We start from the raw sequence: 447269 nt of genomic DNA, 5'->3' as shown, positions 1-447269 counted from the left end.
CTATCCCCGTGGCATCCTGATCGGCTTGGTGGTGCTGGCCGCGTCCCCCATCCACGCCCTTGCCCAAGTGCCCGCGATCCTGCTTGAGGCCTGCAGCCAACTTGAGCCGGCCTCCAAGCGCGTCGAATGCCTCAAGGCCGCGAATGGCCAGACTCAGGCGCGATCAAATTCGTTGGCTCCACACCCCGCCTACGCTGCTCCTGCTCGCCCCACATCGCCCAGCGCTGCGCAGTTCGCGCCGGCACCAAACACCAGCTACACGAGCCCGAGCGGGAAGACCTGCTATGTCGGTCCAAGGGGCGGCACGTACACCATCACCAAGAGCGGGAAGAAGAACTATGGCGGCTGCTGAACCTCTCATCCTCACCTTGCAGATAGACAAGGTCCAGTCAGGCGTCTATCTGGCAGAGGTCTTGTGCCGAGGTGTGCAGGTTGCTGATCCAACGCACTATGAGCGCATCGGCGATGCGATCAGGGCGGAGGCGCTTGCGGTGCCGGACGGATATGCGCACTTCATGGAGGTGCGCTACTGCGAGCTGTCGAGTGGGACGATTCCACTGGGCTTGATAGGGGCGCAAGCCGATGCTATTGCGAAGCGTCTCGTGGATCTGATGTCGGAGATGCGCCTGATCGCTGAAGGCTGAGTCTGGGTGGAGCGATGCGGTTAGTGATCGACAGCAATAAGCTGCAATCGGACGATCTGAGGTCCTACCTGGCGCAATCAACTGCGAATGAGGCGGTTCTGACTGACTTCGCGGCGATGGAGGCCTACAAAGGGAACACGCTGGCCAGCATTTTCAGATCCATGGAGGTGCTGTCTGACTATCCATCGCAAGTGGTGGTGTTGAAGGGCAGCGAGGCCGTCACCAGGATGCGCGGACGTGGTGCAGGGCTACAGCGACGTCTTGTAGACGAAGAGCAAACGGCGCAGTTCCATGCGTACGTGCGCGGGCTGAAGCTCGCGAAGGCCGGCGCCCCAGAACTGACCAAGCAGCTTGTAGCGCATGGGGATGCTGCGACGGCGCATTTCTCGAGCATGCTGCTTGACGCCCAAGCGATGGGAGCTGTGTTCTCAGAGATGGCGAAGGACTACACGAAGCAGGAGCGGCAGGCCATTCTCCTGGGTGACGATTTTCCACATGGCTTCATGGACAAGGCGGCGAAGTTCGTTCTCGGCATGGTCGCCCATGTGCTGGAGCAACACCCCGGAAGAATGAGGACCCCGTCCTTTTCAGAGTTGCCAAACACCTTTCTATTCCGATGTGCCCTTGGGCTGTACCTCCTGGCACTGGACTGGGTCGCAAGGGGTGGCTACGAAAGCGTTCGTCCAGAGAGGCTTCGCAACGATTTCGTTGACGTGACGTTTGCTGCATATGCCTCATATTTCGACGGCATCCTCAGCGCAGATGAAAAGCTGTTGCGTTTGCATGGGGCGTTGCGCGTCTGGCTGAGGGGAGTGTTCGACTGTCCGCTGCCAAGTGGCTTGGGCTATGAGTGGCAAGCGCAGGGCCAGCCAAAGACCAAGACCTGATCTTGTGGGCCACCGAGATCAAGGTGCGCGCGGAACGCAAGGCCGGTGAACTGCTGGCGACGATGGAGAAGAACAAAGGTGGCGATGCGCGCAAGTACACCCAGTCACACGATGAAACGGGGGTGGTTGAAGAAAAAGGACCGCCGACGCTCGCGGACCTTGGCATTCACCGCAACGACTCTCACCGCTGGCAGCAACTCGCCAGCATGAGGGAAGACCACTTTGAGGCGGCGGTCGCCACGGCGAAAGAGTCGGCCGGCCAAGTCACTACTGCCTTCATGTTGCGCGAGGCAGCGAAGCGTACTTCGGGCCTGATGTAGCCTAGCGATCGGTGCTAGGTTTTGGCCATTTGGAGGAACCATGGTTGAGGACACAAAGGACCAGGCGGCAGGAAAACACTTGGCAGAAGGCCGAGTGGTCACGGTGGTTGTTGCGATTGCGCTGGCAGTGGCTAGCGCGTACTTGTTGCGATTCGTCAGCTATCCGATCGCCGACAGCCCGGAGAAGTGGGGCCAAGCTGGAGACTATTTCGGCGGGATACTCAATCCTGTTGTCGCATTTGCCGCGCTTGTTCTCTTGGTTGCCTCAATACGCCTACAGCGGAAGGAGCTGGCAGACACGCGCGCCGTGCTCTCTCAGCAGGCCGAGAGCGCTAGTAAGACAGTCAGGCTAGCCGCCCTGTCGAGTGTCATCGAATCGGTGCACATGGAGATCCAAATGCATAGAGACTCCATGCAGTTTCTTGTGCAACAGTTGGCCGCGCAAGATCAAGCCGCGCTGGCCTTGGACTCGCAGAGGAGGCTGGGGATACAGATTGGCAACGGCGTAGCGTGGGAGGTGAACTATGCAAACCATGACAACGCTTATGCACTACATGACCTTACGGGGCAGGTAATGAGTCGCGAGGCCGTGCTGCGGAGGCTGTCATTGCAGCATGAACGTATGACCGATCTCATGGTCGAGCGCGCAGGATTGCAGAAGCAGATCCGAGACATGCTGTCGAGAGGCAGCTAGTCCCTATACGACCGGGACACTTGAGCAATATCTATGACTGGCTCAGCGAAGCGCAACCCGAAGCGAGCTAGATATTTGCCAGCCTATGCTCGGAAATGGCTTGTGCGACCTGATCAGAGAACTCGGCAGCTCGGCTTTCCTCGATCACTTCGCTCCTCGGCGCCTTTCGGAGGATGCTCACGGCCTTTTCATAGGCATCCAGCAGCGACAGGTCTACGGGCTTGCCCACTAAGAAGAAGACATGAAACGACTCAGACGCGGTTTGAACGCTTGATACGTGACCCAACCAGCGATGAGCCTTTTCCTTGATAGTCGCATCGCTTGCAAGATCGAACGACAAGGGCTCATAGCAGTGCCACGCACCATTCTTCCATGCATGCTGAAACTTGATGGAGTCGTCAGCTGCGGAAATGACCTTGGGGGCCAAGTACGGCAACACATTCCGTTTCTCCAACTCCGTTCGGAAGTGCCTCCAAACATCATCGTCTTTGCGAATGGCCGTCGATCCGTCGTGGTCGTGCTTAGTAACGAAGCGGTGATACAGCGATTGCAACGTTGCCGGAAGATCTCTGCTTAGACCGCTACCGACGGGCGACCACTGCAACGAACTGTCATCTGCTCGGACTACCGAGTGGGCAATCAGCTCGATCTGTGACGGCGTCTGTGGCTCGTCACTTCCATATGAGATGTCGCCGGCTGCGATTCCATCAAAAACGGCCTGCAACCGGCGCATGCGTGAGCGATACACTTCGGTATCGATGCTGGGAAAAGCGCCCTTAACGCGCCCGTAGGCGGTGCGGAACTTCGCTCCGATGTACGAGCCACGCTGCCCCATGACCACGACGCCTACATTGATGAACTCACCAGTGCCAATGTCGTGGATGTAGCGTAGAACAATGTAGCTGTATGTCGTTCGTGGAGTGTCGCTCATGACATGGCCCTCCGCAGCTCATTTGCCGCCGTGGTGAGGTTGTCGCGAAGAGACATCATAAAGGCTCGCGCCTTGTTCACGGTCTCCAGTTCGGCTGCCCAGCTTGCCGGTAGGGCATTGCCATACGAGATGATCCGTTCATCGCTGAGCCCCTGAAGACGTGAGCACAGATCTTCGAGAGGGTACGCGGTCCGCGCGCGAAGGTGGTTGAAGAACACATGTTCCTGTGGAGGGCGCACACCGTCGAGAGCCATGGGCGTCCACGGCGGTTTCCAGAACAAGTTCATGTCCGTCATGAGTGCGAGTTCATGGTCGAAGATAGCAAATGACTTGCCGTTTGTAAGCAGGTTGTGATTTCCGGTATGTCGGTCGGGATTGGTCAGCCAACAGTCGAAGGCCAGGATGTTGACGGCCTCTTGTTCAAGCTGGTCGGCCATACGAGCGGCGGGCGCAATCCAAACTGTGAAGCCTTCCGGCAGTCGTCGGGAGCCAAATCCGAATCGGTCGCTCTCATGCAAGAACAACCGTATCGCCGAATCTGGGATGCTATCGATGAAGTCGTCAGACAGCCGCACTACATAGGGCTTGGGGACTGGCAGGCCAAGGTCAATCGCGAACATTGCCGACATGGCCTCCCGAATTAATCCGCCGATTGAACACCCTTTCGAGAATTTGGCGATGACCTCGATTTCGGACTCATTTTCATCGCAACCGATCAGGAGCGGAGTAGTCCTGCCCACTCCCATCTTGCGGTCGAAGCGCACTGCTTCAACGGAATCGAACATCTTGCCTCCCAGGATCAGAGTGCCGCTTCAGGGCGTCCGAATCAGATTCTTACATTTGATCTGAAGCCATCGACTGAAAAATGTGCATCTGCAAGCGCTACCCGTTGGAAAACAACCAGTTTTCCACGTCTTCCACACGCCAAGCCGTGACACGCGGACTGAGCTTGACCGGCTTCGGGAATACATCCTTGCTCACCCAGCGCCAGAGCGTGGCCGGAGAGATCGGGAGCACTTCCAGCAAGCCGGCCTGCCTGATGTACCCAGCCTGAGGCATCTGCGCCTGCAGCGCCTGGAGCTTCTTGATGGGGGTGAGCGGTACGTCTTTCTGCGCTGTGGCCTGGGTGCCCGCGAAGATGGCCTGCTTCAGTCGTTTCTGCATCGTTGACACTCCAGAAGTTTCGAGAACCCGGAGTCTCATTGGCGGGAGTGCAAGGGGAAACGTCTCTGCTCTGCAGATCTACAGCTTTGCGCTGTAGGTGTGTACACATGCGTTGCAAGAGTGCAGGCCGTCGCCCTCCGCGAAGCGCTCTAGGAGGTGGCGACTCGTGGCGACTACTGCTCTCGTCTCGCGCCGGCTTTCCACCCAGCTTCGCGTAGCCATTTGCTGGCAGCGCTCCTGCTGCAGAATTTGTTGTTCGCGGAATCGATCAGCAGGTTGGAGGTGATGTAGTCGAGTGCCTGCTCTTTCGTCTTGAAGGGGCGGGAGTCGGCCATTTCTAGCGCCTCCGCTTTCAAGGACACAAACACCACGTGCCTTGCCACTGCGGCTTTGCGCCCACGAGCTGACTTTGCTCGGGCGTCGATTCGAAGCGAGTGAGCAATTTGCAGTGCGCGCATCGCTTCTAGCGCCCAGGCAGATGCTTCGGAAAGATCCAAGGCCAGATACTTGTTGTCGGCACTCGTGGCGCGACCAGTTCTCTGCAGCCGGTCGCGCCTTTCGAGAATCTTGACGCTGTCTCGAAGGTACATGAGCGCGAATACCGCATAGCGTTGCCAGCGCTCAGTGGGTGGCTCAATCTTGTCCCAAGCGACGCTGGGCTCAAGCGCGGCGAACACGCCAATGTAACCAGGCTGTCTGTATAGAGAGAACTGCCCCGATTCGGAATGTGCGAGGCTCTCACGCGCGCCGTTCGGGTCGTCAAATACCCTGTCTGCGCGGTTGGTCCTCGCGAGTTCGTGGATGTGCGATGCCACCGCAGTGAGCCAATCGCTGCTGCAGTCAAACAGCAACTCTTTGATCTCGAAGAGTATTTGCGCAGGCCATCCCGCAAAGCCGTCGCCGGCAGGGATGTCGAACGGATCGGGGTGAGCGAAGGGCTCAAACTCGCTTTTCATGGCTGCTGCGTTGCAAGTGAGCAACTTCAGCAAGAGCCCCGATCATCTCGCTAGGTCTTATGCGGGATGGCACCTTGGATGGTGCATTTTGGATTGAACCCCGCTGGAAGCCGCATAAACACTAGGGGGGTGGCGGAGAGGGCGGGATTCGAACCCGCGGTGGGGATTAACCCACACACGCTTTCCAGGCGTGCGACTTAAACCGCTCATCCACCTCTCCGCGAAGCGCGGGATTGTAGCTCACTCGCGCGCGGGCTCAGCCGGTGTGGCTGCCGTCCTCGGCCTTGCGCCAGGCGTGGCGTTGCAGCACCTCCAGCGAGACGTGCTGCAAGGCGTTCTGGTGCGTGGCCTCGAGCACCACGGGCGGGGCCACGCCGGCCTGCAGCGCCTCCAGCCAGCGGCTCACGCACAGGCACCAGCGGTCGCCAGCCTTGAGGCCCGCGAAGCGCTGCTCGGGCCGGGGCGTGGCGAGGTCGTTGCCACGCTGGCTGGAGAAGTCGAGGAACTCGCGCGTGACGCGCGCACAGACCACGTGCGTGCCTTCGTCGTCGGCGCCGGTGTGGCAGCAGCCGTCGCGGTAGAAGCCGGTCAGCGGGTCGAACGAGCAGGCTTGCAGCTCGCCGCCCAGCACGTTGTGCGCGAGGTCGTCCATGTCAGGCCCCTGTGGGCTTGCCCGTCTGCACCATCTTCATGGCCGAGCCGATCAGGGCCGAGACCTCGGTCATGTTGCTCGGCACGATGAGCGTGGTGGTGGCGTCGGCCGCCACGCTGGCGTAGGCCTCGACGGCCTTCTCGGCCACCTTCAGCTGCACGGCCTCCTGGCCGCCGGGCTGGCGGATGGCCTCGGCCACCTGCCGGATCGCGCCGGCCGTGGCCTCGGCCACGGCGAGGATGGCGGCCGCCTCGCCCTGGGCCTTGTTGATCTCGGCCTGTTTCTCGCCCTCGGAGCGCGCGATGAAGGCCTCGCGCTCGCCGGTGGCGATGTTGATCTGCTCCTGGCGGCGGCCTTCGGAGGCAGCGATCAGGGCGCGCTTCTCGCGCTCGGCCGTGATCTGGGCCTGCATGGCGCGCAGGATTTCGGCCGGCGGCGTCAGGTCCTTGATCTCGTAGCGCAGCACCTTCACGCCCCAGTTGAGCGCGGCCTCGTCGATGGCCGAGACCACCTGCGCGTTGATCATGTCGCGCTCCTCGAAGGTCTTGTCGAGTTCGAGCTTGCCGATGACCGAGCGCAGCGAGGTCTGCGCCAGCTGCGTGACCGCGACGATGTAGTTGGACGAGCCGTAGCTCGCGCGCATGGGATCGGTCACCTGGAAGTAGAGGATGCCGTCCACCTGGAGCTGGGTGTTGTCGCGCGTGATGCAGACCTGGCTGGGCACGTCCAACGGGATTTCCTTCAGGCTGTGCTTGTAGGCCACCTTGTCGATGAAGGGCACGATGATGTTCAGGCCGGGCGCGAGCGAGGCGTGGTACTTGCCCAGGCGTTCGATCACCCAGGCGGTCTGCTGCGGCACGATCTTGACGGCGCGCGTGACGAAGATCGCGGCGACGACGATGAGCAGGATGGCGATTTCCATGGTCGGGTCTTGTTCTTTCTATGGAGCGGTTGCAGGGCGGCCTGGACTCAGGCCTTCTCGACGAGCAGGCGGTTGCCCACGAGTTCGGTGACGCGGTAGGCGCCGGGTGTGGGCGCGTTGCCGGGTCGCTGGATCACGGTCCAGGCGGCGCCGCGGTATTTGACCGTGGCCGTGCCGTCGTTGTTCCACTGCTCGACGTGAATGACCTCGCCGATGTCGAGGTTGACGCTGCGCAGGCTGCGCACCGAAGGATCGCCGGGCCGGCGGCGCGAGTGCCAGTGCCATCCCGCCACCGCGGCCGCGCCCACCAGGGCGGCCACCACCAGCTGTCCCGTCAGGGGCAGCCCCAGGTGCGCGGCGATGGCGCCGGCCGCGGCGCCCAGCGCCAGCATGAGCAAGTAGAACGTGCCGGTGAGCAGCTCGGCGCCCACGAGCACGCCCGCCAGCAGCCACCACCAGGTCGAATCGGCCATGTGCCTTGTCCTCCATGTAGCGGTCCCCCGTCGGGACCGCTTCGCATTCTGCGCCAATCCAGGCCCGACAAGGCCGGACGGACATGCGTTTTCCGTACACTTGCGCGCTTCGCCAGGAGAGCCGCATGAAGTTCCGTTTCCCCATCGTCATCATCGACGAGGATTTCCGCTCCGAGAACACCTCGGGCCTGGGCATTCGCGCGCTCGCGCAGGCCATCGAAAGCGAGGGCATGGAGGTCGTGGGCGTCACGAGCTATGGCGACCTGTCGCAGTTCGCGCAGCAGCAAAGCCGCGCCAGCGCCTTCATTCTGTCCATCGACGACGAGGAGTTCAGCCAGGGGCCGGACCTCGACCCCGCGGTGCTGAACCTGCGCAACTTCATCGAAGAGGTGCGCCGCAAGAACGCCGACGTGCCGATCTATATCTACGGCGAGACCAAGACCAGCCGGCACCTGCCCAACGACGTGCTGCGCGAGCTCCACGGCTTCATCCACATGTTCGAGGACACGCCCGAGTTCGTGGCGCGCCACATCATCCGCGAGGCCAAGAGCTACCTCGAAGGTATTCAGCCGCCGTTCTTCAAGGCCCTGCTGGACTACGCCGAGGACGGCTCCTATTCCTGGCACTGCCCGGGCCATTCGGGTGGCGTGGCCTTCCTCAAGAGTCCCGTGGGCCAGATGTTCCACCAGTTCTTCGGCGAGAACATGCTGCGCTCGGACGTGTGCAACGCGGTCGAAGAGCTGGGCCAGCTGCTCGACCACAACGGCGCCATCGGCGCCAGCGAGCGCAACGCGGCGCGCATCTTCAACGCCGACCACTGCTTCTTCGTCACCAACGGCACCAGCACCAGCAACAAGATGGTCTGGCACCACACGGTGGCCCCGGGCGACGTGGTGGTGGTGGACCGCAACTGCCACAAGTCCATCCTCCACAGCATCATCATGACGGGCGCCGTCCCCGTCTTCCTCAAGCCCACGCGCAACCACTACGGCATCATCGGCCCGATCCCGCAGAGCGAGTTCGAGATCGAGGCCATCCAGGCCAAGATCCGCGCCAACCCGCTGCTCAAGGGCGTGGACGCCGCCGCCGTCAAGCCGCGCATCCTCACCCTCACGCAGAGCACCTACGACGGCGTGCTCTACAACACCGAGGCCATCAAGCAGATGCTGGACGGCTACGTCGGCAACCTGCACTTCGACGAAGCCTGGCTGCCGCACGCGGCCTTCCATCCCTTCTATGGCAACTACCACGCCATGGGCAAGAAGCGCGCGCGGCCCATGGAGTCGGTGGTGTACGCCACCCAGTCCATCCACAAGCTGCTGGCCGGCATCAGCCAGGCCAGCCATGTGCTGGTGCAGGACTCGCAGAACGTCAAGCTCGACCGGCACCTGTTCAATGAGTCCTACCTGATGCACACCAGCACCAGCCCGCAGTATGCGATCATCGCGAGTTGCGACGTGGCCGCGGCCATGATGGAGCCGCCCGGTGGCCGCGCGCTGGTCGAGGAAAGCCTGCTGGAGGCGCTGGACTTCCGCCGCGCCATGCGCAAGGTCGAGGACGACTTCGGCGCCGACGACTGGTGGTTCAAGGTCTGGGGCCCGGACCGCCTGGCCGACGAGGGCGTGGGCGAGGCCAAGGACTGGGTGCTCAACCGCCGCCGCGACGACGCCGCCGAGCACCACACCGAGCGCGACTGGCACGGCTTCGGCGACATGGCGCCGGGCTTCAACATGCTGGACCCGATCAAGGCCACCATCGTCACGCCCGGCCTCAACATGGACGGCAGCTTCGGCGAGACCGGCATCCCCGCGTCCATCGTCACCAAGTTCCTGGCCGAGCACGGCGTGGTGGTGGAGAAGACCGGCCTCTACAGCTTCTTCATCATGTTCACCATCGGCATCACCAAGGGCCGCTGGAACACGCTGCTCACGGCGCTGCAGCAATTCAAGGACGACTACGAGAAGAACCAGCCGATGTGGCGCATCATGCCGGAGTTCTGCGCCAAGCAGCCGCGCTACGAGCAGATGGGCCTGCGCGACCTGTGCCAGCACGTGCACGCGCTCTACGCCAAGTACGACATCGCGCGCCTGACCACCGAGATGTACCTGAGCGACCTCACGCCGGCCATGAAGCCCAGCGAGGCCTTCGCCCACATCGCCCAGCGCACCACCGAGCGTGTGCCCATCGACGAGCTGGAGGGCCGCATCACCACCAGCTTGGTGACGCCGTACCCGCCGGGCATCCCGCTGCTGATCCCGGGCGAGGTGTTCAACCGCAAGATCGTTGACTACCTCAAGTTCAACCGCGAGTTCGCGCGCGAGTGCCCGGGTTTCGAGACCGACATCCACGGCCTGGTGGAGACCGTGGGCGAGGACGGCCGCAAGGCCTATTTCGCGGACTGCGTGAAGGCCTGAGCGGCCCGCGCGCATCCAGCAAAAAGGCCCTGCGCTGCAGGGCCTTTTTTGTGGCTGAGGCCCGGGGGTCAGGCTTCGGCGTTGGCCGAGTCGCCCACCACGTGGCTGAAGCCGCCGTCGACGTAGATGATTTCGCCCGTGATGCCCGAGGACAGGTCGGACAACAGGAAGGCCGAGGCATTGCCTACGTCCTCGATGGTGACGTTGCGGCGCAGTGGCGACACGGTGGACACCAGGTTCATGAGCTTGCCGAAGCCCTTGATGCCGCTGGCGGCCAGGGTCTTGATGGGGCCGGCGCTCACGCCGTTGACGCGCATGCCCTTGGGCCCCAGGGATTCGGCCAGGTAGCGCACCGAGGCCTCCAGGCTGGCCTTGGCCAGGCCCATGGTGTTGTAGTTGGGCACGCAGCGCTCGGCGCCCAGGTAGCTCAGCGTGAGCAGGGCGGCGCGATCGTTGAGGTAGGGCAGGGCGGCCTTGGCCATGGCCGGGAAGCTGTAGGCGCTGATGTCGTGCGCGATCTTGAAGGCCTCGCGCGACAAACCCTCCAGGAAGTCGCCCGCGATGGCCTCGCGCGGCGCGAAACCGATGGCGTGCACGAAACCATCGAAGGTGGGCCAGGTCTGAGACAGGTCGCTGAACAGCTTCTCGATCTGGGCGTCGTCGCCCACGTCGCAGTCGAAGACCAGCGTGGAGCCGAAATCGGCGGCGAACTCGGTGATGCGGTCCTTGAAGCGCTCACCCACGTAACTGAAGGCCAGTTCAGCGCCTTGTTCGTGGCAGGCCTTGGCGATGCCGTAGGCGATGGAACGGTTGGACAGCACCCCAGTGATGAGCAGCTTCTTGCCAGCGAGAAAACCCATTGATCGGACTCCAGGAAAAAATCACGCAGAATTGTCGCATGCACGTCACGCCCCTTTCCTTGCTGCGCCGGCTGTGCCGCTGGGGCGTGGCGTGGACCCTGGGCCTGGCGGCGCCGGCGCTGTGGGCCGCGCACGGGTATGCGATCTGGGGCGAACTGAAGTACCCCGAGGGATTCACCCACTTCGATTACGTCAATCCGCAGGCGCCCAAGGGCGGCGAACTGCGCCTGGTGAGCAACCTGCGCGTCAGCAATTTCGACAAGTACAACCCGTTCACCCTGCGCGGTACCGCCCCGGCCTACCTCAGCGGCCTGATGTTCGATTCGCTGCTGACCGGGGCGCTGGACGAGACCGGGTCCGGCTACGGTCTGCTGGCCGATGACGTGCAGGCCGCGCCCGATGGCCTGTCCGTGGTGTTTCGGCTGCGCGACACGGCCAAGTTCCACAACGGCGACCCGGTGCTGGCCGCCGACGTGAAGTTCAGTTTCGACACCCTGTTGGGCCCTTACACCTCGCCGGCCTACAAGACCATCCTGGCGGACGTGGCGGGCCTGGACGTGCTCGGCGAGCGCACCGTGCGCTTCCGCTTCAAGCGGCCCAACCGCGAACTGCCGCTCACCGTCGGCGCCATACCCATCTTCAGCCGGCAGTGGGGCAATGAGACCGACCCCGCCACCGGCCAGCGCAAGACCTTCGACAAGGTCGTGATGGACCCGCCCATCGGCAGCGGCCCATACACCATCGGGCCGGTGAAGTTCGGACGCGACATCACCTATGTGCGCGACCCGGGCTACTGGGCACGCGACCTGCCGGTGCGCCGCGGCACGGCCAACTTCGACCGCATCTCGGTGAAGATCTACAAGGACAACACGGCGCGGCTGGAGGCGCTCAAGGCGGGCGAGTTCGACCTGATGCGCTTCTTCTCAGCCGGCGACTGGGCGCGCCGCGTCAATGGCCGCAAGTTCGACAGCGGCGAGCTGGTCAAGATCGAGCTGCCCCACAAGCTGCCCACGGGCTTCCAGAGCTACGTGCTCAATACCCGGCGCAAGCCGCTGGACGACATCCGCGTGCGCGAGGCCCTGGACCTGGCGGTGGACTACGAGTGGATGAACCGGCAGATGTTCTATGGCGCCTACCAGCGCGTGCGGGGCCTGTTCGGCAACACCGAGTGCGCGGCCGACGGCCCGCCCTCGCCCGAGGAGCTGGCGCTGCTCGAGCCCGGCCGCGCGCAGCTGCCGCCGGCCGTGTTCGGGCCCATGTATGCGCCGCCGCGCACCGACGGCGGGCAGTCGCTGCGCGACAACCTGCGAAAGGCCCAGGCGCTGTTGCGCGAGGCGGGCTGGACGGTACAGGACGGCGTGCTCAAGAACGCCCAGGGCGAGCCCTTGGTGCTGGAGTACCTCGACAGCAACGAGACCGGCGCGCGCGTGGTCTCGCCCTGGATCCGCAACCTGCAAAAGCTCGGCATCACGCTGCGCTTCCGGCCCGTCGACTTCGCGCTCTACCAGCAGCGCCTGCGCACCTTCGACTTCGACATCATTTCGATCGCCTTCCAGGGCACGACCAACCCCGGCGCCGAGTACGCCGACCTGTTCGGCAGCGAGGCCGCGAAAACGCCCGACACGGGCAACTACGCGGGCATCGCCAACCCGGTGGTGGACCGGCTCATCGGCCGCATGGTGGGCGCCAAGACCAAGCCCGATTTCCTCGCCGCCTGCCGCGCGCTGGACCGCGCGATCGCCCACAGCCACATCCTGATTCCGCAGTGGTCGGCGTCCACGCACCGCCTGGCCTACAACGCCTGGCGCCTTCAGCGCCCACCCGAAATGCCCCCGTACGCCACCGGCGAGGCCTGGGCCATCGACACCTGGTGGGCCAAACAATGAACACCCCCGCGCCGCGCTTCGCGCGTCACCCCCTCGAGAGGGCAACCGCTGCGGCCTGGCAAAGCCGGCGCCGCGGTGTTTCCCGCCTGGGCTTCTTCTGACGTCCTATGTGGGTCTACATCCTCAAACGCCTGCTGCTCATGCTGCCCACGCTGTTCGGCGTGCTGCTGATCACCTTCGTGGTGATCCAGTTCGTGCCCGGCGGCCCGGTGGAGCAGTACCTGGCCGAGGCCCGCGCCGCGGGCGGCACCGGCGCTGAAGGCGGGGCGCTGTACCGCGGCGGGCAGGGCGTGGACCCGCAGCGCATCGAGCAGATCAAGGCGCTCTATGGCTTCGACAAGCCCGCGCACCAGCGCTTCGTTGAGATGATCGGCCGCTTCGCGCGTTTCGACCTGGGCACCAGCTTCTTCCAGAACAAGCCGGTGTCCCAGCTCATCGCCGAGAAGCTGCCGGTGTCCATCAGCCTGGGGCTGTGGACCTTCCTCATCAGCTACGGCGTGGCCGTGCCGCTGGGCGTGGCCAAGGCGGTGCGCGCCGGCACGCGCTTCGACCTGGTCAGCACGCTGATCGTGCTCGTGGGCTACGCCATCCCGGGTTTCGTGCTGGGCGTGGCGCTGCTGGTCGTCTTCGGCGGACAGCTGCAATGGTTCCCGCTGCGCGGCCTCACCTCGGCCAACTGGGACGAACTGAGTTGGGGCGCGCGCATCGTGGACTACCTGTGGCACATCACCCTGCCGGTCACGGCCATGGTGCTGGGCAGCTTCGCCGTCATCGCCATGCTGACCAAGAACGCCTTCCTGGAAGAGATCCGCAAGCAGTACGTGATGACCGCCAGAGCCAAGGGCCTGGGCGAGCGCCAGGTGCTGTGGAAGCACGTGTTCCGCAATGCGCTGATCCCCATCGTCACGGGTTTCCCGGCCGCTTTCATCGGGGCCTTCTTCACCGGCGCGCTGCTCATCGAGACCCTGTTCTCGCTCGACGGCCTGGGCCTGCTGAGCTACGAGAGCGTGATCCGCCGCGACTACCCGGTGGTTCTGGGCACGCTGTTCCTGTTCACCCTGATCGGCCTGGTCACCAAGCTGATCTCCGACCTCTGCTACGTGTGGGTGGACCCGCGCGTGAAATATGACTAAGCCCCCCGCAACGCCCGCGCGCGGCGCGGACGTTTCCCCCCCTTCGGGGGGCGATGCGAGCGGCCCGGCCCAGCCGGTTGCGCCGCATCGCTCGCTGCCGCGGGCTTCTATCGGTCCCGGCCGGCGCGCCTGGCAGCGTTTCCGGCGCAACCGCCTGGGCTACTGGAGCCTGCTGGTGTTCTGCGCGCTGGTGGTGGCCAGCCTGTTCGCCGAGGTGCTGTCCAACGACCGGCCGCTGGTCGTGCGCTACGAGGGCAAGACATATTTCCCCATCGTGCAGGACCTGCCAGAGACCGTGTTCGGCGGCGACTTCCAGACCGCCACCGACTACCTCGACCCGTTCATCCGCGAGCAGATCACCCGGGACGGCAACTGGGCCCTCTACGCGCCCAACCCCTACGGCTCGCAGACCATCAACTACTTCGCGGAACAGCCCAATCCCTCGGGACCCAGCGCCGCCAACTGGCTGGGCACCGACGACCGCGGGCGCGACCTGCTGGCCCAGCTCATCTACGGTTTCCGCGTGAGCGTGCTGTTCGCGCTGGCGCTCACGGCCATCGGCGTGCTGCTGGGCGTGCTCACCGGCGCCATCCAGGGCTTCTTCGGCGGCAAGACGGACCTGGCCTTCCAGCGTTTCATCGAAATCTGGGGCGCCATGCCCGAGCTGTACCTGCTCATCATCTTCTCGGCCGTGTTCGCGCCCAGCGTGGGCCTGCTGCTGGTCCTGCTGAGCCTGTTCGGCTGGATGGGCCTGTCCGACTACGTGCGCGCCGAGTTCCTGCGCAACCGCCAGCTCGACTACGTGCGCGCCGCGCGGGCCATGGGCCTGAGCAACGTGCAGATCATGTGGCGCCACATCCTGCCCAACAGCCTGACGCCGGTGGTGACCTTCCTGCCATTTCGCATGAGCGCGGCCATCCTGGCGCTCACCTCGTTGGACTTCCTGGGCCTGGGCGTGCCGCCCGGCACGCCCTCGCTGGGCGAGCTGCTGAGCCAGGGCAAGAACAACATCGACGCCTGGTGGATCTCGCTGTCCACCTTCGGCGTGCTGGTGCTGACCCTGCTGCTGCTCACCTTCATGGGCGACGCGTTGCGCGATGCGCTCGATCCTCGAAAGGCCGACCGATGAGCGAACGACCGGCGCTGCTGGACGTGCAGGACCTGCGCATCGCCTTCGGCGGCCAGCCGGTGGTGCACGGCATTGGCTTTGCCATCGCCGAGGGCGAGAAGCTCGCGCTGGTGGGCGAGTCGGGTTCGGGCAAGACGGTGTCGGCGTTGTCGCTGCTCAGGCTGGTGGTCAACGCCGAGGTCTCGGGCCGGGCCCTGCTGGGTGGGCGCGACCTGCTCGCTCTGGGCGAGCGCGAGCTGCGCGGGGTGCGCGGCGACGAGGTGGCGGTCATCTTCCAGGAGCCCATGACCGCGCTCAACCCGCTCTACAGCGTGGGCAACCAGATCGGCGAGGTGCTGCAGCTCAAGCGCGGCCTGACGCCGCGCCAGGCGCGGGCCGGGGCGGTGGAGCTGCTGGCGTCCACCGGCATTCCCGAGCCCGAGCGCCGGGTCGACGCCTTTCCGCACCAGCTCAGCGGTGGCCAGCGCCAGCGCGCCATGATCGCCATGGCACTGGCCAGCCGGCCCAGGCTGCTGATCGCCGACGAACCCACCACCGCGCTGGACGTGAGCCTGCGCGGCCAGATCCTGGCGCTGCTGTCGGATCTGCAGCGCCAGCACGGCATGGCGGTGCTGCTCATCACGCACGACCTGCACCTGGTGCGCCGCTTCGCCGACCGCGTGGCGGTGATGGAGAAGGGCCATCTGGTGGAGCAGGGCGGCGTGACCGAGGTGTTTCAGCGCCCGCAGCACGCCTACACCCGCAAGCTGCTGGCCAGCCAGCCCGAGCGCGCCGTGGTCGAGCCCCCGGCCGGCGCCGCGCCGGTGATGCGCGCCGAGGGCCTGCGCGTGAGCTACCCCGTGCCCCTGCCGGGCTTCAAAGGCTGGTTCCGCAAGGGGGCGTTCACGGCGGTGCAGGGCGCCGACCTGGCCGTGCCCGCGGGTGGCACCCTTGGGGTGATTGGCGAATCGGGCTCGGGCAAGAGCACCCTGGCCCTGGCCGCGCTGGGCCTGCTGCCTTTCGAGGGCCGGCTGGATGTGGCCGGCAGCGACTGGGCCGAGGCCCGGCGCAACAAGCGCCTGCGCGAATTGCGCCAGCGCGTGCAGGTGGTGTTCCAGGACCCGTTCTCCTCGCTCTCGCCGCGACTCACCATCGAGCAGATCGTGGGCGAGGGGCTGGCGGTGCACCGGCCGGACCTGTCGGCCGCCGCGCGCCGCGAGCGCGTGAGCGCGCTGCTCGCCGAGGTGGGCCTGGTCGACGACCCGCAGCGCGGCGCCGATTGGCTGCAGCGTTACCCGCACGAGTTCTCTGGCGGCCAGCGCCAGCGCCTGGCCATCGCGCGCGCGCTCATCGTGGAGCCGCAGCTGCTGGTGCTCGACGAGCCCACCAGCGCGCTCGACGTGACCGTGCAGAAGCAGGTGCTGGCCCTGCTGCAGCGTCTGCAGCGCGACCGGGGCCTGAGCTTCCTGCTGATCACGCACGACGTGGACGTGATCCGCGCCATGGCGCACGAGGTCATCGTCATGAAGGACGGCGCCATCGTCGAGCGCAGCCCCGCACTGCAGGTGCTGGCCGCGCCCGCCCACCCCTACACGCGCCTGCTGGTGCAGGCCGCGGCTTGATCCAGGTCAGCCCCGCGCCGGCGCCCCCAGCCCAGAATCGCCCGCACGCCATGGCCGAGACGATCCCGCCCATCACCCCCCGTTCCTGCCTGCGCTGGCTCGCCCTGGGCTGGCGCGACCTCTGGGCCCAGCCGCTGCCGGGCCTGCTGCACGGCGCGCTGATCGCCGGCTTCGGCCTGCTGCTGCTGGCCCTGGCGCGCGACCGCTTCTGGCTGCTGGCGGGGGCGTTCTCGGGCTTCCTGATCGTCGCGCCCATCCTGGCCACCGGCCTGTACGTGGTGAGCCAGGCCCTGGCGGCCGGGCGCCGTGCTCCGCTGTCCGAGGTGCTGGGCCTGTGGCGCTCGGGCGATGGGCGGCTGGTGCGTTTCGGTCTGCTGCTGGCGCTGGCCGGCACCGGCTGGGTGCTCACCTCGGCCGGGCTGATCACCCTGGCCTCGCCGGTGCCGATCGAAAAACCCCTGGATTTCCTGCGTTACGTGGTGCTGGCGCCCGAGCCCGGGCTGTTCGAGGTCTGGCTGCTGCAGGGCGCCTTGCTGGCGGCGCCGGTCTATGCCAGCACCGTGGTGGCCCTGCCCATGCTGGTGGCCCGGCCGGTGCCGGTGCACACCGCCGTGGGCGCCAGCTGGCGCGCCGTGGCCAGCCACCCGCTCACGCTCACCCTGTGGGCGGTGCTGATTGCGGCGCTGGTGGCCCTGGGCATGGGGCTGGCCTTGCTCGGGCTGGTGGTGGCGATCCCCTGGCTGGCGCACGCCAGCTGGCACGCGGGGCGCGAGTTGCTGGCCGACGCGGAGCGTTGAGGCGCCATGGCCACCGGCACCCTGTGGGGCTTTACCGAGGCGCAGATCGCCCAGTTCGGCATGACCGTGGGCATCGGCGCCTTCATCCTCTACATGCTGTTCATCGTGTTCAACCTGGCCCGGGAGTCCAAGGCTGGGCGCTTCGGCACCTTCGTGCTGTTCATGGTGCTGTCCTTCGGCATGCTGGGTTTTCTGGCCAAGAGCGTGATCCAGTGGCTGCTGGGCATCTGAGCCTGGCTCGCAGCTTGCTAGGCCAGGTTTGGCGCGCTACAATGCGCGCTTCACGACCAAATGGGCGGGTACTTACCGGCCCTTTTTTTTTGGCCGGGCGGGAAACCGATGCCGGCCTGATGCATTTCAACCATGGGCTGGCAAGACACCGTCGCGCAAACCGTCACCGCGCTGGGCTTCGACCTGGTGGACCTGGAACGGTCCGCCGGCGGCCTGCTGCGCGTCACGGTGGATTGGCCCTGGCAGCCCCCGGCCGACGGCCAGCCCCGCCCGCCCGAGCGCTTCGTCACGGTGGAGGACTGCGAGCGCATCACCCGCCAGATGCAGTACGCGCTGGAGGTCGAGGGCACGGACTACCGGCGCCTGGAAGTCGGCTCGCCGGGCATCGACCGCCCGCTGCGCCATGAGAACGACTTCCTGCGCTTCGAAGGTCACGTGATCGACATCACGCTCAAGGCGCCGCTGGGCGCCAATGGCGCCGTGTCGGCCAACCGCAAGAAATTCCGCGGCACGCTGGAGCGCGCCGCCGACGGGCGCTGGCAGATCGTCTGGAGCGACGAGCCGCCGGTGAAGCCGGGCCAGCGCGTGAGCAAGAAGCGCGAGCCCGCGCCGCTGCAGGCGCTGGGCTTCACGCTCGACGAAATCGCTCAGGCGCGGCTGGCGCCGATCGTGAACTTCAAGGGCCGGGGCACTGCCGGCGAGGCGGGCGCCGAGCCGGCCGACAGAACATAACAACGGACCGTATTGGATTGGAAAGGTGGGCTGAACGATGAACCGCGAAATGTTGATGCTGATCGATGCCATCTCGCGCGAGAAGAACGTCGAGCGCGACGTGGTGCTCGGCGCGGTCGAGCAGGCGCTGGCTTCGGCCACCAAGAAGCTCTACAAGGGCGAGGTCGACATCCGCGTGGCGATGGACCCGGACACGGGCGCCTACGAAACCTTCCGCCGCTGGCTGGTGGTGCCCGATGAGGCCGGCCTGCAGAACCCCGACGCCGAGGAAATGCTGTCCGACGCGCGCGACGAGATCGCCGACATCGAAGAGGGCGACTACATCGAGAAGCCGGTGGAGAGCGTGCCCATCGGCCGCATCGGCGCCATGGCCGCCAAGCAGGTCATCCTGCAGAAGATCCGCGACGCCGAGCGCGAGATGCTGCTCAACGACTTCATGTCGCGCGGCGACAAGATCTTCGTCGGCACCGTCAAGCGCATGGACAAGGGCGACCTGATCGTCGAGAGCGGCCGCGTGGAAGGCCGCCTCAAGCGCGGCGAGATGATCCCCAAGGAGAACTTCCGCACCGGCGACCGCGTGCGCGCCATGATCATGGAAGTGGATCTCACGCTGCGCGGCGCGCCCATCCTGCTGTCGCGCTCGGCACCCGAGTTCATGATCGAGCTGTTCCGCCAGGAAGTGCCCGAGATCGAGCAGGGCCTGCTGGAGATCAAGAAGTGCGCCCGCGACGCCGGCTCGCGCGCCAAGATCGCCGTGCACAGCTTCGACAAGCGCATCGATCCCATCGGTACCTGCGTGGGCGTGCGCGGTTCGCGCGTCAACGCCGTCACCAACGAGCTCGCGGGCGAGCGCGTGGACATCGTGCTGTGGTCCGAGGACCCGGCACAGTTCGTGATCGGCGCGCTGGCGCCGGCCAACGTGGTCTCCATCGTGGTCGATGAAGAGCGCCACGCCATGGACGTGGTGGTGGACGAAGAGAACCTGGCCATCGCCATCGGCCGCGGCGGCCAGAACGTGCGCCTGGCCAGCGAGCTCACCGGCTGGCGCATCAACATCATGACGGCCGACGAATCGGCCCAGAAGCAGGCCGAGGAGGCCAGCTCGATCCGCACGCTGTTCATGTCCAAGCTGGACGTGGACCAGGAGATCGCCGACATCCTGATCGAGGAAGGTTTCACCAGCCTTGAGGAAGTGGCCTACGTGCCGCTGCAGGAGATGCTGGAGATCGAGTCCTTCGACGAAGACACGGTCAACGAGCTGCGCACCCGCGCCAAGGACGCGCTGCTGACCATGGAGATCGCCCGAGAGGAAAGCGTCGAGGAAGTCTCGCAGGACCTGCGCGACCTGAACGGCCTCACGCCCGAGCTGATCGCCAAGCTGGCCGAGGCCGGCATCCATACCCGCGACGACCTGGCCGATCTCGCGACGGACGAACTCACCGAGATCACGGGCCAGTCGGAAGCGCAAGCCACCGAGCTGATCATGCAGGCGCGCGCGCACTGGTTTACCGGTGACGAAACGCAGTCCCCGTCCTGATCACCCGGAGGCCCACGGAGCACAGAACACATGACCAGTAATACCGTCGCCGAATTCGCCGCCGAACTGAACAAGCCCGCCGCCGTGCTGCTGGAGCAGCTGGCGGCCGCCGGCGTGCGCAAGTCCACGCCATCCGACCCCATCACCGAGACGGACAAGCAGCAGCTGCTCGGCCACCTCAAGGCCGCGCACGGCACGGCCGGGGGCGAGCGCAAAAAAATCACGCTGGTCAAGAAGTCCACGTCCGAGATCAAGCAGGCCGACGCCATGGGCCGCGCGCGCACCATCCAGGTGGAGGTGCGCAAGAAGCGCACCTTCATCAAGCGCGACGATGAGCCGGCGGCCGCGCCCGCCGTGGCCGAGGAGCCGGCGGCACCCGCCGCCCCTGTGGTCGATGAAGGCGAACTGGCCCGCCGCGAGGAAGAAGCGCGCCGCCAGGCCGAGCTGATCCGCCGCCAGGAAGAAGAGCTGGCCGCCAAGCGCGCCGCGCGCGAGGCCGAGGAGGCCAAGGCCGCCGCCGAAGCCGCCGCCAAGCAGGAGCGTGAAGCGGCGGCCGCTGCTGCCGCAGCCGCCGCGGCGGCTCCGGCGGTCGAAGAAGCGGCCCCCGCCAAGCCCGCGACCACGGCCGTGAAGGTCAAGGGTCCGGACAAGGAGGCCGCCGCCAAGGCCGCCGCCGACAAGGCGGCCGAGGAACGCAAGGCCGAAGAGCTGCGCGCCGCCGACCTGCAGGAGCGCCGCCGCAAGGCCGAGGCCGAGGCCGCGAACATCCGCGCCATGATGGCCGCGCCGGCCAAGACCCTGGTGGCCAAGAAGCCCGAGCCCCCGGCCGACGCCAAGGCCGGCCTCAAGGGCACGCTGCACAAGCCCGCGGGCACCGCCGCCAAGGCCCCCGCCACTGCGGCGGCGGGTGCGGCCGCGGGTGCCGGCAAGAAAGAGGTCAAGTCCGAGAACCTGTCCTCCACCTGGAAGGACGACGCGGCCAAGAAGAAGGAAATCAAGACCCGTGGCGACACCAGCTCGGGCCGCGGCAACTGGCGCAGCGGCCCGCGCGGCGGTGGCCGCCGTGGCGACTCGCGCGATTCGCGCGACGGCCAGAGCAGCTTCCAGGCACCGGCCGAGTTCAAGCAGATCGAGGTGCACGTGCCCGAGACCATCACGGTCGCCGAGCTCGCGCACAAGATGGCGGTCAAGTCGTCCGAGCTGATCAAGCAACTGATGAAGCTCGGCCAGATGGTCACCATCAACCAGTCGCTGGACCAGGACACCGCGATGATCCTGGTCGAGGAACTGGGCCACAAGGCCGTGGTCGCCGCGCTGGACGACCCCGAGGCCTTCACCGACGAAGAGGTGTCGCAGCAGCAGGCCGAGGCCAAGCCGCGCGCGCCCGTGGTCACCGTCATGGGCCACGTGGACCACGGCAAGACCTCGCTGCTCGACTACATCCGCCGCAGCAAGGTGGCGGCGGGCGAGGCGGGCGGCATCACGCAGCACATCGGCGCCTACCACGTCGACACGCCGCGCGGCATGGTCACCTTCCTCGACACCCCGGGCCACGAGGCTTTCACGGCCATGCGCGCCCGTGGCGCCCAGGCCACCGACATCGTCATCCTGGTCTGCGCTGCCGACGACGGCGTGATGCCGCAGACCAAGGAAGCCATCAAGCACGCCAAGGCGGCCGAGGTGCCCATCGTGGTGGCCATGACCAAGGCCGACAAGCCCGAGGCCAACATCGAGCGCGTGAAGTCCGAGCTCGTGGCCGAGCAGGTCGTGCCCGAGGAGTTCGGCGGTGAGTCGCCCTTCGTGGCCGTGTCGGCCAAGACCGGCATGGGCATCGACGACCTGCTCGAGCAGGTGCTGCTGCAGGCCGAGGTGCTGGAACTCACCGCGCCGGTGGACGCCATGGCCAAGGGCCTGGTGATCGAGGCGCGTCTGGACAAGGGCCGCGGTGCCGTGGCCACGGTGCTGGTGCAGAGCGGCACGCTCAAGGTGGGCGACGTGGTGCTGGCGGGCCAGACCTCGGGCCGCGTGCGCGCCATGCTCGACGAGAACGGCAAGGCCACCAAGGAAGCCGGCCCCTCCATTCCGGTGGAGATCCAGGGCCTGGCCGAGGTGCCGCAGGCGGGCGACGAGTTCATGGTGATGGCCGACGAGCGCCGCGCGCGCGAGATCGCCACCTACCGCGCCGGCAAGTTCCGCAACACCAAGCTGGCCAAGCAGCAGGCCGCCAAGCTGGAGAACATGTTCGCGGACATGGCGGCCGGCGAGGTCAAGACCCTGCCCATCATCATCAAGGCCGACGTGCAGGGCTCGCAGGAAGCGCTGGCCGCTTCGCTGCTCAAGCTCTCCACCGACGAGGTGAAGGTGCAACTCGTGTACGCGGGCGTGGGTGGCATCAGCGAAAGCGACGTCAACCTGGCCATCGCGGCCGGCGCTGTGGTGATCGGCTTCAACGTGCGCGCCGATGCCGGCGCGCGCAAACTGGCCGAGGGCAACGACGTCGACCTGCGCTACTACAACATCATCTACGACGCGGTGGACGAGTTGAAGGCTGCCATGTCGGGCATGCTCGCGCCGGAGAAGCGCGAAGAGGTCATCGGCATGGCCGAGATCCGCACGGTGTTCGTGGCGTCCAAGATCGGCACGGTGGCGGGCTGCATGGTCACGCAGGGCATGGTCACGCGCAGCGCGCACTACCGCCTGCTGCGCGAGAACGTGGTGGTGCACACCGGCGAGCTGGAGTCGCTCAAGCGCCTCAAGGACGACGTGCGCGAGGTCAAGGAAGGCTTCGAGTGCGGTATCAAGCTGCGCAACTACAACGACATCAAAGAGGGCGACCAGCTGGAATTCTTTGAGGTCAAGGAAGTGGCGCGCACGCTGTAATCCACCCGAACCGACAGAGACACACCATGCCCCGCAAGGCCTCGTCCGTTCCCAACCGCGGCTACCGTGTGGCCGACCAGATCCAGCGCGATCTGGCCGAGCTGATCGCGCGCGAGTTGAAGGACCCGCGCGTGGGCATGGTCACGCTCAACGCGGTCGAGGTCACGCCCGACTACGCGCACGCCAAGGTGTTCTTCAGCCTGCTCACGGGCAACCCCGAGGAAACCGCCGAAGGCCTGAACGCCGCGGCGGGCTTCCTGCGCAACGCGCTGTTCAAGCGCCTGCACATCCACACCGTGCCCACGCTGCATTTCGTGTTCGACCGCACCACCGAGCGCGCGGCCGACATGAACGCCTTGATTTCCAAGGCGGTGGCTTCGCGTTCCAAGAACGAGGACTAGCCATGCAGCGCCAACGCACGAGGGTGCAACGGCGCCCCGTGCATGGGGTGCTGCTGCTCGACAAACCGCTGGGCCTGTCCAGCAACCAGGCCTTGCAGAAGGCCAAGTGGCTGCTGCGCGCTGAAAAAGCCGGCCACACCGGCACGCTCGACCCCCTGGCCACGGGCGTTCTGCCGCTGTGTTTTGGCGCGGCCACCAAGTTCAGCCAGCTGCACCTGGACGCCGACAAGACCTACGAAACCACCGTGCGACTGGGCGTGCGCACGCGCACGGCCGACGCCGAGGGCGAGGTCATCGACACCCGCCCCGTGTCGTGCTCCGCCGGCCAGGTGGTGGAGGTGCTGGACCGCTTCATGGGCGAGATCGACCAGGTGCCGCCCATGCACAGTGCGCTCAAGAAGGACGGCAAGGCCCTGTACGAATACGCGCGCGAAGGCGAGACCGTGGCGCGCGAGCCGCGCCGCGTGCGCATCCACGAGATCGAACTGCTCGACATGCGGCTGCAGGGCGAAGCCCCCCAGCTGCGCCTGCGCGTGGTCTGCAGCAAGGGCACCTACATCCGCACGCTCGGCGAAGACATCGGCGAGGCCCTGGGCTGCGGCGGCCACCTGATCGCGCTGCGCCGCGTGGCCACCGGGCCGTTCGGCGTGGCCGACGCCGTCACGCTCGACGCACTTGAGGCGATGGGCGAAGCCGAGCGGCTGGGCGCCCTGAAACCGGTCGAGGCCCTGCTCGAGGGCCATGAACGGATCGCGCTCGACGCCGAGCATGCCGGGCGCTTCCTGAGCGGCGTGCGCCGCCGTGGCGACTGGCCCAACCGCGAGCGCGTGGCCGTCTTCGGCCCTTCGCCCGCCAACCCCACGCCCACCGTCCTGCTGGGCACCGCCCACGTACAGGGCGGCGAACTCATCCCGGGGCGCCTGTTGAGCCCCACCGATATCCAGCAAATCCTCGAAACAGAGGCCCCCGCACCATGAGCAGACCCATCCGCAACATCGCCATCATCGCCCACGTCGACCACGGCAAGACCACCATGGTCGACCAGCTCCTGCGCCAGTCCGGCACCTTCGCCGAGCACGAGAAGGTCGTCGACACCGTGATGGACAACAACGCCATCGAACGCGAGCGTGGCATCACCATCCTGGCCAAGAACTGCGCCGTCAGTTGGAAGGGCACGCACATCAACATCGTCGACACCCCCGGCCACGCGGACTTCGGCGGCGAGGTCGAGCGCGCGCTGTCCATGGTCGATGGCGTGGTGCTGCTGATCGACGCCCAGGAAGGCCCGATGCCGCAGACGCGCTTCGTGACCAAGAAGGCGCTGGCCCTGGGCCTCAAGCCCATCGTGGTGGTGAACAAGGTGGACAAGCCCGGCGCCAATCCCGACAAGGTGATCAACGCCGCCTTCGACCTGTTCGACAAGCTCGGCGCCACCGACGAACAGCTCGACTTCCCCGTGGTCTACGCCTCGGGCATCAACGGCTGGTCCTCGCTGGAGGAAGGCCCGGCGGGTGAGCAATGGGGCCCGGACATGTCGGCCCTGTTCGAGACCGTGCTCAAGCACGTGCCCGCGCACGAAGGCGACCCCGATGCGCCGCTGCAACTGCAGATCTCGGCGCTGGACTACTCCAGCTTCGTGGGGCGCATCGGCGTGGGCCGCATCAACGCCGGCACGCTCAAGCCGTCCATGGACGTGCTGGTGATGGAAGGCCCCGATGGCAAGAGCTTCAAGGGGCGCGTCAACCAGGTGCTGACTTTCCAGGGCCTGGACCGCGTGCAGACCAGCGAGGCCCGCCCCGGCGACATCGTGCTCATCAACGGCATCGAGGACATCGGCATCGGCGTGACCCTGACCGACCCGGCCAATCCCGCGCCGCTGCCCATGCTCAAGGTCGACGAGCCCACGCTGACCATGAACTTCTGCGTCAACACCAGTCCGCTGGCCGGCCGCGAAGGCAAGTTCGTCACCAGCCGCCAGATCTGGGACCGCCTGCAGAAGGAACTGCAGAGCAACGTGGCCCTGCGCGTGAAGGACACCGATGAGGACGGCATCTTCGAGGTGTCGGGCCGCGGCGAACTGCACCTGACCATCCTGATCGAGAACATGCGCCGCGAGGGCTACGAACTGGCCGTGAGCAAGCCGCGCGTGGTGTTCAAGGAGATCAATGGCGAGCGCTACGAGCCCATCGAACTGGTGACGGCCGACGTGGAAGAGCAGCACCAGGGTGGCGTGATGCAGGCCCTGGGCGAGCGCAAGGGCGAGCTCATCAACATGGAGCCTGACGGCCGTGGCCGCGTGCGCCTCGAGTACCGCATCCCGGCGCGTGGTCTGATCGGCTTCAGCAACGAGTTCCTCAACCTCACGCGCGGCTCGGGCCTGATCGCCAACATCTTCGACGGCTACGAGCCGCACAAGGGGGAGGTCGCCGGCCGCAAGAACGGCGTGCTGATCAGCATGGACGACGGCGAGATCTTCAACTACGCCCTGGGCAAGCTCGACGACCGCGGCCGCATGTTCGTCAAGGCCAACGACCCGGTGTACGAAGGCATGATCGTCGGCATCCACAGCCGCGACAACGACCTGGTGGTGAACGCCACGCGCACCAAGCAGCTCACCAACTTCCGCGTCAGCGGCAAGGAAGACGCGATCAAGATCACGCCGCCGATCCAGCTCACGCTGGAGTACGGTGTCGAGTTCATCGAAGACGACGAACTGGTCGAGATCACGCCCAAGAGCATCCGTCTGCGCAAGCGCTTCCTCAAGGAGCACGAGCGCAAGCGCGCCAGCCGCGACAGCTGATCCCGCCATGCCCTTTCGCCTGCTCAGTCGCCTGACGCACACGCAGGCGGTGTTCCTGATGGTCGCGGTGACCTTGATGTGGTCCATCGCCGGCGTGGTCGCGCGCCAGCTCGAATCGGCCGCTCGCTTCGAGGTGACTTTCTGGCGCAGTGCCTTCACCGCGCTGTCGCTGCTGGTGATCTTGCCGCTGTGGCGCTCGGCCGACCGCGCGGCGGGCAGCCTCGAGGACGAACCAGGGCAGGGCCCATGGCAGCGCCACTGGGGCATGCAGCCGGGGTCCGGGGCATTCTGGATGAGCGGTGTGTGCTGGAGCGTGATGTTCACCGCCTTCATGCTGGCGCTGACCTTCACCACCGTGGCCAACGTGCTCGTCATCATGGCGGCGGGACCGCTGTTCACCGCGCTGCTGGCGCGCTTCACGATCGGCCAGACGCTGGCGCCACGGACATGGGCCGCCATCGTGGTCGCGGGCCTGGGCATTGTCTACATGTATGGCAGCCAGTTCCTGCTGGCCTTTGCCCGGCCCGACATCGACACCCGCGCGCTGGTGATCGGCTCGCTGGTGGCGCTGTGCGTGCCCATTGCCGGCGCCATCAACTGGACGGTGATGCAGCGTGGCAAGTCTCAGGGCCGTCACATCGATCTGGTGCCGTCGGTGCTGCTCGGCGGGCTCATCTCGTCCTTGTTCACGCTGCCCATGGCCTTGCCCTTCGAGGCCACGGGCCGCGACATTGCCTGGCTGGCACTGCTGGGCCTGGTGCAGCTGGCCATTCCCTGCGCGCTGGTCGTCGTCTGCTCGCGCGCCCTCAAGGCGCCCGAGGTGTCGCTGCTGGCCCTGTTGGAGGTGATCTTCGGCATCCTGCTCGCCTGGCTGGGTGCGGGAGAAGAGCCCGGTGCCGAGGTGCTGATCGGCGGCAGCCTGGTCATGGGCGCGCTGCTCACCAATGAACTGCTGGGCTGGCGCTCGCGCAGCGTCACCCCCCGCCTACAGACCCTGGACGCCCGCGACGCCCGCGACTCGCGCGGCGCCTGAGGAAGAACCACCATCGCCTGGAGCAACCGCATGTCTTCGACCGAACCGCTCGTGATCACCGAAGTGCAGGGCCGCGTGGGCCTGATCACGCTCCACCGTCCCAAGGCGCTGAACGCCCTGTCGCTGGAGATGATCCGCGCGCTCACGGCCGCGCTGCTGGCTTGGCGCGAGGACCCCGCGGTGCTGGCCGTGGCGATTCGCGGCGTCAACAAGGAAGGCCCCTTCGGCGCCTTCTGCGCGGGCGGCGACATCCGCTTCTTCCACCAGGCGGCGCTGGCCGGCAACCCCGAGCTCGAGGACTTCTTCACCGAGGAGTACGCGCTCAACCACCTGATCCACACCTACCCCAAGCCCTACATCGCCTTCATGGACGGCATCTGCATGGGCGGGGGCATGGGCATTAGCCAGGGCGCCAGCCTGCGCGTGGTGACCGAGCGCAGCAAGCTGGCGATGCCCGAAACCAACATCGGCCTGTTCCCCGACGTGGGTGGTGGCTACTTCCTGAGCCGTTGCGCGGGCCACCTGGGTGAGTACCTGGGCCTCACCGGCCGGATGCTGCAAGGCCGCGAAGCGCTGAGCGCGGGCCTGGCCGACGGCCACATCGAATCGCAGCGCCTGCCCAAGCTCTGGGACAGCCTGGGCGCCACGCCCTTCGAGAACGGCGAGGCCGTGCAGCGCTGGGTGGAAAGCCACCTGCAGGCGCAGGCGCCCGCCGCGCCCTGGCCGGTGGACGAGGTCAACACCGTCTTCAGCCTGGGCTCGGTGCCCGCCATGGTGGCCGCGCTGGGGGCCAGCGGCAGCGAGTGGGCCAAGGAGACGCTGCAGGTGCTGCGCCAGCGCTCGCCGCTGATGCTGCACGTGGTGCTGGAGCAGATCCGCCGCGCGCGCCGGGTGGGCCTGGCCGAGGACCTGCGCATGGAGCGCGACCTGGTGCGCCACTGCTTCCACCTGCGCCCGGGCGCGGCGAGCGAAACCGTGGAAGGCGTGCGCGCGCTCGCCATCGACAAGGACCACGCGCCGAAGTGGAACCCGGCGCGCATCGAGGACGTTACGCCCGAACAGGTGGCGGCCTTCTTCGTCTCGCCCTGGCCGGCGCACGCGCACCCGCTGCGCTCGCTGGGCTGAAACCGGCGGACCCACGCGCCAGGCGCGGGGCCCGGCGCGCCCTCAGGGCGTGTAGCGTTCGGTCGAGTTGACCTCGGCCCCGGCGTCAAAGCCGCTCACCACCAGCACCTGGCCGTTGTCGAGTCGACTGGCCACGGCGGACTGACGCACATGGGCCATGGAGGCGGCGCTGGTCCAGACCTTGAGGTCCGGGTTGTAGATCTCGGCGGTGTTCTGGCCGGAGCCACCAGCCAGAAGGACGCGGCCATCGGCCAGCAGCGTCATGGTGGGCAGGCTCCGGCTGCTGTTTCGCGTGCTCGTGGTCCAGGTCGACGTGTGCGGGTCGAATCGCCACGCCGTGGTGCCGGCATCGCTCGTCACGAGCACGCTGCCATCGTCCAATGGCACCGACAGCATGACGTTGCCGCTGCCGCCAAAGGCGATCGGCGTGGTGCCGCTGCCGTCCACCGCGTAGAGCTCGGCCGAGGTGACAAAGCCCCCGCTATTGACCCCGCCCGCGACGAGCAGCGTGGTGCCGCCCGGCAGCAGCTGCGCCGCGTGCTGCGCCCGTGCGGTGGACAAGGGGGTGGGCAGCAAGGTCCAGGTGCCGGTGGCCGGGTCGTACACCTCGGCCGTGCTCGAGAAGCTGGTGGGCGCCGGGCTGCGGAATCCGCCGACGACCAGGACCTTGCCATCGGGCAACACGCTGGCGGTGGGCCGCGTGCGCGCTTCGTTCATGCTGCCCGTGGCCGTCCAGGTATTGGCCACCGGGTCATAGAGTTCGGCGCTGGCCAGTGTGCTGAAGCCGGCGGCATCGCCGCCGAAGACCAGGACACGGCCATTGGCCAGGACCACGGCCGCCGGATCCGCGCGCGCGACGAGCATGGGGGCCGCCGCGCTCCAGCTGCTGCTGGCGGGGTCGTAGATGTCGGCCTCGAAGGACGGGCCGCCGAGGGCATAACCGCCCGCCAGCAGCTGGCGGCCATCGGGCAGGCGCGACAGGGTCGCGTAGTGGCGGGGCGTCGGAACGGTCGCGACGGACGTCCACGCACCGCGCCCCGTGACGGTCAGGCGCAACTGCGTCTGGACCGAGCCCGCGGGGTGGTTGGCGCTGACCGTGTGGCTGGTCTCGCGCTGCAGCGCGGTGGGCGTGCCGGTGATCGCTCCAGTGATCGCGTCGAGGGTCAGCCCGCTGGGCAGGGCCGGCGAAACGGTGAATCCGTTGGCGGAGCCGCCGCTGAGCCGCGCGTGGTTGGTGGCAATGGACTCGCCCACCACGTACAGCGCCCTTGGGGTGTCGTAGGTCAGCGCAGTCGGGCTGGGTGTGCTGGAGTGATTGCCCCCGCAAGCGGCCAGCAGGGCCGCCGCCGACAAGGCCAGGGCCCGCAGCCAGGCCGCGGGCCCTGTTTGATGTTGCACTATGGAATTTGGAGCAATCGAATAGGCCATGGCCGAATCTACCATCGGCGGCCCGCGTGCCCCCATCGCTCGCGCACCAGCAACTGGCCGGCGTGTGCGGTCGACCCTTCGCGCGCTGGCGCCTTCAGGCGCTCGCCGCCAAGCGCCCGAACCGCCCGCTCTGGAAGTCGTGGAAGGCCTGCACGATCTCCTCGCGCGTGTTCATCACGAAGGGACCGTGGCCCACCACGGGTTCCTCGATCGGCTCGCCGCCCAGGAACAGCAGCTTGGCGTCGGTGTTGGCCTCGATCTCCAGCGCGTCGCCGTCGCGCTGGAACTGCACCAGTTGGGCCTCGCGGGCCACGGCCTCGCCGTTGACCAGCACGGTGCCCGCCAGCACCACCAGCGCGGCGGTGTGGCCTTTGATCAGCGGCAGGCGCGCGGTCTTGCCCTGGTTCAGTCGCACGTCCCACACGTCCATGGGCGTGTGCGTGCGCGCCGGGCCGGCGTGGCCGCCGTAGGCGCCCGCGATCACGCGCACGCGGCCCGCGCCCTCGGGCAGGTCCACGCCGGGGATCTGCGCGTCCAGGATGTTCTGGTAGCCGGGCGCTTCCATCTTGCTGCGCGCGGGCAGGTTCACCCACAGCTGCACCATCTCCAGCTGGCCCCCGCGCTGCGTGAACGCGGGCGAGTGGAACTCCTCGTGCAGGATGCCCGAGGCGGCGGTCATCCACTGCACGTCGCCGGGGCCGATGGTGCCGCCCGCGCCGGTGGAGTCGCGGTGCGCCACCTCGCCGTCGTAAACGATGGTCACGGTCTCGAAACCGCGGTGCGGGTGCACCCCCACGCCGCGCGGGCGATCGCTGGGCGGGAATTGCGCCGGGCCGGCGTAGTCGAGCAGCAGGAAGGGGCTGAGCTGGGCGCCGTGGTCACCGTAGCTGAACAGCGAGCGCACGGGAAAACCGTCGCCCACCCAGTGCGGGCGGGGCGCGCTGTAGACCCCTTGGATCGGCTTGAGCATGGATTTCTCCTGAGATCACCACCCCGGTGCAACGGGGAATGGTGAGAGGATATGTGTGGAACGATACCCTGGGTAGATGGCGATAATCGGTCGCAATGTTCTATAGGTGGAACGATGAAGCTGCCCGACCTGAACGACCTCTATTACTACGCCCAGGTGGTGGAGCACGGCGGCTTCGCGGCGGCCAGCCGCGCCCTGGGCGTCCCGAAGTCGCGCCTGAGCCGGCGCATCGCGCTGCTGGAAGAGCGCCTGGGGGCGCGGTTGATCCTGCGCTCCACGCGCAGCTTCTCCGTCACCGACGCGGGTCGCGGTTACTACACGCACTGCCGCGCCATGCTGACCGAGGCCGAGGCGGCCGAGGAGTCCATCGCCGTGGCGCGCGGCGAGCCGCGCGGCGTGGTGCGCATGAGCTGTCCGGTGGCGCTGCTGGCCACGCGCATGGGCGGCATGCTGGCCGACTTCCTGGCGCGCCACCCGCGCGTGGAGCTGCACCTGGAGGAGACCAACCGCCGCGTGGACGTGGTGGCAGAGGGCATCGACCTGGCCGTGCGCGTGCGCCCGCCGCCACTGGAGGACAGCGAACTGGCCATGCGCGTGCTGTCCGAGCGCAGCCAGTGCCTGGTGGCCAGCCCGGCGCTGATCGAGCGCCTGGGCAACCCGCAGGGGCCCGGCGACCTGGCGCGTTTTCCGAGCATGGACCTGGGCCAGCCGCAGGAGGTGCATCAGTGGGTGCTTGAGGGCCCGAACGGCGCACGCGCCGAGGTGCGGCACCAGCCGCGCTATGTCACGCGCGGCATGCTGGCGCTGCGCGCCGCGGCCGTGGCGGGCGTGGGCATCGTGCAGTTGCCGCGCATGATGCTGGCGGCCGAGTTCGGGCCGGGCGAGCTGGTGCCGGTGCTGCCGGGCTGGGCACCGCGGCGCGAGATCGTGCACGCGGTGTTCGCCTCGCGGCGCGGCCAGTTGCCCGCGGTGCGGCTCCTGATCGATCACCTGGCCGAGCGCTTCGCCGCGCTGAGCGAGGACTGAGCCACGAGCGAGCGACAAGAAGGCGGCGGCCTCAGGCCGACGCGGTGGCCCTCGCGGCCAGCCAGGCCTGCAGCGTGGTTGGCGCCAGCCAGGCGCCCGGGCCGGGCAGCAGCGAGTCGGCTTGGAGCGGTGCGCCGAAATAGCCCGCGCCCTCGTCCGTCACGACCTCGCGCCCATCGCCGCGCTGGCGCAGCAGGTCACGCAGCAGCTCGTCCATGGGCCAGGCCTGGGGGCCGGCGATCTCGGTGAGGCCATTCAGGGGTTCTGCCGTGGCGGCGCGCGCCACGGCCGCGGCCACGTCGGACGCGGCGATCGGCTGGATGCCCGCCGAGGGCGCGTGCACGCGCCCGTCCCGGGTGGCGGCGTCGGCGATGGCGCCGAGAAACTCGTGGAACTGCGTGGCGCGCACGATGGTGTGGGGCAGGGCGCCGCCGCGGATCATCTGTTCCTGCGCCAGCTTGGCGAGGAAATAGCCGCTGTCGCGCAGGCGATCGGTGCCGACGACGGACAGCGCCACGACATGGCGCACGCCGGCCGCGGTCGCTTCGTTCAGGAGCTGGCGCGTGGAGGTTTGGAAGAAGTGCATCACCGCCGCCGGCTCGAACGAGGGCGAGTTGCTCACGTCCACCACCACCCGCGCGCCCCGCAGCGCCTGGGGCAGGCCGTCGCCGGTGAGGGTGTTGACGCCGGTGGAGGGAGCGGCGGCCAGCACGTCGTGCCCGCCCTGGCGCAGCAGCGCGCCGACCTGTTGGCCGATGAGGCCAGTGCCTCCGATGATCACGACTTTCATAGGGGTCCTTTGTGTCTGGGGATGGCGAGGACCCGCGGTCTCGGCGCAGGCCGAAGCGGCGTCCTCAGCCCCAAGACGGCGCCGTTGCCCCGCTTGTGACCGGCGCAGCCGACCATCCGTCGGCGGGGCCTTCGCCGCCGGCCCGCATCACATCCAGAGCGCGCGCCACAGCAGCCGCGGCAGCTCGCTCTTGTCGACGGTGACCCGCTGGGCCCAGCTGCGGTGCTGGATGGCGGCGATGCGGTCGAGCACGCGCAGGCCGCCTTGCACCACGAGGCGCAGCTCCCAGCCCGCGCGACCGCCGACCTGGTGCACCAGCGGCGCGCCCATCTGCATCAGGCCGCGCGCCTGCGTGCACAGCTCGGCCACCACGGCCTGGCGCTCGCGCTCGCGTTCGCCGGCGCCGGGCAGGAAGTCCTCCACCGCCACGCCGTGGCGGCGCAGCGTGTCGGCCGGCAGGTACACGCGCTGGCGCGACAGGTCGACACCCAGGTCCTGCCAGAAGTTGATCAGCTGCAGGGCGCTGCAGATGCGGTCGCTGCGTTCCAGCGCGGCGGCGTCCGTCACGCCCCACAGGTGCAGCAGCAGCCGCCCCACCGGGTTGGCCGAGAGCCGGCAGTAGGCGAGCAGCTCGGCCGTGTCGGCGTAGCGGTGGCCGCTGGCGGTGTGGCGCACGTCCTGCTCGAAAGCGCTGATCAGGTCGCGCAGCAGGTCCGCGGGCCAGGCGTGGCGCTGCACGGCGGCGGCCAGGGGCGCGAAGACGGCCTGCCAGCGCGGTGGCACGGGGCGGCCAGCCAGGGCCTCGTCCAGCGCCGCGCGGTAGGCGGCCAGCTCGGCCAGGCGCGTGGTGGCGTCGGCATCGCCTTCGTCGGCGATGTCGTCGGCCGTGCGCGCGAAGCGGTAGAGCGCGGCCACCGCCGGGCGCAGCGGGGCGGGGCAGAGCCAGCTCGCCACCGGGAAGTTCTCGTAGTGCTCGACCGAGGCGCCGAAGGCGGCCGATGCCCCGGGCGGCGCGGTGGCGCCGGGCGCTCTCGCCGTGTCGGGCGCGGCCGTGTCCGTGTCCCCGCTGGGAGGGGCGGTGTCGGAGGGGTGGGGTGTTTGCACTAGAATTTCGGTTACTAACCGGTCAGTCATTAATATCTGGTGCCGCATCCGGCCCGAACGCGGGGGAACTCCATGAAAACGACGCTGATTGTCTGCGTATTGGCCAGCACCGCCGCGCTGGCCGCCTGCGCCCGGCCCGAGCCGGCGCCCGAGCCGGTGCGCGCCGTGAAGCTGCTCACCGTGGGTCCGTCGGTGCTGAACGCCAACAGCGAATACGCCGGCGAAGTTCGTGCCCGGGTCGAATCGCGCCTGGGGTTTCGCGTCGGCGGCAAGCTGGTGGAGCGCCCGGCCGAGGTGGGCCAGCGCGTGAGGGCGGGTCAGCTGCTGGCGCGGCTGGACGCGCAGGACCTGGCGCTGTCCGGCCAGGCCGCGCAGGCCGCGGCCACCGCCGCGCTCACCCAGCGCGACCTGGCGCGCGCCGACCTGGAGCGCTTCAAAGGCCTGCTGGCCCAGGGCTTCGTGAGCCAGGCCGAGATCGACCGTCGCCAGGCCGCGCTGGAAGCGGCCGAGGCCTCCTTGCGCCAGGCCCGCGCACACAGCGCGGTGCAGGGCAACCAGGCGGGCTACGCCCGCCTGCTGGCCGACGCGCCCGGCGTGGTGACGGCCGTGCCGGCCGACCCTGGCCAGGTGGTTCAGGCCGGCAGCCCGGTGGTGGTGCTGGCGCAGGACGGCGAGCGCGACGTGGTTTTCGCCGTGCCCGAGGACCGGCTGGCCCTGGTGCGCCCCGGCACGCGCGCGCGCGTGCGGCCCTGGGCCCATGCCGATGGCAAGGAACTGGAGGCCACCGTGCGCGAGGTGGCGGCCAGCGCCGACCCGGCCACGCGCACCTACCAGGTGAAGCTGGCGCTGCCGGCCGACGCGAAACTGCCGCTGGGCGCCACCGCCTACGTCACGCTGGCCACGGCGCACACCGGTCAGGCCGCCATCACCCTGCCCACCACGGCGGTGATGCAGTCGGCCGAGGGCGATCGCCGCGGCAGCGTGGTGTGGGTGTTCGACGAGGACAAGGGCACCGTGCAGCCGCGCCCCGTGCAGGTGGCCGGCGCCGACGGCAACCGCGTGGTGATCGCGGGCGGCCTGGAGCCGGGTGACGAGGTGGTGGCCACCGGCGGCCATGTGCTCAGCGCGGGCCAGAAGGTCGTGCGCTTCGTGGCGCAATAAGGGCGCGGGCGAATCAACATGCAAGAAACGCCACCTGGCCAGACAGGCCCGTTCTCGCGCTTCAACCTCTCTCGCTGGGCGCTGGACCACCCGGCCTTCACGCGCTACCTCATGGTGGTGCTGATGCTGTTCGGCATCGCCTCCTATTTCCAGCTCGGGCAGGACGAAGACCCGCCGTTCACCTTCCGCGCCATGGTGGTGCGCGTGTTCTGGCCCGGCGCCACCGCGCCGCAGGTGGCCGAACAGGTGGCCGACCGCATCGAGCGCACCCTGCAGGAAGTGCCCTACGCCGACAAGATCCGCAGCTACACCAAGCCGGGCGAGGCGCTGATCCTTCTGCAGCTGGACGACGCGTCGCCGCCGGGCGAAGTGCAGGACATCTGGTACACGGTGCGCAAGAAGGTGGGCGACATGCGCGGCGAGCTGCCGCAGGGCGTGATCGGCCCCTTCTTCAACGACGAGTTCGGCGACGTCTACGGCGTGATCTACGCCCTGCAGGGCGAGGGCTTTTCCGATGCCGAGCGCAAGGACGTGGCCGAGGCCGTGCGGCAGCAGCTGCTGCGCGTGAACGATGTCGCCAAGGTCGAGCTGTTCGGCGTGCAGGACCAGAAGATCTATGTGGAGGTCTCGCAGAAGCGCCTGGCCACGCTGGGGCTGAACCTCAACGCCGTGCTCGACCAGATGGGGCAGCAGAACGCCGTGGCCTCGGCTGGCGCGGTGCAGACGCCGCTGGACGTGGTGCAGGTGCGCGTGGACGGCGGGTTCAACTCGGTGGACGAGCTGCGCGCGATGCCGATCCGCTCGGCCGCCAGCGGGCGCACCATCCGGCTCGGCGACATCGCCGACATCGCGCGCGGCACCATCGACCCGCCCGAGGTGCTGGTGCGGCACGACGGCCAGGACAGCATCGCGCTGGGCATTTCCATGGCCAAGGGCGGCGACATCATCGCCCTCGGCCAGGCGCTGAAGGCGGCGGTGGCGGGCATCGGGCCCACGCTGCCCGCGGGCATGCACCTGGTGCAGGTGCAGGACCAGCCGGCCGCCGTGGCGGCCTCGGTCAACGAGTTCGTGAAGGTGCTGATCGAGGCCGTGGTGATCGTGCTCGCGGTGAGTTTCCTGGCGCTGGGCCTGCATCGGCGCCCCGGCGGCCGGGGCCTGTGCCGCTACGTGCTGGACATGCGGCCCGGCCTGGTGGTGTTCATCACCATCCCGCTGGTGCTGGCCATCACCTTCCTGGCGATGAACCACTACGGCATCGGCCTGCACAAGATCTCGCTGGGCTCGCTCATCATCGCCCTGGGCCTGCTGGTGGACGACGCCATCATCGCCGTCGAGATGATGGTGCGAAAGCTGGAGGAGGGCTACGACATGGTGCGCGCGGCCACCTTCACCTGGGACGCCACCGCCATGCCCATGCTCACGGGCACGCTGATCACGGCCGCGGGCTTTCTGCCCATCGGCCTGGCCCAGTCGGTCACGGGCGAATACACCTTCGCCATCTTCGCGGTCACGGTGATCGCGCTGCTCGTTTCCTGGGTGGTGGCGGTGCTGTTCGTGCCTTACCTGGGCGTGAAGCTGCTGAAGATCAAGCCCAAGGTGGAAGGAGAGCCGCACGAGGTCTTCGACGGCCCTTTCTACCAGCGCTTTCGCCGCGCCGTGGACTGGTGTGTCGAGCACCGCTGGCTGACCATCGGCGCCACGGTCCTCACCTTCGTGCTGGGCCTCGCGGGCATGGGCCAGGTGCAGCAGCAGTTCTTCCCCGATTCGAGCCGGCCCGAGATCCTGGTCGACATCTGGCTGCCGGAGGGCAGCAGCATCCGCGCCATGGACGAGGTGGCCGAGCGCGTGGAGCAGCGCCTGCTGAAAGAGACCGGCGTGAAGAGCGTGACCACCTGGGTGGGCTCGGGCGTGCCGCGCTTTTACCTGCCGCTGGACCAGATCTTTCCGCAGAGCAACGTGGCGCAGTTCATCGTGCTGCCCGCCGGCCTGAAGGAACGCGAACGCATCCGCCGCGACCTGCCGGCGCTGCTGGCCACCGAGTTCCCCGAGGTGCGTGGCCGCGTGAAGCTGCTGCCCAACGGGCCGCCGGTGCCGTATCCCGTGCAGTTCCGCGTGGTGGGCGACGATCCCGTGGTGCTGCGCGGCTTGGCCGACGAGGTCAAGCGCGCGGTGGCGCAGAACCCCCACGCGCGCGGCGTGAACGACAACTGGAACGAGGCCGTCAAGCAGATCCGCCTGGAGGTGGACCAGGCCAAGGCGCGCGCCCTGGGCGTGAGCAGCGCCAGCATCGCGCAGGCGGCGCGCACCATCCTCGTGGGCAGCACCGTCGGCCAGTACCGCGAGGGCGACGAGCTCATCGACATCGTGCTGCGCCAGCCGCTGGAAGAGCGCGACACCATCACCGACCTGGCCAACGCCTACCTGCCCACCGCGAGCGGGCAGGCTGTGCCCTTGCTGCAGGTGGTGCGGGTGAACTTCGGCTGGGAGCCGGGCGTGATGTGGCGCGAGAACCGCGAGTACGCCATCACCGTGCAGAGCGACGTGGTGGAGGGCCTGCAGGGCGCCACCGTCACCGCCCAGTTGCAGCCCCGGCTGCAGGAGATCCAGCGCCGCTGGCTGAGCGAAGGCCTGAGCGGCTACCGCATCGAGGTGGCCGGCGCGGTGGAGGAGAGCAGCAAGGGCTCGGCCTCCATCGCCGCGGGCGTGCCGCTGATGCTGTTCATCGTGTTCACGCTGCTCATGGTGCAGCTGCAGAGCTTCAGCCGCGCGATGCTGGTGTTCCTGACCGGCCCCATGGGCATGGCCGGCGTGGCCGGCGCGCTGCTGCTGCTCAACCGGCCTTTCGGCTTCGTGGCACTGCTGGGCGTGATCGCGCTCATGGGCATGATCCAGCGCAACTCGGTGATCCTCATCGACCAGATCGAGCAGGACCGCGCGCGCGGCGTGCCGGCCTGGGACGCGATCGTGGAGGCCGCCGTGCGCCGCATGCGGCCCATCGTGCTGACGGCCGCCGCGGCGGTGCTGGCCATGATCCCCCTGTCGCGCAGCGTGTTCTGGGGACCGATGGCCGTGGCCATCATGGGCGGCCTGATCGTGGCCACGGTGCTCACGCTGCTGGCGCTGCCGGCGATGTACGCGGCCTGGTTCCGGGTGAAGCGGCCGCGGGGAGCCTGACTTGACGGGCCGGCGTGCCGCGTCGATATTTTCCGATGTGAAAACCACCGAGGCCGCCATGCCCCTCCCGACGCTGCACTACCACCCGCTGTCCTCGTACTGTCACAAGCTGCTGATCGCGCTCGACGAGCTGGGCGTCGAGGTCGACAAGCGCCTGCTGAACCTGGGCGATCCCACGCAGCGCGAGGCCTTCTTGGCGCTCTGGCCCCTTGGCAAGATGCCGCTGCTGGAGGACCAGGGGCGGGTGATCGCCGAGACCAGCATCATCATCGAGCACCTGCAGCGCCGCCATGCGCCGCCCGGGCGGGCGCTCATCCCCGCCGACGCCGAGCAGGCGCTTGAGGTGCGTCTGTGGGACCGCCTGTTCGACCAGTACGTGATGACGCCCATGCAGGCGTTCACGGCCGACCTGCTGCGCCCCGAGGCCCAGCGCGACCCGCTGAACGTGGCCCAGGCCCGCGAAGCGCTGCTCAAGTCCTATGCGCTGATCGACAGGCACCTGCAGGGCCGCCAGTGGGTGGCCGCCGATGGCTTCAGCATGGCCGATTGCGCGGCGGCGCCGGCCCTGTTCTATGCGGTGACCTACGTGCCGCTGTCCGAAGACCAGCCCCGCCTGGCGGCCTACTTTGAACGCCTCATGGACCGCCCCTCGGTGGCGCGCACCGTGGAGCAGGCGCGGCCTTTCTTCAAGTTCTATCCGGGGCGCGCCGGCCTGGCGCGGCGCTTCTTCGAGCCGGAGGGGCGTTGAGAGGCGCGCGGCGAGCCGGCGTTGTTTGATCGCCCGCCCGTCGCACTGCAGACCGTGCGCGTGAACGCATGAACCGGGCCGAAGCCCCCTCCACCGCCCACGGCACCCCCGAGGCCATCGGGCTCACCGCGGCCGAGGCGGCGCGGCGGCTGGCGCAGGAGGGCCCCAACGCGCTGCCGGGCGGTGAGCGGCACACCCTGCTGGCGATCGCGCGGGAGACCTTGCGCGAGCCGATGTTCCTGTTGCTGCTGGCCGCGGGCCTGCTGTACCTGGCGCTCGGCAATCTGCAGGAGGGCCTGACGCTCCTGGGCTTTGTGGTCGTCACGCTGGCGCTGACCTTGTACCAGGAGGGCCGCACGGAACGCGCCATCGAGGCGCTGCGCGAGCTCACCAGCCCGCGCGCGCTGGTCATCCGCGACGGGCAGGCGCAGCGCATCGCGGGCCGCGAGGTGGTGCGCGGCGACCTGCTGGTGCTGAACGAGGGCGACCGCGTTTCCGCCGACGCCTGGCTGCTGACGGCCGACAGCGTGCAGGTCGATGAGTCGCTGCTCACGGGCGAATCCGTGCCGGTCGGCAAGCGCCAGGCCCGCGCCGAAGAAGGGGCCGATCCCGCCACGCCGGCGTCGGCGCGCACCGCCCCCGGTGGCGACGACCAGCCGATGGTGTATGCCGGCACGCTGATCGTGCAGGGGCACGCGATGGCGCGCGTCGCGGCGACCGGTGCGCGCAGCGCGATCGGCCGCATCGGCGAGGCGCTGGGCACGCTGGCCAGCGAGCGGACGCCGCTGCAGCGGCAGACGGACCGGCTGGTGCGCCGCCTGGCTCTGCTGGCCTTGCTGTTCAGCCTGGCGCTGGTGCTCATCCTGGGCGCGTCCAGCGGCGACTGGCTGCAGGCGCTGCTCGCCGGCATCGCGCTGGCCATGGCCATGCTGCCCGAGGAGTACCCCGTGGTGCTGACCGTGTTTCCCGCCCTGGGGGCGCGCCGCCTGTCGAAGGAGGGCGTGCTGACGCGGCGGCTCACCGCGATCGAGACGCTTGGGGCCACCACGGTGCTGTGCGTCGACAAGACCGGCACCCTGACCGAGAACCGCATGGCGGTGACGCACCTGGTGGCGGGCGGACCCGCGGTCAGTGAGCGCCTGGTGCTGGACCCGCTGGCCGACGGCGAGCTGCCGGAGGCGTTCCACGGCCTGGTCGAGGTCGCGATTCTGGCCAGCCAGATCGATCCCTTCGACCCGATGGAGAAGGCCTTCCACCGCCTGGGCCAGCGCTTCCTCGCCCACACCGAGCACCTGCACCGGGACTGGCGCTTGGTGCAGACCTACGCCCTGACACCGGCGCTGCGCGCCATGTCCCACGTTTGGGCCGATGGCCGCGACGGCGCCCGCACGGTGGTGGCCAAGGGCGCGCCGGAAGCGGTCGTCGACCTGTGCCACCTGGGCCCGGCGGACCGGCAGCGCATCGCCGCCGCGGTCGATGCGCTGGCCGCCCAGGGGCTGCGCGTGCTGGCGGCGGCCCGCGGTGTGGTCGCGGGCCACGAACTGCCCACCCACGAACACGGCTTCGACTTCGAGTTCGTGGGCTTGCTCGGCCTGGCCGATCCGGTGCGGGCCGAGGTGCCGGCCGCCGTGGCCGAGTGCCGCGCGGCCGGCATCCGTGTGGTGATGATCACCGGCGACTACCCGGTGACGGCGCGCGCCATCGCCCGCCAGGCCGGCCTGGACGACGGCGGCGCGGGCGTGCTGTCGGGCGATGAGATCGCCACGCTCAACGAGCCGGCCTTGCGTGAGCGCATGGCCGAGGTCAGCGTGTGCGCCCGCATTGCCCCCGAACAGAAGCTGCGCATCGTCCAGGCGCTCAAGGCGCGCGGCGAGGTGGTGGCGATGACCGGCGACGGCGTGAACGACGCGCCCGCCCTGCGGGCGGCGCACGTCGGCGTGGCCATGGGCGGGCGCGGCACCGACGTGGCGCGCGAGTCGGCGTCCCTGGTGCTGGTCGACGACAACTTCGCGGCCATCGTGCGCGCGGTGCGGCTCGGGCGCCGCATCTTCGACAACCTGCGCAAGGCCATGTCGTACATCCTCGCGGTGCACGTGCCGATCGCCGGCATGGCCCTGCTGCCGGGGCTGTTCGGCTGGCCGGCGCTGCTGTACCCGATGCACATCGCGCTGCTCGAACTCATCATCGACCCGGCCTGTTCCCTCGCGTTCGAGAACGAGCCGGCCGAGCGCCGGGTGATGCAGCGCCCCCCGCGGCGGCCCGAGGCGCCGCTGTTTGGGGGGGCGACGCTGTGGCTCGCGCTGCTGCAAGGCCTGGGCGTGTTGGCCGCGGTCCTGCTGGCCTTCGCCTGGGCCCGTGGGTCGATGGCGGAGGAGCAGGCGCGGGCCTTCGGATTCGCGACGCTCGTGACCGGCAATCTCGCGCTCATCCTGTCGAACCGCTCCGCCAGCGGCTCGTTGTGGGCCTCCCTGCGCACGCCGAACCGCACGCTGTGGTGGGTCATCGGCGCGGGGTTGGTGCTGCTGGCGCTGGCCTTGTACCTGCCCTGGGCGGCGGGCGTGCTGCGTTTTGCGCCGCTGGCCCCGCTCGAACTGGCCGCGGCCGTGGCTGGCGGCCTGGCGAGCGTGGTCTGGTTCGAGGTGGTCAAGTGGGTGCGCCGGCGCGCGCCCGACCCGGGCCAGCCCGAGCCCCGTAATGGACAGGGTGTCGCGCCGCCCGGGTGACGGCGCCCGGCGCAACTGCTATGGTTGCCGGGCTAGGAGGTTCATGCGTGAAGATCCTGATCGCGGCCGATGGCAGCGCTTGCACCAAGCGCATGCTGGCCTTCATCGCGGCCCACGGCGAATGGCTGGGCCCGCAGCACCGCTACACGGTGCTGCATTGCGTGCCGGCAATTCCCCACCGCGCGGCGGCTTTTGTGGGCAAACCGCAGGCGCAGGCCTTGTACCGGGACGATGCCGAGACGGTGCTGAGGCCGATACGGACCTTCCTGAATCGGCACCTGCAGGGCGTCACCTTTGTCCACCGGGTCGGCTCCCCCGGTTCGACCATCGCCAGGTTCGCCAGCGAGCGCCGGTTCGACCTGGTCATGATGGGCACCCACGGCCATGGCGCGATGGCCGGGCTGGTGATGGGGTCGGTGGCGACGAAGGTGCTGTCCTTGTGCCGCACGCCGGTGCTGCTGGTGCGGTAGCGCCGGGGCTCAAGCCCCGCCGATCACCAGCCGCTTGCGCCTGCCGCTCGCGCCCGTCTTGATGCCCACCTCGGCCTTGGCGCAGCCGAAGCGCCTGGCCACCAGCGCGATCAGCTCCTCGTTGGCCTTGCCGTCCACCGGCGGCGACTTCAAGCGGGCGGTCCAGTTGCCGTCGCCGTTGTCCACCAGCTCGCTCACGCGCGCGTTGGGTTTCACCTGCACCTCGATGATGCGAGTCGCCACGGGGCAGGCCGCTCCGTTCAGATCGTGCGGTTGCGCGCCAGCGGTGGGTTGGCCTCGAAGTACTTCACGATGCCGCGCAGCAGGGCGTCGGCCAGGTCGTCCTGGTACTTCGGGTCGCGCAGGCGGCGTTCTTCGTCGGGGTTGCTGATGAAGGCGGTTTCCACCAGCACGCTGGGAATGTCGGGCGCGCGCAGCACCGCGAAGTTGGCGTGCTCCACCTGCGGCTTGTGCAGCTTGCCCAGGCGGCCCACCTCGCCCAGCAGCTTGGTGCCGATCTTGCGGCTGTCGTTGATCTGGGCCGTGGTGCTCATGTCGAGCAAGGCGCGCTGGATGGTGGCGTCCTTGGCGCGCACGTTCAGGCCGCCCACCAAGTCGGCCTTGTTTTCCTTGTCGGCGATCCAGCGCGCCGCGGCCGAACTGGCGCCGCGCGTGCTCAGCGCGTAGACGCTGGCGCCCTGCGGCCGGGCGTTGTAGAAGGCGTCGGCGTGGATGCTGATGAACAGGTCGGCGCGCACGCGCTGGGCCTTGGCCACGCGGGTCTGCAGCGGCACGAAGAAGTCGGCGTCGCGCGTCATGAAGGCGCGCATGGGGTTGCCGTTGACGGTGGTGGCGTTGATGCGGTCGCGCAGCTTGCGCGCGATCTGCAGCACCACCTGCTTTTCCTGGGTGCCCTTGGGGCCGATGGCGCCGGGGTCTTCGCCGCCGTGGCCGGGGTCGAGCGCCACGATGATGAGGCGCTCGGTAGGCGCCTGCCTGGCGCCGCCACCGGGGCGCTGCTTGCTCGGGCCGGGCGGCAGCGGGGCCTTGGCCACGGGCGGCGGTGCGGACGGGGTGTCGGCCGGGGTCTCGGGCGGTGGCGCCTCGCCGCGCTGGCTGCGTGCGATCAGATCGCCCAGCGGGTCGGGCTGGGTGCGGGCCAGGCCCTCGGTCTCCTTGCCCAGCAGGCGGGCGGCGCGCTCGCTGGCCGCCTTGTCGGCCTGGGACTGCTGCTCCACCAACTGCAGCAGCGGGTCGGGCGGGGCGCTGGGGTAGAGGTCGAAGACCAGGCGGTGCTGGTAGGCCGCCACGGGCTGCAGGTTGAAGATCTGCGGCTTGATCGGGTGCTTGAGGTCGATCACCAGGCGCACCACGTTGGGCGCGTTTTGGGCCACGCGCAGGCCGGCGATGTTGGGGTCGTCGGACTGGAGCTGGCCCACCAGCTCGCGCAGGCCGGGCAGCAGGTCCACGCCCTCGATGTCCACCGCCAGGCGCGGCGGGTCGTTGACCATGAAGGAGTTGGTCTTGAGCAGCGCGTCGCTTTCGATGGTGACGCGGGTGTAGTCCTCGGCCGGCCACATGCGCACGGCCACCACCTTGGCGCCGCGGGCGAGGTGGGCGGTGCCCAGCAGCAGCACCAGGGTGCCGGCCTGCAGCAGCCTGCGGCGGGGCAGGGGGGAGTGATGCATCGGCCCCGTCATTGGACTGCGGCCAGCAGCAGCTGGCCGGCGGGGGTTCGGGCCTCGGCGCGCACCTGGCGCGCGTCGTCGTGCTCGGGGTCGGTGTTCATCGGGTCGGGCGTGATGTACAGGTCCAGGTCGATGGGGGGCAGGAAGCCCGCGGCGCGTTCGGGCCATTCGACGAGCTTGAGGCCAGGACTGGCGAACAGTTCCCGAAAGCCCGCTTCCTCCCATTCGCGCGGGTCGTTGAAGCGGTAGAAGTCGAAGTGCCAGATGGACAGCGCCTCGCCCGGCGGCATGAGGGGGCAGTCGATGGCGCTGTGCGGTTCGACCACGGCGTAGGTGGGGCTCTTGATGCGGCCGTTGACGCCGAGCGCGCGCAGCAGGTGGCGCACGAAGGTGGTCTTGCCGGCGCCGAGGTCGCCGTGCAGGGCCAGGGTGGCGTGGGCGACGGCGGGGCACAGGGCCAGGCGCTGGGCGAAGGCCTGGGTGTCGGCCTCGTGGGCCCAGCGGCCCTGCCAGGTGGCGGGGGCCGTTGCTACCATCGGCGCCCCATGAAGGCTGTGTTGGATGCTGCTCAACTCGTCTCGCAGTTGCGTGCTTGGGGACGACAGCTCGGATTCTCCCAAATCGGGGTGGCCGGGGTGGATCTGAGCGCCGCAGAACCGGGATTGATGGCCTGGTTGTCGGCTGGATGCCACGGTGAGATGGCCTACATGGCCGCGCACGGCCTCAAACGCGCCCGTCCGGCCGAGCTGGTGCCCGGCACGCTGAGCGTGATCACCGCGCGCATGGACTACCTGCCGCGCGACACGGCGCCCGACTGGGTGGCGCAGGAATGGGCCCGCCTGCAGCGCCCCGGCGAGGCCATCGTCTCGGTCTACGCGCGGGGGCGGGACTACCACAAGGTGCTGCGATCGCGCCTGCAGCGGCTGTCCGAGCGCCTCGCCGAGGCCGTCGGCCCCTTCGGCCACCGCGTGTTCACCGACTCCGCCCCCGTGCTGGAGGTGGAGCTGGCGGCGCGCAGCGGCATCGGCTGGCGCGGCAAGCACACGCTGACGCTGCACCGCGAGGCGGGCTCCATGTTTTTCCTCGGCGAGATCTACGTGGACCTGGCCCTGCCACCCTCCGAGCCGGTGACGGAGCACTGCGGCAGCTGCAGCGCCTGCATCGACGTCTGCCCCACCCAGGCCATCACCGGCCCGCGCCGCGTGGACGCGCGCCGCTGCATCAGTTACCTCACCATCGAGCACGCCGGGCCCATCCCGCTCGAGCTTCGCCCGGCCATGGCCAATCGCATCTATGGCTGCGACGACTGCCAGCTGGCTTGCCCCTGGAACAAGTACGCCCAGCGCTCGCCGCTGCCGGACTTCGACCCGCGCGAGGGCCTGGGCGGCGCCACGCTGATCGAGCTGTTCACCTGGGGCGAGGCTGAGTTCCTGCGCCGCACCGAGGGCAGCGCGATCCGCCGCATCGGGCACGAGCGCTGGCTGCGCAACCTGGCGGTGGGCCTGGGCAACGCGCTGCGGGCCACCGGGGACGAGGCCGTGCGGCGGGCCTTGCGGGCGCGCGCCGACGACTCCAGCGCGCTGGTGCGTGAACACGTGGCCTGGGCGCTGGCGCAGGGCTGAAAACAGGGCCGGCAAGCGGTTAGCCACCGGGCAGGTTGTCCTGCAGCCGGTCGAGCAGGGCAAGCAGGGTGGCGCGCTCCTGCGCGCTGAGCCCGGCCGTCAGGGCCTTCTCGAAGCGGGCGCGGTGCTGCTGCAGGCGGCGCTGCAGGGCCTGGCCGGCGGGGGTCAGGCGCAGGCGCTGGACGCGACCATCGGCCGGGTCGGCCTGGCCCTGCAGCAGGCCGCGCTCGTGAAGGCCCTTCACCAGGCGCGCGATCTGCGCTTTGTCGCGCCCCGCGTGCTGCACCAGGTCGCTCTGCGTGTGGTCCTCGTGGAGCGCGAAGTAGTTGAGGCAGCGGGCCTCCATCGGGTTCAGGCCCTCGGCGTCCTCGCGCAGGGCCTGCTGCAGGTGGCGGCGAAGGCCGTGCATGACGGCGTGCAGCCGGTCGGTCACATCGGTGGTCGTGGGGCGGATCATGATGTCCACATGGTTGATGTGGTCAACCAGTTTGAGAAATGATGGTTGTCATTGTCAACCAAAACACCTTCATGAACACCAACACCCCTTCTTTCCTGAGCGTGGAGCGCGTGCGCCACGCGCTGAAAGTGCGCCGCCTGCGGGTGAGCGACATCCGGCGCCTGGGCGCGAACTTCCTGCGCCTGCGCTTCACGGGCGATGGGCTGGGCGATTTCGTCAGCGCCTCCTTCGACGACCACCTCAAGCTCATGCTGCCCGCGCGGGCTGGCGCGCCGCTGGTGCTGCCCGAGCCCGGCCCGGACGGCCTGGCCCTGCCGCCGGGCGCCGAGAAGCCCCGGATGCGCGACTACACGCCGCGCGCCTTCGACGCCGCCGCCGGCTGGCTGGACATTGAGTTCCTGCTGCACGGCGATGGCGCGGCCAGCGAATGGGCCGCCGGCGCCCGGGTGGGCGACGAGGTGGGCGTGGGCGGGCCACGCGGCTCATTCGTGGTGCCCACGGGGTTCGATTGGCACCTGCTGGTGGGCGACGAGACCGCCTTGCCGGCGATCTCGCGGCGCATCGAGGAGCTGCCCGAGGGCGCGCGCGTCCTGGTGGTGGCGCAGACCGCCGACGAAGCCGACCGCCGCGGCTTCGGGGACCGGGCGCTGGCCGAGGTTCATTGGGTCCGGGCCGGCGCCGCCGACGCGCTGGCGCGCGAGGTGGCCGCGCTCACGCTGCCCGCCGGCGCGGGCTTCGCCTGGGCCGCGGGCGAGGCCGCCAGCATGGCCGCCGTGCGCCAGGCCCTGGTGCAGGGCCATGGCCTGGACAAATCGCGCGTGCGCGCCTCGGCCTACTGGAAGCGCGGCAGCGCGGGCCACCACGAAACCCTGTGAGCGCGCGCCGGCGCGGGCGCGCGCTCAGCCCGTCGCGTAGCGCACCCGCAGCTCGCGTTTGAGCAGCTTGCCGCTGGGGTTCTTGGGCAGGGCGTCGGTGAACAGCACGCGCTTGGGGGCCTTGAAGCCGGCCATGTTCGCGCTGCAGTGCGCGATGACCTCGTCCTCGCTGAGCGACTGGCCGGCCTTGACCACCACCACCGCCGTCACGGCCTCCACCCACTTGGCGTCGGGCAGGCCGATCACCGCCACCTCGCTCACCGCGCCCAGGCGGTAGATCATTTCCTCGACCTCGCGGCTGGCCACGTTTTCGCCGCCGGTCTTGATCATGTCCTTCTTGCGGTCGACGATGGTGATGTAGCCCTCGGCGTCAATGGTGGCGAGGTCGCCGCTGTGGAACCAGTCGCCCGAGAAGCTGGCGGCGGTTTTTTCGGCGTCGTTGAAGTAGCCCAGCATCAGGTGCGGCGAGCGGTGCACCACCTCACCCACCTCACCGGGCATGACGTCTTCCATCAGTTCGTTGACGACGCGCGTCTCCACGTTGAGCACCGCCTTGCCGCAGGAGCCGGGCTTGCGCAGCTGGTCCTCGGGGCCGAGCATGGTGGCCAGCGGCGCGATCTCGGTCTGGCCGTACAGGTTCCACAGCCGCACCGCCGGCAGGCGCGCGGCCAGTTCCTTGAGCACCTCCACCGGCATGATGGACGCGCCGTAGTAGCCCTTGGCCAGGGTTGTCAGGCGCGCCGCGTCGAAGGCCGGCGAGCGCAGCAGGGCGATCCACACCGTGGGCGGGGCGAAGAAGCTGGTGATGCGGTGTTTCTCCAGCAGGTTCAGCAGGTGGTCGGGCACCGGCTTGCCGGTGATGACGTTGCTGCTGCCGATGTAGATGGCGGGGCCGAAGAACACGTCGAGCTGGGCGCAGTGGTACAGCGGCAGCGCGTGCAGGGCCACGTCGGCCTCGGCGATCTCGGCGTTGATGACGCAGCTCACGTACTGCCACAGCACGGCGTCGTGCGTGAGCATGGCGCCTTTGGGCATGGACTCGGTGCCGCTGGTGTAGACGATCTGCGCCAGGTCGGTGCTTTGCAGCCGCACCTCGGGCAGCGGGTCCGCGCAGGCCGCGAGGTGGTCGAAGCGGTGCATGGCGGCGTCGGGCTCGCTGGGGTCTTCGCTGGGCAGCCAGATGAAGCGCTCCACGGCGGTGTCCTGCGCGGCGGCGGCGCGCGCCAGCTCGGCCAGGCCGCTGTCGGTGGCCAGGGTCCTGGCGCCGGCGTGGCGCAGGATGTAGGCGACCTCGTCGGCCTTGAGCATGAAGTTGATGGGCACCAGCACCGCGCCCCGGCGCGCGATGGCGAAGCGCAGCGCCGCGAAGCCGTGCGAGTTGCGCGCCAGCACGGCCACGCGGTCGCCTTCCTCGACGCCGAGCTGGGCCAGGCCGGCCGCCAGGCGCGTGACCAGGGCGTTGAAGTCGGCGTAGCTCCAGCGGGTGTCGCCGCAGGCGATGGCGAGCTTGTCGGGCAGGCGCTGGGCGGTGCGGTGCAGCGCGTCGGCGATGGTCTGGCGGCGCACCACGGGTGCGATGGCGGTGGTCATTCTGGGTGTCTCCTGGGAAGGGGGCGGCGGCAACGGGCTTCGATTGGAGCGGCCGTGCGCATCTTGGCCATCGGCGTTTTCACCATGTTGTCGCCGGGGCGACCCGGGTTTTCTCAGCTTGAGACACGCGGGGCCGACACCGGCGCTGGCTATCATGCGCCGCATGCGTGGCATCACCTCCCATGTGGACCAGGGCTTCAAGCGCCAGACGCGGCTGCGCCGCGCCCAGCTGGTGGCCTGGTGGCACACGCTGCAGATGGGCGCGCAGATCACGGTGCTGATGCTCTCACCCAGCAGCTACACGGGCGGGCGCGCGCGCTCGGTGCTGTCGCACCTGGTGGTGGCGGTGTTGCCGCTGCTGCCGTGGTTCCTGGTGCTGTCGGCCCTCATCAGCCTGGTCATCATCCGCATCGTCACGGCCACGGCCGGCAGCTATGGGCTGTCTCAGTACGCGCTGGAGGTGCTGGTGCGCACCCTGGTGCTGGAGCTGATCCCGCTGTTCGCGGCCCTGTTCGTGGCGCTGCGCCACGCCATGCCGGGCGCCGAGCTGCTGCGCCACCAGCTGGACCAGCGCCAGCGCGCGGGCCGGCGCATCCCCGGCATCGCCGGCCTGGCCGGCACCCTGCTGCCGCGCGCCCTGGCCAGCGTGCACGCGGTGGTGCTGCTGGCCGCGCTGTCGGGCGTGGTGGCCCTGGTGCTCACCTACCTGACGGTGCACGGGCTGTCGCCCTGGGCGGTGCCGTCCTACACCTACGACGTCGGGCGCGTGTTCAACTCGGTGGTTTCGCTGATCTTCGTGCTCAAGACCGCGTTCTTCAGCCTGGCGGTGGCCGTGGTGCCGCTGGCCGCCGCGGCCGAACCCGACGAGCACGGCCGCTACGTGGCGCGCAGCGAAATGATGGAGTTCGCGCGGCTGTTCTCCGTGCTGTTGATGGTCGAGATCGGATCCCTGGTGGGCAACTACTACTGAGCGCATGAACGAACACGAGCGATCACCCGCGTCCGAGGAACCCCTGGTGCCCGAGCCGCCGCCCGTGCGCGGCCTGGAGTTCAAGGCCGCGCTGCTGATGGCGCTGACCCTGCTGCTGGTGGTGGGCTCGGCGCTGTACGTGATGTTCGCGCGCGGCGTGTTCGAGCCCACGCAGCGCGTGGTGCTGATCGCCGACGACGCCGAGGGCGTCACCGTGGGCATGGACATGACCTTCGCCGGCTTTCCCATCGGCCGCGTCACGCGCGTGGAACTGGCCGCCGACGGCAACGCGCGCATCCTGATCGACGTGCGCGAGCGCGACGCCAAGTGGCTGCGCACGTCCAGCATCTTCACCATGGAACGCAGCCTGGTGGGCGGCACGCGCATCCGCGCCTTCAGCGGCGTGCTCGACGACCCGGCGCTGCCCGACGGCGCCGAGCGCACCGTGTTGCGCGGCGACGCGGCGGCCGAGATCCCGCAGATCACGGCGGCGGCGCGCTCGCTGCTGGACAACCTCAACGCCATCACGCGCGAGGACGCGGCACTGCAAGGCACGCTGGCCAACCTGCGCGCCACCACCGAGAAGCTCAACGGTCCGCACGGCGCCATGGGCGTGCTGGTGGGCAACGAGGCGGACGCGAAACAACTCAGCCTGGCGATCGAACGCAGCAACGCGCTGATCGCGCGCGCCGACGCCCTGGCCGCCCGCCTGGACAGCCTGGTGGCCAACGCCGACCGGCAGGTCTTCGGCCAGGGCGCCAAGCCCGGCGAGGGCAGCGTGGTGGGCGATGTGCGCGCCACCGTGGTGCAGATGAACGGCCTGCTCGAGCAGGCGCGGGGCAGCCTGCAAAAACTCGACGCCGTGCTGGTGGAGGCCCAGGGCGTGGCCAGCAACGCGCGCGAGGCCACCACCGACCTGGGCCCGCTGCGCGCCGACGTGGAAAGCAGCCTGCGCAAGATCGACGGCCTGATCGACGACATCAACCGCAAGTGGCCCTTCGCGCGCGACACGGAGATCAAGCTGCCATGAGCCGGGCCGTCGTTTCCCTGCTGCTCGCGCTGGCGCTCGCGGCCTGTTCCAGCGGACCGCCCACCCCGGCCTGGCAGATGAGCGCGCGCAGCGGGCTCGACGCCGCCGCCCTGGCCTGGCTGGAAGGGCGCACCGCGACCGAGGCGGTGGAATTCACGCGCGCGCGCGCCGCCATCGCGCGCACCGGCCGCCTGGACCTGCTGGCGCGCGCCGAGCTGCACCGCTGCGCGCTGCGCACGGCGACGCTGGTGTTCGAGCCCTGCGCGGGCTTCGAGGCCCTGGCGGCCGACGCCTCGCCCGAGGACGCGGCCTACGCGCGCTACCTCGCCAACCGCCTGCGGCCGGGCGATGCCGAGCGCCTGCCGGCCGCGCACCGCGCCGCGCTCGCGGCGGCCGACCCGGCCAGCGCGCTGGCCGGCGTGCAGGACCCGGTGACGCAACTGGTGGCCGCCGGCGCCGCCCTGCAGCGTGCTCAGGCCAACCCGGCGCTGGTGCAGCTGGCGGTGGACACCGCCTCGGCCCAGGGCTGGGCCCGGCCGCTGCTGGCCTGGCTGCTGGTGCAGCAGCGCGCGGCCCAGGCCGCGGGCGACACGGCCAGCGCCGAGCGCCTGCAACGGCGCATCGACGCGGTGGCGCCGCGCGGGCGCTGAGCGCGGCGGATCGCCCGTTCGACCGGCCGCGCGGCGAACCGCTGCCCGGCCCTGTGCCCTTCAGTTCACCTTGCCGATGCGCTGCACCACGCTCTTCATGGCCGCGGCGTCGGCCTTGACGAAGGCGTCGAACTCGGCCGCGTCCTGGTACTGGAACTGCGTCCCGGCGGTGGTCATCACCTGGATGGTGCGCTCGTCGCGCGCCGCGGCGCGCGCGGCCTCGCGCAGCTTGTCGATCACCGGCTGTGGCGTGCCGGCCGGCGCGAACAGCCCGGCCCACTGCGAATAGCCGATGTTCACGCCCAACTCCTTGAAGCTGGGCACGTCCGGCAGCAGGGCCAGCCGGCCTTCGCCCCAGTGCGCCAGCGCGCGCATGCGCCCGCTCTTGATGTGGCCCACGATGCTGGCCGGCCCGCTGGCCAGCGCGTCCACCTGGCCGCCCAGCAGGCCCACGATGGCCGGGCCCGCGCCGGTGTAGGGCACGTGCAGCATGAAGCTGCCCGTGGCGGCCTTGAGCTGCTCCATCGGTACCTGCATGGTCCCGTAGTTGCCGGACGAGCCGAAGCTGACGCGTCCCGGGTTGGCCTTGGCGTAGGCGATGAACTCGGCGTAGGTCTTCCAGGGGCTGTCGGCGCGCACCACCAGCACGGTGGGGTCGGCCGTCATGCGCGCGATGGGGGCCAACTGGTTCACCTCGAACTGCGGCGGGCGGTTGAGGATGCGGTCGGCTTCGGGCAGCACCACCAGGGACGACAAGGCCATCAGCACGGTGTAGCCGTCGGCCGGGGCCTTGGCCACCTGCGCCATGCCGATGGCACCGCCCGCGCCGCCGCGGTTCACCACCACCACCGACTGGTTCAGGTGGCGCGCCATGGCCTCGGCCACCGGCCGGCCCACGGCGTCGGCCACGCCGCCGGGTGGGAAGGGCACCACCATGGTGATGGGCTTGCTCGGGAACGGGTCCTGCGCGAAGGCGGTGGCGGTGCCGCCCAGGCCGCCGAGGCCGAGGGCCGAGGCGCCCAGCAGGCGGTGGAAGTCGCGTCGTTGCATGCTGTCTGTCTCCTGTGGTTGTGGGGAAGGGCGCGGGCTCAGGCGAAGCGGTTTTCGATGAAGCCGATGCCGTCGATCTCGACCCGCACCACGTCGCCCGCCTTCAGGAACTGCGGCGGGCTCAGGCCCATGCCCACGCCGGCCGGCGTGCCGGTGGCGATCACGTCGCCCGGGTAGAGCGTGATGCCGCGCGAGACCGTCTCGATCAGCGTGGGGATGTCGAAGATCAGGTCTTCGGTGCGGCCGTCCTGGCGCTGCTCGCCGTTGACCCAGCAGCGCACGCGCGTGTGCTGGCCATCCAGCTCGTCGGCCGTGACGATCCAGGGGCCCATGGGGCAGAAGGTGTCGAAGCTCTTGCCCATGTCCCACTGCTGGTGGCGCATCTGCACGTCGCGCGCGGTCACGTCGTTGACGGCGGTGTAGCCCCAGACGTGCTTCATGGCATCGGACTTGGCGATGTTCTTGCCGCCGGTGCCGATGACCACCGCCAGTTCGGCCTCGTAGTCGATCTGCGACGAAATGGCCTCGCCGGGCAGGGTCACGGTGTCGGTGGGGCCGACCACGCACTCCGGCACCTTGGTGAAGACGATGGGCCACTGGGCCGGGTTGGCGTTGTTGTTCTTGAAGACCGAGCCCTGCAGTTCCTTGGCGTGCTCGTGGTAGTTGCGGCCCACGCACCAGAGGTTGCGCCGGGGCCGCGGGATAGGCGCCTCCAGCCGCACGGCCGACAGGGCGATGGGCTCGCCGCGGGTGGGCGGCAGGGCCAGTCCCTGGGCCTGGGCCTCGACCAGGGCGAGGGCGCCGCGCTGGGCCTCGGCGGGCGACAGGTCGAAGGGGGTCACGGACCGGGCGTCGGCCGAGACGAGGCCGACGCGGCGTTGGCCCTCATGGGCGAAGGTGGCGATGCGCACGAAATCTCCTGATGGTTCAGTTCAAAATACCAATAAATACCATTTGGTACCAGAGCGGCAATGGTAGGACGTCATAGAACGGATTGAGTGGGGGAATACCCTGGGGCCGGGTTGGGTCGATGAATTGGTCTGATTTGGTACAGTGCCGCGCATGAGCCTGTCCCACCAGTTGCACCAGAGCCTTCTCGATCAGGTCCAGAGCGGCCAGTGGCGCGCGGGCGATCGCCTGCCCACCGAGCGCGAGCTGTCCGAGCAGCACGGCGTGAGCCGCACCACGGTGCGCAAGGCGCTGCTGGCGCTCAAGCAGCAGGGCCTGATCGAGCAGACCGTGGGCAGCGGCACCTACGTCACCGAGCGGGCCGGCGAGCGCCTGGGGCACCGCGCCGCGCAGGACTCGTCGCGCACCACCAGCCCGGCCGAGCTGATGGAGGCGCGCCTGGCGATGGAGCCGGCCATCATCGACATGGCCATACGCAACGCCAACGCGGCCGACCTGCAGCGCATGGACCGCTGCTGCGACGAGGCCGAGCGCGCGACCACGCTGGAGGCCTTCGAGCACTGGGACGCCGAGCTGCACCAGGCCATCGCCGACGCCGCGCACAACAGCTTCGTGGCCAACGTCTTCGAGCTGATGAAGACCGTGCGCGCCCAGGGCGACTGGGGTCAGCTCAAGAAGAAGAGCGTGACGCCCGAGCGCCGCCTGGCCTACCAGGCCGAGCACCGCGAGATCGTGAACGCCCTGCGCGACCGCGACGCGGCGCGCGCGAAGGAGATGACGCGAGCGCACCTGCTGCGCGTGCGGCAGAACCTGCTGGGGCACTGAGCAGGGGCGAGGCCTCGGGGCGCGGGAATAATCCCGGCTTCTTCACGACGCCTTCGCTCATGGCAGATCCCGTCATCGTTCTCGGCGCCGGCATGGTCGGCGTGTGCACCGCGCTGCACCTGCGCCAACGCGGCCACGCCGTCACCCTGGTCGACCGGCGCGGGCCCGGCCGCGAAACCTCCTACGGCAACGCCGGCATCATCCAGCGCGAGGCGGTGGAGCCCTACGCCTTCCCGCGCGACTGGGCCATGCTCGCGCGCGTGGCCCTCAAGCGCGGCGCCGACGTCAACTACCACCTGGGCGCCTTGCCCGCGCTGGCGGGGCCGCTGGGCCGCTATTGGTGGAACTCGCGCCCCGCCAGCCACCAGCGCATCGCGCGGTCCTACGCGCGCCTGATCGAACACTGCCTGAGCGAGCATCAGGCGCTGATCGAGCGGGCTGGCGCGCAGGACCTGGTGCGCCGCGAAGGCTTTCGCGACGCGTTCCGCGAGGCCGGCTCGATGCGACAGGCCGTGGCCGACGCGCGCCGCGTGGCCGACGGGTACGGCGTGCGCTACGCCGTGCTCGACAGCGAGGCGCTCGCGCAGGCCGAGCCGGCGCTGCGCCGGCGCCTGGCCGGCGCCATCCACTGGCTGGACCCCTGGTCGGTGAACGACCCGGGCGAACTCGTGGCGCGCTACGCCGCGCTGCTGCGCCAGTCGGGCGGGCGCGTGCTGCGCGGCGACGCGGGCACGCTGCGCCAGGTGGGCGCGGGTTGGCGGGTGGGCACCGACGAGGGCGAGATCGAGGCGGCGCACGCCGTGGTGGCACTGGGCCCCTGGTCCGACGGCCTGCTGCGCCCGCTGGGCTACCGCTACCCGCTGTTCGTCAAGCGCGGCTACCACCGCCACTACAGCGGCGGCGAGCCGCCGCGCCTGCCGATGCTCGACGCCGACGGCGGCCTGGTCATCGTGCCCATGCGCCAGGGCGTGCGCGTGACCACGGGGGCCGAGTTCGCGCGCCTGGACAGCCCGCCCACGCCGGTGCAGGTGCCGCGCGCGCACGCGCTGGCGAGCGAGTTGTTCGACCTGCCGCGGCCGGTGGAGGACCAGCCCTGGATGGGCTCGCGCCCCTGCACGGCCGACATGCTGCCCGTCATCGGCGCCGCGCCGTGCCACCGGGGGCTGTGGTTCAACTTCGGCCACGCGCACCAGGGCTTCACCCTGGGGCCGGTGAGCGGTCGGCTGCTGGCCGAGCTGCTGGGTGGCGAGACGCCGCTGGTGGAGCCGCGGCCGTACGCGCCGGCGCGCTTCGGCTGAGCCGGGTCTAGCGGCCTTGCGGCGTTGGGGGGCCGATGGCGAAGACCTGGTCCCTCAGCCAGGGCTTCAGCTTCAACCAGTTGGCGTCACGGTCATCGGTTGACGCGGCACACGCGATCAGGTGCGCGCCGTAGGCGACCGGGTGGGCGTCGGACAGTTCGGCGGTGGTGCCGTCGTTGTTGGGCGGTCTCGCGTCCGCCGCACCGTGCTCGCTCGGGATCTCGTCGCGGTAGTTGCGAAAGCCGGTGATGCGGCCCCGATCCTTCAGCCGTGCGGCCTGCGGATGCTCGCGGTTGGCGTGGCTGAGAGAGAACGAGTCCTGCACCGTGTGCAACAAGGCGCCCAGCGCGATCTGGCGGACGTGGTCGGGGTCGGGCGCGCCCTTGGTGCCCGCGAACAGGCGCCCGACGCTGGCCTTGCCGTAGCCGCTGAAGCCCAGGTTGTAGGCCTTCTGGCGACCGGGTTCCAGATAGGGCGGCACGGCGGTCAAGGCCGTGGTCGACGGGATGGTGCCGTTGGCCACCTTCATGGCGAACTCGGCCCAGGTCATCAGCTTGTGCTGGGTCACGCCTGGCGTCTCGGCATTGTTCTTGTTGGACCCGAAGCCCACCGATTTCATCGCGTGCAGGAACTGCTTGTGGTGGTAGTGGCTGCTGTAGTTCGCGTTGGCGTACCGGCGGTACCCCGGGTCCACCATCCAGGCCGCCCAGGCGGTGACGGTGTCGGGGCGGACCGACATATGGCAGGGGTCGTCGGGCCAGCGTGTGCCGGCGATCAGGGGTGCCAGGCGATCCGGGAAGTCCGTGTAGCGGACCCGGTCGACCACCCCGTTGCACCAGATCGATTTAGCGGTCGTGTCGCAGCAGACCCGGTTGCCGACGCGTGCTGCGTCAATCTTGCGCGCGAAGCGCTCGATGTCTTGCGCCGACACCTTGCACAGCAGTTCCCCGGGCCGCTGCCGGGCGAGCTTCAGCGAGGCCAGCGTCATGTCCTCGTGGATGGCATCGCCGAACTTGGAGCCCACGCCCTGGGTGCGTTCGTAAACGGTGTGTCCTTCGGCGTCCCGGCCGGCGATGGTGCGGTCCTCGACGGCGCGGTACTCCTCCTCATGACCCATCTTGAACGCCTGGGCGGAGCCGGCCGCCAGGCCCAGCAGCAACGCGACCACGCGGACCGTCCCGTTCATTGCCCGGCTCCCGGTTGGCCTTGCTTGGCCGCGTCCTTGGAGCCTTTGGCCTGACCCGTCTCGTCGCTCTTCAAGGCGGGCGCGGCCATGGCCGGCTGGATGGCGCCCTTGATGCCGGCGATCTCGGGGATCTCCTGGCTGATGAGCGCCACGGCCTTGTCCAGCAGCATGTCGTGCTTGCTGGCCAGCTCTTGTTGGCTGATGACGCCGTTGAGGTAGAGCGTGCACAGAAAGAAGGTCGAGGCCCGGTAGAGCTCCAGGCCTTGCGACCGGTGCGACAGCTGCAGGAGCGAGGTGGCGAGCTGTTGTTGCAGCTGGGCTTCCAGTCCGGTGATCTTGCCGGTTCCCTGCGCGTCCAGCGAGGTGCTGAGGGCGCTGGACACCGCCTCGCCCACGTCGGGCGGCGCTTCCGCGCAGAACCGCTTCTCGGGCATGCTGACCAGCACCACCCGGCGCTCGGCGGTGGTGGCCAGGACACCGATCTTCTTGACGCCCCAATCGGACACGCGGTCTTCGATGACCGGCTTGGCCTTGGGCGGTGTGAACACGGAACAGCCTGGCACCAGGCAAGCCACGCTGAGCAGGGAGACCGTTGCACCGTACGCCTTGAACATCGCGCCACTCCCCAGGGCACACCCATGGCCCGGTGCGCAACATAGCGCGGCGCTTGGGCGGCCGGCATCCCCCATCCGAGGGAGGTTCCACGCGCCGGCGCTTTGGCGCTTGACAGGCCCGGCGGGCCGCGGCCTCAGAGGGCCACGCGCTCCAGCACCGCCACGTTGACCTTCGTTCGCACCCGAAAACCCAGCGTCTCGTACAGCGCGATCGCCGGCGTGTTGGTCTCCCAGGCGTGCAGGAAGGGCTGCTCGCCGCGCGCCTGGATGCGCGCCGCCACCGCCGCCGACAGGCGCCGCGCCAGGCCCAGGCCGCGCGCCTCGGGGTGCGTGCACACGCCACTCACTTCGGCATGGCCCGGCACGCGGAAGCGCTCGCCGGCCATGGCCACCAGGCGGCCTTCGCGGCGCACGCCGATGAAGTCGCCCATCGCATGGGTGCGTGCGAGGAAGGGTCCGGGCTCGGTCAGGGTGGCCAGCATGAGCATCTCGGGCGCGTCGGGCTCGCCCAGCGCGGCGATGCCCTCGCCGATGTCCTCGCCGCGCAGATCGCGCGTGGCCCCCATCTGCACGCCCAGGGCGCGCTTGACCACCCGCAGCCCGGGCGGCGCCTCGATCGGCGGCACCTGCAGCAGGAGCACGCTCTCGCCCGGCGCCAGCAGGGCCGCCAGCGCGGCCAGGGACTCGGGGCCGTCGTCGGGCGTGGCCGCGAAGCGGTTGACGTCGGGCAGGTAGCGGCGCGCCCGCGCGCCGCCCATGGAGAGGGGCGCGTGCGCGCCGGTGAGGCTGGCCCAGACGGGGTGGTCAAGCGGGTGCATGCGGGTCTCCGGCGGTGCGCTGGTGGCGGTTCACGCGCGCCAGCAAGTCTTGCGCGTCCAGGGCCTCTTCCAGGGCCTGGAGCAGGGCGAGCAGGGCGGGGCCGTGTGGCGCGCAGGCCTCGGCCACGGCGGCCTCGATGGCCGGCCAGGTGTAGCGCCAGGCATGGGCCACATGGCGCTGGCCGGCCTCGGTCAATTCGATGGTGCGCAGCCGCAGGTCGCCGGCCGATTGGCGCGCGATCACCAGGCCGGCCTCCTGCAGCTTGCCCAGCTGTCGTGTCACGCCGGGCTGGCTCACGCCCAGCGCCAGCGCAATGTCGCCCACCGTGAGCGGCCCCAGGCGCTGCAGCGTGGCCAGCACCGGCAGGTGGGACGAGGGCAGGTCCACGCCCTCGGCTTCGATGACGGCCTGCGTCTGCGCCTGCAGCCGCTCGCCGACGCGCTTCAGGCGCGTGCCCAGGGTCAGCAGCCCAAGCGCTTTGACAACGTCTTCCATGGCATAAATATAACAAGATATATGCCTGTGAATTGATTTAATTAAGCGATCGGGAAAAATCGATTCGCACCTGGACCATTCCCGCCGCCAGCGCCGGAAACGGCGGACCCTCTACCATTCGAGCCCACCGCCCACCGGAGATACCCCTTGGTTCCCCTGAACGACTGGCTGCTGTTCGCGGCCGCCGCCCTGTTCGTGGCCATCACGCCCGGCCCCAACATGGTGTACCTGCTGTCGCGCTCGCTCTGTCAGGGCAAGCGGGCGGGCGTGATCTCGCTCCTGGGCGTGGTTGTGGGCTTTCTGGCGCACATGTTCGCGGCGGCCGTGGGCCTCACCGCGCTGTTCATGGCGGTGCCCCTGGCCTACGAACTGCTCAAGTGGGCCGGCGCGGCCTACCTGCTCTACCTGGCCTGGCAGTCGGTGAAGCCGGGCGCGCGCTCGCCCTTCGAGGCGCAGGACCTGCCGGCCGACCCACCGCGCAAGCTCTTCCTCATGGGCTTCTTCACCAACCTGCTCAACCCCAAGATCGCGGTCTTCTACCTGTCGATCTTTCCGCAGTTCGTCTCGCCCGCGCACGGCTCGGTGTTCGCACAGAGCGTGCAGCTCGGCCTGACGCAGATCGTGGTGAGCTTCTGCGTGAACCTGAGCATCGTGCTGTCGGCCGCGAGGCTGGCGCTGTGGTTCGCGCGCAGCCCGCGCTGGCTGGCGGCGCAGCGCTACGTGATGGGCACGGTGCTGGCCGCGCTGGCGGTGCGCCTGGCCATGGAACAGCGGCGCGCGGCCTGAGCGCTGCCGCAAGCGTTCGCCCGTGTCCGTGCGCCGCTGGCTGTTGATCCTGCTGCTGCTGTGCGCGCCGCTGGTGTCGTCGCTGGCGCATGGCGTGCACGGCGCGGGGGCGGCGGCCAAGGTGGTGGCCGCCGAGACCGGTGATGCCGCGGCCGCCGAGGCCGCGTCCGGACAGGCCGTCCAGACCGCGGCGTCCGCTGGCCTGGACGGCGACCCTTGCCACGCGCACGGCGTGGCGCTGCCACCACCCGGCGCGGTGTTGCCCGCCAGCCGCGGCGCCGCGCCGAGCGCCGCCCCCTGGCGTCCGAGCGACGGGCACCCGAGCCGCCCGGAGCGCCCCAACTGGCCCGCCGCGCGCCACGGGGCGCCGCGCCAGCCCGCCTGAGGCCCCGCGCCTGGCGGCGCGGCGCGCCATCCCCACACGCTCCCTTCCTTCGCCGCCCGCGCGGCGCCGGGCCCGCGCCGACCAGGCCACGGCCCATTCCCCTCCGATCCGATTCCCCATGAAAACCAAACCCCTCACCACCGCCGTCCTGCTGGGCGTGCTCCTGACCTTTTTCGCGCTCGGCCTGTGGGCCTGGCAGCAGCGCGCGCCGGCCGAAGCGCCGGCGCCCCAGCGGGCCGACCCGGCCCGCCTGCAGCGCATGCATTCGCCCGTGCTGGGCCCAGCCGGCGCGCCGGTGACCATCGTCGAGTTCTTCGACCCGTCCTGCGAGGCCTGCCGCGCCTTCCACCCCTTCGTCAAGGCCTTGCTGGCGCAGTACCCCAGCGAGGTGAAACTCGTGATCCGCTACGCCCCGTTCCATCCCGGCTCCGACAGCGTCGTCAAGCTGCTGGAAGCGGCGCGCCGCCAGGGGCTGTACCAGCCCGTGCTGGAAGCGGTGCTGGACGCGCAGCCCGCCTGGGCGGATCATGCGCAGCCCAATCCCTCGCTGGCCTTCGCCGCCGCCAAGCAGGCCGGGCTGGACATCGAGCGCGCCCTGCAGGACATGCAGCGCCCCGAGATGGAGGCCCTGCTGAAGCAGGAGGTGGAAGACCTCAATGCGCTCTACGTGGAGAAGACGCCCACCTTCTTCGTCAACGGCCGCGGCCTGACGCGCTTCGGTCCCGAGGCGCTGGCCGAACTGGTCGCCGAAGAGCTGGCGATCGCCCGCCGCGCGCGGCCGGGGCCGTGAGACCATCGCGGTCTTTGCGTTCCACCCACGACGGGAGTCGACCATGGACTGGCTTGTGCTCGGACTGGTGCTGTTTCTTGGCATCCATTCGGTGTCGATCGCCGCGCCGCGCTGGCGGCACGCGGTCGCGCACCGCATCGGCGAGGGGCCCTGGAAAGGGCTCTACACGCTGGTGGCCCTGGCCGGTTTCGGCCTCATCGTGGCCGGCTACAGCGCCGCACGGCAGAACCCGGTGCTGCTGTGGACCCCGCCCGTGGCCATGCGCCACGTGGCCGCTGTGCTGATGCTGCCGGTTTTCGTGCTGCTGCTGTCGGCCTACCTGCCCGGGCGCATCCAGCGCGCCGCGAAGCACCCCATGCTGGCGGCCACCAAGCTGTGGGCGCTGGCCCACCTGCTGGCCAATGGCGGCCTGGCGGACGTGGTGCTGTTCGGCGCCTTCCTGGCCTGGGCCGTGGCCGACCGGGTCTCGCTCAAGCGCCGCGCGTCCGCCGGCCTGCTGCGCGCCCCGCACACCTTCGGACCCGGCAAGGCCAACGACGCCATCGCGCTGGTGGGCGGCCTGCTGCTGTACGTGGTGTTCGCGTTCTGGGCGCACGGCTTCCTGATCGGCGTGCGGCCGTTCGGTTAGGGCGCGAACACGCCCTGCGGGAACCCGGGCGCCGGCGCTCGCCTCCATCGGGGCACGCCTTGAACACCTCGAACCGATGGGAGATTCCATGATCCGACGCCTTCGCCCCCTGTTCTTCGCCCTGGCCGGCGGCCTGGCCTTCGCCGGTGCCCTGGCCCAGCCGGCGGTGCGCCTGACGCCCGAGGTGGTGGCCGGCGGCCTGCAGAACCCCTGGGGCCTGGCCTTCATCGGCGACGGGCGACTGCTCGTGACCGAGCGCCCCGGGCGCCTGCGGGTGGTGGAGGCCGACGGCCGCCTCAGCCCGCCGCTCAAGGGCCTGCCCGAGGTCGATGCCGTGGGCCAGGGTGGCCTGCTCGACGTCATCACCGACCGCGACTTCGCCCGCAACCGCACCGTGCACTTCTGCTACAGCGAGCCCGGGCTGGTGGGCAATTCCACCGCCATGGCCTCGGCGCGGCTGTCGGACGACCGCACCGCGCTCGAGAACTTGCGCGTGGTCTTCAGCCAGAAGCCCAAGGTGGGCAGCCGGCTGCACTTCGGCTGCCGCATCGTGCAGGCGGACGACGGCAGCTTCTTCCTCACCCTGGGCGACCGCTACCTGCGCATGCACGACGCGCAGACCCTGGACAACCACCACGGCAAGGTGGTGCGCGTGCTGGCCAATGGCCAGCCGCACCCCGACAACCCGTTCACGAAGCAGGCGCGCGCGCTGCCCGAGATCTGGACCCTGGGCCACCGCAACATCCAGGGCGCGGCCCTGGGCCCGGACGGCGCGCTCTGGACCATCGAGCATGGCCCGCAGGGCGGCGACGAACTCAACCGCCCCGAGGCCGGCAAGAACTACGGCTGGCCCCTCATCACCTACGGCGAAAACTACGGCGGCGGGCGCATCGGCGCCGGCCTGACGAGCCGCGCGGGCCTGGAGCAGCCGGTGCAGTACTGGGTGCCTTCCATCGCGCCCTCGGGCCTGGTGTTTCTGCGCGGCGACCGCTACGGCGCGGCCTGGCAGGGCAACGCCTTCACCGGCTCGCTCAAGTTCCGCCACCTGGTGCGCCTGCAGATGGAGGGCGGGCGCGTGGTGCACCAGGAGCGCCTGCTGACCGAACTGAACCAGCGCATCCGCGACGTGCGCGAGGGGCCGGACGGCTGGCTCTATGTGCTGACGGACGACAGCGACGGGAAGGTGCTGCGGCTGACCGTGAAATGACAAGGGCGTGCCGAACGGCTGCGCGCCCGGGCGAAGCGGAACAGGCGCACCGGGGCGCCTGTCCCCTGAGGCGTGGACCTTGCGCGGCTAGCGCACGCCACCATCCAGGCTTTCGGCCAGGGCCGCCAAGCGAGGACCGATTTCCCGCTCCAGATCGCCGGAGCGGATCTGGTAGGACTGCACCACGCAGTTCATCACGAGGATTTCCGAGTGGGCGCCGCGGCGCAGCGGGACCGCTGCGGCATAGATGTCCGGACGCAGATCGCCGTACGAGTAGCAAAACCGCAGCTGACGGAACTCGGCCAGGCTGCGTTCCAGCATCGGCCGGTGTTGGGCCCAGAGCTCGGGCCTTTTGACGCGGGTTCGCTCACCGCGTCAGCGGCCAATGGTTCGAGTGTGTAGTTCATGTGGGTTCAGTCTTGTCGTGGGCTCGCCGCCAGCGCGCTGCAATGGCGTTGGGCCAGCGCATCGGCGGTCTTGACGAGCAGCCCCAGGTCGGAGCCGAGGGCGAAAAGGTTGGCGCCCGCGGCGCGGTAGAGGGGCACATCGGCTTCCGCGCACAGAACGCCGGCGCTCTTGCCGGCCTGTCGAATCCGCCGCAGGCCAGCGGAAACCGCCTCGACGACCTCCGGGTGCCCCGGCTGCCCGAGCAGGCCCATGTCGGCGGCCAGGTCGTTGGGGCCGACGAACACACCATCCACGCCGGGCGTGGCCGCGATGCGCTCGGCGTCTTTCACGGACGCCGCCGTTTCGACCTGGACGATGAGGCTGAAGCGGTCTTCCGCGCGGGCCAGGTAGTCGCGATCGCGCCCATAGCGGGTGGCGCGCACCGAGCCGGCGACGCCCCGCACGCCGTGCGGCGGGTAGCGGGTGAAGCGAACGGCCTGAGCCGCTTCTTCGGCGCTCTGCACATTGGGCACCATGAGCCCGGCCACACCCATGTCCAACAGGAGCTTGATGGCCACGAGGTCCAGGCTCGCCAGGCGCACGATGGGCACCGTGGGGCTGTCAGCGAGGGCGCACAACTGGGCGTGCAACTGGGGCAGCGAGTTCGGCGTGTGCTCCGCATCGAACAACAGGTAGTCGAATCCGCTGCCCGCCAGGGCCTCCACCACCTGCACGCCATAGGAACAGCAGAAGAGGCCGGCCGTCATCTCGGCGCCCAACAGGCGGCGCTTGAAGGAAGCGGCGCGTGTCATGCGTTCTCCTCCTGGCCGCGCGGCACCACCACGCCTTGCACGTGCCCGAACCGTTCCATCATGACGTCAGACAGCGACTTGCCCTGGTCGGCCACCCAGCCGCCCGAGCGCATCGTGTAGCCCCGCGGAAACCTCCGCCGAGCGGGTGTACGCCTTGGGGGACTGCGCGCAGATCGACGGGCTGCTGCTGCCGTTCGTGATGCCACTGATGCGCTCGGCCAAAGCGCTGGCGCGCACGCTCGCGGGCGATCCCACCGACGTGGTCTTTCCCTGCATGCCGGTGGTGGCGAAGACGCCCTCGTTTCCCGTGGTGGTCGCGCCGGTGGTCGACGGCTCGCCGTTCCGCTGGGAGAAGGCCGGGGAGGGCAGCGGCCACCGCGCCTGGTGCAAGGACGCCAACGATCAGGTCCGGGGCTTCGCGCTGGGGGGCGAGGCGGTCGGTGAGCGGTTCCGCTGGGAGCGCAGCGTTGCGGCCTGGCTCGCGGCGGACGCACCCATCTCCGAGGCCGCGCCGGCCCAGGCGTCAAACCCCTGAGGGGTTCAGCGCGTCATCCACCGCCGCGCCCCATGGCTGGCCGCGTCCACCAGCGCCACCATCAGCAGCATCGCGCCCAGGATGGTGGCCGTCTTGCCCATGTGGAACAGGCCCATGTGAAAGGCCAGCATCTGGCCCAGGCCGCCCGCGCCCACCACGCCCAGCACGGCGGCGGCGCGGATGTTGTTCTCCCAGCGGTAGAGCGTGTAGCTCAGCAGCTGCGGCAGCACCTGCGGCAGCGTGGCGTAGAAGAAGACCCGCGCGCCGCCCACGCCCTGCACGCGCAGCGCGGCGGCCGGGCCGGGCGGGGCGTTTTCGATCGCTTCGGCGAACAGACGGCCCAGCACGCCGGCCGTGTGGAAGGCCAGGGCCAGGGTGCCGGCGAAGGGCCCTAGGCCCGCGCTGATGAGCAGCAGCGCGGCCCACACCAGCTCGGGGATGCTGCGCAGGGCGTTGAGCAGCAACCGCGTTGGGCCGCGAGCCCAGGACGCGCCACCGTCCCCGCGCCGGCTGGCCGGCAGCGCGAGCGCCAGGCCCGCCACCGCCGCCAGGCCCGTGCCCAGGGCCGACATGGCCAGCGTTTCCCAGGTGCCCTGGACCACGCGGCGCAGGAACTCGGGTGAGGTGTCGGGCGGGAAGAACTCGCCGAGGAAACGGCCCATGCTGCGCGCCGCGTCCAGCGACAGGAATTCGCGCCACTGCAGGTCGAGCGACCAGAAGCTGGCGACGACCAGCGCCGCCAGCGCCAGCAAAAACCACAGGGCCTTGCTGTGCCAGCCCAGGAGCGCGGACGACCCAGGGGCGCCGGGGAGCCGGCTTTGCCGGGCCCCAGGTGCCGCCCCCTTGAGGGGGTCGCGGGAAGCGCGGCGGGGGTGTTTCAACCCAGTGCCTTTCGCAGTCCCGCGCTCACGCGGTCGGCCAGCCCCACCAGCAGCATGAAGACCAGCAGCATGGTGGCCACCTCGCCGCCGTTGAACATCTTCATGGAGTTGTCGAGCTGCTGTCCCAGGCCGCCCGCGCCCACGAAGCCCAGCACCACCGAGGATCGGATGGCGCATTCCCAGCGGTAGACGGTGTAGCTGGTGAGCTCGGCCGCGTTGGTGGGCAGCAGGCCGTAGCAGAAGGCCTGCAGGCGCGAGGCGCCGTTGCGCAGCAGGGTCTGCGTGGCGTGGGCTTCGCCGCTTTCCAGGATCTCGCCGTAGACCTTGCCGAGCATGCCGCCGTAGGTGAGGGCGATGGCCAGCACGCCGGCGGTGGGCCCCAGGCCCACCACGCGCACGAAGACCAGGGCCCAGACCAGCTCGGGGACGCTGCGCAGCACGATCAGCAGCCAGCGCACCGCCTGGCGCACCACCCAGGGCCCGCGCGCCATGCGCCCCGACAGGGCGGACAGCGAGAGCACGCGGGTGGCGGCGAGCGTGAGCGGCGCGGCGATCAACAGGGCCAGCGCCATGCCGGCGGTGGCGATGGCCACGGTGCGCCAGGTCTCGCGCGCCACCAGCGCGAGGAAGTCGCCGTCCAGTGTGGGCGGCAGAAAGCTGCCGAGGAACTGCGCCGAGACCCGCAGGTTGCGGGGCTCGAACAGCACCCAGGGCCGGAACTCGGTGGCCACGCCCAGCGGCCACAGCAGCACCAGCGCGGCGCCGATCCAGAACACCCGGGTCAGCCAGGCCGGGTCGCGGGTGGGGGCGGCGCGGGGCGCCGTGGCGGTGTTCATCGCAGGCTTCAGCGGCACATCAACACGGGTGGCACGGCCGCCTCGGGCTCGGGCGATGGGTTCGCGGGCGCGCCGCCTTGCAGCTCGTGCTCGAACCGGTCGTACAGGCCCGCCAGGCGCTCGCGCGTGACCTCGGCCGCGGGCAGGTCGAAGGCCAGGCGGCCGTCGCGCAGGCCCACGATGCGCGGGAAATGCGCCAGCGCCACGTCCACCTGGTGCAGGGTGGCCACCAGCGTGGCGCGGCGCTCGCGCGCGCCCTCGACGAGGGTGTGGATGGCCTGGCGCGCGCGCGTCGGGTCGAGGGCCGAGAGCGGTTCGTCCACCAGCCAGGCCGTGGCCGGCGCCAGCAGGGTGCGCGCCAGGCCCACGCGCTGGCGCTCGCCGCCGGAGAGGCGGTCCACGCGCTCGAAGAGCTTGTCGCCCAGGTCGAAGCGCTCCAGCGCGGCGAAGGCGGCGGGGATGTCGGTCGGGTGCAGCAGCGAACGCAGGCTGGCCCACAGGCCCATGGCGGGCAGCCGGCCCGCCAGCACGGCCGTGACCACGCGCTGGCGCGGCGGCAGCGGCGGGACCTGCGGCGCGAGCAGGAGGCGCCCGCGCAGGCGGCGCAGCTCGGCGCGTGGCAGCGACCAGGGATCGGCGCCATCGAGCCGCAGGGCCCCTTCGCTGGGCGGCATGGCGCAGGCCATGAGCTGCAGCAGCGTGGTCTTGCCAGCGCCCGACGGACCGATCACCGCGAGTTGTTCGCCCGCGGCCACGCGCAGGCTCAGGCCCTGCACGGCGGCGGGCTGGGCGGCGCGCGCGGCGGGGTGGCGCGCGCTGAGCTGTTCGAGGGCGATCTGCAAGACGACTGGCTCCGGTGCGGGGGCGAAGCCCGGATTAGACCGCGAACGCCCCACCCGGCCGCGGGGGCGGTGTTCAGCGCGGGGCCGGCAGCGCCACGCTGCGAAAGCCCGCCAGGATGTCGGTGCGCGGCGCGCCGAAGAAATTGCGGTAGCGCGGGTGGCGCATCTGCGGCGCGGTGGCCCAGCTCGCGCCCTTGAGCACGGGCCGGCCGTCGAACCAGGGCTGGGAGTAGTCGCGGTAGGGGTGCGGCTCGAAGCCCGGGTGCGGGGCGAAGGCGCTGGCGGTCCACTCCCAGACCTGGCCCCAGGCGAAGCCGGGCGCGCTGAGCGCCGCGCGCTCCCACTCGGCTTCGCTGGGCAGGCGCCGGCCGGCCCAGGCGCACCAGGCCTGTGCTTCGGTGGCGCTGACGTGGCAGACCGGGGCCCGCGGGTCCAGGGCCCGCCAATGGCCCTGGGCGCGCTGCCACCAGCCGCCGGCCTCACGTTGGAGGAAACGCGGCACGGGCACGGCGCCGGCCTCGACAGCGGGCAGGTAGCGCGCCCAGTTCACCGGGGCCGCATCGATGTCGACGGCGGCGAGCTCGACCGTCTGGCCTGGCAACTCGTTGTCGAAGGCGAAACCCGGGCCGCGCCAGCCCAGGGTCCAGGGACCGGCCGGCAGGCGCAGCGTGCCTTCGCACGCGGCCAGCGGCGGCGCGGTCTCGCCCGGGTCGATGTCCAGCACCTGGGCCATGTACACCCAGGCCTCGCCGTGCATGTCCTCGTGGAAGAGGGCCAGGCGAAAGGCGTACAGGCCGTCGTCGGTTTCGGGCGCGTGCGCCAGCAGGGCCAGGGTGTCGTCCAGGCTGGCCTGCAGGTCGGCGCGGGTAGCGGCCAGGTCGGGCAGGGGCAGCGACCATCGGGTGTCGTGCGGCACCGCGCTGCTGTCGTAGAGCGCGTCGGCGTCGAGGCCGCGCATGGCCTGGCGCGCCGGAGCCAGCGGCGCCGTGGGGTCGGCGCGCGCGCCGCGCTCGCGTTGCGGTGCGGGCTGGCGCGCGATCCAGCGGTCGGCGAACCAGCCGAGGTGGCCCAGCTCCCACAGCGGCGGGTTGAGTTCGGGCGACCGCGGCACGCGCAGGCGGGGGCCCAGCGCGGCCTCGTAGGCCTGGGCCAGGCGCAGGGTGCGCGCGCGCGTGCGGCGCAGCAGGGCGGCCAGCGTTTCCCGACCGCCCCGGCGGGCCTGCTCGGCCGCCGCGCCGGGGGCGTCGCCGGGCTCCGACACAATCCCTTGTTCGATGGCCACCATCCACAAACCCCTGTTGTGCCTTGTCACGCCGGCGCTGGCCGACGCGAACAACGGCAATTGGCAGACCGCGCGGCGCTGGGCGCGCCTGCTGGCGGGGCATTATCGGGTGGTGGTCGTGCGCGAATGGCCCGAGGCCACGCTGCACGAGACGCCGGCGGTGCTGATCGCGCTGCACGCTCGGCGCTCGGCGGCGTCCATCGCGGCCTGGGCAAGGGCGCATCCGCTCGTGCCCCTGGTGGTGGTGCTGACGGGCACCGACCTGTACCGCGACATCCAGGGCGACGCCGACGCCCGCCGCTCGCTGGCACTCGCGCACCGCCTGGTGGTGCTGCAGGAGCGCGGGCCGCTGGCGCTGCCGCCGCCGCTGCGCGAGCGCTGCCGGGTGGTGTTCCAGTCCGGGCCCGCGCGCGCGCCCCTGCCCAAGCCCCGCCGCTTCCTGCGCGCGCTGATGGTGGGCCACCTGCGCGAAGAGAAATCGCCGCAGACGCTGTTCGAGGCGGCGCGGCTGATCGCCCCGGGCGAAGGCATCCGCATCGACCACATCGGCGAGGCCCTGGACCCCGCGCTCGGCGCGGCCGCGCGGGCCACCGCCGCGGCCTGCCCGCACTACCGCTGGCTGGGCCCGCTGCCGCACGCCGAGGTGCTGCGCCGCCTGCAGCGCGCGCACGTGCTGGTGCACGCCAGCCGACTGGAGGGCGGCGCGCACGCCGTGCTGGAAGCGGTGCGCGGCGGCACGCCGGTGCTGGCCTCGCGCATCGACGGCAACCTCGGCATGCTCGGCGAGGCCTATGGCGGCTACTTTCCGGTGGGCGATGCGCCCGCCCTGGTGGCCCTGCTGCGCGGATGCCGTGCGGACATGGCCGCGCCCGATGGCAGGCTCGCGCGCCTGGCCGCACAATGCGCCGCACGCGCGCCGCTGTTCGAGCCCGAGGCCGAACGCCAGGCGCTGCTGGCCCTGTTGAACGACGTCCGCCCGCGCGAGCCCGCGCCGGCCACCGAACCGGAGACCCCTTCGTGAACGCCCCCATCCCCACCGCCGCCGCCCAACCCCGCCTCACCAGCCTGTCGCATGGCGGCGGCTGCGGCTGCAAGATCGCCCCCGGCGTGCTCAGCGACATCCTCAAGGGCAGCACCGGCATGCCCATGCCCAAGGAGTTGCTGGTGGGCATCGAAACCGCCGACGACGCGGCCGTCTACCGCCTCAACGACGAGCAGGCGCTGATCGCCACCACCGACTTCTTCATGCCCATCGTGGACGACCCCTACGAGTTCGGGCGCATCGCGGCCACCAACGCCATCAGCGACGTCTACGCCATGGGCGGCACGCCCATCATGGCGCTGGCGCTGGTGGGCATGCCCATCAGCGTGCTGAGCACCGAGACCATCGGCCGCATCCTGCAGGGCGGGCAGGACGTGTGCCGCGCCGCCGGCATCCCCATCGCGGGCGGCCACACCATCGATTCGGTGGAGCCCATCTACGGCCTGGTGGCCATGGGCCTGGTGCACCCGGCGCGGGTCAAGCGCAACGCCGACGCCCAGGCTGGCGACCGCCTGGTGCTGGGCAAGCCGCTGGGCGTGGGTGTGCTGTCGGCCGCGCTCAAGAAGGAGCGGCTCGATCCGGCCGGCTATGCCGCCATGATCGACACCACCACCCGCCTGAACACGCCAGGCCCCGACCTGGCCAAGCTGCCCGGCGTGCACGCCCTGACCGACGTGACCGGCTTCGGCCTCGCGGGCCACGCGATGGAGATGGCGCGCGGCGCGAACAAGACCGTGCGCCTGGACTGGTCGCGCGTGCCGCTGATCCCCGGCGTGCGCGAGCTGGCGGGCGCCGGCATGGTGACGGGCGCCTCGGGCCGCAACTGGGCGGCCTATGGGCACGAGGTGCGCCTGGGCGCGGGCCTGCAGTCGGTCGATCAGGCCTTGCTGAGCGACCCCCAGACCAGCGGCGGCCTGCTGGTGGCCTGCGAGGCCGCCAGCGTGGACGAGGTGCTGGCCACCTTCCGCCGCCATGGCTTCGAGCAGGCGGCCGAGATCGGCGAGGTGCTGGACGCCACCGGCGATGGCGCGCGCCTGCGGGTGGATTGAGGCCGGGGGCGCGGCCGGCGCCCTCAATGGCCTTCGAGCGTTTCCAGCAGCTCCGTCTCGATCTGGATCTGCCGCTTGTTCACCTGCAGCTCGGGCCCGCTGATGAGGAAGGTGTCCTCCACGCGTTCGCCCAGGGTGGTGATCTTGGCCAGTTGCACGCTGATCTCGTGGCGCGCCAGCACGCGCGAGATGCCGTAGAGCAGGCCCGCGCGGTCGCTGGCCGACACCGACAGCAGCCAGCGCTGGGCCTTCTCGTCGGGCCGCAGGTCCACGCGCGGCGTGATCGGAAAGCTCTTCACGCGCCGCGACAGCCGGCCCTTGGTGGGGGGCGGCAGCGGGCCGCGCTCGTCGATGACCTGCGGCAGCCGGGCCTCGACCATGGCCACCAGTTCGCGGTAGTGCTCGGCCATCTCGGGCACGATGACCTGGAAGGTGTCCAGGGCGTGGCCGGTCAGGGTGGTGTGCACGCGCGCGTCCAGGATGCTGAACTGCGACATGTCGAAGTAGCCGCAGATGCGCGCGAACAGGTCGGCCTGGTCGGCCGCGTACACCAGCACCTGCAGGCCTTCGCCGGCCGGTGAGAGGCGCGCGCGCACGATGGCGCGGCTCGGGTCGCGCCCGGGCTTGGCGAGCTCGCGCGTGAGCACCCGCGTGTGCCAGGCGATCTCGTCGGCCTGGTGGCGCATGAAGTAGCTCACGTCCAGCGTGTCCCACAGGGCCTTGTGCGCGTTGTGGGGCAGGGCGTGCAGCGCGAGCATCTGCAGCGCCTCGCGCTTGCGGCCTTCGATCTCGGCGCCCGGGTCGGGCGCGCGCCCGCCCAGCACGCGCAGCGTGTAGCGGTACAGGTCTTCCAGCAGCTTGCCCTTCCAGGCGTTCCACACCTTGGGGCTGGTGCCGCGGATGTCGGCCACGGTGAGCAGGTACAGCGCCGTGAGGCGGCGCTCGTCGCCCACGCGCTGCGCGAAGGCGGCGATGACGTCGGGGTCGGACAGGTCGGCCTTCTGCGCCAGCCGGCTCATGGTGAGGTGCTCGGCCACCAGGAATTCGATGAGGCGCGTGTCCTCGCGCGGGATGCCGTGCTGGCGGCAGAAGCTGCGCACGTCGCGCGCGCCGAGCTCGGAGTGGTCGCCGCCGCGGCCCTTGGCGATGTCGTGGAAGAGGGCGGCGATGTAGAGCAGCCAGGGCTTGTCCCAGCCGGCCGCGAGCTGCGAGCAGAAGGGGTACTCGTGCGAGTGCTCGGGGATGAAGAAGCGGCGCATGTTGCGCAGCACCATCAGGATGTGCTGGTCCACGGTGTAGACGTGGAACAGGTCGTGCTGCATCTGCCCCACGATGTGGCGGAACACCCAGAGGTAGCGGCCCAGCACCGAGGTCTGGTTCATCAGCCGCATGGCGTGCGTGATGCCCTGCGGCTCCATCAGGATGCGCAGGAACAGGGCGCGATTGGCCGGGTCGGCGCGGAACTTCGCGTTCATCACGGGGCGCGCGTTGTACAGCGCGCGCAGGGTGCGCGCCGACAGGCCCTTGATGCCGACCGTGGTCTGGTAAATGTGGAAGGTCTCGAGGATGGCGTGCGGCTGCTGGAAGTAGAGGTTGTCGCTGGCCACCTCCAGCATGCCGGCCTTGTCGAAGAAGCGCTCGTTGATGGGGCGCAGGCGCATCACGCCGGGCTCGGTGTCGCCCAGGCGCTCCTCGATGTTGAGCAGCAGGATCTGGTTGAGCTGCGCCACCGCCTTGGCCGCCCAGTAGTAGCGCTTCATCAGCGCCTCGCTGGCGCGGCGCGTGCCGCGCGGGTTGGTTTCGCCGGGTGCGGGCAGCTGGGGCTTGAAGCCGAAGGTCTCGGCCACGGCGGTCTGCAGGTCGAAGACCAGGCGGTCCTCGCGGCGGTGGGCGAGCAGGTGCAGGCGCGCGCGGATCAGGCTCAGCAGGGCCTCGTTGGCCTTGATCTGGCGCGCCTCCAGCGGCGTGGCCAGGCCGCGGCGGGCGAGCTCGTCCCAGCTGCGGCCCAGGCCGGCGGCTTTCGCCACCCAGAGGATCATCTGCAGGTCGCGCAGGCCGCCGGGCGATTCCTTGCAGTTGGGCTCCAGCGCGTAGGGCGTGTTCTCGAACTTGTGGTGGCGCTGTCGCATCTCCAGCGTCTTGGCCACGAAGAAGGCCTTGGGGTCCATGGCCTCGCCCAGGCGGGCCACCAGGCGCCGGAAGCCCTCCTGGTGACCGGCGATGAGCCGGCACTCGAGCAGCGAGGTCTGGACGGTCACGTCCTTCTCGGCTTCGGTGGCGCACTCGTCGACGGTGCGCACGCTGGAGCCGATCTCCAGGCCGAGGTCCCAGCAGGCACCGATGAAGCCTTCGATGCGGGCCTTGAGGGCGTCGTCGGCGTCGGGCTCGCAGCCCTCGGGCAGCAGCACCAGCACGTCGACGTCGGAATGCGGGAACAGCTCGCCGCGCCCATAGCCGCCCACGGCCACCAGGGCGAAGCGCGGGCCGAAGCCGGCGCGCTGCCACAGGGTGCGCAGGGTCTGGTCGGTCAGGCGGGCGAGCTGGTGCAGGGCCCGGCGCACGCCGCGGGTGGAGGCCCCGGTCTGCAGCAGGGCGGCGAATACCGCCTGCTTGTGCTCGCGGTACTGCTGGCGCAGGCTGGCCAGGTCGTCCACCGGGACGCCCCTTCAGGCCGCGACGCTGGCCGGGGCCGGGTTCACGAAGGCCGGCGGCGCGATGTTGCCGGCCGACCAGGTGAGCACCTCGTAGCCGGTCTCGGTGACCAGCACGGTGTGCTCCCACTGGGCCGAGAGCGAGCGGTCGCGCGTGACGATGGTCCAGCCATCGCCCAGTTCCTTGATCTCGCGCCGGCCGGCGTTGATCATGGGCTCGATGGTGAAGGTCATGCCGGGCCTGAGCTCTTCCAGCGTGCCCGGGCGGCCGTAGTGCAGCACCTGGGGTTCTTCGTGGAAGCGCTGGCCGATGCCGTGGCCGCAGAACTCGCGCACCACGCTGAAGCCGTTGCCTTCGGCGTAGGTCTGGATGGCGTGGCCAATGTCGCCCAGGCGCGCGCCCGGGCGCACCAGCACGATGCCCTTCCACATGGCCTCGAAGGTCACCTGGCACAGGCGGCGGGCCTGGAGGGAGCAGGCGGCCTCGCCGCCGATCAGGAACATGCGGCTGTTGTCGCCGTACCAGCCCTCGGGCGTGATGACGGTGACATCCACGTTGAGGATGTCGCCCTTCTTGAGCGGCTTTTCGTTCGGGATGCCGTGGCAGACCACCTGGTTGATGGAGGTGCACAGGTGGCCGGGGTAGGGCGGGTAGCCGCTGGGCTGGTAGCCGATGGTGGCCGAGCGGGTGCCCTGCTGCTTCATGTAGTCGGCCGCCAGGCGGTCGATCTCGAGCGTGGTCATGCCGGGCTGGATCAGCGGCGTGAGGTAGTCCAGCACTTCGGAGGCGAGGCGGCAGGCGGTGCGCATGCCCTCGATGCCGGCGGCGTCCTTGTAGGTGATGCTCATGGGGCGCGATTATCCCACCGGACCCCGCCCGCACACGCCCCGCCGGGCCAATCGCCATGGGGGCGGCGGGTAGAATTCGAGGCTTCCCAACGCCTTAGCCAACCACTTCGCTTCGCGCGACCCGCACCGCTTGCCGGGGTCGAACCAAGAGGCACCACGGAACCGGCTTTGCCGGGCCGCAGGTGCCGCCCCCTGGAGGGGGGCGCGCGCAGCGCGGCGGGGGTGATTCCATTTCATGTCCCTGCACCTGCGCACTTTTGATGGCGGGCACGCCATCAGCGACTTCAAAGTCCAGCAGCTCCTCCCCCGCCTTCAAGCCATCCACGACAGGATCGTCGGCCTCAGCGCCCGTTTCGTGCACCTGGCGGCCTTCGACGCCGCGCCCGACGCCGCCACCGAGCAACGCCTGGGCGAGCTGCTCACCTACGGCGAGCCCGCGCAGCCCGCCCACCTGGCGCTCGAGACCGAGGGCGCGCCGGCCCTGCTGGTGATGCCCCGCCTGGGCACCGTCTCGCCCTGGGCCTCCAAGGCCACCGACATCGCCCGCAACTGCGGCCTGGTGGTGCACCGGGTGGAGCGCCTCGTCGAGTACCGCCTGGCGCTCAAGCCCGGCCTGCTCGGCGGCAAGCCCAGCCTCGCGCCGGAGCAGACCTGGGCCGTGGCCAGCCTGTTGCACGACCGCATGACGGAGGCCGTGGTGGCCACGCGCGAGGAGGCCCACGCCCTGTTCACCGAGCTGCAGGCCGCGCCCATGGAGCGCGTGGACGTGCTGGGCGGTGGCCGGGCGGCGCTGGAGCGCGCCAACGCCGACTGGGGCCTGGCCCTGGCCGAGGACGAGATTCACTACCTCATCGAGGCCTTCCAGGGTCTGGGCCGCAACCCCACCGACGTGGAGTTGATGATGTTCGCGCAGGCCAACAGCGAGCACTGCCGCCACAAGATCTTCAACGCCCAGTTCACCATCGACGGCGTGGCGCAGGACAAGAGCCTGTTCGGCATGATCCGCCACACCCACCAGCGCAGCCCGCAGCACACGGTGATCGCCTACGCCGACAACGCCTCGGTGATGGAAGGCCACGCGGTGCAGCGCTTCGTGGCGCGCTACGACGGCGGCCAGGCGCCGGCCTACCGCGCCGAGCCCATCACCCAGCACGTGCTCATGAAGGTGGAGACCCACAACCACCCCACGGCCATCTCGCCCTTCCCGGGCGCCTCTACCGGCGCCGGCGGCGAGATCCGCGACGAGGGCGCCACCGGCCGCGGCGCCAAGCCCAAGGCCGGCCTCACGGGCTTCACGGTCGGCAAACTCTGGGGCGGCCTGAGCGACCAGCCGGGCGGCAAGCCCGAGCACATCGCCAGCCCGCTGCAGATCATGACCGAGGGCCCGCTGGGTGGCGCGGCCTTCAACAACGAGTTCGGCCGACCCAACCTGCTGGGTTACTTCCGCGAGTACGAGCAGCTCGTCGACGGCGTTCAGCGCGGCTACCACAAGCCCATCATGATCGCCGGCGGCGTCGGCACCATCGACGCCGCGCTCACCCAGAAGGTGCTGTTCCCGGCCGGCACGCTGCTCATCCAGCTCGGGGGGCCGGGCATGAAGATCGGCATGGGCGGCGGCGCGGCCAGCTCCATGGCCACCGGCACCAACGCCGCCTCGCTCGACTTCGACTCCGTGCAGCGCGGCAACCCCGAGATCGAGCGCCGCGCGCAAGAGGTCATCAACCACTGCTGGGCGCAGGGCGAGAAGAACCCCATCCTCGCCATCCACGACGTGGGCGCGGGCGGCCTGTCCAACGCCTTCCCCGAAATCACCCACGACGCCGGCCGTGGCGCGCGCTTCGACCTGCGCGCCGTGCCGTTGGAAGAAAGCGGTCTGGCACCCAAGGAGATTTGGAGCAACGAGAGCCAGGAGCGCTACGTGCTGGCGATCGCGCCCGAATCGCTGCCGCAGTTCCAGGCCTTCTGCGAGCGCGAGCGCTGCCCCTTCGCGGTGGTCGGCGTGGCCACCGAGGAACGCCAGTTGCAGCTGGTCGACGAAGGCCAGGACAGCCCTGTGGACATGCCCATGGACGTGCTGCTCGGCAAGCCGCCCAAGATGCACCGCGACGTGACGACCGTGGCGCGCCACTCGCCGGCCATCGACCTCACCGGCGTTGACCTGCAGAAGAGCGTGATCGACGTGCTGAGCCACCCCACGGTGGCCTCCAAGCGCTTTCTCATCACCATCGGCGACCGCACGGTGGGCGCCTTCAGCCACCGCGACCAGATGGTGGGCCCCTGGCAGTTGCCCGTGGCCGATTGCGCCGTGACCCTGGCCGACCACGCCGGCTTCGCGGGCGAGGCCATGGCCATGGGCGAGCGCACGCCGCTGGCCGCCACCAACGGCGCCGCCTCGGGCCGCATGGCCGTGGCCGAGGCCATCACCAACCTGCTGGCCGCGCCCATCGAGCTGCCGCGCGTGAAGCTCAGCGCCAACTGGATGGCGGCCTGCGGCGAACCCGGCGAGGACGCCGCCCTGTACGAGACCGTGAAGGCCGTGGGCATGGAGCTGTGTCCCGCGCTGGACGTGTCCATTCCCGTGGGCAAGGACAGCCTGTCCATGCGCACCCAGTGGCAGGCCGATGGGCAGACGAAGAAGGTCACCGCACCGGTGAGCCTGATCGTCAGCGCCTTCGCCTCGCTGGCCGACGTGCGCGGCACCTTCACGCCCCAGCTGAACCGCGACATCGACGACACCACCCTGGTGCTGATCGACCTCGGCAAGGGCCGCCACCGCCTGGGCGGCAGCGTCCTGGCCCAGACCCTGGGCCACCCCGGCGGCGAGGTGCCCGACCTCGACAGCCCGCAGGACCTGAAGAACCTGGTGAACGCGGTGAACGCCCTGCGCGCGCAGGGCCGGGTGCTGGCCTACCACGACCGCAGCGACGGCGGCCTGCTGGCCACCGTGGCCGAGATGGCCTTCGCTGGACGGGTGGGCGTGGCGCTCAACATCGACCAGCTGATCACCGAGGGCGACGGCATCAGCGACAGCCGCGCCGAGACCGGCGACGCCAAGAACTGGGCCCAGCAGGTGGGCGCGCGGCGCGAAGAGCTCACGCTGCGGGCCCTGTTCAACGAAGAGCTGGGCGTGGTGCTGCAGGTGCGCACCGAGCAGCGCAACGAGGTGATGCAGGTGCTGCGCGAGCACGGCCTGTCCAAACACAGCCACTTCATCGGCAAGACCCGTCCGGCCTCGTCGGCGATGGACGCTGGCAAGGGCGAGCTGCAGGTCTGGCGCGACACCAAGGCGGTGTTCAGCGCCAGTCTGTACGACCTGCAGCAGGTCTGGGACAGCGTGAGCTGGAAGATCAACCAGCGGCGCGACAACCCCGAGTGCGCCGACGCCGAGCACGCGGCGGCCGGCGACCCGGCCGACACCGGCCTGCACACGCTCCTCACCTTCGACCCCAAGGAGGACGTGGCCGCGCCCTTCCTGAACCTCTCGCGCCCCCGGGTGGCGATCCTGCGCGAGCAGGGCGTCAACTCGCACGTGGAGATGGCCTGGTGCTTCACCCAGGCCGGCTTCGAGGCCTTGGACGTGCACATGACCGACCTGCAGGCCGGTCGCGCCGACCTGAAGGACGTGCGCGGCGTGGTGGCCTGTGGCGGCTTCAGCTACGGCGACACGCTGGGCGCGGGCATCGGCTGGGCGCGCTCCATCACCTTCAACCCGCGCCTGGCCGATCAGTTCCAGGCCTTCTTCGCGCGAGCCGACACCTTCGGCCTGGGCGTGTGCAACGGCTGCCAGATGTTCGCCGAGCTGGCCGACATCATTCCCGGGGCCCAGGCCTGGCCGCGCTTCACCACCAACCGCAGCGAGCGTTTCGAGGCGCGCCTGTCGCAGGTGGAGGTGCTCGATTCGCCCAGCCTGTTCTTCCAGGGCATGGCCGGCACGCGCCTGCCCATCGCCGTGGCGCACGGCGAGGGCTACGCCAACTTCCGCCACCGGGGCGACCCGGCCCAGGCCATCGCCGCCATGCGCTTCGTCGACAGCCAGGGCCAGGCCACCGAGCGCTACCCCTACAACCCCAACGGCAGCCCGGCCGGCCTCACGGCCGTCACCACCGCCGATGGCCGTTTCACCGCGCTCATGCCGCACCCCGAGCGTGTCTTCCGCAACGCGCTCATGAGCTGGACCGACCAGGACGTGTCCGCCCCCAGCGGCTGGACGCGCATGTGGCGCAACGCGCGCCGATGGGTGGGCTGAACATGCCCCCCCGAAGCGCCTGCGGCGCCTCCCACCGGGGGGCAACACCTGCAGCCCGGCGGAGCCGGTTCTGTGGTGTTCCCGATGAAGGCACGGCACATGGCCCGCACCCACACGCTTGACCTGCCCACCATTGAGGCCTACGCGCGCGACGGCGCCGTGGTGCTGCGCGGCGTCTTCACCCCGGCGGAGCTGCGGCGCCTGGAGGAGGGCATCGAGCACAACCTGGCGCACCTGAGCCCGCTGGCCCTGGTGGCCAGCGAACCCGACGACCCGGGCCGCTTCGTCGAGGACTTCTGCACCTGGACCCACAACCCGGCCTACGCGGACGTGCTGCGCCACTCCGCGCTGCCGCACCTGTCGGCCCAGCTCATGGGCAGCCGCCAGGTGCGGCTGTACCACGACCACCTGCTGGTCAAGGAAGCCGGCACGCGCCAGCCCACGCCCTGGCACCAGGACCAGCCCTACTACAACGTGGACGGCGCGCAGAACGTGAGCTTCTGGATCCCGGTGGACCCGGTGCCGCTGGCGAGCACGCTGCGCTTCGTGGCCGGCTCGCACCACGGCACCTGGTACATGCCGCGCACCTTCCGCGACCAGCAGGCCAAGTGGTTTCCCGAGGGCACGCTGGCCGAGCTGCCGCCGGTGGAGCAGGAGCCGCAGCGCTACCCCCAACTGGCCTGGGCCCTGGAGCCAGGCGACTGCGTGGCCTTCCACATGCTCGCGCTGCACGCCTCCAGCGGCACCGGCCCGGGCGCGCGCCGCCGCGTGTTCTCGGCCCGCTACCTGGGCGACGACAGCGTGCACGCGCCGCGCCGCTGGCGCACCTCGCCCCCGTTCCCGGGGCTGGACGCCCGCCTGTCCCCCGGCGCGGCCATGGACGATCCCCTGTTTCCCGTGGTCTGGCCCCCAACGCCCACCTAAACCCGCGGAGCCCCCATGGCCGGAACCAGCCTGCTCGCCCTCATCGACGACATCGCCACGCTGCTCGACGACGTGTCGGTCATGACCAAGGTCGCGGCCAAGAAGACGGCGGGCGTGCTGGGCGACGACCTCGCGCTCAACGCCCAGCAGGTCACCGGCGTAAAGGCCGACCGCGAGCTGCCCGTGGTGTGGGCGGTGGCCAAAGGCTCGCTGCTGAACAAGGCCATCCTGGTGCCGGCGGCGCTGCTCATCAGTGCCTTCGTGCCCGCGCTCATCACGCCGCTGCTCATGCTCGGCGGCCTGTTCCTGTGCTTCGAGGGCGTGGAGAAGCTGGCCCACGCGCTGGGCGCGCACAAAGCCGAGGACACGAAGGGCCGCGAGGCGCTGGTGAAGGCCGCGGCCGACCAGGCCGTGGACCTCGTGGCCTACGAAAAGGCGAAGATCAAGGGGGCCATCCGCACCGACTTCATCCTCTCGGCCGAGATCATCGTCATCAGCCTGGGCACGGTGGCCAGCGCCACCATGGGGCAGCGCATCGGTGTGCTGGTGGGCATCGCCCTGGTGATGACCGCGGGCGTGTACGGCCTGGTGGCCGGCATCGTGAAGCTCGACGACCTGGGCCTGCACCTGACCCGGCAGGCGCAGGCCTGGAAGCAGGCCATCGGCCGCGGCATCCTGGCCTTCGCGCCCTGGCTGATGAAGTCGCTGTCGGTGCTGGGCACGGCCGCCATGTTCCTGGTGGGCGGCGGCATCCTGCTGCACGGCCTGCCGCTGCTGGCGCACGGCGTGGACACCTGGGCCGAGAGCCTGGGCTGGTTCGGCGCCTTCGTGCCCAGCCTGGCCGGCGCGCTGATGGGCATCGCGGCCGGCGCGGTGGTGCTGGCCGTGGTGGAAGGCATCCAGCGCCTGCGCGGCGCGCGGTCCACGGCCGGCTGAGCTTTGTGGCCTTGACCTGGGTCAAGGCGCCGCGGCGGGCGCGGCATAGACTGGATTGGCCCACCGATTCCGCAGGAGTCCTGCCATGAACAGCACCGCCACCCCCGATCAAGCGCCCCTGACCAACTTCACGCAATGCCACGCGGGCATCGTGCGCCGGCTGCACGCGCTCGATGGGTTGCCCGCGCTGCTGGAGCCCGCCATGCAGGCCCGGCGCATTGCCGAGGAGTCGCTTGCCTTTTTCCGCGAAGCCATCTTCGAGCACCACCTCGACGAGGAGCGTGAGCTCTTTCCCGCCGTGCTGGCCAGCGCCGAGCCGGGGCCGGAGCGCGAGCGCGCACAACGACTGGTGGAGCACCTGACCACCCAGCACCGACAGTTGGAGGCGCTGTGGCGCTCGCTGGAGCGAGAGCTCAAGCGCGTGGCGCGCGGGCAGGACAGCGAACTCGATGTCGGCGACGTGCGCCGGCTGGTGGCGGACTACACGGCGCACGCGCGGCTGGAAGAGTCGGAGTTCCTGCCACTGGCCGAGGCCATCCTCGGGCGCAACGGCAACCACATGGCGGCGCTGGGCCTGTCGCTGCACCTGCGGCACGCGCCGCAACCGGTGCCCTACGTCTGAACCTGGGCCGACGCCTTGAGCGCCTCATTCAGTTCGTTCACCGCGACTCGCAAAGCAAGGGTGTTGGTGGTTCTCTTCAGATGGATATACCCCTGCAAGTTGCTGGCCGCTTCTCGAACCCGGGGATCCGCATGCCAGCGCTTCAGGACCCTGCAAGCAATGTTCAGTTGCCCGGCACCCCGTTGTTGTTCTTTCTTATAGGTGAAGGGGTTGCTATGAAAAAAGCCCTTTACCGCCACACGCAGCCGTCCCTCGGAGTTGGGGCCCATGACGATGGCTTTGTTCACATGGCTGTTATAGAGGACACCATAGATGCTATCCATCACTACGGTCGCGCCCCTGAGCGCCTGCTCCTTCGCGTCGTGGCGGGAGACCTTGCGGCGGTCGTAGATGAGGGTGAGCGAATGGCCATCAAAGTTGGCCGGCAACTGCTGGGCCGCTCGCTGCCGGGCTTTCTTGATCGCCCTGACCAAGGGAACACAAGAAAAGTGTGGGGAGCTTGTGCTGATGTGGCCCGCGGGAACGTGGTGTTTGCTGCTGGAAGGTCTCATACAAAAGGAAGCGGTACAAAGACAATGCCTTCTTCTGTAATAGGGGGGAGGGCTTGGTTCCAGGATCGGCCATGAGGCCGTGGAGTACGGCGGCAGCGGCTTGGCGCGTGAACCTCCCGTCGAGACTCAGTGCGCGCCGCGCGCGGTGGGTCGCGTGCGGTGGAAGGTGATGGGGCTGGCCGCCGCGGCCTTCATCACCGAGGGCTTGATGCGGCCCACCACATGCATCTCGCAGGGCTTGCAGTCGAAGCGCAGGGTGAGCTTCTCATCGTTGTGGGTGATGGTCAGCGGCTCGGCGCGCACCGTGCCCTGCACGCCGGTGACGCCCTTGGCCTGCTTGGGGCACAGGCTGAGCGAGAAGCGCACGCAGTGCTTGGTGATCATGAGGCTGACCTCGCCGGTCTCCTCGTGCGACTCATAGGCGCTGGCGATCACCTTCACGCCGTGCTTTTCGTAGAAGGCGCGCGCCCGGTGGTTGAACACGTTGGCCAGGTAGGTCAGCGTGTCCTCGGGGTAGGGCGCGGGCGGCTTCACCGCCTGGCCGCGCGGCAGGCGTTTGAAGGCCTTGGCGCGCGCGGCTTCCAGCGCAGCCACGGCCTCGCGGCGCAGCGGGTTCAGCAGCGAGGCCGGCACGAACCAGGGCTCGCTGAAGGCGAGCGAGATGTCGATGGGCGCGAACAGCGTGTCACCCAGCCGGCCCAGGGCCTCGCGCAGCTTGTCGTGCGCCTGCGCGGCGTCGCGCGCGGGCTCCAGCGCGCAGGCCAGCTCGGCGTGGGCGGCGTGGCCGTCTTCGTCGGTGAGGTCCAGGCGCAGGCCCTCGGCCGTGCGGGAGAGGGCCATCCAGACGCCGATGCGGCGCTCGGCGGACTTCTTGTCCAGCGCGCGCACCCAGTCCATGTCGCGGTTGCGGTTCACCACCGTGCCACGCTTGAGGTGGCGCAGGCCTTCCAGGGCGTCCTTGGGGAAGACGCGGAAGCGGCCCGGCGCGCCAGCGGGCTCGGCGCGGTTGATCTGCAGGCCCACGAGTTCGCGGTGCAGGTCCAGGTAGCACAGGCCGTCGCCGTTGTGGATGACCGTGGCCTCGTCGTCGCACTGCAGCTCGACCCAGTTCGGGCCCAGCTGCGTGACGAAGCCGATGGGGCGGCCCGGGTTCTTGGGCGTGTCGAAGGCGCCGATGTCGTCCTGGCGGCCATTGACGAAGTAGTCGGTGAATTCGCGGTTGAAGTTCTGGTCGGGGTCGGGCGCGAAGCTGAAGTGGCAGCGGCCCGAGGAGGCGCGGCCCAGCTCGGGGCGCTCTTCCAGGATCTCGTCGAACAGCCGGCGGTAGTGCGCGGTGATGTTCTTGACGTAGCCCAGGTCCTTGTAGCGGCCCTCGATCTTGAAGCTGCGCGCGCCGGCCTCGATGAGGGCGCGCAGGTTGCCGCTCTGGTTGTTGTCCTTCATCGAGAGCACGTGCTTGTCGTGCGCCACGATGCGGCCCTGGCTGTCCTTCACCTCGTAGGGCAGGCGGCAGGCCTGCGAGCAGTCGCCGCGGTTGGCGCTGCGGCCGGTGTGGGCGTGGCTCACGTAGCACTGCCCGCTGTAGGCCACGCACAGCGCGCCGTGGATGAAGAACTCGACGAGGCAGCGCTGCTCGTCCAGGGCCTCATAGATGGCGCGGATCTGCGGCAGCGTGAGTTCGCGCGCCAGCACCAGCTTGGACAGGCCCGCGTTCTGCAGGAACACGGCCTTGTCCACCGTGCGGATGTCGGTCTGCGTGCTGGCGTGCAACTGGATGGGCGGCAGGTCGATTTCCAGCAGGCCCATGTCCTGGACGATGAGCGCGTCGGCGCCCGCGTCGTAGAGCTGGTGGATGAGCTTTCGCGCGGGCTCCAGCTCGTCGTCGCGCAGGATGGTGTTGACCGTGACGTAGATGCGGCTGCCGAAGCGGTGCGCGTGCTTGGCCAGGCGGGCGATGTCCTGCACGCTGTTGTCGGCCGAGGTGCGCGCGCCGAACGAGGGGCCGCCGATGTAGACGGCGTCGGCGCCGTGGTTGACGGCCTCGATGCCGATGTCGGCCGTGCGGGCGGGGGAGAGCAGCTCGATCTGGTGGGGCAGCATGGGGGCGGGCAGAATCGCGGAACCGCGTATTGTCCCGGAGAAGGCCTTTGTCCGCACACACGTCCATCGTCCTGGTCCACGGCGCCTGGCACGGCGCCTGGTGCTGGCGCCGCGTGTTGCCGCTGCTGCGCGCGGCCGGCGCCGAGGCGCACGCCGTTACGCTCACCGGCCTGGGCGAGCGGGCCCATCTCATGGGCCCGGCCATCGACCTGCACACGCACATCCAGGACGTGGTGGGCCTGATCGAGGCCGAAGAGCTGGGCCGCGTGGTGCTGGTGGGCCACAGCTACGCGGGCATGGTCATCACCGGCGTGGCCGACCGCCTGCTGCGCGAGCGCCCGGGCTGTCTGGCGCAGCTGGTCTACCTGGACGCCGCGCTGCCGTACCCCGGCGACAGCTGGAGCAGCCACCACAGCGAAGAAACGAAGGCCGCGCGCACCGCCGCCGCCCAACCCAGCGGCGGCCTGCACTTTGCGCCGCCGGATGCCTCGCTGTTCGGCCTGCAGGGCGCGGACCGCGATTGGGTCAACCGCCGCCAGACGCCGCAGCCGTTCCGGCTCTACCAGCAGCCGCTGGAATTCGACGGCGAGGCCTGGGCCCGCGTGCCGCGCTGCTTCATCGACTGCACCGCGCCGGCCCTGGCCACCATCGCGCCGTCGCGGGCGCGCGTGCGGCAGGAGCCTGGCTGGCGGCTCATCGAAATGGCCACCGGCCACGACCCCATGGTGAGCGAGCCCCAGGCCCTGGCAGGGCACCTGCTGGCGCTCTGGCGCGGCGCTTCGGCATGAGCGGCACCCGGTACGACCGCATCGACCAGCTGCGCGCCCTGGCGCTGCTGTGGATGACGGTCTACCACTTCTGTTTCGACCTCGATTACTTCGGCCTGATCCACCAGGCCTTCCTCAGCGACCCCTTCTGGACCATGCAGCGCACGGCCATCGTGAGCCTGTTCCTGTTCACGGCCGGCCTGTCGCAGGCGGTGGCGCTGCAACAGGGCCAGGGCTGGCCGCGCTTCTGGCGCCGCTGGGCGCAGGTGGCGGGCGCGGCGCTGCTGGTCACGCTGGGCTCGTGGTTCATGTTCCCCAAGAGCTTCATCTACTTCGGCGTGCTGCACGGCATCGCGGCGATGCTGGTGGTGGCGCGGCTCACCGGCGGCTGGGGGCGCTGGCTGTGGCCGCTGGGCGCGCTGGCGATCGTGCTGCCCTGGCTGGCGCCTGCCGCCATGGCGCAATGGCCCGCGCTGGAGGTGCTCAACCTACGCGGCTGGAACGCGCTGGGCTTCATCAGCCGCAAGCCCTTCACCGAGGACTACGTGCCCCTGCTGCCGTGGATGGGCGTGGTGTGGTGGGGCCTGGCCGCCGGGCGCTGGGTGGGGGCGAACCGCCCGCAGTGGCTGGGCGGTTCGGGGCAGGGCGGCGCGCTGGGCCGCTTCATGGCCCGCTGGGGCCGCTGGAGCCTGAGCTACTACCTGCTGCACCAGCCCGTGCTGATGGGGCTGGTGGGGCTGGCGGTGATGGTCGGACCGGACTGAGGCGCTGCGCTCACTGAGGGGACAGGAATGTATCGGCGCGGCACGCTGCCCGCACCGCATCGTTCAGCGCCTTCACCGCCCCCCTCAATTCGCGGGTGATGTTGGTTTCCTTCAGGTGGATGTACCCCAGCAAATCGCTGGTCTTGTTTCTGAAGCGCTTGGCTGTTGGCTCGCCAATAGGACTTCGTGCCCGAGGATGGGTGGGACTTGGTGGTTTGAGGTCTCATGCTGAATCCGGGCTAAACAGAGTGGGAACGCCGATTCAGCGGGGGCCAGGGCGCTCCAGTTCCGGACCCGTCCATGTGGTCGATGGCCTGCCTGGTCATCTGCATCTTGCGGGAGGGGGCCGGTCCACGGGCCCCAGACGTCGGACCGATCCGCGCCTCAGCGCGGCGCCGTGGCCGCCAGCGTCTGGCGGATCAATTCCAGCGTGGACTGCTGCGTGAGCGTGGTCGGTCGCTGCGCGCTGGTGGCCAGGCTCAGGCGCGTGCGCAGGGGCGGATCGATGCCGCGCAGCCGGTAGGCCGAGGGCCGGATCGAGCTGGCCACGGCGTTGCGCGAGAGCAGGGCGGCGCCCGCGCCGTCGGCCACCAGGTCCAGGATGGCCGAGACGCCATCGATCTCCAGCGCCACCTTCGGGCGCAGGCCGATGGCCGCGAGCTCGTGCTCCAGCTGCATGCGCACCGCGTTGGGCCGGCTGGGGATGATCAGCGGCAGATCGGCCAGGTCGCGCAGCGCGATGGGCGAGGGCGGCGGGTCTTCCGGCAGACCGGGCGGGCGCGGCTGCACCAGCCACAGGTCCTCTTCGGCCAGGGGCTGGATCTCCAATTCCGGCACCGGCTGGGCGTTGTAGAGCACGGCGATGTCCAGCCGGCCGGTGAGCAGCCATTCCTGCATGGTGGCCGACAGGCCCTCGGTGATGGACAGCGAGGCCTCGGGCAACTGCTGGCGGAAGGCCCGCGTGAGCGGCACCGACAGCGTGCGCGCCAGCGTCGGCGGCAGCCCGATGGCCACCCTTCCGGCCAGCGCGCCGCGCACGCGGCCCAGTTCCTCTCGCGCGCGCTCCACCTGGTGCAGGATGCCGCGCCCGTGCGCCAGCAGCAGCTTGCCGGCCTCGGTGGGCGTGGCGCCGCGGCCGTTGCGCACCAGCAGGTTCTGGCGCAGCTCCACTTCGAGCAGCCGCACCTGGCGCGACAGGGCGGGCTGCGCGACGTCCAGCGCGATGGCGGCGCGCGTGAAGCTGCCGAGCTCGGCCACGCGCACGAAGTATTCGAGTTGCTTGAGGTCCATGGGGGGAAAGGCCGAATCGGCGTTGGACAGCAGGTATGTGATTTTGTTCTAGCTGCTAGCCGGTTGTATGGGTTTTCGTACAGCGCCAGGCTGCCGACAATGACTGTCTTTCTTCTGGACGCCCATGAACGCCCCCCTGACCGGCATTTCTTCCATGGCCACCCGCCAGGTGCTGGCCGAACTCACCGGTGCCTACACGGCGCGCACCGGACAGGCCGTGGCCATCGAGTCGGTGGGCGGCGTGGACGCGGCCAAGCGCGTGGCGGCCGGCGAGGCCTTCGACGTGGTGATCCTGGCCTCGGACGCCATCGACAAGCTCATCGCCGCCGGCCACCTGCAAGCGGGCCGCGTGGACCTGGTGCGCAGCGGCGTGGCCGCCTGCGTGCGCGACGGCGCGCCAGCGCCCGACCTGTCGAGCGAGGCGTCGGTGCAGGCCGCGCTGCTGGCGGCGGACAAGATCAGCTACTCCACCGGCCCCAGCGGCGTGGCCTTGCAGAAGCTCTTCGAGCGCTGGGGCATCGCCGAGGCCATGGCCGCCAAGACCGTGCAGGCGCCGCCCGGCGTGCCGGTGGCCTCGCTGGTGGCCAAGGGCGAGGTGGCGCTGGGTTTCCAACAGCTCAGCGAGCTGCTGCACGTGCCGGGCATCGCCATCGTCGGCGGCCTGCCCGAACCGATCCAGATCGTCACCGTCTTCAGCGCCGGCATCCCGGTGAACGCGCCGCGCGCCGAAACGGTGCGCGCGCTGCTGGCCTTCATGACCTCGCCCGACGCGGCCGAGGCCAAGCGGCGCCAGGGCATGTCGCCCGCCTGATTTTTTTGAATCCCCAGAACACCCGAGAGGAGCCCCCCACATGTCCCTGATCATCGACTGCCACGGCCACTACACCACGGCACCCAAGGCGCTGGAGAACTGGCGCAACGCCCAGATCGCGGGCATCAAGGACCCGGCCCAGATGCCCAAGGTCGCCGACCTGAAGATCAGCGACGACGAGCTGCGCGAGTCCATCGAGACCAACCAGCTCAAGCTCATGAAGGAGCGTGGCAGCGACATCACGCTGTTCAGCCCGCGCGCCAGCTTCATGGCCCACCACATCGGCGATTTCGGCGTGTCCAGCACCTGGGCCGCGATCTGCAACGAGCTCTGCTACCGCGTCTCCACGCTGTTCCCCGAGCACTTCGTGCCCGTGGCCATGCTGCCGCAAAGCCCTGGCGTGGACCCGGCCACCTGCATCCCCGAGCTGGAGAAGTGCGTCAAGGAATACGGCGCGGTCGGCATCAACCTCAACCCCGATCCCTCCGGTGGCCACTGGACCAGCCCGCCGCTGACCGACAGGCACTGGTACCCCATCTACGAAAAGATGGTCGAGTACGACCTGCCGGCCATGATCCACGTGAGCACGAGCTGCAACGCTTGCTTCCACACCACCGGCGCGCACTACCTCAACGCCGACACCACGGCCTTCATGCAGCTCATCCAGGGCGACCTGTTCAAGGACTTCCCGACGCTGAAGTTCCTGATCCCGCACGGCGGCGGCGCGGTGCCTTACCACTGGGGCCGTTTCCGCGGTCTGGCGCAGGAGATGAAGAAGCCGCTGCTGGACACCCACCTGATGAACAACGTGTTCTTCGACACCTGTGTGTACCACCAGCCCGGCATCGACCTGCTCAACACCGTGATCCCGGTCAAGAACGTGCTGTTCGCTTCGGAGATGATCGGCGCGGTGCGCGGCGTGGACCCGACCACGGGCCATTACTACGACGACACCAAGCGCTACATCGAGGCCTCGAAGATCCTGTCCGCCGAGGACAAGCACGCGATCTACGAAGGCAACGTGCGCCGCGTGTTCCCGCGCCTGGACGCGCGCCTGAAGGCCAAGGGCCTGTAAACCACCGATACCGAAAGAGGAGCACAAACATGTACGAACTGGGCGTCGTCTACCGCAACATCCAACGCGCCGACAAGGAAGCCGCCGATGGCCTGGCCGCGCTGGGCTCGGCCACCGTGCACGAGGCCATGGGCCGCGTCGGCCTGCTCAAACCCTACATGCGCCCGATCCAGACCGGCGTGCAGGTCAGCGGCACCGCCGTCACCGTGCTGCTGCAGCCGGGCGACAACTGGATGATGCACGTCGCCGCCGAGCAGATTCAGCCGGGCGACATCGTGGTCGCCGCCGTGACCGCCGAATGCACCGACGGCTACTTCGGCGACCTGCTGGCCACCAGCTTCCAGGCCCGCGGCGCGCGTGCCCTGGTCATCGACGCCGGCGTGCGCGACGTCAAGACCCTGAAGGAAATGAACTTCCCGGTCTGGAGCAAGGCCATCAGCAGCAAGGGCACGATCAAGGCCACCCTGGGCTCGGTGAACATCCCCATCGTCTGCGCCGGCATGCTGGTCACGCCGGGCGACGTGATCGTGGCCGACGACGACGGCGTGGTCTGCGTGCCCGCCGCGCGCGCGACCGAGACGCTGGCCGCCGCCCGCAAGCGCGAGAGCTTCGAAGGCGAGAAGCGCGACAAGCTCGCCAGCGGCGTGCTTGGCCTGGACATGTACAAGATGCGCGAGCCGCTGGCCGCCGCCGGCTTGAAATACATCGACTGAACAAGGAGCACCCCCGCCGCGCTTCGCGCGATCCCCTCCAGGGGACACAGCTGCGGTCCGGCAAAGCCGGTCCCGCGGTGTTCTCGCCAGCTTCACCTCACGCGTAGGACTTTGCGAATGACCAAACCGACATCAGGAGACTTCACCAAGACCGCCGGCTGGCTCGACTGGTTCGACGGCCCGAGCAAGCCCCGCTTCCAGCTGCCCCCGGGCAGCGTGGACGCGCATTGCCACGTGTTCGGCCCCGGCGCCGAATTCCCTTACGCGCCCGAGCGCAAGTACACGCCCTGCGACGCCAGCAAGCAGCAGCTGTTCGCCCTGCGCGACCACCTGGGCTTCTCGCGCAACGTGATCGTGCAGGCCACCTGCCACGGCGCCGACAACCGCGCCATGGCCGACGCCTGCCGCAGCAGCGGCGGCAAGGCGCGCGGCGTGGCCACGGTCAAGCGCAGCGTCACCGACCAGGAGCTGCAGGACCTGCACGCCAGCGGCGTGCGCGGCGTGCGCTTCAACTTCGTCAAGCGCCTGGTGGACTTCACGCCCAAGGACGAGTTGATGGAGATCGCCGGCCGCATCAAGGCCCTGGGCTGGCACGTGGTCATCTACTTCGAGGCCGTGGACCTGCCGGAGCTGTGGGACTTTTTCACCGCGCTGCCCACCACCGTGGTGGTGGACCACATGGGCCGCCCCGACGTGAGCAAACCCATCGACGGCCCCGAGTTCCAGCTCTTCCTGAAGTTCATGCGCGAGCATGAGAACGTCTGGAGCAAGGTGAGCTGCCCCGAGCGCCTCAGCCTGGGCGGCCCCAAGGCCCTGAACGGTGAGCAGGCCGCCTACCGCGACGTGGTGCCCTTCGCGCGCCAGGTCGTCGAGAGCTTCCCCGACCGTGTGCTGTGGGGCACCGACTGGCCGCACCCCAACCTCAAGGACCACATGCCCGACGACGGCCTGCTGGTCGATTTCATCCCGCACATCGCCACGACGGCCGAGCTGCAGAAGAAGCTGCTGGTCGACAACCCGATGCGCCTCTACTGGCCCGAGGAGGTCTGACATGGCTCTCGACAAACCCTACAAGGACGTGCCCGGCACGACCATCTTCGACGCCGAGCAGAGCCGCAAGGGCTACTGGCTCAACCAGTTCTGCATGAGCCTGATGAAGGCCGAGAACCGCGAGCGCTTCAAGAAGGACGAGCGCGCCTACCTCGACGAGTGGGCCATGACGGAAGAGCAGAAGCAGGCCGTGCTGGCGCGCGACCTCAACTGGTGCATCCGCCTGGGCGGCAACATCTACTTCCTGGCCAAGATCGGCGCCACCGACGGCAAGAGCTTCCAGCAGATGGCGGGCTCCATGACCGGCATGACCGAGGAGGAGTACCGCAACATGATGATCGGCGGCGGCCGCTCGGTCGAAGGCAACCGCCGCATCGGCGAGGACGGCGACGCGCAGGCGCACCGCCAGCCCCAGGGTTCGCAAGGGAAACATTGATATGGCACGCATCACCGCATCCGTCTACACCTCGCACGTGCCCGCCATCGGCGCGGCCATGGACCTGGGCAAGACCGGCGAGCCGTACTGGCAGCCGCTCTTCAAGGGCTACGAGTTCTCCAAGCAGTGGATGAAGGACAACAAGCCCGACGTGGTGTTCCTGGTCTACAACGATCACGCCACCGCCTTCAGCCTGGACTTCATCCCCACCTTCGCCATCGGCACAGCCGCCGAGTTCCAGCCCGCCGACGAGGGCTGGGGCCCGCGCCCGGTGCCCGTGGTCAAGGGCCACCCCGAGCTGGCCGCGCACATCGCGCAGAGCGTGATCCAGCAGGACTTCGACCTCACCATCGTCAACAAGATGGACGTGGACCACGGCCTGACCGTGCCGCTGTCGCTGATGTGCGGCCAGCCCCAGGCCTGGCCCTGCCCGGTGATCCCCTTCGCGGTGAACGTGGTGCAGTACCCCGTGCCCAGCGGCCAGCGCTGCTACAACCTGGGCAAGGCCATCCGCAAGGCGGTGGAGAGCTACGACGAAGACCTGAACGTGCACATCTGGGGCACGGGCGGCATGAGCCACCAGCTGCAGGGCCCGCGCGCCGGCCTCATCAACAAGGACTTCGACAACCGCTTCCTCGACCTGCTCGAGACCGACCCCGAGGCGGCGGCCGCGATCCCGCACATCGACTACGTGCGCGAGGCCGGCAGCGAGGGCATCGAACTCGTGATGTGGCTGATCGCGCGCGGCGCCATGGCCGACGCCGCCGGCGGGCCGCGCCCGAAGGTGGCGCACCGCTTCTTCCACGTGCCCGCGAGCAACACCGCCGTGGGCCACCTGATCCTGGAGAACCAATAAATGAGCACCAACAAGACCATCAAAGTGGCGCTGGCCGGCGCCGGCGCCTTCGGCGTCAAGCACCTGGACGGCATCAAGAACATCGCTGGTGTCGAGGTCATCTCGCTGATCGGGCGCGAGCTCGACAAGACCCAGGAAGTCGCCAGCAAGTACGGCATCGGCCACGTCACCACCGACCTGAACGAGTCGCTGGCCATCCAGGAGCTGGACGCCGTCATCCTGTGCACGCCCACGCAGATGCACGCCGAGCAGAGCCTGGCCTGCCTGAAGGCCGGCAAACACGTGCAGGTGGAGATTCCCCTGGCCGACAGCCTCAAGGGCGCGCAGGCCGTGGTGGACCTGCAGAAGCAGACCGGCCTGGTGGCCATGTGCGGCCACACGCGCCGCTTCAACCCCAGCCACCAGTTCGTGCACCAGAAGATCCAGGCCGGCGAGTTCAACATCCAGCAGATGGATGTGCAGACCTATTTTTTCCGCCGCACCAACACCAACGCGCTGGGCCAGGCCCGCAGCTGGACCGACCACCTGCTGTGGCACCACGCCGCGCACACCGTGGACCTGTTCGCCTACCAGGCCAACAGCCCCATCGTGCTGGCCCACGCGATCCAGGGCCCGATCCACCCGGTGCTGGGCATCGCCATGGACATGAGCATCCAGCTCAAGGCCGCCAACGGCGCCATCTGCACGCTCTCGCTCTCGTTCAACAACGACGGCCCGCTGGGCACCTTCTTCCGCTACATCGGCGACACGGCGACCTACATCGCGCGCTACGACGACCTGTTCAACGGCAAGGACGAGAAGATCGACGTGTCCAAGGTGGACGTGAGCATGAATGGCATCGAGCTGCAGGACCGCGAGTTCTTCGCCGCCATCCGCGAAGGCCGCGAACCCAACGCCAGCGTGGGCCGCGTCTTCGCCTGCTACCAGGTGCTGCACGACCTGGAGCAAAAGCTCAACGCCCAGGGCTGAGCCCGGCCGCTTCTGCCCAGGCCGCTAGGATCGGGGCATGCATCCCAGTGCCCTTGACAACGGCGGCCTCTTTTTCGACACCTACCTGAACGCGGGCGAGGCGCTCACGGTCCTGGACATCGGCGCCCAGGACGTGAACGGCTCGCTGCGCGCGCGGGCACCCGCCGCCTGCCGCTACATCGGCGTGGACTTCGCGCCCGGTCGCGGCGTCGACGTGGTGCTCGACGACCCCTACCGGCTGCCCTTCGCCGACCAGAGCATCGACGCCGTGGTCAGCAGCTCGTGCTTCGAACACGTCGAGATGTTCTGGCTCAGCTTCAACGAGATCCTGCGCGTGCTCAAGCCGTCGGGGCTCTTCTACCTGAACGCGCCCTCCAACGGCGACTTCCACCGCTACCCGGTGGACTGCTGGCGCTTCTATCCCGACGCCGGCGTGGCGCTGGTGCGCTGGGCCGTGCGCTCGGGGTACCGGCCGGCCTTGCTGGAGTCGTTCACGGCCTACCAGAAGCTCGACGTGTGGAGCGATTTCGTGGCCGTCTTCGTGAAAGACGAGGCCCAGGTGGCGCGCCACCCGCGGCGCATGCTCGACCGCCTGGACCGCTACATGAATGGCCGCCGCCACGGCGAGGAGGGCATCCTGTGCCCCCACGAGCACCCGGAGGACGGCGCGCGCCTGCGCCGCCTGACCGGCCACCCCAAGGGCCTGGACTGAAGCGTTCGAGCCGGCCCGCCGAGGCCACAATGAGACCCGCACCGCGACCGCCCCACCACCGCCCATGCCGCACGCCGACCCTTCTGCCCGATTCGATCCGCGCACCGTGGCCCAGCTGGACGCGGCCTGGGGCGACCCCGCGAGCTGGACCGAGCACGGCCTGCAGTGGACCCATCTGTCCACCGTCAAGGCCCGCATCGCCCAGGCGGTGTCGGGGGACCCGGCGGTGCACCCGCTGCAGTGGTTCTTCCAGCGGGTCGCCGCCGAGCGCCCGCTGCCGCTGCGCCGCGTGCTGGTGCTGGCCTGCGGCGAGGGCCACGTCGAACGCGAGACCGTGAGCGCCGGCTGGGCCGAGTCCGCGGTGGCGCTGGACCTGTCCAGCCGGGTGCTGGAGCGCGCGCGCGAGGCCGCCCAGGCCCAGGGCCTGGCGATCGACTACCTCCAGGCCGACATGAACCAGCTGCCCGTCGGCGCACCCGGCTTCGAGCCCGGCAGCTTCGACGCCGTGCTCGGCGTGGCCGCGGTGCACCACTGCAGCGCGATCGAGCGTCTGTACGCGGACGTGGCGACGCTGCTGCCCCCCGGGGGCTGGTTCTTTCTCGACGAGTACGTCGGCCCGGACCGCTTCCAATGGTCGCCAGGCCATGTGCGCCACCTCAATACCTTGCTGGAGCTGCTGCCGCCGCGCCTGCGCACGACGCTGGACGGCCGCCTCAAGGCCCACGCGCGCCGGCCCACGCCGCAGGAGGTGATCGCGGTGGACGCGAGCGAGGCGGTGCGTTCCTCCGAGCTGCTGCCGCTGCTGTCGGGCCATTTCGAGCGCCTGGCCTGGCGCCCCTACGGCGGTGCCTTGCTGCACGTGCTGCTGAGCGACATCGCGCAGAACTTCCTCGGCGATGCCGAGGCGCCTTACCTCGATGCCCTGCTGGAGGCCGAAGAGGAGCTCTTGCGCAGCGGCCAGCTGGACCCCTGCTTCGGCTGCGTCATCGCGCGCCGGCCGCGCTGAGCCAGCGCGCCAGCCACACCGGGTCGTTGGGGCCCAGCGCCAGCACGCGCCCGGGCTCGGCCACCACAGCTTCAGGGGGCAGGGCGGCGTAGCTCTCGCGGATGGCCTGGCGCCGCTCCGGCAGCCGCGTGGACGATGGGTCCAGGCCCGTCACCACCGTGAGGCCGGTGGGCGCCGTGGACAGGGTCACGACGCGCAGATCGGGCCGCAGGGCGCGCAGGCAGGGCACGATCTTCCAGCCGTCTCCCGTGTGAAAGCCCGTGCGCCGCTCGCGGCCCGCCGTCGCGGCCGTCAGCGGCACGGTGTCGTGCAGCAGCAGCACGGCGCCCGGCGCGGCCAGGCGTTCGGCGCCGATGAAGTCGTCCAGCACCGCGTCGAAGGCGTGGTCGCCGTCGATGAACGCGAGGTCGAAGCCCTGTGCGGCCAGCGGATCGTCCGCGCCCAGCTCGGCGAAGAACGCGGCGCTGGTGCAGGGGAACAGGCGCGTGGGCGCCTCGCAGCCGCTCAGCGGGTCGCCGCGCGGCGCGGGGTCGACGCCGGTGGCCTGGGTCCCCGGCCGCGCCAACCTCAGGGTGTGGCCGAACTCGACGCCGATCTCCAGGTAGAGGCGCGGTTTCAGGTGGGCGTGGAACCAGGCCAGCCAGTGCCGGTAGTCGGGGCCCGGCCAGCGCTGGCGCGCCAGGGCCACGTGCACGCCGGGCAGGTTGGGCTCCTGGGCCAGCGCGTCCCACAGCACGGCATCGGCGTCGGCGCCGCGGCCTTCGGCGCGCAGGCGGCGCCAGCGGCGCAGCGCCGCGGTTTCGAGCGGGTGCACAGCAGCGCTCATGGAACGGCCCTCCGCGCGGCGCACGGCAGGGCTGAGCGCCTTGGGATCGGCCCGGCGGCGCTCATGCCGACTCCTCGGGACGGCCCCGCAGCGCCTGGCGCAGGACCTGGGCGAAGCGCTCGGGCGCGTAGCGCTCGGCGCAGCGTTGCCAGGCGGCCGCCTGTTGGCGCTGCCACAGGGCGTCGTCGCGCAGCAGACGCAGGACGCCGGCGGCGAAGGCCTCGGCGTCGCGCGCGGACTGGATATCGCGGCCCGCGATCCAGCCGAGCTGGCGCACCAGCAGCGCCGAGGCCACGACCGGGATGCCCTGGGCCGCGGCCTCGATGACCTTGGCCGGCACGCCACCGGCGAAGCGCACCGGCGCGATGAAAACCCGCGCGCCGTCGTAGTGAGGCGCCAGCGCCTCTTGCGGACCCAGCAGGCGCACGTGTTCGCTGGCCAGGCGCGTCAGCCGGGGCGAGCGGTTGACGCCGACCACGGACAGCACGGGCGGCTGCGGCAGTCGCTCGCGCAGCCGCGGCATCACCTGCTCGATGAACCAGAGCAAGCCGTCCTCATTGGGCGTGTCGGGGTGCAGCGCGCCCACGAAGAGCAGGCCCTGGCGCGTGGCCGGGCCGGGCACCTCACGGCGCACCGCCATGCCGTGGCTCAGCAGGCTGACGCGGTGGCCGGCGGCGGCAAAACACGCGGCGTCGCGCTCGGAGACCACCAGCACCTCGCTGGCGCCGCGCGCCAGGGCGATCTCGCGCGCCAGGTGCGCCTGCGCGGCCGCGCGGGGCATGGGCTGGCCGCGCACCGCCGCCTCGGCGATCTCGCGCAGCGCGAACAGGGCCTCGGCGTCGTAGACCAGGCGCATGCCGGCGAAGAGTTCGGGCCGGCGCGCGCGCAGCGGCTGCAGCGCCTTCAGGTTGGGTGGGCGGCTCACCAGCAGCACGTCGTAGACGCCGCGGCGGCGTTCCAGGAAGGCCTCCAGCCGCGCCATGCCGTGGCCCAGCACCACCTCAACGCTGCTGGGCAGCGAGGCCTGGATGTCGCGCCAGTCGTCCTCGGTCTGCCAGAGCGGGAAGAAGCTCACGGGCCAGTCGCGCAGGGCCTGCAGCATGAGGCGCGCGCGCGGCAGGCCGCCGCCCTTGTGCATGTGCGGCACCTCGTTGTCGATGATGAGCACGCGCGGGCGGCGCGGATGGTCCTCGGGCGAGCGCCAGCGGTCGCCGTCCAGGCGTGGCGTGTGCGGGTGGGGCTGGCCGCGCAGCCAGTCCGCGTGGCGGGCCTGGAAGCGCGCGCGGTTCTCGCGCATGCGGCGTTCGGCTTCGTCACCGGGCGCACTGCCCCATTCCAGGTGTTCGACCAGCACGTCGGGGTCGACCACCACGCGAAAGCCCGCGCGCCACACGCGCAGGCAGAAGTCGCTGTCTTCGTAGTAGGCGGGGGCGAAGGCCTCGTCGAAGCCGCCCAGCATGCGCCACAGCGGCGCTGGCACGGCCAGGAAGACGCCGGAGACGTAGTCGGTGGCGCGGCTGCACATGGCGGCCGGGCAGAAGGGGTCTTCGCCGCGCCCCACGCCGTGGGCGCTGCCGTCGCGAAAGAGGACGTTGCCCACCTCCTGCAGTCCGCCGGCGCTGAGCACGATGCGCCCGCCCAGGGCGCCGATCGCGGGCTCGGCGTCGAGGCGGCGCACGGCGGCCCGCAGGCTGCCGGCTTGCACGATGGCGTCGTTGTTGAGGAACAGCAGGTGGCGCCCGCGCGCCAGGGCCGCGCCCTGGTTCGCGGCGCGCAGGAAGCCCAGGTTCTGTTCATTGACCACCACGCGCGCGCCCGAGACGCGCGCGAGCAGCTCGGCCGTCTCGTCGCCGGACGCGTTGTCGATGACGATGGTCTCGAAGCGCAGGCCGCGCTCATCGGCCAGCGCCTGCAGGGTGCGGCGGGTGAGTCCGGCCTGGTTGTAGAGCACGACGATGACCGACAGATCGGGCGGCGTGTCGCCATCGGCCGGGGGCAGCGCCAGCCGCGTGGGGCGGTCCAGCCAGGCGCGCAGCGCGCGGCGCGCCTGGGCGCGCTGGCGGGCCTTGGGGTCGGCGCCGAACTCGGCGGGGTCGGCGCTGTCGACCGCTTGCTGGCAGAGGGCTTCGATCTGCCGGGCCACGCGGCGGCCGTCGCAGAGCGGCGAGTCCAGCAGGCGCTGGCGCAGGCTGGCGCGGTGCTGGGCCAGCGCGTCGGGGTCCTGGGCCAGGGCCGCGGCGGTGGCGACGAAGGCCTCTGGCGTGTCGGCCACCCAGTCCTGCAGGCCCAGGGCGGCCAGCAGCGAATGGCCCTGGCGGGCGCCGGCCCAGGCGCCGCTCAGCGTGAGCACGGGCACGCCCATCCAGAGCGGGTCCAGCAGGCTTAGGCCCCCGTTGCCGGGGAAGCTGTCGAGCACCAGGTCGATCCGCTGGCACCAGCGCAGCAGGTCTTCGTAGGCGCAGGGCGGGTCGAAGGCCACGCGCGTGGTCGCCACGCCGTGCGCGTCCAGAGTGCGCAACACCTGGGCGCGCTGCGGCCAATCGAGTGCGAGTTCGCCGATGAAGCGCAGGCTGGCCCCTGGCGTGGCCAGCAGGACGCGGGCCCAGGCCCGCAGGCTGGCCTCGTTGATCCGCAGGCCGCGCGCGAGCACCCCGAAGGTGGGCGCACCGGTGGCCTGCATGGGCAGAGTCAGCGGCGGGGGCGCGTGCAGCGGCGGGTCCCAGCACCACTGGCCGCCGTCCAGGCGCCACAAGGCTTCCTCGTGCAGCGCTTCGTGCGCGGGTGGCACCGAGGCGGCGTCGCACAGCAGGGCGTCGAACAGGCCGCCGGACGTGCCCCAGCAGCCCAGCCAGCCGATCTGCAGCGGCGCGGGTCGCCGCGCCAGGGCCTGAAGGACCTCGAACTGGCCTTCGAAGGGGTGCAGTCCGCCGGCGTCGATCAGCACGTCGATGCGCAGCGCGGCGCAGCGGCGCGCCAGTTCGGCCGGGTCCAGGGCCCGCTGGTGGATGTGGGCCGGCAACCCGGCCATCGGTCGGTTCGTGAAGACATGGACCTCGGCGGCCTGCGCCTCGTGGCTCGCCAGCACACGGCGCAGCAGCCGCTCGTGCCCTTGGCCCGCGAGGTAGGCGATGCGGGGCCGTGATCCGGGCCGGCGTGCGGGCGCACCGGGGGCCTGGCGGTCCAGGCCCGCGCGCAGCTTGAGCGCGCGGTAGGCCTGGCGTGAGGCCAGGGCCAGCCCCTGCGCCGTGGACCGCTCGCTGAGCGAACGCGCGTAGAGCGCGGCGCTGCCGAGCCAGAGGTCGTCGGGACAGTCCGCCTCGGCCCACTGGGCCAGGCGCAGCAGCGCGCCGTGGCCGTGGCGGTGGGAGGCCTCGGCCAAGGCCTCGCGCAGCGCGGCGCGGCGGTCGCCCCGGGGCAGCAGCGCCAGCACCGGCGCCGCTTCTTCCACGCCCAGGGCGTGCAGGCGCAGCAGCGAGCGCGCCGCGTCGCTGGCGCGCTCGCGGGCACCGATGAGTTCGCGGCACAGGGCCACGGCCTGGCGGTGGTCGGTGGCGGTGGAGAGGGGGTCTTCGCTGAGCAGGCGCGCGAGCAACAGGCGCGCCGGCGTTTCGCCGGGCCGCAAGGACAGCAGCCGCTCCACGGTCCGCCGGCCCAGCGCGAACTCGCCCGAGCGCAGACAGGCCTCGGCCAGCTCGCGCAGCGGCACCGGGTTCTGCGGGTCGAGTTCGCTGGCGTGCAGGAAAGCCAGCCGCGCCGCGCCGAAGCGCTGTGCGTCGAGCAGGATCCAGCCGAACTGGCGCAGCGTGGCGGGGTCGGCGGGCGCCAGCGCCAGGGCGGTTTCGGCGGCGGACTGGGCCTCGTCCAGGCGCCGTTGCTGGCAGCGCACCTGCGCCAGCGCGCGCCAGGCCGGCGCGAAGGCCGGGTCCTGCGCGACGGCGGCCTCGGCCTGCTGCTCGGCCGCCGCGAGGTCTTGCGCGGCCGCGAGCACGAAGGCGGCTTGCACGCGCACCGCGAGGTCTTGGGGGCGGCGGCGCAGCAGCTCGCGCACGGCGCCCGCGGCGGTGGGCAGATCGCCCTGGTCCTTGGCGAGCCAGGCGAGCTGGCGCAGCACATCGACCGCGTCGGCGCCGGCGCGGTCGGCGCGCGCCAGGCAGCGGCGCGCCAGCGCCCAGCGGCCGCGCTGCGCGTGCACTCGCGCGAGCACCTGCCAGGCGTCGGGGTGGCGCGGTTGGGCGCGCAAGGCCTGCAGCAGATGGCGGCGGGCCGCGTCCCGCTGGCCCAGATCGAGCTGGGCCTGCCCCAGCAGCGCTTGCGCGGGCAGGCAATGGGGCTGGCGCGCCAGCACCTGCATCAGCAGCCACTCGGCGTCCAGCGGGCGTTGCCAGTGCAATTGAATCTGGGCCCGCCGCAGCAGCGCGTCCCAGCGGTCCATGTCGCGCTGCTGCACTTCGTTGAAGCTGGTGTCGGCGCCGCTCAGGTCGCCGGCGCGCTGTTGCAGCGCGCCCAGCAGGTGCCAGGCGGCGGCATCGTCCGGCGCGGCGTCCACCCGCTGGCGCGCCAGGGCGATGGCGCGTTCCAGGTGGCCGTGCCGGCATTCCCATTCGATCAGGGCGTCCAGCAGTTCGGGGTGGGTGGGCCAGCGCTCCAGGCCCTCGGCCAGGCACGCGGCGGCGCGCAGGGGTTGGCCGAGCGCGGCCAGGCACTGGGCGCGGTGCAGGTGCAGGCGCACCTGCTCGGGCGCGGCCCAGGCGTAGGCGGCGATGGCTTCTTCGTACAGGTCCAGCGCGGCGGCGGGATCACCGCTCTTTTGGCGCAGCCAGGCCAACTGCAGCAGCCGACCCGGCTGGCGTTCGGCCTGCAGGGCGCGCTCGGCCCAGGCCACGGCCTCGGGCAGCTGGTCCAGGTCGTGCAGCACCCAGGCCAGCGTGAAGACGGCCTCATGCCGCGAGGGATCGAGCAGGCAGGCCATGCGCAGCGCCTCGGCGGCCCGCGCCAGCTCGCCGTGCCGCTGGTGCTGCAGGCCCTGTTGCCAGTACCGCGCGGCCTCGGCGGGGGCGTCGTCCGGTTCCTGGCCGCTCACGCCCTCAGGCCCCCGGTCGTTCGCAGACCACGGTGAACATGGGCACCTGGCGGTTCTGCGAGGGCTGGCTCTGCTCGTGCAGGATGACCCGCGCCTCGGTGAAGCCCAACAAGCCCAGCGTGGAAACGAAGAACTGCGGCGTGAACAGCCACCAGGTGTCGACCTGCTGCACGCCGCGGTGCGGCTGCAGCTGGCACAGCGCGCGCGGGCCGAGCGACGGGTCGTACAGCTCGGTGACGATCACCGTGCGCCGCGTGCGCGCCGCCACGCTTTGCACCATGTCGAAGGGCCGGCGGCAGTGCAGCAGCACCGAGGCCATCAGGCCGATGTCGAACTCGCCGAGCTCGGCCGGCAGGGCATAGGGATCGGCCTCGATCAGGCGCACGCGCGAGCGGCGTTGCCGGTGCACGTACCAGAACGAATGGCGCACGCCTTCGATGGAGCGCGTGAAACCGTGCCGCCACCGCGGCGTGTCGAAACCCTCGTGGGGCACCACGTCCCACAGGTGCGACATGGGTGGCTCCAGGCAGGTGACCCGGGCGCCGGCGGCTTCCATGTGGAAGGACAGGTGGCCGCTGGCGGGGCCGATCTCCAGCACCGACCGGCCGTTGAAGTCCACGCCGCCCAGGTACTGCGCGGTGTTGGGCCGCAGGTCCCAGTCGCCCACCACCTCCTCGCCATCGGGCAGCGTGGTGGAGTGGTAGAAGAGGCAGTCCTCGCGGCGCGGCTGGCGGGGCGGCACCTCGCGCACGGCGGCGTGCGCGGGCGTCGGCGACGTGGCCGGGGCCGGGGGCGGCGCGGGCACTGGCTCGCGTGGCGCCACGCTCGCGGCGTGCAGCTGCAGCAGGCCCAGCAGCCGGGCCACGGTGGACGCGGTGCCCGCCACGTGCGCGGCGCCGCGGCGCAGGGCGGCCGCGCGCTGGGCTGCCGCGCCAGGGCCGTGCAGGTGGCGCAGCGCCGCCGCCCAGTCGGCCAGCGGCGCCTCCAGGTCCAGCACGGCGCCGCCGTCGCCCACCAGCTCGGGCAGCGCACCGCGCCGGCTGGCCAGCACGGGCAGGCCATTGAGCTGGGCTTCCACCACGGTGCGGCCGAAGGATTCTTCCCAGACCGAGGGCATGAGCAGCACGCGCGACTGACCGAACACCTCGCGCATGCCGTCGCTGGGCCCGCGCCATTCGACGTTGCCCAGCCGCGCCGCGCGCGCCTGGCCGTGGGCGCGCCAGGCCGGGTCCAGCGGCCAGCTTTCCATCACCAGGAAGGGCAGCTCGGGGCAGGCCGCGGCCAGCTCGAACAGGCGCTCCACGCCCTTGATGGGCGTGGGGTTGACGAACAGCACCTTGTCGCCCTGGCGCTCGGCCCGGTAGGTAGGGGCCGAGACGATGGGCGGGATCACCGCGCAGTCCAGGCCGTAGAGCGCGCGCCAGCGCCGCGCAGTGAAGTCGGAGTTGGCCAGGTAGAGCAGCGAAGGGTCGGCCACCAGGTGCCCGCCGAGTTGGTGGGTTTCGACGTTGTGCAGGTAGACGGCCGTGGGCCGGCCGGTGTCCAGGCTGGCCAGCACCAGCGAACTCAGGTAGGTGCCGCTCTGCACCACGATGGCGTCGGCCTCCCAGGCGGCCGCCACCTGGGGCAGGGCCTCCAGAGGCCGCGTCGCGCGCAGCACCGGGTAGCCCAGGTGCTCGTCGCGGGTGAGCGTGTCGTCGGTGTCCATGGCCACGGCCGGGGCCCGTCCGCACAGCACGGCGGCCTCGGCCCCCAGTTCGCGGATCGCGAGGCAGAGGTCGTGGGTGGTGGTCTGCAGCCCGCCGGTGACGTCCGGCAGGTGCGGGTAGCTGGAAACAAAAAGGACGCGCATGGCGGCGAGGGGCGGTGCTCGCGCCAGGGCGCGGTGGGCCGCCGGTCAGGGTGAAGGGCGCCGGCGGCCGGGGCTCAGGACACCTGCAGCACTTGGCTGCTGCCCAGGAGGTCTCTCAAGGTCAGGGAGGGGCTGCTGCCGGTGTTGACGTCCACGACGTTCTTCAGGCGGTCGTTGGCCAGGGCGCTGCCGGGGTTGCTGGCGCCGCCAGGGCGGTTGCCCGTGGAAAGGAGCTGGCCCGCCGGCGCTGGCGGGGGATTGGCATTGCCGGTGTTCGTCGGGCGCGACTCGAGCCGATTGAGCAGGGCGTTGAGGTCGCTCGTGGGGGGGGGCCGCGGCGTGCTCATGGAGGTGCCCGACAGGTCGACGCCAAAGCCGGGGCGGGTGATCGTCGTGGTGTCGCCGCTGTTGCTGGTCGCGCGCATCTGCTGGCCGAACAGGAAGATGCCGCTCGTGCGATCGCTGTTGGTCTCCGCCAAGGCGATCCCGCCCAGGAGTTCGAGCTTGCCGTGCGGCGTGGCGATGACGGTGGCGGTGTTCTTGCTGATCTGTCCGCCCACGACGCGCACCACGCCCTTGGCCAGGCCGAGCCGGATCTGGCCCTGGCGGGTGGCGGGGTCGAAGCGGAACTCGTCGATGGTGAGTTCGGAGTCGGGGCCCAGGGTCAGGGCCGACTGGTCGAGGAAGAGCAGGTGCAACTGGCCGTTGGCGTCGGTGCGCAGCCGCTGGCCGGGCAGCACGCTGCTGCCCACCACCATCACTTCGTTGTTCCCGGTGACGGTGCCGCCGGGCGCGACCGCAGTCACCACGCCGGTGCGGTTGGCCGATGCCGAGGGGGCCTGGGCCATGGTCGTGGGCAGCGCGGCGGTCGACAGGGCGGCGGCGAGCCACCAGTCCTTGGAAATCGGCGGGGTCATATCGGGTCCTCGGGAAACGGTCTTGAGTGGGGGCCGTGGGTGGGCGCGCGCGTCAGAAACGGTAGGCGGCTGCCACGAACAGCGAGGTGTTCTTGTTGTCGTAGTTGGGCAGCTTGCTGTCCGTCTTCACGTGCTCCAGCTGCACCAGCAGGGACCAGGCCGCCGACAGCGGTACCGTCTGGCCGATGCCAATGCGCCATTCGGTGTCGCGGCGCGCGGTGTTCGGGTCGATGGCCGGGTCGGCCGCGTCGTAGGCGCGCCGCTGCAGGCCGCCCCAGACCGAGGTGGTCCACAGGCCGCCGCCCTTGAGCGGGCTGGCGTAGCTGTGCAGGTAGGTCACGCGCGCTTCCTGGCTGTCGTTGTCGTAGTAGCGCCGGTCGGTGCGCTGCCAGTACGCGCGCAGCTCGCCGCTGAGCAGCTGGCCCGGTGCGAGTTCGCGCGTCAGGCGCACGCGCAGCAGCTTGCTGGGGCCGCCGAGTTCGCTGGCGGCGGGCACGTCGATGCGGGTGGCGTAGTCGACGTCGCGGTACTCGAGGCCGCCGTCGACGAGGGTGCGCTCGTTGAGGCTGTAGGCCGCGTCCAGGCCCAGACCGTAGTTGCTCAGGTAACGGTGGCCCTGGGCCGAGAGCGTGGCGGCGATCAGGTGCGGGCGGATGCTCAGGCCGGGCAGGCCGGCCGGCGAGGGCTTGAAGCGCAGGCCGGAGGTGAGCTCGACCAGGGCCAGGTTGTACGGATCGGTCTGGTTCACCTGCAGCGTGCTGCCGGACGAGGAGCTGAACTTGACGATCTGCGCGGCGAGCGAGCTGACGATGGCGGCCTCGTTCTGGCGGCCCAGGTCGTACTGGTGGTCCAGGCGCAGGCCCAACTGCAGGTCGGTGTCCGACTGGGGCTTGAGCGCGTCGGGCACGGCCACCGGCGCGCCAGCGGCCAGCACCGTGTCGCGGCTGGTGCGCGAGCTGGGGTTGGTCTGGGCCCGCAGGCCCAGCAGCACCTGGCCGTCGAGGCGCGAGACCTGGGTGCGCTTGCCGATGTCGCGCAGCAGGGTGTCGGCCTGGCCTCGCTCCACCGGACCCAGGCGCGGGTCGTCCAGGGCGCGGCGCAGCATGCCGGCGGCCATGTCGTAGGAGCCGAGGCGGTAGTACAGCACGCCCAGGTCCAGGCGCACGGAGGGCGGTGCGTTCGGGTCCAGCAGCAGGCGCTCGAGGGCGGCGATGGCGCCTTCGTGGTTGCCCGACTGTTCCAGCAGGCGCGCATAGCGCGCGGTGGCGTTGCCGTCGGCGGGCGATTGCAGGGTCTGGCGGAAGGCTTCGTCGACCTGGCTTTGCAGGGGCGCGTTGGGCGCGGTCTGGGCCCAGGCGCTGGAACAGAACAACGCCGTTGCCAACAATTTGATAGCAAGAACCTCAGAAGAATGGCTGGCCGCGGGGCGCTTCAATTGGGGTTCCTCCTGGATGGCTGGGCTGGCTGAAAGAGCGCGGACGATTGTTACACATTTGCAAGCACGCTTATCATTCCCGGCCCGAACCCGGAGGGGCCCTGCGCACCTCGGGCCGACTGTGTTTCGACCGACGCCGAGCGTCTTCTGATGGCCGCGATTCCTTCTCTTCCCGTGGCGCCGCCGGCGCCCCGGCACCCGCTCGATTTCCGCTTTGGCGCCCAGGGCCCGAAGGCCCGCACGGTGTTGGTATATGGCAACTGCCAGACCCCCTACCTGGCGCGCATGCTCAGCGCGCTGGACGACCTGAACGACGACTACCGCTTCGTGGCGGCCCTCAACCACGCGCAGCCGGGCGATGCCCAGGCGCTGCCGGTGGCCGACGAGGACATGAAGAATGTGGCGCTGCTGCTGCGCCAGCACGAGATGGCGCCCGGCAACCCGGCCTTGGCGGCGATCGAGGCGCGCCTGCCCCCGGGCTGTCCGGTCATCACCTTCCCGAGTTACCTGCTGAACTGCCTGTGGCCCTTCGAGTGCGCCGAGCCGCGCGAGCGCCACGACCCGGCCTATCCGACCTGGAAGCGCTACCCGACGGGCGACCTGGTGGCGCTCGAAATCGCCGAAACCGGCCTGAGCGGTCCGATCGCCGTGGCCGCCTACATGGACCTGTCCGCGCGCCGGATGCCCGACCTGCAGCGCCGCCTGGAGGACGACCTGGACCTGATGCGCCTGTTCGACGCCCACTGCGACGTGCGCCTCGCCGACCACGTGGCGGCGAACTTCCGCGACCAGCACATGTTCTGGACGCGCGGCCACATGTCGGCCGCCGCGATGCGCGAGCTGGCGCGCCGCGTCGCCGATCAGGCCCGCCGCGTGATCGGCGGCCAGGCGCAGCGCGCCGAACTGTGCCTGGACGCGGCCATGGACTTCGACGGCATGGGTGGCGTGCAGACGCCCGTCCACCCGCTGGTGGCCGACGCCCTGAAGCTGAGCTATTGCCCACCGGAGCGCACCTACCAGTGGGTGACGCAGCGGTGGACCTTCTACGAATACATCGAGCGTTACATCGCCTACGACACGAGCTGGTAGCCTGGGGCCGCAGTGCCTGGGTACGCGCCCGCTTCCATTCCCCCTTTCCTTTTCCCGACCGGATCCCGCCATGCCGCAGCAACGACCACTTGGACCCTTCACCGTCTCAGCCATCGGCCTGGGCTGCATGAACATCTGCCACGCCTACGGGCCGCCCGTGCCCGAGGCGCAGGCCGAGCGCCTGCTGCTGGCCGCGCTGGACGACGGCGTGACGCACTTCGACACCGCCGCGCTCTACGGCTTCGGCGCCAGCGAAACCCTGATCGGCAAGGTGCTGGCCCCGCACCGCCACCGCTTCACCCTGGCCAGCAAGTGCGGCATGCAGGGCGTGGACCTGAAGGGCGACGGCCAGCTGGTGCGCGTGATCGACGGCCGGCCCGAGACCCTGCGCGCCACCTGCGAGGCCTCGCTGCGCCGCTTGCGCACCGAGGTGATCGACCTGTACTACCTGCACCGCTGGGACAAGTCGGTGCCGATCGAAGAAAGCGTGGGCGCGCTGGGCGACCTGGTGCGCGCGGGCAAGATCCGCGCGGTCGGCCTGTCCGAGGTCTCGGCCGCCACCTTGCGCAAGGCGCACGCCGAGTACCCCATCAGCGCGGTGCAGACCGAGTACTCGCTGTGGACGCGCAACCCCGAGATCGCGGTGCTCGACGCCTGCCGCGAGATCGGCGCGGCCTTCGTGGCCTTCAGCCCGACGGCGCGCGGCTTCCTGGCGATCGACCTCGACCCGCAGGCCTTCGACGCCAAGGACATCCGCCGCGCGATGCCGCGCTTCACGCCCGCGCACTGGGCCGCCAACCAGCGCCTGCTGCCGGCCTACCGCGCCCTCGCGGCCGAGGTGGGCTGCACGCCCGCGCAGCTGTCCATCGCCTGGCTGCTGCACAAGGCGCCGCACATCCTGCCGCTGCCGGGCACGGGCAACGTGGACCATCTGCTGGAGAACAACCGCGCCGACGGCGTGCGCCTGAGCGCCGACGTGATGCAGCGCCTGGAGGCGCTGATCAACCCGCAAACCGTGAGCGGCAACCGCTACAGCGAGCAGTCCAACCGCGAGGTGGACACCGAGGTGTTCGCGTGAGCGCCACCCCGGGTGCCGAGCGCCCCATCCTGGTGGTGGCCGCCGGCCAGACCTTCGAGGAGCTGAGCCGCGCCGAAGGCGATTTCCCCGACTGGATCGCGCGCGGCCTGGGCGATGGCGTGCCGCTGCGCCACGCCGACGCGCGCGAGGCGCCGGACTACCCCGACCCGCGCACGCTCGGCGGGGTGGTGGTGAGCGGCTCGCACGCCATGGTCAGCGACCGCGCGCCCTGGAGCGAACACCTGGCCGGCTGGCTCAAGGACTGCGTGGCGGCGGAACTGCCGGTGCTGGGCATCTGCTTCGGCCACCAGCTGCTGGCGCACGCCCTGGGCGGCGAGGTGGACCGTTTGCCCGAGGGGCCGGAGGTGGGCACGCGCGAGGTGCGGCTCGGCCCCGAGGCCGGCGACGACGCCCTGCTGGGCGCCTTGCCGGCCCGCTTCCCCGCGCAGCTCATCCACTACCAGTCGGTGCGGCGTCTGCCGGCGGGCGCGGTGCCGCTGGCGCGCAGCGACATCGAATCCCACCAGGCCTTCCGCGTGGGGCGGCGCGCCTGGGGCGTGCAGTTCCATCCGGAGTTCTCGGCCACGGCCATGCGCGGCTACCTGGAGCGCCTGAAGGGCGAGCTGGGCGAAGAGGCGGCGCGGCGCCTGGACGAGGTGGGCCCCACGCCGCAGGCGGCGCAGGTGCTGCGCCGTTTTGCCGAGGTGGTGCGGGCCGGCTGAGCTCAGGCGCCGCCCGTGGCGTAGCGCTCGGCCAGCGCGTCCCAGGCGGGCTTGCCCACCAGGGCCTGGCGCTCCAGGAACGGGGCCACCCGCTCGGGGTCTTCGGCCAGCAGGCCCTCGGCCTGGAGCGCGCCGAGGGCGCGCCGCATGCCCAGCAGCGCCGACTGCAGGGCCGCGTTGGCGTACAGCACGAAGCTGTAGCCCTGGGCGCCGAGCGCGTCCGCCCGCTGCAGCGGCGTCTTGCCGCCCAGCACCAGGTTGATCAGCAGGGGCTTGTCCACCAGCGTGGGCAGGCGCGCGATGTCGTCGGACCGGGTGAGCGCCTCGACGAACAGCAGGTCGGCGCCGGCCTCGGCGAAGCGCTGGGCGCGTTCCACCGCGGCCTCGAAGCCCAGGCTGGCCGCGGCGTCGGTGCGGGCGACCACCATCAGGTCCGGGTCGCGGCGGGCGTCGACGGCGGCGCGGATCTTCGCGACCGCTTCGTCGAGCGGGATCACCTCCTGCCCACTGAAGTGGCCGCAGCGCTTGGGCGCCACCTGGTCCTCGATCTGGATGGCGTCGGCGCCGCAGCGCTCCAGCACGCGCACCGCGTGGCGCACGTTCAGGGCGTTGCCGAAGCCGGTGTCGGCGTCCACCATCAGGGGCAGCTCCACCGCGTCGCGCAGGCGCGCGGTGTGCTCGGCCAGCTCGCTCAGGCCCACGAAACCCAGGTCCGGCAGGCCCAGGGCCATGTTGCTCAGGCCGGCGCCCGTGAGGTAGACGGCCGGGTAGCCCAGGCTTTCGATCACCCGCGCCGACAGCGCGTTGAACGCGCCCGGCAGGATGAGCCCCTGCCGCCGCTCGGCCAGGGCGCGCAGCGCCCGCTTGGGCGGCAACGCCGCCGGTGCCGCGCTCACCGCGCCGCCTCCACGGCGCGTTCGCGCGTGGCCCGCAGCCGCAGCAGGGCCGGCACGGTGAGGATGAGCGCGGTCGCGATCCACAGGCCGGTGGCGATCGGGCTGTGCACCAGCACGGCGGCGTCGCCGTTGCTGATGGACAGGGCGCGGCGCAGGTTCTGCTCCATCAGCGGGCCGAGCACGAAACCCAGGATCAGCGGCGCCATGGGCACGCCCTGCTGGCGCAGCAGGTAGGCCGCGAAGCCCAGCGCGGCCATCAGCAGCAGGTCGAAGGTGGTGGCGTGCACCGCGTAGACGCCCACGCTGGAGACCGCCAGGATGCCGGGCACCAGCACCCAGTAGGGCACGTTCAGGATGCGGGTGAACAGGCCCACCATGGGAATGTTGAGCACCAGCAGGATCACGTTGGCCAGGAACATCGAGGCGATCAGGCCCCACACCAGGTCGGGCTGCTGGCTGAACAGGGCGGGGCCGGGCGTGATGTTGTAGAGCGCCAGCGCGCCCATCATCACGGCCGTGGTGCCCGAGCCCGGCACGCCCAGGGTCAGCATGGGCACGAAGGAGCCGGTGGCGGCCGAGTTGTTGGCGGCCTCGGGCACGGCCACGCCGCGGATGTCGCCCTGGCCGAACGTGCCGTCCTTGTCGATCAGCCGCTTCTCCATGGCGTAGGTCATGGCGCTGGCCACGGTGGCGCCCGCGCCGGGCAGCACGCCCACCACGAAGCCCACGACGCTGGCGCGCAGGGTGCTCCACCACGTGTGGGCCATCTCGCGCAGGTTGAAGAGCGTGCGGCCGGTCTGGGGGATGGGCCCCGCGCTGGCGTGGTGTTCCCTCAGCATGAGCAGGATCTCGCTGATGGAGAACACGCCGATGACCACCACCACGAACTGGATGCCGTCGGACAGGTGCACGTCGCCGCCGGTGAAGCGGTAGACGCCGGAGTTGGCGTCCAGGCCCACGCAGGACATGGACAGGCCGATGAGGGCCGCCAGGCCGGCCTTCACCGGCGCGTTGCCCAGCAGGCCGGCGATGCAGGCGAAGGCGAAGCACATCAGCGCGAAGTACTCGGCCGGCCCGAAAGACAGCGCCCAGGCGGCCAGCAGCGGCGCGAACATCACGATGCCCAGCGTGGCGATGAGCGAACCCACGAAGGAGCTCCAGGCCGAGATGGACAGGGCCACGCCCGCCAGGCCCTGGCGGGCCATGGGGTAGCCGTCCAGCGCGGTCATGATGGCGCCGGCGTCGCCCGGCACGTTGAGCAGGATGGAGGAGATGCGTCCGCCGTACTCGCAGCCGATGTAGACGGCGGCCAGCAGGATGAGCGAGGCCTCGGGCGGCAGTTTCATCGCGAAGGCCAGGGGCATGAGAATGGCCACGCCGTTGATGGGACCCAGGCCAGGCAGCAGGCCGACCACGGTGCCGATGAAGGAGCCGATGGCGGCGATCAGCAGGTTGATGGGGCTGAAGGCCACGCCGAAGCCGTCCATCAGGTGTCGCAAGGTGTCCATGGCGCGGCCCTCAGAGCAGGAAGGACAGCAGGCCGGCGGGCATGGTCACGTCCAGCAGCCGGTCGAAAAGAAAATGCAGGCCCACGCCCAGCGCGGCGCCGCTGGCCAGCGACTGCTTCCAGCCGCCGCCGAAGGCCCTGCCCACGGGCAGGGCCATCAGCAGCGTGGCGAGAATGAAGCCCAGCCACTGGAACAGCGCCGCGTAGGCCAGCACCGTGCCCGCGCACAGCAGCGTGCCCTTCCAGGGCACCTGGGCGAAGGCGCCGCCGCCGGCCGAGGGGCGCAGCACCAGCCACAGGCCGCCCAGGCCCATGCAGGCCGCCAGCAGCAGGGGAAAGGCCTTGGGCCCCAGCGGTTCGTAGGAATAGGCGGCGGTATAGCCCTGCGCGGCCCAGGCCATGGCCGCGGCCGTGGCGACGCACACCGCGCCAAGAAGGCGGTCACTCATGGAGACTCCAAGGGAAAGGGCGGGCCGCCGCGCGGGCGGCTCGCGGGACAGCGGAGGGGGCCGCTCAGTTCGCCGGCTTGGTCGACAGGCCGAACTCTTCGGCCAGCTTGCGGTAGCCGGCCACCTGCTGCTTCACGTAGGCGTCCAGCGGCGCCCCGGTGATGGCCAGGGGGAACAGGCCGCGCTCTTCGCGCAGCTTGTCGTAGGCCGGCGTGGCCATCATCTTGGCGAAGGCCTCGGCCCAGGCCTGGTAGTCGGCGTCGCTGACCTTGGGGCCGAGGTAGAAGCCGCGCACGATGGGCCATTCGACGTTGAAGCCCTGTTCGGCCGCGGTGGGGATGTTGGCCATCTCGCCCGGCAGGCGCTTGTCGTTCATGACGGCCAGGATGCGGATCTTGGCGCCCGCCTTGCGCTGCTGCAGGGCCTCGGCCGCGTCGCCGGTGAAGACGTGGATGTGGCCGCCCTGCAGGGCGGTCATGGCCTCGCCGCCGCCTTCGAAGGCCACGTAGCGCATGGTCTTGGGGTTCACGCCGCCGGCGCGCGCGGTCAGGGCGGCTTTCATCCAGTCCTGGCTGCCCACCGTGCCGCCCGCGCCCAGCACCACCTTGTTCGGGTCGGCCTTGATGGCCGCCATGACGTCCTTGAGCGACTGGTAGGGCGAGTTCTCGGCCACGATGACCGCGCCGTAGTCGGTACCGATGGCGGCCAGCCAGCGCACGTCGTTCTCGGTGTAGCGGCCGAACTTGCCCTGCGCCAGGTTGAGCAGCGAGCCGCCGGAGAAGGCCACGATGGTGCTGGCCGCGTCGGGGCGCTGGGCCACGATGGTGTTGTAGGCCACCGCGCCGATGCCGCCTGGCATGTAGGTCACGCGCATCGGGTCGGCGATGAACTTGCCGTCCTGCAGCGCGGACTGGGCCAGCTTGCAGGTCAGGTCGAAGCCGCCACCGGGTTTGGCGGGGGCGATGCACTCGGTCTTGGCCAGCGGGTTGGCCATCGCGCCCAGCGCGCTGGCCGCCAGGGCCGCGGCCACGAGGTGCCTGGAAAGCGTCATGGTGTGTCTCCTCGGAATGGAATCAACGGGCGGCATTCGGGGATGCCGCGGAGGCACTGTAGGAGGCCGGCACTTTCAGGCCGCTTTCAGCCGAGGCGCGATAAACCGCGGGTAAACCCGCGGCCCATGGCCGCGCGTCAGGCCCCGCCGGCCGGCAGCGGCAGGACCATCTCCACCTGAAGGCCGCGGCCGTCCGGCCCCGGCCGGGCGCGCAGTTCGCCGCCGTGCCGCTGCGCCACGGTGCGCACGAAGGCCAGGCCCAGGCCGGAGCCCGGCACGGCCGCGCCGCTGCCGCGAAAGAAGCGCTCGCCCAGGCGCTCCAGGTCGGCCGCGGGCAGCCCGGCGCCGTCGTCGACCACGGCCAGGCAGGCCTCGCGCTGGCCCGAGGGCATGACGCGTTCGCGCACCGACAGCGTGACGTGGCAGCCCGCGCCACCGTGCCGGATGGCGTTGTGCACCAGGTTCGACAAGGCCTCGCGCAGCAGGTCGGCGTCGCCGGTGAAGGCCAGGCGCCGGGCCGGGGCGTCCAGACCCAGGTCGACCGACTGGTCGCGGGCCGCGTGCCAGCCGTCGCGCACCACGGATTCGGCCAGCCACACCAGGTCGACGGCCTGGAAGTCCAGCGGGGCGCTGTCGGCGCGCGCCAGCGAGAGCAACTGGTTGGTCTGGCGGATGGTCTGGTCGAGTTGCGCCCGGATGGACTCAAGCACCGGGCGCTGCTGCGCGGGGTCCTGCTCGCGCAAGGCGTAGGCCACCTGGGTGGAGAGCGTGGCCAACGGCGTGCGCAGCTGGTGCGAGGCGTCGTCGACGAAGCGCCGGCGCAGCTCGGCCTGCTCTTGCGCGCGCGCGACGTGCCGGTTGATGGCCTGCACCAGCGGCAGCACCTCGGCCGGCACGCCGTCGGGCGACATGGGCGTGAGGTCGTCCGGCTGGCGCGCCTCGACCTCCTGGCGAAAGCGCGACAGGGGGTGCATGGCCCAGGCGATCGACACGGTGAGCAGGCCGGTCGCCAGCACGATCAGCAGCAGGTCGCGCGCCAGGCTGCGCAGCAGCAGGTCGCGGCGGAAATCGTTGCGCGCCTCCAGGGTTTCGGCCACCTGCACCACCACGCGCTGCGGCGGCCGCTGGCCGGCCAGCGGCTCGGCCAATTCGCGCGCGTAGCTGCCCACGCGCACTGGCTGGCCCAGGTATTCGCCGTCGTGGAACTGCGGCTTGCCGGACTCCAGCGGCCGGGGCGGGCGGGGCAGGTCGGGGCTGCCGATCTCGACCAGGCCGTCCTCGGACGCGACGCGGTAGTGCACCTGCCCCTGCGCGGTGAGTTCAAAAAACTCCAGCATGCGGTAGGGCAGCTCCACGCCCAGGCCGCCGCTGGCGGTGGAGATGCTGGAGTCGATGGACTTCACCGCGCCCAGCAGCGAGCGGTCGTAGGCGGCGTCGGCGGCGTCGTTGGCGGTGGTCCAGGACAGCCAGAGCTCGGCCGCCGTCACCGCCAGCATGCCCGGCAGCAGCATCAGCAGCAGCAGGCGCCGGATGCTGGCCAGCGGCCAGCGCGGCCGCTTCATGCCTGAGCCTCGAGCATGTAGCCCAGGCCGCGCAGGGTCGTCACGCGAACGGGGCTGTTCTCCAACCGTTTGCGGATGCGGTGGATCAGCACCTCGATGGCCTCGGGGTGCACGTCCTGCTCGTCCGAGAACACGCGCTCGAGCAGCTCGCGCTTGGACAGCGGCTCGCCCGGGTACTGGATCAGGGCCCGCAGCACGGCGTGCTCGCGCGGCGTCAGGGCCAGGGGCTCGTGCTGCAGGCGGAACTGCTTGGACGCGCTGTCGTAGCTCAGCGGGCCGCAGGCAAAGCGTGGGTGTTCCTGGCCCCGGGCGCGGCGGATCAGGGCCGTCAGGCGGGCCTCCAGCTCGGCGACGTCGAAAGGCTTGGCCATGAAGTCGTCGGCGCCGCCATGCAGGCAGCCCACGCGCTCGTTCAGGGAGTCGCGCGCGGTGAGGATCAGCACCGGCAGCCGCTGGTCCGCTTCGCGCAGGTCGCTCAGCACGTCGTGCCCGTCCAGCCCGGGCAGGCCGAGGTCGAGGATCAGGGCGTCGTAGCGCGTGGCCTTGAGGCTGCGGCGCACCAGGCGGCCGTCGGCGACCCAGTCGACCTGGAAGTCGTTCTGCCCCAGGGCCTTGACCAGCCAGGTGGCCAGATCGGCTTCGTCTTCGGCGAGCAGGATGCGCATGCCGTGGGTCCGCCTCAAGGCCGCACCGGGCGCAGGCAGCCCAGGTCGCCTTCGGGGCAATGGAGCTGGCGGCGCAATGCCTGGGTGCGCTCGCGGGTCAGCCGCGTCTGGCAGTGCAGCCGCACCATGGGTTCGGCGCTGCCGCCGCGCACCGCGCTGGCCTCGAACCCGCAGGTGGCGGTGCGGTAGGTCAGCCAGTCCTTCTGGGCGGTGCGCAGCAAGGTGCGCCTGGCGGGGTCGAGACTCGCGGACAGCTCGCGCAGCACCGCCGCGTGGGCCGCTTGCGCGTGTTCGAAGTCCTGGTAGGCGCAGGCGGTGAGCTGGCGCTGCGTCTCGGCCTGGGCGCAGTCGGCCGGCAGGTCCTGCGCGGGCGCGGTGGCGCCGGCCCAGGGGGCGAACAGCCCCAGGCAGAGCAGGGCGGCGAGACGTGGCATGAAAGGTCCTTCCCGGCGGAACGCGGCGACGGGCCATTCTCCGCCGAAACAAAACGACAAGAAGCGATACCGCCCCGAGACCCGGTGTCGGCGCCCGCCGCGCACCATGGCGGCCACGTTCCACCCCGTCCAAGAAAGGACCCGTCATGAAACCCTGGATCAAGCGAACCCTCATCGGCCTCACCAGCGTCACCGTGCTCGCGGGCGGCCTGGCGGCCTGCGGCCACCGCGCCCACTACGCCGACGGCCCGGCCTCGCCCGAACGCGTGGCCGAGTGGCGCGGCAAGGCGGTCGATCGCGTGACCCGCAAGCTCGACCTCACGGCCGAACAGCGCCAGAAGCTGGAGCTGCTGGCCGACAAGCTGATCGCGCAGCGCAGCGCCATGATCGGCCAGACCCCCAACCCGCGCGCCGAGATGAAAGCCCTGGTGGCTGGCGAGAAGTTCGACCGCGCCCGCGCCCTGCACCTGCTCGACGAAAAAACCCGCGCGTTGCAGCTCACCACACCCGAGGTCATCGCGGCCCTGGCCGATTTCTATGACAGCCTGAACCCCGCCCAGCAGGCCGAGGTGCGCGAGTTCCTCGAAAAGCGCCGCGGCTGGTTCCACCGCGGTTGAGCGGGGCGCGCCATGTCGCCCGCGCTGCAAGCCATCGCCCATCCGCTGCGCGAGCACGGCCCCGTGCTGCTGGCCGATGTGAACGACCCGCACGACGAGGTGCTGGCCCTGGTGTGGGGCCCGCGCTTCGACCGCGAGCACGCGATGTGGCTGTGGTCGCGCCTGTCGCGGCGCGCGCCGCAGCAGGCCGTGCCGGTGCTGCCCGCGCTCATGGGCGCGGCGGAGCGCTTCGACGCGCTCGATGTGCCCGCGCAGCGGCGCGTGCGCCGGCTCATCCTGCGCCACCGCGCCCTGCGGGCCGCACTGGCGGTGTGAGAATGTGCGAATGCCCCGCATCCTGCTGATCGACGACGACACCCAGCTCGGGCCGCCCCTGGCGAGCTACTTCCAGCGATTCGATCTGGCGCTGGTGCACGCGCACACGCCCAGCGAGGGCCTGGAGCATCTGCGCCGGGGCGGCTTCGACGCCGCCATCCTGGACGTGATGCTGCCCGAGATGGACGGCTTCGAGCTCTGTCGCACCATCCGCAAGGACAGCGACATCCCCATCGTCATGCTCACCGCGCGCGGCGACGTGATGGACCGCGTGGTGGGCCTGGAGCTGGGCGCCGACGACTATTTGCCCAAGCCCTTCGAGCCGCGCGAGCTGGTGGCGCGCGTGCAGACCGTGTTGCGCCGCCGCCCGGCGGTGGCGGCGGCCGCGCCCGACGTGCTGGCCTTCGAGGGCCTGAGCATCGACCCCGCGCGGCGCCAGGTGCTGCGCCAGGGCGAGGCGGTGGAACTCACGGGCACCGAATTCGAGCTGCTGCACCTGCTGGCGCGCGAGGCCGGGCGCGTGCTCAGCCGCGACGACATCCTCAACCACCTGCGCGGGCACGAGGCCGAGCTGCTCACGCGCGCGGTGGACATCGTGGTGAGCCGGCTGCGCAAGAAGCTGGAACCGCTGGACTGCATCAAGACCCTGCGCAACGCGGGCTACTCGCTCGCGCTGCGGCGCGCACCGGCACCGCGCCCATGAAGCCGGCCGCCGACCCGAGGCCGCGTTGGCGGCATTCGCTCAAGCTGCGCCTGCTGGGCGTGTTCCTGCTGCTGGCCTTCCTGGTGGCCTTCATCTTCATCGGTGGCGCCCAGAAGGCTTTCACCCTGGGCTGGAAGGAGGCTGGGCGCCCGCTGCTGATGGACTACGTGACGCGGCTGGCGAACGACGTGGCGCCCCAGGGCCGGCCCGACGTCGAGAAGGCCCGCGCGCTGGTGGAGCGTCTGCCCATCGTCACCATCGACATCACCGGGCCGGTCGTGCAGTGGCGCTCGCACCCGGCACTGCCGCGCCCGCACTGGCGCAAGGACAGCGGCGCCGGCGACTGGAACGACGACGAGACCTGGCGCGCCCTGGTGCAGCGCCGCACCGCCGACGGGCACGTGATCGAGTTCGGCCTGAACGATGCCGCCATCGAACGCCGCCCGCGCCTGTTCGTCTTCGCGCTGGTGGCCCTGCTGGTGGTCACCGGGCTGGCCTTCTGGTACGTGCGCCGCCTGCTGAGCCCGCTCGACGCCATCCGCGCCGGGGCCATGCGGTTCGGCGCGGGCGATTTCTCGCAGCCCATCGCCGTGCCCGCGCGCCGCTGCGACGAGCTGGGCCAGCTCGCGCAGACGGTGAACACCATGGGCCAGGACATCGAGCAGATGCTGCAGGCCCAGCGCGCGCTGCTGCTGGCCATCAGCCACGAGCTGCGCAGCCCGCTCACGCGCGCGCGCCTGAACACCGAACTGCTGCCCGAATCGCCCGAGGTGAACCCGCAGCGCGAGGCCCTGCTGCGCGACCTGGGCGAGATGGCGCGCCTCATCAGCGACCTGCTGGAAAGCGAGCGCCTGGCGGGCCGCCACGCGGCCCTGAACCGGGAGCCCACCGAGCCGGCCACGCTGGCGCGCGAGGTGATCGCCGAACTGGCGGCGACGCGGCCCGAGGCGCGGCGCATCGGCCTGCGCCTGGACGAGGGCTTGCCCCCGGCCTTGCTGGACCGCGTTCGGGTTCGCCTGCTGCTGCGCAACCTGCTCGACAACGCGCTGCGCCATGGTGCGGAGGCCGCCACGCCGCCGGAGCTGCGCGTGGAGCGCGTGGACGCTGGGGGGCTGCGCTTCGTGGTGCGCGACCACGGCCCGGGCGTGCCCGACGACCAGATCGCGCACCTGGCCCAGGCCTTTTACCGCCCCGACAGCGCCCGCACCCGGCACGCGGGCGGGGTGGGGCTGGGGCTCTACCTGTGCCGGCTGGTGGCGCAGGCGCACGGGGGCCGCTGCGAGATCCGCAACGCCCGTCCGGGGCTGGAGGTGAGCGTCACGCTGCCGGCACAGGCGTGAGGCGCTGGGCGCGGGCCTGCCGGCATGGGGCAGGCGGACCGCGTGTCCGGAACCGCTTCGCAGGGGCCGTTCTGCGCCCGTTTTTTGCCGGTTTTCGACCGATTGGCCGAGGGGTTTCCGGCCTAGAGTCGCGGGCTATGTACCGGCCGCTGCCCCTGGATTCCTTTGCCTTGCACGAACCCGTTCCGGTCAACATCTGGGACGCCAAAGGCGTTCTGCTGCTGCGCAAGGGCGAGACCATCACCTCGGAGCAACACCGTGGCGTGTTGCTGCTGCATGCGCCGGTGGTGCTGGCCAGCGACTGGCAGGCGCTGAACTACGGCTACACCGCCTCGCTCGACCGCATGGTGCGGGACAACCAGGCGCTCAATCGCATCGCCGGGCTGAGGGCGCTGTCGGCCTCGCCGGCCGAGGTGGCGGCGCGCGACGCTGGCGTGTCGGTGCCCGAGGCCTGGGCCGAGCTGCACGCCACACTGGCGGCGTTGCTGCACCAGGGGGCCAGCGCGCACCAGTTCCTCGAACGTGTGCTGCGCGTGCAGTCGCAGGGTGAGCAGCTCTGGCACGACCAGGCCGACAACAGCCTGCTGGTGCTGGTGCAACTGCTCTTCGACACGCGCGTGTCCTACAGCGCCACGCACGCGCTGCTGGCCGCCGGCCTGTGCGCCCTGGTCGCGCCGCTGGCCGGGTTGGACGAGAAGCAGCGGCGCGCCCTGGTGCTGGCCGCGCTGACCATGAACCTGGGCATGACCCGCGAGCACGACGAGATGGCCCGCCAGCCGGGGCCGCTCAGCTCGGCCCAGCGAAAGGTGGTGCGCGAACACCCCCAGCAAAGCGTGGCCCTGCTGCGCCAGCTGGGCGTGCTGGACGCCGAATGGATCCGCCTGGTGGCGCAGCACCACGAGAAACCCGACGGCACGGGCTACCCCAAGGGCGAGCGCGTCGACCGCATCACCCACCGCCTGCTGCAAATGGCCGATGTGTACGTGGCCTGCATCAGCCCGCGCAAGAGCCGCGGCGCGCTGCTGTCGCAGCAGGTGGCGCGCGAGCTGTACATGGGCGGCCATCGAGCCCCCGACCAGCTGGGCGCGCTGTTCGTCAAGAGCGTGGGCTTCTACCCGCCCGGCAGCTACGTGCGGCTGGCCAGCGGCGAGCTGGGCGTGGTGGTGCGCCGGGGCGAGAAGGCCAACGAACCGCGCGTGGCCGCGCTGGTGGGCCGCCAGGGCCTGCCGCTGGGCGAGCCCGTGCTGCGCGACACGGCCGATCCGACCTGGGCGGTGGCCGCCAGCCTGCCGCCGGGGGAGGTGAAGGTCATCGTCAACGTGGACCGGCTGATCGCGCGCGGCTGAGCCCGCGCCGGTGGACGGCGGCCCGCGGCGAGGGCGGCCTCAGCGCCGGATGCGCGCCAACCGCTCCTGCAGCGTCGCGGCCGACAGCTCGCCGATGCGCGTGCCCACCAGGCAGCCGTCCGCGTCGAAGAACAGCGTGGTCGGGAACGCCTTCTGCTCAAAGACCGCGCCGGCGGCGCGCGTCTCGTCGATCAGCGCGTTGTCCAGTCCCAGGCCGCGCGACCGCAGCCAGGCCCGCACCTGGTCCGCCGCTTCGCCCTGGTTGAGGAACACGACGTTCACGTCCGGCGATTGCCGCTGCGCGGCCGCCAGCACGGGCATTTCCCGCACGCAGGGTGGGCACCAGGTGGCCCAGAGGTTGATCACGGTGGGCTTGCCCTGGAAGGTCCGCAGGTCCACCTCCGCGCCTTGCAGGGAGCGCACCGTGAGCGCAGGAAGGCGCCGGTCGGTGTCGGGCAGCGCGCTCAGCGCGCCGAGGCCGGCGACGAAAACGGCCGTGCCGGCCATCAGCGCGGAACGCAAGGCCGGCCAGGCCTGGGGCGCACGCCGGCGGGCGCGGACGAGGGCGTACAGCCAGGCGCCCAGCAGGCCGGCCACGGGGTTCCAGCCGCCGTCGCGGATGTCGAGCATGCTGAGCGGCTCGGCCAGGTAGGCCGAGCGGTACTCGACGATGAATGCGATCCGCGCGAGCAGGGCGCCGGCCCAGAGCGCGCCCCACAAGCCATCGCCCGGATCGGCGCCCTGGCGCCGGCCCAGCCACCGGCCCAGGGCCCAGGCCACCAGCAGCGAGGCCAGCACGGCGCCCAGGCCCCAAGGCAGCACCAGCGGTCCCAGGGTGATGGCGGGGTTCATGTCGTGTGGGCTCCTGGGAGGGGTGGCGGCGCGCTGGCGCCGGGATGGGACAATAGCGGGTTCGGGTGCAGGCCCTGTGTGCCGCGCGAGGCGCACAGGGCCGCCTCACCCGATGGACCATTCGCCGATGGAAAAGATTCCCCCCACACCGCCCTTCAGTCCCTGGCGCCTGTCCGTCGCGCCGATGATGGACTGGACGGACCGCCACTGCCGCTTCCTGCACCGCCTGCTGACGAAGCGCACGCTGCTCTACACCGAGATGGTGACGACCGGCGCGCTGATGCACGGCAGCGTGCAGCGCCACCTGCGCTTCAACACCGAGGAGCATCCGGTGGCCCTGCAGCTGGGCGGCAGCGAGGCCGACGAGCTGGCCCAGGCCGCCCGCCTGGGCGAGCAGTGGGGCTACGACGAGATCAACCTCAACTGCGGCTGCCCCAGCGAGCGCGTGCAGCGCGGCGCCTTCGGGGCCTGCCTGATGGCCGAGCCGCAGACCGTGGCCGACGGCGTGAAGGCCATGCGCGACGCGGTGTCCCTGCCGGTGACGGTGAAGCACCGCATCGGCATCGACAAGACCGAGAGCTACGGCTTCGTGCGCGACTTCGTCGGCACCGTGGCCGAGGCGGGCTGCGAGGTCTTCATCGTGCACGCGCGCAACGCCTGGCTGCAGGGCCTGTCGCCCAAGGAGAACCGCGAGGTGCCGCCGCTGCGCTACGAGCTCGCGCACCGCCTCAAGCGCGACTTCCCGCGCCTGACCATCGCGGTCAATGGCGGCATCACCACCAACGAGCAGATCGCCGATCAGCTGCAGCACGTGGACGGCGTGATGCTGGGCCGCGAAGCCTACTATCGTCCCTGGGCGCTCACCCGCTGGGACGAGACCTTCTTCGGCGCGCCGCCCAGCGACGTGGACCGCGACGCCGTGGAGGACGCCATGGTGCGCTACATGGAGCGCGCGCACGCCGAGGATGGCTGCCCCTGGTATGCCATCGCGCGCCACATGCTGGGCCTGCGCCACGGCTTGCGCGGCGCGCGCAAGTGGCGCCAGGTGTGGAGCGACCACCGCCTCAAGCCCCTGCCGCCGCGCGAGGTGTGGCGCCTGGCGCGGGCGCACGTGAGCGACGAGGCCGAGACGCTCGCCGCCTGAGCGGCGCAGCGCCCGCGGACGGTGGCGCTCAGGCCGCCCGCAGCATCGCCTCGGGCGTGTCGTTGATGGTGGTGCGGCGCAGTTCGCGCCGCTCGCTGATGTCGTAGCGGCGGCCGCGGTGCAGGGTGCTGCGGTTGTCCCAGATCACCAGGTCGCCCGGCGTCCATTCGTGCACGTAGACGTTCTCGCGCCGCGTGGCGTGCTCCAGCAGGTCGCTCAGGTACATGCGGCCTTCGGCGATCGGCCAGCCGATCACCTCGCGCGCGTGCACGCCGACGAACAGCACCTTGCGGCCCGAGCCCGGGTGGGTGTCCGCCAGCGGCCAGACCGCCGGCGGGATCTCCTTCTTCTGGTCGTCGGTGTAGGCGTCGTCGCCCAGCAGGATGCGCGTGTGCAGCGCGAAGTGCTCGGCCTGGAGGTCCTCGATCTCGGCCTTGGTGCGCTCGTCCAGCGTGTCGTAGGCGTGGCGCAGGTCGGCGAACTCGGTGTTGCCGCCCCAGCTGGGCGTGATCACGCAATGCAGCATCGAGTAGGCCGCGCGCGGGTTCATGAAGGAGCTGTCGCTGTGCCAGAGCTGGTTGGCGAAGTTGGAGAGGTTCTTGGGCGAGTCGCGGCGCGCGATCTTGCCCTGGGCGTCGACGTTGGAGATGTCGATCAGGCGCTCGTCTTCCAGGCGCTCGGGGCGCTTGAACACGCGCTTGAGGCCGATGTCCAGCGGGCCGAAGTGCCGGGCGAAATCGAGCTGCTGCTGAGCCGTCAGCGGCTGGCCGCGAAAGACCAGCACGGCGTGCTCGTTCATGGCCGCGTTGATCGCGCGCACGTCCTCGGCCGCGAGCGGGCGGGTGAGGTCCAGGCCGCTGGCCTCGGCGCCGAAGACCGGGTGGATGGGCTTGAGTTGCAGGGAGCTCACGGTGCGGGGTCCTTCCAATTCATTCCTGTTCGATCTTGGCGTCGGTGACGATGCGGCCCCAGCGCTTCATCTCCGAAGCGATGAAGGCATCGAACTGCTCGGGCGTGGAGCCCACCACCTGCAGGCCGAATTCCTGGGCGCGCTTTTGCACGTCGGCGCTGGCCAGGGCCTTGGCGGTGTCGGCCTGGATCTTCTGCAGCACCGGCTTGGGCGTGCCGGCGGGCGCCACGAAGCCGAGCAGGGCGCCGACGTTGAAGCCGGGGATGGTTTCGGCGACGGTGGGGTAGTCGTGGCCGGCCACGCGCTTGTCGCCCATGGTGGCGATGATCTTCATGCGGCCGCCCTGCACGTAGGGCAGGATGGACAGGAAGGGATCGACCACCAGGTCGAGCCGCCCGCCCATGAGTTCGGTGTGCGCGGGCGCGCTGCCCTTCATGGCGATGTGCTGCATCTCGAAGCCGGCCTCGCGCTTGAGCAGCTCGGCGCCCAGGTGCGTGGTGCTGCCGGCGCCGGGCGTGCCGTAGTTCAGCTTGCCGGGGTTCTTGCGGGCGTAGTCGATGAGTTCGCGCAGGTTGTTGAAGGGCGCGTTGGGGTGCGCCACGATGGCCAGCTGCATGTTGAACAGCTGCGTGACGCCGGCCAGGTCCTTCTGCGTGTCGTAGGGCAGCTTCTTGCGCAGCGTGGGGTTCACCGCCAGGGACGAGTTCACCATGCCGATGGTCTGGCCATCGGGGGCCGACTTGGCGACGAAGTCGGCGCCGATCACGGTGCCGGCGCCGGGCTTGTAGTCGATGATCACCGGCTGGCCCCAGGTCTCCTGCAGCTTCTGGCCGAGCAGGCGGCCCACGGTGTCGGTGGGTCCGCCGGGCGGGAAGGGGATGATGATTTTCACCGGGCCCTTGGGAAAGTCCTGGGCGGCGGCCGGCGCGAGGGCGGCCAGCCCGAGGGACAGGGCGAGGGCGGTTGTCTTGATCCAGTTCAAGGTGTGTCTCCGGGTGGTGTAATTAAAATGGAACGTCGTCTCAAAATTATATAGGCGCAATAAAAAATGGAACATCGTCTCGAAAAACGTGCGATCGGTGGCGCACCGGAAGAGGCCGTCGCTTCGGGCAAGGACGAGGTCAGTGCGCTGGCGCGGGGGCTGGCGGTGCTCAAGGCCGTCGCGGAGGCGGATGAGCCGCTCTCCAACCGCGAGCTGGCCGAGGGCACCGGCATCCCCAAGGCCACGGTGTCGCGCCTGGCGGCCACGCTGCTGTCCAGCGGCTTTCTGCGGCAGGCCGCGGGCAGCGAACGCTTCAGCCTGGGCCCGGCCACGCTGCAGCTGGGCAACGCCTACCTGCGCACCTTCGATTTCCGCCAGCGGGCCCGGTTGCACTTGGCGGAGCTGGCCGAGGTGGCGGGCGCCAACGTCCACCTGACCGTGCGCGACGGGCTGGACATGCTGCTGATCGACACCCTGCGGCCGCGCTCGGCGCTGATCCTGTCGCGCATGGACGTGGGCTCGCGCATGACCATCGCCACCTCGGCCGCTGGCCGGGCTTATCTGTCGGCCCTGCCACCGGCGCAGCGCGCCGCCTTGTATGAAGAGATCCGCGCCTCGGTGGGTGAGGCGGCCTGGCCCCAAACGCAGTCGCGGCTGGAGGCGGCGGCGCAGGAACACGAGCGGCTCGGCTACTGCAGCTCGTTCGGCGAGTGGCACCCCGACATCCACGCCCTGGGTTTCAGCCTGCGCGGCATCGAAGGCGAGCTGTACGGCGTGAGCGTGGGCGGGCCGGCCTACAAGCTGCCGCGCGAATGGCTGGTGGAGAAGGTCGCGCCCAAGCTGCTGGAGACGCGGCGCGCGATCGCGCGGGAGATCGGCGAGGACTGAGCCGGACGGGGCGCCGGCCTCAGGTGGCGGCTTCGAGTCCGCTGGCGAAGTGCTCGCGCATGCGCTGCACGGCCAGCGCACCGTCGCGCCCGCGCAGGGCGGCCATCACGGCGCGGTGTTCGGCCAGCGATTCTTCGATGCGGCCCGCCTTGAACAGCGAATGGTGGCGGTTGAGCTTCATCACCTTGCGCAGGTCACTCACCATCTGCAGCCGCCAGCGGTTGTCAGCCAGCTCCAGCAGGCGCAGATGGAAGCGCTCGTTGATGGCGAAGAAGCGGTCGCGCTGGTGCACGGCGCCTTCCAGCTCATCGTGCAGGGCGGCCAGTTCGTCCAGCGCGGCGGGCTCGCCGCGCGAGGCCACTTCGCCGGCGGCGTCCGATTCGAGCAGCGACAGCAGGTGGTAGACGTCGCGCAGGTCCTTCTCGGACACTTCGGTGACGTAGGCGCCCCGGCGCACCTTCATGGTCACCAGGCCTTCGGCGGCCAGCACTTTCAGGGCTTCGCGCAGGGGGGTGCGGCTGATGCCGTACGCCTCGGCGATCTTGAGTTCGTCGATCCAGCTGCCCGGCTCCAGTTCGCGCTGGAAGATGCGCTGGCGCAGCCGTTCGGCCACTTCCTCGTACAGCGCGCGCGGCGCCAGGGAGGGGGCGGTGGGGGTGGCGGTGTCGGTGTCCATGCAGGCGCCGATTCTATCCGCGCATTGAAATTCTGCATCAATAATTATGAATGATGTACACTCACCGTGGTGCCTGAGCCGCAGAACACCTGCGCCCTTGCCTTGCTCCCGCCGTTTTCCACGTCCGCCGCCATGAGCCAACACCCCGACGCCTTCGCGCGCGCCACGCTGTCCGACTGGACCCAGGCCGCCACCCGATCCGCCCCTGGCGGCCAGCTTGACGCGCTGACCTGGACCACGCCCGACGGCATCGCCGTCAAGCCGCTGTACACCGCGGCCGACCTGCAGGGCCTGGCCTACACCGACACGCTGCCCGGTTTCGAACCCTTCATCCGTGGTCCACAGGCCACCATGTACGCGGTGCGGCCCTGGACCATCCGCCAGTACGCGGGCTTTTCCACCGCCGAAGAGTCGAACGCCTTCTACCGCAAGGCCCTGGCGGCCGGCGGGCAGGGCGTGAGCGTGGCCTTCGACCTGGCCACCCACCGCGGCTACGACAGCGACCACCCGCGCGTGACGGGCGACGTGGGCAAGGCCGGCGTGGCCATCGACAGTGTCGAGGACATGAAGATCCTGTTCGACGGCATTCCGCTCGACAAGGTCAGCGTGTCCATGACCATGAACGGCGCGGTGCTGCCGGTGCTGGCGGGCTACGTGGTGGCGGCCGAGGAACAGGGCGTGCCGCAGGACCAGCTCAGCGGGACCATCCAGAACGACATCCTCAAGGAGTTCATGGTCCGCAACACCTACATCTACCCGCCCGAGCCGAGCATGCGGATCATCGGCGACATCATCGAGTACACGGCCAGCCACATGCCGAAGTTCAACTCGATCAGCATCTCGGGCTACCACATGCAGGAGGCCGGCGCCAACCAGGCGCTGGAACTCGCCTTCACCCTGGCCGACGGCAAGGAGTATGTGAAGACCGCCATGGCCAAGGGCCTGGATGTCGACGCCTTCGCGGGCCGCCTCTCCTTCTTCTGGGCGGTCGGCATGAACTTCTACCTGGAGATCGCCAAGATGCGCGCGGCCCGCCTGCTGTGGTGCCGCATCATGAAGGGCTTCGGCGCGAAGAACCCCAAGAGCCTGATGCTGCGCACGCACAGCCAGACCTCGGGCTGGAGCCTGACCGAGCAGGACCCGTACAACAACGTCGTGCGCACCACCATCGAGGCCATGGCCGCGGTGTTCGGCGGCACGCAGAGCCTGCACACCAACGCGCTCGACGAAGCCATCGCGCTGCCCACCGAGTTCAGCGCGCGCATCGCGCGCAACACCCAGCTCATCATTCAGGAAGAGACCCACATCACCAGCGTGGTCGACCCCTGGGCCGGCTCCTACATGATGGAGACGCTGACGCAGCAGATGGCCGACGCGGCCTGGGCCATCATCGAGGAGGTCGACGCCATGGGCGGCATGACCCGCGCGGTCGACAGCGGCTGGGCCAAGCTCAAGATCGAGGCCGCCGCGGCCGAGAAGCAGGCGCGCATCGACTCCGGCAAGGACGTCATCGTCGGCGTCAACAAGTACAAGCTCAAGAACGAAGACCCGGTCGAGATCCTCGACATCGACAACGTCAAGGTGCGCGAGGCGCAGATCGCGCGCCTGAAGCGGGTGCGCGACGCGCGCGACGATGCCGCGGTGAAGGCCGCGCTGGCCGCGCTCACCGAGGCCGCCCGTTCGGGGCAGGGCAACCTGCTCGATCTGTCCATTCAGGCGGTGCGCCTGCGCGCCACCGTGGGAGAAGTCAGTGATGCCCTCGAAACCGCCTTCGGCCGCCACCGCGCCGACACCCAGAAGGTGACCGGCGTGTACGCCGCCGCCTACGACAGCGCCGAAGGCTGGGCGCAGCTGCAGAAGGAGATCGCCGATTTCGGCGAGCAGCAGGGCCGCCGCCCGCGCGTGATGATCGCCAAGCTCGGCCAGGACGGCCACGACCGCGGCGCCAAGGTGGTGGCCACGGCCTTCGCCGATCTGGGCTTCGACGTCGACATGGGCCCGCTGTTCCAGACGCCCGAGGAGTGCGCGCGCCAGGCCATCGAGAACGACGTGCACGCCGTGGGCGTGAGCACCCTGGCCGCGGGCCACAAGACCCTGGTGCCCGCGATCATCGCGGAGCTGCGCAAGCAGGGCGCCGATGACATCGTGGTCTTCGTGGGCGGTGTGATTCCGCGCCAGGACTACGACTTCCTCTACGAGGCCGGCGTCAAGGGCATCTACGGCCCCGGCACGCCCATTCCGGCCAGCGCCAAGGACGTGCTGGAACAGATCAAGAAGGCGGTGGCTTGAGCCTGGCCGCGTCGCCGCAAGCCTTGCTCGACGCCATCGTGCAAGGCCAGGGCATGGCGCAGCGCCGCGCCATGGCCAAGGCCATCACGCTGCTCGAGTCCACGCGCGCCGACCACCGCGCCCAGGGCGACGAGCTGCTCACCGCGCTGCTGCCGCGCACGGGCCGGGCCTTCCGCCTGGGCCTGAGCGGCGTGCCCGGCGTGGGCAAGAGCACCTTCATCGAGGCGCTGGGCCTGCACCTGATCGAACAGGGCCAGCGCGTGGCCGTGCTCACCATCGACCCGTCGAGCACGGTCTCGGGCGGCTCCATCCTGGGCGACAAGACGCGCATGGAGCGGCTGTCCATGGACGAGCGCGCCTTCATTCGGCCCAGCCCCAGCGGCGGCACCCTGGGCGGGGTGGCCGAAAAGACGCGCGAGGCCCTGCTGGTGTGCGAGGCCGCTGGCTACGACGTGGTGATCGTCGAGACCGTGGGCGTGGGCCAGAGCGAGACCGCCGTGGCCGCCATGACCGACTGCTTCGCGCTGCTGCAGCTGCCCAATGCAGGCGACGACCTGCAGGCCATCAAGAAGGGCGTGATGGAGATCGCCGACCTGGTGGTCATCAACAAGGCCGACATCGACGCCGACGCCGCGACGCGGGCGCGCGCGATGATCACTTCCGCCCTGCGCCTGCTCGGCCAGCACGGCCGGCCGGAGCACGCGGCGCACGACACCGCGCACTGGCACCCCACGGTGCTGCAGCTCTCGGCCCTCAAGGCCGAGGGCATCGCCGCCTTCTGGGCCGAGGTTCAGCGCTTTCGCCAGGTGCAGAGCGCCAATGGCGAACTCGCCGCGCGCCGCCAGCGCCAGGCCAAGGCCTGGATGTGGGAGCGCATCGACGCCGGACTCAAGCAGCGCTTCCGCGAACACCCGGCGGTGCGCGCCGCGCTGGCCGACACCACCACGCAAGTGCTCGATGGCCGTCTGCCCGCCAGCACCGCGGCGCGGCAGCTGCTCGCGCTGTTCGACTGAATTCTCTGGAGAAGAACCATGCAAGACATCCTGCAACAGCTCGAAGACAAGCGCGCCCGCGCGCGCCTGGGCGGCGGCGCCAAGCGCATCGAGGCGCAGCACGCCAAGGGCAAGCTCAGCGCGCGCGAGCGCCTGGAGGTGCTGCTCGACGAGGGCACCTTCGAGGAATGGGACATGTTCGTCGAGCACCGCTGCACCGACTTCGGCATGGCGGACAACAAGATCCCCGGCGACGGCGTGGTCACTGGCTACGGCATGATCAACGGCCGCCTGGTCTTCGTCTTCAGCCAGGACTTCACCGTCTTCGGCGGCGCGCTCTCCGAGGCGCACGCCGAGAAGATCTGCAAGGTGATGGACCAGGCCATGAAGGTTGGCGCGCCCGTCATCGGCCTCAACGACTCGGGCGGCGCGCGCATCCAGGAAGGCGTGGCCTCGCTCGGGGGCTACGCCGACGTGTTCCAGCGCAACGTGCTGGCCAGCGGCGTGGTGCCGCAGATCAGCATGATCATGGGCCCCAGCGCAGGCGGCGCGGTGTACTCGCCCGCCATGACGGACTTCATCTTCATGGTGAAGGACTCCAGCTACATGTTCGTCACCGGCCCCGAAGTGGTGAAGACCGTCACGCACGAGGAAGTGACGGCCGAGGAACTGGGCGGCGCCATCACCCACACCACGCGCAGCGGCGTCGCCGACCTGGCCTTCGACAACGACGTGGAGGCGCTGCTGATGCTGCGCCGCCTGTTCAACTACCTGCCGCTCAACAACAGGGAGAAGGCGCCGGTGCGGCCCAGTGGCGATCCGATCGACCGCATGGAGCTGAGCCTGGACACCCTGGTGCCCGACAACCCCAACAAGCCCTACGACATGAAGGAGCTCATCCTCAAGATCGTGGACGACGGGGACTTTTTCGAGCTGCAGCCCGAGTACGCCAAGAACATCGTGATCGGCTTCGCGCGCATGGACGGCCAGACCGTGGGCATCGTCGCCAACCAGCCGCTGGTGCTGGCGGGCTGCCTGGACATCAAGAGCTCCATCAAGGCCGCGCGCTTCGTGCGCTTCTGCGACTGCTTCAACATCCCGGTCGTCACCTTCGTCGACGTGCCCGGCTTCATGCCCGGCACCAGCCAGGAGTACGGCGGCATCATCAAGCACGGCGCCAAGCTGCTCTATGCCTACGCCGAGTGCACCGTGCCCAAGATCACCGTGATCACGCGCAAGGCCTACGGCGGCGCCTACGACGTGATGGCCTCCAAGCACCTGCGCGGCGACGTGAACTTCGCCTGGCCCAACGCCGAGATCGCGGTGATGGGCGCCAAGGGCGCGGTGGAGATCATCTTCCGCGAGGAGAAGAAGGACCCGGCCAAGCTCGCGCAGCGCGAGGCCGAGTACAAGGCCCGCTTCGCCAACCCCTTCGTGGCCGGCGCGCGCGGCTTCATCGACGACGTGATCCTGCCGCACGAGACGCGCAAGCGCATTGGTCGCTCGCTGGTGATGCTCAAGGACAAGAAGCTGGAGAACCCGTGGCGCAAGCACGGGAACATTCCGCTCTGAAGGCCCGAGGAGAGAAAGACATGTTCAAGAAGATCCTGATCGCCAACCGCGGCGAGATCGCCTGCCGCGTCATCGCCACGGCCAAGAAGCTGGGCATCGCCACCGTGGCGGTGTACTCCGACGCCGACAAGGAAGCGCGCCATGTGCAGCTGGCCGACGAGGCCGTGCGCCTGGGGCCGCCGCCCTCGCGCGAGAGCTACCTGTTGGGCGAGGCCATCATCGCCGCCGCGAAGCAGACCGGCGCCGAGGCCATCCACCCCGGCTATGGCTTCCTGTCCGAGAACGAGGACTTCGCGCGCCAGGTGGAAGAACAGGGCCTGGTCTTCATCGGCCCCAAGCACTACTCCATCGCGGCCATGGGCGACAAGATCGCGTCCAAGAAGCTCGCGAACGAGGCGAAGGTGAGCACCATTCCGGGCCACAACGAGCCCATCCAGTCGCCCGAGGAGGCGGTGGCCATCGCGCAGAAGATCGGCTACCCGGTCATGATCAAGGCCAGCGCCGGCGGCGGCGGCAAGGGCCTGCGCGTGGCCTTCAGCGACAAGGAGTGCTTCGAGGGCTTCACGAGCTGTCGCAACGAGGCGCGCAACAGCTTCGGCGACGACCGCGTCTTCATGGAAAAGTTTGTCCAGGAGCCGCGCCACATCGAGATCCAGGTGCTGGGCGACGCGCACGGCAACGTGATTTACCTGAACGAGCGCGAGTGCTCCATCCAGCGCCGCCACCAGAAGGTGATCGAGGAGGCGCCGTCGCCCTTCATCAGCGAGGCCACGCGCCGGGCCATGGGTGAGCAGGCCGTGGCCCTGGCCAAGGCTGTGAAGTACCAGAGCGCGGGCACGGTGGAGTTCGTGGTGGGCAAGGACCAGGACTTCTACTTCCTGGAGATGAACACCCGCCTGCAGGTGGAGCACCCGGTCACGGAATGCATCACCGGTCTGGACCTGGTGGAGCTGATGATCCGCGTGGCCGCCGGTGAAAAGCTGCCGCTGGCGCAGGCCGACGTGAAGCGCGAGGGCTGGGCGATCGAGTGCCGCATCAACGCCGAGGACCCGTTCCGCAACTTCCTGCCCAGCACGGGCCGCCTGGTGCGCTTCGCCGCGCCGCCGCAGACCATGTGGCAGGCCGACACGGAGCACCGTTTCGGCGTGCGCGTGGACACCGGCGTGCAGGACGGCGGCGAGATCCCCATGTACTACGACTCGATGATCGCCAAGCTCATCGTGCACGGCCGCGACCGCAACGAGGCCATCGCCAAGATGCGCGAAGCGCTCAACGGTTTCGTCATCCGCGGTGTGCAAAGCAATATTCCTTTCCAGGCCGCGCTGCTCGCGCACCCCAAGTTCGTGGCGGGCGACTTCAACACCGGCTTCATCGCCGAGCATTACGGCCAGGGCTTTCGCGCCGAGGACGTGCCGCACGACGATCCCGACTTCCTCGTGGCGTTGGCGGCGTTCGTGCGCCGCAAGAGCCGCGAGCGCGCGGCCGGCCTGAGCGGCCAGCTGCCCGGCTACGGCGTGAAGGTGGGGCACGACTACACGGTGATCGTGCTCGACAAGGCCGGCGCGCACCGCCGCGTGAACGTGCACGTGGACGAGGTGCTGGGCCAGGTGGGCGCGGCGGTGGTCATGGTGGGCGAGAAGCGCTACGCCTTCCAGAGCCCATCGCGGCTCAACGACATCTGCACCGTCGGCGTGTGCAACGGCCAGCCGTTCACGGCCCAGCTGGAGCGGGGCACGCCACGCAACCCGCTGGCGCTGGTGGTGCAGCACAACGGCACGCGCATCGAGGCCATGGTGGTCTCGCCGCGCATGGCCGAGCTGCACGCGCTCATGCCCTTCAAGGCGCCACCCGACATGAGCAAGTACGTCCTGTCGCCCATGCCAGGCCTGCTGGTGCAGGTGGCCGTGCAGCCGGGCCAGAAGGTACAGGCCGGCGAGCGCGTGGCCGTCATCGAGGCCATGAAGATGGAAAACGTGCTGTTCGCCTCGGCCGACGGCACGGTGGCCAAGGTGCTGGCCCAGCAAGGGGAGTCCCTGGCCGTTGACCAGGCCATCGTCGAGTTCGAATGAAGGCCGTGCCGGCCCGACCGGCTGTTTCCTCCGCTGACGCCACAAGCCCGCCGGGCTGGGTTACCCTGCGGACTCCACGGCTTGTTGGAGCACGGCACATGGCGGACGGACGCGGTCAGGGGCTGAGTGGTTTGGCGTTTGCATTGGCCTGGGTGCGCAACCCGCGGCGGGTGGGGGCCATTGCCCCGGCCTCGCGGGCGCTGGCGCAGGCCGTCGCGGCGGAGGTGTCCCGCGTGGGCCCCGAGCTGCTGCTGGAAATCGGCGCCGGCACCGGCGCCATCACCCGGGCACTGGCCGACCTCGGGCCGCCGCCCGACCGCTTCTTCATCATCGAACGCGACCCCGGCCTGGTGCGCCACCTGCACCACCGCTTTCCGCGCGCCGAGGTGCTGCACGCCTGCGCCACGCGGCTGGACGTGCTGCCCCTGCCGGCGGCCAGCTCGCTCATGCTGGTGTCCTCGCTGCCCCTCTTGTCCATGCCGCGCGACGAGGCCAGGCGCTGCGTGCAGGCCATGCTGGCGCTGCTGGAGCGCCAGCCCAACGCGCGCCTGCTGCAGTACACCTACGCGGCGCGCCACGTGCGGCCATTCGATCAATTGCCGCCGGGCTGGCGCTGGCGGCGTGTCACCACCGTCTGGGCCAACCTGCCGCCGGCGACCGTCTGGTCGCTGGAGCCGGCGGCCCACGCCACCCACGGCATCCATTGACCATGAACACCGCTTCCCCCCGTCCCTTCCGTGTCCTCGGTGTGCAACAGATCGCCATCGGCGGCCCCGACAAGCACCGCTTGCAGACCCTGTGGGTGGACATGCTGGGCCTGGAACTGACGGGCAGCTTCCGCAGCGAACGCGAGAACGTGGACGAGGACATCTGCGCCATCGGCAGCGGGCCGTTCAAGGTCGAGGTGGACCTGATGCAGCCGCTGGATCCCGACAAGAAGCCCGCGGTGCATGCCACGCCGCTCAACCACATTGGCCTGTGGATCGACGATTTGCCCAAGGCGGTGGAGTGGCTCACCGGGCGCGGCGTGCGCTTCGCGCCCGGCGGCATCCGCCAGGGCGCGGCGGGTTTCGACATCACCTTTCTGCACCCCAAGGCCAGCGAGGAATTCCCGATCGCCGGCGAGGGCGTGCTGATCGAGCTGGTGCAGGCGCCGCCCGAGGTGGTCAGCGCCTTCGATGCGCTGGCCGCGGGGACGCCCGCCTGAGGCGCGCTGCGCCCCGGCGCCTCATTCCTCGAAGTGAGGGCGCGAGGCCGGCGGCCATTCGAACCGTTCGATCAGCTCCGGCGATCGGCGAAAGCGCGCGAACAGGGCGTCTTCTTCCTCGGCGGGAAGGGGCGGGCGGCGGCGCTGCGCGTTGGCCACCCAGCGCACCCTGTTCGCGTGGCGGCTGGGTGGCCTTGGCAGGGCTGTGGTGGCTTCCCCTTCGCTGACCGGGTGATGGCCGGCGCAGATGGCCGGCGCAAATGGGCCGGCGCAAATGGCCGACTTTCGGGGGTTTGTTTTCGCCATTGCCGGGCGCGGGGTCCTTCTACAGTCGTCAGCAAGCCCCTGTGGGCCCTACGGCAGAGGAGCACAAGCCCCATGACCCCCTCTTCGAATCCCCTGATGCGCCCGGGCGTGTGGCTCATGCGCCGCTGGCGCCTGGGCGGCAAGCTGGCCTGCCTGGCCTTGGCCGCGGCCTGGCCACTGGTGGCCGCGCTGGCGCTGGCCGCCACGGACCGCACCGGCGCCATCGCCCCCGTGGCGGCGTCCGGCCTGGTCCTGCTGGCCTACCTGTTGATGGCCTTTCGCGCCGCTTTCCTTGGTGATTTCCGCCGCCTGCTCGACGCCATGGCCGACACGGCCGGCGGCAACCTGCGCGCGCACCCGCGCGTGGACGGCCACGACGAGCTGGCCGACCTGGCGCGCCTGCTCGACCGCATGATCGGCAGCCTCTCGGGCATGGTGGCCGAGGTGCGCAGCAACTCGGCGCTGGTGGCGCACGCCGGCCGCAGCCTGGCCGTGGGCAACCGCGACCTGGCCGAGCGCACCGAGCAGCAGGCCGCCAACCTCGAGCAGACCGCGGCCAGCGTGCAGCAGCTCACCGGCGCGGTGGCGCAGAACGCGCAGACGGCCAGCGACTCGGACCGCCAGGCCGCGCAGGTGCGCGACGTGGCCGAACGCGGCGCGGGCGCCATGCACCAGGCGGTGGGCACCGTGGAGGGCATCCAGAAAGGCGCCGCGCAGATGAACGAGATCATCGGCGTGATCGACAGCCTGGCCTTCCAGACCAACATCCTTGCGCTCAATGCCGCCGTGGAGGCCGCGCGCGCCGGCGAGCAGGGCCGCGGTTTCGCGGTGGTGGCCGGCGAGGTGCGTTCGCTGGCCCAGCGCTCGGCCGCCTCGGCGCGCGAGATCCGCGCCCTCATCGAGGCCTCGCGCGCCCAGGTGGAAAGCGGCGCCGCGCAGATCCGCGATGCCGGCCAGAGCATGGCAAGCATCGTCGACGGCGTGCGCGGCGTGGCCGGCAAGCTGTCGTCGATTTCCGCCTCCAGCGCCGAGCAGAGCACCGGGCTGGCCGAGATCAGCACCGCCGTGAGCCAGCTCGACCAGATCACCCAGCGCAACGCGCAGATGGTGGAGCTGGCCGTGCAGCAGGCCAACCGGCTGGAGCAGCGCGCGGCGCACCTGTCGCGCGCGGTGAGCCGTTTCATGCTGCAGCAGGGCACGGCCGAGGAGGCCATGGCCCTGGTGGACAAGGCCCTGACGCACCGCCGCCAGGTGTCGGCCGAGACCTTTGTGCGCGACCTGACCGAGCCCGCGCGCGGTTTCCACGACCGCGACATGTACGTGTTCGCGCTCGACGCCTCGGGCGTCTACCGCGCCTTCGGCGGCAAGCCCGACAAGCTGGGCAGCCGCGTGCACGACATCGCCGGCGTGGACGGCGCGGCGCTGCTGGCCGCCATCGTGAGCCAGGCCGAACAGGGCCCGGGCTGGGTGGAGTACGACATCGTCAACCCGGCCAGCGGCGCGGTGCAGGCCAAGATGTCCTATGTGGTGAAGGTGGACGCCCTGTACGTGGGCTGCGGCGTCTACAAGACGGTCGCGGCGCGTTGAGGCAGCGCCCGCGGCTCAGCCGCCGGGCTGGCGTTTCGCCCGCGCACGGGCCAGCGCGGCCTCGATCACCGCTCGCTTGCGATCGAGCGCCTCGGGGTCGGTGATGGTCGACGCCGCGGGCAGGTCGGCGAGCTTGGCCTCGGCCTTGGCTTGCAGACGGGCCTCGTGCTCCTGCGCCTCGCGGGCCAGGCGCTCGCGCCGCGCGTCGTAGCGCGTCTTGGCCAGGATCGCCTGCGCGACCGACCAGCCGGCCCAGCCGGTGCGCTCGCCGCTCACGTTCTCCAGCGAAATGCAGTCCACCGGGCAGACGGGGATGCAGAGCTCGCAGCCGGTGCACCAGGGCTCCACCACGGTGTGCATGCGCTTGTTCGCGCCCGCGATGGCGTCGGTGGGGCAGGCCTTGATGCACAAGGTGCAGCCAATGCACCAGTCCTCGTCGATCACGGCCACGGTCACCGGCCCTTCGATGCCGTGCTGGCGGCTCAGGGGCAGGGCGGGGCGGCCGGTGATGGCCGCGAGGCGATCGACGCCTTCGGCGCCGCCGGGCGGGCATTGGTTGATGCCGGCCTCGCCGCCGGCCACGGCCTGGGCGTAGCTGGCGCAGTCGGGGTAGCCGCAGCGCTGGCACTGCGTCTGCGGCAGGGCATCGTCGATGCGCCGGGCGAGTGGATTCATGCCGTGTTGGGCGGCCGGGGGCCGCCGGGTCTCAGACCGTGGCCGGCTTGCGGCGCGCGGGGGATTTCGGCGCCGCCTTGGCGGCCGGCTTCGCGCGGGCTTGGGCGGCGCGCTTCGCGGCGCCGGCCTTGGCCGCGGCCTTCGGCGCCGGACGCACGCCGGCTGCCGCCGCCTGGGCCGGCTGGTGTGCCGCGATGAAGGCCTTGACCACCGGGTAGACCATCTCGCGCCAGCGCCGGCCGCTGAAGATGCCGTAGTGGCCGGCGCCCTTGGCCTCGTAGTGCAGGTGGTGCGCTGGGGGGATGCCGGAGCACAGCCCGTGGGCGGCGGCGGTCTGGCCGGCGCCCGAAATGTCGTCGAGTTCGCCCTCGATGGTCAGCAGGCCGCCCTCGCGGATGTCCTGCGGGCGCACGCGCTCCAGCTGGCCCTGTTCGTTGCGCACGTCCCAGGTGCCCTTGACGAGCTCGAAGTCCTGGAACACGGTCTTGATGGTTTCGAGGTAGTAGTCGGCGTCCATGTCGAGCACGGCGTTGTACTCGTCGTAGAACTTGCGGTGCGCCTCGGCGCTGTCGTTGTCGCCTTTCACCAGGTCCTGGAAGTAGTCGTAGTGGCTGGAGGCGTGGCGGTCCGGGTTCATGGCCACGAAGCCGCTGTGCTGCAGGAAGCCCGGGTACACGCGCCGGCCGGCGCCGGGGAACTTCTCCGGCACACGGTAGATGACGTTGTTCTCGAACCACTCGTGGCTGCGCTGCATGGCCAGGTTGTTCACCGCCGTGGGCGACTTGCGGGCGTCGATCGGGCCGCCCATCATGGTCATGGACAGGGGCACCTTTTCGCCCCGGCTGGCCATCAGCGACACCGCGGCCAGCACCGGCACCGTGGGCTGGCACACGCTCATCACGTGGCAGTTGCCGTAAATGCCCTGCACGTGGCCGATGAACTCCTGCACGTAGTTGATGTAGTCGTCCAGGTGGAACTCGCCCTCGGCCAGCGGCACCAGGCGGGCGTTCTTCCAGTCGGTGATGTAGACCTTGTGGTCCTTGAGCAGGGTGCGAACCGTGTCGCGCAGCAGGGTGGCGTAGTGACCCGACAGCGGCGCCACCACCAGCACCACCGGCTGCACCTTGAGCGCGGTCAGGGTGTTGGGGTCGTCCGTGAAGCGCTTGAAGCGGCGCAGCTCGCAGAAGGGCTTGTCGATGTCCACGCGCTCATGGATGGCCACGTCCACGCCGTTCACGTCCACGGTCCGGATGCCGAATTCGGGCTTCTCGTAGTCCTTGCCCAGGCGGTGCAGCAGGTCGTAGCCGGCCGAGATGCGCTGGGCCAGGGGCAGCTGCGCGAAAGGCAGCTGCGGGTTGCTGAACATCCGCGAGGCGACCTCGGCCAGGTCGGTGAAGGGCTCCATGAAAGAGCGCTGGGTTTCGTAGATCTGGTACAGCATGGGTCATGCCTTCGTGAAATGTTGCAGTGCAATGTAGCAGGATGCCGATGGCCTTGTTCTGGGGAGAACACGGGGGCAAAGACCCCAACTGTCGCCTTTGTGCACCAGGCTGGCCGACAATTCCGCCCATGAACACCCCCCATCGCCTGCCTGTGCTCTTCGTCGGCCACGGCAGCCCCATGAACACCATCGAGGACAACCACTGGCGCCGCACCTGGCAGGCGCTGGGGCCTCAGCTTCGCGAGCGCATCCCCGGGGTACGCCTGATCCTGTGCGTCTCGGCCCATTGGCTGACCCATGGCTGGTGGCTCACCGGCATGGACCGGCCGCGCACCATCCACGATTTCGGCGGTTTCCCCCAGGCGCTGTTCGACCAGCAGTACCCCGCGCCCGGCGCGCCCGGCCTGGCGCGCGAGATCGCGCAGTCGCTCCAGTTGCCCGAGGGGCAGGGCGCGGTGGGTGTCGACGAAGGGGAGTGGGGGCTGGACCATGGTGCCTGGTCGGTGCTCAAACCCATGTTTCCGCAGGCCGACATCCCCGTGGTCCAGCTCAGCATGGACTATGGCCGGCCGCCGGCCGAGCACCTGGCCATCGGCCGCCAGTTGAAGGCCTGGCGCTCGCGCGGCGTCTTCATCGTGGCCAGCGGCAACATCGTGCACAACCTGCGCGTCATGCGCCGCGACGTGCCCGACAACCAGGCCTACGACTGGGCGGTGGACTTTGACACCCACGTCGCGGGCCTGATCCAGGCGGGCGATGCCCCCGGCCTGGCGGCGTTCCAGTCGCAGGGCGAGATGGCCCACCTCTCGCAGCCCACCTGGGACCACTACTTGCCCCTGCTGTACGCGGCCGGCGCGGTCGACCCGGACGAGCCCATCGAGTTCTTCAACGAGGGCTTCCAGGCCGCCGCCATCTCGATGAGATCGGTCATCTGGGGGTGATCCCCGGCGCGCTTCGCGCGTTTCCCCTGACAGGGGGCGGCGCCTGCGGCTCCGCGAAGCCGGTTCCGCGGGCCCCCTGGCCAGGCGGTGCTCAGAGCACCGCGGCGATGGACTTGCAGACGTGCCCGATGTTCTTGCCGTTGAGCGCGGCCACGCACATGCGGCCGGTGTCGGTGCCGTAGACGCCGAACTCGCTGCGCAGGCGCACCATCTGGTCCTTGGTCAGGCCGGAGTAGCTGAACATGCCGATCTGGTCGGTGATGAAGCCCATGTCCTGCTTCACGCCGGCGGCCTTCAGCCCTTCCACCAGTTGCTGGCGCATGGCCTTGATGCGCACGCGCATCTCGCCCAGCTCTTTCTCCCACAGCGCGCGCAGCTCGGGGTTGGTGAGAACGGCCGCCACCACCGCGCCGCCGTGGATGGGCGGGTTGGAGTAGTTGGTGCGGACCATGATCTTGAGCTGCGAGAGCACGCGGTCGGCCTCGGCCTTGTCGGCGCACAGCACCGACAGGGCGCCCACGCGCTCGCCGTACAGGCTGAAGCTCTTGGAGAACGAGGTGGAGACAAAGAACACCAGGCCGGCGGCCACGAACTTGGCGATCACCGCGCCGTCTTCGGCGATGCCGTGGCCGAAGCCCTGATAGGCCATGTCCAGGAAGGGCGTGAGGCCGCGCGCCTTGACGACCTCGATCACGCGATCCCATTGCGTGGGCGTGATGTCGTAGCCGGTGGGGTTGTGGCAGCAGGCGTGCAGCACGGCGATGGTGCCGGGCGCGGCGGCCTGCAGGCTGGCCAGCATGCCGTCGAAGTCCACGCCGCGCTTGGCCGCGTCGTAGTAGGTGTACGTGCCGACCTCGAAGCCGGCCTGGGTGAAGAGGGCGCGGTGGTTTTCCCAGCTCGGGTCGCTGATCAGCACCTTGGCGGACGGGCTCAGGCGCTTGAGGAAGTCGGCGCCGATCTTGAGGCCGCCGGTGCCGCCCAGGGCCTGCACGGTGGCCACGCGTCCGCTCTTGACGGGTTCGCTGTCGGCGCCGAAGACCAGGCCCTTGACCGCGTTGTCGTAGGCGGCGATGCCGTCGATGGGCAGGTAGCCGCGCGCGGCGGGCTTGTCCATCATGGCCTTCTCGGCCGCCTGCACGCACTGCAGCAGCGGCAGCTTGCCGTTCTCGTCGAAATACACGCCCACCCCAAGGTTCACCTTGTTGGGGTTGCTGTCGGCGGCGAACTGCTCGTTCAGACCCAGGATCGGGTCGCGGGGGGCCATTTCAACGGCGGAGAAGAGGCTCATGAGGGGGCTGGGGAAGAGGTGGAAGACCCGGAATTCTAGAGCGCTGGCCACCGCACAGCCGGGGGTATCGGAGCTTCGTCAGGTGTCGACCTTTGACTGCGCTTGCGTCGCCATGATGTACTGCGCGTGCAGTACTGCATGGAGTCCCACGTTTGAATGAGTTTCCCGAGGCGTGAAGGTGGTTCACCATAGGGTGCTGGGGTATATTCGCCGACTGTTTACTTTTATTAACACTTGTCCCTTCTTTGGAGGCCGTGAGCATGCAAAAACATACGTCCATCCGCTTCCGCGTGGCCATGTTGGCGGCTGCGGCCATCCTGGCTGGCTGCGCCAGCGGCGGTTCGTATCCGCCCGCGCCTCCGACCGCATCCGCGGGCGCCAGTTACAACTACCTCGTCGGCCCGGGCGACACGCTGTCCATCAGCGTGTGGCGCAACCCGGAGCTGTCGGCCGTGGTGCCCGTGCGGCCGGACGGCAAGGTCTCCGCCCCGCTCGTCGATGAACTCCTTGCCCAGGGCAAGACCTCGCAGGAAATCGCCCGCGACGTCGAGAAGGCGCTCGGCAAGTACGTGCGCGATCCGGTGGTGACCGTGATCGTCACCAACTTCGTGGGCTCGCACAGCGAGCAGGTCCGTGTGGTGGGCGAGGCCGTCAAGCCCCAGGCCCTGCCGTTCCGCCACAAGATGACGGTGATGGACGTGCTGATCGCCTCCGGCGGCCTGACCGAATTCGCCAGCGGCAACAAGGCCACCATCGTGCGCGCCGCCGAGGGCAACAAGCGCTACAGCGTGCGCCTGGACGACCTGGTCAAGCGCGGCGACATCTCGGCCAATGTCGAGATGCTGCCGGGCGATGTGCTGATCATTCCCCAAGGCTGGTTCTGACCAGGCCCTTCCGATTGATCACCGTCGTCCGACGGTGATCGCGCTTGCCCCGATCGTCCCGCAATCCGCATGCATGAACTGATCCACCAACTCACCAACGCGCTGCGCGGCATGTGGCTGTACCGCCGCACCGGTGTGGCCGTGGCATGGGCCGTGGCCCTCCTGGGCGCCGCCGCCGTGATGTTCATCCCCGACCGCTTCGAGGCATCGGCCCGGGTGTACGTCGACACGCAATCCATCCTGCGTCCGCTGATGGCGGGTCTGACGATCCAGCCCGACGTCGAGCAGCAGGTGGCGATGCTGGGCCGCACACTCATCAGCCGGCCCACCATCGAGAAGCTGGTGCAGACCGAGGACCTGGGCGTGCCCCTGGCCGGCAAGGCAGAGCGGGACGCGCTGGTCGGCCGCATCATGGGCAACATCCAGCTCAAGTCCACCGGCCGCGACAACCTGTACACCATCTCCTACCGCGACCAGAACCCGCAGCTGGCGCTGCGCGTGGTGGACGCGCTGATGAAGACCTTCATCGCCTCGCGCACGGGGGCCTACACGGCCGATGCGCAGAACGCGCGCAAGTTCATCGAGGAGCAGATCCGCAACTATGAGTCCAAGCTCACCGACGCCGAGACGCGGTTGAAGGACTTCCGCCTGCGCCACATCGACATGCAGACCCAGGGCGGGGTGGACATGGCCGGCCGCATGGCCGAAATCAGCACCACGCTGAGCCAGGCGCGGCTGGAGTTGCGCGAGGCCGAAAGCGCCCGCGAAGCGGCCCGTGCCCAGCTCGAGCAGGCGCGCGCCGCGGCCCGCAACGCCGCCGCCACCTTGCCTGCCCAGACATTCGCCACGCCCGAGATCGACGCCCGCATCGACGTGCTGCGCCGCAACCTCGACGGCCTGCTGCAGCGCTTCACCGAGCAGCACCCCGACGTGCAGAACACCCGCAAGCTGATCGCCGAGCTCGAGCAGCAGAAGGCGCGCGAGGTCGAGGCCCTGCGCAAACGCGCCCAGCAGGCCGAGGCCGCCGGCCGGCCCATGCCCGACATGAACCCCGCGATGCAGGAGATGTCGCGCACGCTGGCCGCCACCGAGGTGCAGGTCGCCTCGCTGCGCGCGCGCGTGGCTGAATACGAAGGCCGCGCGGCCCGCATCCGCGAACAGGCCAAGGTGGCGCCGCAGGTCGAGGCCGAACTGGCCCAACTCAACCGCGACTACGACGTGCACCGCAAGAACTACGAGGACCTGGTCGCGCGGCGCGAGACCGTGGCCCTGAGCAACGAGCTGCAGAGCGACGCGCACGTGGCGCAGTTCCGCGTGGTCGAGCCGCCTCAGGTGTCGCGCCGCCCGGTGGCCCCCAACCGCGTGGTGCTGCTGCCCGGCGTGCTGCTGCTCTCGCTGGTGGCCGGCGCGGCGGTGGCGTTCATGGTGAGCAACCTGCGGCCGGTGTACTTCGATGCCGCAGGCCTGCGCAGCGCGGTCGACCTGCCCCTGCTGGGTGTGGTCACCCAGGTGCGCAACGAGGTGATCCGCCACCGCCAGGGGCGCAGCTTGCTGCGGGTGATCGTCGCGATCGCCGCGCTGGTGCTGCTGTTCGCGCTGGGCATGGTGGCGCTGTCCATTCACCAGTCATCCGTTTGAATGGGGCCTGAAGCGATGGCAAGTCTGATCGAAAAAGCGGCGCAACGGCTGGAGCAGCTTCGCCAGGCCGGGGCCGACATACCCGACACCCCCGAGGCCCCGCCGGCTGCCGTGGCGCGCCCGCCCATGGCCATGCCGCGGCCCACCCAGCCCCTGCGTCCGCAGAGCAGCTCCAAGGTCGTGCAGCTCGACCTGGACGCCCTGACGGAAGCGGGCTTCGTCACGCCCAAGGCCCAGCGCTCGCTCACGGCCGAGCAGTTCCGCGTCATCAAGCGCCCGCTGCTGGCCAACGCCATGGGCAAGGGCGCCGCGCCCGTGACCCACGGCAACCGCATCATGATCACCAGCGCGCTGGCGGGCGAGGGCAAGACCTTCACCGCCATCAACCTGGCGGTGAGCATCGCCATGGAGCTCGACCACACGGTGCTGCTGGTCGACGCCGACGTCTCGCGCCCCTCGGTCATGAAGACCCTGGGCCTGCCGTCCGGCCGGGGCCTGATGGACCTGCTGGTGGGCAACGAGACCGAGATGTCCGAGGTGCTGCTGCGCACCAACATCGACAAGCTCACGCTGCTGCCCAGCGGCACGCCGCACGCGCGCGCCACCGAACTGCTGGCCAGCGACGCCATGAGCACGCTGGTGGAGGAGATGGGGCGCCGCTACCCCGAGCGCATCATCATTTTCGATTCGCCGCCGCTGCTGATGACCACCGAGTCGCGCGTGCTGGCCTCGCACATGGGCCAGATCGTGATGGTGGTGCAGGCCGGCCAGACGCAGCGCGCCCAGGTGCGCCACGCGCTGGAGGCGATCGAGAACTGTCCGATCAAGCTCATGGTGCTCAACCAGGTCCGCGAGGAAGAGCGCAACTCCTACGGCTATGGCTACGGCTACGGCACGGATGCGCCGGCCGAGGCGAACACCACGGCCTAACGGCCAGCGAGGCAGACCATGCGCCCGATAGCGACCCCCTCGATCCCGCGCCTCCGGTGCCGCCTGCCACTGAGCGCCGTGGCCCTGGCCACCCTGGCGCTGGCGGGAACGGCGCGCGCGCAGGTGCCGATGGAAGTGCCGGGCGCCGCCACCCAGGTGCAGGAGTCGATCACGCCGCAGGGGCCGCCGCCGCGCGTGTGGATAGAGCCGCGCGTGTTCGCCCGCCAGTGGTACACCGACAACTACCTGCTCAGCGGCACCGACCGCCAGTCCGAATGGACCACCGAGCTGGGCGCCTCGGTGCTGGCCGTCTTCAACCTGCCGCGCCTGACCGGCAGCGTCGACTACTCGCTCAGCGGCCTGTACCAGGCGCAAGGCGTGGGGCAGGAGGACCACCTGCAGGGCCTGGACGCCAACCTGCTGCTCGACGCCTGGAACAACACCGCCTTCGTCGAGTTCAACGGCAACGTCGGCCGCAGCCGCGTTTCGGCCTTCGATGTTCAACCGGTGGGCGATTTCGAACGCCCGAACCTGGCGGAGACCAAGCAGTTCCGTATCTCGCCCTACCTGCGCGGCAGCTTCAACGACGCCGTTGACTACGAGCTGCGCTACAGCCGCTTCACCTCGCGCACCCAGGCCGACAACCGATCGGACATCGACGAGAACACCGTCTCGGGCCGCCTGGCCAGCAGCGAGGGCGTGGCCCGCCTGGGCTGGGCGCTGGACGCCTCGCGCAGCAACCTCGACTACAGCCTGGGCCGCAAGGTCACGCTGCAGCAGGTGATCGGCCAACTGAACTACGCGGTGACCCCGACGCTGCTGGTCTACGTGCAGGGCGGCCGCGAATCCAACAACGTGCTCACGGCCGATACCGAGTCCTACTCCACCTGGGGCGGCGGCTTCAACTGGCGACCGACGCAAAACGCGCGCATTGCCATGGGCGCGAACAAGCGCTTTTTCGGCCACGACCACAACCTTCAGGCCGAGTACCAGATGCGCCGCGCGGTGGTGCGCTTCACGGACTCGCGCGACATCTCCACCAGCCAGCTGGGACTGGGCGACGGCAGCACCACCCTGTCGGGCCTGCTCGACGCCCTGTACGGCGGCAGCATCCCCGACCCGGTGCAGCGCGCGCAGCGCGTGCAGAGCGAGCTGGAGCGCCTGGGCCTACCGGGCAACACCACCAACTTCCCCGGCTACCTCACGTCCTTCGTCACCGAGCAGCGCATCCAGGAACTGGCCTTCGTGCTGATGCTCAACCGCGGCGCCCTCACGGCCGCGATCCAGCGCACGCGCTCGAACCAGCTCAACAACAGCCTGGTCACCGGCGACGACTTCAACTTCGCCAGCGAGATCCTGCAAAAGGGCTGGAGCGTGGCCTACGCGCACCGCCTCTCGCCGCGCTCCGCGGCCAGCATCACCTTCCAGCGCCAGGAAAACGTGGGCGTGGGCACGACGCTGTTCAACCGGCTCGATTCGATCACCCTGGCGCTGACCACGCGCCTGAGCGCCCGCACCACCGGTGTCGTGATGCTGCGCCGCTCGTCGTTCGACGCCACCACCCCTTACCGGGAAACGGCCATTCAGGCCATGGTTTCCCATCGGTTCTGATCCATGTACGAAGCCTTCTACGGGCTCAAGAGCAAGCCTTTCCAGCTCAACCCGGACCCGCGTTTCTATTTCTCGGGCAAGCCGCACCGGCGCGCGCGCTCCTATCTGGTGTACGGCGTCATGCGCGGCGAGGGCTTCATCGTCATCACGGGCGAGGTGGGCGCTGGCAAGACCACCATCGTGCGCGACCTGCTCGACAGCCTGGAGAACGGCTCGGTCGTGGCCGCCCAGCTCGTCAGCACCCAGCTGGGCGCCGAGGACGCGCTCAAGCTGGTGTGCGCCGCCTTCGGCGTGTCCGTCAAGGGCAACAGCAAGGCCGACATGCTCATGGCCCTGGAGGCCTACTTCATCACCCAGGTCTCGCAGGGCAAGCGCTGCCTGCTGATCGTCGACGAGGCGCAGAACCTGCAGCCCCAGGCGGTGGAAGAGCTGCGCATGCTCTCCAACTTCCAGTTCGGCGACCAGGCGCTGCTGCAGACCTTCCTGATCGGCCAGCCCGAGTTCCGCGACATCCTGCAAAGCCCGCGCATGCTGCAGCTGCGCCAGCGCGTCACGGCGCGTTGCCACCTGGGCCCGCTGGACGAGGAGGACACGCGCGGCTATGTGGAGCACCGCCTCAAGTGCGCCGGCGCCACCGACAAACCCACCTTCGACGAAGGCATCTTCGCGCTGCTGCACCAGGAGTCGGGCGGCATCCCGCGCCGCATCAACCTGCTGGTGGACCGGCTGCTGTTGCAGGGCTTCCTGGCCGAGACGCCGCACCTCACGCTGGAAGCCTTCCAGGACGTGGTGAACGAGGCCCGCGCCGAGACCGCCGCCTCGCCCACGCGCACCGAGCAGGACGCCAGCCGCTGGGGCCCGTTGGCCGAGATTCCCCTGCGCGGCATGCCGCCCACGCTCACCGACCAGGTCGAGCCGCTGGACCTGGACATCGACCCCGGCATGGTCGAGGGCATGTCCGAGCAGCTCACGCAGGTGGCGGCCGAGCAGCTCAGCGCGCGCCTGCTGCGCATCGAGCGCAGCGTGCTGCGCCAGGAGCGCATCAGCCTGGAAATCCTCAGCTCGCTGCGGCGCATCGTCGCGGGCGCCCGCAAGGGACGCAATGGAAACGGTCCGCAGGGCGGCGCGCCCAGCGACACGCCGCCGGGCTGACCCCTTTCAGGGAGAGCACCTCATGCTGATGAAAACCGATCGCCTGAATGCCCTCACCATCGACGTCGAGGACTACTTCCAGGTCTCCGCCCTGGCGCCCTACATCCGGCGCAGCGACTGGGACCGCTGCGAGTGCCGCGTCGAACGCAACGTGGACCGCATCCTGCAGATGCTGGCCGACGAGGGCGCGCAGGCCACCTTCTTCACCCTCGGCTGGATCGCCGAGCGCTACCCGGCCATGGTGCGCCGCATCGTCGAGCAGGGCCACGAGCTCGCCAGCCACGGTTATGGGCACCAGCGCGTGAGCGACCTGGACGCCACCGATTTCCGCGACGACGTGGTGCGCGCGCGGCGCGTGCTGGAAGACACCGGCGGCGTGGAGGTGCTGGGCTACCGCGCGCCGAGTTTCTCTATCGGCGAGGGCAACCTCTGGGCCCTGGACGTGCTGGCCGACACCGGCCACCGCTACAGCTCCAGCATCTACCCGGTGCGCCACGACCACTACGGCTCGCCCGACGCGCCGCGCTTCGTGCACCCCGTGCGCGAGGGCCTGATCGAGGTGCCGCCCACCACGCTGCGGGTCTTCAGCCGCAACCTGCCGTCCAGCGGCGGCGGCTACTTCCGCTTGCTGCCCTACAGCCTGTCGCGCTGGATGATCGAATCGGTGAACCGGCGCGACGGCGAGTCCGCCATCTTCTATTTCCATCCCTGGGAGATCGACGCCGAGCAGCCGCGCGTGCCCGGCATCGACCTGAAGACGCGCTTTCGCCACTACGTGAATCTCGAGCGCAACGAGGCCAAGCTGCGCCGGCTCCTGAAGGACCTGCCCTGGGGCCGCATGGACCAGATCTTCCTCGGGCGCCGGCAGGCAGAGGTGGCGCTTGCCTGAGACCACGAACCTGAGCCTGCACCGCCTCGATGGCTCGCGCGCCGCGGATGCCGCGCGCTGGGACGCCTTCGTGACGGCCTGCCCCGAGGCCACCTTTTTCCACCGCGCGGGTTGGGAGCGCATCACGCGCGAGGTGCTGCGCCACGACACGCATTTCCTGTGGGCCGAATCGAACGGCCAGATCCGCGGCGTGCTGCCGCTGGCGCGCGTGCACAGCCGCCTGTTCGGCCATTCGCTGAGCAGCCTGCCGTTCGCGGCCTATGGCGGCGTGGCCGCGCTGGACGACGAGGCCCGCGCCGCGCTGGAAGCCGAGGCCCAGGCCATCGCCCAGCGCCTGGGCGTGGACCACCTGGAACTGCGCCACCTGCAGCGCCGCCACCCCGACTGGCCCGCGCAGGACGCGCTGTACGTCACCTTCCGCAAGCCCATCGAGCCGACCGAAGAGGCCAACATGCTGGCCATTCCGCGCAAGCAGCGCGCCATGGTGCGCAAGGGCATCAAGAACGGCCTGGTCTCGCACATCGACCCCGGCGTGGACCGCTTCTTCGCGCTCTACGCCAGCAACGTGCACCGCCATGGCACGCCGGCGCTGTCGCGGCGCTACTTCCAGGCCTTGCGCGACACCTTCGGCGACGACTGCGAGGTGCTCACCGTCACCGACGACCAGGGCAAACCCCTGTCCAGCGTGCTGAGCTTCTACTTCCGCGACGAGGTGTTGCCCACCTTCGCGGGCGACGACACCGCCGCGCGCGACCTGGCTGGCAACGACTTCAAGTACTGGGAACTCATGCGCCGCGCCTGCGCGCGCGGCCTCAAGGTCTTCGACTACGGCCGCAGCAAGGTCGGCACCGGGCCGTTCTCGTTCAAGCGCAACTGGGGCTTCGAGCCCACGCCGCTGCACTACGAGTACCGGCTCTACAAGCGCGACAGCATCCCCCAGAACAACCCGGCCAACCCCAAGTACAAACTGATGATCGAGACTTGGCGGCGCCTGCCGCTGCCGGTGGCCAACTGGCTGGGCCCGCACATCGTCAGGAACCTGGGGTGAGGGCAGGGCGATGACACCGCTGCTCTACCTCGTCCACCGCATGCCTTACCCGCCCGACAAGGGCGACAAGGTGCGCTCGTACCACCTGCTGCGCCACCTGCAGCAGCGCCACCGGGTCTTCCTGGCCACCTTCATCGACGACCCCGCCGACGAGGTCCACCTCGACGCCCTGCGCGCCCTGTGCCCGGACCTGTACGTGGCGCGCCTGAACCCGCGCTGGCGCAAGCTCGCCAGCGCGCGCGCGCTGCTCACGGGCGAGGCCCAGTCGCTGGCCTACTACCGCCACGCCGGCCTGCGCGACTGGGTGAGGCGGGTGGCGGCCGAGCACCAGCCCGTGGCCAGCGTGGTGTTCTCGTCCACCATGGCGCCCTACGCCCACGAGCTGCTGCCGCGGGTGCCCATGCTGGTCGACCTGGTGGACGTGGACTCGGCCAAGTGGACGCAGTACGCGCCCGCCCACCGCTGGCCCCTGTCCTGGGTGTACCGCCGCGAGGGCCGGCGCCTGCTCGCGCACGAACGCGACATGGCCCTGGCCGCACGCCGCAGCTTTCTCGTCACGCCGCAGGAGGTGGAGCTCTTCGCCTCGCTCGCGCCCGAGTGCCGCGACCGCGTGGAAGCCGCCGGCAACGGCGTGGACGCCGAACGCTTCCGGCCCGACCCCGCGCTGCCATCACCGTTTGCGGCCGACGAGCGCGCCATCGTCTTCACCGGCGCCATGGACTACTGGCCCAACGTGGACGCCGTGGTCTGGTTCGCCACCGAGGTGCTGCCACGCATCCGCGAGCGCGAGCCCCAGGCCAGCTTCTGGATCGTGGGCCGCAACCCCACGCCGGCTGTGCAGGCGCTGGCGGGCGGCGCGGTTCACGTCACCGGCACCGTGCCCCAGGTGGAACCCTACCTGCAGCACGCGGGCGCGGTGGTGGCGCCGCTGCGCGTGGCGCGCGGCATCCAGAACAAGATCCTGGAGGCCATGGCCATGGGGCAGCCCGTGATCACGGTCCCGTCCTGCGCCGAGCCGATCGGCGCCACGGCCGAGCAGGGCCTGTGGCGCTGCGACGAAGCCGAGTGCTTCGCGCAAGGCGTGCTCGCCTGGCTGGCCGATCCGGCGCGCCGCGAGCGCCTGGGCGCGGCGGCGCGCGAACACGTTGTCCAGAACTTCAGCTGGCAGGCCAACCTGGACCGCCTCGCGGCCTGGCTGCCCACCACGGAGAGCTCCTGATATGTGCGGCATCGCCGGCCTGTTCGACCCCGTGGGCCTGCGGCCCTTCGACCCGGCGCTGATGCGCCGCATCAACGACGTGCAGTCGCACCGCGGCCCCGACAGCGACGGCCTGCACCTGGAGCCCGGCCTGGCCCTGGGCCACCGGCGCCTGTCGGTCATCGACCTGTCCACCGGCGACCAGCCGCTGTTCAGCGAGGACGGCAGCATCGCCATCGTCTTCAACGGCGAGATCTACAACTTCCAGCAGCTCGTGCCCGAGCTGCGCTCGCTGGGCCTGAAGTTCCGCACGCGCAGCGACACCGAGGTCATCGTCAACGCCTGGCGCGCCTGGGGCCCGGCCTGCGTGCAGCGCCTGCGCGGCATGTTCGCCTTCGCGCTGTGGGACCGCCACCAGCAGACCCTGTTTCTGGCGCGCGACCGCCTGGGCGTGAAACCGCTGCACTACGCCTGGCTGCCCGACGGCAGCTTCGTCTTCGGCTCCGAACTCAAGACCATCACCTCGCACCCCGGCTTCCAGCGCCGCATCGACCCGCTGGCGGTGGAGGAGTACTTCTCGCTGGGCTACGTGGCCGACCCGCGCTGCATCTACGAGGGCGCGCACAAGCTGCCTTCGGCGCACACGCTCACGCTGCGCCGCGGTGGCGCGGCGCGCCCCGAGCCCCAGGCCTACTGGGACGTGCGCTTCACCACCGACAACCCCATCAGCGCCGCCGACGCCCAGGCCGAGCTGCGCGAGCGCCTGCGCGAGTCGGTGCGACTGCGCATGATCGCCGACGTGCCGCTGGGCGCCTTCCTGTCGGGCGGCGTCGATTCGAGCGCCGTGGTGGCCACCATGGCCGGCCTGTCCGAATCGCCTGTGCACACCTGCGCCATCGGCTTCGACGATCCGCGCTTCAACGAGTCGGACTTCGCCAAGATGGTGGCCGATCGCTACCGCACGAACCACACGCTCGACGTGGTGGGCAGCGACGACTTCGGCCTCATCGACACCCTGGCCTGGCTCTACGACGAACCCTTCGCCGACAGCTCCGCCATCCCGACCTACCGCGTCTGCCAGATGGCGCGCCGGCACGTGACCGTGGCCCTGTCGGGCGACGGCGGCGACGAGAGCTTCGGCGGCTACCGCCGCTACCGCCTGCACCTGGGCGAGGAGGCCGTGCGCCGCCGCCTGCCGCTGGGCCTGCGCCGGCCGGTTTTCGGCCCGCTGGGCCAGATCTACCCCAAGGCCGACTGGGCGCCGCGCCCGCTGCGCGCCAAGACCACCTTCCAGGCCCTGGCCATGGACAGCGTGGAGGCCTACCACCACAGCATGTCCCACCTGCGCGCCGACCAGCGCAGCGCGCTCTTCAGCGAGGGCTTCAAGCGGGGGCTGGGCGGCTACAGCGCGCTGGACGTCTTCACCCAGCACGCCGACCAGGCGCAGACCGACGACCCGCTGGCCCTGATCCAGTACCTGGATTACAAGACCTGGCTGGTCGGCGACATCAACACCAAGGTGGACCGCGCGAGCATGGCCCACTCGCTGGAGGTGCGCGAACCGCTGATGGACCACGAGCTGATCGAGTGGCTGGCCACCTTGCCGAGCCACCTGAAGATCGATGGCAGCGAAGGCAAGGCCCTGCTCAAGCGCGCCATGGAGCCCAAGCTGCCGCACGACGTGCTCTACCGGCCCAAGATGGGCTTCTCCGTGCCGCTGGCCGACTGGCTGCGCGGTCCGCTGGCGGGCCGCGTGAAAGAAGCCGTGCTGGGCGATCGCCTGCGCGACTCGGGCTACTTCCAGGAGCGCCAGCTCCAGCGCCTGGTGGACGAGCACCAGCGCGGCACCAGCGACCACGCCACGCCGCTGTGGATGCTGGTGATGTTCGAGGCCTTCCTGCGCCGGCACGAACTGAGCCCGGAGGACAAACCGTGAACGCCGCACGGCCGCCCGAAGGCGTTCGCACCGCAGCGCAAAGCGCGGAGGCGTGCCGATGAACGCCGGGGCGCGCCGCCTGCGGGTGCTGCACGTGGTCTACCGATTCGACATCGGCGGGCTGGAAAACGTCATCGTGCAGCTCATCAACCGCCTGCCGGCCGAGCGCTTCGAGCACGTGGTGCTCTCGCTCACCACGGTGAGCGACTTCCGCCAGCGCGTGGAGCGCGAGGGCGTGCGCTTCATCGCGCTCGACAAGCCGCCCGGCCACGCGCTCAAGCAGTACCCCGCCATCTGGCGGCTGCTGCGCGAGATCCGCCCGGACGTGCTGCACAGCTGCAACCTCGCCCCGCTCGAGGTGGTGCCCGTGGCCTGGGCCGCGGGTGTGCCCTGGCGCGTGCACGTCGAGCACGGCTGGGACGCGCACGACCCCCAGGGCCAGAGCGCCAAGTACCGCTGGCTGCGCCGCGCCTACGCCCCTTTCGTGAGCCGCTTCGTGTCCGTCTCGGCCGACCTGGACCGCTACCTCGGCGAAGCCGTGGGCGTGCCGGAGACCAAGCGCCACCTGATCGGCAACGGGGTGGACACGCGCCGCTTCTCGCCCGGCCCCGCGCCGGCCATCGAGGGCTGCCCCTTCGAGCCCGGCCGCCATTGGCTGGTGGGCACCGTGGGCCGGCTCATGACGGTGAAGAACCAGCCGCTGCTGGCGCGCGCCTTCGTGCGCTGGCTGCGCGAGCGGCCCGAACTGGCCGCGCGCGCGCGGCTGGTCATCGTGGGGGAGGGCGGCCTGCGCGCCGAGGTCGAGCGCGTGCTCGACGAGGCCGGCCTGCGCGCCCTGGCCTGGCTGCCGGGTGCGCGCAGCGACGTGGCCGCCATCCTGCGCGCGCTCGACGTGTTCGTGCTGCCTTCGCAGGCCGAGGGCACCTCGTGCACGCTGCAGGAGGCCATGGCCAGCGCCCGCCCCGTGCTCGCCACGGCCGTGGGCGGCACGCCCGACGTGTTCGAGGACGGCGTCAGTGGCCTGCTGGTGCCCTCCGACGACGAAGCCGCCATGGCCCGCGCCCTGAACCGCCTGCACGACGACGCTCCCTTTGCCCAGGGCCTGGCCCGAGCCGCGCGCGAGCGCGCCGAGCAGCACTACTCCATCGACCGCATGGTCGACGCCTACGCCGCGCTGTTCGCGCGCGCCGCGGCGCCGCGCCTGCAGGTCGCCTGAACCCGCCATGCGCATCCTGTACCACCACCGCACCGCCAGCAAAGACGGCCAGGCCGTGCACATCGAAGAAATGATCGAGGCCCTGCGCGGCCTCGGCCACGAGGTGCGCATCGTCGCGCCCGCCAGCGGCGGCGACGAGGGCCGCATGGGCGGCGGCGTGGGCTGGGTGCACCGCCTGAAGGCCGTGCTGCCGCGCGCGCTCTATGAGTTGATGGAAATCAGCTACAGCGCCGTGGCCTACCGCAAACTGGTGGCCGCCGCGCGCGAGTTCCAGCCCGACGTGATCTACGAGCGCTACAACCTGTTCCTGCTGGCCGGTGTCATGGCCAAGCGCAAGCTCGGTCTCCCGCTGCTGCTGGAGGTGAATGCCCCGCTGGTGCACGAGCGCGAGCAGCACAGCGGCGGCCTGTCGCTGCAGCGCCTGGCGCGCTGGGCCGAAGGCACGGCCTGGCGCGGCGCCGACGCGGTGCTGCCAGTGACGGCCGTGCTGGCGGACCACGTGAAGGCCTACGGCGTGCCGGCCGAACGCATCCACGTGGTGCCCAATGGCATCAACCGCTCACACTTCGCGCAGGCGCCGGGCCGCGACGAGGCCAAACGCCAGCTCAAGCTGCAAGGCCGCCTGGTGCTGGGCTTCACCGGTTTCGTGCGCGAATGGCACGGCGTGGACCGCATCATCGACTGGATGGCCACGCCCGACGCGCCGCCCGAGGCCCACCTGCTGATGGTGGGCGATGGCCCGGTGCGCGGCGCGCTGGAGGCGCAGGCGGCGCGCCTGGGCCTGTCCGATCGGGTCACCTTCACCGGCGTGGTGCACCGCGACGCCGTGCCCGCGCACGTGGCGGCCTTCGACATCGCGCTGCAGCCGGCCGTCACGCCCTACGCCTCGCCGCTCAAGCTCATGGAGTACCTGGCGCTGGGCAAGGCGGTGGTCGCGCCCGCCACGCCCAACCTCATGGAGGTGCTCACGCACGGGCTCAACGCGCTGCTGTTCGAGGAACAGGGCCGCGGCGCGCTGGAAGCGGCACTCACCCGCGTGTGCCGCGACGCGGAGCTGCGCGAGCGCCTGGGCGAGGGCTCCGCGAACACCATCGACCGGCTGGAGCTCACCTGGACGGGCAACGCCCGCCGCGCGGTGGCGTTGGCCCAGGCGGCCCAGACGACACAACACCGCGGGGCGGCCGCATGACACCCATGAAGGTGCTGCTCTTCTCCTCTCTGTTCCCGAGCGGCGTGCGGCCCATCCACGGCATCTTCGTGGAGACGCGGCTGCGCGAGCTGGTGAAAAGCGGCGAGGTGCAGGCCAAGGTCGTGGCGCCGGTGCCCTGGTTCCCGTCCACCGCCAAGCGCTTCGGCGAATACGCCCAGTTCGCCGCCACCCCCCGGCGCGAGGAACGCAATGGCCTGGAGGTGTTTCACCCGCGTTACCTGCTGCTGCCCAAGGTGGGCATGAACCTCGCGCCCTGGGCCATGGCGCTGGCGGCGCTGCCGCTGCTCAGGCGCCTGCAGCGCGAGGGCTTCGATTTCGACCTCATCGACGCCCACTACTACTACCCCGACGGCGTGGCCGCCGGCCTGCTGGCGAAGTGGCTGGGCAAGCCCTTCGTGGTGACGGCGCGCGGCACCGACCTCAACCTCATCCCGCAGTACGCCTACCCGCGCCGCCTGATCCTGGACACGGCGGCGCGCGCCAGCGGCTCCATCGGCGTCTGCCAGGCGCTCATGGACACGCTGCGCGACCTGGGTGGCGAGCCGTCCAAGCTGCATACCCTGCGCAACGGCGTGGACCTGGAGCGCTTCGTGCCCGAGCCGCGCGCGGCGGCGCGCGAGCGCCTGGGCCTGCCGGTGGACGGGCGCTACCTGCTCTCCGTCGGCCTGCTGATCGAGCGCAAGGGCCACCACATCGCCATCGAGGCGCTCACGCAGCTGCCGCAGGTCACCCTGCTGATCGCCGGCTCCGGTCCGGACAGGGCGAAGCTGGAGGCCCTGGCCGCGCGCCTGGGCGTGGCCGATCGCGTGCGCTTCGCGGGCGTGGTGCCGCAGGCCGAGCTGAAGTGGTGGTACGCCGCGGCCGACGTGCTCACGCTGTGCAGCAGCCGAGAAGGCTGGGCCAACGTCTTGCTCGAAGCCATGGCCTGCGGTACGCCCGTGATCGCCACCAACATCTGGGGCACGCCCGAGGTGGTGAGCACGCCGGACGCCGGCCGGCTCATGCGCGAGCGCGACGCCGCCTCGCTGGCCGAGGCCTGGCGCGAACTCATGCTGACGCCGCCGGCGCGCGAGGCCGTGCGCCGGCACGCGGAGCGCTTCTCGTGGGACGACACCACCCGCGGACAGCTCGAGCTGTTCCGGTCGGTGATCGGGCGGCCCCCTCTCGCGGTGCGAGGTCAAGGGCATGAAACGGCGTAGTTCATGGTGGCTCGCCAGCGCCGTGCTGGTCGCGGTGCTGGCGCTGCTCTACTGGCAGTCGCCGCGCGGCGGTGCCTTCTGGTGGAGCGACGCGGCGCGCCACGCGCTCAACAGCGCCTTCGTGGCCGACCTGCTGCGCGACCGGCCCTGGCAAGACCCGGTGGGTTATGCCTACCACTACTACGCGCAGTACCCGGCGCTCACCATCCTCTTCTACCCGCCACTGCTCTATGCGCTGACCGCCCCGTTCTACCTGCTGTTCGGCGTGTCGCACGAGGTGGCGCTGCTGGTGGTCTTCCTGCATTACTTCGCCTTTGGCCTGGGCTGCTGGCGCCTGGCGCGCTGCTGGCTGGCGCCGCTGCCCGCGCTGGCCTTTGCGCTGCTCATGGTGCTGATGCCCGAGATCGCGCTGTGGGGCCGGCAGGTGATGACCGAGGTGCCTGCTTACGCCTTCCTGGTCTGGAGCCTGGTGGCTTTCGTGGAGCACCGGCGCAGCGGGCGCATCGGCTGGCTCTACCTGAGCGCGGCGCTGCTGGTGCTGGCCATGAACACCAAGCTCACCGTCGGCTTCGTGAGCCTGGTCTACCTGGCCGTGTTGGCGCGCGACCAGGGCCTGGGCCTGCTGAGGCGCGGGCACCACTGGGCGATCGCCGCGCTGACGCTGGCCGCCCTGGTGCCGGTGGTCCTGATGACCCTGAAATTCGGCCAGGCCAACCTGCAGTCCGTCGCTGGCGTGGCCGACGCCGTGGCCCCGCGCTGGAGCGTGCAGGGCTGGCTGTGGTACCTGCGGCAACTGCCTTCGCAGATGGGCTGGCCCCTGCTGGCCACGGCGCTGTGGGGCGTGTGGCGCGCCTGGCGCCAGCGTGCCGTGCTGCCCTGGTGGGGGCTGTGGCTGAGCTGGTTCGTGCTGGGCTACGTGTTCTTCTCGCTGATCGACCTCAAGGAAGCGCGCCACAGCGTGTTCCTGCTGCTGCCCCTGGCCTTCGTGGCGGTGTGGGCGGTTCAGGACGCCCTGCCGGCGCTCAGCGGCCAGGCGGCGCTGCTGGCCCTGGTGCTGTCCACCGGCGCCATCACCCTCTGGTGGCGGCCCGTGCCTTACGTGGATGGCTACGCGCGCGTGGTCGACCAGATCGCGCGCCTGGCGCCGCGCCACAGCGTGGTGCTGTTCTCGGGTTACCGCGACGGCTCCTTCATCTTCAACCTGCGCGCGCGCGAGGACCGGCGGGACCTGAGCGTGCTGCGCGCCGACAAAATCCTGCTGCGCCTGTCCGTGCGGCGCGAGCTCGGCGTCGAGGAAAAATCCCTGAGCGAAGCGGAACTCGGCCAGCTGCTCAACGATCAAGGCGTGCACTACGTGGTGATGCAACCGGGGTTCTGGACCGACCTGGAGGCCATGCGCCGCTTCGAGCACCTGATGGCCAGCCCCCAATTCGAGGAGGTCGCGCGCATCCCCACGCCCGCCAATCACCACGCGCACGAGACCGAGCTGGTGATCCTTCGCAACAAGGGGCCCGTCAATCCGACCCCGAAACCGCTGAACATCGAACTCAAGATGATTGGCCGGACGATCCCCGCGAACTGAAGCGAACCCTCATGGAAGCCCTCATCTTCATGTTCGACGTGGCCTGCATGACCTACGTCTGCTGGCGCATCTACAAGGCCGACCCGAAGCGGCCCACGCCCAACGACCTCGGCTACTTTCAGTACCGCGTGCACGAGCAGCATCCGCCGACCGATGCCGGCGATGGCAAGCGCAAGCGCAAGGGAGCGGCGAGCAGCCGGTCTGGGGAGCGTCGCGGTGCGTGACCTGCTCTTCGCCCTCGCCATGCTGGCCCTGATCCCGCTGGCCTTCGTGCGCCCGTTCAACGCCTACATGCTGTGGGGCTGGACGTCCGCGATGATTCCCACGGGCTTCCTGTTCGGCTTCATGGCCAGTGCGCGGGTGAACTTCATCTTCGCCGGCATCACCTTGCTGCTGGTGGTGCTGCGCCGCGTGGACTGGAGCCAGTACCGATTCAACTGGGCCGTGGTCCTGTACCTGGTGTTTCTGCTGCACGCCACGGTCTCCTGGCTCACGGGCTACGCCGGCAACGACAACAACTTCAAGTACTTCGACCTGCTGATGAAGGGCCTGGTCTTCAGCATGCTCATGCCGATGTTCGTGCAAACGCGCATGCACTTTCACGCCATCCTGTTGGTGGTGGTGTTCGGCCTGGGCCTGCACGGGGTGATCGAGGGCCTGAAGACCGTGGTCTCGGGCGGCTCGCACAACATGTTCGGTCCGGCCGGCAGCATGCTGTACGACCGCAACCACCTGTCGACCGCGCTGGCCATGGTGCTGCCCATCGCCTATTACCTTTACCTGCACTCGGTGCACCGCTTCGCGCGCTGGGGCTTTCTGAGCGTGTTCGTGCTCATTGTTCTGGCCATCATGGGCGGCGGCTCGCGCGGCGGTTTCGTGGCGCTGGCGGTGGTGGCCTTCTGGCTCATCCTCACCTCGCGCCACCGCTGGCGCACGCTGTTCATCGTGCTGGCCATGGGCCTGCTGCTGTCGCAGTTCGTACCCGACTCGGTGGTGGCCCGCCTGGAGACCATCGGCGAAGCCAAGGAAGACGACTCCTTCATGGGCCGCGTGCACGCGTGGAAGATCAGCTCGGCCCTGGCGCTGGAGCACCCCTTCTTCGGCGGTGGCTTCCATGCGGTGCAGGTGCAGTACGTGTGGGACCATTTCAAGACCGCGCCCAGCCTGCTTGACTTCCTCAACTTGCCCGAGCCCGAATTCGTGCGGGCCAAGGCCGCGCACAGCGTGTACTTCGAGGTCATGGGCGATCTGGGCTTCCTCGGGCTGTTCCTCTACCTCTTGATCTTCTCCCTGCCGCTGCTGAACCGCTTCTCCGTCAAGCGCATGGCCACGCGGCTGGGACCCGACTACGTGTGGGCGCGCGACCTGGGCGACATGCTGATGCTGGCCGTCATGGCGTATCTGGTGGGCGGCGCCAGCGTGAGCGTGGCCTATCTGGAAATGGCCTACTTCATGGTCATGCTGATGGCGGTGCTGCAGGTGCATTTGCGCCAGCGCCTGAACGAGCACGAGCGCGAACAGGCGCGCCTCGCGCGCGCGGCGCCGAACCGGGGCGTGGCGTGAGCCAGCCTGTGCAGCGCGACGCCGCGCCGATGGTCTCGGTGATCATGCCGGCGTGGAACGCCATGCGCTACATCCACGCCGCCATCGACAGCGTGCTCTCGCAGTCCTACCGCGACCTGGAGCTGATCGTCATCAACGACGGCTCCAGCGACGGCGACTACGCCGCGCTGGAGCGCATCGACCCCCGCGTGCGCGTGATCGATGGCCCGCGCGGCGGCGTCTCGCGCGCGCGCAACCTGGGCATGGAACAGGCGCGCGGGCGCTACCTCGCCTTCATCGACGCGGACGACCTCTGGGTGCCCGGCAAGCTGAAGGTGCAGGTGGACTACCTCGAAGCCCACCCCGAAGTCGGCATCGTGTTCGCCGAGATCCACCGCTGGCGGCCCGGGCCCGATGGCACCTGGCCCGACCCGTCCGAGCACTACCCCGACGAGCAGGCCCTGGCGCGCACCAACCCCGAGTGGAGCGGCTGGATGTACACGCGCATCCTGATGGGCTGCACCCTGGGCATGATCACGCCGCTCATGCGGCACGAGGTCTACCGCCAGGCCGGCGGTTTCGACGAGAGCATGGAGCGCGGCGAGGACTACGATTTCTGGCTGCGCTGCTCGCGCCATGCGCACATCCAGGGCTTCTCGTCGGTGATGGCGATCTACCGCATCCACCCGGCCAGCGCCATGCACCGGATGATCGAGCGCAACCACCTCGCGGAGCTGCTCGAGCGCGCCCGCGAGCGCTGGGGGCTGAGCGACCCCGACGGCCATCGGCTGCCTGCGCTGCACTACCGCTACCGCCTGGGCCGCGCGCATTTCGACCACGGCTACACCCACTACTGGTCGGGCGACCCGGCCGTGGCGGCGCGCGAGTTCGCGCAATCGCTGCGCCGGGGCTGCCTGGTGGGCCGCTCGGCCGCGTTCTGGGTGCTGAGCCAGGTCAAGCGCCTGCGAGGCTGACACCTCGCCCCGGCGCGAACCCGCGCCGCGCTCAGGCCCCGCGCTGGCGCCAGCGCACGAACAGCGTGCGCAGCTCCCCATACAAGGGCAGGCCGAACAGCCGCAGCAGCAAGGCCCAGCCGATGGCCGCCGGCAGGCCCAGCGCCAGCACGCTGGCCCAGGCGGGCAGGGGCGGCAAGGCCCACTTCAGCGCCAGCATGCAGCCCAGCAGCACCAGCGTGAGACCGACCACCCGCGAGGCCATGGCCAACCAGCGCCCGGGGGCGATGCCCAGGTAGCGGTACTGGATCCACAGACCCATGGGCACGGTCAGCACCTGCGCGACCACCATGGCCTCGGCGAAGCTCTGCAGCGAGCCATTGAACAGCAGCAGGATGAACACCGCCTTCAGGCACAGCAGCAGCACCATGGGCAGCCCCGCCACGTAGGGCTTGCCGATGCCCATGAGCGCCGCCGGCACGAAAGAGAACAGAACGCCCAGGCCCGCCGACACGCACAGCCAGGGCACGGCCACGGCGCTGGGCAGCCACTTGGCGCCATAGAGCAGGAAGATCACCTCGTTGGCCAGCAGCGCCGTCATGGCCATGGCGGGCAGCAACAGCGTGGCCAGGTAGGAGGTGACGCGGCAGACCTCGGCCGCGATGTCGCCCTGGCCGTGGTGCAGGCGGGCCATGTAGGGCAGGGCGAAGTAGTTCACCGCCGGCATCACGCCGCTGCTGGCGATGTTGATGGTGGAGTTGGCCTTGCTGAAGAAGCCCACGTTGGTGGGCGTGCTGAGCCGGCCCAGGGCGATGTCGGGAATGGCGTTGTCGATCGCCGTCATGGCCGAGGTGATCATGGCGCCGACGCCGAAGTTGGCCACGCGGCCCCAGTGCTTGAGACCGGGAATCCAGGGGGTTTTCGTGGTGGACAGCAGCCGCACGGCCGTGACGTGGGTGGCGATGTTGATCAGGTTGGCCCAGGCCATGGTCATGTGGCCGAAGCCTTGCAGCGCCAGCACCACGGACACCACGAAGTAGACGCCGAGCGCGATCAGCCCGGCCTTGGCGGTGCGCACGACCTCCATGTTGCGCACCAGGATGGCGCCGGGCAGGGCGCCGAAGGGGATGAGCACGAAGCCCATGGCCAGCACCTGCACCACGTGCTCCACCCGCGGTTCTTTGAAGAAGGCCGACCACAGCGGCGCGCTCAGGAACATGACCAGCGCCATCGTCCACGACGTGCACATCACCACGCCCAGGGCGGAGCGCAGGGTGTCTTCGCTCAGCTCCTTCTGCCGCTTGATGAAGGCGGTGACGCCGAAGTCGCGGAACAGGTGGGCCACGGCCACCAGCACGGCGCTCATGGAGTACACGCCGATGTCGTCCGGGTCGAGCAGGCGAGCCAGCACCATGCTCAGGATCAACTGCCCGGCGACTTCCGCATTGCTGAAGATCAGCTGGAAACCGAATTTCTTGCGGGTCGAGTTCAAGGGCGGCCTTGGATGTGTGCGAAATCCGGCATTCTGAAGGAAGCCGGACGGCTGCCCCTTGGCACGGTCCGGGCCGGCGAGCAGAATGCCGCACAAACACGCGCCGCCAGAGGCGCGGATGCGATGGGGGCATAGCTTGAACGGGAATGCGGCCGGTGCGCCGCAGGAGGATTCGGCATGCTGCGCTGCTTTGATGAGGGCGTCGACGCTTCTTTGCTCGACCGGGGTTCGTTTGTCTGCGGCCACCGGCTGATGGGGCATCCCGCCCTGTCCATGGAGAACCTGGCCAAGGTCATTCCGCGCTTGCCCCAGGGGCAGGTGATGTTCGCCACCCGGCGCCTGGACACCGGGGACAACTTCGAGAAGACCTTCCGCCAGAAGCCGCTGGACCGCTCGATCGAGGAAACCATCGAAACCATCCGCGAGTCCGACGCCTACATCATGGTGAACTCGCCGCAGGCGGACCCCAGCTTCGCCGAGCTCTACCAGGACCTGATCCACGACGTCGAGTCCCTCATGTGGGAACGCGGCGTGGGCGACAAGGCGATCTCGCCCAAGCTCTACCTGTTCATCGCCTCGCCCAACAGCGTGACCCCGTTCCACATCGACCGCTACTCCACCTTCCTGCTGCAGTTTCGCGGCAGCAAGTGGGTCACCGTGTCCGATCCCTGGGATGATCGCGTGGTGACCTCGCCCGACCGCGAAAACTACGTTTCCTACGTGAGCACCCAGCTGCCCTGGACACCCGAGAAGGACGGCATCAGCACACGCTACTGGTTCGAGCCCGGGCAGGCGCTGCACATCCCCTTCGTGGCCGGCCACCACGTGCACAACGGCGCCGACGATGTGTCCATCTCCATGTCCATCATCTTCAACACGCCGCAGACCACGGATTGGCGCGACGCGCTCAACTTCAACCAGCGCGCGCGCAAGGTGCTCAAGCGCGTCGGCCTGGGGCCGGGCCCGGTGGGCGTGAACCCCGGCCGCGACGCCATGAAGGCCAAGGCCTGGCGCACCTGGGCCGGTTGGCGCGGGTACTAGTTTTGGCCCACCCCCGCCGCGCTGCGCGCGACCCCCTCGAGGGGACGACACCGACGGCCCGGCAAAGCCGGTTCCGCGGTGTCTCTCGGCTCGACCGTTTCGGGCGTGGCGCGCCGTCTCTTGCCTTACACCCATGAAATGAGTCCTCTTTCTCCCTCGCTCTCCATCTGGCTCGATCTGTGCCGCGTCGTGGCCGCGCTGGCGGTCTATGTGGGCCATTCGGTGGTGCTGGAACTGGCGCCCGCGTCGCTCTCGCTCACCTGGCACCGTTCGGCCGACGACGCGGTGATCGCCTTCTTCGTCATCTCGGGCTTCGTCATCGCCCACAGCACGCTGTCCCGCCATGGCAGCGCCGGGCACTACGCGCTCGCGCGGATCTCGCGCATCTATTCGGTGGCCATTCCCGCCGTGCTGCTGGCGCTGCTGCTCGACCGCATCGGCCTGGGACTGAACCCCGACGCCTACGCCGGCTATGCCTGGCAGTACCCCAAGGCCGCGCTGGTGCCACCCTTCCACTGGCTGTTCCTGGGCGAGGGCTGGTTCGGCTCCTGGCAGCCCTTCAGCATGGAGCCGTATTGGTCGCTGGCCTATGAGGTCTGGTACTACGCGCTGTTCGGCGTGTTCGTTTACGCGCGCGGCTGGTGGCGCTGGCCCCTGCTGCTGCTGGTGCTGGGTTTCATGGGGCCGGCCATGCTGATGCTCTTGCCGGTGTGGTGCCTGGGCGTGTTCCTCTGCCGCCACCTGGGCGCCCTGCGCCTGGGGCCTTGGCCGGCGCGCGCCTTGATGCTGCTGTGCGCCCTGGCGTACGTGGCTTTCTTCCTGTCGGGTGCCCGGCAGGCCGCGGACGGGGCCTCGCGCGCCCTGTACGCCGCCATCGCGGCCTGGGCGCCGTTCCCGTTCGAGCCGGGCTCCACCGAGCACGTGTTGTCCGACTACGTGACGGGCCTGCTGTTCGCCGGCTTCGTGGTGGGCTGCGCGGGGGCCGGCTGGAACTTCCCCGCGCGCGCCGGCCGGCTGATCCGTTGGCTGGCCGACCGCACCTTCAGCTTCTACCTCATCCACTTCAGCCTGCTGGTGCTGGCGCGCGCGGCGGGTGTGTCGGCCTCGGGCTGGGCGGGCTACGCCGCTCTGCTGGCCGGCGTGCTGCTGGCGACCTGGGCGCTGGGGCAGATCGGTGAGCAGCGGCGCGAGGCCTACCGCGTGGTGTTCCGGCGCGTGGCCGACACGCTGCGGCGCGGCCTGGGTGCGCTGCTGCCGCGCCCGCGCCCCTGAGGCCCGGACGGGCACTGGCGGGGCGCGACAATACGCCCCATGTCCGAGGCGCATTCCGAACAACTGCTGGGTGAGGTCGCGGCGCTGCCCGCGCTGCCGGGGGTCTACCGCTACTTCGACGCCCAGGGCCAGCTGCTCTACGTGGGCAAGGCGCGCAACCTGAAGAAGCGCGTTTCCAGCTACTTCCAGAAGAACCACGACGGCACGCGCATCGGCCACATGGTGAGCCGCATCGTGCGGCTGGAGACCACCGTGGTGCGCAGCGAGGCCGAGGCTCTGCTGCTCGAAAACAACCTCATCAAGACGCTCAACCCGCGGTTCAACATCCTGTTCCGCGACGACAAGAGCTACCCCTACCTCAAGATCACCGGCACGCGCGAGGCGCTGCGCCCGCTGACGGGCCGCGTGCCCAGCGCCTCCACGCTGTTCCCGCGCATGGCCTACTACCGCGGCGCGGTGGACAAGCGCCACAGCTACTACGGCCCTTACCCCAGCGCCTGGGCGGTGAAGGAGTCCATCCAGCTGCTGCAGAAGGTCTTCAAGCTGCGCACCTGCGAGGACACGGTCTTCGCCAACCGCACGCGGCCCTGCCTGCTGTACCAGATCAAGCGCTGCAGCGGCCCCTGCGTGGACCTGATCCACCAGGCCGAGTACCTGAGCGACGTGGCCAACGCCGAGCGTTTCCTGCGCGGCGAAACGCAGCAGGTGCTGCAGACGCTGGAGCGGCGCATGCTGGCGCACAGCGAGAAGCTGGAGTTCGAGCAGGCGGCCGAAATCCGCAACCAGATGACCGCGCTGTCGCGCGTGCTGCACCAGCAAAGCATGGAAGTGGGCGGCGACCAGGACGTGGACATCCTGGCCGTGAAGGTGCTGGGCGGGCGTGCCTGCGTGAACCTGGCCATGGTGCGCGGCGGCCGCCACCTGGGCGACCGGCCGTACTTTCCGGCCCACCTGGACGATGCCAGCGCGATCGAGGAGCAGATGGCGCAGGCCGAAGCCGAAGGCCCCGAGCCCGTCGGGCCGTCCGCGGCCGAGGCGGTGGAGCCCGGCGAGCGCGCCGCGCGGCGCGTGCTGGAAGCCTTCATCGCCCAGCACTACCTGGGCGCGCCCATGCCGCCGGTGCTGGTGACCAGCCAGCCCGTGGGCCGGCCGCTGCTGGACGCGCTGAGCGAGCAGACCGGCCAGAAGGTGCACGCGGTGCACCAGCCCCGTGAGCACCGCCGCGCCTGGCTGGAGATGGCGCAGAAGAACGCGGGCATCGCGCTGGCGCGGCTGTTGGCCGAGGAGGGCAGCCAGCAGGCCCGCACGCGCGCCCTGGCCGAGGCCCTGCAACTGCCCGACGACGATCTGGAGGCGCTGCGCATCGAGTGCTTCGACATTTCGCACACGGCGGGTGAATCCACGCAGGCCTCCTGCGTGGTGTTCGAGGGCCACAAGCTGCAGAACAGTCAGTACCGGCGCTACAACATCGATGGCATCACGCCCGGCGACGACTACGCCGCCATGCGCCAGGTGCTGACGCGCCGCTACGGCCGCATCGCGGAGGCGCTGAAGGCCGAGGCGGGCGAGGCCGCGCTGCCGCCGGGCACGGAGGTGGCGGTGGCCGCCGGGCCCGATGGCGGGGCCGAGCCGCCGCCATCGGCGGTGGAGGACACACCGGCCACACCTTCAGCCCCCAAGGACTCGGGCAAGGACATGCCGGCCACCGGACCGCGCCTGCCGGACATCGTGCTCATCGACGGCGGCAAGGGCCAGGTGGGCGTGGCGCGCGAGGTGTTCCAGCAGCTCGGGCTGGACCTGGGCAGCATCGTCGGCGTGGAGAAAGGCGAGGGCCGCAAGGTGGGCCTGGAGGAACTGGTCTTCGCCGACGGCCGTGCCAAGGTCTACCTGGGGCACGACTCGGCGGCGCTGATGCTGATCGCGCAGATCCGCGACGAGGCGCACCGTTTCGCCATCACCGGCATGCGCGCGCAGCGCGCCAAGGTGCGGGTGGGGGCGAGTCAGCTCGAAGACATCCCGGGCGTGGGCCCCAAGAAGCGCGCGCGCCTGCTGCAGCGCTTTGGCGGGGTGCGCGGCGTGGCCTCGGCCAGCGTGGAGGACCTGGCCACGGTGGAAGGCATCTCGGCCGATCTGGCCGATGCGATCTACCGGGCCCTGCACTGAGGGCGCGCGCCGCGCGCCAGGCTCAGTGGTCCTGCGAGGGCGCGGACATCAGCCGGTCGGCCAGCGCGATGGCCAGGGCGCTGAACAGGAAGGCGATGTGGATGAGCGTTTGCCACATCAGCACCTTGACCTCGTAGTTGCCGGCGTTGATGAAGGTCTTGAGCAGGTGGATGGAGCTGATGCCGATGATGGCCGTGGCCAGCTTCACCTTCAGCACGCTGGCGTTCACGTGGCTCAGCCACTCCGGCTGGTCGGGGTGGTCTTCCAGGTTCATGCGGCTGACGAAGGTCTCGTAGCCCCCCACGATCACCATGATCAGCAGGTTGGAGATCATCACCACGTCGATCAGCGCCAGCACCACCAGCATGATGATGGTCTCGTTCAGGCTGGTCGGCACCACGTCGCTCTTGTAGCCGATGCTGCTGACCAGCTTCTGCAAGGCGATCTCGCTGCCGAAGGCGGCTTCGATGAGGTGCACCAGTTCCACCCAGAAGTGGTAGACGTAGATGGCCTGCGCGGCGATCAGACCGATGTACAGCGGCAGCTGCAGCCAGCGGCTGGCAAAGATCAGGTTGGGCAGGGGCCGGATCGGGCGGGCGGCTTTGAGGGGGTCGGTCATGGTGTGTCGGGGCCAAAAAAAGCGGCGCACCGAATGGGCAGCCGCAGGCGTCGGTTATTGTAGAAGCCTCGCCCCGTGTCAGTTGGCCGTAAGTGCCTTTGCGCACAGTGCCGCCGGCCCCGTTTTCCAGCACAACAGTCGAGGAGACACCCGCCATGTCATCGCCTTCGTCGTCGATCGAATCCGTCCTGGTCGAGAACCGGGTGTTCGAGCCCAGCGCCGCCACCGTCGCCGCCGCCCGTGTCTCGGGCATGAAGGCCTATGAAGCCCTGTGCGCCGAGGCCGACAAGGACCCCGAGGCCTTCTGGGCCCGACTGGCCAGGGAGCACCTGGCCTGGCACAAGCCCTTCACCCAGACCCTGGACGCCAGCGACAAGCCCTTCTACAAGTGGTTCCAGGACGGTCAGCTCAACGCCTCCCACAACTGCCTGGACCGCCACATGGGCACGCCGGTGGAGAACAAGACGGCGATCGTCTTCGAGGCCGACGACGGCGCGGTGACCCGCGTCACCTACAAGGAGCTGCTGGCCAAGGTCTCGCAGTTCGCCAACGCGCTCAAGGCCCGGGGCGTCAAGCCGGGCGATCGCGTCATCATCTACATGCCCATGACCATCGAGGGCGTGGTGGCCATGCAGGCCTGCGCGCGCATCGGCGCCACGCACAGCGTGGTGTTCGGCGGCTTCTCGGCCAAGGCCCTGCAGGAGCGCATCCAGGACGCCGGCGCGGTGGCCGTCGTCACCGCCAACTACCAGATGCGCGGCGGCAAGGAGCTGCCGCTCAAGGCCATCGTCGACGAAGGCATCGCCATGGGCGGCTGCGAGTCGATCAAGACCGTCATCACCCTGCAGCGCACCCCCACGGCCTGCCACATGGTGGCGGGCCGCGACATCACCTGGGCCGAGGCCATCGCCGGCCAGGGGACCGACTGCCCGCCGGTGTTCGTCGGCGCCGAGCATCCGCTGTTCGTGCTCTACACCTCCGGCTCCACGGGCAAGCCCAAGGGCGTGCAGCACAGCACCGCGGGCTTCCTGCTGTGGGCGCGGCTCACCATGCTCTGGACCTTCGACCTGCGGCCCGAGGACCTGTTCTGGTGCACGGCCGACATCGGCTGGATCACCGGCCACACCTACGTGGCCTATGGCCCCCTGGCCGCCGGCGCCACGCAGCTGGTGTTCGAGGGCGTGCCCACCTACCCGCACGCGGGGCGCTTCTGGCAGATGATCGAGAAGCACAAGGTCAGCATCTTCTACACCGCGCCCACGGCGATCCGCTCGCTCATCAAGGCGGCCGAAGGCGACGAGAAGGTGCACCCGAAGAACTGGAACCTGGACAGCCTGCGCCTGCTGGGCTCGGTGGGCGAGCCCATCAACCCCGAGGCCTGGATGTGGTACTTCCGGAACGTCGGCCATGAGCGCTGCCCCATCGTGGACACCTTCTGGCAGACCGAGACCGGCGGCCACGTGATCACGCCGCTGCCGGGCGCCACGCCGCTGGTGCCGGGCTCCTGCACGCTGCCGCTGCCGGGCATAGCCGCCGCCATCGTGGACGAGGCGGGCCACGACGTGCCCAACGGCGCGGGCGGCATCCTGGTCATCAAGAAGCCCTGGCCTTCGATGATCCGCACCATCTGGGGCGACCCGGAGCGCTTCAAGAAGAGCTACTTCCCGCCGGAGCTCAAGGGCTACTACCTGGCCGGCGACGGCGCGGTGCGCAGCGCCGACCGCGGCTACTTCCGCATCACGGGCCGCATCGACGACGTGCTCAACGTCTCGGGCCACCGCATGGGCACCATGGAGATCGAATCGGCCCTGGTGGCCAAGACGGACATGGTGGCCGAGGCCGCCGTGGTGGGCCGCCCCGACGACGTGACCGGCGAGGCCATCGTGGCCTTTGTGGTGCTCAAGCGCGCCCGCCCCACGGGTGACGAGGCCAAGGCCATCGCCAAGGAGCTGCGCGATTGGGTGGGCAAGGAAATCGGCCCGATCGCCAAGCCCAAGGACATCCGCTTCGGCGACAACCTGCCCAAGACACGCAGCGGCAAGATCATGCGCCGCCTGCTGCGCGCCGTGGCCAAGGGCGAGGCGATCACGCAGGACATCTCCACGCTGGAGAACCCGGCGATCCTGGAGCAGCTGGCGCAGAACAACTGACGCCCCGCGCCGCCGCTGCGCGGGTCGCTGCCTGCCGAGGGGGCGCGTGTCGCCTTGGGGCGGCCGGCGGCGAAACAGCCGGCGGCTTCAGAGCTGGCGGTACACCGCCTCGGCCAGCGCCATCAGCGCCTCGCGCGGCAGCGGGCCGCTGAGCGCGTAACCGAAGCCCTGGTCCACCCAGTAGAAGCCCGGCACCGGACCGTCCGGCGCGAAGCGGAAGGCGGTTTCGCGGCCGGCGGGCGCGGCCGCCGAGGCCGGGTCCACCGCCCCCAGGTACAGGGTCACGCGCTGACCGCCGGCGTTCTGGAACATGAACTGGGCGCGTGCGCCGGCCTCGCCCGGCAGCAGCCGCCCGCCCACCAGGGCGTAGCCTTGGGCCTGCAGATCGGGCACCTTCAAGGGCCGACCGGTGCGGCGCGAGAGCCACTGCACCAGGTGTTCCTGCTCGGCGGCGGCCACCTCCACGGGGTGGCGCTTCTCGGGCGAGTAGACGGCGTGCGCCAGGGCCGCGTCGTGCGCGAAGGCGGGCAGGGCGGTGGCCGGGCCGCGCGCGGCCAGACGGGCCTCGGCCGGCGCGCGCCACTGGCCGTGGGCGAGCCAGCCCGCGCCAAAGGCCAGCAGCACGCCGGCGGCCATGCCACCCCAGCGCCACCAGCGCTCGCCTCGCTGGCGGGCCTCGCCCATGCGCTGGGCGGCGTCCAGCAGGGCGGGGGGCAGCGGTTCGTCGAGCAGCCCGCGGTGCAGGCCGCGGATCGCCTCGCGCTGCGCGCGCCAGGCGTCCAGGCGGGCGCGCGCGGCGGCGTCGTGCGCTAGGCGCTGGTCGAGGGCGGCGCGCTCGGCCTCACCGAGCTGCCCGTCGAGCAGAGCGTTGATCTCGGCGTCGCTCAGCGGGGGATGGGAAGGGGGCTTGTCCATGGCGGCGGGGGCGGCGTCATTTCAGCCGCTTCAGGTGCGGGGAAGGTGGGGCGCTGGCCGCGCCCCGGGCCGGCGCGTCCAACAGGGCCTGCAGGCGCGCGCGAGCGCGCGACAGGCGCGACATGACCGTGCCGATGGGGGTGTCGGTGATGCGGGCCACCTGCTCGTAGCTCATGTCCTCCAGGCTCACCAGCAGCAGCACGGCGCGCTGCTCCTCGGACAGTTGCAGCAGGCAGCGCTGCAGGTCCAGCGCCAGGTCTTGCGCGGCGTCGGGCGCGGCCAATTCGTCCGCTACCTCGTCCACGTCGACCGGTGTGAAGGCGGCCGAGCGCCTCAGCTGCTGTCGCACGCCGCTCACGTGCAGGTTGTGCATGAGCGTGAACAGCCAGGCCCGCAGGTCGGTGCCCACGACCCACAGCCGCCACTTGCCGCAGGCGCGCTCCAGCGTGTCCTGCACCAGGTCGTCGGCGGCCCAGGCGTCGCCGGTGAGGGCCCGCGCGTAGCGGCGCAGCGCGGGGATCTGGGCGATCAGCTCGGGCGGGTTCATGGGCGGCGGCGACCCGTGCGCGAGCGGCCTCAGGGCTTGGCGGCGCGCCAGACGTTGTTGAAACCGTCGCCGGTCTTGTCGCCGGGCTTGGTGTCGCGCACCCAGTAGTACAGGGGCTTGCCCTTGAAGGCCCATTGCTTGGCGCCGTCGTCGCGGGTGACGATGCTGTAGTCGCCGGCGGCCTTGTCGCTGGCGCCGGCCATGAACGGCGGCCAGTTGGCAGCGCAGGGCCCGTTGCAGACCGACTTGCCGCTGCCCGTCGCGTCGCGGTCGAAGGTGTAGAGCGTCATCTGGTTGGGGCCGACGAGCACGCCGTCGGCCATCTTGGCCGGTGCGGCGGGGGCAGCCATCGAGGCGCAGCCGCCGAGCAGGGCGGTGACCAGGGCGAGGGACATCAGCGATTTCATGGCGCGTTCTCCAGGGTGGATGGTGGTGCAGGACGGGGCGTCCTGCACTGGAGTCAACGCCGGGCGCGGGCGGTTTATTCCCGCACGCGGAAAAAAATCAGCGCTTTTGCTCTTTCATCGCCCGCTCCACCTCACGTTTGCCCTCGCGGTCCTTGATGGTGTTGCGCTTGTCGTGCTCGCCCTTGCCCTTGCCCAGGGCGATCTCGCACTTCACGCGACCGCCTTTCCAGTGCAGGTTCAGCGGCACCAGGGCGAAGCCCTTCTGTTCGACCTTGCCGATCAGGCGATGGATCTGCGCCTTGTGCAGCAGCAGTTTCTTGGTGCGCGCGGACTCGGCGCTCACGTGCGTGCTGGCGGTGCGCAGGGGGTTGATCTGGCAGCCGATGAGGAAGAGCTCGCCGTCGCGGATGACCACGTAGCCATCGGTGAGCTGGACCTTGCCTTCGCGCAGGGCCTTCACTTCCCAGCCCTGCAGCACCATGCCCGCCTCGAAGCGTTCCTCGATGGCGTAGTTGAACAGCGCCTTCTTGTTGTCGGCGATGCGGCTGTCGCTGGGCTGGTGTTGACTGGTGGACATGGGTGGGAGGTGGGGGCGAAAGCCCGGGCGGCAAGGGCGGGGGCGACACTAGAATCGCCGAGGCCCTGTCGCGGCGCCCGCGGGCGTGGTGCCCGCGCGGGACCGGCGATTGTATGAAAACCATTCACAAGTCCGTGCTGTTGTGGCACAGCGCCCACGAGATGTTCGCGCTGGTCACCGATGTGCAGCACTACCCCCAGTTCCTGCCCTGGTGCGACCGCGCCGACGTGATCGAGCGCACGCCCGAGGGCATGGTGGCCCGCGTGGGCATGTCCATCGGCGGCCTGCAGCAGGGCTTCACCACCCGCAACACCCACGTGCCGGACCGCGAGGTCCACATGGCGCTGGTCGATGGCCCCTTCTCCCAGCTCGACGGGGTCTGGAAGTTCCTGCCCCTGGGCGACGGCTCGCAGCGCGCCTGCAAGGTCGAGTTCACCCTGCGCTACGGCTTTTCCAGCGGCGCCCTGGCCGCGGTGGTGGGGCCGGTGTTCGACCGCATCGCGGGCAACCTGGTGGACGCCTTCGTCAAGCGCGCCGACCAGGTCTACGGCACCGCCTGAACCATGCGCGTGACCCTGCTGTACGCGAGCGCGCCGCGCACGGTGCACCAGGCCGAGGTGGACCTGCCCGACGGCGCCAGCGCCCGGGACGCCTTGCGCGCGGCAGGCTGGCTGATGCAGTTTCCCGAAACGGCATCGCTGGCTGATGGCTTGGGTGATGGCTTGAGCCTGGCCGTCTGGGGCCGCCGCTGCGAGCCCGACCAGGTCTTGCGGGAGGGCGACCGCCTGGAGCTGCTGCGAGCCCTGCGCGTGGACCCCAAGGTGGCGCGGCGCGAGCGCTTCGCGGGGCAGGGCGCCCGCGGCGCCGGTCTGTTCTCGAAACGCCGGCCGAACAGCAAGGCCGGGTACTGAGGTCCGTTACCGAGGCTGCTACTGCGGCAGCGGCCCGCAGTCGCTGGCGATGATCTGCTGCAGGCGCTGGGCCTCGCTGGCCCGGCGCGCATCGTCCATGATCTCGCGTTCGCCCTTGGCGTTGGTGGTGGCCAGGCGCTGGCCCGAATCGAGCGTGGTCTTGGCCGTCTTGGCGCGCTGACAGTTCTCGGCCCGGGCGCGCGCCAGTTTTTCGGCCTCCTGCTTTTTCTTGGCGGCCTCGGCGGCCTCCGCCTCCCTTTTGCGCGCCTCGAGTTCCTTGTCGACGCCCGGGGCCTGGGGCACGAGCGGCGCGGCGGCCTCACCCGGGGCGGCCGGCGAGGCGGCGGCGGGCGCCGGGGGGTGGGCCGGTGACGCGGACATGGGCCCGGCGGCGGCGGGGCGCTTGAGGATGTTCTTGTCGGGCGTGCCCGCTGGCGGCGCGGTGTCGCTGTAGACCTTGCGGCCGGCGTTGTCGATCCATTGCCACTGGGCCAGGGCCGGGGCCGCCATCGCGGCGGTGAGTGCCAGGGCGGCCAGCGAGCGCAGGGCGAGGGGAGCAAAGGGGGCGTTCGGCATCCGGCCAGTGTATGTCCGGGGTGCCGCGCCCGGCCCCCCGCGGCCGCCGAAGCGATGCCCTCAGGCAACGGACGGCACCGGCCCGGCGCCGGACGGGCGACCAGGGGGCCACGTTTACAATCCGCTTTTTGGAGTCTCCCTCATGCGCCTCCTCGGCAACGCGCTCACCTTCGACGACGTTTTGCTGGTGCCCGCGTACTCCCAGGTCCTGCCCAAGGACACCTCGCTGGCCACCCGTTTCTCCCGCAACATCCAGCTCAACCTGCCGCTCGTGTCCGCCGCCATGGACACCGTCACCGAGGCCCGCCTGGCGATCGCCATCGCCCAGGAGGGCGGCATGGGCATCATCCACAAGAACCTCACGGCCACCGAGCAGGCCGCCCAAGTGGCCAAGGTCAAGCGCTACGAAAGCGGCGTGCTGCGCGACCCGGTGGTCATCCCGCCCGACACCACGGTGCGCCAGGTGATGAAGCTCTCCGACGAGCTGGGCGTTTCCGGCTTCCCCGTGGTGGACGCGGGCAAGGTGGTGGGCATCGTCACCGGGCGCGACCTGCGCTTCGAGACCCGCTACGAGTTGCCGGTGCGCGAGATCATGACCCCGCGCGAGCGCCTGATCACCGTGCCCGAGGGCACCACCCCCGACGCCGCCAAGGCCCTGCTCAACAAGCACAAGCTCGAGCGCCTGCTGGTCGTCAACGAGGCCTTCGAGCTCAAGGGCCTGATCACGGTCAAGGACATCACCAAGCAGCTCAACTTCCCCAACGCCGCGCGAGACGCCGCCGGCCGCCTGCGCGTGGGCGCGGCGGTGGGCGTGGGCGAGGGCACCGAGGAGCGTGTCGAGGCCCTGGTCAAGGCCGGTGTGGACGCCATCGTGGTGGACACCGCGCACGGCCACAGCCGCGGCGTGATCGAGCGCGTGCGCTGGGTCAAGCAGAACTACCCGCAGGTGGACGTGGTCGGCGGCAACATCGCCACCGGCGCGGCCGCGCTGGCCCTGGCCGAGGCCGGCGCCGACGCGGTCAAGGTCGGCATCGGCCCGGGCTCCATCTGCACCACCCGCATCGTGGCCGGCGTGGGTGTGCCGCAGATCATGGCCGTGGACAGCGTGGCCACCGCGCTGCGCGGCAGCGGCATCCCGCTCATCGCCGACGGCGGCATCCGCTACAGCGGCGACATCGCCAAGGCCATCGCGGCCGGCGCCAGCACCGTGATGATGGGCGGCATGTTCGCCGGCACCGAAGAGGCGCCGGGCGAGGTCATCCTCTACCAGGGCCGCAGCTACAAGAGCTACCGCGGCATGGGCTCCATCGGCGCCATGCAGCAGGGCAGCGCCGACCGCTACTTCCAGGAAAGCAGCACCGGCAACCCCAACGCCGACAAGCTGGTGCCCGAAGGCATCGAAGGCCGCGTGCCCTACAAGGGCTCGGTGGTGTCCATCCTGTTCCAGCTCGCGGGCGGCGTGCGCGCCAGCATGGGCTACTGCGGCTGCGCCACCATCCAGGAGATGAAGGACCGCGCCGAGTTCGTGCAGATCACGGCCGCGGGCATGCGCGAGAGCCATGTGCACGACGTGCAGATCACCAAGGAAGCGCCCAACTACCGAGCCGATTGATCCCCCGCGCCGCCTGCGGCGTCACCCCCCAGGGGGCGGCACCTGCGGCCTGGCAAAGCCAGTTCCGCGGTGCCCTGGAAGGGGTGGCCTCTTGCTCAACGGGTCGTCTTTCGAGACGGCCCGTCTCTTTTTTTGACGTTCACCGACCACCATGCAGCACGACAAGATCCTCATCCTCGACTTCGGCTCCCAGGTCACCCAGCTCATCGCGCGCCGCATCCGCGAGGCGCACGTCTACTGCGAGGTGCACCCCTGCGACGTCAGCAGCGACTGGGTGCGCGGGTTCGCCGCCGACGGGCGCCTGAAGGGCGTGGTGCTCTCGGGCAGCCACGCCAGCGTGTACGAGGTGGACGACAAGGCGCCCGAGGCCGTCTACGAACTGGGCGTTCCGGTGCTGGGCATCTGCTACGGCATGCAGACCATGGCGCAGCAGCTGGGTGGCAAGGTCGAGGGCTCCCACACCCGCGAGTTCGGTTACGCCGAGGTGCGCGCGCGGGGCCACACCGCGCTGCTGAAGGACATCGCCGACTTCACCACGCCCGAAGGCCACGGCATGCTCAAGGTCTGGATGAGCCACGGCGACAAGGTGACCGAGCTGCCGCCTGGCTTCAAGCTCATGGCCAGCACGCCCAGTTGCCCCATCGCCGGCATGGCCGACGAGGCGCGCCGCTTCTATGGCGTGCAGTTCCACCCCGAGGTCACGCACACGGTGCAGGGCCGCGCCCTGCTCGAGCGCTTCGTGCTGGACATCTGCGGCACCAGCCCCGACTGGGTGATGCGCGACCACATCGCCGAGGCGGTGGAGAAGATCCGCGAGCAGGTGGGCGACGAGGAGGTCATCCTGGGCCTGTCCGGCGGGGTGGACTCCTCCGTGGCGGCCGCGCTCATCCACCGCGCCATCGGCGACCAGCTCACCTGCGTCTTCGTCGACCACGGCCTGCTGCGCTTGAACGAGGGCGACATGGTGATGGAGATGTTCGCCGGCAAGCTGCACGCCAAGGTGGTGCGCGTGGACGCCAGCGAACTCTTCCTGGGCGAGCTGGCCGGCGTGAGCGACCCCGAGCAAAAGCGCAAGATCATTGGCCGCCTGTTCGTTGACGTCTTCAAGGCCGAGGCCGCCAAGCTCACTTCAAGTGGTGCTTCAACAAAAGGCGCCAAGTGGTTGGCACAAGGCACTATTTACCCGGACGTGATCGAGTCCGGTGGCGCCAAGAGCAAGAAGGCCGTCACCATCAAGAGCCACCACAACGTGGGCGGCCTGCCCGAGCAGCTGGGCCTGAAGCTGCTGGAGCCGCTGCGCGACCTGTTCAAGGACGAGGTGCGCGAACTTGGCGTGGCCCTGGGCCTGCCGCACGACATGGTCTACCGCCACCCCTTCCCGGGGCCGGGCCTGGGCGTGCGCATCCTCGGTGAGGTGAAGAAGGACTACGCCGACCTGCTGCGCCGCGCCGACGCCATCTTCATCGAGGAGCTGCGCTCCACGATCGAGCCGCATTCCGGCAAGAGCTGGTACGACCTGACCAGCCAGGCCTTCACGGTATTCCTGCCGGTCAAGAGCGTGGGCGTCATGGGCGACGGGCGCACCTACGACTACGTGGTGGCCCTGCGCGCCGTGCAGACCAGCGACTTCATGACCGCCGACTGGGCCGAGCTGCCCTACAGCCTGCTCAAGCGCGTGTCGGGCCGCATCATCAACGAGGTGCGCGGCATCAACCGCGTGACCTACGACGTGAGCTCCAAGCCGCCGGCGACGATCGAGTGGGAGTGATCCGTCGCAGAATTGATTCTAATGTAAAACATGAGAATCAATAAAAAGCCATTTGATTTTGTTCAAATAACTCCTTTCGGAGGGCCTCCCCGCGACCCCGTGTGCCTCAGGCCGGGGTCCAGGCGTGCCGCACCAGCATCAGCCCGCTGATCACCAGCAGGCCGCAGATGAGCTGGCGAAGCCTCGGCGCCGGTACGTGGCGGGCCAGGCGGTTGCCCATCAACACGCCGAGCAAGGCCAGGCCGATCAGGCCGGCCCAGCGCCACCACAGTGCGCCGCTCGACAGGCGACCGACCCAGGCCATGCCCAGCAGAACCGTGCCGGCGCCGGCCACGATGATCAGCGGGGTGCTGGCGCGCAGGGCGTGCACGTCCTGCAGCCGGCGGCTCAGCCAGGCCACGACCAGGGGGCCGGCGGTGCCGAACAGCATCTCCACCAGGCCGATGCCGAAGCCCATGCCATGGGCCCAGGGTGCGGCCAGGGGCCGCGGCGCGGCCAGGCGCGGGCGCAGCGCGTTGATGCCCACGGCGGCCACGTAGAGGCCCAACGCGAGCAAAGGCCAGCGGGCGTCCAGCACCCCACTCAGCCACAGCCCGGCCAGGGCGCCGGCGGCCATACCGGGCAGCAGGCGGCGCAGTTCGCCGAAGTCCACCTGGCGCAGGTTCAGGCCGCTGAGCAGGATGGACGCAGGTACGTCCATCAACAGCGTGAGCGCCACCACCTCGGGCAAGGGCCAGCGCCAGGCCAGCAGGGGCACGACGATCAGCGCCGAACCGAAGCCCGTGATGCCCAGCACCACGTAGCCCAGCAGCACCACGGTGGCGGGGTAGATCAGTTCCGTCATGCGCGCCAGCTTAGCGCCAGCGTTGGTCGACGCGGTCGTAGGCGCCGGCGCGCAAATCGGCCACGCCATCGACCAGCTGGCGCTTGACGATCTTGCGCGTGGGCGTGCGCGGGAAGTCGGACGTCATGTAGGCCAGGTAGCGCGGAATCTTGAAGGCCGCGAGCCGGGTCTCGCAGTGCGCGAACACGCGCTCGGGAGGCACATCCTCGGGTTTCAGGCCCTCGCGCAGCTTGAGGTAGGCCTTGACCTCCTCGCGCCGCAGCGGGTCGGGCACGGGCACCACCGCCGCTTCCTCGATTTCCGGCAGGGTCCGCAGCGCCGCCTCGACCTCGATCGCCGCGATGTTCTCGCCCGCGCGCTTGATCATGTCCTTGATGCGGCCCACGATGAAGTAATAGCCGTTCCCGTCGCGGCGGAACAGGTCGCCGGTGCGGAACCAGCGGCCGCGGAAGGTGTCGGCGTTGGCCTGGGGGCGCTTGTAGTAGCCCCACAGGATGGCGCGACCGGCCACCCAGAGCTCGCCCACTTCCCCCTCGGGCACGTCCTGTCCTGCCTCGTCCACGATGCGCAGTTCGCGGTAGGCCGCCGGCAGGCCGCAGCTGCGCACGTAGGCCATGTGCGTGGCCGACTGCGGCATCACGGTGCCGCCGCCGATCTCGGTCATGCCATAGCCCTCGCGCGCCACGACGCCGAAGCGCTGCTCGATCTCGCGCCGGGCCTCGGTGCCCCAGCCATAGATGGATACGTAGCGCAGTGACAGCTGGGCGTCCAGCTCGGGCGTCGAGGGTTGCTTGAGCGCCGGCTCGGGGTAGATGCACATGTGGATGCGGTAGCGGCGCAGCCAGTCGTGGAAGTGCGTGAGGCTCATGCGCCGCGCGACGAAGGCGGTGCCCCCCAGCCACAGGGCCATGAGGAACTGCCACTGCGGGTCCATGTAGAAAAAGGGCGCCCAGATGAGCACGTTCTGCACGTCGCCGCCAGCGCCCCGCATGTGCGCGGCACCCCGGCTCAGCAGCATCCAGTAGTCGTGGGTGAGCATGCAGCCCTTGGGGAAGCCGGTGGTGCCCGAGGTGTACTGCAGATTGAGCAGGTCGTCGGGGCCCACCGGCGCGGGCGGCGCGAAGGGCAGCGTGCCCCTGGCCACCAGTTCGGTCCAGGCCTGCGCGTGCTCGGGCGGCTCGCCGCCGTGAACCACGAGGCGTTCGTCGGCGAGCAGGGGCGGGCGCGCAGGCATGGCGGCGAAGGCACCGAGGTACCCGTGGTCGATGATCAGAAACTGGGCGTCCGAGTCTTGCAGCACGAAGTGCATTTCCTCGCCGGTGTAGCCGGTGTTCACCGGCACCATGACGGCACCGATGCGGCCCAGCGCGATCCAGCTGATGGGAAAGGCCGCCACGTTGGGCAGCATCACCGCCACGTGGCTGCCCTTGCGCACGCCCAGGGGAACGAGCTGGCTGGCCAGGCGGTCGGCAGCCTCGTCGAGTTCGCGGTAGCTGAGCTGCAGGCCTTCGTCGAACCAATGCCCGGCCAACGCATCGGGCGTGGCGAGGGCGCGTTCGTGCACCAGTTCGCCCAGGGTGGCCGGCAGGCCGCTGTCGTTTTCGATCTGCGCGCGCATGCGCTGCATTTCCAGCACCCCCGGGTCGGTGGCGGCGGGCTGCTCGGGCGTGGCGGGGGTGTTCATGGCGTCGGGGTGGCTGGGTCGTGTCATGGTGATGGACGGCTCCGGGTCGGGTCAGCGCGCCGCCGGTTGCGCCTCGGACAGAGGGGGGCGCGTGTCGAAGGCCACGCGCTGCAGGCGGTACAGGTTGCCCATGTAGGCGAGGGTCTGTTCGCGCGTGAGGTCCTGCGCGCGGTAGCTGGCTTCCATCTCGGTGCGCACCGCCAGCGGTGGGTGGCGGGCGATGAGGGCGGCGACTTCCCTCGCGCGCGCCATCAGGCGCTCGGGTGCCACGATTTCGTTGACCAGGTGGTTGCGCAGCGCGGTCTCGGCGTCGAAGGGTTCGCCGGTGAGCGCCAGCCACATCGCCGCCAGGTGCGGAATCTGGCGCGACAGACGCGTCGAGCCGCCGGCCCCGCCCATGCCGTAGGCGATTTCGGGCAGGCCGAAGCGGGCGTTGGTGGAGGCCACGCGCAGGTCGGTCAACTGCAGCAGGTAGACCATGCCCTGGCCCATGACCGGGCCATTGACCGCGCCGATGATGGGCTTGTAGCGGTGCTGCGCCAGGCGCATCACCTCGTGCTCCCAGCCTGGGTACTCCAGCGCTTCGCCGCGGTGGCGCTGGCCCATGTGGCGACGCACCAGCTCGGCTTGGCTGCGCTCGGGGCGCGGCGTCTTGATGTCGTCGCCTGCGCTGAAGGCGCGCGTGCCGGCGCCGGTGAGGATGCCCACGCGCACCTCGTCGTCGGTGATGAACTCGCTCAGCAACTCGTACAGGTCGCGGTGGAGCGCGGGCGTGAACACGTTGACCGGCGGGTTGTCGATGGTGATGGTCGCGATGCCATCGGACTTGTCGTAACGCAGGCTCATGGTCAGGTCTTTTCGGTTGGTTGGCCGGCGCGGCCGGTCAGGGATCGGGCCTCGCCGCGGCGGCGCAGCCCTTCGGCCGCACCCAGCGCCACCACGGTCACGGCGATCAGCAGCGTGGACACGGCCGAGACGGTCGGGTTGAGCTGCAGCTTGAGGTCGGCCCAGATGCGCATGGGCAGGGTTTCGCGTCCGGCCATCAGGAATTCGGCGATGACCAGTTCGTCGAAGGAGACGAAGAAGGAGAACACCGCCGCCGCCACCACCGAGGGCAGCAGCCCTGGCAGGGTGGCCGTCATGAAGGCCCGCACCGGCCCGGCGCCCAGCACGCGGGCGGCGCGCTCCAGCGAAGGGTCGAGCTGGCGCAGCGCGGCGCCCACCATCAGCACCACGAAGGGCAGGGCGATGGCCGCGTGCGCGCAGGCCAGGGTGAAGGCCTGTCCTGCACCGCCGAAGCGCACCGCCAGGATGAACACCCCGAGCGCCAGGAAGATGTGCGGCACGATCATGGGCGCGGTCAGCAGCACCTGGACGGCGGGGCGCGCCGGCACGCGCCGCCGCTCCAGGCCCAGGGCCGCCAGCGTGCCGATCACCGTGGCCATGGCGCTGGCCATCAGGGCCACCTGGAAGGACAGGGCGGTGGCGCGCATCCACTGCGGATCGCCGAAGTAGGACCCATACCACTTGAGGCTCAGGGCGCTCGGCGGAAAGCGCATGAAGGCGTCGTCGCCGAAGGACAGCGGCACCACGATCAGCAGCGGGAACAGCAGGTACAGCAGCACCAGCACGGTGTAGCCGGCCAGCACCCAGCGGCCCCAGGGCAGGCGGCGCGTCATCGCCGGCCTCCCACCCAGCGCCGCCAGCCCGCTCGAGCGGCCCGGGCCAGGCCCAGCAGGCCCAGCGTGGTGGCGAGCAGCAGGCTGGCCAGCGCTGCGGCGAAGCCCCATTTCAGCTGCCCCACCTGCTGTTCGATGAGGTTGCCCAGCAGCAGGTCAGAGCGGCCACCCAGCAGCGCCGGGGTGATGAAGAAGCCCATCGCCATCATGAACACGATGGCCGCCGCCGTCGCCACCCCATCCATGCTGAGCGGCAGTACCACGCGCACGAAGGCCTGGGCCGGGCTGGCGCCCAGTACGCGCGCGGCCCTGACCAGGCCGGAATCGATTTCGGTCATGGCCCCCACGCAGGTAACGATCTGGATCGGCAGCAGGATCTGCACCATCGCCACCAGCACGGCGCTGGGCGTGTACAGCAGTGCCTGCGGTGCGTCGGCCAGGCCCAGCGACAGCAGCATTTGGTTGGCCAGGCCTTCGCGGCCCAGCAGCACCACCCAGGCGAAGCTGCGGATCAGTACGCTCATCCACATGGTGACGAACACCAGGAACAGCAGCATGAACTGGCGCTGGCGCGGCTGGCGGCTGATGAACCAGGCGGCGGGGTAGCCCAGCAGGGTGCACAGCAGCGTCACCTCCAGCGCCACCAGCACCGTGCGCCAGAGCACCTGCAGGTAGATGGGGCGCGTGAACAGGCGCTCCAGGTGCTGCGTCGTGAAGTCCGGGTCGAACACACTGGCGCGCAGCACGTCCAGCGTCGGCCAGACGAAGAACAGCGCCAGCAGCAGCAGCGCCGGCCACAGCATCCAGGTCTGCAGCCAGGGGGCGGGACGCGATGTCACTTCAGCATCCATTCGTTCCAGCGCTCCTGCAGCTCGTCCAGGTGTTTGGCCCAGAAACCTTCGTCGGCGCTGAACTGCACCGCCAGGTTGGCGGGGTGGGTCGGGAGGGCGCGGGCGACCGTTTCGGGCAGACCGTCGGCCAGGCCCGCCGCGAAGCCGGGGTAGGGCAGCTTGGCGATGTACTTGCGCATCGGTACCGGGTCGCCGGTGCGAAAGCGCACGAACTCCAGGGCCTCGGCCACGTTGCGCGCGCCCTTGGGTATGCCGATGTACGACAGGTGCAGGGCCCCGCCGTTCCACACGATCTCGACCGGCACGCCGGCCGCTTCCATGGCGTTGACGCGGCCATTGAAGCAGGAGCCGAAGGCGACCTCGCCGCTGCTGAGCAGTTGCACCGACTCCGCGCCAGACTTCCAGAAGCGGGTGACGCTGGACTTGATCTGGTCGAGCTTGCGGAAGGCCCGATCCTGGCCCTGGCGGGTGGCCAGTGCGGCGTAAAGGCCGCCCGCCGGCACGCCATCGGCCAGCAGGGCGTATTCCAGGTTGCTCTGCGGCCGGGCGCTCAGCGCGCGCGGCCCGGGGAAGGTCTTCACATCCCAGAAGTCGGCCCAGGACTTGATGGACTTGCCTGCGGGCAGCTTGTCGCGGCGCACCACCAGCACCTCGGAGTAGGCTGCGGCGCCCACGCCGTAGGGCATCCTGGCCACGGCGGGCAGCAGGTTCTTCGGGTCGACCTTCGTGTAGTCGATTTTCTCGAACAGGCCCTTCTGTACGCCCAGCGGGTAGTCCGAGGCGGAGATTTCCATCGCGTCCCAGGTGGTGCGGCCGGCGCGCACCATGGCTTCGAGCTGGGCCATGCGCTGCTGCTCGGTCGGCACATGCTCGATCGCGATACCCGTGGCGGCGGTGAAGGGCTCGTAGTACGCCGACTTGGAGACCTCGGCCACGGTGCCGCCCGCGCCGCTGATGACCAGCTTGCGTGACTGGGCGAGCGCGGCCGAAGCGGCCATGCCCAGCCAGGGCAGGGCGGCGATGCCGAACAGTTGGCGGCGTTGGATCATGGTGTGTCTCCGGGTTTCAGGGGTCGATCGATGGGGCATGGGAGCGCTCAGGCGACGGCGGCGGCTTCGTCGGGATGGAAGCCCAGGCGCACGCGCTCGCCGCGCGCGAGCGGGCGGCCGTGGAAGCCCCGGGCTTCCTGCAGCTGCAGCGCCGGCACCGAGCCGGCGCGCAGCAGGTAGTGCACCTGGTCGCCCAGGAACGTGACTTCGCTCACCTCGGCCTCGAAAGCCAGCGGGTGGGCATCGGGCGAAGGGTCGCGGCGCAGGCGCTCGGGGCGCACGCACAGCGCCCGGCTCTGCGCCGGCCAGGTGGAGCGGTGGACCTCCAGGCCGAGTTGGGGCAACTGCCAGCGCCCTGTCCCCAGGGGCACGAGGTCCAGGGCATTGGTGCGGCCGATGAACTCGGCCACGTAGCGCGAGGCCGGGCTGTCGTAGATCGCCTGCGGAGACCCGATCTGCGCGATGCGGGCCTGGCCCATCACGGCGATGCGGTCGGACAAGGCCAAGGCCTCGCCCTGGTCGTGGGTGACGAAAACGATGGTGCAGCCGAGCTGTCGGTGGTACTGCTTGATTTCGGCCTGCATGGCCTCGCGCAGCTTGAGGTCGAGCGCGCCCAGCGGCTCGTCCATCAGCAGCACCGAGGGCTCGAAGACCACGGCGCGCGCGAAGGCCACGCGCTGGCGCTGACCACCCGAGAGCTCGCTGGGGCGGCGCCGGGCATAGGCCGACAGCTGCACCATGTCCAGCGCCGCCTCCACGCGCCGGCGGATCTGCGCGCGGTCCACCTTTCGCAGGCGCAGCGGAAAGGACACGTTGTCGAACACATCCATGTGCGGGAACAGGGCATAGCCCTGGAACACCATGCCGACGTTGCGCCGCTCGGGCGGCATGGCCAGCACGTCGCGCCCGTCGATGCTGAGCGCGCCGCTGCTGGGCTCGGTGAAGCCGGCCAGCACGCTGAGCGCGGTCGACTTGCCCGAGCCGCTGGGGCCCAGCAATGTCAAGAATTCGCCGGGCCGCACGTCGAGCGTGAAGTCGGCCAGCGCCACGGCATCGCCATAGCGTTTGGCGATGTTTCGGAAGGAAACTGCGGCACCGTTCATGCTGTTTCTGACTATTCGTTAAAAAATGACGTATTCGTCATATATGAATCTTCTGTCAGAATGAATTTTGCAAAGTAGAGGGTTTACCCGCATGCGAGGGCCGACGATGAACGCACCCGATCCCCTGCCGACCGAGCCCGTGCTGTCGCCCGGTCGGCCCTTTCACCTGGTCAGCGTGATGGAGCAGCGGCTGCCGCTGCTGAAGCGGCGGCCCAAACGCCTGCGCACGAGGGCGCAGATCCTGGCCGCCACGGCGCGTGAAATGGAGCGCGTGGGCTACGACGGCCTGACCGTCGAGCTGATCACCGAGGCCTTGGGCATCGCGCGCGGCACCTTCTACCTGCACTTCCGGGACCGTTCACACGCGGCGATGACGGTGATCCGCATCTACGTCGCCCTGCGAAGGCGCTGCCGTCCGCGTGGCGGCCGCACGCCGCCGGTGGCCGAGGCAATCCTGTTGTTCAACAGCTACTACGTGGCCGTCTACGCACTCAACGCCAAACTGCTGCTGGGGCGCGAATCGCTCATGCGCGACCGCAGCGAGCTGGCGCAGGCGCGCGACCGCCTGAACGCGGCCTGGGCGCGGACGGTCGTCGAGGACGTGCTGCGGCGCGATCCGCGCCCGCGCGACCCGCAGCAGATGGCGCAGCTGCAGCTGAGGGTGCGCGGCGCGATCGCCATGAGCGACGAGTTGCTGCGCGAGATCTATCTGGTGCGCGCCCCGGGCCTGGAGCCCTACCTGGACGATGAGCCCATGGTGGTGAGCGTGTTGTCGGACATGTGGTTGCGCATCGTCTACGCCAGCGCACCGGAGTGACGTCCCGTTCGGCGCCGCCGGCAACAAGGGCATCGGCAGATCGGCAGGCGCGGGTTTTCCGGGCGGCGAGCGGCCCGCCCCTCACCGCCGGGGAGTTCCTTGATGGACGAATGGAGCGGCAGAAAAATGAAATGGCACCGCGGGGGCTATGCCGGCAAGTGCCAATCAACCCGGGTTTGCCATGGCCTGAGCGGCCTCACTCCGCCTTCAGTCCCAGCCGCTTGACCACCGGCTCCCAGCGCTTCATTTCGGCGGTCATCACCTGCTGGGCCTGCGCGCTGGTGCTCCCGACGGCGGTCAGGTCGTAGTTCTTCAGGCGCTCGCGCACGTCCGCCTGTTTCATGATCTCGGCCGCGTGCTTCTCGATCTCGGCCACCACCGCCGGCGGCGTGGCCTTGGCGGCTTGCAGCACCAGGCGGAAGCTCACGTCCAGTCCGGGCTGGTTGAGCGCCTTGGCCAGCGTGGGCACGTCCGGCGCCAGCGAGGAGGGCGCTTCGGACGACACCGCCAGCGCCACCAGGCGCCCGCTCTTGACGTGCGGCAGCACCGTGGGCGTGGCCAGGAAGCCGCAGGCCACCTCGCCACCCAGCACGGCCTGCGTGGCCGGCGCCGGGCCCCGGTAGGGCACGTGCTCCATGCGCACCTTGGTCTGCTCCAGCAGCATTTCGCTGGCCAGGTGGCCGGGCACGCCGGGGCCGCCCGAAGCGTACATCAGGGGGGCGCCGCCCTTGGCCTTGGCGACCAGCTCGGCCACGCTGCGCACGCCCGCGGCGGTGTTGCAGACCAGCATCTGCGAGAAGCTGGCGACGACCGAAATGTTCACCAGGTCGCGCGCGGCGTTGAAGTCGCCGCTGGTGTAGACAAGGGGGTTGACCGTGAGCACCGTGTCCGGGCTCAGCACCAGGGTGGTCCCGTCGGGCTCGGCGCGCGCGGCGGCCGCGGCGGCCAGGTTGTTGCCGGCGCCAGGGCGGTTCTCCACCACCACGGGCTGGCCGATGCGCTTGCCCAGCTGGTCGGCGAAGGTGCGCGCCGTGATGTCGGACGGGCCGCCGGGCGGCGAGCCCACCAGCAGGCGGACCGGCTTGCCTGGCCAGCTTTGCGCATGAACGGCGCCAGTGGCCAGGGCGAAGAGCCCGGCATGGGCGAGCGCGCGAAGCAGGCGGGAAAAAGTCATCGGTCTGTCTCCTGATGGGGGGTGGTTGGCGGCGCCCCGGGCGTGCCTCACCATGGCACGCCTCGATGGGGCCCGCGCGCAGCTTAGAGGGACCGATCGCATCCGTAAAATTGAAAATTGCTCGCCAAATATAAAAATTCCTATGGACCCAAGGCACCTGGTGCAGCTCGCCGCGATCCTGGAGAAGGGTTCCATCACCCAAGCCAGCCGCCACCTGCACCTGACCCAGCCCACGCTGACGCACAACATGCAGACGCTGGAGATGCAGGCCGGCGGGCGCTTGTTCGAGCGCAGCCGCTACGGGGTGCGCAGCACGCCGCTGGGCGAGATGCTGGCGCGCGAGGGCCGCGCCATTGCGCGCCGCCTGAAGGACGCGGCCGAGGTCACCGCCCGCCACCGGGGGGGCATCCGCCACCAGGTGCGGCTGGGCATCGGCCCGGTGATCGGCGCGGCGGTGATGGGCGAGCTGGCGCCGGTGCTGCTGCGGCAGTTCCCCGATCTGGCCCTGGCGCTGCAGAACGACCGGCCCCACCTGTTGTTGGAGCAGCTCATCGACGGCGGGCACGACTTCGTGATCGCGCCGTCCTGGCTGGAGCACCCGCCGCCGGGCATCGTGCGCCAGCTGCTGGCCGACGACGAGTTGGGCGTGTTCTGCGCGCGCCAGCACCCCCTGGCGGGAAAGGCCGAGCTGGGCGCCGAGGACGTGGACGACCGCGCCTGGATCAGCCTGGGCACGGCCTCGCCCTTCGATCAGGACGTGCGCGGCAAACTGGAGGCCGTGGGCGTGCAGCGCCTGCGCATCGAGATCACCGTGTTGGGCGACGCCGCCATGCTGCTGGACATGCTGGCCCAGGGCCAGCACCTGGCGGTGTTGCCGCGCTTCCCGCTGCGCCGCCTGGCGGCGCGCTTCGGCCTGGTGGAGCTGCCCCTGTCCGGCCCGCCCACGCCGCGCCCCATCTACCTGTGGTGCCGCGCCGGCCTGCTGGAGGACGCGGTGATGGGCGAGGTCTCGGAGTTGATCGTGGAGACCGTGCGGGCGTGGGCGCGGTGAGCGCGGCCCGCATCAGGCCGCCGACACCTGGGTGAAGATGCCGTGGGCCGCTTTTCGCAAAGTCACCAACAGGGCGTCCTTGCGGGCGTCGAATTCCATGGACGGAACCGCCAGCCCCAAGGAGGCGGTCATTCGCCAGTGGGCACTCAGGATCGGCACCGAGACGCCGACGATGCCGTTGGTGAACTCGTCCTTGGAATAGGCAACGCCTTCTTCGCGCGCCAACCGGATCTGGCGCCGCAACTCCTTGCTGGAGTGCAGTGACCGGCTGGTGATGGGCCGCAGTTGCACCCGCGCCAGATACGACTCCACGTCCTCGCTGGCCATGTGCGCCAGAAACAGCTTGCCGGACGAGCTGGCGTACAGCGGCGCACGCACCCCCTCGTGCATGGCGTACCCCTGGGCATCGGCGGCCGTCACCCCCAACACCCGCTCGACGATGTCGCCGCGCAGGATGTTCAGCCCACACGAGTACCGGGCCTCGAGCGCCAGCTTCTCCATGTGCGGTCGGGCCTGTGTCACCAGACGCTGGATGTGCAGCCCATGGCGGATCAGGTTCACCGCCGAGGCGCCCAGGCGGTAGGGGCCGTTGGGGCCGAGGGATTGAATGTAGTCGCGGCTTTGCAGCGTCCTCAGCAGTTGGCTCAGGCTGCTCTTGGGGATCGCCGCGCGCAATGCCAGCTCGGCGTGAGAAAGCGAGCGGTCTGAATTGGCCAGGATCTCCAGCAGGTCCAGGGTCCTGTTCGCCGACTTCACCGCACCGCTGCCTGTCGGGGAACTCGGCGGATGGCGCGGCACGGCAACTCCCTAACTGGCGGAAAACCCATTCTGCCCGATGGTGCTGGCCATGTGGTACGCCATCGCCATGTGCGGGCCATGGTTGATGCCTGGGCCAGGGTAGGCACCGCCCATCATGTTCACGCGGTCTGCCCCGACCACATACAGACCGTTGACGGCGCTGCCATCTTGCGCGAGCACTTGGCCCCTCAGGTCGGCCTGCAAGCCGTCAAAAGTGCTCAGGTCGCCCACCAGCAACTTCAGGCCAAAAAAGGGCGGGCGTTCTATGGGGGCGACGCAGGGATTGGGCTTCCAATCCGGGTCGCCCAGAAAGCGGTTGAAGGCGGTCGAACCCCGCCCGAACTGGGGGTCCCTGCCGGCCGCCGCCGCCCGGTTGAAATCCTCGACGGTCTTGCTCAGCTCGGAGGCGTCAACGCCGAGTTTCTCGCCCAGATCGAACAAGGTGTCGGCCATGCAAAGGTAGCCACTTCTCAGGTGCTGGCGAAACGGCAGCGGTGCCGGTTTGACGAAGCCCAGGCCATAGCGCGCCAGCGCACGGCTGTCACAGATGAGCCACATCGCGGCCTCGGAGCGGTCAGATGCCTCGCGCAGGGCGGCCGAGCACACGTCGTGGTAGGAGTTGGCCTCGTTGGTGAAGCGCCGGCCGCTGCGCAGCACCGCGATGACACCGGGCTTGTAGCGATCGAGCAAATGGGGAAAGACCGCGGGTCCAGAGCGCCCCCTGGGCACGAGGGACAGGGGCATCCAGGCGGCCGGCTGCGGCAACGGTGCCGCCAGGCATCCCCCGGCCGACAAGGCCAGGCGGATACCGTCTCCCGTGATGGATGGCGGGGTGGCGGACAGGGGCTTTCGATCGGCCAGCGCTGTCGGGAAGCGCGCGGCCGTGAGCGCCTGGTCGTGCGAAAACCCGCCGCAGGCCAGCACCACCCCGCACGGCGCCACCAGCCGAAAGGGCTGGCCCCGGAAGGTGCCCGACACGCCCTTGATGCCGTGCTCGTCCCGGATCAGGCCCGTTACCTCGGCGTGGGTGAGCACCGGGATCTTGAGGTCGATGGCCGCCGCCTTGAACAGCGCGGCAGCCAAGGCGTTGCCACCAGTGACATGCACCGCGCTGCCATAGCGCAGCAGGTCGACACCATGCGACACCAGGCGTCTGGCGACATACAGGAACGAGGCGAACGATCGCGTGGCCTTGAAGAAATGCTTCAGGTCGGCGTTCGACGAGTTGAACATCATGCCCATGAAGGTGATGGTCTTCAGGGGCGGACGCAGGCGGCGGCGTTCGTGTCGCAGCCGCCGGGTATCGAACGGCGCGGCCACGAGGGCGCGTCCGATCAGGCTGGCTCCCGGCGCCTCGGGGTGGTAGTCGGGGTAGAGCGTCGAACAGAACCTCACATCGGTCTCGCGTTCGAGGAATTCGACCATTTCCGGCCCCTTCTCCAGGAACAGCTCCACCGAATCCGACGCATAACGATCGGCCATCTCGTGGCGAAGGTACTCGCGCACGGCCGCTGGCGAATCCTGCGGGTTCTGCTGGCGCCCCCTGGCCGTGAGCGGTACCCACAGCACACCGCCGGAAACCGCCGTGGTGCCGCCGACCAGGGCGTCCTTCTCCAGTACCACCACGCGCATGCCCCGGCGCTGGGCGACGATGGCCGCCGTCAGCCCCGCCGCGCCCGAGCCGACGACGACCAGATCGGCCTCGGGAAGGGCCATGTTGTCGTGGCGCCGGGCCCCGCCGGTGCCGTCACGCTGTGGCGACATGTCATTCCAGCCGGATGTTCTTTTCCCGGATGACCTGGCCCCACAGGGCCGTGTCCCTTTCGATGACCGCTTGGAACGCGTCGGCCGAACCGCCCACCGAGGTCGCGCCCAGCTCCACGGCGCGGGCCGAAAACCGGCGGTCCTGAACGATCTGGTTCAGCGCCTCATTCAAGCGCTGGACGATCGGCCCGGGCGTGCCGGCCTTGGCCACCACCCCGAACCAGGAGTAGAGGTCCAGCCCCGCAATGCCTTGTTCGGCGAATGTCGCCACGGCCGGAAACTGCGCCAGGCGGTCGGCGCTCGATACCGCCAGCGATTTCAGGCGGCCGCTGGCCAGCAAGCCCTTGGACGACATCAGAATGTCGAAGTAGACAGACACCTCGCCGCTCAGCACGGCGGCAAGGGCGGGCGCCGATCCCTTGTACGGCACGCTCACCATCGAGGTCCCCGTCTGGCGCTGGAATATCTCGCCGAACAAGTGCGGGCCGGTGCCACTGCCGGCGGTGGCGTAGTTGACCGCGCCAGGCCGCTCGTTGACCCATCGCACCAGGTCCTGGATGCCATTGCCCCGGAAGGAGTCGGCGACCACCGCCATGTACGGACTTTTCAAGGCCATGCCGATGCCGCGAAAGTCCTTCAACACGTCAAACGAAATGCGGGGGTACAGCCATTTGCCCGTGGTGATGGAATTCGACGCGAGCAACAGGGTATGCCCGTCGGCGGGCCGCGCCATCACGGCTTCCGCGCCGATGATCCCGCTGGCGCCGGGTTTGTTGTCCACGACCACCGGCTGACCGAGCGCCTCGGCCAGCCCCGTGGAAATCGCCCGGGCGGTGATATCCGCCGCACCGCCTGGCGAAAAGGGCACGATCATCGTGATCGGTTTGGACGGATAGGTCTGCGCCCGGCCGACGCCAGCGGCGGCGAGGGCGGTGGCTGATATCAACAATTCGCGTCGGCTGAGCATGGTGGTCTCCTGTGGGGTAGGCAAATTCATTGGCTGACGAATGTTTCGGTGGCGTCTTTGGCGCTGGCGAAGCCGCCGCGGGCGTGAATGACGCCGCGCACGGCGTCCGCGTTCGGGCTGGCACCGCTCGCCGCTTCCAGGGCGGCCATGACGCCCGCCGCTTCGCCCAATGCCATGGCCGTGGCCATATGCCGCGCGCCGCCATTGGCGTGCCGGGTCGCGGAAATCGCCCTGCCCGTGACCACCAGGCCGGACATCGACTCCGGCATGAGGCAACGCATGGGAATTTCGAATGGCCGAGCCGGCACATGAAGCGATATCCCGGTGCCTCCGGTTTCGTGGATATCCATGGGCCCGGCGCCCAGCGCGATCGAATCCGGGAAGTGCTTGAACGACAGGATGTCCTCTTGAGTGAGCGTGTAGCGGCCGGCCATCCGGCGCGTTTCGCGCACACCGATGTGCCCGGCGATGGCGGCCAGCGTCGCCCGCTGAAAACCCGCCACATGCTCTTTGAGAAACGACAGGATGGAGCCGATCTGCTGTCGCCCCTCGACTTCGGCGCGGCTGAGGTCGCCCGCCTGGGTCGCATCGATCCCGGAGACCCGACTCATCAGGCAAATGGCGTCCGTGTTGCCCGGGGTGCTGCAAAAGGACAGGCTTTCCCAGAAGATCCGTCCTTCGCGAATGCCTTGCAGGGCCAATTCCCGTTTGCGTGCGCGTGGAATGGCCCGAAAGCTGGCCACGTCGACATTCGACAGGCGAAACATCAACGTGCACGGCTGGACATCCGCGCCATCGGACAATTCGGAAGGGGCCATGGCCACGCCCGCGCCGAAGGCGACCGCGGCGTCGCCGGTGGCGTCAATCACCATGCGCGCGCGGATGGCGCTGCGCCCGGAAATGTCTTCGATGACCACGCCCGTGACGCGCCGATTCGCCACGATCGGGGCGACGACCCGGGTATGGAAACGCACATGCAACGGCGTCGATGCCGCAAGGGCATCGGCGGCGATTTTCAAGACCTCCGGATTGAACGCGAAATGAACGATGGGAATCGGATGTTCGCTGGCTTCCGCCATGAGGTATTGCTTGAATCCCTCGCTGCCATCGAGCGCCACCACCCGGTCGGCCAGCTCTTTGGCGATGCCGCCGACCACGCGGGTATCGCGGTTGTAGAAGCCGATCCACTGGGCCACCATGCCGTAGGTTGCGGTGCCGCCGAGGCAATTGGCGTGTTCAAGCAATAGCGTTCGTGCGCCCAGGCGGCTGGCCGATACCGCGGCGATCAATCCGGAGGCCCCGCCGCCGGCCACCACCACATCAAATTCGTCGGTATAGGGCGTTGCCAATACTTCGTTCAAAACCGGCCGTTGCATGGTTGTCGCTGCTCCAATGGCTTGCAATCGGTCCATGCTATGGGGGCCCTCGAAGGCCGGCCAGGCCTTGTTCACATCCATGAACAGTATTTGCCGAGGGGGCGGTGATCCGTGGGGCCGCGGGCTGCGTAAATCCGACGACGACCAGCCGAACGCCAGCCGAACCGCCATGGACCAAAACCCCTCCCATCCGCGATGGCGCCTGCGGGCCGCCCTCGCGTTCGCGGCCGCCGCACTGGCCGCCTGCGCCAGCCGCGGCGGCGCGCCCGCCGCGCGCCTGCCCACCATCCCGACCGCGGGCCAGGTCGACCTGGCCCGCTTCATGGGCGATTGGTACGTCATTGCGCATGTGCCCACCTGGCCCGAACGCGCGGCCTTCAACGCGGTGGAGTCCTATTCCCTGCGCGAGGACGGCAGGATCGCCACCCGGTTTCGCTTCCGCCATGGCGGCTTTGACGCACCGGTGAGCACCATGCACCCCGTGGGCACGGTGCGCCCCGGCACCGGCAACGCGGTGTGGGACATGCAGTTCCTGTGGCCGTTTCAGGCCGAATACGTCATCGCCGAGTTGTCCCCGGACGGGCAGCGCACGCTGATCGCCCGGTCCGATCGCGACTACGCCTGGTTGATGGCGCGCACGCCGCAGATCGCGCCGCAGGCCTACGAGCAGGCCATGGCCCGCCTGCAGGCGCTGGGCTACGACCTCCAGAAGGTGCGGCGCGTGCCGCAGCGCTGGCCTGAGTCGGGGCCCGATGCGGCGCCGCCGCAGCGCGCCAATGAAGGCCCAACCGGGGAAGTGGCGCGCTAAGGCGCGCAGGCCTTGCCGGCCGGCGGGGTGGCGCCTCCCACCCCGTCAAGCCGGCGCGCCCACAGGGTGAGCACCGGCAGCACCAGCGCCCACTGCAGCGACAGCAGAGCCATGGCGATCCCGGGCTCGAGCAATTGGGCCGCGCCCAGGCGCGCGCCCGACAGGAAGGCCAACGGCCCCGCCACGGCGCCCAGTGCGGCGGCCAGCAGGGGGCGGCCATGCAACCAACGCAGGGTCACATTGAGCGAGGTGGCGAAGACCGCCCAGAGCGCGGTCATCCAGAGGGGCGGCAGGGCGGCGCTCCACTGGCCGCTGGCATAGGCCAGCACGCCCTGGCGCAGCACCAGCGTGTCGGCGACGGCACCCAGCCCGGCGGCGAGCAGCATGAGCCGGGCCTCGGCGCGCGGCCGCGGGGCCCGTCGCAGGTGCCACAGCAGCACGGCCAGCGCGGGCAGGGTCCCCCACACGGGCAGGCCATGGGCCGCGCCGAGCACGGCGGCGAACCAGGCGAGCTGGGTCCACAGCACATTGCTCCATTGCCAGCGGCGGTCGGGCGTGGTCTGTGGGGCGGGCATGGCCCTTATACGGAGGAGGCCACGGCTTGGATGCCCCGGCCGGCGCCAGGCGCTGGCGCCGCGCTGCCGATGCCGGCCCCAGAATGCCGCCCCATGCAAGCCTTGCTCGACGCCATCGCGACGATGGCCTTTCCCCTGGGCGCCCAGCGCGTCTTCCATGGCCGGGGCGGTCTCTACCCCGGCTGCGAACACCTGGCGCTGGACGCCTTCCCGCCCGCCCTGTTGCTCACGTCGTTCCAACCCCTCGACGAGGCCGCGCTGGCCGCCGTGGGGGAGGCCCTGGCCGCGCGCTGGTGCGAGCTGACGGACGAACCCCTGAGCTGGGTGTACCAGTGCCGCGGCCACGGCGCCGCCACGCGCCTCATGGCCGGGGCACTGCCCGAGCCGCACGTGGTCACCGAGGCCGGCGCGCGCTACCTCGTGCACCTGCTGCGCGGCCAGAACCACGGCCTGTTCCTGGACATGGCCGAGGGCCGGCGCTGGGTGCGCGAGCGCGTGCAGCGCGGCGACCGCGTGCTGAACCTGTTCGCCTACAGCTGCGCCTTCTCGGTGGTCGCGCTGCAGGCCGGGGCCAGCGAGGTGGTCAACGTGGACATGGCCGCCGGCGCGCTGGCCACGGGCCGCGCCAACCACGAACTGAACGGCCTGCAGGCCGGCGCCCGCTTCCTGGCCCACGACATCTTCAGCTCCTGGGGCAAGCTCACGCGCGGCGGGCCGTACGACCTCGTCATCTGCGACCCGCCCAGTTTTCAGAAGGGCAGCTTCGTCGCCACCAAGGACTACGCCCGCCTGGCCCGGCGCCTGCCGGCGCTGCTGGCCCCGGGCGGGCAGGCGATGCTGTGCCTGAACGCGCCGGAACTGGGCGTGGCGTTCCTGCGCGAGGCGGTGGAGTCGAACGCGCCGGGGCTGGCGTTCGTGGAGCGCGTGGCCAACCCGGAGGCGTTCCAGGACGTGTCGGCTGAACGCAGCCTCAAGGTGCTGGCGTATCGGCGGGACTGAGTGGACGCCCGCCCAAGAACTGGTCCGCCACCCTCGGCCTGCCGCGCTCCCTGTTGGGTGAGGTGCCCGCCTGGCGGGTGCGGTAGCGGCGCGGCCGCCGCGGCCACGGGGGACCGGCGGCTCGACTAGGATGGCGGCCCTCGGCCAGAACCCGCGGGCCCCGTTCGGCCAGGCCCGGCGTCCCGCATGAACCAACTCACCACCCGCCAAACCACGGTCACGCTCGAAGACGGCTCGCGCCACGCGGCGCTGGAGCTGCTGATCGATGGCGAAAGCCTGATCGAGGCCGTGCGCCGGTACGAGCGGCCCATGGCCGAGGCCGAAGGGCACCCGGGCCTGGCCGCGGCCTACGTGTGGCCGGTGCCGCCTGCGCGGCAACTGGCCGCGCTGCGGCGAGGGGCCACCGACGCCGACGACAAGCGGGCCTTGCTCGAATGCGCCTGTGGCGAACCGGGTTGCTGGCCGCTGCTGGCCACCGTCACCCTGGGGTCCGCCCAGGTTATCTGGTCGGGTTTCGAGCAACCGCACCGGCGCGCGGACTCGGCCGCCGGGCACTGGGACTACGGCGGCTTCGGACCGTTCGTGTTCGAGAGAGCGGCGTACGACGCGGCGCTGCGGCCGGCGGTTTAGCTGGGGCCTTGGCCAAGCATGGGGGCTTGCCACGGCCCATGCCGCCCCATCACCGCCCCAGCTCCCTCACCAGGCGAATTCCCACCAGCGTGTACCGCGTCTGCACGGTGTTCCAGTTGCGGAATCCGCAGCGCGCGTACAGCGGCCAGGTGTGCCAGGAGCCGCCGCGCCGCACCTTGACGCTGCCATCGGCCGGGCCCTGGGGGTCCTCGGTGGGGGAGCGCGCGTAGTAGTCCTCGCCGTACCAGTCCGACACCCATTCCCACACGTTGCCGTGCAGGTCGTGCAGGCCGAAGGCGTTGGGGGCGTAGCGGCCCACGGGGGCGGTGAAGGCGTGGCCGTCGCGGCCGGGCAGGGCGCGGTCGCGCCAGGCGGGCCAGTTGGCGGCGGCGTCTTCGTCGAAGGTGTTGCCCACGCGGACCAGGCCCGCCGGGTCGTCACCGTGCTGGTAGCGGCCCGTGCCGCCGGCGCGGCAGGCGTATTCCCATTCGGCCTCGGTGGGCAGGCGGTAGGTCCGGCCTTCCTGTTGCGTCAGCCAGCGGGCCAGGGCGGTGGCGTCGTTCCACGTGACGTTGACCACGGGGTGGTCGTCGCCTTGCGCGAAACCCGGGTTCTGCCAGGAGTAGCGGGGCGAGCGGCCCTCGAAGGCGTCGCGCCGGGGGGTGGTGGCCGGGTCGTAGGCGGGGTTGTAGCCATAGCCGCCGGTGCCGTCGGCGATGGATTCGGGCACGTGGCCCGAGCGCTGGAGGAAGGCGCGGAACTGGCCCACCGTGACTTCGTGGCGGGCCATCTCGAAGGGCCGGGTGATGCGCACGCGGTGCACCGGCGCTTCGTCGGACAGGCCCTCGAAGCGGGACGGCTCCAGGCCAGGGTAGCTGGCCGCGAGCCTCGACGCCGGCTCGTCGCTGCCCATCGAGAACTCGCCCGCCGGCACCCGCACGAAGGCAATGCCCAGGGTGTCGGTGGCGGGTGGGGGCGCGGCGCAGGCGGCCAGCAGCAGCGGCAAGGCCAGCAGGGCCGGGGGGGATGAGCGTCGGAGCGGCATGGGCTTTGCGTTCGGGTGGATTCAGTGCGGCTCGGCCCGGCCGTCGAAGGCCAGCAGCAGCCAGCGCGTCAGATCGTGCATCGCCCCCAGCGCCGGCCCCTGTGGCTGCAGGCCGGGCGTGAAGCCCAGGGCCTGGAACCGCCCGGCCAGCGTGGCGTCGCTGGTGATGAGGTGCACCGGCACGTCCCACGGGGCGTCGCGCCCCGCCACGCCGCCGGGCGGCTGGTGGTCGCCGACGACGATCAGCACCAGTCCCTGGCCGGCCGTGCGCTCGAGGTGGCGCGCCAGCCATTGGAACTGGTAGCGCAGGCTGTCGGGATAGCCCGCGCGGCCCGATTGGCCCGAGGTGCCCGGGGGCGGGCCGCGCAGCGGATCGTCCAGCAGCGCCGGCAGCGGCTGGAAAGGCGCGTGCGTGCTCACCGTGGGGAACACCGCGAACACCGGCCGGCGCGTGGCGGGCGGTGCGCCCAGCTCCTGTTCGTGCAGCAGTGCCATGGCCACCTGGTCGGGGATGCGCCAGTAGCCGATGTCCGGGCCGCGGTAGCCCAGCTGGACGTCGTCGGCGAAGCGCTCGAAGCCGTAGAAGGCACCCTCGGGCCAGGCGCGCTTGATGCCGGGCATCCAGCCCACCGTTCGGTAGCCGTGCCGCGCAAAGAGGCTCACCAGCGTGGGCCGTTGGCTGGCCATCAGCAGGTTGTGAAGCGCCGGGTCGGTGATGGCGAGGCCCGACAGCAGGCTGGCGTGCGACAGCCACGAGGCGCCGCCGAAGGTGGCCGCGCGCACGCGGGCCGACAGCACGCGCCGCCCGCTGGCGTCGATGGCGGCCTGCAGCCGCTCGCGCGCCGGCGCCAGCGCGCCCGACAGGGCCGCGTCGTCCAGCGCGACGGCGCCGTAGGACTCCGCGAACAGCAGCAGCACGTCGGCCGCGCGCGCCCCGTCCGCGCCGCGCAGCGATTGCAGGTCGGTGTCGAAGGCCGGACCGGCGCCCAGCGCGGCCTCGCCGCGCCCCGGCCCCAGCACCTGGGCGAACAGCCTGGCCTGGTTCCACAGCGTGGGCGCGAGCGGCAGCGAGAAGAACCAGCGCGTGTCGCGCTGGCCGGGCACGTAGGCGGCGAAGCACAGGCCCAGCGCGGCGGCCGACAACAGGCTGCCGCGCCGCAGCGCCGGCCAGGCGGCCAGTGCCTGAGACAGCGCGTCGATGGCCCAGCGCGCCAGCGCCAGCAGCAGGGCCGCGCCCAGCGGCAAGGCCAGCGCCGCGAGGGCCACCTGCCACGCCGGCCAGGACCGCGCCGCCAGCGCCACCAGGTCGAGCGCATAGCGGCCGTCCCAGTAGAGGTTGACCGGGCGACCCATCATGGCGGGCGCGGTCACGTCGGCGTAGCGTGCCGCCGCCAGCGCCACGGCGCCCAGCGCCAGCCCCGTGGCCGCGCGCGCCGAGGGGGCGCCACGCCAGGCCACCCAGGCCGCCAGCAGCGCCAGGCCCAGGCAGAGCTCGAAGGACAGGCGCGGCATGAAACGCACGCCCAGGCCGGGCCACCGGTTTTCGAAGGTCAGCAGGGTGTTGAGCAGCACAAACGCCAGCGCGGCGCGGCCCGCGGTAACGGCCGTCATGGGGGCGCCTTCCCGCTTGCTTCACAATGGCCGGTTTTTTTTCCCGCCACAAGACCGCAGAAAGGACCTGGATGCTTCAATTCAAGAACAAGACGATCGATACCGCCATTTTCGATATGGATGGGACCATGTTCGACACAGAGCGACTGAGGTTCCGTACCCTGTCGCAGGCCGCCGAAGAACTGTTCGGCAAGCCTTTCACCGAGGATGTGCTCATGGGCTCGCTGGGCCTGAGCGCCACCAAGGCTGAAGAACTTGCCAAACAGCACTATGGAGCGGCCTTCCCGTACGCCGACATCCGCCGCCGCGCCGACGAGCTGGAGCTGCAGCATGTGCGCACGCACGGGGTGCCGGTCAAGCCCGGGCTGCTGCCGGTGCTGGAGCGCCTGCGCAAGTCGGGGCTGAAGATGGCGGTGGCCACCTCCAGCCGGCGCGCCATCGCCGAGGAATACCTCATCAACGCGAACATCTTCAAGTACTTCGACCTCTGCGTCTGCGGCGACGAGGTGAAGCAGGGCAAGCCGCACCCGGAGATCTTCCTGCGCGCCGCCGAGGCCCTGAACAGCCAGCCCGAGCGTTGCCTGATGTTCGAGGACTCCGAGAACGGCCTGCGTTCCGCGGCCGACGCCGGCGGCCTGGCCATCCTGGTCGAGGACATCAAGCCGCCGCGGCCGGCGGTGGCCGAGCGTGCCTTCGCGCGCTACGCCAGCCTGCGCGGCTTCCTGCAGGAGCTGGCGGCCTGCACGCCCCGGCTGCCCATGCCGGCCCTCACCGAGCCCTTCCCTCAGGCGGTCAACCAGCTCAAGGCCGGCATCCATGGCTTCGGCGCCATGGGCGGCGGCTATCTGGCGCAGGTGTTCTCGCACTGGGACGGCTACACCCGGCCGGGCGAGATCATCGCCTCCACCGGCAACGCGCTGCTGCGCGACGCCGTCAACGCCTTCGGCAAGTACAGCGTGCGCTACGGCAGCCTGGCCTTTGACCAGACCATCCAGCGCATGCGCCTGGTGGACGCGGCCGACGACGCGGCCGTCGCCGGCATGTACCGCGACTGCGAGATCGTGGCCCTGTGCCTGCCCGAGCAGGCCATGGTGGCCCAGGCCCCGGTGATCGCCCGGGGCCTGGCCGAGCGCTTCGCTGCGCACGGCCGCTCGCTGACGGTGCTGGTGGTGCTCAACAAGGTGGGCGGTGCGCGCTTCGTGCAGGCGCAGGTGGCCAGCGCCCTGCGCGAGCGGCTGCCGGCGCGCCAGGCCGAGCAGGCGCTGGAACGCACGCACTTCTGTGAGACGGTGGTCACGCGCATCGTCTCCAAGCTGTCCGAGGAGGCGCTGCTGCGCCAGCTGCGCATCAAGCACGACCTGTACGAGAAGAACGTCGCCGCCGTGCGCGAGGCTGCGCTGGAGACGGCGGCGCCGGACTACGGCATCGGCGACGACCAGGCCGAGGCGATCTCGCCCATCGTCAGCACCCTGCGCGACGCTGGCGCCCCGGCCAGCGCCCTGGCGCCGCTGCACCTGATCCTGTTCAACAGCGAGACCGACATGCCGCTGTACGCGCAGCGGGGCGGCGAGCTGCTGGAGCACCTGCGCCAGATCGACACCGTGGACGACATCGGCGAGGTCCAGGCGCTCAAGAACCGGCTGTGGAACGGCACGCACGCCATCATTGCCTGGTACGCGGCCTTGCTGGGCTACCCCACCATCGGTCACGCCATGGGCGATGTGCGCGTGCAGGCCCTGATGGACCATCTGCTGGACGTGGAACTCGCCCCCGCGCTCAGGGCCCGGTTCCCGGCGCTGGGGCCGCACCTGTCGGAATTCGTGCACACCTTCCGCCGCCGCTGCGCCCATGCCTTCAAGGACCCCTGCGCTCGCGTGGGCCGCGACCCGCTGCGCAAGCTGCAGCGCGATGAGCGAGTCTTCGGCAGCCTGGCGATGGCGCAGGCCCACGGCGTGCCTGCCTCGGGCCTGGCCTTCGGCGCGGCGCTGGCCGTGTGGTACGCGCTGCACCACCCCAATGCCCTGGAGGACGGCGAGTGCCGCACGATCCGCGAGATCCACGCGCGGGAGGGCTCGCTGCGCGGGGTGCTGTGCTGGCGGGGGGACTACCACGGCCAGGCCTTCGCCGGGCTGGACGCCGGCCGCGACGCGGCCCTGCTGGACGCCGTGCAGGCGCACTTCGACCGCCTGCTGGCCGACGGCGAGGCCTACCTCTCGGCGCCCGCCCTGGCGTGATCGCCCGGCGCGCGTGAACGCCCGACCGGCCGGTGGCGCGCGCCGCCGACCGGGCCGGGCCTTCACTGCCGCACCGCCTCGAACTCGATGATAAGCGGCACCTCGTCGCCCACCCAGCCGTTGGCCACCGCGTAGTTCATGCCGTAGGCGCTGCGCTTGAAACTGCCGCGCGCCGATACGCCCATGGTGTAGGGCTTGCGGCCCGGCCCGCCCAGAGGCGACTCGGCGCTCTTGTTCCAAGTGGCCTGCAGGGTGAGCGGCAGGGCCTTGCCCAGCAGCTCCAGCTGGCCGGCGACCTCGAACTGGCGCTCGCCGGTGCGCTTGGCGCCGCTGGCGGTAAAGACCATGCGCGGGAATTCGCCGCTGTTGAGGAAGTCCGGGCCCTTGAGGTGTTCGTCGCGCTTGCGCTGATTGGTGAAGACGCTGGCGGTCTCCACCTCGATGCGCACGTCCGTCAGCGTGCCGCTGGCCTCGTCGAAGCGGTAGCTGCCGCGCGCGGAGCGGAACAGGCCCAGCACCTTGGCATAGCCGATGTGCTCGACCAGGAAGGCGATGGTGATGTGGTCGGGGTCGAGCTCGTAGCGCGCGGCCTGGGCCATCGCGGCCGTGGGAGGGAGCAGCAGCGCGGCGGCCAGGGCGGCGCCGGCGGCCAGCAGGCGGCGGCGCGGGTGGGGGGGCAGGGGGGCGAAGGGGGCGGGGACGGTGTTCATGCGCGGGTCTCCGGGGCGGCGGCGCGCTGGCGCGCCAGGTAGACGATGTCGGTGCCGAACGAGGCGCCGAGCAGCAGCAGCGCCCCCGCCGCCAGGGCCGAGGCCAGCGGCGCCGGCACGCTGGGCCCCAGGCAGACGATGAGCGCGGTGATCTGCGCCACGCACACCGCCTGGCGGCGCACGCTGGGCGGCAGCGGGCCGCCCAGCCAGGGCCAGCACGCGGCGGCGGCCACGAAGGCATAGCGCATCAGGCCTGAGGCCAGCACCCAGGGCCCCGCCTGGCCGGCCTGCCAGACCAGGGCGCTGAGCGCCAGCAGGAAGGCCGCGTCGGTCTCCATGTCGAAGCGCGCGCCGAAGGGGCTGGCCAGGCCCTGGCGGCGGGCGAGGGTGCCGTCCAACGCGTCCAGCAGCGCGACCACCGTCGCCCAGGCGATCAGCGCCCAGCCACCCCCGGGCTGGGCCGAGGGCGGCGCGGCGGGCACGGCCTCGCCCAGCAGCGCGGCCACCAGCGCCATGCCGGCCAGGCGGCCCAGCGTGACGCGGTTGGCCGCGCCGAAGCGGCGGTGCGGGTGGCCACCCAGGGCCAGGCCGCGCCACACCAGCGCGGCGCCCAGGGCGTAGGCCAGCAGGGCCTTGAGCGGGTAGTCCAGGCCCAGTCCACCCCACAGGCCGATGCCGCCGGCCGCCAGCAGCAGCGCCAGCCCCGCGCCGGCCAGGGCGCGGGCGGCCTGCAGCCGCAGGGCCGGGTCCAGGGCCGGCGGGGCGAGGGTCGCGGCGGCGGGGTGCATGGCGTTGGCGCGAGGGGGCCTCTAAGATGAACGGCGAACCCTGAGGTTCCTCGTCTTGGCGCCTGGGCGCAAGCCCTGCTGTCCGGTCCGACCCACGCCACCGCCCACCACCTTGACCGCCGCCACCACCACCGCCACGGCCCAGGCCTGCTGGATCACCGGGCCCTTGCGCGCCGAGATCCGCGCGGAAACCCTGCCCCCCTTGCGCGAAGGCGAGGTGCGCGTGCGCGCCCTGCACAGCGGCGTGAGCCGGGGCACCGAGACCCTGGTGTTCCGCGGCGAGGTGCCCGCCAGCGAGGCCCGGCGCATGCGCGCGCCATTCCAGGCCGGTGAGTTTCCGGCGCCGGTGAAGTACGGCTACGTGAGCGTGGGCGTGGTCGAGGCCGGCCCGGCGCACCTGCGGGGCCGCGCCGTGTTCTGCCTGCACCCGCACCAGACCCTCTACCAGGTGCCCGCCGACGCCGTGGCGCCGCTGCCCGAGGGGGTGCCGCCCGCGCGCGCGGTGCTCGCGGCCAACCTGGAGACCGCCATCAACGCCCTGTGGGACGCCGCGCCGCGCCTGGGCGAGCGCATCAGCGTGGTGGGCAGCGGCACCCTCGGCCTGCTGGTGGCCTGGCTGGCGGCGCGCCTGCCGGGCTGCGAGGTGCAGGTGGTGGACACCGCGCCCGCGCGCGCCGAGGTGGCGCGCGCGCTCGGCGCCGGCTTCGCCCTGCCCGGGGCCGCGCGGCCCGAGGCCGATCTGGTCATCCACGCCAGTGGCCAGCCCGACGGCCTGTCCACCGCCCTGGGCCTGGCCGGTTTCGAGGCCACGGTGCTGGAGCTGAGCTGGTACGGCACCCGCGCGGTGCCGTTGCCGTTGGGCCAGGGGTTTCACGCGCAGCGGCTCACGCTGCGCAGCTCCCAGGTGGGGCAGGTGGCCACCGCGCAGCGCGCGCGCTGGACCCACGCGCGCCGGCTGGGGCTGGCGCTGTCCCTGCTGAAGGACCCGGTGCTGGACCGGCTCGTCACCCACCACGCGCGCTTCGACGAGCTTCCCCAGGTGCTGGCGCGCCTGGCCGGCGGCGACAGCGAGACCCTGTGCCAGCGCATCGACTACCCCGACTGACCCCCACCCCGATCCCACCGCATGTTCACGCTCACCGTCCGAGACCACTTCATGATCGCGCACAGCTTCCGCGGCGCGGTCTTCGGCCCCGCGCAGGCCTTGCACGGCGCCACCTACGTGGTGGACCTGGCCTTGCGCCGCCCGGCGCTGGACCCGGACGGCCTGGTGGTCGACATCGGCCTGGCCACGCAGCTGCTGCGCGAAGAGCTGGCGCGGCTGAACTTCCGCAACCTCGACGAGGCGCCCGAGTTCGCCGGCCGCAACACCACCACCGAGTTCCTGGCGCACGCCCTGTTCGAGCGCCTGGCGGCGCGCATCGCCGCCGGCGCGCTGGGCCCGCACGCGGTGCCGGGCGGCGCCACGGGCGGGCTGGCGGCGATGCGCGTGACGCTGAACGAATCGCATGTGGCCTCGGCTTCGTACGAGGCGGCGCTGCCCGCCGCCTGAGGGCCCCCACGCATGCCCGCCGCGCGCCACTGCCGGCTGCTGATCCCGGGCGACTGGCGCACGCTCACCGGCGGCTACCGGTACGACCGGCGGCTGGTCGAGTCGCTGCGCGCGCGCGGCGCCTCGGTGGAATGGCTGCGCCTGGACGGCGCCTGGCCCCGGCCCGACGAAGCCAGCCTGGCCGAGGCGCGCCGCGCCATCGCCGCGCTGCCCGATGGCGAGTGCGTGGTGGCCGACGGCCTGGCCTTCGGCGCACTGGGCGAGGTGGTGGCGCCGCACGCGCGGCGGCTGCGCTGGCTGGCGCTGGTGCACCACCCGCTGCACCTGGAAACCGGGCTGGACGCGGCCGCCGCCCAGGCGCTGCGCGAGCGCGAAAGCGCGGCCCTGCGGCACGCGCGCTGGGTGGTGGCGGTGAGCGGGCAGACCGCGCGGGACGTGGCCGAGCTGGGTGTGCCGCCGGACCGCATCACGGTGGTGGAACCGGGCAACGATGCGGTGGCGGCGCCGGGCTTCACCGCGGCCGGCGCGGGTGCGCCGGGCCGTGCCGGCCCGGAGGGCGGCGGCGTGCAGCTGCTCTGCGTTGCCACGCTCACCCCGCGCAAGGCGCATGCCGTGCTGCTGGACGCGCTGTCCGGCCTGCTGGCGCTCGACTGGACGCTGCACTGCGTGGGCAGCGCCGCGCGCGACCCGGCGCTGGCCGCCGCGCTGCACGCGCGCACCGCGGGCGGCCCGCTGGCGCAGCGGGTGCACTGGCACGGCGAGCTGAGCGCCGAGGCGCTGCAGGCGCGCTACGCCAGCGCCGACCTGTTCGTGCTGGCCTCGCTGCACGAGGGCTTCGGCATGGTCGTCAACGAGGCCCTGATGCACGGCCTGCCTATCGTGGCCAGCCGCGCGGGCGCGCTGGCGCAGACCGTGCCGGCGGGGGCCGGCCTGCTGGTGCCGCCCGGCGACGCGGGCGCCTGGCGGGCCGCGCTGGCCACGGCCATCGCCGACCGGACCTTGCGCGAACGCTGGGCCGACGCCGCGTGGCAGGCCGCGCGGGCGCTGCCGTCCTGGGACCAGCAGGCCGAGCGCTTCGAGGCCGTGCTGGACCGCGTGTGGGGGCTGGCGTGGTGAAGGCCCGCGGCGCGCGCTTCAGCGCCGGCTGGCTCGCGCTGCGCGAGCCCTTCGACGCGGCCGCGCGCGACACGGCCGCCGCGCGGCTGCTGCCACCCCTGCTGGCATGCCGGCCCGCCGACGGCCCCTGGCGCGTGATCGACCTGGGCTGCGGCACGGGCGCCAACCTGCGCTGGCTGGCGCCGCGCCTGGGCGGCGCGCAGCAGTGGCTGGTGCTCGACCACGACGCCGCGCTGCTGCGGCGATGGGCGTCGCAGCCCGGATTCGAACCGATCGCGGGCGACCGGCTGCGATGGCGGGACGGCGGCGTGGAGATCGTGCGCCGGCGTCTCGATCTCGCGCGCGATCTGCCCACGCTGCCCTGGCACGCGGCCCACCTGGTCACCGCCTCGGCCCTGCTCGATCTGGTGGGGGCCGATTGGCTGCGGCAACTGGCCGCGCTGGCGGCAGCGGCCCGCGTGCCGCTGCTCCTGTCGCTCAGCGTGGATGGCCGCCACCACTGGGGCCCGGCGGACGCGGACGATGGCGCCATCCAGCGCCTCTTCGCCGCCCACCAGCAAGGCGACAAGGGCTTCGGCCCCGCGCTGGGCGCGCGGGCGGTGCCGCGGCTGGCCGCTCGCCTGCGCGAGCAGGGCTACCGTGTGCGGCTCGCGCGCAGCGACTGGCGCATCGGGGGGGACGGCCTGGCCCTGCAGCGCGCGCTGATCGAAGGCATGGCGCGCGCCGCCGCCGAGCAGGACCCGTCGCAAGCGGCGCGGGTGGGGGCGTGGCGGCAGCGCCGCCTCGCGCTCGCGGCCACGGGGCGCGTGCGCGTGGGGCACCTGGAGCTGCTGGCGGTACCGGCGTAGCGCTCAGCCCAGCGCCGCGAGGTCCAGATCCCAGAGCATGTCGTCGCCCAGCACCACCAGGCGCGCGGGCGGGCGGGGGCACTCCGCCATCACCTCGCGCGCGGGCACGCGCAGGCCGCGCCGGCCGTCGCCCACCAGCACCGGCGCCACCGACAGGTGCAGCCGCTGCAGGACGCCGGCCGCGAAAAAGCGCGACACCGTGACGCCGCCGCCTTCCACGAAGAGCACGCGCAGACCCCGTTCGGCCAGCGCGGCGAGCAGGCGCCGCGCGTCGGGGCCGCGCGCTTCGCCGGGCCCCGCGCTCAGTCCGGCCACGGGCAGCACCTCGGCGCCGGGCGCGCCGCGGCCCAGGCGCTCGCGCGCCCGGGCCGCGTGGCGTGCGTCGCACAGCCACAGCGTGGGGGACTGGCCATCGCGCAGCGCGCGCGAGGTGCCGTCGAGCCGGGCCTCGGGGTCCAGCAGCAGGCGCACCGGGTTCGGGCCGGGCACGCGGCGCGTGGTGAGCTGGGGGTTGTCGATGGCCACCGTGCCGGCGCCCACCAGCACCGCGTCGCAGAGCGCGCGCAGGCGGTGCAGGTGCACCAGGCTGTGCGCCCCGTTCACGTAGTAGGAGTCGCCCGTCGCCGTGGCCACGAAGCCGTCGAGGCTCTGGCCCATCTGGGCCACCACCCAGGGCGCGCCGCGGGCGGCGCGCGCGTCGAGCAAGGGTTTGTAAAGATCGAAAAGGGCGGCGGCGCGGGCGCTCACCGGGCCCCGGATGCACCAGCCGGCATCCGCCCGCCAGGCCAGCGTGGCGCGCCGGGACGCCGGCACCGCGCGGCCCTCGCGCGCCGCCAGCACCTGCTCCCACAGGGCCGGCCAGTCGGCCGGCACGTCCGACAGCGCGGCCGAGCCGGGCTCGTTGGGGGCTGGGGCAGGGCGCGCGGACCGGGGGCTGGACGGCATGCGGCCATCATCGCATCGGGTTCGCCGAACGCCTACCCAGGGCCGGCCCCGATGGCGGCGCGGGCGCCGCTCACCAGCGCGGCGTGTAGTAGGGGTCGTCGCCGGCCGCGCCGGCGCCCGCATCGCCCGGCCACATGGCCTGCCAGCCCAGCGCGGCCAGCACGGGAATGGCCGCCAGCAGCGCCACCACCAGCGGCCGCCAGCGCCAGTGCCGCGCGGCCCCGGCCCGGCGGGCCAGCCACCAGGGCGCCGTGAGCGCGAGCAGCAGCAGGGCCGGCACGCCCGCCGGCACCTGCCCACTGAGCAGGTTGAGGCAGAGCAGGGCCAGGGCCGCGCTGGCCAGCGGCATCAGCGCGGCGGCCCCCACGCGCACCCCCGCGCGTGGTCCGGTCCAGGCCCACAGGCCCAGCACGGCGGTGGCGACGGCCGCCATCAGCGCCAGCTGCGCCAGCAGCAGCGAACCCGCCAGGACCCCCATGCCCACCAGGCCCATCAGCAGCACCGCCAAGGCCCCGGCCGAGCCGGCCGCTGCTGTGGGCTCGGCGCCCGGCGCTTCGGTGGACCACGCCAACACGCCCAGCGCCAGCGCGCCGCCGCCGGCCGCCAGCAGCAGGCGCAGCGGCGAGGCCAGCCCCAGCAGCCAGGCTGAGGCGGCGCCCCAGGCCAAGGCCGCCAGCAGCCAGGGCCACATCGGATGGTGGCGGGCGGCGGGGCGCGTGCTGGCCAGGGCCAGCGCGGGGACCATGGCCAACAGGCTCGCCAGCACCACCCAGGGCAGCTTGTGCGCCTGGCTGGACGCCGGCCAGCTCAGGCCGGGCCAGGCGGCCAGGGCCAGCACCAGGCCCAGCGCCGCGCCCAGCGAGACCCAGGGCCCGCGCGCGGTGCCCAGACCCGCACGCAGCGCGCCCAGGCAGGCCAGGCACAGCAGGGCCGGCAGCAGCAGGCTCTGGAAAGCGGGGTGGTGGACGAAGGAGGCCATCGCGGGCTGGCGGGACCGGGGTCCGCCATCATCCCACCGGCCCGCGCGGCTGCAAGGCCGGGCCGATCACCGCGAGGGTGGACGAGGCCGTGGCCACCAGCCGCCCGCTGGCCGCTTCCAGCAGACGGGCCTGGGCGAAAGCCAGGGCCTTGCCGCAGCGGTCCACGCTGCCGCTGGCGCGGTAGCGGCCGAGCGGCGCGGGCCGCAGGAAGGCGGTGCTCATATTCGTGGTGGCGCAGCTGCCTTCGGGCGGCAGTCGCGCCAGCGTGGCAAAGGCCATGGCGAAGTCCAGCATGGCGCTGAGCGCGCCGCCCTGCAGCACGCCCGTGCCTTGCACGAACAGGGCCTGGGGCTGGAAATCGATGGACACCGTGCCGGCTTCGCGGTCCAGCGCCACCAGCGTGGCGCCCAGGGCCAGGGCCATGGGGTTGGAGTCCACGGGCAGGGGCCGGGCGCCCTGGTCGAGGAAGCGCTGGATGAGCGCCTGGTCGGGGTTGCCGAAGCGGCTGGGGTTCATGGGGCGGGCTGGTCGCACACGGCGCGCGCGATGACTTCTTTCATGATTTCCGAGGTGCCAGCGTAGATGCGCTCGATGCGGGCGTCGACGTAGGCGCGGGCGATGGGGTATTCGGCCATGTAGCCGTAGCCCCCGTGCAGCTGCAGGCAGGTGTCGGTGACCCGGCCCAGCAGCTCCGAGTGCCAGAGTTTGCCCGCCGAGGCGTCGACCGCGTCCAGCCCGCCGTCCAGGTGGCGGGCGATGAGCTGGTCGCAGTAGGCCCGCCCGGCCTGCAGCTCGGCCCACAGGCCGGCGAGCTGGAATCGGGTGTTCTGGAAGTCGGCCACGCGCTGGCCGAAGGCCTGGCGCTGCTGCGTGTAGCGCACGGTGCCTTCAAAGGCCGCCTCGGCGCGCGCCTGGCACTGCACGGAGACCAGCAGGCGCTCCTGCGCGAGCTCCCGCATGAGGTAGCGAAAACCCTGGTTGGCCTCGCCCAGCAGGTGGTCCGCCGGCACGCGCACGCCGTCGAAGAACAGCTCGGCCGTGTCCTGCGCGTGCTGGCCGATCTTGTGCAGCTTGCGTCCGCGCGAAAAGCCGGGCGTGTCGGCCGTCACCACGAACAGCGAGACGCCGCGCGCGCCGCGTTCGGGCTCCGTCTTGCAGGCCACCACGACCACGTCGGCGTGATGGCCGTTGGTGATGAAGGTCTTCTGGCCGTGGATCACCCAGTGATCGCCGTCGCGCTCGGCCCGGGTGCGGATGCGCGCGAGGTCGCTACCGGTACCGGGCTCGGTCATGGCGATGGCGCCGACCCGCTCGCCGCTGGCCATGCCGGGCAGCACGCGCGCCTTCAGCGCGGGCGTGCCGTGGTGGGCGATGTAGGGCGCCACGATCACCGAGTGCAGTGGAAATCCCGGGCCGGTGGCGCCGATGCGGCCCAGTTCTTCGCAGACGATGAGGTCGTACAGCAGGTCGGCGCCCGGGCCGCCGTCGGCTTCGGGCAACCAGGCGCACAGCAGGCCCAGCTCGCCGGCGCGGCGCCACAGCTCGCGCGGCACGCCGTGCGCGGCCTCCCAATCGGCGTGGTGGGGCGCGATCTCGCGTTCGCAGAAGCGGCGCACCTGGTCGCGAAAGCTCTGGTGCTCGGGGCCAAACAGCGGCCGGCTGGCGTGGGGCATGGACAATCTCCTCGGGTGGTTGGCTTGAAACTGCTATTTTGTCAATTTTGGTTGACAAATACGACGGCTCTGCCACGCTCGCCCACCGAGTCCCGAGGAAACCCATGCCCAAGACCCCGACCGCCACCCCGCACAAGCAGTTGCTGCGCCACCTGCTGATGGCCCGATCCGACTGGATGGAAGCGCGCGTGGTGCAGGGGGCCCACCTGGAGGGCTACCCGCACCTCACCACCGCCATGAACCGCCTGTTCGCGCAGTTGGGCGGGCGCCCGCTGGGCCTGTCGGAGCTGGCGCGCCGGCTGGGCGTGTCGCGCCAGGCCGTGCACAAGCTCGCGCTGGAGGCCGAGCGCCTGGGCCTGGTGGAGTTCGTGCCGAGCGAGGAGGACGGCCGCGTCAAGCTGCTGCGTTTCTCGCAGAAGGGCTGGCGCATGTCCGAGGAAGCCGCCGCCGCCTTCGTGCGCATGGAGGAGGAGCTGGCCCGCCACATCGGCAAGGACAACGTGGAGGAGCTGCGCCGCATCCTGGCCTTGCCCTGGCCGGAAATGGGCGCGCCAGAAGGCGATTGACGGGCGACTAGGGAAAGCCCTGGCGCCGAAGCGCCCCAGGCGGGTTGACGCGTCCGGTGGACGGTTTGAGAATCCATTAAGTCAACCAAGGTTGACAATTTGAGTTCATCACACCGGAGACAAACCCATGCCCCTTCACCGCCGCCACCTCCTCGGCGCCGCCGGCGCCGGCTTGCTGCTGGGCGCCGCCCCCCTGGCCCGCGCCCAGGCCGCCGACACCGTGCGCCTCTTTGTCGGCTTCCCGGCCGGCACCACGCCCGACACCCTGGCCCGCAAGGTGGGCGAGAAGCTGGTGCAGGCCGGCCACGCCAAGGCGGTGGTGGTGGAAAACCGCGCCGGCGCGGGCGGCCAGCTCGGCGTGACCGCGCTCAAGGGCGCGCCGGCCGACGGCAGCCACTTGCTGCTCACGCCCATGTCCATGCTGGGCGTCTACCCCTTCACCTACAAGAAGCTGCCCTACGACCCGGCGGCCGACGTGACGCCGGTGAGCATGGGCGCCAGCTTCGACTACGGCATCGCCGTGGGCCCGGGCGTGCCGGAGAGCGTGAAGGACATCCCCGGCCTCATGGCCTGGTTCAAGGCCAACCCGGCCAAGGCCAACATCGGCTCGCCGGCCACCGGCTCCACGCTGCACTTCACCGCCGTGACGCTGGGCCGCGCCGCGGGCGTGGAGGTCACGCACGTGGGCTACCGGGGCTCCACGCCGGCACTGCAGGACCTCATCGGCGGCAGCCTGCCCGCGCTGTGCTCGCCGCTGGGCACCTTCCTCAGCCACATGACGCCCAACAGCAAGCTGCGCCTGCTGGCCAGCTCGGGCGCCAAGCGCAGCCGCTTTTCGCCGCAGGTGCCCACGCTGGCGGAGCAGGGCTTCAAGGATCTGGTGTTCGACGAGTGGTACGGCTTCTACCTGCCCGCCAAGGCGTCCGACGAGGCGGTGCGCCGCCTCAACGCGGCCTTGCACCAGGCGCTCAAGGCGCCCGAGGTGATCGAGACCCTGCACAGCGCGGGCATGGAGTCCAGCCCTTCGACGCCCTCGGAATTGGCCGCCGCACTGCAACGCGACATCAAAATCTGGGGGCCGATCGTCAAGTCCATCGGGTTCACGGCGGACAGCTGAGCGGCACCACCACCCACTTCCCGGGCGCACCGCACGCCCGGGACCAGCCTACGGAGACAAGACCCCCATGCTCAAACCCGGCCTGATGATGGACCGCCCGCTGCTGATCTCGGGCCTGTTGGAACACGGCGCCGCGCAGCACGCCACGCAGGAGGTGGTGTCGCGCGAGACGCACGGTCCCACGGTGCGCCTGAGCATCGCCCAGATCGCGCGGCGCGCGCGCCAGCTCGCCAACGCGCTGCGCGGCCTGGGCCTGCAGCCCGGGGACGCAGTCGCTTCCATCGCCTGGAACAACCACCGCCACCTGGAGGCCTATTACGCCGTCTCGGGCAGCGGCATGGTGATGCACACCTGCAATCCGCGCCTGCACCCCGAGCAGTTGGTCTACATCCTCAACCACGCCGAGGACCGCGTGGTGCTGTTCGACAGCACCTTCGCGCCGCTGGTGCAGGCCATCGCGGCGAAGTGCCCGCGGGTGCTGGCCTGGGTCTGCCTGAGCGAGCGTGAGCACCTGCCCGACACGCCGAGCCCGGCGGCGGCCACGCCGCTGGCCTACGAGGACCTGATCGCCGGCCAGCCCGACACCTTCGACTGGCCCGAGTTCGACGAGAAGACCGGCGCGGTGCTTTGCTACACCTCGGGCACCACCGGCCACCCCAAGGGCGTGCTGTATTCGCACCGCTCCATCGTGCTCAACGCCACCACCGCCTGCCTGCCCGACGTGCTGGGCCTGTCCACGCGCGAGAGCGTCCTACCCGTGGTGCCCATGTTCCACATCAACGCCTGGTGCATTCCGTACGCGGCCATGGTGGCGGGCGCGCGCATCGTGCTGCCCGGCCCGCGCCTGGACGGCGCCAGCCTGTATGAGCTGATGGAGGCCGAGAAGGTGACCATCAGCGCCGGCGTGCCCACCATCTGGATGGGCCTGCTGCAGCACGTGGAGCAGGGCGGCCTGCGCTTCTCCACCATGCATCGCACCTGCGTGGGCGGCTCGGCCATGCCGCGCGCGCTGATCGAAAAGTTCAACGAGGCCTACGGCGTGGAGGTGCGCCACGGCTGGGGCATGACGGAAACCACCGCCATCGCCACGCTCAGCAACCTGAGCGCCGCCGACTGGGAGCGACCGGCCGACGAGCGCCACGCCATCGTCGCGCGCCAGGGCAAGGTGGTCTCGGGCATCGAGATCAAGGTGGTGGACGAGCAGGGCGCCACGCTGCCGCGCGACGGCGTGTCGCAGGGCGAGCTGATGGTGCGTGGGCAGTGGATCGTGGAGCGTTACCACAAGGCCGATCGCACGGCCCTGGTGGACGGCTGGTTCCCCACCGGCGACATCGCCACCATCGCGCCCGACGGCGTGATGACCATCCGCGACCGCACCAAGGACGTGATCAAGAGCGGCGGCGAATGGATCAGCTCCATCGACCTGGAAAACGCCGCCGCCGGCCATCCGGCGGTGGCGCAGGCGGCGGTCATCGGCATCAAGCACCCCAAGTGGGACGAGCGTCCCCTGCTGCTGCTGGTGCGCAAGCCCGGTGCCGCGCTGGAGAAGCCCGAGATCCTGGCGTTCCTGGCCGAGCGCGTGGCCAAGTGGTGGGTGCCGGAGGACGTGGTCTTCCTCGACGCGCTGCCCGTGGGTGGCACGGGCAAGGTGCAGAAGAACGAGCTGCGCAAGCGCTACGGGGGCGTGTTCAGCGGCGGCTGAGGCCGGTGCGAACCGTCAGAAGCTGGCCCAACGCTCCGGGTCCACGCGGCGGGACCGGCGGCGCAGGCGCAAGGCGCCGACCAGCGCCACCACGGCCAGGCCTTCCGCGCCCCACCAGGCCAGCCGCCCCGTGCGCCAGGCAGCGACGGCGAAAGCCAGGCACAGGAGCACACCGGCGAACAGGGTCAGCGACAGGGACTTGAACGGGTTCGGCATGGGAGGCTCCGGCGGCGACGGGTGTTGGCGCCGATCATGGTTTCCCCCCGTGACAGCGGCAACACACCGGGCGGCGGCGCCGATTGCATATGAAACAATCCGCTGGATGGACCGGGCCTGGGCCCGCCCCCGGCCCACCCGCCGCATGTACCTACCGCCCCAATTCGCCGCCAAGGACCCCACGATCGCGCTCGAGCTGATGCGCGCGCACCCCTTCGCGCAGCTCATCTCCACCGACGATGAGGGCTTTCCCTTCGTCACGCCGCTGCCGCTGCACGTGCTGGAAGAGGGCGGCGGCCTCACCCTGCTCGGCCATGTGGCGAAGCCCAATCCGCAGGCCGAGCACCTGCGCGCCCGGCCTCAGGCGCTGGTGGTGTTCAACGGCCCGCAAGCCTACCTCACGCCGCGCGTCTACCCCGACCTGCAGCGCGTGCCCACCTGGAACTACCTGACAGTGCAGGCGCGCGTGCAGGTGGGCTTCATCGAGTCCTTCGAGGACAAGGACCGCCTGCTCAAGCACCTCATCCACGACCACGACCCAGCCTACGCCGAGCAGTGGCGTGGCCTGCCCGAGGACTTCCAGCAGAACATGATGAAGGGCATCCACGCCATGGAGCTGCGGGTGCTGGAACTTCGCTGCAAGGTGAAGCTCAACCAGCACCGCCGCGAATCCCACGCGGCGATGCTGCGCCTGTACGAACAGGGCGGCGAGCAGGCGCAGGCCCTGGCGGGCTGGATGCGCCGGCTCGGCCTGGGCACCCCCGACACATGAACGACCGTTCCGCGATGTTCCGCCGGCTGGCCGCGGGCGCGCTCGGCGCCGCGCTGGCCCCGCTGGCCTCGGCGCAAGGCGCCACCCCCGCTTCGGCCGCCTCGACTGGCGCCGCGCCGGCCGGCCTCGCCACCACCAGCGCCGTCGAGCGCCTGGTGAACCTGCCGCCGCCGGCCAGTGCCCTACCGCCCGCCCGGCCCACGCCCAACCCCACCCCGTTCGACGTGGCGGCGGCCGAGCTGCGCTGGCGCAGCAGCCTGCAGGCCTTTGCCGAACAGGACCGGCTGGCCCGTCCGCCGCCCGGTGGGGTGCTGTTCGTGGGCAGTTCCTCCATCCGCCTGTGGGACAAGCTGGAAGCGGCCTTCCAGCAGCAGCCGGTGGTGATCAAGCGCGGCTTTGGCGGCTCGCGCCTGGCCGACTGCGTGGCCTTCGTCGATCGGCTGGTGCTGCCCTACCAGGCGCGCCAGGTGGTGCTCTACGCCGGCGAGAACGACCTGGACGAAGGCGCCACGCCGGCCGAGGTGCTGTTGCGCTACGAGCGCTTCGTGCAACAGGTGCTGCAGGCGGCGCCGAACACGCGCATCGCCTTTGTCTCGATCAAGCCCAGCCCGGCGCGCGAGGCGCTGCTGCCCGCGATACAAACCACCAACCGGCTCGTCAAGGCCTACACCGAAGGCCACCCGCAGCTCGATTTCATCGACGTGTACGGCGCCATGCTGGACGAGGCCGGGCGGCCGCGGCCCGACCTGTTCGGCGCCGACCGCCTGCACCTCAACGCCACGGGCTACGGCATCTGGCGCGAGCTCATCGCGGCACGCCTGAAGCTCTGACGCGGCGGGCCGCCGCCCCGCCGCTCAGCGCAGCGCGCTGGCCAGGCGTGGGCGCCGGCGGCCGCCCTGGTCGCGCCACTGCGCCGCCAGGGCCACCGCGAACAGGCCGGCGAAGGCGGCGGCCAGCAGCAGGGCGTCGGTCTGCCGGGGCCGCAGGGTCTCGACCGAGCCGAAGAAGGCCAGGGTGAACAGCACGATCACCAGGTGGGCGCAGAACACCGGCAGCGACTGGCGGCCCAGCAGCTCCAGCGGGCGCGGGCGGGGCAGCGCCCGCCACAGGGGCGCACTGGCCAGCAGCAGGACGACCAGGGCCGCGCCATTGAGCAGGCGCAGCTGGCCCAGGGACCACTTGTCGAACAGCGCGGCCACGGCCGGCACGCCGGGCATCGGGTCCTGGCCCACCATGTGGCGCCAGAGCAGGGTGCTGCCGGCCAGCAGCAGCGCCGGTCCCCAAAGCCACCAGCGCACGCGCGGCCAGGGCTGGCGGCGCGTGCCCAGGCACAGACCGCCCACCCACAGCAGCTGCCAGGCGAAGAGGTGGAAGGCCCCCATGTCCTTGTAGGGCACGGGCCAGCCGGCCGACGCCGCCAGCCCGTGCAGGGCCGCGCCCAGGCCCCATTGCTCGGCCAGCCACAGCAGCAGGCTGGCGCAGAGCAGGCCGCGCCAGCCGTGGCGCCGGCCGTGCGCCAGCAGCCAGGGCGTGATCAACATGAACAGGATGTAGAGCGGCAGCACGTCCAGCAGCGGCGGGTTGTGCAGCAGCACCAGGGCCGCGCCCACGGCGCTGGCGGGGGCGATGAAGAAGTACTCCAGCAGGCCGGTGACGCCGCCCTGGTGGCGCACCACGCCCAGCCAGGCGATCAGGGTGAAGGCCAGCAGCAACAGGGCCAGCTGGCACAGGTACAGGCGGCCCGCGCGCCGCCACAGGCCGCCGCGCAGTTCGGCGAAGCTCTGCCGCTCGGCGCGCGCCCCGTACACGCGCCCGGCCAGCAGGGCCGACAGGAAGACGAAGCCCTCCGCCGCCGAGACGAAGCCGAACGGCTGGCTCAGCACCGGCGAGAAGCCGGTCGGCATGTGGGTGAGGGTCATGAGGACCAGCATGAGGCCGCGCAGCGCGTCGAGCTCCCACTGCCGGCCGCTCGCGCGGGGGGCGGTCATTTGTTGAGGGTTTTCCCTGGGCAACCCAGGATCATGCCAGAGCGCGAGGGCCCCAGGGGGCATTCGGCGCGCTCGCCTACACTCGCCCGCATGACGCCGAGCCCGGAACGCGACGAAGCCTTCATGCGCCTGGCGCTCGACGAAGCCCGCGCCGCCGCCCAGGCCGGCGAGGTGCCGGTGGGCGCGGTCCTGGTGAAGGACGGCCAGGTGATCGCCACCGGCCGCAACGCCCCCATCGCCTCACACGACCCGAGCGCGCACGCCGAGATGCTGGCCCTGCGCGAGGGCGCGCGGCGCCTGGCCAACTACCGGCTCGATGGCTGCACGCTTTATGTGACGCTGGAGCCCTGCGCCATGTGCAGCGGCGCCATGCTGCACGCGCGGCTGGACCGCGTGGTCTTTGGCGCGAGCGACCCCAAGACCGGTGCGGCCGGCTCCGTGATCGACCTGTTCGCCCAGGCGCCACTGAACCACCAGACCCAGGTGCGGGGCGGCGTGCTGGCCGAGCAGGGCGCCGAGCTGCTGCGCAGCTTCTTCAAGGAGCGGCGAATGAACCCCCACCCCCTGCGCGAGGACGCGCTGCGCACGCCCGATGCCGCGTTCGAGGGCCTGCCCGGCTACCCCTGGGCGCCCCGGTACCTGAGCGACCTGCCCGCGCTGGACGGGCTGCGCCTGCACTACCTCGACGAAGGCCCGCGCAACGCCCCGCTGACCTGGCTCTGCCTGCACGGCAACCCGGCCTGGAGCTACCTCTACCGCCACATGCTGCCGGTGTTCCTGGCGGCCGGTCACCGCGTGATCGCGCCCGACCTCATCGGCTTCGGCAAGAGCGACAAGCCCAAGAAGGACGCGGCCCACCGCTTCACCTGGCACCGCCAGGTGCTGCTGGAATTCGTCGAGCGGCTGGACCTGCGCGACGTGGTGCTGGTCGTGCAGGACTGGGGCGGTCTGCTGGGCCTGACCCTGCCGCCGGCCGCGCCCGGGCGTTACCGCGGCCTGCTGGTAATGAACACCACCCTGGCCACGGGCGACTCGCCGCTGTCGCCCGGCTTCCTGGCCTGGCGCGAGATGTGCGCCAGCAAGCCCGAGTTCTCGGTCGGCCGCCTGTTCGCGCGCGGCAACCCGCAGATGAGCGAAGCCGAGTGCGCCGCCTATGACGCGCCGTTCCCCGACAAGGGCCACCGCGCGGCGCTGCGCGCCTTCCCGCCCATGGTCCCCGAGTTTCCCGACAGCGACGGCGCCGCCGTCAGCCGCGAGGCGCGCCGCTTCTGGCGCGAGCAGTGGCAGGGGCGCAGCCTCATGGCCATCGGCCAGCAAGACCCGGTCCTCGGCGAGCCCGTCATGCGCGCGCTGCGCGAGCAGATCCGAGGCTGCCCCGAACCCCTGCTGCTGGCCCAGGCCGGCCACTTCGTGCAGGAACACGGCGGGCCCATCGCGCGCGCGGCGCTCGCGCATTTTTCATCCCCGAACCCATGAGCCACATCTACATCTACTCTCCCGCCAGCGCCGTGCGCGACAAGGCCGCGTTCCGCCGCGGCGTGCAGCGCCTCAAGGCCTTGGGCCACGAGGTCGAGATCGACACCGACGCCCTGCGTGCCCACATGCGCTTCGCGGGCGACGACGCCACGCGCCTGGCCGCCATCGGCCGCGCGGCGGCCAGCGGTGCCGACGTGGCCCTGATCTCGCGCGGGGGCTATGGGCTCACCCGCCTCCTGCCCGAGCTGCCCTACAAGGCCCTCGCCAAGGCGATCGAAAAAGGCACGCGCTTCGTCGGCCTGAGCGACTTCACCGCGCTGCAGCTGGCGCTGCTGGCCAAGACCGGCGCCAGCACCTGGGCCGGCCCGGCGCTGGGCGAAGACTTCGGCCCCGAGGTCGAGCCCGACGAGATCATGCTGGCCTGTTTCGGCGACCTGCTCGATGGGTCGGCCGAGGGCTCGGGCTGGACGCTGCCGGCGGCCGACGCCCCGGCCCACGCCGCCAAGCCGAAGCGGCACGTGCGCGAGGCCACGCTGTGGGGCGGCAACCTGAGCGTGCTGTGTTCGCTGGTCGGCACGCCATACCTGCCGGCCGTGAAAGGCGGGGTGCTGTTCCTGGAAGACGTGGGTGAGCACCCGTACCGGCTGGAGCGCCAGCTCACCCAACTGCTGCTGGCGGGCGTGCTGGACGCGCAGAAGGCCGTGCTGCTGGGGGCGTTCAACCGCTTCAAGCCGGTGCCGGGCTACGACCGGGGCTTCTCGCTCAAGACCGTGACGCAATGGCTGCGCTCGAAGACCAAGACGCCCATCTACACCGGGCTGCCGTTCGGCCACGTGCCCACCAAAGTGCTTCTGCCCGTGGGCCGCACGGTCGATCTGGTGGTGGAGGGGCGCGACGCGCTGATCTTCTGGGGGCATGAGCCCCATGGGCACCACGGGCATTGAGCCCGGAGGCACCACGGAACCGGCTTCGTCGGGCCGCCGGTGCCGTCCCTTGCGGGGGACGCGCGAAGCGCGGCGGGGTGGGGCTTACACCCGCCGGATGCGCGAAGCGTCGATCAGGGCCTTGGGCACCAGGCCCTGGAACACCGGCGAGAGGCTTTGCACGCGGTGAACCGCCAGCGCCTCGCCGTGCACGCGGCTCAGCACCGCGACCAGTTCGCCGCGCGCATACCAGAGGCTGTGCGCGTCGTGCATGAACTTCAGCCGGCGCTTGAGCGAAGGGTTCAGGCGGGCGCCTTCTTCACCCAGCACGGCCAGCATGGCCTCACGCACCGGCTCCAACTCGTCCTCGTCGTCCGCGCGCGCGCTCGGCCCTAGCAGGGCCGAGATGCTGTTGCGGAGACTGGGCTTGAACCAACGCATGACCGTGAGAGTTCCATCACAGGAAAGGGCTGGCCAGAATACGACCTGAAGCATGTCGATGCAATCGTGCAAGTCTTGATACGGCAAAAAAAACAACAGCAAATCATGTGCTTAGCGCGGGAGTTTCATGGACTACCTCAATTTAGTAATCCTTTTGCACTCATTGTTGGCTGGGTGCCACAACCCGGTCGGCCTTTCGGGGCGCACAAACGCCACTTGCATCGGTTGAGGATGTAACGGTCTGCGAGAACCGCCATGCTCTAATCGCCCGCAGGTTTTCCCAGCCCCATGCCCGAACTCACGATCGCCTTCGTCGACCTCACCGGTAGCACGTCCGTGTTCGAGACACTGGGCAACGACCGGGCCACCAAGGCGGTCACCAAGTTGACGCAGTGGATCGGCGCACGCGGCCAGGCGAACGGCGGTACCGTGGTCAAGATGCTGGGCGACGGGGTGCTGCTGGCCTTCGCCGACAACCGCGCCGCGGTTGATTCCATGGTGCAGATCCAGCAGGAGCACGCCAAGCGCGTGCAGCAGTGGCCGGCCCACCTCAAGCTGCTGATGCAGATCGGCCTGGCGCGCGGCTCGGTGGTGTGGGTGGACGGCGACTGCTTCGGCGACGCGGTGAACCTGGCCTCGCGCCTGAGCGACCTGGCCGGCCCGGAACAGATCTTTGCCAGCGACACCGTCATCCAGTCGCTCGGGCCGCGCTCGCTGGTGCGCAACCGCAGCCTGGGTGCCATGCGCATCAAGGGCAAGGTCGACACCTGCGAGGTGTTCCGCATCGAGTGGCAGGCGGACATGCAGTCCGAGTTCCTCACGGTGCCGGCCGACCTGCACGCCATCACGCCCAAGGACGACTCCGATTTCGCGGGCATCGAGCTCGCCTGGCTGGACGCCACGCGCACCTTCAATTCCAGCGACCTGCCGCTGCGCATCGGCCGCGTGCCCGAGGCCAGCTTCGTGGTGAGCGACCCGCGCGTCTCTCGCATGCACGCCACCATCGGCATGGTCTCCGGCAACTACGTGCTGGAAGACGTGAGCAGCTACGGCACCTGGGTGCGTTTCGCGGGCAGCGAGTCGGTGGTGCAGTTGCGCCGCCAGGACTGTGTGCTGCACAGCGACGGCGAGATTTCCCTGGGCGCGCCGTTCTCCGATTTCAGCGCCCCCACCGTGAGCTTCAAGCTCATGGACGGCAGCATGGCGCTCGCCCGCAGCGCCGCCGCCAGCGCGCGCTGAGCGCACTGGGCGCGCCGCGCGCCTGCGTGACAGCACCCGCGCCGCCGGGTCATCGGACGGGGTTTATCCTCGCGGCTCCTCATAAGAAGCCCGAGAGACAAACACCATGCGCTGGATCCGCCGCCTCGCCACCTTCATTGGCCTGCTGCTCGTGCTGGCCGCCGCCCTGGGGCTGTGGTACGCCCGCCAGACCCTGCCGCGCACCGACGGGCACCTGCAGGTCAGCGGCCTGGGTGCGCCGGTGCAGGTCAACCGCGACGGCAGCGACGTCACCCACATCCTGGCCCAGAACCCGCGCGACGCCTGGATGGCGCTGGGCTACGTGCACGCGCAGGAGCGCGGCTGGCAGCTGGCCTTCAACCGCGCGGTCATGCGCGGCACGCTGTCCGAGTTCCTGGGCCCGGCCACGCTGGAAACCGACAAGCTCATGCGCACCCTGGGCATTCGCCAGGTGGCGCAGCGCCAGCTGGCCAAGCTGCCGGCGGACGTCAAGGCCGCGGTGGAGGCCTACAGCGCCGGCATCAACGCCTTCTTCGCCAGCGGCGAACAGGCGCTCACGCCCGAGTTCCTGCTGTTGGGCGTGAACCCGCGCGAAGAGGCCCTGCGCGGCGCCTGGTGGGACCCGGCCGACAGCGTGGGCTGGTCGATCATGATGGCGCTGGACCTGGGCGGGAACTGGGGCAACGAGTTCGCCCGGCTGACGGCGCTGCAGGTGCTGGACACCCCCGCGCTGTGGGAGCTGTTCCCGCCGTACCCGGGCGAGGCGCCCGCCGCCAGCGCCGACCTGGGCCGGCTGTACCGCGAACTGGGCGTGTTCAACAAGGCCAACGGCACCGCCACCTCGCAGGCCCCGGCGGCCCCGCAGGCCGGCTGGCGCGAGCGCATCGCGCTGGACCTGCGCGACTGGGCCGATGGCTTCGGCTTCAACGAAAACAAGGGCTCGAACAACTGGGTGGTGGCCGGCTCGCGCACCCAGAGCGGCCAGCCGCTGCTGGCCAACGACCCGCACCTGGGCCTGAGCGCGCCCGCCATCTGGTACTTCGCGCGGCTGCAGGCGCCCGACGCGGGTGGCCTCAAGGGCATGGACGTGATCGGCGCCACCCTGCCGGGCACGCCCTTCGTGGTGCTGGGCCGCACGGCCGGCGTGGCCTGGGGCTTCACCAACACCGGGCCTGACGTGCAGGACCTCTACCTGGAACAGATCAACCCGGCCAACCCCGGCGAGTACCGCGTGCCCTCGGCCGGCACCGAGCCCGCCTGGGAACGCTTCACCGTGCGCGCCGAGACCATCCGCGTGAAGGGGCAGGCCGACGTCACACACCTGGTGCGCGCCACGCGCCACGGCCCGGTGCTGAGCGACGCCCAGGCCCAGCACGGCAAGGTGCTCGACACCACGCGCTTCGTGCTGGCGCTGCGCTGGACCGGGCTCGACGACGAGGACAACGTGTCCGCCACGCTGGCCTCCAACCGCGCGCAGAGCGTGGAGGAACTGCTGGCGGCGTTCTCCACCTTCCGCGCGCCCATGCAGAACATCGTGATGGCCGACCGCACCGGGCGCATCGCCTACAAGGCGGCCGGGCGCGTGCCGCTGCGCGCGGCCGACAACGACATCCGCGGCGTGGCCCCGGCGCCGGGCTGGGAGCCGCGCTACGACTGGACCGGCTGGCTGCCGTACGCCGACACGCCGCAGGACGATGGCGCGCGCGGCTGGATCGCCACCGCCAACCAGCGCATCCACGCGCCGGACTACCCGCATTTCCTCACCCAGGACTGGGCGCCGCCATACCGCCAGCAGCGCATCGAGACCCTGCTGGAGGCCACGCCCAAGCACGACGTGGCCAGCATGCGCGCCATCCAGGGCGACCAGCGGGCCGAGGCCACGCTGCGCCTGCTGCCGCACCTGTTGAAGGCGCCGTCCACGCATTCGCTGGCCGAGGCCGCGCGCGCCGCGCTGCAGGGCTTCGACGGCGTGATGCGCGCCGACTCACCCGCGCCGCTGATCTACAGCGCCTGGATCGACGAGTTCACGCGTGGCGTGATCGGCCAGCGCCTGGGCAAGGAGCGCTTCGAGTCCCTGTACGGCAAGCGCCTGTTCCGCCAGGCGGTGGAGGGCTTCCTGGAGAGCGACAACCGCGCCTGGTGCGGCGTGCAGGGTTGTCCGCACGCGGCGGGCGAGGCGCTGTCGCGCGCACTGGACAGGCTGTCGGCCCAGTACGGCGCCGACGTGGCCGCCTGGCGCTGGGGCGAGGCGCACCCGGCCATCTCGGCGCACCGGCCGTTCTCCAACGTGAAACCGCTGGCCCGCTTCTTCGAGGTGCGCGAGCCCACCGGCGGCGACCCCTTCACGGTGAACGTGGGCCAGTACCACCTGGACAAGGCCGACGCGCCCTTCGCCAACCGCCACGCGGCCAGCCTGCGCGCGATCTACGACCTGGCCGACCTGGACCGCTCGCTGTTCATCTACCAGACGGGGCAGAGCGGCAACGTGTTCTCCAGCCGCTACCGCGACATGAGCGCGACCTGGCTGGCCAACAAGCACCGCACCCTGAGCCTGAAGCCGCCCAAGTGGGCGAGCGAGCTGTCGCTGACGCCCTGACTACTTCAGGTTGCCCTTGAGGAACTGGGCGAGCCGTTCGCTCTTCGGGCTGGCGAGCACCTCGCGCGGCACACCCTGTTCCTCGATGCAGCCCTTGTGCAGGAAGATGAGGTGCGAGGACACCTCGCGCGCGAATCCCATCTCGTGCGTCACCACCAGCATGGTGCGGCCTTCCTCGGCCAGCAGGCGCATCACGCGCAGCACCTCGCCCACCAGCTCCGGGTCGAGCGCGGAGGTGGGTTCGTCGAACAGCATCACCGCCGGCTCCACCGCCAGCGCGCGCGCGATCGCCACGCGCTGCTGCTGGCCACCGCTCATGTGCGCGGGGTAGCGGTCTTCCACGCCGCTCAGGCCCACGCGCTCCAGGTACTTGCGCGCCGTCTGCACCGCCTGGTCGCGCGGCACGCCCAGCACGTGCACCGGCGCCTCGATGATGTTCTGCAGCACCGTCATGTGCGCCCACAGGTTGAAATGCTGGAACACCATGGCCAGGCGCGTGCGCAGGCGCTGCAGCTGCTTCGGGTCGGTGGCGTGCAGCTCGCCGTGGCGGTCGGGCGCGAGCTTGAGTTCCTCGCCGCCGAGCACGATGCGCCCCGCGTTGGGCTTCTCGAGCAGGTTGATGCAGCGCAGCAGCGTGCTCTTGCCCGAGCCCGAACTGCCGATCAGGCTGATGACGTCGCCCGCGCGCGCCTCGAGCGACACGCCCTTGAGCACCTCGTTGGCGCCGAAGCGCTTGTGGATGTCGTGCACGGCCAGCAGCGGCGCGGAAGAAGGGGTGGGGGCATTCATGGGAGCGGGGCAGGGTCAGGCACCGAGCAGGTGGCCGGTGCGGAACGGGGTGGCGCCGGCGATCTTGCCGATCTCGCCGCCGGCGACGACGTAGCGCTCGCCAATGGCCGCGTAGAGCACGCCCGCGACACCGGCGGTGATCCGGTGCACGCGCGAGGCGCCGGGCGCGGTGGGGTCGATGACCTCGGCCACCACCTCGCCGACGGCCAGGGTATCGCCTGGGCGCACGCAGAAGGCCACCACGCCGGCCACCGGGCTGTGCAGGGTCTGCGAGCCAGCCAGCGGCGTGGCCTCGCAGCTCGGCCGGGGGATGGCGGGGGCGGGCCCATCGAGCACGCGCAGGTGCAGCAGGTAGTCCATCAGGGCCTTGGCGTCGATGCGCGCGTTGTCGTGCGAGACGTCGGCCTCGCCGCGCAGCTCCACCGTGGCGCTGGCGCAGGCCTGGGGCAACGGGTGGTGGATGCCCTGCGCGCGCAGGCGCTCGGCCAGTCGCCACCACAGGCCCGAGAGGGTTTCGTCGAAGGGCTCGCCACCCGAATCGCGCGCCAGCAGCACGGCGCGGCAGCCCAGCAGCCAGGCCAGTGGCGCCAGCGGGGCCCAGCAGGCCTCCTCGGCGTACAGGTGCAGCGCGGCTTCCCAGTCGCAGTGCAGGTCCAGCACCACGTCGGCGTCGTGCGCCAGCAGGAAGAGCTGGCGGCGCAGGCTGTCCAGCTCGGTGGCGGGCCGCCAGTCGCGCAGCCAGCGGGTGGCGGCGGCGCGCACCAGGGCCACGTTGGCCTGCGGGTCGGGGCCCAGGCGGTCGCGCAGCTCGTCGAACAGCGCGTCCGCCAGGTTCGGGTAGTGGCGATTGAAGTTCTGCGACGTGCCGAATTCGAAGCGGCCCATGGCGCGGTGGTTGAGCCGCTGCGTCAGGCCGATGGGGTTGGCCGCCGGCACCAGCACCACCTGGCCGCGCAGGCGGCCCTCACGTTCGGCGGCCTCCAGCTGGGGGCGCAGGTGGTGCGCCACCAGCATGCCGGGCAGCTCCTCGGCGTGCAGGCTGGCCTGCAGGTAGACCTTGGGCCGGGCGTCTTCGGCGCCATAGCGGAACGACACCAGGTGCTTCTGGTGGCCCAGGCTGGGACTCAGCAGGGGGTGTTCGGTCCGTTCCATGCGCTTCCTGTCAGTGCGTGCGCGGCGCCAGGTGGGCGAGGAAATGCCGCTCGCCGAGCTTGAACAGGCCCACCAGGGTGAAGGTGATGGTGAGGTAGATGCCGGCGGCGAAGAGGTAGGCCTCGAACGGCAGGTAGTAGTCGGAGTAGATGCGGCTGGCGGCGGCGGTCACGTCCAGCATGGCCGGCACTGCGCTGGCCAGGCTGGTGCCGTGCAGCATCATCACCACCTCGTTGCTGTAGGCCGGCAGGGTGCGGCGCATGGCGCTGGGCAGCACGATGCGCCGCAGCGCCTGCCAGCGGCCCATGCCCATGGCCTGCGCGGCCTCGATCTCGCCCGGCGCCGTCTCGCGGATGGAGCCCGCGAGCATTTCGGCCGTGTAGCCGGCGGTGTTGAGGGCGAAGGCGAGCAGGGCGCAGAAGAAGGCGTCCTTGAACATCGTCCAGGGCCAGATGTCGTCCCAGCGCGCCTGGATCCAGTCGAGCTGGGCCAGGCCGTAATAGATCATGTACATCTGGATCAGCAGCGGTGTGCCGCGGATCACGTAGGTGTACGCGCCGACCAGCCAGCGCAGCGGCGCCGGCCCGTGGGTGAGCGCCAGGGCAAACACCACGGCCAGCACGCCGCCGATGGCCAGGCAGGACAGCAGCAGGCTCAGCGTGGTCAGCACGCCCTGGCCATACATGGCGAGGTGGGCCGGTTCGAAGATGACTTCCCAGCGCATGGTGTCAGTGGGTCAGCCGCTTGACGCCCAGGCTGAAGCGCCGGTTCACCCAGCGCAGCGCCCACAGCGAGACCGTGGTGTAGACGAGGAACAGCGCCGCCGCGAACAGGAAGAAGGTGAAGGGCTCGCGCGTGGCCGCGCTGGCCTGCTTGGCCAGGTAGGTCATCTCGTGCAGGCCGATCAGGCTGACCAGGGCCGTGGCCTTGATGAGCACCAGCCAGTTGTTGGTGAAGCCCGGGAGCGCGTAGCGCACCATCTGCGGCGCGGTGATGCGCACGAAGGTGCGAACGCGGCCCATGCCGAAGGCCCAGGCCGCTTCCATCTGCCCGCGCGGGATGGCCAGGATGGCGCCGCGGAAGGTCTCCGTCATGTAGGCGCCGTAGATGAAGCCGATGGTCAGCACGCCCGCCGCGAAGGGGTTGATGTCCACCGAGCGGCGGCTGCCCAGGGCCTCAAGCAGGTGGTTCAGGCCGATGGTGCCGCCGTAGAAGATGAGCAGCATCAGCACGAGTTCGGGCACGCCGCGCACCACGGTGGTGTAGGCGGTGGCCAGCCAGACGAGCGCGCGGCGGCCCGACAGCTTGGCCGCCGCGCCCGCCAGGCCCAAGAAAATGGCCACCACGAGGGCGGCCAGTGAGACGCCCACCGTGAGCAGGGCGCCTTGCAGGATGGACTGGTAGTAGCCGGACAAACCGCGCTCGGTGGGCTGACCGCTTACTTGCCGTAGACGTCGAAGTCGAAGTACTTCTTGGCGATCGTCTCGTAGACGCCATTGGAGCGGATCGTCTTGATGGCCGCGTTCAACTCGTCCTTGAGGGCGGTGTCGTCCTTGCGCAGGGCCACGCCCACGCCGGTGCCGTAGTACTTGGGATCGTCCAGCACGGGGCCCACGAAGCCGTAGTCCTTGCCCTCGGGCTTGCGCAGGAAGCCGCCGTTGACCTCCACCTGGTCGGCCACGGTGCCGTCGAGGCGGCCGGACTTGATGTCCAGGTAGACCTGGTCCTGGGCCTCGTAAGGAACGATGCTCACGCCCGCGGGCTTGAGCTCGCCCAGGGCGTACTTCTCTTGCGTGCTGCCCTTGAGCACGCCCAGCTTCTTGCCCTTGAGCGAGGCCGGGTCGGTGTAGGCGGTGCCGTTCTTCACGACGATGCGGCTGGGGGTGAAGTAGTACTTGTCGGTGAAGTCCACGACCTTCAGGCGCTCCTCGGTGATGGACATGGAGCTGATGATCGCGTCGTACTTCTTGGCCTGCAGGCCGGGGATCATGCTGTCCCAGACCTGTTCGACGTAGACGCACTGGCGCTTGATTTCCTTGCACAGGGCGTCGGCGATGTCGACGTCGAAGCCGGTGGGCTTGCCGTCGGCGGTCTTGAAGGTGAAGGGTTCGTAGGTCGGGTCGATGGCGACCTTGAGCTCGGGCAGGGCGGCCGGAGCGGGCGCTGCGGCCGGCGCGGCGGCGGGCGCGGGAGCGGCTGCCGGGGCGGGGGCCTCCTCTTTCTTGCCGCAGGCCGAGAGGGCCAGGGCGCCGGCGAGGGCGGAATACAGGGCAAGGTGCTTCATGAGAAATCTCTCGGTTGCCGCCCGCCCGGGCCATCCGGGCGGTGCGAAGTAGGCGGGATTGTAGGTCTGAGCTCCTGGAGGGCTGGCTCCAAAAAGGGCGAAGTTTCCCGGGGCCGGTGGCGCCTGCGGGACGTCAGCAAGATGCAAGCCAGACGGCCGTTTTCCCGCCATGAGCGGAACCCGCCGTCCGCGCCACCGGCGATACATTCGTTCATCCCAATATGCTGAACCGGCCAGGGTGTCTGGCCACCGCACCGCCACCATGCCACTGCCCACCCGACTCATCGCCCTTCTGCTTCCCCTGTTGATGGCCAGCGCGGCGCAGGCCGCGGAACCGGAGTACACGCTGGCCGTCAGCGAAGGCACCTCGGGCGGGCTGGACCACGCGCGCGCCACCGCCAAGTACGCCGGCCTGGCCGAGGCCCTGGGCCGGGCGCTGAAGGGCAAGGTGACGGTGGTGTTCGCGCGCGAGTTCGCGCTGCTCGAAGACGGCCTGAAGGCCAAGCGCTTCGACCTGGCGCTGGCCCGGCCCAGCGACTACCCGGCGCGCGCCATGCGCGACAACGGCTACCGCTTCGTCGCCAGCGCCAAGCCCGAGGGGCAGTGCCTGATCGTCACCCGCAAGGATTCGCCGCTGAAGAGCCTCGAGGACGCCAAGGGCAAGCGATGGGTGCTGCCCGAGCAGGTGTCCTACATGTCCCGTTTCTGCCATGCCGAGCTGCGCGACCGGGGTATTGCGCTGAAGAACGAAAAGCTGCAGTACGTGCGCGAGCAGGGCGCCGTGCAGTTCTACCTGGAACACAAGCTGGCCGACGTGGGCGGCGTGGCGTCTTACTCGGGCGTGGCGCGCTCTTTGGACAAAGGCGGCCTGCGCGTGCTGCACAGCAGCGTGACGCAGCCGTACTCTCCCATGGTCGCCGGCCCGCGCCTGACGGCCGAGCAGCTGCAGGCCGTGCAGGCCGAACTGCGCGCCATGGACCAGGCCGACGCCGGCCGCGGCGTCCTCAAGACCCTGGGCATCCAGGGCTTCGACACCGGCACCGGGCCGCGCGTGCTGAGCCTGCTGGAGTGGCTCGGGACCTGAGCGGGTCCGGGCCCCGGGGGCGCCGGGTGTAGCCTTGCGGCTCCCACCAGGAGTCCCACCCCATGACCACCTTGCTTGGACTGTCCGGCAGCCTGCGCGCCGGCTCCTTCAATACCGCGCTGCTCAAGGCCGCCCAGTCCGCCGCCGGCGCGGACACCCCCTTCGACGCCGCCACCGTGCACGGCGTGCCGCTGTACGACGGCGACCTGGAGCAGGCCAGCGGCACGCCGCCGGCCGTGCGCGCCCTGAAGGAGCGCATCCTGGCCGCCGACGGCCTGCTGCTGGTTTCGCCCGAATACAACAACGGCATCCCGGGCGTGTTCAAGAACACCATCGACTGGCTCTCGCGTCCCACGCCCGGCCTGCCCGACGTGTTCCGCGACCGGCCGGTGGCCGTCATCGGGGCGTCGCCCGGGGGCTTCGGCACGGTGATGGGCCAGGCCCATTGGCTGCCCGTGTTGCGCACCTTGGGCGCGCAGCACTGGAGCGGCGGGCGCCTGATGGTGTCGCGCGCCGGCTCGGTGTTCGGGGCCGACGGCGCGCTGCTGGACGAGGCGATCGCCCGCCAGCTGGCCGACTTCGTGCAGGGCTTCGCGCACTTCGCAGCCGCGGCGGCGCGCGGCCACTGAGCCTTCAGCGCCGCCAGCCGCGCAGCAGCAGGGCGTTGCTCACCACGCTCACGCTGCTCAGGGCCATGGCGGCGCCCGCCACCATCGGGTTGAGCAGGCCGGCCGCCGCCAGCGGGATGCCGATCACGTTGTAGGCGAAGGCCCAGAACAGGTTCTGGCGGATCTTGCGGTAGGTGCGGCGCGAGATGTCGATGGCGTCGGCCACCAGCGCCGGGTCGCCACGCATCAGCGTGATGCCGGCCGCGTGCATGGCCACGTCGGTGCCGGTGGACATGGCAATGCCCACGTCGGCCGAGGCCAGGGCCGGGGCGTCGTTGATGCCGTCGCCCACCATGGCCACCGCATGCCCGCCCTGCTTGAGCTGGCCGATGATGCCGGCCTTGTCGGCGGGCAGCACCTCGGCCTCGATGCGGGCGATGCCCAGGCGCTGGCCCACGGCCGCCGCGCTGCCGCGGTTGTCGCCGGTGAGCATGACCGTGCGCACGCCCATGCCGTGCAGGCGTTCCACGGCGCGTGCGGCGCTGGCCTTGGGCGCGTCGCCGAAGGCCAGCAGGCCGACCAGGCGCGGTGCCTGCGTCACGTCGGCCAGCCAGGACACGGTGCGGCCCTCGTCCTGCAGGCGCTGCGCCTGCGCGGCCAGGGCCGCGGTGTCCACGCCCAGCTCCTGCATGAAGCGCGGGCTGCCCAGGCGCAGCGCGTGGCCGTCGACCTCGGCCGACATGCCGCGGCCGGGCACCGCGCTCACCTGGCTGGCCGGCAGTGGCGTCAGGCCGGCGGCCTGGGGCGACTCCAGCACGGCGCGCGCCAGCGGGTGTTCGCTGCCGGCCTGCAGTGCCAGGCTCCAGGGGATCAGGCGCTCTTCCTGGCCCGGCGCGGCCAGGGCGGCCACCAGCTGGGGCCGGCCCTCGGTCAGGGTGCCGGTCTTGTCGAAGGCCACGGTGTCCACCCGGTGCGCCACCTCCAGCGCCTCGGCGTCCTTGATCAGGATGCCCTGGCGCGCGGCCACGCCGGTGCCGGCCATGATGGCCGTGGGCGTGGCCAAGCCCAGCGCGCAGGGGCAGGCGATCACCAGCACCGCCACGGCGTTGAGGATGGCGCGCTCCCAGTCGCCCGTGAGCACGCCCCAGCCGACCAGCGTGATCAGCGACAGCAGCAGCACCACCGGCACGAACACCGCGCTCACGCGGTCCACGATGCGCTGGATGGGCGCTTTCTTCGCCTGGGCCGACTCCACCATGCGCACGATGCGCGACAGCGTGGATTCGGCGCCGACGGCGGTGGTCTGGATCTCCAGCAGGCCTTCGGCGTTCACCGCGCCGCCGGTCACCTTGTCGCCGGGGTGCTTGGCGATCGGCAGGCTCTCGCCCGTGATGAGGGATTCGTCCACCTGGCTCGCGCCGCTGAGCACGGTGCCGTCCACCGGCACCCGCTCGCCGGGGCGCACGATCACCACGTCGCCCACCTTCACGCGGGCCAGCGGCAGGTCCACGTCGCCCTGGGGCGTGCGCACGCGCGCGATCTCGGGCTTGAGCGCGTTGAGCGCCGCGATGGCGGCCGTGGTCTGGCGCTTGGCGCGCGCTTCCAGCCATTTGCCCAGCAGCACCAGGGTGATGACCACCGCCGAGGCCTCGAAATACAGGTGCGGCGCGCCATGCCCCTGGTGGCGCAGCAGCAGGTAGACGCTCAGGCCATAGCCCGCGCTGGTGCCCAGTGCGACCAGCAGATCCATGTTGCCGGTGCCCGCGCGCACGGCCTTCCAGCCGGCACGGTAGAAGCGTGCGCCCAGCCAGAACTGCACCGGCGTGGCCAGGGCCAGCTGCAGCCAGCCGTTGAGCGTCCAGTCGCTGCCGGATAGCATGGCCACCATGGGCAGCACCAGCGGCAGCGACAGCAGCGCGGCCAGGGCCACGGGCCACCAGGGCTCGCCACCACCCTTGTGGGCACCGGGCGCGGCCGGCGCCTGCTCGTCGTGGGGCAGGGCGGTGTAGCCGGCCTTCTCGACGGCGGCCATCAACTGGGCCGCCGTGGTGCCGGTGGCGCGCACGCTGGCGCGCTCGGTCGCCAGGTTGACCTCGGCCTCGCTCACGCCGGGCACGGCCTTCAGGGCCTTTTCGACGCGGCCGACGCAGGAGGCGCAGGTCATGCCCTCGATCTCGAATTCGAATTGCTGCGCGCCCACCTGGTAGCCGGCCTTCTCGACGGCCGCGACCAGTTGGCTGGCGGCCGCCGGCGCGGCGGCACTGACCGAGGCGGTCTCGGTGGCGAGGTTGACGCTGACCTCGTTCACGCCAGGCACGGCCTTCAGGGCCTTCTCGACCCGGCCCACGCAGGAGGCGCAGGTCATGCCCTCGATGGGCAGGCGGTACTCGGTCAGGGGCGGTGCAAGGGAGTTCATGGCGGTCTTCCAGATGAATTGACGTGGAAACCCGATGCTCAGGCCTGACATGGTGTCAAGGTCAAGCCTGTCCACGACGGGCCGTCGCCGCTTGACCTTGCCACCGTGGCAAGGCCTATCGTGAAGCCTTCATCCACTTTCACGGAGATTGTCGTGCACGAATTCCAACTGCCCTCCATGACCTGCGGCCACTGCGCGGCCCGCGTCAACCGGGCGCTGAAACAGGCCGACCCCGCCTGCGCCGTCGAAGTCGACATGGCGCAGCGCAGGGTCGTGGTCAATAGCGACGAGGACCGCGCGGTGCTGGCCGAGGCCCTGGCCGACGCGGGCTACGCCCCGGCCTGAGCGGCGGCCGCCGAGGCCCTTGGCCGCGAAGGGCCTCGGCGTGGGTTCAAGGCTTCAGGGGCTTGATCGACTCGACCACCATCTGGCCCTTGTCCTGCACGGCGGTGAACTGCACCTTGTCGCCCACGGCGATGCCGTCCAGCATGGCCTTGTCGCGCACGACGAAGACCATGGTCATGGGCGGCATGTCCATGTTCTTGATCTCGCCGTGGCGCAGGGTGATCTTGCCGTTCTCCTGGTCGACGCGGCGGACCTCTCCCTCCGCCAGCGGATGGTTCTGCTGCATGCCCACCATGGCGCCCGAGCCCATCCTGCCGTGGTCCATGCCTTGCGCGAACGCGGGCGGGGCGAGCGAGAACAGGGCGGCGAGGGCGCTCGAGGCGAGGGCGGGGACGATCTTCTTCATGGGGTGCTCCTGAAAGGGGAATCGGACGGCCGCCGGCTCACTGGGCCGCGACCTTGATCTTGCCGACCATGCCGGCCTCGTAGTGGCCGGGCAGCAGGCAGGCGAAGTCGAACTCGCCGGCGCGGTTGAACCGCCAGACGATCTCGCCGCGCTGGCCCGGGGCCACGTGCGACATGTAGGGCTCGTCGTGCTCCATGCCGGGGAACTTCTTCATCAGGGCCGCGTGCTCGTCGAGGTCCTTCTTGGTCCCCAGCACGAACTCGTGCATCACCTGGCCCGCGTTGCGGTGCACGAAGCGGATGGTCTCCCCTTGGCGCACCTCCAGCCGGTCGGGCGTGAAGCGCATGGCATCGGTCATGCCGATCTCGATGGTGCGGCTCACGGCCTTGGCCTCGCCGGCGATGCCCCAGGGCTTCTGTTCCATCTTGACCGGCCCCGCCGGCTGGTGGTCCTCGTTGCCATGGGCCAGCGCCAGGCCGGTGATCGAGGCCAGGGAGAGCAGCAGGGCCGCGGTGCGAAACGTCATGAAAGGCTCCAGTGGTGTTGAACGGCAAAGAATGGGGAAAGGGGGGCGGGCCCGCCCAAGGGATCAGTGGTGCTTGCCGTGGCCCGGCTTCACCACGGTGGCGTCGGCCTGTCCCGGGGGCGTGGCCGCGCGCGGGGCCGCGGGCGTGGCGCCGGTCCACTCGCGGGCGACGGTGCCCGGCGGAAACGGGTAGGGCCCCGGGTCCTTGTAGTCGCCGGCCTTCTGGTCCTTGCGCACCTTGAACACGCTGAACATGCCGCCCATCTCGATGGGACCGAACTGGCCGGTACCGGTCATCATGGGCGCGGTGTTGTCCGGGAGGGGCATCTGCATCTCGCCCATGTCGGCCATGCCGCGCTCGCCCATCACCATGTAGTCGGGCACCACGCGCTGCAGCTTGTTCACCAGACCGCGGTGGTCCACGCCGATCATGGTGGGCACCGCATGGCCCATGGCGTTCATGGTGTGGTGGCTCTTGTGGCAGTGGAAGGCCCAGTCGCCTTCTTCGTCGGCGATGAGCTCGATCTGGCGCATCTGGCCCACGGCCACGTCGGTGGTCACCTCGTACCAGCGGGTGGCGGGCGGGGTGGGGCCGCCATCGGTGCCGGTCACCTGGAACTCGTGGCCGTGCAGGTGGATGGGGTGGTTGGTCATGGTGAGGTTGCCCACGCGGATGCGCACACGGTCGTTCAAGCGCACGTTGAGCGTGTCGATGCCCGGGAAGATGCGGCTGTTCCAGCCCCAGATGTTGAAGTCGGTCATGGTGTTGACCTTGGGCGTGCGGCTGCCGGGCTCGACGTCGAAGGCGTTGAGCAGGAAGCAGAAGTCGCGGTCGACCTCGCTGATGTGCGGGTGCCTGGCCTTGGGGTGCGTGACCCAGAAGCCCATCATGCCCATGGCCATCTGCACCATCTCGTCGGCGTGCGGGTGGTACATGAAGGTGCCGGGCCGGCGGGCCTCGAATTCGTAGACGAAGGTCTTGCCCGCCGGAATGTGGGGCTGGGTGAGGCCGCCCACGCCGTCCATGCCGTTGGGCAGGCGCTGGCCGTGCCAGTGGATGGTGGTGTGCTCGGGCAGCTTGTTGGTGACGAAGATGCGCACGCGGTCGCCCTCGACGACCTCGATGGTCGGCCCCGGGCTCTGGCCGTTGTAGCCCCACATGTTGACCTTGAAGCCGGGCGACATCTCGCGCACCACGGGCTCGGCGACCAGGTGGAACTCCTTGACGCCGTTGTTCATGCGCCAGGGCAGGCTCCAGCCGTTGAGCGTGACCACCGGGTTGTAGGGGCGGCCCGTGTTCGGCACCAGCGGCGGCGCGGTGTCGACGGAGGTCTGGATGACGGGCTCGGGCAGTGCGGCGAGCGCCGAGCGGGCGACGCCCAGGCCGGCCATGGTGGCGGCGGCGCCGGCGAAGAATTGACGACGGTTGTTCATGTTGGTGTCGAAGGGGGTGTTCAATGACCGGCCGCGGGGGCCTCGCCGGCAGCGGCGCCACCGGGCGCGACGAAGGCCGTGGGTTCGCCGCCCTGCAGCACCCACATCAGGTCGGTGTCGGCGAGCCAGTAGTCGCGCACGGCGGCGATGGTCTCGCGCTGCGATTGCGCATGGGCCTGCACCTCGGTGAGCAGCTCCCACACGCTCTTGAGCATGCCGTTGTACTGCAGCACGCTCTCGTCCACGATCAGCTGGCGCTGAACCATGACGTCGTCGCGCAGGCCGCGCGCCACGGCCAGGGTGGCGTCGCGCGAGGCGAGGGCCTGCCCGAAGTTGGCTTCCACCTTCCATTGATCCACGCGGGGCAGCTGGGCCTTGATCTCGGCCAGCTCGGAAGCCAGCTCGACGTCCGACAGCGTCTGCTTCGGCAGGTCCGGCAGGGTGTCGGGCAGTGCCAGGCGCTCGTGCACGCCATTGAGCTGCAGCGTGTAAAGCAGGGCGCGCTCCGCCTGTCGCGCGGCTACACCTGCCTGGTGCAGCGCGCGCCGCTCGCTGGACAGGCCCAGCTCGACTCGGCTTTGCTGGTACGCGCTCCAGTTGCCCACCTTGACCATGCGTCGGCCCAGTTCGGTGGCGGCCTCGGCCGCTTCCAGTGACTCGCGCTGAAGGCGAACGGACTGACGGGCCGCGACCGCGCGCAGCCAGGCGCGCCGCGCCTCGGCGGCTACCTCGAAGACCTCGTCCACGCCGTCGATGCGCCGCTGGTGTCGTGCATCGACCTCATGCCAGCGGCCCTGCGCGATGCGATCGACATTGGCCTCGCCCAAGCGCGGAAGCACCTTCTGCAGCTCCAGGTGCGGTCGCCAGGCCAGGCGCGTGGCCGCTTCCAGCGAAGGCACTGGGAAGCCCGCCGCGGCGGCCTCCTGGGGCGCTGGCGCGCTGTTGGCGGCTTCCCACTTGAGCAGGTCCGCATGCCCCCGCTTGAACTGACCGACTGCCTCGTTGGCGGCTTTCCAGTCCGAGGACTGTTCGACCGCGGGTTGGGCGCTGGCCATGGCCGCCGTTGTCAGGGCCAACATAGACACCAGAAGTCGTGGACCGCGGCGGCTGAATGGATGCTTCACTCAAAGACTCCTTTGATTGATTGGATCGACGGGGGCATTCTTTTGATTGCGAGGGAACAACGATCTGTCGACTTCATTACAGATTTGTCATGTTGAGGAATTCCGCGACCCGCGTGGCACACTGGTTCAACCCGACCCACCATGAAGATCCTGATTGTTGAAGACGAAGCTCACACGGGCGAGTACCTGCGCCAAGGCCTGCGAGAGGCGGGCTACTTCGTCGAACTCGCGCGCAACGGCGTCGACGGCCTGCACGAGGCCACCGAAGGCGGCTACGACCTGCTCATCCTCGATGTCATGCTGCCCGGGATCGACGGCTGGTCACTGCTGCAGTCGCTGCGACGCAAGAACCAGCGCGTGCCCGTGCTCTTCCTTACCGCGCGAGACAGCGTGGAGGACCGCGTCAAAGGCCTGGAGCTGGGCGCGGACGACTACCTGGTCAAGCCGTTCTCGTTCTCCGAGCTGCTGGCGCGGGTGAAGTCCATCCTGCGGCGCGGCGCAGCAGTGCAGGACGCCACCTCGCTCCAGGTGGCGGACCTGCACCTGGACCTGGTACGACGGAGGGTGATGCGCAAGGGCCAGCGCGTGGACCTCACGGCCAAGGAGTTCGGCCTGCTCGAGCTCTTCATGCGCCGGCGCGGCGAGGTGCTGCCGCGCACGCTCATCGCCTCCAAGGTCTGGGACATCAACTTCGACAGCGACAGCAACGTGATCGATGTGGCCGTGCGCCGCCTGCGCGCCAAGATCGACGACGGCTTCGACCTGAAGCTGCTGCAAACCGTGCGCGGCATGGGCTATGTGCTTGAAGACCCACATGGCGAAGCTTGAAGCCTCGCAACTGTCGCTCACGGTCCGCTTGACGGCGCTCTTCGCACTGGTGGTGGGCGCCGTGTTTTCAGGCCTGGGCTACCTGGTCCACCGAGAAACGGCTGCGCACTTCGTGGAACTGGACCAGGCCCTGCTGCGCGACAAGTTGGCGCTCATCCGCGGCATCGTCGATCGCAGCACCGGCCTGCACGACCTATCGGTGCAACTCAGGGCAGCCCTGCAGGGCCATGAGGGGCTGCTGCTGCGGATTGACATGGCTGGACAGGAACTCGTGCACCTCGGTGACTTCGAGGTCCCGGCGGCCCTGCGCGACACCCCGGCGGGCCATTCCTGGTCGGAAGGCGACCTGAGCTACTACGGCAAGCTCACCACCCTGCCGCTGCACTGGAGCCCAGACACGCCACTGAAGGTTTTGACCGCCGTCGACACCCACCATCACCGCCACTTCCTGGTACTGCTGCAGCGCAAGCTGCTCGTCTATATCGCGCTGGCCATCGCCGCCAGCACGCTGCTGGGCGCTGTGGCCGTGCGGCGCGGCCTGCGGCCCCTGCTGGCCATGAAGCACCGCGCCGAGCGCGTGAACGCCCGGGACTTCACCGAGCGCATGCCAGTGGACAGTCTGCCGGTGGAAATGCGCGGCCTGGCCAGCTCGATCAACGACATGCTCGACCGCCTGCAACGCGACTTCGATCGCCTGAACGCGTTCTCCACGGACCTGGCCCACGAGTTGCGCACGCCGCTTAGCAATCTGCTGACCAACGCGCAGGTGACGCTGGCCGTGCCGCGCGGCAGCGACGAGTACCGCGCCAGCCTGGAGATCATCTCGGAAGAGCTGCAGCGGCTGGGCAAGACGGTCTCGGACATGCTGTACTTGGCCAAGACAGAGAACGTAGCCACCCTGCCCAGTGTGGAAGACGTGGATCTGGCCGCCGAAGCCCGATCGCTGATCGATTTCTACGAAGCCGTGGCTGAAGAGAAGGGCGTGCGCTTCGGCCTGAGCGGCGAGGAGCGCGTGCGCGGCGACCGGCTGATGATCCGCCGCGCGATCGGCAACCTGCTGTCCAACGCCGTGCGTCACGCGCCGGTCGGAGATACCGTCGAACTGCGAATCGACGCCAACGAGCACTGGGTTTGGCTGCAGGTGAGCAACGCTGCAGAGCCTCTGACGGTCGAACAGCGCCAAGCGATGTTCGACCGTTTCTTCCGACTGAGCCAGGGACGCCACCGGCTGGAGGGCGAGGGGGTAGGCCTGGGCCTACCCATCACCCGGGCGATCATGTCAGGCCATCGAGGTGAAGTGGACGTGCGCTGCGAGGGGGGCCGCATCCACTTCACGCTGGGTTTTCCGCGAGAGGCATAGCGATGGCGATCGGCGGAAGCGGATGGAACTCAGTTGTTGTGTCCCTTGTGCAGCAGGTAGTTCAAGCGGGCGACTTCGTTGCTGTTGGCCTGGATCGTGCGGCCGTCGGCCGCCTGCAGCGTCTCGCCTGGTGTGAGGTAGATGGCGCGGCCGTACCGGTTTTCGCGGGCCATGCGCCCGTCTTCGAAGACATAGAGGACGTCACCGTTCTTCAGCGGGACCATTTCCTTGGCGGTGGCCCGGGCGACATCGCCCGCGAATGCGGAAGCGGCGCTGAGGGACAGGGCGAGGACAAGAAAGCGAGCGTTCATGGGATGGACTCCTTGGAGATTCCCGGGGCGCGGGGCGCCTCGGGGCACGGGGGTGCGGGCTGGAAGGTAAGCCTCGAGACATGACACGAAGGCAGCGGCGTCGTGACACTTTTGTCATATGGACTCTTCGGGAGAACTCATGAGCGATCAGCACCACCATCACCATCATCACCAAGGGCACGGACAGGCCAAGGAAGTACCGCTCGCACCTAGCGGTACCATCTACACCTGCCCCATGCACCCCGAGGTGCGCCAAGACCGCCCGGGCACCTGCCCCATCTGCGGCATGACGCTGGAGCCGCTGATGCCCACGCTGGAGGAGGGCAACCCCGAGCTCGACGACTTCCAGCGCCGCTTCTGGTGGACGCTGCCTCTGACGGTGGTCGTCACGGCGTTGGCCATGCTGGGCCACCGCTTGGGCGGCATCGACATGGCGGTGCAGAGCTGGATTGAGCTGGTGCTCTCGCTGCCGGTGGTGCTGTGGGCCGGCGCGCCGTTCTTCCAGCGCGGCTGGCAGTCGATCGTGCAGCGCAGCCCCAACATGTGGACCTTGATCGCCCTGGGCACCGGCGCGGCCTTCATGTACAGCCTGGTGGCAACGGTGGCGCCGGGGCTGTTTCCCGATTCGTTCCGGGCCATGGGGCGCGTCGGCGTGTACTACGAGGCGGCGGTGGTCATCATCTCGCTGACGCTGCTGGGCCAGGTGCTGGAACTCAAGGCGCGGTCGCAGACCTCGGCCGCGATCAAGTCGCTGCTGGGGCTCAGCCCCAAGACGGCCCGCCGCCTGCGGGACGATGGCCAGGAGGAGGACATTCCCATCGAGCACGTGCACGTCGGCGACCGGCTGCGTGTGCGCCCCGGCGAGAAGGTGCCGGTGGACGGCGTGGTCGTCGAAGGCAGCAGCAGCCTGGACGAATCCATGCTCACCGGCGAGCCTCTGCCCGTCAGCAAGGGCGTCGGTGCGTCCCTGATCGGCGCCACCATCAACACCAGCGGTTCCCTGGTGATGCGCGCCGAGAAAGTGGGCTCGTCCACCGTGCTCTCGCAGATCGTGCAGATGGTGGCCCAGGCCCAACGCTCCAAGGCACCGATGCAGCGCATGGCCGACCGCGTGGCGGGCCGCTTCGTGCTGGCGGTGGCCGCCATCGCGGTGCTTACCCTGCTGGGCTGGGGCTTCTTCGGGCCGGAGCCGCGCTGGACCTATGGCTTCATCAACGCGGTGGCCGTTCTGATCATCGCCTGCCCTTGCGCCCTGGGCCTGGCCACGCCCATGTCCATCATGGTGGCCACGGGGCAGGGCGCCAAGCGGGGCGTGCTGTTCCGCGACGCCACCGCCATCGAAAACCTGCGCAAGGTCGACACGCTGATCATCGACAAGACCGGCACCTTGACCGAGGGCCGCCCGGCCTTCGAGCGCGCCGTGGCCGCCGAGGCCTACACCGAGGAGGAGGTGCTGCGCCTCGCTGCAAGCCTGGACCAGGGCAGCGAGCACCCCCTGGCCGACGCCATCGTCTCCGCGGCTCGCGCGCGCGGTCTGGCACTGGACGAGGTGCAGGGATTCGACTCGGGCTCCGGCATCGGCGTGACCGGCCAAGTGGGTGGCCGGGCGCTGGCGCTGGGCAACACCGCCTGGATGCGGGAGCAGGGCGTGGCCATCGACGAACTGCTGCCCAGGGCCGAACCCTTACGCGCTCAAGGCGCCAGCGTCATGTACCTGGGCGTGGACGGCCGCGCGGCGGGCCTGCTGGCGGTGTCCGACCCGGTGAAGGCCAGTACCCCCGACGCGCTGGCTTCGCTGCGCGATGCGGGGCTGCGCATCGTCATGGCCACGGGCGATGGCCTGACCACTGCCCGCGCGGTGGGCGACCAGTTGGGCATCGCCGAGGTACACGGCGAGGTCACGCCGCAGGACAAGCTCTCGCTCGTGGAGCGCCTGCAAGGCGAGGGCCGCGTGGTGGCCATGGCCGGTGACGGCATCAACGACGCGCCGGCCCTGGCCCGGGCCGACGTCGGCGTGGCCATGGGCACCGGCACCGACGTGGCCATGAACAGCGCCCAGGTCACGCTGGTCAAGGGTGACCTGCGCGGCATCGCAATCGCAACCGATCTGTCGCACGCCACCGTGGCCAACATGCGCCAGAACCTGGGCTTTGCGTTTCTCTACAACGCCATCGGCATCCCGATCGCTGCGGGCCTGCTGTACCCGTTCACCGGCTGGCTGCTGTCGCCCATGATCGCGGCGCTGGCGATGAGTTTGAGCTCGGCGTCGGTGATCGGCAACGCCCTTCGTTTGAGGCGAGCCCGATAGGTTGCCTATAAGGATGCCCGGGAACGACACTTGCCCTTCAGATCGAAGACGCATTCTGTTGAGGTAGATGTCACGAGGAGAGAATATGGACAACACTTCAGAAGGTGCACCCGCTGGAAAGCCTTACCGTAAGTTCTTTGGCGCGGTTGCCACATCGACGCTGGTCATGTTTGGCCTCATGTATCTGAACACCTACGAGGTCGGCCACATCTTCTTTAGTGAGACGCGGGCCTATATGGCGCTTCTGATGGGATCAACCATGGCAGTAGTCATGCTGCCATTCATGAAGCACATGCTGAATAACAGGATAGCCAATTTTTCAATTGTCGCTATCTCTTTGATTGTGTGGGTACTGTCGCTTTGGCTTGTTCGCAGTCAAACAACCGTCGACCAAGTGAGTTATATGCGAGCTATGATTCCACACCACTCCATAGCCATCCTCACCAGCAAGCGAGCCCATATCGAAGACCCTCGGGTGCGCGCCTTAGCCGACGAAATCATCGCGGCGCAGGAGCGAGAGATCGCTGAAATGAAGGGGCTCATAGGAGAATTGAAAGATGTGCCTTCGCGCGCGTCTGTCCAGCAGGGGCAATAGGGGACCCCATTCAAAACCACCACTTCGAGGTAGCGTCCCCCAACCGGTAATGACGTTATTGACGTCGTTAGTTACGACATAACCTGCTCTGTCAGCCGCCCATTCGCTGCGCCTCTTATGTTCACGGATCACCGCGCTCAAATGGTCAAATTGACGACCACAACAGCTGCGGCTTCGGTGAAGTTGGACAATGGCCTTTTGCCTCTACTTCGAGGTGATCAATGAGCGCCGTGGTGGACTTGAACGCCACGCATCCAAGCCATTAGGTCGAGGTGCCCCGTGCTCGATGCATTGTGATCGGCATCTTTTGCTGCGCCCTTCTTAAGTTGCGGCCGGTGGGTGGGTTGGTGCTTCTCCAGCTTCTGCTGCGACAGCGTGTCCAGAATCGCGCAGTGCGGGTGGTCATTTCCCTGACAGGCGTGCACCAGATCCGACAGACCGGCTGAAGTCCCCTCGAAAACCCGCTCCTGTTGACGCCGTGCTTGCACACATCACAAATTCACCCGAGGAGTCCCTGGGCGTCGTCACATTGAATCAGACGCAGAGGCAACTTATCGAAGACATCCTTGACGTGCAAGTTCGTGGCAACAAAGCTGTGTCGGAGTACTTCGAGATGCACGAGAAGGCGGGTTGGCCATTCTTCGTGAAGAATCTCGAGAACGTACAGGGCGACGAACGAGACGTCATCTTCGTCTCCACGACGGCGCGAGGCCGCACGCAGCAGGCCGCGGCGGTCAGTGTCGATGAGGGCAAGCAAGGAGTCTTTGTGCATCGGGGCATGCTGCCACAGCGCACTCGCGGGGGCGGGCAAAGGGGTGTCACGCGAAGGCCGCCTCGCTCGTCATGGCGGTTCAACCACCCTTCTTTTCCCCATGAACGCCCCCGACACCACGCCCCCGACGCCCGCCCCCGAACCGCGCACCAGCTACCTGGAAGAAAAGGCCTTCAAGGCGCGCACCCTGCTGATCTTCGGCGCGATCACCGACGCGCTGGCCGCCGATATCGCCCGGCGCCTGATCGCGCTGGACGCGGACAGCGCGGCGCCGATCGACATCCTGGTGAGCTCGCCCGGCGGCCACCTGGAGTCGGGCGACGCCATCCACGACATCGTGCGTTTCATCGCGGCGCCGGTGAACATGATCGGCACCGGCTGGGTGGGCAGTGCGGCCATGGTCCTCGGGCAAGGGCCTGCTCGAGTACCTGCAGATGCTGATGCCCTTCGACGATCCGGCCAAGGTCGATGACAAGGGAAAAGCCGCCATCGTGGCCTACATGCTGGTGCGCAACGGCAACCTCAAACCCGCGGAGACTCTGCCGCCCGAGGGCAATCAAGCGCCGATCAAGTAGTGCGAGACCTTTGATTGCAGATCGGTAGAGAGCTCGAACTCCCATGTCGTGATCTTGCGCTCTTCGATCAGGGGAATTCCACGCCTATCCTGCCAAGAAGCGCAAATACGAAAATGCCGTGGGAGGCCTCATGTAAATGCATACCCTGATGCTGTCGACCGACAACGCGCGTTGAGTACCGAATTGCCGCTCAGACAACAGGCGCCGGAACGCTCCGGCGCGCCCGTATTCACATTGGGCGTTTGAGTTCGCTGTACTGACCCGCCGTGCGCAGCACCAGCCTCACGTCTTCCTTGCCCCGGTTGCGCCAGAACCAGCCATGGTTGCCGGTGAAGGCGGCCACCAGCTCGCCCTCGTCGGCCGCCAACCCGCGGCCTTTCACGTAGCTGATGGACCGGCCCGATCCGTCGCCGTGGGTGTCGTAGTTGACGACACCCCCCTCGACCTTCCAGGCATAGCGGGCCTTCTCACCTTCCTTCATCACCAGCTTGATCTCGATGCCCTGACCGGGCGCGAGCGTGAAACCCAGTTCGTCACGCCACCCGGGCACAGACGCCGGGACCGGGGCCTGAGCCACCACGGGCGGCGCGGCACTTGCCGTCACCGGTTGGCTGCTGGCAACCGGCGCCGATGCAACCGGTTGCTCGCGCTGTCGTGCCGATGCCGCCGCGTCGGCCGCGGCCTCGCGCGCCAGCGCGGTCTTGATCTCGCCCATTTCGGTGAGGCCCAGGACGCGGCCCATGCCGGTAAGGTCCTTGCCGTACTCCGCGGGGAGCACCACCGCGACAAGGAGCGCCGCAGCCACGATGGCCGCGATGACCGTGGAGCGAAGCAGCTGGCGCGAAGACGGCAGATCGGCCAGCGAAGGGGTTTTGCTGTTGTACATGGCGATTCAGAAATGAAGTTCAGACGTGGAAGACGACATAGCCCGCCAGTTGCATGCCCACCAGCACGAAGCCGGCGCACATCATGGCGACGTTGGCGGTATAGGCATGGCGAACGAAGCCAGCTGTGCGCCGCCAGTAGCTCATGCCAATCAGGATGAGGGAGAGCGCCATCAATTGACCAAGCTCCACCCCCACGTTGAAGGCGAGTAGGTTGGGCACCAAGCCATCGGAGGAGATCTCGTATTCGAGGATCTTGGTCGCCAGGCCGAACCCATGGAACAGGCCGAACACCAAGGTGGCCACCTTGGTGTTGGGTTGAAAACCGAACCAGCGCTGGAAGGCGCCGAGGTTGTCGAGCGCCTTGTAGACCACCGAGAGCCCGATGATCGCGTCGATCAGGAAGGCGTTGATCCCGACGTTGAAGTACACGCCGAGGACCATGGTGGTGGAGTGGCCGATGGCGAACAGGCTGACATAGAGCCCGATGTGCTTGAGTCGGTAGAGGAAGAAGATGACGCCGAACAGGAACAGGATGTGGTCGTAACCGGTCATCATGTGCTTGGCGCCCAGGTAGACGAAGGGCAGCAGCTGGACTCCCGAGACCTCCTGGATGTAGCCTTTGTCGCCCTGGGTGACGCCGTGGGCGAAGGCGTCGGTGACGCCCAGCGCGAACAGCGCCAGCAGGACAAGAAAAGGCCAGAGAAAGCTGCGGTGGCGCGACGCCCAGGGGGCATGCGCCAGCCGCCTATCAAAAAGGCTGAGCATAAAAACTCCGAAACGAGAGAGAAGGAGGCGCCGCCCACCGGATGAAGATCCGGCGGTGTTCATTGGCGGCGCGAAAGAGAAGGGCGCTCAGGCCACCTTGGGCGGGCGCTCAAGCCGGTGGCCGGCCAATCGGTCCATCCACGCCAGCAGCGCTGGCTTGCGCAGCGTCTCCATGGCCGGCATGACCTCGGGCATGGCGGGTAGGGCGTGCGCCTTGTCGTGCGAGTGGTCCGCACCGAGATGGGTATGCGGCAAACCGTCGAACAAAGCCAGGGACTCGTCCTCGTGCGAGTGGCCATGCGAATCGTCGAAGGCAGCGGATTCGGCGTGCTGGAGCACACCCAAGGTCTGAATGCCGTGTGACTGCAGGTTGCCCAGTGATGACAGGAGCGTACCCAGGATGATGACCAGCAATACGCCTAAGCGGATGCCGTAGCTCAGCCATCGCGGGCGCGAAGGGTAGGCCGAGGCTGTGGTCATCATGGGTTTTTGAGGGCGTAAAAGCCTGCGTATAGTAACCTACCAGGGAGGATACCTTTTGACATGAAACACCCCCACACCCATTCAAGCCACCCGGCCCTCATCAAGCGCCTGCGCCGCGCTGGCGGTCACCTCAACAGCGTTATCGAGATGCTCGAACAGGGACGGGAGTGCCTGGACATCGCGCAGCAGCTGCAGGCGGTCGAAAAAGCCATCTCGCAGGCCAAGAAGGTACTGGTGCAGGACCATATCGATCACTGCCTTGAACATGCGCTGGAGGATGCAAAGCGCTCCGGCCCGTCCGCAGCCACTCTGGACGAGTTCAAGCAAATCACCCGCTACCTCTGAGCGGATGGCCGGGGAGAAATCCATGCTCGACGTCCTGCGCCAGCGCACCTACCGTCACCTGTTTGCGGCCCAGGTGATCGCGCTGCTGGGCACGGGTCTGGCCACTGTGGCGCTGGGCCTGCTCGCCTTCGATCTCGCAGGGCAGGACGCCGGCATGGTGTTGGGCACGGCGTTGGCCATCAAGATGGTCGCCTATGTCGGCGTGGCGCCGGTGGCGTCGGCGCTGGCCCAGAGCCTGCCGCGGCGCGCGGTGCTTGTGGGCCTGGATCTCGTGCGCGCGGCGGTGGCCCTGGCCTTGCCGTTCGTGGACCAGATCTGGCAGATCTATGCGCTGATCTTCGTTCTGCAGGCGGCGTCAGCCGCCTTCACGCCGACCTTCCAGGCCACCATCCCCGACGTGCTGCCCGATGAGCGCGACTACACCAAGGCACTGTCACTTTCCCGGCTCGCGTACGACATGGAGAGCCTGCTGAGCCCCATGCTGGCCGCAGCACTGCTCACGGTCATTGGCTTCCATGAGCTTTTCGCGGGCACGGTGCTGGGCTTCGTGGCCTCGGCCCTGCTGGTGGTCTCTGTGGTGCTGCCCACGTCACCCGCCAACGAGCGGCGGGGCATCTACGACCGCACCACGCGCGGCCTGCGCATCTACCTGGCCACGCCGCGTCTGCGCGGCCTGCTGGCCGTCAGCGCCGCGGTGGCTGCGGCCGGCTCCATGGTCTTCGTCAACACCGTGGTGCTGGTCCAAGCCCAGTGGGGCTTGCCGCAGAACGCGTTGGCGTTGGCCCTGGCGGCGTTTGGCGCGGGCTCGATGGTGGCCGCGCTCGGGCTGCCGCGTTTGCTCGATCGTTGGCCCGATCGGCCGGTGATGCTGGGAGGCGTGGCGCTGCTCAGTGGCGCCATGCTGCTGGGCAGCATGGTCTGGGGATACGCCGGCTTGTTGCCACTGTGGTTCCTGACTGGCCTGGCCTACTCGACGGCCCAGACGCCCTCGGGCCGGCTGCTGCGCCGGTCCTCGCACGCCGAAGACCGGCCTGCGCTGTTTGCCGCGCAGTTCGCCTTGTCGCACGCCTGCTGGCTGGTGTTCTATCCGCTGGCCGGGTGGGCTGGCTCACATTGGGGGATGCCGGCCACCTTTGTTCTGCTGGGCGTATCCGCTGCGCTGGCGTGCCTGTTGGCGCTGCGGCTGTGGCCTCGTGAGGACCCGGACGTTCTTGAGCACGAGCACGCGGGGCTGGCGCCGGACCATCCCCACCTTCGCGAAGGCCATGGGGCCGCCGGATCGCGCCATGCCCATCCTTTCTGGATCGACGATCAGCACACGGACTGGCCCAGGGCAGGGCGTTGAGGTGAGGGCTTGATCGGCGATTGGGGCGCCTACAGCGGCCTGTTTCTGAGTGCCTTCGTGGCAGCGACGCTGCTGCCCGCGGCATCTGAGGCGCTTTTGGTCGGCTTGGTGCTCAGCGAGCAGCAGCCCGTGGCCACCTTGCTTCTCGTGGCCACGGTGGGCAATGTGCTGGGCTCAGCTGTGAATTGGGCGCTGGGGCGCTGGATCGAACGTTTTCGAACGCGGCCCTGGTTTCCGGTCAAACCACAAGCACTTGAGCGCGCCCAAGCTTGGTACCAGCGCTATGGCAAGTGGTCTTTGCTATTGAGCTGGGCGCCAGTGATTGGCGATCCATTGACCGTGGTGGCCGGTGTCATGCGCGAGCCGTTTCCGGTTTTCCTGCTGCTGGTGACCATCGCCAAGTTCGGGCGCTACGGGGTACTCACGCTGTTGACCCTGGGTCTGAGCTAGCCTGCGGACGGGCTGTGGGCGGGGCGATGATCTTGCGAATTTTGTAATGGTCATTTCAAAAAATGTGGCGTATATTCCATAGCCATGTGGTCCGTCCTTTTCTTGACCTTGCCGAGCCAGCCCACAGCGGTCCGGGTTCGCCTCTGGCGCGCACTCAAGGCCATGGGCAGTCCCTTGCTCAGGGATGGTGCCTACCTGTTGCCGTCGGCTGAGACGGAGCGTTTCCTGCCCATGGCGCAGGAAGCGAGGGAACACGGTGGATCGGCGCTGCTGATGGAGCTGGCGCCGATCGACGAGATGCAACGCGCGGAGGTACTTGCACTGTTCGCTCGCGATGAGGCTTATGCCCAGTGGCGCAGCGGCGCCAATGAATGGCTCGATGCGCTGCCGTCAACGTCCGAGACCGACGCGCGCCGCCGCCTGCGAACCCTGGAGGCCGCGCTGCGGGACATCGAGTCCATTGACTACTACCCCGGCGAGGCGGTGCTCCAGGCCAATGCCGCCCTGGCCGATCTGCGCACGGCCCTGGATGCGCGCTTCTCGAAGGATGAGCCACGGGCTCAGCCCGAGCACGGCATCGCGAAGCTGAACCCCCGGCAGTTCCAGGCCAAACGATGGGCCACGCGGGCACGGCCCTGGGTCGATCGCCTGGCCAGCGCTTGGCTGATCCTGCGGTACATCGATCCTCAGGCCAGCTTCGTCTGGCTCAAGGACGTGGCGAAGCTGCCCCGCGGCGCACTCGGTTTCGACTTCGACGGCGCGCGCTTCACGCACGTCGGCGGGCGCGTCACCTTCGAGGTGCTGCTGACCAGCTTCGGCCTGGATCAGACCCCCCGACTGGTGCACCTGGGGACCCTGGTGCATTTCCTCGACGCCGGCGGCATTCCCGTGGCCGAGGCGAGCGGCCTGGAAGCGGTGCTGTCGGGCCTGCGTGAGCTGCACGCCGACGACGACGCTTTGCTCGCAGCAGCCTGCAGCGTGTTCGACGCGCTGGTGGCCACCCCCGCCGGCAAGGGGAAAACATGAAACCGCTGCTCCCGGACGAACGCCCTGAGCCGCTGAGCCTGGGCGAGGCCTCGCGCTTCTGGCTCAAGCTGGGCTTTATCAGCTTCGGCGGCCCCGCGGGGCAGATCGCGATCATGCACAACGAGCTGGTTGAGCGCCGCCGCTGGATCAGCGAACAGCGCTTCCTGCACGCGCTCAACTACTGCATGCTGCTGCCCGGGCCCGAGGCGCAACAGCTGGCCACCTACATCGGCTGGCTGATGCACCGCACATGGGGTGGCATCGTGGCTGGTGCGCTGTTCGTGCTGCCTTCGCTGTTCATCCTGATCGGGCTGTCCTGGGTCTACCTGCGCTTTGGGGACGTACCCGTGGTCGCCGGCCTGTTCTACGGCATCAAGCCCGCCGTGACTGCGCTGGTCCTGCACGCGGCACACCGCATCGGCACGCGGGCCCTCAAGAGTCGCTGGATGTGGGCCATCGCCGCCGCCGCCTTCGCAGCCATCTTCGCCTTCAACGTGCCGTTCCCCGCTATCGTTGCGGCCGCCGCCGTCATCGGCTGGGTGGGCGCCCAGCGAGCGCCCCATGTGTTCACCATGGGTGGGGGACACGGCAGTGTCCGGGCCAGCTACGGGCCGGCCCTGATCGACGACGACACCCCCACGCCAGCGCACGCGCGGTTTTCGCGGGCCGGCCTGTTGCGGGTGTTGTTGGCGGGCCTGGGCCTCTGGGCCCTGGCGACGGCCGCCCTGGTGGCCTGGCAGGGTTGGCACTCGACGCTGGCGCAGATGGGCTGGTTCTTCACCAAGGCCGCGCTCATGACCTTCGGCGGCGCCTACGCCGTGCTGCCCTATGTCTACCAAGGCGCCGTCGACAACTTCCAGTGGCTCAGTGCGCCCCAGATGATCGACGGCCTGGCCCTGGGCGAAACCACGCCAGGCCCCTTGATCATGGTGGTGGCCTTCGTCGGCTTCCTCGGCGGCTGGCAGCAGCAGGTGCTCGGGCCCGAGGCGCTGTTCGCCGCGGGTGCCCTGGCGGCCTCGGTGGTGACGCTGTTCACCTTCTTGCCGTCCTTTGTCTTCATCCTGGCCGGTGGTTCGCTGGTGGAGGCCACGCACGGCAAGCTGGGATTCACCGCGCCGCTGACGGCCATCACCGCCGCCGTGGTGGGGGTCATCCTCAACCTGGCGCTGTTCTTCGCGTACCACGTGTGGTGGCCGAGCGGCTTCGGCGGTCAATTCGATGTCGCTTCGGCCGTGATCACTGCGGCTGCTGCGCTTGCACTGTTTCGCTTCAAGCTCGGTGTCCTTCCACTGCTCGGCGCTTGCGCAGCCGTCGGGCTGACTCTCACGCTGCTGCGCTGAGGAGACCTCCATGGACCTGAAGACCCAAGCCTTGCCGTACGCACCTGGCGCGATTCCCGGCTTGTCCGAGCGGCTGATCGGCAGCCACCACCAGAACAACTACGCCGGCGCCGTCAAGCGGCTCAACGCAATCCGGGCTCGGTTGGCCGACAGCGACTGGTCCGGCACGCCAGGCTTCGTGCTCAACGGACTCAAGCGAGAAGAGCTGATCGCGACCAATTCCATGCTGCTGCACGAGTTGTATTTCGCCAGTCTGGGCAGCAAGGGGAAGCCGCCGGAGCCCGCCATGGAACTGGCCCTCACAGCCAGCTTCGGCAGTCCTCAGCGTTGGCGCGACGAGTTCAGTGCTTGTGCGAAGGCGCTCGGGGGTGGCTCGGGCTGGATGCTGCTGGTGTTCCAGCCCCGCGAAGGGAACCTGGTCAACCAGTGGGCCAGTGACCACACGCAAGCGGTGGCTGGCGGTGTGCCGCTGCTGGCGCTCGACATGTACGAGCACGCGTACCACATGGACTTCGGCGCGGCGGCCGGGGCCTATGTCGATGCCTGCATGGCGGCGATCGACTGGGGTGCGCTGTACACGCGCTACCAGGCCGCCGTGCATGCGGCGAGCGAACCGTATGGCGCCGAGCCCACCGACCTCGCCGGCAGCACGCTGCTCGACGTGCGGCGGGCGGGCGTCTTCGAACAGGCTGGCACGATGCTGCCGCAGGCCCGCTGGCTCGACCCCGGGGCCGTGGCGCAATGGGCAGGCGAGCTGCCCGGAGACCGGGCCGTCACGGTCTACTGCGTCTATGGTCATGAGGTCAGCCGCTCGACGGTGCTGCGCCTGCGCGCGGCCGGCGTGAACGCGCGCTTCCTGCGCGGTGGCATCGATGCCTGGACCCAGGCCGGCCGACCGCTGGAGCAGAAGGCGACGAAGCCATGAGCGGGGGACTCGGCTTGACGCGGCGGATGCGTGCCATGGCGGCAATCGCTTGTGCGCTGGGGCTCGGACTCCTGCACCCATTCGCAAGGGCCGTCGAGGTGCACTTCGAGAAGGTCACCGACGGGGTTTACGTCCACGTCGGCGACCTGGGCGGACGCACCCAGGACAACGAAGCCCTGAACGCCAACATCGGTCTGGTGGTGACGCCGGCCGGCGCGCTGCTGATCGACAGTGGCGCCACCTACCTCAGCGCCCGCGACATTGACCAGGCGGCCCGCCGCGTCTCGAGTCAGCCCATCCGGTGGGTCATCAACACCGGCGGGCAGGATCACCGGTGGCTGGGCAATGGCTACTTCCAGGCGCAGGGGGCGGAGCTGATCGCCCACGCCACCGCGGTGCCCGACATGCGCGCGCGAGCGGGTGACCAGTTGCAGGCCTTGCGGAGCCTGCTCGGGCCACGTTTCGAAGGCACCCGTCCCGTGTACCCCGAGCGGCTGCTCACCGCGCCGGACACCCGGCTGGACCTGGGCGGCGTGCGTGTGGAGTTGCGCCACCGGGGAGGAGGGCACACGCCGGGCGATCTGCTGGTGTGGCTGCCCGAACGAGACGTGGTGTTCACCGGCGACATCGTCTACACGGAGCGGCTGCTGGCAGTGCTGCCCGTGAGTCGCACCCGCCCTTGGCTCGACGCGTTCAGCGTGGTCGAGGCCATTAACCCCCGCTGGCTGATCCCTGGCCATGGCCGTCCCAGCGACCTGGCCACGGCCCGAGAACATACCCGCGACTACCTGCAAGGTCTGCGTGCACACATGAAGCAGGCCGTCGACGATATGCAGGAGATCGGGGCAGCCATTCGCTCTTTCGATCTGACGCCTTTCCTACCGCTTCACAACGCGGCCGAGTTGCATCCGGGCAATGCCAGCCGGGTCTATCTCGACATCGAGAGGGAGTAACTAACGCAGCTGGAGATTGGGGAGGAAACCCGACCTGCTTCCTCGACGCCACTTGGTAAAGGAACTGGGCGAAGTGCTACGCGACCGCCGCATGACAACGCTGTTTGCCACGCACGACTTCGCTGAAGCAATGGCCTTGTGTGACCGATGTGTTGTTCTGGGTGGTGGCCGAGGCATGCAAATCGATGCCCCCACCCGTTGCCTCCAACGCCCTTACCAGCGCTCGTCTGCGTAGCGTTGTGACGCATTGTGGAGCTCGTGCCGCCTACTCACAGTTCGCATTCGAGCATAGGCTTTGCTTATCCTAGAACGCCATCAACTGAGCATCATTCCGATACTGCCTCAGCCACTCCTGCTCGCCCTGCATGATGCGATCAGATGGCTTTCCTACTGATCTCTGACTGCGGCAAGCAGTGCTCATTTCGGTTTGCCCGCGGCCCCGGTGCCAACCACCGGTCGCGCTTCACCGCCCCAAAGCTGGTCCCCACCGCCTCAACTCCTGCAGATCGTGAGCAGCCTCGGCCTCTATGGAATCCTGGGGCAGTTGCTTGAGGCACTCCTCTAGTGAGAAAGACTCCGGATCCTCGTTCTCTGTCGCCTCGGCACGAACTGGCGGCCCTAGTCCCCCCCCCTCAAAGGGGTTGCGGAATGTTGGCGGGTCACGGAGGCAGTCGTTCCTGTAGATCGGTGGAGTATCCGACACGAAGGGTGAGAACGAAATCGTCCTCTCAAAGATCAGCGGCTTGCCGGTGGGCGTTGGTGGTAAAGGCGGCATGCTCTCGATCGCCTCGCGAGCCAACTGCTCAGCAGTTGGGGAGGTCGTCCACAAGGTCTCGAGCTTGGCCATGGTCCCGTCGGGGGAGATTTCCACCCGGAAGCGGACCACGCCTTGGTCTGGGCCTTCGAAGGCAGTACCCATCATGCTGCGAACCTGTTGGCCCCAGGTGTAGCGATAGCCCTTGCTGTTCTTGAGCGTGTACCTGGCAGCGAAGGCCCACTCTTCTGCGGTTGGTGTAGCGGGGGCCATCATAGAGATGGGCTGTGATTCTGAGGCCAGTGTTGGAGCGGTGCGACTCGGTGCGACCTGGATATCGGGAGCGACGGACAATGCTGGTTCTGGCGTTGCTACCGATTGAAGCGTCTTCGCGACGATCTCTTCAGGAGGCGGTGGCAAGAGCTCCAGGAGGAGGACCTCGTCCTTGGGCTGCGGTGCATTTGGACGATCGACAAGCCTGGCTGGATAGTTGCCAGTCACGGCCAGGGCCAACGCCAGGGCATGCAATGCAATCGATAAGAAAATTGCCAGAAAGAGCTTGTCGCTATCGCGTTGCATGAAGTCTGATCCGCGCGATGCTTTCGCCGCCGTGCCGGACGACAGGCATCTTGGTGTCGGCAGGCACCAAGGACATCGGATTGATAGGGACGGGCACTTTGTGGGTGTTGGCAAGTTCGCGACTCAAGGCGAATTGGCGCGGGGTCGCGGCTATCTCCAGGCTCTCGCGATGTTGCCGATCAACAGGGTGCTGCTCCAGCGAATCACGCTCATGCGGCTGAGCAGCTGGAGCGTGTGTACGCTCGATGAACACCATGACCACACGCGCAGCCCGATGCCTGCCAGCGTGCACAGCCATCGGATGCGCGCAGGTCGGCTTCACGCGCGCGCAAGCCAGACCTTGCGTAGGCGTCACGGCTTGCGCTTGGGCATAGGTCGTACCACCCCCTGAAAAACCACAGCTTGCCCATCGTCCTTGTACTTCAACTCGCGCCCATCGCGCACGACGGTGTAGCAGATTGATTCGTCTTTACTGATTTCTGGCCGCAGCAGGCACAGCCGATCGCCTTTGACGAACCACCGCGCGAACCTCTGCCGGCCGTTCTCCGATCGTTCGACACGCCCGTCAACGAAATACCTGTGCCCCCAATGGTGCTCGTCAGTCACGTACTTGCCACTGATCGCGAACCGGATCTGTGGGCCTGTCAGCGGCATCTCTTTGGCAGTCACGGCGAATATGGGAAACGTGGCTCCGACAATGAATGAGCGCATGAGACGCCAAGGGGTGATCGCTGTCCGCTTCATAGTGCGGGTCAGGCAGTCATGGCGGGAGGCCACTGATGTGTCTCGCCCTGGCATGAGAGGCACCATGCATACAGAGCGTCGTACATCACCAGGCCGTGGCGGAGCATCTCGTGGTCGTCGCTGAAGTTGTGTGAAAGCCCGAGGGAAAGCGCGTAGAGCCCGGGCGATTGGGGCGTCAGATCCAGCCGCGAAGTGTCGGCGCCGCGCACGATCACGGCCAACTGATCCAGCGCCGGGTTATGGAGTTTGTACTTCGCCAGGAAGGCATCGAAGCTGCACCGATCGCCCACGTGGCTCAGCTCGACATCCGGGATGTCGTAAGGGATGGCACCGGTCGCCTTGGCGGTCTCTAACACCTCGCTGGCGGGCGCATAGAGGAACTCAGGTTCCTTATCAATGAAACGCGCAATCAGCCAAGGGCAGGCAATGCGGTCAATCTTGGGTCGTTCGCGGGTGATCCATTGCATGGCGCTACTCCTTCTTTTCAAACGCCACGCCGACGGCGCGGCAAGCTTCGATGCCACCAACCACGAAGCGCGCGTCTAAGCCACGGGCGCGCAGTGCAAGCGCCACCGATTGGCTAACTTCATGACCCTGGACGCAGTAAACGACTACGGGTTTGGAGGCGTCAAGTTCGCTGCTCCAGTCGGCCAACAACGCTGGGTCGCGCCAGACGGCTCTGGCCAGGCGGTCAGGCGCCTGTTCGTAGCCAGCCGTTCGGCGCACGTCGACAAGCTGCTGACTGCCGCGAACTTCCTGTGGCGAGACCGACCAGGGCCTTGCATCCGTCTCGACCGCGGTGGCGTAGCGCTGCATCACTGCACCCCAGCGGATGTTTTGCATAAACACGTCCACGTAGGCAGCCGCCTTGGCGCCGAAGTCCATGTGGTAGGCGTGCTCGTACATGTCCAACGCCAGCAGCGGCGTGGCCCCGGCCAGCAGGTGGGTGTGATCGGCGGCCCAGTGGGTGATCAGTCGCGCCTCGCGCGAAGACCAGGACAGCAGGGCCCAGCCCGAGCCACCACCCATGGCCTTGGCCAGAGCGGTGAACTCTGCGCGCCAGCGGTCGGTGCTGCCAAACTCGCGGGCCAGGGCCACGGCCAAACCAGACTCCAGCAAGGCGCCGTCCCCGCCCAGCGAGTCGAAGTACAACTCATGGAGCCACGCCGAGTTGGCGGCGATCAGCTCCTCTCGCTTGAGGCCATTGATCACAAAGACTGGAGCGGTGGGCCAGTCCAGCTGTGTCAATTGCTGGCGGATGGCACCCAGGCGCTTGACGGCGCCGGTGTAGTTGTTGGCGTGGTGGCTGACGATCAGCTTTTCCGACAGGCCATTTAGGGTTGCCGGATTCAGGGTAAGTGAGCGTGGCTGCAGATCCATGAGGATGCTCCTGTGTGGGAATGTTGTTAGTTGCGTGAGCCCGCGTGAAAATGACTAAAGGCCGTCACGCTATCGGCCTTTGTCCATACGCCAGCAGCGCCGGGGCCCGCGATATGGCTATCGTCCAGTTCGATGTAGCGCTTACCGTCGAGTGACACGGAGATGTGAGTTCCAGAGAAGTCGACACGCAGGGTGTGCCACGAGGCAGCGGCTACCGGAGCGTCGGTGTATTTGATAGTTTTTCGCCTGCCGCCCTCGACGTAGTACAGCGAGACGTTGCTCTCCAGCGCGTTGGCGCGGGCGACGTAATAGTTGGCGGCGTTCTTCCAGCGCCATACGACACCGCCCGCCTGGTCGTCACGGCCAGCGATGGGTTTGAACCGCGTTTCGACAAAACCGTCGGTGATCGAGGTGCCGTCCTTCACGCACCAGGGATACGTTCCCTGGCCGTTTTGCAGCAGCACCTTGCCTGGAGTCGCTGAGCCCTGCTCGGCTGTGACGATCCAATGAGGCGTACCACTGCCAGTGACACCGCAATGCCAATGGGTGGGCGGCGCATCGAGGGCGGTATCTTCAAAGTCGGAGCCTTGCGCGCAGGCGACAGATGCCAACGCGGCCATGGTGATGCCTGTGACGGCTCGTTTCATGGTTTTCTCCAATCACCCGTGGGACACGATCGGGTAAACGACCAAGCCGATCAAGGCGGCCGCGGCGACAACAATCGGTTCTGGCAACTTTTTGAACCTCCAGAGCAAAGCTGCGGTCACCAGTGCCAGCAGGGCAGTGGGAACATCCTTGATGGACCGCGTACCTATGACCACTACGGCCCCGGCCAGTGATCCGATCGCAGCCGCTGTCACGCCATCGACAAAGGAGATGATTCCCGGTCTTTGCCCATACTTCTTGAAGTACGGGGCTGGTAGGACCGTAAAGAGATAGCAAGGCAGAAAGGTGGCAGCAGCAGCAGCAACTGCGCCCCAGAAGTCAGCCACCAAAAAACCGATGAACCCAGTGGTGATGACGACCGGGCCAGGGGTAATCATGGCGACGGCCACTGCATCGAGGAACTGGTGATCGGTGAGCCATCCGTACTCCTTCACCACGCCGCTGTAAAGGAACGGGACGATGGCCAAGCCGCTGCCAAAAACAAAGCTGCCGGCGTAGAAGAAGTATTTGGTGATCTGCCACAGTTTGGTCCAGTCGACGCTGGAAAAACCAAGTAGGGCCACCAACGGGATAGCACTGCTGTGCAGCGTGCCGGACCGCTTGATGAACTTCGGTGGCGTGCGCAGCAGCCACACCAGAACGCCCGCACCGAGGAACAGCCACAGCTCCTCGGATTGGGTGATGATCGTCGCTGCTGCTGCCACTGCAAAGACACCCCATTGCAGTTTGTCCTTCCCGACGTTCTTGGTGGAGAGCTTCCAGGTGCTGACGGCAATGATTCCGATCACAGCGGAGCTCACGCCATAGAACACGGCCTGCATCCAGCCCAAGCCGCCGAAATGCGTGTATGCCCACCCCAAGCCGATCACCATCAGGAATGACGGCAGCACGAACGCTATGCCCACCAGCGTGGCACCGAGAAAGCTGTAGTGGACGAAGCCCAGGTAGATGGCGAGCTGAGCGGCCAGTGGGCCTGGGGCGAGTTGCGCCAGGGCCAGTCCTTCCTTGTAGTCTGCTTCGGTAAACCATTGGCGTCGCTCCACCAGGTCGCGGTCCATGTAGCCGGCCAGGGCCACGGGACCGCCAAAGCCCAGCGCGCCGAGCCGCAAGAAGTAAATGACCAATTGCCACAGGGAGTAGCGGCGTTGCGCCACGCTGTCGAGGGAATTCTCGGAAGCGATGCCGTTCATGCGAGTTCTTTCTTCACAAAATCAATACGGGAAGGCGCCGTCACGTTCTGCGACTGCTGGAAAAATGCGCATGGAGGGAATCCAGCACCCCGCCGATGTCGGCGAGCAATGCGTCGTCGTCGGGCCAGCGCTTGCGTGCGCCGGCCAGCACAGCTTCGAAGCCGGCCGCTTCCGAGGTGGAGGTTCCCCCCACATCGAGCGCATGCACCATGGCGCCGAGTTGGGAAAGCCCGCGGTCTCCGTCGAGGCCAAAGCTCGCCAGCAGCACCTCGAAAGTCACCCGGTCGCCCACGTGCGAGAAGGTCGCACCGTCGAAGTCGAAGCCCAGAGCGTCGATGGGGCAGTCGGCTGGAGACTCCAGCCATAGAAAGCGCGCGTGGGGGTCGATGAAGCGCTGGATCAGCCAAGCGCTGGCCACGCGATCTACCCAGAGATGGCGGCGCGTCGCCCAGACCCGTCCCTGGTACTGCATGCGATCCCGCCGGGCAATACTTCCAGCCGTTGCCTGCGGTTCGCCAGGTGACTGCATGACTTCGACGGCATTGGCGAAATCCCTCCACTGAGCCTCGGCGCGGATCGAGGCTTCGCCCGGGAAGAAGTCGACCTTGCGGATGGCCTCGTAGGCACGTGTCTGTCTGCGCAGCAAGCGCTGCAGCTCTGCGGCGCTCAGGCTGGCGAGTGTCCGGCGCGCTCGCGCCAGGTCCTCCAACCAGGGGGTGTAGTCGGGCGTCCGGTCAAACAGGGCCTTGAAGTTGGCTTGCTCGGCTATGTCACGGGCCTGCACATTGAGCAGCCAGGCCTGACCGCCTTCTTGCAGCGCTTCGTCCGCAAGCGCCTGGAGTTGAGAGGCCTGCTCTGTCTGAGCGGGTAGCAGATAGGCGCCGTCGCGCAAGGCGGCACAGCCTAGCGTCTTGACGGCGCGCCAGATGCGCATGCGCGGCGTTGCGCTCGCGGACGGGAGGCTGACGATCAAGGCCACCCAGGAGTCGGAGGTGAGAGTCATGGCTGCAGCTTAGACTTCAGTCACAGCCGCTGCAATGATGTAGCGAGATCTACAAAAATTGTGATTCGCCTGCTAGCGGCCTATCCAAAATGGGGGCTGCAAGCGTGCACAAGGCGCCATAGAACCCCATACCCTGGGAAAGCCTTGCGCGGCTCTGCACTCAGTGCGCGCGAGCCAGTCAGAAGCTCCCGCTACGCATTGTTCGTCAGGGCGAGCTCGCCGCGGATCGGGCGGCGCGCTACGTGCTCTGCGAGGTCAACGTCCGCAGCGTGTCGCCATTTCCCGCCGTCGGCCGTGCAACCCCTGGTGCCGGCCACCAGGATGCGTCTGGTAGGGATTTGAAAGAATCCTATCCAGGGGGATAGGATATATTTCCTGCAACGAGACGCACACCTGAGTTCAAGCAGTGCGTCGCTCCTCAGCCACCCGTTGCTTCAAGTGAAACCCCTTCTGAATGCTGGTCCCAGCCAAGTTCGCGAACGTGGCGTTCTCCGCCTGCATGTCCTGCGTCATGTCGTTCTTCATGACGATCGTCATCACCGCCATCAACACAGGCATCTCGGGCGACTTCGTGGCTCGCTGGCTCGCTGCGTGGTTTGTCGCATGGCCCATTGCCTTCAGCTGCAACCTGATCTTTGCTGTGCGGATCCGCGGCTGGATCGTTCGGCACACAAGCCCCCAGTAGCCCCTTTGGCAGCGACTCCCCTCATGAGTCTCTTGCCGTCCAAGCCCATACCCGTGAGCCCACTATGCCGACCTTCGCCGAACTGATCCAGCAGGGTGGCGCCAACGCCTGGCTGTTCATCCCCAGTGCCATCTTGCTGGGTGCTTTGCACGGATTGGAGCCCGGCCATTCAAAGACGATGATGGCCGCCTTCATCGTCGCGATCCGCGGCACCGTCACGCAGGCCGTGCTGCTGGGCCTGGCCGCCACCGTGTCGCACACATTGATCGTGTGGGGCATCGCGCTGGGTGGCATGTACCTCTGGCAGGGCCTTGATGCCGAGACCCTTGAGCCGTACTTCCAGCTCGCCTCTGGCGCAATCATCATCGGCATCGCCCTTTGGATGCTCTGGCGTACCTGGGCCGAAGAGCGGCGCAGCCAGGCCGCAGCGAGCGGCCTTAGCCATGCGCATCCGCACGGCCATCACCATGGGGCGGATGTGCGTCGCCTGGACACGGGTCATGGGGTGATGGCCGTCGAGATCTTCGAGGACGGCGTACCCCCGCGCTGGCGCATCCGCGCGGAGCGAGGCGATGCCTGGGCCGCCAGCGATGTGTGGCTCGTCACCGAGCGCTGGGACGGTGCCCGCCAAAGCTTCGCTTTCGCCGATCGCGGTGGCTACCTGGAATCCGTCGAGGCCATCCCCGAGCCGCACGAATTCAGGGTGCGCATCAGCCTGGGCCACGGCGACCACGTGCACGACCACGAACTCAGCTTCGAGGAAGACCCGCACCATGATCACCAGCACGGCGAAGGAGCGCCGCATGGACTGGTGGTGACGACCGAGGGCTATCAGGACGCACACGAACGGGCGCACGCCACCGACATCCGCCGTCGCTTTGCCGGCCGCGACGTGAGCACGTGGCAGATCATCGCCTTCGGTTTGACTGGTGGCCTGATCCCATGCCCCGCAGCGATCACCGTGCTGCTGCTGTGTCTGCAACTCAAGGAGGTCACGCTGGGTTTTGCACTGGTGCTGTGTTTTTCCATCGGACTGGCCGTTACGCTGGTCACGGTAGGGGCTGCGGCGGCGCTCAGCGTGCGGCACGCGACCTCCCGCTGGTCCTGGTTCGGTCAACTGGCGCGCAAGGCTCCGTATTTCTCCGGCGCATTGATCGTGATGGTCGGTCTGTACGTGGCCTATCACGGCTGGTCAGGTTTGGCAACGCAGCCCGCGCCCCAAGTACGCACCCAAGTGTCGGCGCTGCCTTGACCATGGCCCACTTCCACGAGCACCTCTCTGTCTCAGGGCTGTCGCTTCGCCACCGGATCGACCCGGTGCTGAGATCCGGCGTGAGCCGCTTGATGTCCGCCGGACTGGTCAGCGCGCTGTTGTGGGCGGCGCTGCTCTGGGTGATGAACGCGGGTTGAGCCATGCCAAGCTCAACTTTGCTCCTGGAGAACCTGACGCTCGGGTACGAGCGCCATCCGGCGGTCCACCACCTGCACCTGCGCATCGAGCCCGCCTCGCTGGTGGCCATCGTCGGCCCCAACGGCGCCGGCAAGTCGACCCTGCTCAAGGGTCTGGCTGGTCTGCTGCCGCCGTTGCAGGGCCGCATCCATGGTCTGAGCCACCAACGCGTGGCTTACCTGCCGCAGTTGTCGGCCATCGACCGGGGGTTTCCTATCTGCGTCTTCGACATGGTGGCCATGGGGTTGTGGCGGGAAGTCGGGGCCCTGGGCCGCATCGACAAGGGGCAGCGCGCGCGCTGCAACGAAGCCCTGGCGGCCGTGGGCTTGGACGAGTTCGGACACCGGACCCTGGACACTTTGTCCGGCGGGCAGTTCCAGCGGGTCTTGTTCGCGCGTCTGATGCTGCAGAACGCCTCGGTGCTTCTGCTCGATGAGCCTTTCGCGGCCGTCGACGAACGCACCACCAGCGAGCTCGTCGGCGTGCTGAAAACATGGCAGAGGGAAGGGCGCACCGTGATCACCGTGCTGCATGACTTGGACCTGGTGCGGCGGCATTTCGACCAGGCACTGCTGCTGGCTCGCGAAGCCATCGCCTGGGGCGCTCCCTCCGAGGTCCTGGTGCCGGCCCATCTCGCTCAAGCGCGCCAGCTTCACGAAGCCTTCGATGACGACGCACCCTTGTGCGAGGCCCCGCGGTCGGCGACAGCGGCCGCAGAAGGAGCACGGCCAGCATGATGGAAGCGGTGTGGCAAGCAGTGGTCGGGCCTTTCGTGGAATTCGGCTTCATGCGGCGCGCCTTGGTCGGCTGCCTGGCCTTGTCCTTGAGTGCTGCGCCGTTGGGGGTGTTCCTCATGCTGCGGCGAATGAGCCTGATGGGTGACGCCGTGGCGCACGGCATCCTGCCCGGTGCCGCGCTCGGCTATCTCTATGCAGGCCTGTCCCTCGGGGCCATGACGGTGGGCGGCATCGTCGCTGGCGTGGCGGTTGCCGTCGTCTCTGGCCTGGTGGCGCGTTCCACCGTGCTCAAGGAGGACACGAGCCTGGCGGCCTTCTACCTGCTGTCATTGGCCCTGGGCGTGCTCATCGTGTCGACACGGGGCAACAGCGTCGACCTGCTGCATGTGCTTTTCGGGACGGTGCTGTCCTTGAATGACGAAGCACTCATGCTCCTGGGCTCGATCGCCACGCTGACCCTGATGGGACTGGCGGTGCTGTACCGACCGCTGATCATGGAATGCCTGGATCCGACCTTCCTGCGACTCGTCAGTCGCTGGAGTCCGGTGGCCCATTACGGCTTCCTGGGGCTCTTGGTCATCAATCTCGTGGCGGGCTTTCATGCCCTGGGCACGCTGATGGCGGTCGGGCTGCTGGTGCTGCCGGCCGCGGCCGCGCGTTTCTGGGTGCGCCAAGTCAGTCCGATGTTGCGCCTGGCCTCCGTGTTGGCACTGCTGGGTGGCGCTTCGGGCCTGCTGCTGTCTTTCCATGCGGATTGGCCCAGCGGCCCGACCATTGTGCTGTGCCTGGGCGTCATCTACCTGTTCTCGCTGGCTTTTGGCCGTCAAGGCCTGGTCCAGTTTCGCTCCCGCGTTCATCTGCAAGGTTGATCGGTCATGACCACCAAGCGCCCTTTTCCCTCAAAACACGCCGCGTTCACAGCCCTGCTGCTGGGGGCTTTGACCTGGGTGGGAATGCCTCAGGCACATGCCGCAGGGGAAGTGAAGGCGGTCGCCACGTTCAGCATCCTGGGTGATCTGGTGCGCCAGGTGGGCGGGGAGCGGGTGGACCTCACGGTGCTGGTGGGGGTTGGTGGCGACAGCCACGTGTTCCAACCCAGCCCAAGACAGGCGCGCGACGTGGGACAGGCGCAGGTGCTGTTCTCCAATGGCCTGGGCTATGAAAGCTGGGTGCAGCGATTGGTAAAAGCGGCGAATTTCAAGGGGCGTCACGTCGTCGCCAGCCTAGGAATCGAACCGCTGAAGGCAGCCTCCTCTGACGCCCACGGCCATGGCCATGCCACAGCAGCGGTGGACCCGCATGCCTGGCAAGACGTGGGCAACGTCAAGCGCTATGTGAAGAACATCGCAGACGGACTGTGCGCCGTGGATGCGGCCGCGTGCCCGGAGTACAGGCGCAACGAGCAGGCATATCAGTCGCAACTGGACCAGCTCGATGCCGAAGTTCGGGCCGCCTGGGACGTCGTACCCAGCGCACAGCGCAAGGTCCTCACGTCCCACGATGCGTTTGCCTACTACGCGCAGGCGTACAAGGTCCGGTTTCTGGCTGCGCAAGGGACCAGTACCAGCGCCGAGGCCACGGCGCAGGGCGTGGCAAGGCTGACGCGCCAGATCAAGGCCGAGCAGATTCGGGCCTTGTTCGTGGAGAACATCTCCAACCCGCGCTTGATTGAACAGATCGGGCGCGAAACCGGCGTGAAACCGGCCGGCGCCCTGTTCTCGGACTCCCTGACCCAGCCTGATGGGCCTGCGCCGGACTATGTGGCGCTGATGCGCCAGAACACGCGGGCCTTGGTGGCAGCCATACAAGGCGCTGCTCGCTGAACCGAGTGCAATGCACTCCTTTTTGCAGCGGGCACTGTGCTCGCTGACAAATGGCCGTTAGAGGTCGCGCGCGAGGGTGGCCGCGCGGCTTTGGTCTTGTAGGCTTCGGCGAGAGTAGACGATCACGCTCGCGACACTCCTGTGCCCCGTCATGGCCATGGTCTCGGGCAGCGGAACCTGCTGATGAACGGCCTCGGTCACGAAGCCCGAACGCAACGAATGCGCGGAGTAGTTGCCTTCAATTCCAGCCTGTCGGCAGCGCTCGTTGACCACGTCACGCACTGCTGCAGCTGACAGCGCAGCGCCGAGCTTCCCGCCCTTGAGTACACGGCGAAAGAGGGCGCCTTCACGAATCCGGCTAGCTGAAAGCCAGTCCTGCAGCGCCACGCCAGCAGCTCCGAGTACCGGCTTGTGGTTTTCGGGCCGCTCGGCGCCGCTCTGATTGGTCTTCGAATGCGCGAGCTCATAAGAAAACTCCCCCGGCCCAGTTTTCGTCAAGAACTTCATGTCTGCAGCGGCGACTTCTGAACGCCGCCGTCCGCCGCTGGCCCAGGCGAAGAGGAGGAGGGCGCGATCGCGTTTTCCCCGCAGCGAATCGTCGCAGGTCGCCAGCAGCAATTTCAGTGGATCCTTGGTGAGCGCGTCCTTCTTCTTCGGCAGCTCGCCTCGCTTGGCGTAGGCCTTGCGCGTGCGCGAGAGCAGCTCGCGCACCCTGGGGTCGCGGCACGGGTTCTTCAGTTCCTTGACCTGGTGGGCCTTGGATAGCACAGCGACCCGATGCACGAGCGTGTTGTTGGCCAGCGATCCGATTTTTCCTTTGAAGCCGCTGTCCACGAGCGCCTGATCGATTTCGAACGGCAGCTCATGCACCAGGCCCTTGGGGCTCGTGCGTTGGGCGTGGTCGACGATGAACTGCAGCACGCAGGCGGCGGGCAGCGGCAGCGCGATCGGCTTGCCGTAGCGCATCGCGTACCAGGCGGCCCAGTACCGCAGCGCGCTCTGGTAGCTGCGCTGTGTGTTGGCCGATTCGCCTTCGCGCAGCAGGTCGGCAACCGCTTGCTCGGTGACGGCGCTGAGCTCGTGCGGTGCCAGGGCAGGGGTCTTGAGCAGAACGGGCAGCGCCATGTTGTGTTCGTCAGCTATGAATGAGATATTAAGAACATAATACGTATGAAATCATACGATTCGAGCCGATAAGTCACGATAACAATCTCTTATCGCGGGTAATTTAACCACCGGAGCAGGGCGATGCAAATGAAAAGTTCGAGCGTCACAGAAGACGAGATCCGCCGGCGCCGCGGCGTGCAGCGAGAAGACGTCTGGGCTGCGGCCGACGCTGTGCTGCTCGCCGGAGAAAAGCCCACGATCGAGCGGGTGCGCCAGCACCTGGGCAGTGGCTCACCCAACACCGTGGGGCCGTTGCTGGAGCAGTGGTTCAAGCACCTGGGGCGGCGTATCCAAGATCCTGGCGCTTTCGCCACCCCCGCCGGCGTGCCCGACCCCGTGCAGCAAGCCGCCAGGCACTTCTGGGAAACGGCCCTGGCCCAGACAAGAGGGGATTTCGACGAGCGATTGCGCCAAGGCCTGGCGGATGCCGTGGCCAATGTGGAGGCCGAAAAGGAGCGCGCAGAGATCGCCGGTGCCGCCGCCTTCGAGGCGAGTGCCAAGGCCAACCGCCTGCAAGGCGAACTGGACGCACAGGCGCAACTGCTTCGCCGGGCCCAGGAGTCGCTTGCGGCCGAAGGCGCCCGCCTGCAGGAGGTGCGCGCCGCCCTGGCGGCTGAGAAGGAGCGCCTGCTCGAGGAGCGCCGCCAGGCGGGCGAGGCGCTGGCCGAGCTCAAGCAGCAGGTCGCTGCCGGCGTGGAGCGCGCCGATGCGGCCGATCGGCGAGTGGCCATGGAGCTCGATCGTGAGCGCAGCGCCCGCGCCAAGGCGGAGCGGCAGGTCGAGGCTCTGCAGAAAACGGTCGCTACAGCGCGCGAAGCCATGGTCAGCGCCCAGGAGCAGGTGCAGCAACAGACTCAGCGCCAGTTGGCCGTCGCACGGGACCGCGAAGACGCCCTACACCAGCGCCTGGCCCAGGCGGAGGCCAAACTCGCCCAGGCCTCGGGCGCTTCTGCCGAGGTGGCCGGGTTGCGCGCTTCAGTGGAGCGACTAAGTTCGCTGATTGACGCCACCCACTCGCGGGAATCCGTGCCACGCAAAAAGACAGCAAAGTCCTTGTCGAGCAAACCGAAGGCGGGTTCGGTTGGGCGCTCGGTGTAGCCCAGGCAGCCTCCTCAGACGCTCAGGCTGGGCCGCCCACGCTTGTGAGGACAGCGGCAAAACGATCCACTGTCATGGTTGACGAAAATCCAGAGATGCACAAAAATCGCGTTGACGTTTTTCCGGATTTGCACAAATGGACCTGCCGCTGCCTGCGACCTTTTATCCCGTCCTGACCTCCGAACGCCTGCAAACGGTAGCTCGTTGGCTGCTTGAAGAGCTCTACGCCACCGAGGACGACTTGTCTCGTTTCACGGACAGTCGCTATACCCGTGGGTGCACCACGTTTGGCCGCCAGCGCAAGCGCCTCATCAAGGAGGTGTTGTCGGGCAGGCACAACTGGCTGGAACTGTCGAGCAGCAAGAACGACCTCGTGTTCAAGATCGGCGGTGTGCCGTGCCGCTTCAGCAATGATGATCCTTCGAACCCCACCAAGGAGGCTGTGACCACCGCGAATCGCTATCAAACGGATTTCCTGGAGTTCGTCGAGCAGGGCGAGCCTGGTCGATTCTGCTTTGTCGTCGATCGTGGTGTAAGCGAGGCCGATGCCCCTCGCGTTGAGTTCCTTGGTTTCTCGCCGAGTGACTCCGTGGCCTGCCGTTGGGTATCGGATACCGTGCGCGTGCTTAGGGTGGAGGGGAATCCGTCGCTCGCGCCGAGCGTGCCGGTGGCTAAGCCTCAGATTGGACCCAAGCGCCGCGATGAGGGCGATGCAGCAGCAGAAGCCATGCGATGAGCGCGTTCATTGGCAGCAACCTTCGACTCATTCGCCTCTTTCACGATCTGTCACTCACGGACCTGGGCGAGCAGGTCGGTGTGTCCAAGCAGTACCTGAGCCGCCTCGAGACGGGCGCGGAGACCGTCTCCGTCCAGCTGGAGACAGTGCTGGCCGATGCGCTTCACGTGCTGCCGGAGTTCTTCCGCGAAGTCGACACCAACCCGATCGCCGACGAACAGTGCCACTTTCGCCGTCAGCTGACGACCAAGGTCGCCCAACGCCAAGTGGCCAGGGCCCGCGGTGAGGTGCTCAAGCGCCTGGTGGGGGTGCTTGACGAGCATGTCGAGCTACCGCGATACCAGGTGAGCGCTACGGATGCGGAGACCAACGAGGCCATTGAGAAGGCCGCTGAAGCGTTTCGCGCACAGTTCGGGCTGGGGTTCGGCCCTTTGAGCAACGTCACACGCATCGCCGAGAACGCGGGCGCGGTGGTCATGCGCGTGCACGGCCTGGCTCACGAGATAGACGCCATCTCCTTTGCGACCAAGAGACCCTTGATCGCGCTCAACGACGATGGCAGATCTGCCTGCCGGGAGCGTTTCGGCATTGCGCACGAGCTGGGGCACTTCTCGATCCACCTCGGTGTGTTGACAGGAGACAAGCTCACCGAGGCCCAGGCCAACCGGTTTGCTAGCGCGCTACTGATGCCGCGTGCAGCATTTGCTTCCGAATGTGGCCTCGCCCTGCGCGGCTCGAGATTGAACTGGAATGGCCTATCAGAGCTGAAACTGCGTTGGGGCGTCTCCAAGGCCGCGATCATTTTTCGCGCCCGCCAACTAGGTGTGTTTACCGATGATCAAGCTCGCTCCGGGTACGTTGGCCTGAATCGTCACGGGGAGGCCCTGAAGGAGTGCGAAGACCACCTTGTTGCTCATGAGGCACCCGAAGTCGTCGCGGAAAGCCTCAAGGTCATGGAGGAACACTTTGGGATTCCGCAGGCCACTGTCGCGCGCGAAATGCGTGTGCAGCCCAGGTTGCTACAGGAGTTGCTAAAAACTCCTCACCCTACGCTGAAAAGCAACGTCATTAGTCTGCATCACGCAACCAGGCTTGCGTCCTGACGGTCAGTCAAGGGAGACTGCGTAAAGTCTCCTACCAGCGGGGCGGGCGTAAGTCGCGAAAATTCGACCCCGCTGCCGACTTCCGCCTGAGGGCAATGAATCGCGCTTGGCGTCTTACGATGTCGCTCTGTGCAGGTCCTCTTCAGCAAGCTCCAAGAATAGCGCGGCCAGTTCTTCTTGGTCGAGATTTCGCAGCGCAGGGTTGGCTGCACGCCCGAGCAGGAACTCGGTTCCGGTACTTCCACCGAAGACCTCTTGCCTCGTACGCAGAAAGTCCTGATAAAGCACCAGATTCACACCGCGCGATTGGTACATTGAGATCGCGGCACGGTGCATCGCCTGATACATGGGTGGAATCTGGTCGGGAAATCCAGCCGTGAGATCAGAGGTGGATTTTGGTGGTGGCATATGCAAGTAGTCGGCCTAGCGGACGTCACGACAACCCAGAACGACGCTGCTCGCGAATGTGGTTCAGAATGAGCATGCCCATCTCCTGTGTGGTGATGATTCCGCGCTCTTTCAGCTTGACCAGGGCGAGCTCAATGGCGTCGAGCCTGACGTCATCGTCTGAGAGCTCAGTCAGTTTCTCTGCAAATTGATCGAGTTTCGTTCGCACAATGACCACGCCATGCTCGCGTGCAAGTTCTGCCACGAATCCGGCGACGTTGGCAGTCGGCAGCGGGTCAGGTAGCTTGGCCATGATCAGATCTCGATCTGCAGCGTTGGATGGAAGTTCTTGTTCTCAAAGCCACCGCTGAACATGGGGTACCCGCGCGGATTTAGAACGACCTCGGTTCCGTTGACGACGTAGCGCTGGCTGTCGTGCATATGGCCATGGATCCAGTACCGGCTGCGGCCCAACAAGTGTTCGAGATCTGAAGCGAAGGCAGGCGTCAGCCCATCGGCCTGGTACTTCGGATGGACCGACTTTCTGTGCGGTGCGTGGTGGGTCACCACAATCGTTCTCGCTGAATCTGCAGCGGCCAGCTCGTCGCTCAACCAGTCGACAGTCGTCGCATGGATCTTCGCGGAATCGATCGGCAAGAATTTGCGCGAGCGAGAGGGTGACTGACCCGGGTATACGCCAATCTGGTACGCCTCTTCTTCGCCACGGGGCAGGTGGGTCTTGATGGCACCGAAGTCGTTCAGACCGTAGTACGCCGCCTCCATCGAAAACTCCAGTTCGTCGAACAGATTGAAGTCGGTCCACAGGGTTGCGCCGAGAAAGGTGATGCCCGAGATCGTCGCCCGGTCGCGCTCCAGGAAATGCACGCCTTCGCTCTTCGCTGCGGCGCGCAGATCCTCCAGTCGCAGCTCGTACACCGCCCCATAGAACTCGTGGTTGCCCACCACGTAGACGATTTCTTTTCTTGGGAACGCCCTGCGGGCCCAGCCGATGCCGTCGTTCCCCGCGGCGATGTCCCCTGCCAGGATGACCACGTCGGCACCGTCGTCGATCGGACGGCCGTTGTGCATGAGATCGAAGCCACAAAACTCCAGATGAAGGTCTGAGAGAACGAGGGCGCGCATGGTGGATACGTACAACTGCTGGCGTGAACTAGGCTGTCAGAGAGCACATGGTGCGTGGGCGTTCATGACCGTCCGACCCTTCGTTCGTCCAGTTCACCTGGCCGGACGACCACCATCTCGCCGGCGTTGTTCAGGCCGCTGATCCCTCGCAGTCCGACGCCGTGGCTCTTGAACCCCTGGCCCTCCCAGCTAGCTGAACTGTCCAGCCGATCATGCTGGTGACCGTGCACCACCAAGCGCACGCCCATGGATTGGGCCAGGGTATCGAGGATCGGGAATCCGTAGGGGTGGTATCCGGGCGCCTCATGCGTCACAAGCACATCGGCTTGCAGGTCCACCAAGCGGTCCACCACGGTGGGGTAGATCGAGCTCCAGTGCTTGCGGTGCTGCATTCCCCTGCATCGATCCTGACGGGGAGTGCGCGCGGCGTGCTCATGGGCACTGCGGAAAGCCGGCTGACCCTTGAGCTTTGATCCTGGGTCTGGGTGCCAGACCGCCTCGCGGAAAACTCCTCCGAGTCCGGCGATCCGCACACCATTGGGCAAGGTCACCACTCGACCGTCGAGATTACGGGCCGCCAGCTCGTCATCCCACAAGTGACTGAAGCTGGTCTCGCAGTCCGTGTCATGGTTGCCGTGGATGAGCCAGGTGATTTCACCGAAAGGCGCCATCAGTTCACTCAGCGGTGCCGGTGCCTCCAGATCACCGAGCAAGACCACCGCCACGGCCTGGGTTTGCTCGATAGCCTCCAGGATGTGCTCGAAACGGCCGTGGGGGTCGCCGCAGAACAGAATCATTGAAACGGCTTTCCGGCAAACGGTGAGCATTGTGCGAGCGCCCGGCCCCACTCATTGCAATCGCCGACCATTTCGGCAGCCAACCGCTCGATCGGGAGCTCAAGTAGCGCCTCCCAGCGCTCGATGTAGTCGAGCGAGCAGACCTCGGTATCACGCCACGTGCGTACCCGGGCGCGTGCACTCCCGAGGAGCGATCTGTGGGCCACTTCGTCCGCGGCCAGGAGCCGTGAAGCGACCTCTTTATGCCGATTCAACCTTGCCACTTCCACAAGCTGCTGCTCGGCGCGGGCGCGGAACCATAGGAGGCGCTCTGTGGGTGTGATTGATTTAGGTCTTCTCATCTCGAGCCTTTCGCAGGGCACGGACAGCCTCCATCTGCTCCTCCAAGCTGCGGGCCCCTTCTGGCATATGGGCAGGGCATCTGCATTGAACGTACCCTGCAGAGACCTTGACCACCCCTGGCTGCCCGCACACCTCGCAAATGTGGTGTGATGCCTGCTCGGCTTCTGCGATGGCATCGGCATGCTCCGTCGTCCCCTTGCTCACATAGAAGCGCAGGCCCCCGAACTTCTCCTTTACCTGGCGAGCCACGACCTGAGAGCCGGTGCGATCGGAGATCTCCTGAAGCTTTGAGCACAGCGCGTCGATCAGATCGAACCAGCCGTCTCTGCACCAGAGTCGCTCTCGGTGCTCGAAGATCTTCGGATAGCGCTCGATCAGCTGTTGGTTGTGTTCGTGGTTCATTCTGTCCTCTGCTTGCGCCCCGTGCGCATGGCCAAGAAGAGGGCGTCGCATTGCCCCGCGCTCATGCCATGGAATCCCTCTTTCCAGTCTGGAGAACTCACGTTCTCAGGTTTCATGCCGCGCGCTAGAAGCGCCAGGCCAAGCTCGGCCGCATCGGTGTGGCGCAAGGTCTCTCGCTTGCCTCCGCACGTGACTTCAGCCAGCAGCTCATCACCACTGGCCGTAACGACACAGCTCAAGTGCAGATGTTCCGCCGCCTGTGCCGCGTGTTCGCGCGCCAGTTTGAGTTCGGTGATACGCGCCAAGGCCTCTGAGATGCGCTCATCCAGACGCATACAGTCCTCAAGCTGCAGCCCCTTGCTCCCGTCGACAAATAGCAGCTGGGGGCAACCAGGCTCGAACAACGCCTTCTCGTCTTCGAGGGCAACCCACTCTTGATATGGCGAGCGGTGAGTGCGCATCCAATGTTCGCACTCGCGCTGGCGGACGAACTCAGTGTCCTGCTCTAGAACCGGTGTGCTGTCGACGATCCGAGTGCGCAAATCTTCATCGAAGAGCTCGACGAGGTCCTCGAAATCGAAGACCTCACGCCAGGAACTCGAGATGACCACCTCCAGTCGAGAGTGGCGGCGCATCGATTGTTGTAGCTGTGGTAAGGCCGTGAACTTCTCGGCACCTGGGGCGCGACGATGCAGCACGCCATCGATGTCCAGGAACAGCGTGACGTCGCCCCGTGGTGAACTAGAAAGGGCCGATGTCTTGCCCACGTTCAATTCAGTCATTGATCCGTTCAGAGCGACACAGGCTATCGAATTGAGCCTACAAACACAATGGTGGCCATTTATGGGACGCAGCTAAGTGACCGTTTTTGGGAAAGTCGGTGTGGAAGTTGGCCCGGTCTGGTGGAATAGACTCATTCATTCCTTGCAGAAATCTGCATCTGACCCAGCCGTGGGCTTCGCCTTACGCATCGCTGCCGGCACGTCAGCCCCATACACCCGCATTCAATACCTTCGCAGGAGCGTCCTTGGTGACAAACACTGAACGAGATACATCCCGCATGAGCGCGACTGAACTCCGTGAATACGCGGAGCAGCTGATGAAGCAGGCAGAGGAGCAGTCAACCAAGGAGTTCGAGTCCACGATGAACTTCCTCTCAGACAAGCTCGCCCACATGGGAAAGACCAAGAAAGACGCCGTCGTCCACTTGATCAAGATGATGAAGTCTTTCGAGGCGGAGGCGACGCTGGCGGAACTGGTTGGCCGCCCGCCCGGCACACTGCCCAAGGAGCGCTATGACCTCGACAGTGCGGGCAATCCTCCTGAAGTGGGCGTGACGTATCACCTGCCGTCCGGAGAGACCTGGATCCGAAAGAGCAAGGCTGGCGCGACGAAGAAGGAGTTCGCAGCTCACGCGAAGACCACCACGTGGATGGCTATGAGGACTTAGTTCACTCTTCAAAGCCCGCTCCGTAGCCCACCACAGCCAAGAAAGACGAGTATGAGCGTCGATCGTCTCAATCCCGAAGAACTCAGAGCCAGCATGCACCTGACGCTGAATGTCATCATGGCCCCTCGCATCGCCCGAGGCCTGTCTCTGGACCGCGAACGGGTGACGGCAATCCAGCGCCTGCTTGAGGGGCGTGTGACGGTGTACATGGTGAAGCGCAAGACCTCCGCTCCCGTCGGTCAGCCGCGCTGACCCAACCAGCCAGCCCTCAGTCCCAGCGCGTCGTGCAGGGCATGGTGCCGAGTGACACCGTTGTCCTGAAAGTATTTGCTTTCAGCCGCACTGAAGACCGGATCAGCGTGGTAATTTGCTAGCGAGAGAGGCTTGGCCAGGACGTTTTTGGGCAGCTCACCTTCTAACGAGTCCAGGAGCAAATCCCGATCATGTGCCGAGTCGCAGGCCAAAAGGATCCTGCCGTGCAGACTAGCGAGCCAAGAGTAGAGTTCGCGCGAAAGTGCTTCCCTCGTAAAAATCCGATCCGGCCACTTGCCGAGAAGTGGTACGACGGCCTGTCGAACGAACTCGCTGCAGGCTACAGCGCGATAGTCGCTGCGCTCGGCGTAGAAGGTATGGTGGCCATCCTCACTTACAAGCCCGATCGAGATGAGCTCGATGTCGAGGAAATCCGTGAATTCGGTGTCGAAGAAAAGGATCATTGCTACCAGGAAGCGGGCGGGATCTCAGAATCGGCCATGGTTCTGCATGTGCACCTCTTCGATGCGCCTATGCTCCAGCCAAATCTCGAAGTAGTATTCCGCGCTCATTCAGTCGCCCGCGCGGCGCGTTGCTGACCTCGACCGGTCCCCAGTGACCGTCGCCGCAGCGGCCCGGTCTTGACAGGCGGTAGTCGTAGCAACAACTCTGACTCGGCTCCGGCTGTTGGCGGATTTCCGCGAACCCACCCGTCGAACCTCTCCCCACTGGCGTCGATGAACGACACGAACTTTCCGGTCGCGTCGGTATCCAGCCAAACCTCCGTGACCGTCCTTGAGGACCACTGACCCGTCGGCGATGACCAGGCCGGCATCATCGCGACGAGGTTGCGCACACGGTTGGCCTCTATCGACTGCAGCGCTTCGGCCAAGTCCAACTCCCGGGCGATGCACAAGGTGTAACTCATGCCGAGACTGGCACCTTCAGGATCTGGGTACGAGACCGTCAAAAGGAACCACGGCGCGTGCAGCGGTATCTCGACGACCCGCCAATGCTTGCTGCCTGGTTCTGCGAGCCCCTGCGGGACCTGAAACTCGTACTGAGGGAGCGAAAGAAACATCGGGCTGCTGCCGCGAACAGCGGGGTGTTCAGCGACCGAATTTTTGACCTGTGGCAATTGTTCGCGGCATGCGGCCATATCCAGATTTTTGATACGGAGCCGGCTGGGCTACGGTGGAGACTGAGAGAAATCCATGGCCAAAACCCTGCATAGCCGCCACAACAAGATTTTTTTGGACAAGCTGCGCAAGCTTCGGGAATCCCGCGGCCTGCGCCAGGCAGACCTTGCGCTCTTGCTGGGCCGCAGCCAGGGCGCGGTCAGCTACGTCGAATGTGGCCAGACCCGCCTGGACATCATCGGCCTGCGCGACTGGCTGGAGGCGCTAGACTACGATTTCTTGCGCTTCCTGAAGGAACTTGACGTCGACCTTCGCCGGCTTGACGCTCTGCGACTGCGGGCGAAGCCCGGCAAGGCGGGCAAGCGGGCAGAGAGGCCGGCACCGTCACGGATCAGCCAGCTATTTCAACTCGACCCACTCAGCGAATCAACTCGACCCACTCAGCGAAAGATGACCGGCGTGATGCAGCAACCCGCCAGAACCGGCAGATGACCACTCCCGGCGAAAGGCGAAGAAATCTGATCTGAGGCCGTGACGCGCTGGAGGCGCTTTCCCGCGACGCCGGCCTGCAGGACAAATGGCGCGCGGGGAAGCTGCGGAACTGCTCGGGCTTTATCCCTCGACGGACTTCCTGCGCCTCTGCGACGCTGGCGAATTGGTTCAGTTGCAGGCGTTTGCCGACCTGCTGACCAGCGCCCGGCTATAGCAGGCTGGGCAGTTGATGGCGTTGGATGCGCTCATCAAGCTTCTTGACGAAGGCCTCTAGCGTGGTGCCACAGGCATGGGTCCAGAGCGCCAACTCGAAGACATCAACGCGCCGACGCCCGGCCTCGCAGCGACTGACGACGTCTTGACCAATCTGCATCCGCGCCGCCAGCTCCGATTGACTTAGCCCCGCACCCGTCCTAAGGGTGTTGAGTTCCTCGAGGAACAGCTGATACTTCTCACTATAAAGCGGGCTTCTCATTCTGCTGCGGTTGCTTACGCGGCCGCGCAGGATCAGAGGGAAGTTGAATTATGGGAAAACGCCATAACGCACATTGCGGTTTGGAGCTGACAACGATGCCGTTATGGCTGGCAAGCCTAAAAGAGGGCCAGCTGTTCGGTCTGCTGATCAGGCATATCGACGCCGCCGCGCTACGGAGCTAGGCCGGACGGATGCTTGCGGGTTCGAGGCTTGTCGGCGTTCCGCCTCGACGTGAGGCTTCGAGCGCCCCCGGGCTTTCATCCTGTGCCTCACACAGGTCAATTCGATTTGGACAGGCCCAGGAGGGGTTAAAGCTGGTCAACGGCCGCCGGCGACTGGGTTAACTGACGCTGGGAACTGCCGCGAGCTTGAAAACTGCGGTGTCCAGGACGTTCCGGGCCCGTCCGCTCGGAAGTTAAGTTGGGTCTGCCAGCACGCCTGCGCAGGGTAACTGAGAACGGGCACTGCCGGCGCTTGCAAGTAGTGAGATCCAGGCCGTTGGACTGTCGGCTCGGAAGTAGAGGCTGGTCTGCCAATGAGGGAGGCGGGTGCCGGCGACCTCTGGTGCCACTTGTCAATTGCTTAGCAATGACTCCTGCAGCGGAGTATCGTGAAAGCTTCAGTCGACCGTTAACAACTTTACTGGTCTTGAGCGTTACAACTTTGCTTGTCTCGGCGCCAGGCCTTGGCCAATTCGGCTTGCGCATCCTTTTATTAACATAATATACATCGTGGAATCTAAAGATGGAACCGCGCTCATGACTTCATCACAGAACGCCCAACGGTTCACCCGCGCCAGGGCTGGGTAACGAATACGGCAGCGGCACGGTGGACCACATTCAACTGCGGGGCCACGCTCCTCTGCGCGGCTATCAGGTGGAGGCCATGCAAGCGCATGCGGCCGTGGCGGCTGCCGTCGATCAAATGGAACTGCCGCAGCGCAATGCCGACAAGGACTTCATCGATCGCGTGTGCGAAATGGCGCGAGACCATGTCTATCAGCTGCCGCCCGAAGCAAGCGCCGGACGGCGCATCTATGAGGCCAAGCTATTCATCATTCGGACCATCGTCGAGGATGGATTGAGTTTTCACTTCCGGCATCAGCCAGAGACGCTCGAGAAAAAGCTGTCCGAGCTGAACAGTCTTTGCGGATCATTGCAATACTCGCCTTTTGCCCAAAGCCTGGATCTGACCGTGGTGGCAGGGCTTTCGTCCCTGCTCAAGAGCGATGAAAACCCGGTCATTCACCATCTCGAGACGCATATCGCGAATGCCAGGCAAGGGCGTGGCGCAAGGAGTTGATTGAGCGAGCGCCCCTCCCCCATCACCATGAAAAAAGCCCAGTCCGAGGACTGGGCTTTTTCTGGGCAGGAGAGGATCACTCCTCCACGAAGGCCTCTTCCCTCTTCTTCTTCACCGCCGGCAGCAGCACGATCACCAGCAGCAGCAAGGCGGCAACCAGCAGCGAGGCGGAGATGGGTCGGGTGACGAACACGCCCCAGTCGCCGCGGGAAATCAGCAGCGCGCGGCGCAGGTACTCCTCCATCATCGGGCCCAGGATCAGGCCCAGCAGCAGCGGCGCGGCCTCGCAACCCAGCTTGATGAAGATGTAGCCGATCAGGCCAAACAGCGCGACCATCCAGATGTCGAAGCTGTTGTTGTTGGTCGAGTACACGCCCACGGCGCAAAACAGCACGATGGCCGGGTACAGCCAGCGGTAAGGCACGGTCAGCAGCTTGATCCACATGCCGATGAGGGGCAGGTTAAGGATGATCAGCATGGCGTTGCCGATCCACATCGAGGCGATCAGGCCCCAGAACAGATCCGGGTTGCTGGTCATCACCTGCGGGCCCGGCTGGATGTTGTGGATGGTCATGGCACCCACCATCAGCGCCATCACGGCGTTGGGTGGAATGCCCAGCGTGAGCAGCGGAATGAACGAGGTCTGCGAACCGGCGTTGTTGGCCGATTCCGGCGCGGCCACGCCGCGGATGTTGCCCTGGCCGAACGGCACTTCACCGGGCTTGAGCTTGGTCTTCTTCTCGATGGTGTAGGCCGCGAAGGACGACAGCAGCGCGCCGCCGCCCGGCAGGATGCCCAGCGCCGAGCCCAAGGCCGTGCCACGGACCATGGCCGGGAACATGCGCTTGAAGTCCTCGGCCGTGGGCATGATGCCCTTGACCTTGCCGACGAAGACCTCGCGCTCGGACTCGTCCTGCGACAGGTTGGAGATGATCTCGCCGTAACCGAAGATACCCATGGCGATCACCACGAAGCTCACACCGTCGGTGAGTTCGGGCACGTCGAAGGAGAAGCGTGCCACGCCCGAGTTGATGTCGGTGCCGATCAGGCCGATAAGCAGGCCCAACACGATCATGGCCAGCGCCTTGACCAGCGAGCCCGAGGCCAGCACCACCGCGCCGATCAGGCCCAGCACCATGAGCGAGAAGTACTCGGCCGGGCCGAAGCTCAGGGCGATTTCGGTGAGCGGCGGCGCGAAGCCGGCCAGCACCAGGGTGCCCACGCAGCCCGCGAAGAACGAGCCGATGCCGGCCGCCGCCAGGGCGGGACCCGCCCTGCCCTTGCGCGCCATCTGGTAGCCGTCGAGCACGGTCACCACCGAGGACGATTCGCCCGGCAGGTTGACCAGGATGGCGGTGGTGGAGCCGCCGTACTGCGCGCCGTAGTAGATGCCGGCCAGCATGATCAGCGCCGACACCGGCTCCAGGCCGTAGGTGACGGGCAGCAGCATGGCTATGGTGGCCACGGGGCCCAGGCCCGGCAGCACGCCGATCAGGGTACCCAGCAGGCAGCCGACGAAGGCGTACAGCAGGTTCTGCCCGGTGAAGGCGACGCTGAAGCCCAGTGAGAGGTGTTCGAACAGTTCCATGGTGTTGTTGTCTCCGTGATCAGTGGCCCAGGAACCACGGCAGAACCGGGAACTGCAGATTGAGGGCGTAGACGAAAGCGCCGTAGCTGCCCACCGCGAGCACGGTGGCCAGCACGATCGATTCCTTGACCTTGTGGTTGGGTCGCGCGTAACCCGAGACGATGACCAGCGCGTAGATCGCCACGATCAGGCCGAAGGGCGGCAGGCCGATCGAGGGCAGGCCCACCAGCAGCACGCCGAAGACCAGGTTGGCCAGCAGGATGAAAACCAGCGGGCGCCAGGCGATGGCGCCGATCGAGCCGTCGTCGCCGCCCTTGGGCCGGCCGAACGATTGCAGGGTCACCACCAGCCCCAGCAGGGCCAGCACGATGCCCAGCAACAGGGGGAAGTAGCCCGGCCCCATGCGGGCGGCGCTGCCGATATCGAAGTTGGTGGCGCCCACCGCGAAGGCAATGCCCACGGCGGTGAACATGAGGCCGGACACGAAGTCCTTCTGGCTCGTTGGTTTCACGACGTCTGTCTCCTCGGGATGCAAAAAAAAGCTTGCGCATTGTCTGCGCATGGCCGCCCCATAGGCATGTGGGATACACCTATGGCTGACGTCAGCCTGACTGGCCGACGGTTTTACCAGCGACCGGTCGGCTGCTTGGCGCGGATGGCCGCGGCGATGGCCTCGGCGGTGTCGCCCCGCCCCGCCCGACGGGCGAAGTCGATGGCGCTCAGGCCCTGCTCGTTCTTCAACAGGGGATCGGCGCCCGACTCCAGCAACAAGCGCACCACCTGCGGGTGGCCGTAGAGCGCGGCCATCATCAGCGGCGTGCTGCCATTGGGCGACTGGGCGTCGATGTAGGCGTGGTGTTCCAGCAGCAGGTGCACCATGGGCACGGCGCGCTCGCTGGGGTGGGTGGCGGCGTAGTGCAAGGGCGCCCAACCGGGCTTGTTCACCTCGGCCTGGCGCTCGATGAGCCGGCGCGCCAGGTCCAGCTTGCCTTTGAGCGCGGCCATCATCAGCGGCGACTCGTCCTTGGCGTTGCGGACCTCCACCTTCAGCTCGGGCCGGCTGAGCAGGTACGTCGCGGCACGGTCGGACTCGTCCCGCAGCGCCAGGTACAGCGGGTGCTGGCCGCTGGGGTCCAGGGTGTTGAGGTCGAAGCCGCGCGCGGCGAGGTTGGCCAGGGTGTCCGGGTCGTTGCGCTTGATGGCGGTGAAGAAGTCGTCGTACGAACTCGCCCAGACAGCGGGACTGAGAACGAGAAAGGACATTAATCCTTTTAAAACAATGCGCTTTTTCATTTTTCTCAAGTAACTTCTTGGACTCAGGTCGCCGTCACACGGTCGAACAGGCGCTCGAAATTGCGGCCGGTGGCCTCGGCCACGGCCTCCACGGACAGGCCTTTCAGCTCCGCCACCTGCGCCGCCACGTGCGGCACCAGGGCCGGCGTGTTCACCTTGCCGCGGTGCGGCACGGGGGCCAGGTAGGGGCTGTCGGTTTCGATCAGCAGGCGCTCCAGCGGCACCAGGCGCGCGGTCTCGCGCAGGTCGGCGGCGTTGCGGAAGGTCAGGATGCCCGAGAAGGAGATGTAGAAATCCAGGTCCAGCGCGGCTCGAGCGACCTCGGCGGTTTCCGTGAAGCAGTGGAACACGCCCCGGGCCGGGGCGCGCCCGTCGCCAGGGCCAAAACCGCCCTCCTCGCGCAGGATGTCCAGGGTGTCGTCCGACGCGCTGCGGGTGTGGATCACCAGCGGCAGCCCGGTCTGGCGCGCAGCGCGGATGTGCACGCGGAAGCGCTCGCGCTGCCAGGCCATGTCGGCCAGGGTCCGTTCGCCCAGGCGGTAGTAGTCCAGGCCGGTTTCGCCAATGCCCACCACCTTGGGCCGCGCCGCGCCGTCGAGCAGGTCTTGCAGGGAGGGTTCGCGCACGTCCTCGTTGTCGGGGTGGACGCCCACCGTGGCCCAGAGGTGGGCGTGGTCGCGCGCCAGGGCATGGACCTCGTCGAATTCTTCCATCGTGGTGCAGATGCACAGGGCGCGACCGACCCGGGCGGCCGCCATGGCGTCCAGGATGGCGGGGAGCTGCTCGCGCAGCTCAGGGAAATTCAGGTGGCAATGCGAGTCGGTGAACATCCGCCAATGATCCCCCAAAAAGCACAAGGCCTCACGGCCGGTGGCGGTGAGGCGCAGGGGGAGCGGGCCCGGCTCAGAGCGTCTGCGTCTGGCGATCGGAGTTCACGTTGGCGCCCAGCACTTCCTCGATCTTGAGCTTGAGCTGCTTTGACTTTTCATCCGCCGGGAAGCGGATGCCCACGCCCTGGGTGCGCCCGCCCTGGGCCTTGGCCGGCGTGACCCAGGCCACCTTGCCGGCCACTGGGTAGCGCTGCGGGTCGTCGGGCAGGCTCAGCAGGACGTAGACGTCGTCGCCCAACCGGTACTCGCGCGAAGAAGGAATGAAGATACCGCCGTCGGCGAACAAGGGGATGTAGGCGGCGTACAGCGCGGCCTTCTCCTTGATCGAGAGCTGGATCACGCTGGGCCGCGCCGCGGCGCCGGCGGTGGCTGGGTTGGTGCTCATGGCGGTCGAGTGTACGGGCAAGGACCAGGTCGAAAGGTCGATAACAGAGCGCGGCGGTCGTGCAGTTTTCAGCGCGGCGTCGTGGCCGGTCGCCGCTCAGCGACGAGCGGTCGCCAGGGCCTGACGCGCCCGCGCGGCCCAGGCCTCTTGCAGCAAGCCGGCCTGGTAGGGGTGCTCCACGCTGCGGGCCGCCTGCGCGAGTTCGTCGGCCCAGCGCGCCAGCACGCGCCAGGGCGGCGGCGGCGGCAGTTGCTCGGCCGGAAAGAAGCGCGGCGCCGCGCCGGCCGCGCGCGCCATGAGGTCGTGGCAGAGCTTTTGCAGTACGTCGAGCTGGGCCGCGGGCGCCTGCTCGCCCAGCACCTTCCAGTCGCCGCGCGCCAGGGCCTGCGGCAGGCCGGCCCATTGCTCGGGCGTGAACCCACGCTGAGACAGCGCCAGGGCCTCGTCGGGCCGGCCACCGGACGCGCGCCACCAGGCCTGGGCCGCCGCCGGCGTCATCTCGCCACTGACCTGCAGCCAGGGCAAGGCCTCGGTCTCGTCGGGCCACTGCAGGGTGTGCGTCTGGCAGCGGCTGCGGATGGTGGGCAGCAGCAGGTGCGCGGCCTCGGTGGCGAGCACGAAGCGCACGCTGGGACTGGGCTCTTCCAGGGTCTTGAGCAGGGTGTTGGCGGCCTCGACGTTCAGCCGTTCGGCCGGGTAGACCAGCACCACCTGGGTGCCGCCGCGCGCGCTGGTGGTCTGGGTGAAGGCCACGGCCTGGCGCGCGGCCTCCACGCGAATGGCCTTGCTGGGCTTGCGCTTCTTGTCGTCGAGTTCGCGCTGGGTGGACTCGTCCAGCGGCCAGCCCAGCTCCAGGCTCAGGGTTTCGGGCAGCAGCGCGCACAGGTCGGCGTGCGTGCGCACCTCGATGGCGTGGCAGCTCGGACACTGCCCACAGGCGCCGTGCGGCTGGGGTCGCTCGCACAACCACGCGCGGGCCAGGGCCAGGCCCAGTTCGTACTGGCCCAGGCCGGACGGGCCGGACAGCAGCACCGCGTGGGCGCGCCAGCCCAGCAGGGCGTGAAGCTGGCGTTGCAGCCAGGGGGCCAGGGCGGTATCGCTCATAGCCAGCCGCGCCGCTGGAAGGCCTCGCGCACGATCGCCGCCACGCGCTCGCGCGGTTGGTTGGCGTCGATGCGCACGAAGCGCGCGGGCTCGGCCTGGGCGCGGGCGGCGTAACCCGCGCTGACGCGCTCGAAGAAGGCCTGGGGCTGGGACTCGAAGCGGTCGGGCACGCGGGCACCGGCCAGGCGCTCGGCCGCCACGGCGGCCGGCAGGTCGAACCACAGGGTAAGGTCGGGCTGGCGCAGGCCGCCCTGCTCGCGCGCCTGCACCCAGCGTTCCAGCTGGCCCAGCACGGCCAGGTCGAAACCGCGGCCATGGCCCTGGTAGGCGAAGGTGGCGTCGGTGAACCGGTCGCACAGCACGACCTCGCCGCGCGCCAGGGCGGGCTCGATGACCTGCTGCAGGTGGTCGCGCCGCGCGGCGAACATCAGCAGCGACTCGCTCAGCGGGTCCATGGTGTCGTTGAGCACCAGGGCGCGCAGCTTCTCGGCCAGCGGTGTGCCACCGGGCTCGCGCGTGAGCACCACGCGCCGGCCGGCGGCGTCGAAGGCTTTGGCGAGCATGTCGATGTGCGTGGACTTGCCCGCACCGTCGATGCCCTCGAAGCTGATGAAAAGACCGGTGGTGGCGTTGGACATCAGCGGCGCAGGATGAAGCGCCGCACAGCGGCGTTGTGCTCGTCCAGCGTGGCGCTGAACTGGCTGGAGCCGTCGCCGCGCGAGACGAAGTACATGGCGTTGGTGCGCGCGGGTCGCACGGCAGCCATCAGCGAGGCCTGTCCCGGCAGCGCGATGGGCGTGGGCGGCAGGCCGGCGCGCGTATAGGTGTTGTAGGGCGAGTCGGTGTCCAGGTGCTGGCGGCGCAGGTTGCCGTTGAAGGCATTGCCCAGGCCGTAGATCACGCTCGGATCGGTCTGCAGGCGCATGCCGATGCGCAGCCGGTTGCTGAACACGCCGGCGATGCGGTCCCGGTCGGCCGGCAGGCCGGTCTCCTTCTCGATGATGCTGGCCAGGATCAGCGCCTGCTCGGGCGATTGCAGCGGCCCGTTCGGGTCGCGCTGGGCCCAGGCCTGGGCCAATCGCTCGTCCATGGCGCGCGCGGCCTGGCGCAGCACGGCGGACACCGGCGTGTGCTTGGCGACGCGGTAGGTGTCGGGGAAGAAGCGACCCTCGGGGTGCACGCCGGGCCGGCCGATGCGCTCCATCACCTGGGCCAGGTTCAGGCCTTCCAGGTCCTGGCGCAGATCGGGCGAGCGGCGCAGCGTGTCGATGGCCTGGCTGGAGGTCCAGCCCTCGACGATCAGCGCTTGGGTCATGGCCTGCTCGCCGCGCACCAGCTTGCCCAGCAGGCTGCGCGGCGTGGTGCCGGGAGCGATCTCGTAGACGCCGGCCTTGATGTCGCGCGACTCGCCCGAGAGGCGGAACCAGGCGTACAGCAACTCGGCCGGCGCGTTCACGCCAGCGGCCTCGATGCGGTTGGCCGCCGCGCGAGCGGAACTGCCCGCCGGAATCTCGAACTCGAGCGGCGCGCTGTCGCTGACCGTGGCCGGCAGGCTCAGGGGATGGTGGACCCACCAGTGGGCCGCCATGGTGGCCAGGCCCAGGAGCAACAGGGGGTAAACCACCAAATACTTGAACAGGCGCATGAAGGCGTGCTGAAGACAGGGAGAACGCGCCGGGCGGCGACGGCGCGACAGACGGGCCATGATAATTCAGCGCGCATGTCCCAGCCCTCCCCCCTCCTCCCCCTGAACGGCGTGGCCCCGCTCGGTTCGCTCGGCGTCATCGCCGCCGAGGGCGACGAAGCCGCCGCCTTCCTCCACAGCCAGCTCACGCAGGACTTCGCCCTGCTCGGCGTCAGCGAGGCCCGCCTGGCGGCCCTGTGCACCGCCAAGGGCCGCATGCTGGCCAGCTTCATTGCCTTCAAGCGCGCGCACGACCGCATCCTGCTGGTCTGCCGCCGCGACCTGCTGCCACCCACGCTCAAGCGCTTGCAGATGTTCGTGCTGCGCGCCAAGGTAAAGCTGCGCGACGCCAGCGACGGGTTCGCGCTGCACGGCCTGGCCGGCGAGGCCGTGCCCGCTGGCCTGGGCGCCGCCCCCTGGACCCACCTGGCCGACGGCGACACCAGCATGGTCCGCCTGTACCCCGGCGCCGGCACGCCGCGCGCCCTGTGGGTGGGGCCTGCCGGGACGGCGCCAGCCGGCGCGGCGCTCAGCGAGGCCCAATGGGACTGGCTGGAGGTGATGAGCGGCGTGGCCACCCTCGGCCAGCCCGTGGTCGAGGCCTTCGTGCCGCAAATGCTCAACTACGAATCCGTCGGCGGCGTGAACTTCAAGAAGGGCTGCTACCCGGGCCAGGAGGTCGTGGCGCGCAGCCAGTTCCGGGGCACGCTCAAGCGCCGCGCCTACCTGGTGCAGGCCGACGCGCCGCTCCAGTCCGGCCAGGAAGTCTTCCACGCCAGCGACGCCGAGCAGCCCACCGGCACCGTGGTGCAGGCCGCGCCGAACCCGCAAGGCGGCTGGGACGCCATCGTGTCCATGCAGACCGGCTCGGCCGACGGCGCGGCTCTGCGGGCGGGCGAGGCCACCCTGCAGCTGCTGCCCCTGCCCTACCCCCTGCTGGAAGACATCTAGGCATGTGCCTGATCGCCTTCGCGATCAACGCCGCGCCCGGCGTGCCCCTGCTGGTGGCGGCCAACCGCGACGAGTACTGGGCCCGGCCCACGGCCGCGCTGCACCGCTGGGCCCTGGACGACGGCACCCCCGTCATCGGCGGCCGCGACCTGCGCGAGGGTGGCACCTGGCTCGGTCTGAGCCCGGCGGGGCGCATCGCCTGGCTGACCAACGTGCGCCAGCCCGGCGCCGAGCGGCGCGGCCGCAGCCGCGGCGAACTGGTGGCGCGCTGGCTGCAGAGCGATGCCGACAGCACCGGCTTCGTCGACACCCTGGACCCCGCCGCCTACGCCGGCTTCAACCTCGTGGTGGGCGATCTGCGGCGCGGCGAATGGGCCTGGATCGGCAATCGCCACCCCGATGCGCCCCACGCCGAGCAAGCGCCCGAGCGCCACTGGCGGGCCATCGGCCCCGGCGTGCACACCTTGTCCAACGCCACGCTGAACACGCCCTGGCCCAAGGCGCGCCGGCTCGCCCAGGCCCTGGGCGAGGCCCTGAACGCCAGCGACGAAACGCCCGCGCCGCTGGGCGGTGCGCTCATCGACACCACGCTCGCGTCCGACGCCGAACTGCCGCGCACCGGCGTGCCCGACGCGGTGGAGCGCGTGCTGTCCAGCCCCTTCGTCCATTGGCCGGACCACGCCTATGGCACGCGTTGCTCCACCGTGCTGCGCTGGGACGCCGACGGCGAGCTGCGCATCGACGAATGGACCCACGACGGCGCCGCGGCCACGCCCGCGCTGAGCGAGCGGGCGCACCGGCGCGAGCGGATCAGAGTGCCTTGACCATGGTCTGGTGCGGAATGCCGGCTTCCTCGAACGCCTCGCCCAGCGGCACGAAGCCCAGTCGCGCGTAGAAACCCACGGCGCTGCGCTGCGCGTGCAGCCGCACCTCGCGGTCGCCACGCGCGCGCGCCGCGTCCATCAGCGCGAAGAGCACGCGCCGGCCCAGGTTGCCGCCGCGCAGCACGCGGTGCACGGCCATTCGGCCGATCTTTGACACCCCCGGCGCCTCGCCGCGCAGCAACCGGCCCGTGGCCACCACACGGCCCAGGCGGTTGCGCGCCACGGCGTGCACCGCGTCCGCGTCGGCCGCGTCCATTTCCAACTCGAGCGGTATGCCCTGCTCGCGCACGAAGACCTCGGCGCGCAGCTGGCTCGCGCCTTCGCCAAGCTCGGCCCAAGCGCCCACGCGCAGGTCCACCATGTCCTCGCCCGCCTCGTGGCCCAGCAGGATCGCCCGCAGCGAATCGGGCACAGGCCGCGAGCGCTGCGTGGCCGGATCGGCGAAAACGTAGACGATCTCGCCCGTGATGAGGTGTTCGTCGCCGCGGAAGATCGCGCCCGTGAAGGCCATGGAGCTGGTGCCCACGCGGCCGCATTTCATCGCCACGTCGATCTGCTCGTCCGCGCGCGCCGAGGCGTGGTACTCCACCGTGGCCTTCACCACGTACAGATCGCCCTCGAGCGAGTGCATCGTCTCTTCGTAAGGCAGCGCCAGCGCGCGCCAGTAGTCGCTGATGGCGGTGTCGAAGTACATCAGGTAGTGCGCGTTGAACACGATCTTCTGCATGTCCACCTCGGCCCAGCGCACGCGCAGGCGGTGGAAAAAGCGGAAGTCGTCGCGGCTCAGTCGGGTCATGTCAGTGGTCTCCAAAAGCGCCTCTCAAGGCTCTCGCGGCGTGCTGGTGGGCGGTGCGCGCCTCGGGAATGGCGCGGCCGAACTGCACGAAGTTGTGCACCACGCCCGGGTAGATGTCCAAGTCGACCGCCACACCGGCCAGGCGCAGCCGGTCGCAGAAGGCCAGGCCCTCGTCCACCAGCGGATCGCACTCGGCCAGGCCCATCCACACGGGGGCCACGCCGTCCAGGTCCTTCGGCTCGCCATGCCCGTCGCGTCCGTCCAGCGGGGCGAAGCGCCAATCGTCGCGGTCGGCCGGGGTGCGCAGGTAGTGGCCAAAGAAATAGCGGATGGTCGGCTCGTCCAGGATGAAGCCTTGCGCGTAGGTATGGTGCGAGGGCGTGTCCTGGTGGCCCGCGCAGCCCGGATAGAAAAGCAGCTGCAGCGCCAATGGCCAGCCCGCGTCGCGCGCCTGCAGCGCGGTCACGATGGCCAGGGTGCCGCCCGCGCTGTCGCCCCCCACGGCGATGCGCCCGGCGTCCAGCCCCAGGGCACCCGCCCGGCCGCGCAGCCACGCCAGGCTGTCCCAGGCGTCGTTCACTGCGACGGGGAACTTGTGCTCGGGCGCGAGCCGGTAGTCCACCGACAACACCGCGCAGTCCGCCTGATGCGCCAGCGCGCGGCACAACGGCTCGTGCGTGGCCACGCTGCCGATCGTGAACCCGCCGCCATGGAAATACAGCAGCACCGGCAGGCCATCCGCCTCACTTGGGGCGAACAGCCGCGCGGGCAGCTCGGCGCCGTCGCGCGTGGGAATGCGCAGGTCCTGCACGCGGGCCATCGCCGGCGGCGAGATCTCGAGCACGCCGGCCCCGGCGGCATAGGCCTGGCGCGCCTGCTCGGGCGTGAGCGCGTGGAACGGCGGATGGCCGGCGCGCGCGATGCGGTCGATCACGCCGCGCATCGCTGGCGTCAAGCGCGAGCGCGGATTCGAAGGGTGGGACATGGGAGGGCTTGTCGGCTCGGCGACCGCGCTGGCGCATCGCGTCCGTATAGTTTTCGCTTCCCCGAACCATAACCGGAGACAGACGTGGCCCAGATCCTCTACGTGACAAACATCCTCATCGACTACGGGGCCTTGTCGCAGTTGCCCGCCGAATGCGAGCGCGTGGGCATGCGCCGTCCGTTGATCGTCACCGACGCCGGGGTGCGCGCCGCCGGCCTGCTCGACAGGCTGCAGGCCGCGCTGCAGGGCACGCCCGCTGCGGTGTTCGACCAGACCCCTTCCAACCCCACCGAGGCCGCGGTCCGGGCCGCGGTCGAGATCTACCGCCGCGAACGCTGCGATGGCCTGATCGCGCTCGGCGGCGGCAGCGCCATCGACTGCGCGAAAGGCGTGGCCATCGCCGCCGCGCACGAAGGGCCGCTCAAGACCTACGCCACCATCGAAGGCGGCTCACCCAAGATCAGCGCCGCCGTGCCCCCCCTGATCGCCGTCCCCACCACCGCCGGCACCGGCAGCGAGGTCGCGCGCGGCGCCATCCTCATCGTCGACGACGGCCGCAAGCTGGGCTTCCACAGCTGGCACCTCGTCCCCCGCACCGCGCTGCTCGACCCCGAACTCACCCTGGGCCTGCCGCCCCTGCTCACCGCCGCCACCGGCATGGACGCCATCGCGCATTGCATGGAAACCTTCATGAGCGCGGCCTTCAATCCGCCGGCCGACGGCATTGCGCTCGATGGCCTGCGCCGCGGCTGGGCCCACATCGAACGCGCCACCCGCGACGGCAGCGACCGCGAGGCCCGCCTGCACATGATGAGCGCCAGCATGCAAGGCGCCATGGCCTTCCAGAAGGGCCTGGGCTGCGTACACAGCCTCAGCCACAGCCTGGGCGGCATCAACCCCCGCCTGCACCACGGCACGCTCAATGCCGTCTTTCTGCCCGCCGTGATCCGTTTCAATGCCGAGGCCGACAGCATGCGGCGCGAGCAGCGCCTGGACCGCATGGCCCAGGCCATGGGCCTGGCCGCCGGCGCCGACGTTCCCCAGGCCGTGGCCGACATGAGCGCGCGGCTGGGCCTGCCCAATGGCCTCGCCGCCATGGGCGTGGACCGCTCGCTGTTCGACCGCGTGATCGAAGGCGCCCTGGCCGACCACTGCCACAAGACCAATCCCCGGCTCGCTTCGCCGCAGGACTACCAGGCCATGCTCGAAACCTCGCTAACGGTCTGATTGGCAGGATGGTCGGTCGACTTATTTCCTAGCCCTTTTGTATTCTCAATTATGGAAAAATGACGACTTTTGGAGTGCTGTAATCGGCTTTTCAGGTGAGGAAAAGCCAAAATGCGAAAGCACAGCGCAGTGGGGCGCGTCAGGGCTGCCCCGGTTTCGCTTGTCCAGTCCACAGGCGCCCCGGCCGCCCCTCCGCCGGTCGGCCACCCCTCGGGGTGCGACGAATTCACCTTCGGACCGTTCGTGCTGCGTTCCGACCACCGCGAACTGACCTGCGACGGCGTGCTGCGCCCCCTTGAACGGCGAGCCTTCGACCTGTTGCTCTACCTGCTCAAGAACCATGGCCGGGTGGTCGCCAAAGAAGAGTTGCTGGAACAGGTCTGGCAGCGCCGCTGTGTGACCGACTCCGTCATCGCCCAGGCCGTGCTCAAAGTGCGCAAAGCCCTGAGCGACGCGCCTGGCTTCGAGTGCCCCGTGCACACCGTGCATCGGGTGGGCTACCGCGTGGTGGGCGAAGTGCGCCACCGCCGCGTGGCCCCAGGTCAAACGTCGCGGGGCGCCGCCCTGCTGGTGGTGCGCTGGCCACTCACCCGCCTGGATGACGGACTGAATCTGCCCACCTGGATGCCTGTCGCCCTGGCGGGCTTCGGCGTGTTGTCGCTGCAAGCGCATGGGGTGCAGCCGCTGGACACCGAGCAAACCCCCACCGCGGGCGACGACTCCGTGCGCGCGCAAAGCCGCCTGCGCTTGACGAACGCCCGGGACAAGGACGCAGCGCCGGCGCCCGAGGCCGAGAGGGTTCGCCCGGCATTCACCATGGACATCGAGATTTCGGCCCCCGACTGGCGCACGCGCGTCAGCGCGAGCGCCGATTCGCCGTTCGAAGCCGCCTGGCAAGCCGCCGGTTCGGCCGCACTCGCCATGCGCCTTCGCCAGATCCTGCTGTCCACCTCGCCGGGCGAGGTGGAGCGCCGCTGGGAGCGTCTGGCCGCCTTGATTGGCCACCCACCACCGCTGATGGGGCCCGCCAGTCCCCACCTACCCGCCCTGTGGTGCCGGTCGCTGGTCGAGCGCGGCCTGGACGCCGAGGCCGACATCCTCATGGAAAGCGCTTGGCGTGGTGACCCTCGAACACCTCAGGAAGCCTTGGAGCTGCGACGGCGGGCCTCCCGCTCGAACGCCCCTCACCACGAAGGCTGGGCGGACCTGTGCCTGGCTGTATACGAATGGACCGCTGGCGACTCGCGCCGCGTGGCCCATCTGGTGGACCGCGCCTTGACCCACTTCGATCACGTCACCACCACGCCTCAAGCGGTGCGGGCCGGGGCGACGGCCGAACACCTCATGGCGGTGGTGGGGGTCGACTGGGCGCCGCCCGCGTGGTGGCGCAGCCTGCGCGACGCGCCCGCGGTGGACGGCTCGGCAGGCATCCGACGCTGGCACCGCCTGGCCAACTTGCACCGACAGATCACGCGCGAGGCGTCCGGCGGGCCAGCCTTCCACCGCAGCAGCGAAGCCGGCAGCAACGTCTCGCCGGGCTGCGAAGGCCTTCAAGCCCTGTTGCATGCCCTCTCCGGCCTGACACGGCACGCCGATGGCGACCTCGACACCGCCTTGAGCGAATGGACCCGCGCCCAAGAGCTCGCCGAACGCTCGCCCTGGCTCACACCCCGGATCCTGTGCCGGCTCGCGCTGGGCGATCTGGCCGCTCGGCTGGGTGACGAGGCGCGCCTCGGCGCCTGTCTGCAAGGCTTCGACGCCCTCCCCCTCACCGGCCTGACCCGCTGGAATGCCACACGCGATTGGTTGTTGGCGCGGCGCCTGCGGCTGAACGGCCTGCCCCATGAAGCGTGGCGGTTGGTGGAGAAAGCCCTGCCGGTGCTCTCGCACTGCAGCCTGTGGTTTCGTGACGAGGCCTGGCTCTTTGCCATCGACACCGCTTGGCATACGCGCTCGCGCACGGCACTGCAGGGTTTGCGCGAGACCCTGGGTGGCCACACACAGCGCGACAACCGCAGCATCACCGCCATCGTGCTGGCCACCGACGCCACCATTGCCTTGCTCGACAACGATGTCGCCCACGCGCACCAACTCATCCTGCGCGCCTGGCAAACAGCGCCTTCGTCGGGCGCCAAGCGCCAGCTCGCCATGGCGGCGGCCACCGCCATGCTGTGGCGCCGGCCGGCCTCGTCTCAAACCCTTGATCAGGCCCTCCTGCAGGCCGGAGCCTGGCTGCAGCGCTCGGCGAGCGGCCTTCGCCTGAGCCAGCTGCACCGTCGGCCACACAGCGTGCCCATCACGGTGCAGGCCCCGTCGTTCTATCGGGTGACGGAACCCGCCGAAGACAACACCGGCTGGCTCTGGGCCCCCTGAACGCCGGTAGGCCGCGCCGGCCCCGCCCCGCTATCGGCGGCGCCTTCGGGCCCGGTCGGCGCTGCCGCCGTGGGGGTGGGAGAGCCGATATGGGGCAGACCGCGTTCTCGCGCCAGCGTGACCTGGCGCTGGCGCTCGGCCAGGCGCTCCCGGTCCGCGTCGCCGCGCCGGGCGTGGCAATGGGGGCAACTCACCCCTTCTTCGTAGAGCGGTGAGGCGCGGTCGGTCTCGTCGAGCGGCCATCGGCAGGAGCGGCACAGCGCGTGCCCGCCCGGCTGCAAACCGTGGCCCACACTCACCCGTTCATCGAACACAAAACACTCGCCACGCCAGCGGCTCTCGGCCTCGGGCACGGTTTCCAGGTACTTCAGGATGCCCCCCTGTAGGTGGTACACCTCCTCGAACCCTTGCTGGCGCAACAGGGCCGTGGACTTCTCGCAGCGGATGCCACCGGTGCAGAACATGGCCACACGCGGCTTTACCGGGCCTTGCAGCGCCGGCTGGCTCGCCAGCCAGGCGGGCAGCTCCGTGAAAGCGCCGATACCCGGGTCGACCGCTCCCTCGAAGCTGCCGATCTTGACCTCGTAGTGATTGCGCGTGTCGATCAGCAGCACGTCCGGCTGGGCGATTAGGGCGTTCCAGTCCTCGGGCTTCACGTAGCGGCCGGCGTGCTCTTGCGGCCGCAGGCCGGGCACGCGCAGGGTCACGATTTCACGCTTGAGCCGCACCTTGAGGCGGTGGAACGGCGGCCGCTCGGACCAGGAGGCTTTGTGCTCCAGGTCGCTCAGGCGTGGATCGCGCCGCAGCCAGGCCAGCACCGCCTGCACGCCCGCCTCAGGCCCGGCGATGGTGCCGTTGATGCCCTCGGGCGCCAGCAACAGCGTGCCCTTGACCTGATGCTCCCGGCACAGCGCGATGAGCGGTTCACGCCAGTCGGCGTGGTCGGGCAGGTCGACGAACTTGTAGAGGGCGGCGGTGAGGTACGGTGCGGTCACCGAGGGATTATCCCGCGCGGCCTCGCGGGGCTCACAGCGGTTCGACCCGACGGACGTCGGGCCGGGCCAGCCACTCCCCCAGTTCTTCCGCCAGCTGCCGCGCCGCCTTCACCGCCGCGCCCCAGGCCTTGACGCGCGCGGCCAGGTCCTGGCCGTAGCGCCCGAAGTCGCTGCGATCGGGCAGCTTGCCGCCCGGCAGGGCCTGCTTCACCCAGTCGGGGTCGGGCGCCAGCACCAGCATGTGGTCCAGCGCGGCGCTGCTGCGGTGGCGGCGCTTCCAGGCCTTGTCCAGCCAGCCCGGCACCACCGCCCGCTGGAAATGCGGGTACAGCACGATGGGCGCGGCGGCGTCGTGCCGGTAGTGCAGGTGCAGGTGGTAATCGGTGATGCCGCCGTCCCAGTACGGCCCGTGCGGCGCGCCCGGGATGTCCACCACCGGGCGCAGCACGAAGGGAATGGAGCAGCTGGCCTGCAGGGCCTGCATGAAGTTGTGCGGGCCCATCGGGATCTGGCGCGTGCGCAGGTCGTGGGTGGCGAAGGGCAAGGCGCTGGTGGTGCCGGCCGCCGCGTCCGGCCCCGAGAACACCACCCGCTCCAGCCACTGGCCGAGCGCCGGGCGGCGCACGGCATTGGCCGCGTAGGCGCTCAGGTAGCCCAGGGGCGTGCGCCAGCGCCCATCGTGCGCGAGCAGGCGCCGCCCGCGCGAGGTGACGATGTGCAGCCGCCAGCGCGGGTGCCGCAGCACGGGCTCGACGCGCCCACCGTAGAAGGATTGAAGATTGAGCGAGAACTGCTCGCTCACCTGCTGCGCCGTGGGCCGGCGCTGGCCGGGCGGCAGTTCATAGTGCTGGTGGATGTAGTCGTGCTCAAGCCGCTCGAAGCTGCCCACCGCGTCGGGCAGGCAGGCCGTGGCCATGCGCCAGGCGCCGATGGAGGCGCCCACCAGGTGGATGGGCTGCGGCGCGTCGGCCAGCCAGTGGCCGAACAGCAGGCGGTCGATGGGCCCCAGGATCAGGCCCTTGGGTCCGCCGGCCGCGGCGGGGACGACACCGACGTCCGAGGGGCGCAGGCCCCGCTCACTCAGGTGCTCGAGGGCGGAAGGTCCGGCATAGAGGCGCAGGGCTCGCATGGGCCCGGATTGTCACCGAGCGCTATGGCCCCGGCCCTCAGTGGGGCACGGAATCGCTGGCCGGCTCGACGCGCGGCTTGGCCTCGTCTTCCACCGGGTGCCGGGAAATCGAGGGAATGCGCTCGGCCACCACGGTGTCCGGATCGATGCCCAGCACCACGCCCACCGGGTCTGGGTAGGTGTTGATGAGCAGCTCGCCGCGGAGGTCCTGCTCCTCGGCGCGCGCGCGCCAGGAGCCGATGTGGATGACGCCGGCGATCGGCTCGTACACGTCGTTGTCGAAGGGCGCCGTCTGGTGCTCGATGGCATTGATCATGCGGCGCGGGAACTTCCATTCGCGCGCCAGCGCCGCGCCCACCTCGGCGTAGCTGTACCCGAACAGGCTGCGCTCGGCCTTGGCGCGCTTGAGGTCGAGCATGGGAATGTTGCGGTCCAGTTCGATCATGGCCTCGGGCATGCCCACGTGCATCACCAGCTCGCCGATGGCGTGGATCAGGCCGGCCGTGAAGGCGGTGTTCTCGTCGATGCGGATGGGCAGCGCGATGTAGCGCGACAGGTTGGCCGTGTTCAGGCTGTAGCGCCAGAACTGGTTGAGGTTGACGCCGCCCACCATGTGGAAGCTCTCGCCCAGGGCGCTGGCCACCACCAGCGCGCGCACCTTGATCAGGCCCAGGATGTTCATGGCCTCGCGCGCGTTGGTCACGTTGCGCGACAGGCCGAAGAAGGCCGAGTTGGCCGTTTTGAGCAGCTTGGCCGTGAGAACCGGGTCCTCTTCGATCAGCGAGGCCACCAGCATGGGATCGACGTCGGCCTGCTCGAAGGTTTCGATCAGGCGCCGCACCACCTTGGGTACGGACGGAAGGGCCTGAGGCTGCTTGAGCAGTTTTTCGAGATGCATGGCGATCCTCTTGCGGCTGGAACGTCGGGTGTTTGCTTTGTTTATCGTTACCGGCAGGCGTTTCTTTAGAACTATCGACGACATGGGGCGCGATCAATCCAGGAAGGCCGACAGCGCGTCGGTGAACTCCCATTCGGCCGGGTCTTTGCCCAGCACGCTGCCCAGATCCAGTCCCAGGGTCAGGCCCACCATGTCGGGGAAGGTGGCGGCCAGGCCGCCATCGTCGAGCTGGATTTCCTCGGCGCGCGCGCGCCAGGACGCCAGGTGCAGGATGCCGGCCAGCGGGTCGTACACGTCGCCATCGAACGGCGCGGTCTGGTGCTTGAGCGCGCTCACGATGGCAGGGGGAAAATTCCAGCGCTCCACCATGCCCGCGCCGACCTCGGCGTAGGTGTAGTCGAAACGGTTGCGTTCGGCCTGGGCGCGCTGCAGGTCCAGCGGCGGCGTGCCCATGTCCAAGGGGGCGATCTCATCGGGCATGGCGATGTGCATCACCAGGTCGCCGATGGCGTGGATCAGGCCGGCCGTGTAGGCATTGGACTCCTGCTGCCGCAGCAGGCCCGCCAGGGATTTGGAGATGTCGGCCACGCGCAGGCTGTAGCGCCAGAACTGCGGCAGGTTCACGCCGGGCACGTTCTTGAAGCTGGAGCCCAGCGCGGCGGCCATCACCAGGGAGCGCACGTGCGTCATGCCCAGCATGGCCACGGCCTCCTGGGCGCTGCCGATCTTGCGGCTGGCGCGGAAGAAGGAGGAGTTGGACAGGCGCAGCACCCGGGTGGTGAGCGAGGGGTCTTGCCCCACCAGCTCGGCCACCCGCTTGGGGCTCGGGTCGTCCTTGTTCATCTCCGACATCAGGTCGGCGACGGTGCGGGACATCGCCGGCAAGGCGCCGGGGTAGTTCAGGAGCGCTTCAAGATCCATGGCGGGCGGTGGGGATGAATACCTCGGGCTGACATCGACCCCCCCGCGGCGCTGCGCGCGTCCCCACAAGGGCCGCACCGACGGCCCGGCACGGCCGGTACCGCGGCGCCCCCGATCAAGGCACGCCAGCCAACGAAGTTGTCGCTTCCTGCCCTATCGGCAGGTGGCCGCGGAACTTGATGCGCCGCTCAGCGCGGCTTGGCGCCGCGCAGCTTCTCGAAAGCCGAGGCCATGGCCGAGGGCGCAGCCACCGCGTCCCGCCCGCCCGAGTAGCGAGCGAAGCCCTCGCGCCCGCCGCGCGGCCCGCCCGCACCCGCCCCGCCGCCGTCGCGCCGCGCGGGCGCGGCGTCGAGCTTCATGCTCAGTGAGATGCGCTTGCGCGCCGTGTCGACCTCCAGCACCTTGACCTTCACGATGTCGCCTGTCTTGACGACCTCGCGCGCGTCGTTGACGAACTTGTGGCTGAGCTGGCTCACGTGAACCAGGCCGTCCTGGTGCACGCCCAGGTCCACGAAGGCGCCGAACTGGGCCACGTTGCTCACCGTGCCCTCCAGGATCATGCCTTCACGCAGGTCCTTGATGTCCTCCACGCCCTCGTTGAAACGCGCCACCTTGAAGTCCGGGCGCGGGTCGCGGCCAGGCTTCTCCAGTTCTTTCAAGATGTCTTTCACGGTGATGGCGCCCACGCCGTCCACCGCGAACTGCTCGGGCTTGAGCCGGCCTTGCCAGTCGGCGCGGCCCATGAGCTTGTTCACCGGCTCGCCCACGCTGGCGATGATCTTCTCGACCACCGGATAGCTTTCGGGGTGCACGCCGGTCATGTCCAGCGGGTTGTCGCCGTCGCGGATGCGCAGGAAACCGGCCGCCTGTTCGAAGGTCTTGGCGCCCAGGCCGCTCACCTCGAGCAGTTGCTGGCGGCTGCGGAAGGCGCCGTGCGCCTCGCGCCAGCGCACCACGGCCTTGGCCTGGGAGGCCGACAGGCCCGACACGCGCGACAGCAGCGGCGCGCTGGCGGTGTTCAGGTCCACGCCCACGCCGTTCACGCAATCCTCGACCACGGCGTCCAGCGTGCGCGCCAGCTCGCTCTGGTTCACGTCGTGCTGGTACTGGCCCACGCCGATGCTCTTGGGGTCGATCTTCACCAGCTCGGCCAGCGGGTCCTGCAGGCGGCGCGCGATGCTGGCCGCGCCGCGCAGGCTCACGTCCACGTCGGGCATTTCCTGGCTGGCGTACTCGCTGGCCGAATAGACCGAGGCCCCGGCCTCGCTCACCACCACCTTCTGCACGGCCGGGAAGCGTTTGAGCAGGTCGGCCGCCAGCTTGTCGGTCTCGCGGCTGGCGGTGCCATTGCCGATGGCGATCAGGCTCACGCCGTGCTTCTCGCACAGGCGGCCCAGGGTGTGCAGGGCACCGTCCCAGTCGCGGCGCGGCTCGTGCGGGAACACGGTCGCGGTGTCCACCAGTTTGCCGGTGGCGTCCACCACGGCCACTTTCACGCCGGTGCGGATGCCCGGGTCCAGGCCCATCACCACCTTGGGGCCGGCCGGCGCGGCCAGCAGCAGGTCGCGCAGGTTGGCGCCGAACACCTGGATGGCCACGCCCTCGGCGCCTTCGCGCAGGCGGGCGAACAGGTCGCGCTCGCTGGACAGGCTCAGCTTCACGCGCCAGGTCCAGGCCACGCACTTGCGCAGCAGGTCGTCGGCGGGGCGGCCCTGGTGGCTCCAGCCCAGGTGGCGCGCGATGCGGCCTTCGGCCAGGCTGGGCTGGCCGGGCTGCGGGTCCTCGGGCAGGGCCAGCTTCACGTCCAGGATTTCCAGCCCGCGGCCTCGGAACATGGCCAGCGCGCGGTGCGACGGCACCTTGCCGATGGGTTCGCGCTGGTCGAAGTAGTCGCGGAACTTGGCCACCTCGGGCGCGTTTTCATCCTTGCCGGCCACCAGCTGGCTGGTGATCTGGCCTTCGGCCCAGAGCCACTCGCGCAAGGCCTGCACCAGCGCGGCGTCTTCGGCCCAGCGCTCGGACAGGATGTCGCGCACGCCGTCGAGCACGGCCGCCGCAGTGGTGAAGTCGCTGCCGTCCTCGCCCTTCTCGCTTTTCACGTACGGCGCGGCGGCGGTGGCCGGGTCCAGCGAAGGGTCGGCCCAGAGGGCGTCGGCCAGGGGCTCGATGCCCGCCTCGCGCGCGATCGTGCCCTTGGTGCGGCGCTTGGGCTTGTAGGGCAGGTAGAGGTCTTCCAGTTCCTGCTTGCTGTCGGCGCCGTCGAAGGCCGCGCGCAGCGCGTCGGTCATCTTGCCCTGCTCCTCCACGCTCCTGATCACCGCCGCGCGGCGGTCTTCCAGCTCGCGCAGGTAGGCCAGGCGCGCGTCGAGTTCGCGCAGCTGTATGTCGTCGAGGCCGTCGGTGGCCTCCTTGCGGTAGCGGGCGATGAAGGGCACCGTGGCGCCGCCGTCGAGCAGCTCGATGGTGGCCCGCACCTGCTGCTCACGAATCTTCAGGTCTTGCGCCAGGCGCGCAACGATCTTCTGCATGGGTCTCCCGGTGGCCCCCCAAGGGGTGCCTCACTTCACGAAGCGCGGGAGTTTGCCACAGGCCACCACCCCATCCGGTTCCTTTGCGAGCCATCAAGGAATGCACCTCGGACGCCGGCGAAGGCCCGAATACTGCCGCGGCAGTATGTGGCCGACCGCGCGCCGTTCCTAGCATGCCGCGCCTGAGCCCGTCGGCGCTCATGCAGCGGATGAACCATCGGCCCTTCCCCCGAAAGCACGGCATGAAGAACGAAGCCAGGCACCTGCCCAAAGTGCTCTGCGTGGACGACGAGGCCCCGCTGCGGCGCTCGCTGCGCTGGCTGCTGCGCGGCGAGTTCGACGTGGTGGTGGCCAGCGACGGCGCGCAGGCGCTGGCCCTGCTCGGCGCCCAGCGCTTCGATGTGCTGCTGTCCGACCAGCGCATGCCCGGCATGTGCGGCACCGAGCTCCTGCGCCAGGCCCGGGAAGCCTCGCCGCACACCGTGCGCCTGCTGCTCGCGGGCTGCGCCGATTTTTCCTCGGTGGTGTCCGCGCTGAACGAGGGCGACGTGTTCCGCTGCATCAGCAAACCCTGGAACGACGCCCGGCTGATCCGCAGCGTGCAGGACGCGGCCCGCCTGTCGCGCCTCACGCGCCTGGCCTGGAGCGACTTCCAGGACACGGGCACCGACGGCGGCGCGCCCGCGCGGCACGAAGAAGTGCTGCTCGTGCAGGCCGACGCCGGGCTGGCCCGCGCCTGCACCCAGGCCTGCGCGGCCCAGGCAATGCCCCCCGCCCGCCTGCTGCTGGCCCAGGACATGGCCGACGCGCTCACCCTGCTCGCGCAGCGCCGGCCGGCGGTGCTGCTGCTGCAACAGGCCGGCGACCCGCGCGGCGCGCTGGAACTGGTGCGGGCCGTCAAACGGCGCACGCCGGCCCTGTCGGTGGTGCTGGCCAGCGCCTCGCACGACCTGAACGCCCTGCAGGAGCTCATCGACGAAGGCCTGATCTGCCACTACCTCGGCCTGCCGGCCGACGGCGCCCACCTGGCGCTGATGCTGGAGCGCGCCATCGAGCGCCACCTGGTGCTGCGCCGCAAACCGCACTGGCTGGCGAGCGCGCGCCGCCAGCGCCGCGACGAAAGCCGGCTGGGACTGGAAGCCCAGCGAGAAACCGCGCCGCGCCGGCACCACCGCCACTGGCTCCTGCGCTGGTGGCCCGGCGCCGACGGGGACTGAGCGGCGGCCCCGGCCCTGCGCGGGCCAACGAAGCCCCCTTCAGCGCGCCAGCCAGGCCTCGGTGTCGACGAGTGTGGCGTACGACGAACCCAGCGCCGCCATGAAGGCCCCGTGCACCTGCGCGGCCGGCACCGTCTGACCACCGAAGATCAGATCGCGCGTGGCGCAGGCGTCGTGCACCACGGTCACGGCGTAGCCCTGGTCGGCGGCGGCGCGCGCGCCGGCGTCGATGCACATGTGGCTCATGGCGCCCACGATCACCAGCTCGCGCACGCCCAATTCGTCCAGCAGCGCCTTCAGCGGCGTCTCGCGGAACGCATTGGGAAAGTGCTTGACGATCACCGCCTCGCCCTCGGCGGGCGCCACCGAGGCGTGGATCTGCACGTTGGGCGTGCCTGGCGTGAACACCGGCGCGTCGGGCCGGCCGGCCTCGTGACGCACATGGACCACCGGCACCCCCTGGGCGCGCGCCTTGGCGATCACGCGCGCCGCGTTGGCGCTGGCCGCCTCGATGCCGACCAGGGGCAGTTTGCCGGTTGGGAAGTACTCGTTCTGCAGGTCGATCACGACCAGGGCGCGGGAGGGCATTCGGGGCTCCGTGGGTTCAAGCGTTGTTGGTCCCGGATGGGGACCAGCGAATGATCCCGGGGGGCCAGCCCGGCGCACAGTGGCGTCATCGACATTCCAAAGGGCAGAATCGACACATGCCCTCCCCCGCCCCCACCGAAATCGGTCTGGTGCTCTACCCCGGCGCCCAACTGGCCGCCGTGCTGGGCATGAGCGACCTTTTCGACTACGCCTCGCGCACCGCCACCCCGCGCGTGGGCGGCGCCGCCCACGCCCTGCGCGTGAGCCACTGGCAGTTGCATGAGCAGGGCCCGCCCTCGCGCGTGTTCGACAGCGCCCCCGGTCAGGCCGGCACGCCCGCCGTGCTGGTGCTGCCACCCAGCCTGAACCCGCCGCTGGCGCGCGAGGCCGCCGCGCCCTTCGGCGCCTGGCTGCGCGAGCGGCACGCGGCCGGCGTGGCCCTGGCCTCGGTGTGCGCGGGCGCCTTCGTGCTCGGGGAGACCGGCCTGCTGGCCGGGCGCACCATCACCACCCACTGGCGCTACGCCGAGGCCTTCCAGGACCGCTTCCCCGGTGTGCGGCTCGACACCGACCAGCTCATCGTCGACGACGGCGACATCCTCACCGCCGGCGGCGCCATGGCCTGGACCGACCTGGGCATGCGCCTGATCGACCGCACCCTGGGGGCCACGGTGATGGTGGAGACGGCGCGCTCGCTGCTGGTCGATCCGCCCGGGCGCGAGCAGCGCTACTACAGCGCCTTCTCACCCCGGCTGCGCCACGGCGACGCCGCCGTGCTCAAGGTGCAGCACTGGCTGCAGGCCACCGACGCGAAGGACATCGCCCTGACCACGCTGGCCGCGCGCGCCGGGCTGGAGGAGCGCACCTTCCTGCGCCGCTTCCAGAAGGCCACCGGCATGACCACCACCGAGTACTGCCAGCGCCTGCGCGTGGGCCGGGCGCGCGAGATGCTGCAGTTCGGCCGCCTGCCGGTGGACCGCATCGCCTGGGACGTGGGCTACGGCGACACCAGCGCCTTTCGCAAGGTGTTCATCCGTTTCGTGGGCCTCACGCCGGGCGAGTACCGCCGGCGCTTCCACGCGGGTTGACGGGACCGATGCAGGACGACCTGTTCGGCGGACCACCTTCACCGCCCGCCTCCCCGCCGCCAGCGCCCGCCGATGCCCCACCCGCGCGCCGCCGCGGCGGCGCCGGCGTCTTGCCCGCCGAGCACAGCGAGGCCCTGCGCGCCCTGGCCGCCGCCCTGCCGCCGCGCCTGCGCCTGGGCACCTCGTCCTGGACCTACCCGGGCTGGGCCGGCCTGGTCTGGGACCGCGAGTACCCCGACGCCACACTGTCCAAACAGGGACTCGCCGCCTACGGCCAGCACCCGCTGCTGCGCTGCGTCTGTATCGACCGCAGCTTCTACCGCGCCCTCACCGAGCTGCAGTTCCGGCGCTACGCCGAGCAGGTGCCGAGCGATTTCCGCTTCGTCGTGAAGGCCCCCGCGCTGGTCTGCGACGCCCAGGTTCGCGGCGAGGACGGCATGGGCCGCCAGCCCAACCCGCTGTTCCTGAACCCGGCCGTGGCGGTGAGCGAGTTCATCGAACCCGCCCTGGCCGGCCTGGGACACAAGGTCGGCGCGCTGGTGTTCCAGCTGAGCCCCCTGCCCTTCGCGCAGTTGCAGCGCCTGCCGCTGCTGCTGGAGCGCCTGCGCGCCCTGCTCAAGGCCCTGCCGGACGTGCGTGGCGCCACGCCCGACGGCGTGGTCGCGGTGGAGGTGCGCGACCCCGAGTGGCTGTCGCCGCGCATCGCGCCCGCGCTGGCCGAGGTGCTGCGCGAGGCCGGCGCCACCTACTGCCTGGGCCTGCACGCCAAGATGCCGCGCATGCAGGACCAGCTGCCGCTGCTGCGCGCCCTGTGGCCCGGCCCCCTGGTCTGCCGCTGGAACCTCAACCCCCTGCATGGCGCCTACGGCTACGAAGACGCGCAGCGGGAGTACAGCCCCTACGACCGCATCCACGACGTGGACGAGGACACGCGCGCGCTCATCGTGCGCACGGTGCGCGGCGTCACCGGCGCGGGACAGAACGCCTACGTGACCATCAGCAACAAGGCCGAGGGCTGCGCGCCGCTGTCGGCGCTGGCGCTGGCCGAGCGCCTGGCCGAACCGCCCCTCAGCGACTGAGGCCAGGCGGGGGCGGATCGAACAGGTCGGGCTCCAGCGCGCCCTCGATGCCCAGCATGCGCAGCTTGGTCACCGCCCCGCCGCGCGCCGAGAAGCCGCCCGGCTGGCCGCCCGCCGCCATCACGCGGTGGCAGGGCACGATGGGCGCGAAGGGGTTGGCCCCCATGGCTTGCCCCACGGCGCGCGCCAGTTGCGGGTCGCCCAGGGCCTGGGCCACCTCGCCATAGGTGCGCGTCTGGCCCGGCGGGATGCGCCGCGCGACGTGGTAGACCCGCTGGTGGAACGCGCTCACGCGCGCCATGTCGAGCACCACCTCCAGCAGGTCGCGCCGCTCGCCCGCCATCAGGGCCACCACCCCCGCGATGGCGTCTTGCACCGGCGGCGGTGGCTCGGCCTCGGGCGGCTCACCGGCGCAGTGGCCCCACAGGCGCCGGCGCGTGGCCGCGTCGTCGGCCTCGGGCAGCTGCACGGCCACGATGCCCGCCGGCCCCCAGGCGATGCCGCAACGGCCGATGGCGGTGTCGAACAGGCAGTGCCCGCTGGCGGCCGCGGCGTCCATGCGGCCTCAAGCTTCGCGCAGCGCGGCGCGCAGCTGCGCCCCCACTTCCGGGCGTTCCATGAAGGGGTCGGGCGGGTTCTGAACGTTCACGATGGCCTCCATGCGCGAGCGCACATTGCCCAGGGCCTTGGGGTGACTGAAGACGTAGAAGCGGTCGGCTTCGATGGCCTCGAACACCTTGTGCGCCACCTCGGGCGCCGTCACCTTGCCCGACCCCACGGCCTTGTCCGTCATGGCCTGGCCGATGAGCTGGCTTTTCGTCAGGCGCTCGCCGGCCAGCTCGGCCGGCTGGTTGCGCTGGCTCTGGCTGATGCCGGTGGGCACGAAGTAGGGGCAGAGCACGCTGGCGCCGACCTGTTCGCTGACCAGGCGCAGGTCCTGGTAGAGCGTTTCGGTGAGCGCCACCACCGCGTGCTTGCTGACGTTGTAGATGCCCATGTTGGGCGGCGTGAGCAGGCCCGCCATGCTGGCGGTGTTGACGATGTGGCCGCGCCAGGCCGGGTCGGCCTTCGCGGCGGCCAGCATCATGGGCGTGAACAGGCGAACGCCGTGCACCACGCCCCAGACGTTCACGCCCAGCACCCACTGCCAGTCGCGCACCGAGTTCTCCCAGATCAAGCCGGCCGACCCCACGCCCGCGTTGTTGAAAACGAAGTGCGGCGCGCCGAAGGTCTGCTGCACCTCGGCGGCCAGGGCCTCCATCTGCGCGGCGTCGGACACGTCCACGCGGCGCGCCAGCACCTTCGCGCCGCTGGCCGTCATCTCGGCCTCGGCGCGCGCCAGGGCGTCGGCCTGCACGTCCACCAGCACGAGGTTCATGCCGCGCCGGGCGCCGATGCGCGCGCACTCCAGGCCGAAGCCCGAGCCCGCGCCGGTGAGCACGGCGGTCTTGCCGTGGAAGTCCTGGATCATGGTGTCGTCTCCTGTGGTGTCGTGTGTTCAGCGGCGCAGCATTTCGACGTGCGGGATGCCGTCCTCGTCGTAGGGCGGGCCCTCGGTCTCGAAGCCGTGCTGGCGGTAGAAGCCCTGCAGGTGCGCCTGCGCGCCGATGCGGATCGGCTGTTCACCCCAGAGCGCGTGCAGCTGGCGCACCGCCTCGCGCATGAGCGCGTGGCCCATGCCGGTGCCGCGCGCGGACGGGTCGCTCACCACGCGGCCGATGCTGGCCTCGGCGAACTTCAGGCCGGCCGGCACCAGGCGCGCATAGGCCAGCAGGACGCCGTCGCGTTCGCCCAGCAGGTGGTGGCAGGCGGGGTCGGCGCCGTCCATGTCCTGGAACACGCAGTGCTGCTCCATCACGAACACCTCGGTGCGCAGGCGCAGCAGGTCGTACAGCGCCTGGGGCTTCAAGGCGTCGAAGGCTTCGCAGCGCCAGTTCAGCGCGCCGCTCAAGCCCGAACCTCGCGCAATACGTAGCCCACGCGCGGAAAGTGCACGTGCACCGTGCCGGCGCGCTCGTCCTGGCGTTCGATGGTGTAGCGCGTGCGCGTGGCCGCGCGCAGCAGGCCTTCGCTGGTTTCGGTGCCGAAGGCCTCGGCGGCGATGCTGACGCGGCTGCCCAGCGCAATGCCGTGGTCGTCCTGGAAGGACTCGTCGGGCCCGATGGGTTCGGGCGTGGCGGCGTGCGCGATGCCCACGGCGTCGGCGCTGCTCAGGCGCTCGCTGCGGCCATGGCCGATGGCGGCCAGTCGGACCATCCACTCCAGCACGTCGGGCGTGGCGTCCAGGATGCTGGCCAGGCCCGGGTTGAGCGTGCGCGTGAACCACAGCGGGTGGTAGGCCGCGAAGTCGGCGATGCAGGGCACCTCGCCCAGCAGGTAGGGCTGGTCGTCGAGCATGTTGGCCAGGCGGCGCAGGTAGCTGCGGTAGGCGCTGGTGGCGTCGGCGGGGCGCAGCAGCGTCATGTTCTGGCGCATGGCGGCGCGGTCGCTGGCGCAGGCCTGGCCCTCGCCGGCCGGGCGGCTGGCGAACATCGCCGCCGCGCCCTTGGGGCTGAGCGTGTAGCCCATGGAGGCCCAGAACAGGGAGGAATCGGCCCACTGCGCCACGGTGCGCGACAGGCCACGCGCGTGCGCCGGGAACAGCGGGGGCTCGGGCTCGCGGTGTTCCAGCACGTCGGCGATGAGGGCGGTGTCGCAGTAGATGTCGGCGCCGATCTGCAGCAGCGGCGTCTTGCGGTAGCCGCCGGTGAGGGCCACCACGTCGGGCTTGGGCATCACCGCGGGAATGTGCACGCTGTGCCAGACCAGGCCTTTGTGGCCGAGCATGAGCCGCGCCTTCTCGGCGAAGGGCGACATGGGGTAGTGGTGGAGGATCAGGTCGTGCATGGTGGTGGCGTGCATGGCCGTGGACTCGTTCATCGGGTCAGCGCGGCATGGCCCGCTCGATGATGGCGTCGACCCCGGTGCCGGCGGACAGCGAACCGAAGCTGTGGCCCCAGTGCCCGCCCAGCCGCGAATCGCAGAAGGCGTTGAACACGGCGGCCGGCGCGGTCTGCGCCAGCAGCGCGGCCTGCACGGCCAGCGCCACGTCCTGCGCCAGGCGGCGGGCCTCCATCTCGGTGGCCATTTCTTCCACGCGCAGCGGCAGGCGCGCGGCCAGGTGGTCCAGCGCGGCGTGCTGGCCCCTGGCGGGCGCCAGCTCCTGCGCCAGCGCGGCAGCGGCATCGGCCTTGCGGATGGCCCGCAGCAGGTCCAGCGCCATGATGTTGCCGGCCCCTTCCCAGATGGAGTTGAGCGGCATCTCGCGGTAGATGCGGGCCATGATGCCCTCACCGCCCTCTTCCACGTAGCCGTTGCCACCCAGGCACTCCATGGCCTCCTGCGCGAAGTGGCTGCCGCGCTTGCAGATCCAGAACTTGGCCACCGGCGTCAGCAGGCGGGCCATCACCTGCTCGTGCGGGTCGTGCTGGCGGTCGAAGGCGCGCGCCAGGCGCAGCGCCAGCGCGGTGGCGGCCTCGGATTCGAGCGCGAGGTCGGCCAGCACGTTCTTCATCAGTGGCTGGTCGATGAGGAACTTGCCGAAGGCCTTGCGCTGCGTGGTGTGGTTGAGCGCGATGGACAGGGCCTGGCGCATCAGCCCGCTGGTTCCCAGGGCGCAGTCCAGGCGCGTCATGGTGCCCATGGCCAGGATCTGCGGCACGCCGCGCCCTTCCTCGCCCACCAGCCAGGCCGTGGCGCCCAGGAACTCCACCTCGGAGCTGGCGTTGGCCTTGTTGCCCAGCTTGTCCTTCAGGCGCTGGATGCGGATGGCATTGAGCGAGCCGTCGGGCAATACGCGCGGCAGGAACAGGCAGCTCAGGCCGCTGGCCGTCTGCGCGAGGATGAGGAAAGCGTCGCACATGGGCGCCGAGAAGAACCACTTGTGGCCGGTGACCGCGAAGCGCTGGCCCCAGCCGTCGCGGCCCGCGGGCTCGGCGCGCGTGGTGTTCGCCCGCACGTCGGAGCCGCCCTGCTTCTCGGTCATGCCCATGCCCATGGTGGCACCGGGCTTGTCGCGCCAGAGCTTCAGCGCGGGGTCGTAGTCGCGGCTGGTGAGCTGCGGCGCCCAGTCGCGGTAGATGGCGGCGTTGTCCTGCAGCGCGGGCGTGACCGCGTAGCTCATGGAGATGGGGCACAGCACCGAGGGCTCCAGCTCGGTGAACAGCATGAAGCCGGCGGCGCGGCGCAGGTGGGCGTTGCCGCTGGCCTGTTCCGCGGCGCCAAAGGCGGCGCCGTGCAGGCCGGCGCCCACCGCCTCGCGCATCAGCGCGTGGTAGCTGGGGTGGAACTCCACCTGGTCGATGCGCTCGCCCACGCGGCTGTGGGTCTTGAGCTGCGGCGTGAACACGTTGGCCAGGCGCGCATGGGCCTGCATCCCGGCGCTGCCCACGGTGGCGCCCAGGGCGCGCAGGCCGGCGGTGTCCAGCCCCGGCGCGTTGAAGGCCAGCGCGGCCTGCAGCGCGCGGTTGGTGTCGAAGAGGTTGACGTCCACCAGCGGCGCGGGCTGGTTGAAGACTTCATGCGTGGACAGCATGTCGGGCCTTTCTCGTGGCAAAGATCAGGGACCAGGTCTGGCGGACATCGCGCACCTCGGCGGCGTGGAGCGCGCCCTTCTCGCGCAGCAGGGCCTCGCGAAACGCCTCACCGAGCGCCGGCGCCACGTGCATGGCCGCCTCAGACCAGCTTGACCAGCTGCTTGCCGAAGTTCTTGCCCTTGAGCAGGCCCAGGAAGGCCTCGGGCGCAGCGGCGATGCCCTGCGCGACGGTCTCGCGCGGGCGCAGCTTGCCGGTGCCCACCAAGGTGCCCAGCTCCTTGAGCGCCTCGGGCCAGACCTCCATGTGCTCGCTGACGATGAAGCCCTCGACCTTGAGCCGGTTGACCAGGATGAGCGCCGGGTTGGCCAGCGGCAGCGGCTGGCCGTCGTAGCCGGCGATCATGCCGCACACGGCGATGCGGCCGAAGGCGTTCATGCGCAGCAGCACGGCGTCCAGGACCATGCCGCCCACGTTCTCGAAGTAACCATCGATGCCGTTCGGGCAGGCCTCCTTGAGCGCCTTGGCCAGCGAGTACATGTCCTTGTGCAGGCGGTAGTCGATGCAGGCGTCGAAGCCCAGCTCTTGCACGGCGTATTGGCATTTCTCGGGTCCGCCCGCGATGCCCACCGCGCGGCAGCCGCGCGCCTTGGCCAGCGCACCGAAGGCGCTGCCCACGGCGCCCGTGGCCGCGCTCACCACCACGGTGTCGCCGGCCTTGGGGTTGATGATCTTCACCAGGCCGTACCAGGCCGTCACGCCGGGCATGCCCACGGCGCCCAGGTAGTGGCTCAGCGGCACATGGGTGGTGTCCACCTTGCGCAGCGCGCCGGGTTGCTCGGCATCGACCACGCTGTACTCCTGCCAGCCGCCCATGCCCACCACCTGATCGCCGACGGCGTACCTGGGGTGCTTCGATTCGGCCACCACGCCCACGGTGCCGCCGATCATCACCTCGCCCAGGGGCTGGGAGGCGGCGTAGCTCTTGCTGTCGTTCATGCGGCCGCGCATGTACGGGTCCAGGCTGAGGAAGTGGTGCCGCACCAGCACCTGGCCGTCTTTGAGCGGGGGTGTCTCGGTGCTGACGAGCTTGAAGTTGTCGACGGTGGCCTCGCCCTTGGGGCGGTTGTCGAGCAGGATCTGGCGGTTGGTGGGCATGGGGGTCTCCCGTTGGGTCAGTCGGTGGGGATGCGGTTGAGCGGGTTCACGCGGCCCGGTCCCGTGGGCAGGCGCGGCACGAACTTGAAGGTGCCCGTGGCGTGGCTGCACAGCTGGCCGCCGGCGTCGAGCACGCGGCCCTCGGTGAAGGCCATGGTGGCGGTTCGGTGCAGCACCAGGCCGCGCGCCAGCAGCGGGCCCTTGGCGGCGCGCACGAAGCTGGTTTTCATCTCGATGGTGACGCAGCCCATGTCGGGCTGCAAGGAACGCGCGGCGTGCGCCATCACCACGTCCAGCAGGGTCATGCCGACGCCGCCATGCACCACGTCGAAGGAATTCAGGTGCTCGGGCGCGGGGTCGTAGGCCATCTGGGCTTCGCCGCCCTCCATGCGCTCGAGGCGAAAGCCGAGCAGATCGACAAAGGGAATGCGTACCGAGAATTCCATCAACCGCCCGTGATGATCGAGACGCCGCCGTCCACGGCCAGCCATTGGCCGGTGATGTGCTTGCCGGCGTCGCTGGCGTACAGCACGGTCAGGCCCTTCAGGTCCTCGTCGTCGCCCAGGCGGCCCAGCGGGGCGTGCGCGGCCAGCTTGTCCTCGCCCATGGCCTTGAGCGTGCCCTGGGTCATCTTGCTGGGAAAGAAGCCCGGGCAGATGGCGTTGACGCGGATGCCATGCTCGCCCCACTCGGCCGCCAGTGCGCGCGTGAAGTTGATGACCGCGCCCTTGGAGGTGTTGTAGGCGATGGTCTTCATGCCGCGCGGGTTGCCGCCCAGACCGGCGATGGAAGCCGTGTTGATGATGCTGCCGCCCTTGCGCGGGATCATGCTGCGGCGCGCGACCTCCTGGGCCAGGATGAAGTAGCTGCGCACGTTGAGGTCCATGACCTTGTCCCAGGCGTCCACCGGGTGGTCCTCGGCCGGCGCGCCCCAGGCCGCGCCCGCGTTGTTCACCAGGATGTCGATATGGCCCAGGCGCCGCATCGCCTCGTCGACCAGCCGGCGGCACTCGTCTTCGCTCTGGCCGTCGGCGGCCAACCATTCGGCGGCGATGCCGGCGGCCGTGAGTCCCGCGCAGGCCTCCTCCAGGTCCTTGGCCTTGCGCGAGCTGATCAGCACGCGCGCGCCGGCCTCGCCCAGCGCGTGCGCCATCTGCAGGCCCAGGCCGCGCGAGCCGCCGGTGATGAGGGCGGTGCGGCCTTGGAGGTCGAAGAGCTGGGAGAGGGTGCGGGTCATGTCTGGTCTGCCTCGTGTGTTGTTCGGGGTGGGGGAAACCGGGTCATTGTGGACCGTGGCGCGGCGCCTGTGTGTCGCCCGGGTGGCGCCGGCGCGCCGGGCTCAAAACGCCTCTTCCGGCAGCTCGGCGCAGGTCGGGTCGCGCCGGCTCACCACGGCGAGCCAGGCGCCGGTCTTGGGCAGCTCGTAGTGGAAGAAGAAGCGCGCGGCGGCCAGCCGCCCGGTGCGCGCCGCGCCCTCGGGCGCGGCCTGCGCGGCCAGGGCCACGTCCAGCCAGACCCAGGCCAGCACCGTGTGGCCGAAGGCCTGCAGGTAGGGCACGGCGTTGGCCAGGGCCTCGGCGGGGTTGCCCGTGGCCCAGGCGGCCTGGGTGGCCGCGCCCAACTGCGCCAGGGCCTGGCCCAGGGCGTTGGCGTGCGCGGCCAGAGCGGGCACCTGGAGGGCGCGCTCGATGGTGGCGTTGAAACGCTGGGCCAGCAGCTGCAGGCCGCGGCCGTTCTCCATCAGCACCTTGCGGCCCAGCAGGTCCATGGCCTGGATGCCGTGCGTGCCCTCGTGAATCATGTTCAGGCGGTTGTCGCGCCAGTACTGCTCCACCGGAAAGTCGCGCGTGTAACCGTAGCCGCCGTGCACCTGGATGGCCAGGCTGTTGGCCTCCAGGCACCACTCGCTGGGCCAGCTCTTGGCGATGGGCGTGAGCACCTCCAGCAGCAGCCGCGCCTCGTCGGCGGCCTCGGGCGCGCCGGTGTGCTGCTCGTCCACCAGGCGCGCGCAGTACAGCTCCAGCGCCAGCGCGCCCTCGCAGTAGCTCTTCTGCGCGAGCAGCATGCGCTTGACGTCGGCGTGTTCGATGATGCGGCTCTGCGGCCGGCTCGGGTCCTTGCCCTCCGGCCCCACGGGGCGGCCCTGCGGGCGGTTCTTCGCGTAGTCCAGGCTGGCGTGGTAGCCCGCCATGCCCAGCATGGTGGCCGCCATGCCCACGCCGATGCGGGCCTCGTTCATCATGTGGAACATGCAGCGCAGGCCCTCGCCCGGCTGGCCCACCAGGTAGCCGATGGCGCCGGCCGCGCCCCGCACCGGGAAGCGGCCCTCGCCGAAATTGAGCAGCGTATTGGTGGTGCCGCGCCAGCCGCACTTGTGGTTCAGGCCAGCCAGGGCCACGTCGTTGCGCTCGCCGGTGAGTCGCGCATCGGCGTCCACCAGCTTCTTGGGCACCACGAACAGCGAGATGCCCTTCACCCCCGGCGGCAGCTTGCCGTCCGGCCCGGGGATCTTGGCCAGCACCAGGTGAACGATGTTCTCGGTCAGTTCGTGCTCGCCGGCCGAGATCCACATCTTGTTGCCCTTGAGCCGAAAGCGCGGGCCCAGCGGGTCGTCCATGAAGCCCTCGCCGTCGGGCACGGCGCGCGTGGCCACGTCGCTCAGGCTGGAGCCGGCCTGCGGTTCGCTCAGGCACATGGTGCCGGACCAGCGGCCCGCGAACTCGTTGAGCGCGAACACGCGCTTCTGCGCCTCGGTGCCGTGCGCCATCAGCAGGTTGGCGTTGCCCACGGTGAGCATGCCGCTGCCGATGCTGACCGAGGCCATGGCGAAGAAGGCGTTGGCCGCCGCCTCCACCGTGTAGGGCAGCTGCATGCCGCCGATGGCGTAATCCTGCGCGGCGCTGAGCATGCCGCTCTCGGCATAGGCCTGGTGCGCGTCGTGCGTGGCCTGCGGCAGCACCACGCACTCGCCGTCGAAGTGCGGCTCCTGCGTGTCCACCGTGCGGTTGAAGGGTGCGTACTTTTCGCGCGCGATGCGCTCGCAGGTGTCGAGCACGGCGTCGAAGGTCTCGCGGCTGTGGTCGGCGAAGCGCTCGCGCTGGTTCAGCGCCTCGACCCCCAGCCAGTCGTTGAGCAGGAAATCGACGGTGGGGCGAAGGCTCATGACAGGTCTCTCGTCAGGTTCTGGGTGGCAAGGCGGCGATGGTGCCCTGCGCCACGGCGCACAGCTTCTCCTCGCCATCCCGCAGCACGAACACGTCGCAGCGGCACACGGCCTGGTTGCGGCCGGTGTGCACCGCCTCGGCGCGCGCGATCAGGCGCTCGCCCACCGCGGGCCTCAGGTAGTTGATCTTGAATTCGCTCGTGACCACGGGCACGCGCATGGCCGTGCCACCCGCGTAGGTGAGTGCGTTGTCGGCGGCGTAGCTCACCACGCCGCCGTGCACGAAGCCGTTCTGCTGCTTCACCGCCTCGCCGATCGGCACCTGCAGCTCGCAGCGCCCGGGCGTGAGCGCGGCGAGCTCGGCGCCGATTAGGCGCGAGAACGGCTGCTGCGCGAGCAGCTCACGTCCCATGGCCAGGAACACCTCGGGGCTCACGCCGGCGGCGTCCATGGCGGCGCGTGCGCTTACAGGACCTCGAACACGCCGGCGGCACCCATGCCGCCGCCGATGCACATGGTCACGCAGACGCGCTTGGCGCCGCGGCGCTTGCCTTCGATCAGCGCATGGCCGGTCAGGCGCTGGCCCGACACGCCGTAGGGGTGGCCCACGGCGATGGCGCCGCCGTTGACGTTCAGGCGGTCGGCCGGAATGCCCAGCTTGTCGCGGCAGTAGATCACCTGCACCGCGAAGGCCTCGTTGAGCTCCCACAGGTCGATGTCGCTGACCTTCAGGCCCAGCTTCTTGAGCACCTTGGGCACGGCGAAGACCGGGCCGATGCCCATCTCGTCGGGCTCGCAGCCGGCCACGGCGAAGCCCAGGAAGCGGCCGATGGGCTTGAGGTTGTGGGAAGCGGCGTACTGCTCGCTCACCACCACGCAGGCGCCGGCGCCGTCGCTGAACTGGCTGGCGTTGCCGGCCGTGATGACACCGCCGGGCAGCGCCGGCTTGATCCCGCTGATGCCCTCTTTCGTCGTGCCCTCGCGCAGGCCCTCGTCGGCGCCCACGGTCACCTTCTTGGTGATCAGGCCCATCGTCTTGTCGGCCACGCCGGCGGTCACCGTGATGGGGGCGATCTCGTCGTTGAACTTGCCGGCGGCCTGGGCCGCGCAGGCCTTTTGCTGGCTGGCGGCGCCGTATTCGTCCATGGCGTCGCGCGAGATGTTGTAGCGCTTGGCCACCTGCTCGGCGGTCTGCAGCATGCTCCAGTAGATCTCGGGCTTCTTCTGGTCCAGATCGAGGTCGCGCAGCATGTGCAGGTTCATCTCCTGCTGCACGCAGGAGATGCTCTCCACCCCGCCCGCCACGTAGACATCGCCCTCCCCGGCGATCACGCGCTGGGCGGCCAGGGCGATGGTCTGCAGGCCGGAGGAACAGAAGCGGTTGACGGTCATGCCCGACACGCTCACGGGCAGGTCGGCCATCAGCGCGATCTGGCGCGCGATGTTGGCGCCGGTGGCGCCCTCGGGGTTGGCGCAGCCCATGATCACGTCCTCGACGGCGGCGCCCTCCACGCCCGCGCGCTCCAGCGCGGCACGGACGGCGTGGCCGCCCAGGGTGGCGCCGTGGGTCATGTTGAAAGCGCCCTTCCAGCTCTTGGTCAGCGGCGTGCGGGCGGTGGAAACGATGACGGCGTTGCTCATGTGATATCTCCTGATTCGGTGCGGGCCATCAGCCGTTGAAATTCTTGCCTTCGGCGACCAGCCGCTGAATGAGCGGGGCGGGCTGCCAGAAGGCCGCGTCGTCGAGCGGGTTCTTCTGGAAGCGCTTCATGGCCTGCATCACGTTGAACAGGCCCACCTCGTCCGCGTACTTCAGCGGGCCGCCGCGGTGCACCGGGAAGCCGTAGCCGAAGATGTAGACCACGTCGATGTCGCTGGCCTTGTTGGCGATGCCCTCTTCCAGGATGTGCGCGGCCTCGTTCACCAGCGAGAACACCAGGCGCTGCACGATCTCCTCGTCGGAAATCTTGCGCGGCGTGATGCCCAGCGCCTGGCGGTGCTCGGCGATCATCTGCTCGACCTCGGCGTTCGGGATGGCGTCGCGCTTGCCCGGCTTGTAGTCGTACCAGCCTTTGCCCACCTTCTGGCCGAAGCGGCCCTTCTCGCACAGCAGGTCGGCGGTCTTGCTGTATTTCATGTCGGGCTTTTCCTGGTAGCGGCGCTTGCGGATCGCCCAACCGATGTCGTTGCCCGCCAGGTCGCCCATGCGGAAGGGCCCCATGGCGAAGCCGAACTTCTCGATCGCGCGGTCGACCTGCGCGGGCGTGCAGCCCTCATCGAGCAAGAAGCCACCCTGGCGGCCGTACTGCTCGATCATGCGGTTGCCGATGAAGCCGTCGCAGACGCCGGACACCACCGCCGTCTTCTTGATCTTCTTGGCGACGGCCATCACGGTGGCCATCACGTCCTTGCCGGTCTTGTCGCCGCGCACCACCTCCAGCAGCTTCATCACGTTGGCGGGGCTGAAGAAGTGCAAGCCCACCACGTCCTGCGGGCGTTGGGTGAAGGCGGCGATCTTGTTCAGGTCCAGCGTGGAGGTGTTGGACGCCAGGATCGCGCCGGGCTTCATCACCTCGTCGAGCTTCTTGAACACGGTCTCCTTCACGCCGATGTCCTCGAACACGGCCTCGATCACGAGGTCGGCGTCCTGGATGTCCGCGTAGTCCACCGTGGTCTTGAGCAGGCCCATGCGCTGGTCGAGCTTGTCCTGCTTGAGCTTGCCCTTCTTCACCTGGGCCTCGTAGTTGCCGCGCATCACGCCGACGCCGCGGTCCAGGGCCTCCTGCTTCATCTCCAGGAGGGTCACGGGAATGCCCGCGTTCAGGAAGTTCATGGAGATGCCGCCGCCCATGGTGCCGGCGCCGATGACGGCCACCTTGTCGATCTTGCGCTGGGGCGTGTCTTCCGGCACGTCGGGGATCTTGCTGGCCGCGCGCTCGGCCATGAAGAGGTGGCGCAGCGCACGGCACTCGGGCGTCCACATCAGGTTGATGAACATCTCCCGTTCGGTGGCCATGCCCTGCTCGAACTTCTGCTTGGTCGCGGCCTCGACCGCGTCCACGCACTTGGCGGGTGCGGGGAAGTGCTTGGCCATGCCCTTGACCATGTTGCGCGCGAACTGGAAGTAGGCGTCGCCGTCCTTGTGTTTGCAAGGCAGGTGGCGCACCAGGGGCAGCGGGCTGCCGTCCGCGTGCTTGGCGGCCACTTCCCGGGCCAGGGCGAAGGCTTCTTCCAGCAGGGTTTCGGGGCTGCTGGCCATCTTGTCGAACAGCCGCTGGCCGGGCAGTTGGGCCAGCATCTCGCTCTTCACGGGCTCGCCGCTCACGATCATGTTGAGCGCGGCCTCCACGCCCAGCACGCGCGGCAGGCGCTGCGTGCCGCCGGCGCCAGGGATCAGGCCCAGCTTCACCTCGGGCAGCGCGATGTTGGCGCCCGGTGCGGCGATGCGGTAGTGGCAGCCGAGCGAGAGCTCCAGCCCGCCGCCCATGGCCACGCTGTGGATCGCGGCCACCACGGGCTTGCTGCAGTTCTCCACCGCCAGGATCACGCTCAGCAGGTTGGGTTCGGCCAGCGCCTTGGGCGTGCCGAACTCCTTGATGTCCGCGCCGCCCGAAAAGGCCTTGCCGGCGCCGGTGAGCACGATGGCCTTGACGGCCGGATCGGCCTGCGCCTGCTCCAGACCGTTCGTGATGCCCAGGCGGGTGGCCAGGCCCAGACCGTTGACCGGCGGGTTGTTCAGCGTGATGAGGGCGATGTCTCCGTGGACCTTGTACTCAGCCGTCATGTGGGTTCCTTCGATGGCGGTTTTGGGAAAAGAACGATCGTTCGATTTTGGCATTCTAGAAAGACCCTTCGGGGGCGCCAAACGGGTTTGTCGCGGTCGGGACAAAACGCCCGGGCGCACCTTCTCGCTACGCCTGGCACCCCGCACCGCCAAAACGAATACGGCTGTGCTAATCGGCCCGCGCTTTGCCGCTGCCCGCTTCAAAAGCCGGAGCAGCGCGCGCGCCGCCGAACTGCGTAGGACCCACGCGACACCGGGGTTTCTCGGCGCGTCACGTGAGACAAGGGCCATTGACAATCTCAAAGTGCCAACTTTGGCACACCTCGCCGCCCCCGTTCGTCGCCTTTCGTTTGGAGAACCCCATGGACCTGATCAACACCCTCGCCAGCCTGGCCCCCACCCCCAGCAACGCACACCCCATCGGGCGGCCCCTGACCCCCTGGTCCGCGCCCGGCACCACACCCTGGCGGACGCCCGAGCCCCTGAGCGCGCTCGTGCTGCCCACGCGCGCCGACCGCATGCGCATCGCCCACCTGCGCGACCTGGCCGACTTCAAGTCGGAGTACCTGCTGGACCCGGGCCTGGCCGCGCTGGAAGACAGCAAAGACGACGCGGGCGTGGTCATGGCGCTGATGCGCGGCCACGAGGCCATCGCCACCATCCGCTTCATTCCCTCGGGCCACGGTTTGACGCTGACCGAGCGCTTCTGGTCCGACCTGGTCACCAACCCCGCCATCCTGGGGCCCAACAGCTGGGAAGTCGGCCGCCTGGTGATGGCGCCCGAGCACCGCCGCGCCGACCTGCTGACGCCGCTGCTGCGCCTGTCCCTGATGGAGCTGATGCGCCGCGAGCCGGTGGAGCACATGCATGGGTCCTGCGTCATGCGCATGACCCGCCTGTACCGCCGCTTCGGCTTCCAGATCCACGCCCTGCGCAGCCAGGCCGGCCTGGACTGCGCGCTGGTGGAGGCGACGCTGGAAGCCTCCATGCGCGCCTTCCACATCGACGAACCCGTCACCGCACCCGCCCCGCTGGAGGCCCGCGGCGAGGCGCTGCTGCTACAGTGAGCCGAGCACCGGCGGCCCGTGCGACAGCGGCGGGCCGCGCCTCCCCCCGGGCCGGCAAGGGGGATGACATCGCGAGGCGAGGAGACGCATGAGCAAACGCGGGGGGAGTCTGTTCGACCGCTACCGGGCCCACCACGAGCTGGACCGGCCACTGCTGCAATGGATCGGCGTGGTGGGTGTCGTTGCCTTCCCTATCCTGTACCTGCTGCGCCGCGCGGCCGCCGACAGCGGCTACGACGACCTGTGGTGGCGCCTGCCCGCCGTCGTCCTGTGCCTCGGCCTGGCCCTGCGCCGCTGGTGGCCCGAGCGCCTCAAGCCCTACTACATCGTCTACTCGTGGTGGGTGGTGTTCTACTGCCTGTCCTTCCTCATGTCGTACACCATGCTGCGCAACGGCGGCGGCACGCCCTTCGTGGTGAACATGGTGATGTGCGCGGTGCTCATCGTGCTGCTGGCCGACTGGCGCAACAGCGTCGCCATCCTGCTGCTGGGCTACGCGCTGGCGCTGGCCCTGTTCTTCCTGCTGGCGCCCCACCCCGTCGTGCCGCGCGACTTCGTCTTCGCCGCCGGCGGCTCGGCCCTGCTGGTGGCGGGCGGAGCCCTGTCGCATCAGGGCCAGAAGCGCGTCGAGCTCGAGCGCATGCGGCGCGTGTACATCGGCCTGGCGGGGTCCGTGGCGCACGAAATGCGCACCCCGCTCGCCCAGGTGCGCCACGCGCTCGACAACATCGCCAGCGCCCTCGGCCGCCGCGGCGCGGGCCAGCCCGTGGCGCTCACGCCGCCCCAGGTGCAGCAGATGCTGACCCATGTCCAGCAAGGCCACGAGGCCATCGCGCGCGGCCTGCAGGCGATCGAGCTCACCCTCAAGCAGTTGCAGCCCGACGCGCCCGACCAGGGCCGGCTGCACACGCTGTCGGCCGCCGACGCCGTGCGCCAGGCCGTGGACCGTTTCGCCTACGACGCCGCCGATCAGCGCGGGCGCGTGCAGGTGGTGGTCGAGCAGGACTTCCGCTTCCGCGCCGACCCCACCGCGGTGGAGCTGGTCTTTTTCAATCTGCTGAAGAACGCGCTGTACTACGCCCCCCTGCACCCGGAGATGACGGTGCGCTTCACGATCAGCACCCGGCCGGTGCCCAGCGTCGTGGTGCGAGACAGCGGTCCGGGCATCGTGCCCGAGTTCGTCTCCCACCTGTTCGAGGAATTCCAGACCACCGGCAAGGCCGAGGGCACGGGCCTGGGCCTGTCCTTCTGCCGCCGCGTCATGCGCGGCCTGGGCGGCGACATCGAGTGCCGCTCCGAGTGGGGCCATTTCACCGAGTTCACGCTGCGCTTCCCGCTGGCGCCCGCCGGCGCGCCGGTCACCACGGTGGCCCCGGCCAGCGTGGCCCTGGCCGGCCGCAGCGTGCTGATCGTCGACGACCAGCCCCTCAACCGCACCATCGCGCGCGCCCTGGTGGGCGAACTGGGCCTCACGGTGATGGAGGCCGAGCACGGCCAGCAGGCGCTGGACATGCTGCAGGCGGGCCAATTGCCCGACGCCATCCTCATGGACATCAACATGCCGGGGCTCGACGGCATCGCCGCCACGCGGCGCCTGCGCGCCCTGCCCGGCGACGCCGGCCGCGTGCCCGTGCTGGCGCTCACCGCCAACGACTCGGCGGCCGTGCGGGCCCGCGCGAGCCAGGCCGGCATGCAGGGCGTGCTGGGCAAGCCCATCGACCCCGCCGCGCTGCAGCGCGCGCTGAGCGCCGCGCTGGAAGGCCGCAGCACCGCGCCCGCGGCGCCGCCACCGGCGCCCGCGGCCGACCTGCTCAGCACCACGCGCATCGAGAACTTCCGTCGCCTCGGCCTGCTGGACGACCTGCTGCCGCGCGCCTTGCTGGACCTGCGGCGCCACGTTCAATCACTGGAGCAGGCGGCCACCTCGGACGACCGGGAAGGCGTGTCGGCCGCGCTGCACGCCCTGGTGGGCCTGGCCGGTGAGGTGGGCGCCCAGGCCCTGCACGCCCGCGCGCGCGAACGCTACGCGGGTTGGCTGGAAGGCCAGCGGCCCGGCGGCGAGGCTTGGACGCGGGAACTGCGGGAGCTGCTGGAGGCCACCGAGCGGGCGCTGTGGCAGTACTGCGGCGTGCGCGCCGAGCGCGTGCCCCCCCTCGCCTGAACGCTGCCGCGGCCAGTGCGCGTGCGGCCGCCATCCGGCCGTTGTACCAGGCCTGCGACCTCAGGGTCGGTCGCTGGCCCCTGGGCTAGACCTCCAGCCACTCCTTGCGCACCGCCGGATCGGCCTTGAGCTGCTGCGGCGTGCCGTCGAAGACGATGCTGCCGTGCCCCATCACCAGCGCACGGTCGGAAATGCTCATGGCGATGGTGAGCTTCTGCTCGATCAGCAGCACCGAGATGCCGCGCGCCTTGAGCTTCTGCAGGTACTCGGCCACCAGCTCCACGATCTTGGGCGCCAGGCCCTCGGTGGGTTCGTCGATGATGATCAGGTCCGGGTCGCCCATCAGGGTGCGGCACAGGGTCAGCATCTGCTGCTCGCCGCCCGAGAGCACGCCGGCCTCGGTGTGCTGGCGTTCCTTCAGGCGCGGGAACATGGCGTACATGTCGTCGAATCCCCAGCGCGAGCCCTTGCCGGCCCCCTTTTGCCCCAGCAGCAGGTTCTGGTGCACGGTGAGCGTGGGAAAGATGTCGCGGCTCTCGGGCACGTAGCCCAGGCCCAGGTGGGCCACCTCGTAGGCCTTGCGGCCGACGATCTCCTGGTCCTTCCACCGCACGCTGCCCTCGCAGTCCACCAGGCCCATGATCGCCTTGGCGGTGGTGGAACGGCCCGAGCCGTTGCGGCCCAGCAGCGCGACGATCTCGCCGCTGCGCACCTCGAAGTCCACGCCGTGCAGCACGTGGCTTTTGCCGTAATAGGCATGAAGGTTCTGGATCTTCAGCATCAGTGCCCCGCTCCCTGCGCCTCGGCCACGTGCGAGCCCAGGTAGGCCTCCTGCACGCGTTCGTTGGCGCGCACCGCCTCGGGCGTGTCGAAGGCCAGCACCTCGCCGTACACCACCACGGCGATGCGGTCGGCCAGGCCGAACACCACGCCCATGTCGTGCTCCACGGTCAGCAGGGTCTTGCCTTCGGTGACGTCCTTGATCAGGCCGATGAAGCGGCTGGTCTCGCTCTTGCTCATGCCGGCCGTGGGCTCGTCAAGCAGGATCACGTTGGCGCCCCCGGCGATGGTGATGCCGATCTCCAGCGCGCGCTGCTCGGCGTAGGTGAGGTTCATGGCCAGCACGTCGCGCTTGCGGTCGAGCTGGATCATGTGCAGCAGCTGCTCGGCGCGCTGGTTGGCGTCGGTCAGGTTGGCCAGGAACTTCAGGAAGGTGTAGCGGTAGCCCAGGCTCCACAGCACCCCGCAGCGCAGGTTCTCGAACACGCTGAGCTTGGGGAAGATGTTGGTGATCTGGAAGCTGCGCGACAGGCCCGCGCGGTTGATCTCGAAAGGCCGCTTGCCGTCGATGCGCTGGCCGTTGAGCAGCACCTGACCGCTGGTGGGCGCGAAGCGCCCGCTGATGAGGTTGAACAGCGTGGACTTGCCCGCGCCGTTCGGTCCGATGATGCCCACGCGTTCGCCCGCCTTCACCGACAGGTTCACGCCGCGGATGATCTCGGTCTTGCCGAAGCTCTTGCGCAGGTCCTTGAGCTCCAGCGCCGGGGTGGATGTGGTGCCGCTCACAGCGCCTCCCTCTGCTTGATCTGGTTTTCGATGTCCTCCTGGATGGCGCCCCAGCGGCGCGCGAAGCCGCGCCGCGTCCATTCGAAGAGGCCGAAGCCGCCGAACGCCAGCGCCAGCGCGCCCAGCCAGCTGGTCCAGCCACGCGCGTGCAGCGTCAGGCCCAGGAAGTTCAGCTCGTCGCCCAGCGTGGTGCTGAGCTGCAGGTGGTAGACCATCTCGATGATGGCCGCCACGCCCAGCAGCATCACCACGGCCGAGGCGATCAATGCCAGGTAGCTGCCGCCGAGCTCGCGCAGGCGGCCATGGGCGGCCACGCGCACGTTCATCATGATCAGGCTGGCGATGCCGCCGGGCGCGTACATCACCATGAACAGGAAGATCAGGCCCAGGTACAGCAGCCAGGCCTTGGTGAGCTCGGACAGCAGGATCAGCGCCAGCACCATCAACACGCCGCCGATGATGGGGCCGAAGAAGAAGGTGGCGCCGCCCAGGAAGGTGAACAGCAGGTAGGCGCCCGAGCGCGCCGCGCCCACCACCTCGGCGGTGACGATCTCGAAGTTGAGCGCGCCCAGGCCGCCCGAGATGCCAGCGAAGAAGCCCGCGATGATGAAGGCCAGGTAGCGCACCTTCTGCGTGTCGTAGCCGACGAACTCCACCCGCTCGGGGTTGTCGCGCACGGCGTTGAGCATGCGGCCCAGCGGCGTGCGCGTGAACGCGTACATGGCGGCCACGCAGACGAAGGTGTAGAGCGCGATCAGGTAGTACACCTGCCGCTGCGGCCCGAAGGTGATGCCCATGAAGGGTTCGCCGGCCATGCGGTCGCCCGACACGCCGCCCTCGCCACCGAAGAACTCGGGGATCATGAGCGAGAGCGCGAACACCAGCTCGCCTAGGCCCAGCGTGATCATGGCGAAGGTGGTGCCGGACTTGCGCGTGGTGACGTAGCCGAACAGCACCGCGAAGCCCAGGCCCGCCACGCCGCCCACCAGGGGGATGAGCGAGACGGGCATGTGCATCGCGCCCTCGGTGACGCGGTTGAGCGCGTGGATGGCCATGAAGGAGCCCAGGCCGGTGTAGACCGCATGCCCGAAGCTGAGCATGCCGCCCTGCCCCAGCAGCATGTTGTAGGACAGGCAGGCGATGATGGCGATGCCCATCTGCGAGAGCACCGTCAGGCCCAGGCCGCTGCCCCAGATCAGTGGCGCCACGATCAGCAGCAGGGCAAAGCCGCCCCAGGTGATCCAGCGGCCGGTGTTGAAGCGGCGTGGCGCCGCCAGCGTGGAGGTGGTGGTGTTCATGGCTCAGCTCTCCCGTTTGCCCAGCAGGCCACGCGGGCGGAAGATCAGGATCAGCACCAGGAACAGGTACGGCAGGATGGGCGCCACCTGCGACAGCGTGAGCCGGATGTAGGAGTTGTTGCGCAGGCCCTCCGACAGCGGCACGCCGATCTGCTCGAACAGCGTGAGCAGCGAGTACTCGAAGGCGACGGCGAAGGTCTGGATCACGCCGATGAGCAGCGAGGCCACGAAGGCGCCCGACAGCGAGCCCATGCCGCCCACCACCACCACCACGAAGATCACCGAGCCCACGGTGGCGGCCATGGCCGGCTCGGTGAGGAAGGTGCTGCCGCCGATGACACCGGCCAGACCCGCGAGTGCCGAGCCGGCGCCGAACACCAGCATGAACACGCGCGGCACGTTGTGGCCCAGCGACTCCACCGCCTGCGGGTGCGTGAGCGCGGCCTGGATCACCAGCCCGATGCGCGTGCGCGTGAGCAGCAGCCAGACCGACAGCAGCATCACCACCGCGACCAGCATCATGAAGCCGCGCGTGGCGGGGAACGGCGAGCAGACCACGCGCACCGCCGCGTCGGTGGCGCTGCACAGCTCGGGCGCGGCCGCGCCCCAGACCAGGCGCAGGCCGTCCACGGAATGGTTGATGAGGGTGAAGGCCGGGCCCTGCAGCAACTCGGGCGGACGGAACTCCACCGCGATGCGGCCCCAGATGAGCTGAACCAGCTCGACGATGACGTAAGACAGGCCGAAGGTCACCAGCAGTTCGGGCACGTGACCGTACTTGTGCACCTTGCGCAGGCACTGGCGCTCGAAGGCCGCGCCCAGCAGGCCCACCACGATGGGCGCGATCACCAGCGCCGGCCAGAAGCCCACGAACTGCGCCACCTGGTAGCCCACGTAGGCGCCCAGCATGTAGAAGCTGGCGTGCGCGAAATTGAGCACGCCCATCATGCTGAAGATCAGCGTGAGCCCCGAGCTGAGCATGAACAGCAGCAGCCCGTAGCTGAGCCCGTTCAGCATCGAGATGATGAAAAACTCCATTCCCTCAGACCTTCATCGTTGAAATTGAAAGAGCCCGAAACGGCACCCCGCCTCGGGCTCCTGCGGCGTGACGTGCCTCGACCCAGAGACACCGCGGAACCGGCCTTGCCGGGCCGCTGGTGTCGCCCCCTTGAGGGGGTCGCGCGAAGCGCGGCGGGGGTGCGTCACATCACGGGCGCTTCATCTGGCAGCTCGTCGGGGTGCTCGACACATAGTTCGGGTACTCCGCCACCGGCGCCAGTGTCATGCCGGTCTTCTCGGGGCTGTAAGGGTGCTTGGCGTCCGCCTTCTGCCACACCGACATGTACAGCGGCTGCTGCAGCTGGTGGTCGGTCTTGCGCATTTGCACCTCGCCGTTGAAGCTCTTGACCGTGAGGCCTTCCATGGCGGCGGCCACCTTCACCGGGTCGGTGGACTTGGCCTTGGCCATGGCAGCGCCCAGCATCTCGTAGATGCGGATGGTGGAGCCGGTGTAGAAGTCGTCGTTGTACTTCTGGTTGAACTCCTTCATCCACTTTTCCATCTGCCCACCCATGTTGTAGTGGTTGTAGGCGATCTGGTAGACGCGGCCGGCACCGTTGGTGCCCAGCGCGGTGGGCGTGCCGGTGACGCCCGCGTAGTAGGTGAAGAACTTGCCGTTGTAGCCGTTCTCGTTGGCGGCCTTGATGAGCAGCGACAGGTCGGAGCCCCAGTTGCCGGTGATCACGGTGTCGGCGCCCGCCGCCTTGATCTTGGCGATGTAGGGCGCGAAGTCGCGCGTCTGCGCCAGCGGATGCAGGTCCTCGCCCACGAACTGGATGTCGGGGCGCTTGCGGCCGATGGTTTCCTTGGCGTACTTCACGACCTGGTGGCCGTGCGAGTAGTTCTGGTTGAGCAGGTAGATCTTCTTGATGTCCGGCTGCGTGGCGATGAAGCTGGACATGGCCTCCATCTTCATGGACGTGTCGGCATCAAAGCGGAAGTGCCAGTAGCTGCACTTGCTGTTGGTGAGATCGGGGTCGACCGCGGAGTCGTTGAGGTACAGCACTTCCTTGCCGGGGTTGCGCGCGTTGTGCTTTTCCACCGCGTCAGACAGCGCCAGCGCGACCGAGGAGCCGTTGCCCTGGATGATGTAGCGCGCCCCCTGGTCGATGGCGGCCTTCAAGGCGTTCAGGCTCTCCGCCGGGCTGAGCTTGTTGTCGATCGCGGTGATCTCGAACTTCACGCCGGCCGGGTTGCCCTTGCCGCTGAACTTCTCGGCGAAGAACTGGTAGCCCTTGAACTGGCTCACGCCCACCGGCCCCAACAGGCCGGTCAAGGGGTCGATGCGCACCATCTTGACGGTTTCGCCCGCCTGGGCGAAGGACGCGCCGGACGCCACCAGCAGGGCCGCCGCGGCCAGGGCCTTCATGCTCGATTTCATGCCTTGTCTCCTTGATGAGGGTGTTGAACCACAAAACCCGAGCAGCGTAAGGCGCGGTGGCGCGGAGGCGCTTCAGGGATTGCCCGGACCCCTATCCCCTGGGCGACACCCGCGCCCGCCCCCTGCACCGTTGCGGGGCGGCGCGGGCCCACCCTCACACCCCCGGCAGCACGTAGTCGTGGAGCTGCTGGCGCAGCACCATCTTCTGCATCTTGCCGGTGGCGCCCAGCGGGATCGCGTCGACGAAGACCACGTCGTCAGGCACCTGCCACTTGGCGATCTTGCCTTCGTAGAACTTGAGCAGCTCGTCGCGCGTCACGTCGGCGCCGGGCTTCTTCACCACCACCACGATGGGCCGTTCGTCCCACTTGGGGTGCTTCATGCCGATGCAGGCGGCCATGGCCACGGCCGGATGGGCCATGGCGATGTTCTCCACGTCGATCGAGCTGATCCACTCGCCGCCGGACTTGATCACGTCCTTGCTGCGGTCGGTGATCTGCATGAAGCCGTCGGCGTCGATGGTGGCGACGTCGCCGGTGGGGAACCAGCCGTGGCCCTGGGCGTCGTAGCGCAGCGGGTCGCCGCCCTCGCCCTTGAAGTAGCTGGCGATGATCCAGGGCCCGCGCACCAGCAGGTCGCCGAAGCTCTTGCCGTCCCAGGGCAGCTCGTCGCCGGCCTCGTTCACGATCTTCATGTCGACGCCGAAAATGGTGCGGCCCTGCTTGAGCCGCACCTTGAGCTGCTCGTCGGCCGGCAGCGCGAGCTGGGCGTTCTTGAGCGTGCACACCGTGCCCAGCGGCGACATCTCGGTCATGCCCCAGGCGTGCAGCACGTCGACGCCGTAGAGGTCGTTGAAGGCGCTGATCATGGCCGGCGGACAGGCCGAGCCGCCGATCACCGTGCGCTTGAGGGTGCTGAACTTCAGCTGGTTTTGCTGCAGGTGCGCCAGCAGCATCTGCCAGACCGTGGGCACGCCGGCGGCCATGGTCACGCCCTCGGCCTCGATGAGTTCGTAGACCGACTTGCCGTCCAGCGCCGGACCGGGGAACACCAGCTTGCAGCCCACGGCCGCCGCGGAGTACGGCAGGCCCCAGGCGTTGACGTGGAACATGGGCACCACGGGCAGGATGCTGTCGCGCGCCGAGCAGCCCATGGCGTCGGGCATGGCCGCCCCGTAGGCGTGCAGCGTGGTGGAGCGGTGCGAGTACAGCGCGGCCTTGGGGTTGCCGGTGGTGCCGCTCGTGTAGCACATGCTGGAGGCGGTGTTCTCGTCGAACTCGGGCCAGGCGTAGCTGTCCTTCTGCGCGCCGATCCAGGCCTCGTAGCTCTGCAGGCCGGGAATGCCGCTGTCGGCGGGCAAGGCGGACGCATCGCACAGGGCGATCCAGTGCTTCACCGTCGGGCACTTGCTCCACACCGCCTTGACCAGCGGCAGGAAGCTCATGTCGAAGCACAGGGCCTTGTCTTCGGCGTGGTTGACGATCCACACCAGTTGCTCGGGGTGCAGCCGCGGGTTGAGGGTGTGCAGCACCCGGCCGGTGCCGCTGACGCCGAAATACAGTTCCAGATGGCGATAACCGTTCCAGGCCAGCGTGGCCACGCGATCGCCGAAGCCCAGGCCCAGCGCGTCCAGGGCGTTGGCCACCTGGCGCGAGCGGCGCGAGACCGCCCGCCAGTTGGTGCGGTGGATGTCGCCCTCGACCCGGCGCGAGACGATTTCGGTGGCGCCGTGGTGCCGCTCGGCGTGCACGATGAGGTTGGAAATCAGCAGCGGTTGGCTCTGCATCTGGCCCAGCATGAGTCGGTCTCCGAAGTGGTTGGAATCGTGGCGGCCATGCTAGCCCGGCGCGCAGCGCCCGGCGGACGGGGTTGTCCCGGAGGCAACACCCCCCGGTGGACGGCCGTGCCGCGCGCTCAGGCCGCGCCGACCGCCGGCTGCACGCCGCGCTCGAAGGCCAGCTCCACCGTGGTGCCGTGGCCCAGCGCGGACTGCAGGCGGATGGCGCCGCCGGCGGCCTGCATCACGCGCTGGCAGAACATCAGGCCCATGCCGTTGCCGCCGGTGGCCGCGCGCGTGGTGACCGGCTCGCGCGTGAGGCGCGCCAGCACCTCGGGCGCGATGCCGGGGCCGTTGTCGATGAAGCGGATCCAGGCGCGCGGGGCGCCCGGCCCCGGCGCGCAGTCCACCTCGATGCGCAGGCGCGGTTCGGCCGTGTCGCGCAGCGCCAGGATGGCGTTCTTGGTCAGGGTGCACAGCACCAGGTACAACAGGTCACGCCGCCCGGGCAGGCGGAAGTCCTGCCGCAGCTCGGTGCTCACCCAATGGCGTTCGCGGTCTTCGAAGGGGTACTCGTCGACCAGCGAGCCCAGCAGGCTGGCCGCGCTCACGGTCTGCGGGGCGGCGCCCGGGTAGGCGTCGCGCGCCGACTGCACGAAGGTGGCCACCAGCGACTGGCAGTACAGCGCCCGTCGCTCGGCGCGCTGCAGCGCCGCCAGCAGCTCCTGCGGGCCCAGGCCCTCGAAGCGCACCGTGCCCGGGGCGTCGCCCGGCTCCGGCGGTCGGTGGCGCTCCAGCACCGCCGCCACGCTGCCGCGCACGGTGGCCAGCGGCGTATTGAGCTCGTGCGCCAGGAAGCCCAGGGTTTCGCGCAGCGCGGCGGCGCGGCCCTCGTTGAGCGCACGCTCCAGCGCCTGGTGGCGGTAGAGCGACAGCGCCTCGCGCAGGGCCTCGCGCGTGGGCTCTTCCTCCAGGGGCTTTTCCAGGATGCGCATCACCTGGCCCTGGTTGACCGCCGCGATGGCCACGTCTTTCTCGGCATAGGCCGTGACCAGCAGGCGCACCAGGTGGCGGTGCTCGCGCCGCACGAAGCGCAGCAGCTTCATGCCGTCCTGCTCGGGCATGCGGTAGTCGGTGATGAGGGCCGCGAAGCTCTCTCCGCGCTCGGTGAGGATGGCCAGCGCTTCGTCCACGCTGGCGGCGGTGGATATCTCGAATTCGTCGCCAAAGCAGCGCGAGAACCACTGCCGGGACACGGCTTCGTCGTCAACGAACAGGATGGCCTGGGCGTCAGTCCGCATTGTTCTTCTTCATGGTTGTTATTCCCCCTGGCGCCAGCGTGCGGCCGACGCATAACCGGCGCCTATTATCAAGTGCGGCCCGGTGCTGGCAATCCGCCATGGCCCTGGTGCCACGCCGGAATACCCCCTGCGGGGACAATTCACCAGATGAACGACACCGCGCTCGCCGCGCCCGCGGCGCTGGACCTCGCCCGGCCCTGGCGCCACCGCTTCGCCGACCTGGGGCCGGCCTTTTACACCGAGGTGCAGCCCACCCCGCTGCCCGACCCCCACCCGATCGGACTGAACGCCCCGCTGGCGGCCGCGCTGGGGCTGGACCCGCAGCGCCTGCGCCAGGCCGACGCCGTGCGGGCGCTGGCCGGCTCGCTGCCCATCGAGGGCACGCGCCCCCTGGCCACCGTCTACAGCGGGCACCAGTTCGGCGTCTGGGCCGGCCAGCTCGGCGACGGCCGGGCCATCCTGCTCGGCGAGCTGGACACGCCCGAGGGGCCGATGGAGGTGCAGCTCAAGGGCGCCGGCCTCACGCGTTACTCGCGCATGGGCGACGGCCGCGCCGTGCTGCGCAGCTCCATCCGCGAGTACCTGTGCAGCGAGGCCATGCATGGCCTGGGCATACCGACCACGCGCGCGCTCAGCCTCACCGGCTCGCCGCAGCCGGTGGTCCGCGAGACCGTGGAAACCGCCGCCGTGGTGGCGCGCGTGGCGCCCAGCTTCATCCGCTTCGGGCACTTCGAGCATTTTTCGGCCAACGGCCACACCGCCGAGCTGCGCCGCCTGGCCGATTTCGTCATCGACAGCTGGTACCCCGAATGCCGCGACGGCCAGGGCAATGCCTACGCCCGGCTGCTGCAGGCCGTGAGCGCGCGCACCGCCGAGCTGATGGCCCAGTGGCAGGCCGTGGGCTTCTGCCACGGCGTGATGAACACCGACAACATGAGCGTCCTGGGCCTCAGCATCGACTACGGCCCCTTCCAGTTCATGGACGCCTTCAACCCGGCGCACATCTGCAACCACAGCGACCATGGCGGGCGCTACGCCTACCACCGCCAGCCCAACGTGGCCTACTGGAACCTGTTCTGCCTGGGCCAGGCCCTGCTGCCGCTGATGGACGAGCAGCAACAGGCGCTGGACGCGCTGGAGCCGTACAAGACCCTGTTCCCCGCCGCGCTCACGCGCCGCATGGGCGCCAAGCTGGGCCTGGCGGACACCCGGGACGGCGACGCCGAACTGGTCGAATCGCTCATGCAGCTCATGGCCCAGGACGCGGTGGACTTCACCATCCTGTTCCGCCGCCTGGGCGACGCCGCCGAGGGCCGACTGGACCCCGCGCGCGACCTCTTCCTGCAGCGCGAGGCCTTCGACGCCTGGGCCGCTCGCTGGCAGGCGCGCCTGCGCGCCCAGCCCGGCTTCGACGCCGCCACCACCGCGGCCGCCATGCACCGCGTCAACCCCCGCATCGTGCTGCGCAACCACCTGGCGCAGACGGCCATCGAACGCGCCCAGCAAGGCGATTTCAGCGAGGTCGACCGGCTGCTGAACGCCTTGGCGGCCCCGTTCGACGAACGAACCGGCGAGGACGACCTCGCCGCCTTCCCCCCCGACTGGGCGCAGCACATCGAAATCAGCTGCTCCTCCTGAAAGGACCGCCGACATGGACTTCCCCATCAAGAAAACCGAAGCCGAGTGGCGCGAGATCCTCGCCGCCAAGGGCGCCGAGCCCGGCGCCTTCGAGGTCACGCGCAAGGCCTACACCGAGCGCCCCTTCACCGGCAAGTACGAAGAGATCTGGGCCGATGGCAGCTACCACTGCGTCTGCTGCGGCAACCACCTGTTCGACGCCGGCACCAAGTTCGACGCCGGCTGCGGCTGGCCCAGCTTCTGGAAGGCCATCCCCGGTGCCATCACCGAAATCAGCGACCGCAGCCACGGCATGGTGCGCACCGAAACCGTGTGCAGCCAGTGCGGCGCCCATCTGGGCCATGTGTTCGAGGACGGTCCCGCGCCCACCGGCCTGCGCTACTGCATGAACTCGGCCGCCATCGACCTGCAGGAGAAGTGAGCCGATGCCGAACCTCGCCGACATCCGACTGTCCATGCTCGACCTCGTCGCCGTGCGCGAAGGCGGCAGCGTGGCCGACGCCCTGGCCATCACGCGCCAGACCGCCCAGCACGTGGAGCGCCTGGGCTTCACGCGCTACTGGCTGGCCGAGCACCACAACATGAGCGGCATCGCCAGCTCGGCCACGGCCGTGCTGGTGGGCCACATCGCGGGCGCGACGCAGCGCATCCGCGTGGGCTCGGGCGGCGTGATGCTGCCCAACCACGCGCCGCTGGTGGTGGCCGAGGCCTTCGGCACCCTGGCCGAGCTGTACCCGGGCCGCATCGACCTGGGCCTGGGCCGCGCGCCCGGCACCGACGGTCTGACCATGCGCGCGCTGCGGCGCGACCGCGTGGAGACCGAAGCCGATTTCCCGCGCGAGGTGGCCGAGCTGGCCGCCTTCCTGGGCCCGGTGCAGCCGGGCCAGCGCGTGGTCGCCGTGCCGGGGCAGAACACCCACGTGCCGATCTGGCTGCTGGGCTCCAGCCTGTTCTCGGCCCGGCTGGCGGCGCAGCGCGGCCTGCCCTTCGCCTTCGCCTCGCACTTCGCGCCGCGCCTGCTGCTGCAGGCGCTGGAGGTCTACCGCGCCGAGTTCCAGCCCTCCGAGACCCTGTCCAAGCCCTACGCCGCCATCGGCGTGCCGCTGATCGCCGCGCCGACCGACGAGGAGGCGGAGTACCTGGCCAGCAGCACCTACCAGCGGGTGCTGGGCATCCTCACCGGCAAGCGCGGGCAGCTGCCGCCGCCGGTCGAAGGCTTCGTGGCCTCGTTGGCCCCGCACGAGCGCCAGGGCATCGGCGACTTCCTGGCCGCCGCCGTCATCGGCAGCCCCGATTCGGTGCGCGCGGGCCTGCAGCGCCTGGCCGACCTGACCGAGGCCGACGAGTTCATCCTCGTCAGCGACGTGTTCGACCCGGCGCTGCGCCTGCGCTCGCTGGACATCGCGGCGGCGGTCATGCGCGAGGGCGCACCGGCGCCCGCCTGAGCGGCGCGTTCAGCGCCCGCGCACCATCGCCATCACCTGGCCCGCGTCCAGGGTGGCGGCCTTCTGCTGGATCTGTGGCAGGTACTGCGTCTGCATCTGCTTGGCCGGGCCGAGCAGGTCCTGGAAGCTCTGCTTGAGCAGGTCCGTGCTCATCTGGCGCCCGCCCGCGTAGTAGCGCTTGGCCACCTGCCCCAGCGCGTAGGTGGTGGCGAAGGAGAACGCCATGCCGGTGGCCGCGCGGCCCACCCCGCCCAGCGCGCGCCCCGCGGCCTTGCCCAGCAGGCCGCCGATGAGCTTGCGCCCGAACTGCTCCAGGTACTGCGAGGTCAGGCCCACGCCCACCGCCGCGATGAACTCGCGGATGTGGCCCTGGTCCAGCTCCACGCCGTGCGCCTTGCCGATCTCGTAGACCATCTTGACCTGCAGCGGAATGATGGCCATCGAGGCCCAGGACTGCGGCAGCAGCTCCAGCGCGCCGTTGAGCAGCGCGTAGTTCAGGATGGACTTGTCCAGCGCCGCCCCGTCGGGCCCGCGCCGCTCGCTCGCGACCGGGGCCGCGGCGGCGGCCACCGCCACGGGCGCCACGGTGGCGGCCGCGTCCACCAGCTCGGCCTCCGCCTTCTCGAACGCCGCCGATTCGGCCGCATCCGGCCGCAGCCGCGCCTTCAGGTCGGCCAGGAACGCCGTTTCGGCCGGCGAGCGGGCGCCGTCGGCGTCGCACACGCAGACCGCCATTTCGTAGGCCAGTTCCCGCTGGCCCGGGTCGCCCAGCCGGGCCACACAGGCCGCCAGGTCCACCCGCTTGAGCAGCACGTCCTGGTACACCCTGGCCAGGCCGGCGGCCCCCCCCTCCCCGCCCAGGGATTCGGCGATGCCGCGGATGCTCTCGCGCTCGGCGTCGGCCTTGGCGCCGTCGGCCAGGGCGGCCATGAGGGCGATGGTGAGGATGGCTTGCTGTTCTTGCGGGCTCATGAAATCTCCAGACGACGAACGGGAAGGGCCGCCAGGCGGCGGCGGAAAGTCAGAGCCGCCCGGCCCCGCCGCGGTTCCCTGGTGCGGGCTCCACGGATAATCGCACCCATGCGCCTGCTGATCGACTTTTTCCCCATCCTGCTCTTCTTCGCCGCCTACAAGATGCAAGGCATCTACCTGGCCACCGGCGTGCTCATGGCCGCCACCGTGGCGCAATGCGGCATCGTCTACGCCATCGACCGCAAGCTGCAGAACATCCACAAGATCACGCTGGTGCTGGTGCTGGTGTTCGGCGTGCTCACCCTGGTGCTGCAGGACGAGCGCTTCATCAAATGGAAGCCCACGGTGCTCTACGCGGGCATGGCCGTGGTGCTGGGCGCCGCGCTGTGGGGCTGGAAGAAGAACTTCCTGCAGATGCTGCTGGGCAGCCAGCTCACCCTGCCCCAGCCCGTGTGGGCGCGCCTGACGGTGGCCTGGGTCGGCTACTTCCTGTTCATGGCCGCCATCAACGCCTGGTTCGCCGCCTATCAGACCACCGAGCAATGGGTGAACTTCAAGCTCTGGGGCTACATCTTCCCGGTGCTTTTCATCGTCGCGCAGGGCCTGTACATCGCGCGCCACATCAAGGACGACGAGCCCCGCTCCGAAACCTGAGCCACCCATGAGCCCCACCGTCCCCACCGCCGCCGCCATTGAGGCGCGGCTGCGCGACACCCTCGCGCCCAGCGCCCTGGAAGTCATCGACGAAAGCGCCGCGCACGCGGGCCATGCGGGCGCCAATGGCCTGGGCTACGGCACGCATTTCCGGGTGCGCATCGCGGCGCCCGCCTTCGCCGGACTGGGCCGGGTGGCGCAGCATCGCCTTGTGTATGATGCCCTGCGTCAATTCACCGACGCCGGGCTGCACGCCCTGGCCATCGAGATCCAGCGCTGACACGGCCCCCGGCTACCTTCTGTCACATCCCCCGCGAACCCGCGCGGGCGCGTCGGCTCCAACCCCTTTTTCCAACTCCGAGGATTTCCATGAAAGTCACCCTCACGGCACTGACCGCGGCGGCGCTGATCACCACCGCTCCCTGGGCGGCCGCGCAGAACGTGGCCATCGTCAATGGCAAGCCCGTGCCCACGGCGCGCGTCGACGCGCTGGTGCAGCAGATCGAGGCCACGGGCCGGCCGGTGGACGACGCCGTGCGCGCGCAGATCAAGGAAGAAGTGGTGCTGCGCGAAATCTTCATGCAGGAGGCGCAGAAGAAGGGCGTGGCCAACAGCACCGAGTTCAAGAATCAGATGGAACTGGCGCGCCAGACCATCATGATCCGCGCCCTCTTCGCCGACTACCAGAAGAAGCACCCGGTGACCGACGAGGAGATCAAGGCCGAGTACGACAAATTCGCGGCCGCCAGCGCCGGCAAGGAATACAAGGCCCGCCACATCCTGGTCGAGAAGGAAGACGAGGCCAAGGCCATCATCGCCAGCCTGAAGAAGGGCGCCAAGTTCGAGGACATCGCCAAGAAGCAGTCCAAGGACCCGGGCTCCGGCGCCAACGGCGGCGATCTGGACTGGGCGCCCGCGGCGAACTACGTGCCCGAGTTCTCGCAGGCCCTGCTCAAGCTGGAAAAGGGCCAGCTGGCCGACGCGCCGGTGCAGAGCCAGTTCGGCTGGCACGTGATCCGCGTGGACGACATCCGGGACGCGGAAATCCCCAAGCTGGAAGAGCTCAAACCGCAGATCGCGCAGCAGCTGGCGCAACAGAAGATGCAGAAATACCAGCAGGAGCTGCGCGACAAGGCCAAGGTGCAGTGAGCGGCGCCCGGCCCGTCCCGGCATGAAAAAAGCGCGGCCCGGCCGCGCTTTTTTGTGTCCGCCGCCGGGGCCGTTCAGAGCACGCGGCAGGCCTCGTCGAAACCCAGGCGCGCATTGCGCTTGAACAGCAGGCTGTCGTCGCCGTAGCCGAGGTTGATCAGGAAATTGGTCTTCCAGCGGCCGTCGGGGAAGAACTCGGCGTCGACCTTGCCAATGTCGAAACCGCTCATGGGACCGCAGTCCAGGCCCAGGGCGCGCGCCGCGACGATGAAGTAGGCGCCACCGAGGGTGCCGTTGCGCGTGGCGGTGGCGCTGGCCAGGGCCGCGTTGGCCTCGAAGTTCTCCTTCGCGCCCTCGCGGTGCCAGACCTGGGGCATGTACTCGTAGAACCGGGTGTCGGTGGCCACGATCACGGTCACCGGCGCGGTGCGCGTCTTGTCCAGGTTGCCCGGCAGCATGGCCGGCAACAGGCGCTCGCGCGCTTCCTTCGAGTTCAGGAACACGTAGCGCGTGGGCTGGGTGTTCATGGAGGTGGGGCCGAGCGCGGCCAGCTCGTACACCTGCTTGAGCAGCGCCTCGGGCACGGGCTTGTCGAGGAAGCCGTTGGCGGTGCGCGCCTTCAGGAACAGGGTGTCGAGGGCGGCGTTGTCCAGGGGGGTCACGGAGAAGGGTCCTTTCGGTTCGGGCATCAGTGGGGGAAGTAGTCGACCTGGTGGCGCGCGATGCGCAGGCCTTCGAGCGCCTGGCGCACGCGCAGGTGCTCGGGGTGCGTAGCGTAGTCGGCCAGGGCTTGTGCTGTCTCGAACTCGGAATAGAGCACCACGTCGCAGGCGTAGTCCACGCGGCTGATGTCCACGCCGATCTCCAACGCGAGCAGGCCCGGGATGCGTCCGCGCATGCCCTCGAAGGCGGCCTTCAGGCGCTGTGTGTTGCGGGTCTTCTCCTCCGCGCTGTCGCCGAGGATGTTCCACATCACGATGTGTTTGACCACAGGCATGTTGTCGGCTCAGGCGGAGGGCGGGAATCCCGCCTTCTGTGGCCACAGGTTCTGGAACGCATAGACCGAGACGCTGGCGTAGAGTCCGGCCCGCGTGAACGGCTCCTGCGCCTGCCATTGCAGCGCGGCCTCGCGGCTGTCGAAGTCGATGGCCAGCACGCTGCCCACCATGGTGGCGCCGTCGTCAGCCAGCAAGGGGCCGGCGAAGGCGATGCGATCGGCCATGGCGCCCAGGTAGGCCTTGTGTTCGGGGCGCATGCGCTGGCGCAGCTCAAGGCCGCCGGGTTTGTCGAGAAGGTGGAAGACGTAGATCATGGGTTCACATGCGCGCCAGCCAGGTGGACAGGCTGGGGAAGATGGCGAGAACGAACAGCGAGAACACCATCACCAGCACGAAGGGCAAGGTGCCGGCGAAGATGTCCTTGATGGTGATCGCGGGGTTGTTGAGCGCGCTCTTGACCGTATAGACCGACACCCCGAAAGGTGGCGTGAGCAAGCCGATCTCCACCGCCACGACGGTGAGCACGCCGAACCAGATCAGGTCCATGCCGAAGCTGGTGGCGATGGGCAACACGATGGGCAGCATGATCAGCATGATCGAGACCGAGTCGATGATGCAGCCCAGCGCGATGACGATGAGCAGGTAGGCCGCCAGAAAGCCCCAGGGGCCGAGGCCCATGTCGGTGATGCCGGTGGTGATGGCCGCCGGCATGCCGGTGAGCGCGAGCATGCGGCTGTAGAGCGAGGCCGCCACGATGAGGAACAGCACCGACACCGACACGTAGCCCGTTTCGGTGAGCACGTTCCACAGCTTGCGCCAGGTCAGGCGTCGGCGGGCGATGGCGATCACGAAGGCGCCCGCCGCGCCCACGGCGCCGGCCTCGGTGGGCGTGAAAAAGCCGCTGTACAAACCGCCCAGCACCAGCACGATGAGCAACAGGATGGGAAAAAACTTTACCGATGCGCTGGCCCAAGTTTCAGTGTCCTGGTTGGCCGCCGACGCGGCCTGGCCCGAGGAGTAAATGCTGCTCGGGCGCAGATAGGCCAGGCCCAGGATCAAGGCGCAGAACAGCAAGGCCAGGAGCAGGCCGGGCAGGATGCCCGCGAGAAACAGACGGCCGATCGACTCCTCTGCGATCACGCCATAGATGATCATCAGCAGGGAGGGCGGAATCAACATGCCGAGCACCGACGACCCCGCCACCACACCCACGGAAAAGCGCGGCGTGTAGCCGTGGCGGATCATCTCGGGCGTGGCCACCTTGGTGAACACCGAGGCCGAGGCGATGGAGATGCCGGTGATGGCCGCGAACACCGCGTTGGCGCCCACCGTGGCCAGGCCTAGGCCGCCTCGCAGGCGGCGCAACAGCCACTGGAACACGTCGAAGGTGTCGCGCCCCACCCCGCTCACGCTCACGAACATGCCCATGAGCACGAACAGCGGCACCACGCCGAAGAGGTAGTCGCGGATCGCGTCGTTGGCTGCCGCGCCGACGAAGCGGGCGGCGATCTCCGGCGAGCGCATCAGCCAGACCGTTGCGAAGGACGTGACGATCAGCGCGATGCCGATGTGCATGCCCAGGATGATGAAGGCCAGCATCACCCCGATGGCCATGAAGCCGAGCAGCAGGTCAGACATGGTCGCCCCCCCGGCCGCTCTCGCGCCAGTCCTGCCAGGCCAACAGCACGTACTGCAGCGCCGCCAGCGCCGCGCCCACGAACACCACGATGCGCATCGGCCAGGTGGGGAAGGTGAACACGCCCTCGACGCCGAAGAACTCATTGTTCGCCCAGGCGCGCTGGAACAGCGGCCAGGTGGCGTAGGCGATCACGCCGCAGGCGAAGACGCCCGCAAGCGAGAACACCGCCCGCAGGCGTTTGCCCGCCTGGGGCCGCCGGGTCACGAAGGGGTCGATGAACAGGTCGGCGCGGCTCATGCGGCCGTGGCGCAGCGTGGCCGGCAGTTGCAGGAACACGATCACGATGATCGAGGCCGCGACCATCTCGGCCACGCCGTCGAGGGGGTGGTTGAAGGCGTTGCGCATGAACACGTCAGCGCACATCAGCACCATGACGAGCGCGATGACGATCGAGCCCAGGCCGTTGAGCGCGTCGACCACGCGCCCGAAGGGGCTGGACGGCGCCGCCGGGACCGGCGCCTCTTCCAGGTTGGTGTTGGCTTCGTAGCTCATGAAGGGCGATCAGAGTTCCTTGTCCCAGTCGCGCAAGGGCTTGGCGCCGCGCTTGCGCAGCTCCTCCAGGTAGGTCTTCACGATCTGCGCGGCCGGGCCGCGCGAGGCATTGGCCTTGACCCAGTCGCCCGCGATGTTGGGCATGGTCTTGGCCCACTTCTCGCGTTCGCCGGGGGCCATGGGCGCGATCTTCACCGGCACGGCCTGCTTGGCGCCCTGCTCGCCGATGGCCTTGAGCGCGGCCTCGTAGCGCTGCATGAGCGTGTCGCCCAGCACGCGCGAGTACTCCAGGCCCACGTCCTTGATGATCTTCTGCACCTCGGGCGGCATGCCGTTGAAGGTGTCCTTGTTGATGGCCATGCCGCCGTTGTAGAGCGCGCCGATGTCCACCGTGGTCACGTAGGGTGCCACCTCGTACACCTTGCTGGGCAGGATGCCGGTGGCGATGGAGATGGTGCCCTCGCTCACACCGGTCTGGATGTCGGTGTAGTAGCTGGTGAGCGAGCCGTCCACCGGCACCGCGCCCGAGCCCTTGAGCCACAGGCCCAGCGCGCCGGGCGCCGAGATCTTCTTGCCGCTGAGATCGGCGTAGGTGCTGATGGGGCTCTTGGTGAACAGGTGGTAGGTGTCCACGCCCGAGGCACCCAGGAACACCAGGTTGTTGCGGTCCCACTCGGCCTTGAGCGCGGGGATCTTCTCGTTCAGCTCGTTGGCCACCTGCAGCAAGGTGCGCACGTCGCCGGTGGCGAAGGGCGTGACGGTGGCGTACTGGGTCAGCGGCATCTTGGCCGCTTCGAGGTTGGCGAACACCCAGCCGATGTCGGCGATGCCCTGGCCCACGCTGGTGAGCGTGGCGTTCATCTTGTAGAGCTGGCCGCCGTAGGCCTCCTTCCATTCGATCTTGTAGCCCTTGCCCAGGGCCTCCACGCGCTTGTTCACCTCGGGCACGAAGAGCGTGCTCATCAGCCCCACCCAGGGCAGCGAGGTGGGGTGGCTGGACGCGATGGTGAGCTTGAATGTCTGCTGCGCGTGGGCCGGGGCGAGGCCCGCGGCCATCAGGGCGGCGGCCAGGGCACTGGCCACGAAAGCGCGTTTCTTGATCGTCATGGTCTTGTCTCCTCGTTGTGTCTCAGGGGGTCGAAATCAGCGGGACGGGTTCAACACGAAGTCGAAATCCAGGGTGACGCGGCCGTCGGGCTGTTCCACCCAATCGGCCACCAGGGAACTGCGCACGCCGAACACGGCGTCGGAATCGAGGTAGGGGTCGCCGTCGCGGAAGACGTGCGTCACCAGGGTCTCGTAACCGGGCGCCTGCAGGCGGAAATGCAGGTGCGCGGGCCGCCAGGGGTGGCGCTTGGTGGCCGTGAGCATCTCGCCCACGGGACCGTCGTTGGGGATGGGGTACGGCTCGGCCACCACGCTGCGGAAGTGAAAGCGCCCCTCGGCGTCGCTGCGCAGCACCGCCCGGCCCTGCGGCTCGGCCAGGCCTTCGCGCTGCACGTCGTACAGGCCGTCGGCGTCGGCCTGCCAGACGTCGATGACCGCGCCCGCCACCGGCTCGCCGCCCAGGCCGCGCACGCGGCCCGAGACCTCGCAGGGCCGGCCGGGCGCGCCGTTGGCCACGTCGGCGCCGTGCGGCATCTCGGGTGCGCCTTCCACGTGGAAAGGCCCGAACACCGTGGCCTCGGTGCAGCCCGGGGGCTTGTGGTTGTTCAGCGCCACCGTCAGCATCGACAGGCCCAGCGTGTCCGACAGCAGGATGAACTCCTGGCGCTGCTCGTCGCAGGTGTGGCCCACGCGGGTCAGGAAGTCGATGCCGTAGGCCCATTCGGCCTCGGTCAGCTTGACCTCGCGGGCGAAGGCGTGCAGGTGCTGCACCAGGCTGGTCAGCACCTGCTTGAGGCGCGGGTCGGGTGTCTGGGCCAGGCGGGCGATGACCGCCTGGGTGATGTTGTCCTGGTTGAGGTTCCTCACCGTCGTGTCTCCGGTTGGGTGCCGCGGGGCCACCGTGGCGGCAGAATGTAGGCGGCCCGAAATGGAAAACCAATGCCCGGAAAACAAAAGACTTTTCCGGCGCGCGAAAGAAACCAAGGGACAACCCGGAGACGACGAGAGAGCCGATGGACCGCTGGACCGAGATCGAACTGTTCGTGCAGGTGGCCGAAACCGGCAGCCTGTCGCGCGCGGCCGAAGCCCTGAACCTGAGCAACGCCAGCGCCAGCCGCCACCTGGCGGCCCTGGAGGAGCGCCTGGGCGTGCGCCTGGTGGAGCGCAATACGCGCCGCCTGTACCTCACCGACACCGGGCAGGAATTCTTCCAGCGCGCGCGCAACATCCTGAGTGACCTGCGCGACGCCGAGTCCGACGTGAACGCCGCGGCGCTCAACCCCACGGGCCTGCTGCGCGTGACGGCCTCGCTGAGCTTTTCCATGCACCACATCGCGCCGCTGCTGCGCGAGTTCACCGAGCGCTACCCCCATGTGAGCGTGCACGTGGAGGCGGCCAACCGCTACCTGGACATCATCGACAACAACATCGACGTGGCGATCCGCACGCGCGAGTACGAGCCCGACAGCAACATCACCATCCGCCGCCTGGGCGAAACGCGCCGCGTGCTGGCCGCCTCGCCGGGCTACCTGGCCCGGCATGGCTTTCCCAAGGGGCTCGACGACCTGCAACAGCACAAGCTGCTGGTCTACCTGCACGCCAACACACCGAACGAACTTCGCTTCACCCAGGTGGCCACGGGCGAGCAGAAAACCATCCAGATCAAGGGACTGCTGGAGACCAACGACGGCCAGATCGTGCGCGCCGCCGCGCTCGACGGCATGGGCATCCTGATCCAGCCGAGCTACATCGTCTACGACGACATCGTGGCCGGCCGCCTGGTGCCGGTGCTGGAGGACTGGGACCTGCCCCACCTCACCATCAACCTCGCCTACCCCAGCCGCAAGCACCTCTCGGCCAAGGTCCGCGCCTTCATCGACTTCATGGCGGGGCACTTCGCCAAGATGGACTACGAGCGGAAATGGACCGGGCGATTTGCGGTGTACTGACCTTCCCTCGACCACGCCACGCCAATGCCCATCGAACTTCCCCGCGACGAACGCGCGCAAGCCATCGCCTCCATCGAACGCTACTTCCAGGAAGCGCTCGACCAGCGCATCGGCAACATCGGCGCCGGCGCGCTGCTGAACTTTTTCCTCGAGGAGATCGGCCCGCTGGTCTACAACCAGACGGTGGCCCAGGTGCAGGAGCGGCTGCAGCAGCGCATGCAGGAACTCGACATCGAGTTCCACGAGGACGAGTTCCAGTACTGGCGGCGACAGGCAAAAGCGCGGCGCTGACCCACCCCCACCCTGCACTCTTCGAGACCCACCATGAGCCTCACCTCCGGTTTGCCTCGCGTTGTCATGCTGGCGATCGCCCTGCTCATGCCCGTGCACGCCAACCTGGCGGTGGCCGCGGACCCCGCCACCAGCGCGGAGCCGATTCCCGTGGTGGCCGGCAAGCTGCACAACGGGCAGATCCACGGAGGGTCGACGGCATTCCTCTCGCAGAACGCGGTGGCGGACGTTCGGCTGCCCCACCACGCCAGGCATGTGTTCACGGCCGATGCCCCGGGAGAACTGAGCATCTCGGCGCATTCCGACACGCGCCACCTGGTGCTCGCCGTTCTGCAGAACGGGCAGTTGCTGAAGACCGCACAGCCCCACCCGTCACGGCTCGCCACCCAGCAACTGTCGGTGACGGTGAGCGCCGGAGACCGCCTGGAAATCATGGTGGGCGGGGACGCCTCGCAAACCCCTGTGCCCTATAGCCTCTGGGTGATCGATGCCCATGCGCCGGCGCTCGTTCCCCCCTTGCCGCGCGCCGTTCGGGTCGACGTCAAAAAGAGCGCCGGGCAAGGGCTCAACCCGGCCACACCGTTCCAGTCCCAACCGGCGCACTGGTTTTCGGTGCCAGCCGCCAAGGACAGCAAGGACTGGTACACCATCCGCGCGTCGTCCAAGGACTTCGACCCGATGCTGGTGATGCTGGACGACAAGAACCAGGTCATCACCTGGCAAGACGATGTCAGCCGCCAAGACCGCTCCGCGGTGTTCACCTTCCGGGCGTCCCAGGCGCCTGAGCATTTCGTGCTGATCCCGGCGGAAGAATTGGGCGCGAAGGACCCCACCAGCCTGAAGTACGACCTTGACGTCAGCCGCCGGCCCTACGACCCCAATCGCCCCTTCATCGCCGGGATCGAGTACTACCTCGGCAGCACACTGGGCGCCTTCATCCTCGGCGTCGTCGCCTCGGCGCTCATCTCGTATTACTTCTATGTGCGCTCCATCCGCACGAAAGAGCTGCATTGGGAGGTCATCTCGGACGAGATCTTTGTCGACAGTTCGTCCACGGCCCAATCACTCAACATCACGGTCAACGGGGTGGAGGTTCAGGAGGCCAGCCGGCTGCGGGTCCGCTTCGTGGCCAAGGGGCCGCACCAGATCGCCAGCAACCTCGTGGCGACACCCCTGAAGCTCCAGCTGAAAAATGCCCTGGCCATCCTTGCCATGTCCGAGCGGCGCAGCGAGTCATCGGGCTGGAGGGCCTTGCCGGTGCCGAATGAGGCCAGCATCCGCCTGGAGTTTGACCGGCTCAACCCCAAGGACTCCATCGAGCTGGACATCATCTACTCCCAAACAGGCGATCAACTGCCCGAAGTGGCGGGCGCCGTGCTGCACGGCGCCATTGCCGAGGTGGCGATCCACAAGGACCACGACCGCCCGGCCACGGTGGTCACCCGGATCGCGACCCTGGCGCTCAACCTGATCGCCCTCCTTCTCCTGCCCCTGTTGCTGCTGGACTCTGTCTTTCGCTTCATGCCGGGCTGGTGGGCGCAGCTGTGGATCTACTACATGCCCTGGTTGCTGCTGATCGTGATGTTCTATTCCTTCGCCACCGCGGAAGGCCGGTCGTCGCTCATGAAGATGCTTCGTTACCTGGCCTCGGTGTCACTGTTCTGGCGCCGGCGGACCTGAGGCGGCGGCGCACCGCGCTTCGACCGCGTGCCTGAACGCGCGGATGCAGTCGGCAAGCTCGTCGGGATGCTTCGCCAGACCGTCCTTTTCCAACCCCAGGTAGGCGGCGCGCGCCTGCGCCAGCAGCCCGTCCGGCAGGGCGACGGCCGCCGACACCTGCGCGCGCATGGCCGGAGGGACAAGTGGATGCATGCGCGGCATGCTAGCCAGCGCCAAGGGGCGGCCTGGCCCCCGGCCTGCGCGCCCATTTCCGCAGAGGGATAATCCCCAAGTTATCCACCCCCCAGCCCACGACCGACCATGCCCACCACCATCAAGGCCGACGACCTCATCGAATCGATCGCCGGTGCGCTGCAGTACATCAGCTACTACCACCCCGCCGACTACATCGCCCACCTGGCCCGCGCCTACCAGCGCGAACAGAGTCCCGCGGCCAAGGACGCCATCGCGCAGATCCTCACCAACAGCCGCATGAGCGCGACCGGCCACCGGCCGATCTGCCAGGACACCGGCATCGTCAACGTCTTCCTCAAGATCGGCATGGACGTGCGGCTCGAGGGCTTCAGCGGCAGCCTGGACGACGCCATCAACGAAGGCGTGCGCCGAGGCTACAACCACCCCGACAACACCCTGCGCGCCAGCGTGGTGGCCGACCCGCAGTTCGCGCGCAAGAACACCAAGGACAACACGCCCGCGGTCATCTTCACCGAGATCGTTCCGGGCAATACCGTTGACGTGACCGTCGCCGCCAAGGGCGGCGGCAGCGAAAACAAGAGCAAGTTCGTGATGCTCAACCCCAGCGACTCGCTGGTGGACTGGGTGCTCAAGACCGTGCCCACCATGGGCGCGGGCTGGTGCCCGCCGGGCATGCTGGGCATCGGCATCGGCGGCACGGCCGAGAAGGCCATGCTGATGGCCAAGCAGTCGCTCATGGACGACATCGACATGCACGAGCTGCAGACCAAGGCCGCCAAGGGTGAGAAGCTGACGCAGGTGGAAGAGCTGCGCCTGGAGCTGCACGAGAAGGTCAACGCCCTGGGCATCGGCGCGCAGGGCCTGGGCGGCCTGACCACGGTGCTGGACGTGAAGATCGCCATGTACCCCACCCACGCGGCCAGCAAGCCCGTGGCCATGATCCCCAACTGCGCGGCCACGCGCCACGCGCACTTCGTGCTCGACGGCAGCGGCCCCGCCTACCTGGACGCGCCCAGCCTGGACCTGTGGCCCGACGTGCACTGGGCGCCCGACTACAACAAGAGCACGCGCGTCAACCTGGACACCCTCACCAAGGAAGAAGTGGCCAGCTGGAAGCCCGGCCAGACCCTGCTGCTCAACGGCAAGATGCTCACCGGCCGCGACGCCGCGCACAAGCGCATCCAGGACATGCTGGCCAAGGGCGAGAAGCTGCCGGTGGACTTCACCAACCGCGTCATCTACTACGTGGGCCCGGTGGACCCGGTGCGCGACGAGGCCGTGGGCCCCGCCGGCCCCACCACCGCCACGCGCATGGACAAGTTCACCGGCATGATGTTGGAGAAGACCGGCCTGATCGCCATGATCGGCAAGGCCGAGCGCGGCCCGGTCGCCATCGAGGCGATCAAGCAGCACAAGAGCGCCTACCTCATGGCCGTGGGCGGTGCGGCCTACCTCGTGTCCAAGGCCATCAAGACGGCCAAGGTGGTGGGCTTCGAAGACCTCGGCATGGAAGCCATCTACGAGTTCGACGTGGTCGACATGCCCGTGACCGTGGCCGTGGACGCCGGCGGCACCAGCGCGCACATCACCGGCCCGGCCGAGTGGAGCCAGCGCATCGCCTCGGGCGAGTTCAAGGGCATCGCACTGGCCAGCGTTTGAGCGGCTCGCCCGTCACCGCCGTCGGCGTCTTCGACAGCGGCGTCGGCGGGCTGAGCGTCTGGCGCGCCCTGCGCGCGGCGTTGCCCGGCGCCCACCTGAGCTACCTGGCCGACAACGCCTGGGCGCCCTACGGCGAGCGGCCCCCCGAGGCGCTGCGGGGGCGCGTCACCGCCCTCGTGCGCGACTGGCGGGCCTGCGAGCCCCTGGACCTGCTGGTGCTGGCCTGCAACACGGCCACCGCCGTGGCCATCGACGCGCTGCGGCAAGAGCACCCCGACCTGCCCATCGTGGGCATCGAGCCCGCCGTGCGCCCGGCCCTGGCCGCCACGCGCAGCGGACGCGTGGGCGTCGTCGCCACGCGCGCCACGCTGAACAGCGCGCGCTACCAGGCCTTGCGCTCGGCCTGCCTGGCGGGCGCGGCAGGCGGGCCGAGCGTGCATGAGCGCGCGGCCGACGGCCTGGCCGATGCCATCGAACGCGGCGACGAAGCGCTCGCGCGGGCACTGTGCCACCGCCACCTGCGGGCGCTGCTGGACGAAGCCCCGGCCATCGACACCCTGGTGCTGGGCTGCACGCACTACCCGCTGGTGCGCGAGGCCTGGCTGGCCGCCAGCGAGGGGCCGATCGCGTTGATCGATCCGGCCGAAGCGGTGGCGCGCCGCGCGCGGCACCTGCTGCCGGGCGCCGGGCCAGGGAGCGGCGAGGCCCTGCCCTCGCCAACGTGGCGCAGCACCGGCCATCCGGAATCGCTGCGGCGCGCCACGCGGCAGTGGCTGAACCTGCCGGCCGAGGTGCGGTCGCCTCAGAGCTGAGCGGTGCTCGGCGCGGTGAGCGCGGCCTCGCGCCCGCGCCGCATGTTCACCGGCAGCAGCAGCAGCAGTCCCAGCGCGAACAGCACGGCGGTGGACACGATGGCCAGGCGCTGGTTGCCACCGGTCATCCAGGTGATGGCGCCGTAGCTGAGCGGCCCCACGATGCTGGCCACACGCACGGCGAAGGTCCACAGCCCGAAGAATTCGGCCAGCTGCGCGGGCGGCGCCAGCATGCCGGCCATGGCGCGTCCGGCCGACTGGCTGGAGCCCATGCACAGGCCCGCGATGGCGGCGGCGTACCAGAACATGCCCTTGGTGGTGCTGAGCGCGGCGATCACGCAGGTGGCGATCCAGCCCAGCAGGGTGAGGCTCAGCGCGAGCTTGTGGCCCAGGCGGTCTTGCCCGTAACCGAAGGCGAAGGCCCCCGCCATGGCCGCGACGTTGAGCACGAAGATCAGCGCCATGGTTTCCTGCTGCGCGAAGCCGATGACCTGCTCGGCGTAGATCGCCGCCAGCGCCACGGCCACAGCCACGCCGCCCTGGTAGGCCGCCGTGCAGGCCAGCAGCCACATGAAGTCGCGGTAGTGGCGTGCCTGCTGGAAGGTGGCGCGCAGCCGGCGCAGCGAGGCGCGCCAGCCGCCCTCGCGGCCGGCCTGGGGCTGGGCGCGCTCGCGCAGCAGCGACAGCGTGACCAGCGAAGCCAGACCGAAGATGGCGGCGGTGACGATCATGGTGACGGGCACGAACTGCCCCGCCTTCTGCCCCTGGGCCTGGGCCCACAGCACGTAGGCCAGGCACAGGCCCAGCGTGAGCATGCCGCCCACGTAGCCCAGGCTCCAGCCCCAGCCACTCACCCGGCCCATGGCCTCCGGCCGGGCGATCTCGGGCAGGAAGGCCGCGATGAACGATTCGCCCCAGGCGTAGCAGACGTTGGACAGCACGATGAGCACCACGCCCAGCGCCACCGCGCCGGGCTGCACCAGGGCCAGGCCCGCCGTGGCGGCCACGCAGCCCAGGGTGGTGAGCATGAGCAGGCGCTTCTTGGCGGCGTGCCGGTCGGCCCAGGCGCCCATGGCCGGGACGGTGAACATCACGATCAGGTTGGACAGGCTGAGCGCGGCGGTCCAGGCGAAGGTGGCCCAATGGGCACCGCCGGCCACCCCACCAACGAAGTAGGCGGCGAATACGGCGGTGAGCACCACCGTGGTGTAGCCCGAGTTGGCGAAGTCGTACATCGCCCAGCCGAACACCTCGCGCTTGCGCACGCCGGGGTTCAGGGCGCTGGCGAGCATCAGTGCAGGTGCCGCGGTTTGCGCGGTCCGCCGTGGCCCGAGGGTCCGTGGCCGCGCGGCGGCTTGCCCAGCTGCATGGAACTGACGAGGGCGTCGAAGCGCTGGTTGAACAGCTTGTCGATCGAGGCCACCACGTCACCCAGCTCCGAGGCGTCGAAGTGGCGCTCCATCACCTGCACCACGTCCTGCACCAGCAGGTCGCGCTGAACCTGCATGATGGCCGCGGGCGTGGGACCGACGAAGCACATGACGAAATCGTCGCGCGCCTCGTCCTCGTTGTTCTCGTCTTCCTCGTCGAACTCGGTGTCGTAGAACGACACCTCCAGCGGCGCGCCGGCCGAGGCGATTTCGTTCAGGCCCATGCAGGCGTCCTCGACGGCCTGGCGGAAGTCCTCGTCGCCATTGACCGTCCAGCAGATCTGCAGGGTGTGCGACTCGGCGTCGAAGCGGATGCCGGGCTCGTCCTCGTAGCTGCTCTCGGCCACCGCCGCGAGCGAACGGCCGCCCGCGTACTGCCACAGGGGCTTGAGGGCCTCCTGGATCTGCTCGAACACCACGTCCTCGCGCAGGGGCACGTCACCGTGCACGTGGATTTCAAAAGGGGCGTCGTATCGGCTGCTCATGGAAACTCACTCTACCGGGCTGTCCGGAAAAAACCTAGGCCCCCGCGCGGAAAGCGCCTGGTGCCTCGAACCGGGGTCGAACCGGTACGCCCCCTTGCGGGCAAGCGGCGGAGTTTAAGTCCGCTGTGTCTACCAATTTCACCATCGAGGCAGGGGCCAGGGGCGCGATTGTCGCAGGTGAACGCGAACGGCCCCACCGGCCGTGGGGCCGGGGGGCGTCGGATCGGGGGAAGGCCCTCGCTAGGCCAGCAGGCCGGGCAGCCAGAGAGAGAGCGAGGGGAAGGCGCAGAGGATGAACAGCCGGACCACGTCCGCCGCGATGAACGGCATGGTGCCCCGGTAGATGTGCCCCAGCGACAGGTCGCGCGCAATGGAATTGATGACGAACACGTTCATGCCCACGGGCGGGCAAATCATGCCGAAGGTCACCGCCATCACCACGATCACGCCGAACCAGACCGGGTCGAAGCCCAGATGCACCATCGCGGGAAACACGATGGGCACGGTCAGCAGGATCATGGCCAGCTCGTCCATCACGGCGCCCAGGACCAGGTAGCCCAACATGATGAGCGCCAGCACGCCATAGGGCCCGATCGGCAGGTTCACCAGGAATTCCACCGCGTTTTGGGTGAACTGGGTGATGGTGAGGAAGTAGCCGAAGAGGTAGGCGCCGACCACGATGGTCATGATGGCCGAGGACACGCGCAGCGCGCTGATCAGCGCCTCCTTGATCTGCGGCCAGCGCAGGCGCCCGCGCGCCATGCCGATCACGAGCGTGCCCGTGGCGCCCACGCCCGCCGCCTCCTGTACCGTGAACAGGCCGCCGTAGATGCCGCCGAGCACGAACACGAAGAGCACGACCACGGCCCACAGCGGCTTGAGGCTGGCGAATCGCTCGGCCCAGCCGTGGCGCTCGCCCCGCGGCATCCACTCGGGCTTCACCCGGGCGATGATGGCCACCACCACCGAGTAGAAGACGACCGCCATCAGGCCCGGTATCACCCCGGCCGCGAACAGCGCGGTGATGTCCACCTCGGTCATGATGCCGTAGAGCACCAGGATCACCGAGGGCGGGATCATGATGCCCAGCGTGCCGCCGGCCGCGATGAGACCGGCCGAAATGCCGGGCTCGTAGCCGGCGCGGCGCATCTCGGGCAGCGCCACCTGCGTCATGGTGGCGGCCGTGGCCACCGACGAACCGTTGATGGCCGAGAAGCCGCCACAGGCCGCCACCGAGGCCAGCGCCAGGCCGCCGCGGCGGTGGTGCAGCCAGGCGCGGCCAGCCGCGAACAGCTCCGCACTCATGCCCGAATGCGAGGCGAAGGCCCCCATCAGGATGAACATCGGGATAACGATGAGGTTGTAGTCGGTCAGCACCGACAGCGGCACGTTGGCCAGCAGGTTCAGGCCAGGCGTGAGGCCGCTGAGCGCGGCGAAGCCCGCCACGCCCGCGATGCCCATGGCCACGCCGATGGGCACGCGCAGCGCCATCAGCGCGAACATGCCGACGAAGCCCAGCAGGGCCACCAGGTCACGATCCATGAATGCCCTCTGCGGTGATTTCGTCGACGGCCTCGGCGTGCGCCTCGCGGCCAAAGGGCAGCAGCCCCAGGCGCACCGCGGCCAGCACGGCGGCCACGGTCGCGCCCACGGCGGCCGCGCTGTAGAACCACTTGAGCGGCAGGCGCAGGTCCATGGTGCCCTGGCTGCCCGTGCCGCCCACCTTGACCCAGACCATCCAGGCCAGCGGCACCAGGAATGCCAGGGTCACGGCGGTGGCCAGCACGTCGATGACGCGCTTGCCGCGCGGGCCCAGCGCCTCCCACAGCAGGTCGACCGCGATGTGGTTGCCGTACCAGGTGGCCAGCGCGATGCCCCAGAACATCGCGATGCCCAGCAGCATCTGCGTGCCGTCGAACCAGTCGGGAACCTGCCAGCCGAAGGAGTAGCGCACGAGCACGTTGCCCGCCGTCAGCAGCGCGATCACGAGCAGCGAGAGCGCGGCCAGCGTCTCGACCGCCGACAGCAGCCGCTTCATCAGTTCGCGCCCCCGCGGGCGGCCAGCTCCTTGCGCAGCTCATCGAGCGCGGCCTGGCCGTTGACGCCGGTGGCGCTAGCGGCCTTCACCCAGTCGGCGTAGACGGGCTGCACGGCCTTCTTCCAGGCATCCATCTGCGCGGGCGAGATTTTCACCAGCGTGTGGCCGGCGGTCTTCTCGAGCTTCTCGCGGCCGCTGTCCTCTTCGTCGCCCCAGCTGGCGCCGACCTTGCCGGCCCATTCGTTGCTGCAGTGATCGTCGATGACCTTCTTCTGGCCGGCGGCCAGGCCGTCGTACCAGGGCTTGTTCATCACCCAGACGAAGTCGGAGGCATAGAAACGCATGTCGCTGTGGTACTTCACCGCCTTGTCGATGCCGAAGGAAATGATGGAACCCCAGGGGAAGGTGATGGCGTCGGCCAGGCCCTTCTGGATCGCGTCGCGCGACTCGGGCGCCGAGACCTGCACGTTGGTGGCGCCCAGCAGGCTCATGGTCTGCGCCACGGTGCCGTTGGCCGAGCGGATCTTCAGGCCCTTGAGCTGGCCGGGTTCGGTGATGGGGTTCTTGGAGTGGAAGGTGCCCACGTGCACGTGCGCGAAGCAGAACTTCACGTCCTTCATTTCCTTGTCCGAGTACTTGCGGTACCACTGGTCCAGCGCGGCCGAGGCCGGGCCGGGCTTGCCGAGCAGGAAGGGCAGCTCGCCGGCCGCGATGAGCGGGAAGCGGCCGGCCTGGTAGCCGGGGTTCACCCAGGTCATCTGGGCGATGCCGTCGCGCGCCATGTCGTAGTGGTCGGCGGCCTTGCCCAGCTGCTGCGCGGGGAACAGCATCACCTTGATCGAGCCCTTGGAGGCCGCTTCCACCGATTTGGCCCAGGGCTCGAAGCCGAGCTTGGACAGCGGGTGCGTGCCCGGCAGCCAGTGCGCGAACTTGAGTTCGACGGGCTTGTCCTGCGCCTGCGCGCTCAGGGCGCCGAGGGCGAGGGCCGACAGGGCGGCCAGGCGGAAGAGGGTCTTGCGAGAGGGCTGCATCGTTTGTCTCCTTGGTGTGAAAGGCGGGTTGGGGCGGCAATGTAGGGGCGACGCGCCTATCTGTCCAACCGAATCTGTCGATGAGGTATATCCACAGCGTGGATATCATTCGCCATGAACTTCCGCCAGCTCGACCTGAACCTGCTTCGCGTGCTCGCCGCCATCCACCGCACCGGTTCGGTCACGGCGGCCGGCAAGGCGCTGTCGCTGTCCCAATCCGCCACCAGCAGCGCCCTCGCCCGCCTGCGCGGCCACCTCGACGACGAGCTCTTCGTGCGCACCCCTGGCGGCCTGAAACCCACGCGCGTGTGTGAGCGCATCGCCCCCGAGGTCACCGAGCTGCTCCAGCGCCTCGAATCGACCATGAGCGTGCACGAGGCCTTCGACCCCGCGCGCAGCGAGGTGCACTGGAAGACCTCCCTGTCCGACCTGGGCGAGATGATGTTCATGCCCCCGCTGGCCGCCGCGCTGCGCGAGCAGGCGCCGCACGCCCGGCTGTCCAACGTGGCCGTGGCCGCCGAAGACCTGGCTGGCGCGCTGGAGGCGCGCGAGATCGACTTCGCCATCGGCATCCTCAACCCGCGCCACCGCGGCATCCGCGCCGACCTGCTGTTCCGCGAACACTACGTGGCCATGAGCTCCGGCGGTTGGCGCCCGTCCGCAGGCCGCGCCAGCGGGCGGCTCACGCCCGAACAATTGGCCAGCGCCCCGCTGGTGGTGGCCTCGCCCACGGCCACCTTCCATGGCAGCGTGGAGAAGATGCTGGTGCGCCTGAACCTGTCGGACCGCATCGTGCTGCGCGCGCGCCACTTCGGCGCCCTGCCCGATCTGGCGCTCAGCACCGACCTGCTCACCATCGTGCCGCAGATGTACGCCGACAACCTGAGCCGGCGCCACGACATGCGCGTGTGGGAGCTGCCGCACGACAGCTCACCCGACTACGAAGTGCGCCTGGTGTGGCACAGCAGCACGGCGAACGACCCGGCGCAGATGTGGATACGGGAGCAGGTGCACCGGCTGTTCCGGCGGTAGACCGACCAAGCTTGGGGTTGCGGCGCGGGCCTGCTGGCCGACGCACATCAGCCCGCCGCGCCCAGCTTCTGCGTGAACAAGCGCTCGGCGAAGCGGCGCCGGTCGTCTTTCTGCGCCGGGGTGCTCAGCGTGGGCATCAGCGACTCCGACACCACGTAGCTGTACAGCAGGAAGGCCCGCGAGCGCGCCTCCACCACCGGAAAACCCAGGGCCGAGAACAGCTGTGCGATGTAGCCGATGCGGCTCGAATCCGCCTCGTCGACCGCGAAGCGCGCCATCTGGTCGCGCCGCGCCCAGGCGCGGATCGCCAGCTCGATGCGCGCGGCACGCGCCGCCGCCCGGCCCCGGAACGGCAGCGACAGCACACCGCGCAACTGTTCCATCGGGTCCTCGTTCGCCGACTCCAGGCGCACCGTAAGGTTCTCGGTGGCCGTTTCGCGCCAGGCCTGCAGCACGCGGCGCAGCAGGTCCTCGCGGTCCTTGAAATGCCAGTAGAAGCTGCCGCGCGTGACGCCCAGGTGCTGCGCCAGCAGGTCCACCCGCACGTGGTCGATGCCCTGGTCCACCAGCACCCCGGTGGCGGCCTCGATCCAGGTGTCGGGCGTGAGCGGAGCGCGCGCGGCCTCGCCCGCCCCACGGGACTTGCGCGCGGGGCTGGCGGGAGAAGCGGCGCCGGAACTCACGCGGAAATTCTATCGGCGGCGCCCCGCGAATCTTCCATACAGAAATGTATGGAGATAGGGATAAACCCTGTACTAACCCAGTAGAAACCCTCGCTAGGATTCGTTATGAAACATACATATCTGTATGGAGACATGAACAATCCTCTCGACTGGCTGAACGACCCGGCGTGGCTGGCCCCACCCGCCGCCACGGTGGAGCACCGGGCCGACGGCAGCTTCGTCCTGCGCTCGCCCGAACCCCTGGGCGACTACGCGCGCTGCATCGGCGAATGGCTGGAGGACTGGGCCGCGCGCACGCCCGACGCGCCCGCGCTGGCCGAACGCACCCCCACCGGCTGGCGCCGCCTGAACTGGGCCGAGCTGCGCGCCCAGGTGGGCCGTGTGGCCCAAGCCCTGCTGGACATGAACCTGGCCCCCGACGCGCCCGTGGTGGTGCTGTCGGACAACGCCATCGACCACCTGCTGCTGGTGCTGGCCACGCAGCACATCGGCCGCGCCAGTTGCACCGTCTCCAGCGCCTACTGCCGCCTCACCAAAGACCACGAGAAGGTGCACGGCATCCTGCGCACGCTGCAGCCGGCCCTGGTCTATGCCTCGGACGCCGCGGTCTATGGCCCGGCCATCGCCAGCAGCGGCCTGGACGTGCCCGTGGTGCTGAGCCAGGGCGCCGACGCCCTGCCCGGCGCGATCCCCTTCGAGCGCCTGCTGGCCACGCCGGAAACGCCCGCGGTGCGCGCGGCCTTCGAGGCCATCACGCCCGACACCACGGCCAAGTACCTGCTGACCTCGGGCTCCACCGGCACGCCCAAGGTGGTCATCAACACACACCGCATGCTGTGCGCCAACCAGCGCATGATCGCGCAGGCCTGGCGCTTCCTGGAGCGCGAGAAGCCCGTGCTGGTGGACTGGCTGCCCTGGAGCCACACCTTCGGCGGCAACCACAACCTGCACATGGTGATGTGCCACGGCGGCACCCTGGTCATCGACGAAGGCCGGCCCGCGCCCGGGCTGGTGGACAAGACCGTGGCCAACCTGGCCGAGGTGCAGCCCACCATCTGGTTCAATGTGCCGCGCGGCTTCGACATGGCCATGCCCCTGCTGGAGGCCGACGAGGCGCTGGCGCGGCGCGTGCTGGAACGCCTGCGCGCGGTCTTCTACGCCGGCGCTGCGCTGCCGCAGGCCAGCTGGGAAAGGCTGCAGGCCCTGGCCAAACGCGTGCTGGGCCGCGAGATCTGGCTCACCACCTCCTGGGGCTCCACCGAGACCGCGCCGGCGGTGACCAGCGCGCACTGGCGCATGGAGCGCGCGGGCGTCATCGGCGGCGTGCTGCCCGGCGTGTCGCTCAAGTTCGTGCCCAACGGCGAGAAGCTGGAGCTGCGCATCCACGGCGTGAACATCTTCCCCGGCTACCGCCACGCGCCCGAGCTGAGCGCCCAGGCCTTCGACGAAGAGGGCTACTACCGCATCGGCGACGCCGGTTTCCTGGCCGATGCCCAGCGGCCCGAACAGGGCGTGGTGTTCAACGGCCGCGTGGCCGAAGACTTCAAGCTCACCACCGGCACCTGGGTGTCGGTGGGCACGCTGCGCCTGCGCGTGGTCTCGGCCCTGGCGCCGCACGCGCAGGATGTGGTCATCACCGGCCACGACCGCGACGAGATCGGCGTGCTGGTGTTCCCCACCGCCGCGGCCATGCAGTTGCCGCGCGAGACGCTGCACGCGCACATCGCCCAGGGCCTGGCGGCGCTGCGCGCCGAAGGCGGCGGCTCCTCGCAATCGCCCGCGCGCGCCGCGGTGCTCGACGAGCCGCCCAACGCCGACGCCGGTGAAATCACCGACAAGGGCTACCTCAACCAGCGCGCGGTGCTGCAGCGCCGCGCCGCGCGCGTGGCGGCCCTGTACGCCGATGCCCCGGGCGTCATCCGCCCGGCCACTTCTTCGAAAGTTTCCCGATGAGCCGCGGACAGAGCCAGCTTTTCAACGACGTCTACATCCTCGATGGCGTGCGCACGCCCATGGTGGACTACCAGGGCGCCTTCGCCGACGCCAACCCCATCGACCTGGGCATCAAGGTCGCGCGCGAGGTGCTCAAGCGCACCGGCGTGTCGCCCGAGGCCATCGACTCCGTGCTCGCGGGCAACATGGCCCCGGGCGGCTTCGACCAGTTCTACGTGCCGCGCCACATCGGCCTGTACGCCGGCGTGCCGGTGGAGGTGCCCGCGCTCATGGCGCAGCGCATCTGCGGCACCGGGTTCGAGCTGTTTCGCCAGGCCGGCGAGCAGATCGGCGCCGGCATCGCGCAGAACGTGCTGCTGGTGGGCACCGAGTCGATGACGCGCAACCCCATCGCCGCCTTCGACCACCGCGGCGGTTTCCGCCTGGGCGCGCCCATCGGTTTCAAGGACTACATGTGGGAGGCCCTCACCGACCCGGCGGCCGACATCAGCATGATCCGCACGGCCGAGAACCTGGCGCAGCGCTATGGCATCACCCGCGAGGCGGTGGATGCCTTCGCCTCGCGCTCCTTCGAGCGCGCCGTGGCCGCGCAGGCCGCCGGCTGGTTCGACGGCGAGATCGTGCCCGTGGGCCATGAGAGTTTCGAGCGCGAGGGCTACCGCCCGCGCGGCATCCGCCTCTCGGGCAAGGCCAGCGTCGCCGACCGCGACACGCACCCGCGCCCCACCCCGCCCGAGGTGCTGGCCAAGCTGCGCACCGTGTTCAAGGACGGCGTGCAGACCGGCGGCAACAGCTCGGCCCTGACCGACGCGGCCGCGGCCGCCGTGGTCACCAACGGCGCGGGCCTGAAGGCCCACGGCAGGCCCGCGCTGGCGCGCCTGGCCGCCGCCGCCGTGGTGGGCGTGCCGCCCGAGATCATGGGCATCGGTCCCGCGCCCGCCATCCGCCTGCTGCTGGAGCGCGCGGGCCTGTCGCTCAACGACGTGGCGCGCTTCGAGATCAACGAGGCGCAGGGCGCGCAGACCGTGGCGGTGTCGCGCGAGCTCGGCCTCGACGAGGACAAGCTCAACGTGCACGGCGGCGCCATCGCGCTGGGCCACCCCTTGGCGGCCACCGGCGTGCGCCTCACCATCACCTGCGCGCGCCAGCTGCGCGACATCGGCGCGCGCTGGGGCGTGGCCTCGGCCTGCATCGGTGGCGGCCAGGGCATTGCCCTGCTGATCGAAAACCCCTCGGCCACCTGAACCCTTTTCAAGCCCTCGCGGGTGCGGGCCACGAGCACACGCAACACCAACGGAGACAACGCATGAAACAACTGCTGAAGACCACCCTGGCCACGGCCGTGGCCGCCACCCTGGCCAGCGCCGCCTGGGCCGACCTCACCGTCGGCGTGAGCGTGCCCCTCACCGGCCCGGCCTCGGGCCTGGGCATCCCCATGGCCAACGGCGTGAAGATGTGGCCGGCCACCGTCGGCGGCGAGAAGCTCAACGTCATCATCCTGGACGACGCCACCGACCCCACCAAGGGCGTGCAAAACGCGCGCCGCTTCGTCAACCAGGACAAGGTGGACGTGATCGTGGGTTCGGGCGCCACGCCGGTGGCCATCCCCATGGCCGACGTGGCCATCGAATCGGGCACGCCGCACCTGGCGCTCTCGCCCATCGGCCTGCCGCCCGGCAAGGACGCCTGGAGCTTTCGCATGCCGCAGAGCAACGGCGTGATGGCCGAGGCCATGGTCGAGCACATGAAAAAGCAGGGCGTGAAGAGCGTGGGCTTCCTGGGCTACACCGACGCCTACGGCGAGCAGTGGCTGCAGGCCCTGACGCCGCTGCTGGAGAAGGCCGGCATCAAGCTCGCCGGCGTCGAGCGCTTCGCGCGCTCCGACACCACCGTGACCGGGCAGGCGCTCAAGCTCGCCTCGGCCAACCCCGACGCGATGGTGGTCGTGGCCTCGGGCAGCGGCGCCGCCATGCCGCAACTGGGCCTGATCGAGCGCGGCTACAAAGGCAAGTTCTACCAGACGCACGCGGCCGCCACGCGCGACCTCATGCGCGTCGGCGGCAAGGCCGTCGAAGGCACCTTCGTGACCACCGGCCCCGTGGTGGTGGCCGAGCAGCTCCCTGACAGCCACCCCAGCAAGGCCCTGGGCGTGAAGTTCAACGCCGAGTACGAAAAGATCTACGGCGCCGGCACCCGCAACCAGTTCGGCGCGCACTCGTACGACGCCTACCTGCTGCTCGACAAGCTGGTGCCCGTGGCCGCCAAGAAGGGCAAGCCCGGCACACCCGAATTCCGCGCCGCGCTGAAGGCCGCGCTGGAAGACGCGCCGGCCATGCCCGTCACGCACGGCATCATCGACTTCACGGCCACCGACCACTGGGGCTTCAAGACCGGTTCGGGCGTGGTGATGAAGGTCGTCAACGGCGACTGGAAACTCGAGCAATAAGGTCCACCCCGCCGCGCTTCGCGCGCCCCCTCAAGGGGCGGTGCCTGCGGCCCGGCCAAGCCGGTTCCGCGGCACCCTGGGTTGCGTGCTCTCACGCGCAGCCGGCGGGCGTTTAAAGACAAGAGATGAAAATGACGGGAGACCGCAACCCATGGACCTGAGCATTGCTGCGATCCTCGGCGTCGACGGCGTCATCAACGGTGCGATCTACGCGCTGGTGGCGATCGCCCTCGTCCTGGTGTTCGCGGTCACCCGCATCGTCTTCATTCCGCAGGGCGAGTTCGTCGCCTTCGCGGCGCTGACCATGGCGCTGTTCCAGACCGGCGCCCTGCCCGGCACGGTCTGGCTGCTGCTGCTCATGGTGGCGCTGGTGCTCGTGCTGGACGCCGTGCGCGCCTGGCGCGAGGCCTGGCCGCTGGCGCGCTGGGCGCGCCTGGCCCTGCGCACCGCGGCGCTGCCACTGGTGGCCTGCGCCCTCACCGCCTGGCTGGTGCCGAAACAGCCCCCCATGGTCGTGCAGGCCCTGCTCACGCTGGCCCTGGTCACGCCCATGGGCCCGCTGGTGTACCGGCTGGCCTACCGCTCGCTGGCCAGCGCCAGCGTGCTGGTGCTGCTCATCGTCTCGGTCGGCGTGCACTTCGCGCTCACCGGTCTGGGCCTGGTGTTCTTTGGTGCCGAAGGCTTCCGCAACCCGCCGTTCTGGGACGAGCGCCTGAGCCTCGGGCCGGTCACGCTCAGCGGGCAGGCCATCATCATTCTCGGCGCCTCGGTCGCGCTCATCGTCGCGCTGTTCGTGCTGTTCGACCGCACGCTCACCGGCAAGGCGCTGCGCGCCACCTCCGTCAACCAGACGGGCGCGCGGCTCATGGGCATCTCCACCGACGCCGCCGGCTCGCTGAGCTTCACGCTCGCGGCCTTCATCGGCGCGCTCTCGGGGCTGCTCATCGGCCCCACCACCACCGTGTTCTTCGACAGCGGCTTCCTCATCGGCCTCAAGGGCTTCGTGGCCGCCGTCTTCGCCGGCCTCACGAGCTTCCCGCTGGCGCTCGTGGGCGCGCTCGGCGTGGGCCTGGTCGAGGCCTTCGGCTCCTTCTGGGCCAGCGCATTCAAGGAAGTGATCGTGTTCACCGCCATCCTGCCGGTGCTGCTGTGGCGCTCCTTCGTCGACCCGCATGACGAGGAGCATTGAGATGGATATCCGTCGCTACGGCCTGCTGGCCTTCACCGTGATCATGGTCGCCGTGCCTTTCCTGCCGGTGCCCGACTACTGGATCACCAAGCTCAACTACGTGGGCCTGTTCGGGCTCGTCGCGCTCGGCCTGGTGCTGCTCACCGGCATCGGCGGCCTCACCTCCTTCGGCCAGGCGGCCTTCGCCGGCCTGGGGGCCTACGCCAGCGCCTACCTCAGCGTGAAGCTGGGCCTGTCGCCCTGGCTCGGCCTGCTCGCGGGCCTGGCCGTCACGGTGGCCGTGGCCCTGGTGCTGGGCTGGGTCACGCTGCGCATGTCGGGGCATTACCTGCCGCTGGCCACCATCTGCTGGAGCCTGGCCTTGTTCTACACCATGGGCAACCTCGACGCCCTGGGCAAGTACGACGGCCTGCTGGGCGTGCCCGCCATCCAGTTCTTCGGCATCAGCCTGCAGGAGGAGCGGCGCATCTACCTCCTGATCTGGCTGGTGGCCATCGCCGCGGCCATCGCCATCACGCGCCTGCTCGACTCGCGCCCCGGCCGCATCATGCGCGCGCTCGACGTGCACCGCGGCGGCGGCAAGACCATGCCCGAGGCCATGGGCGCCTCCACCTTCCGCCACAAGCTGCTGATGTTCGTGATCGCCGCCATCCTGGCCTCTGTCTCGGGCTGGCTGTTCGCGCACATGCAGCGCAGCGTCAACCCCTCGCCCTTCGGCATCAAGTTCGGCATCGAATACCTCTTCATGGCGGTGCTCGGCGGCGTGGGCCATGTGTGGGGCGCCTTCACGGGCGCGGCCCTGGTCAAGCTGGCCGAAGACCAGCTGCAGACCTGGCTGCCGGCGCTGCTGGGCACCTCGGGCAGCTACGAGATCATCGTCTTCGGCGTGGTGCTGGTGCTGGTGCTCAAGTTCGCGCCCAACGGCCTGTGGCCCTCGATCGAGCGCCTGCTGCCCGCGCGGCGGCCCCGCGCCACGGCGGCGGCCGCCACCGAGCCCCTGCCCGCGCGCGACAAGCCCGCGACCGGCAGCGTGCTGCTCGAGGTGAAGGACGCGCGCCGCACCTTCGGTGGCCTGGTCGCCGTCAACGGCGTGGGCTTCACGCTGCGCGCGGGCGAAATCTTCGGCCTCATCGGCCCGAACGGCGCGGGCAAGTCCACCACCTTCAACCTGGTCTCGGGCGTGCTGCCGCTCACCAGCGGCGAGGTCTGGCTGCGCGGCGAGCGCGTGGACGGCAAGGGCGCGCGCGAAATCGCTCGCCGCGGCCTGTCGCGCACCTTCCAGCACGTCAAGCTGGTGCCCGACATGACCGTGCTGGAGAACGTCGCCCTGGGCACCTACCTGCGCACGGGCAGCGGCACCCTGGCCGCCATGCTGCGCACCGACCGCGCCGAAGAAGCGCGCGCCCTCGCCGAGGCCGAGCGCCAGCTGCGCCGCGTGGGCCTGGGCGAGCACCTGCACGAGCTCGCCGGCAACCTGGCCCTCGGCCCGCAGCGCCTGGTGGAGATCGCGCGCGCCCTGGCCAGCGACCCCGCCCTGCTGCTGCTCGACGAGCCCGCCGCCGGCCTGCGCCACCGCGAAAAGCAGGCCCTGGCCGAGGTGCTGCGCCAGCTCAAGGCCGAGGGCCTGAGCCTGCTGCTGGTGGAACACGACATGGACTTCGTGATGAACTTGACCGACCGCATCCTGGTGATGGAGTTCGGCACGCCGCTGCTGGAAGGCACGCCGGCCGAGATCCAGGCCAGCGAAAAGGTGCGCGCGGCCTACCTCGGAACGGAGCATTGACATGGCTGAGCTGCTGCTTGAAGTGAAAGACCTGCACGCGGGCTACGGCAAGGCCGAGGTGCTGCACGGCATCCACTTGCCGGTGCGCGCGGGCCAGGTGGTCACGGTGATCGGGCCCAACGGCGCCGGCAAATCCACGCTGCTGGGCGCCCTGATGGGCCTGCTACCGCTGCGTGGCGCGGTGCGCTTCGCGGGCCAGGACATCACGCGCCTGACGCTGGAAGAGCGCGTGATGGCGGGCCTGGCCCTGGTGCCCGAGCGGCGCGAGCTGTTCGGCACCATGAGCGTGGAAGACAACCTCGTGCTCGGCGGGTGGCGCCCGATGAAGCAGCGCCTGCCGCGCTGGCGCGATGGCCTGGAGCAGGTCTACGAGCTGTTCCCGCGCATGAAGGAACGCCGCGCGCAGGCGGCCGGCACGCTGTCGGGGGGCGAGCGTCAGATGCTGGCCATCGGCCGCGCGCTCATGGGCCAGCCCAAGCTGCTCATGCTCGACGAGCCCAGCCTGGGCCTGGCACCGCTGATCGTGCGCGACATCTTCCGCATCATCGAGACCTTGCGCGAGCGCGGCGTGAGCATCCTGCTGGTCGAGCAGAACGCGCGCGCGGCCTTGAACGTCGCCGACGAAGGCCACGTGCTGGAAACCGGCGACGTGGTGCTCGCGGGCCCGGCCGCGCAGCTCGCGGTGGACCCGCGCGTGATCGACACCTACCTCGGCACGAAGAAGCAGTAACCCCCGCCCGGCCGCGCCCCCAAGGGCACCGGCCGCGGCGCGTCACCCCAGAGTTTGCGAATGAGCTGGACCTACGAAGCCCCCCTGGACCATATGCGCTTCGTGCTTGAGCACGTGCTCGACGCGCCCACCCACTGGAAAGCCTGCGAGGCCTTCGCCGACCTCGACCTCGACACGGCCGACGCCGTGCTGCAAGAGGCCGCGCGCTTCGCGAGCGAGGTGCTGCAGCCGCTCAACGCCGTCGGCGACGTCGAAGGCTGCGTGCGCGACGCCGAGGGTCGCGTGCGCACGCCCAAAGGCTTTCCCGAGGCCTACCAGGCCTTTGTGGCGGGCGGCTGGCCGGCCCTGCCCTGCACGCCCGACTGGGGTGGCCAGGGCCTGCCACTGCTGCTGGACGCCGCGCTGCGCGAGATGCTCGACGCCTGCAACCACGGCTGGAACATGTACCCCGACCTGCTGCACGGCGCCTACGAGACGATCAAGGCCCACGGCAGCGAGGCGCTGAAGGCCCGCTACCTGCCCAAGATCGTGAGCGGTGAATGGCTCGCGGCCATGGCGCTCACCGAGCCCCAGGCCGGCAGCGACCTGGGCCAGCTGCGCACGCGCGCCGAACCGCAAGCCGACGGCAGCCTGCGCATCAGCGGCAACAAGATCTTCATCAGCGGCGGCGAACACGACCTCACCGACAACATCGTGCACCTGGTGCTGTGCCGCTTGCCCGATGCGCCGGCGGGCACCAAGGGTCTGTCGCTCGCCCTGGTGCCCAAGGTGCTGCCCGACGGTTCGCGCAACGCGCTGTTCTGCGACGGCGTGGAAAAGAAGATGGGCATCAAGGCCAGCGCCACCTGCGCCATGCGCTACGAAGGCGCCACCGGCTGGCTCATCGGCGAACCGCACCGCGGTCTGGCCGCAATGTTCCTGATGATGAATTCGGCGCGCCTGCACGTGGGCCTGCAGGGCCTCGGGCACCAGGAAATGGCCGCGCAAAACGCGCGCCGCTATGCCGCGGAACGGGTGCAGATGGGACGCGCCATCGCCGAGCACCCGGCGGTTCGCCTGCTGCTCGACCGCCTGGAGGTGATGGCGCAGTCCCAGCGCGTGCTCGCCTACCGCGCCGCGCTGGCCCTGGACCTGGCCGAACACCATGGCGACGGTGCCGTGCGCGAGCGCGAGAAGCGCTTCGCGGCCCTGCTCACCCCCATCGTCAAGGCCTTCTGCACGCACCAAGGCTTCCATGGCCCGGCCGCCGCGCTGGGCGTGTGGGGCGGCTACGGCTACGTGCACGAATACGGCATCGAACAGACGGTGCGCGATGCGCGCATCGCCATGATCTACGAGGGCACCAACGAGATCCAGGCGATCGACCTCGCGCAGCGCAAGCTGTTGGCCGATGGCGGCGCCACCGCCTTCGAGCTGCTCGACGCCCTGCGCGCCGAGCTGGCCACCGGCGACCCGCTGCGCGACTTCGTCGATGCGTCGCGCGCGCAGCTGCGGGACTGGCTGGACCGTGCCAGGCAAGACAACTCACTGCTGCTGGAAAGCGCCGACGATCTGCTGCACGGCATGGCCCACACCCTGCTGGCCTGGGCGGTGGGCCGCATGGCCAGCGCGGCCCACAGGCTGCCGGAGGCCGCGGCCGCGCGGCAGCACGCCCTCACAGGCGCATTCGTTCGCCACGCGGTTCCCCTGGGCCGCCTGCATTGGGAGCGCGCCCTGGCTGCCGCGGCGCCGCCTAGGGCTTCCTCAGGCCATTGAGGCCGCTGAAGCCACTGCCCAAGGCGGACCAAACACGGTGGCGCTGTCACCCATCTGGGGGGCGACAGCGCCAACAAAAAAGCACCTGGCAGAAACCTGCACAGGTGCTTTTTTCATCGAATCGTCTGGAGGCGCGTGGCGGAGTCGAACCGCCCTAGACGGATTTGCAATCCGTTGCATAACCGCTTTGCTAACGCGCCGGAGCGGGTCCGATAAAAAAGGGAAGCCGAGCTTCCCTTTTTGCGAATCTGGAGCGGGAAACGAGGTTCGAACTCGCGACCTCAACCTTGGCAAGGTTGCGCTCTACCAACTGAGCTATTCCCGCATTTTCTAGCAGTTCTTGCGTTCTGCAGAAGCTAGAAGTATAGCGCAAAAATCGAGGTCCCTTCAAGGGGCCTCGATTTTTTTCAGTGTTTGACCGCGTCGGTTTCGCCCGTGGTCGCGCGCACCGACGCCGCCGCGAGTTGCGCGGCGACTTCTTCGTCCGTCAGCGGCACGGGCTGGCGTTCCAACGCAATGGACAGCACCTTGTCGATCCATTTCACCGGAACGATCTTCAGGCCTTCCTTCACGTTGTCGGGAATCTCGGCGAGGTCCTTCACGTTCTCTTCCGGGATCACCACGGTCTTGATGCCGCCGCGCAGCGCGGCCAGCAGTTTTTCCTTCAGGCCGCCGATGGCCGTGACCTCGCCGCGCAGCGTGATCTCGCCCGTCATGGCAACGTCGGCACGCACCGGGATGCCGGTGAGCGCCGACACCAGCGCGGTGGTCATGGCCGCACCGGCGCTCGGACCGTCCTTGGGCGTGGCGCCGTCGGGCACGTGGATGTGGATGTCGCGCTTGTCGAACATCTCATCCTTGATGCCCAGCACGCGGGCGCGGCTGCGCACCACGGTGCGCGCGGCCTCCACGGACTCCTTCATCACGTCGCCCAGCGAGCCGGTGCGCGTGGTGGCGCCCTTGCCGGGCATGATGGCCACTTCGATGGTGAGCAGATCGCCACCCACCTCCGTCCAAGCCAGGCCCACGACCTGGCCGACCTGGTTCTGCTGCTCGGCGCGGCCGTAGGTGTACTTGCGCACGCCCAGGAACTCGCTGAGGTTGTCGGCCGTGACCATCACCGTGGGCGTGAACTTCTTGAGCAGGAGGCCCTTGACCACCTTGCGGCAGATCTTGGAGAGCTCGCGCTCCAGCGAACGCACGCCGGCCTCGCGGGTGTAGTAGCGAACGATGTCGCGCACCGCGTCCTCGCGCACCTCGACCTCGCCGTCCTTGATGCCGTTGTTCTTGATCTGCTTGGGCAGCAGGTAGCGCATGGCGATGTTGGTCTTCTCGTCCTCGGTGTAGCCCGAGAGGCGGATGACCTCCATGCGGTCCAGCAGCGCCGGCGGGATGTTCATCGAGTTCGAAGTCGCCACGAACATCACGTCGGACAGGTCGTAGTCGACCTCGACGTAGTGGTCGCCGAAGGTGTGGTTCTGCTCGGGGTCCAGCACCTCCAGCAGCGCGCTGGACGGGTCGCCACGGAAGTCGGTGCCGAGCTTGTCGATCTCGTCGAGCAGGAACAGCGGGTTGCGCGTGCCGACCTTGGTGAGGCTTTGCAGCACCTTGCCCGGCATGGCGCCGATGTAGGTGCGGCGATGACCCCGGATCTCGGCCTCGTCGCGCATGCCACCCAGGGCCATGCGCACGTACTTGCGGCCGGTGGCCTTGGCCACCGACTGCCCCAGCGAGGTCTTGCCCACGCCCGGCGGGCCCACGAGGCACAGGATGGGTGCCTTGACCTTGTCGACGCGCTGCTGCACCGCGAGGTACTCGAGGATGCGGTCCTTCACGCGCTCCAGGCCGTAGTGGTCTTCGTTGAGCACGGCCTCGGCGTGCGCCAGGTCGTGCTTGATCTTGGTCTTCTTGCTCCAGGGCAGGCCGACCAGCACGTCGATGTAGTTGCGCACCACGGTGGCCTCGGCCGACATGGGCGACATGAGCTTGAGCTTTTTCAGCTCGCCCTCGGCCTTCTTGCGCGCCTCGGCGGGCATGCGGGCCGCCTTGATCTTCTTCTCGATCTCCTCGATGTCGGCGCCCTCTTCGCCTTCGCCGAGTTCCTTCTGGATCGCCTTGACCTGCTCGTTGAGGTAGAAGTCGCGCTGGTTCTTTTCCATCTGGCGCTTGACGCGCCCGCGGATCTTCTTGTCGACGTTGAGGATGTCGACCTCGCGCTCGAGTTGCTCGAACAGGTTCTCCAGGCGTTTGATGACCGGATCCAGATCCAGCACCACCTGCTTGGACTCCAGCTTGAGCGGCAGGTGCGCCGCGATGGTGTCGGCCAGGCGGCCGGGGTCATCGATGCTGGAAATGGAGGTGAGGATCTCGGACGGAATCTTCTTGTTCAGCTTGACGTACTGGTCGAACTGCTGCATCACCGCGCGGCGCAGCGCCTCCAGTTCGTTGGCCGCCGCCTCGGCGCGCTCATTCGCCGGGTCGATGGGCGACACGTTGGCCACGAAGTGCGTCTCGCCGTCGTTGATGGACAGCACCTTGGCGCGCTGCACGCCCTCCACCAGCACCTTCACGGTGCCGTCGGGCAGCTTGAGCATCTGCAGGATGGTGGCGACGCAGCCCATCTCGAACATGTCCTCGGGCGAGGGCTCGTCCTTGGCAGCGGCCTTTTGGGCCACCAGCATGATGCGGCGCTCGGCCTCCATCGCCGCTTCCAGGGCCTTGATGCTCTTGGGTCGGCCGACGAACAGCGGGATCACCATGTGGGGGAACACCACCACGTCGCGCAGGGGCAGCAGCGGGAGTTCCACGGGGGTGCTGGGCAGAGGGGTTTGTCCGGACATCTGAACCTCGGTGACTCAGTGGTTGGGGCTCTGGTGGGCGGTGTCAACCGCGGCCCGGGCGGTCATGCGGAGCCAGGTGAGGCTTCGCATGCCTGTCGTTCACGCCTGCTTGGCGGCCTCGCGGTACACCAGCAGCGGTGGCTTGTTCTCGTCGATGGTGGATTCATCCACCACGACCTTTTCCACGTTGCTCAGGCCAGGGAGCTCGAACATGGTGTCGATCAACGCGTTTTCAAGGATGGAGCGCAGGCCGCGCGCGCCGGTTTTGCGCGCCAGCGCCTTGCGGGCGATGGCCTTGAGCGCGGCGGGCCGCACCTCCAGTTCGGCGCCCTCCATCGACAGCAGCTTGGAAAACTGCTTGACGACGGCGTTGCGCGGCTGGGTGAGGATGTCCACCAGCGCGTCCTCGCTCAGCTCGGCCAGGGCGGCGATGACGGGCACGCGGCCGACCAGCTCGGGGATGAGGCCGAACTTGATCAGGTCTTCCGGCTCGACTTCCTTGAACACCTCGGTGACGCTGCGCTGCTTCTTGCTGCGCACGGCGGCCGAGAAACCGATGCCCGAGGCCTCGGTGCGGTTCTCGATGATCTTCTCCAGGCCCGCGAAGGCACCCCCGCAAATGAACAGGATGTTGGTGGTGTCGACCTGCAGGAAGTCCTGGTTGGGGTGCTTGCGCCCGCCCTGCGGCGGCACGCTGGCCATGGTGCCCTCGATGAGCTTGAGCAGGGCCTGTTGCACGCCCTCGCCCGACACGTCGCGGGTGATGGATGGGTTGTCGGACTTGCGCGTGATCTTGTCGATCTCGTCGATGTAGACGATGCCCTGCTGGGCGCGCTCGATGTCGTAGTTGCAGCTTTGCAGCAGCTTGGCGACGATGTTCTCGACGTCCTCGCCCACATAGCCGGCTTCGGTCAGCGTGGTGGCGTCGGCCATGACGAAGGGCACGTTGAGCATGCGGGCCATGGTCTGGGCGAGCAAAGTCTTGCCCGAGCCCGTGGGGCCGATGAGCAGGATGTTGCTCTTGGCCAGTTCCACCTCGTCCTTGCGCGAGCCCTGCTTGTGGCGCAGGCGCTTGTAGTGGTTGTAGACGGCCACGGCCAGCGCGCGCTTGGCAGCGTCCTGGCCAATGACGTAGTTGTCGAGGTTGCTCTTGAGCTGGGCCGGCGTGGGCAGGTCGTCCGAGGACGCCTTCACCGACTCGATGCCGGGCAACTCGTCACGGATGATGTCGTTGCAGAGATCGATGCACTCGTCGCAGATGAACACCGAGGGCCCGGCGATCAGCTTCTTCACCTCGTGCTGGCTCTTGCCACAGAACGAGCAGTACAGCGCTTTTTCGCTGGAGGCGGCTTTCTTGTCGGCCATGGTGCGGTGTCAGGGAAAAACGGTGTTCAATGATAGTGGATGGTCCGCCAGGGCCAAATCCGGAAAAAGGGCCGCAAAAACGGTGTTTGGCCGCCCTTCTCCCGGCGGCGTCAGCCCGCCGTGGGACGCTTCTCGATGACCTTGTCGATCAGGCCGTAGTCGGCCGACTCGGCGGCCGAGAGGAAGTAGTCGCGCTCGGTGTCGCGCTCGATCTTCTCCAGCGGCTGGCCGGTGCGTTCGGCCAGGATGCGGTTGAGCTGCTCGCGGGTCTTGAGGATTTCGCGCGCGTGGATCTCGATCTCGGTGGCCTGGCCCTGGGCGCCGCCCAGCGGCTGGTGGATCATGATCTTGGAATTGGGCAGGCTGAAGCGCTTGCCCTTGGTGCCAGCGGCCAGCAGGAAGGCGCCCATGCTCGCGGCCATGCCCACGCACAGCGTCGACACGTCGGGCTTGATGAAGTTCATGGTGTCGAAGATCGCCATGCCGGCGCTGACCGAACCACCGGGCGAGTTGATGTAGAACGAGATGTCCTTGTCCGGGTTCTCGCTCTCCAGGAACAGCAGCTGGGCCACGATGAGGTTGGCCGACTGGTCGTTGACCGGACCGACGAGGAACACCACGCGTTCCTTGAGCAGGCGCGAGTAAATGTCGTAGGCGCGCTCGCCGCGGCCCGATTGTTCGATGACCATGGGCACCATGCCCAGGCCTTGGATATCCATAGCGCTCATGAGGCTCTCCGAGTGAGTCCGTACAGGTTCAAAGCAATGGCCCAACTGTAACCAACCCGGCCACCCCACTTCGGGCGGTAGGGCCATGGTTCGTTCGCGGGGGATGCAAGGGGACAGATGGGGGGTCCAGCGGCAAAAAAAAGGGGCGGATCGCTCCGCCCTCTTCCGTGCGCCAGAGCACCGGCGATCAGGCCTGGGCCATCAGCTCGTCAAAGCTCACGGTCTTGTCGCTGACCTGGGCCTTGGCGAGCACGAAGTCGGTGACGTTGTTCTCGATCACGATGGCCTCGACCTCGGCCAGGCGGCGGTTGTCGCCCTGGTACCAGCGCACCACGTCGGCGGGCTTTTCGTAGGAAGCGGCCAGCTCGTCGATGTGGGCCTTGATCTGCTCGGGCTTGGCGTGCAGTTCGTTGACCTTCACCAGCTCGGCCACCACCAGGCCCAGGCGCACGCGGCGCTCGGCCTGCGGGCGGAACAGCTCGTCGGGGATGGGGGCCTTGTCGGCGTCCTTGATGCCGCGCTGCTTGAGGTCGGCGCGGGCGCCTTCGACCAGACGGTCGAGTTCGGCCTGCACCACGGACTTGGGCAGGTCCAGCTCGGCCACGGCCACCAGGGCGTCCATCACGGCGGCCTTGTTGCGGGCCTGCAGACGGAACTTGACCTCGCGCTCCAGGTTCTTGCGGATGTCGGCGCGCAGACCTTCGACGCTGCCGTCGGCCACGCCCAGCGACTTGGCCAGGGCCTCGTCGACGGCGGGCAGGTTCGCCTGCTCGATCTTCTTCACCGTGACCAGGAAGTCGGCCGTCTTGCCGGCCACGTCCTTGCCGTGGTAGTCCTCGGGGAAGGCCAGCGGGAAGGTCTTGCTCTCGCCGTTCTTCATGCCGCGCACGGCGTCTTCGAACTCCTTGAGCATCTGGCCGTCGCCAACGATGAACTGGAAGGCCTCGGCCTTGCCGCCCTCGAAGGGTTCGCCGTCGATCTTGCCTTCGAAGTCGATGGTGACGCGGTCGCTGTCCTGGGCGGCCTGGTCCTGCGCGCGCTGCGCGAAGGTGCGGCGCTGCTTGCGCAGGATGTCCAGGGTGCGGTCGATGGCGGCATCGTCCACCTCGGCGGCCAGCTTCTCGACCTTGGCGCCGGCCAAGTCGCCGATCTTCACCTCGGGGTAGACCTCGAACACCGCGTCGAAGGCCAGCTGGCCCTCGGGCGCGCCTTCCTTCTCGGTGATGCGGGGCTGGCCGGCCACGCGCAGTTGCGCTTCGTTGGCGGCGCTGGCGAAAGCCTCGCCCACCTTGTCGTTCATGACCTCGTAGTGCACCGAGTAGCCGTAGCGCTGGGCCACGACGTTCATCGGCACCTTGCCGGGGCGAAAGCCGTCCATCTTGACGTCGCGGGCGATGCGCTTGAGGCGCGCGGCGACTTCGTTCTGGATCACGTCGGCGGGCAGCGTGAGCGTGATCTTGCGCTCGAGCTTCTCCAGGGTTTCAACGTTCACGGTCATGGTGTTCTCCAAGGGAAGGCCGGCCGTTCAGGCCGACGCGGGGCATAGCGGGGTTCCGTGGGGCTGGTGCGCGGGGGGGGACTCGAACCCCCACACCATTGCTGGCGTCAGGACCTAAACCTGGTGCGTCTACCAATTTCGCCACCCGCGCGCCGGGAGGGTGTCTGGCGCCGCCGGATTGAGGCCCGGCGGGGCGGGTAGCCCACTCACGGAAACCCGCGATTGTAGCTGTTGGACGGGCCTCGACCGACCGGGGATCAGGCCGCCAGGCGCCGGCGCAGCGCCCGGATGGCGCTGCCCGGCGTGGTGAGCACCGGCAGCCCGGTGGCCGCCTGCACCGCCGGCGCCGAGCGGGCCAGGCTGAACTGGGCCAGCGCGATGAGCGCGCAACCTTCGGCCTGCAGTCGCTTCGCCGCCTCCACCGCGAGCGCGTCGTGGCGGACGGTGTCGCCCGCGTTCAGGGCGTCCAGCGCGCCCTCGGCCAGCGCGGTGCGCAGCGGCACGCCAGCCGGGAACTCCGGCGGCATGGACTGCAATGTGGGACCGAAGGTGGCCAGCAGGCCGATGGGGCCCCCCAGTCGCGCGGCCTCGGCCACGGCCTCATCCACCATGGCCTCGTTGGGCTTGAGCACCGGCAGATGAGGCCGGCGCGCAGCCGCCGCCTCGATGCAGGGCCCGAAGGCCGAGCAGGTGAACAGGATGCCCTGCGCGCCCGTGGACTCGGCGTAGGCCGTGAGCGTCTCGAAGCGCGCGTGCATGGCGGCGTCCAGCCCCCTGCCCTCGCGCGCCAGGTCGGCCGAGAGGCTGTCGTCGAGCAGGTTCATGCGGATGGCCTCGGGCCAGTCGCGCGCCATCGCCTCGTTGATGGGCGCGACCGAATGGGCCAGCGCGTGGATCAGTGCGATGCGGGGCGCGCTCATGCCGAGGCGGCGGCCACGCCGGTCTTCTCGCGCCGCAGGCGACCCATCTGCAGCCACATGACCAAGGCCAGCAGCACCAGCGCCGGGACAAACAGCCACTCCTTCGCAGGGCGATCGGCGGGCACTTCCAGAGAGGTGATGTGAAAGCTCTGTTCGATGCCGAGCTTTTCGGCCGGGCTGCCGAACTTGACAGCGGCCACCATCAGGCCGTTGCCATCGGCCATCACCGTCAGCCCCGCGCTGGCCAGCCGCTCCTTGGCGGTGCCCGCAGGCCCCAGGGGCAGCAGCACGCCCTTGCGCACCTCGTCGCCATTGAGGTTCAGGCCTTCCACCCACACGCGCTTGCCGCTGTTCGGCGGTGCCTGTTCAATGGCCGCGGTCATGGCCTCGCCTTTGATTTCGTCGAAGGGCGGATGAACGAGGTCCATCCAGAAGCCCGGGCGAAACAGCGTGAAGCACACCAGCAACAGGGCCAGGGTCTCGTACCACTTGGTCTTGGTCAGGAAGTAGCCCTGCGTCGCCGCCGCGAACACCAGCATCGCCACGATGGCGATGGCGATGGTCAGGATCAGATGGAACGGCCCGTCCAGACCGATCAGCAGCAACTGCGTGTTGAAGATGAACAGGAACGGCAGGATCGCCGTGCGCATGCTGTAGTAGAAGGCCGTGATGCCCACCTTGATGGGGTCGTACTTCGCGATGGCCGCTGCCGCGAACGAGGCCAAACCCACCGGGGGTGTGACGTCCGCCATGAGACCAAAGTAGAAAACGAACAGGTGAACGGCGATCAAGGGCACGATCAGCCCGCTTTGGGCGCCCAGTTCGACGATCACGGGCGCCATCAGCGTGGAAACGACGATGTAATTGGCCGTGGTCGGCAGGCCCATGCCGAGGATCAGGCTGATCACCGCCACCAGCACCAGCATGAGCATGAGGTTGCCGCCGGACAGGATCTCGACGATTTCCGTCATCACCAGGCCCACGCCCGTGAGCGAGACGGTGCCGACGATGATGCCGGCCGCGGCCGTGGCCACACCGATGCCGATCATGTTCCGCGCGCCCGTGGCCAGACCATCGACCAGGTCGTTCACGCCGGCCTTCACATGCGACAGGGCGTTGCCCTCTCCCCGCATCAGGCCCAGCAGGGGCCTTTGCGTCAGCATGACGAAGACCATGAACATGGTGGCCCAGAACGCCGACAGCGCCGGCGAGAGCTGCTCCACCATCAGGCACCACACCAGCACGACGACGGCCAGCAGATAGTGCAGGCCGGAGCGCACGGTGGGGCCCGTTTCCGGCAGTTCGAACACCGGGGCATTGGGATCGTCGATCGCCAGTTCGGGCTGGCGCGAGCTCACCCACAGCAGGCCCAGGTAGGCCAGCAACAGTCCGACGCCGATCACGGGCACGGCGGCCGCGCCGAGCATCGACTTGACGAAACCGATGACGTAGTACGTGACACCCGCGATCACGATGAACCCGGTGACCGTCATCAGGAACGACACCAGCCGCTGCGACACCGAGGCCTGTGTTCGGCGCGGCAGGCCTTGCATGCCGGCCTTCAGCGCCTCAAGGTGAACGATGTAGAAGAGCGCGATGTAGGAAATGATCGCCGGCAGGAAGGCATGCTTCATGACCTGCACGTAGGGAATACCCACGTACTCCACCATCAGAAATGCGGCCGCGCCCATCACGGGCGGCATGATCTGGCCGTTCACGGAACTCGACACCTCCACGGCGCCGGCCTGATCGCCTCGGTAGCCCACGCGCTTCATCAACGGAATCGTGAAAGTGCCGGTGGTCACGACGTTGGCGATGGACGAGCCGGAAATGAGGCCTGTGGCCGCCGACGACACGACGGCCGCCTTGGCCGGACCACCGCGCATGTGGCCCAGCAGGGCGAACGCGCTCTTGATGAAATAGTTGCCCGCCCCGGCTTTGTCGAGCAGCGAGCCGAACAGCACGAACAGGAAGATGAAGCCACTGGAAACGCCCAGCGCCACCCCGAACACGCCTTCGGTGGTGAGCCAGAAATGCGATGCCGCGCGATCAAGTGAAGCGCCGCGGTGCGCCAGCATGTCCGGCATGTAGGGACCGGCAAAGGTGTAGACCAGGAACACGAGGGCCACCACCACCATGGGCAGGCCGAGCACGCGGCGCGTGGCCTCCAACAGCAGCAGCACGCCGATCACCGACGCCCAGACGTCGAGCGTGTTCGGCTGGCCCGGGCGACCGGCCAGTTCACGATAGAAAAGAAACAGGTAGCCCGCGCAGAACGCCGCCACCAAGGCGAACACCCAGTCGCCGACGGGCACGCGATCGCGCGGCGAGCGCTTGGACGCTGGGTAGGCCAAGTAGGCCAGGAACACCGCGAACGCCAGGTGAATGGCCCGGCTCTCGGTGTCGTTGAGCAGAAAGACGCCCAGGCTGAAGGGCAGCGGCGAGGCGATCCAGAGTTGGAACAGCGACCAGGCCACGGCCACGACCAGGATCAGGCGGTTGACCAGAGGCCCCGCGTCTCGGCCTCCGGCGTCGTTGTCCTTCACCAGCTGGTTGACGTCCACGTCGGCGATGTTGTCGGCTTTATTCATGATGGATGAGGTGGATGCTCAGGGGCCCTCAATGCAGAACACCCCATGAGCGGCGGGCCGCACATGGGGTGCTCAGCGGCAACGGATCAGCAGATTACTTGATCCAGCCCTTTTCCTTGTAGTACTTGGCGGCACCGGGGTGCAGCGGTGCGCTCAGGCCATCCTTGACCATGTTCTCGGCCTTCAGGTTGGCAAAGGCAGGGTGCAGCTTCTTGAATTCGTCGAAGTTGTCGAACACCGCCTTCACCAGGGTGTAGACCTGATCGTCCGAGGCCTTGGCCGAGGTCACGAAGGTCGCCAGCACGCCGTAGGTGTTCGTGTCCTGGTCATTGCCCTTGTACAGACCGCCGGGGATCACGGCCTTGGCGTAGAACGGGAACTCGGCCACCAGCTTGTCCACGGCCGGGCCGGAGATGTTCACCAGCTTGGCGCCGCAGGTCGTGACCGGGTCCTGGATGTTGGCGCTCGGGTGGCCCACGCCGTAGAAGAAGGCGTCGATCTTGTTGTCGCACAGCGCGGCGCCGTGCTCGTCGGCCTTGAGCTCGGCCGCCAGACCGAAGTCACTGAGCTTCCAGTTCATGGCCGTCAGCAGCTGCTCCATGGACGCGCGGGTGCCGGAACCGGGATTGCCCACGTTCACGCGCTTGCCCTTGAGTTCGCTGAAGTTCTTGACGTTGGCGTCGGCGCGGGCGAGCACGGTGAAGGGCTCGGGGTGCAGCGAGAACACGGAGCGCAGGTCGCTGAAGGCACCGTCTTTCTGGAACGTGCTGGTGCCCTTGTAGGCGTGGTGGTTCCAGTCGGACTGCGCCACGCCGAAGTCGAGGTCGCCTGCCTTGATGGTGTTGATGTTGGCGACGGAGCCACCCGTGGACTCCACCGTGCAGCGGAAGCCGTGCTTGGCGCGGTCCTTGTTCACCAGGCGGCAGATGGCGCCGCCCGCGGCGTAGTACACGCCGGTCACGCCACCGGTACCGATGGTCATGAACTTCTGTTGGGCGAAGGCGGGGGCGGCGGGCGCCATCATCGCGGCCGATGCGGCCACGGCGCTGAGACAGGCGGTGAGTTTTTTCATGGTGGTTCTCCTGCGGGTCACTGGTTGTGGAAAGGCGTGATGCTCTTGTGGAACGGTCGCGCGCAGGCCGGGAATGCTAATGCAATCGCCCGGCCCGCCCCCGCCGCGACGTCACGGGGTTTACCCCGTGACGCCATGCAGAGCGGGCATGGCGTCAGGCGGTGGCCAGCTTGGGCACCCCGGCCAGCGTCTTGTCGATCGCCGTGCGCAGGCGATGCACGATCTGGGCCAGCTCGTCGGGGGTGCTGATGAAAGGGGGCGCCAGCAGGATGTGGTCGCCGCAGCGGCCGTCCACCGAGCCGCCGGCCGGATAGACCATCAGGCCTTCGGCCATGGCGGCGCGCTTGAGGCGCGCGTGCAGCTTGAGTTCGGGGTCGAACCACTGCTTGCTGGCGCGCTCGGCCACCAGCTCCACGCCCCAGAACAGGCCGCGGCCGCGCACGTCGCCCACGTGCGGGTGCTCGCCGAAGGCGTCCTGGAACAGCGCCTGCAGCTGCGCGCCGCGCTCGCGCACCTGGGCCAGCAGGCCGTCGCGCTGGATCACGCGCTGCACCGCCAGCGCGGCCGCGCAGGCCACGGCGTGCCCCAGGTAGGTGTGGCCGTGCTGGAACAGGCCGCTGCCTTTGCGGAAGGTCTCGACGATGCGGCTTTGCGCCAGCACCGCGCCGATGGGCTGGTAACCCCCGCCCAGGCCCTTGGCGATGGTGAGCAGATCGGGCACCACGCCCTCCTGTTCGCAGGCGTGCAGCGTGCCGGTGCGGCCCATGCCGCACATCACCTCGTCCAGGATCAGCAGGATGCCGTGGCGGTCGCACAGCTCGCGCACGCCCTTGAAGTAGCCCGGCACCGGCGTCAGCACACCGGCCGTGGCGCCGCCCACCGTCTCGGCCACGAAGGCGATGACCTTGTCGCCGCCCAGGCGCTCGATGGCGGCCTCCAGTTCGGCCACCAGGCGCTGGCCGTACTGCTCGGGGGTCTCGTCGGCGCGCTTGTCGCGGTATTCGTAGCAGGGCGAGACGTGCTCGACCTCGATCAGCAGCGGCTTGAACTGCTCGCGGCGCCAGGCGTTGCCGCCCACGGCCAGCGCGCCCAGGGTGTTGCCGTGGTAGCTCTGACGGCGCGCGATGAAGTGCTGGCGCTGCGGCTGGCCGATTTCCACGAAGTACTGGCGCGCCATCTTGAGCGCGGCCTCCACGGCCTCCGAACCGCCGCTCACGAAGTACACGTTGCTCATGCCCTGCGGCGCGGTGTCGATCAGGGTGTCGGCCAGTTCCTCGGCCACGGCCGTGGTGAAGAAGCTGGTGTGCGCATAGGCCAGTTGATCGAGCTGCTTGTGCATGGCCGCGATCACGTCCGGGTGGCCGTGGCCGAGGCAGGAGACCGCCGCGCCGCCGGAGGCGTCGAGGTAGGTTTTGCCTTGGCTGTCGGTGAGCGTGATGCCCTTGCCGCTGACGGCGACGGGCATGTCCTGGAGCAACTGGCGGTGGAAAACGTGGCTGGATTGCATGGGCGGCTGGGGGGCGGTGAGGGGGAATGCGCCAGTCTAGGCACGCGCCCGCGGCTGTCCACATGCTTTTATCGGCCCGGGCCATGCCTTCAGGTTATGCCTCGCCACCCTGTCCATGAGTTCCGGTCATGGGCGATGCCTCGGTCTGCATTTCACAGGCGCCGGGCGCCTGCCTACAGTGCGGCCCACCATGCACAACCCCCCTGCCCTGTCCCTGAACCCACCCGCCGCGCGCCGCGTGGCCGTGCTGGGCGCCGGCATCGTCGGCCTGGCCACCGCCTGGCAATTGCAGCGCGACGGCTTCGACGTCACCGTCATCGACGCCCAGCGCCCCGGCCAAGGCGCCAGCTTCGGCAATGGCGCACAGCTGAGCTACGCCTACGTGCAGCCGCTGGCCGACCCTTCGATCTGGGCGCAACTGCCCAAGCTGCTGCTCTCGCGCGAGTCGCCCTTCTCGCTGCGCCTGCGCCTGGACCCGACGCAGTGGGCCTGGGGCCTGCGCTTTCTGGCCGCCTGCCGCGCGGAGGTGTCGGCCCGCAGCACCGGCACGCTGCTGGCCCTGGCCGAGGAAAGCCGCGAGGCCCTGCAGCAGCTGCTGGCCGACACCCAAGCCCACTGCGACTTCACCACCAGCGGCAAGCTGGTGATGTACGGCAGCGAGGCCTCTTTCGCGGCGGCGCGCCGCCAGCTCGATCTGCAGCGCGTCCTGGGCGGCGCCGAGCAGCACGCGCTGTCGCTCGCCGACTGCCTGCGCGTCGAACCGGCGCTGGCCGGCAGCGCGGCGCGCTATGTGGGCGGCATCCACACGCCGGGCGAATGCGCGGCCGACTGCGCCCGCCTGTGCGACGCCCTGCACGGCGCCCTACAGGCGCGCGGCGTGCGCTTCGTGCTCGGCGCGCCCGTGGGCGCGCTGCGGCGCGAGGGCGATCGCCTGGTCGCCGTGCAGGCGGGCAGTGACTGGATCGAGGCCGACGGCTTCGTCGCCGCCCTGGGCACCGGCGTGGCCGCTTTCGCGCGCCGGCTCGGGGTGAGCCTGCCGGTCTACCCGCTCAAGGGCTACAGCCTCACGCTGGACGTGCCGGCCGGGGGCGGCCTGGCGCCGAACGTGAGCGTGACCGACGCGCAGCGCAAGCTGGTCTTCGCGCGGCTGGGCCAGCGCCTGCGCGTGGCCGGGCTGGCCGAGCTGGCCGGCCACGACACGCGCATCGAGACCCACCGCGTCGAGCAGCTGCGCCGCGCCGCGCGCGAGGTCTTCCCGCTGGCCTGCGCCGGCACCGAGGCCCGCCCCTGGGCCGGCCTGCGGCCCGCCACGCCCACGGGCGTGCCCATCCTGGGCCGCGTGGGCGGCGCGCCCGCCAATCTGCTGTTCAACGCCGGGCATGGCGCCCTGGGCTTCACCCTGGCCGCCGGCAGCGCACGGCGGCTGTCGCGCCAATGGCAAGGCGTGGCGGAGCGGCCGCGCGCGGCCGCCGCGCTCATCCGATCTGCTGCAAGGCCTGCTGAAAACAGCGCGTGAAGGCGCGCGCCACCACCGAATGCGGCCGCGCGGTGGGGCGCAGCATGTGCACGGCGGTGAGCATGGCCGGCTCGAAGGGCAGCACGTCCACGCGCGTGCGATCGGCCGAGGTCGCCGTGCAGCCCTCCACCAGGGCCACGCCCACGCCGTGCTGGGCCAGCGCCAGCGCCACGTGGTAGGTCTGCACGGTCATGATCGGGCGCAAGTCCACGCCGTGGTCGCGCATGGCGTGCGAGAGCTGCACGCCCAGCGGGTCCTGGCCGTCCAGGGCGATCACGGGCAGCCGCGCCAGTTGCGACCAGCCGATGCCACCGGCCTTGAGCACGCGCGGCGGCAGCAGGCCCTTGGGCGCCACCACCATCACGCGCCGCTCGCCCAGGCGCTCCTGCACCAGGGCCGGGTGCGAGCCAGGGTTGAACACGTAGCCCACGTCGGCCTCCTGCAGGGCCAGGGCCGAGACGATCTGCACCGAGTGCAGGGCCTGGTGGTGCACCAGCACGTCGGGGTGCCGTTCGCGGAACAGGCGCATGGCGCGCGGCAGCACCTCGTAGCTCAGGCCCAGCACGGTGAGCACGCGCAGCTCGCCATGGGTGCGGCCGGCTTTCAGGCTGGTGGCCAGGCGCTGCACCTCGTCGAGCTGGGCGAACAGGCGCTCGATGTGCGGGTACAGCGTCTGGGCCTCGGTGGTGGGCACCAGGCGCCCGCCGGCGCGCTGGAACAGCGGGAAGCCCAGCTGCAGCTCGGCGTGCTGCAGGGTGCGGCTCACCGCCGGCTGGGTGACATTGATCATGCGGGCCGCCGCGCTCACGCTGCCGGTGAGCATGACGGCGTTGAAGACCTCGATGTGGCGCAGGCGCATGGGCAGCTATTGTGCTCGGGCCGCGCCAGGCGCCTTCAGGACGTCGGGTGCCCCGCCGCCGGTGGGGCCGCGCCCGGCGGCGGGACCGCCGGCATCGAGGCATCGCGCCGGTGGAACAGCCTCGCGAACCAGAGCGCCACGTCGTCGACGATGGTGAACACCGCCGGGATCACCAGCAGGCTCAGGAAGGTCGAGGTGATGAGCCCGCCGATCACCGCCACCGCCATCGGTGAGCGGAAGCTGCCGTCCGCCTCGCCCCAGCCGATCGCGATGGGCAGCATGCCCGCGCCCATGGCGATCGTGGTCATCACGATCGGCCGCGCGCGCTTGTGGCAGGCGTCCAGGATGGCGTCCAGCCGCGACAGGCCGTGCGCGCGCCGCGCCTCGATGGCGTATTCCACCAGCAGGATGGAGTTCTTCGTCGCCACGCCCATCAGCATGATCAGGCCGATCAGCGAGGGCATGGAGAAGCTCTTGTTGGCGATCAGCAGCGCCACGAAGGCCCCGCCCAGCGACAGCGGCAGCGCCGCCAGGATGGTCATGGGGTGCAGGAAGGCCTTGAACAACAGCACCAGCACGATGTAGATGCACAGCACGCCGGTGAGCATGGCCAGGCCGAAGCTGGCGAACAGCTCGCCCTGCACCTCGGCATCGCCCACCTCCAGCACCGACACGCCCGGCGGCAGGTTGCGCAGGCTGGGCAGCTTCTCCACCGCCGCCTTCATGTCGCCCAGCGCGATGCCCGCGAGTTCGACCTCGAAGTTGATGTTGCGCGAGCGGTCGTAGCGGTCGATCACCGCCGGGCCGCCGCCGAACTCGAGCGAGGCCACCTGGCCCAGCATCACCGGCCCTTTGGCGCCGGGCACGGCCAGGCGGCGCAGCACGTCCAGGTCGTGGCGCGCGCCGACGTCGAGCTTGACCACGATGGGGATCTGCCGCTGCGGCAGGTTCATCTTGGGCAGCAGGTTGTCGTAGTCGCCCACGGTGGCGATGCGCAGCGTCTCGGCGATGGCCGAGCTGGTCACGCCGAGCTCGGCGGCGCGCGCCAGGTCGGGCGTGACGATGATCTCGGTGCGCACCAGCGCGGCGGTGGACTGGATGCTGCCCACGCCGCGCACGGTGCGCAGGTCGCGCTCGACCGCGCGCGCGGCGGTGGTCATGGCGTGCGCGTCGCTGCCGGTCAGGGTCAGGATGTACTTCTCGCCCGAGCCGCCCAGGCCCACCTTGCTGCGCACGCCGGGCAGGTTGGACATGGCGTCGCGGATCTGGTTTTCGATGCCCTGCTTGCGCGGGCGCTGGCCGCGCGGGTCGAGCTGGATGGTGAGCGCGGCCTTGCGCGACTCCGCCGCGCCCTGCGGCGCGAACGGATCGGTGCCGGCCGTGCCCGAGCCGATGGTGGTGTAGACCGAGCGCACGTGCGGCACCGCCGCCACCAGCTGGCGCGCGCGCTCGGCCGTGGCCACGGTCTGCTCTAACGTGGCGCCGGGCGGCAGCTCCAGGAAGACCTGGGTCTGCGAGTTGTCGTCGGGCGGCACGAAGCCCTGCGGCAGCAGCGGGATCAGCATCAGCGAGCCGATGAAGAACAGACCGGCGCCCAGGCTGGTGAGCCAGCGGTGGCGGATGCACCAGCGCGCCCAGTTCTGGTAGGTGTCCACCCAAGCCGGCTCGTCCTGGTTGTGCGCCCAGCGCCAGAGGCCGCGCGTGAGGGCGTTGGAGGCCGCCCAGCGCGGCATCTCCTTGGCCATCACCACGGGCTTGAGCAGGTAGGCCGCCATCATGGGCGTGAGCGCGCGCGCCACCACCAGCGAGGCGAACACCGCCAGCGCGGCCGTCCAGCCGAACTGCTTGAAGAACTTGCCCGGGATGCCCGCCATGAAGGCCGTGGGCAGGAACACCGCGATCAGCGTGAAGGTGGTGGCGATGACGGCCAGGCCGATTTCGTCGGCCGCCTCCATGGCGGCCTGGTACGGCGTCTTGCCCATGCGCATGTGGCGCACGATGTTCTCGACCTCGACGATCGCGTCGTCCACCAGGATGCCGATCACCAGCGACATGGCCAGCAGCGTCACCACGTTGATGGTGAAGCCCATGGCGTACATGCCGATGAAGGCCGGGATGGCCGACAGCGGCAGCGCCACGGCCGAAACCACGGTGGCGCGGACATCGCGCAGGAACAGCCAGACCACCAGCACCGCCAGCAGGGCGCCTTCGTACAGCAGGGTCATGGAGGCGTCGAACTCCTCCTTCACCGGCGTGACGAAGTCGAAGGACTCGGTGATGTGCAGGTCGGGCCGGGCGGCGCGCAGTTGCTCCAGCTTGGCGCGCACGCCGTCGCCCACCTCGATCTCGCCGGCACCGCGGCTGCGCGCCACCTCAAAACCCACCACGGGCTTGCCGTTCAGGAAGGCGGCGGCCGTGGGGTCGGCCACGGTGTCGCGCACCTCGGCGATCTGGTCCAGGCGGATGTAGCGGCCGTCGCTCAGCGCCACCTGCATGCCCGCCAGCGCCTCGGCCGAGGCCAGCTGCGACAGCGTGCGCAACGGCTGCTGGCTGCCGCCCAGGTCCACCCGGCCGCCGGCGCTTTCGATCTGCACGCGCGCCAGCTGGCGCGACACGTCGGTGGCCGTGGTGCCCAGGGCCTGCAGCTTGAGCGGGTCCAGCAGCACCTGCACCTCGCGGTCCACCCCGCCCACGCGGTTGACCGCGCCCACGCCGGGCACGGACAACAGCAGCTTGGAGACGTCGTTGTCCACGAACCAGGACAAGGCCTCGGCGTCCATCTTGTCGGACGCGACCGTGAAGGCCAGCACCGCGCCGCCGGCCAGCTCCACCTTGTTGACGATGGGGTCGCGCAGGTCGGTGGGCAGTTCGCTGCGCACCTTGGCCACGGCCGAGCGCACGTCGTCCAGCGCCTGCTGGGTGTCCTTCTCGATGCGGAACTCCACGGTGAGCGAGACCGTGCCGTCCTGCACCTTGGTGTAGATGTGCTTGAGCCCCTGCAGCGAGGCCAGGCTGTTTTCGATGATGCGCGCGACGTCGTTCTCGAGCTGGTTGGGCGAGGCACCCGGCAGGGCCGCCACCACGGTGATGGTGGGCAGGTCCAGGTCCGGGAAGTTCTGCACCTTCATCTGTTTGAAGGAGAACAGGCCCGCCAGCGTCAGCATGACGAACAGCATCGCCGCCGGAATGGGGTTGCGGATCGACCAGGCGGAGACGTTCATGTCACTGCACCACTTTCACCAGGTCACCTTCGTTCAGGAAACCCGCGCCCTGCACCGCCACGGATGCCCCGGCCTGCAGGCCTTCGAGCACTTCCACGCGTTCGCCCACGCGGCGGCCGGTGCGCACCTTGAGCTGGCTGGCGCGGCTCTGCGCGTCGATCGCGAAGACGTAGTTGCTGCCGTCGCGCACCACCACAGACTGGCTGGGCACGGTCAGCGCCTCGCTCTGCCCCAGGTCGAAGGCGCCGTGCGCGAAGGTGCCGGCCTTGAGCTCGGCGTGGCGCGGCAGGTCCACGAAGACCAGGATGTTGCGCGTCTGCGGGTCGGCGCTGGGCGCGATGGCCCGCACCTTGCCCTGCACCTCGCGGCCGGTGGCGGCCGTCACCGCCACGGACTGGCCGATCTTCACGCGGTCCACCTCGCTGGGCGTGACCTCGCCGCGCCACTCCAGGCGGCCCTGGCGCACCAGGCGGAACAGCTCCTGGCCCGCGCCCACCACGGCGCCCACGGTGGCCGCGCGGGCGGAGATCACGCCGTCGTCGGGCGCCAGCACGCGGGTGTTGCCCAGTCGCACCTCGGTGGCGCCGAGAGCCGCCTTGGCGGCCTCCCATTGCGCCAACGCCACCTTCTCCTGCGTGAGGTACTGCGCCACCTGCGACTTCGAGAGCGCGCCGGTGTTCTCGATGGCGCGCGCGCGGTCGGCGTCGGCCTTGGCGTTCTGGTAGCTGGCCTCGGCCTGCATCAGGCTGGCGCGCGCCTGCAGGGTGTCGGCCTGGGTGGTCTCGCGCACGAACTCGGCCAGCACCTGGCCCTTGCGCACGGCGTCGCCCACGTTCACGTTCACGGTGGACAGGCGCAGGCCGTTCACCTCGGCGCCCACGCTGGCCTCTTGCCAGGCGGCGATGTTGCCGTTGGCCTGCAGGCGGATGGGCATCGACTCGCGCTGCGGCTGGGCCACGGTGACGGTGAGCGCGGGCCGGGGCTGGTCGCCCGCGGCTTTCGGGTCGGCGGCCGGGGCTTCGGCGGATGGGCGCAGCAGCAGCCAGGCGGCCAGGGCGAGGATGAGCAGGGCAAGCGCGGCCAGGGGCCAGAACCAGCGGCGCCGGGGATGGGAAGTGGCGTTCATCGGACGTCGTTCGAGGCGTTGGGATTCAGGGCATCACCGGTGTAGGTGGCGGGGATCGCGGCGGGATCGAAGCCGCCGCCCAGGGCGACGTAGAGCTGCAGCCAGGCGTCCATTCGCTCCTGCTGCAGGGCCACGGCGCTGCTGTCGGCGCTGAGCTTGAGGCGGCGCGCCTCTTCCAGCTCGCTGAGGTTGGCGAAGCCCACGCGGTAGCGCGCCTCGGTGGCCTCGAAGGAACGGCTGTAGCCGGCCACCGCGGTCTCGGTGGCGGCCAGGCGCTCGCTCAGGCCCGAGAGCGTGACCAGCGACTGCTCCACCTCGGCCACGGCCTGGCGCAGCGTGCGCGCGTAGGCCATGGCGGCGGCCTCGTAGCGCGCCTGGGCGCTGTCCGCGCTGGCGTGCAGGGCGCCGCGCCCCAACAAGGGCAGGCTCAGGGTGATGGGGCCGATGGACCAGGAATTGGCGGCGAAGTCCAGGCCGCCGCCCGAGAAGTGGTTGCGCAGCACGCTGCCCTGCAGCGTGAGGCCCGGGCGCAGCGCGGCGCGGGCCACGCCCACGTCCTCGCTGGCGGCCACCAGCTCGCGCTGGGCGCGGTACACGTCGGGACGCTGGCGCAGCACCTCGGCCGGCACGGCGTTCACGCCCAGCAGCCGCTCGACCCGGCCGGAGGCGAGCCAGGCCTTGAGGTCGGGCGCGCCGCCGAGCTGGGCGCGCACGTCCGCTTCGGGCTGGGCGGTGATGGCGGCGATGGACTTGACCTGGCGCTCGCACAGGGCGTCCTGGCTGCGCCAGCGCGCCACGCCCTCGGCGGCACTGGCGCGCGCCAGCGCCGCCACGGCGGGCGCGGTGAGGCCGGCGCGCTCGGTCACCTCGTTGCTGTCGGCCGTGACGCGGCGCGAATCGCGGTCGTTCAGGGCCACGGTCAGTTGTTCGCGGCACAGGCGCTGGCCGAAATAGAGCTGCGCCACCTCGGAGGCGACCAACACGCGGGCCTCGTGCCAGCGCGCGCCGGCGGCGTCCTGTTGGGCCTGCGCGCTGTCCACGCGCCCCTGGCCCTCGCCCCACAGGCCCACGGCCCAGGAGGCCTCCACCCCCGCGCTCAACGTGGTGCCCAGGGGCGTGTTCACGTCGGTGCGGCCCCGGCTGGCGATGGCCACCGCATTCGCCTGGGGGCGGCCCTGCGCCTCGGCGCCGGCCAGCGCGGCGCGCGCCGCGAACACCTGGGCCCGGGCGGACGCGATGTCGGGGCTGTGGCGCTGGGCGCGTGCGATCCAGTCGCTGAGCACCGGGTCGTCGAAACGGGCCCACCAGTCGCCCAGCGCCTGGGTACTGCCCTGGTGCGCCAGCGGCGGCGCCATCCAGCGCTCAGGCAGGTCGACGGGTACTTCGGTCGGTGGCCGGCCCACGCTGCACGCGCCCAGCAGGGCGCCAGCGGCCAGCGCCACGAGCAGTCGCTTCATGGTGCGAAAGGGGATGCCCCCCTGAGTGTTGTTCTTGGCGCCGAGACTCTAGTCGAAGCTCAGGCCTGAACATTTCAAATCATTTCAATGGCGTAACAGCGTTTGCGCGGCGGGTGGCGCCTGTGCGCGCCCGCGCCGCGCTCAGTCGTCGTCACTGGCGTCCAGCCCCGGGAACAGCACCTCGGTGAAGCCGAAGCGGCGGAAGTCGCGCACCCGCATGGGGTACAGCGTGCCCCAGAGGTGGTCGCACTCGTGCTGCACCACGCGCGCATGAAAGCCCTCGGCCTCGCGCACGATCGCCTGCCCGAATTCGTCGAAGCCCTGGTAGCGGATGCGCCGCCAGCGCGGCACCACGCCGCGCAGCCCGGGCACCGACAGGCAACCTTCCCAGCCCTCTTCCTCTTCGTCGCCCAAAGGCGTGATGACCGGATTGATCAGCGTGGTGCGCGGAACCACCGGCGCGTCCGGGTAGCGCGGGTTGGGCGCGCCGCTGCCAAAGATGACAACCTGCAGGTCCACGCCGATCTGCGGCGCCGCCAGGCCCGCGCCGTTGGCGTCGGCCATGGTGTCCTTGAGGTCGGCCACCAGCCGGTGCAGCTCGGGCGTGTCGAAGGCGGTGACGGGCTGGGCGTGGCGCAGCAGGCGCGGATCGCCCATTTTCAGGATGGCATGAATGGTCATGGCAATGACGAACAAGCAACGGGGCCATTGGGCGCGGGGCCCGTTGGAGGGGTGGAAATGGGCAATGCCTCGGCGCATCGGGCCAGACGGCGCACCAGGGGTCAGCTACAGCCGAGTGCAAGCCTTGACGCGGCGCATTCGGTTCCGGCAGACAACCCCCATCCATTGAACCGCATTCAGCGCCGCCTTGCTGGCGCCGGGGGCCGGTGGCGGCGTCTCGGGCGGCGGGCCGAACACCCCGGCCAGCGCTCCTTCGCCATGGGCCGGGGTGGTCCGTGAGCTTGACGGGGGCCGCGCCATGGGCGAAGGTCGGCCGATCGACCCCACGGAACCACGCCATGAAGCCCCTGCTACCCGCCCTTGTCCTCGCGCTGCCGGCGCTCGCCCATGCCCAGGGCGCCGCCATCTTCAAAGACGCCGACCTCGCGCTGGGCGAAAAGCTGCTGGCCGACAACCAATGCGCCCAATGCCATGTGAAGCAGGTGGGTGGCGACGGCAGCGCCATCTACCGCCCCCAGGGCCGCATCAACAACGCCGGCCTGTTGCGCGGCATGGTGGAGAACTGCAGCACGCGGCTGAACCTGCAGCTGTTTCCCGAAGAGGTCACGGCCATCGCGGCGGTGCTCAACCGGGACCACTACCGGTTCAAGCCGTAGGCGGGTCCTGTGCCGGCGTGGCCAGCAGTGCCAGCATCGCCGCCTCGTCGATCACCGCCACGCCCAGCTCGCGGGCCTTGTCCAGCTTGCTGCCGGCCTCCTCGCCGGCCACCACATAGTCGGTCTTCTTGCTCACCGAGCCGGCCACCTTGGCGCCGGCCGCCTCGAGCAGGGCCTTGGCGTCCTCGCGCTTGAGCGTGGGGAAACTGCCCGTGAGCACGAAGGTCTTGCCCAGCAGGGGCTGCGGGGTGTTGTGCTCGCCCTCGTTCTCGGGCCAGTGCACGCCGGCCGCGCGCAGCTGTTCCACCACCTCGCGGTTGTGCGGCTGCTCGAAGAAGGTGCGGATGCTCTGCGCCACCACCGGGCCCACGTCGTTGACCTGCAGCAGCTCGTCCACGCTGGCGTCCATGATGCGGTCCAGCCCGCCGAAGTGGCGCGCGAGGTCCTTGGCCGTGGCCTCGCCCACGTGGCGGATGCCCAGGCCGAAGAGCAGGCGCGGCAGCGTGGTCTCGCGGCGCTTGTTCAAGGCGTCCAGCACGTTCTGCGCCGATTTGTCGGCCATGCGCTCCAGGCCCGCGAGCGCGGTGAGGCCGAGCTTGTACAGGTCCGGCAGGGTCTTGATGAGCCCGCTGTCCACCAGCTGCTCGACCAGCTTGTCGCCCAGGCCCTCGATGTCGACCGCGCGGCGCTGCGCATAGTGCAGGATGGCCTGCTTGCGCTGGGCGGCGCAGAACAGGCCGCCGGTGCAGCGGTGGTCGGCCTCGCCTTCCTCGCGCACGGCGGCGCTGCCGCACACCGGGCAGTGGCTGGGCATGGTGAACGGCGGCGGGTCGCCGACGCGCTTGTCCACCAGCACCGAGACCACCTCGGGAATGACGTCGCCCGCGCGGCGCACGATGACCGTGTCGCCCACGCGCACGTCCTTGCGGCGCGCCTCCATCTCGTTGTGCAGGGTGGCGTTGGTGACGGTGACGCCGCCCACGAACACCGGCGCGAGCTTGGCCACGGGCGTCAGCTTGCCGGTGCGGCCCACCTGCACGTCGATGGCGTGCACCGTGGTGAGCTGCTCCTGCGCCGGGTACTTGTGCGCCACGGCCCAGCGCGGCTCGCGGGTGACGAAGCCCAGGCGCTTCTGCGTCTCCAGGCTGTTGACCTTGTAGACCACGCCATCGATGTCGTAGGGCAGCGCGTCGCGCCGCTCGCCGATGCGGCGGTGGAAGGCCACCAGCTCGTCGGCGCCGCGGCACACGGCCGTCTGCTCGGCCACGGGGAAGCCCCAGGCCTTCAGGCGCATGAGCCAGTCGTACTGGCTGGCGGGCGGGTGCGGATCGCCGAGCACCTCGCCCCAGGAGTAGGCGAAGAAGCTCAGGGGCCGCTCGCGCGCGATGCGCGAGTCGAGCTGGCGCACGGCCCCGGCGGCGGCGTTGCGCGGGTTCACGAAGGTCTTTTCGCCCTTGGCGCCCTGGGCGATCTTCTCGCGCTGGCGCTCGTTCAGGGCCTCGAACTGGTCGCGGCGCATGTAGACCTCGCCGCGCACCTCGAGCACCTCGGGCACGCCGTCGGGAAGCTTCAAGGGAATCTGCTTGATGGTGCGCACGTTGTGCGTCACGTCCTCGCCGGTCTCGCCGTCGCCGCGCGTGGCGGCGCGCACCAGCACGCCGCGCTCGTAGCGCAGGCTCATGGCCAGGCCATCGAACTTGAGTTCGGCCAGGTACTCCACCGGCGGGTCGGACTCGGCCAGGCCCAGCTCGCGGCGCACGCGCGCGTCGAAGGCGGCGGCGCCGCTGGCCTCGGTGTCGGTCTCGGTGCGGATGCTGAGCATGGGCACCGCGTGGCGCACGGGCGCCAGTTCCTTCAGCACGGCGCCGCCCACCCGCTGCGTGGGCGAGTCGGGTGTCAGCAGTTCGGGGTGCCGCGCCTCGATCGCCTGCAGTTCCTGGAACAGGCGGTCGTACTCGGCGTCGGGGATCTTCGGCGCGTCCAGCGTGTAGTACAGGTGGGCGTGGTGGTGCAGCAGCGCGCGCAGCTCGGCGGCGCGCTCGGCGGCCGACGCGGGGGGCGTCGGCTCGGCAAACATATCGGCGGTCATGGGGTCTAGGAGAACAAGCGGCGCGCCTGCGGCGAGCCGGCGGCGAGGTCGCGTTCGTCGAGCGCGTCGTACAGGCCTTCCAGGTCCGAGCCGATCTGGTCCATGGCCTCGGCCGGCAGCGGCGCGCCGGTGTCGTCGGTGACGACGCCGTCCATGGCCTCGACGAGGGCCTGGGCGGCCTGGCGCAGGCGCGCGAAGGGCAACTCGCCGCGCGCAACGTGCGTCACCTCCAGCGAGAGGGTGATCTCGCGCAGCGCGCTCTGCTCGGGGTCGTCGGCCATGGCGGCCTGGGAGTCGTAGGCCAGGGCCAGTAGCGGCGGCTGGCCCGGCTGGCTGGCCGGCAGCACCATGCGGCCGGGCAGCGTGCCCGCCACGAAGCCAAGGCGCCCCGCGTGCTGCGAGACATAGCCCGGGCTCCAGGCCGCGCGGCGCGCGCGCAGGGTGAAGCCGAGCTGGGCGTCGTGGCCGCTGGCGAAGGCGTCGAGTTCACGCGCGCGCGCCACCTCGGCCCGCATGTCGGGGAAATCGGGGCTGGCGCCCACGGCGTCGGCGAAGGCCTGGGCCTTCACCACGAACTCGGAGAACTCGATGTCGTTGAGCGGGCCGGCGCGGTTGGCCAGTTGCACGCCGGCCTGCAGCGCCCGGTAGCGCTGGTGCGGCCGCGCCACCTCCCACTCGCCGCTCTGCGCGTTGAGGCCTTCCACCGCGAAGGGCTTGCTGCCCACGCGCCGCGTGGCGGGCAGCGCCGCCAGCACGGCCTCACCCGACACCTCGTGCTCCAGCGCCAGCGGCGCGATGACGTCGATCAGCGCGTCCAGCGCGGGGCCGGGGCGGCGCTCGGGCAGCGGGGCCAGGGTGGGCTCGATCGGCCCCTCGTCGCCGCCGACCGGGCTGGCGGCCTCGCCGTCCAGGCCCTCGCGCGGCGCCTCGGCCACCACCGCATCGCCCTCGCCGTCCGGCGCGACGTCACCGAAACCTGGCTCGCGCCGCTCGGCCAGCGGGTCGCCCTGGGGCCCCAGCGCGGGTTCGAGCGCCTCGCCCGGCGCCAGGCGCTCGCGCGCCGTGCGCGGCGCGCTCTGGCGCGTGATCCAGGCGTTGTAGGCCACCACCGCCGCCAGCACCAGGCCGCCGACGATGACCAGTCCGATCTGCAGGCTGCTCATGGTGCGGGGCTCCTCAAGTGGCTTCCATCATCCCGGCGGCCGACTCCATGTCCACCGCCACGATGCGCGAGACGCCCTGCTCCTGCATGGTCACGCCGATGAGCTGCTGGGCCATCTCCATCGCGATCTTGTTGTGGCTGATGAAGAGGAACTGCGTTTCCTTGGCCATGGCGCTCACCAGCTTGGCGTAGCGCTCGGTGTTGGCGTCGTCCAGCGGCGCGTCCACCTCGTCCAGCAGGCAGAACGGCGCGGGGTTGAGCTGGAAGATGGCGAACACCAGGGCAATGGCGGTGAGCGCCTTCTCGCCGCCGGACAGCAGGTGGATGGTCTGGTTCTTCTTGCCGGGCGGCTGGGCCATCACCTGCACGCCGGCGTCCAGGATCTCCTCGCCGGTCATCACCAGGCGGGCGTTGCCGCCGCCGAACAGCTCGGGAAACATCTTGCCGAAGTGCTGGTTGACGGTCTCGAAGGTGGAGCCGAGCAGCTCGCGCGTTTCGTTGTCGATCTTCTTGATCGCGTCTTCCAGCGTGGTGATGGCCTCGTTGAGGTCGGCGGTCTGCGCGTCCAGGAAGGTCTTGCGCTCGCGCGCGGCGGTGAGTTCGTCCAGCGCGGCGAGGTTGACCGCACCCAGCGCCTGGATGTCGCGGTGCAGGCGGTCGATCTCGCCCTGCAGGCCGGCCAGGCGCACATTGCCTTCGGTGATGCTCTGCGCGATGGCCGCGCGGTCGGCCTCGGCCTCGTCGAGCATCTGGCTGTACTGCTCCACGCCCAGGCGCGCGGCCTGCTCCTTGAGCTGGAAATCGGTGATGCGGCTGCGCAGCGGCTCCAGCTCGCGCTCGAGCTGCAGGCGGCGCTCGTCGCTGGCGCGCAGCTTCATGGTGAGGTCGTCGTACTGGCTGCGCAGCGCGGCCAGGGCCTGTTCGCGCTCGGTCTTGGCGGCCAGCGCGGACTGCAGGCCGGCCTGCGCGGCGGCGTCGGTCAGGCGCGAGAGCTCGTCCTGCGCGCGCCGCTGCTCGTCGGCCAGCGACTGTTCCTGCTGGCCGGCGGTGTCGATGGAACGCTGCAGCTCGGCCTGGCGCGCCTGCAGGCTGCGCAGCGAGAAGGTGGCCTCCTGCGCCTGGCGCTCCAGCGCGCGCTGCTGCTCGCGCGCGTGATTGAGCTTGCGCTCGGCCTCGATCACGGCGTCGTCGAGCTGGGCGTGGCGCTCCTGGCTGTCGGCCAGCTGCATGTCCAGTTCCTCGAAGCGCGCCTCGGCGGTCACGCGGCGCTCCTGCAGGGCTTCGAGCTGGGCGTCGACCTCGGCGAGGTCGGCGTTGATCTGCTCGCTGCGCGCGCGCGTCTGCTCGGCCTGCTGGGTCAGGCGCATCGCCTCGACCTGCAGCTCGTGCGAGCGGCTCTGCGCCTCGGCGGCCTCGCGGCGCGCCACCACCAGGCGCTGCGAGGCGTCGGTGAACGCGGCGTCGGCGCGCACCAGGGCCGAGCGCGCCTGCTCGGCGATCAGTGCCTGGGCCTTGAGCTGCTTGTCCAGGTTCTCGATCTCCTGCGCGCGCGCCAGCAGGCCGGCCTGCTCGTTGTCGGGCGCGTAGAAGCTCACGCTGTGGGCGCTGACGGCGTGGCCGCTGGCGACATAAAGGGTCTCGCCGGGCTGCAACTGGCCGCGCTGGGCCAGGGCCTCGTCCAGCGTGGCGGCGCTGTAGCAGCCGCGCAGCCAGTCGCCCAGCAGGGCCTGCTGGGCGGCGTCGTTCAGGCGCAGCCAGCTGGCCAGGGGCTTGAGCGCGCCGTTGCCCTCGTTCGCGGCGCCGGCCGGCGGCGGCTGGTAGAAGGCCAGGCGGGTGGGCGGCGCGTCGCTGGCAAAGGCGCGCACCATCTCCAGGCGCGACACTTCCAGCGCGCCCAGGCGCTCGCGCAGGGCGGCCTCCAGGGCGTTCTCCCAGCCGGCCTCCACATGGATGCGGCTCCACAGGCCCTGCAGGCCGTCGAGCCCGTGCTTGCTCAGCCAGGGCTTGAGCTTGCCGTCGGTGCGCACCTTCTCTTGCAGGGCCTTCAGGGCCTCCAGGCGCGCGCTCAGGTCGGCCTGTTTCGCGGACTCGGCGTTCACCGCCGCCTGCGCCTGGCGGCGCGCGTCGTCGAGCTGGGGCACGCTGTCCTGCAGCTCGTGCAGGCGGGCGTCGGTTTCCTCGGCCAGGGCCTGGGCCGTGGCCATGGCCTGCTGGGCCGCGCTGACGCGCGCCTCGTCGGGCGCGGCCAGGGCGTTTTTGTCGGCGGCCAGGCGCTCGCGGCGCTGGCTCAAGCCGCGCGTCTGTTCTTCGATGCTGCGCTGCTCGGCCGCCAGCACCTGGATCTGCTGCTGCACCTGGGTGACCGCCGTGCGCTGCTCGGCGGAACGGGCCTGCGCGGCGCGCAGCGCGTCGTCCAGCGCGGGCAGCGCGCCGGCCTGCTCCTCGCCCTGGGCGGCCAGCACCACGGACTGCTCCTCGGCACCGACGATGTTCTCGGCCAGTTGCTCCAGCTCCACGGCGGCGTCCTGGCTGCGCGTGGACCAGGAGGCGATCTGCTCCTTCAGCTGCGCCAGGCGCTGCTCCACGCGCTGGCGGCCTTCCACCACGAAACGGATCTCGGCCTCCAGCTTGCCGACCTCGGCACTGGCCTCATAAAGCTTGCCCTGGGCCTGGTTCACCTGGTCGCCCGCCGCGTAGTGGGCCTGGCGAATGGTCTCCAGCTCGCTTTCGATCCGTCGCAGGTCGGCCGTGCGCGACTCCAGGTCGGTCGCGGCCTGGGCGGCGTCCTTCTGCACGCGGGCCTGCTCGGCCTCGGCATCGGCGCGCTTGAGGAACCACAGCTGGTGCTGCTTGAGCGTGGCGCTGGCGTTCAGCGCGTGGTACTGGGCCGCCACCTCGGCCTGCTTCTCCAGCTTGTCGAGGTTGGCGTTGAGTTCGCGCAGGATGTCTTCCACCCGCGTCAGGTTCTCGCGCGTATCGGCCAGGCGGTGCGCGGTCTCGCGGCGGCGCTCCTTGTATTTGGAGACGCCGGCGGCCTCCTCCAGGAACAGGCGCAGCTCCTCGGGCTTGCTCTCGATGATGCGACTGATGGTGCCCTGGCCGATGATGGCGTAGGCGCGCGGGCCCAGGCCGGTGCCCAGGAACACGTCCTGCACGTCGCGCCGGCGCACGGGCTGGTTGTTGATGTAGTAGCTGCTGGTGCCGTCGCGCGTCAGCACGCGCTTGACGGCGATCTCGGTGAACTGGCCCCATTGGCCGCCGGCGCGGTGGTCGCTGTTGTCGAACACCAGCTCCACGCTGGCGCGGCTGGCCTGCTTGCGGCTGGTGGTGCCGTTGAAGATCACGTCCTGCATGGACTCGCCACGCAGCTCGGAGGCCTTGGATTCGCCCAACACCCAGCGCACCGCGTCCATGATGTTGGACTTGCCGCAACCGTTGGGGCCCACCACGCCCACGAGTTGGCCGGGCAGCATGAAGTTGGTGGGTTCGGCGAAGGACTTGAAGCCGGAAAGCTTGATGGAATTGAGGCGCACGGCGGTCCGGGTGAGGCGGCGTTGGCGGGAGGCGGCGGTCCGGCGGGCGGACCGTCGCGGGATGATACCTGCGGGGCTATTGGGGCCCTGAACGGCAGCGGGGTGCGGTTTTTAACGGGACGTTTTAACGCCCGCCGCCTTGGGGGCTGGGTAACAGCTTGTTTCACTGGAAGCATGCCAACAGAATCGGCGGCGCCCTTTCTGAAAACCAAGTCATCACTTCGCGCCCGCCCATGAACACCATCGTCAACACCTCCTGGGACCCCGGCCTCATCGCCCTGTCGTTCGCCTTCGCCGTCATCGGCTCCTTCGTGGCCCTGAGCGCCGCCACCCGCCTGCGCAACCGCCGCGGCGCGCTGGACTGGAACAGCGTGTTCACCGTCGGCATCGCCCTGGGTGGCGTGGGCGTGTGGTCCATGCACTTCATTGGCATGCTGGCCCTGCAGATGGACGTGGGCAGCAGCTACTCCATGCTGGAAACGATCACCTCGCTCGTGGCCGCGGTCCTGGCCACGGCCGGCTCGGTGGCCTTTGCCGCGCGCCGGCCCGAGAGCTTCACGCGCCTGCTGAGCGCCGGTTTCCTGCTGGGCATGAGCGTGGTCGTCATGCACTACCTGGGCATGTTCGGCCTGAAGATCTACGGCTTCATCACCTGGGACATGGCCCTGGTGGCCGCCTCCATGCTGATCGCCGTGGTGGCCGCCACCGCCGCGCTCTGGTTGGCCTTCAACAGCAAGACCCTGGCGCGCCGCCTGGCGGCCTCGGTGGTGATGGGCATCGCCGTCTGCGCCATGCACTACACCGGCATGGCCGCCGCCGAGTTCGTCTGCACCACCGGCGAACGCGCCGCGATCCCGCAGGGCGCGGGCTTCATCTCGGCCTTCCGCCTGCCGCTGCTGGTGATCGCCACCACGGTGATGCTCACGGTGCTGCTGTCGCTGGACCAGATCTACCAGCACCTGCGCGGACGCACCCTGCGCGCGCAGCGCGCCTGAGGGCCGGGGACGGCCGGGGGTATGCCCCGCACCCCCGATAATCCCCGGCCATGAACCCCCTGCTCCAGCGGCTGCAGCCCTACCCCTTCGAGCGGCTGCGCCAGCTCTTCGCGGGCGTCACGCCCTCGCCCGCCCACCGCCCCATCAGCCTGGGCATCGGCGAACCCAAGCACGCCGCCCCCGACTTCCTCAAGCGCGCCCTGGCCGACGCGCTGGACGAGGGCCTGTCCAACTACCCCGCCACCGCCGGCACCCCGGCGCTGCGCGAGGCCTGCGCCGGCTGGGTGCGGCGCCGCTATGGCGTGGCGCTGGACTCGGCCACGCAGTTGCTGCCCGTCAACGGCTCGCGCGAGGCGCTGTTCGCCTTCGCCCAGGTGGTGGTCGACCCCACCCGGCCCGGCGCCACGGTGCTCTGCCCCAATCCCTTCTACCAAATCTACGAAGGCGCGACCCTGCTCGCGGGCGCGCAGCCGCACTACGTGCCCAGCGTGGCCGAGCGCAACTTCGCGGTGGACTGGGACAGCGTGCCCGATGAGGTCTGGGCCCGCACGCAGCTCATCTACGTCTGCTCGCCCGGCAACCCGGCCGGCGCGGTCATGCCGCTGGACGAATGGCGCCGCCTGTTCGAGCTGAGCGACCGCCATGGCTTCGTCATCGCCTCGGACGAGTGCTACAGCGAGATCTACTTCCGCGACGAGGCGCCCCTGGGCGGCCTGCAGGCCGCCGCGCAGCTGGGCCGCAGCGACTTCCGCCGCCTGATCGCGTTCACGAGCCTGTCCAAGCGCAGCAACGTGCCGGGGCTGCGCAGCGGCTTCGTGGCGGGCGACGCCGCGCTCATCAAGCCCTTCCTGCTCTACCGCACCTACCACGGCGGCGCCATGAGCCCGGTGGTGCAGGCCGCCAGCATCGCCGCCTGGAACGACGAGGCGCACGTGGTGGAGAACCGCCGCCTGTACCGCGAGAAGTTCGCCCAGGTCACCCCGCTGCTGGCCGAGGTGCTGGACGTGGCCCTGCCGGACGCGTCCTTCTACCTGTGGGCCGGGGTGCCCGAGCGCTTCGCCTCGCACACCCCGGGCCTGGGCGCCGACGAGGCCTTCGCCCGCGAGCTGCTCGCTCAATACAATGTGACCGCCCTGCCCGGCAGCTACCTGGCGCGCACCGTGCAAGGCGCCAACCCCGGCGCCGGCAGGGTGCGCCTGGCCCTGGTGGCCGGCGTCGACGAATGCCTCGAGGCCGCGCAACGCATCGTCGCCTTCTGCCGCGGTGGCTGACGCCACCGGCCGCCCCGCCCCCCGCTTTCCCTGAAACCCTGAACCTCAACGCAGCACTTCCATGAGCCAACAACTGCAAGCCATCATCGACACCGCCTGGGACAACCGCGCCACGCTCTCGCCGTCGGCCGCGCCAAAGGAAGTGAGCGATGCGGTCGAGCACGTGATCGCCGAACTCAACAAGGGCCGCCTGCGCGTGGCCACGCGCCAGGGCGTGGGCCAGTGGACGGTGAACCAGTGGATCAAGAAAGCCGTGCTGCTGTCCTTCCGCCTGAAGGACAACGAGATCATGCGCGCCGGCGATCTGGGCTTCTTCGACAAGGTGCAGACCAAGTTCGCCCACCTCAGCGAAGACGAAATGAAGGCCACCGGCGTGCGCGTGGTGCCGCCGGCCGTGGCCCGCCGCGGCAGTTTCGTCGCCAAGGGCGCGATCCTCATGCCCAGCTACGTGAACATCGGCGCCTATGTGGACGAAGGCACCATGGTCGACACCTGGGCCACCGTGGGCAGCTGCGCCCAGGTCGGCAAGAACGTGCACCTCTCCGGCGGCGTGGGCCTGGGCGGCGTGCTCGAGCCCCTGCAGGCCAACCCGACCATCATCGAGGACAACTGCTTCATCGGCGCGCGCTCCGAAGTCGTGGAAGGCGTCATCGTCGAAGAGAACTCGGTGCTGGGCATGGGCGTGTACATCGGCCAGAGCACGCCCATCTTCAAGCGCGACACCGGCGAAATCCTCTACGGCCGCGTGCCCGCTGGCAGCGTGGTCATCAGCGGCGGCCTGCCCAAGCAGACCGCCGACGGCAAGGCCTACAGCACCTACGCGGCGGTCATCGTCAAGACGGTGGACGCGCAGACCCGCGCCAAGACCAGCCTGAACGACCTGTTGCGCGACTGACATGAAACACCCCCGCCGCGCTTCGCGCGCCCCCCTCGAGGGGGCCACCCCTGCGGCCCGGCACAGCCGGTTCCGCGGGGTGCCGCGACGGGGATCCCCCTCGGGCATATGACGAAAGGATGGTCATGAGCAGCGGAACGATGGAGCGCATCCTGCGCCTGATGGCCGAGAAACGCGCCTCCGACGTGTACCTCACGGCGCACGCGCCGGCGATGATCAAGATCAACGGCCAGGTCATCCCCATCAACAGCCAGGTGCTGCCGCCCGAGGCCCCGCGCAACCTGCTGGCCGAGATCATTCCCGCCACGCGCATGGAAGAGCTGCTGGAGACCGGTGAGCTCAACATGGGCGTGCCACTCGACGGGCTGGGCAACTTCCGCGTGAGCGCCATGCGCCAGCGCGGCTCCATCGCGGTGGTGGTGCGCTATGTGCCGGGCGACATTCCCGCGCTGGACACGCTCAACGTCGCGCCGGTGCTGGCCGACCTGGTCATGGAAAAGCGCGGCCTGATCCTGATGGTGGGCGCCACCGGCGCGGGCAAGAGCACCACGCTGGCCGCCATGATCGACCACCGCAACGAGCGCGTCAGCGGCCACATTCTCACGGTGGAAGACCCGATCGAGTACACCTACCGCAACCGCAAGTCGGTGGTGAACCAGCGCGAGATCGGGCCAGATACCGCCTCGCTGCAGGTGGCGCTGAAAAACGCGCTGCGCCAGGCGCCCGACGTCATCCTCATCGGCGAGATCCGCGACCGCGAGACCATGTCGGCGGCCATCGCCTACGCGCAGTCGGGCCACCTGGTGCTGGCCACGCTGCACGCCAACAACAGCTACCACGCGCTCAACCGCATCCTCAGCTTCTACCCGGTGGAGGTGCGCCCCACCATGCTGGGCGACCTGGCCGCCGCGCTGCGCGCCATCGTCTCGCAGCGCCTGCTGCGCACCCAGCAGGGCAACGCGCGCGTGCCGGCCATGGAGGTGCTGCTCAACACGGCGCTGATCGCCGACCTGATCCAGAAGGCCGACTTCTCGGGCGTGCGCGAGGCGATGGAGAAATCGCTCGCCGAAGGCTCGCAGACCTTCGAGCAGGACCTGGCGCGCCTCATCCACGAAGGCCTCGTCACGCGCGAGGAAGGCCTGGCCCACGCCGATTCCCCCAACAACCTGCTCTGGCGCCTGCAGAACGATTTCGAGCACAGCCGCGCCAGTGGCTACGAGGCCGCCGAAGAAGAAGCCAGCGACGCGCCGTCGTTCACCGAGTTCACGCTCGACGTCAAATTCTGATGACCGATACCCTGCGTCTCGCCGAGGCGCTCATCGCCCTGCCCTCCGTCACCCCGCGCGACGCGGGCTGCCTCGATCTGATCGCGGCGCGCCTGCGCGCCATCGACTTCCAGTGCGAGCGCCTGGACAGCGGCCCCGACGACTTCCGTGTCAGCAACCTCTGGGCGCGACGCGGCAGCGGCCAGCGGCCCACGCTGGTGTTCGCTGGCCACACCGACGTGGTGCCCACCGGACCGCTGGAGGCCTGGGCCAGCGACCCCTTCGTGCCCAGCCACCGCGACAGCGCGCTGTACGGCCGCGGCGCGAGCGACATGAAGACCTCGATCGCCGCCATGGTCGTGGCCTGCGAGCGCTTCCTCGCCGAGCAGCCCGACCCCGCCATCGACATCGCCTTCCTGCTCACCAGCGACGAGGAAGGCCCCGCGCTGGACGGCACGGTGGTGGTCTGCAACGCCGCGAAGGCGCGTGGCGAGCGCCTGGACTGGTGCATCGTGGGCGAGCCCACCTCGGTCGAGCGCACCGGCGACATGATCAAGAACGGCCGGCGCGGCACGCTCAGCGGCAAGCTCACGGTCAAAGGCATCCAGGGCCACATCGCCTACCCGCACCTGGCGAAGAACCCCATCCACATGGCCGCCCCCGCGCTGGCCGAGCTGGCCGCCACCGAATGGGACCGCGGCAATGACTTCTTCCCGCCCACCAGCTGGCAGATCAGCAACATCCATGGCGGCACCGGCGCGAGCAACGTCATCCCCGGCACGGTGGTGATCGACTTCAACTTCCGCTTCAGCACCGAGCGCACGCCCGAGTCGCTGCAGGCGCAGGTGGTCGACATCCTGGCGCGCCATGGCCTGCACGCGGGCAGCGAGCACGACCTCGCCTGGACCCTGGGTGGGCGCCCCTTCCTCACCACCCCGGGCACGCTGGTCGACGCCGTGCGCGCCGCCATCCGCGAGGAAACCGGCATCGAGACCGAGCTCTCCACCACCGGCGGCACCAGCGACGGCCGCTTCATCGCGGCCGTGTGCCCGCAGGTGATCGAGCTCGGCCCGCCCAACGCCACCATCCACAAGGTCAACGAGCACGTGAAGCTCGCCGACATCGAACCCCTCACCGCGATCTACCGCCGCACGCTGCAGCACCTGCACGCGCAGGCGCGGCAGACCGCCTGACACCCACCGTGAACCTGCAAGAACTGATGGCCCGGGCCGAAGCCCGCCTGGCCAGCGCCAATCTGGCCTATGGCCACGGCACCACCAATGCCCACGACGAGGCCGCCTGGCTCGTGCTGTGGCGCCTGGGCCTGCCGCTCGACACCGACCTCGACGCACACGCCGCCGACACCGTGGACGCCGACGCGGCCGCCGCCGTCGATGCCTTGATCGAGCGGCGCATCGCCACGCGCGAGCCCGCCGCCTACCTCACGCAAGAGGCCTGGCTGCAGGGCGTGCCCTTTTATGTGGACCGCCGCGCCATCGTGCCGCGCAGCTTCATCGCCGAACTCATCGCCGACGGAGGCATCGACCCCTGGCTGAGCGACGACACCGTGCGCGTGCTGGACCTGTGCACCGGCAACGGCAGCCTGGCCGTGCTGGCCGCCCTGGCCTGGCCCGAGGTGCGCGTGACCGGCGCCGACCTGTCGACCGAGGCGCTGCAGGTCGCGCGCATCAACGTCGACCGGCACGGCCTGGCGGACCGCATCGCGCTCGTGGAAAGCGACGGCCTCGCGGCCTGCCCCGGCCCCTGGGACCTGATCCTCTGCAACCCACCCTACGTGAACGCGCACAGCATGGCCGAGCTGCCACCCGAGTTCCGGGCCGAACCCGCGCTGGCGCTGGCCGGCGGCGCCGACGGCATGGACTTCGTCCGCGCCCTGCTGCGCGACGCGCCCGCGCGCCTGAGCCCGCGCGGCGTGCTGGTGCTGGAGATCGGCCACGAGCGCGCGCACTTCGAAGCCGCCTTCCCCGCGCTCAACCCGGTCTGGCTGAGCACCAGCGCGGGCGACGACCAGGTGCTGCTGCTCACCCGCGACGCACTGGAGGCCGCATGATCGTCGTCCGCGATGTGGTGCTGCGCCGCGGCACCAAGGTGCTGCTCGACCGCGCCTCGCTCACCATCAACCCCGGCGAAAAAGTGGGCCTGGTGGGCCGCAACGGCGCCGGCAAGTCCAGCCTGTTCCGCCTGCTCGACGGCAACCTGCACGAAGACAAGGGCGAGTTCAGCGTGCCCGCGCAATGGCGCCTGGCCCAGGTCGCGCAGGACATGCCCGAGACCGAACTCGACGCCACCCGCTTCGTGGTCGAAGGCGACACCACCCTGCTCGCGGCCGAGCGCGAGGTGGCCGAGGCCGAGGCCAGCGGCGACGGCGAGCGCATGGCCCATGCCTACATGGCGCTCAACGACGCTGGCGCGCACGACGCCACCGCGCGCGCGCAGGCGCTCATCCTCGGCCTGGGCTTCCAGACCAACCAGCTCGATCGCCCGGTCAACAGCTTCTCTGGCGGCTGGCGCATGCGCCTGCAACTGGCGCGCGCGCTCATGTGCCCGAGCGAGCTGCTGCTGCTCGACGAACCCACCAACCACCTGGACCTGGACGCCCTGGTCTGGCTGGAGGCCTGGCTGGCGCGTTACCCCGGCACGCTGCTCGTCATCAGCCACGACCGTGAGTTCCTCGACGCGGTGACCAACGTGACCGTGCACATCGAGCACGCCCAGCTCAAACGCTACGGCGGCAACTACAGCCGCTTCGAGGACATGCGCGCCGAGCAGATGGCCCTGCAGCAGGCCGCGTTCTCGCGCCAGCAGGACAAGATCGCGCACCTGCAGAAATTCATCGACCGCTTCAAGGCCAAGGCCAGCAAGGCCAAGCAGGCCCAGAGCCGCGTGAAGGCGCTTGAGCGCATGGAGCGCATCGCCCCTGTGCTGGCCGACGCCGAGTTCAGCTTCGAGTTCAGCGAGCCGGCCAGCCTGCCCAACCCCATGCTGGTGCTGGACGGCGTGGACGTGGGCTACCCCGGCGATGGCGGCGAGCCGATCACCATCGTGCGCGGCATCCAACGCTCGGTGATGGCCGGCCAGCGCATCGGCATCCTGGGCGCCAACGGCCAGGGCAAGTCCACGGTGGTCAAGACCATCGCGCGCACGCTCGCCCCCCTCGCGGGCACGGTGACCGAAGGCAAGGGCCTGAACATCGGCTACTTCGCGCAGCAGGAACTCGACGTGCTGAGCCCGCGCGACAACCCGCTGGAGCACATGGTGCGGTTGGTGAAGGAGTGCAGCGCGCAAGGCCGCCTGAGCGGCCAGCCCACGCGCGAGCAGGACCTGCGCAACTTCCTCGGCATGTTCCAGTTCACCGGCGATCAGGTCTTCCAGGCCGTGGGCAGCATGAGCGGCGGCGAGAAGGCGCGCCTGGTGCTGTGCATGATCGTCTGGCAGCGCCCCAACCTGCTGCTGCTCGACGAACCCACCAACCACCTCGACCTGGCCACGCGCGAGGCCCTGTCCATCGCGCTCAACGAGTTCGAGGGCACGGTGATGCTGGTGAGCCACGACCGGGCCCTGCTGCGCGCCGTGTGCGACGAGTTCTGGCTGGTCTCGCGCGGCGCCCTGTCGCCTTTCGACGGCGACCTCGACGACTACCAGCGCCACCTCATCGAGATGGCCCGGCAGGCGCGCGAGGCGCAACGCGCCGCCGCGCGCGCCGAGGCCCCCGCCCCGGCCCCCGTGGCCGCGCCGGCGGAGGACCGCCGCGCGGACGCGCAGCGGCAGAAAGCCCTCACCGAGCGCCTGCGTCCGATCAAGAAGGAACTGGCCCAGGTGGAACAGCGCATGGCCGCGTTGGCCCAGGAGCGCGAGCGCCTGGAGGCCGAGCTGCTTGCCGCGCCCGAACCGGCGAAGCTGGCCGAACTGGGCAAGCGCCTGAAGGTGGTGGAGGCCGAGAACGGGACCGTCGAAGCGCGCTGGCTGGAGCTCAGCGAAGCCATCGAGCAAGCGCAGCAGGCCTGAGCCGCGCGTGCCCTAAGCGCGCTACAGTGGGTCCGGGCCGTCGAGAGGCGGTCCGTTCAACATCCCACAGGAGGCTCACACCATGATGTCCATTCTCGGCACCATCCTCATCGGTCTCGTCGCCGGCTTCGTGGCCCGCATGCTCAAGCCCGGCAACGACAGCATGGGCTGGATCATGACGGCCGTGCTCGGCATCGCCGGCTCCTTCCTGGCGAGCTACCTCGGCGCCGCCATGGGCTGGTACGCCCCGGGCCAGGCGGCGGGCTTCATCGCCTCCGTGGTCGGCGCGATCGTGATCCTGGTGATCTGGGGCATGTTCAAGAAGTGAGGCCCTGGCGCCGCGGCCCTCGCGGCGCCGCAGCGGGCCATCGCCGCGGCACAAAGAAAAAGGCCCTGGTCTCACGACCAGGGCCTTCCTGTTGGTGGTAGGACGTGGCAGGCTCGAACTGCCGACCAACGGATTAAAAGTCCGCTGCTCTACCAACTGAGCTAACGTCCCACACGCTTCACAACTTGCGTATCGCTTGCTGCGAAGCCTCAGATTATAGCGTGGTTTCGATGGCTCTCTGAAGGCCGATCGCTTTTTTCTTGCGATGCGTTCGCCAGGGTGTCGAGCAGCCAGCCCGCGGCGCACAGGCCGAAGGTCGCGGTGACCGTGACCACCGAGCCGAAGCCGTGGCAGTTCAGCGAACCATCGCCACCATCGAGCCCACACGACGGGTCCGGCGGCGCCACCGCTTCGCGGCTGAACACGCAGACCGTGTCCATGCGACCCTGGCGCGCGCCGCCGTGGTGCTTGCGCAGGCGGTAGCGCAGTTGTGCCAGCAAGGGGTCGTGCGTGACCTCGGCCAGGTCCGCCAGCTGCACCGCCTCCGCGCGGCGCTTGCCGCCGGCCGCGCCCACCGCCACGAATGGCACCCGCTCGGCGCGGGCCCAGGCAGCCATCGCTGTCTTGGCGCGCACCTGGTCGCAGGCGTCGATGAGGCCGTCGGGTCGCTGGCCTTGCAGCAGGCCAGGCCAGTTCTCGGGCGTCACGAAGTCGTCCACCAGGTCCAGTTCGATGCCGGGATGAAAGCCCAGGATGCGGTCCCGCAGGGCCTCGATCTTGGCCTGGCCCAGCGTGGCGTCCAACGCATGCACCTGGCGGTTGATGTTGGATTCGGCGACGTGGTCGAGGTCGATCAATGTGAGACGGCGCACGCCGCTGCGCGCCAGCGCCTCGGCCGCCCAGGAGCCCACGCCCCCCAGGCCCGCCACCACGCAATGCGCGTCGAAGATTCGCTGCGCGCCTTGCACGCCGTAGAGCCGCCGCAGCCCGCCGAAGCGGCGCTCGAAGCGCTCGGCGTCCAGCGGATTCACCCCGCGCGCTCCAGCAACCACATCTGGAATTTGAAGCCCAGCACCGCGCCACCCACGATGCCCGCGACCGCGATGGCACTCAAGAGGCTGAGCGTGGACAGGCCGGAAAGCCCTTGGCCCACGGTGCACCCCAGGGCCGTGACCCCCCCCACACCCATGAGCGCCGCGCCCACGAGGTGCAGCGCGGTGTCGCGCGTGTCGCGGAAGCCTTCCCAGCGGAAGCTGCGCTCGATGAGCGCACAGAGAAAAGAACCCGCAACCACGCCGAACACGGTGACGACACCGAAGGTCAGCACCTTGCTCTTGTCGCTGAAGAAGATGAACCAGTCGAGCACGTAGGCCATCGGCGCGGTGAAGGTCAAGGCCTCCATGCGGCCGCTGTTGCTGCCCGTGTAGACAGGCTCCAACGTTTCCGGGTGCTCCGGCAGGAAGCCCAGGTGGCCGCTCACCCACCACATGCCCACGATGGTGAGACCGATGCCGATCCCCGCGAGCAGGTTGTTGCCGGTGCGGAAATCCGCGCTGCGCAGGCACCAGGCGATCAGCACGACGCCGATCACCAGCGCGCACAGCAGGCCCACCAGGCCCGGCTCCATGCCCAGGGCCTTGGCCACCCAGGTGGGCAGCGCCGAGCCCGACGGCAGCTCAAGGCTCACGCGGTCGACGGTGTTGACGCGCACCACGCCGAAGATGCCGCGCAGCGTCATGAACGCGGCCAGTCCCATGACGAAGAACACCACCAGCGACTTCAGGCTGCCGGCGCCGATGCGCACCAGCGTCTTGCTGCCGCAGCCCGAGGCCAGCACCATGCCAAAGCCGAACAGGGAGCCCCCCACCAGGGCCGAGAGCCAGAGGAAGCGGCTGCCGGTGTAGAGCGACTGGCTGGTGTCGATCCAGCCCAGCCAGCCCATGCCGTAAAAGCCGATGGCCGCCACGCCCACGGCCATGACCCACATGCGCATGCGGGTCCAGTCGCCCATGTTCACGATGTCGCTGATCGCGCCCATGGTGCAGAAATGGGTGCGCTGGGCGATGAAACCGAACACCGCGGCCACGCCGAAGGCGGCCCACAGCACGGTCTGGTTCAGGGATTGCAGGGTGGCGAGTTCGTCCATAGGGCCGCGATTGTAGGGGCGGCCCCATGGTCCCTCACTTCAGTCGGGCCAGGCGTTCCTTGGCCGCGCCGGCGGCCTCGCTCTGCGGATGCTGCTTCACCAGGTCTTCCAGCGTTCTGCGCGCGCCTTTGGTGTCCTTGAGCTCGACCTGGCTGTTGGCCAGGGCCAGCATGGCCTCGGGCGTGCGCGGGTGGTCGGGGAATTCGCGCACCAGACGCTGGTGCGACTCCACCGCGTCCTTGTAGGCACGCGCGGCGTACTGTGCGTTGCCCAGCCAGTACAGCGCCACCGGGGTGTAGCCGCTGGTGGGGTAACGCCGCAGGAAGGCGGTGTAGGCGACCGTGGCGCCCGTGAAGTCGGACTTGCGCAGGGTGGCCATGGCGGCGTCGAACTCGGCCTTCTCGGCCGGTTGTGCCGTGAAGCTGCGGCCATCGAGCTCGACCTTCACCGGCTCGACCTGGCGCAGGCGCTCGTCGATGCCGGCCTGCACGTCCTTCTGCGCACGCTGCAACTCGGACACCTCGCGCGCGAGCTGCTCGTTCTGCCCGCGCAGGCGGGCGATCTCGCCGCGCAGCTGCTCGATCTGGTTGGCCAGTTCGAGCATGCTGCGCTTGATGGTCGCGTCGCCCTCGCGCTGCTGCGCGGCGGCGGCATCGGTGGCCTGGCGGTTGGCGTCAACCTGGCGGCGCAGCTCGATGATGGCCTGGCGCGCCTCGTCGTCACCGAACAGGGCGTGCGCGGACGGCGCCCACAGGCCGCCCAGCAGCAGGGCACCCGTGGCCAGCGTGGGTTTCCAGCGCGCGATGCTCATTCCCTGGCTCAACGGTAGGTGAGCTCGACGCGGCGGTTCTTGGACCAGGCGGTTTCGTCGCTGCCGGTCTGCGCGGGCTTCTCTTCACCGAAGCTCACGGCTTCCATCTGGCTGTCCTGCACGCCCAGCAACGAGAGCGCGCGGCGCACGGCCTCGGCGCGCTTCTGGCCCAGGGCCAGGTTGTATTCGCGGCCGCCGCGCTCGTCGGTGTGGCCTTCCAGCTGCACGCGCACACTGCGGTTGGCATTGAGGTAGCGCGCGTTGGCCTCGAGCAGGGCGGTGGCGTCGGGCTTGACCTCGAAGCTGTCGTAGTCGAAGTAGATGATGCGCTGCATTTGCGCGGGCTGGGCGCTGGTGCTGGACGGCACCTGCACGCCGGCCACGCCGCGCGGGTCGACGCCGCTGCCCTGCCCGCCCGCGCCAGCCGCGCCGCCCGCGGCCGTGCCCGAGCGGTCTTCGACCGGGGGCTCGTCCAGGCGGACGTTCGAACCGCAGGCCGCGAGCACGGCGGCGGCGATCAGCGCGGCGAGCAGGCCGCTGAGGCGTCGGAAGGGGGTGGTACGGGACATGGCGGTTCCTGAGGTGCGTTGTTGATGAGGAAACAATCGGGACGGGAGGATCGATCGGCGCGGGTTCAACGAAGGAAGGGTCCCCATTCGGGTTCCCGGATGTCGCCCTGCGCGCCGGCCAGGCGGGTCTTGATGCGGCCATCCACGGTGGTGGTCATGAGCGCGTCGCCCCCCTTGTCGCGGGTGGCGTAGATGATCATGCGGCTGTTGGGCGCGAAGCTGGGGCTCTCGTCGCCGCTGGTGTCGGTGAGGGCGGTGACGGTGCCGCTGGACAGCTCCATCACGTGCAGGCGGAAGGCGCCGTTGATGCGCGAGATGAACGCAAGCCAGCGGCCGTCGGGGCTGAGCGCGGGCGAGATGTTGTAGTTGCCGGTGAAGGTGACGCGCTGGGCGCTGCCGCCCTGAGCGGGCATGCGGTAAATCTGCGGCGAGCCGCCGCGGTCGCTCACGAAGTAGATCTGCTTGCCGTCGGCGCTGAACACGGGTTCGGTGTCGATGCTGCCGCTGCCGCTTTGCGTGAGGCGGCGCGGCTCGCCGCCGTTGGCGTCGATCGCGTAGAGCTGGGCGTTGCCGGAGAGCGTGAGCGCGGCCACCACGGTCTTGCCGTCGGGCGACCAGGCCGGCGCGCTGTTGGAGCCGCGAAAGCTCGCGAGCACGCGCCGGCGCCCGGTGGCGACCTCGTGCGAGACGATCTCAGCCTTGCGCTTCTCGAACGAAACATAGGCCAGCTGCGCGCCGTTGGGCGCCCAGCTCGGGGAGATGATGGGCTCGTTGCTGGTGAAGGCGGCCTGGGCGTTCTCGCCGTCGGCGTCGGCCACCCACAGGCGGTGCGTGCTGCCCGCCTTGGTGACGTAGGCGATGCGGGTGGAGAACACGCCTTTCTCGCCGGTGATCTTCTCGTAGACGTAGTCGGCGATCTTGTGGGCGGCCAGGCGCAGGTTGTTCGGCGTGCTGGGGTGGCTCATGCCACCCAGATCCTGGGCGCGCACCACGTCCCAGAGGCGGAAACGCACGTCGAAGCGGCCGTCGGCCAGGCGGGTGACGCTGCCGGTGAGCAGGGAGTCGGCGCCGCGCTCGCGCCAGGGGGCCAGGTCAGGGCGCGAGGTTTCGTCGAGCGCGCCCGACAGCGGCGGCACGGCCACGAACTGGCCGGAGCGCTCCAGGTCGGCGCGCACGATGGCGGCGATGTTCTCGCTCGCGGCGTCGTTGCCGCGGAAGTTCACGGCCGAGAAGGGGAAGCGGGTGAGGCCGACGCCGGTGACCTCGACCCGGAACTGCGCCAGCGCGCCCGAGGCGGGCCAGCCCAGCAGGGTGGAAGCGGAGATAAGGCCCAGGGCATGCCGGCGCGGCATCCCGGTGGAGGGATGGAGTCGGGGCGGTTGGTGCATGGTGTTGGGATTGTCGGGCAGTGCGGGACGCGAGGCCCGGTGCCCTTGTAAGTAGCGGCCGATAATACCGGACACCCGCAGGCAAGCCGTGACAAGATGTGTGCCCTCGCGGCCTGCTGGACCGCGATCGCGCCCATTGGTTCCCCTCCATCCGCCCCGATTTGAACCCCTCCGACCCGTCCGCCGCCCTCCCCTCCGGCCCGCTGCGCCAGCGGCTGCTGCGCGTCTGGCCCTACTTCCGGGACGCGAAGACCGGCATCTTCTTCGCCGCGCTGGCCACCGTGATCGGGGCGCTGACCGAGCCCCTGATCCCCGCCCTGCTCAAGACCCTGCTCGACGAGGGCTTCAACGATGGCCGCATTCCGCTGTGGATGGTGCCGCTGGCCTTCATGGGCCTGTTCGGCGTGCGCGGCATCGCCTCCTTCGTGGCGCAGTACGCCCTGTCGTACACGGCCAACGTGGGCATGCTCAACCTGCGCCGCGCCATGTTCGCCAAGCTCAACGCGGCCCAGCTGGCGCTGTTCTCGCGCCAGAGTGCGAGCAAGCTGTCCAACACCCTGGTCTATGAGGTGCAGACCGGCTCGCAGATGCTGGTGTCGTCCCTGCTCACCCTCACCCGCGACAGCCTCACGCTGGTGGCGCTGATGGGCTACCTGCTCTACCTGAACTGGAAGCTCACGCTGATCGTGATCGCGGTGTTCCCGGGCCTGGCCTGGATCATGCGAGTGCTCTCCAAGCGCCTGTACCGCCTCACGCGCGCCAGCCAGCAGGCCACCGACGAGCTGGCCTACGTGGTGGAGGAAAACGCCCTGGCCCACCGCGTGGTGCGCCTGCACGGCGCGCAGCGCCGCCAGGCCGAGCGCTTCGACCAGCTGAGCGTGGCGCTGCGCCGCCTGGCGCTCAAGAGCACCATCGCCATGGCCGCCATGACGCCCTTCACCCAGCTGCTGGCCTCGGCCGCGCTGTCGGCGGTGATCGCGGTGGCGCTGTGGCAGAGCAGCACCACGGGCGTCACGGTGGGCAACTTCGTGGCCTTCGTCACCGCCATGCTGATGCTGATCGCCCCGATCCGGCACCTGGCCGAGATCGCCTCGCCCATCACGCGCGGCCTGGCGGCGCTGGAGCGCGGCATCGAGCTCATCGAGCAGACGCCCGAACAGACCGGCGGCACGCACGTGGCCGAACGCGTGCAAGGCGCCATCGCGCTGCGCGGCGTGTGGGTGCGCTACCCGCCCAAGGCCGACGGCGCCGACGCGGCCGAGGCCGGCCTGGCGCTGCGCGGCATCGAACTGGACATCCGCCCCGGCGAAGTGGTGGCCTTCGTCGGCCCCTCGGGCTCGGGCAAGACCACGCTCATCAACCTGCTGCCGCGCTTCGTGGAGGTCGAGCGCGGGGTGGTCACGCTGGACGGCGTGCCCCTGCCCGACTGGGACCTGGCCAGCCTGCGCCGCCAGTTCGCGCTGGTGAGTCAGGACGTGGTAATGCTCAACGACAGCCTGGCCGCCAACGTGGCCCTGGGCGCGGTCGACGGCGAACTCGACGAAGCCCGCGTGCACGCCGCCCTGCTCTCGGCCAACCTGGGCGAGCTGCTGGAGCGCCTGCCGCAGGGCATGCACACCAACGTGGGCCACAACGCCACCGAGCTCTCGGGCGGCCAGCGCCAGCGCCTGGCCATCGCGCGCGCCATCTACAAGGACTCGCCGGTGCTGATCCTGGACGAGGCGACGTCGGCGCTGGACAACGAGTCCGAGCGCCTGGTGCAGGACGCGCTGTCGCGCCTGATGAAAGGCCGCACCACCCTGGTCATCGCGCACCGGCTGTCCACCATCGAGCACGCGGACCGCGTGATCGTGCTGGCCGAGGGCCGCATCGTGGAACAGGGGCGGCACGCCGATCTGCTGGCGGCCGACGGCGTGTACGCGCGGCTGCACGCGCAAGGACTGGGCACGGCGGGCGCGGACGCCCCGGCCAGCCCACCCCAGGTCACCCCGGATTGAGCGCCGCGGCGCGTGGGTGTACAAGCGCGGGACAACACGCCCGCCCCGGCCGGAGACCCGCCATGCGCAACCTCAGCGAACAGCTCACGCAGTACGCGGCCTACCACCGCGACCGCCGCAACATCCTCACCCATTTCGTCGGCATCCCCATGATCGTGCTGGCCGTGGCCGTGCTGCTGGCGCGGCCGGTGCTGGCGCAGTGGGGCGCGGTGGCGCTGTCGCCCGCCACGCTGGTCACGCTGCTCACGGTGCTGTACTACCTCAAGCTGGACCTGCGCCTGGGCGCGGTGATGGCGGCGCTGATGGCCCTGTCGCTGTGGTTCGCGCAGGCGGTGGCGGCGCAGACCACGGCCGTGTGGCTCTCGGTGGGCGTGGGCCTGTTCGTCGTGGGCTGGGTGATCCAGTTCGTCGGCCACTACTACGAGGGGCGCAAGCCCGCCTTCGTGGACGATCTGGTGGGCCTGGTCATCGGCCCGCTGTTCGTGGTGGCGGAAGCCGGCTTCCTGCTCGGCCTGCGGCGCGAGCTGCAGCAGGCCATCGAGGCGCGCGTGGGCCCGGTGCGGGAGCACGCCCCCGCCCGCGCGGCCTGAGGCCCGCGCCGGGCGCGATCGATCGCCCCTGCCCTCAGCGCGCCAGCGCGCGCAGCACCTTCGCGAGTTGCCGCACGGCGGCCTCCAGCTCGTTCGGCGCGTGGGCCGCGAAGCCCATGAGGAAGCCCGCCTCGTGCCCGCCGGGCGAGGCGTGCAAGGCCGTCAGCCCGAGCAGGTCGATGCCCGCGCGGCGGGCCGCGTCCACGGCCTCGCGCTCGGGGACGCCGCAGACCAGCACGCAGGGCATCTGCAGGCCGCCGTCCGGCACCCGGGGCTCCACCAGGCCGGCCAGGTGCTGGCGCACCAGGCGCGCCAGCGCGTCGCGCCGCTCGGCGTAGACGGCGCGCATGGTGCGCACGTGCGCGCCGAAGTGGCCGCCTTCGATGAAGCGGGCCAGCGTGAGCTGCGGGATCGGCGCGCTGTGCCCGTCCAGCAGCGTGCGCGCCACCGTCATGGGGGCCACCAGCGGCGGCGGCAGCACCATGTAGCCGATGCGCAGGCCCGGGAACAGCGACTTGGTGAAGGTGCCGATGTAGACGGTGCGCTCGTGCGGATCGAGCCCCTGCACGCAGGCCGTGGGCCGGCCGGCGTAGTGGAATTCGCTGTCGTAGTCGTCCTCGATGATCCAGGCCTGCTGCTGGCGCGCCCATTCGATGGCGGCCAGCCGCCGGTCCAGCGACAGCGTGGCCCCGCTCGGGAACTGGTGGGACGGCGTCAGGAACACCGCCCGCGCCTGCGGTGCCGCCTGGTGCAGCTGGTCCACCCGCATGCCCTCGGCGTCCAGCGGCACCGGCACGCACGCCAGGCCGGCGGCCTCGAAGGCCTTGCGCGCACCGTGGTACATGGGGTCCTCGACGAGGATGCGCTCGCCGGCGTCCAGCAGCACGGTGGCGCACAGGCTCAGCGCCTGCTGGGAGCTGGTCAGCACCAGCACGCGCTCGGGCGTGGCGCGCGCGCCGCGCTCCAGGTTCACGTAGGCCGCGATGGCCCGGCGCAGCGCCTCCATGCCCTGCGGCGGGCTGTGCAGCAGGGCCGCCGCGCCGTGCGCCTTCAGCACCTGGCGCTCCAGTCGCTCCCAGGTGGCCAGCGGAAAGGCCCGGACCTCCGGCACGCCGGGCGCGAAGGCGCGCGGCGCGACAAAGTCCCGCACGCCGCCGCCCTGGAACAGGGCGGCGCCGCGCCGGCTCAGGCGCGCCTCCCCCGGGTGGGCGGGTGGGCGCCCCGCCGGCGCGCGCGCCCCCAGGCCCCGGGCCCGTGCCGACACGGCGCTGCCGCGGCCCACGCGTCGCTCGATGAAACCCTCCGCGTGCAGCTGGCCGTACGCGGCTTCCACCGTGTCGCGCGACACACCCAGCGACCGGGCCAGCGCGCGCGAGGCCGGCAAAGGCCGGCCGGCCTCCAGCGCGCCGTCGAGGATGAGCTGGCGCACGGCGCGCTGCACGCGCGCGTGCAGGGGCAAGGTGGCCCGTGCCGGATCGGCGACGCCGGCCTTGACCGATTCGAGCAGGGCGTGTTTGAACAATTGGTCTGGGTAACGTCAGAAAAATGGCAGGAGATGTCCAACCATTTTCACCCTACAACACCCCCATGCCTCCCACCCCCTCCCCCACGCCCCTTCGCTGGAGCGACTTGCCCCACCCCGTCGTCGCCGGGCTGGTCTCGGTCCTCGTCAACTACGGCGGCACCTTCATCCTCGTGTTCCAGGCCGCCCAGGTGGCGGGCCTGAGCGCGGCGCAGACCGCCTCCTGGGTCTGGTCGGTGTCCATCGGCGTGGGCGTGACCGGCCTGCTGCTGAGCTGGCGCTCGCGCGAGCCCATCATCACCGCCTGGTCCACGCCGGCCGCGGCCTTCCTGGTGACGGCCCTGGCCACCACGCCCTACCCGCAGGCCATCGCGGCCTATCTGGTGTCGGCCGCCGCCTTCGTGGTGCTGGGCCTGTCGGGCGGGTTCGAGCGGCTCATCCGCCTGATCCCACCCGGGGTGGCCGCCGGCCTGCTCGCCGGCATCCTGTTGCCCTTCGGCATCAAGGCCCTGGGCGGTCTGAGCGTGGACCCCACGCTGGCCGGCCTGCTGATCGTGGCCTACGTGCTGCTCAAGCGGGTCACGGCGCGCTACGCCGTGGTCGGCATCCTGGCCTTGGGGCTGGCTTTCCTGCTGGCGCAGAACCGCGTCGATCTCTCGGGGTTGGCGCTGCGCTTCGCCGCGCCGGTGTTCACGCCGCCCGAGTTCACGCTCAACGCCCTGCTCAGCGTGGCGCTGCCGCTGTTCCTGATCACGCTCACCGGCCAGTACATGCCGGGCATGCTGGTGCTGCGCAACGACGGCTTCAAGAGCCGCGCCGATCCCATCGTGGGCGTCACCGGGCTGGGCTCGCTCCTGATGGCGCCCTTCGGCTCGCACGCCTTCAACCTCGCGGCGATCACGGCGGCCATCTGCACCGGCCGCGAGGCGCACGAGGACCCGTCCAAGCGCTGGATCGCCGGCATCGCCGCGGGCCTGTTCTACGTGCTGGTGGGCGTGTTCGGGGTGACGCTGGCCGCTGCCTTCATGGCCTTGCCGGCCACCTTCATCACCACCCTGGCGGGCCTGGCGCTGCTGGGCACCATCGGCGCCAGCCTGTCCGGCGCCCTGGCCGACGCCCGCACGCGCGAGGCCTCGCTGATCACCTTCCTGGCGGCGGCCGCCAACATCAGCCTGTTCGGCATCGGCGGCGCCTTCTGGGGGCTGCTGATCGGGCTGGCCGCGCACGCGGCGCTGCACGGCCACTGGCCGGGGCGGCTGGCGCGCACGACGGCACTGGCGGACAAGGGAGCGAGACCCTGATGGCGATGCCAACGCCCGACACCCCCACCCGGCACGACCGGCACGGCCGCTACCCCCAGGCCCTGACGGTGGCGGACCTGCGCCGCCACCTCGACGAGGTGCAGGCGCGCATCGCCGCGGCCTGCCGGCGCGTGGGGCGAGACCCCGCCGAGGTGCGCCTGCTGCCCGTCAGCAAGACCCAGCCCGTGGAACGCGTGCGCCTGGCCCACGCGGCGGGCTGCCGCCTGCTGGGCGAGAACAAGGTGCAGGAGGCCCTGGGCAAGTGGGAGGCCACGCCGGACCTGGCCGGTCTGCGCTGGTCCGTCATCGGCCACCTGCAGACCAACAAGGCCAAGCTGGTGGCGCGCTTCGCCAGCGAGTTCCAGGCCCTGGACAGCCTGCGCGTGGCCGAGGCGCTGGACCGCCGCCTGCAACTGGAAGGCCGTTCGCTGGACGTGTTCGTTCAGGTCAACACCTCGGGCGAGGCCAGCAAGTACGGCCTGGCGCCCGATGAGGTGCCGGCCTTCCTGCGGGCCCTGCCGGCCTTCGCGGCGCTGCGCGTGCGCGGCCTGATGACGCTGGCGCTGTTGTCGTCCGAGGCGCAGCGCGTGCGGCGCTGCTTCGTCTTGCTGCGCGAACTGCGCGAGCGGCTGCGCCAGGACGCGCCCGCCGGCATCGGCCTGGAGGAGCTGTCCATGGGCATGTCCGGCGATTTCGAGATCGCGATCGAAGAAGGCGCCACCGTGGTGCGCGTCGGGCAGGCCATCTTCGGGGCGCGCGCGCTGCCGGACAGCCACTACTGGCCGGCGGCGGGCGGCTGAGGGCTCACATCAGCACGATGTCGTACTGCTCTTGCGTCATCGAGCTCTCGCTCTGCAGGGAGATCGGCTTGCCGATGAACTCCGACAGGCCCGCCAGGTGCGCGCGTTCCTCGTCGAGGAACAGCTCCACCACCTTGGGCGAGGCCACCACGCGGAACTCGCGCGGGTTGAAGGCGCGCGCCTCGCGCAGGATCTCGCGCAGGATGTCGTAGCACACGCTGCGCGGCGTCTTCACCGCACCCTTACCGCCACAGGCCTCGCAGGGCTCGCTGAGCATGTGGGCCAGCGATTCGCGCGTGCGCTTGCGCGTCATCTCCACCAGGCCCAGCTGCGAAAAGCCGCCGGTCATGGTCTTGACCCGGTCGCGCGCGAGCTGCTTGCGGAACTCGGCCAGCACCGCCTCGCGGTGGTCGTCGCGCGTCATGTCGATGAAGTCGACGATGACGATGCCGCCCAGGTTGCGCAGCCGCAGCTGGCGCGCGATCGCCTGTGCGGCCTCCAGGTTGGTGCGGAACACCGTGTCGTCGAAGTTGCGCGCGCCCACGAAGCCACCGGTGTTCACGTCCACCGTGGTCAGGGCCTCGGTCTGGTCGATGACCAGGTAGCCGCCCGACTTGAGCTCCACCCGCCGACCCAGGGCGCGCACGATCTCTTCGTCCACGTTGAACAGGTCGAAGATCGGCCGCTCGCCGCTGTAGTGCTGCAGCTTGGCCACCGTGTCGGGCATGAACTCGCCGGCGAAGCCCTGCATCAGGCCGAACTGCTCGCGCGAGTCGATGCGGATGGACTGCGTGCCGGCGCCCGACAGGTCGCGCAGCACGCGCTGCATGAGGTTCAGATCCTCGTGCAGCAGCGAGGCCGGCGGCTGGCGCAGCGCGGCCTCCTTGATGCGCAGCCAGGTCTTGCGCAGGTAGGCGACGTCGTCGGCCAGCTCCTCGTCGTCGGCGTCTTCGGCGTTGGTGCGCAGGATGAAACCGCCCGCCGGGCTGCCGTCGGCGGTGGCGGTGAGGGCCAGCAGGCGCTGGCGCAGGGCCTCGCGCTGGGCGGCCGGGATCTTCTGCGACACGCCGATGTGGTTGTCCTGCGGCAGGAACACCAGCAGTCGGCCCGCGATGCTGATCTGGGCCGTCAGCCGCGCGCCCTTGGTGCCGATCGGGTCCTTGAGCACCTGCACCATCAGGGCCTGGCCTTCGAAGATCTGCTTCTCGATCGGCAGCACCGGGTTGGGCGCCAGCACCTTGGGCGCGGCGGCCGGCGCGGCACCGCCCGCGGCGGGCGCCGGCTCGGCGTCGGCCGGTGCCGGCGCGCGCGGCGTGGCGTGCTTGGCCTGGATGTTGGGCATCAGGTCGGCCACGTGCAGGAACGCCGCGCGGTCCAGGCCGATGTCCAGGAAGGCCGACTGCATGCCCGGCAGCACGCGCGAGACCTTGCCCAGGTAGATGTTGCCCACCAGCCCGCGCTCCAGCGTGCGCTCGATGTGCACCTCCTGCACGGCGCCCTGCTCCACCACCGCCACGCGTGTCTCCTGCGGAGACCAGTTGATCAGGATGTCCTGGTTCATGGCTTGAGCCCCGTCAGAGGATGGGAAGGCCGGCCGCGCGCAGCAGCCCGGCGGTTTCAAAGGCGGGCAGGCCCACGATGCCCGTGTGGCTGCCGGCGATGCGGCTCACCCACAGGCCCGCGTGGCCCTGGATGGCGTAGGCGCCGGCCTTGCCCATGGGCTCGCCGCCCTCGACGTAGCGGCGGATCTGCGTCGGCGTGAGCGTGTCGAAGCTGACCAGGGAGGTCGAGAGCGCGGACCAGCGCCGCGCGCCCCGGCCCACGGCCACGGCCGTGAGCACGCGGTGCGTGCGGCCCGACAGGTCGGCCAGCATGCGCCGCGCCTCGGCGGCGTCGGCGGGTTTGCCCAGGATGCGCCGGCCCAGGGCCACGGTGGTGTCGGCGCACAGCACGGGCGCCGGCGGCAGGCCGCGGCGCTTCAGTCGCGCGAGCGCGGCCTCCAGCTTGAGCGCGGTGACGCGCTGCACGTAACGCGCGGGGGCCTCGTTCGGCCGAGCGGCCTCCAGCGACTCGGCGTCCTCGTCGGCGTCGGGCAGCAGCAGTTCGTGGCGCACGCCCCACTGCGTGAGCAGCTCGCGCCGGCGCGGGCTCTGGGAAGCCAGGTAGATGAAGTTCAAGCGGGTTTCGCCGCCGGGTCGCGCCAAGGCGACACCCGCCCCGTCGGGGGACAGCGACCCGCGCAGCGGCGACGCGAGGGGGCTTTTTTTCATTCGCGGTGGTAGGGGTGGTTCGCGTTGATGGACCAGGCCCGGTAGAGCTGCTCGATGAGCAGCACGCGCACCATGGCGTGCGGCAGGGTCAGGTCGGACAGCCGGATGCGCTGGTGCGCGGCCTCGCGAAAGGCCGGGTCCAGGCCGTCGGGCCCGCCGATGACCAGGGCCACGTCGTCCCCACCCAGCTGCCACTGCCGCAGCTGCTGGGCCAGCGCCTGGGTGGTGAGCGGCGTGCCGCGCTCGTCGAGCGCGACCACGCGCGCCCCGCGCGGAATGGCCGCCTCGATGCGCTGGCGTTCGGCGGCCCAAAGGGTTTCGGTGGTCTTGGAGCCGCGCGGCTCGGTCTTGACGGCCTTGAGCTCGACGCGCAGCTCGGGGGGGAAACGTTTGGCGTAATCGTCGTAGGCGGTCTGTGCCCAGTCGGGCACCTTCTGCCCGACCGCGACGATCACGAGCTTCATGCCTTCTTCTTGGCGGCGGGCCTGGCCGGCTTGCGGGCCGCCGAGGGCGCGGCCTTGGGCGAGGCCTTCTTCTTCGCCGCCGGCGCGTTGACCACCACCTTGGCCATGCCGGCGCGCGGCTTGGCGGGCGCCGCCTTCTTGGCGGCGGGTGCCCGGCCGGGCGCGGCTTTCTTGGCCGGCGCCTTCTTGGCCGGGGCGGCCTTGCCCACCGGCGTGGCGCCGCGGCCCGCGCCCTTGGCCGCGGCCTTGCGCGCCACGGCCTTGGCCGACACCGGCTTGGCCTCGGCGGCGCGTTCGGCGGCCGGCTTGGCGGGCTTCTTCGCCGCGGCGGCCTTCTTCGCGGCCGACGTCAGGCGCACGGGCTTGGCGCCCCAGATCTCTTCGAGCCGGTAGTACTGGCGGATGGCGGGCTGCATCACATGCGCCACGGCCGGGCCGCAGTCCACGATGATCCATTCGCCGTTCTCCTCGCCCTCGATGCGCGGCTTGTCGAAGCCGGCTTCGCGCACCGCGTCGCGCACGCTGGCGGCCAGGGCCTTGGTCTGGCGGTTGGAGGTGCCGCTGGCGACGATCACGCGCTCGAACAGCGGCGAGAGCTCCTCGGTGTTGAAGACCACGATGTCCTGGCCCTTGACGTCCTCCAGGCCATCGACGATGGCCCTTTGCAGTTTCTGGATGTCTTTCTTCGCGGCGGATTCGCTGGTCATGAAGCGGTCTGGTAGAGGTGGTGCTGTGAAATATAGCTTGCGACCGCGTCCGGGACCAACAGGTCCAGCGGCGGTCCCTCGGCCGGGTCGGCGGCGAGTTTGGCGCGCAGCGCGGTGGCGCTGATGTGCTGCAGCGGCATGCGCAGCGGCACGAAAGGCAGGTCGACGCGGCTGAGGTCGATGAGCGGCGCGTCGCCGCGCAGGGCCTGGGCGCCAATGTCGGTGGGTCGGTTGGCCACCGCCAGGGTGGCCAGCGACAGCACCTCCTCCCAGCGCACCCAGGACTTGAAGGCGAGCAACTGGTCGGCGCCGAGCACCAGGTACAGCGTGGCCTGCGGGTACTCGGCGCGCAGTTCCGCCAGCGTGTCGGCGGTGTAGCTGGGGCCCTGGCGCTCGGTCTCGCGACGGTCGATGCGCACGCGCGGCAGGTCGCCGAAGGCGCGCTCGCACATGGCGATGCGGTGGTGCGCGGGCGACAGCGTGCGCGCCTTGTGCCAGGCCTGGCCGGTGGGCATCACGTGCAGCGCGTCCAGTTGCAGCTGTTCCAGCGCGGCCTGGGCCAGCGCGCGGTGCGCGGTGTGCGGCGGATCGAAGGCGCCGCCGAACATGCCGACGCGCTGGAGCGGAGCACCGGAACCGGCCATCAGACCCAGTCCCGGCGCACCAGGAAGTCGCGGTAGAGCCGGTCCTCGGGCGTGCCCTTCTTCGTCTGGCGGTTGTAGGCCCAGCTCACCAGCGGCGGCATGGACAGCAGGATGGACTCGCTGCGCCCGCCGGACTGCAGGCCGAAGTGCGTGCCCCGGTCCCACACCAGGTTGAACTCCACGTAGCGGCCGCGCCGGTAGAGCTGGAAGCTGCGCTCGCGCTCGCCATAGGCGGTGTTCTTGCGCTGATCGACGATGGGCAGGTAGGCGTCGAGGAAGGCGTCGCCCACCGAACTCATCATGGCGAAGCTGCCGTCGAAGCCGAGTTCGGAGAAGTCGTCGAAGAAGACGCCGCCGACGCCGCGCTGCTCGTCGCGGTGCTTGAGGTAGAAGTACTCGTCGCACCAGCGCTTGAAGCGCGGGTACTTGTCGACGCCGAAGGGGTCGAGCGCGGCCTTGCAGGCGCGGTGGAAATGCCGCGCGTCGTCCTCGAAACCATAGTACGGCGTGAGGTCCATGCCGCCGCCGAACCAGCACACCGGCGCGCCGCCCTTGGGCGTGGCGGCGATCATGCGCACGTTCATGTGCACCGTCGGCACGTAGGGGTTGCGCGGGTGGAAGACCAGCGACACGCCCATGGCCTCGAAGGGCGCGCCGGCCAGTTCGGGCCGGTGCTGGGTGGCCGAGGGTGGCAGCTGGCGCCCGCGCACGTGCGAGAAGCCGCAGCCCGCGCGCTCGAACACCGGGCCGTCTTCCAGGATCTGGGTGATGCCGCTGCCCTGCAGCTTCTCGCCGGGCTTTTTCTTCCAGCGGTCCACCACGAACTGGCCGCCGTCGACCAGGGCCACGGTGGAGGTGATCCGCTCCTGCAGATCGACGAGGTATTCGCGGACGTTGGCGATCGGGTTGTCGGACATGCTCACACCGTATCAGTCTTGGGCAGGGCTTGCACCGGGCTGGCCTGCGCGGGGCGCAGGCCGCGCACCCCGGCGAAGGCCTCGGCCAGGCAGGCATAGTCGCGCGCGGCGTCGCCGCTCAGGCGCACAAAGCCACACACCCTCACCTCCCGCCGACTGTAATCCAGGGCCACCAGCGCCAGCGGCACGCCGGCGTCCAGCGCCACGCGGTAGAAGCCGCTGCGCCAGCCCGGCGTGCGCCGGCGCGTGCCCTCGGGCGAGAGCGCCAGCCACAGCAGTTCGCCGCGCGCCACGGCCTCGCGCATGGTGTGCACCATGGCGCCCACGGCGCCGCGCGGCGAGCGGCGTTCGATGGGAATGCCGCCGAGCCAGCGCAGCCAGCGGCCGAACAGCGGCACGTCGAACAGCGTGTCCTTGCCCCAGAAGCGCACCGGAATGCCGATGGCCCATTTGGCCAGCACGCCCACCACGAAGTCCCAGTTGCTGGTGTGGGGGTAGACGATGGCGACGCCCTGGCGGCCCGGGAAGCCGTCCTCGACGACGCGCCAGCCCGCCAGGCGCAGCAGCGCGCGCGCCAGGCGGGAGCCGCGAAAGCGCACCGCGTGGGGTGGCGGCAGCGGGACGGGCCCGCGCGGATCCGGGGCGATCAAAGCGCGCGGAAACCGATGTCGCGGCGGCATTGCATGCCGTCGAAGGCGATCGCGTCGACCACCTCATAGGCGCGGCGCTGCGCCTGCGCGACCGAGTCGGCCAGCGCGGTGACGCACAGCACGCGCCCGCCCGACACCCGCACCGCCGCGCCGTCCTGGGCGGTGCCGGCGTGGAACACCATGCGGTCGGCCTCGTCGGCGGGCAGGCCGGTGATGGCGTCGCCCTTGCGCGGGTCCAGCGGGTAGCCGGCCGCGGCCATCACGACGCCCAGCGCGACGCGCGGGTCCCAATCGAGTTGCACGCGATCGAGTTCGCCGCGCGTGGCGGCCAGCAGCACCTGCGCGAAGTTGCTGCGCAGCCGCATCATGATGGGCTGCGTTTCGGGGTCGCCCATGCGGCAGTTGAACTCCAGGGTCTTGACCGCGCCGTCGGGCGTGACCATGAGGCCCGCGTAGAGGAAGCCGGTGTAGGGAATGCCGTCGGCCTTCATGCCGCGCAGCGTGGGCAGGATCACCTCGTCCATGGCGCGTCGGTGCACCTCGGGCGTGACCACCGGCGCGGGGGAGTACGCGCCCATGCCGCCGGTGTTGGGGCCCTGGTCGGCGTCCTTCAGGCGCTTGTGGTCCTGGCTGGTGGCCAGCGCCAGGGCGTGCTCGCCGTCGCACAGCACGATGAAGCTGGCTTCCTCGCCCTGCAGGAACTCTTCGATGACGACGCGCGCGCCGCCTTCGTTGTGGGCCACGCCGAGCTTGTTATCCAGCAGCATGAAGTCGATGGCCTCGTGCGCCTCGGCCGCCGTCATGGCCACCACCACGCCCTTGCCGGCCGCCAGCCCGTCGGCCTTGACGACGATGGGCGCGCCCTTTGCGTCGACGTAAGCGTGGGCCTGGACCGGATCGGTGAAGGCCTGGTACTCGGCCGTGGGGATGCCGTGGCGCTGCATGAAGGCCTTGCTGAAGGCCTTGGAGCTTTCCAGCTGCGCGGCCTGGCGCGTGGGGCCGAAGATGGCCAGGCCGTGCGCGCGGAACTCGTCCACCACGCCCGCCGCCAGCGGCGCCTCGGGCCCCACCACGGTGAGCGCCACCCCATGGGCCTGCACCCATTCGCGCAGCGCCACCTTGTCGGTGATGGGCAGGTTGGTGAGCTGCGGGTCGCGCGCGGTGCCGGCGTTGCCCGGGGCCACGACCACCTGGTCCACGCCCTCGGACTGCTTCAGGCGCCAGGCGAGCGCGTGTTCGCGGCCACCGCCGCCGATGACAAGAACCTTCATTCCGAGATTTCAGCGTTGTGGTAGACGTTCTGCACGTCGTCCAGGTCTTCCAGGATGTCCAGCAGCTTCTGCATGCGCGCGGCGTCTTCGCCGGCCAGAGCCACGGTGTTTTCGGCGCGCATGGTCACCTCGGCGATCTCGGGCTTGAGACCCTTGGCTTCGAGCGCGTCCTTCACGGCCTCGAAGTCGCCCGGCGCGGTCAGCACCTCGATGGCGCCGTCCTCGTCGGTGATGACGTCCTCGGCGCCAGCCTCCAAAGCCACCTCCATCACCGCGTCTTCCGAGGTGCCGGGCGCGAAGATGAGCTGGCCGCAGTGCTTGAACTGGAAGGCCACCGAGCCTTCGGTGCCCAGGTTGCCGCCGTACTTGCTGAAGGCGTGGCGCACCTCGGCCACGGTGCGCACGCGGTTGTCGGTCATGGTGTCCAGGATCACCGCCGCGCCACCGATGCCATAGCCCTCGTAGCGGATTTCCTCCAGCGACAGGCCTTCCAGCGTGCCCGAGGCCTTGTCCACGTTGTACTTGATGCGGTCGGCCGGCATGTTGGCCGCCTTGGCCTTCTCGATGGCCAGGCGCAGGCGCGGGTTCATGGCGGGGTCGCCGCCGCCGCTGCGCGCGGCCACCGTGATTTCACGGATCACGCGGGTCCAGATCTTCCCCCGCTTCTCGTCCTGGCGCCCCTTGCGGTGCTGGATGTTCGCCCATTTGCTGTGTCCGGCCATGGGAAGTCCTCGAAATGCCTGCTGGCTTTGATCTAATGAGCCCGCGATTTTACGATTGCGCCCCTTCCCGTCCCTTTGCGTCCCGCCCACCCCCTCAGGACCCCGCCATGGCCGACCCCCTGCTGATCGCCAAGAACGCCCACACCACCTGCCAGCTGCTGCCCGGCCTGGCCAACCGCCACGGCCTCATCACCGGCGCCACCGGCACGGGCAAGACGGTGACGCTGCAGGCCATGGCCGAAGGCTTCTCGCGCATCGGCGTGCCGGTGTTCATGGCCGACGTCAAGGGCGACCTGTGCGGCATCAGCCAGACCGGCAAGATCGGCGAGAAGATGGCCGGCGTGCTGGCCGAGCGCGGCATCGAGCTGCCCCAGCCCACCGAATGCCCCACCACGCTGTGGGACGTGTTCGGCGAACAGGGCCACCCCGTGCGCGCCACCATCAGCGACATGGGCCCGCTGCTGCTGGCGCGCATGCTCAACCTGAACGACACGCAGTCCGGCGTGTTGAACCTGATCTTCAAGATCGCCGACGACAACGGCCTGCTGCTGCTCGACATGAAGGACCTGCGGGCCATGCTGCAGCACGTGGGCGACAACGCCAAGCAGTTCACCACCGAGTACGGCAACATCAGCGCCGCCTCCATCGGCGCCATCCAGCGCGGGCTCATGCAGGTCGAATCGCAGGGCGGCGACAAGTTCTTCGGCGAGCCCATGCTCGACATCGCCGACTTCATGCAGACCGTGGACGGCAAGGGGGTGATCAACATCCTGGCGGCCGACAGGCTGCTCAACGCGCCGCGCCTGTACGCCACCTTCCTGCTGTGGATGCTCTCGGAGCTGTTCGAGACCCTGCCCGAGATCGGTGACCCCGACAAGCCCAAGCTGGTGTTCTTCTTCGACGAGGCGCACCTGCTGTTCGACGAGGCACCCAAGGCGCTGGTCGAGCGCATCGAGCTCGTGGTGCGCCTGGTGCGCTCCAAGGGCGTGGGCGTGTACTTCGTGACGCAGAACCCGCTGGACATCCCCGACAGCGTGCTCGGCCAGCTCGGCAACCGCGTGCAGCACGCGCTGCGCGCTTTCACGCCGCGCGACCAGAAGGCGGTGAAGTCCACCGCCCAGACCATGCGGCCCAAGGCCGGCCTGGACATCGAGGCCGCCATCACCGAACTCGCCGTGGGCGAAGCCCTGGTGAGCTTTCTCGACCCCAAGGGCCGCCCTTGCGAGACCGAGCGCGCCTACGTGGTGCCGCCAGGCAGCCAGATCGGCCCCATCACGCCCGAGCAGCGGCGCGCGCTGATCCAGGGCTCGCTGGTGGCTGGCACCTACGAAAAGCTGGTGGACCGCGAGAGCGCGTTCGAGATCTTCCGCGGCCGCGCCGGCGGTCGCGGCGAAGAAGCGGCCGAGGCGCCCGAGGGCAAGCCCGCCGTCAAGACCCCGCGCATCCCGGGCGCGGCCAAGGACGCGCCGGCCGCGGAAGAAAAAAGCGTGATCAACGAGGTGCTGTTCGGCCGCACGGGCCCGCGCGGCGGCCAGTACGACGGCCTGGTGCAGACCATGGCCAAAACCGCCGCGCGCACCGTGGCCAGCGGCCTGGGCCGCCAGATCCTGCGCGGGGTGCTGGGCGGGCTGCTGGGCGGCAAGCGCTGAAGCGAACCCGGGCCCCTCGACCCGCCACGCGTTCGGAGCGAAAGCCCGCCCGTGCCGCACACGCCCACCCCGGCACCGCAGGCTGGGCCCGCCCTGCCCCGCGCCATCTGGGTGCTGGGCTTCGTCAGCCTGCTCATGGACATTTCTTCGGAGATGGTCCACAGCCTGCTGCCGATCTTTCTCGTGGGCTCGCTGGGCGTGAGCGTGCTGGTGGTGGGCCTGATAGAGGGCGTGGCCGAATCGACGGCGCTCATCGTCAAGGTCTTCTCTGGCGTGCTGAGCGACCATTTCCGGCGCCGCAAGTGGCTCGCCGTGGTCGGCTACGGCCTGGGCGCACTCACCAAGCCGGCCTTCGCGCTGGCGCAGGGCGCCGGTGTGGTGGTCACGGCGCGTTTCGTCGACCGCATCGGCAAAGGCATACGTGGCGCGCCGCGCGACGCCCTGGTGGCCGACCTGGTGCCGCCCGAACAGCGCGGCGCGGCCTACGGCCTGCGCCAGTCGCTCGACACGGTGGGGGCCTTTGTCGGCCCGCTGCTGGCCACCGTGCTCATGGTCCTGCTGGCCAACGATTTCCGCGCCGTGTTCTGGTTCGCCGTGATCCCGGGCGTGCTCGCCGTGCTGCTGCTCATCGTGGGCGTGCGCGAGCCCGCGCAGCCGCCGGGCACCGCCGGCCGTGGCAGCCCCATCCGGCGCGAGGCCTTGCGGCGGCTCGCCGGCCCCTACTGGAGCGTGGTGATCATCGGCGCGGTCTTCACGCTGGCGCGCTTCAGCGAGGCCTTCCTGGTGCTGCGTGCGCAGCAGCTCGGCGTGGCAGCGTCCCTGGTGCCGCTGGTCATGGTGGCGATGAACGCGATCTATGCCCTCAGCGCGTACCCCTTCGGCAAGCTCTCGGACTCGATGAGCCACACCCGGCTGCTGGCCTGGGGCCTGGCGGTGCTGATGGTCGCCGATGTGGTGCTGGCCTTCGCGCCAGGATGGCCGACCCTGCTGCTGGGCGTGGCGCTGTGGGGTCTGCACATGGGCATGACGCAGGGCCTGCTGGCGGCGATGGTGGCCGACACCGCGCCGGCCGATCTGCGTGGCACGGCCTTTGGCCTGTTCAACCTGATGAGCGGGATCGCGATGCTGCTGGCCAGCGCCATCGCCGGCCTGCTGTGGGAGCAGCTCGGCTCGCAGGCCACTTTCCTGGGCGGCGCCGGCTTCGCGCTGCTGTGTGGCCTGGGCCTGCTGCTGAACCGTCGCCGCCGGCGCCCGGCCTAAAAGCGCAGACCCCCCAAAGAAAAGCCCGGCGGAGCCGGGCTTTTCTCTCGGGCGTTCGACACGCCGACGGTCCTTAGACCTCGGTTGCCTCTTCCGGCTTGGCCTTGCCCTCTTTCTTGGGCAGGGGCTGGATGTCCAGATCGACTTCCTGCGTTTCCTTGCCGTCTTCGCCGGTCTTGGTGACCAGGTCCACGGTGAGGCGACCGCCTTCGGTGAGGCGACCGAACAGCAACTCGTCGGCCAGCGCACGGCGGATCGTGTCCTGGATCAGGCGTTGCATCGGGCGCGCGCCCATGAGCGGGTCGAAGCCCTTCTTGGCCAGGTGCTGGCGCAGCGTGTCGGTGAAGGTGACCTCCACCTTCTTCTCGGCCAGTTGCGTTTCCAGCTGCAGCAGGAACTTGTCGACCACGCGCAGGATGATCTGCTCGTCCAGCGCCTTGAAGTTCACGATCGCGTCGAGGCGGTTGCGGAACTCGGGCGTGAACAGGCGCTTGATGTCGGCCATCTCGTCGCCGGCGGCGCGCGGGTTGGTGAAGCCGATGGTGGCCTTGTTCATGGTCTCGGCACCCGCGTTCGTGGTCATGATGATGATCACGTTGCGGAAGTCGGCCTTGCGTCCGTTGTTGTCGGTCAGCGTGCCGTGGTCCATCACCTGCAGCAGCACGTTGAAGATGTCCGGGTGCGCCTTCTCGATCTCGTCGAGCAGCAGCACGCAGTGCGGCTTCTTGGTGATGGCCTCGGTCAGCAGGCCGCCCTGGTCGAAGCCCACGTAGCCCGGAGGCGCGCCGATCAGTCGGCTCACCGCGTGGCGCTCCATGTACTCGGACATGTCGAAGCGGATCAGCTCGATGCCCATGATGTAGGCGAGCTGCTTGGCCGCTTCGGTCTTGCCCACGCCGGTGGGGCCGCTGAACAGGAAAGCGCCGATCGGTTTGTCGGCCTTGCCCAGGCCCGAGCGCGCCATCTTCACGCTGGCGGCGAGCACCTCCAGCGCCTTGTCCTGGCCAAACACCACGCTCTTGAGGTCGCGCTCCAGCGTCTGCAGCTTGCCGCGGTCGTCGTTGGACACGTTGGCGGGCGGGATGCGCGCGATCTTGGCCACGATCTCCTCGACCTCGGTCTTGGAGATGGTTTTCTTGCGCTTGGACGCCGGCAGGATGCGCTGCGCCGCGCCGGCCTCGTCGATCACGTCGATGGCCTTGTCGGGCAGGTGGCGGTCGTTGATGTACTTGGCCGACAGCTCGGCCGCGGCCTGCAGGGCCGCCACGGCGTACTTGACGTTGTGGTGCTCCTCGAAGCGCGATTTCAGGCCCTTGAGGATGTCCACGGTCTGCTCCACCGTCGGCTCGACCACGTCGACCTTCTGGAAGCGCCGCGACAGCGCCGCGTCCTTCTCGAAAATGCCGCGGTACTCGGCGAAGGTGGTCGCGCCGATGCACTTGAGCTGGCCGCTGGAGAGCGCCGGCTTGAGCAGGTTGGACGCGTCCAGCGTGCCGCCCGAGGCCGCGCCGGCCCCGATCAGGGTGTGGATCTCGTCGATGAACAGGATGGCATTGGGCTTGTCCTTGAGCGACTTGAGCACGCCTTTGAGGCGCTGCTCGAAATCGCCGCGGTACTTGGTGCCGGCCAGCAGCGCGCCCATGTCCAGCGAATACACGTTGGACTCGGCCAGGATCTCCGGCACATCGCCTTGGGTGATGCGCCAGGCCAGGCCCTCGGCGATGGCGGTCTTGCCCACGCCGGCCTCACCCACCAGCAGCGGGTTGTTCTTGCGGCGGCGGCACAGGATCTGGATCACGCGCTCGACCTCGTACTCGCGGCCGATGAGCGGGTCGATCTTGCCGTCCTTGGCCATCTGGTTCAGGTTCTGGGTGAACTGCTCCAGCGGCGAGGCCTTCTCGTTGCCCTTGGCTTCGGTGGCCTCCTCGTTCTCGGCGGCGCTCTCGTTCGACTTGGTCGGCTCGGGCGGGTCGCTCTTGCGGATGCCGTGGGCGATGAAGTTCACCACGTCCAGGCGGGTGACGCCCTGCTGGTGCAGGTAGTACACGGCGTGCGAGTCCTTTTCGCCAAAGATGGCGACCAGCACGTTGGCGCCGGTGACTTCCTTCTTGCCGTTGCCGGTGGACTGCACGTGCATGATGGCGCGCTGGATCACGCGCTGGAAACCCAGGGTGGGCTGGGTGTCGACCTCGTCGGTGCCGGCCACCTGCGGGGTGTTGTCCTTGATGAAGTTGGTCAAGGACTTGCGCAGGTCGTCGATGTTGGCCGAGCAGGCGCGCAAGACCTCGGCGGCGCTGGGGTTGTCGAGCAGGGCCAGCAGCAGGTGTTCCACCGTGATGAATTCGTGCCGCTGCTGCCTGGCCTCAACGAAGGCCATGTGCAAGCTGACTTCAAGTTCCTGGGCAATCATGTGGCACGTCCTTTGTGCTGGGGGTCGGAATACGCGTCCTGAGACGAATGTAGGCTCTAGATTGGGCGTTTGAACGCTTATTCAACAGGTTCGCTCAAGCATTGCAAGGGGTGTCCCGCCGAGCGGGCGGCCTGCAGCACCTGATCTACCTTGGTACTGGCCACGTCGCGCGAATACACGCCGCAAACCCCTTTTCCCTCCAGGTGAATCTTCAGCATGATCTGGGTGGCCGTTTCTCGGTCCTTGCTGAAGTACTCCTGGATGACCTGCACGACGAATTCCATGGGGGTGAAGTCGTCGTTGAGCAGCACCACCTGGTACATCTGGGGCGGCTGGACGCGCTGGGTGCGCCGTTCCAGCACGACCGCATCGTCGCTGCCCGTCGCGGGCGGGGCCGCCGGGGTCTCTGGTTTCTTGGGTATCTGCGAAGCCATGAATTTCATTCTAGCGAGCGCACCGCGCCCCCAATGGCATCCGGGACACCGACCATTGGCCGGGCGACGGATACCGCCAGGGGCTATTGTGCGATCAGGGCGTGCGGCCTAGGCGCCAAGCAGCGCACGCAAAACCGGTCCAATTCCGCCCATCGGGCGCTGGCGTCGCAGGCGCGGCTCAGGATTTCTGCCGGTCGCCGATCGCTTGGGCCAGTTCCGCCTTGCGCATGGTGGAGCGGCCCCGGATGCCCAGGGCGGTGGCGCGCCGGTACAACTCGGCCCGGGTGTGGCCGATGCCGTCGACGCCCCCGTAGGTCTCGCCCCGGTTGCGGCGGGCGGCCGAGCGCGGGCCGGCCGAGCGCGGGTCCGAGGGGCCTTTGCGTCGCTTGGCCACCCAGCGGTCGTCCACCTTTTCGAAGCCGTGCTTGAGCGTGGCGAAGGCGGTGCGGCTGGCGCGCTCGCCCGGGCCGTATTGCTGCTCGGCGCTCAGCAGGGTTTTGGCGTAGGTGCGCTGGGCCTTGGGGGAAGACCGCTCCAGCGTGGCGGGCAGATCGACAGCGGCATGGGACTTTTTCATGGGGACTCCTGCATCGCGGGTTCGAAGGGCCCGCGATGGTGGGGCGGCAAGGCCTGTGCCCGGCCGCCACGGTGGCAGAGCCGTGGCACAGGCACATGGCTTGCCGCCCGCGGGGCCCTTTCGTTCACCGGAGATCCCGCCATGCCCTCCCTTCATCGCCGCCGCGCCATCGCACTCGCCACCCTGCCCCTGCTCTCGCTGCCGTCCTGGGCGCAGACAGGCGCCGCGTCCCCCTCTCCCCCGGCCGCCGCGCGCGCCACCCGGGCCGACAGCGGCTTCATGGAACAGGCCGCGCAGAACGGCCACGCCGAGATCGAGGCCAGTCGCCTGGCCGTGCAGAAAGCCAGCGACCCGCAGGTCCAGCGCTTCGCGCAGACCATGGTGGAGGAGCACACCCGACTGGCCGAAGAACTCGCCGCCCTGGCCCGCGCCAAGGGCGTGGACCTGCCGCGCGAAGCCTCGATGCTGCAGCGGGGCCGGCTCAAGCTGCTGTCCACCTCGGCGGGCGATACCTTCAACCGCCGCTACGTCGAGACGTTCGGCATCGGCGCCCACGAAGACGCCATCAAGCTGTTCGACAAGGCCGCTGCCCGGGCCGACGACCCGGACGTCAAGGCCTTCGCTTCGCGCGGCCTGCCCGGCCTGCAGCGCCACCTCACGATGGCGAAGGAGCTGCCCCCGCCCAAGGGCAGCGCCTCCAAAGGTTCATGAGCGCCGGCCGGCGGCGTCGGCACCGCCACCCGCCGGGCCACTGGCCTGCGACAGGCCGCCGCGCTCCGGCTTCGCGGGTCGCGAAATGTCCTGCAAAGCCTGGGCGGCGTCGCCTGGGCCGGCCTTCACCGCCACGTCGCCCAGGGACAGCAGGCCCACCAGGCGCTTGTCGTGGTCCACCACCGGCAGGCGGCGGATTTGCGCGTCGCACATCAGCTGCGCGGCTTCTTCGATGGACTGGTCCTCGTAACACCACTGCACGTGCGGGCTCATCACCTCGCTCAGGGTGGTGCGCTCGGGCGCCAGGCCCTGGGCCAGGCCCCGCACCACGAGGTCGCGGTCGGTCACCATGCCGAGCAGGCGCTGGCCGTCGCACACGGGGATGGAGCCGATCTCCATCTCTTCCATGGCCTGCGCCGCCAGACGCAGGGTGTCTTGCGGCGACAGGGTGCGCACGCCACGGGTCATCACTTCGCTGACTTGGTTCATGGGTAGGTCCTTTCCAAAGGCTTGAGGGAGGGGGTTCCGGTCGCTGGCAAGCGGCGCGCCCAGGGCACGCCAGCCACCGGGCACGCCGTTTGCCAGCCCGGAGCCACCATGCCGCCCACGCCGCCGCCCGCCCTGCCACGCCCCTCGCCCGCCTATCGCCGGGTGGTGCGGATCGGGCCGCTGGAGGCAGACGACTGGGGTCGCCTGCCGGGCTGGGTCGAACTGAGGGGTGCCGACCGGCCCGCGCTCGCGCGGCTGGCGTTTTCTACCCTGGTGCTGCTGTGAAGCGGCCCAAGCCCCATGGACACCGTGCTGCGCGTCGCCGTCATCTGCCTGTTCGTGCTGGTCGGTCTGCGCATCCTGGGCAAGCGCGAATTCGGCCAGCTCGCGCCGCTGGAGTTGGTGTCGCTGCTGATGATGCATGCGCGTCACGCCCGACGAGGTGTTCACCGAGATGCACAAGGCCGGTCTGCAGCGGCTGCAGGACGTGAAGTGGGCCGTGCTGGAACCCGACGGCGGCATCGCGATCCTGGCCCGCGACCCATCCCCCGATCACCTTCCCCACCCGCGCGACGAGCGCAAGAAAGCGGTATGACTTCCATGCACACCCCCCCTCCACCGCCGGTGCAGCCCCCGGCGCCGCCGCCCCTCACCGACCCCGTACCGCCGCCGATGGGCGATCCGCCGCCGGCACCGCCGGTGCCCGGCCCGACCGAACCCCCGCCTCCGGCGGGCGACCACCTCAGCCGCGCGGCGGCCCACCCGCCCTGATCGCCTCCGGCGACGGCGGCCGGGTATCGAGCAGATCCACACTGGCGCCGGGGTCTTCCTCGCCCACCGCCGAGCGGGCCGCCCAGTCCGCGTCGCCCAGTGGCGCCGCCCGGGCCGCGGTATCGCGACCCGGCCTCGCCAGCAGGCCGGCCATCTGGCGCAGCGCGCGTTGCCACAGGGAGAGGGTCGGCCTTGTCCGTTCCATCGCAGCGTCCTTGTCGCATGGAGCCGGCGGCCGCGGCGAACGTTCCTTTCCCGGCGCCGGCACCGATGACCGGGCGCCCACGCTTTCTTCTGGATACGCACACCATGAACCAATGGCGCTACGGTAAGGAAATGTCGAATGCGCAACGTTATGCCATTGCCCTGGTGATCGCCGTGCTCGCCGGCGCGCTGCACTGGCTGCTGTGGCCGTCGGTGGGCGCTCTGCGGCCCTTCGTGTTCTACCTGCCGGCGGCCGCCGTGGCGGCCGCCGCGCTGGGCCCGGGGCCGGGCGTGCTCTTGCTGCTCGCCGGAGCCATCGGCACCGGCTGGCCCCTGGCCGCGCTGGACGCCTGGACCAGCCCCACCGGCGCCGACCCGATGCGCCTGGCGCTGTACCTGCTGCTGGGCGGGCTGTTGGTCGGCCTGGGGGGGTCACTGCGCAACACGCGGGCGCGCGCGGCGCTGGCGGAAGACCGGCTCTCCATGGCCATCGAAGGCACGGGGATCGGCGTGTTCGACATCGACCTCGCCGCCCGGACCGTGCGGGCCTCGCCCGTGCTGGCCCGGCTGGCCGGCGCGCCGGTGTCGAATGGGGCCGTGCCCCTGCATGACTGGACCGCGCGCATCCCGCCCCACCTGCTGGCCGACAGCCGCGAGCACATCATGCGCCGATTGAAAGAGGGCGCGGCCTACTACGAGCGCGAACTGAGCGTGCCCTCGGCCGACGGCGCGCCGCCCCGGCAGCTGCTGCTGCGCGTGCACGTCGTCTGGCGCGGCCAACGCGCGGTGCGCCTGCGCGGCGCCTGCGTGGACGTCACCGAGCGCAAACGCGTCGACGCCCAGCTGGAGGCCGCGCGCGAACAGCTCGGCCAGCAGGTCGATGACCTGAACCACCTGCACGAACTGAGCACGCAATTGCTGGAGACGCCGCAGCTCGCGCAGCAGCTGAACATGATCCTGGCCGCGCTGGCGCACTTCCATGGCGCGCGCCGTGGCATGGTCGCGCTGTGCGAGCCCGGCGCGGACGGCCTGCGCGTCGAGGCCAGCCTGGGCTTCGACGAGGCCGCGCTGGCCATGGCCGAGGGCCTGAGCACCGGCGCCTGCGCCGAGGCCTGCCGCCAGGGCGCGCGCGTGGTGGTGGCAGACACCCGCACCAGCGAAACCTTCAAGGCCTGCCGCGACTTCTTCGAGACCCAGGCGATCCGCGCGGTCCACAGCACGCCCCTGATCAGTTCCCAGGGCCAGGTGCTGGGGGCGATCACCGTGCACCTGGACGAATCGCGCCCACCCACCGAGCGCGAGCGCCGCCTGGCCGACATCTGCGCCCGCAAGGCCGCCATGTTCACCGAGCGCGCGCGCACCCGGGACGAGCTGCTCGCCACGCAGGGGCGCTTCGAGGCGGTGCTCACGTCTTCCGGCGCGCCCTTCGTCATCCTGCGGCCCGTGCGGCAGGGCGAGCGCATCGTCGACTTTCTGTGGGTCTACCTCAACCGCGCGGCCGCGCACGCGCTGGACTGCGCCCCGGGCGAGGTGGTGGGCCAGCGCGTGCTGCAGAACCCGAGCTGCCGCTGGATGGGGCACCCCGCCTTCAGCTACTGCGTCACCGCCATCGAATCGGCCAGCACCTGCGAGTTCGACGCCGTCGACCACGCGGGCGCCGAGCCGCGCTGGCTGCACTGCATCGCCTCGCCCATCCCCGACGGCCTGGGCGTGTGGTTCACCGACATCTCCGAGCGCATGCGCAACGAACAGCTGCTGCGCGACAGCGACCGCCGCAAGGACGAGTTCCTGGCCACGCTCGCGCACGAGCTGCGCAACCCGCTCGCGCCCATCCGCCAGGCCACGCTGCTGGCCATGTCGCCGCACGCCAGCGAGGAGCAGAAACGCTGGAGCTGCGAGGTCATCGACCGCCAGGTCTCGCACATGGCCCTGCTGCTGGACGACCTGCTCGACATCTCGCGCATCACGCGCGGCGCGCTGGCCCTGCGCCGCTCGCCCACCGACCTGGCCGGCGTGCTGGCCTCGGCGGTGGAGACGGCCCGCCCGCTGATCGACGCCAAGGGGCATCAGTTGCTGAGCTTCGTCGATCAGCGGCCCACCGTGTTCGACGCCGACCCCCTGCGCCTGGCGCAGGTGGTGGGCAACCTGCTCACCAACGCCGCCAAGTACACCGACCCGGGCGGCACCATCGAGTTGCACGCCGGCCAGCGAGGCGACGCCATCGTCATCGAGGTGCGCGACAACGGCATCGGCATTCCGCCCGAGTCCATCCCCGAGGCCTTCCGCATGTTCACCCAGCTGCACCACGCCGGCGAGCGCACCAGCGGTGGGCTGGGCATCGGCCTGGCCATGTCCAAGGGGCTGGTGGAGCTGCATGGCGGCACGCTCACGGCCGCCAGCGACGGCGCCGGCCGGGGCAGCGTGTTCACCGTCCGCCTGCCGGCGGGCCCGGCCTGTCTGCCGGCGCCGGCCGGGGATGGCGAGCCGGCCGAGCGCGAGCGGCGGCGCCTGCGCGTGCTCATCGCCGACGACAACCGCGACGCCTCCGACACCCTGGCCGCCCTGCTGCAGGCCGACGGCCATGAGGTGCACATGGCCTACGACGGCAACGAGGCCGTGGCCCAGTGGCGCGAGGAGCGCCCCGACGTCTGCCTGCTCGACATCGGCATGCCCGGGCGCACCGGCCACCAGGTGGCGCGCGAGATCCGCCGCTCGCCCGGGGGCGGGGACACGCTGCTGGTGGCCGTCACCGGCTGGAGCCAGCTGCACGACCGCGAACTCGCGCTGGAGGCCGGCTTCGACCTGCACCTGACCAAACCCGTGAGTCCGCTGCAGATCAGCCACCTGCTCGACCACCAGCGCAGGCCTGCGGCCTCGGCCGCCGCGCCGTGAGGCCGGCGATGCGCGCGGCCTGGTCCTTCCTGCGCGAGGTCTACGCCGCCTGGCGCGACGACGGCGCCACCAGCATGGGCGCGGCCATCGCCTACTACGCGCTGTTCTCCGCCGCCCCCCTGCTGTTGATCGCGGTCTCGGTGGCCGGCCTGTTCTTCGGCGAGCGGGCGGCCACCGGTGAACTCACGCACCGCCTGGCGCCCCTCATCGGCGAGGCCCCGGCGCGCTCGGTGCAATCCGTGCTGCAAGCCCTGCACCGGCCCGAGGCGGGTTGGGCGGGACTGGCCGGTGGCGCCGCCCTGCTGTTTGGCGCCACCACCGTGCTGGCCGAGCTGCAGTCCGCGCTGGACCGCATCTGGCGCAGCGAATCGCTGCCGCCGCCGCCCTGGTGGGTGGGCCTGCGCGCGCGGGCGCTCGCCGTGTTGGCCATACTGGCCTGCGGCCTGCTGCTGATGGGCTCCATCGCGCTGAGCGCGGCGCTGGCCGCGGCCGCCACCTGGTGGTGGCCCGCCTGGCTGGCGCCCGGACTGCCGGGGCTGGCCGAGGCCTTCAACTTCACCCTCAGCCTGGCCCTCATGACCGCCGTGTTCGCCGCGCTCTACAAAGGCATGCCGCGCCTGAGCCTGCCGTGGCGCGACATCTGGCTGGGCGCGGCCGTGGCGGCGCTGCTGTTCTCGCTCGGCAAGACCGCGCTGGGCTGGTACATCGGCGGCAGCGCCGTGCTCTCCGCCTTCGGCGCGGCGGCCTCGCTGGTGGCGCTGCTGATGTGGGTGTACTTCTGCGCCCAGGTCTTCCTCATCGGCGCCGAGTTCACCTGCGTGTCCGCGCGCCGGCGTGGGCAGCGCGGGCCACGGGGCGATTGAGCCGGGCCGCCGAGGGCCTCCAACGCCCGCCTCGACCGCCTGTCGGCCGGTCGCGTGTCACGGGGCGATGTCCGCGAGGCATCGGGCCGCGGGGGGCAAGCGGCGTGCCCGACGCGCTCACATATCGAAACAGACGCTGGCCCATGCGGCGCCCATGATGGCCGGTCCAGTCCCGTGACAACCAAGACCGACAGGGGGAACGCCACGAATGAACCATGTGCTGATCGTTGACGACGACACCGACTCCGCCACCACGCTGCGCGAACTCGTGCGCGCCGACCGCTTCTCGGTGGCCGTGGCCCACACCCTGCGCGACGCGCGCCGCCAGATCGCCCTGCAGCCGCCGGACCTGGTGCTGCTCGACCTGCAACTGCCCGATGGCAACGGCCTCGATCTGTTCTCCGACCCTCAGCTGATCAACGACTCCGACATCGTGCTCGTCACCGGCCACGCGAGCCTGGACTCGTCCATCGAAGCCATGCGCCGCGGCGCGGCCGACTACCTGGTCAAGCCCATCGCCATGCAGCAGCTGCAGCGCGTGCTCACGCGCTGCGGCGCCCGGCCCGCCAGCGAGGCCGCGCCGGCGCCGGCCCCCACGCCGCGCGACCCCGCCGCCGACGGCGGCCGCTTCGGCCTGCTGTGGGGCCAGAGCCCCGCCATGCGCCGGGTCTACGAACAGATCCACCGCGTCGCGCCCACCTCGGTCACGGTGCTGATCACCGGCGAAAGCGGCAGCGGCAAGGAGCTGGTGGCGCAGACCGTGCACGGCTTCAGCCGCCGCCACGCGGGCCCCTTCCTGGCGGTGAACTGCGGCGCCATCTCGCCCCACCTGATGGAAAGCGAGATCTTCGGCCACGAGAAAGGCAGTTTCACCGGCGCCGACCGTCAGCACCTGGGCTTCTTCGAGCGCGCCGGTGGTGGCACCCTGTTCCTCGACGAAATCACCGAGATGCCGCTGGACCTGCAGGTCAAGCTGCTGCGCGTGCTGGAAACCGGCCGCTTCATGCGCGTGGGCTCCACGCAGAGCATCCAGACCGACGTGCGCATCATCGCCGCCACCAACCGCGTCCCGCACGAGGCCGTGGCCCAGGGCAAGCTGCGCGAGGACCTGCTCTACCGCCTGGCGGTCTTCCCGATCGAACTGCCGCCGCTGCGCGAGCGCCTGGACGACGTGCCCCTGCTCGCGCGGCACTTCCTGGAAGACATCTCGCGCCGCGAAGGCGCGGTACGGCGCTTCGACGCCTCGGCCCTGCGCCAGCTCGCGGCCTACCCCTGGCCCGGCAACGTGCGCGAGTTGCGCAACGCCGTGCACCGCGCCTATGTGATGGCCGACGGCGAGTCCATCGACGCGCAGTGGCTGCCCCTGCCCGCCGCCGAAGCGGCCCCGGCCCTGCCCGGCCCCGGGGGCACACCCGCCATCACGCTGCCGGTCGGCGTATCGATGGCGCAGGCCGAGCGCCTGCTGATCGAGGCCACGTTGAACGCGTGCCAGCAGCAGAAGGAGCGCACGGCCGCCGTGCTGGGCATCAGCCTGAAGACGCTCTACAACCGGCTCAAGGAATACGCGGGCGAGCCACCGGCGCGGCCTTGAACGGGCTGCCCGGTGCGGGCGGCCCGGCCGCCCAAGCAGCGCGGGCCGCGCCCGTGCGATTCACTCCGCCATCGCCCGGGCCTGGTCGCGCAGCGCCCTCACCTGCGTGTGGTTGCGCTTGGCGCCTTCGTGCTGGCGCTCGACCACCACGCGCACATCGGGCGGCAGGTCCTTGGCCAGGGCCTCGCGGTAGCGTTCGATGGCCACGTCCTCGCCGCGCTCGGCTTCCTCGAGCATGGTGACGTCGCTGTAGCCGGCGAGCGTGCCCTTGACCGCGACCCAGCCGCGGTGCGCGGCACCGGCGACCGACCCACGATCCTGCGCGTTGCCACCCAGCTGCAGCACCAGGGCCTGCAGCTCGGAAGCCGCCTGGCGGCACTCCTCGGCGCGCGCCAGGAACAGGCGCTGCAGTTCGGCGGCGTGCAGGTGCTCGCCCGTGCTGCGGAAGCCGAACTCGCCGTCCTTGCAGGTTTCAATCAGGTCGTTCAGGCAGTTGATCAGTGCTTTCTGGTCCATGGTGGTGTGTCCTCGAAGGGGTTGAACAAGGTCACGCGCGCAGTCGCGGTGCGCGACACGCTCATGGGGCACATGGCGTGCCCGCCCCCGGCGCGGCAGGCCGCCCCTCCGCCGACGCCGGCCGCAGCGCCGCCATCAGCACCGCTGGCGCGCAAGGCTTGCGCAGCACGGGGAAGTTCTCCCCCTCGGCCAGCGCGTCGCCCTGCGCGCTGATCAGCACCACGCGCACGCCGGGCCAGCGCCGGCGCACGGTGCGCGCCAGGCCCAGGCCGTCGAGTGCGCCGGGCATGGTCAGATCGGTCAGCAGCACGTCCACGGCCGGCCCGCGCTCCAGCCGCTCCAGTGCCTGGGCGGCGTGCGCGGCGCGCTCCACGCGCGCGCCCATGCTTTCAATGAGCGCCACCGTCACGTCGCCGAGCGCGTCGTTGTCCTCGGCCAGCAGCACGCGGGCGCGCAGCGGCGCCAGCCCGTCGCCACCCGCCGCGGTCTTCAGCGGCACCTCGTCCGGCACCTCGGCCGGAACCTCGGCCGCCACCGCGGGCAGCACCAGCACGACCTCGCTGCCCTGCCCGGGCCGGCGGCGCCGCACGGCCTGGCCGCCCGCCTGCGCGCACAGGCCGCGCACCTGGCTGAGGCCGAGGCCGGCCTCCGGGATCGGTTCCTGAGCGGTGCCGACGGGCTCGAACGCGTGCGAGCCCCCCGCGGCCTCCGTGCCCGGCCCGCTGTCGCGCAGCGCGATGCCCAGGTAGCGGCCGTCCGGCAGGTCCGCCGACAGCGCCGCGCTCGCGCGCTCGGCACCGACCCACACCCGACCGCCCTCGGACAGCGTGTCGCGCGCGTTCAGTGCGAGGTTGATCAGCGCGAGCTCCAGCTCGTCGGGGTCGACCCAGACGTTCAGTTCCTCGTCGGGCACCTCGATGCGCAGCTCGACGCGCCGGCCCAACACCACGCCCAGCAGGTCGCGCCGCTCGGGCAGCCATTCGCTCAGCGAGAGCGTGCGGGGCCGCGCGCGCCGGCGCGCGCCGAAACGCAGCAGTTGCTGCGTGAGCCGGCTCGCGGCCTCTACCGCGCGCAGTGTGGCGGCCACCGGCATGGCCAGCGCCGGCTGTGTGGCCTGGCGCTGGATCAGGTAGGCGCTGTTGCTGATCACGCCCAGCAGGTTGTTGAACTCGTGCGCCACGCGCCCGGTCAGGCGCCCCAGCGCCTCCACCCGCTCGCGGCCGGCGTCCCCGCGCTCGGCCTGGCGCGCGCGCTCCACCGCCTCGGCCAACTGGCGGCGCAACTCGGCGCGCGCCACCCACCCGGCCCCGGCCACCGCCAGGGCCAGCAGCGCGAGCGCGGCCAGCAGGGGGCCACCGGGCCCGCTGGCGAACGCCGGCTGGGGCGGCGCGCGCGGCACGGTGGTGAGCGCGGTCCAGCCCTGCGGCGTGCGGCTGAAGTGCACGCGCAAGGGCACGCCCGCGGGCGTGCGCAGGGCGAAGCGGCCCTCGCCCCGGCCCGCCAGGCTCTCGCGGATCAGGCCGTCGAGCGAGCGCTCGGCTTCGCCCGCGACCGGCGCCGGGCGGCGCGCCACCACCCGCCCGCGCGGATCGAGCAGCAGCGTCCCCCAACCCTCGCGCAAGGGGCGCTGGTCCATGAGCCGCTGCAGTTCGGCCGGCGGCATCACCAGGCGCAGGTTCATCGCCGGACCCGGCCCCTGGCGAAACACCGGCTCCACCCAGGCCAGGCCGTCGCCCACGTCCAGCGCGCGCACACCGGATGAGGACACCAGCGCGGTGGTCCCCGGGGCGCGGCGGCTCGGTGGCGCGCCCACCGGCAGTCGGGTGTCCAGCCAGCGCACCGATGCGCTGAGCAGCTCCACCGACACCGGCGAGCCGCCGATCGCGCGGCGCACGCCCTGGTCGAAGGCGGCGCGCTCCGGCTCGCTCAGGCGCGGCGCACGGTCCAGCAGCGGCGAGGCCGCCAGCGCGCGCGCGATGGCGCCGTAGCGGGTGAATTCGCGGTCGATCGCGCGGCTCAGGGCGCGCGCGTCCTCGCTGGCCTGACGCTCTAGCGCGGCCTGGCCCGAGCGCCAGGACGCCAGCGTGGCCCAGGCCACCGCCCCCAGAACGGGCAGCAACACGGCCAGGACCAGAAGGATCAGGCGAACGCGCAGAGCCATAGCGAAAAGGGTTCTTTTGTTCTTCTGACGCCCACGGGCAAATCGCGCGCCTACCCGGGTGCGCCACGGGTGCGCCGTTTGCCGGCACTGGCCATGAACGCCACCCCTACCGCCACCCCCTCGCCCCTGCCCGCGCTGGAACAGGAATTCGACCGCCTCGAGCGCTTGTTCGCCGAATATGAACGGCTGGTGGACGACGGCACCGGCCCCACCGACCTGGGCGCGCGCCTGGGCCGCATCGGTGGCCGCGTGCGCGCCATCGTGGACTTCGAACGAGAAGAGGTGCTGCCGCGTCTGCCCGCCCCGGCCCTGCGCGGCGAAACCGAATCGCAGCTCGCCGATCTGCTGGCCCGCGTGGAGCGCCTGGCCACCCGCGTGAGCGATCAGGCGCACACCGAACGCGAGGCGCGCGCGCTGGCGCAGGCGCTGCGCACGCACGCCGCCTGGCAGCGGCACCACGTGTGGCCCCGACTGAACGGGGGCGAGCGGTCCCTTTTGGAGACCGAGCTGGCCGAGCGGCGCGCCGCCTGGCTGCAGGACGAAGCGCCCGACTGAGCCGGCACTGAGCAGGCACTGAGCAGGCGATCGAGCGGTCTGCAGCTTTTGCGGCAATTCGCGCGCCCGGGGCGGCAGATTCGTCCCTTCGGCGCCGCCCGGCGGGCCACTCGAGCGCTGCCACTGCCGCCGCAACGCCAGGCACGGCGCGGCTTGCGCGCCGATCGACCGACCGTCGGCCGGCGGCGGCACAGGCCTTGCGACACAGGCGCTTCCGGCGCCGGCGGGCGGCGCCCCCACACACCAGAGGAGGTTCCATGGGACTTGCGCTGCGCAACGAGATCCGGCCATTGCAGGCCCCCACGCCCACACAGGCGCTGTCGCCGCGCCTGCAGCGCGCCGTGCAGCTGCTGCAGATGTCCTCGCTGGACTTCGCGGCGCTGGTGCGCCAGAAGCTGGGCGACAACCCCTTCCTGGAAAGCGAGGACGACAGCGACCCGGCCACTGCGCCGGCCGAGACCCCGGACGGCGAAGACGGCTCCGCCCCCCGGACGGAGGCCTCCAACGACGCCTGGGACAGCGGGCCGATCGGCGGCACCGACGACCGCGAGCTGTGGATCAACGACGGCGGCTCGCCACTGCGTCCCACCGGCGACGGCGACGCCACGGCCATGGACCTCACGGCCAGTGCCACCACGCTGGCCATGCACCTGCACGGCCAGCTCAACGTGATGGCCCTGACGCCGCGCGACCTGGCCCTGGCGCGCGCGGTGGTCGAGTCACTGGACGACGACGGCTACCTGCGCACGCCGCTGGAGGAGATCGCCGGCCTGGTGCCCTGCACACCGCCCGCGGCCCCGGCCGAGATGCTGGTCGCGCTGCGGCTGGTGCAGTCGCTGGAGCCCGTCGGCGTGGCCGCGCGCGGCGTGGGCGAATGCCTGCTGCTGCAGGTGCGGCAGATGGAGGACGGCCCCTGCCGCGCGCTGGCCGAGCGCATTGTGGGTGAGCACCTGCAGGCGCTGGCCGCGCGCGACGTGCCCGGCCTGGCCGCCACGCTGCGCGAGCCCTTGCGCCGCGTGGAAGCCGTGGTCGACCGCATCCGCCACCTGGACCCGCGGCCCGGCTGGCGCGTCGGCGATTCGCGCGTCGACTACATCGTGCCGGACGTGATCGTGCGCCGACAGCGCGGCCAGTGGTCGGTGCAGCTCAACCCCGCCGTGGTGCCGCGCGTGCGCCTGAACCAGGTCTATGCCGAGCTGTACCAGCGCCACCGGACCCGCAGCAGCGGCGCGCTCGGTGAGCAGCTGCAGGACGCGCGCTGGACCCTGCGCAACGTGGAGCAGCGCTTCTCCACCATCCTCGACGTGGCGCGGGCCATCGTGCGGCGCCAGCGCCACTTCCTGGAGTTCGGCCCCATGGCCATGAAGCCGCTGGTGCTGCGCGAGATCGCCGAGGAAGTCGGCGTGCACGAGTCCACCGTCTCGCGCGTGACGAACAACAAGCACATGGCCACGCCGCTGGGCGTGTTCGAGCTGAAGTACTTCTTCTCGCGGCCCATGGTCAGCGCGGCCGGCAACGCCTGCTCGGGCACCGCCATCCGCGGGCTGATCGGCGACATCATCCAGGCCGAGAACCCGGCGCGCCCGCTGTCGGACGCCGACATCACGCGCCAGCTCACCGCCCAGGGCCTGGTGGTGGCGCGGCGCACCGTCACCAAGTACCGGCAGCTGCTGCGCATCGAGCCGGTGGACAAGCGCCGCCGGCACGGCTGAGGCGGCCACCGCGGCGCGGAGGCCGGCCCCGAAAAAAGGCCGGCGCGGGGGCCGGCCAATGGGCCCACGAAGGCGGGCCCGCCAAGTGTTCAGCGGCCGCGCGAGCCGCTGGCAACCCTGTCCTTTGTCCCGTTCGATGGGCCCTCCGGGTTGGGGGCCCCGGTCGGGCCACGGCCGGCACCCGGCGGGGACGGGGGCTGGGTGCGCCGCTCGTCCTCCCGCTCCACCTGGCCGGGCGTGCGCCCGTAGCCGCCCCGACCGCCATAGGGGTGCTGGTCCGCCCCCGGGGCCTCGCCGCCCTGGGAGCGGCCGGTTTCTTCAGGTTCGTGCTGTGCCATCACGCGCTCCTTGCTGTGTGAAATGAATGCGCCAGCGTGTCTTGCCGGCCTGACGATTCCCGGCAAGCGCCATGCCCGGCCGGCGGCCGACCAGGGCCTCAGGCGCCCCGGCGCAGCAGCGCCTCGCGGCGCCGCGCGTCCAGGCCCGGTGTGGCGCGCAGGTCGGTGTCCACCTGGCCCGATTCAAGGTCCCGCCCGGCCTGCTCGATCACCGGATCGGGCTCGGCCCGGGTGGCGCGCAGGCCTTCGTCGCGCTCGTGCGGCAATTCGAGGGCTTCGTTTCGCGGCCGGGGACCGGCGCCCGGCGTCAGCGGTGGTTGGCCGGTGTTGACGGACCGTCGCGGTGCGGTGCGGGGCACCGCCGCGTCACGGCGCGGTGAAGGGGGCTTGGGCATGTCGGACCTCCTGCAAAGACACCGGCGCGGGCAAGCCGCGTGCCGCGTCCCCGGCGCGTGCGATGGGCACGGGGATTGCCAACACCGGTCTGTCGGCGCCGCGTTGGCGACGGCTTCATCAACCCCAGGAGATCGACATGCCGAACCAGCAGAACCAGAACCCGAACCAGCAAAACCCCAGCGCGGGACAGAAGCAGCAGGAGGCGCAACAGAACCCGTCCCAGCAGCAGAACCAGAACCCCCAGAACCCGAATCAGAACCGCAACCAGGCCGGCCAGCCGCGCCCGGACGACAGCCCCAGCCCGCGCAAGCAGGAGCAGCAGCGCGCCGAGGACAGCCCGCGCCACCAGCAAGGCGGCCAGCAGGGTGGCCAGGGCGGTCAACGCGGCGGCCCTTCCCAGCAGCAGCGCTGACCCCGGTCCGCGCCCCGCCGGAACGCCCCCGCTCGCCAGCGCGGGGTGTTTCCTCCACCCGCCCCAGTGCGCCTTGACGCACCTGGCGGCGGCACTGCCGCGCGATGCGCGCGCCCGCGCGCTCGGCCGCGCCCCACCGGCGCGCCCATCGTCGCCTGGGCGCGACAATGGGCGCCTTCCGGTCCGCCATGGCTTCGCGCACCCCACCCTCTCCCTCCGCGAGCGCCCTCGAACGCCTGCTCGGCGAGGTGCGCCATTGCCGGCTCTGCGCGGACCGGCTGCCGCATCCGCCCCGGCCGGTGCTGCAGCTGGGTGCCACGGCCCGCGTCCTGGTCGCGGGCCAGGCGCCGGGGCGGCGCGTGAACCTCAGCGGCATTCCCTTCGACGACCCGAGCGGCGAGCGCCTGCGCGACTGGATGGGCGTGGACACCCGCACCTTCTACGACCCGCGCGCCGTGGCCCTGCTGCCCATGGGCCTGTGCTACCCCGGCACCGGCCCGGGCGGTGACCTGCCGCCCCGCCCGGAATGCGCCCCGGCCTGGCGCGCCCACTTGCTGGCTCAGCTGCCACGGGTGGAACTGGTGCTGGCGGTCGGCCGCCACGCCCAGGCCTGGCACCTGGGACCGGCGGCCCGCGCCACGCTGACCGAGACGGTGCGCGCCTGGCGCGACTGCGGCCCTGGCCTGCTGCCCCTGCCCCACCCCAGCCCGCGCAACAACCGCTGGCTGCGCAACAACCCCTGGTTCGAGCATGAGGTGCTGCCGGCCCTGCGCGCGCGCGTGGCCGCCGCGCTGGCACGACCGCCGGCGAGGAACCCATGGCCCTGAAGCCTTTTCTGCTCAACGAATGGCGCCAGCTGGCGCGCGTGAACCGCAGCGACCGGCCCTGGGAAATGCCGGTGGCCGCCGCGCTCGCCAGCGGCCTGCCGATCTTCATCGGCGCGGCCTACGGCGAGCTGGGCCTGGGTCTGGCCGGCTCGCTGGGCGGTCTGGTCTTCCTGCACCTGCCCGCCACGCGGCTGGCCCACCGCATGGCCTGGCTGATGGCCTGCGCCTTCGGCATGGGCTGCAGCTACGCGCTGGGCCTGCTGGGGCACCTGGTCCCGCCGCTGGTGGTGCCCTTGCTCGTGCTCATCACCGTGCTCGTCACCATGGTCTGCCGCTTCTACGCTGCCCCCCCACCCGGCAGCCTGTTCTTCGTCATGGCCGCGGCGATCGGCGCCTACAGCCCCGTGCATGGGCGCGACGCCATCCTCCAGGTGGGGGCCGTGGCGCTGGGCACGGTGCTGGCCGTCGCCATCGCCTTCTTCTACAGCCTGCACATCATGAGCCGGCACGGCGTGCCGGCGCCGAGCGCGCCCGCGCAACCGGGGTTCGACCACGTGGTGGTGGACTCGGTGATGATCGGCGGGTTCGTCGGCCTGTCGCTGCTGGCGGCGCACGCCCTGCAGCTGGACCGGCCCTACTGGGTGCCGGTGAGCTGCCTGGCCATCATTCAGGGCGCGTCGCTGCGCGCGGCCTGGACGCGGCAGGTGCAGCGCACCCTCGGCACCGCGCTCGGCCTGCTGGTGTTCCTCGGCATCGTCCAGCTGCCGCTGGGGCCATGGACCGTGGCCGCCGTGGTCACGGCGCTGACCCTGGTGATCGAAACCCTGGTGGTGCGCCACTACGGGCTGGCGGCCGTCTTCATCACACCGCTGGCGCTGCTGCTGGCGGAGGCGGGACAGGGTTTCGTGGCGGCGCCGCAGCCGCTGATGCAGGCCCGCCTGCTGGACACCGTGGTCGGGTCCACGCTGGGCCTGGTGGGCGCGGCCTGCCTGCACAGCCCGCGCGTCCGCGCGGCGGTCGGCGCCGGCCTGCGGCGGCTGCGGCCCCAGGGCCCGCCGCGCTGAGCCGCACCGCTCACTCCATCTGCTCGATCATCACCTGTCCGAAGCCCGAGCAACTCACCTGCGAGGCGCCGTCCATGAGGCGCGCGAAGTCGTAGGTGACCTTCTTGGACAGGATGGCCTTTTCCATCGAGGCGATGACCAGGTCGGCGGCTTCCTTCCAGCCCATGTGGCGCAGCATCATCTCGGCCGATAGGATCATGGAACCCGGGTTCACGTAGTCCTTGCCCGCGTACTTGGGCGCCGTGCCGTGCGTGGCCTCGAAGCAGGCCACGGAGTCGCTCATGTTCGCGCCCGGCGCGATGCCGATGCCGCCCACCTGCGCGGCCACCGCGTCGGAGATGTAGTCGCCGTTGAGGTTGAGCGTGGCGACCACCGCGTACTCGGCCGGGCGCAGCAGGATCTGCTGCAGGAAGGCGTCGGCGATGACGTCCTTGACGACGATGTCGCGGCCGGTCTTCGGGTTCTGCAGGCGGCACCAGGGACCGCCGTCGATCGGCGCCGCGCCGAACTCGCGCTGGGCCAGCGCGTAGCCCCACTCGCGAAAGCCCCCTTCGGTGAACTTCATGATGTTGCCCTTGTGCACGAGCGTCACGCTGGGCTTGTCGTGGTCGATGGCGTACTGGATCGCCTGGCGCACCAGGCGCTCGGTGCCCTCGATGGACACCGGCTTGACGCCGATGGCCGAGCTCTCGGGAAAGCGGATGGTGGTCTCGCCCATCTCGTCTTGCAGGAAGCGGATGAGCTTTTGAGCCTTGGCCGAGCGGGCCTCGTATTCGATGCCGGCGTAGATGTCTTCCGAGTTCTCGCGGAAGATGACCATGTTGGTCTTCTCGGGCTCCTTCAGCGGCGAGGGCACGCCCTTGAAGTAGCGCACCGGGCGCAGGCAAACGTACAGGTCCAGCTCCTGGCGCAGGGTCACGTTGAGCGAGCGGATGCCCCCGCCCACCGGCGTGGTCAAGGGCCCCTTGATGGAGACCACGCACTCCTTGAGCGCGGCCACGGTTTCCTCGGGCAGCCAGACCCCGGGGCCATAGACCTTCACCGACTTGTCGCCCGCGTAGACCTCCATCCAGTGGATTTTGCGGCGCCCGCCGTAAGCCCGGGCCACCGCCGCGTCGACCACCTTGAGCATCACCGGCGTGACGTCCACGCCCACGCCGTCGCCCTCGATGTACGGCACGATCGGCTCATCAGGCACTTGCAGCGACAGGTCGGCTCGGACGGTGATCTTCTGGCCTTGTGGCGGCACCTTGATGTGCTGGGTCATGTCGGGGAACGTTCCGGGTGGCGAATGAGAGAGGGGGACCGGAAATTCTAGACGCTGGCCTTTCGCCGGGCGCCCTGGCCCGCCCTGCCCCGATGGCAGACAATGCAAGCCCCCTCGTCACCGCCCCCACACGCCGCATGAAAGCCCTGTTCACCCGACTGCTTGGCCTGTGCCTGCTGGCCTCGGGCCCGGCCTGGTCCCAGGACGGCCCGCAGCTCAACCTGCCCCGCATCAGCCTGTCGGCCAACATGCACCTCATCCACGCGCAGGTGGCCGCCACGCCGCAGGCGCGCACCATCGGCCTCATGTTCCGCCGGGAGATGCCGGCCAACGAAGGCATGCTCTTCGTGTTCGAGCAGGCCGCCACCCAGTGCTTCTGGATGAAGAACACCCTGCTGCCGCTGACCGCGGCCTTCGTGGCCGACGACGGCACCATCGTCAACCTGGCGGACATGCAGCCGCAGAGCCTGGACTCGCACTGCTCGGACAAGCCGGTGCGCTACGTGCTGGAGATGCACCAGGGCTGGTTCAAGAAGCGCGGCATCCAGGCCGGCGCGCGGTTGAGCGGACAGGCCTTCGGCAAATAAAAAGGCCGCCGGATCCGGCGGCCTCTTCGTGCGGGCCCCTGGCGGGCGGCCCACCCGGGCTCAGGCCTTCATCGAGGCCAGCACCTTGTTGAAGGTCGCGCTGGGCCGCATCACGGTCTCCAGCTTCTTGAAGTCGGGCTTGTAGTAGCCGCCGATGTCGACCGGCTTGCCCTGCACCTCGGTCAGCTCCTTGACGATGGCCTGCTCGTTGTCCGCCAGTGCCTTGGCCAGGGGGGCGAACTTGTCCGCCATCTCCTTGTCCTCGGTCTGCGCGGCCAGTTCCTTGGCCCAGTACATCGCCAGGTAGAACTGGCTGCCGCGGTTGTCGAGCTGGCCGGTCTTGGGGCTGGGGTTCTTGTTGTTGTCCAGCAGCTGGCCGGTGGCCGCGTCCAGGGTCTTGGCCAGCAGCTTGGCGCGGGCGTTGTTGTTCTTGATCCCGAGATCTTCGAAGCTCACGGCCAGGGCCAGGAACTCGCCCAGCGAATCCCAGCGCAGGTGGTTTTCTTCCACCAGCTGCTGCACGTGCTTGGGCGCCGAGCCGCCGGCGCCCGTCTCGTACATGCCGCCGCCGGCCATCAGCGGCACGATGGACAGCATCTTGGCGCTGGTGCCCAGCTCCATGATGGGGAACAGGTCGGTCAGGTAGTCGCGCAGGATGTTGCCGGTGGCGCTGATCGTGTCCAGGCCGCGGATCACGCGTTCCAGCGTGTAGCGCATGGCGCGCACCTGGCTCATGATCTGGATGTCCAGGCCGGCCGTGTTGTGCTCGTGCAGGTACATCTTGACCTTGGTGATCAGCTGCGCCTCGTGCGGGCGGTACTGGTCGAGCCAGAACACCACGGGCATGCCGGAATTGCGGGCGCGGTTCACGGCCAGCTTGACCCAGTCGCGGATGGCGGCGTCCTTCACCTGGCACATGCGCCAGATGTCGCCCTGCTCCACGTTCTGGCTCATCAGCACCTCGCCGGTGGCCAGGTCGGTGATGTTGGCCACGCCGTCCTCGGGGATCTCGAAGGTCTTGTCGTGCGAGCCGTATTCCTCGGCCTGCTGCGCCATGAGGCCCACGTTGGGCACCGTGCCCATGGTCTTGGGATCGAAGGCGCCGTGCCACTTGCAGAAGTTGATCATCTCCTGGTAGATGCGGGCGAAGGTGCTCTCCGGCATCACGGCCTTGACCTCCTTCAGGCGGCCGTCGGCGCCGTACATCTTGCCGCCGGCGCGGATCATCGCGGGCATGGAGGCGTCGACGATCACGTCGTTGGGCGAATGGAAGTTGGTGATGCCCTTGGCCGAGTCCACCATGGCCAGTTCGGGGCGGTGCTCCTGGCAGGCGTGCAGGTCGCGCTTGATCTCGTCCTGCTTGCTCTGCGGCAGCGTGGCGATCTTGTTGTACAGATCGACCATGCCGTTGTTGACGTTGATGCCCAGCTCGTCGAACAGCTTGCCGTGCTTCTCGAAGGCTTCCTTGTAGAAGATCTTCACGCAGTGGCCGAACACGATGGGGTGCGAGACCTTCATCATGGTCGCCTTCACGTGCAGCGAGAACATCACGCCGGTCTTGTGCGCGTCCTCGATCTGCTGCTCGTAGAAGGCCAACAGGGCCTTCTTGCTCATGAACATGGAGTCGATGACCTCGCGATCCTGCAGCGAGACCTTGGGCTTGAGCACCACGGTCTTGCCGCTCTTGGTGATCAGCTCCATCTTGACGTCGCGCGCCTTGTCCAGCGTCATCGACTTCTCACCGTGGTAGAAGTCGCCGTGGTGCATGTGGGACACGTGCGAGCGCGAGGCCTGGCTCCACTCCGCCATGCTGTGCGGGTTCTTGCGGGCGTACTCCTTCACCGCCTTGGGCGCGCGGCGGTCCGAGTTGCCCTCGCGCAGCACGGGGTTCACGGCGCTGCCGGTGCACTTGTTGTAGCGCGCGCGGATGTCCTTCTCTTCGTCCGTCTTCGGGTTCTCGGGGAAGTCGGGGATCTTGTAGCCCTTGTCCTGCAGCTCCTTGATGGCGGCCTTGAGCTGGGCCACCGAGGCGCTGATGTTGGGCAGCTTGATGATGTTGGCCTCGGGCTTGAGGGTGAGCTTGCCCAGCGCGCTGAGGTTGTCGGGCACGCGCTGCTCTTCCGTCAGCAGCTCGGGGAACTGGCCCAGGATGCGGCCGGCCACCGAGATGTCGCTGGTCTCGACGTTGATGCCCGCCGGCGCCGCGAAGGTGCGGATGATCGGCAGGAACGCACTGGTGGCCAGCAGGGGCGCCTCGTCCGTCAGGGTGTAGATGATGGTGGGTTGCTGGCTGCTCATGGCTTATCTCCGGAGGTTGTTGGGTGCGGCGCTGGCCGGCCGGCGGGCGGACAGGTCGCGCGGATACGGTGATCCGTATCCCGTGATTGTGCTTTCAGCGCAAGCGCCAAACCTTTGATTTTGGGATCGAACTCCCACAATACAAAACAGGCACGAAGAAATTTGCACGCGCCAGGCGGGCCGAGCAGCAAAAAGGGCCCGAAGGTCGCCCCTCGAGCCCTTGTGCCTGGCGCATGCCGGTCAGGCGAAGTTCTTCTCGGCGAAGGACCAGTTCACCAGCTTGTCGAGGAAGGTCTCGACGAACTTGGGACGCGCGTTGCGGTAGTCGATGTAGTAGGCGTGCTCCCACACGTCCACGGTCAGCAGGGCCTTGTCGGCGGTGGTCAGCGGCGTGCCGGCGGCACCGGTGTTGACGATGTCCACGCTGCCGTCGGCCTTCTTCACCAGCCAGGTCCAGCCCGAGCCGAAGTTGCCCACGGCGCTCTTGGTGAAGGCGTCCTTGAAGGCGGCGTAGCTGCCCCACTTGGCCTTGATGGCCTCGGCCAGCGCGCCCGACGGCTCGCCGCCGCCGTTGGGCTTCATGCAGTTCCAGAAGAAGGTGTGGTTCCAGATCTGGGCGGCGTTGTTGTAGATGCCGCCGCTGGACTTCTTGACGATGGACTCGAGGTCCATGCTCTCGAACTCGGTGCCCTTTTGCAGGTTGTTGAGGTTCACCACATAGGCGTTGTGGTGCTTGCCGTGGTGGTACTCCAGCGTCTCGCGGCTGTAGTTCGGGGCCAGGTCGTCCAGGCCATAGGGCAGCGGGGGCAGGGTGTGTTCCATGTGCGTCCTCTTTTTGATGGGTTGTGGGTGGGGTCGGGCGGATTGTAGGCAGCACCGGTGACGGCACCGCCCGCGGGGTTATGCGCGGCCTATGCGCCAGGCCCGCGCACGCGCAGCGGCAGCACGCCATCCGCCAGCGTGGCCTGCACGTCGCTCCCCGGCAAAGCCTGTGCCACGCGGGTGATGGCCTGGCCTTGCGGATCGGTCAGGTAGGCGTAGCCGCGCTGCAGCACCAGGCGCGGATCGAGCAGGGCCAGCGAGTCCTCGGCGCGCTGCAGGCGTTGCGCGCGCGCGTCCAGGCCGCGCCGCAGGGCGGGCGGCAGGCGGGCCTGCAGTTCGTCGAGCCGCCAATGCTGGCGCTGCACCGCGAGCGCCATGCCCTTGTGCAGCCGCCCCTGCCAGCGCGCCAGTTGCTCGCCCGCCTGCGCCAGGCAGGCCGAAGGCCGGCCCAGGTGGGCCGCGAGCCGGTCGAGCCGCTGCGCGCGACCATCGAGCGCGTCCTGCACGCCCTGGCGCAGCAGGCCCTGCAGGCGATCCAGTTCGAGTTCGCGCTGGCGCCGGTCGGGCGCGCAGAGCTCGGCCGCCGCGGTGGGCGTGGGCGCGCGCAGGTCGGCGGCGAAGTCGGCCAGGCTGAAATCGGTCTCGTGTCCCACGCCCACCACCACGGGCACGGGCGAGGCCGCCACCGCGCGCACCACGGCCGCGTCGTTGAACGCCCAGAGGTCTTCGAGCGAGCCGCCGCCGCGCACCAGGAGCAGCACGTCGCAGGCGCCGCGCTGGCCGCGGTGCGCCGCCGCCGCGGCCAGCGCGGCCACCAGCTCGGCCGGGGCCTGCGCCCCCTGCACCGAGGCGGGAAACACCGTCACCGGGATGTGCGGCACGCGCCGGCGCAAGGCGGTGGCCACGTCGCGCAGGGCGGCCGCGCCCAGCGAGGTGACCACGCCGATGTGCCGCGGCTGGGCGGGCAGCGGCCGCTTGCGTTCGGCGTCGAACAAGCCCTCGGCCTGCAGCGCGGCCTTCAGCTGCAGGAACTGCTCGTACAGGCTGCCCTGCCCGGCCAGGCGCAGGCCTTCCACGATCAGCTGCAGGTCGCCGCGCGGGCCGTAGACGTCCAGCCGGCCTTGCACCTGCACGCGCTGGCCGTCGCGCACCGGGAAGCCCACCTGTTCGGCCGCGCGGCGGAACATGGCGCAGCGCAGCTGGCCAGCGTCGTCCTTGAGCGAGAAGTAGCAATGCCCGCTGGCCGCGCGCGAGAAGCCCGAAATCTCCCCCTGGACCGCGACGGGATTGAAGCGCGAAGCCAAGGCGTCCGCCACCGCTCGCACCAGCGCGCCAACCGCCCAGAAACGCGCGCCGCCTGGGCCGTCGGCCACGCGTTGTGGCTTCACTGCTGGCTCGAAAGGGTCAAACGTGTCCACAAGCCGCACCGATACTGGGGTTGATGTCGCCAAAGCCCGACAGCACAAGGCCTTGCGCGCAGTGCCTTGATTCCAAAGCACTTTGTACTGCCCAAATTTTCATCAATCTGTCGAAAAGCGCGCAAACGCTGGGGTTGTGGGGCTTGTCCGCCGGGTTCTTCACAAAGATGTCCACAGGCGGTGTGGACTTCAGGGGGAGTATCCGGCCGTCACGGCGGAGGGCGCGCGCATCGTTCGAAGGAGGGAAAGCGCGCGAAGGGCTGGGCCATAATCCGGCGCTGTTGCCCGGCGCCGCCAGCGCGCCCTAGACCGGAGCCCTGAGTTGTTGTCCATCATACAAGCGGCCGGATGGCCGATCTGGCCCCTGATCGTGTGTTCCGTGCTCGGTCTGGCCCTCGTCATCGAGCGCTTCGTCAGCCTCAAGGCCAGCCGCATCGTGCCCCCCAAGCTGCTCGATGAAGCCATCATGGTCTCGCGCAACGGCATCCCCGGCCCCGACGTGGTGACCCAGCTCGAACAGAACTCCGTGCTCGGCGCGGTGCTGGCCACGGGCTTTCGCACCTTCAACGCCAACCCCAAGGCCACGGCCGAGGACCTGCGCGCCAACCTGGAAGGCGCGGGCCGCCATGCCGCCGCGAAACTGCAGCGCTACCTGGGCGCGCTGGCCACCATCGCCTCGGCCGCGCCGCTGCTGGGGCTGCTGGGCACGGTCATCGGCATGATCGAGATCTTCGGCTCGCAGGCCGGCGACGGCATGGGCCTCTCGGCCGGCGGCGGCAACCCGGCGCAGCTCGCGCACGGCATCTCCATCGCGCTGTACAACACCGCCTTCGGCCTGATCATCGCGATCCCGGCACTGATCTTCTGGCGCTACTTCCGCGCCCGCGTGGACGAGTACCTCCTGGCGATGGAAGTGTCCACCGAGCGTTTCGCCCGCCACCTGCTCAGCGTGCGCAAGCCATGAACTTTCGCCCACGCGGTCACCGCGACGAACCCGAGATCAACCTGATCCCGTTCATCGACATCCTGCTGGTCGTCGTCATCTTCCTGGTGCTCACGACGACCTACAGCAAGTTCACCGAGCTCAAGGTGAACCTGCCCGTGGCCGACGCCGAAGCCCCCAAGCAGAACCCCAAGGAGGTGTTGGTGACCGTGGGCGCCGACGGCCGCTACGCGGTCAACCGCACGGTGCTCGAAGGCACCAGCGTGGAGCTCATCGCCAGCGCCCTGCAGTCCAGCGTGGAAGACGGGCGCGACACCGTGGTGGTGATCAGCGCCGACGCCGCCGCCGCCCACCAGTCGGTGATCAACGTGATGGACGCCGCCCGCCGCGCGGGCCTGGTGCAGATCACCTTCGCCACTCAGCAGAGCGGCAGCGCCGCGCCGGTGCGCAAGCGCCCCTGACAAGCCCATGACGGTCCGGGCCCGCCTCGAGGCCTGCTGGCGCGCGCTGAGCCTGCGCCGAGGCCTGGCCGCGCGCGCGCTGCTGCCGCTGGCCTGGCTCTATGGCGCGCTGCTGGCTTGGCGCCGATTGGCCTACCGGTCGGGGCGCCGCCAGCCCACGCGCCTGGCCGTACCGGTGCTCGTGGTCGGCAACGTGGTCGTCGGCGGCGCCGGCAAGACCCCCACCACGATCGCCCTGGTCGGGCACCTGCAGCGGCGTGGCTGGCGACCGGGCGTGGTCTCGCGCGGGCACGGCCGCGCGGGCGCAGCGGCCCAGGCCGTGCCCGCCGACGCCGACCCCGCGCTCAGCGGCGACGAACCCTTGCTGATCCGCCGCGCGACCGGCGCGCCGGTGTGGGTGGCCCGCGCGCGCGCCGAGGCGGCGCAGGCCCTGCTGCGCGCCCACCCCGAGGTCAATCTGATCGTCTGCGACGACGGCCTGCAGCACTGGGCCCTGGGCAGCGACCTGCGCGTGGCGGTGTTCGACGACCGCGGACTGGGCAACGGCTGGCTGCTGCCCGCCGGCCTGCTGCGCGAGCCTTGGCCGTCCACCGATGCCCCGCGCGCGCCGCAGGTGGTGCTGCAGCAGGCGCGCGACGGTGGCCCGCCCCCTGCGCCCCTGCCCGGCGGCCTGCCGGCCTTTGGCGCGCGGCGCTCGCTCGCGCCGCGCGCCGTGAACGCCCGCGGCGACACGCTGGCGCTGGAGTCCCTGCGGGGCCAGGCGCTCACCGCCGTGGCCGGGATCGCGCGGCCCGAGGCCTTCTTCGACATGCTGCGCGCGCGCGGCCTGCGGCTGGCCGCCACCCTCGCGCTGGCGGACCACGCCGGCGCCGCCAGCCTCGCGCAGGCCCTGCACGGCGCGCCGGGCCCGGTGCTGTGCACCGAGAAAGACCTGGTGAAGCTGTCCGCCAGCGCACGCCCCGACCTCTGGGCCGTGCCACTGGTGCTCGACATCGACCCGGCCTTCTTCGCGGCCGTAGACAAGCGGCTCGGCCCGCCGCCGACCTGAGCGCCCCCCGGCGCGCCTATCATCGCCGGATGGATTCCAAACTCCTCGAACTGCTGGTCTGCCCGGTCACAAAGGGCCCGCTCCTGCTCGACCGCGAGCGCCAGGAACTGCTCTCGCGCAGCGCCCGGCTGGCCTACCCGATCCGCGACGGGATCCCCATCCTGCTGGAGCACGAGGCGCGGCCCCTGAGCGAAGAAGAGGCCGCCCGCCCGCCCAAGCCCGCCACCCCGCAGGACTGAGCGTGGCCCAGGGCTTCACCGTGCTCATCCCGGCGCGCCTGGCGTCCAGCCGCCTGCCGGACAAACCCCTCGCCGACATCGGCGGGCTGCCCATGGTGGTGCGCGTGGCGCGCCGCGCGGCCCTGAGCGGCGCCACGCGCTGCGTGGTGGCGGCCGACGACCCGCGCATCCTGGCCGCCTGCGCGCAGCACGGCGTCGCCGCGCTGGCCACGCGCGCCGACCACCCGAGCGGCAGCGACCGCCTCGCCGAGGCCTGCGTGGCGCTGGGCCTGGGCGACGACGAGGTGGTGGTCAACGTGCAGGGCGACGAACCCCTGATCGAGCCCGCGCTGATCGATGCCGTGGCCGCCGAATTGCAGGCGCGCACCGACTGCGCCATGAGCACGGCCGCGCACGCCATCGAGCGGCGCGCCGATTGGCTGGACCCCAACGTGGTGAAGGTGGTGACCGACGCGCGCGGCACCGCCCAGTACTTCAGCCGCGCGCCCATTCCCTGGTGGCGCGACGGCATGGCCGGCGACGAGCTGCCTTCGCCCGCGCCGCTGCGCCACGTCGGCATCTACGCCTACCGGGCCGCTTTCCTGCGGCGCTTCCCCACCCTGCCCGTGGCGCCCACGGAGCGGCTGGAGTCGCTCGAGCAGCTGCGCGCGCTGTGGCACGGCGAGCGCATCGCGGTGCACCTCACGGCGCACGCGCCGGGTCCCGGCGTCGACACCCCGCAAGACCTGGCCCGCGTGCGCGCCCTGATCGGCGCGGCCTGAGCCCCGCACCGGCCTGGTGCGCCGCAAGGCGCTTGTCAAGGGGCGCGTGCTATCCTCCGTCGGTTCCCCGGCGGCACGCCCTGGGGCCGCCGCGCGAGGGGGCAGCGGCGACGCCGTTGAAACTCTGACAAAAGGAAAGCGATGAGATTGATTCTGTTGGGCCCACCGGGGGCGGGCAAAGGGACGCAGGCCGCGTTCATCTGCGAGAAGTACCGCATTCCGCAAATCTCCACCGGCGACATGCTGCGCGCCGCCGTCAAGGCCGGCACGCCACTGGGCCTGCAGGCCAAGGCCGTGATGGAAGCGGGCGCCCTGGTGAGCGACGACCTCATCATCAATCTCGTCAAGGAGCGCATCGCCCAGCCCGACTGCGCCAACGGCTTTCTCTTCGACGGTTTTCCGCGCACGATTCCGCAGGCCGATGCCATGAAGGCGGCGGGCGTCAAGCTCGACTACGTGCTCGAGATCGACGTGCCCTTCGACGCCATCATCGAGCGCATGAGCGGGCGCCGCTCGCACCCCGCGTCGGGCCGCACCTACCACGTCAAGTTCAACCCGCCCAAGGTGGACGGCAAGGACGACGTGACCGGCGAGCCGCTGATCCAGCGCGACGACGACAAGGAAGACACCGTCAAGAAGCGCCTGGAGGTCTACAGCGCGCAGACGCGTCCGCTGGTGGACTACTACAGCCAGTGGGCCAAGGCCGAACCGGCGGCCGCGCCCAAGTACCGAGCCATCAGCGGCCTGGGCAGCGTGGATGAGATCACCGCGCGCGCGCTGCAGGCGCTCGGTTCCTGAGCGTCCCCGCCTGCCCCCGTCAAAATGCCCCGCACCCGCGGGGCATTTTTCTTGGGCGCCGCAGCCGCGCGATCGGCGACGGCCGGGGCACGGGCGTGGCGGCCATCAAGTCGCGCCGGCATCGGCCGATGACAACTGAATGGGCCATCACGACGCGTTCATTCCCCACCGGCGCTCGCGCCTCTCCCTGGCGGCCATGGCCCTGGTGTGGGCAACGCTGGGCACCCGCGCGGCGATCGCGCAGTCCGTCACCGGCGTGGGCGACGTGAACCCGGGGCCCTTGCCGGTCCCGTCGCCACACTGGGTCGAAGCCGGCGAGATCTACGTCGGCGACACCGGCATCGGCAGCTTGACCATCGAGGACGGCGGCACGGCCAGCAGCGGGAGCGGCGCGCTGGGCTACACCGGGGGCACGGGCACGGTGATCGTCACGGGCAGCGACGGCGGCGGCAACGCATCGAGCTGGACCATGCCGGGCGATCTGGCCGTCGGGGCGGGCGGCACGGCGTCGCTCTCCATCCTGAACGGCGGTCTGGTCAGCAACGCGCACGGCAACATCGCTTTCGGCGGCGGCACGGCCTCGGCCACGGTCTCGGGCGTGGATGCCCATGGCAACGCCTCGACCTGGATCAACGCCAGCACGCTCACCGTCGGCAATGCCGGCGCCGGCTCGCTGCTCATCGAGAACGGGGGCCTGGTGCGCAGCGTCCAGGGCGCCATCGGCGGCACCACCGGCGTGGGCCCGGGCGCCTCCAGCGGCACGGTCACCGTCTCCGGCAGCGACGGCAACGGCCGGGTCTCGACCTGGAGCCTCGTCGACAACCTCTACGTGGGCTTTTCGGACCCGGGTGATCTCACGGTTGACGCGGGCGGAGCGGTCAGCGGCCACACCCTCTACATCGGCTACGAAGCGGGCGGCAACGGCCTGGCCACGGTCACGGGTCGCGACGCCGTCAGCGCCCGCGCGTCCAGTCTGGGCTTTTCGGCGCAGTTGAACGTGGGCTACGAGGGCATCGGCGAATTGACCATCGAGGACAGCGGCACGGTGCAGTCGCCGCACACCCGCATCGCCGTCCAGGCCGGCTCCAGCGGCACGCTGAACCTGCTCGGCGACGCGAGCGGGCGCGGCGTGCTCGAAACGAACGTGGTGATCCGGGGCAGTGGCTCCGCCACGCTCAACCTCAACGGCGGCATCCTGCGCGCGACCCTGAACGAGGCCGATTTTCTGCAGGGCTTCACCACGCTGTCGGGTGGCGCCGAGGGCGTGTGGATCGACACGAACAACCACGCCATCGGCATCGGCACGGCCTTCACCGGCGCGGCGGACTTCAACAAGCTGGGCCTGGGCACGCTGACGCTGGGCGGCCTGAGCACCTACGCGGGCGCCACCCACGTGGCGGCCGGCACCTTGCGTGCCAGCGCGGCCGGCGCCTTCAGCGCCAGCTCCGCGCACACGGTGGCGGCCGGCGCCACGCTCGACACGGCGGGTCTGGACCAGGCGGTGGCCAGCCTGGACAACGCGGGCACGGTCTCGCTGCTGGGCGCCGCCCCCGGCAGCCGCCTGACCGTCAACGGCGCCTATGTCGGCCAGAACGGCGTGCTGAGGATGGGCACCGCGCTGGGCCACAGCGGCAGCCTCAGCGACCGGCTGGTGCTCGATGGCGCCGGCGCCAGCGCCAGCGGCACCACCACCTTGCACATCACCAACCTGGGCGGCCTGGGCGCGCTGACCACGGGCGACGGCATCGAAGTCATCAGCGCGCTCAACGGCGCCACCACCACCGCCCAGACCACCAGGGACGCGTTCCGCCTGGCCGGCGAGCACGTCGACGCCGGCGCCTACGAGTACCGCCTGTACGCGGCCGACGCCAACGGCGCCGGCGAGAGCTGGTTTCTGCGATCCAGCGCGGTCGCGGGGGCCGTCACGCCCGCCTACCGCGTGGAGGTGCCCCTGTTCGCGGCGCTGCCCGAGCAGCTGCGCCTGGGCAACGCCGCGATGGTGGGCAACCTGCACCTGCGCGTCGGCGATGGCGCCGCCGCCGAACGGCAGACCTGGGCGCGGATCATCAGCGCCGCACGCAGCGTGAGCCAGCGCGGCGACGTGAACCCGCGCAGCCAGGGCCGGCTCCACGGTCTGCAGGCCGGCATCGACCTGTGGGCCCGGCCGGGCTGGCGCGCGGGCCTGTACGTGGGTCAGCTCGACGGCGACATGAGGCTGCGGGGCCTGGCCGGCGGCATCGCGGAACAGGCGCTGGGCAGCAACGAACTGCGCAGTCAGTACCTGGGCGTCTATGCGACCTACCACCGTGCCAACGGCTTCTACCTGGACACGGTGCTGCAGGGCGCCCGCCACCGCTACAGCGTGTCGCCGCTGACGGCGCCGGCCAGCCAGGGCAAGGGCGACAGCCTGCTGGCCTCGGTGGAGGTCGGGCGGGGCTACCCACTCGCGGCGGGCTGGGAACTGGAGCCGCAGCTGCAGCTGGTGCACCAGCGCATCGGGCTCGACGACGTACGCATCGCCGGCGCCGACGTGCAGCACAAGCCCCATGGCAGCTGGGCGGCCCGGCTGGGGCTGCGGGTCAAGGGCGAGGTGTCGACCGCCGCGGGCGTGCTGCGACCCTACGGCCGTGTGAATCTGTACCGGAGCAGCCCAGGCAGGGACGTGGCGCGCTTCATCGGACCGGCCGGCTCCGCGGACGTGGCCACGGGCACGGGCGGCGCCAGCGCCGAACTGGCCGCTGGCGCGACGCTGGCCTTGTCCACCGGCATCAGCCTCTATGGGGAAGTGGGCAGCGCCTGGTCCCTGGGCGGCGAGGCGCGGCACCGCGGTGGGCTCAACGGCAGCCTGGGACTGCGGGTGAACTGGTAACCCCGAACGACCCGATCGACCGGACCGGCAATCCGCCGGCCTGCAGGCGGCCCCTTGCACCATGGGCATAGCGTGTTCGCCCAGCACCTTTTTCCGCGGGCAAACGGCCTAGGGCCATTGACGCGCGGCGGTCCGCCGGGCCACGATCCGCGCCTCGCCCCGGCCGCCTCGGGGCCCAACGGGCCGGGAGCCCCATGAAAGCGATCCGTCCATTCGGCCTTCGGCGCGGTCTGCGCAAGCTCGGGCCCGGCCTGATCACCGGTGCCGCCGACGACGATCCCAGTGGCATCGCCACCTACTCCCAAGCCGGCGCGCAGTTCGGCTTCTCCATGCTGTGGACGGTGGTCTTCACCCTGCCGCTCATGATCGCGATCCAGATCGTCAGCGCGCGCATCGGACACGTCACCCGGCGGGGCCTGGCCGCCAACATCCGGGCGGGTTTCCCGCGCTGGGTGCTGCTGGCCGTGGTCGGCCTGCTGCTGCTGGCCAACACGCTCAACCTGGCCGCGGACATCGCGGCCATGGCGGAGGCGCTGCGCCTGCTGGTGGGCGGATCGGCCCACGTCTACGCGGTGACCTTCGGCCTGCTCTGCCTGGTGCTCCAGGTCTTCCTGCCCTACCAGACCTACGTGCGCTGGCTGAAGTGGCTGACGCTGGCGCTGCTGTCCTACGTGGCCGTGGTGTTCACGGTGCAGCTGGACTGGTGGACCGTGGCCCGGCAGATCGTGCGGCCGCCACTCGCCCTTGGCCACGACGTGCTCCTGATGGTGGTCGCGGTGTTCGGCACCACCATCAGCCCCTACCTCTTCTTCTGGCAGGCGGCGCAGGAAATGGAAGACGCCAACGGCAAGCCGCCCCAGACCCGACAGGACGTGCGCCGCCACCTGCGGCGCATCAAGATCGACACCAGCATCGGCATGGCGTTCTCCAACCTGATCGCCTTCTTCATCATCCTGAGCACGGCGGCCACGCTGCATGCCGCGGGCGTCACCAACATCCAGACCTCGGCCCAGGCGGCCGAGGCCTTGCGTCCCGTGGCCGGGCCATTCACCTTCATGCTGTTCAGCCTGGGGATCATCGGCACCGGCCTGCTGGCGGTGCCGGTGCTCGCGGGCTCCGCCGGCTACGCCGTGGCCGAGGCGGCGGGCTGGTCGGGCAGCCTGAGCGCGCGCCTGGACAAGGGAGAAGGCCGCGGCTTCTACGGCGTGATCGCCACCGCCACGGTGGGCGGCGTGCTGCTGTGCTTCACGCCGATGGACCCCGTGCGGGAGCTGTTCTGGTCGGCGGTGATCAACGGCGTGATCGCCGTGCCCATCATGGTCGTGATGATGCTATTGGCCGCACGACCCTCGACGATGGGCCCGCACGTCATCGGCCCGCGCCTGCGCGTGCTCGGCTGGATCGCCACGGTCGCCATGGCGCTGACCGTGGGCGCCATGCTGGCCACGCTGTGAGCCGCGCCGGCCGCGCCGCGCCCTGCCCCCCACACGCACCTCCTGCAACCGCTTGCCCAGCAGCCCGGCGACACCCCGCGATATGCGCCCACTCCAGCATGGGGTAGGTCCAGGGATGGGCGCCCAGCGCGGCGAAGGCGTCCAGCCTCAGGCGTCCAGCAGCTCGAGCGCCAGCGCCCAGCGCGCCTTGGGCGGCGACAGGCCGTCGATGTCGGCGAAGGGCTGCTGGGGGTACGGCACTGGTGGCGCGCCGTTGCGGTTGGCGATGGCCACGCGCACGCCGGCCGCCTCGGCCTCGCGCAGCGCGGCCTCGAGTTCGGCGTGCAGCGACGCATTGCCCGTGCCCGACACCACGATGCCCTGTACCCGCGCCTCGGGCGGCGCGGCCAGCAGCGCGCGCACCGGCCAGGCCGCCGCGTCGGCGTGGCTGCTCAGCCAGGCCACGCGCGGCATGGCCGGCGCGCGCAGGAAGGCCTGCAGCCGCGCCGCGTGGCGCGCCGCCGCGGGCCAATCGCGAAAGCGCCGCACACGCCCCTCCTCCACCAGCGCAATCACGCCGGCGTCGCCGGAATCGAAAGGGTCGGTGCGGTATGGGTGCTGCTTGGCCACTTCAAGGGGGCCGTGCACGCGCCCCGCGCACACCACCAGCACGCCGCGTGCGCCCGGTTCGGTGGCCACGGCCACGGCATCGCTGAGGTTCTGCGGGCCGTCGGGCGACACCGCCGTGGCCGGGCGCATGGCGCAGGTCAGCACCAGGGGCTTGGCCGGCGCCAGCAGCGTCTGCAGCAGGTAGGCGGTCTCCTCGATGGTGTCGGTGCCGTGCGTGACCACCAGCCCTTGCACGGCGGGGTCGGCCAGGTGCCGGCCCGCGCGCTCCACCAGCCGCTGCAGATCGGCCAGGCGCATGTCCTTGCTGTTGATCTGCGCCACCTGCTCGAAGGCCAGGTCCCGCCCGCGCAGCGCGGGCAGGCCGGCCGCGAGGTCCTCGACCGGCACCGCCCCCGCGTCGTAGCCCACGTTGTCGCCCGCACGCTCGGCCCGGCCGGCGATGGTCCCGCCCATGCCCAGCACGACGATCCGCGTGGCCTTTGTGCCTTCACCCACTTGCCTTCTCCCAATAACTGGTTAAAAATACAGATACTGGATACCCAAACAGTATCCAACTCCGGCCCACCAGCCCTTGATGCGAGGTTCCATGCTCGACACCCAAGCCGCTCCCAAGCTCACCGCCCGCCAACAGCAGATCCTGGCGCTGATCCAGACCGCCATCGCGCGCACCGGGGCACCGCCCACGCGCGCCGAAATCGCGGCCGAACTGGGCTTCAAGTCGGCCAACGCGGCCGAAGAGCATCTGCAGGCCCTGGCGCGCAAGGGCGTCATCGAACTGGTCAGCGGCACCTCACGCGGCATCCGCTTGCGCCGGGCCGACCTGCAGAGTATCCATGCGGCCCGCGACAGCCAGCTCTCCCTGCCGCTGCCCGGTCTGGCGCAGCTGGTGCTGCCCCTCATCGGCCGCGTCGCGGCGGGCTCGCCCATCCTCGCGCAGGAGCACGTCGACCAGACCTACAGCGTCGAGCCCAGCCTGTTCCAGCGCACCCCCGACTACCTGCTGCGCGTGCGCGGCATGTCCATGCGCGACGCCGGCATCCTGGACGGCGACCTGCTCGCCGTGGCCTCCACGCGCGAGGCGCGCAACGGCCAGATCGTGGTGGCCCGCCTGGGCGACGACGTCACCGTCAAGCGCTACATGCGCCTGCGCGACCACATCGAACTGCACGCCGAAAACCCCGACTACCCCACCATCGTGGTCGAGCCCGGTGAGCCCTTCGAAATCGAGGGCCTGGCCGTGGGCCTGATCCGCAACAACTTCCAGAACTGACCCCAGGGGTCGGCGCCGCCACTGCGGGTGGCGGGCGTTGCCTGAATCGGCCACCGGCCGCTCACGCAACCCCGCAGCGACGGCATTCCAGATCAATCCTGCCTGTGTTCAACCCCTTGACGAGGTGTTTCACATGGGACTGTTCTTCCACTCCTTTGCATCGAACAGCTGGCGCAAGCCCCTGCAACTGATCGACTGCTGGTTGCCCGAGCCGCACGCGCGCGATACCCCCAAGGCCACGCCGCCCACCACCCCCGCCGTGCGCCGCTTCGCGCGCGCGGGCTGGCTGGGCCGCTCGGCGGCCAATACCTCGCACGCCCACGACGGCCGCGTCGCGCTCGCGGGCCGCATCGACGAGGTCTGCCGCGAGCTGGACCGCCTCGCGGCGCTCGACGGCGCCGCGCCCGCCACGCTGCAACGCCGGGTGGCCTGAGCGCGCCGCTGCCCGGCCGCCACGAGGGGGCCGGGCACAATAGGCGGCATGAACATCGTGATCCTCGACGACTACCAGGACGCCGTGCGCAAGCTGCATTGCGCCGAGAAGCTCGAGCCCTACCCCGCCAAGGTCTTCACCAACACCGTCAAGGGTGTCGGCCAGCTGTCCATCCGCCTGCGCGACGCCGACGTGCTCGTGCTGATCCGCGAACGCACGCCCATCACCCGTCAGCTCGTCGACAAGCTGCCCCGCCTCAAGCTCATCGCCCAGACGGGGCGTGTGGGCAGCCACGTCGACGTCGGCGCCTGCACCGAGCGCGGCATCGCGGTGGCCGAGGGCGTCGGCTCGCCCGTCTCCACGGCCGAACTCACCTGGGCGCTGGTGCTCGCGGCCATGCGCCGCATCCCGCAGTACGTCGCCAACCTCAAGCACGGCGCCTGGCAGCAGTCGGGGCTCAAGTCCTCCGCCATGCCGCCCAACTTCGGCGTGGGCATGGTGTTGCGCGACAAAACCCTGGGCGTGTGGAGCTACGGCCGCATCGGCCAACTGGTGGCCGGCTACGGCCGCGCCTTCGGCATGCGCGTGGTGGTGTGGGGCTCCGAGGAGGCCCGTGCCCGCGCCGTGAGCGACGGCTACGACGTGGCCACGTCCAAGGAAGGCTTCTTCGAATGCTGCGACGTGCTCAGCCTGCACCTGCGGCTGGGCGAACGCAGCCTGGGCTGCGTCAAGCTCGACGACCTGCTGCGCATGAAACCCACCTCGCTGCTGGTGAACACCTCGCGCGCGGAACTCATCGAACCCGACGCCTTGATCACCGCGCTCAACCGGGGCCGCCCCGGCATGGCGGCCGTGGACGTGTTCGAGTCGGAGCCCATCCTGCAGGGCCACGCGCTGCTGCGGCTGGAGAACTGCATCTGCACCCCGCACATCGGCTACGTGGAGCAGGACAGCTACGAGATGTACTTCAGCGCCGCTTTCGACAACGTGGTGAATTTCATCCGGGGCACGCCGACGAACATCGTCAACCCCGGGGCGCTGCAGGTGCGCCGCTGATAAAAAAAAGCCGGGTCAAGTGACCCGGCTGGCTTGGAGAGGGAATGCCCCCGCTCAGGAGCGACGCCCTCCACTCTCGCCGTCGCCCTCGTCGCGCGGGGCGCGCGACTCGTTGAGGCGGGGATCGTTGTCCACGATCTCGAAGTCGATCAGGCTGCTCTCGCCGCTGCGCAGCGCACCACCGCGCCCCGCAGTGGGTTCCACCGGCACGTCCACCTCGGGCAGCGAGGCCTCGAACTGCGACTCGGCCTCCATGTCTTCCAGGTTCACGTCCAGCCCCTGGCGGGCCGAGGCGGGCGGGATCACGTGCAGGTCCATCGGCACGGTGCGGCGCTGCGGGTCGTCGCCCGTGACCGTGAGCGGCGCGTTGCGCGACACCGCCTTCAGCGGCTGCATGGAGGTGTTGCGGAACTCCTGCGGCGGCAGCGTCTGCGATTCGCGCTGAACGATGTCCTTGGCGATCGCGTGCAGCATCAGCAGTTCGCGGTAGGCCTCCAGGTCGAACACCTCCGTGTCGCCTTCCTCCGCGTCGCGGAACAGGCTGCGCTCGATGAGATCCAGCACGCGCGGCTGCGGCCACAGGGCCTGGATGCGCCCAAAGGCCGACTCGTAGGCGTCCAGGCCGCGGCCTTTGTCGGCGTAACGGTCGAAGGGCGGCGCGCCGGCGTTGAATACGCGGTTGAACTCTTCGCGCAGCGCCCCGTATTCGTCGCGGCGGCCCAGGCGGTGGTACAGGCGGAACAGGTCGAGGTAGGCCAGCGGGCTGGGCTCGTGGCTCTCGGCCAGGTGGTTGCGCAGCACGGCGATGGCCTGGTCGTCCTCGCCGAGCGAGACGAAGAAGTCGGCCTGCTGCTGCACGTCGAACAGTTCCTCGGCGGCCACGGAGCGCGAGACGTTCATCGCGCTGGGCGCGAAATCGCGCCGGTCCTGGGGCGGCACCGTGGCGCCAAAGCCCGGTGTGCGGCGCGGCGCCGCCTGCAGGGGCGCGGGCGTCGAATCCACGTCCAGGTCAACGTCCACCGCATCCAGGGGCACCGGTGCGCTGGGCTGCAACGGCGCATGGCGCGAGGCGCGCGGCTGGGCCTCGCCCCCCTCGTCCGGACCGTCGGTCCACCAGGCGCGCGACGCGTCGGAGGCGATGGGGGTGTCCTGCCGCTGGCGGCGCACCAGGGCGACCAGCGCCGCCAGGGACACCAGCAGCAAACCACCGAGCAGGAAGACGAGCCAGTTGGCGTAGCGCTGCTCCTGGGCCTGCGCGAGTTGCGCGCTCAGTTCGGCCACGCGCGCCTGGTCGCGCTGCTGCGACTCGCGGAAGCGGGCCATGTCCGCCTCCAGCGCGGCCAGGCGCTCGGCGTTGCGGCGCGACTCCTCGTTGGCCGCCGCCAGCGCGGCTTCCAGCGGGCTGGGTTCGGCGGGCGCCGCGGCCGCCGCCTCGGGCGCGGCGTTGGGTGAGGTTCCCGCGCTCAGGTCGGGCGGGTCGAGCCGCAGGCGCGGCGCACCGGCCGGCGCCTTGGCGGCGCCGTCCTTGGCGCTGGGTGCGGGCGTGGGGGCTGGCGCCGCCGCGGCGGAAGCGGCCGGCGCGGGCGCCGCCGCCGGCTTCGGGCGCGGCGCCACGGGCACCTTGGACGGCTTGATCGGGGCGCGCGGGCGCTCCCGCACCACGGGCGCGGGGGCCCGCTCGGGCGTGGCGGCCCGCGCGGGCGCC

Annotated in this window: 423 protein-coding genes, 6 tRNA genes and 1 pseudogene (1 of these 430 running past the window's edge); 213 read left to right on the top strand and 217 right to left on the bottom strand. The window is 69.8% G+C overall.

All coding sequences use genetic code 11. From position 1 onward, the window contains the following. The 5 genes in view from BHU06_RS22440 to BHU06_RS08105 are tightly spaced (at most 40 nt apart) and all read left to right on the top strand, a layout consistent with a single transcriptional unit that may run on beyond the window. Positions 1–352: the 3' portion of a hypothetical protein gene (locus BHU06_RS22440; RefSeq protein WP_139146995.1), read on the top strand. 8 nt of this gene lie to the left of the window's left edge; only the last 352 of its 360 coding nucleotides appear in the window; the start codon falls outside the window, past its left edge; its stop codon occupies positions 350–352. Continuing rightward, complete coding sequence (locus BHU06_RS08120; RefSeq protein WP_070398638.1) at positions 339–644, top strand: hypothetical protein; 306 nt, start codon at positions 339–341, stop codon at positions 642–644. Before BHU06_RS22440 ends, BHU06_RS08120 begins: the two co-directional genes overlap by 14 nt. Before the next feature lie 23 nt (positions 645–667). Beyond that, positions 668–1531: a hypothetical protein gene (locus tag BHU06_RS08115; protein ID WP_139146994.1), complete on the top strand. Its 864-nt coding sequence runs from the start codon at positions 668–670 to the stop codon at positions 1529–1531. Positions 1532–1533: 2 nt separating this feature from the next. After that, complete coding sequence (locus BHU06_RS08110; RefSeq protein ID WP_070398636.1) at positions 1534–1851, top strand: hypothetical protein; 318 nt, start codon at positions 1534–1536, stop codon at positions 1849–1851. Positions 1852–1891: 40 nt separating this feature from the next. Then, positions 1892–2545: a hypothetical protein gene (locus tag BHU06_RS08105; RefSeq protein WP_139146993.1), complete on the top strand. Its 654-nt coding sequence runs from the start codon at positions 1892–1894 to the stop codon at positions 2543–2545. A 67-nt stretch (positions 2546–2612) separates the two neighbouring features. On the opposite strand, the gene BHU06_RS22055 is transcribed toward BHU06_RS08105, so the two are convergent. The 8 genes from BHU06_RS22055 to BHU06_RS08075 all read right to left on the bottom strand — a co-directional run bounded on the left by BHU06_RS22055 (position 2613) and on the right by BHU06_RS08075 (position 7643). Beyond that, positions 2613–3476, bottom strand: a complete 864-nt coding sequence (locus tag BHU06_RS22055) for a DUF3037 domain-containing protein (protein WP_083293084.1) — start codon at positions 3474–3476, stop codon at positions 2613–2615. After that, a complete protein-coding gene (locus BHU06_RS22435; protein WP_139146992.1) occupies positions 3473–4261 on the bottom strand; it encodes a HipA family kinase in 789 nt (262 codons plus the stop codon). Before BHU06_RS22435 ends, BHU06_RS22055 begins: the two co-directional genes overlap by 4 nt. Positions 4262–4358: 97 nt before the next feature. Continuing rightward, complete coding sequence (locus BHU06_RS08095) at positions 4359–4640, bottom strand: AlpA family transcriptional regulator (RefSeq protein ID WP_083293082.1); 282 nt, start codon at positions 4638–4640, stop codon at positions 4359–4361. Positions 4641–4813: 173 nt separating this feature from the next. Then, complete coding sequence (locus tag BHU06_RS22430; RefSeq protein WP_139146991.1) at positions 4814–5629, bottom strand: hypothetical protein; 816 nt, start codon at positions 5627–5629, stop codon at positions 4814–4816. 97 nt (positions 5630–5726) lie between these two features. Next, positions 5727–5816, bottom strand: a tRNA-Ser gene (locus tag BHU06_RS08090). Between the two features lie 36 nt (positions 5817–5852). After that, positions 5853–6248 carry a DUF2237 family protein gene (locus BHU06_RS08085; RefSeq protein ID WP_070398633.1) on the bottom strand — a complete coding sequence of 132 codons (396 nt, stop codon included), beginning with the start codon at positions 6246–6248 and terminating at the stop codon, positions 5853–5855. A 1-nt stretch (position 6249) separates the two neighbouring features. Further along, positions 6250–7170: an SPFH domain-containing protein gene (locus BHU06_RS08080; protein WP_070398632.1), complete on the bottom strand. Its 921-nt coding sequence runs from the start codon at positions 7168–7170 to the stop codon at positions 6250–6252. 47 nt (positions 7171–7217) lie between these two features. Continuing rightward, complete coding sequence (locus BHU06_RS08075) at positions 7218–7643, bottom strand: NfeD family protein (RefSeq protein WP_070398631.1); 426 nt, start codon at positions 7641–7643, stop codon at positions 7218–7220. A gap of 125 nt (positions 7644–7768) precedes the next feature. Here BHU06_RS08075 and BHU06_RS08070 point away from each other — a divergent pair, with 125 nt between their 5' ends. Further along, the gene (locus tag BHU06_RS08070; protein ID WP_070398630.1) at positions 7769–10057 is read left to right on the top strand and encodes an arginine/lysine/ornithine decarboxylase; all 2289 of its coding nucleotides are present in this window, start codon (positions 7769–7771) and stop codon (positions 10055–10057) included. Positions 10058–10125: 68 nt separating this feature from the next. Here BHU06_RS08070 and fabI read toward each other — a convergent pair whose 3' ends face one another. After that, the gene (gene fabI / locus BHU06_RS08065; RefSeq protein WP_070398629.1) at positions 10126–10917 is read right to left on the bottom strand and encodes an enoyl-ACP reductase FabI; all 792 of its coding nucleotides are present in this window, start codon (positions 10915–10917) and stop codon (positions 10126–10128) included. Between the two features lie 38 nt (positions 10918–10955). Between fabI and BHU06_RS08060 the strand changes: the two genes are divergently transcribed. The 14 genes from BHU06_RS08060 to BHU06_RS07995 all read left to right on the top strand — a co-directional run bounded on the left by BHU06_RS08060 (position 10956) and on the right by BHU06_RS07995 (position 28202). Then, complete coding sequence (locus tag BHU06_RS08060; RefSeq protein WP_070398628.1) at positions 10956–12803, top strand: extracellular solute-binding protein; 1848 nt, start codon at positions 10956–10958, stop codon at positions 12801–12803. Between the two features lie 107 nt (positions 12804–12910). Then, positions 12911–13936 (top strand): microcin C ABC transporter permease YejB, encoded by a 1026-nt coding sequence (locus BHU06_RS08055; RefSeq protein WP_070398627.1) that lies wholly within the window; start codon positions 12911–12913, stop codon positions 13934–13936. 94 nt (positions 13937–14030) lie between these two features. Further along, a complete protein-coding gene (locus tag BHU06_RS08050) occupies positions 14031–15065 on the top strand; it encodes an ABC transporter permease (RefSeq protein ID WP_070398749.1) in 1035 nt (344 codons plus the stop codon). After that, on the top strand, positions 15062–16666 hold the full coding sequence (locus BHU06_RS08045; protein WP_070398626.1) for an ABC transporter ATP-binding protein: 1605 nt from the start codon (positions 15062–15064) through the stop codon (positions 16664–16666). The genes BHU06_RS08050 and BHU06_RS08045 overlap by 4 nt, the downstream gene beginning before the upstream one ends. Before the next feature lie 50 nt (positions 16667–16716). Beyond that, a complete protein-coding gene (locus tag BHU06_RS08040; protein WP_070398625.1) occupies positions 16717–17463 on the top strand; it encodes a DUF2189 domain-containing protein in 747 nt (248 codons plus the stop codon). A gap of 6 nt (positions 17464–17469) precedes the next feature. Further along, positions 17470–17694: a DUF2788 domain-containing protein gene (locus BHU06_RS08035; protein WP_070398624.1), complete on the top strand. Its 225-nt coding sequence runs from the start codon at positions 17470–17472 to the stop codon at positions 17692–17694. A 132-nt stretch (positions 17695–17826) separates the two neighbouring features. Further along, entirely contained in the window at positions 17827–18426 is a 600-nt protein-coding gene (gene rimP, locus BHU06_RS08030) for a ribosome maturation factor RimP (protein ID WP_070398623.1), read from the top strand. A 37-nt stretch (positions 18427–18463) separates the two neighbouring features. After that, entirely contained in the window at positions 18464–19963 is a 1500-nt protein-coding gene (gene nusA / locus BHU06_RS08025) for a transcription termination factor NusA (protein ID WP_070398622.1), read from the top strand. A gap of 30 nt (positions 19964–19993) precedes the next feature. Further along, complete coding sequence (gene infB / locus BHU06_RS08020) at positions 19994–22843, top strand: translation initiation factor IF-2 (protein WP_070398621.1); 2850 nt, start codon at positions 19994–19996, stop codon at positions 22841–22843. Between the two features lie 26 nt (positions 22844–22869). Beyond that, a complete protein-coding gene (gene rbfA, locus BHU06_RS08015) occupies positions 22870–23244 on the top strand; it encodes a 30S ribosome-binding factor RbfA (protein WP_070398620.1) in 375 nt (124 codons plus the stop codon). A 2-nt stretch (positions 23245–23246) separates the two neighbouring features. Continuing rightward, positions 23247–24221: a tRNA pseudouridine(55) synthase TruB gene (gene truB, locus BHU06_RS08010; RefSeq protein ID WP_070398619.1), complete on the top strand. Its 975-nt coding sequence runs from the start codon at positions 23247–23249 to the stop codon at positions 24219–24221. After that, the gene (gene typA / locus BHU06_RS08005) at positions 24218–26044 is read left to right on the top strand and encodes a translational GTPase TypA (RefSeq protein WP_070398618.1); all 1827 of its coding nucleotides are present in this window, start codon (positions 24218–24220) and stop codon (positions 26042–26044) included. Before truB ends, typA begins: the two co-directional genes overlap by 4 nt. 7 nt (positions 26045–26051) lie before the next feature. Continuing rightward, a complete protein-coding gene (locus BHU06_RS08000) occupies positions 26052–27077 on the top strand; it encodes a DMT family transporter (RefSeq protein WP_070398617.1) in 1026 nt (341 codons plus the stop codon). A gap of 30 nt (positions 27078–27107) precedes the next feature. Further along, positions 27108–28202 carry an enoyl-CoA hydratase/isomerase family protein gene (locus tag BHU06_RS07995; protein WP_070398616.1) on the top strand — a complete coding sequence of 365 codons (1095 nt, stop codon included), beginning with the start codon at positions 27108–27110 and terminating at the stop codon, positions 28200–28202. A gap of 42 nt (positions 28203–28244) precedes the next feature. On the opposite strand, the gene BHU06_RS07990 is transcribed toward BHU06_RS07995, so the two are convergent. Next, entirely contained in the window at positions 28245–29600 is a 1356-nt protein-coding gene (locus BHU06_RS07990) for a kelch repeat-containing protein (protein WP_175442822.1), read from the bottom strand. Positions 29601–29724: 124 nt separating this feature from the next. After that, positions 29725–30600 (bottom strand): pirin family protein, encoded by an 876-nt coding sequence (locus BHU06_RS07985; RefSeq protein WP_070398614.1) that lies wholly within the window; start codon positions 30598–30600, stop codon positions 29725–29727. 114 nt (positions 30601–30714) lie between these two features. Here BHU06_RS07985 and BHU06_RS07980 point away from each other — a divergent pair, with 114 nt between their 5' ends. Continuing rightward, positions 30715–31626, top strand: coding sequence for a LysR family transcriptional regulator (locus tag BHU06_RS07980; protein ID WP_070398613.1), 912 nt, complete (start codon positions 30715–30717; stop codon positions 31624–31626). 31 nt (positions 31627–31657) lie between these two features. On the opposite strand, the gene BHU06_RS07975 is transcribed toward BHU06_RS07980, so the two are convergent. Next, positions 31658–32416, bottom strand: a complete 759-nt coding sequence (locus BHU06_RS07975; protein ID WP_070398612.1) for an SDR family oxidoreductase — start codon at positions 32414–32416, stop codon at positions 31658–31660. A 147-nt stretch (positions 32417–32563) separates the two neighbouring features. After that, the gene (hpnC, locus tag BHU06_RS07970) at positions 32564–33520 is read right to left on the bottom strand and encodes a squalene synthase HpnC (protein WP_254668136.1); all 957 of its coding nucleotides are present in this window, start codon (positions 33518–33520) and stop codon (positions 32564–32566) included. A 72-nt stretch (positions 33521–33592) separates the two neighbouring features. On the opposite strand from hpnC, the gene BHU06_RS07965 reads away from it, so the two are divergent. The 5 genes from BHU06_RS07965 to BHU06_RS07945 all read left to right on the top strand — a co-directional run bounded on the left by BHU06_RS07965 (position 33593) and on the right by BHU06_RS07945 (position 41796). Further along, the gene (locus tag BHU06_RS07965; protein ID WP_070398611.1) at positions 33593–34681 is read left to right on the top strand and encodes an efflux RND transporter periplasmic adaptor subunit; all 1089 of its coding nucleotides are present in this window, start codon (positions 33593–33595) and stop codon (positions 34679–34681) included. 18 nt (positions 34682–34699) lie between these two features. Further along, a complete protein-coding gene (locus BHU06_RS07960; protein ID WP_070398610.1) occupies positions 34700–37855 on the top strand; it encodes an efflux RND transporter permease subunit in 3156 nt (1051 codons plus the stop codon). Positions 37856–37913: 58 nt separating this feature from the next. After that, complete coding sequence (locus BHU06_RS07955) at positions 37914–38603, top strand: glutathione S-transferase family protein (protein WP_070398747.1); 690 nt, start codon at positions 37914–37916, stop codon at positions 38601–38603. Between the two features lie 68 nt (positions 38604–38671). Next, entirely contained in the window at positions 38672–41326 is a 2655-nt protein-coding gene (locus BHU06_RS07950; RefSeq protein WP_070398609.1) for a cation-translocating P-type ATPase, read from the top strand. Positions 41327–41373: 47 nt separating this feature from the next. Beyond that, on the top strand, positions 41374–41796 hold the full coding sequence (locus BHU06_RS07945) for a universal stress protein (protein ID WP_070398608.1): 423 nt from the start codon (positions 41374–41376) through the stop codon (positions 41794–41796). Positions 41797–41805: 9 nt separating this feature from the next. On the opposite strand, the gene BHU06_RS07940 is transcribed toward BHU06_RS07945, so the two are convergent. From BHU06_RS07940 to tsaE, 3 genes are read right to left on the bottom strand one after another with little or no spacing between them, the layout of a single operon-like run. Beyond that, complete coding sequence (locus BHU06_RS07940; RefSeq protein WP_070398607.1) at positions 41806–42039, bottom strand: DUF167 domain-containing protein; 234 nt, start codon at positions 42037–42039, stop codon at positions 41806–41808. A 17-nt stretch (positions 42040–42056) separates the two neighbouring features. Further along, the gene (locus BHU06_RS07935; protein ID WP_254668135.1) at positions 42057–43484 is read right to left on the bottom strand and encodes an N-acetylmuramoyl-L-alanine amidase; all 1428 of its coding nucleotides are present in this window, start codon (positions 43482–43484) and stop codon (positions 42057–42059) included. Between the two features lie 8 nt (positions 43485–43492). After that, positions 43493–44020, bottom strand: coding sequence for a tRNA (adenosine(37)-N6)-threonylcarbamoyltransferase complex ATPase subunit type 1 TsaE (tsaE, locus tag BHU06_RS07930; RefSeq protein ID WP_070398605.1), 528 nt, complete (start codon positions 44018–44020; stop codon positions 43493–43495). A 9-nt stretch (positions 44021–44029) separates the two neighbouring features. Here tsaE and queG point away from each other — a divergent pair, with 9 nt between their 5' ends. Next, a complete protein-coding gene (gene queG / locus BHU06_RS07925; protein ID WP_083293073.1) occupies positions 44030–45106 on the top strand; it encodes a tRNA epoxyqueuosine(34) reductase QueG in 1077 nt (358 codons plus the stop codon). Positions 45107–45125: 19 nt separating this feature from the next. Here queG and BHU06_RS07920 read toward each other — a convergent pair whose 3' ends face one another. Continuing rightward, entirely contained in the window at positions 45126–45563 is a 438-nt protein-coding gene (locus tag BHU06_RS07920) for a MarR family winged helix-turn-helix transcriptional regulator (RefSeq protein ID WP_070398745.1), read from the bottom strand. Between the two features lie 71 nt (positions 45564–45634). Here BHU06_RS07920 and BHU06_RS07915 point away from each other — a divergent pair, with 71 nt between their 5' ends. Further along, a complete protein-coding gene (locus BHU06_RS07915; protein ID WP_070398744.1) occupies positions 45635–46438 on the top strand; it encodes a siderophore-interacting protein in 804 nt (267 codons plus the stop codon). Between the two features lie 24 nt (positions 46439–46462). Here BHU06_RS07915 and BHU06_RS07910 read toward each other — a convergent pair whose 3' ends face one another. Then, the gene (locus tag BHU06_RS07910) at positions 46463–48028 is read right to left on the bottom strand and encodes a fatty acyl-CoA synthetase (RefSeq protein WP_070398604.1); all 1566 of its coding nucleotides are present in this window, start codon (positions 48026–48028) and stop codon (positions 46463–46465) included. 163 nt (positions 48029–48191) lie between these two features. On the opposite strand from BHU06_RS07910, the gene BHU06_RS07905 reads away from it, so the two are divergent. Genes BHU06_RS07905 through BHU06_RS07895 form a run of 3 tightly spaced genes read left to right on the top strand, consistent with a single transcriptional unit; the run spans position 48192 to position 50678 of the window. Continuing rightward, positions 48192–48998, top strand: coding sequence for an ABC transporter permease (locus BHU06_RS07905; RefSeq protein WP_139146990.1), 807 nt, complete (start codon positions 48192–48194; stop codon positions 48996–48998). 4 nt (positions 48999–49002) lie between these two features. Further along, entirely contained in the window at positions 49003–50028 is a 1026-nt protein-coding gene (locus BHU06_RS07900; RefSeq protein ID WP_070398603.1) for an MlaD family protein, read from the top strand. Beyond that, positions 50025–50678: a hypothetical protein gene (locus BHU06_RS07895; protein WP_070398602.1), complete on the top strand. Its 654-nt coding sequence runs from the start codon at positions 50025–50027 to the stop codon at positions 50676–50678. Before BHU06_RS07900 ends, BHU06_RS07895 begins: the two co-directional genes overlap by 4 nt. 60 nt (positions 50679–50738) lie before the next feature. On the opposite strand, the gene BHU06_RS07890 is transcribed toward BHU06_RS07895, so the two are convergent. Further along, positions 50739–51728, bottom strand: a complete 990-nt coding sequence (locus BHU06_RS07890; protein ID WP_070398601.1) for a tripartite tricarboxylate transporter substrate binding protein — start codon at positions 51726–51728, stop codon at positions 50739–50741. Between the two features lie 38 nt (positions 51729–51766). Beyond that, the gene (locus BHU06_RS07885; protein WP_070398600.1) at positions 51767–52639 is read right to left on the bottom strand and encodes a fumarylacetoacetate hydrolase family protein; all 873 of its coding nucleotides are present in this window, start codon (positions 52637–52639) and stop codon (positions 51767–51769) included. A 151-nt stretch (positions 52640–52790) separates the two neighbouring features. Here BHU06_RS07885 and BHU06_RS07880 point away from each other — a divergent pair, with 151 nt between their 5' ends. Both BHU06_RS07880 and BHU06_RS07875 read left to right on the top strand, forming a co-directional pair. Further along, entirely contained in the window at positions 52791–53462 is a 672-nt protein-coding gene (locus tag BHU06_RS07880) for a FadR/GntR family transcriptional regulator (protein ID WP_070398599.1), read from the top strand. A gap of 59 nt (positions 53463–53521) precedes the next feature. Then, positions 53522–54760 carry an FAD-binding oxidoreductase gene (locus tag BHU06_RS07875; RefSeq protein ID WP_070398598.1) on the top strand — a complete coding sequence of 413 codons (1239 nt, stop codon included), beginning with the start codon at positions 53522–53524 and terminating at the stop codon, positions 54758–54760. Positions 54761–54767: 7 nt separating this feature from the next. Here the strand turns inward: BHU06_RS07875 and BHU06_RS07870 are convergent, their stop codons facing one another. The 4 genes from BHU06_RS07870 to BHU06_RS07855 form a co-directional block, all read right to left on the bottom strand. Next, the gene (locus BHU06_RS07870) at positions 54768–55946 is read right to left on the bottom strand and encodes a hypothetical protein (protein WP_139146989.1); all 1179 of its coding nucleotides are present in this window, start codon (positions 55944–55946) and stop codon (positions 54768–54770) included. Next, positions 55943–56560 carry a hypothetical protein gene (locus BHU06_RS07865; protein ID WP_070398596.1) on the bottom strand — a complete coding sequence of 206 codons (618 nt, stop codon included), beginning with the start codon at positions 56558–56560 and terminating at the stop codon, positions 55943–55945. Before BHU06_RS07865 ends, BHU06_RS07870 begins: the two co-directional genes overlap by 4 nt. A gap of 134 nt (positions 56561–56694) precedes the next feature. Beyond that, the gene (locus BHU06_RS07860) at positions 56695–57378 is read right to left on the bottom strand and encodes a GNAT family N-acetyltransferase (protein WP_070398595.1); all 684 of its coding nucleotides are present in this window, start codon (positions 57376–57378) and stop codon (positions 56695–56697) included. Next, positions 57365–57874 carry a MarR family winged helix-turn-helix transcriptional regulator gene (locus BHU06_RS07855; RefSeq protein WP_070398594.1) on the bottom strand — a complete coding sequence of 170 codons (510 nt, stop codon included), beginning with the start codon at positions 57872–57874 and terminating at the stop codon, positions 57365–57367. Before BHU06_RS07855 ends, BHU06_RS07860 begins: the two co-directional genes overlap by 14 nt. A gap of 147 nt (positions 57875–58021) precedes the next feature. Here BHU06_RS07855 and BHU06_RS07850 point away from each other — a divergent pair, with 147 nt between their 5' ends. The 5 genes from BHU06_RS07850 to BHU06_RS07830 all read left to right on the top strand — a co-directional run bounded on the left by BHU06_RS07850 (position 58022) and on the right by BHU06_RS07830 (position 61670). After that, positions 58022–58660 (top strand): LysE family translocator, encoded by a 639-nt coding sequence (locus BHU06_RS07850; RefSeq protein WP_070398593.1) that lies wholly within the window; start codon positions 58022–58024, stop codon positions 58658–58660. A gap of 22 nt (positions 58661–58682) precedes the next feature. Then, complete coding sequence (locus tag BHU06_RS07845; RefSeq protein ID WP_070398592.1) at positions 58683–59045, top strand: hypothetical protein; 363 nt, start codon at positions 58683–58685, stop codon at positions 59043–59045. 118 nt (positions 59046–59163) lie between these two features. Continuing rightward, positions 59164–59835 carry a thioredoxin domain-containing protein gene (locus BHU06_RS07840; protein WP_070398591.1) on the top strand — a complete coding sequence of 224 codons (672 nt, stop codon included), beginning with the start codon at positions 59164–59166 and terminating at the stop codon, positions 59833–59835. 43 nt (positions 59836–59878) lie between these two features. Further along, on the top strand, positions 59879–60463 hold the full coding sequence (locus BHU06_RS07835; RefSeq protein WP_070398590.1) for an NnrU family protein: 585 nt from the start codon (positions 59879–59881) through the stop codon (positions 60461–60463). An 88-nt stretch (positions 60464–60551) separates the two neighbouring features. Continuing rightward, positions 60552–61670: a PQQ-dependent sugar dehydrogenase gene (locus BHU06_RS07830; protein WP_070398589.1), complete on the top strand. Its 1119-nt coding sequence runs from the start codon at positions 60552–60554 to the stop codon at positions 61668–61670. 87 nt (positions 61671–61757) lie between these two features. Here the strand turns inward: BHU06_RS07830 and BHU06_RS07825 are convergent, their stop codons facing one another. Both BHU06_RS07825 and BHU06_RS07820 read right to left on the bottom strand, forming a co-directional pair. Beyond that, positions 61758–61991, bottom strand: coding sequence for an IclR family transcriptional regulator C-terminal domain-containing protein (locus BHU06_RS07825; RefSeq protein WP_070398588.1), 234 nt, complete (start codon positions 61989–61991; stop codon positions 61758–61760). Positions 61992–62083: 92 nt separating this feature from the next. Further along, positions 62084–62869 (bottom strand): HpcH/HpaI aldolase/citrate lyase family protein, encoded by a 786-nt coding sequence (locus BHU06_RS07820; protein WP_070398587.1) that lies wholly within the window; start codon positions 62867–62869, stop codon positions 62084–62086. A 145-nt stretch (positions 62870–63014) separates the two neighbouring features. Between BHU06_RS07820 and BHU06_RS07815 the strand changes: the two genes are divergently transcribed. After that, a complete protein-coding gene (locus tag BHU06_RS07815) occupies positions 63015–63404 on the top strand; it encodes a hypothetical protein (protein WP_070398586.1) in 390 nt (129 codons plus the stop codon). A gap of 5 nt (positions 63405–63409) precedes the next feature. On the opposite strand, the gene phnE is transcribed toward BHU06_RS07815, so the two are convergent. The 4 genes from phnE to senA all read right to left on the bottom strand — a co-directional run bounded on the left by phnE (position 63410) and on the right by senA (position 67224). Next, positions 63410–64186 carry a phosphonate ABC transporter, permease protein PhnE gene (gene phnE / locus BHU06_RS07810; RefSeq protein ID WP_070398742.1) on the bottom strand — a complete coding sequence of 259 codons (777 nt, stop codon included), beginning with the start codon at positions 64184–64186 and terminating at the stop codon, positions 63410–63412. 95 nt (positions 64187–64281) lie between these two features. Further along, on the bottom strand, positions 64282–65121 hold the full coding sequence (locus BHU06_RS07805) for an ABC transporter permease (RefSeq protein ID WP_070398585.1): 840 nt from the start codon (positions 65119–65121) through the stop codon (positions 64282–64284). Positions 65122–65129: 8 nt separating this feature from the next. Beyond that, a complete protein-coding gene (locus tag BHU06_RS07800) occupies positions 65130–65963 on the bottom strand; it encodes a phosphonate ABC transporter ATP-binding protein (protein WP_070398584.1) in 834 nt (277 codons plus the stop codon). Positions 65964–66036: 73 nt separating this feature from the next. Beyond that, on the bottom strand, positions 66037–67224 hold the full coding sequence (gene senA, locus BHU06_RS07795) for a selenoneine synthase SenA (RefSeq protein ID WP_254668134.1): 1188 nt from the start codon (positions 67222–67224) through the stop codon (positions 66037–66039). 13 nt (positions 67225–67237) lie between these two features. Here senA and senB point away from each other — a divergent pair, with 13 nt between their 5' ends. Continuing rightward, positions 67238–68266, top strand: coding sequence for a selenoneine biosynthesis selenosugar synthase SenB (gene senB / locus BHU06_RS07790; RefSeq protein WP_070398582.1), 1029 nt, complete (start codon positions 67238–67240; stop codon positions 68264–68266). Then, positions 68263–69336: a selenide, water dikinase SelD gene (gene selD, locus BHU06_RS07785; protein WP_070398581.1), complete on the top strand. Its 1074-nt coding sequence runs from the start codon at positions 68263–68265 to the stop codon at positions 69334–69336. Before senB ends, selD begins: the two co-directional genes overlap by 4 nt. 23 nt (positions 69337–69359) lie before the next feature. Here selD and BHU06_RS07780 read toward each other — a convergent pair whose 3' ends face one another. Both BHU06_RS07780 and map read right to left on the bottom strand, forming a co-directional pair. Then, complete coding sequence (locus tag BHU06_RS07780; RefSeq protein ID WP_070398580.1) at positions 69360–71990, bottom strand: [protein-PII] uridylyltransferase; 2631 nt, start codon at positions 71988–71990, stop codon at positions 69360–69362. A gap of 12 nt (positions 71991–72002) precedes the next feature. After that, positions 72003–72836, bottom strand: a complete 834-nt coding sequence (map, locus tag BHU06_RS07775) for a type I methionyl aminopeptidase (protein WP_070398579.1) — start codon at positions 72834–72836, stop codon at positions 72003–72005. A 235-nt stretch (positions 72837–73071) separates the two neighbouring features. On the opposite strand from map, the gene purL reads away from it, so the two are divergent. The 4 genes from purL to BHU06_RS07755 all read left to right on the top strand — a co-directional run bounded on the left by purL (position 73072) and on the right by BHU06_RS07755 (position 79564). Further along, positions 73072–77082: a phosphoribosylformylglycinamidine synthase gene (gene purL, locus BHU06_RS07770; protein WP_070398578.1), complete on the top strand. Its 4011-nt coding sequence runs from the start codon at positions 73072–73074 to the stop codon at positions 77080–77082. Between the two features lie 99 nt (positions 77083–77181). Beyond that, positions 77182–78006 (top strand): phytanoyl-CoA dioxygenase family protein, encoded by an 825-nt coding sequence (locus tag BHU06_RS07765; RefSeq protein WP_083293067.1) that lies wholly within the window; start codon positions 77182–77184, stop codon positions 78004–78006. Positions 78007–78021: 15 nt separating this feature from the next. Beyond that, positions 78022–78942 (top strand): DUF808 domain-containing protein, encoded by a 921-nt coding sequence (locus BHU06_RS07760; RefSeq protein ID WP_070398576.1) that lies wholly within the window; start codon positions 78022–78024, stop codon positions 78940–78942. 85 nt (positions 78943–79027) lie between these two features. Then, the gene (locus BHU06_RS07755; RefSeq protein ID WP_070398575.1) at positions 79028–79564 is read left to right on the top strand and encodes a hemerythrin domain-containing protein; all 537 of its coding nucleotides are present in this window, start codon (positions 79028–79030) and stop codon (positions 79562–79564) included. Here BHU06_RS07755 and BHU06_RS07750 read toward each other — a convergent pair. Both BHU06_RS07750 and BHU06_RS07745 read right to left on the bottom strand, forming a co-directional pair. Beyond that, positions 79555–80037 carry a hypothetical protein gene (locus BHU06_RS07750; protein WP_070398574.1) on the bottom strand — a complete coding sequence of 161 codons (483 nt, stop codon included), beginning with the start codon at positions 80035–80037 and terminating at the stop codon, positions 79555–79557. The genes BHU06_RS07755 and BHU06_RS07750 overlap by 10 nt on opposite strands. 204 nt (positions 80038–80241) lie before the next feature. Continuing rightward, complete coding sequence (locus BHU06_RS07745) at positions 80242–82215, bottom strand: U32 family peptidase (protein WP_070398573.1); 1974 nt, start codon at positions 82213–82215, stop codon at positions 80242–80244. 47 nt (positions 82216–82262) lie between these two features. On the opposite strand from BHU06_RS07745, the gene BHU06_RS07740 reads away from it, so the two are divergent. Both BHU06_RS07740 and BHU06_RS07735 read left to right on the top strand, forming a co-directional pair. After that, the gene (locus tag BHU06_RS07740) at positions 82263–83003 is read left to right on the top strand and encodes an alpha/beta fold hydrolase (protein ID WP_070398572.1); all 741 of its coding nucleotides are present in this window, start codon (positions 82263–82265) and stop codon (positions 83001–83003) included. Then, positions 83000–83746 (top strand): DUF1624 domain-containing protein, encoded by a 747-nt coding sequence (locus BHU06_RS07735; RefSeq protein ID WP_070398571.1) that lies wholly within the window; start codon positions 83000–83002, stop codon positions 83744–83746. The genes BHU06_RS07740 and BHU06_RS07735 overlap by 4 nt, the downstream gene beginning before the upstream one ends. 384 nt (positions 83747–84130) lie before the next feature. Here the strand turns inward: BHU06_RS07735 and BHU06_RS07730 are convergent, their stop codons facing one another. Then, positions 84131–85036: a LysR substrate-binding domain-containing protein gene (locus BHU06_RS07730; protein WP_070398570.1), complete on the bottom strand. Its 906-nt coding sequence runs from the start codon at positions 85034–85036 to the stop codon at positions 84131–84133. 124 nt (positions 85037–85160) lie between these two features. Here BHU06_RS07730 and BHU06_RS07725 point away from each other — a divergent pair, with 124 nt between their 5' ends. From BHU06_RS07725 to BHU06_RS07685, 9 genes are all read left to right on the top strand, one after another. After that, positions 85161–85847 (top strand): extracellular solute-binding protein, encoded by a 687-nt coding sequence (locus tag BHU06_RS07725; protein ID WP_083293065.1) that lies wholly within the window; start codon positions 85161–85163, stop codon positions 85845–85847. A gap of 40 nt (positions 85848–85887) precedes the next feature. After that, a complete protein-coding gene (locus tag BHU06_RS07720; protein WP_070398568.1) occupies positions 85888–86922 on the top strand; it encodes an amidohydrolase family protein in 1035 nt (344 codons plus the stop codon). Between the two features lie 29 nt (positions 86923–86951). Continuing rightward, entirely contained in the window at positions 86952–87635 is a 684-nt protein-coding gene (ligK, locus tag BHU06_RS07715) for a 4-carboxy-4-hydroxy-2-oxoadipate aldolase/oxaloacetate decarboxylase (protein ID WP_070398567.1), read from the top strand. A gap of 117 nt (positions 87636–87752) precedes the next feature. After that, complete coding sequence (locus tag BHU06_RS07710; protein WP_070398566.1) at positions 87753–88685, top strand: amidohydrolase family protein; 933 nt, start codon at positions 87753–87755, stop codon at positions 88683–88685. Between the two features lies 1 nt (position 88686). Continuing rightward, positions 88687–89121 carry a protocatechuate 4,5-dioxygenase subunit alpha gene (gene ligA / locus BHU06_RS07705; RefSeq protein WP_070398565.1) on the top strand — a complete coding sequence of 145 codons (435 nt, stop codon included), beginning with the start codon at positions 88687–88689 and terminating at the stop codon, positions 89119–89121. Position 89122: 1 nt separating this feature from the next. Then, complete coding sequence (locus tag BHU06_RS07700; RefSeq protein ID WP_070398564.1) at positions 89123–89977, top strand: class III extradiol dioxygenase subunit beta; 855 nt, start codon at positions 89123–89125, stop codon at positions 89975–89977. After that, positions 89978–90946 carry a Gfo/Idh/MocA family oxidoreductase gene (locus BHU06_RS07695; protein WP_070398563.1) on the top strand — a complete coding sequence of 323 codons (969 nt, stop codon included), beginning with the start codon at positions 89978–89980 and terminating at the stop codon, positions 90944–90946. It abuts the gene before it with no gap. 37 nt (positions 90947–90983) lie between these two features. Further along, entirely contained in the window at positions 90984–91658 is a 675-nt protein-coding gene (locus BHU06_RS07690) for a class I SAM-dependent methyltransferase (RefSeq protein WP_070398562.1), read from the top strand. Between the two features lie 64 nt (positions 91659–91722). After that, on the top strand, positions 91723–92664 hold the full coding sequence (locus tag BHU06_RS07685) for a class I SAM-dependent methyltransferase (protein ID WP_070398561.1): 942 nt from the start codon (positions 91723–91725) through the stop codon (positions 92662–92664). Here the strand turns inward: BHU06_RS07685 and BHU06_RS07680 are convergent. The 5 genes from BHU06_RS07680 to BHU06_RS22800 form a co-directional block, all read right to left on the bottom strand. Then, the gene (locus BHU06_RS07680; protein WP_070398560.1) at positions 92642–93490 is read right to left on the bottom strand and encodes a class I SAM-dependent methyltransferase; all 849 of its coding nucleotides are present in this window, start codon (positions 93488–93490) and stop codon (positions 92642–92644) included. The genes BHU06_RS07685 and BHU06_RS07680 overlap by 23 nt on opposite strands. A gap of 61 nt (positions 93491–93551) precedes the next feature. After that, positions 93552–98570 carry a glycosyltransferase gene (locus BHU06_RS07675; RefSeq protein WP_070398559.1) on the bottom strand — a complete coding sequence of 1673 codons (5019 nt, stop codon included), beginning with the start codon at positions 98568–98570 and terminating at the stop codon, positions 93552–93554. A gap of 4 nt (positions 98571–98574) precedes the next feature. Next, positions 98575–100422 carry a glycosyltransferase gene (locus tag BHU06_RS07670; protein ID WP_070398558.1) on the bottom strand — a complete coding sequence of 616 codons (1848 nt, stop codon included), beginning with the start codon at positions 100420–100422 and terminating at the stop codon, positions 98575–98577. Positions 100423–100496: 74 nt separating this feature from the next. Further along, on the bottom strand, positions 100497–101339 hold the full coding sequence (locus BHU06_RS07665; RefSeq protein ID WP_070398557.1) for a FecR domain-containing protein: 843 nt from the start codon (positions 101337–101339) through the stop codon (positions 100497–100499). 52 nt (positions 101340–101391) lie between these two features. Further along, a complete protein-coding gene (locus BHU06_RS22800) occupies positions 101392–102711 on the bottom strand; it encodes a surface lipoprotein assembly modifier (protein WP_254668133.1) in 1320 nt (439 codons plus the stop codon). Between the two features lie 213 nt (positions 102712–102924). Here BHU06_RS22800 and BHU06_RS22795 point away from each other — a divergent pair, with 213 nt between their 5' ends. The 3 genes from BHU06_RS22795 (at position 102925) to BHU06_RS07645 (ending at position 105663) form a co-directional block, all read left to right on the top strand. Continuing rightward, on the top strand, positions 102925–103863 hold the full coding sequence (locus tag BHU06_RS22795) for a WcbI family polysaccharide biosynthesis putative acetyltransferase (protein ID WP_175442821.1): 939 nt from the start codon (positions 102925–102927) through the stop codon (positions 103861–103863). Between the two features lie 70 nt (positions 103864–103933). Next, positions 103934–104941: an aldo/keto reductase gene (locus tag BHU06_RS07650; protein WP_070398555.1), complete on the top strand. Its 1008-nt coding sequence runs from the start codon at positions 103934–103936 to the stop codon at positions 104939–104941. Beyond that, positions 104938–105663 (top strand): glutamine amidotransferase, encoded by a 726-nt coding sequence (locus BHU06_RS07645; RefSeq protein WP_083293061.1) that lies wholly within the window; start codon positions 104938–104940, stop codon positions 105661–105663. Before BHU06_RS07650 ends, BHU06_RS07645 begins: the two co-directional genes overlap by 4 nt. A 2-nt stretch (positions 105664–105665) precedes the next feature. Here the strand turns inward: BHU06_RS07645 and BHU06_RS07640 are convergent, their stop codons facing one another. From BHU06_RS07640 to BHU06_RS07610, 7 genes are all read right to left on the bottom strand, one after another. Beyond that, complete coding sequence (locus tag BHU06_RS07640) at positions 105666–106538, bottom strand: oxaloacetate decarboxylase (RefSeq protein ID WP_070398554.1); 873 nt, start codon at positions 106536–106538, stop codon at positions 105666–105668. A 17-nt stretch (positions 106539–106555) separates the two neighbouring features. Further along, on the bottom strand, positions 106556–108067 hold the full coding sequence (locus BHU06_RS07635; protein ID WP_070398553.1) for a tripartite tricarboxylate transporter permease: 1512 nt from the start codon (positions 108065–108067) through the stop codon (positions 106556–106558). Between the two features lie 10 nt (positions 108068–108077). Continuing rightward, on the bottom strand, positions 108078–108515 hold the full coding sequence (locus BHU06_RS07630) for a tripartite tricarboxylate transporter TctB family protein (RefSeq protein WP_070398552.1): 438 nt from the start codon (positions 108513–108515) through the stop codon (positions 108078–108080). A gap of 64 nt (positions 108516–108579) precedes the next feature. Then, complete coding sequence (locus BHU06_RS07625; protein WP_239478335.1) at positions 108580–109509, bottom strand: tripartite tricarboxylate transporter substrate binding protein; 930 nt, start codon at positions 109507–109509, stop codon at positions 108580–108582. A 194-nt stretch (positions 109510–109703) separates the two neighbouring features. Further along, on the bottom strand, positions 109704–111128 hold the full coding sequence (locus BHU06_RS07620) for a sensor histidine kinase (RefSeq protein ID WP_070398550.1): 1425 nt from the start codon (positions 111126–111128) through the stop codon (positions 109704–109706). After that, positions 111125–111793 (bottom strand): response regulator, encoded by a 669-nt coding sequence (locus BHU06_RS07615; RefSeq protein ID WP_070398549.1) that lies wholly within the window; start codon positions 111791–111793, stop codon positions 111125–111127. The genes BHU06_RS07620 and BHU06_RS07615 overlap by 4 nt, the downstream gene beginning before the upstream one ends. 14 nt (positions 111794–111807) lie before the next feature. After that, a complete protein-coding gene (locus tag BHU06_RS07610; RefSeq protein WP_175442820.1) occupies positions 111808–112227 on the bottom strand; it encodes a lysozyme inhibitor LprI family protein in 420 nt (139 codons plus the stop codon). Positions 112228–112373: 146 nt separating this feature from the next. Here BHU06_RS07610 and BHU06_RS07605 point away from each other — a divergent pair, with 146 nt between their 5' ends. The 5 genes from BHU06_RS07605 to BHU06_RS07585 all read left to right on the top strand — a co-directional run bounded on the left by BHU06_RS07605 (position 112374) and on the right by BHU06_RS07585 (position 116548). Next, the gene (locus tag BHU06_RS07605) at positions 112374–112844 is read left to right on the top strand and encodes a Spy/CpxP family protein refolding chaperone (protein WP_070398548.1); all 471 of its coding nucleotides are present in this window, start codon (positions 112374–112376) and stop codon (positions 112842–112844) included. 12 nt (positions 112845–112856) lie between these two features. Continuing rightward, entirely contained in the window at positions 112857–113159 is a 303-nt protein-coding gene (locus tag BHU06_RS07600; protein WP_070398547.1) for a hypothetical protein, read from the top strand. A 10-nt stretch (positions 113160–113169) separates the two neighbouring features. After that, a complete protein-coding gene (locus tag BHU06_RS07595) occupies positions 113170–113862 on the top strand; it encodes a response regulator transcription factor (protein WP_070398546.1) in 693 nt (230 codons plus the stop codon). Next, positions 113859–115202 (top strand): HAMP domain-containing sensor histidine kinase, encoded by a 1344-nt coding sequence (locus BHU06_RS07590; protein WP_070398545.1) that lies wholly within the window; start codon positions 113859–113861, stop codon positions 115200–115202. Before BHU06_RS07595 ends, BHU06_RS07590 begins: the two co-directional genes overlap by 4 nt. 170 nt (positions 115203–115372) lie before the next feature. Continuing rightward, positions 115373–116548, top strand: a complete 1176-nt coding sequence (locus BHU06_RS07585) for an HD-GYP domain-containing protein (protein WP_139146985.1) — start codon at positions 115373–115375, stop codon at positions 116546–116548. A 39-nt stretch (positions 116549–116587) separates the two neighbouring features. Here BHU06_RS07585 and BHU06_RS07580 read toward each other — a convergent pair whose 3' ends face one another. Then, entirely contained in the window at positions 116588–117400 is an 813-nt protein-coding gene (locus BHU06_RS07580) for a TlpA disulfide reductase family protein (protein WP_070398543.1), read from the bottom strand. Positions 117401–117527: 127 nt separating this feature from the next. Here BHU06_RS07580 and dusA point away from each other — a divergent pair, with 127 nt between their 5' ends. After that, a complete protein-coding gene (gene dusA, locus BHU06_RS07575) occupies positions 117528–118544 on the top strand; it encodes a tRNA dihydrouridine(20/20a) synthase DusA (RefSeq protein WP_139146984.1) in 1017 nt (338 codons plus the stop codon). Positions 118545–118572: 28 nt separating this feature from the next. On the opposite strand, the gene BHU06_RS07570 is transcribed toward dusA, so the two are convergent. Together BHU06_RS07570 and BHU06_RS07565 are read right to left on the bottom strand one after the other, a co-directional pair. Then, positions 118573–119454, bottom strand: a complete 882-nt coding sequence (locus tag BHU06_RS07570; RefSeq protein ID WP_070398737.1) for a TauD/TfdA family dioxygenase — start codon at positions 119452–119454, stop codon at positions 118573–118575. A 19-nt stretch (positions 119455–119473) separates the two neighbouring features. After that, entirely contained in the window at positions 119474–120436 is a 963-nt protein-coding gene (locus BHU06_RS07565) for a tripartite tricarboxylate transporter substrate binding protein (protein ID WP_070398542.1), read from the bottom strand. Between the two features lie 66 nt (positions 120437–120502). Here BHU06_RS07565 and BHU06_RS07560 point away from each other — a divergent pair, with 66 nt between their 5' ends. After that, entirely contained in the window at positions 120503–121324 is an 822-nt protein-coding gene (locus tag BHU06_RS07560) for an IclR family transcriptional regulator (protein ID WP_070398541.1), read from the top strand. A 19-nt stretch (positions 121325–121343) separates the two neighbouring features. Here the strand turns inward: BHU06_RS07560 and BHU06_RS07555 are convergent, their stop codons facing one another. Continuing rightward, positions 121344–122000 (bottom strand): GntR family transcriptional regulator, encoded by a 657-nt coding sequence (locus BHU06_RS07555; protein ID WP_070398540.1) that lies wholly within the window; start codon positions 121998–122000, stop codon positions 121344–121346. A 132-nt stretch (positions 122001–122132) separates the two neighbouring features. On the opposite strand from BHU06_RS07555, the gene scpA reads away from it, so the two are divergent. The 7 genes from scpA (at position 122133) to BHU06_RS07520 (ending at position 132022) form a co-directional block, all read left to right on the top strand. Further along, on the top strand, positions 122133–124289 hold the full coding sequence (gene scpA, locus BHU06_RS07550; RefSeq protein ID WP_070398539.1) for a methylmalonyl-CoA mutase: 2157 nt from the start codon (positions 122133–122135) through the stop codon (positions 124287–124289). Positions 124290–124291: 2 nt separating this feature from the next. After that, positions 124292–125302, top strand: a complete 1011-nt coding sequence (meaB, locus tag BHU06_RS07545; protein WP_275564526.1) for a methylmalonyl Co-A mutase-associated GTPase MeaB — start codon at positions 124292–124294, stop codon at positions 125300–125302. Positions 125303–125320: 18 nt separating this feature from the next. Then, positions 125321–126853, top strand: a complete 1533-nt coding sequence (locus BHU06_RS07540; protein WP_070398538.1) for an acyl-CoA carboxylase subunit beta — start codon at positions 125321–125323, stop codon at positions 126851–126853. Between the two features lie 20 nt (positions 126854–126873). Beyond that, positions 126874–128922 carry an acetyl/propionyl/methylcrotonyl-CoA carboxylase subunit alpha gene (locus tag BHU06_RS07535; RefSeq protein WP_070398537.1) on the top strand — a complete coding sequence of 683 codons (2049 nt, stop codon included), beginning with the start codon at positions 126874–126876 and terminating at the stop codon, positions 128920–128922. Between the two features lie 98 nt (positions 128923–129020). Next, positions 129021–129629, top strand: coding sequence for a class I SAM-dependent methyltransferase (locus BHU06_RS07530; protein WP_175442819.1), 609 nt, complete (start codon positions 129021–129023; stop codon positions 129627–129629). Between the two features lie 2 nt (positions 129630–129631). Beyond that, complete coding sequence (locus BHU06_RS07525; RefSeq protein ID WP_070398535.1) at positions 129632–130129, top strand: VOC family protein; 498 nt, start codon at positions 129632–129634, stop codon at positions 130127–130129. Between the two features lie 378 nt (positions 130130–130507). Continuing rightward, complete coding sequence (locus BHU06_RS07520) at positions 130508–132022, top strand: methyl-accepting chemotaxis protein (protein WP_070398534.1); 1515 nt, start codon at positions 130508–130510, stop codon at positions 132020–132022. Positions 132023–132037: 15 nt separating this feature from the next. Here the strand turns inward: BHU06_RS07520 and rsxB are convergent, their stop codons facing one another. Both rsxB and BHU06_RS07510 read right to left on the bottom strand, forming a co-directional pair. Then, complete coding sequence (rsxB, locus tag BHU06_RS07515; protein WP_070398533.1) at positions 132038–132697, bottom strand: electron transport complex subunit RsxB; 660 nt, start codon at positions 132695–132697, stop codon at positions 132038–132040. Between the two features lie 31 nt (positions 132698–132728). Beyond that, positions 132729–134138, bottom strand: a complete 1410-nt coding sequence (locus tag BHU06_RS07510) for a polyhydroxyalkanoate depolymerase (RefSeq protein WP_070398532.1) — start codon at positions 134136–134138, stop codon at positions 132729–132731. 128 nt (positions 134139–134266) lie between these two features. Here BHU06_RS07510 and ygiD point away from each other — a divergent pair, with 128 nt between their 5' ends. Continuing rightward, a complete protein-coding gene (ygiD, locus tag BHU06_RS07505) occupies positions 134267–135079 on the top strand; it encodes a 4,5-DOPA dioxygenase extradiol (protein ID WP_070398531.1) in 813 nt (270 codons plus the stop codon). Positions 135080–135170: 91 nt separating this feature from the next. On the opposite strand, the gene BHU06_RS07500 is transcribed toward ygiD, so the two are convergent. Further along, positions 135171–136367: an amino acid aminotransferase gene (locus BHU06_RS07500; protein WP_070398530.1), complete on the bottom strand. Its 1197-nt coding sequence runs from the start codon at positions 136365–136367 to the stop codon at positions 135171–135173. 260 nt (positions 136368–136627) lie between these two features. Here BHU06_RS07500 and BHU06_RS07495 point away from each other — a divergent pair, with 260 nt between their 5' ends. The 16 genes from BHU06_RS07495 (at position 136628) to BHU06_RS07420 (ending at position 155376) form a co-directional block, all read left to right on the top strand. After that, complete coding sequence (locus tag BHU06_RS07495; protein ID WP_070398529.1) at positions 136628–137251, top strand: XrtA/PEP-CTERM system exopolysaccharide export protein; 624 nt, start codon at positions 136628–136630, stop codon at positions 137249–137251. A 69-nt stretch (positions 137252–137320) separates the two neighbouring features. Beyond that, positions 137321–138889 carry an XrtA system polysaccharide chain length determinant gene (locus BHU06_RS07490; RefSeq protein ID WP_070398528.1) on the top strand — a complete coding sequence of 523 codons (1569 nt, stop codon included), beginning with the start codon at positions 137321–137323 and terminating at the stop codon, positions 138887–138889. 15 nt (positions 138890–138904) lie between these two features. Beyond that, the gene (locus BHU06_RS07485) at positions 138905–139819 is read left to right on the top strand and encodes an XrtA-associated tyrosine autokinase (protein ID WP_070398527.1); all 915 of its coding nucleotides are present in this window, start codon (positions 138905–138907) and stop codon (positions 139817–139819) included. A gap of 78 nt (positions 139820–139897) precedes the next feature. Further along, positions 139898–141430: a TIGR03016 family PEP-CTERM system-associated outer membrane protein gene (locus BHU06_RS07480; RefSeq protein ID WP_070398526.1), complete on the top strand. Its 1533-nt coding sequence runs from the start codon at positions 139898–139900 to the stop codon at positions 141428–141430. 3 nt (positions 141431–141433) lie between these two features. Then, a complete protein-coding gene (locus BHU06_RS07475) occupies positions 141434–142582 on the top strand; it encodes an XrtA/PEP-CTERM system-associated ATPase (RefSeq protein ID WP_070398525.1) in 1149 nt (382 codons plus the stop codon). 22 nt (positions 142583–142604) lie between these two features. Beyond that, positions 142605–143471, top strand: a complete 867-nt coding sequence (locus BHU06_RS07470) for an XrtA system polysaccharide deacetylase (protein WP_070398524.1) — start codon at positions 142605–142607, stop codon at positions 143469–143471. Then, positions 143464–144519 carry a FemAB family XrtA/PEP-CTERM system-associated protein gene (locus BHU06_RS07465; protein WP_175442817.1) on the top strand — a complete coding sequence of 352 codons (1056 nt, stop codon included), beginning with the start codon at positions 143464–143466 and terminating at the stop codon, positions 144517–144519. The genes BHU06_RS07470 and BHU06_RS07465 overlap by 8 nt, the downstream gene beginning before the upstream one ends. A 10-nt stretch (positions 144520–144529) precedes the next feature. Further along, entirely contained in the window at positions 144530–145738 is a 1209-nt protein-coding gene (locus tag BHU06_RS07460; RefSeq protein ID WP_070398523.1) for a TIGR03087 family PEP-CTERM/XrtA system glycosyltransferase, read from the top strand. 1 nt (position 145739) lies between these two features. Further along, on the top strand, positions 145740–147653 hold the full coding sequence (locus tag BHU06_RS07455; RefSeq protein WP_070398522.1) for an XrtA/PEP-CTERM system amidotransferase: 1914 nt from the start codon (positions 145740–145742) through the stop codon (positions 147651–147653). 58 nt (positions 147654–147711) lie between these two features. Beyond that, positions 147712–148869, top strand: a complete 1158-nt coding sequence (locus tag BHU06_RS07450) for a TIGR03088 family PEP-CTERM/XrtA system glycosyltransferase (protein WP_070398521.1) — start codon at positions 147712–147714, stop codon at positions 148867–148869. A 7-nt stretch (positions 148870–148876) separates the two neighbouring features. Next, entirely contained in the window at positions 148877–150058 is a 1182-nt protein-coding gene (locus BHU06_RS07445; RefSeq protein WP_070398520.1) for a glycosyltransferase family 4 protein, read from the top strand. Between the two features lie 5 nt (positions 150059–150063). Next, on the top strand, positions 150064–151278 hold the full coding sequence (locus tag BHU06_RS07440) for a glycosyltransferase family 4 protein (protein WP_070398519.1): 1215 nt from the start codon (positions 150064–150066) through the stop codon (positions 151276–151278). Then, entirely contained in the window at positions 151265–152860 is a 1596-nt protein-coding gene (locus BHU06_RS07435) for a glycosyltransferase family 39 protein (protein WP_070398518.1), read from the top strand. The genes BHU06_RS07440 and BHU06_RS07435 overlap by 14 nt, the downstream gene beginning before the upstream one ends. 11 nt (positions 152861–152871) lie before the next feature. Beyond that, positions 152872–153084 (top strand): hypothetical protein, encoded by a 213-nt coding sequence (locus tag BHU06_RS07430; protein ID WP_070398517.1) that lies wholly within the window; start codon positions 152872–152874, stop codon positions 153082–153084. Continuing rightward, positions 153077–154423, top strand: a complete 1347-nt coding sequence (locus BHU06_RS07425) for a putative O-glycosylation ligase, exosortase A system-associated (RefSeq protein ID WP_070398516.1) — start codon at positions 153077–153079, stop codon at positions 154421–154423. Before BHU06_RS07430 ends, BHU06_RS07425 begins: the two co-directional genes overlap by 8 nt. Continuing rightward, positions 154420–155376 carry a glycosyltransferase family A protein gene (locus tag BHU06_RS07420; RefSeq protein WP_083293051.1) on the top strand — a complete coding sequence of 319 codons (957 nt, stop codon included), beginning with the start codon at positions 154420–154422 and terminating at the stop codon, positions 155374–155376. The genes BHU06_RS07425 and BHU06_RS07420 overlap by 4 nt, the downstream gene beginning before the upstream one ends. Positions 155377–155407: 31 nt before the next feature. On the opposite strand, the gene BHU06_RS07415 is transcribed toward BHU06_RS07420, so the two are convergent. Then, a complete protein-coding gene (locus tag BHU06_RS07415; RefSeq protein ID WP_070398515.1) occupies positions 155408–156847 on the bottom strand; it encodes an oligosaccharide flippase family protein in 1440 nt (479 codons plus the stop codon). Positions 156848–157024: 177 nt separating this feature from the next. Between BHU06_RS07415 and BHU06_RS07410 the strand changes: the two genes are divergently transcribed. The 3 genes from BHU06_RS07410 (at position 157025) to uvrC (ending at position 161323) form a co-directional block, all read left to right on the top strand. After that, a complete protein-coding gene (locus tag BHU06_RS07410; protein ID WP_070398514.1) occupies positions 157025–157888 on the top strand; it encodes a cupin-like domain-containing protein in 864 nt (287 codons plus the stop codon). Between the two features lie 138 nt (positions 157889–158026). Continuing rightward, complete coding sequence (locus tag BHU06_RS07405; protein ID WP_083293047.1) at positions 158027–159160, top strand: acyltransferase; 1134 nt, start codon at positions 158027–158029, stop codon at positions 159158–159160. 39 nt (positions 159161–159199) lie between these two features. After that, positions 159200–161323 (top strand): excinuclease ABC subunit UvrC, encoded by a 2124-nt coding sequence (uvrC, locus tag BHU06_RS07400; protein WP_070398512.1) that lies wholly within the window; start codon positions 159200–159202, stop codon positions 161321–161323. Between the two features lie 22 nt (positions 161324–161345). Here the strand turns inward: uvrC and BHU06_RS07395 are convergent, their stop codons facing one another. Beyond that, positions 161346–161942, bottom strand: a complete 597-nt coding sequence (locus BHU06_RS07395) for a YqhA family protein (protein WP_070398511.1) — start codon at positions 161940–161942, stop codon at positions 161346–161348. A gap of 155 nt (positions 161943–162097) precedes the next feature. On the opposite strand from BHU06_RS07395, the gene acs reads away from it, so the two are divergent. Continuing rightward, positions 162098–164092 carry an acetate--CoA ligase gene (gene acs / locus BHU06_RS07390; protein ID WP_070398510.1) on the top strand — a complete coding sequence of 665 codons (1995 nt, stop codon included), beginning with the start codon at positions 162098–162100 and terminating at the stop codon, positions 164090–164092. 87 nt (positions 164093–164179) lie between these two features. On the opposite strand, the gene BHU06_RS07385 is transcribed toward acs, so the two are convergent. The 4 genes from BHU06_RS07385 to smpB all read right to left on the bottom strand — a co-directional run bounded on the left by BHU06_RS07385 (position 164180) and on the right by smpB (position 166538). Further along, on the bottom strand, positions 164180–165007 hold the full coding sequence (locus tag BHU06_RS07385) for an anti-sigma factor (protein ID WP_070398509.1): 828 nt from the start codon (positions 165005–165007) through the stop codon (positions 164180–164182). A gap of 16 nt (positions 165008–165023) precedes the next feature. Next, positions 165024–165554, bottom strand: a complete 531-nt coding sequence (locus tag BHU06_RS07380) for an RNA polymerase sigma factor (RefSeq protein WP_070398508.1) — start codon at positions 165552–165554, stop codon at positions 165024–165026. Positions 165555–165583: 29 nt separating this feature from the next. Then, positions 165584–165961: a hypothetical protein gene (locus BHU06_RS07375; RefSeq protein ID WP_070398507.1), complete on the bottom strand. Its 378-nt coding sequence runs from the start codon at positions 165959–165961 to the stop codon at positions 165584–165586. Between the two features lie 97 nt (positions 165962–166058). After that, positions 166059–166538: an SsrA-binding protein SmpB gene (gene smpB / locus BHU06_RS07370; RefSeq protein ID WP_070398506.1), complete on the bottom strand. Its 480-nt coding sequence runs from the start codon at positions 166536–166538 to the stop codon at positions 166059–166061. 113 nt (positions 166539–166651) lie between these two features. Between smpB and BHU06_RS07365 the strand changes: the two genes are divergently transcribed. Both BHU06_RS07365 and BHU06_RS07360 read left to right on the top strand, forming a co-directional pair. Continuing rightward, entirely contained in the window at positions 166652–167098 is a 447-nt protein-coding gene (locus BHU06_RS07365) for a type II toxin-antitoxin system RatA family toxin (RefSeq protein WP_070398505.1), read from the top strand. A 3-nt stretch (positions 167099–167101) separates the two neighbouring features. After that, entirely contained in the window at positions 167102–167449 is a 348-nt protein-coding gene (locus tag BHU06_RS07360) for an RnfH family protein (RefSeq protein WP_070398504.1), read from the top strand. Between the two features lie 18 nt (positions 167450–167467). Here BHU06_RS07360 and BHU06_RS07355 read toward each other — a convergent pair whose 3' ends face one another. Continuing rightward, the gene (locus BHU06_RS07355) at positions 167468–168025 is read right to left on the bottom strand and encodes a DUF4124 domain-containing protein (RefSeq protein WP_254668132.1); all 558 of its coding nucleotides are present in this window, start codon (positions 168023–168025) and stop codon (positions 167468–167470) included. Positions 168026–168167: 142 nt separating this feature from the next. On the opposite strand from BHU06_RS07355, the gene guaB reads away from it, so the two are divergent. Together guaB and guaA are read left to right on the top strand one after the other, a co-directional pair. Continuing rightward, positions 168168–169637: an IMP dehydrogenase gene (guaB, locus tag BHU06_RS07350; protein ID WP_070398503.1), complete on the top strand. Its 1470-nt coding sequence runs from the start codon at positions 168168–168170 to the stop codon at positions 169635–169637. Between the two features lie 151 nt (positions 169638–169788). Beyond that, on the top strand, positions 169789–171405 hold the full coding sequence (gene guaA, locus BHU06_RS07345; RefSeq protein WP_070398502.1) for a glutamine-hydrolyzing GMP synthase: 1617 nt from the start codon (positions 169789–169791) through the stop codon (positions 171403–171405). Between the two features lie 106 nt (positions 171406–171511). Here guaA and BHU06_RS07340 read toward each other — a convergent pair whose 3' ends face one another. From BHU06_RS07340 to BHU06_RS07310, 7 genes are read right to left on the bottom strand one after another with little or no spacing between them, the layout of a single operon-like run. Continuing rightward, entirely contained in the window at positions 171512–172249 is a 738-nt protein-coding gene (locus BHU06_RS07340; protein ID WP_070398501.1) for a sulfite exporter TauE/SafE family protein, read from the bottom strand. A gap of 10 nt (positions 172250–172259) precedes the next feature. Continuing rightward, on the bottom strand, positions 172260–173960 hold the full coding sequence (locus BHU06_RS07335) for a class I adenylate-forming enzyme family protein (protein WP_254668131.1): 1701 nt from the start codon (positions 173958–173960) through the stop codon (positions 172260–172262). Positions 173961–173984: 24 nt separating this feature from the next. Beyond that, positions 173985–174779 (bottom strand): enoyl-CoA hydratase/isomerase family protein, encoded by a 795-nt coding sequence (locus BHU06_RS07330; RefSeq protein ID WP_070398499.1) that lies wholly within the window; start codon positions 174777–174779, stop codon positions 173985–173987. Between the two features lie 2 nt (positions 174780–174781). After that, positions 174782–175612 carry an ABC transporter permease gene (locus BHU06_RS07325; protein WP_083293045.1) on the bottom strand — a complete coding sequence of 277 codons (831 nt, stop codon included), beginning with the start codon at positions 175610–175612 and terminating at the stop codon, positions 174782–174784. Continuing rightward, positions 175609–176451 carry an ABC transporter permease gene (locus BHU06_RS07320; protein WP_217494343.1) on the bottom strand — a complete coding sequence of 281 codons (843 nt, stop codon included), beginning with the start codon at positions 176449–176451 and terminating at the stop codon, positions 175609–175611. Before BHU06_RS07320 ends, BHU06_RS07325 begins: the two co-directional genes overlap by 4 nt. Beyond that, positions 176448–177512 (bottom strand): ABC transporter substrate-binding protein, encoded by a 1065-nt coding sequence (locus BHU06_RS07315; RefSeq protein ID WP_175442816.1) that lies wholly within the window; start codon positions 177510–177512, stop codon positions 176448–176450. Before BHU06_RS07315 ends, BHU06_RS07320 begins: the two co-directional genes overlap by 4 nt. A gap of 47 nt (positions 177513–177559) precedes the next feature. Beyond that, positions 177560–178615 carry an ABC transporter ATP-binding protein gene (locus BHU06_RS07310; protein WP_070398497.1) on the bottom strand — a complete coding sequence of 352 codons (1056 nt, stop codon included), beginning with the start codon at positions 178613–178615 and terminating at the stop codon, positions 177560–177562. A gap of 106 nt (positions 178616–178721) precedes the next feature. On the opposite strand from BHU06_RS07310, the gene BHU06_RS07305 reads away from it, so the two are divergent. Further along, positions 178722–179432: a TetR/AcrR family transcriptional regulator gene (locus BHU06_RS07305; RefSeq protein WP_070398496.1), complete on the top strand. Its 711-nt coding sequence runs from the start codon at positions 178722–178724 to the stop codon at positions 179430–179432. Positions 179433–179628: 196 nt separating this feature from the next. Here BHU06_RS07305 and BHU06_RS07300 read toward each other — a convergent pair whose 3' ends face one another. Continuing rightward, complete coding sequence (locus BHU06_RS07300; protein WP_070398495.1) at positions 179629–180606, bottom strand: tripartite tricarboxylate transporter substrate binding protein; 978 nt, start codon at positions 180604–180606, stop codon at positions 179629–179631. Positions 180607–180748: 142 nt separating this feature from the next. Here BHU06_RS07300 and BHU06_RS07295 point away from each other — a divergent pair, with 142 nt between their 5' ends. Continuing rightward, positions 180749–181657 (top strand): LysR family transcriptional regulator, encoded by a 909-nt coding sequence (locus BHU06_RS07295; RefSeq protein ID WP_070398494.1) that lies wholly within the window; start codon positions 180749–180751, stop codon positions 181655–181657. Between the two features lie 12 nt (positions 181658–181669). Here BHU06_RS07295 and BHU06_RS07290 read toward each other — a convergent pair whose 3' ends face one another. From BHU06_RS07290 to BHU06_RS07275, 4 genes are read right to left on the bottom strand one after another with little or no spacing between them, the layout of a single operon-like run. Continuing rightward, positions 181670–182455: an IclR family transcriptional regulator gene (locus BHU06_RS07290; protein WP_083293039.1), complete on the bottom strand. Its 786-nt coding sequence runs from the start codon at positions 182453–182455 to the stop codon at positions 181670–181672. Positions 182456–182464: 9 nt separating this feature from the next. After that, positions 182465–184219, bottom strand: coding sequence for an FAD-dependent oxidoreductase (locus BHU06_RS07285; protein ID WP_286849651.1), 1755 nt, complete (start codon positions 184217–184219; stop codon positions 182465–182467). A gap of 1 nt (position 184220) precedes the next feature. Continuing rightward, the gene (locus BHU06_RS07280; RefSeq protein ID WP_070398492.1) at positions 184221–185186 is read right to left on the bottom strand and encodes a tripartite tricarboxylate transporter substrate binding protein; all 966 of its coding nucleotides are present in this window, start codon (positions 185184–185186) and stop codon (positions 184221–184223) included. A 26-nt stretch (positions 185187–185212) separates the two neighbouring features. Beyond that, positions 185213–186643 (bottom strand): FAD-dependent oxidoreductase, encoded by a 1431-nt coding sequence (locus BHU06_RS07275; protein WP_175442815.1) that lies wholly within the window; start codon positions 186641–186643, stop codon positions 185213–185215. Positions 186644–186731: 88 nt separating this feature from the next. On the opposite strand from BHU06_RS07275, the gene BHU06_RS07270 reads away from it, so the two are divergent. Next, the gene (locus BHU06_RS07270) at positions 186732–187370 is read left to right on the top strand and encodes a lipocalin family protein (RefSeq protein ID WP_070398490.1); all 639 of its coding nucleotides are present in this window, start codon (positions 186732–186734) and stop codon (positions 187368–187370) included. On the opposite strand, the gene BHU06_RS07265 is transcribed toward BHU06_RS07270, so the two are convergent. Further along, the gene (locus BHU06_RS07265) at positions 187367–187945 is read right to left on the bottom strand and encodes a DUF2878 domain-containing protein (protein ID WP_070398489.1); all 579 of its coding nucleotides are present in this window, start codon (positions 187943–187945) and stop codon (positions 187367–187369) included. The two genes, BHU06_RS07270 and BHU06_RS07265, sit on opposite strands and share 4 nt — an antisense overlap. Positions 187946–188038: 93 nt before the next feature. Between BHU06_RS07265 and BHU06_RS07260 the strand changes: the two genes are divergently transcribed. After that, entirely contained in the window at positions 188039–188944 is a 906-nt protein-coding gene (locus tag BHU06_RS07260) for a class I SAM-dependent methyltransferase (RefSeq protein ID WP_070398488.1), read from the top strand. A gap of 186 nt (positions 188945–189130) precedes the next feature. Next, on the top strand, positions 189131–189574 hold the full coding sequence (locus tag BHU06_RS07255; RefSeq protein WP_070398487.1) for a hypothetical protein: 444 nt from the start codon (positions 189131–189133) through the stop codon (positions 189572–189574). Positions 189575–189623: 49 nt separating this feature from the next. On the opposite strand, the gene BHU06_RS07250 is transcribed toward BHU06_RS07255, so the two are convergent. Both BHU06_RS07250 and BHU06_RS07245 read right to left on the bottom strand, forming a co-directional pair. Next, complete coding sequence (locus tag BHU06_RS07250) at positions 189624–190619, bottom strand: formylglycine-generating enzyme family protein (RefSeq protein WP_070398486.1); 996 nt, start codon at positions 190617–190619, stop codon at positions 189624–189626. Positions 190620–190640: 21 nt separating this feature from the next. Continuing rightward, complete coding sequence (locus BHU06_RS07245) at positions 190641–192230, bottom strand: hypothetical protein (protein WP_070398485.1); 1590 nt, start codon at positions 192228–192230, stop codon at positions 190641–190643. Positions 192231–192256: 26 nt separating this feature from the next. On the opposite strand from BHU06_RS07245, the gene mtlD reads away from it, so the two are divergent. Next, complete coding sequence (mtlD, locus tag BHU06_RS07240) at positions 192257–194464, top strand: bifunctional mannitol-1-phosphate dehydrogenase/phosphatase (RefSeq protein ID WP_353744344.1); 2208 nt, start codon at positions 192257–192259, stop codon at positions 194462–194464. 62 nt (positions 194465–194526) lie between these two features. On the opposite strand, the gene BHU06_RS07235 is transcribed toward mtlD, so the two are convergent. Further along, a complete protein-coding gene (locus BHU06_RS07235) occupies positions 194527–195174 on the bottom strand; it encodes a YceI family protein (protein WP_070398483.1) in 648 nt (215 codons plus the stop codon). Continuing rightward, complete coding sequence (locus BHU06_RS07230) at positions 195171–195962, bottom strand: CDP-alcohol phosphatidyltransferase family protein (RefSeq protein ID WP_070398482.1); 792 nt, start codon at positions 195960–195962, stop codon at positions 195171–195173. Before BHU06_RS07230 ends, BHU06_RS07235 begins: the two co-directional genes overlap by 4 nt. Before the next feature lie 112 nt (positions 195963–196074). Between BHU06_RS07230 and BHU06_RS07225 the strand changes: the two genes are divergently transcribed. The 4 genes from BHU06_RS07225 to BHU06_RS07210 are packed head-to-tail and all read left to right on the top strand — an operon-like array spanning position 196075 to position 199478. Next, positions 196075–197067, top strand: coding sequence for a zinc-binding alcohol dehydrogenase (locus tag BHU06_RS07225; RefSeq protein ID WP_070398481.1), 993 nt, complete (start codon positions 196075–196077; stop codon positions 197065–197067). Positions 197068–197088: 21 nt separating this feature from the next. After that, positions 197089–197514 carry a 6-carboxytetrahydropterin synthase gene (locus BHU06_RS07220; RefSeq protein WP_070398480.1) on the top strand — a complete coding sequence of 142 codons (426 nt, stop codon included), beginning with the start codon at positions 197089–197091 and terminating at the stop codon, positions 197512–197514. Positions 197515–197526: 12 nt separating this feature from the next. After that, positions 197527–198630 carry a glycosyltransferase family 4 protein gene (locus tag BHU06_RS07215; RefSeq protein WP_070398479.1) on the top strand — a complete coding sequence of 368 codons (1104 nt, stop codon included), beginning with the start codon at positions 197527–197529 and terminating at the stop codon, positions 198628–198630. Beyond that, positions 198624–199478, top strand: coding sequence for a class I SAM-dependent methyltransferase (locus BHU06_RS07210; protein ID WP_139146981.1), 855 nt, complete (start codon positions 198624–198626; stop codon positions 199476–199478). Before BHU06_RS07215 ends, BHU06_RS07210 begins: the two co-directional genes overlap by 7 nt. Positions 199479–199481: 3 nt before the next feature. Here BHU06_RS07210 and BHU06_RS07205 read toward each other — a convergent pair whose 3' ends face one another. The 4 genes from BHU06_RS07205 to BHU06_RS07190 form a co-directional block, all read right to left on the bottom strand. After that, positions 199482–200423, bottom strand: coding sequence for a RibD family protein (locus BHU06_RS07205; RefSeq protein ID WP_083293029.1), 942 nt, complete (start codon positions 200421–200423; stop codon positions 199482–199484). 70 nt (positions 200424–200493) lie between these two features. Continuing rightward, complete coding sequence (locus BHU06_RS07200; RefSeq protein ID WP_070398478.1) at positions 200494–201402, bottom strand: hypothetical protein; 909 nt, start codon at positions 201400–201402, stop codon at positions 200494–200496. A 28-nt stretch (positions 201403–201430) separates the two neighbouring features. Then, on the bottom strand, positions 201431–201919 hold the full coding sequence (locus BHU06_RS07195; protein ID WP_070398477.1) for a PaaI family thioesterase: 489 nt from the start codon (positions 201917–201919) through the stop codon (positions 201431–201433). Beyond that, positions 201916–203076 carry an acyl-CoA dehydrogenase family protein gene (locus tag BHU06_RS07190; protein WP_070398476.1) on the bottom strand — a complete coding sequence of 387 codons (1161 nt, stop codon included), beginning with the start codon at positions 203074–203076 and terminating at the stop codon, positions 201916–201918. The genes BHU06_RS07195 and BHU06_RS07190 overlap by 4 nt, the downstream gene beginning before the upstream one ends. A gap of 104 nt (positions 203077–203180) precedes the next feature. Between BHU06_RS07190 and BHU06_RS07185 the strand changes: the two genes are divergently transcribed. From BHU06_RS07185 to BHU06_RS07175, 3 genes are all read left to right on the top strand, one after another. After that, positions 203181–203642, top strand: a complete 462-nt coding sequence (locus BHU06_RS07185) for a MarR family winged helix-turn-helix transcriptional regulator (protein ID WP_070398475.1) — start codon at positions 203181–203183, stop codon at positions 203640–203642. Positions 203643–203769: 127 nt separating this feature from the next. Then, positions 203770–204759, top strand: coding sequence for a Bug family tripartite tricarboxylate transporter substrate binding protein (locus tag BHU06_RS07180; protein ID WP_070398474.1), 990 nt, complete (start codon positions 203770–203772; stop codon positions 204757–204759). A 67-nt stretch (positions 204760–204826) separates the two neighbouring features. Next, on the top strand, positions 204827–206461 hold the full coding sequence (locus tag BHU06_RS07175; RefSeq protein ID WP_070398473.1) for a long-chain-fatty-acid--CoA ligase: 1635 nt from the start codon (positions 204827–204829) through the stop codon (positions 206459–206461). A gap of 15 nt (positions 206462–206476) precedes the next feature. Here BHU06_RS07175 and BHU06_RS22415 read toward each other — a convergent pair whose 3' ends face one another. Beyond that, the gene (locus BHU06_RS22415; RefSeq protein ID WP_070398472.1) at positions 206477–206677 is read right to left on the bottom strand and encodes a hypothetical protein; all 201 of its coding nucleotides are present in this window, start codon (positions 206675–206677) and stop codon (positions 206477–206479) included. 145 nt (positions 206678–206822) lie between these two features. On the opposite strand from BHU06_RS22415, the gene BHU06_RS07165 reads away from it, so the two are divergent. Further along, entirely contained in the window at positions 206823–207449 is a 627-nt protein-coding gene (locus BHU06_RS07165) for an FMN-binding negative transcriptional regulator (RefSeq protein WP_070398727.1), read from the top strand. Further along, on the top strand, positions 207446–208279 hold the full coding sequence (locus tag BHU06_RS07160; RefSeq protein WP_070398471.1) for an SGNH/GDSL hydrolase family protein: 834 nt from the start codon (positions 207446–207448) through the stop codon (positions 208277–208279). Before BHU06_RS07165 ends, BHU06_RS07160 begins: the two co-directional genes overlap by 4 nt. A gap of 24 nt (positions 208280–208303) precedes the next feature. On the opposite strand, the gene opgC is transcribed toward BHU06_RS07160, so the two are convergent. Further along, the gene (gene opgC / locus BHU06_RS07155) at positions 208304–209437 is read right to left on the bottom strand and encodes an OpgC domain-containing protein (protein WP_070398470.1); all 1134 of its coding nucleotides are present in this window, start codon (positions 209435–209437) and stop codon (positions 208304–208306) included. Between the two features lie 90 nt (positions 209438–209527). On the opposite strand from opgC, the gene tadA reads away from it, so the two are divergent. Next, positions 209528–210913, top strand: coding sequence for a tRNA adenosine(34) deaminase TadA (gene tadA, locus BHU06_RS07150; RefSeq protein ID WP_070398469.1), 1386 nt, complete (start codon positions 209528–209530; stop codon positions 210911–210913). Further along, positions 210910–211857: an LD-carboxypeptidase gene (locus BHU06_RS07145; protein ID WP_070398468.1), complete on the top strand. Its 948-nt coding sequence runs from the start codon at positions 210910–210912 to the stop codon at positions 211855–211857. The genes tadA and BHU06_RS07145 overlap by 4 nt, the downstream gene beginning before the upstream one ends. An 84-nt stretch (positions 211858–211941) precedes the next feature. Here the strand turns inward: BHU06_RS07145 and BHU06_RS07140 are convergent, their stop codons facing one another. After that, positions 211942–212277, bottom strand: coding sequence for a hypothetical protein (locus BHU06_RS07140; protein WP_070398467.1), 336 nt, complete (start codon positions 212275–212277; stop codon positions 211942–211944). Between the two features lie 288 nt (positions 212278–212565). On the opposite strand from BHU06_RS07140, the gene BHU06_RS07135 reads away from it, so the two are divergent. After that, a complete protein-coding gene (locus BHU06_RS07135) occupies positions 212566–213516 on the top strand; it encodes an adenylate/guanylate cyclase domain-containing protein (RefSeq protein ID WP_070398466.1) in 951 nt (316 codons plus the stop codon). A 106-nt stretch (positions 213517–213622) separates the two neighbouring features. Then, complete coding sequence (locus BHU06_RS07130; RefSeq protein WP_070398465.1) at positions 213623–216112, top strand: penicillin acylase family protein; 2490 nt, start codon at positions 213623–213625, stop codon at positions 216110–216112. Here the strand turns inward: BHU06_RS07130 and BHU06_RS07125 are convergent, their stop codons facing one another. Genes BHU06_RS07125 through BHU06_RS07105 form a run of 5 tightly spaced genes read right to left on the bottom strand, consistent with a single transcriptional unit; the run spans position 216113 to position 220337 of the window. Then, positions 216113–216901, bottom strand: coding sequence for an ABC transporter ATP-binding protein (locus BHU06_RS07125; RefSeq protein WP_070398464.1), 789 nt, complete (start codon positions 216899–216901; stop codon positions 216113–216115). It abuts the gene before it with no gap. A 15-nt stretch (positions 216902–216916) separates the two neighbouring features. Further along, positions 216917–218053 carry a succinylglutamate desuccinylase/aspartoacylase family protein gene (locus tag BHU06_RS07120; protein ID WP_070398463.1) on the bottom strand — a complete coding sequence of 379 codons (1137 nt, stop codon included), beginning with the start codon at positions 218051–218053 and terminating at the stop codon, positions 216917–216919. Between the two features lie 10 nt (positions 218054–218063). Further along, a complete protein-coding gene (locus BHU06_RS07115) occupies positions 218064–218777 on the bottom strand; it encodes an ABC transporter permease (protein ID WP_070398462.1) in 714 nt (237 codons plus the stop codon). 4 nt (positions 218778–218781) lie between these two features. Further along, entirely contained in the window at positions 218782–219468 is a 687-nt protein-coding gene (locus BHU06_RS07110) for an ABC transporter permease (protein ID WP_070398461.1), read from the bottom strand. Between the two features lie 23 nt (positions 219469–219491). Continuing rightward, a complete protein-coding gene (locus BHU06_RS07105; protein WP_139146980.1) occupies positions 219492–220337 on the bottom strand; it encodes an ABC transporter substrate-binding protein in 846 nt (281 codons plus the stop codon). Positions 220338–220599: 262 nt separating this feature from the next. Here BHU06_RS07105 and BHU06_RS07100 point away from each other — a divergent pair, with 262 nt between their 5' ends. Together BHU06_RS07100 and BHU06_RS07095 are read left to right on the top strand one after the other, a co-directional pair. Beyond that, positions 220600–221421 carry a phosphate/phosphite/phosphonate ABC transporter substrate-binding protein gene (locus tag BHU06_RS07100; RefSeq protein ID WP_070398725.1) on the top strand — a complete coding sequence of 274 codons (822 nt, stop codon included), beginning with the start codon at positions 220600–220602 and terminating at the stop codon, positions 221419–221421. Between the two features lie 62 nt (positions 221422–221483). Then, complete coding sequence (locus BHU06_RS07095; RefSeq protein ID WP_070398460.1) at positions 221484–222050, top strand: NADPH-dependent FMN reductase; 567 nt, start codon at positions 221484–221486, stop codon at positions 222048–222050. A 4-nt stretch (positions 222051–222054) separates the two neighbouring features. Here the strand turns inward: BHU06_RS07095 and BHU06_RS07090 are convergent, their stop codons facing one another. Further along, positions 222055–224445, bottom strand: a complete 2391-nt coding sequence (locus tag BHU06_RS07090; protein WP_070398459.1) for a heavy metal translocating P-type ATPase — start codon at positions 224443–224445, stop codon at positions 222055–222057. A 153-nt stretch (positions 224446–224598) separates the two neighbouring features. Here BHU06_RS07090 and BHU06_RS07085 point away from each other — a divergent pair, with 153 nt between their 5' ends. Further along, the gene (locus BHU06_RS07085; RefSeq protein WP_070398458.1) at positions 224599–224790 is read left to right on the top strand and encodes a heavy-metal-associated domain-containing protein; all 192 of its coding nucleotides are present in this window, start codon (positions 224599–224601) and stop codon (positions 224788–224790) included. 46 nt (positions 224791–224836) lie between these two features. Here the strand turns inward: BHU06_RS07085 and BHU06_RS07080 are convergent, their stop codons facing one another. The 4 genes from BHU06_RS07080 to BHU06_RS07065 all read right to left on the bottom strand — a co-directional run bounded on the left by BHU06_RS07080 (position 224837) and on the right by BHU06_RS07065 (position 228235). Continuing rightward, entirely contained in the window at positions 224837–225196 is a 360-nt protein-coding gene (locus BHU06_RS07080; protein ID WP_070398457.1) for a copper-binding protein, read from the bottom strand. A gap of 37 nt (positions 225197–225233) precedes the next feature. Then, positions 225234–225722 carry a plastocyanin/azurin family copper-binding protein gene (locus BHU06_RS07075; protein ID WP_070398456.1) on the bottom strand — a complete coding sequence of 163 codons (489 nt, stop codon included), beginning with the start codon at positions 225720–225722 and terminating at the stop codon, positions 225234–225236. Between the two features lie 63 nt (positions 225723–225785). Continuing rightward, positions 225786–227156 (bottom strand): multicopper oxidase family protein, encoded by a 1371-nt coding sequence (locus tag BHU06_RS07070; protein ID WP_070398724.1) that lies wholly within the window; start codon positions 227154–227156, stop codon positions 225786–225788. A 20-nt stretch (positions 227157–227176) separates the two neighbouring features. Further along, positions 227177–228235 (bottom strand): TolC family protein, encoded by a 1059-nt coding sequence (locus BHU06_RS07065; protein WP_175442814.1) that lies wholly within the window; start codon positions 228233–228235, stop codon positions 227177–227179. A 186-nt stretch (positions 228236–228421) separates the two neighbouring features. Here BHU06_RS07065 and BHU06_RS07060 point away from each other — a divergent pair, with 186 nt between their 5' ends. Together BHU06_RS07060 and BHU06_RS07055 are read left to right on the top strand one after the other, a co-directional pair. Beyond that, the gene (locus tag BHU06_RS07060; RefSeq protein ID WP_070398454.1) at positions 228422–229108 is read left to right on the top strand and encodes a heavy metal response regulator transcription factor; all 687 of its coding nucleotides are present in this window, start codon (positions 228422–228424) and stop codon (positions 229106–229108) included. Then, on the top strand, positions 229095–230468 hold the full coding sequence (locus tag BHU06_RS07055) for a heavy metal sensor histidine kinase (RefSeq protein WP_070398453.1): 1374 nt from the start codon (positions 229095–229097) through the stop codon (positions 230466–230468). The genes BHU06_RS07060 and BHU06_RS07055 overlap by 14 nt, the downstream gene beginning before the upstream one ends. A gap of 29 nt (positions 230469–230497) precedes the next feature. Here BHU06_RS07055 and BHU06_RS07050 read toward each other — a convergent pair whose 3' ends face one another. After that, on the bottom strand, positions 230498–230779 hold the full coding sequence (locus BHU06_RS07050) for a CopK family periplasmic copper-binding protein (RefSeq protein ID WP_070398452.1): 282 nt from the start codon (positions 230777–230779) through the stop codon (positions 230498–230500). A gap of 235 nt (positions 230780–231014) precedes the next feature. Between BHU06_RS07050 and BHU06_RS07045 the strand changes: the two genes are divergently transcribed. Then, complete coding sequence (locus BHU06_RS07045; RefSeq protein ID WP_070398451.1) at positions 231015–233087, top strand: copper-translocating P-type ATPase; 2073 nt, start codon at positions 231015–231017, stop codon at positions 233085–233087. Between the two features lie 85 nt (positions 233088–233172). Further along, positions 233173–233682, top strand: a complete 510-nt coding sequence (locus BHU06_RS07040; protein ID WP_070398450.1) for a DUF305 domain-containing protein — start codon at positions 233173–233175, stop codon at positions 233680–233682. Between the two features lie 499 nt (positions 233683–234181). On the opposite strand, the gene BHU06_RS07035 is transcribed toward BHU06_RS07040, so the two are convergent. Beyond that, complete coding sequence (locus tag BHU06_RS07035) at positions 234182–234439, bottom strand: hypothetical protein (RefSeq protein ID WP_139146979.1); 258 nt, start codon at positions 234437–234439, stop codon at positions 234182–234184. 115 nt (positions 234440–234554) lie between these two features. Here BHU06_RS07035 and BHU06_RS07030 point away from each other — a divergent pair. Then, a pseudogene (locus BHU06_RS07030) lies at positions 234555–234851 on the top strand (ATP-dependent Clp protease proteolytic subunit); the annotation flags it as partial. Between the two features lie 43 nt (positions 234852–234894). Then, complete coding sequence (locus BHU06_RS23095; protein WP_302622815.1) at positions 234895–235029, top strand: hypothetical protein; 135 nt, start codon at positions 234895–234897, stop codon at positions 235027–235029. A gap of 229 nt (positions 235030–235258) precedes the next feature. Here the strand turns inward: BHU06_RS23095 and BHU06_RS07025 are convergent, their stop codons facing one another. The 3 genes from BHU06_RS07025 to BHU06_RS07015 all read right to left on the bottom strand — a co-directional run bounded on the left by BHU06_RS07025 (position 235259) and on the right by BHU06_RS07015 (position 237164). Then, positions 235259–235915 (bottom strand): transmembrane anchor protein, encoded by a 657-nt coding sequence (locus BHU06_RS07025; protein ID WP_070398448.1) that lies wholly within the window; start codon positions 235913–235915, stop codon positions 235259–235261. Between the two features lie 19 nt (positions 235916–235934). Then, on the bottom strand, positions 235935–236681 hold the full coding sequence (locus tag BHU06_RS07020) for a HupE/UreJ family protein (RefSeq protein WP_070398447.1): 747 nt from the start codon (positions 236679–236681) through the stop codon (positions 235935–235937). Between the two features lie 87 nt (positions 236682–236768). Next, positions 236769–237164, bottom strand: coding sequence for a hypothetical protein (locus tag BHU06_RS07015; protein ID WP_070398446.1), 396 nt, complete (start codon positions 237162–237164; stop codon positions 236769–236771). 60 nt (positions 237165–237224) lie between these two features. On the opposite strand from BHU06_RS07015, the gene BHU06_RS22050 reads away from it, so the two are divergent. The 7 genes from BHU06_RS22050 to BHU06_RS06980 all read left to right on the top strand — a co-directional run bounded on the left by BHU06_RS22050 (position 237225) and on the right by BHU06_RS06980 (position 243548). Further along, a complete protein-coding gene (locus tag BHU06_RS22050; protein WP_083293024.1) occupies positions 237225–237509 on the top strand; it encodes a metal-sensing transcriptional repressor in 285 nt (94 codons plus the stop codon). Positions 237510–237531: 22 nt separating this feature from the next. Next, positions 237532–238854: an MFS transporter gene (locus BHU06_RS07005; protein WP_070398444.1), complete on the top strand. Its 1323-nt coding sequence runs from the start codon at positions 237532–237534 to the stop codon at positions 238852–238854. A 12-nt stretch (positions 238855–238866) separates the two neighbouring features. Beyond that, positions 238867–239304, top strand: coding sequence for a YqaA family protein (locus tag BHU06_RS07000; RefSeq protein WP_070398723.1), 438 nt, complete (start codon positions 238867–238869; stop codon positions 239302–239304). Between the two features lie 231 nt (positions 239305–239535). Further along, the gene (locus tag BHU06_RS06995) at positions 239536–240330 is read left to right on the top strand and encodes a chromate resistance protein ChrB domain-containing protein (protein WP_254668129.1); all 795 of its coding nucleotides are present in this window, start codon (positions 239536–239538) and stop codon (positions 240328–240330) included. Beyond that, positions 240327–241670 (top strand): chromate efflux transporter, encoded by a 1344-nt coding sequence (gene chrA / locus BHU06_RS06990; protein WP_070398442.1) that lies wholly within the window; start codon positions 240327–240329, stop codon positions 241668–241670. Before BHU06_RS06995 ends, chrA begins: the two co-directional genes overlap by 4 nt. Positions 241671–241680: 10 nt before the next feature. Further along, entirely contained in the window at positions 241681–242595 is a 915-nt protein-coding gene (locus tag BHU06_RS06985; RefSeq protein ID WP_070398441.1) for a Fe-Mn family superoxide dismutase, read from the top strand. A gap of 35 nt (positions 242596–242630) precedes the next feature. Beyond that, complete coding sequence (locus BHU06_RS06980; protein ID WP_254668128.1) at positions 242631–243548, top strand: MBL fold metallo-hydrolase; 918 nt, start codon at positions 242631–242633, stop codon at positions 243546–243548. Positions 243549–244011: 463 nt separating this feature from the next. Here the strand turns inward: BHU06_RS06980 and BHU06_RS22045 are convergent, their stop codons facing one another. The 7 genes from BHU06_RS22045 to BHU06_RS06955 all read right to left on the bottom strand — a co-directional run bounded on the left by BHU06_RS22045 (position 244012) and on the right by BHU06_RS06955 (position 249864). Next, the gene (locus BHU06_RS22045) at positions 244012–244881 is read right to left on the bottom strand and encodes an energy transducer TonB (RefSeq protein ID WP_083293022.1); all 870 of its coding nucleotides are present in this window, start codon (positions 244879–244881) and stop codon (positions 244012–244014) included. A 351-nt stretch (positions 244882–245232) separates the two neighbouring features. Next, on the bottom strand, positions 245233–245550 hold the full coding sequence (locus tag BHU06_RS06975) for a hypothetical protein (RefSeq protein ID WP_254668127.1): 318 nt from the start codon (positions 245548–245550) through the stop codon (positions 245233–245235). Positions 245551–245633: 83 nt separating this feature from the next. Continuing rightward, complete coding sequence (locus BHU06_RS06970) at positions 245634–246092, bottom strand: chromate resistance protein ChrB domain-containing protein (RefSeq protein ID WP_070398438.1); 459 nt, start codon at positions 246090–246092, stop codon at positions 245634–245636. 4 nt (positions 246093–246096) lie between these two features. Beyond that, entirely contained in the window at positions 246097–247005 is a 909-nt protein-coding gene (locus tag BHU06_RS06965; RefSeq protein WP_070398437.1) for a Fe-Mn family superoxide dismutase, read from the bottom strand. Between the two features lie 26 nt (positions 247006–247031). Further along, positions 247032–247652: a hypothetical protein gene (locus BHU06_RS22040; protein ID WP_083293020.1), complete on the bottom strand. Its 621-nt coding sequence runs from the start codon at positions 247650–247652 to the stop codon at positions 247032–247034. A gap of 12 nt (positions 247653–247664) precedes the next feature. After that, a complete protein-coding gene (locus BHU06_RS06960) occupies positions 247665–248861 on the bottom strand; it encodes a chromate transporter (protein ID WP_070398436.1) in 1197 nt (398 codons plus the stop codon). A 40-nt stretch (positions 248862–248901) separates the two neighbouring features. Then, positions 248902–249864, bottom strand: a complete 963-nt coding sequence (locus BHU06_RS06955; protein WP_070398435.1) for a chromate resistance protein ChrB domain-containing protein — start codon at positions 249862–249864, stop codon at positions 248902–248904. 454 nt (positions 249865–250318) lie between these two features. On the opposite strand from BHU06_RS06955, the gene BHU06_RS06950 reads away from it, so the two are divergent. The 6 genes from BHU06_RS06950 to BHU06_RS06930 all read left to right on the top strand — a co-directional run bounded on the left by BHU06_RS06950 (position 250319) and on the right by BHU06_RS06930 (position 254559). After that, on the top strand, positions 250319–250549 hold the full coding sequence (locus BHU06_RS06950) for a DUF2798 domain-containing protein (RefSeq protein WP_070398434.1): 231 nt from the start codon (positions 250319–250321) through the stop codon (positions 250547–250549). Between the two features lie 64 nt (positions 250550–250613). Beyond that, on the top strand, positions 250614–251801 hold the full coding sequence (locus BHU06_RS06945) for a nickel/cobalt efflux protein RcnA (RefSeq protein ID WP_070398433.1): 1188 nt from the start codon (positions 250614–250616) through the stop codon (positions 251799–251801). A 2-nt stretch (positions 251802–251803) separates the two neighbouring features. Beyond that, the gene (locus tag BHU06_RS22785) at positions 251804–251959 is read left to right on the top strand and encodes a hypothetical protein (protein WP_175442813.1); all 156 of its coding nucleotides are present in this window, start codon (positions 251804–251806) and stop codon (positions 251957–251959) included. Positions 251960–251962: 3 nt separating this feature from the next. Then, positions 251963–252736, top strand: coding sequence for a zinc ABC transporter ATP-binding protein AztA (gene aztA / locus BHU06_RS06940; protein ID WP_070398432.1), 774 nt, complete (start codon positions 251963–251965; stop codon positions 252734–252736). Beyond that, positions 252733–253605: a metal ABC transporter permease gene (locus tag BHU06_RS06935; protein WP_139146978.1), complete on the top strand. Its 873-nt coding sequence runs from the start codon at positions 252733–252735 to the stop codon at positions 253603–253605. The genes aztA and BHU06_RS06935 overlap by 4 nt, the downstream gene beginning before the upstream one ends. Positions 253606–253611: 6 nt before the next feature. Beyond that, positions 253612–254559, top strand: a complete 948-nt coding sequence (locus BHU06_RS06930; RefSeq protein WP_070398431.1) for a metal ABC transporter solute-binding protein, Zn/Mn family — start codon at positions 253612–253614, stop codon at positions 254557–254559. Between the two features lie 57 nt (positions 254560–254616). On the opposite strand, the gene BHU06_RS06925 is transcribed toward BHU06_RS06930, so the two are convergent. Then, positions 254617–255684, bottom strand: coding sequence for a site-specific integrase (locus BHU06_RS06925; protein WP_070398430.1), 1068 nt, complete (start codon positions 255682–255684; stop codon positions 254617–254619). A 129-nt stretch (positions 255685–255813) separates the two neighbouring features. Here BHU06_RS06925 and BHU06_RS06920 point away from each other — a divergent pair, with 129 nt between their 5' ends. The 3 genes from BHU06_RS06920 to BHU06_RS06910 all read left to right on the top strand — a co-directional run bounded on the left by BHU06_RS06920 (position 255814) and on the right by BHU06_RS06910 (position 258663). Further along, positions 255814–256824 carry a DNA-binding protein gene (locus BHU06_RS06920; RefSeq protein WP_175442812.1) on the top strand — a complete coding sequence of 337 codons (1011 nt, stop codon included), beginning with the start codon at positions 255814–255816 and terminating at the stop codon, positions 256822–256824. A 136-nt stretch (positions 256825–256960) separates the two neighbouring features. Next, positions 256961–257560 carry a hypothetical protein gene (locus BHU06_RS06915; protein WP_070398428.1) on the top strand — a complete coding sequence of 200 codons (600 nt, stop codon included), beginning with the start codon at positions 256961–256963 and terminating at the stop codon, positions 257558–257560. Further along, entirely contained in the window at positions 257557–258663 is a 1107-nt protein-coding gene (locus BHU06_RS06910) for an ImmA/IrrE family metallo-endopeptidase (protein WP_070398427.1), read from the top strand. Before BHU06_RS06915 ends, BHU06_RS06910 begins: the two co-directional genes overlap by 4 nt. Positions 258664–258777: 114 nt before the next feature. Here BHU06_RS06910 and BHU06_RS22410 read toward each other — a convergent pair whose 3' ends face one another. The 6 genes from BHU06_RS22410 to BHU06_RS06885 form a co-directional block, all read right to left on the bottom strand. Beyond that, complete coding sequence (locus BHU06_RS22410) at positions 258778–259011, bottom strand: hypothetical protein (RefSeq protein WP_139146977.1); 234 nt, start codon at positions 259009–259011, stop codon at positions 258778–258780. Positions 259012–259096: 85 nt separating this feature from the next. Beyond that, positions 259097–259363, bottom strand: coding sequence for a hypothetical protein (locus BHU06_RS06905; RefSeq protein ID WP_070398426.1), 267 nt, complete (start codon positions 259361–259363; stop codon positions 259097–259099). A 2-nt stretch (positions 259364–259365) separates the two neighbouring features. Beyond that, positions 259366–260193 carry a metallophosphoesterase gene (locus BHU06_RS06900; RefSeq protein ID WP_070398425.1) on the bottom strand — a complete coding sequence of 276 codons (828 nt, stop codon included), beginning with the start codon at positions 260191–260193 and terminating at the stop codon, positions 259366–259368. A 62-nt stretch (positions 260194–260255) separates the two neighbouring features. Beyond that, positions 260256–260990: a metallophosphoesterase gene (locus BHU06_RS06895; protein WP_070398424.1), complete on the bottom strand. Its 735-nt coding sequence runs from the start codon at positions 260988–260990 to the stop codon at positions 260256–260258. 327 nt (positions 260991–261317) lie between these two features. Further along, complete coding sequence (locus BHU06_RS06890; protein ID WP_070398423.1) at positions 261318–261734, bottom strand: hypothetical protein; 417 nt, start codon at positions 261732–261734, stop codon at positions 261318–261320. Continuing rightward, positions 261731–262516, bottom strand: a complete 786-nt coding sequence (locus BHU06_RS06885) for an HAD domain-containing protein (protein WP_139146976.1) — start codon at positions 262514–262516, stop codon at positions 261731–261733. The genes BHU06_RS06890 and BHU06_RS06885 overlap by 4 nt, the downstream gene beginning before the upstream one ends. Positions 262517–262794: 278 nt before the next feature. On the opposite strand from BHU06_RS06885, the gene BHU06_RS06880 reads away from it, so the two are divergent. After that, the gene (locus tag BHU06_RS06880; RefSeq protein WP_070398421.1) at positions 262795–263184 is read left to right on the top strand and encodes a hypothetical protein; all 390 of its coding nucleotides are present in this window, start codon (positions 262795–262797) and stop codon (positions 263182–263184) included. Between the two features lie 51 nt (positions 263185–263235). Continuing rightward, positions 263236–263436, top strand: coding sequence for a hypothetical protein (locus tag BHU06_RS06875; protein ID WP_070398420.1), 201 nt, complete (start codon positions 263236–263238; stop codon positions 263434–263436). Here BHU06_RS06875 and BHU06_RS06870 read toward each other — a convergent pair. Together BHU06_RS06870 and BHU06_RS22405 are read right to left on the bottom strand one after the other, a co-directional pair. Then, the gene (locus BHU06_RS06870) at positions 263424–263900 is read right to left on the bottom strand and encodes a 3'-5' exoribonuclease (RefSeq protein WP_070398419.1); all 477 of its coding nucleotides are present in this window, start codon (positions 263898–263900) and stop codon (positions 263424–263426) included. The two genes, BHU06_RS06875 and BHU06_RS06870, sit on opposite strands and share 13 nt — an antisense overlap. A gap of 104 nt (positions 263901–264004) precedes the next feature. Then, entirely contained in the window at positions 264005–264595 is a 591-nt protein-coding gene (locus BHU06_RS22405) for a hypothetical protein (RefSeq protein WP_139146975.1), read from the bottom strand. Between the two features lie 55 nt (positions 264596–264650). Between BHU06_RS22405 and BHU06_RS06865 the strand changes: the two genes are divergently transcribed. After that, entirely contained in the window at positions 264651–265067 is a 417-nt protein-coding gene (locus tag BHU06_RS06865) for a helix-turn-helix domain-containing protein (RefSeq protein ID WP_070398418.1), read from the top strand. A 208-nt stretch (positions 265068–265275) separates the two neighbouring features. On the opposite strand, the gene BHU06_RS23160 is transcribed toward BHU06_RS06865, so the two are convergent. Then, positions 265276–265542: a helix-turn-helix transcriptional regulator gene (locus tag BHU06_RS23160; RefSeq protein ID WP_070398417.1), complete on the bottom strand. Its 267-nt coding sequence runs from the start codon at positions 265540–265542 to the stop codon at positions 265276–265278. Positions 265543–266370: 828 nt separating this feature from the next. Here BHU06_RS23160 and BHU06_RS22400 point away from each other — a divergent pair. Continuing rightward, the gene (locus tag BHU06_RS22400) at positions 266371–266844 is read left to right on the top strand and encodes a hypothetical protein (protein WP_139146974.1); all 474 of its coding nucleotides are present in this window, start codon (positions 266371–266373) and stop codon (positions 266842–266844) included. Positions 266845–266920: 76 nt separating this feature from the next. Here BHU06_RS22400 and BHU06_RS06850 read toward each other — a convergent pair whose 3' ends face one another. From BHU06_RS06850 to mltG, 8 genes are all read right to left on the bottom strand, one after another. Next, positions 266921–268432 carry a tripartite tricarboxylate transporter permease gene (locus BHU06_RS06850; RefSeq protein ID WP_070398415.1) on the bottom strand — a complete coding sequence of 504 codons (1512 nt, stop codon included), beginning with the start codon at positions 268430–268432 and terminating at the stop codon, positions 266921–266923. Positions 268433–268451: 19 nt separating this feature from the next. After that, positions 268452–268943 carry a tripartite tricarboxylate transporter TctB family protein gene (locus tag BHU06_RS06845; protein ID WP_070398414.1) on the bottom strand — a complete coding sequence of 164 codons (492 nt, stop codon included), beginning with the start codon at positions 268941–268943 and terminating at the stop codon, positions 268452–268454. A gap of 113 nt (positions 268944–269056) precedes the next feature. Next, positions 269057–269695, bottom strand: a complete 639-nt coding sequence (locus BHU06_RS06840) for an ankyrin repeat domain-containing protein (RefSeq protein WP_239478135.1) — start codon at positions 269693–269695, stop codon at positions 269057–269059. A 53-nt stretch (positions 269696–269748) separates the two neighbouring features. Further along, positions 269749–270555 carry a TatD family hydrolase gene (locus BHU06_RS06835; RefSeq protein WP_070398412.1) on the bottom strand — a complete coding sequence of 269 codons (807 nt, stop codon included), beginning with the start codon at positions 270553–270555 and terminating at the stop codon, positions 269749–269751. Between the two features lie 73 nt (positions 270556–270628). Beyond that, positions 270629–271000, bottom strand: coding sequence for a PilZ domain-containing protein (locus BHU06_RS06830; protein ID WP_070398411.1), 372 nt, complete (start codon positions 270998–271000; stop codon positions 270629–270631). 96 nt (positions 271001–271096) lie between these two features. After that, a complete protein-coding gene (locus BHU06_RS06825) occupies positions 271097–272104 on the bottom strand; it encodes a DNA polymerase III subunit delta' (protein WP_070398410.1) in 1008 nt (335 codons plus the stop codon). Beyond that, positions 272101–272742 carry a dTMP kinase gene (gene tmk, locus BHU06_RS06820; protein ID WP_070398409.1) on the bottom strand — a complete coding sequence of 214 codons (642 nt, stop codon included), beginning with the start codon at positions 272740–272742 and terminating at the stop codon, positions 272101–272103. The genes BHU06_RS06825 and tmk overlap by 4 nt, the downstream gene beginning before the upstream one ends. Further along, positions 272742–273749 (bottom strand): endolytic transglycosylase MltG, encoded by a 1008-nt coding sequence (gene mltG / locus BHU06_RS06815; protein WP_175442811.1) that lies wholly within the window; start codon positions 273747–273749, stop codon positions 272742–272744. Before mltG ends, tmk begins: the two co-directional genes overlap by 1 nt. 75 nt (positions 273750–273824) lie before the next feature. On the opposite strand from mltG, the gene BHU06_RS06810 reads away from it, so the two are divergent. Then, the gene (locus tag BHU06_RS06810; protein ID WP_070398408.1) at positions 273825–274739 is read left to right on the top strand and encodes a folate-binding protein YgfZ; all 915 of its coding nucleotides are present in this window, start codon (positions 273825–273827) and stop codon (positions 274737–274739) included. 2 nt (positions 274740–274741) lie between these two features. Then, on the top strand, positions 274742–275563 hold the full coding sequence (locus BHU06_RS06805) for an NRDE family protein (protein ID WP_070398407.1): 822 nt from the start codon (positions 274742–274744) through the stop codon (positions 275561–275563). Here BHU06_RS06805 and BHU06_RS06800 read toward each other — a convergent pair. Both BHU06_RS06800 and BHU06_RS06795 read right to left on the bottom strand, forming a co-directional pair. Beyond that, the gene (locus BHU06_RS06800) at positions 275550–276419 is read right to left on the bottom strand and encodes a YbgC/FadM family acyl-CoA thioesterase (RefSeq protein WP_070398406.1); all 870 of its coding nucleotides are present in this window, start codon (positions 276417–276419) and stop codon (positions 275550–275552) included. The two genes, BHU06_RS06805 and BHU06_RS06800, sit on opposite strands and share 14 nt — an antisense overlap. 1 nt (position 276420) lies before the next feature. Beyond that, positions 276421–277404: an alpha/beta hydrolase gene (locus BHU06_RS06795; RefSeq protein ID WP_083293018.1), complete on the bottom strand. Its 984-nt coding sequence runs from the start codon at positions 277402–277404 to the stop codon at positions 276421–276423. Between the two features lie 84 nt (positions 277405–277488). Between BHU06_RS06795 and BHU06_RS06790 the strand changes: the two genes are divergently transcribed. Beyond that, positions 277489–278631 carry an iron-containing alcohol dehydrogenase gene (locus BHU06_RS06790; RefSeq protein ID WP_070398404.1) on the top strand — a complete coding sequence of 381 codons (1143 nt, stop codon included), beginning with the start codon at positions 277489–277491 and terminating at the stop codon, positions 278629–278631. 111 nt (positions 278632–278742) lie between these two features. Next, positions 278743–281004 (top strand): winged helix-turn-helix domain-containing protein, encoded by a 2262-nt coding sequence (locus BHU06_RS06785; protein WP_083293016.1) that lies wholly within the window; start codon positions 278743–278745, stop codon positions 281002–281004. On the opposite strand, the gene BHU06_RS06780 is transcribed toward BHU06_RS06785, so the two are convergent. The 5 genes from BHU06_RS06780 to BHU06_RS06760 all read right to left on the bottom strand — a co-directional run bounded on the left by BHU06_RS06780 (position 280950) and on the right by BHU06_RS06760 (position 287475). Continuing rightward, positions 280950–281999 carry a rhodanese-related sulfurtransferase gene (locus BHU06_RS06780; protein WP_070398402.1) on the bottom strand — a complete coding sequence of 350 codons (1050 nt, stop codon included), beginning with the start codon at positions 281997–281999 and terminating at the stop codon, positions 280950–280952. The two genes, BHU06_RS06785 and BHU06_RS06780, sit on opposite strands and share 55 nt — an antisense overlap. Before the next feature lie 31 nt (positions 282000–282030). Beyond that, entirely contained in the window at positions 282031–283128 is a 1098-nt protein-coding gene (locus tag BHU06_RS06775) for a patatin-like phospholipase family protein (protein WP_070398401.1), read from the bottom strand. 37 nt (positions 283129–283165) lie between these two features. Then, the gene (locus BHU06_RS06770; RefSeq protein WP_070398400.1) at positions 283166–284026 is read right to left on the bottom strand and encodes an HDOD domain-containing protein; all 861 of its coding nucleotides are present in this window, start codon (positions 284024–284026) and stop codon (positions 283166–283168) included. A 93-nt stretch (positions 284027–284119) separates the two neighbouring features. Then, complete coding sequence (locus BHU06_RS06765; protein WP_070398399.1) at positions 284120–284947, bottom strand: HDOD domain-containing protein; 828 nt, start codon at positions 284945–284947, stop codon at positions 284120–284122. Positions 284948–285135: 188 nt separating this feature from the next. Continuing rightward, entirely contained in the window at positions 285136–287475 is a 2340-nt protein-coding gene (locus BHU06_RS06760) for a Tex family protein (RefSeq protein WP_070398398.1), read from the bottom strand. A 242-nt stretch (positions 287476–287717) separates the two neighbouring features. On the opposite strand from BHU06_RS06760, the gene BHU06_RS06755 reads away from it, so the two are divergent. Continuing rightward, the gene (locus tag BHU06_RS06755) at positions 287718–288692 is read left to right on the top strand and encodes a response regulator (protein ID WP_070398397.1); all 975 of its coding nucleotides are present in this window, start codon (positions 287718–287720) and stop codon (positions 288690–288692) included. Positions 288693–288731: 39 nt separating this feature from the next. Here the strand turns inward: BHU06_RS06755 and BHU06_RS06750 are convergent, their stop codons facing one another. Then, a complete protein-coding gene (locus BHU06_RS06750) occupies positions 288732–289280 on the bottom strand; it encodes a cysteine hydrolase family protein (RefSeq protein ID WP_070398396.1) in 549 nt (182 codons plus the stop codon). A gap of 116 nt (positions 289281–289396) precedes the next feature. Between BHU06_RS06750 and BHU06_RS06745 the strand changes: the two genes are divergently transcribed. Continuing rightward, complete coding sequence (locus tag BHU06_RS06745; protein ID WP_070398395.1) at positions 289397–290368, top strand: GlxA family transcriptional regulator; 972 nt, start codon at positions 289397–289399, stop codon at positions 290366–290368. Positions 290369–290376: 8 nt separating this feature from the next. Beyond that, complete coding sequence (locus BHU06_RS06740) at positions 290377–291447, top strand: DUF72 domain-containing protein (protein WP_070398394.1); 1071 nt, start codon at positions 290377–290379, stop codon at positions 291445–291447. Here the strand turns inward: BHU06_RS06740 and BHU06_RS06735 are convergent. The 13 genes from BHU06_RS06735 to BHU06_RS06680 all read right to left on the bottom strand — a co-directional run bounded on the left by BHU06_RS06735 (position 291437) and on the right by BHU06_RS06680 (position 304124). After that, entirely contained in the window at positions 291437–292006 is a 570-nt protein-coding gene (locus BHU06_RS06735) for a methylated-DNA--[protein]-cysteine S-methyltransferase (protein ID WP_070398393.1), read from the bottom strand. The genes BHU06_RS06740 and BHU06_RS06735 overlap by 11 nt on opposite strands. 6 nt (positions 292007–292012) lie before the next feature. Further along, entirely contained in the window at positions 292013–292918 is a 906-nt protein-coding gene (locus BHU06_RS06730; protein WP_070398392.1) for an SDR family oxidoreductase, read from the bottom strand. Positions 292919–292945: 27 nt separating this feature from the next. Beyond that, positions 292946–293398, bottom strand: coding sequence for a GNAT family N-acetyltransferase (locus BHU06_RS06725; protein WP_070398391.1), 453 nt, complete (start codon positions 293396–293398; stop codon positions 292946–292948). Further along, positions 293395–294333, bottom strand: coding sequence for a glutathione S-transferase family protein (locus tag BHU06_RS06720; RefSeq protein WP_070398720.1), 939 nt, complete (start codon positions 294331–294333; stop codon positions 293395–293397). Before BHU06_RS06720 ends, BHU06_RS06725 begins: the two co-directional genes overlap by 4 nt. A gap of 37 nt (positions 294334–294370) precedes the next feature. Next, entirely contained in the window at positions 294371–296020 is a 1650-nt protein-coding gene (locus BHU06_RS06715; RefSeq protein ID WP_070398390.1) for an isovaleryl-CoA dehydrogenase, read from the bottom strand. Continuing rightward, complete coding sequence (locus tag BHU06_RS22780) at positions 296004–296153, bottom strand: hypothetical protein (RefSeq protein ID WP_175442810.1); 150 nt, start codon at positions 296151–296153, stop codon at positions 296004–296006. Before BHU06_RS22780 ends, BHU06_RS06715 begins: the two co-directional genes overlap by 17 nt. A gap of 7 nt (positions 296154–296160) precedes the next feature. Further along, complete coding sequence (locus BHU06_RS06710; protein ID WP_070398389.1) at positions 296161–297177, bottom strand: NADP-dependent oxidoreductase; 1017 nt, start codon at positions 297175–297177, stop codon at positions 296161–296163. Positions 297178–297194: 17 nt separating this feature from the next. After that, entirely contained in the window at positions 297195–297626 is a 432-nt protein-coding gene (locus tag BHU06_RS06705; RefSeq protein WP_139146973.1) for a PaaI family thioesterase, read from the bottom strand. Further along, complete coding sequence (locus BHU06_RS06700; RefSeq protein WP_070398387.1) at positions 297623–298414, bottom strand: SDR family oxidoreductase; 792 nt, start codon at positions 298412–298414, stop codon at positions 297623–297625. Before BHU06_RS06700 ends, BHU06_RS06705 begins: the two co-directional genes overlap by 4 nt. Before the next feature lie 102 nt (positions 298415–298516). Next, complete coding sequence (locus BHU06_RS06695) at positions 298517–300340, bottom strand: acyl-CoA dehydrogenase (RefSeq protein WP_070398386.1); 1824 nt, start codon at positions 300338–300340, stop codon at positions 298517–298519. Positions 300341–300353: 13 nt separating this feature from the next. Next, positions 300354–300791, bottom strand: coding sequence for a PaaI family thioesterase (locus BHU06_RS06690; protein ID WP_070398385.1), 438 nt, complete (start codon positions 300789–300791; stop codon positions 300354–300356). Positions 300792–300805: 14 nt separating this feature from the next. Beyond that, on the bottom strand, positions 300806–301981 hold the full coding sequence (locus BHU06_RS06685; RefSeq protein ID WP_070398384.1) for an acetyl-CoA C-acyltransferase: 1176 nt from the start codon (positions 301979–301981) through the stop codon (positions 300806–300808). 28 nt (positions 301982–302009) lie between these two features. Further along, a complete protein-coding gene (locus tag BHU06_RS06680) occupies positions 302010–304124 on the bottom strand; it encodes a 3-hydroxyacyl-CoA dehydrogenase NAD-binding domain-containing protein (RefSeq protein WP_070398383.1) in 2115 nt (704 codons plus the stop codon). A gap of 362 nt (positions 304125–304486) precedes the next feature. Here BHU06_RS06680 and BHU06_RS06675 point away from each other — a divergent pair, with 362 nt between their 5' ends. Both BHU06_RS06675 and BHU06_RS06670 read left to right on the top strand, forming a co-directional pair. Next, positions 304487–305191, top strand: a complete 705-nt coding sequence (locus BHU06_RS06675) for a hypothetical protein (protein ID WP_070398382.1) — start codon at positions 304487–304489, stop codon at positions 305189–305191. A gap of 88 nt (positions 305192–305279) precedes the next feature. Continuing rightward, entirely contained in the window at positions 305280–307352 is a 2073-nt protein-coding gene (locus BHU06_RS06670) for a response regulator (protein WP_070398381.1), read from the top strand. Between the two features lie 85 nt (positions 307353–307437). Here the strand turns inward: BHU06_RS06670 and BHU06_RS06665 are convergent, their stop codons facing one another. The 7 genes from BHU06_RS06665 to BHU06_RS06635 form a co-directional block, all read right to left on the bottom strand. Beyond that, on the bottom strand, positions 307438–308133 hold the full coding sequence (locus BHU06_RS06665; RefSeq protein WP_070398380.1) for an ABC transporter ATP-binding protein: 696 nt from the start codon (positions 308131–308133) through the stop codon (positions 307438–307440). After that, a complete protein-coding gene (locus BHU06_RS06660) occupies positions 308133–308918 on the bottom strand; it encodes an ABC transporter ATP-binding protein (protein ID WP_070398379.1) in 786 nt (261 codons plus the stop codon). The genes BHU06_RS06665 and BHU06_RS06660 overlap by 1 nt, the downstream gene beginning before the upstream one ends. Continuing rightward, positions 308915–310216 (bottom strand): branched-chain amino acid ABC transporter permease, encoded by a 1302-nt coding sequence (locus BHU06_RS06655; protein ID WP_175442809.1) that lies wholly within the window; start codon positions 310214–310216, stop codon positions 308915–308917. Before BHU06_RS06655 ends, BHU06_RS06660 begins: the two co-directional genes overlap by 4 nt. Before the next feature lie 3 nt (positions 310217–310219). Then, the gene (locus BHU06_RS06650) at positions 310220–311254 is read right to left on the bottom strand and encodes a branched-chain amino acid ABC transporter permease (RefSeq protein WP_070398378.1); all 1035 of its coding nucleotides are present in this window, start codon (positions 311252–311254) and stop codon (positions 310220–310222) included. A 169-nt stretch (positions 311255–311423) separates the two neighbouring features. Beyond that, entirely contained in the window at positions 311424–312656 is a 1233-nt protein-coding gene (locus tag BHU06_RS06645) for a branched-chain amino acid ABC transporter substrate-binding protein (RefSeq protein ID WP_070398377.1), read from the bottom strand. A 154-nt stretch (positions 312657–312810) separates the two neighbouring features. Next, positions 312811–314454: a 3-(methylthio)propionyl-CoA ligase gene (locus BHU06_RS06640; protein ID WP_070398376.1), complete on the bottom strand. Its 1644-nt coding sequence runs from the start codon at positions 314452–314454 to the stop codon at positions 312811–312813. Between the two features lie 116 nt (positions 314455–314570). After that, positions 314571–315734: a hybrid sensor histidine kinase/response regulator gene (locus BHU06_RS06635; protein WP_070398375.1), complete on the bottom strand. Its 1164-nt coding sequence runs from the start codon at positions 315732–315734 to the stop codon at positions 314571–314573. 147 nt (positions 315735–315881) lie between these two features. Here BHU06_RS06635 and BHU06_RS06630 point away from each other — a divergent pair, with 147 nt between their 5' ends. Genes BHU06_RS06630 through BHU06_RS06620 form a run of 3 tightly spaced genes read left to right on the top strand, consistent with a single transcriptional unit; the run spans position 315882 to position 318817 of the window. After that, on the top strand, positions 315882–317372 hold the full coding sequence (locus tag BHU06_RS06630; RefSeq protein ID WP_070398374.1) for a YdiU family protein: 1491 nt from the start codon (positions 315882–315884) through the stop codon (positions 317370–317372). A gap of 13 nt (positions 317373–317385) precedes the next feature. After that, complete coding sequence (gene msrB / locus BHU06_RS06625) at positions 317386–317793, top strand: peptide-methionine (R)-S-oxide reductase MsrB (protein ID WP_070398373.1); 408 nt, start codon at positions 317386–317388, stop codon at positions 317791–317793. 4 nt (positions 317794–317797) lie between these two features. After that, positions 317798–318817 (top strand): LLM class flavin-dependent oxidoreductase, encoded by a 1020-nt coding sequence (locus BHU06_RS06620; RefSeq protein WP_070398372.1) that lies wholly within the window; start codon positions 317798–317800, stop codon positions 318815–318817. A gap of 9 nt (positions 318818–318826) precedes the next feature. Here the strand turns inward: BHU06_RS06620 and BHU06_RS06615 are convergent, their stop codons facing one another. Further along, positions 318827–319789 (bottom strand): YcjF family protein, encoded by a 963-nt coding sequence (locus BHU06_RS06615; RefSeq protein WP_070398371.1) that lies wholly within the window; start codon positions 319787–319789, stop codon positions 318827–318829. Between the two features lie 108 nt (positions 319790–319897). Here BHU06_RS06615 and BHU06_RS06610 point away from each other — a divergent pair, with 108 nt between their 5' ends. The 3 genes from BHU06_RS06610 (at position 319898) to BHU06_RS06600 (ending at position 321592) form a co-directional block, all read left to right on the top strand. Further along, positions 319898–320443 carry a septation protein A gene (locus BHU06_RS06610; protein WP_070398370.1) on the top strand — a complete coding sequence of 182 codons (546 nt, stop codon included), beginning with the start codon at positions 319898–319900 and terminating at the stop codon, positions 320441–320443. A 7-nt stretch (positions 320444–320450) separates the two neighbouring features. After that, positions 320451–320723 (top strand): BolA family transcriptional regulator, encoded by a 273-nt coding sequence (locus BHU06_RS06605; RefSeq protein ID WP_070398369.1) that lies wholly within the window; start codon positions 320451–320453, stop codon positions 320721–320723. A gap of 89 nt (positions 320724–320812) precedes the next feature. Then, positions 320813–321592, top strand: coding sequence for a peptidylprolyl isomerase (locus BHU06_RS06600; protein ID WP_070398368.1), 780 nt, complete (start codon positions 320813–320815; stop codon positions 321590–321592). Positions 321593–321666: 74 nt separating this feature from the next. On the opposite strand, the gene BHU06_RS06595 is transcribed toward BHU06_RS06600, so the two are convergent. The 7 genes from BHU06_RS06595 to BHU06_RS06565 are packed head-to-tail and all read right to left on the bottom strand — an operon-like array spanning position 321667 to position 326755. Next, positions 321667–322281, bottom strand: coding sequence for a malonic semialdehyde reductase (locus tag BHU06_RS06595; protein WP_070398367.1), 615 nt, complete (start codon positions 322279–322281; stop codon positions 321667–321669). Further along, a complete protein-coding gene (locus BHU06_RS06590; protein ID WP_175442808.1) occupies positions 322281–322589 on the bottom strand; it encodes a Dabb family protein in 309 nt (102 codons plus the stop codon). The genes BHU06_RS06595 and BHU06_RS06590 overlap by 1 nt, the downstream gene beginning before the upstream one ends. 9 nt (positions 322590–322598) lie before the next feature. Continuing rightward, positions 322599–322904: a YciI family protein gene (locus tag BHU06_RS06585; protein ID WP_070398366.1), complete on the bottom strand. Its 306-nt coding sequence runs from the start codon at positions 322902–322904 to the stop codon at positions 322599–322601. A 4-nt stretch (positions 322905–322908) separates the two neighbouring features. Continuing rightward, positions 322909–324228, bottom strand: a complete 1320-nt coding sequence (locus tag BHU06_RS06580) for a TRAP transporter large permease (RefSeq protein ID WP_070398365.1) — start codon at positions 324226–324228, stop codon at positions 322909–322911. Beyond that, positions 324221–324781 carry a TRAP transporter small permease subunit gene (locus tag BHU06_RS06575; protein ID WP_070398364.1) on the bottom strand — a complete coding sequence of 187 codons (561 nt, stop codon included), beginning with the start codon at positions 324779–324781 and terminating at the stop codon, positions 324221–324223. Before BHU06_RS06575 ends, BHU06_RS06580 begins: the two co-directional genes overlap by 8 nt. A gap of 9 nt (positions 324782–324790) precedes the next feature. Next, the gene (locus BHU06_RS06570) at positions 324791–325888 is read right to left on the bottom strand and encodes a C4-dicarboxylate TRAP transporter substrate-binding protein (protein WP_070398363.1); all 1098 of its coding nucleotides are present in this window, start codon (positions 325886–325888) and stop codon (positions 324791–324793) included. Between the two features lie 36 nt (positions 325889–325924). Continuing rightward, entirely contained in the window at positions 325925–326755 is an 831-nt protein-coding gene (locus BHU06_RS06565) for an intradiol ring-cleavage dioxygenase (protein WP_070398362.1), read from the bottom strand. Between the two features lie 146 nt (positions 326756–326901). On the opposite strand from BHU06_RS06565, the gene BHU06_RS06560 reads away from it, so the two are divergent. Genes BHU06_RS06560 through BHU06_RS06550 form a run of 3 tightly spaced genes read left to right on the top strand, consistent with a single transcriptional unit; the run spans position 326902 to position 329808 of the window. Then, on the top strand, positions 326902–327837 hold the full coding sequence (locus BHU06_RS06560; protein WP_070398361.1) for a LysR family transcriptional regulator: 936 nt from the start codon (positions 326902–326904) through the stop codon (positions 327835–327837). Positions 327838–327861: 24 nt separating this feature from the next. Beyond that, positions 327862–328128: a DUF2164 domain-containing protein gene (locus BHU06_RS06555; RefSeq protein WP_070398360.1), complete on the top strand. Its 267-nt coding sequence runs from the start codon at positions 327862–327864 to the stop codon at positions 328126–328128. Positions 328129–328161: 33 nt separating this feature from the next. Beyond that, positions 328162–329808, top strand: coding sequence for a hypothetical protein (locus BHU06_RS06550; protein WP_139146972.1), 1647 nt, complete (start codon positions 328162–328164; stop codon positions 329806–329808). Here BHU06_RS06550 and BHU06_RS06545 read toward each other — a convergent pair. Further along, the gene (locus BHU06_RS06545; protein ID WP_139146971.1) at positions 329782–329976 is read right to left on the bottom strand and encodes a hypothetical protein; all 195 of its coding nucleotides are present in this window, start codon (positions 329974–329976) and stop codon (positions 329782–329784) included. The two genes, BHU06_RS06550 and BHU06_RS06545, sit on opposite strands and share 27 nt — an antisense overlap. Positions 329977–330108: 132 nt before the next feature. Here BHU06_RS06545 and BHU06_RS06540 point away from each other — a divergent pair, with 132 nt between their 5' ends. Both BHU06_RS06540 and murI read left to right on the top strand, forming a co-directional pair. Next, positions 330109–331662 carry a fumarate hydratase gene (locus tag BHU06_RS06540; protein WP_070398357.1) on the top strand — a complete coding sequence of 518 codons (1554 nt, stop codon included), beginning with the start codon at positions 330109–330111 and terminating at the stop codon, positions 331660–331662. Beyond that, positions 331659–332474, top strand: a complete 816-nt coding sequence (gene murI, locus BHU06_RS06535; protein ID WP_070398356.1) for a glutamate racemase — start codon at positions 331659–331661, stop codon at positions 332472–332474. The genes BHU06_RS06540 and murI overlap by 4 nt, the downstream gene beginning before the upstream one ends. Here murI and BHU06_RS06530 read toward each other — a convergent pair. From BHU06_RS06530 to BHU06_RS06505, 6 genes are all read right to left on the bottom strand, one after another. Beyond that, positions 332465–333766 carry an MFS transporter gene (locus BHU06_RS06530; protein ID WP_070398355.1) on the bottom strand — a complete coding sequence of 434 codons (1302 nt, stop codon included), beginning with the start codon at positions 333764–333766 and terminating at the stop codon, positions 332465–332467. The two genes, murI and BHU06_RS06530, sit on opposite strands and share 10 nt — an antisense overlap. Further along, positions 333766–334389, bottom strand: a complete 624-nt coding sequence (locus BHU06_RS06525) for a DUF6806 family protein (protein ID WP_070398354.1) — start codon at positions 334387–334389, stop codon at positions 333766–333768. Before BHU06_RS06525 ends, BHU06_RS06530 begins: the two co-directional genes overlap by 1 nt. A 58-nt stretch (positions 334390–334447) precedes the next feature. Continuing rightward, positions 334448–334540 (bottom strand) — tRNA-Leu (locus BHU06_RS06520). Between the two features lie 89 nt (positions 334541–334629). Continuing rightward, a complete protein-coding gene (locus BHU06_RS06515) occupies positions 334630–335931 on the bottom strand; it encodes a TRAP transporter large permease (protein WP_070398353.1) in 1302 nt (433 codons plus the stop codon). Then, entirely contained in the window at positions 335921–336427 is a 507-nt protein-coding gene (locus tag BHU06_RS06510; RefSeq protein WP_070398352.1) for a TRAP transporter small permease, read from the bottom strand. The genes BHU06_RS06515 and BHU06_RS06510 overlap by 11 nt, the downstream gene beginning before the upstream one ends. Next, positions 336427–337458 (bottom strand): TRAP transporter substrate-binding protein, encoded by a 1032-nt coding sequence (locus BHU06_RS06505; protein ID WP_070398351.1) that lies wholly within the window; start codon positions 337456–337458, stop codon positions 336427–336429. The genes BHU06_RS06510 and BHU06_RS06505 overlap by 1 nt, the downstream gene beginning before the upstream one ends. A gap of 114 nt (positions 337459–337572) precedes the next feature. Here BHU06_RS06505 and BHU06_RS06500 point away from each other — a divergent pair, with 114 nt between their 5' ends. Next, positions 337573–338490, top strand: coding sequence for a LysR family transcriptional regulator (locus BHU06_RS06500; RefSeq protein ID WP_070398350.1), 918 nt, complete (start codon positions 337573–337575; stop codon positions 338488–338490). 47 nt (positions 338491–338537) lie between these two features. Here the strand turns inward: BHU06_RS06500 and BHU06_RS06495 are convergent, their stop codons facing one another. After that, positions 338538–339173 carry a TetR/AcrR family transcriptional regulator gene (locus BHU06_RS06495; protein ID WP_070398349.1) on the bottom strand — a complete coding sequence of 212 codons (636 nt, stop codon included), beginning with the start codon at positions 339171–339173 and terminating at the stop codon, positions 338538–338540. Between the two features lie 132 nt (positions 339174–339305). Between BHU06_RS06495 and BHU06_RS06490 the strand changes: the two genes are divergently transcribed. The 7 genes from BHU06_RS06490 (at position 339306) to BHU06_RS06460 (ending at position 349029) form a co-directional block, all read left to right on the top strand. After that, entirely contained in the window at positions 339306–341126 is a 1821-nt protein-coding gene (locus BHU06_RS06490) for a feruloyl-CoA synthase (RefSeq protein WP_070398348.1), read from the top strand. Beyond that, complete coding sequence (locus BHU06_RS06485; RefSeq protein WP_070398347.1) at positions 341123–342370, top strand: thiolase family protein; 1248 nt, start codon at positions 341123–341125, stop codon at positions 342368–342370. The genes BHU06_RS06490 and BHU06_RS06485 overlap by 4 nt, the downstream gene beginning before the upstream one ends. 62 nt (positions 342371–342432) lie before the next feature. Continuing rightward, positions 342433–343572 (top strand): ABC transporter substrate-binding protein, encoded by a 1140-nt coding sequence (locus BHU06_RS06480; RefSeq protein ID WP_070398346.1) that lies wholly within the window; start codon positions 342433–342435, stop codon positions 343570–343572. A gap of 151 nt (positions 343573–343723) precedes the next feature. Next, a complete protein-coding gene (locus BHU06_RS06475; protein ID WP_070398345.1) occupies positions 343724–344761 on the top strand; it encodes a branched-chain amino acid ABC transporter permease in 1038 nt (345 codons plus the stop codon). Between the two features lies 1 nt (position 344762). Next, the gene (locus BHU06_RS06470) at positions 344763–346544 is read left to right on the top strand and encodes an ATP-binding cassette domain-containing protein (RefSeq protein WP_083293012.1); all 1782 of its coding nucleotides are present in this window, start codon (positions 344763–344765) and stop codon (positions 346542–346544) included. 1 nt (position 346545) lies between these two features. Further along, on the top strand, positions 346546–347274 hold the full coding sequence (locus BHU06_RS06465) for an ABC transporter ATP-binding protein (RefSeq protein WP_070398343.1): 729 nt from the start codon (positions 346546–346548) through the stop codon (positions 347272–347274). A gap of 60 nt (positions 347275–347334) precedes the next feature. After that, positions 347335–349029 carry an acyl-CoA dehydrogenase family protein gene (locus BHU06_RS06460; protein WP_070398342.1) on the top strand — a complete coding sequence of 565 codons (1695 nt, stop codon included), beginning with the start codon at positions 347335–347337 and terminating at the stop codon, positions 349027–349029. A 126-nt stretch (positions 349030–349155) separates the two neighbouring features. On the opposite strand, the gene BHU06_RS06455 is transcribed toward BHU06_RS06460, so the two are convergent. The 11 genes from BHU06_RS06455 to BHU06_RS06405 all read right to left on the bottom strand — a co-directional run bounded on the left by BHU06_RS06455 (position 349156) and on the right by BHU06_RS06405 (position 361550). After that, positions 349156–349229 (bottom strand) — tRNA-Cys (locus tag BHU06_RS06455). Positions 349230–349278: 49 nt separating this feature from the next. Beyond that, positions 349279–349354 (bottom strand) — tRNA-Gly (locus tag BHU06_RS06450). A gap of 82 nt (positions 349355–349436) precedes the next feature. Next, complete coding sequence (gene lon, locus BHU06_RS06445; protein WP_070398341.1) at positions 349437–351869, bottom strand: endopeptidase La; 2433 nt, start codon at positions 351867–351869, stop codon at positions 349437–349439. Positions 351870–351968: 99 nt separating this feature from the next. After that, positions 351969–353234, bottom strand: coding sequence for an ATP-dependent Clp protease ATP-binding subunit ClpX (gene clpX / locus BHU06_RS06440; protein ID WP_070398340.1), 1266 nt, complete (start codon positions 353232–353234; stop codon positions 351969–351971). 110 nt (positions 353235–353344) lie between these two features. Further along, positions 353345–353962, bottom strand: a complete 618-nt coding sequence (gene clpP, locus BHU06_RS06435; protein WP_070398339.1) for an ATP-dependent Clp endopeptidase proteolytic subunit ClpP — start codon at positions 353960–353962, stop codon at positions 353345–353347. A gap of 187 nt (positions 353963–354149) precedes the next feature. After that, positions 354150–355460 carry a trigger factor gene (gene tig, locus BHU06_RS06430; protein WP_070398338.1) on the bottom strand — a complete coding sequence of 437 codons (1311 nt, stop codon included), beginning with the start codon at positions 355458–355460 and terminating at the stop codon, positions 354150–354152. A gap of 64 nt (positions 355461–355524) precedes the next feature. After that, positions 355525–355611, bottom strand: a tRNA-Leu gene (locus tag BHU06_RS06425). 106 nt (positions 355612–355717) lie between these two features. Further along, positions 355718–356380, bottom strand: a complete 663-nt coding sequence (locus BHU06_RS06420; protein ID WP_070398337.1) for an aspartate/glutamate racemase family protein — start codon at positions 356378–356380, stop codon at positions 355718–355720. After that, positions 356377–358971, bottom strand: coding sequence for a TRAP transporter permease (locus BHU06_RS06415; protein ID WP_070398336.1), 2595 nt, complete (start codon positions 358969–358971; stop codon positions 356377–356379). The genes BHU06_RS06420 and BHU06_RS06415 overlap by 4 nt, the downstream gene beginning before the upstream one ends. A gap of 94 nt (positions 358972–359065) precedes the next feature. Further along, the gene (locus tag BHU06_RS06410) at positions 359066–360043 is read right to left on the bottom strand and encodes a TAXI family TRAP transporter solute-binding subunit (protein WP_070398335.1); all 978 of its coding nucleotides are present in this window, start codon (positions 360041–360043) and stop codon (positions 359066–359068) included. 154 nt (positions 360044–360197) lie between these two features. Next, the gene (locus tag BHU06_RS06405; protein WP_070398334.1) at positions 360198–361550 is read right to left on the bottom strand and encodes an aspartate aminotransferase family protein; all 1353 of its coding nucleotides are present in this window, start codon (positions 361548–361550) and stop codon (positions 360198–360200) included. Positions 361551–361740: 190 nt separating this feature from the next. Here BHU06_RS06405 and BHU06_RS06400 point away from each other — a divergent pair, with 190 nt between their 5' ends. Then, on the top strand, positions 361741–363066 hold the full coding sequence (locus BHU06_RS06400; RefSeq protein ID WP_070398333.1) for a D-amino acid dehydrogenase: 1326 nt from the start codon (positions 361741–361743) through the stop codon (positions 363064–363066). Here the strand turns inward: BHU06_RS06400 and BHU06_RS06395 are convergent. The 5 genes from BHU06_RS06395 to def form a co-directional block, all read right to left on the bottom strand. Continuing rightward, on the bottom strand, positions 363026–363925 hold the full coding sequence (locus BHU06_RS06395; protein WP_070398332.1) for a LysR family transcriptional regulator: 900 nt from the start codon (positions 363923–363925) through the stop codon (positions 363026–363028). The two genes, BHU06_RS06400 and BHU06_RS06395, sit on opposite strands and share 41 nt — an antisense overlap. Positions 363926–363960: 35 nt before the next feature. Then, positions 363961–367146, bottom strand: coding sequence for an efflux RND transporter permease subunit (locus BHU06_RS06390; protein ID WP_070398331.1), 3186 nt, complete (start codon positions 367144–367146; stop codon positions 363961–363963). Between the two features lies 1 nt (position 367147). Continuing rightward, positions 367148–368272 carry an efflux RND transporter periplasmic adaptor subunit gene (locus tag BHU06_RS06385; RefSeq protein WP_070398330.1) on the bottom strand — a complete coding sequence of 375 codons (1125 nt, stop codon included), beginning with the start codon at positions 368270–368272 and terminating at the stop codon, positions 367148–367150. Then, positions 368269–369729, bottom strand: coding sequence for an efflux transporter outer membrane subunit (locus BHU06_RS06380; RefSeq protein WP_070398329.1), 1461 nt, complete (start codon positions 369727–369729; stop codon positions 368269–368271). The genes BHU06_RS06385 and BHU06_RS06380 overlap by 4 nt, the downstream gene beginning before the upstream one ends. A 141-nt stretch (positions 369730–369870) precedes the next feature. After that, on the bottom strand, positions 369871–370410 hold the full coding sequence (def, locus tag BHU06_RS06375) for a peptide deformylase (protein ID WP_070398717.1): 540 nt from the start codon (positions 370408–370410) through the stop codon (positions 369871–369873). Between the two features lie 338 nt (positions 370411–370748). Between def and BHU06_RS06370 the strand changes: the two genes are divergently transcribed. Beyond that, positions 370749–371066, top strand: a complete 318-nt coding sequence (locus BHU06_RS06370) for a hypothetical protein (RefSeq protein WP_070398328.1) — start codon at positions 370749–370751, stop codon at positions 371064–371066. Here the strand turns inward: BHU06_RS06370 and ligA (BHU06_RS06365) are convergent. The 3 genes from ligA (BHU06_RS06365) to smc are packed head-to-tail and all read right to left on the bottom strand — an operon-like array spanning position 371056 to position 377850. Then, positions 371056–373155 carry an NAD-dependent DNA ligase LigA gene (ligA, locus tag BHU06_RS06365; protein WP_070398327.1) on the bottom strand — a complete coding sequence of 700 codons (2100 nt, stop codon included), beginning with the start codon at positions 373153–373155 and terminating at the stop codon, positions 371056–371058. The genes BHU06_RS06370 and ligA (BHU06_RS06365) overlap by 11 nt on opposite strands. A 5-nt stretch (positions 373156–373160) precedes the next feature. After that, complete coding sequence (locus BHU06_RS06360; protein ID WP_070398326.1) at positions 373161–374318, bottom strand: cell division protein FtsZ; 1158 nt, start codon at positions 374316–374318, stop codon at positions 373161–373163. Positions 374319–374331: 13 nt separating this feature from the next. Continuing rightward, on the bottom strand, positions 374332–377850 hold the full coding sequence (gene smc, locus BHU06_RS06355; protein WP_070398325.1) for a chromosome segregation protein SMC: 3519 nt from the start codon (positions 377848–377850) through the stop codon (positions 374332–374334). 233 nt (positions 377851–378083) lie between these two features. Here smc and BHU06_RS06350 point away from each other — a divergent pair, with 233 nt between their 5' ends. From BHU06_RS06350 to BHU06_RS06315, 8 genes are all read left to right on the top strand, one after another. Further along, positions 378084–378845 (top strand): MHYT domain-containing protein, encoded by a 762-nt coding sequence (locus BHU06_RS06350; protein ID WP_070398324.1) that lies wholly within the window; start codon positions 378084–378086, stop codon positions 378843–378845. A 50-nt stretch (positions 378846–378895) separates the two neighbouring features. Next, entirely contained in the window at positions 378896–380116 is a 1221-nt protein-coding gene (gene dapC / locus BHU06_RS06345) for a succinyldiaminopimelate transaminase (protein ID WP_070398323.1), read from the top strand. Between the two features lie 61 nt (positions 380117–380177). Beyond that, positions 380178–381011, top strand: coding sequence for a 2,3,4,5-tetrahydropyridine-2,6-dicarboxylate N-succinyltransferase (gene dapD / locus BHU06_RS06340; protein WP_070398322.1), 834 nt, complete (start codon positions 380178–380180; stop codon positions 381009–381011). A gap of 125 nt (positions 381012–381136) precedes the next feature. Next, positions 381137–382297, top strand: coding sequence for a PilT/PilU family type 4a pilus ATPase (locus tag BHU06_RS06335; RefSeq protein WP_070398716.1), 1161 nt, complete (start codon positions 381137–381139; stop codon positions 382295–382297). Next, a complete protein-coding gene (dapE, locus tag BHU06_RS06330) occupies positions 382297–383469 on the top strand; it encodes a succinyl-diaminopimelate desuccinylase (protein ID WP_070398321.1) in 1173 nt (390 codons plus the stop codon). Before BHU06_RS06335 ends, dapE begins: the two co-directional genes overlap by 1 nt. An 8-nt stretch (positions 383470–383477) precedes the next feature. Next, complete coding sequence (prmB, locus tag BHU06_RS06325; RefSeq protein ID WP_139146970.1) at positions 383478–384347, top strand: 50S ribosomal protein L3 N(5)-glutamine methyltransferase; 870 nt, start codon at positions 383478–383480, stop codon at positions 384345–384347. After that, on the top strand, positions 384344–386302 hold the full coding sequence (locus tag BHU06_RS06320; RefSeq protein WP_070398320.1) for an ABC-F family ATP-binding cassette domain-containing protein: 1959 nt from the start codon (positions 384344–384346) through the stop codon (positions 386300–386302). Before prmB ends, BHU06_RS06320 begins: the two co-directional genes overlap by 4 nt. An 82-nt stretch (positions 386303–386384) precedes the next feature. Then, positions 386385–386630: a GlsB/YeaQ/YmgE family stress response membrane protein gene (locus tag BHU06_RS06315; RefSeq protein WP_070398319.1), complete on the top strand. Its 246-nt coding sequence runs from the start codon at positions 386385–386387 to the stop codon at positions 386628–386630. A 95-nt stretch (positions 386631–386725) separates the two neighbouring features. On the opposite strand, the gene BHU06_RS06310 is transcribed toward BHU06_RS06315, so the two are convergent. The 6 genes from BHU06_RS06310 to tolB form a co-directional block, all read right to left on the bottom strand. Beyond that, a tRNA-Lys gene (locus BHU06_RS06310) sits at positions 386726–386801 on the bottom strand. 38 nt (positions 386802–386839) lie between these two features. Next, complete coding sequence (locus BHU06_RS06305) at positions 386840–387661, bottom strand: ThiF family adenylyltransferase (RefSeq protein WP_083293010.1); 822 nt, start codon at positions 387659–387661, stop codon at positions 386840–386842. After that, the gene (locus BHU06_RS06300) at positions 387658–388776 is read right to left on the bottom strand and encodes a YeeE/YedE family protein (RefSeq protein WP_070398318.1); all 1119 of its coding nucleotides are present in this window, start codon (positions 388774–388776) and stop codon (positions 387658–387660) included. Before BHU06_RS06300 ends, BHU06_RS06305 begins: the two co-directional genes overlap by 4 nt. 34 nt (positions 388777–388810) lie before the next feature. Continuing rightward, positions 388811–389587, bottom strand: a complete 777-nt coding sequence (gene ybgF, locus BHU06_RS06295) for a tol-pal system protein YbgF (protein WP_070398317.1) — start codon at positions 389585–389587, stop codon at positions 388811–388813. 8 nt (positions 389588–389595) lie between these two features. Further along, entirely contained in the window at positions 389596–390156 is a 561-nt protein-coding gene (gene pal / locus BHU06_RS06290; RefSeq protein ID WP_070398316.1) for a peptidoglycan-associated lipoprotein Pal, read from the bottom strand. A 65-nt stretch (positions 390157–390221) separates the two neighbouring features. Then, complete coding sequence (gene tolB, locus BHU06_RS06285; RefSeq protein WP_139147010.1) at positions 390222–391508, bottom strand: Tol-Pal system beta propeller repeat protein TolB; 1287 nt, start codon at positions 391506–391508, stop codon at positions 390222–390224. Between the two features lie 251 nt (positions 391509–391759). Between tolB and msbA the strand changes: the two genes are divergently transcribed. Then, entirely contained in the window at positions 391760–393541 is a 1782-nt protein-coding gene (gene msbA, locus BHU06_RS06280) for a lipid A export permease/ATP-binding protein MsbA (RefSeq protein WP_254668138.1), read from the top strand. Positions 393542–393603: 62 nt separating this feature from the next. Further along, positions 393604–394131, top strand: coding sequence for a DUF962 domain-containing protein (locus tag BHU06_RS06275; RefSeq protein WP_070398314.1), 528 nt, complete (start codon positions 393604–393606; stop codon positions 394129–394131). 34 nt (positions 394132–394165) lie between these two features. On the opposite strand, the gene BHU06_RS06270 is transcribed toward BHU06_RS06275, so the two are convergent. Then, a complete protein-coding gene (locus BHU06_RS06270; RefSeq protein WP_070398313.1) occupies positions 394166–395653 on the bottom strand; it encodes a PLP-dependent aminotransferase family protein in 1488 nt (495 codons plus the stop codon). Positions 395654–395718: 65 nt separating this feature from the next. Here BHU06_RS06270 and BHU06_RS06265 point away from each other — a divergent pair, with 65 nt between their 5' ends. Then, positions 395719–396954: a benzoate/H(+) symporter BenE family transporter gene (locus BHU06_RS06265; RefSeq protein WP_070398312.1), complete on the top strand. Its 1236-nt coding sequence runs from the start codon at positions 395719–395721 to the stop codon at positions 396952–396954. Further along, entirely contained in the window at positions 396954–397754 is an 801-nt protein-coding gene (locus BHU06_RS06260; protein WP_204742545.1) for a YggS family pyridoxal phosphate-dependent enzyme, read from the top strand. Before BHU06_RS06265 ends, BHU06_RS06260 begins: the two co-directional genes overlap by 1 nt. 4 nt (positions 397755–397758) lie before the next feature. On the opposite strand, the gene BHU06_RS06255 is transcribed toward BHU06_RS06260, so the two are convergent. The 9 genes from BHU06_RS06255 to BHU06_RS06215 all read right to left on the bottom strand — a co-directional run bounded on the left by BHU06_RS06255 (position 397759) and on the right by BHU06_RS06215 (position 405399). Continuing rightward, positions 397759–399315 carry an Rne/Rng family ribonuclease gene (locus BHU06_RS06255; protein WP_070398311.1) on the bottom strand — a complete coding sequence of 519 codons (1557 nt, stop codon included), beginning with the start codon at positions 399313–399315 and terminating at the stop codon, positions 397759–397761. Between the two features lie 13 nt (positions 399316–399328). Then, positions 399329–399931 carry a nucleoside triphosphate pyrophosphatase gene (locus tag BHU06_RS06250; RefSeq protein ID WP_070398310.1) on the bottom strand — a complete coding sequence of 201 codons (603 nt, stop codon included), beginning with the start codon at positions 399929–399931 and terminating at the stop codon, positions 399329–399331. An 89-nt stretch (positions 399932–400020) separates the two neighbouring features. Then, a complete protein-coding gene (gene rlmH, locus BHU06_RS06245) occupies positions 400021–400488 on the bottom strand; it encodes a 23S rRNA (pseudouridine(1915)-N(3))-methyltransferase RlmH (RefSeq protein ID WP_070398309.1) in 468 nt (155 codons plus the stop codon). Further along, positions 400485–401195: a ribosome silencing factor gene (gene rsfS / locus BHU06_RS06240; RefSeq protein ID WP_070398308.1), complete on the bottom strand. Its 711-nt coding sequence runs from the start codon at positions 401193–401195 to the stop codon at positions 400485–400487. The genes rlmH and rsfS overlap by 4 nt, the downstream gene beginning before the upstream one ends. After that, positions 401192–401839, bottom strand: coding sequence for a nicotinate (nicotinamide) nucleotide adenylyltransferase (gene nadD, locus BHU06_RS06235; RefSeq protein WP_070398307.1), 648 nt, complete (start codon positions 401837–401839; stop codon positions 401192–401194). Before nadD ends, rsfS begins: the two co-directional genes overlap by 4 nt. Further along, positions 401839–402756, bottom strand: coding sequence for an oxygen-dependent coproporphyrinogen oxidase (gene hemF / locus BHU06_RS06230; RefSeq protein ID WP_070398306.1), 918 nt, complete (start codon positions 402754–402756; stop codon positions 401839–401841). Before hemF ends, nadD begins: the two co-directional genes overlap by 1 nt. Positions 402757–402758: 2 nt before the next feature. Further along, complete coding sequence (locus BHU06_RS06225) at positions 402759–403355, bottom strand: 1-acyl-sn-glycerol-3-phosphate acyltransferase (RefSeq protein ID WP_239478138.1); 597 nt, start codon at positions 403353–403355, stop codon at positions 402759–402761. A gap of 47 nt (positions 403356–403402) precedes the next feature. Continuing rightward, positions 403403–404677, bottom strand: a complete 1275-nt coding sequence (gene purD / locus BHU06_RS06220; RefSeq protein ID WP_070398305.1) for a phosphoribosylamine--glycine ligase — start codon at positions 404675–404677, stop codon at positions 403403–403405. Continuing rightward, on the bottom strand, positions 404674–405399 hold the full coding sequence (locus BHU06_RS06215; RefSeq protein ID WP_070398304.1) for a YebC/PmpR family DNA-binding transcriptional regulator: 726 nt from the start codon (positions 405397–405399) through the stop codon (positions 404674–404676). The genes purD and BHU06_RS06215 overlap by 4 nt, the downstream gene beginning before the upstream one ends. 107 nt (positions 405400–405506) lie before the next feature. Here BHU06_RS06215 and BHU06_RS06210 point away from each other — a divergent pair, with 107 nt between their 5' ends. Both BHU06_RS06210 and BHU06_RS06205 read left to right on the top strand, forming a co-directional pair. Beyond that, positions 405507–407048, top strand: coding sequence for a helicase HerA-like domain-containing protein (locus BHU06_RS06210; protein ID WP_070398303.1), 1542 nt, complete (start codon positions 405507–405509; stop codon positions 407046–407048). 51 nt (positions 407049–407099) lie between these two features. Next, a complete protein-coding gene (locus BHU06_RS06205) occupies positions 407100–408308 on the top strand; it encodes an MFS transporter (RefSeq protein ID WP_070398302.1) in 1209 nt (402 codons plus the stop codon). A 73-nt stretch (positions 408309–408381) separates the two neighbouring features. Here BHU06_RS06205 and clpA read toward each other — a convergent pair whose 3' ends face one another. From clpA to BHU06_RS06190, 3 genes are all read right to left on the bottom strand, one after another. After that, on the bottom strand, positions 408382–410718 hold the full coding sequence (gene clpA, locus BHU06_RS06200; protein WP_070398301.1) for an ATP-dependent Clp protease ATP-binding subunit ClpA: 2337 nt from the start codon (positions 410716–410718) through the stop codon (positions 408382–408384). Positions 410719–410795: 77 nt separating this feature from the next. Further along, on the bottom strand, positions 410796–411152 hold the full coding sequence (clpS, locus tag BHU06_RS06195) for an ATP-dependent Clp protease adapter ClpS (RefSeq protein ID WP_070398300.1): 357 nt from the start codon (positions 411150–411152) through the stop codon (positions 410796–410798). Positions 411153–411330: 178 nt separating this feature from the next. Then, positions 411331–411729 (bottom strand): ChaB family protein, encoded by a 399-nt coding sequence (locus BHU06_RS06190; protein WP_070398299.1) that lies wholly within the window; start codon positions 411727–411729, stop codon positions 411331–411333. A 141-nt stretch (positions 411730–411870) separates the two neighbouring features. On the opposite strand from BHU06_RS06190, the gene BHU06_RS06185 reads away from it, so the two are divergent. Continuing rightward, positions 411871–412440 carry a DUF4142 domain-containing protein gene (locus BHU06_RS06185; protein WP_070398298.1) on the top strand — a complete coding sequence of 190 codons (570 nt, stop codon included), beginning with the start codon at positions 411871–411873 and terminating at the stop codon, positions 412438–412440. On the opposite strand, the gene BHU06_RS06180 is transcribed toward BHU06_RS06185, so the two are convergent. Beyond that, on the bottom strand, positions 412435–412929 hold the full coding sequence (locus BHU06_RS06180) for a CBS domain-containing protein (protein WP_070398297.1): 495 nt from the start codon (positions 412927–412929) through the stop codon (positions 412435–412437). The two genes, BHU06_RS06185 and BHU06_RS06180, sit on opposite strands and share 6 nt — an antisense overlap. Positions 412930–413037: 108 nt before the next feature. On the opposite strand from BHU06_RS06180, the gene BHU06_RS22775 reads away from it, so the two are divergent. From BHU06_RS22775 to BHU06_RS06160, 5 genes are all read left to right on the top strand, one after another. Continuing rightward, entirely contained in the window at positions 413038–413214 is a 177-nt protein-coding gene (locus BHU06_RS22775) for a hypothetical protein (RefSeq protein WP_175442807.1), read from the top strand. A gap of 136 nt (positions 413215–413350) precedes the next feature. Continuing rightward, the gene (locus BHU06_RS22395; protein WP_139146968.1) at positions 413351–413524 is read left to right on the top strand and encodes a YetF domain-containing protein; all 174 of its coding nucleotides are present in this window, start codon (positions 413351–413353) and stop codon (positions 413522–413524) included. Between the two features lie 485 nt (positions 413525–414009). Continuing rightward, positions 414010–416796, top strand: coding sequence for an ATP-binding protein (locus BHU06_RS06170; RefSeq protein WP_070398295.1), 2787 nt, complete (start codon positions 414010–414012; stop codon positions 416794–416796). Beyond that, entirely contained in the window at positions 416793–417659 is an 867-nt protein-coding gene (locus BHU06_RS06165) for a YihY/virulence factor BrkB family protein (RefSeq protein ID WP_175442806.1), read from the top strand. The genes BHU06_RS06170 and BHU06_RS06165 overlap by 4 nt, the downstream gene beginning before the upstream one ends. 208 nt (positions 417660–417867) lie before the next feature. Continuing rightward, positions 417868–419250 (top strand): sigma-54 dependent transcriptional regulator, encoded by a 1383-nt coding sequence (locus tag BHU06_RS06160; RefSeq protein WP_070398293.1) that lies wholly within the window; start codon positions 417868–417870, stop codon positions 419248–419250. Between the two features lie 60 nt (positions 419251–419310). On the opposite strand, the gene BHU06_RS06155 is transcribed toward BHU06_RS06160, so the two are convergent. Together BHU06_RS06155 and BHU06_RS06150 are read right to left on the bottom strand one after the other, a co-directional pair. Then, positions 419311–419766, bottom strand: coding sequence for a PA2169 family four-helix-bundle protein (locus BHU06_RS06155; protein ID WP_070398292.1), 456 nt, complete (start codon positions 419764–419766; stop codon positions 419311–419313). A gap of 61 nt (positions 419767–419827) precedes the next feature. Next, positions 419828–421927 carry a response regulator gene (locus tag BHU06_RS06150; RefSeq protein ID WP_070398291.1) on the bottom strand — a complete coding sequence of 700 codons (2100 nt, stop codon included), beginning with the start codon at positions 421925–421927 and terminating at the stop codon, positions 419828–419830. Between the two features lie 93 nt (positions 421928–422020). Between BHU06_RS06150 and BHU06_RS06145 the strand changes: the two genes are divergently transcribed. Together BHU06_RS06145 and rpoN are read left to right on the top strand one after the other, a co-directional pair. Continuing rightward, the gene (locus tag BHU06_RS06145; RefSeq protein ID WP_070398290.1) at positions 422021–422482 is read left to right on the top strand and encodes a hypothetical protein; all 462 of its coding nucleotides are present in this window, start codon (positions 422021–422023) and stop codon (positions 422480–422482) included. Positions 422483–422739: 257 nt separating this feature from the next. After that, positions 422740–424194: an RNA polymerase factor sigma-54 gene (gene rpoN, locus BHU06_RS06140; protein WP_070398289.1), complete on the top strand. Its 1455-nt coding sequence runs from the start codon at positions 422740–422742 to the stop codon at positions 424192–424194. 436 nt (positions 424195–424630) lie between these two features. Here the strand turns inward: rpoN and BHU06_RS22390 are convergent, their stop codons facing one another. Continuing rightward, on the bottom strand, positions 424631–424927 hold the full coding sequence (locus BHU06_RS22390) for a hypothetical protein (protein ID WP_139146966.1): 297 nt from the start codon (positions 424925–424927) through the stop codon (positions 424631–424633). Positions 424928–425064: 137 nt separating this feature from the next. Here BHU06_RS22390 and BHU06_RS06135 point away from each other — a divergent pair, with 137 nt between their 5' ends. The 3 genes from BHU06_RS06135 (at position 425065) to BHU06_RS06125 (ending at position 427231) form a co-directional block, all read left to right on the top strand. Continuing rightward, a complete protein-coding gene (locus BHU06_RS06135) occupies positions 425065–425340 on the top strand; it encodes a hypothetical protein (RefSeq protein ID WP_070398288.1) in 276 nt (91 codons plus the stop codon). Positions 425341–425528: 188 nt separating this feature from the next. Continuing rightward, the gene (locus BHU06_RS06130; protein WP_070398710.1) at positions 425529–426167 is read left to right on the top strand and encodes a uracil-DNA glycosylase family protein; all 639 of its coding nucleotides are present in this window, start codon (positions 425529–425531) and stop codon (positions 426165–426167) included. Further along, positions 426158–427231 carry an FUSC family protein gene (locus tag BHU06_RS06125; RefSeq protein WP_070398287.1) on the top strand — a complete coding sequence of 358 codons (1074 nt, stop codon included), beginning with the start codon at positions 426158–426160 and terminating at the stop codon, positions 427229–427231. The genes BHU06_RS06130 and BHU06_RS06125 overlap by 10 nt, the downstream gene beginning before the upstream one ends. A 10-nt stretch (positions 427232–427241) precedes the next feature. Here BHU06_RS06125 and icd read toward each other — a convergent pair whose 3' ends face one another. Then, positions 427242–428498, bottom strand: coding sequence for an NADP-dependent isocitrate dehydrogenase (gene icd, locus BHU06_RS06120; protein WP_070398286.1), 1257 nt, complete (start codon positions 428496–428498; stop codon positions 427242–427244). A gap of 137 nt (positions 428499–428635) precedes the next feature. On the opposite strand from icd, the gene BHU06_RS06115 reads away from it, so the two are divergent. Further along, complete coding sequence (locus BHU06_RS06115; RefSeq protein WP_070398285.1) at positions 428636–429085, top strand: DUF192 domain-containing protein; 450 nt, start codon at positions 428636–428638, stop codon at positions 429083–429085. A gap of 60 nt (positions 429086–429145) precedes the next feature. Here the strand turns inward: BHU06_RS06115 and BHU06_RS06110 are convergent, their stop codons facing one another. The 3 genes from BHU06_RS06110 to xseA form a co-directional block, all read right to left on the bottom strand. Beyond that, positions 429146–431383, bottom strand: a complete 2238-nt coding sequence (locus tag BHU06_RS06110; RefSeq protein WP_070398284.1) for an NADP-dependent isocitrate dehydrogenase — start codon at positions 431381–431383, stop codon at positions 429146–429148. 240 nt (positions 431384–431623) lie between these two features. Next, positions 431624–432205 (bottom strand): superoxide dismutase, encoded by a 582-nt coding sequence (locus BHU06_RS06105; RefSeq protein ID WP_070398283.1) that lies wholly within the window; start codon positions 432203–432205, stop codon positions 431624–431626. An 89-nt stretch (positions 432206–432294) separates the two neighbouring features. Next, a complete protein-coding gene (xseA, locus tag BHU06_RS06100; protein WP_070398282.1) occupies positions 432295–433593 on the bottom strand; it encodes an exodeoxyribonuclease VII large subunit in 1299 nt (432 codons plus the stop codon). Between the two features lie 352 nt (positions 433594–433945). Between xseA and BHU06_RS06095 the strand changes: the two genes are divergently transcribed. The 8 genes from BHU06_RS06095 to BHU06_RS06060 all read left to right on the top strand — a co-directional run bounded on the left by BHU06_RS06095 (position 433946) and on the right by BHU06_RS06060 (position 442196). Then, the gene (locus tag BHU06_RS06095; protein WP_070398281.1) at positions 433946–434587 is read left to right on the top strand and encodes a MotA/TolQ/ExbB proton channel family protein; all 642 of its coding nucleotides are present in this window, start codon (positions 433946–433948) and stop codon (positions 434585–434587) included. Beyond that, positions 434584–435027: a biopolymer transporter ExbD gene (locus tag BHU06_RS06090; protein WP_070398280.1), complete on the top strand. Its 444-nt coding sequence runs from the start codon at positions 434584–434586 to the stop codon at positions 435025–435027. The genes BHU06_RS06095 and BHU06_RS06090 overlap by 4 nt, the downstream gene beginning before the upstream one ends. Positions 435028–435034: 7 nt before the next feature. Beyond that, positions 435035–436075 (top strand): tetraacyldisaccharide 4'-kinase, encoded by a 1041-nt coding sequence (gene lpxK, locus BHU06_RS06085; protein WP_070398279.1) that lies wholly within the window; start codon positions 435035–435037, stop codon positions 436073–436075. 29 nt (positions 436076–436104) lie between these two features. Then, positions 436105–436314, top strand: coding sequence for a Trm112 family protein (locus tag BHU06_RS06080; RefSeq protein WP_070398278.1), 210 nt, complete (start codon positions 436105–436107; stop codon positions 436312–436314). Then, positions 436311–437075, top strand: a complete 765-nt coding sequence (gene kdsB / locus BHU06_RS06075) for a 3-deoxy-manno-octulosonate cytidylyltransferase (protein WP_070398277.1) — start codon at positions 436311–436313, stop codon at positions 437073–437075. Before BHU06_RS06080 ends, kdsB begins: the two co-directional genes overlap by 4 nt. 141 nt (positions 437076–437216) lie before the next feature. Further along, positions 437217–437873 carry an adenylate kinase gene (gene adk, locus BHU06_RS06070; RefSeq protein ID WP_070398276.1) on the top strand — a complete coding sequence of 219 codons (657 nt, stop codon included), beginning with the start codon at positions 437217–437219 and terminating at the stop codon, positions 437871–437873. Positions 437874–438012: 139 nt separating this feature from the next. Beyond that, positions 438013–440742 carry an autotransporter outer membrane beta-barrel domain-containing protein gene (locus BHU06_RS06065; RefSeq protein ID WP_070398275.1) on the top strand — a complete coding sequence of 910 codons (2730 nt, stop codon included), beginning with the start codon at positions 438013–438015 and terminating at the stop codon, positions 440740–440742. A gap of 194 nt (positions 440743–440936) precedes the next feature. Next, positions 440937–442196 (top strand): NRAMP family divalent metal transporter, encoded by a 1260-nt coding sequence (locus tag BHU06_RS06060; protein ID WP_070398274.1) that lies wholly within the window; start codon positions 440937–440939, stop codon positions 442194–442196. 147 nt (positions 442197–442343) lie between these two features. Here the strand turns inward: BHU06_RS06060 and BHU06_RS06055 are convergent, their stop codons facing one another. Further along, positions 442344–443300, bottom strand: a complete 957-nt coding sequence (locus tag BHU06_RS06055; protein WP_254668126.1) for an asparaginase — start codon at positions 443298–443300, stop codon at positions 442344–442346. A 91-nt stretch (positions 443301–443391) separates the two neighbouring features. Here BHU06_RS06055 and lexA point away from each other — a divergent pair, with 91 nt between their 5' ends. From lexA to BHU06_RS06040, 3 genes are all read left to right on the top strand, one after another. After that, entirely contained in the window at positions 443392–444075 is a 684-nt protein-coding gene (lexA, locus tag BHU06_RS06050; protein WP_070398273.1) for a transcriptional repressor LexA, read from the top strand. A 133-nt stretch (positions 444076–444208) separates the two neighbouring features. Continuing rightward, on the top strand, positions 444209–444508 hold the full coding sequence (locus tag BHU06_RS06045) for a hypothetical protein (RefSeq protein WP_070398272.1): 300 nt from the start codon (positions 444209–444211) through the stop codon (positions 444506–444508). A gap of 48 nt (positions 444509–444556) precedes the next feature. Continuing rightward, positions 444557–445564: a D-2-hydroxyacid dehydrogenase family protein gene (locus tag BHU06_RS06040; protein ID WP_070398271.1), complete on the top strand. Its 1008-nt coding sequence runs from the start codon at positions 444557–444559 to the stop codon at positions 445562–445564. A 54-nt stretch (positions 445565–445618) separates the two neighbouring features. Here BHU06_RS06040 and BHU06_RS22770 read toward each other — a convergent pair. Continuing rightward, positions 445619–447269: hypothetical protein (locus BHU06_RS22770; RefSeq protein WP_070398270.1), on the bottom strand; the 1651-nt coding region annotated here is incomplete at its 5' end.

This window comes from Hydrogenophaga sp. PML113 (genome assembly GCF_001777155.1).
Lineage (GTDB): Bacteria > Pseudomonadota > Gammaproteobacteria > Burkholderiales > Burkholderiaceae_C > Hydrogenophaga > Hydrogenophaga borbori.
This window is presented reverse-complemented; position numbering and strand designations above follow the sequence as displayed.

What these genes read in the sequence shown, in the direction of transcription:
- BHU06_RS06760 (WP_070398398.1), bottom strand. Translation starts at nt 287,475, where the DNA reads ATGCAGAAGATCGTTGCGCGCCTGGCGCAAGACCTGAAGATTCGTGAG.
- BHU06_RS06410 (WP_070398335.1), bottom strand. Translation starts at nt 360,043, where the DNA reads ATGAAAAAACTCACCGCCTGTCTCAGCGCCGTGGCCGCATCGGCCGCG.
- BHU06_RS07510 (WP_070398532.1), bottom strand. Translation starts at nt 134,138, where the DNA reads ATGCTGTACCAGATCTACGAAACCCAGCGCTCTTTCATGGAGCCCTTC.
- dapE (WP_070398321.1), top strand. Translation starts at nt 382,297, where the DNA reads ATGACCGATACCCTGCGTCTCGCCGAGGCGCTCATCGCCCTGCCCTCC.
- BHU06_RS06360 (WP_070398326.1), bottom strand. Translation starts at nt 374,318, where the DNA reads ATGAGCAGCCTGCAGATCGGACTGGTCATCGTCGGCGGCCTGGTGCTG.
- BHU06_RS06125 (WP_070398287.1), top strand. Translation starts at nt 426,158, where the DNA reads ATGGCCCTGAAGCCTTTTCTGCTCAACGAATGGCGCCAGCTGGCGCGC.
- BHU06_RS06750 (WP_070398396.1), bottom strand. Translation starts at nt 289,280, where the DNA reads ATGCCCTCCCGCGCCCTGGTCGTGATCGACCTGCAGAACGAGTACTTC.
- BHU06_RS07805 (WP_070398585.1), bottom strand. Translation starts at nt 65,121, where the DNA reads ATGAACACCGCCACGGCGCCCCGCGCCGCCCCCACCCGCGACCCGGCC.
- BHU06_RS06935 (WP_139146978.1), top strand. Translation starts at nt 252,733, where the DNA reads ATGATGGAAGCGGTGTGGCAAGCAGTGGTCGGGCCTTTCGTGGAATTC.
- acs (WP_070398510.1), top strand. Translation starts at nt 162,098, where the DNA reads ATGTCATCGCCTTCGTCGTCGATCGAATCCGTCCTGGTCGAGAACCGG.
- BHU06_RS06740 (WP_070398394.1), top strand. Translation starts at nt 290,377, where the DNA reads ATGCAGGACGACCTGTTCGGCGGACCACCTTCACCGCCCGCCTCCCCG.
- BHU06_RS22405 (WP_139146975.1), bottom strand. Translation starts at nt 264,595, where the DNA reads ATGGCCGCATGCCGCGAACAATTGCCACAGGTCAAAAATTCGGTCGCT.
- BHU06_RS07755 (WP_070398575.1), top strand. Translation starts at nt 79,028, where the DNA reads ATGAACAGCACCGCCACCCCCGATCAAGCGCCCCTGACCAACTTCACG.
- BHU06_RS06595 (WP_070398367.1), bottom strand. Translation starts at nt 322,281, where the DNA reads ATGCCCGAACCGAAAGGACCCTTCTCCGTGACCCCCCTGGACAACGCC.
- BHU06_RS06505 (WP_070398351.1), bottom strand. Translation starts at nt 337,458, where the DNA reads ATGCAGCCCTCTCGCAAGACCCTCTTCCGCCTGGCCGCCCTGTCGGCC.
- uvrC (WP_070398512.1), top strand. Translation starts at nt 159,200, where the DNA reads ATGTCCGAGGCGCATTCCGAACAACTGCTGGGTGAGGTCGCGGCGCTG.
- BHU06_RS07180 (WP_070398474.1), top strand. Translation starts at nt 203,770, where the DNA reads ATGCCCCTTCACCGCCGCCACCTCCTCGGCGCCGCCGGCGCCGGCTTG.
- BHU06_RS06460 (WP_070398342.1), top strand. Translation starts at nt 347,335, where the DNA reads ATGAGCTGGACCTACGAAGCCCCCCTGGACCATATGCGCTTCGTGCTT.
- BHU06_RS06995 (WP_254668129.1), top strand. Translation starts at nt 239,536, where the DNA reads ATGGCGCAGGAAGCGAGGGAACACGGTGGATCGGCGCTGCTGATGGAG.
- BHU06_RS06090 (WP_070398280.1), top strand. Translation starts at nt 434,584, where the DNA reads ATGAACTTTCGCCCACGCGGTCACCGCGACGAACCCGAGATCAACCTG.
- BHU06_RS07825 (WP_070398588.1), bottom strand. Translation starts at nt 61,991, where the DNA reads ATGCTGGAACGCAGCCTGGCCGAGTTCCGTCAGCTGCGGTTTTGCTAC.
- BHU06_RS07530 (WP_175442819.1), top strand. Translation starts at nt 129,021, where the DNA reads ATGGCGGACGGACGCGGTCAGGGGCTGAGTGGTTTGGCGTTTGCATTG.
- BHU06_RS07330 (WP_070398499.1), bottom strand. Translation starts at nt 174,779, where the DNA reads ATGAGCCTGCGTTACGACAAGTCCGATGGCATCGCGACCATCACCATC.
- BHU06_RS07215 (WP_070398479.1), top strand. Translation starts at nt 197,527, where the DNA reads ATGCCCGCCGCGCGCCACTGCCGGCTGCTGATCCCGGGCGACTGGCGC.
- BHU06_RS08095 (WP_083293082.1), bottom strand. Translation starts at nt 4,640, where the DNA reads ATGCAGAAACGACTGAAGCAGGCCATCTTCGCGGGCACCCAGGCCACA.
- guaA (WP_070398502.1), top strand. Translation starts at nt 169,789, where the DNA reads ATGCAGCACGACAAGATCCTCATCCTCGACTTCGGCTCCCAGGTCACC.
- BHU06_RS06640 (WP_070398376.1), bottom strand. Translation starts at nt 314,454, where the DNA reads ATGCTGGGCCAGATGCAGAGCCAACCGCTGCTGATTTCCAACCTCATC.
- BHU06_RS08035 (WP_070398624.1), top strand. Translation starts at nt 17,470, where the DNA reads ATGGCCACCGGCACCCTGTGGGGCTTTACCGAGGCGCAGATCGCCCAG.
- BHU06_RS07140 (WP_070398467.1), bottom strand. Translation starts at nt 212,277, where the DNA reads ATGCGTTGGTTCAAGCCCAGTCTCCGCAACAGCATCTCGGCCCTGCTA.
- icd (WP_070398286.1), bottom strand. Translation starts at nt 428,498, where the DNA reads ATGACCCAGCACATCAAGGTGCCGCCACAAGGCCAGAAGATCACCGTC.
- truB (WP_070398619.1), top strand. Translation starts at nt 23,247, where the DNA reads ATGCAGCGCCAACGCACGAGGGTGCAACGGCGCCCCGTGCATGGGGTG.
- BHU06_RS07525 (WP_070398535.1), top strand. Translation starts at nt 129,632, where the DNA reads ATGAACACCGCTTCCCCCCGTCCCTTCCGTGTCCTCGGTGTGCAACAG.
- BHU06_RS06870 (WP_070398419.1), bottom strand. Translation starts at nt 263,900, where the DNA reads ATGATCCTTTTCTTCGACACCGAATTCACGGATTTCCTCGACATCGAG.
- BHU06_RS06420 (WP_070398337.1), bottom strand. Translation starts at nt 356,380, where the DNA reads ATGAGCGCGCCCCGCATCGCACTGATCCACGCGCTGGCCCATTCGGTC.
- clpA (WP_070398301.1), bottom strand. Translation starts at nt 410,718, where the DNA reads ATGATTGCCCAGGAACTTGAAGTCAGCTTGCACATGGCCTTCGTTGAG.
- BHU06_RS08120 (WP_070398638.1), top strand. Translation starts at nt 339, where the DNA reads ATGGCGGCTGCTGAACCTCTCATCCTCACCTTGCAGATAGACAAGGTC.
- BHU06_RS06315 (WP_070398319.1), top strand. Translation starts at nt 386,385, where the DNA reads ATGATGTCCATTCTCGGCACCATCCTCATCGGTCTCGTCGCCGGCTTC.
- BHU06_RS07125 (WP_070398464.1), bottom strand. Translation starts at nt 216,901, where the DNA reads ATGAATGCCCCCACCCCTTCTTCCGCGCCGCTGCTGGCCGTGCACGAC.
- BHU06_RS06865 (WP_070398418.1), top strand. Translation starts at nt 264,651, where the DNA reads ATGGCCAAAACCCTGCATAGCCGCCACAACAAGATTTTTTTGGACAAG.
- BHU06_RS06080 (WP_070398278.1), top strand. Translation starts at nt 436,105, where the DNA reads ATGGATTCCAAACTCCTCGAACTGCTGGTCTGCCCGGTCACAAAGGGC.
- BHU06_RS06685 (WP_070398384.1), bottom strand. Translation starts at nt 301,981, where the DNA reads ATGAGCAACGCCGTCATCGTTTCCACCGCCCGCACGCCGCTGACCAAG.
- BHU06_RS06550 (WP_139146972.1), top strand. Translation starts at nt 328,162, where the DNA reads ATGAGCCTCACCTCCGGTTTGCCTCGCGTTGTCATGCTGGCGATCGCC.
- rsxB (WP_070398533.1), bottom strand. Translation starts at nt 132,697, where the DNA reads ATGAATCCACTCGCCCGGCGCATCGACGATGCCCTGCCGCAGACGCAG.
- BHU06_RS07295 (WP_070398494.1), top strand. Translation starts at nt 180,749, where the DNA reads ATGGACCCAAGGCACCTGGTGCAGCTCGCCGCGATCCTGGAGAAGGGT.
- BHU06_RS07255 (WP_070398487.1), top strand. Translation starts at nt 189,131, where the DNA reads ATGAACCAACTCACCACCCGCCAAACCACGGTCACGCTCGAAGACGGC.
- opgC (WP_070398470.1), bottom strand. Translation starts at nt 209,437, where the DNA reads ATGACCGCCCCCCGCGCGAGCGGCCGGCAGTGGGAGCTCGACGCGCTG.
- BHU06_RS07305 (WP_070398496.1), top strand. Translation starts at nt 178,722, where the DNA reads ATGAACGCACCCGATCCCCTGCCGACCGAGCCCGTGCTGTCGCCCGGT.
- lexA (WP_070398273.1), top strand. Translation starts at nt 443,392, where the DNA reads ATGCTCGACACCCAAGCCGCTCCCAAGCTCACCGCCCGCCAACAGCAG.
- BHU06_RS06825 (WP_070398410.1), bottom strand. Translation starts at nt 272,104, where the DNA reads ATGAGCGATACCGCCCTGGCCCCCTGGCTGCAACGCCAGCTTCACGCC.
- BHU06_RS07265 (WP_070398489.1), bottom strand. Translation starts at nt 187,945, where the DNA reads ATGCCCGCCCCACAGACCACGCCCGACCGCCGCTGGCAATGGAGCAAT.
- BHU06_RS07260 (WP_070398488.1), top strand. Translation starts at nt 188,039, where the DNA reads ATGCAAGCCTTGCTCGACGCCATCGCGACGATGGCCTTTCCCCTGGGC.
- rimP (WP_070398623.1), top strand. Translation starts at nt 17,827, where the DNA reads ATGGGCTGGCAAGACACCGTCGCGCAAACCGTCACCGCGCTGGGCTTC.
- BHU06_RS07580 (WP_070398543.1), bottom strand. Translation starts at nt 117,400, where the DNA reads ATGAACCCCGCCATCACCCTGGGACCGCTGGTGCTGCCTTGGGGCCTG.
- BHU06_RS07025 (WP_070398448.1), bottom strand. Translation starts at nt 235,915, where the DNA reads ATGTACAACAGCAAAACCCCTTCGCTGGCCGATCTGCCGTCTTCGCGC.
- BHU06_RS07985 (WP_070398614.1), bottom strand. Translation starts at nt 30,600, where the DNA reads ATGCTCAAGCCGATCCAAGGGGTCTACAGCGCGCCCCGCCCGCACTGG.
- BHU06_RS06655 (WP_175442809.1), bottom strand. Translation starts at nt 310,216, where the DNA reads ATGAACACCACCACCTCCACGCTGGCGGCGCCACGCCGCTTCAACACC.
- BHU06_RS07870 (WP_139146989.1), bottom strand. Translation starts at nt 55,946, where the DNA reads ATGAACGGGACGGTCCGCGTGGTCGCGTTGCTGCTGGGCCTGGCGGCC.
- ygiD (WP_070398531.1), top strand. Translation starts at nt 134,267, where the DNA reads ATGAACACCCCCCATCGCCTGCCTGTGCTCTTCGTCGGCCACGGCAGC.
- BHU06_RS22435 (WP_139146992.1), bottom strand. Translation starts at nt 4,261, where the DNA reads ATGTTCGATTCCGTTGAAGCAGTGCGCTTCGACCGCAAGATGGGAGTG.
- BHU06_RS07230 (WP_070398482.1), bottom strand. Translation starts at nt 195,962, where the DNA reads ATGCACCCCGCCGCCGCGACCCTCGCCCCGCCGGCCCTGGACCCGGCC.
- BHU06_RS07365 (WP_070398505.1), top strand. Translation starts at nt 166,652, where the DNA reads ATGAAAACCATTCACAAGTCCGTGCTGTTGTGGCACAGCGCCCACGAG.
- senB (WP_070398582.1), top strand. Translation starts at nt 67,238, where the DNA reads ATGGCCACCATCCACAAACCCCTGTTGTGCCTTGTCACGCCGGCGCTG.
- ligA (WP_070398565.1), top strand. Translation starts at nt 88,687, where the DNA reads ATGGCTCTCGACAAACCCTACAAGGACGTGCCCGGCACGACCATCTTC.
- BHU06_RS06465 (WP_070398343.1), top strand. Translation starts at nt 346,546, where the DNA reads ATGGCTGAGCTGCTGCTTGAAGTGAAAGACCTGCACGCGGGCTACGGC.
- BHU06_RS07300 (WP_070398495.1), bottom strand. Translation starts at nt 180,606, where the DNA reads ATGACTTTTTCCCGCCTGCTTCGCGCGCTCGCCCATGCCGGGCTCTTC.
- typA (WP_070398618.1), top strand. Translation starts at nt 24,218, where the DNA reads ATGAGCAGACCCATCCGCAACATCGCCATCATCGCCCACGTCGACCAC.
- BHU06_RS06695 (WP_070398386.1), bottom strand. Translation starts at nt 300,340, where the DNA reads ATGAGCCTTCGCCCCACCGTCGATTTCCTGCTCAACGACTGGCTGGGG.
- BHU06_RS07625 (WP_239478335.1), bottom strand. Translation starts at nt 109,509, where the DNA reads ATGGCCAACCCGCTGGCCAAGACCGAGTGCATCGCCCCCGCCAAACCC.
- BHU06_RS06830 (WP_070398411.1), bottom strand. Translation starts at nt 271,000, where the DNA reads ATGAGCACCAACCCAGCCACCGCCGGCGCCGCGGCGCGGCCCAGCGTG.
- BHU06_RS06620 (WP_070398372.1), top strand. Translation starts at nt 317,798, where the DNA reads ATGCCGAACCTCGCCGACATCCGACTGTCCATGCTCGACCTCGTCGCC.
- BHU06_RS06895 (WP_070398424.1), bottom strand. Translation starts at nt 260,990, where the DNA reads ATGATTCTGTTCTGCGGCGACCCCCACGGCCGTTTCGAGCACATCCTG.
- BHU06_RS06580 (WP_070398365.1), bottom strand. Translation starts at nt 324,228, where the DNA reads ATGTCTGACCTGCTGCTCGGCTTCATGGCCATCGGGGTGATGCTGGCC.
- BHU06_RS06915 (WP_070398428.1), top strand. Translation starts at nt 256,961, where the DNA reads ATGGACCTGCCGCTGCCTGCGACCTTTTATCCCGTCCTGACCTCCGAA.
- BHU06_RS06115 (WP_070398285.1), top strand. Translation starts at nt 428,636, where the DNA reads ATGAAAGCCCTGTTCACCCGACTGCTTGGCCTGTGCCTGCTGGCCTCG.
- BHU06_RS08075 (WP_070398631.1), bottom strand. Translation starts at nt 7,643, where the DNA reads ATGGCCGATTCGACCTGGTGGTGGCTGCTGGCGGGCGTGCTCGTGGGC.
- BHU06_RS07745 (WP_070398573.1), bottom strand. Translation starts at nt 82,215, where the DNA reads ATGCTGCCCCACCAGATCGAGCTGCTCTCCCCCGCCCGCACGGCCGAC.
- clpS (WP_070398300.1), bottom strand. Translation starts at nt 411,152, where the DNA reads ATGGCTTCGCAGATACCCAAGAAACCAGAGACCCCGGCGGCCCCGCCC.
- BHU06_RS07635 (WP_070398553.1), bottom strand. Translation starts at nt 108,067, where the DNA reads ATGGACACCTTGCGACACCTGATGGACGGCTTCGGCGTGGCCTTCAGC.
- BHU06_RS06300 (WP_070398318.1), bottom strand. Translation starts at nt 388,776, where the DNA reads ATGGACGAACTCGCCACCCTGCAATCCCTGAACCAGACCGTGCTGTGG.
- BHU06_RS07670 (WP_070398558.1), bottom strand. Translation starts at nt 100,422, where the DNA reads ATGCGCGTCCTTTTTGTTTCCAGCTACCCGCACCTGCCGGACGTCACC.
- rlmH (WP_070398309.1), bottom strand. Translation starts at nt 400,488, where the DNA reads ATGAAGCTCGTGATCGTCGCGGTCGGGCAGAAGGTGCCCGACTGGGCA.
- BHU06_RS07495 (WP_070398529.1), top strand. Translation starts at nt 136,628, where the DNA reads ATGCAAAAACATACGTCCATCCGCTTCCGCGTGGCCATGTTGGCGGCT.
- BHU06_RS07995 (WP_070398616.1), top strand. Translation starts at nt 27,108, where the DNA reads ATGTCTTCGACCGAACCGCTCGTGATCACCGAAGTGCAGGGCCGCGTG.
- BHU06_RS06525 (WP_070398354.1), bottom strand. Translation starts at nt 334,389, where the DNA reads ATGAGCAGCCGATACGACGCCCCTTTTGAAATCCACGTGCACGGTGAC.
- BHU06_RS06765 (WP_070398399.1), bottom strand. Translation starts at nt 284,947, where the DNA reads ATGGATCTTGAAGCGCTCCTGAACTACCCCGGCGCCTTGCCGGCGATG.
- BHU06_RS06575 (WP_070398364.1), bottom strand. Translation starts at nt 324,781, where the DNA reads ATGAGCTACGAAGCCAACACCAACCTGGAAGAGGCGCCGGTCCCGGCG.
- BHU06_RS06275 (WP_070398314.1), top strand. Translation starts at nt 393,604, where the DNA reads ATGCGCAACCTCAGCGAACAGCTCACGCAGTACGCGGCCTACCACCGC.
- BHU06_RS06955 (WP_070398435.1), bottom strand. Translation starts at nt 249,864, where the DNA reads ATGACTCTCACCTCCGACTCCTGGGTGGCCTTGATCGTCAGCCTCCCG.
- BHU06_RS06835 (WP_070398412.1), bottom strand. Translation starts at nt 270,555, where the DNA reads ATGTTCACCGACTCGCATTGCCACCTGAATTTCCCTGAGCTGCGCGAG.
- BHU06_RS07605 (WP_070398548.1), top strand. Translation starts at nt 112,374, where the DNA reads ATGAAACCCTGGATCAAGCGAACCCTCATCGGCCTCACCAGCGTCACC.
- BHU06_RS07910 (WP_070398604.1), bottom strand. Translation starts at nt 48,028, where the DNA reads ATGACCACCGCCATCGCACCCGTGGTGCGCCGCCAGACCATCGCCGAC.
- BHU06_RS06890 (WP_070398423.1), bottom strand. Translation starts at nt 261,734, where the DNA reads ATGAACCACGAACACAACCAACAGCTGATCGAGCGCTATCCGAAGATC.
- BHU06_RS06980 (WP_254668128.1), top strand. Translation starts at nt 242,631, where the DNA reads ATGGCGGCAATCGCTTGTGCGCTGGGGCTCGGACTCCTGCACCCATTC.
- BHU06_RS06545 (WP_139146971.1), bottom strand. Translation starts at nt 329,976, where the DNA reads ATGCGCGCGCAGGTGTCGGCGGCCGTCGCCCTGCCGGACGGGCTGCTG.
- BHU06_RS07195 (WP_070398477.1), bottom strand. Translation starts at nt 201,919, where the DNA reads ATGAACCCCAGCCGCTTCGGCAACCCCGACCAGGCGCTCATCCAGCGC.
- BHU06_RS07245 (WP_070398485.1), bottom strand. Translation starts at nt 192,230, where the DNA reads ATGACGGCCGTTACCGCGGGCCGCGCCGCGCTGGCGTTTGTGCTGCTC.
- BHU06_RS06555 (WP_070398360.1), top strand. Translation starts at nt 327,862, where the DNA reads ATGCCCATCGAACTTCCCCGCGACGAACGCGCGCAAGCCATCGCCTCC.
- BHU06_RS07695 (WP_070398563.1), top strand. Translation starts at nt 89,978, where the DNA reads ATGAGCACCAACAAGACCATCAAAGTGGCGCTGGCCGGCGCCGGCGCC.
- BHU06_RS07920 (WP_070398745.1), bottom strand. Translation starts at nt 45,563, where the DNA reads ATGATCCGCCCCACGACCACCGATGTGACCGACCGGCTGCACGCCGTC.
- BHU06_RS06675 (WP_070398382.1), top strand. Translation starts at nt 304,487, where the DNA reads ATGGACCTGATCAACACCCTCGCCAGCCTGGCCCCCACCCCCAGCAAC.
- ligK (WP_070398567.1), top strand. Translation starts at nt 86,952, where the DNA reads ATGTACGAACTGGGCGTCGTCTACCGCAACATCCAACGCGCCGACAAG.
- BHU06_RS06925 (WP_070398430.1), bottom strand. Translation starts at nt 255,684, where the DNA reads ATGGCGCTGCCCGTTCTGCTCAAGACCCCTGCCCTGGCACCGCACGAG.
- BHU06_RS07200 (WP_070398478.1), bottom strand. Translation starts at nt 201,402, where the DNA reads ATGGCCTCCTTCGTCCACCACCCCGCTTTCCAGAGCCTGCTGCTGCCG.
- BHU06_RS07980 (WP_070398613.1), top strand. Translation starts at nt 30,715, where the DNA reads ATGAAGCTGCCCGACCTGAACGACCTCTATTACTACGCCCAGGTGGTG.
- BHU06_RS06045 (WP_070398272.1), top strand. Translation starts at nt 444,209, where the DNA reads ATGGGACTGTTCTTCCACTCCTTTGCATCGAACAGCTGGCGCAAGCCC.
- BHU06_RS07080 (WP_070398457.1), bottom strand. Translation starts at nt 225,196, where the DNA reads ATGAAGAAGATCGTCCCCGCCCTCGCCTCGAGCGCCCTCGCCGCCCTG.
- BHU06_RS22415 (WP_070398472.1), bottom strand. Translation starts at nt 206,677, where the DNA reads ATGCCGAACCCGTTCAAGTCCCTGTCGCTGACCCTGTTCGCCGGTGTG.
- BHU06_RS06650 (WP_070398378.1), bottom strand. Translation starts at nt 311,254, where the DNA reads ATGGAGTTTTTCATCATCTCGATGCTGAACGGGCTCAGCTACGGGCTG.
- BHU06_RS07250 (WP_070398486.1), bottom strand. Translation starts at nt 190,619, where the DNA reads ATGCCGCTCCGACGCTCATCCCCCCCGGCCCTGCTGGCCTTGCCGCTG.
- tsaE (WP_070398605.1), bottom strand. Translation starts at nt 44,020, where the DNA reads ATGGTAGCAACGGCCCCCGCCACCTGGCAGGGCCGCTGGGCCCACGAG.
- BHU06_RS23160 (WP_070398417.1), bottom strand. Translation starts at nt 265,542, where the DNA reads ATGAGAAGCCCGCTTTATAGTGAGAAGTATCAGCTGTTCCTCGAGGAA.
- BHU06_RS06385 (WP_070398330.1), bottom strand. Translation starts at nt 368,272, where the DNA reads ATGAACGCCACTTCCCATCCCCGGCGCCGCTGGTTCTGGCCCCTGGCC.
- BHU06_RS07500 (WP_070398530.1), bottom strand. Translation starts at nt 136,367, where the DNA reads ATGAGCCTCTTCTCCGCCGTTGAAATGGCCCCCCGCGACCCGATCCTG.
- BHU06_RS07145 (WP_070398468.1), top strand. Translation starts at nt 210,910, where the DNA reads ATGAGCCACATCTACATCTACTCTCCCGCCAGCGCCGTGCGCGACAAG.
- hemF (WP_070398306.1), bottom strand. Translation starts at nt 402,756, where the DNA reads ATGTCCGACAACCCGATCGCCAACGTCCGCGAATACCTCGTCGATCTG.
- BHU06_RS06690 (WP_070398385.1), bottom strand. Translation starts at nt 300,791, where the DNA reads ATGGACGCCGCCGGCGTGAGCCCCGAGGTGTTCCTGGCCATGGGACGT.
- BHU06_RS07375 (WP_070398507.1), bottom strand. Translation starts at nt 165,961, where the DNA reads ATGAAATCGCTGATGTCCCTCGCCCTGGTCACCGCCCTGCTCGGCGGC.
- BHU06_RS06190 (WP_070398299.1), bottom strand. Translation starts at nt 411,729, where the DNA reads ATGAAAAAGTCCCATGCCGCTGTCGATCTGCCCGCCACGCTGGAGCGG.
- BHU06_RS06065 (WP_070398275.1), top strand. Translation starts at nt 438,013, where the DNA reads ATGGGCCATCACGACGCGTTCATTCCCCACCGGCGCTCGCGCCTCTCC.
- BHU06_RS06510 (WP_070398352.1), bottom strand. Translation starts at nt 336,427, where the DNA reads ATGAAGCGGCTGCTGTCGGCGGTCGAGACGCTGGCCGCGCTCTCGCTG.
- BHU06_RS06265 (WP_070398312.1), top strand. Translation starts at nt 395,719, where the DNA reads ATGCCTCCCACCCCCTCCCCCACGCCCCTTCGCTGGAGCGACTTGCCC.
- queG (WP_083293073.1), top strand. Translation starts at nt 44,030, where the DNA reads ATGAAGGCTGTGTTGGATGCTGCTCAACTCGTCTCGCAGTTGCGTGCT.
- dapD (WP_070398322.1), top strand. Translation starts at nt 380,178, where the DNA reads ATGAGCCAACAACTGCAAGCCATCATCGACACCGCCTGGGACAACCGC.
- BHU06_RS06910 (WP_070398427.1), top strand. Translation starts at nt 257,557, where the DNA reads ATGAGCGCGTTCATTGGCAGCAACCTTCGACTCATTCGCCTCTTTCAC.
- BHU06_RS06390 (WP_070398331.1), bottom strand. Translation starts at nt 367,146, where the DNA reads ATGAACGTCTCCGCCTGGTCGATCCGCAACCCCATTCCGGCGGCGATG.
- fabI (WP_070398629.1), bottom strand. Translation starts at nt 10,917, where the DNA reads ATGGGTTTTCTCGCTGGCAAGAAGCTGCTCATCACTGGGGTGCTGTCC.
- BHU06_RS07075 (WP_070398456.1), bottom strand. Translation starts at nt 225,722, where the DNA reads ATGACGTTTCGCACCGCGGCCCTGCTGCTCTCCCTGGCCTCGATCACC.
- BHU06_RS06210 (WP_070398303.1), top strand. Translation starts at nt 405,507, where the DNA reads ATGGCCGACCCCCTGCTGATCGCCAAGAACGCCCACACCACCTGCCAG.
- BHU06_RS07600 (WP_070398547.1), top strand. Translation starts at nt 112,857, where the DNA reads ATGTCGCCCGCGCTGCAAGCCATCGCCCATCCGCTGCGCGAGCACGGC.
- BHU06_RS06060 (WP_070398274.1), top strand. Translation starts at nt 440,937, where the DNA reads ATGAAAGCGATCCGTCCATTCGGCCTTCGGCGCGGTCTGCGCAAGCTC.
- BHU06_RS07055 (WP_070398453.1), top strand. Translation starts at nt 229,095, where the DNA reads ATGGCGAAGCTTGAAGCCTCGCAACTGTCGCTCACGGTCCGCTTGACG.
- BHU06_RS06635 (WP_070398375.1), bottom strand. Translation starts at nt 315,734, where the DNA reads ATGCGGACTGACGCCCAGGCCATCCTGTTCGTTGACGACGAAGCCGTG.
- BHU06_RS07160 (WP_070398471.1), top strand. Translation starts at nt 207,446, where the DNA reads ATGAACGACCGTTCCGCGATGTTCCGCCGGCTGGCCGCGGGCGCGCTC.
- BHU06_RS06670 (WP_070398381.1), top strand. Translation starts at nt 305,280, where the DNA reads ATGAGCAAACGCGGGGGGAGTCTGTTCGACCGCTACCGGGCCCACCAC.
- BHU06_RS07405 (WP_083293047.1), top strand. Translation starts at nt 158,027, where the DNA reads ATGAGTCCTCTTTCTCCCTCGCTCTCCATCTGGCTCGATCTGTGCCGC.
- BHU06_RS07005 (WP_070398444.1), top strand. Translation starts at nt 237,532, where the DNA reads ATGCTCGACGTCCTGCGCCAGCGCACCTACCGTCACCTGTTTGCGGCC.
- BHU06_RS07015 (WP_070398446.1), bottom strand. Translation starts at nt 237,164, where the DNA reads ATGATGACCACAGCCTCGGCCTACCCTTCGCGCCCGCGATGGCTGAGC.
- BHU06_RS07340 (WP_070398501.1), bottom strand. Translation starts at nt 172,249, where the DNA reads ATGACGGAACTGATCTACCCCGCCACCGTGGTGCTGCTGGGCTACGTG.
- BHU06_RS22055 (WP_083293084.1), bottom strand. Translation starts at nt 3,476, where the DNA reads ATGAGCGACACTCCACGAACGACATACAGCTACATTGTTCTACGCTAC.
- msrB (WP_070398373.1), top strand. Translation starts at nt 317,386, where the DNA reads ATGGACTTCCCCATCAAGAAAACCGAAGCCGAGTGGCGCGAGATCCTC.
- BHU06_RS06475 (WP_070398345.1), top strand. Translation starts at nt 343,724, where the DNA reads ATGGACCTGAGCATTGCTGCGATCCTCGGCGTCGACGGCGTCATCAAC.
- BHU06_RS06570 (WP_070398363.1), bottom strand. Translation starts at nt 325,888, where the DNA reads ATGACGATCAAGAAACGCGCTTTCGTGGCCAGTGCCCTGGCCGCCGCC.
- BHU06_RS07710 (WP_070398566.1), top strand. Translation starts at nt 87,753, where the DNA reads ATGACCAAACCGACATCAGGAGACTTCACCAAGACCGCCGGCTGGCTC.
- BHU06_RS07135 (WP_070398466.1), top strand. Translation starts at nt 212,566, where the DNA reads ATGCCCGAACTCACGATCGCCTTCGTCGACCTCACCGGTAGCACGTCC.
- BHU06_RS06755 (WP_070398397.1), top strand. Translation starts at nt 287,718, where the DNA reads ATGAAGAACGAAGCCAGGCACCTGCCCAAAGTGCTCTGCGTGGACGAC.
- guaB (WP_070398503.1), top strand. Translation starts at nt 168,168, where the DNA reads ATGCGCCTCCTCGGCAACGCGCTCACCTTCGACGACGTTTTGCTGGTG.
- tig (WP_070398338.1), bottom strand. Translation starts at nt 355,460, where the DNA reads ATGACCGTGAACGTTGAAACCCTGGAGAAGCTCGAGCGCAAGATCACG.
- BHU06_RS07105 (WP_139146980.1), bottom strand. Translation starts at nt 220,337, where the DNA reads ATGAAGCACCTTGCCCTGTATTCCGCCCTCGCCGGCGCCCTGGCCCTC.
- BHU06_RS22775 (WP_175442807.1), top strand. Translation starts at nt 413,038, where the DNA reads ATGCCGCCCACGCCGCCGCCCGCCCTGCCACGCCCCTCGCCCGCCTAT.
- BHU06_RS07615 (WP_070398549.1), bottom strand. Translation starts at nt 111,793, where the DNA reads ATGCGCATCCTGCTCGCCGAAGACGAAGCCGATCTGGCCACCTGGCTG.
- BHU06_RS06920 (WP_175442812.1), top strand. Translation starts at nt 255,814, where the DNA reads ATGAAAAGTTCGAGCGTCACAGAAGACGAGATCCGCCGGCGCCGCGGC.
- BHU06_RS08055 (WP_070398627.1), top strand. Translation starts at nt 12,911, where the DNA reads ATGTGGGTCTACATCCTCAAACGCCTGCTGCTCATGCTGCCCACGCTG.
- adk (WP_070398276.1), top strand. Translation starts at nt 437,217, where the DNA reads ATGAGATTGATTCTGTTGGGCCCACCGGGGGCGGGCAAAGGGACGCAG.
- BHU06_RS07115 (WP_070398462.1), bottom strand. Translation starts at nt 218,777, where the DNA reads ATGCGCTGGGAAGTCATCTTCGAACCGGCCCACCTCGCCATGTATGGC.
- BHU06_RS07190 (WP_070398476.1), bottom strand. Translation starts at nt 203,076, where the DNA reads ATGCCCCACGCCAGCCGGCCGCTGTTTGGCCCCGAGCACCAGAGCTTT.
- rsfS (WP_070398308.1), bottom strand. Translation starts at nt 401,195, where the DNA reads ATGACCAGCGAATCCGCCGCGAAGAAAGACATCCAGAAACTGCAAAGG.
- BHU06_RS08080 (WP_070398632.1), bottom strand. Translation starts at nt 7,170, where the DNA reads ATGGAAATCGCCATCCTGCTCATCGTCGTCGCCGCGATCTTCGTCACG.
- BHU06_RS07090 (WP_070398459.1), bottom strand. Translation starts at nt 224,445, where the DNA reads ATGAACTCCCTTGCACCGCCCCTGACCGAGTACCGCCTGCCCATCGAG.
- BHU06_RS07880 (WP_070398599.1), top strand. Translation starts at nt 52,791, where the DNA reads ATGAGCCTGTCCCACCAGTTGCACCAGAGCCTTCTCGATCAGGTCCAG.
- BHU06_RS07820 (WP_070398587.1), bottom strand. Translation starts at nt 62,869, where the DNA reads ATGACACGCGCCGCTTCCTTCAAGCGCCGCCTGTTGGGCGCCGAGATG.
- BHU06_RS06560 (WP_070398361.1), top strand. Translation starts at nt 326,902, where the DNA reads ATGGACCGCTGGACCGAGATCGAACTGTTCGTGCAGGTGGCCGAAACC.
- BHU06_RS07270 (WP_070398490.1), top strand. Translation starts at nt 186,732, where the DNA reads ATGGACCAAAACCCCTCCCATCCGCGATGGCGCCTGCGGGCCGCCCTC.
- BHU06_RS07435 (WP_070398518.1), top strand. Translation starts at nt 151,265, where the DNA reads ATGAAACGGCGTAGTTCATGGTGGCTCGCCAGCGCCGTGCTGGTCGCG.
- dusA (WP_139146984.1), top strand. Translation starts at nt 117,528, where the DNA reads ATGGAAAAGATTCCCCCCACACCGCCCTTCAGTCCCTGGCGCCTGTCC.
- BHU06_RS07235 (WP_070398483.1), bottom strand. Translation starts at nt 195,174, where the DNA reads ATGAACACCGTCCCCGCCCCCTTCGCCCCCCTGCCCCCCCACCCGCGC.
- BHU06_RS07205 (WP_083293029.1), bottom strand. Translation starts at nt 200,423, where the DNA reads ATGCCGTCCAGCCCCCGGTCCGCGCGCCCTGCCCCAGCCCCCAACGAG.
- BHU06_RS07130 (WP_070398465.1), top strand. Translation starts at nt 213,623, where the DNA reads ATGCGCTGGATCCGCCGCCTCGCCACCTTCATTGGCCTGCTGCTCGTG.
- BHU06_RS07460 (WP_070398523.1), top strand. Translation starts at nt 144,530, where the DNA reads ATGACACCGCTGCTCTACCTCGTCCACCGCATGCCTTACCCGCCCGAC.
- BHU06_RS06645 (WP_070398377.1), bottom strand. Translation starts at nt 312,656, where the DNA reads ATGAAATCGAGCATGAAGGCCCTGGCCGCGGCGGCCCTGCTGGTGGCG.
- BHU06_RS06605 (WP_070398369.1), top strand. Translation starts at nt 320,451, where the DNA reads ATGAGCCCCACCGTCCCCACCGCCGCCGCCATTGAGGCGCGGCTGCGC.
- BHU06_RS23095 (WP_302622815.1), top strand. Translation starts at nt 234,895, where the DNA reads ATGCCCTTCGACGATCCGGCCAAGGTCGATGACAAGGGAAAAGCCGCC.
- BHU06_RS06715 (WP_070398390.1), bottom strand. Translation starts at nt 296,020, where the DNA reads ATGCTGTCCACGCATGAAGTCTTCAACCAGCCCGCGCCGCTGGTGGAC.
- BHU06_RS07185 (WP_070398475.1), top strand. Translation starts at nt 203,181, where the DNA reads ATGCCCAAGACCCCGACCGCCACCCCGCACAAGCAGTTGCTGCGCCAC.
- BHU06_RS06585 (WP_070398366.1), bottom strand. Translation starts at nt 322,904, where the DNA reads ATGATCTACGTCTTCCACCTTCTCGACAAACCCGGCGGCCTTGAGCTG.
- BHU06_RS07895 (WP_070398602.1), top strand. Translation starts at nt 50,025, where the DNA reads ATGAGCCGGGCCGTCGTTTCCCTGCTGCTCGCGCTGGCGCTCGCGGCC.
- BHU06_RS22795 (WP_175442821.1), top strand. Translation starts at nt 102,925, where the DNA reads ATGGCCGCGATTCCTTCTCTTCCCGTGGCGCCGCCGGCGCCCCGGCAC.
- BHU06_RS06155 (WP_070398292.1), bottom strand. Translation starts at nt 419,766, where the DNA reads ATGGACCAGAAAGCACTGATCAACTGCCTGAACGACCTGATTGAAACC.
- BHU06_RS06380 (WP_070398329.1), bottom strand. Translation starts at nt 369,729, where the DNA reads ATGAAGCGACTGCTCGTGGCGCTGGCCGCTGGCGCCCTGCTGGGCGCG.
- chrA (WP_070398442.1), top strand. Translation starts at nt 240,327, where the DNA reads ATGAAACCGCTGCTCCCGGACGAACGCCCTGAGCCGCTGAGCCTGGGC.
- BHU06_RS06105 (WP_070398283.1), bottom strand. Translation starts at nt 432,205, where the DNA reads ATGGAACACACCCTGCCCCCGCTGCCCTATGGCCTGGACGACCTGGCC.
- BHU06_RS06180 (WP_070398297.1), bottom strand. Translation starts at nt 412,929, where the DNA reads ATGAACCAAGTCAGCGAAGTGATGACCCGTGGCGTGCGCACCCTGTCG.
- BHU06_RS07490 (WP_070398528.1), top strand. Translation starts at nt 137,321, where the DNA reads ATGCATGAACTGATCCACCAACTCACCAACGCGCTGCGCGGCATGTGG.
- BHU06_RS06965 (WP_070398437.1), bottom strand. Translation starts at nt 247,005, where the DNA reads ATGGATCTGCAGCCACGCTCACTTACCCTGAATCCGGCAACCCTAAAT.
- BHU06_RS07965 (WP_070398611.1), top strand. Translation starts at nt 33,593, where the DNA reads ATGAAAACGACGCTGATTGTCTGCGTATTGGCCAGCACCGCCGCGCTG.
- BHU06_RS07630 (WP_070398552.1), bottom strand. Translation starts at nt 108,515, where the DNA reads ATGAGTGACCGCCTTCTTGGCGCGGTGTGCGTCGCCACGGCCGCGGCC.
- BHU06_RS07065 (WP_175442814.1), bottom strand. Translation starts at nt 228,235, where the DNA reads ATGTTGGCCCTGACAACGGCGGCCATGGCCAGCGCCCAACCCGCGGTC.
- BHU06_RS07060 (WP_070398454.1), top strand. Translation starts at nt 228,422, where the DNA reads ATGAAGATCCTGATTGTTGAAGACGAAGCTCACACGGGCGAGTACCTG.
- BHU06_RS22050 (WP_083293024.1), top strand. Translation starts at nt 237,225, where the DNA reads ATGAAACACCCCCACACCCATTCAAGCCACCCGGCCCTCATCAAGCGC.
- BHU06_RS07960 (WP_070398610.1), top strand. Translation starts at nt 34,700, where the DNA reads ATGCAAGAAACGCCACCTGGCCAGACAGGCCCGTTCTCGCGCTTCAAC.
- BHU06_RS06930 (WP_070398431.1), top strand. Translation starts at nt 253,612, where the DNA reads ATGACCACCAAGCGCCCTTTTCCCTCAAAACACGCCGCGTTCACAGCC.
- BHU06_RS07975 (WP_070398612.1), bottom strand. Translation starts at nt 32,416, where the DNA reads ATGAAAGTCGTGATCATCGGAGGCACTGGCCTCATCGGCCAACAGGTC.
- BHU06_RS06745 (WP_070398395.1), top strand. Translation starts at nt 289,397, where the DNA reads ATGCCCTCCCCCGCCCCCACCGAAATCGGTCTGGTGCTCTACCCCGGC.
- BHU06_RS07765 (WP_083293067.1), top strand. Translation starts at nt 77,182, where the DNA reads ATGGCCCGCACCCACACGCTTGACCTGCCCACCATTGAGGCCTACGCG.
- BHU06_RS06785 (WP_083293016.1), top strand. Translation starts at nt 278,743, where the DNA reads ATGCGAAAGCACAGCGCAGTGGGGCGCGTCAGGGCTGCCCCGGTTTCG.
- BHU06_RS06970 (WP_070398438.1), bottom strand. Translation starts at nt 246,092, where the DNA reads ATGCAATGGATCACCCGCGAACGACCCAAGATTGACCGCATTGCCTGC.
- BHU06_RS07475 (WP_070398525.1), top strand. Translation starts at nt 141,434, where the DNA reads ATGTACGAAGCCTTCTACGGGCTCAAGAGCAAGCCTTTCCAGCTCAAC.
- BHU06_RS06395 (WP_070398332.1), bottom strand. Translation starts at nt 363,925, where the DNA reads ATGCGCCTGCGCCACATCGAGGTCTTCAACGCCGTCATGCTCACCGGC.
- BHU06_RS06215 (WP_070398304.1), bottom strand. Translation starts at nt 405,399, where the DNA reads ATGGCCGGACACAGCAAATGGGCGAACATCCAGCACCGCAAGGGGCGC.
- BHU06_RS22410 (WP_139146977.1), bottom strand. Translation starts at nt 259,011, where the DNA reads ATGTATCAGGCGATGCACCGTGCCGCGATCTCAATGTACCAATCGCGC.
- BHU06_RS06730 (WP_070398392.1), bottom strand. Translation starts at nt 292,918, where the DNA reads ATGATCCAGGACTTCCACGGCAAGACCGCCGTGCTCACCGGCGCGGGC.
- BHU06_RS08060 (WP_070398628.1), top strand. Translation starts at nt 10,956, where the DNA reads ATGCACGTCACGCCCCTTTCCTTGCTGCGCCGGCTGTGCCGCTGGGGC.
- BHU06_RS06850 (WP_070398415.1), bottom strand. Translation starts at nt 268,432, where the DNA reads ATGGAACTGTTCGAACACCTCTCACTGGGCTTCAGCGTCGCCTTCACC.
- BHU06_RS06810 (WP_070398408.1), top strand. Translation starts at nt 273,825, where the DNA reads ATGTCCCAGCCCTCCCCCCTCCTCCCCCTGAACGGCGTGGCCCCGCTC.
- BHU06_RS07595 (WP_070398546.1), top strand. Translation starts at nt 113,170, where the DNA reads ATGCCCCGCATCCTGCTGATCGACGACGACACCCAGCTCGGGCCGCCC.
- rpoN (WP_070398289.1), top strand. Translation starts at nt 422,740, where the DNA reads ATGGGACTTGCGCTGCGCAACGAGATCCGGCCATTGCAGGCCCCCACG.
- BHU06_RS07900 (WP_070398603.1), top strand. Translation starts at nt 49,003, where the DNA reads ATGAACGAACACGAGCGATCACCCGCGTCCGAGGAACCCCTGGTGCCC.
- nusA (WP_070398622.1), top strand. Translation starts at nt 18,464, where the DNA reads ATGAACCGCGAAATGTTGATGCTGATCGATGCCATCTCGCGCGAGAAG.
- BHU06_RS06260 (WP_204742545.1), top strand. Translation starts at nt 396,954, where the DNA reads ATGGCGATGCCAACGCCCGACACCCCCACCCGGCACGACCGGCACGGC.
- BHU06_RS06905 (WP_070398426.1), bottom strand. Translation starts at nt 259,363, where the DNA reads ATGGCCAAGCTACCTGACCCGCTGCCGACTGCCAACGTCGCCGGATTC.
- rbfA (WP_070398620.1), top strand. Translation starts at nt 22,870, where the DNA reads ATGCCCCGCAAGGCCTCGTCCGTTCCCAACCGCGGCTACCGTGTGGCC.
- BHU06_RS07455 (WP_070398522.1), top strand. Translation starts at nt 145,740, where the DNA reads ATGTGCGGCATCGCCGGCCTGTTCGACCCCGTGGGCCTGCGGCCCTTC.
- tmk (WP_070398409.1), bottom strand. Translation starts at nt 272,742, where the DNA reads ATGTCCAACGCCACCACCGGTCTTTTCATCAGCTTCGAGGGCATCGAC.
- BHU06_RS07950 (WP_070398609.1), top strand. Translation starts at nt 38,672, where the DNA reads ATGAACCGGGCCGAAGCCCCCTCCACCGCCCACGGCACCCCCGAGGCC.
- BHU06_RS07355 (WP_254668132.1), bottom strand. Translation starts at nt 168,025, where the DNA reads ATGCCGAACGCCCCCTTTGCTCCCCTCGCCCTGCGCTCGCTGGCCGCC.
- BHU06_RS06515 (WP_070398353.1), bottom strand. Translation starts at nt 335,931, where the DNA reads ATGGATCGTGACCTGGTGGCCCTGCTGGGCTTCGTCGGCATGTTCGCG.
- BHU06_RS07680 (WP_070398560.1), bottom strand. Translation starts at nt 93,490, where the DNA reads ATGAGCGCTGCTGTGCACCCGCTCGAAACCGCGGCGCTGCGCCGCTGG.
- BHU06_RS06630 (WP_070398374.1), top strand. Translation starts at nt 315,882, where the DNA reads ATGAACGACACCGCGCTCGCCGCGCCCGCGGCGCTGGACCTCGCCCGG.
- BHU06_RS07620 (WP_070398550.1), bottom strand. Translation starts at nt 111,128, where the DNA reads ATGAAGCGGCCGCGCTGGCCGCTGGCCAGCATCCGGCGCCTGCTGCTG.
- BHU06_RS06185 (WP_070398298.1), top strand. Translation starts at nt 411,871, where the DNA reads ATGCCCTCCCTTCATCGCCGCCGCGCCATCGCACTCGCCACCCTGCCC.
- BHU06_RS07070 (WP_070398724.1), bottom strand. Translation starts at nt 227,156, where the DNA reads ATGAACAACCGTCGTCAATTCTTCGCCGGCGCCGCCGCCACCATGGCC.
- BHU06_RS07380 (WP_070398508.1), bottom strand. Translation starts at nt 165,554, where the DNA reads ATGAACCCGCCCGAGCTGATCGCCCAGATCCCCGCGCTGCGCCGCTAC.
- nadD (WP_070398307.1), bottom strand. Translation starts at nt 401,839, where the DNA reads ATGGCCGGTTCCGGTGCTCCGCTCCAGCGCGTCGGCATGTTCGGCGGC.
- BHU06_RS07285 (WP_286849651.1), bottom strand. Translation starts at nt 184,219, where the DNA reads ATGTCGCCACAGCGTGACGGCACCGGCGGGGCCCGGCGCCACGACAAC.
- mtlD (WP_353744344.1), top strand. Translation starts at nt 192,257, where the DNA reads ATGGCCGGTTTTTTTTCCCGCCACAAGACCGCAGAAAGGACCTGGATG.
- BHU06_RS07395 (WP_070398511.1), bottom strand. Translation starts at nt 161,942, where the DNA reads ATGACCGACCCCCTCAAAGCCGCCCGCCCGATCCGGCCCCTGCCCAAC.
- BHU06_RS06680 (WP_070398383.1), bottom strand. Translation starts at nt 304,124, where the DNA reads ATGACGGCTGAGTACAAGGTCCACGGAGACATCGCCCTCATCACGCTG.
- mltG (WP_175442811.1), bottom strand. Translation starts at nt 273,749, where the DNA reads ATGCGCCTGTTCAAGTATTTGGTGGTTTACCCCCTGTTGCTCCTGGGC.
- BHU06_RS06350 (WP_070398324.1), top strand. Translation starts at nt 378,084, where the DNA reads ATGAACACCATCGTCAACACCTCCTGGGACCCCGGCCTCATCGCCCTG.
- BHU06_RS06590 (WP_175442808.1), bottom strand. Translation starts at nt 322,589, where the DNA reads ATGCCTGTGGTCAAACACATCGTGATGTGGAACATCCTCGGCGACAGC.
- BHU06_RS07045 (WP_070398451.1), top strand. Translation starts at nt 231,015, where the DNA reads ATGCACCCCGAGGTGCGCCAAGACCGCCCGGGCACCTGCCCCATCTGC.
- BHU06_RS07430 (WP_070398517.1), top strand. Translation starts at nt 152,872, where the DNA reads ATGGAAGCCCTCATCTTCATGTTCGACGTGGCCTGCATGACCTACGTC.
- BHU06_RS06770 (WP_070398400.1), bottom strand. Translation starts at nt 284,026, where the DNA reads ATGCATCTCGAAAAACTGCTCAAGCAGCCTCAGGCCCTTCCGTCCGTA.
- BHU06_RS06875 (WP_070398420.1), top strand. Translation starts at nt 263,236, where the DNA reads ATGAGCGTCGATCGTCTCAATCCCGAAGAACTCAGAGCCAGCATGCAC.
- BHU06_RS07865 (WP_070398596.1), bottom strand. Translation starts at nt 56,560, where the DNA reads ATGTTCAAGGCGTACGGTGCAACGGTCTCCCTGCTCAGCGTGGCTTGC.
- BHU06_RS07050 (WP_070398452.1), bottom strand. Translation starts at nt 230,779, where the DNA reads ATGAACGCTCGCTTTCTTGTCCTCGCCCTGTCCCTCAGCGCCGCTTCC.
- smpB (WP_070398506.1), bottom strand. Translation starts at nt 166,538, where the DNA reads ATGTCCACCAGTCAACACCAGCCCAGCGACAGCCGCATCGCCGACAAC.
- BHU06_RS06480 (WP_070398346.1), top strand. Translation starts at nt 342,433, where the DNA reads ATGAAACAACTGCTGAAGACCACCCTGGCCACGGCCGTGGCCGCCACC.
- BHU06_RS06665 (WP_070398380.1), bottom strand. Translation starts at nt 308,133, where the DNA reads ATGCTGAAGATCCAGAACCTTCATGCCTATTACGGCAAAAGCCACGTG.
- BHU06_RS06985 (WP_070398441.1), top strand. Translation starts at nt 241,681, where the DNA reads ATGGACCTGAAGACCCAAGCCTTGCCGTACGCACCTGGCGCGATTCCC.
- BHU06_RS07275 (WP_175442815.1), bottom strand. Translation starts at nt 186,643, where the DNA reads ATGGATGTGAACAAGGCCTGGCCGGCCTTCGAGGGCCCCCATAGCATG.
- BHU06_RS07310 (WP_070398497.1), bottom strand. Translation starts at nt 178,615, where the DNA reads ATGAACGGTGCCGCAGTTTCCTTCCGAAACATCGCCAAACGCTATGGC.
- tadA (WP_070398469.1), top strand. Translation starts at nt 209,528, where the DNA reads ATGACGCCGAGCCCGGAACGCGACGAAGCCTTCATGCGCCTGGCGCTC.
- infB (WP_070398621.1), top strand. Translation starts at nt 19,994, where the DNA reads ATGACCAGTAATACCGTCGCCGAATTCGCCGCCGAACTGAACAAGCCC.
- BHU06_RS08105 (WP_139146993.1), top strand. Translation starts at nt 1,892, where the DNA reads ATGGTTGAGGACACAAAGGACCAGGCGGCAGGAAAACACTTGGCAGAA.
- BHU06_RS07685 (WP_070398561.1), top strand. Translation starts at nt 91,723, where the DNA reads ATGCCGCACGCCGACCCTTCTGCCCGATTCGATCCGCGCACCGTGGCC.
- BHU06_RS08040 (WP_070398625.1), top strand. Translation starts at nt 16,717, where the DNA reads ATGGCCGAGACGATCCCGCCCATCACCCCCCGTTCCTGCCTGCGCTGG.
- BHU06_RS06800 (WP_070398406.1), bottom strand. Translation starts at nt 276,419, where the DNA reads ATGACCCGACTGAGCCGCGACGACTTCCGCTTTTTCCACCGCCTGCGC.
- BHU06_RS07560 (WP_070398541.1), top strand. Translation starts at nt 120,503, where the DNA reads ATGGAACATCGTCTCGAAAAACGTGCGATCGGTGGCGCACCGGAAGAG.
- BHU06_RS07280 (WP_070398492.1), bottom strand. Translation starts at nt 185,186, where the DNA reads ATGCTCAGCCGACGCGAATTGTTGATATCAGCCACCGCCCTCGCCGCC.
- BHU06_RS07760 (WP_070398576.1), top strand. Translation starts at nt 78,022, where the DNA reads ATGGCCGGAACCAGCCTGCTCGCCCTCATCGACGACATCGCCACGCTG.
- BHU06_RS07725 (WP_083293065.1), top strand. Translation starts at nt 85,161, where the DNA reads ATGAACGCCCCCCTGACCGGCATTTCTTCCATGGCCACCCGCCAGGTG.
- lon (WP_070398341.1), bottom strand. Translation starts at nt 351,869, where the DNA reads ATGTCCGGACAAACCCCTCTGCCCAGCACCCCCGTGGAACTCCCGCTG.
- BHU06_RS22040 (WP_083293020.1), bottom strand. Translation starts at nt 247,652, where the DNA reads ATGAAACGAGCCGTCACAGGCATCACCATGGCCGCGTTGGCATCTGTC.
- BHU06_RS07360 (WP_070398504.1), top strand. Translation starts at nt 167,102, where the DNA reads ATGCGCGTGACCCTGCTGTACGCGAGCGCGCCGCGCACGGTGCACCAG.
- BHU06_RS22780 (WP_175442810.1), bottom strand. Translation starts at nt 296,153, where the DNA reads ATGCACGTGGCGCCGGCGCTCGGTGAGGCGTTTCGCGAGGCCCTGCTG.
- map (WP_070398579.1), bottom strand. Translation starts at nt 72,836, where the DNA reads ATGAGCATCACCTACAAGGACGCCGCCGGCATCGAGGGCATGCGCACC.
- BHU06_RS08070 (WP_070398630.1), top strand. Translation starts at nt 7,769, where the DNA reads ATGAAGTTCCGTTTCCCCATCGTCATCATCGACGAGGATTTCCGCTCC.
- BHU06_RS06485 (WP_070398347.1), top strand. Translation starts at nt 341,123, where the DNA reads ATGAGCCGCGGACAGAGCCAGCTTTTCAACGACGTCTACATCCTCGAT.
- tolB (WP_139147010.1), bottom strand. Translation starts at nt 391,508, where the DNA reads ATGCCGCGCCGGCATGCCCTGGGCCTTATCTCCGCTTCCACCCTGCTG.
- BHU06_RS07665 (WP_070398557.1), bottom strand. Translation starts at nt 101,339, where the DNA reads ATGACCCCGCCGATTTCCAAGGACTGGTGGCTCGCCGCCGCCCTGTCG.
- BHU06_RS06600 (WP_070398368.1), top strand. Translation starts at nt 320,813, where the DNA reads ATGAAAGTCACCCTCACGGCACTGACCGCGGCGGCGCTGATCACCACC.
- BHU06_RS07590 (WP_070398545.1), top strand. Translation starts at nt 113,859, where the DNA reads ATGAAGCCGGCCGCCGACCCGAGGCCGCGTTGGCGGCATTCGCTCAAG.
- lpxK (WP_070398279.1), top strand. Translation starts at nt 435,035, where the DNA reads ATGACGGTCCGGGCCCGCCTCGAGGCCTGCTGGCGCGCGCTGAGCCTG.
- BHU06_RS06950 (WP_070398434.1), top strand. Translation starts at nt 250,319, where the DNA reads ATGCTGGTCCCAGCCAAGTTCGCGAACGTGGCGTTCTCCGCCTGCATG.
- BHU06_RS07610 (WP_175442820.1), bottom strand. Translation starts at nt 112,227, where the DNA reads ATGCCACGTCTCGCCGCCCTGCTCTGCCTGGGGCTGTTCGCCCCCTGG.
- BHU06_RS06945 (WP_070398433.1), top strand. Translation starts at nt 250,614, where the DNA reads ATGCCGACCTTCGCCGAACTGATCCAGCAGGGTGGCGCCAACGCCTGG.
- BHU06_RS07410 (WP_070398514.1), top strand. Translation starts at nt 157,025, where the DNA reads ATGCTGCGCTGCTTTGATGAGGGCGTCGACGCTTCTTTGCTCGACCGG.
- def (WP_070398717.1), bottom strand. Translation starts at nt 370,410, where the DNA reads ATGACCATTCATGCCATCCTGAAAATGGGCGATCCGCGCCTGCTGCGC.
- BHU06_RS07720 (WP_070398568.1), top strand. Translation starts at nt 85,888, where the DNA reads ATGTCCCTGATCATCGACTGCCACGGCCACTACACCACGGCACCCAAG.
- BHU06_RS07730 (WP_070398570.1), bottom strand. Translation starts at nt 85,036, where the DNA reads ATGGACCTCAAGCAACTCGAATACTTCGTGCGCGTGGCCGAGCTCGGC.
- BHU06_RS06720 (WP_070398720.1), bottom strand. Translation starts at nt 294,333, where the DNA reads ATGCACGACCTGATCCTCCACCACTACCCCATGTCGCCCTTCGCCGAG.
- BHU06_RS07890 (WP_070398601.1), bottom strand. Translation starts at nt 51,728, where the DNA reads ATGCAACGACGCGACTTCCACCGCCTGCTGGGCGCCTCGGCCCTCGGC.
- BHU06_RS08085 (WP_070398633.1), bottom strand. Translation starts at nt 6,248, where the DNA reads ATGGACGACCTCGCGCACAACGTGCTGGGCGGCGAGCTGCAAGCCTGC.
- BHU06_RS06775 (WP_070398401.1), bottom strand. Translation starts at nt 283,128, where the DNA reads ATGCGAGCCCTGCGCCTCTATGCCGGACCTTCCGCCCTCGAGCACCTG.
- BHU06_RS07100 (WP_070398725.1), top strand. Translation starts at nt 220,600, where the DNA reads ATGCCACTGCCCACCCGACTCATCGCCCTTCTGCTTCCCCTGTTGATG.
- BHU06_RS07555 (WP_070398540.1), bottom strand. Translation starts at nt 122,000, where the DNA reads ATGGACACCGACACCGCCACCCCCACCGCCCCCTCCCTGGCGCCGCGC.
- BHU06_RS07445 (WP_070398520.1), top strand. Translation starts at nt 148,877, where the DNA reads ATGCGCATCCTGTACCACCACCGCACCGCCAGCAAAGACGGCCAGGCC.
- pal (WP_070398316.1), bottom strand. Translation starts at nt 390,156, where the DNA reads ATGTCCCGTACCACCCCCTTCCGACGCCTCAGCGGCCTGCTCGCCGCG.
- BHU06_RS07830 (WP_070398589.1), top strand. Translation starts at nt 60,552, where the DNA reads ATGATCCGACGCCTTCGCCCCCTGTTCTTCGCCCTGGCCGGCGGCCTG.
- BHU06_RS06500 (WP_070398350.1), top strand. Translation starts at nt 337,573, where the DNA reads ATGAACTTCCGCCAGCTCGACCTGAACCTGCTTCGCGTGCTCGCCGCC.
- BHU06_RS07860 (WP_070398595.1), bottom strand. Translation starts at nt 57,378, where the DNA reads ATGCACCCGCTTGACCACCCCGTCTGGGCCAGCCTCACCGGCGCGCAC.
- BHU06_RS06370 (WP_070398328.1), top strand. Translation starts at nt 370,749, where the DNA reads ATGAAGCCCCTGCTACCCGCCCTTGTCCTCGCGCTGCCGGCGCTCGCC.
- BHU06_RS06145 (WP_070398290.1), top strand. Translation starts at nt 422,021, where the DNA reads ATGAACGCCACCCCTACCGCCACCCCCTCGCCCCTGCCCGCGCTGGAA.
- BHU06_RS07485 (WP_070398527.1), top strand. Translation starts at nt 138,905, where the DNA reads ATGGCAAGTCTGATCGAAAAAGCGGCGCAACGGCTGGAGCAGCTTCGC.
- BHU06_RS07175 (WP_070398473.1), top strand. Translation starts at nt 204,827, where the DNA reads ATGCTCAAACCCGGCCTGATGATGGACCGCCCGCTGCTGATCTCGGGC.
- BHU06_RS06610 (WP_070398370.1), top strand. Translation starts at nt 319,898, where the DNA reads ATGCGCCTGCTGATCGACTTTTTCCCCATCCTGCTCTTCTTCGCCGCC.
- BHU06_RS06530 (WP_070398355.1), bottom strand. Translation starts at nt 333,766, where the DNA reads ATGCTCGCCAGCGCCCTGAACCCCGGCGTGCGCAAGCGCGAGGTGTTC.
- clpP (WP_070398339.1), bottom strand. Translation starts at nt 353,962, where the DNA reads ATGAGCGCTATGGATATCCAAGGCCTGGGCATGGTGCCCATGGTCATC.
- BHU06_RS06130 (WP_070398710.1), top strand. Translation starts at nt 425,529, where the DNA reads ATGGCTTCGCGCACCCCACCCTCTCCCTCCGCGAGCGCCCTCGAACGC.
- BHU06_RS08000 (WP_070398617.1), top strand. Translation starts at nt 26,052, where the DNA reads ATGCCCTTTCGCCTGCTCAGTCGCCTGACGCACACGCAGGCGGTGTTC.
- BHU06_RS07875 (WP_070398598.1), top strand. Translation starts at nt 53,522, where the DNA reads ATGGCAGATCCCGTCATCGTTCTCGGCGCCGGCATGGTCGGCGTGTGC.
- BHU06_RS07955 (WP_070398747.1), top strand. Translation starts at nt 37,914, where the DNA reads ATGCCCCTCCCGACGCTGCACTACCACCCGCTGTCCTCGTACTGTCAC.
- BHU06_RS07325 (WP_083293045.1), bottom strand. Translation starts at nt 175,612, where the DNA reads ATGACGCGCCGCCTGCCCTGGGGCCGCTGGGTGCTGGCCGGCTACACC.
- BHU06_RS07385 (WP_070398509.1), bottom strand. Translation starts at nt 165,007, where the DNA reads ATGGACAAGCCCCCTTCCCATCCCCCGCTGAGCGACGCCGAGATCAAC.
- BHU06_RS22045 (WP_083293022.1), bottom strand. Translation starts at nt 244,881, where the DNA reads ATGCAACGCGATAGCGACAAGCTCTTTCTGGCAATTTTCTTATCGATT.
- BHU06_RS07650 (WP_070398555.1), top strand. Translation starts at nt 103,934, where the DNA reads ATGCCGCAGCAACGACCACTTGGACCCTTCACCGTCTCAGCCATCGGC.
- BHU06_RS07540 (WP_070398538.1), top strand. Translation starts at nt 125,321, where the DNA reads ATGCAAGACATCCTGCAACAGCTCGAAGACAAGCGCGCCCGCGCGCGC.
- BHU06_RS07935 (WP_254668135.1), bottom strand. Translation starts at nt 43,484, where the DNA reads ATGCATCACTCCCCCCTGCCCCGCCGCAGGCTGCTGCAGGCCGGCACC.
- BHU06_RS07915 (WP_070398744.1), top strand. Translation starts at nt 45,635, where the DNA reads ATGAACACCAACACCCCTTCTTTCCTGAGCGTGGAGCGCGTGCGCCAC.
- BHU06_RS07220 (WP_070398480.1), top strand. Translation starts at nt 197,089, where the DNA reads ATGTTCACGCTCACCGTCCGAGACCACTTCATGATCGCGCACAGCTTC.
- BHU06_RS06135 (WP_070398288.1), top strand. Translation starts at nt 425,065, where the DNA reads ATGCCGAACCAGCAGAACCAGAACCCGAACCAGCAAAACCCCAGCGCG.
- BHU06_RS06255 (WP_070398311.1), bottom strand. Translation starts at nt 399,315, where the DNA reads ATGAACCAGGACATCCTGATCAACTGGTCTCCGCAGGAGACACGCGTG.
- BHU06_RS06795 (WP_083293018.1), bottom strand. Translation starts at nt 277,404, where the DNA reads ATGTCCCACCCTTCGAATCCGCGCTCGCGCTTGACGCCAGCGATGCGC.
- BHU06_RS07520 (WP_070398534.1), top strand. Translation starts at nt 130,508, where the DNA reads ATGACCCCCTCTTCGAATCCCCTGATGCGCCCGGGCGTGTGGCTCATG.
- BHU06_RS07440 (WP_070398519.1), top strand. Translation starts at nt 150,064, where the DNA reads ATGAAGGTGCTGCTCTTCTCCTCTCTGTTCCCGAGCGGCGTGCGGCCC.
- BHU06_RS07470 (WP_070398524.1), top strand. Translation starts at nt 142,605, where the DNA reads ATGCTGATGAAAACCGATCGCCTGAATGCCCTCACCATCGACGTCGAG.
- BHU06_RS22395 (WP_139146968.1), top strand. Translation starts at nt 413,351, where the DNA reads ATGCGCGTCACGCCCGACGAGGTGTTCACCGAGATGCACAAGGCCGGT.
- BHU06_RS07095 (WP_070398460.1), top strand. Translation starts at nt 221,484, where the DNA reads ATGACCACCTTGCTTGGACTGTCCGGCAGCCTGCGCGCCGGCTCCTTC.
- BHU06_RS07690 (WP_070398562.1), top strand. Translation starts at nt 90,984, where the DNA reads ATGCATCCCAGTGCCCTTGACAACGGCGGCCTCTTTTTCGACACCTAC.
- BHU06_RS06960 (WP_070398436.1), bottom strand. Translation starts at nt 248,861, where the DNA reads ATGAACGGCATCGCTTCCGAGAATTCCCTCGACAGCGTGGCGCAACGC.
- BHU06_RS07120 (WP_070398463.1), bottom strand. Translation starts at nt 218,053, where the DNA reads ATGGAACGGACCGAACACCCCCTGCTGAGTCCCAGCCTGGGCCACCAG.
- BHU06_RS06540 (WP_070398357.1), top strand. Translation starts at nt 330,109, where the DNA reads ATGCCCACCACCATCAAGGCCGACGACCTCATCGAATCGATCGCCGGT.
- BHU06_RS06170 (WP_070398295.1), top strand. Translation starts at nt 414,010, where the DNA reads ATGAACCAATGGCGCTACGGTAAGGAAATGTCGAATGCGCAACGTTAT.
- clpX (WP_070398340.1), bottom strand. Translation starts at nt 353,234, where the DNA reads ATGGCCGACAAGAAAGCCGCCTCCAGCGAAAAAGCGCTGTACTGCTCG.
- BHU06_RS07700 (WP_070398564.1), top strand. Translation starts at nt 89,123, where the DNA reads ATGGCACGCATCACCGCATCCGTCTACACCTCGCACGTGCCCGCCATC.
- BHU06_RS06400 (WP_070398333.1), top strand. Translation starts at nt 361,741, where the DNA reads ATGCACAACCCCCCTGCCCTGTCCCTGAACCCACCCGCCGCGCGCCGC.
- BHU06_RS07335 (WP_254668131.1), bottom strand. Translation starts at nt 173,960, where the DNA reads ATGACACGACCCAGCCACCCCGACGCCATGAACACCCCCGCCACGCCC.
- BHU06_RS06470 (WP_083293012.1), top strand. Translation starts at nt 344,763, where the DNA reads ATGGATATCCGTCGCTACGGCCTGCTGGCCTTCACCGTGATCATGGTC.
- BHU06_RS06840 (WP_239478135.1), bottom strand. Translation starts at nt 269,695, where the DNA reads ATGTCCTTTCTCGTTCTCAGTCCCGCTGTCTGGGCGAGTTCGTACGAC.
- BHU06_RS06700 (WP_070398387.1), bottom strand. Translation starts at nt 298,414, where the DNA reads ATGACCCGCACCCTCTCCCAGCTCTTCGACCTCCAAGGCCGCACCGCC.
- BHU06_RS06490 (WP_070398348.1), top strand. Translation starts at nt 339,306, where the DNA reads ATGAACAATCCTCTCGACTGGCTGAACGACCCGGCGTGGCTGGCCCCA.
- BHU06_RS06320 (WP_070398320.1), top strand. Translation starts at nt 384,344, where the DNA reads ATGATCGTCGTCCGCGATGTGGTGCTGCGCCGCGGCACCAAGGTGCTG.
- BHU06_RS08045 (WP_070398626.1), top strand. Translation starts at nt 15,062, where the DNA reads ATGAGCGAACGACCGGCGCTGCTGGACGTGCAGGACCTGCGCATCGCC.
- BHU06_RS06710 (WP_070398389.1), bottom strand. Translation starts at nt 297,177, where the DNA reads ATGCCCACCAACCGCCAGATCCTGCTCGACAACCGCCCCAAGGGCGAG.
- BHU06_RS07020 (WP_070398447.1), bottom strand. Translation starts at nt 236,681, where the DNA reads ATGCTCAGCCTTTTTGATAGGCGGCTGGCGCATGCCCCCTGGGCGTCG.
- BHU06_RS06150 (WP_070398291.1), bottom strand. Translation starts at nt 421,927, where the DNA reads ATGGCTCTGCGCGTTCGCCTGATCCTTCTGGTCCTGGCCGTGTTGCTG.
- BHU06_RS06805 (WP_070398407.1), top strand. Translation starts at nt 274,742, where the DNA reads ATGTGCCTGATCGCCTTCGCGATCAACGCCGCGCCCGGCGTGCCCCTG.
- BHU06_RS07450 (WP_070398521.1), top strand. Translation starts at nt 147,712, where the DNA reads ATGAACGCCGGGGCGCGCCGCCTGCGGGTGCTGCACGTGGTCTACCGA.
- BHU06_RS07165 (WP_070398727.1), top strand. Translation starts at nt 206,823, where the DNA reads ATGTACCTACCGCCCCAATTCGCCGCCAAGGACCCCACGATCGCGCTC.
- BHU06_RS06615 (WP_070398371.1), bottom strand. Translation starts at nt 319,789, where the DNA reads ATGAGCCCGCAAGAACAGCAAGCCATCCTCACCATCGCCCTCATGGCC.
- BHU06_RS06160 (WP_070398293.1), top strand. Translation starts at nt 417,868, where the DNA reads ATGAACCATGTGCTGATCGTTGACGACGACACCGACTCCGCCACCACG.
- BHU06_RS22390 (WP_139146966.1), bottom strand. Translation starts at nt 424,927, where the DNA reads ATGCCCAAGCCCCCTTCACCGCGCCGTGACGCGGCGGTGCCCCGCACC.
- BHU06_RS07040 (WP_070398450.1), top strand. Translation starts at nt 233,173, where the DNA reads ATGGACAACACTTCAGAAGGTGCACCCGCTGGAAAGCCTTACCGTAAG.
- BHU06_RS06885 (WP_139146976.1), bottom strand. Translation starts at nt 262,516, where the DNA reads ATGACTGAATTGAACGTGGGCAAGACATCGGCCCTTTCTAGTTCACCA.
- purL (WP_070398578.1), top strand. Translation starts at nt 73,072, where the DNA reads ATGTCCCTGCACCTGCGCACTTTTGATGGCGGGCACGCCATCAGCGAC.
- BHU06_RS06735 (WP_070398393.1), bottom strand. Translation starts at nt 292,006, where the DNA reads ATGGACGCCGCGGCCGCCAGCGGGCACTGCCTGTTCGACACCGCCATC.
- BHU06_RS07855 (WP_070398594.1), bottom strand. Translation starts at nt 57,874, where the DNA reads ATGGAAGACGTTGTCAAAGCGCTTGGGCTGCTGACCCTGGGCACGCGC.
- BHU06_RS06900 (WP_070398425.1), bottom strand. Translation starts at nt 260,193, where the DNA reads ATGCGCGCCCTCGTTCTCTCAGACCTTCATCTGGAGTTTTGTGGCTTC.
- scpA (WP_070398539.1), top strand. Translation starts at nt 122,133, where the DNA reads ATGAGCCAACACCCCGACGCCTTCGCGCGCGCCACGCTGTCCGACTGG.
- BHU06_RS07840 (WP_070398591.1), top strand. Translation starts at nt 59,164, where the DNA reads ATGAAAACCAAACCCCTCACCACCGCCGTCCTGCTGGGCGTGCTCCTG.
- BHU06_RS22785 (WP_175442813.1), top strand. Translation starts at nt 251,804, where the DNA reads ATGGCCCACTTCCACGAGCACCTCTCTGTCTCAGGGCTGTCGCTTCGC.
- BHU06_RS07535 (WP_070398537.1), top strand. Translation starts at nt 126,874, where the DNA reads ATGTTCAAGAAGATCCTGATCGCCAACCGCGGCGAGATCGCCTGCCGC.
- ligA (WP_070398327.1), bottom strand. Translation starts at nt 373,155, where the DNA reads ATGACCGCCGATATGTTTGCCGAGCCGACGCCCCCCGCGTCGGCCGCC.
- BHU06_RS07735 (WP_070398571.1), top strand. Translation starts at nt 83,000, where the DNA reads ATGAGCGGCACCCGGTACGACCGCATCGACCAGCTGCGCGCCCTGGCG.
- BHU06_RS06335 (WP_070398716.1), top strand. Translation starts at nt 381,137, where the DNA reads ATGAGCAGCGGAACGATGGAGCGCATCCTGCGCCTGATGGCCGAGAAA.
- BHU06_RS06415 (WP_070398336.1), bottom strand. Translation starts at nt 358,971, where the DNA reads ATGAATAAAGCCGACAACATCGCCGACGTGGACGTCAACCAGCTGGTG.
- aztA (WP_070398432.1), top strand. Translation starts at nt 251,963, where the DNA reads ATGCCAAGCTCAACTTTGCTCCTGGAGAACCTGACGCTCGGGTACGAG.
- BHU06_RS06040 (WP_070398271.1), top strand. Translation starts at nt 444,557, where the DNA reads ATGAACATCGTGATCCTCGACGACTACCAGGACGCCGTGCGCAAGCTG.
- BHU06_RS07835 (WP_070398590.1), top strand. Translation starts at nt 59,879, where the DNA reads ATGGACTGGCTTGTGCTCGGACTGGTGCTGTTTCTTGGCATCCATTCG.
- BHU06_RS06880 (WP_070398421.1), top strand. Translation starts at nt 262,795, where the DNA reads ATGAGCGCGACTGAACTCCGTGAATACGCGGAGCAGCTGATGAAGCAG.
- purD (WP_070398305.1), bottom strand. Translation starts at nt 404,677, where the DNA reads ATGAAGGTTCTTGTCATCGGCGGCGGTGGCCGCGAACACGCGCTCGCC.
- BHU06_RS06405 (WP_070398334.1), bottom strand. Translation starts at nt 361,550, where the DNA reads ATGCAATCCAGCCACGTTTTCCACCGCCAGTTGCTCCAGGACATGCCC.
- ybgF (WP_070398317.1), bottom strand. Translation starts at nt 389,587, where the DNA reads ATGAGCATCGCGCGCTGGAAACCCACGCTGGCCACGGGTGCCCTGCTG.
- BHU06_RS07905 (WP_139146990.1), top strand. Translation starts at nt 48,192, where the DNA reads ATGCGTGGCATCACCTCCCATGTGGACCAGGGCTTCAAGCGCCAGACG.
- BHU06_RS07315 (WP_175442816.1), bottom strand. Translation starts at nt 177,512, where the DNA reads ATGATCCAACGCCGCCAACTGTTCGGCATCGCCGCCCTGCCCTGGCTG.
- BHU06_RS06110 (WP_070398284.1), bottom strand. Translation starts at nt 431,383, where the DNA reads ATGAGCAGCCAGCAACCCACCATCATCTACACCCTGACGGACGAGGCG.
- dapC (WP_070398323.1), top strand. Translation starts at nt 378,896, where the DNA reads ATGAACCCCCTGCTCCAGCGGCTGCAGCCCTACCCCTTCGAGCGGCTG.